The organism is Flexibacter flexilis DSM 6793 (assembly GCF_900112255.1).
Classification (GTDB): domain Bacteria; phylum Bacteroidota; class Bacteroidia; order Cytophagales; family Flexibacteraceae; genus Flexibacter; species Flexibacter flexilis.
This window is the reverse complement of the sequence record NZ_FOLE01000001.1, coordinates 1-461,373: the sequence shown is the minus strand read 5'-3', so window position 1 is coordinate 461,373 and position 461,373 is coordinate 1. Positions and strand designations below refer to the sequence as shown.

The 461,373-nt window shown below is 41.5% G+C and carries 379 protein-coding genes and 2 tRNA genes; 201 read left to right on the top strand and 180 right to left on the bottom strand.

The window, feature by feature from the left end; translation table 11 throughout:
- Positions 1–29: 29 nt before the first annotated feature.
- Both BM090_RS01950 and BM090_RS01945 read right to left on the bottom strand, forming a co-directional pair.
- Positions 30–1,283, bottom strand: a complete 1,254-nt coding sequence (locus tag BM090_RS01950) for an NAD(P)/FAD-dependent oxidoreductase (RefSeq protein WP_091506406.1) — start codon at positions 1,281–1,283, stop codon at positions 30–32.
- A 17-nt stretch (positions 1,284–1,300) separates the two neighbouring features.
- Entirely contained in the window at positions 1,301–2,455 is a 1,155-nt protein-coding gene (locus BM090_RS01945; RefSeq protein WP_091506403.1) for a mechanosensitive ion channel family protein, read from the bottom strand.
- Positions 2,456–2,702: 247 nt separating this feature from the next.
- On the opposite strand from BM090_RS01945, the gene BM090_RS01940 reads away from it, so the two are divergent.
- Complete coding sequence (locus BM090_RS01940) at positions 2,703–4,472, top strand: alpha-amylase family protein (protein WP_091506400.1); 1,770 nt, start codon at positions 2,703–2,705, stop codon at positions 4,470–4,472.
- 93 nt (positions 4,473–4,565) lie between these two features.
- On the opposite strand, the gene BM090_RS01935 is transcribed toward BM090_RS01940, so the two are convergent.
- A complete protein-coding gene (locus BM090_RS01935; RefSeq protein WP_091506398.1) occupies positions 4,566–5,501 on the bottom strand; it encodes a hypothetical protein in 936 nt (311 codons plus the stop codon).
- Positions 5,502–5,519: 18 nt separating this feature from the next.
- Positions 5,520–6,059, bottom strand: a complete 540-nt coding sequence (locus tag BM090_RS01930) for an RNA polymerase sigma factor (protein ID WP_091506395.1) — start codon at positions 6,057–6,059, stop codon at positions 5,520–5,522.
- A 648-nt stretch (positions 6,060–6,707) separates the two neighbouring features.
- On the opposite strand from BM090_RS01930, the gene BM090_RS01920 reads away from it, so the two are divergent.
- Together BM090_RS01920 and ade are read left to right on the top strand one after the other, a co-directional pair.
- Complete coding sequence (locus tag BM090_RS01920; RefSeq protein ID WP_143083837.1) at positions 6,708–7,730, top strand: tetratricopeptide repeat protein; 1,023 nt, start codon at positions 6,708–6,710, stop codon at positions 7,728–7,730.
- Positions 7,731–7,787: 57 nt separating this feature from the next.
- The gene (gene ade, locus BM090_RS01915) at positions 7,788–9,431 is read left to right on the top strand and encodes an adenine deaminase (RefSeq protein WP_091506385.1); all 1,644 of its coding nucleotides are present in this window, start codon (positions 7,788–7,790) and stop codon (positions 9,429–9,431) included.
- Between the two features lie 60 nt (positions 9,432–9,491).
- Here ade and BM090_RS01910 read toward each other — a convergent pair whose 3' ends face one another.
- Positions 9,492–10,859: a methylmalonyl-CoA mutase family protein gene (locus tag BM090_RS01910; protein ID WP_091506382.1), complete on the bottom strand. Its 1,368-nt coding sequence runs from the start codon at positions 10,857–10,859 to the stop codon at positions 9,492–9,494.
- Between the two features lie 186 nt (positions 10,860–11,045).
- Here BM090_RS01910 and BM090_RS01905 point away from each other — a divergent pair, with 186 nt between their 5' ends.
- Positions 11,046–11,948: a 1,4-dihydroxy-2-naphthoate polyprenyltransferase gene (locus tag BM090_RS01905; protein ID WP_091506378.1), complete on the top strand. Its 903-nt coding sequence runs from the start codon at positions 11,046–11,048 to the stop codon at positions 11,946–11,948.
- Positions 11,949–12,338: 390 nt separating this feature from the next.
- Positions 12,339–14,159, top strand: coding sequence for a glycoside hydrolase family 15 protein (locus BM090_RS01900; RefSeq protein WP_091506375.1), 1,821 nt, complete (start codon positions 12,339–12,341; stop codon positions 14,157–14,159).
- Between the two features lie 356 nt (positions 14,160–14,515).
- On the opposite strand, the gene panB is transcribed toward BM090_RS01900, so the two are convergent.
- Positions 14,516–15,334 (bottom strand): 3-methyl-2-oxobutanoate hydroxymethyltransferase, encoded by an 819-nt coding sequence (panB, locus tag BM090_RS01895; protein ID WP_091506372.1) that lies wholly within the window; start codon positions 15,332–15,334, stop codon positions 14,516–14,518.
- A 306-nt stretch (positions 15,335–15,640) separates the two neighbouring features.
- On the opposite strand from panB, the gene BM090_RS01890 reads away from it, so the two are divergent.
- From BM090_RS01890 to BM090_RS01835, 12 genes are all read left to right on the top strand, one after another.
- The gene (locus BM090_RS01890) at positions 15,641–16,624 is read left to right on the top strand and encodes an aldo/keto reductase (RefSeq protein WP_091506368.1); all 984 of its coding nucleotides are present in this window, start codon (positions 15,641–15,643) and stop codon (positions 16,622–16,624) included.
- 150 nt (positions 16,625–16,774) lie between these two features.
- The gene (locus BM090_RS01885) at positions 16,775–18,025 is read left to right on the top strand and encodes a (R)-mandelonitrile lyase (protein WP_221405322.1); all 1,251 of its coding nucleotides are present in this window, start codon (positions 16,775–16,777) and stop codon (positions 18,023–18,025) included.
- A gap of 287 nt (positions 18,026–18,312) precedes the next feature.
- Positions 18,313–19,368: an NAD(P)-dependent alcohol dehydrogenase gene (locus tag BM090_RS01880; protein ID WP_091506364.1), complete on the top strand. Its 1,056-nt coding sequence runs from the start codon at positions 18,313–18,315 to the stop codon at positions 19,366–19,368.
- A 193-nt stretch (positions 19,369–19,561) separates the two neighbouring features.
- A complete protein-coding gene (locus tag BM090_RS01875; RefSeq protein ID WP_143083836.1) occupies positions 19,562–20,257 on the top strand; it encodes an MbnP family protein in 696 nt (231 codons plus the stop codon).
- Entirely contained in the window at positions 20,254–21,270 is a 1,017-nt protein-coding gene (locus tag BM090_RS01870) for a cytochrome-c peroxidase (RefSeq protein ID WP_091506357.1), read from the top strand. The genes BM090_RS01875 and BM090_RS01870 overlap by 4 nt, the downstream gene beginning before the upstream one ends.
- 13 nt (positions 21,271–21,283) lie before the next feature.
- Positions 21,284–22,654, top strand: a complete 1,371-nt coding sequence (locus tag BM090_RS01865) for a T9SS type A sorting domain-containing protein (RefSeq protein ID WP_091507807.1) — start codon at positions 21,284–21,286, stop codon at positions 22,652–22,654.
- A 90-nt stretch (positions 22,655–22,744) separates the two neighbouring features.
- Positions 22,745–23,596 carry a helix-turn-helix domain-containing protein gene (locus BM090_RS01860; protein WP_091506353.1) on the top strand — a complete coding sequence of 284 codons (852 nt, stop codon included), beginning with the start codon at positions 22,745–22,747 and terminating at the stop codon, positions 23,594–23,596.
- 96 nt (positions 23,597–23,692) lie between these two features.
- Positions 23,693–24,289: a short chain dehydrogenase gene (locus BM090_RS01855; RefSeq protein ID WP_091506350.1), complete on the top strand. Its 597-nt coding sequence runs from the start codon at positions 23,693–23,695 to the stop codon at positions 24,287–24,289.
- Positions 24,290–24,338: 49 nt separating this feature from the next.
- A complete protein-coding gene (locus tag BM090_RS01850; RefSeq protein ID WP_221405321.1) occupies positions 24,339–24,578 on the top strand; it encodes a putative antibiotic biosynthesis monooxygenase in 240 nt (79 codons plus the stop codon).
- A 100-nt stretch (positions 24,579–24,678) separates the two neighbouring features.
- Positions 24,679–25,590 (top strand): NAD(P)/FAD-dependent oxidoreductase, encoded by a 912-nt coding sequence (locus tag BM090_RS01845; protein WP_091506346.1) that lies wholly within the window; start codon positions 24,679–24,681, stop codon positions 25,588–25,590.
- 186 nt (positions 25,591–25,776) lie between these two features.
- Entirely contained in the window at positions 25,777–26,583 is an 807-nt protein-coding gene (locus BM090_RS01840; protein WP_091506344.1) for an oxidoreductase, read from the top strand.
- Positions 26,584–26,587: 4 nt separating this feature from the next.
- Positions 26,588–27,160, top strand: coding sequence for a Crp/Fnr family transcriptional regulator (locus BM090_RS01835; RefSeq protein ID WP_091506342.1), 573 nt, complete (start codon positions 26,588–26,590; stop codon positions 27,158–27,160).
- Between the two features lie 141 nt (positions 27,161–27,301).
- Here the strand turns inward: BM090_RS01835 and BM090_RS18660 are convergent, their stop codons facing one another.
- Positions 27,302–27,487, bottom strand: coding sequence for a hypothetical protein (locus BM090_RS18660; RefSeq protein WP_091506340.1), 186 nt, complete (start codon positions 27,485–27,487; stop codon positions 27,302–27,304).
- A gap of 2 nt (positions 27,488–27,489) precedes the next feature.
- Here BM090_RS18660 and BM090_RS01825 point away from each other — a divergent pair, with 2 nt between their 5' ends.
- The 6 genes from BM090_RS01825 to BM090_RS01800 all read left to right on the top strand — a co-directional run bounded on the left by BM090_RS01825 (position 27,490) and on the right by BM090_RS01800 (position 34,303).
- Positions 27,490–28,617 carry an acyloxyacyl hydrolase gene (locus BM090_RS01825; RefSeq protein WP_091506338.1) on the top strand — a complete coding sequence of 376 codons (1,128 nt, stop codon included), beginning with the start codon at positions 27,490–27,492 and terminating at the stop codon, positions 28,615–28,617.
- 160 nt (positions 28,618–28,777) lie between these two features.
- Positions 28,778–29,758: a M23 family metallopeptidase gene (locus tag BM090_RS01820; RefSeq protein ID WP_091506336.1), complete on the top strand. Its 981-nt coding sequence runs from the start codon at positions 28,778–28,780 to the stop codon at positions 29,756–29,758.
- Positions 29,759–29,965: 207 nt separating this feature from the next.
- Positions 29,966–30,736, top strand: a complete 771-nt coding sequence (locus tag BM090_RS01815; protein ID WP_091506334.1) for a peptidase associated/transthyretin-like domain-containing protein — start codon at positions 29,966–29,968, stop codon at positions 30,734–30,736.
- Positions 30,737–30,774: 38 nt separating this feature from the next.
- On the top strand, positions 30,775–31,566 hold the full coding sequence (locus BM090_RS01810; protein WP_245756667.1) for a phosphodiester glycosidase family protein: 792 nt from the start codon (positions 30,775–30,777) through the stop codon (positions 31,564–31,566).
- 10 nt (positions 31,567–31,576) lie between these two features.
- Positions 31,577–33,217 (top strand): hypothetical protein, encoded by a 1,641-nt coding sequence (locus tag BM090_RS01805; RefSeq protein ID WP_091506331.1) that lies wholly within the window; start codon positions 31,577–31,579, stop codon positions 33,215–33,217.
- A gap of 9 nt (positions 33,218–33,226) precedes the next feature.
- Positions 33,227–34,303 (top strand): hypothetical protein, encoded by a 1,077-nt coding sequence (locus BM090_RS01800; protein ID WP_091506327.1) that lies wholly within the window; start codon positions 33,227–33,229, stop codon positions 34,301–34,303.
- A 22-nt stretch (positions 34,304–34,325) separates the two neighbouring features.
- On the opposite strand, the gene BM090_RS01795 is transcribed toward BM090_RS01800, so the two are convergent.
- Entirely contained in the window at positions 34,326–36,734 is a 2,409-nt protein-coding gene (locus BM090_RS01795; protein WP_091506324.1) for a glycoside hydrolase family 31 protein, read from the bottom strand.
- 241 nt (positions 36,735–36,975) lie between these two features.
- Here BM090_RS01795 and BM090_RS01790 point away from each other — a divergent pair, with 241 nt between their 5' ends.
- From BM090_RS01790 to BM090_RS01775, 4 genes are all read left to right on the top strand, one after another.
- Positions 36,976–38,550 (top strand): type I restriction-modification system subunit M, encoded by a 1,575-nt coding sequence (locus tag BM090_RS01790; RefSeq protein ID WP_091506321.1) that lies wholly within the window; start codon positions 36,976–36,978, stop codon positions 38,548–38,550.
- Positions 38,543–39,766: a restriction endonuclease subunit S gene (locus BM090_RS01785; RefSeq protein ID WP_091506317.1), complete on the top strand. Its 1,224-nt coding sequence runs from the start codon at positions 38,543–38,545 to the stop codon at positions 39,764–39,766. Before BM090_RS01790 ends, BM090_RS01785 begins: the two co-directional genes overlap by 8 nt.
- Positions 39,767–39,947: 181 nt before the next feature.
- Entirely contained in the window at positions 39,948–40,532 is a 585-nt protein-coding gene (locus tag BM090_RS01780; RefSeq protein WP_091507797.1) for a transposase, read from the top strand.
- Positions 40,529–43,744: a type I restriction endonuclease subunit R gene (locus tag BM090_RS01775; protein ID WP_091506314.1), complete on the top strand. Its 3,216-nt coding sequence runs from the start codon at positions 40,529–40,531 to the stop codon at positions 43,742–43,744. The genes BM090_RS01780 and BM090_RS01775 overlap by 4 nt, the downstream gene beginning before the upstream one ends.
- Positions 43,745–43,954: 210 nt before the next feature.
- Here BM090_RS01775 and BM090_RS18255 read toward each other — a convergent pair whose 3' ends face one another.
- The 6 genes from BM090_RS18255 to BM090_RS01750 all read right to left on the bottom strand — a co-directional run bounded on the left by BM090_RS18255 (position 43,955) and on the right by BM090_RS01750 (position 47,580).
- Entirely contained in the window at positions 43,955–44,116 is a 162-nt protein-coding gene (locus BM090_RS18255; protein ID WP_177199810.1) for a hypothetical protein, read from the bottom strand.
- Between the two features lie 65 nt (positions 44,117–44,181).
- The gene (locus BM090_RS01770; protein WP_221405320.1) at positions 44,182–44,724 is read right to left on the bottom strand and encodes a DUF6934 family protein; all 543 of its coding nucleotides are present in this window, start codon (positions 44,722–44,724) and stop codon (positions 44,182–44,184) included.
- Between the two features lie 423 nt (positions 44,725–45,147).
- Positions 45,148–45,224: transfer RNA gene (locus BM090_RS01765), tRNA-Pro, on the bottom strand.
- A gap of 45 nt (positions 45,225–45,269) precedes the next feature.
- Complete coding sequence (locus BM090_RS01760) at positions 45,270–45,917, bottom strand: lipoprotein signal peptidase (protein ID WP_091506307.1); 648 nt, start codon at positions 45,915–45,917, stop codon at positions 45,270–45,272.
- A 33-nt stretch (positions 45,918–45,950) separates the two neighbouring features.
- Positions 45,951–46,913: an AAA family ATPase gene (locus tag BM090_RS01755; RefSeq protein WP_091507794.1), complete on the bottom strand. Its 963-nt coding sequence runs from the start codon at positions 46,911–46,913 to the stop codon at positions 45,951–45,953.
- Between the two features lie 118 nt (positions 46,914–47,031).
- The gene (locus BM090_RS01750; protein WP_091506304.1) at positions 47,032–47,580 is read right to left on the bottom strand and encodes a YqgE/AlgH family protein; all 549 of its coding nucleotides are present in this window, start codon (positions 47,578–47,580) and stop codon (positions 47,032–47,034) included.
- Positions 47,581–47,785: 205 nt separating this feature from the next.
- Here BM090_RS01750 and pdxH point away from each other — a divergent pair, with 205 nt between their 5' ends.
- A complete protein-coding gene (gene pdxH / locus BM090_RS01745; protein WP_091507792.1) occupies positions 47,786–48,442 on the top strand; it encodes a pyridoxamine 5'-phosphate oxidase in 657 nt (218 codons plus the stop codon).
- Positions 48,443–48,514: 72 nt separating this feature from the next.
- Here the strand turns inward: pdxH and BM090_RS01740 are convergent, their stop codons facing one another.
- Positions 48,515–48,970, bottom strand: coding sequence for a hypothetical protein (locus tag BM090_RS01740; protein WP_091506301.1), 456 nt, complete (start codon positions 48,968–48,970; stop codon positions 48,515–48,517).
- Between the two features lie 38 nt (positions 48,971–49,008).
- The gene (locus tag BM090_RS01735; RefSeq protein ID WP_091506297.1) at positions 49,009–49,743 is read right to left on the bottom strand and encodes a LytR/AlgR family response regulator transcription factor; all 735 of its coding nucleotides are present in this window, start codon (positions 49,741–49,743) and stop codon (positions 49,009–49,011) included.
- Between the two features lie 310 nt (positions 49,744–50,053).
- Here BM090_RS01735 and BM090_RS01730 point away from each other — a divergent pair, with 310 nt between their 5' ends.
- Together BM090_RS01730 and dnaE are read left to right on the top strand one after the other, a co-directional pair.
- Complete coding sequence (locus BM090_RS01730) at positions 50,054–50,545, top strand: hypothetical protein (protein ID WP_143083835.1); 492 nt, start codon at positions 50,054–50,056, stop codon at positions 50,543–50,545.
- 226 nt (positions 50,546–50,771) lie between these two features.
- Positions 50,772–54,341, top strand: a complete 3,570-nt coding sequence (dnaE, locus tag BM090_RS01725) for a DNA polymerase III subunit alpha (protein ID WP_091506291.1) — start codon at positions 50,772–50,774, stop codon at positions 54,339–54,341.
- A 424-nt stretch (positions 54,342–54,765) separates the two neighbouring features.
- Here the strand turns inward: dnaE and BM090_RS01720 are convergent, their stop codons facing one another.
- On the bottom strand, positions 54,766–55,497 hold the full coding sequence (locus tag BM090_RS01720) for a hypothetical protein (RefSeq protein ID WP_091506287.1): 732 nt from the start codon (positions 55,495–55,497) through the stop codon (positions 54,766–54,768).
- Positions 55,498–55,744: 247 nt separating this feature from the next.
- Here BM090_RS01720 and BM090_RS01715 point away from each other — a divergent pair, with 247 nt between their 5' ends.
- On the top strand, positions 55,745–56,086 hold the full coding sequence (locus tag BM090_RS01715; protein ID WP_177199809.1) for a helix-turn-helix domain-containing protein: 342 nt from the start codon (positions 55,745–55,747) through the stop codon (positions 56,084–56,086).
- Position 56,087: 1 nt separating this feature from the next.
- Here BM090_RS01715 and BM090_RS01710 read toward each other — a convergent pair whose 3' ends face one another.
- Together BM090_RS01710 and BM090_RS01705 are read right to left on the bottom strand one after the other, a co-directional pair.
- Entirely contained in the window at positions 56,088–56,894 is an 807-nt protein-coding gene (locus BM090_RS01710) for a CPBP family intramembrane glutamic endopeptidase (protein WP_091506282.1), read from the bottom strand.
- A 33-nt stretch (positions 56,895–56,927) separates the two neighbouring features.
- Positions 56,928–57,155, bottom strand: coding sequence for a hypothetical protein (locus BM090_RS01705; protein ID WP_091506278.1), 228 nt, complete (start codon positions 57,153–57,155; stop codon positions 56,928–56,930).
- Positions 57,156–57,254: 99 nt separating this feature from the next.
- On the opposite strand from BM090_RS01705, the gene hisC reads away from it, so the two are divergent.
- Positions 57,255–58,316, top strand: coding sequence for a histidinol-phosphate transaminase (hisC, locus tag BM090_RS01700; protein ID WP_091506274.1), 1,062 nt, complete (start codon positions 57,255–57,257; stop codon positions 58,314–58,316).
- Between the two features lie 69 nt (positions 58,317–58,385).
- Entirely contained in the window at positions 58,386–58,745 is a 360-nt protein-coding gene (locus tag BM090_RS01695; RefSeq protein ID WP_091506272.1) for a hypothetical protein, read from the top strand.
- A gap of 105 nt (positions 58,746–58,850) precedes the next feature.
- Here BM090_RS01695 and BM090_RS01690 read toward each other — a convergent pair whose 3' ends face one another.
- The 3 genes from BM090_RS01690 to BM090_RS01680 form a co-directional block, all read right to left on the bottom strand.
- On the bottom strand, positions 58,851–60,926 hold the full coding sequence (locus tag BM090_RS01690) for an alpha-ketoacid dehydrogenase subunit alpha/beta (RefSeq protein WP_245756666.1): 2,076 nt from the start codon (positions 60,924–60,926) through the stop codon (positions 58,851–58,853).
- 220 nt (positions 60,927–61,146) lie between these two features.
- Positions 61,147–61,605: a GNAT family N-acetyltransferase gene (locus BM090_RS01685; protein WP_091506270.1), complete on the bottom strand. Its 459-nt coding sequence runs from the start codon at positions 61,603–61,605 to the stop codon at positions 61,147–61,149.
- A 4-nt stretch (positions 61,606–61,609) separates the two neighbouring features.
- Positions 61,610–62,254, bottom strand: a complete 645-nt coding sequence (locus tag BM090_RS01680; RefSeq protein ID WP_091506267.1) for a M949_RS01915 family surface polysaccharide biosynthesis protein — start codon at positions 62,252–62,254, stop codon at positions 61,610–61,612.
- A 262-nt stretch (positions 62,255–62,516) separates the two neighbouring features.
- Here BM090_RS01680 and BM090_RS01675 point away from each other — a divergent pair, with 262 nt between their 5' ends.
- A complete protein-coding gene (locus tag BM090_RS01675; RefSeq protein WP_091506264.1) occupies positions 62,517–64,370 on the top strand; it encodes a DUF349 domain-containing protein in 1,854 nt (617 codons plus the stop codon).
- 97 nt (positions 64,371–64,467) lie between these two features.
- Here the strand turns inward: BM090_RS01675 and hemG are convergent, their stop codons facing one another.
- Positions 64,468–65,784: a protoporphyrinogen oxidase gene (hemG, locus tag BM090_RS01670; protein WP_091506260.1), complete on the bottom strand. Its 1,317-nt coding sequence runs from the start codon at positions 65,782–65,784 to the stop codon at positions 64,468–64,470.
- Between the two features lie 129 nt (positions 65,785–65,913).
- On the opposite strand from hemG, the gene pyrE reads away from it, so the two are divergent.
- The 4 genes from pyrE to BM090_RS01650 all read left to right on the top strand — a co-directional run bounded on the left by pyrE (position 65,914) and on the right by BM090_RS01650 (position 70,090).
- Positions 65,914–66,549: an orotate phosphoribosyltransferase gene (pyrE, locus tag BM090_RS01665; RefSeq protein WP_091506255.1), complete on the top strand. Its 636-nt coding sequence runs from the start codon at positions 65,914–65,916 to the stop codon at positions 66,547–66,549.
- 26 nt (positions 66,550–66,575) lie between these two features.
- Positions 66,576–67,241: a porin family protein gene (locus tag BM090_RS01660; RefSeq protein ID WP_221405319.1), complete on the top strand. Its 666-nt coding sequence runs from the start codon at positions 66,576–66,578 to the stop codon at positions 67,239–67,241.
- 123 nt (positions 67,242–67,364) lie between these two features.
- On the top strand, positions 67,365–68,075 hold the full coding sequence (gene trxA / locus BM090_RS01655; RefSeq protein ID WP_091506248.1) for a thioredoxin: 711 nt from the start codon (positions 67,365–67,367) through the stop codon (positions 68,073–68,075).
- Positions 68,076–68,515: 440 nt separating this feature from the next.
- Positions 68,516–70,090, top strand: a complete 1,575-nt coding sequence (locus BM090_RS01650) for a hypothetical protein (RefSeq protein WP_091506244.1) — start codon at positions 68,516–68,518, stop codon at positions 70,088–70,090.
- A gap of 74 nt (positions 70,091–70,164) precedes the next feature.
- Here the strand turns inward: BM090_RS01650 and BM090_RS01645 are convergent, their stop codons facing one another.
- The 8 genes from BM090_RS01645 to BM090_RS01610 form a co-directional block, all read right to left on the bottom strand.
- The gene (locus BM090_RS01645; RefSeq protein ID WP_091506238.1) at positions 70,165–70,932 is read right to left on the bottom strand and encodes a LytR/AlgR family response regulator transcription factor; all 768 of its coding nucleotides are present in this window, start codon (positions 70,930–70,932) and stop codon (positions 70,165–70,167) included.
- 63 nt (positions 70,933–70,995) lie between these two features.
- On the bottom strand, positions 70,996–71,772 hold the full coding sequence (locus BM090_RS01640) for an enoyl-CoA hydratase/isomerase family protein (RefSeq protein ID WP_091506236.1): 777 nt from the start codon (positions 71,770–71,772) through the stop codon (positions 70,996–70,998).
- A gap of 111 nt (positions 71,773–71,883) precedes the next feature.
- Positions 71,884–73,161, bottom strand: coding sequence for a histidinol dehydrogenase (gene hisD, locus BM090_RS01635; protein ID WP_091506233.1), 1,278 nt, complete (start codon positions 73,159–73,161; stop codon positions 71,884–71,886).
- Positions 73,162–73,290: 129 nt separating this feature from the next.
- Positions 73,291–73,716, bottom strand: coding sequence for a hypothetical protein (locus BM090_RS01630; protein ID WP_091506231.1), 426 nt, complete (start codon positions 73,714–73,716; stop codon positions 73,291–73,293).
- Positions 73,717–73,766: 50 nt separating this feature from the next.
- The gene (locus BM090_RS01625) at positions 73,767–74,651 is read right to left on the bottom strand and encodes a rhomboid family protein (protein WP_091506228.1); all 885 of its coding nucleotides are present in this window, start codon (positions 74,649–74,651) and stop codon (positions 73,767–73,769) included.
- A 35-nt stretch (positions 74,652–74,686) separates the two neighbouring features.
- The gene (locus BM090_RS01620; RefSeq protein ID WP_245756665.1) at positions 74,687–75,514 is read right to left on the bottom strand and encodes a rhomboid family intramembrane serine protease; all 828 of its coding nucleotides are present in this window, start codon (positions 75,512–75,514) and stop codon (positions 74,687–74,689) included.
- Positions 75,515–75,517: 3 nt separating this feature from the next.
- Positions 75,518–76,324 (bottom strand): SDR family oxidoreductase, encoded by an 807-nt coding sequence (locus BM090_RS01615; RefSeq protein WP_091506224.1) that lies wholly within the window; start codon positions 76,322–76,324, stop codon positions 75,518–75,520.
- A gap of 29 nt (positions 76,325–76,353) precedes the next feature.
- Positions 76,354–76,716, bottom strand: a complete 363-nt coding sequence (locus tag BM090_RS01610) for a DUF4296 domain-containing protein (protein ID WP_091506220.1) — start codon at positions 76,714–76,716, stop codon at positions 76,354–76,356.
- A gap of 664 nt (positions 76,717–77,380) precedes the next feature.
- On the opposite strand from BM090_RS01610, the gene BM090_RS01605 reads away from it, so the two are divergent.
- Entirely contained in the window at positions 77,381–78,709 is a 1,329-nt protein-coding gene (locus tag BM090_RS01605) for a T9SS type A sorting domain-containing protein (RefSeq protein ID WP_177199807.1), read from the top strand.
- 567 nt (positions 78,710–79,276) lie between these two features.
- Positions 79,277–80,596, top strand: coding sequence for a T9SS type A sorting domain-containing protein (locus BM090_RS01600; RefSeq protein WP_091506213.1), 1,320 nt, complete (start codon positions 79,277–79,279; stop codon positions 80,594–80,596).
- Positions 80,597–80,731: 135 nt separating this feature from the next.
- On the opposite strand, the gene BM090_RS01595 is transcribed toward BM090_RS01600, so the two are convergent.
- Together BM090_RS01595 and BM090_RS01590 are read right to left on the bottom strand one after the other, a co-directional pair.
- Entirely contained in the window at positions 80,732–82,009 is a 1,278-nt protein-coding gene (locus BM090_RS01595) for a Glu/Leu/Phe/Val family dehydrogenase (RefSeq protein ID WP_091506209.1), read from the bottom strand.
- Positions 82,010–82,197: 188 nt separating this feature from the next.
- Positions 82,198–82,668, bottom strand: a complete 471-nt coding sequence (locus tag BM090_RS01590) for a GNAT family N-acetyltransferase (protein WP_091506205.1) — start codon at positions 82,666–82,668, stop codon at positions 82,198–82,200.
- A gap of 109 nt (positions 82,669–82,777) precedes the next feature.
- Between BM090_RS01590 and BM090_RS01585 the strand changes: the two genes are divergently transcribed.
- The 3 genes from BM090_RS01585 (at position 82,778) to BM090_RS01575 (ending at position 84,758) form a co-directional block, all read left to right on the top strand.
- Entirely contained in the window at positions 82,778–83,599 is an 822-nt protein-coding gene (locus tag BM090_RS01585; protein ID WP_091506201.1) for a hypothetical protein, read from the top strand.
- Positions 83,600–83,631: 32 nt separating this feature from the next.
- Positions 83,632–84,279, top strand: a complete 648-nt coding sequence (locus BM090_RS01580) for an outer membrane beta-barrel protein (RefSeq protein WP_091506198.1) — start codon at positions 83,632–83,634, stop codon at positions 84,277–84,279.
- A gap of 92 nt (positions 84,280–84,371) precedes the next feature.
- Positions 84,372–84,758 carry a hypothetical protein gene (locus BM090_RS01575; RefSeq protein WP_091506194.1) on the top strand — a complete coding sequence of 129 codons (387 nt, stop codon included), beginning with the start codon at positions 84,372–84,374 and terminating at the stop codon, positions 84,756–84,758.
- Positions 84,759–84,902: 144 nt separating this feature from the next.
- Here BM090_RS01575 and BM090_RS01570 read toward each other — a convergent pair whose 3' ends face one another.
- The 9 genes from BM090_RS01570 to BM090_RS01530 form a co-directional block, all read right to left on the bottom strand.
- A complete protein-coding gene (locus tag BM090_RS01570; protein ID WP_091506190.1) occupies positions 84,903–85,847 on the bottom strand; it encodes an aldo/keto reductase in 945 nt (314 codons plus the stop codon).
- 98 nt (positions 85,848–85,945) lie between these two features.
- Complete coding sequence (locus tag BM090_RS01565; protein ID WP_091506187.1) at positions 85,946–86,206, bottom strand: muconolactone Delta-isomerase family protein; 261 nt, start codon at positions 86,204–86,206, stop codon at positions 85,946–85,948.
- 82 nt (positions 86,207–86,288) lie between these two features.
- A complete protein-coding gene (locus BM090_RS01560; protein ID WP_091506183.1) occupies positions 86,289–86,861 on the bottom strand; it encodes an NAD(P)H-dependent oxidoreductase in 573 nt (190 codons plus the stop codon).
- Between the two features lie 66 nt (positions 86,862–86,927).
- Positions 86,928–87,536: a Crp/Fnr family transcriptional regulator gene (locus BM090_RS01555; protein WP_091506180.1), complete on the bottom strand. Its 609-nt coding sequence runs from the start codon at positions 87,534–87,536 to the stop codon at positions 86,928–86,930.
- Between the two features lie 83 nt (positions 87,537–87,619).
- Positions 87,620–88,018 (bottom strand): tautomerase family protein, encoded by a 399-nt coding sequence (locus BM090_RS01550; RefSeq protein WP_091506178.1) that lies wholly within the window; start codon positions 88,016–88,018, stop codon positions 87,620–87,622.
- Between the two features lie 106 nt (positions 88,019–88,124).
- Complete coding sequence (gene icd / locus BM090_RS01545; RefSeq protein ID WP_262487655.1) at positions 88,125–89,399, bottom strand: NADP-dependent isocitrate dehydrogenase; 1,275 nt, start codon at positions 89,397–89,399, stop codon at positions 88,125–88,127.
- Between the two features lie 68 nt (positions 89,400–89,467).
- Positions 89,468–90,031, bottom strand: a complete 564-nt coding sequence (locus BM090_RS01540; RefSeq protein WP_091506171.1) for a hypothetical protein — start codon at positions 90,029–90,031, stop codon at positions 89,468–89,470.
- A gap of 145 nt (positions 90,032–90,176) precedes the next feature.
- Positions 90,177–90,563 (bottom strand): Co2+/Mg2+ efflux protein ApaG, encoded by a 387-nt coding sequence (gene apaG / locus BM090_RS01535; protein WP_091506168.1) that lies wholly within the window; start codon positions 90,561–90,563, stop codon positions 90,177–90,179.
- A 108-nt stretch (positions 90,564–90,671) separates the two neighbouring features.
- Entirely contained in the window at positions 90,672–91,697 is a 1,026-nt protein-coding gene (locus tag BM090_RS01530; protein ID WP_177199806.1) for a sugar ABC transporter substrate-binding protein, read from the bottom strand.
- Between the two features lie 698 nt (positions 91,698–92,395).
- On the opposite strand from BM090_RS01530, the gene BM090_RS01520 reads away from it, so the two are divergent.
- The 5 genes from BM090_RS01520 (at position 92,396) to BM090_RS01500 (ending at position 99,447) form a co-directional block, all read left to right on the top strand.
- The gene (locus BM090_RS01520; protein WP_091506157.1) at positions 92,396–93,172 is read left to right on the top strand and encodes a GLPGLI family protein; all 777 of its coding nucleotides are present in this window, start codon (positions 92,396–92,398) and stop codon (positions 93,170–93,172) included.
- 3 nt (positions 93,173–93,175) lie between these two features.
- Positions 93,176–95,866, top strand: coding sequence for a carboxypeptidase-like regulatory domain-containing protein (locus BM090_RS01515; RefSeq protein WP_091506155.1), 2,691 nt, complete (start codon positions 93,176–93,178; stop codon positions 95,864–95,866).
- Positions 95,867–96,155: 289 nt separating this feature from the next.
- Positions 96,156–97,640, top strand: coding sequence for a D-alanyl-D-alanine carboxypeptidase/D-alanyl-D-alanine endopeptidase (dacB, locus tag BM090_RS01510; RefSeq protein ID WP_091506152.1), 1,485 nt, complete (start codon positions 96,156–96,158; stop codon positions 97,638–97,640).
- Between the two features lie 390 nt (positions 97,641–98,030).
- Positions 98,031–98,840, top strand: a complete 810-nt coding sequence (locus BM090_RS01505) for a metallophosphoesterase family protein (RefSeq protein ID WP_091506148.1) — start codon at positions 98,031–98,033, stop codon at positions 98,838–98,840.
- Positions 98,824–99,447: a hypothetical protein gene (locus BM090_RS01500; protein WP_091506144.1), complete on the top strand. Its 624-nt coding sequence runs from the start codon at positions 98,824–98,826 to the stop codon at positions 99,445–99,447. The genes BM090_RS01505 and BM090_RS01500 overlap by 17 nt, the downstream gene beginning before the upstream one ends.
- Positions 99,448–99,540: 93 nt before the next feature.
- On the opposite strand, the gene BM090_RS01495 is transcribed toward BM090_RS01500, so the two are convergent.
- Positions 99,541–103,770: a CHAT domain-containing protein gene (locus BM090_RS01495; RefSeq protein ID WP_091506141.1), complete on the bottom strand. Its 4,230-nt coding sequence runs from the start codon at positions 103,768–103,770 to the stop codon at positions 99,541–99,543.
- A gap of 265 nt (positions 103,771–104,035) precedes the next feature.
- Between BM090_RS01495 and BM090_RS01490 the strand changes: the two genes are divergently transcribed.
- Positions 104,036–104,120, top strand: a tRNA-Ser gene (locus tag BM090_RS01490).
- A gap of 122 nt (positions 104,121–104,242) precedes the next feature.
- Here the strand turns inward: BM090_RS01490 and BM090_RS01485 are convergent.
- Positions 104,243–104,599, bottom strand: coding sequence for a carboxymuconolactone decarboxylase family protein (locus BM090_RS01485; protein WP_091506139.1), 357 nt, complete (start codon positions 104,597–104,599; stop codon positions 104,243–104,245).
- Between the two features lie 142 nt (positions 104,600–104,741).
- On the opposite strand from BM090_RS01485, the gene BM090_RS01480 reads away from it, so the two are divergent.
- Positions 104,742–105,506, top strand: coding sequence for an alpha/beta fold hydrolase (locus BM090_RS01480; protein WP_091507780.1), 765 nt, complete (start codon positions 104,742–104,744; stop codon positions 105,504–105,506).
- A gap of 51 nt (positions 105,507–105,557) precedes the next feature.
- Here the strand turns inward: BM090_RS01480 and BM090_RS01475 are convergent, their stop codons facing one another.
- The 5 genes from BM090_RS01475 to BM090_RS01455 all read right to left on the bottom strand — a co-directional run bounded on the left by BM090_RS01475 (position 105,558) and on the right by BM090_RS01455 (position 114,979).
- Positions 105,558–107,597 carry an OmpA family protein gene (locus tag BM090_RS01475; protein WP_091506136.1) on the bottom strand — a complete coding sequence of 680 codons (2,040 nt, stop codon included), beginning with the start codon at positions 107,595–107,597 and terminating at the stop codon, positions 105,558–105,560.
- Between the two features lie 50 nt (positions 107,598–107,647).
- The gene (locus tag BM090_RS01470; RefSeq protein ID WP_091506134.1) at positions 107,648–108,709 is read right to left on the bottom strand and encodes a PorP/SprF family type IX secretion system membrane protein; all 1,062 of its coding nucleotides are present in this window, start codon (positions 108,707–108,709) and stop codon (positions 107,648–107,650) included.
- 78 nt (positions 108,710–108,787) lie between these two features.
- Entirely contained in the window at positions 108,788–112,783 is a 3,996-nt protein-coding gene (locus tag BM090_RS01465) for a PKD domain-containing protein (protein WP_091506131.1), read from the bottom strand.
- Between the two features lie 273 nt (positions 112,784–113,056).
- Positions 113,057–114,055, bottom strand: coding sequence for a PhoH family protein (locus tag BM090_RS01460; RefSeq protein WP_091506129.1), 999 nt, complete (start codon positions 114,053–114,055; stop codon positions 113,057–113,059).
- 219 nt (positions 114,056–114,274) lie between these two features.
- Positions 114,275–114,979, bottom strand: coding sequence for a Crp/Fnr family transcriptional regulator (locus tag BM090_RS01455; protein WP_091506126.1), 705 nt, complete (start codon positions 114,977–114,979; stop codon positions 114,275–114,277).
- A gap of 386 nt (positions 114,980–115,365) precedes the next feature.
- On the opposite strand from BM090_RS01455, the gene BM090_RS01450 reads away from it, so the two are divergent.
- Entirely contained in the window at positions 115,366–116,382 is a 1,017-nt protein-coding gene (locus BM090_RS01450; RefSeq protein WP_177199805.1) for a cation diffusion facilitator family transporter, read from the top strand.
- Entirely contained in the window at positions 116,360–117,367 is a 1,008-nt protein-coding gene (locus BM090_RS01445) for a sensor histidine kinase (RefSeq protein ID WP_091506121.1), read from the top strand. Before BM090_RS01450 ends, BM090_RS01445 begins: the two co-directional genes overlap by 23 nt.
- 54 nt (positions 117,368–117,421) lie before the next feature.
- Here BM090_RS01445 and BM090_RS01440 read toward each other — a convergent pair whose 3' ends face one another.
- The 5 genes from BM090_RS01440 to BM090_RS01420 are packed head-to-tail and all read right to left on the bottom strand — an operon-like array spanning position 117,422 to position 122,218.
- On the bottom strand, positions 117,422–118,687 hold the full coding sequence (locus tag BM090_RS01440) for an ABC transporter ATP-binding protein (RefSeq protein ID WP_091506119.1): 1,266 nt from the start codon (positions 118,685–118,687) through the stop codon (positions 117,422–117,424).
- A 54-nt stretch (positions 118,688–118,741) separates the two neighbouring features.
- Positions 118,742–119,311 carry an acyltransferase gene (locus tag BM090_RS01435; protein ID WP_091506117.1) on the bottom strand — a complete coding sequence of 190 codons (570 nt, stop codon included), beginning with the start codon at positions 119,309–119,311 and terminating at the stop codon, positions 118,742–118,744.
- A 6-nt stretch (positions 119,312–119,317) separates the two neighbouring features.
- Entirely contained in the window at positions 119,318–120,397 is a 1,080-nt protein-coding gene (locus BM090_RS01430; RefSeq protein ID WP_091506113.1) for a DegT/DnrJ/EryC1/StrS family aminotransferase, read from the bottom strand.
- Between the two features lie 33 nt (positions 120,398–120,430).
- Entirely contained in the window at positions 120,431–121,324 is an 894-nt protein-coding gene (locus BM090_RS01425) for a glycosyltransferase (RefSeq protein ID WP_091506111.1), read from the bottom strand.
- A gap of 39 nt (positions 121,325–121,363) precedes the next feature.
- Positions 121,364–122,218: an ABC transporter permease gene (locus BM090_RS01420; protein ID WP_221405317.1), complete on the bottom strand. Its 855-nt coding sequence runs from the start codon at positions 122,216–122,218 to the stop codon at positions 121,364–121,366.
- Positions 122,219–122,493: 275 nt separating this feature from the next.
- Here BM090_RS01420 and hslU point away from each other — a divergent pair, with 275 nt between their 5' ends.
- The 4 genes from hslU (at position 122,494) to BM090_RS01400 (ending at position 126,774) form a co-directional block, all read left to right on the top strand.
- Entirely contained in the window at positions 122,494–123,843 is a 1,350-nt protein-coding gene (gene hslU / locus BM090_RS01415) for an ATP-dependent protease ATPase subunit HslU (protein WP_091506106.1), read from the top strand.
- 325 nt (positions 123,844–124,168) lie between these two features.
- Positions 124,169–125,440: a serine--tRNA ligase gene (serS, locus tag BM090_RS01410; protein ID WP_091506103.1), complete on the top strand. Its 1,272-nt coding sequence runs from the start codon at positions 124,169–124,171 to the stop codon at positions 125,438–125,440.
- A gap of 79 nt (positions 125,441–125,519) precedes the next feature.
- The gene (gene lipB, locus BM090_RS01405; protein ID WP_091506100.1) at positions 125,520–126,203 is read left to right on the top strand and encodes a lipoyl(octanoyl) transferase LipB; all 684 of its coding nucleotides are present in this window, start codon (positions 125,520–125,522) and stop codon (positions 126,201–126,203) included.
- A 172-nt stretch (positions 126,204–126,375) separates the two neighbouring features.
- Positions 126,376–126,774: a hypothetical protein gene (locus BM090_RS01400; RefSeq protein WP_143083833.1), complete on the top strand. Its 399-nt coding sequence runs from the start codon at positions 126,376–126,378 to the stop codon at positions 126,772–126,774.
- Positions 126,775–126,860: 86 nt separating this feature from the next.
- On the opposite strand, the gene BM090_RS01395 is transcribed toward BM090_RS01400, so the two are convergent.
- Together BM090_RS01395 and BM090_RS01390 are read right to left on the bottom strand one after the other, a co-directional pair.
- The gene (locus BM090_RS01395) at positions 126,861–128,186 is read right to left on the bottom strand and encodes a DUF58 domain-containing protein (RefSeq protein ID WP_091506094.1); all 1,326 of its coding nucleotides are present in this window, start codon (positions 128,184–128,186) and stop codon (positions 126,861–126,863) included.
- Positions 128,187–128,206: 20 nt separating this feature from the next.
- Positions 128,207–128,671, bottom strand: coding sequence for a low molecular weight protein-tyrosine-phosphatase (locus BM090_RS01390; RefSeq protein WP_091506091.1), 465 nt, complete (start codon positions 128,669–128,671; stop codon positions 128,207–128,209).
- Between the two features lie 182 nt (positions 128,672–128,853).
- Between BM090_RS01390 and queA the strand changes: the two genes are divergently transcribed.
- Positions 128,854–129,900: a tRNA preQ1(34) S-adenosylmethionine ribosyltransferase-isomerase QueA gene (gene queA / locus BM090_RS01385; RefSeq protein ID WP_091506089.1), complete on the top strand. Its 1,047-nt coding sequence runs from the start codon at positions 128,854–128,856 to the stop codon at positions 129,898–129,900.
- Positions 129,901–129,972: 72 nt separating this feature from the next.
- Here the strand turns inward: queA and BM090_RS01380 are convergent, their stop codons facing one another.
- Positions 129,973–130,773, bottom strand: coding sequence for an AraC family transcriptional regulator (locus tag BM090_RS01380; RefSeq protein WP_091506086.1), 801 nt, complete (start codon positions 130,771–130,773; stop codon positions 129,973–129,975).
- Between the two features lie 91 nt (positions 130,774–130,864).
- Between BM090_RS01380 and BM090_RS01375 the strand changes: the two genes are divergently transcribed.
- The 5 genes from BM090_RS01375 to BM090_RS01355 all read left to right on the top strand — a co-directional run bounded on the left by BM090_RS01375 (position 130,865) and on the right by BM090_RS01355 (position 139,146).
- Positions 130,865–132,259 (top strand): TolC family protein, encoded by a 1,395-nt coding sequence (locus BM090_RS01375; protein WP_091506084.1) that lies wholly within the window; start codon positions 130,865–130,867, stop codon positions 132,257–132,259.
- Between the two features lie 16 nt (positions 132,260–132,275).
- Positions 132,276–133,334: an HlyD family secretion protein gene (locus tag BM090_RS01370; RefSeq protein ID WP_091506082.1), complete on the top strand. Its 1,059-nt coding sequence runs from the start codon at positions 132,276–132,278 to the stop codon at positions 133,332–133,334.
- A gap of 4 nt (positions 133,335–133,338) precedes the next feature.
- A complete protein-coding gene (locus BM090_RS01365; RefSeq protein WP_091506080.1) occupies positions 133,339–134,925 on the top strand; it encodes an MFS transporter in 1,587 nt (528 codons plus the stop codon).
- Positions 134,926–135,042: 117 nt separating this feature from the next.
- Positions 135,043–136,548 carry a succinate CoA transferase gene (locus BM090_RS01360; RefSeq protein WP_091506077.1) on the top strand — a complete coding sequence of 502 codons (1,506 nt, stop codon included), beginning with the start codon at positions 135,043–135,045 and terminating at the stop codon, positions 136,546–136,548.
- A gap of 372 nt (positions 136,549–136,920) precedes the next feature.
- Complete coding sequence (locus BM090_RS01355) at positions 136,921–139,146, top strand: methyltransferase domain-containing protein (protein ID WP_091506075.1); 2,226 nt, start codon at positions 136,921–136,923, stop codon at positions 139,144–139,146.
- 95 nt (positions 139,147–139,241) lie between these two features.
- Here BM090_RS01355 and BM090_RS01350 read toward each other — a convergent pair whose 3' ends face one another.
- A complete protein-coding gene (locus tag BM090_RS01350; protein WP_091506072.1) occupies positions 139,242–140,270 on the bottom strand; it encodes an LLM class flavin-dependent oxidoreductase in 1,029 nt (342 codons plus the stop codon).
- A gap of 309 nt (positions 140,271–140,579) precedes the next feature.
- Here BM090_RS01350 and BM090_RS01345 point away from each other — a divergent pair, with 309 nt between their 5' ends.
- Positions 140,580–141,329, top strand: a complete 750-nt coding sequence (locus BM090_RS01345) for a 4-hydroxy-tetrahydrodipicolinate reductase (protein WP_091506069.1) — start codon at positions 140,580–140,582, stop codon at positions 141,327–141,329.
- A gap of 171 nt (positions 141,330–141,500) precedes the next feature.
- Here the strand turns inward: BM090_RS01345 and BM090_RS01340 are convergent, their stop codons facing one another.
- Both BM090_RS01340 and BM090_RS01335 read right to left on the bottom strand, forming a co-directional pair.
- Positions 141,501–142,688, bottom strand: coding sequence for a S41 family peptidase (locus BM090_RS01340; RefSeq protein ID WP_091506066.1), 1,188 nt, complete (start codon positions 142,686–142,688; stop codon positions 141,501–141,503).
- A 32-nt stretch (positions 142,689–142,720) separates the two neighbouring features.
- Positions 142,721–143,977 carry an aspartyl protease family protein gene (locus tag BM090_RS01335; RefSeq protein WP_091506063.1) on the bottom strand — a complete coding sequence of 419 codons (1,257 nt, stop codon included), beginning with the start codon at positions 143,975–143,977 and terminating at the stop codon, positions 142,721–142,723.
- A gap of 239 nt (positions 143,978–144,216) precedes the next feature.
- Between BM090_RS01335 and BM090_RS01330 the strand changes: the two genes are divergently transcribed.
- Positions 144,217–145,377: a YbfB/YjiJ family MFS transporter gene (locus BM090_RS01330; protein ID WP_091506059.1), complete on the top strand. Its 1,161-nt coding sequence runs from the start codon at positions 144,217–144,219 to the stop codon at positions 145,375–145,377.
- A gap of 125 nt (positions 145,378–145,502) precedes the next feature.
- On the opposite strand, the gene BM090_RS01325 is transcribed toward BM090_RS01330, so the two are convergent.
- Both BM090_RS01325 and BM090_RS01320 read right to left on the bottom strand, forming a co-directional pair.
- Entirely contained in the window at positions 145,503–146,057 is a 555-nt protein-coding gene (locus BM090_RS01325; RefSeq protein ID WP_091506056.1) for an NADAR family protein, read from the bottom strand.
- A gap of 26 nt (positions 146,058–146,083) precedes the next feature.
- The gene (locus tag BM090_RS01320; protein ID WP_091506053.1) at positions 146,084–146,686 is read right to left on the bottom strand and encodes an SMI1/KNR4 family protein; all 603 of its coding nucleotides are present in this window, start codon (positions 146,684–146,686) and stop codon (positions 146,084–146,086) included.
- A gap of 362 nt (positions 146,687–147,048) precedes the next feature.
- Here BM090_RS01320 and BM090_RS01315 point away from each other — a divergent pair, with 362 nt between their 5' ends.
- The 3 genes from BM090_RS01315 (at position 147,049) to purN (ending at position 152,541) form a co-directional block, all read left to right on the top strand.
- On the top strand, positions 147,049–150,042 hold the full coding sequence (locus tag BM090_RS01315) for a leucine-rich repeat domain-containing protein (protein ID WP_091506051.1): 2,994 nt from the start codon (positions 147,049–147,051) through the stop codon (positions 150,040–150,042).
- Positions 150,043–150,113: 71 nt separating this feature from the next.
- Positions 150,114–151,649, top strand: coding sequence for a glutamine-hydrolyzing GMP synthase (guaA, locus tag BM090_RS01310; RefSeq protein ID WP_091506048.1), 1,536 nt, complete (start codon positions 150,114–150,116; stop codon positions 151,647–151,649).
- A 307-nt stretch (positions 151,650–151,956) separates the two neighbouring features.
- Positions 151,957–152,541 carry a phosphoribosylglycinamide formyltransferase gene (gene purN / locus BM090_RS01300; RefSeq protein ID WP_091506043.1) on the top strand — a complete coding sequence of 195 codons (585 nt, stop codon included), beginning with the start codon at positions 151,957–151,959 and terminating at the stop codon, positions 152,539–152,541.
- A 153-nt stretch (positions 152,542–152,694) separates the two neighbouring features.
- Here the strand turns inward: purN and BM090_RS01295 are convergent, their stop codons facing one another.
- The 3 genes from BM090_RS01295 to BM090_RS01285 form a co-directional block, all read right to left on the bottom strand.
- The gene (locus BM090_RS01295) at positions 152,695–153,399 is read right to left on the bottom strand and encodes a transglutaminase-like domain-containing protein (protein WP_245756664.1); all 705 of its coding nucleotides are present in this window, start codon (positions 153,397–153,399) and stop codon (positions 152,695–152,697) included.
- Positions 153,400–153,473: 74 nt separating this feature from the next.
- Positions 153,474–154,211, bottom strand: coding sequence for a helix-turn-helix transcriptional regulator (locus BM090_RS01290; protein WP_091506038.1), 738 nt, complete (start codon positions 154,209–154,211; stop codon positions 153,474–153,476).
- Complete coding sequence (locus BM090_RS01285; protein ID WP_091506035.1) at positions 154,198–155,049, bottom strand: 3-hydroxyacyl-CoA dehydrogenase NAD-binding domain-containing protein; 852 nt, start codon at positions 155,047–155,049, stop codon at positions 154,198–154,200. Before BM090_RS01285 ends, BM090_RS01290 begins: the two co-directional genes overlap by 14 nt.
- 93 nt (positions 155,050–155,142) lie before the next feature.
- Here BM090_RS01285 and BM090_RS01280 point away from each other — a divergent pair, with 93 nt between their 5' ends.
- Positions 155,143–156,261, top strand: coding sequence for an AI-2E family transporter (locus BM090_RS01280; RefSeq protein ID WP_091506033.1), 1,119 nt, complete (start codon positions 155,143–155,145; stop codon positions 156,259–156,261).
- Between the two features lie 70 nt (positions 156,262–156,331).
- Here the strand turns inward: BM090_RS01280 and BM090_RS01275 are convergent, their stop codons facing one another.
- Complete coding sequence (locus tag BM090_RS01275) at positions 156,332–157,987, bottom strand: AMP-binding protein (RefSeq protein ID WP_091506031.1); 1,656 nt, start codon at positions 157,985–157,987, stop codon at positions 156,332–156,334.
- Between the two features lie 236 nt (positions 157,988–158,223).
- Between BM090_RS01275 and BM090_RS01270 the strand changes: the two genes are divergently transcribed.
- The 3 genes from BM090_RS01270 (at position 158,224) to BM090_RS01260 (ending at position 161,321) form a co-directional block, all read left to right on the top strand.
- Positions 158,224–158,943, top strand: coding sequence for a head GIN domain-containing protein (locus tag BM090_RS01270; protein WP_091506028.1), 720 nt, complete (start codon positions 158,224–158,226; stop codon positions 158,941–158,943).
- Positions 158,944–158,981: 38 nt separating this feature from the next.
- Positions 158,982–160,829 (top strand): LTA synthase family protein, encoded by a 1,848-nt coding sequence (locus tag BM090_RS01265; RefSeq protein WP_091506026.1) that lies wholly within the window; start codon positions 158,982–158,984, stop codon positions 160,827–160,829.
- A 66-nt stretch (positions 160,830–160,895) separates the two neighbouring features.
- Positions 160,896–161,321 carry a hypothetical protein gene (locus BM090_RS01260; RefSeq protein WP_091506024.1) on the top strand — a complete coding sequence of 142 codons (426 nt, stop codon included), beginning with the start codon at positions 160,896–160,898 and terminating at the stop codon, positions 161,319–161,321.
- 81 nt (positions 161,322–161,402) lie between these two features.
- Here BM090_RS01260 and BM090_RS01255 read toward each other — a convergent pair whose 3' ends face one another.
- Positions 161,403–162,902 carry a glycine--tRNA ligase gene (locus tag BM090_RS01255; RefSeq protein WP_091506022.1) on the bottom strand — a complete coding sequence of 500 codons (1,500 nt, stop codon included), beginning with the start codon at positions 162,900–162,902 and terminating at the stop codon, positions 161,403–161,405.
- 134 nt (positions 162,903–163,036) lie between these two features.
- Positions 163,037–164,707, bottom strand: a complete 1,671-nt coding sequence (locus BM090_RS01250) for an ATP-dependent nuclease (protein ID WP_091506019.1) — start codon at positions 164,705–164,707, stop codon at positions 163,037–163,039.
- Between the two features lie 432 nt (positions 164,708–165,139).
- Here BM090_RS01250 and BM090_RS01245 point away from each other — a divergent pair, with 432 nt between their 5' ends.
- The 4 genes from BM090_RS01245 (at position 165,140) to BM090_RS01230 (ending at position 169,176) form a co-directional block, all read left to right on the top strand.
- Entirely contained in the window at positions 165,140–165,958 is an 819-nt protein-coding gene (locus BM090_RS01245) for a hypothetical protein (RefSeq protein ID WP_091506017.1), read from the top strand.
- 152 nt (positions 165,959–166,110) lie between these two features.
- Complete coding sequence (locus BM090_RS01240) at positions 166,111–167,283, top strand: esterase (protein ID WP_091506014.1); 1,173 nt, start codon at positions 166,111–166,113, stop codon at positions 167,281–167,283.
- Between the two features lie 159 nt (positions 167,284–167,442).
- Positions 167,443–168,096: an NAD(P)-dependent oxidoreductase gene (locus BM090_RS01235; protein WP_091506011.1), complete on the top strand. Its 654-nt coding sequence runs from the start codon at positions 167,443–167,445 to the stop codon at positions 168,094–168,096.
- 93 nt (positions 168,097–168,189) lie between these two features.
- Entirely contained in the window at positions 168,190–169,176 is a 987-nt protein-coding gene (locus BM090_RS01230; protein WP_091506009.1) for a phosphotransferase, read from the top strand.
- Positions 169,177–169,269: 93 nt separating this feature from the next.
- Here BM090_RS01230 and BM090_RS01225 read toward each other — a convergent pair whose 3' ends face one another.
- The 6 genes from BM090_RS01225 to pyk all read right to left on the bottom strand — a co-directional run bounded on the left by BM090_RS01225 (position 169,270) and on the right by pyk (position 177,457).
- A complete protein-coding gene (locus BM090_RS01225) occupies positions 169,270–170,190 on the bottom strand; it encodes an ABC transporter ATP-binding protein (RefSeq protein WP_091506006.1) in 921 nt (306 codons plus the stop codon).
- Positions 170,191–170,255: 65 nt separating this feature from the next.
- Positions 170,256–171,131, bottom strand: a complete 876-nt coding sequence (gene fabD / locus BM090_RS01220; protein WP_091507776.1) for an ACP S-malonyltransferase — start codon at positions 171,129–171,131, stop codon at positions 170,256–170,258.
- Between the two features lie 257 nt (positions 171,132–171,388).
- On the bottom strand, positions 171,389–171,868 hold the full coding sequence (locus tag BM090_RS01215) for an Mpo1 family 2-hydroxy fatty acid dioxygenase (RefSeq protein WP_091506003.1): 480 nt from the start codon (positions 171,866–171,868) through the stop codon (positions 171,389–171,391).
- A 275-nt stretch (positions 171,869–172,143) separates the two neighbouring features.
- A complete protein-coding gene (locus BM090_RS01210) occupies positions 172,144–173,631 on the bottom strand; it encodes a phytoene desaturase family protein (protein ID WP_177199803.1) in 1,488 nt (495 codons plus the stop codon).
- 138 nt (positions 173,632–173,769) lie between these two features.
- Complete coding sequence (serA, locus tag BM090_RS01205; RefSeq protein ID WP_091506000.1) at positions 173,770–175,662, bottom strand: phosphoglycerate dehydrogenase; 1,893 nt, start codon at positions 175,660–175,662, stop codon at positions 173,770–173,772.
- Between the two features lie 355 nt (positions 175,663–176,017).
- Complete coding sequence (pyk, locus tag BM090_RS01200) at positions 176,018–177,457, bottom strand: pyruvate kinase (protein ID WP_091505998.1); 1,440 nt, start codon at positions 177,455–177,457, stop codon at positions 176,018–176,020.
- A gap of 411 nt (positions 177,458–177,868) precedes the next feature.
- Between pyk and BM090_RS01195 the strand changes: the two genes are divergently transcribed.
- The 3 genes from BM090_RS01195 (at position 177,869) to BM090_RS01185 (ending at position 179,832) form a co-directional block, all read left to right on the top strand.
- Positions 177,869–178,114, top strand: a complete 246-nt coding sequence (locus BM090_RS01195) for a hypothetical protein (RefSeq protein ID WP_143083832.1) — start codon at positions 177,869–177,871, stop codon at positions 178,112–178,114.
- A gap of 218 nt (positions 178,115–178,332) precedes the next feature.
- On the top strand, positions 178,333–178,890 hold the full coding sequence (locus BM090_RS01190; RefSeq protein WP_091505992.1) for an RNA polymerase sigma factor: 558 nt from the start codon (positions 178,333–178,335) through the stop codon (positions 178,888–178,890).
- Positions 178,891–178,896: 6 nt separating this feature from the next.
- Positions 178,897–179,832: a hypothetical protein gene (locus BM090_RS01185; RefSeq protein ID WP_091505990.1), complete on the top strand. Its 936-nt coding sequence runs from the start codon at positions 178,897–178,899 to the stop codon at positions 179,830–179,832.
- Positions 179,833–179,907: 75 nt separating this feature from the next.
- Here BM090_RS01185 and BM090_RS01180 read toward each other — a convergent pair whose 3' ends face one another.
- The 5 genes from BM090_RS01180 to BM090_RS01160 form a co-directional block, all read right to left on the bottom strand.
- Entirely contained in the window at positions 179,908–180,456 is a 549-nt protein-coding gene (locus BM090_RS01180; protein WP_091507769.1) for a DNA-3-methyladenine glycosylase I, read from the bottom strand.
- A gap of 97 nt (positions 180,457–180,553) precedes the next feature.
- Entirely contained in the window at positions 180,554–181,339 is a 786-nt protein-coding gene (locus BM090_RS01175; protein WP_091505987.1) for a haloacid dehalogenase type II, read from the bottom strand.
- Between the two features lie 80 nt (positions 181,340–181,419).
- The gene (locus tag BM090_RS01170) at positions 181,420–182,079 is read right to left on the bottom strand and encodes a hypothetical protein (protein ID WP_091505984.1); all 660 of its coding nucleotides are present in this window, start codon (positions 182,077–182,079) and stop codon (positions 181,420–181,422) included.
- A 4-nt stretch (positions 182,080–182,083) separates the two neighbouring features.
- Complete coding sequence (locus BM090_RS01165) at positions 182,084–182,587, bottom strand: RNA polymerase sigma factor (protein ID WP_091505982.1); 504 nt, start codon at positions 182,585–182,587, stop codon at positions 182,084–182,086.
- Positions 182,588–182,748: 161 nt separating this feature from the next.
- Positions 182,749–183,843: an asparaginase gene (locus BM090_RS01160; protein ID WP_245756663.1), complete on the bottom strand. Its 1,095-nt coding sequence runs from the start codon at positions 183,841–183,843 to the stop codon at positions 182,749–182,751.
- Between the two features lie 235 nt (positions 183,844–184,078).
- Between BM090_RS01160 and BM090_RS01155 the strand changes: the two genes are divergently transcribed.
- The 11 genes from BM090_RS01155 to BM090_RS01105 all read left to right on the top strand — a co-directional run bounded on the left by BM090_RS01155 (position 184,079) and on the right by BM090_RS01105 (position 193,458).
- Positions 184,079–185,326 carry a serine hydrolase gene (locus BM090_RS01155; RefSeq protein ID WP_091505979.1) on the top strand — a complete coding sequence of 416 codons (1,248 nt, stop codon included), beginning with the start codon at positions 184,079–184,081 and terminating at the stop codon, positions 185,324–185,326.
- Positions 185,327–185,479: 153 nt separating this feature from the next.
- On the top strand, positions 185,480–187,714 hold the full coding sequence (locus BM090_RS01150; RefSeq protein WP_091505976.1) for a TonB-dependent receptor plug domain-containing protein: 2,235 nt from the start codon (positions 185,480–185,482) through the stop codon (positions 187,712–187,714).
- Between the two features lie 35 nt (positions 187,715–187,749).
- Positions 187,750–188,277 (top strand): YfiR family protein, encoded by a 528-nt coding sequence (locus tag BM090_RS01145; RefSeq protein ID WP_091505974.1) that lies wholly within the window; start codon positions 187,750–187,752, stop codon positions 188,275–188,277.
- Positions 188,278–188,465: 188 nt separating this feature from the next.
- A complete protein-coding gene (locus BM090_RS01140; protein WP_091505971.1) occupies positions 188,466–189,014 on the top strand; it encodes an RNA polymerase sigma factor in 549 nt (182 codons plus the stop codon).
- Positions 189,015–189,027: 13 nt separating this feature from the next.
- Positions 189,028–189,597: a hypothetical protein gene (locus tag BM090_RS01135; RefSeq protein ID WP_091505968.1), complete on the top strand. Its 570-nt coding sequence runs from the start codon at positions 189,028–189,030 to the stop codon at positions 189,595–189,597.
- A 90-nt stretch (positions 189,598–189,687) separates the two neighbouring features.
- Positions 189,688–190,122, top strand: a complete 435-nt coding sequence (locus tag BM090_RS01130; protein ID WP_143083831.1) for a hypothetical protein — start codon at positions 189,688–189,690, stop codon at positions 190,120–190,122.
- 242 nt (positions 190,123–190,364) lie between these two features.
- Positions 190,365–191,081, top strand: coding sequence for a pirin family protein (locus BM090_RS01125; RefSeq protein WP_091505963.1), 717 nt, complete (start codon positions 190,365–190,367; stop codon positions 191,079–191,081).
- 3 nt (positions 191,082–191,084) lie between these two features.
- The gene (locus BM090_RS01120) at positions 191,085–191,384 is read left to right on the top strand and encodes a hypothetical protein (RefSeq protein WP_091505961.1); all 300 of its coding nucleotides are present in this window, start codon (positions 191,085–191,087) and stop codon (positions 191,382–191,384) included.
- A gap of 36 nt (positions 191,385–191,420) precedes the next feature.
- Positions 191,421–191,945 (top strand): YceI family protein, encoded by a 525-nt coding sequence (locus BM090_RS01115; RefSeq protein ID WP_177199801.1) that lies wholly within the window; start codon positions 191,421–191,423, stop codon positions 191,943–191,945.
- A 146-nt stretch (positions 191,946–192,091) separates the two neighbouring features.
- On the top strand, positions 192,092–192,436 hold the full coding sequence (locus tag BM090_RS01110) for a YciI family protein (RefSeq protein WP_245756662.1): 345 nt from the start codon (positions 192,092–192,094) through the stop codon (positions 192,434–192,436).
- A 92-nt stretch (positions 192,437–192,528) separates the two neighbouring features.
- Positions 192,529–193,458 (top strand): homoserine kinase, encoded by a 930-nt coding sequence (locus BM090_RS01105; protein WP_091505955.1) that lies wholly within the window; start codon positions 192,529–192,531, stop codon positions 193,456–193,458.
- 817 nt (positions 193,459–194,275) lie between these two features.
- Here BM090_RS01105 and BM090_RS01095 read toward each other — a convergent pair.
- Positions 194,276–196,021: a DNA polymerase III subunit gamma/tau gene (locus BM090_RS01095; protein ID WP_091505952.1), complete on the bottom strand. Its 1,746-nt coding sequence runs from the start codon at positions 196,019–196,021 to the stop codon at positions 194,276–194,278.
- A 274-nt stretch (positions 196,022–196,295) separates the two neighbouring features.
- Between BM090_RS01095 and BM090_RS01085 the strand changes: the two genes are divergently transcribed.
- The 3 genes from BM090_RS01085 (at position 196,296) to BM090_RS01075 (ending at position 200,230) form a co-directional block, all read left to right on the top strand.
- The gene (locus BM090_RS01085) at positions 196,296–198,185 is read left to right on the top strand and encodes a DUF4365 domain-containing protein (protein ID WP_091505949.1); all 1,890 of its coding nucleotides are present in this window, start codon (positions 196,296–196,298) and stop codon (positions 198,183–198,185) included.
- A 162-nt stretch (positions 198,186–198,347) separates the two neighbouring features.
- A complete protein-coding gene (locus BM090_RS01080) occupies positions 198,348–199,133 on the top strand; it encodes a Fic family protein (protein ID WP_091505947.1) in 786 nt (261 codons plus the stop codon).
- 215 nt (positions 199,134–199,348) lie between these two features.
- The gene (locus BM090_RS01075; RefSeq protein WP_091505945.1) at positions 199,349–200,230 is read left to right on the top strand and encodes an Rpn family recombination-promoting nuclease/putative transposase; all 882 of its coding nucleotides are present in this window, start codon (positions 199,349–199,351) and stop codon (positions 200,228–200,230) included.
- Positions 200,231–200,339: 109 nt separating this feature from the next.
- Here the strand turns inward: BM090_RS01075 and BM090_RS01070 are convergent, their stop codons facing one another.
- Positions 200,340–201,029, bottom strand: a complete 690-nt coding sequence (locus tag BM090_RS01070; protein WP_245756661.1) for an FKBP-type peptidyl-prolyl cis-trans isomerase — start codon at positions 201,027–201,029, stop codon at positions 200,340–200,342.
- Between the two features lie 464 nt (positions 201,030–201,493).
- Between BM090_RS01070 and BM090_RS01065 the strand changes: the two genes are divergently transcribed.
- From BM090_RS01065 to BM090_RS01040, 6 genes are all read left to right on the top strand, one after another.
- Complete coding sequence (locus BM090_RS01065) at positions 201,494–203,122, top strand: NADP-dependent glyceraldehyde-3-phosphate dehydrogenase (RefSeq protein ID WP_091505941.1); 1,629 nt, start codon at positions 201,494–201,496, stop codon at positions 203,120–203,122.
- A 210-nt stretch (positions 203,123–203,332) separates the two neighbouring features.
- Entirely contained in the window at positions 203,333–203,749 is a 417-nt protein-coding gene (locus tag BM090_RS01060; protein WP_091507760.1) for a DUF1801 domain-containing protein, read from the top strand.
- Between the two features lie 172 nt (positions 203,750–203,921).
- Positions 203,922–204,392, top strand: a complete 471-nt coding sequence (locus BM090_RS01055) for a MarR family winged helix-turn-helix transcriptional regulator (RefSeq protein WP_091505940.1) — start codon at positions 203,922–203,924, stop codon at positions 204,390–204,392.
- A 12-nt stretch (positions 204,393–204,404) separates the two neighbouring features.
- The gene (locus tag BM090_RS01050) at positions 204,405–204,824 is read left to right on the top strand and encodes an organic hydroperoxide resistance protein (RefSeq protein ID WP_091505938.1); all 420 of its coding nucleotides are present in this window, start codon (positions 204,405–204,407) and stop codon (positions 204,822–204,824) included.
- A gap of 173 nt (positions 204,825–204,997) precedes the next feature.
- A complete protein-coding gene (locus tag BM090_RS18115) occupies positions 204,998–205,348 on the top strand; it encodes a hypothetical protein (protein ID WP_143083830.1) in 351 nt (116 codons plus the stop codon).
- A gap of 78 nt (positions 205,349–205,426) precedes the next feature.
- A complete protein-coding gene (locus tag BM090_RS01040; protein ID WP_091507756.1) occupies positions 205,427–206,254 on the top strand; it encodes a class I SAM-dependent methyltransferase in 828 nt (275 codons plus the stop codon).
- A 60-nt stretch (positions 206,255–206,314) separates the two neighbouring features.
- Here the strand turns inward: BM090_RS01040 and BM090_RS01035 are convergent, their stop codons facing one another.
- From BM090_RS01035 to BM090_RS00970, 14 genes are all read right to left on the bottom strand, one after another.
- Complete coding sequence (locus BM090_RS01035; RefSeq protein WP_091505934.1) at positions 206,315–207,697, bottom strand: NADH-quinone oxidoreductase subunit N; 1,383 nt, start codon at positions 207,695–207,697, stop codon at positions 206,315–206,317.
- 54 nt (positions 207,698–207,751) lie between these two features.
- Positions 207,752–209,200 carry a complex I subunit 4 family protein gene (locus BM090_RS01030; protein WP_091505933.1) on the bottom strand — a complete coding sequence of 483 codons (1,449 nt, stop codon included), beginning with the start codon at positions 209,198–209,200 and terminating at the stop codon, positions 207,752–207,754.
- Positions 209,201–209,250: 50 nt separating this feature from the next.
- Positions 209,251–211,176 carry an NADH-quinone oxidoreductase subunit L gene (gene nuoL, locus BM090_RS01025; RefSeq protein WP_091505931.1) on the bottom strand — a complete coding sequence of 642 codons (1,926 nt, stop codon included), beginning with the start codon at positions 211,174–211,176 and terminating at the stop codon, positions 209,251–209,253.
- Between the two features lie 81 nt (positions 211,177–211,257).
- Positions 211,258–211,587: an NADH-quinone oxidoreductase subunit NuoK gene (gene nuoK / locus BM090_RS01020; protein WP_091505930.1), complete on the bottom strand. Its 330-nt coding sequence runs from the start codon at positions 211,585–211,587 to the stop codon at positions 211,258–211,260.
- A gap of 45 nt (positions 211,588–211,632) precedes the next feature.
- Complete coding sequence (locus BM090_RS01015) at positions 211,633–212,148, bottom strand: NADH-quinone oxidoreductase subunit J family protein (RefSeq protein ID WP_091505928.1); 516 nt, start codon at positions 212,146–212,148, stop codon at positions 211,633–211,635.
- 102 nt (positions 212,149–212,250) lie between these two features.
- On the bottom strand, positions 212,251–212,835 hold the full coding sequence (locus BM090_RS01010) for a NuoI/complex I 23 kDa subunit family protein (RefSeq protein ID WP_091505927.1): 585 nt from the start codon (positions 212,833–212,835) through the stop codon (positions 212,251–212,253).
- Positions 212,836–212,882: 47 nt separating this feature from the next.
- Positions 212,883–213,944 carry an NADH-quinone oxidoreductase subunit NuoH gene (nuoH, locus tag BM090_RS01005; RefSeq protein ID WP_091505924.1) on the bottom strand — a complete coding sequence of 354 codons (1,062 nt, stop codon included), beginning with the start codon at positions 213,942–213,944 and terminating at the stop codon, positions 212,883–212,885.
- A gap of 63 nt (positions 213,945–214,007) precedes the next feature.
- A complete protein-coding gene (locus BM090_RS01000) occupies positions 214,008–215,036 on the bottom strand; it encodes an NADH-quinone oxidoreductase subunit G (protein WP_091505921.1) in 1,029 nt (342 codons plus the stop codon).
- Positions 215,037–215,079: 43 nt separating this feature from the next.
- Positions 215,080–216,420, bottom strand: coding sequence for an NADH-quinone oxidoreductase subunit NuoF (gene nuoF, locus BM090_RS00995; RefSeq protein ID WP_091505919.1), 1,341 nt, complete (start codon positions 216,418–216,420; stop codon positions 215,080–215,082).
- 86 nt (positions 216,421–216,506) lie between these two features.
- Positions 216,507–217,031 (bottom strand): NADH-quinone oxidoreductase subunit NuoE family protein, encoded by a 525-nt coding sequence (locus BM090_RS00990; protein WP_091505916.1) that lies wholly within the window; start codon positions 217,029–217,031, stop codon positions 216,507–216,509.
- A 45-nt stretch (positions 217,032–217,076) separates the two neighbouring features.
- The gene (locus BM090_RS00985; protein WP_091505913.1) at positions 217,077–218,300 is read right to left on the bottom strand and encodes an NADH-quinone oxidoreductase subunit D; all 1,224 of its coding nucleotides are present in this window, start codon (positions 218,298–218,300) and stop codon (positions 217,077–217,079) included.
- Between the two features lie 35 nt (positions 218,301–218,335).
- Complete coding sequence (locus tag BM090_RS00980; RefSeq protein WP_091505910.1) at positions 218,336–218,836, bottom strand: NADH-quinone oxidoreductase subunit C; 501 nt, start codon at positions 218,834–218,836, stop codon at positions 218,336–218,338.
- A gap of 78 nt (positions 218,837–218,914) precedes the next feature.
- Positions 218,915–219,451 (bottom strand): NADH-quinone oxidoreductase subunit B, encoded by a 537-nt coding sequence (locus tag BM090_RS00975; RefSeq protein WP_091505907.1) that lies wholly within the window; start codon positions 219,449–219,451, stop codon positions 218,915–218,917.
- A gap of 123 nt (positions 219,452–219,574) precedes the next feature.
- Positions 219,575–219,964: an NADH-quinone oxidoreductase subunit A gene (locus tag BM090_RS00970; RefSeq protein WP_091505905.1), complete on the bottom strand. Its 390-nt coding sequence runs from the start codon at positions 219,962–219,964 to the stop codon at positions 219,575–219,577.
- 546 nt (positions 219,965–220,510) lie between these two features.
- Between BM090_RS00970 and BM090_RS00960 the strand changes: the two genes are divergently transcribed.
- The 17 genes from BM090_RS00960 to BM090_RS00880 all read left to right on the top strand — a co-directional run bounded on the left by BM090_RS00960 (position 220,511) and on the right by BM090_RS00880 (position 242,203).
- Positions 220,511–221,518: a beta-ketoacyl-ACP synthase III gene (locus BM090_RS00960; RefSeq protein WP_091505899.1), complete on the top strand. Its 1,008-nt coding sequence runs from the start codon at positions 220,511–220,513 to the stop codon at positions 221,516–221,518.
- Between the two features lie 207 nt (positions 221,519–221,725).
- Entirely contained in the window at positions 221,726–222,451 is a 726-nt protein-coding gene (locus BM090_RS00955) for an LOG family protein (RefSeq protein ID WP_091505896.1), read from the top strand.
- A 134-nt stretch (positions 222,452–222,585) separates the two neighbouring features.
- On the top strand, positions 222,586–223,893 hold the full coding sequence (locus tag BM090_RS00950; protein ID WP_091505893.1) for a lytic transglycosylase domain-containing protein: 1,308 nt from the start codon (positions 222,586–222,588) through the stop codon (positions 223,891–223,893).
- Positions 223,893–224,240: a tRNA-binding protein gene (locus BM090_RS00945; protein ID WP_091505891.1), complete on the top strand. Its 348-nt coding sequence runs from the start codon at positions 223,893–223,895 to the stop codon at positions 224,238–224,240. The genes BM090_RS00950 and BM090_RS00945 overlap by 1 nt, the downstream gene beginning before the upstream one ends.
- A gap of 272 nt (positions 224,241–224,512) precedes the next feature.
- Positions 224,513–225,088 (top strand): YfiR family protein, encoded by a 576-nt coding sequence (locus tag BM090_RS00940; protein WP_091505888.1) that lies wholly within the window; start codon positions 224,513–224,515, stop codon positions 225,086–225,088.
- A gap of 21 nt (positions 225,089–225,109) precedes the next feature.
- Positions 225,110–227,362 (top strand): ATP-binding protein, encoded by a 2,253-nt coding sequence (locus BM090_RS00935; protein ID WP_091505886.1) that lies wholly within the window; start codon positions 225,110–225,112, stop codon positions 227,360–227,362.
- Positions 227,362–228,237: a response regulator gene (locus BM090_RS00930; RefSeq protein ID WP_091505884.1), complete on the top strand. Its 876-nt coding sequence runs from the start codon at positions 227,362–227,364 to the stop codon at positions 228,235–228,237. The genes BM090_RS00935 and BM090_RS00930 overlap by 1 nt, the downstream gene beginning before the upstream one ends.
- A complete protein-coding gene (locus BM090_RS00925; protein WP_091505882.1) occupies positions 228,206–228,589 on the top strand; it encodes a response regulator in 384 nt (127 codons plus the stop codon). The genes BM090_RS00930 and BM090_RS00925 overlap by 32 nt, the downstream gene beginning before the upstream one ends.
- A gap of 59 nt (positions 228,590–228,648) precedes the next feature.
- Positions 228,649–230,289 (top strand): M28 family peptidase, encoded by a 1,641-nt coding sequence (locus tag BM090_RS00920; protein WP_091505879.1) that lies wholly within the window; start codon positions 228,649–228,651, stop codon positions 230,287–230,289.
- Positions 230,290–230,648: 359 nt separating this feature from the next.
- Positions 230,649–231,536 (top strand): bifunctional 5,10-methylenetetrahydrofolate dehydrogenase/5,10-methenyltetrahydrofolate cyclohydrolase, encoded by an 888-nt coding sequence (locus BM090_RS00915; protein ID WP_091505876.1) that lies wholly within the window; start codon positions 230,649–230,651, stop codon positions 231,534–231,536.
- A gap of 380 nt (positions 231,537–231,916) precedes the next feature.
- Positions 231,917–232,942, top strand: coding sequence for a polysaccharide deacetylase family protein (locus BM090_RS00910; protein ID WP_091505874.1), 1,026 nt, complete (start codon positions 231,917–231,919; stop codon positions 232,940–232,942).
- A 2-nt stretch (positions 232,943–232,944) separates the two neighbouring features.
- A complete protein-coding gene (locus tag BM090_RS00905; RefSeq protein WP_091505871.1) occupies positions 232,945–234,039 on the top strand; it encodes a hypothetical protein in 1,095 nt (364 codons plus the stop codon).
- A 215-nt stretch (positions 234,040–234,254) separates the two neighbouring features.
- Positions 234,255–235,553 carry an MFS transporter gene (locus BM090_RS00900; protein WP_091507753.1) on the top strand — a complete coding sequence of 433 codons (1,299 nt, stop codon included), beginning with the start codon at positions 234,255–234,257 and terminating at the stop codon, positions 235,551–235,553.
- 29 nt (positions 235,554–235,582) lie between these two features.
- Positions 235,583–236,026, top strand: a complete 444-nt coding sequence (locus BM090_RS00895; RefSeq protein ID WP_091505869.1) for a GyrI-like domain-containing protein — start codon at positions 235,583–235,585, stop codon at positions 236,024–236,026.
- Between the two features lie 438 nt (positions 236,027–236,464).
- Positions 236,465–237,595 carry an efflux RND transporter periplasmic adaptor subunit gene (locus BM090_RS00890; protein WP_091507749.1) on the top strand — a complete coding sequence of 377 codons (1,131 nt, stop codon included), beginning with the start codon at positions 236,465–236,467 and terminating at the stop codon, positions 237,593–237,595.
- Positions 237,596–237,622: 27 nt separating this feature from the next.
- On the top strand, positions 237,623–240,775 hold the full coding sequence (locus BM090_RS00885) for an efflux RND transporter permease subunit (protein ID WP_091505867.1): 3,153 nt from the start codon (positions 237,623–237,625) through the stop codon (positions 240,773–240,775).
- A gap of 9 nt (positions 240,776–240,784) precedes the next feature.
- Positions 240,785–242,203, top strand: a complete 1,419-nt coding sequence (locus BM090_RS00880) for an efflux transporter outer membrane subunit (RefSeq protein ID WP_091505864.1) — start codon at positions 240,785–240,787, stop codon at positions 242,201–242,203.
- Between the two features lie 101 nt (positions 242,204–242,304).
- On the opposite strand, the gene BM090_RS00875 is transcribed toward BM090_RS00880, so the two are convergent.
- Complete coding sequence (locus BM090_RS00875) at positions 242,305–242,940, bottom strand: NAD(P)H-dependent oxidoreductase (RefSeq protein WP_091505861.1); 636 nt, start codon at positions 242,938–242,940, stop codon at positions 242,305–242,307.
- Positions 242,941–243,133: 193 nt separating this feature from the next.
- Positions 243,134–243,799: an outer membrane beta-barrel protein gene (locus BM090_RS00870; protein WP_091505857.1), complete on the bottom strand. Its 666-nt coding sequence runs from the start codon at positions 243,797–243,799 to the stop codon at positions 243,134–243,136.
- 260 nt (positions 243,800–244,059) lie between these two features.
- Here BM090_RS00870 and BM090_RS00865 point away from each other — a divergent pair, with 260 nt between their 5' ends.
- The 5 genes from BM090_RS00865 (at position 244,060) to BM090_RS00845 (ending at position 248,299) form a co-directional block, all read left to right on the top strand.
- Positions 244,060–244,641 (top strand): RNA polymerase sigma factor, encoded by a 582-nt coding sequence (locus BM090_RS00865; protein WP_091505854.1) that lies wholly within the window; start codon positions 244,060–244,062, stop codon positions 244,639–244,641.
- 20 nt (positions 244,642–244,661) lie between these two features.
- Positions 244,662–245,420, top strand: a complete 759-nt coding sequence (locus BM090_RS00860; protein WP_091505852.1) for a hypothetical protein — start codon at positions 244,662–244,664, stop codon at positions 245,418–245,420.
- Positions 245,421–245,485: 65 nt separating this feature from the next.
- A complete protein-coding gene (locus tag BM090_RS00855; RefSeq protein ID WP_091505850.1) occupies positions 245,486–246,481 on the top strand; it encodes an outer membrane beta-barrel protein in 996 nt (331 codons plus the stop codon).
- A gap of 133 nt (positions 246,482–246,614) precedes the next feature.
- Positions 246,615–247,610 (top strand): tRNA dihydrouridine synthase DusB, encoded by a 996-nt coding sequence (gene dusB / locus BM090_RS00850; protein ID WP_091505847.1) that lies wholly within the window; start codon positions 246,615–246,617, stop codon positions 247,608–247,610.
- An 89-nt stretch (positions 247,611–247,699) separates the two neighbouring features.
- Complete coding sequence (locus BM090_RS00845) at positions 247,700–248,299, top strand: hypothetical protein (protein ID WP_143083829.1); 600 nt, start codon at positions 247,700–247,702, stop codon at positions 248,297–248,299.
- Positions 248,300–248,315: 16 nt separating this feature from the next.
- Here BM090_RS00845 and BM090_RS00840 read toward each other — a convergent pair whose 3' ends face one another.
- Positions 248,316–250,559, bottom strand: coding sequence for a patatin-like phospholipase family protein (locus BM090_RS00840; protein ID WP_177199799.1), 2,244 nt, complete (start codon positions 250,557–250,559; stop codon positions 248,316–248,318).
- Between the two features lie 156 nt (positions 250,560–250,715).
- Here BM090_RS00840 and BM090_RS00835 point away from each other — a divergent pair, with 156 nt between their 5' ends.
- The 8 genes from BM090_RS00835 (at position 250,716) to BM090_RS00800 (ending at position 257,186) form a co-directional block, all read left to right on the top strand.
- Positions 250,716–251,408 (top strand): response regulator transcription factor, encoded by a 693-nt coding sequence (locus BM090_RS00835; RefSeq protein ID WP_091505841.1) that lies wholly within the window; start codon positions 250,716–250,718, stop codon positions 251,406–251,408.
- On the top strand, positions 251,392–252,678 hold the full coding sequence (locus BM090_RS00830; protein ID WP_091505838.1) for a sensor histidine kinase: 1,287 nt from the start codon (positions 251,392–251,394) through the stop codon (positions 252,676–252,678). Before BM090_RS00835 ends, BM090_RS00830 begins: the two co-directional genes overlap by 17 nt.
- Positions 252,679–252,764: 86 nt before the next feature.
- On the top strand, positions 252,765–253,535 hold the full coding sequence (locus BM090_RS00825) for an HAEPLYID family protein (RefSeq protein ID WP_143083828.1): 771 nt from the start codon (positions 252,765–252,767) through the stop codon (positions 253,533–253,535).
- A 72-nt stretch (positions 253,536–253,607) separates the two neighbouring features.
- A complete protein-coding gene (locus BM090_RS00820; protein ID WP_091505832.1) occupies positions 253,608–254,057 on the top strand; it encodes a PepSY-like domain-containing protein in 450 nt (149 codons plus the stop codon).
- Positions 254,058–254,360: 303 nt separating this feature from the next.
- Entirely contained in the window at positions 254,361–254,873 is a 513-nt protein-coding gene (locus BM090_RS00815) for an HNH endonuclease (RefSeq protein WP_091505830.1), read from the top strand.
- A gap of 239 nt (positions 254,874–255,112) precedes the next feature.
- Complete coding sequence (locus BM090_RS00810; protein WP_091505827.1) at positions 255,113–256,084, top strand: ribonucleoside-diphosphate reductase small subunit; 972 nt, start codon at positions 255,113–255,115, stop codon at positions 256,082–256,084.
- 105 nt (positions 256,085–256,189) lie between these two features.
- The gene (locus BM090_RS00805; protein ID WP_091505825.1) at positions 256,190–256,609 is read left to right on the top strand and encodes a thiol-disulfide oxidoreductase DCC family protein; all 420 of its coding nucleotides are present in this window, start codon (positions 256,190–256,192) and stop codon (positions 256,607–256,609) included.
- Between the two features lie 28 nt (positions 256,610–256,637).
- Positions 256,638–257,186 (top strand): cob(I)yrinic acid a,c-diamide adenosyltransferase, encoded by a 549-nt coding sequence (locus BM090_RS00800; protein WP_091505823.1) that lies wholly within the window; start codon positions 256,638–256,640, stop codon positions 257,184–257,186.
- 94 nt (positions 257,187–257,280) lie between these two features.
- Here BM090_RS00800 and BM090_RS00795 read toward each other — a convergent pair whose 3' ends face one another.
- From BM090_RS00795 to BM090_RS00775, 5 genes are all read right to left on the bottom strand, one after another.
- Positions 257,281–259,170 carry a 7TM diverse intracellular signaling domain-containing protein gene (locus BM090_RS00795; protein ID WP_091505820.1) on the bottom strand — a complete coding sequence of 630 codons (1,890 nt, stop codon included), beginning with the start codon at positions 259,168–259,170 and terminating at the stop codon, positions 257,281–257,283.
- A 141-nt stretch (positions 259,171–259,311) separates the two neighbouring features.
- Positions 259,312–260,025 carry a hypothetical protein gene (locus tag BM090_RS00790; protein WP_091505818.1) on the bottom strand — a complete coding sequence of 238 codons (714 nt, stop codon included), beginning with the start codon at positions 260,023–260,025 and terminating at the stop codon, positions 259,312–259,314.
- Positions 260,026–260,031: 6 nt separating this feature from the next.
- A complete protein-coding gene (locus BM090_RS00785; RefSeq protein WP_091505815.1) occupies positions 260,032–261,675 on the bottom strand; it encodes a S8 family serine peptidase in 1,644 nt (547 codons plus the stop codon).
- On the bottom strand, positions 261,662–262,357 hold the full coding sequence (locus tag BM090_RS00780; RefSeq protein WP_091505813.1) for a hypothetical protein: 696 nt from the start codon (positions 262,355–262,357) through the stop codon (positions 261,662–261,664). The genes BM090_RS00785 and BM090_RS00780 overlap by 14 nt, the downstream gene beginning before the upstream one ends.
- A 151-nt stretch (positions 262,358–262,508) precedes the next feature.
- Entirely contained in the window at positions 262,509–263,747 is a 1,239-nt protein-coding gene (locus BM090_RS00775) for an ABC transporter permease (protein WP_091505810.1), read from the bottom strand.
- Between the two features lie 294 nt (positions 263,748–264,041).
- Here BM090_RS00775 and BM090_RS00770 point away from each other — a divergent pair, with 294 nt between their 5' ends.
- Both BM090_RS00770 and BM090_RS00765 read left to right on the top strand, forming a co-directional pair.
- A complete protein-coding gene (locus BM090_RS00770; RefSeq protein WP_091505807.1) occupies positions 264,042–264,986 on the top strand; it encodes a DUF3137 domain-containing protein in 945 nt (314 codons plus the stop codon).
- 122 nt (positions 264,987–265,108) lie between these two features.
- On the top strand, positions 265,109–265,771 hold the full coding sequence (locus BM090_RS00765) for a uracil-DNA glycosylase (protein WP_091505805.1): 663 nt from the start codon (positions 265,109–265,111) through the stop codon (positions 265,769–265,771).
- Here BM090_RS00765 and BM090_RS00760 read toward each other — a convergent pair.
- The 6 genes from BM090_RS00760 to BM090_RS00735 form a co-directional block, all read right to left on the bottom strand.
- Positions 265,761–266,561, bottom strand: coding sequence for a hypothetical protein (locus BM090_RS00760; RefSeq protein WP_091505803.1), 801 nt, complete (start codon positions 266,559–266,561; stop codon positions 265,761–265,763). The two genes, BM090_RS00765 and BM090_RS00760, sit on opposite strands and share 11 nt — an antisense overlap.
- 28 nt (positions 266,562–266,589) lie before the next feature.
- The gene (locus BM090_RS00755; RefSeq protein ID WP_091505800.1) at positions 266,590–267,282 is read right to left on the bottom strand and encodes a hypothetical protein; all 693 of its coding nucleotides are present in this window, start codon (positions 267,280–267,282) and stop codon (positions 266,590–266,592) included.
- 191 nt (positions 267,283–267,473) lie between these two features.
- The gene (locus tag BM090_RS00750; RefSeq protein WP_091505797.1) at positions 267,474–268,805 is read right to left on the bottom strand and encodes a hypothetical protein; all 1,332 of its coding nucleotides are present in this window, start codon (positions 268,803–268,805) and stop codon (positions 267,474–267,476) included.
- Between the two features lie 283 nt (positions 268,806–269,088).
- Positions 269,089–269,877: an undecaprenyl-diphosphate phosphatase gene (locus tag BM090_RS00745; RefSeq protein WP_091505795.1), complete on the bottom strand. Its 789-nt coding sequence runs from the start codon at positions 269,875–269,877 to the stop codon at positions 269,089–269,091.
- Positions 269,878–269,974: 97 nt separating this feature from the next.
- Entirely contained in the window at positions 269,975–270,202 is a 228-nt protein-coding gene (locus tag BM090_RS00740) for a DUF3098 domain-containing protein (protein WP_091505792.1), read from the bottom strand.
- Between the two features lie 39 nt (positions 270,203–270,241).
- Complete coding sequence (locus BM090_RS00735; RefSeq protein ID WP_091505790.1) at positions 270,242–271,135, bottom strand: cell division protein FtsX; 894 nt, start codon at positions 271,133–271,135, stop codon at positions 270,242–270,244.
- Between the two features lie 343 nt (positions 271,136–271,478).
- On the opposite strand from BM090_RS00735, the gene BM090_RS00730 reads away from it, so the two are divergent.
- From BM090_RS00730 to BM090_RS00675, 12 genes are all read left to right on the top strand, one after another.
- A complete protein-coding gene (locus BM090_RS00730) occupies positions 271,479–274,709 on the top strand; it encodes a TonB-dependent receptor (RefSeq protein WP_091505787.1) in 3,231 nt (1,076 codons plus the stop codon).
- Positions 274,710–274,796: 87 nt separating this feature from the next.
- The gene (locus BM090_RS00725) at positions 274,797–275,513 is read left to right on the top strand and encodes a DUF4397 domain-containing protein (RefSeq protein WP_177199798.1); all 717 of its coding nucleotides are present in this window, start codon (positions 274,797–274,799) and stop codon (positions 275,511–275,513) included.
- 194 nt (positions 275,514–275,707) lie between these two features.
- A complete protein-coding gene (locus tag BM090_RS00720) occupies positions 275,708–276,472 on the top strand; it encodes a patatin-like phospholipase family protein (RefSeq protein WP_091505781.1) in 765 nt (254 codons plus the stop codon).
- 270 nt (positions 276,473–276,742) lie between these two features.
- Complete coding sequence (locus BM090_RS00715; protein ID WP_091505779.1) at positions 276,743–278,095, top strand: FAD-dependent oxidoreductase; 1,353 nt, start codon at positions 276,743–276,745, stop codon at positions 278,093–278,095.
- A 219-nt stretch (positions 278,096–278,314) separates the two neighbouring features.
- Positions 278,315–280,624: a T9SS type A sorting domain-containing protein gene (locus BM090_RS00710; protein ID WP_091505776.1), complete on the top strand. Its 2,310-nt coding sequence runs from the start codon at positions 278,315–278,317 to the stop codon at positions 280,622–280,624.
- A gap of 143 nt (positions 280,625–280,767) precedes the next feature.
- Complete coding sequence (gene uvrA, locus BM090_RS00705; RefSeq protein WP_091505773.1) at positions 280,768–283,593, top strand: excinuclease ABC subunit UvrA; 2,826 nt, start codon at positions 280,768–280,770, stop codon at positions 283,591–283,593.
- 115 nt (positions 283,594–283,708) lie between these two features.
- Positions 283,709–284,131 carry a DUF1987 domain-containing protein gene (locus BM090_RS00700; protein ID WP_091505770.1) on the top strand — a complete coding sequence of 141 codons (423 nt, stop codon included), beginning with the start codon at positions 283,709–283,711 and terminating at the stop codon, positions 284,129–284,131.
- A gap of 165 nt (positions 284,132–284,296) precedes the next feature.
- Positions 284,297–284,779, top strand: a complete 483-nt coding sequence (locus BM090_RS00695; protein WP_143083827.1) for a DUF4293 domain-containing protein — start codon at positions 284,297–284,299, stop codon at positions 284,777–284,779.
- 621 nt (positions 284,780–285,400) lie between these two features.
- Positions 285,401–286,120, top strand: coding sequence for a bacillithiol biosynthesis deacetylase BshB1 (gene bshB1, locus BM090_RS00690; RefSeq protein WP_091505765.1), 720 nt, complete (start codon positions 285,401–285,403; stop codon positions 286,118–286,120).
- 191 nt (positions 286,121–286,311) lie between these two features.
- Positions 286,312–287,253, top strand: coding sequence for a thioredoxin-disulfide reductase (gene trxB / locus BM090_RS00685; protein WP_091505763.1), 942 nt, complete (start codon positions 286,312–286,314; stop codon positions 287,251–287,253).
- A 144-nt stretch (positions 287,254–287,397) separates the two neighbouring features.
- Positions 287,398–288,519 (top strand): peptidoglycan DD-metalloendopeptidase family protein, encoded by a 1,122-nt coding sequence (locus BM090_RS00680; RefSeq protein WP_245756660.1) that lies wholly within the window; start codon positions 287,398–287,400, stop codon positions 288,517–288,519.
- A 145-nt stretch (positions 288,520–288,664) separates the two neighbouring features.
- Entirely contained in the window at positions 288,665–289,969 is a 1,305-nt protein-coding gene (locus BM090_RS00675) for a GAF domain-containing protein (RefSeq protein WP_091505759.1), read from the top strand.
- An 85-nt stretch (positions 289,970–290,054) separates the two neighbouring features.
- On the opposite strand, the gene BM090_RS00670 is transcribed toward BM090_RS00675, so the two are convergent.
- Positions 290,055–291,605, bottom strand: coding sequence for a peptide MFS transporter (locus BM090_RS00670; RefSeq protein WP_091505757.1), 1,551 nt, complete (start codon positions 291,603–291,605; stop codon positions 290,055–290,057).
- Positions 291,606–291,849: 244 nt separating this feature from the next.
- Between BM090_RS00670 and BM090_RS00665 the strand changes: the two genes are divergently transcribed.
- On the top strand, positions 291,850–292,290 hold the full coding sequence (locus BM090_RS00665; protein ID WP_143083826.1) for a hypothetical protein: 441 nt from the start codon (positions 291,850–291,852) through the stop codon (positions 292,288–292,290).
- 274 nt (positions 292,291–292,564) lie between these two features.
- Positions 292,565–294,487: an LTA synthase family protein gene (locus tag BM090_RS00660; protein ID WP_091505752.1), complete on the top strand. Its 1,923-nt coding sequence runs from the start codon at positions 292,565–292,567 to the stop codon at positions 294,485–294,487.
- Between the two features lie 53 nt (positions 294,488–294,540).
- On the opposite strand, the gene BM090_RS00655 is transcribed toward BM090_RS00660, so the two are convergent.
- Positions 294,541–296,202, bottom strand: coding sequence for a patatin-like phospholipase family protein (locus BM090_RS00655; RefSeq protein WP_091505750.1), 1,662 nt, complete (start codon positions 296,200–296,202; stop codon positions 294,541–294,543).
- A gap of 101 nt (positions 296,203–296,303) precedes the next feature.
- Positions 296,304–297,005: an SDR family NAD(P)-dependent oxidoreductase gene (locus BM090_RS00650; RefSeq protein ID WP_091505747.1), complete on the bottom strand. Its 702-nt coding sequence runs from the start codon at positions 297,003–297,005 to the stop codon at positions 296,304–296,306.
- A 175-nt stretch (positions 297,006–297,180) separates the two neighbouring features.
- On the opposite strand from BM090_RS00650, the gene BM090_RS00645 reads away from it, so the two are divergent.
- The 4 genes from BM090_RS00645 to BM090_RS00630 all read left to right on the top strand — a co-directional run bounded on the left by BM090_RS00645 (position 297,181) and on the right by BM090_RS00630 (position 304,228).
- Positions 297,181–300,009: an alpha-amylase domain-containing protein gene (locus BM090_RS00645; protein ID WP_091505744.1), complete on the top strand. Its 2,829-nt coding sequence runs from the start codon at positions 297,181–297,183 to the stop codon at positions 300,007–300,009.
- Positions 300,010–300,719: 710 nt separating this feature from the next.
- Complete coding sequence (gene attM / locus BM090_RS00640) at positions 300,720–301,514, top strand: AttM family quorum-quenching N-acyl homoserine lactonase (RefSeq protein ID WP_221405315.1); 795 nt, start codon at positions 300,720–300,722, stop codon at positions 301,512–301,514.
- Positions 301,515–301,614: 100 nt separating this feature from the next.
- Positions 301,615–302,742, top strand: a complete 1,128-nt coding sequence (locus tag BM090_RS00635; RefSeq protein ID WP_091505741.1) for a zinc-dependent alcohol dehydrogenase family protein — start codon at positions 301,615–301,617, stop codon at positions 302,740–302,742.
- Positions 302,743–302,785: 43 nt separating this feature from the next.
- The gene (locus tag BM090_RS00630; protein ID WP_091505739.1) at positions 302,786–304,228 is read left to right on the top strand and encodes an NAD-dependent succinate-semialdehyde dehydrogenase; all 1,443 of its coding nucleotides are present in this window, start codon (positions 302,786–302,788) and stop codon (positions 304,226–304,228) included.
- 137 nt (positions 304,229–304,365) lie between these two features.
- Here BM090_RS00630 and lysS read toward each other — a convergent pair whose 3' ends face one another.
- The 28 genes from lysS to BM090_RS00490 form a co-directional block, all read right to left on the bottom strand.
- A complete protein-coding gene (gene lysS, locus BM090_RS00625) occupies positions 304,366–306,081 on the bottom strand; it encodes a lysine--tRNA ligase (protein WP_091507739.1) in 1,716 nt (571 codons plus the stop codon).
- A 272-nt stretch (positions 306,082–306,353) separates the two neighbouring features.
- Positions 306,354–306,869, bottom strand: a complete 516-nt coding sequence (locus tag BM090_RS00620) for a hypothetical protein (RefSeq protein ID WP_091505736.1) — start codon at positions 306,867–306,869, stop codon at positions 306,354–306,356.
- Between the two features lie 113 nt (positions 306,870–306,982).
- On the bottom strand, positions 306,983–307,633 hold the full coding sequence (locus BM090_RS00615) for an RloB family protein (RefSeq protein ID WP_091505734.1): 651 nt from the start codon (positions 307,631–307,633) through the stop codon (positions 306,983–306,985).
- Positions 307,617–308,969: an AAA family ATPase gene (locus tag BM090_RS00610; protein WP_091505732.1), complete on the bottom strand. Its 1,353-nt coding sequence runs from the start codon at positions 308,967–308,969 to the stop codon at positions 307,617–307,619. The genes BM090_RS00615 and BM090_RS00610 overlap by 17 nt, the downstream gene beginning before the upstream one ends.
- A gap of 707 nt (positions 308,970–309,676) precedes the next feature.
- A complete protein-coding gene (locus BM090_RS00600; protein WP_091505729.1) occupies positions 309,677–310,930 on the bottom strand; it encodes a DUF3859 domain-containing protein in 1,254 nt (417 codons plus the stop codon).
- Complete coding sequence (locus tag BM090_RS00595) at positions 310,923–311,345, bottom strand: hypothetical protein (protein WP_091505727.1); 423 nt, start codon at positions 311,343–311,345, stop codon at positions 310,923–310,925. Before BM090_RS00595 ends, BM090_RS00600 begins: the two co-directional genes overlap by 8 nt.
- Before the next feature lie 116 nt (positions 311,346–311,461).
- Positions 311,462–312,226, bottom strand: coding sequence for a hypothetical protein (locus BM090_RS00590; RefSeq protein ID WP_143083825.1), 765 nt, complete (start codon positions 312,224–312,226; stop codon positions 311,462–311,464).
- A gap of 108 nt (positions 312,227–312,334) precedes the next feature.
- Positions 312,335–313,642, bottom strand: a complete 1,308-nt coding sequence (locus tag BM090_RS00585) for an Imm5 family immunity protein (protein ID WP_091505721.1) — start codon at positions 313,640–313,642, stop codon at positions 312,335–312,337.
- Between the two features lie 104 nt (positions 313,643–313,746).
- The gene (locus tag BM090_RS00580) at positions 313,747–315,003 is read right to left on the bottom strand and encodes a leucine-rich repeat domain-containing protein (RefSeq protein ID WP_091505718.1); all 1,257 of its coding nucleotides are present in this window, start codon (positions 315,001–315,003) and stop codon (positions 313,747–313,749) included.
- Positions 315,004–315,017: 14 nt separating this feature from the next.
- A complete protein-coding gene (locus BM090_RS00575; RefSeq protein ID WP_091505716.1) occupies positions 315,018–316,301 on the bottom strand; it encodes a WGR domain-containing protein in 1,284 nt (427 codons plus the stop codon).
- Positions 316,302–316,313: 12 nt separating this feature from the next.
- Complete coding sequence (locus BM090_RS00570; protein WP_091505714.1) at positions 316,314–316,886, bottom strand: HEAT repeat domain-containing protein; 573 nt, start codon at positions 316,884–316,886, stop codon at positions 316,314–316,316.
- 199 nt (positions 316,887–317,085) lie between these two features.
- Positions 317,086–318,099, bottom strand: coding sequence for a hypothetical protein (locus tag BM090_RS00565; RefSeq protein WP_091505711.1), 1,014 nt, complete (start codon positions 318,097–318,099; stop codon positions 317,086–317,088).
- A 7-nt stretch (positions 318,100–318,106) separates the two neighbouring features.
- Complete coding sequence (locus tag BM090_RS00560) at positions 318,107–318,574, bottom strand: SMI1/KNR4 family protein (protein ID WP_177199797.1); 468 nt, start codon at positions 318,572–318,574, stop codon at positions 318,107–318,109.
- On the bottom strand, positions 318,564–319,070 hold the full coding sequence (locus tag BM090_RS00555) for a hypothetical protein (protein WP_143083824.1): 507 nt from the start codon (positions 319,068–319,070) through the stop codon (positions 318,564–318,566). Before BM090_RS00555 ends, BM090_RS00560 begins: the two co-directional genes overlap by 11 nt.
- 180 nt (positions 319,071–319,250) lie before the next feature.
- Positions 319,251–320,210: an ankyrin repeat domain-containing protein gene (locus BM090_RS00550; RefSeq protein ID WP_091505704.1), complete on the bottom strand. Its 960-nt coding sequence runs from the start codon at positions 320,208–320,210 to the stop codon at positions 319,251–319,253.
- A gap of 21 nt (positions 320,211–320,231) precedes the next feature.
- Positions 320,232–321,245 (bottom strand): leucine-rich repeat domain-containing protein, encoded by a 1,014-nt coding sequence (locus tag BM090_RS00545; protein ID WP_091505702.1) that lies wholly within the window; start codon positions 321,243–321,245, stop codon positions 320,232–320,234.
- A 51-nt stretch (positions 321,246–321,296) separates the two neighbouring features.
- On the bottom strand, positions 321,297–322,721 hold the full coding sequence (locus BM090_RS00540) for a hypothetical protein (protein WP_091505700.1): 1,425 nt from the start codon (positions 322,719–322,721) through the stop codon (positions 321,297–321,299).
- Between the two features lie 18 nt (positions 322,722–322,739).
- Positions 322,740–323,504, bottom strand: a complete 765-nt coding sequence (locus BM090_RS00535; RefSeq protein WP_091505697.1) for a hypothetical protein — start codon at positions 323,502–323,504, stop codon at positions 322,740–322,742.
- Between the two features lie 5 nt (positions 323,505–323,509).
- Positions 323,510–323,905 carry a hypothetical protein gene (locus BM090_RS00530; RefSeq protein ID WP_091505694.1) on the bottom strand — a complete coding sequence of 132 codons (396 nt, stop codon included), beginning with the start codon at positions 323,903–323,905 and terminating at the stop codon, positions 323,510–323,512.
- 19 nt (positions 323,906–323,924) lie between these two features.
- Positions 323,925–324,467 (bottom strand): hypothetical protein, encoded by a 543-nt coding sequence (locus BM090_RS00525; protein WP_091505691.1) that lies wholly within the window; start codon positions 324,465–324,467, stop codon positions 323,925–323,927.
- A gap of 11 nt (positions 324,468–324,478) precedes the next feature.
- Entirely contained in the window at positions 324,479–325,123 is a 645-nt protein-coding gene (locus tag BM090_RS00520; protein ID WP_091505688.1) for an Imm26 family immunity protein, read from the bottom strand.
- A gap of 87 nt (positions 325,124–325,210) precedes the next feature.
- Positions 325,211–325,801: a hypothetical protein gene (locus tag BM090_RS00515; protein ID WP_091505686.1), complete on the bottom strand. Its 591-nt coding sequence runs from the start codon at positions 325,799–325,801 to the stop codon at positions 325,211–325,213.
- A 9-nt stretch (positions 325,802–325,810) separates the two neighbouring features.
- Positions 325,811–326,251 carry a hypothetical protein gene (locus BM090_RS00510; protein WP_091505683.1) on the bottom strand — a complete coding sequence of 147 codons (441 nt, stop codon included), beginning with the start codon at positions 326,249–326,251 and terminating at the stop codon, positions 325,811–325,813.
- On the bottom strand, positions 326,248–327,030 hold the full coding sequence (locus BM090_RS00505) for a hypothetical protein (protein WP_091505680.1): 783 nt from the start codon (positions 327,028–327,030) through the stop codon (positions 326,248–326,250). The genes BM090_RS00510 and BM090_RS00505 overlap by 4 nt, the downstream gene beginning before the upstream one ends.
- Before the next feature lie 35 nt (positions 327,031–327,065).
- Complete coding sequence (locus BM090_RS00500; protein WP_091505678.1) at positions 327,066–327,623, bottom strand: hypothetical protein; 558 nt, start codon at positions 327,621–327,623, stop codon at positions 327,066–327,068.
- A 4-nt stretch (positions 327,624–327,627) separates the two neighbouring features.
- Positions 327,628–328,089 (bottom strand): hypothetical protein, encoded by a 462-nt coding sequence (locus BM090_RS00495; protein ID WP_091505676.1) that lies wholly within the window; start codon positions 328,087–328,089, stop codon positions 327,628–327,630.
- Positions 328,090–328,112: 23 nt separating this feature from the next.
- Positions 328,113–328,235, bottom strand: coding sequence for a hypothetical protein (locus BM090_RS18820; RefSeq protein WP_262487651.1), 123 nt, complete (start codon positions 328,233–328,235; stop codon positions 328,113–328,115).
- Between the two features lie 4 nt (positions 328,236–328,239).
- Positions 328,240–328,665 carry a DUF6892 domain-containing protein gene (locus BM090_RS00490; protein ID WP_143083823.1) on the bottom strand — a complete coding sequence of 142 codons (426 nt, stop codon included), beginning with the start codon at positions 328,663–328,665 and terminating at the stop codon, positions 328,240–328,242.
- A gap of 496 nt (positions 328,666–329,161) precedes the next feature.
- Between BM090_RS00490 and BM090_RS00480 the strand changes: the two genes are divergently transcribed.
- The 8 genes from BM090_RS00480 (at position 329,162) to BM090_RS00445 (ending at position 338,288) form a co-directional block, all read left to right on the top strand.
- Positions 329,162–330,184: an AI-2E family transporter gene (locus tag BM090_RS00480; protein WP_091505668.1), complete on the top strand. Its 1,023-nt coding sequence runs from the start codon at positions 329,162–329,164 to the stop codon at positions 330,182–330,184.
- Between the two features lie 187 nt (positions 330,185–330,371).
- The gene (locus BM090_RS00475; protein WP_091505665.1) at positions 330,372–331,895 is read left to right on the top strand and encodes an aldehyde dehydrogenase family protein; all 1,524 of its coding nucleotides are present in this window, start codon (positions 330,372–330,374) and stop codon (positions 331,893–331,895) included.
- Positions 331,896–332,712: 817 nt separating this feature from the next.
- Positions 332,713–333,096 carry a DUF779 domain-containing protein gene (locus tag BM090_RS00470; protein ID WP_091505663.1) on the top strand — a complete coding sequence of 128 codons (384 nt, stop codon included), beginning with the start codon at positions 332,713–332,715 and terminating at the stop codon, positions 333,094–333,096.
- 275 nt (positions 333,097–333,371) lie between these two features.
- Positions 333,372–333,881, top strand: a complete 510-nt coding sequence (locus tag BM090_RS00465; RefSeq protein WP_143083822.1) for a YfiR family protein — start codon at positions 333,372–333,374, stop codon at positions 333,879–333,881.
- Between the two features lie 83 nt (positions 333,882–333,964).
- Positions 333,965–334,423, top strand: coding sequence for a ribonuclease P protein component (locus BM090_RS00460; protein ID WP_245756658.1), 459 nt, complete (start codon positions 333,965–333,967; stop codon positions 334,421–334,423).
- Positions 334,424–334,495: 72 nt separating this feature from the next.
- A complete protein-coding gene (locus tag BM090_RS00455) occupies positions 334,496–336,157 on the top strand; it encodes a S41 family peptidase (protein WP_091505658.1) in 1,662 nt (553 codons plus the stop codon).
- A gap of 95 nt (positions 336,158–336,252) precedes the next feature.
- Complete coding sequence (locus tag BM090_RS00450) at positions 336,253–337,497, top strand: MFS transporter (protein WP_091505657.1); 1,245 nt, start codon at positions 336,253–336,255, stop codon at positions 337,495–337,497.
- Positions 337,498–337,559: 62 nt separating this feature from the next.
- Complete coding sequence (locus BM090_RS00445) at positions 337,560–338,288, top strand: pirin family protein (protein WP_091505655.1); 729 nt, start codon at positions 337,560–337,562, stop codon at positions 338,286–338,288.
- A 250-nt stretch (positions 338,289–338,538) separates the two neighbouring features.
- Here the strand turns inward: BM090_RS00445 and BM090_RS00440 are convergent, their stop codons facing one another.
- A complete protein-coding gene (locus BM090_RS00440; protein WP_091505653.1) occupies positions 338,539–339,228 on the bottom strand; it encodes an XRE family transcriptional regulator in 690 nt (229 codons plus the stop codon).
- Positions 339,229–339,624: 396 nt separating this feature from the next.
- On the opposite strand from BM090_RS00440, the gene BM090_RS00435 reads away from it, so the two are divergent.
- The 5 genes from BM090_RS00435 (at position 339,625) to BM090_RS00415 (ending at position 347,282) form a co-directional block, all read left to right on the top strand.
- On the top strand, positions 339,625–341,847 hold the full coding sequence (locus BM090_RS00435; protein WP_177199796.1) for a PAS domain-containing protein: 2,223 nt from the start codon (positions 339,625–339,627) through the stop codon (positions 341,845–341,847).
- Between the two features lie 105 nt (positions 341,848–341,952).
- A complete protein-coding gene (locus BM090_RS00430; RefSeq protein ID WP_177199795.1) occupies positions 341,953–342,729 on the top strand; it encodes a GNAT family N-acetyltransferase in 777 nt (258 codons plus the stop codon).
- Between the two features lie 66 nt (positions 342,730–342,795).
- Positions 342,796–344,745 (top strand): ATP-binding protein, encoded by a 1,950-nt coding sequence (locus tag BM090_RS00425; protein ID WP_091505647.1) that lies wholly within the window; start codon positions 342,796–342,798, stop codon positions 344,743–344,745.
- Positions 344,746–344,783: 38 nt separating this feature from the next.
- Positions 344,784–346,337: a sensor histidine kinase gene (locus BM090_RS00420; RefSeq protein ID WP_091505645.1), complete on the top strand. Its 1,554-nt coding sequence runs from the start codon at positions 344,784–344,786 to the stop codon at positions 346,335–346,337.
- 27 nt (positions 346,338–346,364) lie between these two features.
- Positions 346,365–347,282, top strand: coding sequence for a metal ABC transporter solute-binding protein, Zn/Mn family (locus BM090_RS00415; RefSeq protein ID WP_091505643.1), 918 nt, complete (start codon positions 346,365–346,367; stop codon positions 347,280–347,282).
- A gap of 4 nt (positions 347,283–347,286) precedes the next feature.
- Here BM090_RS00415 and BM090_RS00410 read toward each other — a convergent pair whose 3' ends face one another.
- Entirely contained in the window at positions 347,287–347,817 is a 531-nt protein-coding gene (locus tag BM090_RS00410) for a hypothetical protein (RefSeq protein WP_091505640.1), read from the bottom strand.
- Between the two features lie 129 nt (positions 347,818–347,946).
- Here BM090_RS00410 and ahcY point away from each other — a divergent pair, with 129 nt between their 5' ends.
- Both ahcY and BM090_RS00400 read left to right on the top strand, forming a co-directional pair.
- Entirely contained in the window at positions 347,947–349,254 is a 1,308-nt protein-coding gene (gene ahcY / locus BM090_RS00405; protein ID WP_091505638.1) for an adenosylhomocysteinase, read from the top strand.
- Between the two features lie 146 nt (positions 349,255–349,400).
- Positions 349,401–350,024 (top strand): T9SS type A sorting domain-containing protein, encoded by a 624-nt coding sequence (locus BM090_RS00400; RefSeq protein ID WP_091505635.1) that lies wholly within the window; start codon positions 349,401–349,403, stop codon positions 350,022–350,024.
- Between the two features lie 131 nt (positions 350,025–350,155).
- Here BM090_RS00400 and recR read toward each other — a convergent pair whose 3' ends face one another.
- The 13 genes from recR to BM090_RS00330 all read right to left on the bottom strand — a co-directional run bounded on the left by recR (position 350,156) and on the right by BM090_RS00330 (position 372,775).
- Positions 350,156–350,761 (bottom strand): recombination mediator RecR, encoded by a 606-nt coding sequence (gene recR / locus BM090_RS00395; protein WP_091505632.1) that lies wholly within the window; start codon positions 350,759–350,761, stop codon positions 350,156–350,158.
- 30 nt (positions 350,762–350,791) lie between these two features.
- Complete coding sequence (locus BM090_RS00390) at positions 350,792–351,376, bottom strand: acyltransferase (protein WP_091505630.1); 585 nt, start codon at positions 351,374–351,376, stop codon at positions 350,792–350,794.
- A 735-nt stretch (positions 351,377–352,111) separates the two neighbouring features.
- On the bottom strand, positions 352,112–354,091 hold the full coding sequence (locus BM090_RS00380) for an alpha-ketoacid dehydrogenase subunit alpha/beta (protein WP_091507735.1): 1,980 nt from the start codon (positions 354,089–354,091) through the stop codon (positions 352,112–352,114).
- Positions 354,092–354,289: 198 nt separating this feature from the next.
- Positions 354,290–357,709, bottom strand: coding sequence for a PAS domain S-box protein (locus BM090_RS00375; protein ID WP_091505626.1), 3,420 nt, complete (start codon positions 357,707–357,709; stop codon positions 354,290–354,292).
- Between the two features lie 7 nt (positions 357,710–357,716).
- Positions 357,717–358,103, bottom strand: coding sequence for a response regulator (locus BM090_RS00370; protein WP_091505623.1), 387 nt, complete (start codon positions 358,101–358,103; stop codon positions 357,717–357,719).
- A gap of 29 nt (positions 358,104–358,132) precedes the next feature.
- Complete coding sequence (lnt, locus tag BM090_RS00365; RefSeq protein ID WP_245756657.1) at positions 358,133–359,731, bottom strand: apolipoprotein N-acyltransferase; 1,599 nt, start codon at positions 359,729–359,731, stop codon at positions 358,133–358,135.
- A gap of 326 nt (positions 359,732–360,057) precedes the next feature.
- Positions 360,058–360,384: a DUF6787 family protein gene (locus tag BM090_RS18865; RefSeq protein ID WP_091505620.1), complete on the bottom strand. Its 327-nt coding sequence runs from the start codon at positions 360,382–360,384 to the stop codon at positions 360,058–360,060.
- A 288-nt stretch (positions 360,385–360,672) separates the two neighbouring features.
- Positions 360,673–364,860, bottom strand: coding sequence for a PAS domain S-box protein (locus BM090_RS00355; RefSeq protein WP_177199794.1), 4,188 nt, complete (start codon positions 364,858–364,860; stop codon positions 360,673–360,675).
- 338 nt (positions 364,861–365,198) lie between these two features.
- On the bottom strand, positions 365,199–366,293 hold the full coding sequence (gene lgt, locus BM090_RS00350) for a prolipoprotein diacylglyceryl transferase (RefSeq protein ID WP_091505615.1): 1,095 nt from the start codon (positions 366,291–366,293) through the stop codon (positions 365,199–365,201).
- A 43-nt stretch (positions 366,294–366,336) separates the two neighbouring features.
- Positions 366,337–366,885: a tetratricopeptide repeat protein gene (locus BM090_RS00345; RefSeq protein WP_091505613.1), complete on the bottom strand. Its 549-nt coding sequence runs from the start codon at positions 366,883–366,885 to the stop codon at positions 366,337–366,339.
- A gap of 443 nt (positions 366,886–367,328) precedes the next feature.
- Positions 367,329–368,681, bottom strand: coding sequence for a cell envelope integrity protein CreD (gene creD, locus BM090_RS00340; RefSeq protein ID WP_091507728.1), 1,353 nt, complete (start codon positions 368,679–368,681; stop codon positions 367,329–367,331).
- Positions 368,682–369,496: 815 nt separating this feature from the next.
- Entirely contained in the window at positions 369,497–371,623 is a 2,127-nt protein-coding gene (locus BM090_RS00335; RefSeq protein WP_091505610.1) for a hypothetical protein, read from the bottom strand.
- Positions 371,624–371,719: 96 nt separating this feature from the next.
- Positions 371,720–372,775, bottom strand: a complete 1,056-nt coding sequence (locus BM090_RS00330; RefSeq protein WP_177199793.1) for an NAD(P)/FAD-dependent oxidoreductase — start codon at positions 372,773–372,775, stop codon at positions 371,720–371,722.
- Positions 372,776–373,218: 443 nt separating this feature from the next.
- On the opposite strand from BM090_RS00330, the gene BM090_RS00325 reads away from it, so the two are divergent.
- The 4 genes from BM090_RS00325 (at position 373,219) to BM090_RS00310 (ending at position 378,187) form a co-directional block, all read left to right on the top strand.
- Positions 373,219–374,193, top strand: a complete 975-nt coding sequence (locus tag BM090_RS00325) for a HamA C-terminal domain-containing protein (protein ID WP_221405313.1) — start codon at positions 373,219–373,221, stop codon at positions 374,191–374,193.
- A 1-nt stretch (position 374,194) separates the two neighbouring features.
- Positions 374,195–376,300 (top strand): DEAD/DEAH box helicase, encoded by a 2,106-nt coding sequence (locus BM090_RS00320; protein WP_091505605.1) that lies wholly within the window; start codon positions 374,195–374,197, stop codon positions 376,298–376,300.
- A gap of 328 nt (positions 376,301–376,628) precedes the next feature.
- A complete protein-coding gene (locus BM090_RS00315) occupies positions 376,629–377,435 on the top strand; it encodes a PD-(D/E)XK nuclease family transposase (protein ID WP_091505602.1) in 807 nt (268 codons plus the stop codon).
- Positions 377,436–377,590: 155 nt separating this feature from the next.
- Positions 377,591–378,187 (top strand): DUF3885 domain-containing protein, encoded by a 597-nt coding sequence (locus tag BM090_RS00310; protein ID WP_091505599.1) that lies wholly within the window; start codon positions 377,591–377,593, stop codon positions 378,185–378,187.
- A 159-nt stretch (positions 378,188–378,346) separates the two neighbouring features.
- On the opposite strand, the gene BM090_RS00305 is transcribed toward BM090_RS00310, so the two are convergent.
- From BM090_RS00305 to BM090_RS00285, 5 genes are all read right to left on the bottom strand, one after another.
- Positions 378,347–379,288 (bottom strand): DUF2279 domain-containing protein, encoded by a 942-nt coding sequence (locus tag BM090_RS00305; RefSeq protein ID WP_091505597.1) that lies wholly within the window; start codon positions 379,286–379,288, stop codon positions 378,347–378,349.
- Positions 379,289–379,336: 48 nt separating this feature from the next.
- Positions 379,337–379,915, bottom strand: coding sequence for a sugar transferase (locus BM090_RS00300; protein ID WP_091505594.1), 579 nt, complete (start codon positions 379,913–379,915; stop codon positions 379,337–379,339).
- A gap of 17 nt (positions 379,916–379,932) precedes the next feature.
- Entirely contained in the window at positions 379,933–380,253 is a 321-nt protein-coding gene (locus BM090_RS00295; protein ID WP_091505591.1) for a DUF2834 domain-containing protein, read from the bottom strand.
- A 10-nt stretch (positions 380,254–380,263) separates the two neighbouring features.
- Entirely contained in the window at positions 380,264–381,115 is an 852-nt protein-coding gene (locus BM090_RS00290; RefSeq protein WP_091505588.1) for a DUF5694 domain-containing protein, read from the bottom strand.
- Between the two features lie 170 nt (positions 381,116–381,285).
- Positions 381,286–381,474 carry a DUF6132 family protein gene (locus BM090_RS00285; protein WP_177199792.1) on the bottom strand — a complete coding sequence of 63 codons (189 nt, stop codon included), beginning with the start codon at positions 381,472–381,474 and terminating at the stop codon, positions 381,286–381,288.
- Positions 381,475–381,977: 503 nt separating this feature from the next.
- On the opposite strand from BM090_RS00285, the gene BM090_RS00280 reads away from it, so the two are divergent.
- A complete protein-coding gene (locus BM090_RS00280; RefSeq protein WP_091505582.1) occupies positions 381,978–382,475 on the top strand; it encodes a GNAT family N-acetyltransferase in 498 nt (165 codons plus the stop codon).
- 365 nt (positions 382,476–382,840) lie between these two features.
- Here BM090_RS00280 and BM090_RS00275 read toward each other — a convergent pair whose 3' ends face one another.
- Entirely contained in the window at positions 382,841–384,427 is a 1,587-nt protein-coding gene (locus tag BM090_RS00275) for an NAD(P)/FAD-dependent oxidoreductase (RefSeq protein WP_091505580.1), read from the bottom strand.
- 388 nt (positions 384,428–384,815) lie between these two features.
- Here BM090_RS00275 and BM090_RS00270 point away from each other — a divergent pair, with 388 nt between their 5' ends.
- The 4 genes from BM090_RS00270 to BM090_RS00255 are packed head-to-tail and all read left to right on the top strand — an operon-like array spanning position 384,816 to position 388,707.
- Positions 384,816–386,036 carry an MBOAT family O-acyltransferase gene (locus BM090_RS00270; RefSeq protein WP_317040719.1) on the top strand — a complete coding sequence of 407 codons (1,221 nt, stop codon included), beginning with the start codon at positions 384,816–384,818 and terminating at the stop codon, positions 386,034–386,036.
- Positions 386,037–386,039: 3 nt separating this feature from the next.
- Positions 386,040–386,978: a hypothetical protein gene (locus tag BM090_RS00265; protein ID WP_091505575.1), complete on the top strand. Its 939-nt coding sequence runs from the start codon at positions 386,040–386,042 to the stop codon at positions 386,976–386,978.
- 22 nt (positions 386,979–387,000) lie between these two features.
- Positions 387,001–388,056: a tetraacyldisaccharide 4'-kinase gene (lpxK, locus tag BM090_RS00260; protein ID WP_091505572.1), complete on the top strand. Its 1,056-nt coding sequence runs from the start codon at positions 387,001–387,003 to the stop codon at positions 388,054–388,056.
- A 27-nt stretch (positions 388,057–388,083) separates the two neighbouring features.
- The gene (locus tag BM090_RS00255) at positions 388,084–388,707 is read left to right on the top strand and encodes an IMPACT family protein (RefSeq protein WP_091505569.1); all 624 of its coding nucleotides are present in this window, start codon (positions 388,084–388,086) and stop codon (positions 388,705–388,707) included.
- Between the two features lies 1 nt (position 388,708).
- On the opposite strand, the gene BM090_RS00250 is transcribed toward BM090_RS00255, so the two are convergent.
- From BM090_RS00250 to BM090_RS00230, 5 genes are read right to left on the bottom strand one after another with little or no spacing between them, the layout of a single operon-like run.
- The gene (locus tag BM090_RS00250; protein ID WP_091505566.1) at positions 388,709–389,359 is read right to left on the bottom strand and encodes a 4'-phosphopantetheinyl transferase family protein; all 651 of its coding nucleotides are present in this window, start codon (positions 389,357–389,359) and stop codon (positions 388,709–388,711) included.
- 6 nt (positions 389,360–389,365) lie between these two features.
- The gene (locus tag BM090_RS00245) at positions 389,366–390,010 is read right to left on the bottom strand and encodes a LysE family translocator (protein ID WP_091505563.1); all 645 of its coding nucleotides are present in this window, start codon (positions 390,008–390,010) and stop codon (positions 389,366–389,368) included.
- A 21-nt stretch (positions 390,011–390,031) separates the two neighbouring features.
- Positions 390,032–390,445 carry a methylmalonyl-CoA epimerase gene (mce, locus tag BM090_RS00240; protein ID WP_091505560.1) on the bottom strand — a complete coding sequence of 138 codons (414 nt, stop codon included), beginning with the start codon at positions 390,443–390,445 and terminating at the stop codon, positions 390,032–390,034.
- A gap of 46 nt (positions 390,446–390,491) precedes the next feature.
- Positions 390,492–395,489, bottom strand: coding sequence for a putative type IX secretion system sortase PorU2 (porU2, locus tag BM090_RS00235; protein WP_177199791.1), 4,998 nt, complete (start codon positions 395,487–395,489; stop codon positions 390,492–390,494).
- Positions 395,490–395,523: 34 nt separating this feature from the next.
- Positions 395,524–396,708, bottom strand: a complete 1,185-nt coding sequence (locus tag BM090_RS00230) for a sulfite exporter TauE/SafE family protein (RefSeq protein WP_221405312.1) — start codon at positions 396,706–396,708, stop codon at positions 395,524–395,526.
- Positions 396,709–396,717: 9 nt separating this feature from the next.
- On the opposite strand from BM090_RS00230, the gene BM090_RS00225 reads away from it, so the two are divergent.
- Positions 396,718–398,004 carry an MATE family efflux transporter gene (locus BM090_RS00225; protein WP_143083820.1) on the top strand — a complete coding sequence of 429 codons (1,287 nt, stop codon included), beginning with the start codon at positions 396,718–396,720 and terminating at the stop codon, positions 398,002–398,004.
- 310 nt (positions 398,005–398,314) lie between these two features.
- Positions 398,315–399,529 carry a TPM domain-containing protein gene (locus tag BM090_RS00220; protein WP_091505551.1) on the top strand — a complete coding sequence of 405 codons (1,215 nt, stop codon included), beginning with the start codon at positions 398,315–398,317 and terminating at the stop codon, positions 399,527–399,529.
- A gap of 266 nt (positions 399,530–399,795) precedes the next feature.
- Here the strand turns inward: BM090_RS00220 and secA are convergent, their stop codons facing one another.
- Positions 399,796–403,176 carry a preprotein translocase subunit SecA gene (gene secA, locus BM090_RS00215; RefSeq protein WP_091505549.1) on the bottom strand — a complete coding sequence of 1,127 codons (3,381 nt, stop codon included), beginning with the start codon at positions 403,174–403,176 and terminating at the stop codon, positions 399,796–399,798.
- A 444-nt stretch (positions 403,177–403,620) separates the two neighbouring features.
- Here secA and BM090_RS00210 point away from each other — a divergent pair, with 444 nt between their 5' ends.
- From BM090_RS00210 to BM090_RS00125, 16 genes are all read left to right on the top strand, one after another.
- Positions 403,621–408,321: a fibronectin type III domain-containing protein gene (locus tag BM090_RS00210; RefSeq protein ID WP_091505546.1), complete on the top strand. Its 4,701-nt coding sequence runs from the start codon at positions 403,621–403,623 to the stop codon at positions 408,319–408,321.
- 388 nt (positions 408,322–408,709) lie between these two features.
- Positions 408,710–413,092 (top strand): T9SS type A sorting domain-containing protein, encoded by a 4,383-nt coding sequence (locus BM090_RS00200; RefSeq protein WP_177199790.1) that lies wholly within the window; start codon positions 408,710–408,712, stop codon positions 413,090–413,092.
- Between the two features lie 334 nt (positions 413,093–413,426).
- Positions 413,427–415,703: a TonB-dependent receptor gene (locus BM090_RS00195; protein ID WP_091505540.1), complete on the top strand. Its 2,277-nt coding sequence runs from the start codon at positions 413,427–413,429 to the stop codon at positions 415,701–415,703.
- A gap of 42 nt (positions 415,704–415,745) precedes the next feature.
- Positions 415,746–417,125, top strand: a complete 1,380-nt coding sequence (locus BM090_RS00190) for an HmuY family protein (RefSeq protein WP_091505537.1) — start codon at positions 415,746–415,748, stop codon at positions 417,123–417,125.
- Positions 417,126–417,238: 113 nt separating this feature from the next.
- Positions 417,239–417,805 carry an aminoacyl-tRNA hydrolase gene (gene pth, locus BM090_RS00185; RefSeq protein ID WP_091505534.1) on the top strand — a complete coding sequence of 189 codons (567 nt, stop codon included), beginning with the start codon at positions 417,239–417,241 and terminating at the stop codon, positions 417,803–417,805.
- 166 nt (positions 417,806–417,971) lie between these two features.
- The gene (locus tag BM090_RS00180; protein ID WP_091505532.1) at positions 417,972–418,295 is read left to right on the top strand and encodes a hypothetical protein; all 324 of its coding nucleotides are present in this window, start codon (positions 417,972–417,974) and stop codon (positions 418,293–418,295) included.
- Positions 418,267–420,147 (top strand): peptidase domain-containing ABC transporter, encoded by a 1,881-nt coding sequence (locus BM090_RS00175; RefSeq protein WP_143083819.1) that lies wholly within the window; start codon positions 418,267–418,269, stop codon positions 420,145–420,147. Before BM090_RS00180 ends, BM090_RS00175 begins: the two co-directional genes overlap by 29 nt.
- 137 nt (positions 420,148–420,284) lie before the next feature.
- On the top strand, positions 420,285–420,539 hold the full coding sequence (gene rpsT, locus BM090_RS00170) for a 30S ribosomal protein S20 (protein WP_091505526.1): 255 nt from the start codon (positions 420,285–420,287) through the stop codon (positions 420,537–420,539).
- A 314-nt stretch (positions 420,540–420,853) separates the two neighbouring features.
- The gene (locus BM090_RS00160) at positions 420,854–422,002 is read left to right on the top strand and encodes a glycosyltransferase (RefSeq protein WP_091505523.1); all 1,149 of its coding nucleotides are present in this window, start codon (positions 420,854–420,856) and stop codon (positions 422,000–422,002) included.
- 71 nt (positions 422,003–422,073) lie between these two features.
- On the top strand, positions 422,074–423,150 hold the full coding sequence (locus BM090_RS00155; RefSeq protein ID WP_091505522.1) for a glycosyltransferase family 4 protein: 1,077 nt from the start codon (positions 422,074–422,076) through the stop codon (positions 423,148–423,150).
- A 65-nt stretch (positions 423,151–423,215) separates the two neighbouring features.
- Positions 423,216–424,274 (top strand): aminotransferase class V-fold PLP-dependent enzyme, encoded by a 1,059-nt coding sequence (locus tag BM090_RS00150; protein WP_091505521.1) that lies wholly within the window; start codon positions 423,216–423,218, stop codon positions 424,272–424,274.
- Between the two features lie 159 nt (positions 424,275–424,433).
- Entirely contained in the window at positions 424,434–424,910 is a 477-nt protein-coding gene (locus tag BM090_RS00145) for a Fur family transcriptional regulator (RefSeq protein ID WP_091505520.1), read from the top strand.
- On the top strand, positions 424,879–425,889 hold the full coding sequence (locus BM090_RS00140) for a DNA/RNA non-specific endonuclease (protein WP_091505519.1): 1,011 nt from the start codon (positions 424,879–424,881) through the stop codon (positions 425,887–425,889). The genes BM090_RS00145 and BM090_RS00140 overlap by 32 nt, the downstream gene beginning before the upstream one ends.
- A 117-nt stretch (positions 425,890–426,006) precedes the next feature.
- On the top strand, positions 426,007–426,777 hold the full coding sequence (locus BM090_RS00135) for an MbnP family protein (protein ID WP_091505518.1): 771 nt from the start codon (positions 426,007–426,009) through the stop codon (positions 426,775–426,777).
- Positions 426,778–426,789: 12 nt separating this feature from the next.
- Entirely contained in the window at positions 426,790–427,851 is a 1,062-nt protein-coding gene (locus tag BM090_RS00130) for a cytochrome-c peroxidase (protein ID WP_091505517.1), read from the top strand.
- 6 nt (positions 427,852–427,857) lie between these two features.
- Complete coding sequence (locus BM090_RS00125; protein ID WP_091505515.1) at positions 427,858–428,514, top strand: murein L,D-transpeptidase catalytic domain family protein; 657 nt, start codon at positions 427,858–427,860, stop codon at positions 428,512–428,514.
- An 86-nt stretch (positions 428,515–428,600) separates the two neighbouring features.
- Here the strand turns inward: BM090_RS00125 and BM090_RS00120 are convergent, their stop codons facing one another.
- Complete coding sequence (locus BM090_RS00120; protein ID WP_091505514.1) at positions 428,601–430,787, bottom strand: OmpA family protein; 2,187 nt, start codon at positions 430,785–430,787, stop codon at positions 428,601–428,603.
- Positions 430,788–431,106: 319 nt separating this feature from the next.
- Here BM090_RS00120 and BM090_RS00115 point away from each other — a divergent pair, with 319 nt between their 5' ends.
- A complete protein-coding gene (locus BM090_RS00115) occupies positions 431,107–431,718 on the top strand; it encodes a methyltransferase domain-containing protein (RefSeq protein WP_091505511.1) in 612 nt (203 codons plus the stop codon).
- 37 nt (positions 431,719–431,755) lie between these two features.
- Here BM090_RS00115 and bla read toward each other — a convergent pair whose 3' ends face one another.
- The 3 genes from bla to BM090_RS00100 all read right to left on the bottom strand — a co-directional run bounded on the left by bla (position 431,756) and on the right by BM090_RS00100 (position 435,852).
- Entirely contained in the window at positions 431,756–432,490 is a 735-nt protein-coding gene (gene bla, locus BM090_RS00110) for a BlaB/IND/MUS family subclass B1 metallo-beta-lactamase (protein ID WP_091505508.1), read from the bottom strand.
- Between the two features lie 64 nt (positions 432,491–432,554).
- Positions 432,555–434,672, bottom strand: a complete 2,118-nt coding sequence (locus tag BM090_RS00105; RefSeq protein WP_091505505.1) for a DUF7619 domain-containing protein — start codon at positions 434,670–434,672, stop codon at positions 432,555–432,557.
- 118 nt (positions 434,673–434,790) lie between these two features.
- On the bottom strand, positions 434,791–435,852 hold the full coding sequence (locus BM090_RS00100; RefSeq protein WP_091505503.1) for an efflux RND transporter periplasmic adaptor subunit: 1,062 nt from the start codon (positions 435,850–435,852) through the stop codon (positions 434,791–434,793).
- 408 nt (positions 435,853–436,260) lie between these two features.
- Between BM090_RS00100 and BM090_RS00095 the strand changes: the two genes are divergently transcribed.
- From BM090_RS00095 to BM090_RS00075, 5 genes are all read left to right on the top strand, one after another.
- Positions 436,261–436,770: a YfiR family protein gene (locus BM090_RS00095; protein WP_091505501.1), complete on the top strand. Its 510-nt coding sequence runs from the start codon at positions 436,261–436,263 to the stop codon at positions 436,768–436,770.
- A gap of 75 nt (positions 436,771–436,845) precedes the next feature.
- Positions 436,846–438,864: a TonB-dependent receptor plug domain-containing protein gene (locus tag BM090_RS00090; protein ID WP_091505499.1), complete on the top strand. Its 2,019-nt coding sequence runs from the start codon at positions 436,846–436,848 to the stop codon at positions 438,862–438,864.
- A 34-nt stretch (positions 438,865–438,898) separates the two neighbouring features.
- On the top strand, positions 438,899–440,974 hold the full coding sequence (locus BM090_RS00085) for a TonB-dependent receptor plug domain-containing protein (RefSeq protein WP_091505496.1): 2,076 nt from the start codon (positions 438,899–438,901) through the stop codon (positions 440,972–440,974).
- Positions 440,975–441,746: 772 nt separating this feature from the next.
- Positions 441,747–444,203: a TonB-dependent receptor gene (locus BM090_RS00080; RefSeq protein WP_091505494.1), complete on the top strand. Its 2,457-nt coding sequence runs from the start codon at positions 441,747–441,749 to the stop codon at positions 444,201–444,203.
- A gap of 98 nt (positions 444,204–444,301) precedes the next feature.
- Positions 444,302–444,811: a YfiR family protein gene (locus tag BM090_RS00075; RefSeq protein WP_091505491.1), complete on the top strand. Its 510-nt coding sequence runs from the start codon at positions 444,302–444,304 to the stop codon at positions 444,809–444,811.
- Between the two features lie 70 nt (positions 444,812–444,881).
- On the opposite strand, the gene BM090_RS00070 is transcribed toward BM090_RS00075, so the two are convergent.
- The 5 genes from BM090_RS00070 to dapB all read right to left on the bottom strand — a co-directional run bounded on the left by BM090_RS00070 (position 444,882) and on the right by dapB (position 451,885).
- Positions 444,882–445,646: a LytR/AlgR family response regulator transcription factor gene (locus tag BM090_RS00070; RefSeq protein ID WP_091505488.1), complete on the bottom strand. Its 765-nt coding sequence runs from the start codon at positions 445,644–445,646 to the stop codon at positions 444,882–444,884.
- Between the two features lie 10 nt (positions 445,647–445,656).
- Entirely contained in the window at positions 445,657–448,572 is a 2,916-nt protein-coding gene (locus tag BM090_RS00065) for a sensor histidine kinase (RefSeq protein ID WP_091505485.1), read from the bottom strand.
- Between the two features lie 91 nt (positions 448,573–448,663).
- Complete coding sequence (locus BM090_RS00060) at positions 448,664–449,578, bottom strand: hypothetical protein (RefSeq protein WP_143083817.1); 915 nt, start codon at positions 449,576–449,578, stop codon at positions 448,664–448,666.
- 104 nt (positions 449,579–449,682) lie between these two features.
- On the bottom strand, positions 449,683–451,164 hold the full coding sequence (locus tag BM090_RS00055; protein ID WP_091505480.1) for a hypothetical protein: 1,482 nt from the start codon (positions 451,162–451,164) through the stop codon (positions 449,683–449,685).
- Between the two features lie 4 nt (positions 451,165–451,168).
- Complete coding sequence (dapB, locus tag BM090_RS00050; RefSeq protein WP_091505477.1) at positions 451,169–451,885, bottom strand: 4-hydroxy-tetrahydrodipicolinate reductase; 717 nt, start codon at positions 451,883–451,885, stop codon at positions 451,169–451,171.
- 15 nt (positions 451,886–451,900) lie between these two features.
- Between dapB and BM090_RS00045 the strand changes: the two genes are divergently transcribed.
- Together BM090_RS00045 and BM090_RS00040 are read left to right on the top strand one after the other, a co-directional pair.
- A complete protein-coding gene (locus BM090_RS00045; RefSeq protein ID WP_091505474.1) occupies positions 451,901–454,348 on the top strand; it encodes a patatin-like phospholipase family protein in 2,448 nt (815 codons plus the stop codon).
- A 70-nt stretch (positions 454,349–454,418) separates the two neighbouring features.
- Complete coding sequence (locus tag BM090_RS00040; RefSeq protein ID WP_091505471.1) at positions 454,419–455,261, top strand: restriction endonuclease; 843 nt, start codon at positions 454,419–454,421, stop codon at positions 455,259–455,261.
- Between the two features lie 150 nt (positions 455,262–455,411).
- Here BM090_RS00040 and sdaAA read toward each other — a convergent pair whose 3' ends face one another.
- Entirely contained in the window at positions 455,412–456,332 is a 921-nt protein-coding gene (gene sdaAA / locus BM090_RS00035; RefSeq protein WP_091507717.1) for an L-serine ammonia-lyase, iron-sulfur-dependent, subunit alpha, read from the bottom strand.
- Positions 456,333–456,504: 172 nt separating this feature from the next.
- Between sdaAA and BM090_RS00030 the strand changes: the two genes are divergently transcribed.
- The 3 genes from BM090_RS00030 (at position 456,505) to BM090_RS00020 (ending at position 458,438) form a co-directional block, all read left to right on the top strand.
- Complete coding sequence (locus tag BM090_RS00030; protein WP_091505469.1) at positions 456,505–457,200, top strand: hypothetical protein; 696 nt, start codon at positions 456,505–456,507, stop codon at positions 457,198–457,200.
- Entirely contained in the window at positions 457,160–457,591 is a 432-nt protein-coding gene (gene yidD, locus BM090_RS18655) for a membrane protein insertion efficiency factor YidD (RefSeq protein WP_221405311.1), read from the top strand. Before BM090_RS00030 ends, yidD begins: the two co-directional genes overlap by 41 nt.
- Before the next feature lie 112 nt (positions 457,592–457,703).
- Positions 457,704–458,438, top strand: coding sequence for a DUF4412 domain-containing protein (locus BM090_RS00020; RefSeq protein ID WP_177199789.1), 735 nt, complete (start codon positions 457,704–457,706; stop codon positions 458,436–458,438).
- Between the two features lie 154 nt (positions 458,439–458,592).
- On the opposite strand, the gene BM090_RS00015 is transcribed toward BM090_RS00020, so the two are convergent.
- The 3 genes from BM090_RS00015 to BM090_RS00005 all read right to left on the bottom strand — a co-directional run bounded on the left by BM090_RS00015 (position 458,593) and on the right by BM090_RS00005 (position 461,153).
- Positions 458,593–458,970 (bottom strand): VOC family protein, encoded by a 378-nt coding sequence (locus BM090_RS00015; protein WP_091505464.1) that lies wholly within the window; start codon positions 458,968–458,970, stop codon positions 458,593–458,595.
- Positions 458,971–459,118: 148 nt separating this feature from the next.
- On the bottom strand, positions 459,119–460,141 hold the full coding sequence (locus tag BM090_RS00010) for an aldo/keto reductase (RefSeq protein WP_091505462.1): 1,023 nt from the start codon (positions 460,139–460,141) through the stop codon (positions 459,119–459,121).
- Between the two features lie 118 nt (positions 460,142–460,259).
- Positions 460,260–461,153, bottom strand: coding sequence for a helix-turn-helix domain-containing protein (locus BM090_RS00005; protein ID WP_091505459.1), 894 nt, complete (start codon positions 461,151–461,153; stop codon positions 460,260–460,262).
- Positions 461,154–461,373: the final 220 nt, after the last annotated feature.

The window sequence follows — 461,373 nt, the reverse complement described above, 5'->3', positions numbered from 1 at the left end:
AATACTGGAAATGAATGTATTAATATTTTTTATTGATTCAAAAATCGAAGTTTAATTTCTTGTTCAAAGGCTGTGTTATGCCATTGGTGCATAGATTTTTTCATCCAACGGTTTGGTATATTTAACGCAAAAAGCGTGTTCAGCGTCGGGAAATACCAGCGTTTATGGTCGAAGCGTAAAGCCATGTTATAGGCTTTTACTTCGTCTTGGAGGCGCAAGCTCATGTCTTGTTCGTAGCCCGCAAGCGTTTGAGCCGTAAAATTGTTGCGTTGTATGGCTTTTTGGGCATAGTGCGCCGCGATGTAGCCCGACAACATCGCCGTTCCGATGCCTTCGCCGTTCAGGGGATTGACCAACGAAGCCGCATCGCCCAACAACATATAATTGTCTCCGACACAATTGCGGCGGCGCGAAGCCAACGGAATACCCCAGCCTTTCACGGGTTCGAGGGCTTGCGCTTGCTCAAAACGTGGGCTAATGTCAGGCGTATGATACAGCAATTTATCCAACACCGCCCGAAGATTTACATCACGCTCGGCGGCAATGCGGCTCTGAATGCCCAGCCCCACATTAGCGCAGCCATTGGGCAACGGGAAAATCCAGAAATAACCCATTGGCAATTCTTTCCGAAAATGAAATTCGATGAGATTTTGCGGATGCAGGCCAGCCACATTTTTGTAATAAACACGCACCGACGAGGCATAATGTACGCGGTCTATCTTGCGTTGTTGTAAGTGCCTGAGTATGGTGGAATGGTCGCCATCGGCTGCCATAAGCAACTGGCAAGCAACAGTTTGCAACTGATTTTGATACAAAATATCCGCTTCCCAGCCCTGCGGCGTGCGGCGTAATGCTTCCAATGATGCGTCCGTGCGCAAGTCGGCATACGGCGAGGCAATTTTATTCACCAAAAAATTATCAAAATCCTGCCGCTTGGCTGTTACGAATGGCGGATAAGCTTTAGTGTCGGCGGGAGGTGTGTAAATATTGTCGGTGGCGCGGCCATTGGGCGCAACCATTCGCACACCCCACGCAGGCAAAAAAATATCGGGCGTATTGAGCAGTTCTTCTGTCCATTCGGGGCGGTTCAGGTGCTTAAAAATACGCGGAATTTTGAGGTCGAGACCATCACCGCAGATTTTGTCTCGTGGGAACGTTGCTTTGTCAATAATCAAATGCTCCATGCCCAAATGCGACAAAGTAAGCGAAGCCGTTGCGCCAGCAGGCCCAGCCCCCACAATCAAAATCGGCGTAAATGACGGTAACGTATTTTTTTGGCTCATACCCAAAACTAAATATTTTAATGCAAATTCATCGGATTATCTTCGTGCGAGTTGTTTTGCGGATCTTCTTCGGGCTGTTCGTCCGCCGTTTTTACTTGTTGCACAAAAGATTCTACACGGCGGCGCGGCAAGGCATTCGGGTAATTTTCGCGAATATAAGTAATGAGTTTTTCGCGAATAAACGTGCGCAATTCAAACAAATAATCGGCATTAGACGAACTCATCAAGGCACGAATTTGGATGGTTTCAGAAGTGGCATCAGTAACCACCAACGTCCCGACGCGACCGTCCCAAAGCGAACTTTCGCGCAAAAATCGCGTAAATGCCTCGCGTAAGTCGCTGATAGGAATGGTATAATCGGCATAAATCATTACCGTTCCCATGATGTTGGTAGAAGAACGCGTCCAGTTTTGGAACGGTTTTTCGATAAAATAATTGATAGGCACAATCAGACGGCGTTCGTCCCAAAGACGTATGGACACGTAAGTTAGCGTAATTTCTTCCACATTCCCCCATTCGCCTTCTACCACGACTACATCTTCTATACGAATCGGTTGGGCAATAGCGATTTGGATACCAGCAAACATCATTCCGATACTGCGCTGCGCGGCCAAACCCATAATCACACCTATCACACCCGCCGAAGCCAATAAACTCACGCCAACTTGTCGTATTTTCTCGAAGGTCATTAGCCCAACGCCAACCGCCAAAATAATAATGGCAATAATCAAAATGCGTTCGATAATTCGGAATTGCGTATAAACCTTGCGGGCTTTGAGATTGTCTGTCAGGTCGTTGTCGTAGCGCATGAGCATCACAAACTTAGTGCCCGTGATAAGGCGAATGAGCCAATGCGCTATCACCGTAATCAAAATCAGTTCTATGCCATGATTGATTATTTTTTCAAAGCGTGGCGGCAACTCCAGCAAAGGCAAGGCCGTCATGATGCCAATAACCACCGCCACCGAACGGCTCGGACGATACGCGTATTTGATAAGTAAAGGATACAAGGCTTTATTTTCGCGCAAAATCCATGCACGCAACAGCCTGAACAGCATATAAAAGAACACATAAACCAGTACGACACTGGCCGCCACAATAGCCGTACTTCCCCAAATTCCCCATTGGCTGCGCAGTTGTCGGAACGCGTCTAAAAGTTCTGTATTTTCCATTTTTGAGCAGATTTAGTTTGTACAAATTGAAAGATTAAACCTTGCAAAGGTATCAAAACTTCGGAAAATGAGGCAGATTTGTGCCATATCCGCCACCAGAAACACAAGCAAGGTTTCTTTTTTTTGAAAAAATAACAATAATCTGTTAGCGATTCGTTTGGATAGAAAAGTCATTGTTTTTGTATTTTTTGAAACAAAATAGTACATTTACTTTTCTCTACAACAATTCATCTATTCTACTAAAACTATGCCATTTTCCCAACTCATAGAACACATTTCAGACAACAAACTTGTTGTATATCAACTACTTGTTAGACTTTTTGGTAACGCTAACACCCGCAATCAGTGGTACGGCAGCATAGCAGAAAATGGTTGTGGCAAGTTTGCAGACATCACGGAAACGGCTTTGCAATACCTTAAAGAAATGAACGTCTCGCACGTGTGGTACACGGGCGTAATCGAACACGCAACCCTTACGGATTATTCGGCTCATGGCATTGCCAAAAATAGTCCGCAAATCGTGAAAGGTCGTGCGGGTTCGCCTTATGCCATCATCGATTATTATGATGTTGCGCCAGATTTGGCCGTATCCGTCCCTGACCGAATGCAGGAGTTCGAGCAGTTGGTGGCACGCACACACGCGGCAGACCTGAAAGTGATTATTGATTTTGTACCTAACCACGTAGCCCGCCAATACTATTCGGACAGCAAGCCCGAAGGCATACAAGATTTGGGACAAAATGATGACAAAAACCTCAATTTTTCAGCCCGAAACAATTTTTATTATTTAGGAAAAAGTGAATTTTTAGTTCCTAAAGGCCAGTATTTACCACCCGATTTGCAGGTCAAAAAACCGTACAAAGAGCAGCCAGCACGCGCCACAGGTAACGATTGTTTTTCGCCTACTCCGAGCATAGAAGACTGGTATGAAACCATAAAACTTAACTACGGTGTTGATTATCAAAACGATAAAGAACAACACTTTGAGCCCATGCCTGATACTTGGCTGAAAATGCGCGACATCGTGCTATTTTGGTGCGGAAAGGGTGTGGACGGTTTTCGGTGCGATATGGCCGAAATGGTGCCCGTTGCTTTTTGGCAATGGCTTATCAGCGAAATTAAAGCACCGTATCCGAACACTATTTTTATTGCAGAAGTATATAACCCCTCGTTGTATTACGACTATGTGCAGCACGGCGGCTTTGATTATTTGTACGATAAAGTGGGGCTTTACGACATGGTGCGCGTGCTTACTTGCGGCTATGGCAATGCCAACGACCTGACGGAATGCTGGGCAAAATTTAAAGACTACAACAACAAACTATTGCGGTTCATGGAAAACCACGATGAACACCGCATCGCTTCGCAGCAGTTTGCCGCCGACCCTTTCCGCGCACAAGCAGGCATGGTACTGACCGCCACCCTCAGTACAAGCCCCGTAATGATTTACAATGGCCAAGAAGTGGGCGAACCCGCGCAAGGCGACAGCGGCTTTAGTGGCGACGATGGCCGCACTACAATTTTCGATTATTTCTCCATGCCCGAATGGACAAAGCTACTCAACAACGGGCTTTTTGATGGCGCAGACTTGAGCATCCGACAAAAACAATTACATACTTTTTATCAAAAACTTTTGGGTGTAACGGCTCACAGTCCCGCTATTCGAAGTGGCGCAACTATCTCGCTACAAGAGTTTAACAAAGGTGTAAGTTTTGACTACAACGACACGCGACTGTATAGTTACATTCGCTATACGCAAACCGAACGCCTGCTTATTTTGGCAAACTTTGAACAAAAACTATTAATGAAACCAGTGGTCAAAGTACCGATAGAGATTTGGCAACAAATGGGTATTAGTGCCAGTTCGCGCGTGCGGCTAACGGCTCTGCTCGACAATCACCCCGAAGTGGAAGTAAAAATTTGGCATACCATAGACCCCAGCGAAAAAACGGCAGGGATTCCGTTGGTAGCCGAGCCTTACACGGGCTATATTTTCAGAATCGAAGTATTAGGCTAATGTTTTGATTTCACCCAAAAAGTAAAACGGGCTTGCTTCCTTTATGTTTGGAGAGCAAACCCGTTTTTATTTATAGAAAATGCTAATCAATTATTATTCAGCACGTTTTTTCCGCAAAACATTCAGATTATTAATTAAATCTGCGTCTTTCACTGCGTGCAGTGGCGTAGTGTTTTGGCTTTCTTCTAACGCGTAGAAGCTATTTCCGAAGTAAATATACATTTTACGGCCACTAGGAGAATTAAGCTCCAAAAGTTCATAAGGTGTACTGTTAAAATCGCCGTACAAATAAAGCTTATTATTAAAGTATTGATAGCTCAAATCTTTAGACTTTTCTACAATCACTTCTGGGCGAGGCGAAGCCTTCACGCTTTCATTGGCAATATTTCCAGTTGGCGTATTTGCTCCGTTATCTGTTTTCTCAAAGCCATTGTCTGAGTCGTTGCCGTCTATGACAGGTGCAGCAACTTGCCCAGCTTTCGCGCTCAAACTTGTTGTCGTTTTAGCTTTATCAGCATTTTTTGAAGGGATTGCTTGTTTGTTTACACTCTGAGCAACAGGTGTTTGTGGATTGCTGTGCTGTACTTGGTCGGCATCTGTTACGGCTGTTTCTTGCGAAATAACAGGCGCAACGGCTGCCGTAGGTTTTTCTACAACAATGGTAGTGGCTGGTTGTTGGTTAGCCACGCCCGAAGTTTCAGGCTCGTTGTTAGACCAATAGTAAGCAGCAAAAATCGCACCGCCCAAAAGAGCAGCACCGCCCAGCCATTTAGCCCAATACGCAAGCGCACCAGTAGCGGCAATGTCGGCGGCTTCCAATGGCGGAAGTTCCACATTGCTCAGGCGAGCTTTGAGCATGGCGCGGCGTTCGCGTTTTAGTCCCTCAATAATGTCTTGTTGCAACGACACTTCCTCGCGCAAAGACGAGTCGGTAGTCATGTTTTGTTCAAAAGCCTTTCGTTCGGTCGTAGAGAGCGCGTCGTTTAGGTAGGCTTCTATTTTCTCATTTAGCATTTCGGAATTTTGCATAATATCCGTTTAAGTTTTTTAGTCTAAGAAATCGCTGGCTTTATAAAGCGATTTGATTTTCTTGTCGAGTTCTTGCTTGCACTTATACTTTTTGGTTTTGGCCGTATCGGCATTGGCAAAGCCCATTTTTTCGGCAATATCGCTCATAGACAACTTGTCGAAATAGTAATGTGTCAGCAATCGCTTGCAGGTATCGCCCAGCATTGCAATACATTGATTTACAATAGCTATTCGTTCTTGCAGGTCAGGGTCTGTGTCATCTATATTGTCGGTCTGTTCGGCCGACAACTTAGACTTTCTATCTAATTCTTTTCGCCACAAATTTTGGCAGATGCTGTACAGAAACGTGCTTATTTTTGAGGTAAGCACCAGCTTATCCGAAATTACTTTTTCCCAAAACACAATTAAGGCATCTTGAAAAATGTCTTTCGCTTCATCTTCTGTCCCAGAATTGCGAAGAATCATTTTAGCCATCATCTTGTAATGTTTCCGATACAAGTAGTCTAAAGCTGACTCATCTCCGCGTTTTATTCGTTGCAGTATTTCCCCGTCTTCCATTTATTTCTGAGGGGTTTACCCTCCTTTATACAACAAATTTTAAGAATGTAACCACTTTTTTATACAATCATTTACTTTTTTCTATGGAGAAACTTACATTACCCCTCAAAGTGCTGACTGTAAGCATTTTTAACAAAATTACAATTTTCGCCCCAAACACAATGGCTATTTGCATTTTTTATTTTTCTATTCAATTAAAAAGGCAATTGACTATTTATAAATATTTGACTTTCTACATGAACCGTGGCATTAGAATTATTCAATAATATATCACAACCACCAAGCCTTATAAGTATGTACCTTTCAGGCATCTATACGCCTGATTACAAGCCATCTATATTTATTTTTTGCCTACCAATCTCCAAATAAAGCATAATTTTTGATAATTTGCTTGCGAGGTTGTGTAATATTTTAATAAGAAATCAACCAGTAGTACGAAAGGGCGTTTGCCATAATATCATTTTGCGAATGTTAAAATAGCTTTGTAAACAATTTAGCCAAAAACTTGCGCAAAGACTCCAAATCTCAACAGAAAAAAATAGACTCGGTAGTTACTAAAAATATTTTCTATAATTGCCTGTATAGAATTACCTTTGTTTTCTTTTAAACAATAAGTAAAAGGATTTTATTGTAGTAAATTCGTATCAAATGTTATTGTATTTATATTCTATCATATTCATGTCGTGGTTTGGTGGTGGCGGTATTTCGCACATCGCGCAGGCCAACGAACTTATCAAAAAAGCGGAATACTCTTATAAACATGGCGATTTTGCGGCAGCAACCAAGCATTATAGCATTTTGGTGGACACGCTTCATAGCGGCGGCGAACGCGCCGTACTCAATTTGGCTCATTGTTACTATCAGTCTTCCGACACGGCGCACGCCTCAGACTATTATCATCACTTGTTAGGTGCGTCTGATTTGGCCATTCGCTCGGTAGCCAATCAACAATTAGGCCTCATGGCTGCCCAACGGCAAGACATCGAAACGGCAGCAACTTATCTCAAAGCCGCACTCAAAGCCGACCCGACTAATAACTTTGCAAGGCATAACTACATCAAAATCAAGAAATTGCAAAATCAAAACGCACAGCAGCAGCCACAAAATAAAGATAAAGACCAAAAACAAGAAGACAAGCAGAAAGACAATAAAGGTAAAGGCCAAAACCAACAAGACAACGGCCAGAACCAGCAGCAAAACCAACAAGATAATAAAGCCCAACAAGGAAAAGAGAAGTCGCAAGGCCAGCAGCAAGACGGAAAAGGTCAGAATCAGCAGCAGCAAACAGACAAACAAAACGGCAAAAATCAGCCACAAGACCAAGCCCAAAATAAAGACGGCAAGGGCGGCAAAGACAAACAAGGCCAAAATAAAACCGATAAGGCCGATGCCAAAGGTGCGACAGGCAGCCCGAAAGATGGCAAGGCCAGCAAAGATGCTACTGCACAGCCCAAAGCCAATGCCCAAAAGTTAGCAGACGGCAATCCGCAAAATGGCGACGGCAACGATGTGGCCGCCGACCCCGAACAACTCAAAAAAATGAAAATTTCGGCAGAAAAAGCCAACATGATTTTGGAAAGTATGCGCAGTAGTGAAGTGCAGTATCTGCAACAACGCAAGCATAAAACAGAATCGAGCAACCGCCGTAACAAAGACAAACCTGACTGGTAAGCCGTTGGGTTTTGCACACAGTAATTTTCCAAAATTTCACTTTTTCAAACAAAAATAATGGCATCTTTCTTCGTTGAGGGCAACCTCATAGACCTACATACACAAAGCATCTATCCTGCCCGCGTGAGCGTTACGGACGGACGTATTTCTAAGATAGAAAAAACTGATAATCAATACAATAATTATATTTGTTGTGGCTTCGTGGACTCGCACGTACACATCGAAAGTTCGATGCTTACGCCTGCCAACTTCGCGCAATTGGCGGTTTTGCATGGCTCTGTTGCCACCGTTTCCGACCCGCACGAAATTGCCAACGTGTTGGGGCTGAAAGGCGTTGAGTTTATGATAGAAAACGGCAAAACGGTGCCGTTTAAGTTTTGTTTTGGTGCGCCTTCTTGCGTTCCTGCCACTTCCTTCGAGACGGCTGGCGCAACACTTACCGCCGCAGACATTGAAATTTTATTCCAACAAAAAAGCGTGTATTACTTGGCCGAAATGATGAATTTCCCTGGGGTTTTGTATGGCGATGCCATCGTACACGAGAAAATCGAGTTGGCCAAACGCTACGGCTACCCCATCGACGGACACGCACCTGGGTTGCGCGGCGAGCAGGCACGCCAATACATTGCGGCGGGCATTAGCACCGACCACGAGTGTTTTACTTACGACGAAGCCGCCGAAAAGTTGAGCTACGGCATGAAAATTTTGATTCGGGAAGGAAGTGCCGCCAAAAATTTTGAGGCACTCGCGCCGCTGCTACACGAGCACAGCGAAAATATGATGTTTTGTTCTGATGACAAACACCCCGACAACCTCATCGAAGGGCATATTAACCAATTGGTTGTAAGGGCTTTGAATAAAAAAGTAGAACTTTTTAAAGTCTTGCGTGCGGCCTGCCTGAATCCTGTTGAGCATTATAATTTGCCTGTCGGGTTGCTGCGCGAAGGCGATGCTGCCGACTTTATCGTGGTGGATTCGCTGGAAACTTTTGGGGTGTTGGCCACTTACATTGATGGCCAAAAAGTAGCCGAAAATGGCCAGTCGTTTATTGCCAGCAGCCGCGCCGAACACCTTAATCATTTCAACACGTCCCCGAAACAGTCTTCGGAGTTTGCAATCAAAGCTGCTGCGGAAACCGTGAAAGTGAATGTAATACAAGTGCTTGATGGGCAATTGATTACAAATCATTTGGAACGAGAAATGCAAAGCCAAAACGGTTTTTTGCAGGCTGACACTACGCGCGACATACTCAAAGTGGCGGTTGTCAATCGCTATAACAATGCGCCTATTGCCGTTGGGTTTATTCATGGTTTTGGGATAAAAGAAGGTGCGATTGCCTCGTCGGTGGCGCACGACTCGCACAATATTATTGTGGTAGGAACTTCAGACGAATATTTGAGCCGAGCCACCAACCTACTCATTGAGGCCAAAGGCGGCATTTCGGCGGTGAGTGCTTCGGAAGAAAATGTGTTGCCGTTGCCGATTGCGGGCATCATGACCGACACAGACGGCACGACCGTAGGCCACCAATACGCCGCACTCGACGCGCAAGCCAAACGCATGGGCAGCCCTTTGCACGCGCCTTACATGAGCCTTTCGTTTATGGCATTGCTCGTAATTCCAGCCCTCAAAATGAGCGATTTAGGTCTTTTCGATGGCCAAAAATTTGCGTTTAAACCATTGCAAGAAGTTTATAAGTAAGATCGGGGGCGTTTGGCTTTAGCCAAACGCCCCCGATCTTACTTATTTTTTCAGTATTTTTTAGCTTTGAGCCGCTTCGTACAAAGGCACTGGCGTAAGCAAACGCACGCCTGAAGCAGTAGTTTGGGCGGCTGCTTCGTGGGCTTCTGGTGCGGCCTCTTTCGGGTTCAAATATTTATTAACCCCAACTAAAACCCATTTTTTCTCTTTCCAAAGAGCCACGTGTTTGGCGTGATTTTCAGCTACGGATTCTTGCACAAAACCCGTTTCAAAAGCTGCCAACAAACCGCCTTTGGCTTCAATGGCTTGGAAAAATTCCCAACCTGCTTTGGCTACTTCGTCCGTGAGATTTTCGATGTAATAGCTACCTGATGAGGCATCTGTTACACGGTCCAAGTAGCTTTCTTCGCGCAAAAGTGTAGAAATATTGCGTGCGATGCGGCTCGTAAACGGCGAATAGTCGCTGGTGTGCGGCGCAATGCTCAGGCTATCAGCTCCGCCAATCGTAGCCGACATGGCTTCGGTGGTGTGGCGCAACATATTCGTGTCGGGGTCGGTAGTGGCAAGCGTGTAGCTGGCCGTGGTGGCGTGAATGGCCGATGGCGCGGCGGCTTCGTTACCGAAAGCGGCATTTACTTTGCTCAAAAGCAACCGCAAAGCACGTAACTTGGCAATTTCCATGAAATAATGCGTTCCTACGCCTACTTCCAATTCCGTTTTGGCCGACAAAGTTTTGATGTCCAAGCCTTTATCCGAAAGTTTATTCCAATACTCTACTACTGCGGCCAACGTCAGGCCAACTTGCTGAGGCACAGACGCGCCCGCAGCCTGAAAATAACTGCTGCTTACTTGCAAACCCGACCAATGTGCCGAATCTTTCATCAGCGTGAAAGCGGCGGCCAGTTGCTCGAAGCAAGCGGCAAGCGGCGTGCCTTTGGTCAAATATTCTTTGATGGGGTCGAAAGCAAAACCACCTTTCAGGGGTGTAAGCGTAGCATTATTTTTTTCTAAGAAAGATAACAATGCGCCAAAATCTTCCGACAAAGCCACCGTTACGGGCGTTTCTTTTAGATTAATTTTCTTAAAAAGTGTCTGATAATCTGCATTTTTGCCCGACAAAACAAACGTAATTTCTTGTGCTCCTTTTTCGATGGCGGCCAATGCTTCCGTGTTGGCTTGCGCCTGATTGTCGGCCAAAATACATTCGCGGAACTGCCAGCCTTTCGAGGATTTGGGAACGAAAACGCCACCTTGCGGACGGTCTTCGGGCGTAGCGAACGAAGGCACGACCAAGCCGTCGGGGCTGTTCCAAACCAAACCTTGTACGGCTTCTGGATTTTTGAGGTCTTTGGCTACTTGCGCTTCCCATTGCGCTTTACTTTGGGCGGAAAATTCCGAAAAAAGGGATGTGGGTGTTGAGGTTGTCATAAATTTCAGGTGTAAGGGGTGTTGAATTGAATTGTTCAGGGCGAAGGTAACACACAAGCCCCCAAAACGAAAACGTTTTCAGGGAAATAAATATATTTTTTGTATTGAATCTGTACCAAAAATATGATTTTCGCATTTGAACGAAATATTTAGCACCTTTGCCTCAAAAACAAATTCAGCTTTTTTATGAGTACACCCGCTTCGGCATGGATTTCGGCGGCTCGTCCGCGTACCTTACCTTTGGCTTTGGCCAGTATCCTGATGGGGAGTTTTTTGGCTGCGCGTGAGCAGCTTTTCAATGGTTGGGTGTTGGCGTTGGCCTGCCTGACTACCATTTTTTTGCAAATCCTTTCCAATTTGGCCAACGACTACGGCGACTCGGTGCACGGTGCGGACAGCATCGAGCGCGAAGGGCCTAAACGTGCCGTGCAAGCTGGCTCGATTACGCCGCAAGCCATGAAACGCGCGATTTATGTGTTTTCGGGACTTTCGGTAGTGTCTGGTGTGGCTTTGTTATGGGTGAGTTTGGGAGCTTCTTGGCAAATATTCTTGACGTTTTTCGGGCTTGGCATCGTATGTATTATTGCGGCCATCACTTACACGAACGGCAGCCGTCCGTATGGTTACGCGGGCTTGGGCGATATTTCCGTGATGCTATTTTTTGGGCTAACGGGCGTGTTGGGAACATATTATTTGCACACGCACACACTCGAACCGCCTGTGTTTTTGCCTGCGGCGGCTTGTGGCTTCTTTGCGACGGCAGTGCTGAATGTCAATAATATCCGCGACATGAAATCTGACGTACAGGCTGGCAAAATGTCGATTCCGGTGCGCTTGGGCGCGGCCAAAGCCCGCGTTTATCACTGGTTTTTGTTGGTGGCTGGCTTGGCTTGCGCGGTGGCTTATGTGTTGTTGCGCCCTGCGTCGGTGTATCAATGGCTTTTCTTGTTGGCAGTGCCTTTGGTGCTTGTGAATGGCCTGAATGTACAACGCAAAACCCAACCAGCAGAGCTTGACCCGTATCTTAAACAAATGGCTTTGACGACATTGTTATTTGTTATTACGTTTGGAATTGGCCAACTGCTTTAATCGAAATCCAGAAATTATTTCTTAATAAAAAAGCCTGTTTGCAATGTGTGCAGACAGGCTTTTTACTGAAAACGTAAAGCTAACCAATGTAATAATTTACTTAATCATTCTAACTACTGTATATCGTAAGAGTGGTAATATTTTGTAAAACAATTAAGATATTTTTAAATAATTTCAATTTATACACCAATAAGCCATTTCACCTCACGAAAGACGCTTTTCAGTTTACAAAATGTAGTTTTGGATTTATAAAATCTTGCTGTATCAACTAAACTCCATTATCCATTTACAATGCTTTCGTAGATCTTAAATAAAAATAGAGCAGAAGTATTGGCCGCACGGCGAAATCTGTATTTTTGGGCTCATTTAACCAAAAAATGATAAGTTACTATGAAGAAAACTATTTTACTACTGGCTGCCGCTTGGTTGGTGGCACTTCCTGCCTCTGCGGGCAAATGGAAAGGCTTTTCGGTGCTGGGCAATGGCACGCTTAATTTTGCGTATTCCGATGATGCCCGCATCGTGAAGCAAACCAACCAAATGGGGATTCAACATCTTTATTTCGAGGATTATACCACCGATTATTTGCGTTCTACGCAGTTGCTTACGCGCACGGCAGCAGGGCAATGGCAACCCATCACCGAACTGAAAGAAACGACACTTTCCGCACCTTATGTTATTCATTCTCAGACAGATAAAGAATCTATTTCGCTGACAAGTCACCCCAAAAATGCCATTATTGTGGAAACGCAAGCGGCACAATCCGTAGGGTATTTGGTGGGTTTGCGCAAATACATTTCCACCAACCGCATCACGGAACTTACCGAATTGAAAGCCAACAAAAATTGGGCGTATGGCCGTTGGAGCAATGGCGTGTATGTGGGTTTTGTTATTCTTTCAGGCAAAGCAACCGACCAAATCAGCGTAGCCGATTCGAGCATTTCTTTTAAAGGAACAAAAAAATTAACCATTGCCATTACGGCGGCGCATTCGCTCAAAGCCTTAGAGCAAAACATTGCGGTATTGAAAGCCGACAAAACGCCGATGGCTACGGCGGCGGCTTATTGGGACAAATGGTTGGCCTCTGGCAAGCAGCCCGACAAAACCCAACAAGAATTGCGCACCTATTTCCAGCGCAATCTTATCGCGGCGCGTTCGGCCAACTTAGGCGGTCAAATCCCTGCCGACATTACGGGCCAGTTCCGCACGCAAGGAATGCCCCAACTCTACCCGCGCGATGCCATGAAAACCGCCCGCGTGATGTTGCTCACAGGCCACCGCGAAGAAGCCAAACAAGTAATTGAATATTGGCAAAAAACTTTTGTAGATAAAAAATCGGTTGGCGAATGGTATGCCCGTTACAACGCTTTCGGCAAAGGCGTAAATGCAGGCGACGGCGCACGCTACGACGAACCCGAATGGGACGCAAACGGCTATTTCATTTGGCTAATCAACGAATACCACGAGCAAACAGGCCAGTGGCTTACCACACCCGAATTTTTCTATCAAACGGCTGATTTTCTGGTAAATAAATTAGATAAAAACGGCTTGTTGTACGAAGGTGGCATCGTGGAATGGACAGGTTATTTGCCTTCTACCAACCTAACTTGCGCAGCGGCATTGCGCACGGCTTCGCACATTGCCCGCAAATGGAACAATACCGAAAAAGCCAACAGCTACGAAAAAGCTGCCGACCTGATGGCGGCCAACATCAATCGCATGATTGACCCCAAAACAGGTACTTACATGGATTTGCGCACGATAGACCGCAAGGCCGACGACGGTACATCTATCGAAGGCAACACGCCAACGTATTTGTACGATACTTCATCGCTTTTCGGGATTTTGTGGGGCTACCCCGACAACGAAACCATGCAAAAAACAGCCGAATGGTACAAAACTAACGCTATGATTTTGGGTGGAGGTTTGCAGTATTTCGACACGCCCGAACATGGCTTAGCCACTTACGGACACGCGGCATTTTTCTTTACGTCGGCGGCACTGGTGCAATACCGCGTACTGCACCAAGAATGGGCAGATGCCAAACAGCTTTTGGGTTGGATGATAGACAATAGCAATGTGTACGGCCTCATGCCCGAACGTATTTATCCTGATGGCTCGGATTGTAGCCCAGCTTCGCCGCTGAGTTGGTGCAGTGCCGAAACAGCCTTAGCCATTTGGCAAGTGAGCAAAGCTCCCAAAACGAAATAAGCAATAGATTTATAAAAGCTAAAGGCTTAGTAATGAGTAAGTTTATTCATTACTAAGCCTTTTTATTGGCTTTCAAGAAAAAATTGAAACAAAAAAATTAGTCGCTAGAACGGTCATTCTTTTTTTGTTTTTTCGCGTCGCGCTTTTCTTTTAGAGACTTTGTTGGCTCTTTTTTCTTTTCTTTGCGCATATCTGTGCTTTTGGCCATCGTCGTAAGGATTTGTTTTTAAGTGAGTAAATAAAAAAACAGGCTCAAATCTGTACAAAATTTGCAGAAGTTTGGCCTACGCAAGATAAGGTAAAAATTCTTTGAAGCTAAATTTTCTACTTCAAAAACAGATTTTTACGCTCAATAATTAATAACATTCTTTTTCGTTCGGGAATGTATTTTCTTTCACGTCCGTTATATAATTGGCTACAGCTTCGATCATAATACTGTGTAAGTCAGCATATTTACGCAAGAAACGCGGCTTAAATTCGTTGGTAATACCCAGCAAATCATGCGAAACAAGCACTTGACCATCCACGTGCGGCCCTGCACCAATTCCAATGACAGGAATATTAATTTCTTCGGCTACGCGTTTGGCCAACTTAGAAGGGATTTTTTCTAAAACCAACGCAAAACAGCCACATTCTTCGAGCATTTTGGCATCTTCTATCAACTTTTGGGCTTCGGCTTCTTCTTTGGCGCGTACCGTATAAGTTCCGAATTTGTAGATAGACTGCGGCGTAAGTCCCAAATGTCCCATCACAGGCACACCAGCACTCAACACACGCAACACCGATTCTTTTATTTCACTGCCGCCTTCTACTTTAATAGCATGGCCGCCAGATTCTTTCATGATGCGGATAGCCGAACGCAGAGCCTCCGAAGAGTTGCCCTGATACGAACCAAACGGTAAGTCCACCACCACCAAGCAACGCTTTACAGCCCTGACCACCGAGGAGGCATGATAAATCATTTGGTCGAGTGTAATGGGCAAAGTAGTTTCGTGGCCAGCCATTACGTTAGAAGCCGAGTCGCCGACGAGCAACACGTCTATTCCTGCACTGTCAAAAATTCGAGCCATCGAATAATCGTAGGCTGTGAGCATACTTATTTTTTCGCCCTTTTGCTTCATCTCCAAAAGTGTATGCGTGGTGATGCGCTTGGGTTCTGAACGGTGAACAGACATTGGATATAATTTTTAAGGTTATTATCGCTTTGTTTATGCAATAATACAACAAAACCGTATAAATGCTAATGTACAAACTTTTTTTACAGAAAGCTCCATTTATTATTTCCGACAACAGCATTTCAATCACTCCATTCTCACTTCAAAAACACCTTATTGCTCGCGTATAGGCTACCATCCACAAGCCCTTGCTTTTGGAGCGAATCCGTAATAATGGTAAATAAAGCAGTAATCTGTATAAGGCTTTTTTGCGCCAGACTGAAGACTTTTGTGAAGTCAAAAGTTCTAACAAAATCATCAAAGAAAATGAAAACAAGATTTTTAGGAAAAAGTGGTTTGGAAGTATCCGAATTGGGCTTGGGTTGCATGGGCTTGAGTTTCGGGTACGGCCCTGCCACCAACGAAGCCGACGCAATAGCACTTATCCGCAAAGCATACGAGTTGGGTATTACGTTTTTCGACACTGCCGAAGCCTACAGTTTGGGAGCCAATGAAGTGCTTTTGGGAAAAGCCGTGCAGCCATTCCGCGACAAAGTGGTGATTGCTACAAAGTTTGGGTTCAAAGATGGCAATGCTATGAATGGTGTGGACAGCCGCCCTGAACGGATAAAAGCTGTTGCGGAAGCCTCTTTGCGCAACCTGAATACTGATGCCATTGATTTGTTTTATCAGCATCGCGTGGACACGGCTGTACCAATGGAAGACGTGGCTGGCACTGTGCAACAACTCATCAAAGAAGGCAAAGTAAAACATTTCGGCATGAGCGAAGCAGGCGTACAAAGCATTCGCAAGGCACACGCTGTTCAGCCTGTGGCCGCCCTGCAAAGCGAATATTCGTTGTGGTGGCGCGAACCCGAAAAAGAAATTTTACCAACCCTAGAAGAATTAGGAATTGGTTTTGTGCCTTTTAGTCCGCTGGGCAAAGGCTATCTGACAGGAGCCATCAACGAACAAACGCAATTTGATAGCACAGATTTCCGCAACGTAGTGCCGCGCTTTTCGGAGGAAAATCGCAAAGCCAATCAAGGAATTGTGGATTTGGTAAAAAATATTGCTGCCGCCAAAAACGCAACACCCGCACAAGTGGCTTTGGCGTGGTTGTTGGCGCAAAAACCTTGGATTGTACCCATTCCGGGCACGACCAAAATACACCGTTTGGAAGAAAATGTGGGAGCTGCCTCCGTGCAACTTTCCGCAGAAGATTTAGAAAATATTCAGAACGCCGCCGCTCAAATTCAGGTGTTTGGGGAAAGATACCCACAACATTTGCAAGCAAGGGTAGGCAAATAAGCCAAAGTTTACATGACAAAAGTGCTCATTATCGGGGCAAGTGGAAGTATTGCTGCTTTCGTGGCCACTATCGTGCAGAATCCAGCTTTGCATCTTAATCAAAATCTGGGCATTAGTAAGCCTTGATTTTCTGTTAGTTAAATAAACACGATGAAACAAATAGTAGCATTTTGGGGATTGGTAACAATGCTGTACGGTGGTGTTGCTTTTGCCCAGACCAAACAAATAAACAAAAAAAATCAAATGGCATCTTTTATCAACAAAGGAAATGCCGCCCCGAAAGAATGGTTTACGGGTACGGTGTGGGTAAACATGAACGTAACGCCCGACGAAGGTTATAATGCCAACATCGCAACGGTAACCTTCGAGCGGCAAGCCCGCACCAATTGGCATAGTCATCGAAGCGGCCAGCTTCTTTTTGTGATTGAAGGAATCGGGTACTATCAGGAAAAAGGCCAGCCTATGCGCGTAATTCGGGAAGGCGATGTGGTGAAAATCCCTAAAAATGTAGTGCATTGGCACGGAGCTTCTCACCAAAACAGTATGCGACATATTGCCATGATTACGGACGTGGACAAAGACAAAACCGAATGGTTCGAACCCGTAAGCGACACAGACTACAATCAGGCGCAAAGCAATAACGGCACGCAACCGAACGCAAAGGCTTTGGCTAATCATCGCCAATTGTGGCCAGATTATATTTCAAAAGTACAACAAACAGACCCCGATTTGGTGGCGGTGTTCGACAATTTTGCATTTGATGAAGTAATCAGCCACGATACAACGGACGTGAAGCGTCGTACTTTGCTGATTATGGCTTCTACGATTGGCAGTCAGGCTCTTACAGAATATAGAATGTTTGTGAACGCTGCGCTGAATGTAGGTGTTCGACCAACGGAAATTAAAGAAGTGGTGTATCAGGCCGTGCCTTATGTGGGCGTTGCGAAAGTGATAGATTTTATCGCCGCCACCAACGACATTTTCAAAGAAAGAAATATTGCCTTACCGCTGGAAAGCCATGCTACCACTACGCCCGAAAACCGACAGGAAAAAGGGTTGGCTTTGCAAAAACAAATCTTTGGTAGTCGCATAGACGATATGTATAAAAATTCGCCTAAAGATTTGCTACATATTCAGCAGTATTTGTCGGCTAACTGTTTCGGCGACTATGTTACGCGCAGCGGCTTGGATATTCCAACGCGCGAACTGGTAACACTTGCCTTTTTAGTGGCGTTGGGCGGTGCAGAAGGCCAAATCAAAGGACACATTCAGGGCAATGCGAATGTGGGTAACGACCGACAAACGATTATTAATCTGCTCACGCAACTGTTGCCGTATGTGGGTTATCCGCGTACGCTCAACGCCATCAATTGCCTGAACGAAGTTTTGCCCGCCAAATAATTTTTATTACTCAACCTAACTTTTTAAGCCATTTAGCATGAGCTGAAAAAGAAGATTTCACACCTACGGTGCTTGCGTAATTCATCAATTAGGCGATTACTACCAAGATACCAAGCCTAAAGGCTTTTGGGATTATAGTCTTTAATCCGTCAGGTTTGAATGCTTTGCCGCACAAAATTGTTCGCTGAAATGCCAACGCCATAGGCGCGAAATTTCGAATATTTTAAGGTGATAAAATGCTAAGTGATAGTTATTAACTATTTAACTAATAGATTTTTATAGAAAAAATGGAAACACAACAAGTAAAAGCGTATGGCACTACGGCCACCACAGAGCCGTTGCACGAAATTATGATTAGTCGCCGCGCGGTGCAGGCGCACGATGTAGAATTTGAGGTTTTGTATTGTGGCATTTGTCACTCTGATTTGCACCAAGTGAAAGGCGATTTTGGCGGATTTTTCGCGCCAATCGTTCCCGGCCACGAGATTGTAGGTCGTGTAACGGCTGTCGGCAACCACGTGAAAAATTTCAAAGTAGGCGATTTGGCTGCGGTCGGTTGTATCGTGGACAGTTGCGACCATTGCGACCACTGTCACGACGGCCTTGAGCAGTTTTGCGACGAAGGTGTAACGTATTCTTTCAATAGCCCCGACAAAATTTCGGGCGGTCATACGTTTGGCGGTTTTTCCAAAAAATATGTGTGTAATGAAAGATATGTGCTCAAAATGCCACCGTTTAAAGATTTGGCAGCGGCAGCACCGTTGCTTTGTGCGGGTATTACGGTGTATTCGCCACTGAAACACTGGGGCGCAAGCGCAGGCAAAAAAGTAGGTGTGTTGGGCATCGGTGGTTTGGGACACGTGGCCATCAAAATCGCGAAAGCGATGGGCGCGGAAGTGGTGGTTTTCACGACTTCGCCCGCCAAAGTGGAAGATGCCAAACGTTTGGGTGCTGATGAGGCGGTGTTGTCGTCGGATGCGGAGGCAATGGCCAAATACAACCGCAAATTACATTTCATCATAGACACGGTATCCGCCAAACACGACGTGAATACTTATTTGAATCTGTTGCGCCACGACGGAACCGTAGTGTTGGTGGGTTTGCCGCCTGAGCCGCTCGAAATTCATGCGTTTAATGTGGTGATGGGCAGAAGAAGTTTTGCAGGTTCGAACATTGGCGGCATTGCCGAAACGCAAGAAATGTTGGATTTCTGCTATAAACACAACATTGTGGCGGAGAGCGAAATTATTAATATTCAGGATGTAAACACAGCTTTTGAGCGTTTGGAAAAAGGCGATGTGAAATATCGCTTCGTGATAGACATGGATTCGCTGAAGGCTTAAAATTAGTGATAGATTATAAAAAACGGGACGCGCTAAATATTACTTAGCGTGTCCCGTTTTGGTTTATAGCAAGAGATATTCTTGTGTTTTATTTGAAAATAGTTGTAAGACTCTGTTCTGTTGCTTATTTTGTGAGGATAATGTCTTAAGCGGTAGGAACAAAGGCAATCAAATTTGTTTATCACCATAAAAATTGCTACAAAATACCATCAAAATGAGGTTTTTCTTTTCGTCTTTAGGTTTGTTAATTGTCTTTTTGGCTAATGCTCAAGACGTTACGAAATTGAAAATAATCCCCAAATTTAAAACAGATAAATTAGTTCTTCATAAAACGTATTGCATTGGAAAAGACTCTTTAACGATTACAAATTTAAAGTTTTATATCACTGATTTGCAGTATTTTAAAAATGATTCTTTGGTCGGTAGCTCAAGCAAAAAAGCCTATTTGATTGATGCGTTCGAAACCATTTCTCAAGAAATTATTGAAAGTAAATTATTTGATTTTAATAAAATAAAATTTAAGTTGGGCATTGACAGTCTCACGAATGTAGCGGGCGTTTTGGATGGAAATTTAGACCCAATTCATGGAATGTATTGGACTTGGCAAAGTGGCTATATCAATTTTAAATTAGAAGGAATTGCCGATAATTGCCCTGCCAGAAATCATAAATTTTATTGGCATATTGGCGGATATTTAGAGCCTTTTTATGCGATGCGCGAAATAGAATTAAACTGCAATGCACGTAATTCGGCAGAAATTTTCATACAAATAGATCAATTATTTACGTTAATTGATGTTTCTAAAATTTATCAAGTGATGTCGCCGAGCGAAAAATCCGTCCAAATTGCCAATCAATTCCCCGAAATTTTTAAAATGACCCAAGAATGAATAAAACAATAATTTGCGTTTTGGCGATTGGCTTGATTTTAATGTCTTTTGTTTTGTTGCCCCAACATCATTGGTTCGGACAACCTGCCTATTTTCCAAAACCAGTTTACAATTTCTCCCAAAATCCTTTGGATAGCAATAAAATTGAATTGGGTAGAATTTTGTTTTATGACCCCATTCTTTCAAAAAACAATGCTGTTTCTTGTGCTTCTTGTCATTCCCCTTACAACGCTTTTGCGCACACCGACCACGATTTGAGTCACGGAATATTCGATTCAGTTGGCAACAGAAATGCGCCAGCTTTGTTTAATTTGGCTTGGCAAAGTTCTTTCATGTGGGACGGGGCAATCAATCATTTGGACGTGCAGGCTTTAGCTCCCATTTCGCACCCCAAAGAAATGGGAAGTGATATTGTGGAAGTTATCAAAAAATTGTCTGCGTCTGCTGATTATAAAAAATTGTTTTTCAGGGCATACCAAGATTCTTTGATAACAAGCAGTAAAATTTTAAAATCAATCGCGCAATTTCAATTAACGCTTGTGTCTGCCAATTCAAAATATGATAAAGTTAAATTAGGGAAAGATATTTTTTCGGAACAAGAAAAAAAAGGTTATTATTTATTTCAAAAAAATTGCGCAAATTGTCATGCAGAACCGTTATTTTCTACCTATCATTTTGAAAATAATGGCTTGCCTCTGGATACTATTCTCAAAGATTTTGGTAGATTTGTAATTACGCAAAAGCCAAAGGATAAAAGGAAATTTAAAGTACCAAGCCTTCGTAATTTGTCTTACACGTATCCTTATATGCACGATGGCCGATTTAGTACATTGAAAGAAGTTATTAACCATTACGCATCGGGAATAGAAACGTCTGCAACACTTTCACCGCAATTAACAAAATCCATTACACTCACGTCAAACGAAAAAGTTGATTTAATCGCTTTTTTATTAACGCTCAACGACAAAGAATTTGTTTTTGCGCCCAAACATCAATTTAAAAACAACAAATAAACAAATATTAATTATGCGTAAATCTTCTTTACTACTAATGCTGATGTTGGCTGGTTTTTCGGAGCTAATCGCCCAAACCAATCCTGCTATTACAGAATGGCTACAAAATACCACTACAACGGGTTATTATTATATGTCAGGCAATTCTACGCCAATCTCACACGGAATATTGGTGAATTGTCAGAAAGTAGAATACTCCGCAAACAGTGTATATGTTCGGACTACGGGTATGCCTGCTTATAACGTCGGGCCTTATCTTGACGGAAACCCGAATCAAGCGGGAAATCAAAATGTCATTTACGCATTTCCCCTCAATCCAGTGCAGAATACAGGCACGCCTACTGCCACCGCTGGCGGAACGATTGGCGTGTTTGTGAATGGCGTTTCGATGTTTGATTTTAGAGATGGAGTAGCGTGGAACACTACGGCCAATGCGTATTGTGGAGGGCCGGGCAATCCGCCTTGTGCGGGTGGGCCGAATGTTACGCAACCTTGGATGCGCGATGCCGTATTGTTTGAAAAACCTGGTTTTGACTGTTCTAAAGGTCATCCTGCGGGCACAAACTATCATCATCATCAAAGTCCCAGTGCCTTTAATATGGATTTAAACGTTATCTCTACTATCTGTAATTTGTATGACGGCGATGGGTTATATACGATTTCGGCTTCTGAGCACTCGCCTCTCATCGGGTTTGCGTTTGATGGCTTCCCCGTATATGGTGCATTTGGCTATAAAAATAGCAATGGTACAGGCGGAATCACAAGAATTAAATCGGGTTATCAGTTAAGAAATATCACGACACGCACGCATTGGGCGGATGGCACTGACGTTGCCGATGGCCCAGCCGTGAGCACCACATATCCGCTTGGAACTTTCAGAGAAGATTACGAATGGGCAGCCCATACGGGAGACGAAAGTTATTTGGACGCGCACAACGGTAGGTTTTGTATTACACCCGAATACCCGAACGGAACGTATGCGTATTTTGCAACGGTAGATACGAATTACAACTCGGTTTATCCGTATCTCGTCGGGCCGACATACTATGGCGTGAAATCTGGTTCAAAGGTTACGTCCATTACTGAAACAACCACCGTTTACAACAGTACAGTGTCTGTTAGTGCGCCAAGCACCGACAACGAAATACAAATTTTCCCCAATCCTGCCTCTGACCTAATCGTGGTGCAAATCGGCGGCCTCAACAAACAAGATTTAGCAATCAAATTGTATGACCTGCAAGGAAAATTAATACAAGAATCGAAACTGAACAAAGGCCAAACGCTTGGTTATTTTGATATTCAAACCTTGTATTCGGGTACATATTTGGTGGTGATGTCTTCAGGCAATAGTAGCATCACCAAGAAGGTTTTTGTACAAAAATAGAAGTTACCTGACCATGGCCTGTGAAGACATAGGCCACCTTCTAACCCATCTCATTAGTATGACCATTCCCGTAACAAAAAAGAAAAGCAGATGGAAAAAATTCCCGTAAGACAAATGGCAGAACCTGATTTTTCGGATAGTTTTACTATTCGGGATATGGATTCGCTGCTTTCGGGGAAGGATTTGGTGCAGGAACTTCACCGACACGACTTCTTTTTGATTTTGGCATTGGAAAAGGGCGAGGGCGAACATATCATTGATTTTATACCCTACGCCATCAATAATTACACAGTTTTTTTTATTCGTCCCGGCCAAGTGCATCAACTAACATTAAAAAACGCTAGCAAGGGTTATTTGATGCAGTTTAAGACTGATTTTTATGCGCCTCGCGAAAAAACAGCCCACCAGATTTTTCTTAAAGTGAGTAATAAGAATTATTGCCCACTTAATGCTGAGAAGTTTAGAAAGATTTTTTCTTTTTTGACTTGTATTTTTCGGGAATATACCCACAAGCAAGAAAGGTATCAGGATGCAATCAAAGCGAATTTGGAGCTTCTTTTTATTGAACTGGTAAGGCAGAGCCAAGAACCAAACCGCATTCACACGCAAAGTCATCCATATGCCCAAGAGCGATTAGAAGCGTTGTTACAATTGTTGCAGCAGCATATTACGACCACAAAGAAAGTGACGCAATATGCTGATATGTTGCATCTTACGGCCTACCAACTCAATTCGATTACCAAAGAAACGCTGAATAAAACCTGTTCGGACCTCATTAATGAACATATTATTCTGGAAGCCAAAAGGCATCTGCTCGCCACCTCAAATCAAGTAAACCAGATTGCCTATGAGTTAGGTTACGAAGACGTATCTTACTTCATTCGTTTTTTTAAAAAGCATACGGGCTATTCCCCCGAAACCTTTAGGCAGAACTTTAAATAAGTCCTATCCAACTTCATTTTTGTCTTACAAGCAAGCCGCCTTGCCCCGATACTTTTGCATATCTTCTAATTTATCAAAAAATAAAAGTTAAGCAAAATGAAAATCATTATTGTAGGTGCGTCGGGCACTATGGGAACTTACTTAGTAAACGCTTGGGAGCAAGAACACGAAATCATTAAAGCAAGTGCGCATTCGGGTGATATTCAGGTAGATATTACCGACCCAGAGTCTATCGAAAACCTGTTTCAACAAGTGGGGGCGTTTGATGCGCTGATTTGTACTGCTGGCCCAACGTATGTGGGGGCATGGAAAAGTTTGTCGAGCGAAACATTCCGCAAAGGCCTTGAAGGCAAGTTGATGGGACAAATTAATTTGGTGCTTATCGGGCAGCATTATATCAAACCCAAAGGCTCTTTTACCTTGATTACGGGGGCTTTAACGCACGAACCGCAACGCAATTTTGCCAACGCATCCGCCGCCAACGGAGCAGTAGAAGCATTTGTAAGAGCCGCCGCCATTGAGTTAGAAAATGGAGTTCGCATTAATGCTGTAAGTCCGACGGTTATCGAAAATTCTCCACAATATTTTCCGTATTTCCCTGGCGAAATGCCCACGACGATGAAACAACTTGAGTATGGCTTTCGCAAAAGTGTATTTGGTGCCAACACGGGGCAAATTATAACACTTCATTAATTTAAGTTTTAAACTCCACAAAAACATGATGAAGCTAAAAGCAAGAGTAATGGCATCGCTAAAAATATGGGTAGTTATTTATCCGTCTATTACCTTATTTCACTATTTGTTTGGAGAAATGTTATCTGCGTTTCCGCTGTATGTCAGAACCTTGATACTCACCTTGGTACTGGTGCCTTGGACGGTATTGGTTGGCGTTCCGTTGGTGGACTGGGTGATGGGGCAATTGGGACTCTCAACTTCACCAACACAAAATACAAGTGATGATGGGACACGAACAGAAAAATAGCAGATCGTTATCAAGATGAATATTTATAAAGCAAAGCGGAATTGCCATTGCATTTTTTGCTTTGCCTTTCAAATCAATTCAGCACTCAAAAAATAACTTTATGAACGGCAATAAACATTTTGATACAATCATTGTTGGGGGGAGTTATTCGGGACTGGCTGCCGCAATGGCATTGGGTAGAGCGTTAAAAACGGTGCTCATTATTGACAGCGGCCAGCCTTGCAACCGACAAACGCCACATTCGCATAATTTCTTGACCCAAGACGGGCAAACACCCAAACAGATAGCAAATATTGTAAGACAACAAGTAGCCGCCTACAACACCATTGCTTTTTGGGACGGATTGGCTACTGCTGGCCGTAAAACTAACAAGGGTTTTGAAATACAAATTTCATCGGGCGAAGTGTTTTCGGCTACAAAATTGATTTTCGCCACTGGCATCCGAGATATGATGCCCAATATCAAAGGCTTGGCAGAATGTTGGGGAATTTCGGTGTTACATTGTCCGTATTGCCATGGATATGAAGTACGAAACGCTGTCACTGGAATTTTGGGCAATGGCGAATCTGGCTTTGAATTTTCCAAACTCATTGCTAATTGGACTAATGATTTGACATTGTTCACCAACGGAAAATCAACGCTAAGCACCCAGCAAGCCGCACAACTGGCCAGCCATCGCATCCGAGTTGTGGAAACGGAAATTGTAGCATTAGCGCACACCAATGGGCAACTGCAAGCAATTGTATTTAAGGACGGTGCAGAACAAAAAATAAATGCACTTTATACGCGACTTCCTTTTGAGCAACATTGCCCAATTCCTATGCAGTTGGGCTGTGAACTGACCGAAGATGGTTATCTCAAAGTTGATGCTTTTCAGAAAACAAGTATAAAAAGTGTGTTTGCCTGTGGCGACAATACTACTCGTATGCGGACAGTTGCCAATGCCGTAGCGACGGGTACCGCAACAGGTATGGCTGTCAATAAAGAACTGACGGAAGAGCGTTTTTCTTGAAAAAAATGAACAGGGACAGCTATTATTTTATGAATATCTGTTCCTGTTTTTGATGGAAAATAGTACGCTGTATTCAGTATGTAATTGATTGTACGTGCTTTGCGCCACTTTTTGCCAAATGGCAAAAGATTATAGTTTTTGTTGCGTCACCTTTGTCTTATTATTTCACTTCTAAATTATAAAAAAATGAAAAAGACAGCGTTAGTAACAGGAGCTTCGGCAGGCATAGGAAAGGCTACGGCAATCTATTTGGCGCAAAATGGCTACTATGTTTATGGAGCAGCACGCAGATTAGAAAAAATGCAAGATTTGATACCTTATGGTATTAAACCGATGAGTTTAGATGTTACCAATGAGGAAAGTCTGAAGGCTTGCGTCAGCCAAATCATCAGCGAGGTGGGTTGTATTGATATTTTGGTCAACAGTGCAGGTTTAGGTTCTTATGGTGCTTTGGAAGATGTGCCAATGCAGGAGGCTAGAAACCTGATAGATATTAATTTGTTTGGTACGGCTCGTCTTATTCAATTAGTACTGCCCCAAATGCGTGAAAATAAATTTGGGAAAATAGTAAATCTATCCTCTGTTGGTGGTAAAGTATATTTTCCAATGGGAAGTTGGTATCATGCAAGTAAACATGCTATTGAAGGCCTGAGCGACTGCCTTCGTGTAGAAGTAAAACAATTTGGTATTGATGTAATCGTAATTGAACCTGGTGCCACAAAATCAGAAATGATTGAAATAGGAGCTGCTGATTTAATGCGTGTTTCTGGAAATACGCCCTACCAAAACTTAGCAAAAAGCATAGCCAAAACATATTCGTCCATGAACGCCGTCGAACCAATTGTAATTGCAAAACTTATCAAAAAAGGCATTGAGGCGAAGCAACCTAAAGCAAGATATGTTGGCGGTGATATGGTCAGACCAATATTGTTTATGAGAAGAATTTTATCAGATAAAATGTTTGATAAAATGATATTAAGTCAAATGAAGTAAAAATATGGAAGCACTCATCAATTATTTGTTACAATTTAGCAACTTGAATCATCAGCAAATTGACTTAATCAAAGCCAAAGCGATATACAAGGAAACGAAGAAAGACGACTATGTTCTTGAAGCAGGAAAAATCCCACGTGAAATCATTTTTCTGACAGACGGAATTATGAGAATTTGTTATTTTAACAACAAAGGCGATGAAGTAACCAAATATTTTTTTGATGAAAATAACTTTATTGCCGATATCAATAACTATAACCAAAATACGCCTGCTACCGAATATATTCAAGCGATTATAGACTGTAAATATATCTCATTTTCAAAAGACGCCATGACCGAACTGTCAATGACTATTATTGAATGGGATAATATTATTGCGAAAATTACAGCGAAAGCGTTGGCCGAAAAAGTGAATAAAATAAGTCCGATGATGGTGGAAGATGCGAAAGAACGTTATCTTTCGTTTTTCGAGAAGTTTCCTAAGCTTGCGAATCGTATTCCTCTTTCATATTTGGCCTCATATTTGGGTATTACGCAGTCGTCGTTAAGCAGAATTAGAAAAAATATTCGGCTATAAAACCAAATTCTTGCGAATATCTTTTCCGTAGTTTGTGCCTTCACCATAGCACTTCCTTTTGATTCAAAGAATCGCTGATTTATGTCATTTCTTTAGCGGCAAGGCTACAATAGCTTTGCCGCTATGTTTTTACGCACAATCTTAAACTAACTCGTCATGTCCATAGAAGTAATTATTTTCTGTATCGTCATGCTCCATTTGTTGTTGGGCATGGGCTGGGTTTTCTACAAAATATTTGCTCAGAAAAACGACAAACAATAAGATTTCTTTTTGCTTATCTGCCGTATATTTGCGCGTTTTGTTTTGATTACTAAACTCATTGCGCATTGATGAAACATTTATCTTTTGTACGTTTTTGTCTGCTTATCAGTTTTTTATGTCTTGGCTTTGTATCTCATATACAGGCGCAAGGCGTAGCTTCGTCGTGGCGTGTATATGGCCATTATGGCATGATTTTCGCCCAAAATCCGCCCGTAAAACATTTGTCTGTGAGTCATCCGTTTGCTATTCAGGCCGATTATATGCTGCCGCTTTCGGGCAAAAAATCTTGGCACAAAATATACCGTTTTCCTGATGTAGGTTTTACGGCACTATACGTGGACATGCGCCAACCCAAAGTGTTGGGGCGTGCCTATTCGGTGCTTACTTTTATAGATAGGCATCTAGACAAAAAACGCCATTTCACCTACCGACTTGCCATTGGGACGGGATTCCATTCTACGCATTTTAACAAAGAAACCAATCACACCAACCAAGCGATTGGCTCTTTTCATACGGCAGCCGTGCAACTGGGCATCATGTATAAGCATCGCCTTGCGGCAGACTGGTTTTTGCAATATGGTTTTATGTTTACGCACTATTCCAACGGTTCAAGCAAAATGCCAAACAGCGGCGTTAATATTCCGACGCTCAGTGTCGGGCTGCGCAAAGGCGAAAGAGCCAAACCAACGCATTTTTTGCCGCCAGACTCTCTGACCCTGATGCCTGTGCATTATGGTTGGGAAGGGCAGTTGTCCACTCATTTTGGCCGCAAAGAAACCTATCCCGTGACGGGCAAAAAATTCTTTTTCTATACGCTCGAAGCCTACGCCTCGTATCGGCACAGCAGGCGTTCGGCTTGGCAAGTGGGCGCAGACGTTATTTATAACAAAACCCTTGAAGAAGAAAAACGCTTGCTTTACGATTCCACGTACAAAAACGTGGACATTACGCGCGTGAGCCTGTTGGCTGGGCACGAACTGTATTTTGGCCGTGTTTCGCTCATGACCCAATTCTGTGTGTATGTCTATAAAAAATTGCCTTTGAATCCGTTTGCCTATCAGCGTCTGGGCCTGAAGTATTACGCTACGCCCAACTTTTATTTGAGTTGCAACTTGCGCACGCACTTTGCCAAAGCAGATGGTGCAGAATTTGGCTTGGGTGTTGCGCTGTTTAATAAGAAAAGAGTATTAGAATAAAAAACGCCACAAAAACACGAAAAAGTTACAATTTGTTGGCAGGCTTAGATTATTTCTTTAAATTGCAGGCTCATTTTTGAAGCTCATTATCAATGAGTTATCCATGAAAGCACACTCTTAGAAACCTATATCTTTTTGTAATATTATTTCTAATAGACAAATGGCCAAAATTAAATACTATTATAATACACATACCTGTACTTACGAAAAAGTTCGCACGAGCGCGTGGGATATATTGTTCAATATCAGTGCTTTTATCATCTTGGCGGCATTGGCGGGAGCTGGCGCGTACTGGTTTGGTAGTCGTTTTTTTGAATCGGGTAGGGAAGCTGCTTTGCGCAAAGAAAACGAAGAACTCAAATTTTATTATGAGTTGCTGGGCAAAGAATTGAATAAGTCGCAGGAAGTGTTGGCATCGCTCCAAACCCGCGACGACAATATTTATAGAGTCATTTTTGAAGCAGACCCAATTCCTGCCGCCGTGCGCGGTGCGGGCATTGGGGGAGCGAATCACTACAAAGACCTTTTGGATAAAGGTTTGGAACAACAAGAGTTGATTATCAATACGTTTGCGCGTGCCGATAAACTCAAAAAACAGCTTTATGTACAAGCCAAATCCTATGACGAAATCACGGGTTTGGTCAAAAACAAACAAAAAATGTTGGCTTGTTTGCCTGCCATTCAGCCCGTGCGCAATAGCGATATTAATATGTTGGCGGGTTTTGGTGGCCGCATCGACCCCGTTTACAAAACCCCCAAATTCCATTCGGGCATGGACTTTGGCGCAAAAACAGGTTCTAAAATTTATGCCACAGGCAAAGGCGTAGTTTCGGTGGCGGGCTATGGCAAGCATTTGGCGGGCTACGGGCAATGTGTGGTGATTAATCACGGCTACGGTTATCAAACGCTTTACGGCCACATGAGCAAAGTAAAAGTGCGTGTAGGCCAGCGAATTAATCGCGGCGACGTGATTGGTTTGGTGGGCAGTACGGGCAAGTCCACAGGGCCGCACTTGCACTATGAAGTGATTAAAGGCGGGCAAAAAATTAATCCCGTAAACTTTTACTACAACGATATTTCGCCGAAAGAATACCAAAATATGTTGGATGTTTCTTCGCGCCAAAGCCAAACCTATGATTAAGAAGGCTTTGCGTAGGGCACGCGAGCGGCAACATACTTTCGTGGTGTGTTGCCGTTTCTTTTTTGCCCTAAATTGTTAATCTTTGTTAAAAGTGATTTTGTAAAATACTGATTACTTGTGGCTTGTATTTTGGCTTTTCTTTTGAATAAAAATTTTAACCATATTCAAGCGTTAGAAGAACCAAACACACCCGAAATTATTTGGTAAATGAATCGTAAAAATTACCTGTTTTGTTTTGTAGTCGTTGGGCTGTTGGCGGGCTTGGCCTCGTCGGCTATGGCGCAAGTGTTCAAAACGCCTCCCAATCATGAATTTTATGTGCGTATCGCGGGCAAAATCTTAGATGCAACCAGCGGCAAACCTATTGCCTATGCGTACCTGACCAACTCGCGCACCAAAAAAGTAATAGCCTCAGATACAGCAGGTTATTACACTACTGTAATTAGTGCCAAAGATACGTTGCGCATTACGGCCATCGGTTACGTGGATTTTCTTTACCAAAAAGACCCCGAAAAACATGGCAATTATTATATAGATTTGCGCCTCACACCCAAAAGCTATGAACTTGCGCCTGTTACGGTTTCCGCACCCAAATTGCGCAAGCGATACAGGCCACTGACCGTGCGCCCCGAATATGCCGCCGAGCAAGATTGGCGAAGGGAAATGATTGAGCGCGGTGATGTGCGCATTGCGCCGACTATTTCCAGCCCATTGTCTTTTTTGTACGAGCAGTTTGGCAGCCGCCCGCGCCAACAACGCAAACTCAAAGATTTGGTGGCACGCCGAGCGATAGAACGCTATATTACAGCGCGTTACAACCGCGAGGTAGTGGCCGAACAAACGGGACTTTCGGGCGACGACCTCACGGAATTTATGCGCTATTGTCCTGTTTCTGATGAGTTTATCTTGGAAGCGTCCGACTACGAACTGGCCGCCCGCATCAACCGTTGCCTTAGTGCCATGAGTAAGGGTGAATAGTGTTATTGGGGCTTTCTGAATTAAAACTATTGAAACGAATGAAAAAACTCCAAAAAATAACGGCAATTGTTTTGCTTTTGAGCTTGCCTATCACGGTGGCTTTTTGTGTAATGGGGCAAAGTGCCAAAACGCAAAAAACAAAGACAGCCGTTGCTAACAAAAAAGCGAATCACGTTTCATTTAACCAACATACTTTTGATACTTATACGGTAGATTTTTCCAAACAAACGATAAAAATGTATTGGAAAAATGCGCAAGGCGAGAAGCTAAAAAACATCGAAACGCTGAAAAAATATGTGGAAGTGAAGGGCAAAAAATTAGTGTTTTCCACCAATGCGGGAATGTATATGCCCGACAATTCGCCGCAAGGTTTGTACATCGAAAACAAAAAAGAATTAGTGCCCATCGACCTTGCCGCAAAAGGCTACGGAAATTTTTATATGCAGCCCAATGGCGTTTTTCTAATCACCAAAAAGCAGGCAAAAGTTGTGCCTTCTACCGAATTTGAAAAACATAAAAAAGGCGTGCTATATGCCACACAATCGGGGCCAATGTTGGTAACAAATGGTCAAATAAACTCCCATTTTACCAAAAGCTCAACCAATGTTTTTGTGCGCAGTGGCGTGGGAATCAATAAAAATGGCGAAGTTGTTTTTGCGATTTCTAATGAGGTGGTAAATTTCTATGATTTTGCCAGTTTGTTTAAAGAAATATTGAAATGTGATAACGCACTTTATCTGGACGGTGCCATTTCTGAAATGTATTTATTGGATTTGAAAAGACCACAAACTGTACAAGATTTTGGGGCAATGATTGCCATAACTGAATAATAGATTGCGTATGAAAAAACTGCTACTTTTTTTGTTTATTTTCCTTGATTTTAGTGTTTTTGGCTTTGATATGCAGGCTTATGTGAGCCAGCACCGAGACCAAAATCTACAAGTTTTTTTAGCCAATTTTCCGTATAATCAATATTTAGAAACGGTTGCTTTTACGGATTTTCCTCGCATACAAGAAGATAGGTATATTGTTTGGAAATCGCTAAGAGATGCCAACGGCAAACAAGACGGTGATATATTTTTGTATCATTTGGCCGACGAATTTCTGAAACAATATCCCGTAACGCTCGCGCAACTCGACAAAAAAATTTCGATAGGAGAAGCGTATTTAAGCACGTCTAAAAAACTAAGCAATCCGAGCCAGCCAAGTTTGGATAATAACTACTATTTCAAATTAAATACTAATGAGGCTTATCAAATAGTTGGTTATTATATTTTGAGTAAAGTAGCCGAAGTAATAGAACAAAATCACCGAAAAAGTAAATTTAACCCCACAGATTCTATTAACGTAACGTATTTAAAGCGACTCAAAAAGAATAAAGTTTTAGTTTCGTTTGAAGAAAGCAGCAGTAAAAAAATAATTGCCAATATTAAGCAAGGAAAATTTAATTATGTGATAGACCGTTTCCAACAAAGTATCAAATCTTTTGTTTGTGGCTTGGGCATATTTGTTTGGGGAATTGTAGCCGTATTGCTGGGAATTATTTTTGTTAATATCCCTACTTTTTTTAAAAAAATAAGCGTATTAGCGGCTATTATTTTAGTTATTTTAAAATTTACGACAGACTGTAATCCAAGCCCTGTTTCGTCGGAGGCGCGGCCTAATTTCAAACAAATTTGGTCGAAAAGTTTTTACCCAACAGGCTATAAATCAGAGCATTTGGTCGAGATTTTTAACCTGAAAGATAAGTCTTCCAACCATTCCATTGGCCATTCTATTTGGATGCGTGCGCCCCGAATCAAAGTACAATATTTTGCGTCATCTGCTGTAAATCAGTTCCGTAGCTTCAAAAATCAACACCGCGTAGTGTTGGCCACTACGGGCGGTTATACCACCAATTTTGGCGGCAGCAAAAAGCCCGACGGTTTTACGCTCGAAAATGGCAAATTAATTAATGCTGTATTGCTGCACGATAGGCACGGGTTGGCCGTTTTTTCGGGAAATAGCGTGCAGGCCATTAACCTGAAAGCCAATAAAATAAAATTGCCAAACGGCGATATTTTGGATACTCCTTTCGAGAGTTTGGCGGCTTATTCGCAGCTACTGAAATGGTGCAAAGACCATAACGCAACCGTGTTCCAAACGCATTTGTTGGCCAGTAATGATTCCATTCTGATTAATCCGTCCAAATCCTCGAATGCGCAGCGTGAAAGACGTTTGTTGGCGTTGTTTGAAGACAAAAAAGGCAATAAAGTACACGCCATTTTTAATATTACGGCCTCTTACGATTTGGCCTCTATTACGCAAGAAATTTTTAATATTATTGCCAAACGTGAGTTTAAAGTATTGGGAATTATGAACCTTGATACAGGGTCTTATGACATTCTGAATGTGTTTAACGAACGCGGTAATTTGTGGCCTGCTGTACGTGGCCCAGTGGATATTTCGGCGGCTACCAATTTGATAGTTTATTACAAATAAAAACTAAAAATGGCCAAAAATAAAAAACAATATATCGTTATTTTGTTGGGGGCTTGCTTGCTCTTTTCGGTTGGAATTATTATTTATCAAAATCAATCGAATATAAAAAAAGAAATAAGCAATACACCTGCGCCAATGCCGCATACATTGGGCAAAATATCAGGTAATTTTGCGGAAAATCTGAATGCCTTTTTGCAGGATTTGAATAGTAGCGAAAACGTATATCAATCTCAAATCCATTTTTTTGAATTTGTAAAAGCACAAAATCCTAATTCTTTACCCACCAAAGAACAATATTTGCACTTAATTAATGGCCAAACTATTCCCGAAGATTACCAATATTTTCTAAAAGAATGTTTGCCAAATTATTTGGAAAATTTGCCTTATCGTACTGCCGTATTTAAAGATAAAAATATTATTTTTTCGACCAAATCGGATACCATTAGCAATGCAGAATTGCTTTTTAATCAAGAAAAAGAATCTTCTAAAACTTTGCTGGAAACGCTGCCGCCAGCCAGCAAACGCATTGTAATTTCGGGTACTTATACTTCGCCTTACGATTTGCCTGCGGGCTTGGCAGTGGACAAAGGCGATATTGTAAATCCGTGTATTCAGAAATGGGATGGGCTTTTGCTCATAGACAAAGAAAATAGGCTTCATATTTTCAATATCAGAGACCTAAATTATGGTTTTAATACGCTAAATATCAAAGATAATATTTCGGATTATCTGAAATTTGTGGAACTGCTCAAACACGAAAATGCTTCGGCGGTTCAGTCGCATTTGATTTTGTACAACGACAGTATTTGTGTAGAAAAACAAGCGCAACAAACGCAAACGCGCCGCAGGGTTATTTTTCAGACCAAAGACGGAAATACGCATATTTTTGACTCGTTTGAAATGCAACTTTCGTTGTATGAGTTGGCCGAATATCTCCAAAAAAATTATAAAGCCAGTCGCGCCATTAATGTAGATATGGGCGATTATAATTATTGCAAAATCTTTGAAAACGGACAGGAAACGCAGGATTACAGCATTTTGCGAAACGGCGTAGTGCTATCAAATTTTATTGTGATAGACTATTAACTGTTTCGGCTTGTATACAATGTTACCACTCCAGCGTTATCATTTCCGCAGTGTTGGCGATGGTGGCCGTGTGGCAAATACTGGTTTCGGCGGCTGGTGGCGCACCTACGAAGGGGTCAAAGTTGGGCAAAGTGTCCATCCATCCGAAATGCTCGCGGTGCGTAGGCGTTTGGCCTGTGGTGTGGCGCACGCCATCCACTTTCCCGAAATCGTGCAGATGTATTTTAATTTCCTGATAATCAGAAATATAATTCCCTTCTACGGCCTCGATTTTTAGTTTTCTTTCGGTTGGGGAAAAGCGAATAACACGCTTGTAAAAATCGCCGTTGGCGTAGCCGTAACTTGTGCCGTCGTCCTCGTACCAAACCAACTCTTGCGTGGCCGCACCTCTGTACAAATGCAAATGCAAAACGGGCTGGGGCTTTTGTTTGGTGTGTTGTGTTGCGTTTTGGGCAAGCAACATACCGCCCGCTTTCACAAAAACGGGTAGCCGCTCTACTGGACATTCTATGATAATTTCTTGTTCGGCTGCCCAATGTTTGCCGTTATAAAAGTCGTACCAACCGCCTGCATTGGCGGGCAAATACACTTTACAAAACCGCTGGTAACTTTCCGTTGGACAAATCAAAAGGCTTTCGCCGCACATGAATTGGTTCTGATAATCAAATAGATATATTTTTTCGTCGTGGCTGTGCTCAATGGCCAAACTCCGCACCACAGGCAAACCCGTTTGGCTATTTTCCCAAAACATCGCGTACAGATACGGCAACAATTTATAGCGAAGGTTAATGTAGTTGCGGGCAATGGCTTCGGTGCGTTCCCCGAAAGACCACGCATCGGTTTGGCGGTTGTCTATCATGGTATGGATGCGGAAATAAGCCGTAAAAGCTGCCACCGAAATCCACCGCGCAAACAAATTTTTGGAAGCCTCGCCCACAAAACCGCCGATGTCCGTCCCCGTGAACGACACGCCCGCAAGTCCCATGCTCATCAGCAGGCGCACGCCAACCAACAAATGTTCGTCGGAAGCAATGTTATCGCCTGTCCAAACAGCTGCGTAGCGTTGCACGCCCGCATAACCTGCCCGCGTGAGTACAAAAGGGCGTTTTTCAGGCAAATGTTGGCGTGCGCCTTCGTAAGTGGCGCGTGTCATTTGTAGGCCGTAGGCGTTGTGGCCTTGTTTGTGGCTGGTGCGCTGGCCTTCGTAGTCAAACTCCACCAAATCGGGCGTAGCTTGTCCCCAAGAGGCTGGCTCGTTCATGTCCGTCCAGAATCCCGTAACGCCTTGTTCTGTAAGTGTTTGCATAGAATTTGCCCACCACGCACGCGCCGCAGGATTCGTGAAATCAGGAAAATGACACCAACCTGGCCATACGCAAGCCGCGTAGTTTTCGCCGTCGGGGTATTGTAAGAAAAGCCCTTGCGCTTTGCCTTCTTCGTACGGCGTGTAGCCGTCTTCTATCTTGATGCCTGGGTCAGTAATCACGACCACTTCAAAGCCTTGTTCTGCTAAATGTTGCGTGAGTTTTTGGGGAGAAGAAAAACGCTCGCCGTGCCACGTAAACACCTTATAATCTTGCATATAGTGAATGTCCAAGTACAGGGCATCGGCTGGAATTTGCTTTTGTCGGAACGTGTCGGCGATGCGCTGTACCTCCACGTCGGGATAATAGCTGTATCGGCATTGTTGCAGCCCCAAACTCCAGCGCGGCGGCAATTCGGCGCGGCCTGTCAGTTGCGTATAAGCCGCAATAATTCCTTTAATCGTCGTGTCGTGGATGAAATAATAATTCATGCGACCCGCTTGCGCGGCAAACGAAGCAAAACGATTATTAGAAGCCCCGAAATTGTACCAAGAACGATAAGTGCTATCCATAAAAATCCCGTAGGACAAGCCACTGTGCACGCCAATATAAAACGGCAACGTTTGGTAAAGTGGGTCGCTTTCTGCGCCGTAGGCGAAACTATCGGTGTTCCAGTTGGTGTACGCGCGTCCGCGTTTGTCTTGGTTGCCTGTTTTTTCTCCCAAACCCAAAAAACGCTCATAAGGCTGCAATTTTTTGTAAGTAACCACTTCTTCGCCGAGCCAACCCGTCCCGAAAGCGGCATCATCTTCGTTGAGCAACGCATTATTTTTATCAAAAAAACGAAAACGCACAGGCGATTTGCCCACTTCCAAACGCAGTTTGGCGGTACTAATTTGCCAATGGTTTTCTTGTTCAATTATTTCAAAATCAGGATTTTGTGGCGGAATAATGACGGAATATGAAAAGTCCGTTTCGGTGTTTTGCTCGATGCAAACACGGATAATTTCGGGCGTGTAAACGCTAATGTTTACGGTGGCTTCTGCCGTGTGGAGTTGCAGGCCGTGCGCGGTGCATTGCGCTTGCGTGCTTGCGCTAAGGCTGCGGAAAAGTGCTGAATTTGCCATAGGGTCGGGGAGTGTGTTAATGGCACAATTTAACAGAAAAAAGCTATAAGTTTTTAAAATACAGTTATGGGGTAAGATTGAGTAAATCGGATCAATTTATATTAAATCGTATCATATCGTATCAGAAAGTATCATAGCCTGCGAGAACACAGACTATTTTTTCGCCGTGCCCAATACCGATAATTGGCATTAAAAACATACATTAGCGGGCTAAAAACAATTAAATTTTTAAGAAAACAGCATGGCAAAACAAAAAGCGACAACCGAAGAACCGCTCGAAAAACAACTTTGGAAAACAGCGGACAAACTCCGCAAAAACATAGATGCTGCCGAATACAAGCACATTGTGTTGGGGTTGATTTTCCTCAAATACATTTCTGATGCTTTCGAAGAGTTGCATGCACGGCTCAAAGCGGAGGAAGCAAACGGCGCAGACCCCGAAGACAAAGACGAATACAAAGCCGAAAATGTATTTTTTGTGCCGCAGGATGCCCGCTGGAACTACTTGCAGGCCAACGCCAAACAACCCGAAATCGGGAAATTGGTGGACGATGCCATGGACGCCATCGAAAAAGAAAATGCTTCGCTGAAAGGCGTTTTGCCGAAAGTGTTTGCACGCCAAAACCTCGACCCCACCAGCTTGGGCGAACTCATCGACCTTGTCGGGACGATTGCGTTGGGAGATGCCAAAGCCAGAAGTGCCGATGTGCTCGGACACGTATTTGAGTATTTTTTGGGCGAGTTTGCCTTGGCCGAAGGCAAAAAAGGCGGACAGTTTTACACGCCAAGAAGCGTAGTAGAATTGTTGGTGGAAATGTTAGAGCCTTACAAAGGACGCGTATTTGACCCGTGCTGCGGCTCTGGGGGGATGTTTGTACAATCCGAAAAATTCGTGGCCGACCACCAAGGACAACTAAACGACATTTCCATTTACGGGCAAGAAAGCAACCAAACCACGTGGCGATTGGCCAAAATGAACTTGGCCATTCGGGGCATCGACAGCTCGCAGGTGAAATGGAACAACGAAGGTTCTTTTTTGAACGACGCACACAAAGACCTGAAAGCCGATTATATCATTGCCAATCCGCCGTTTAACGTCAGCGATTGGGGCGGCGAGCTGATGCGAACCGACGGACGCTGGCAATACGGCACACCGCCCACAGGCAACGCCAATTTTGCATGGCTTCAGCATTTCATTTATCACCTATCACCCAACGGGCGAGCGGGGGTTGTGTTGGCGAAAGGGGCTTTGACCTCCAAAACCTCTGGCGAAGGCGACATCCGAAAAGCATTGGTCGAAAATGGCCTGATTGATTGCATCGTGAACCTGCCCGCCAAACTGTTTCTGAACACGCAAATCCCTGCGGCTCTGTGGTTTATGAGCCGCACCCGCACGAAAAAAATCCCTTCTAACGGAGAGGTGCCCAAAGAGCGGGGTGGTGATAGAGACCGCAGCAAAGAGATTTTGTTTATTGATGCCCGCAACTTGGGGCACTTAATCAACCGCCGCACCCGCGAACTTTCCAAAGAAGACATTGATAAAATCGCGGGGACTTACCACGCGTGGCGAAACCCAGACGCTGACTACCAAGATATTGCAGGTTTTTGTGCGGCGGCGCCCTTGGCCAAAGTAGCCGAATTGGACTTTGTACTGACCCCAGGCCGATATGTGGGGCTGCCCGACGAAGAGGACGATTTTAATTTTGCGGAACGTTTCGCGGAGCTAAAAACAACACTTGAAGCACAACTCAAAGAGGAAGCCCAACTCAACGAAATTATTGCTGCCAACCTTTTAAAAATTAAAATCAATGAGTGAGATTATAGAAAAACCACTCAATGAGATTGGTTGTAGTTTTTTATCTGGTTTTGCATTTAAAAGCTCAGATTATTCAAATAAAGGTATCCCTTTAATTAAAATAGGTAACATACAAAATCGTGTTGTCACAGTTGACTCAAATGGAGACCGTATATCCGAAGAATTGATTAACGATAGAACAAAAAGGTTTCTACTGAGTAATAATGATGTCCTTATTGCAATGACTGGTCAGGGTAGTGTAGGAAGAGTAGGAAAATTAAAATTAAGAAACGGAGACAAAGCCTTTCTTAATCAACGAGTTGGGAAGTTTTTATGTGATGAAGTTAACGTAAATAAGGATTATCTTTATTACATATTAACAACAAATAAATATCAAGACTATCTTTTTAATACAGGGGCTGGAAGTGGGCAACCCAATCTAAGCCCTGAATTAATTTTAAAAACAGAAATTCCTTGGGTTGAATACCCAGAACAAACGGCCATTGCCTCGGTGCTTAGCAGTTTGGACGACAAAATAGACCTGCTGCACCGCCAAAACGCCACCTTAGAACAAATGGCCGAAACGCTTTTTAGGCAGTGGTTTGTGGAGGAAGCAAAGGAGGAGTGGGAGGAAACCACATTAGAAAATCATACTGAAGTTTTTCGCGGCTTGAGTTATAAAGGAAGTGGTCTTTCTGAAATTGGTGTTGGATTGCCAATGCATAATTTAAATTCTGTTTACGAGGGGGGTGGATACAAATATGAAGGAATTAAATTTTATAAAGGTGAGTACAAGGAAAGACATTTGGTAAATACAGGTGACATAATTGTAACAAATACAGAGCAAGGGCATGAATTTAGATTAATTGGTTTCCCTGCAATTGTTCCTGATTACTATGGATTAAAAGGACTCTTCAGCCAGCACATATATAAGCTTATTCCTATAGAAGATTCTTATCTATCAAATGAATTTCTTTACTATTTATTGATGACATCATCTGTTCGGGAACAAATAATAGCTGCGACAAATGGTTCTACTGTTAATATGCTTGCGATTGATGGCTTACAAAGACCTGAATTTAAATTGCCGCCAAAAGACCTTGTTGAAATTTTTACAACCATAGTTTATAGTTATTGGAAAAAGAAATATGCGAATCAAACCCAAATCCGCACGCTTACGTCCTTACGGGATACGTTGTTGCCGAAGTTGATGAGTGGGGAGGTTCGGGTCGTGTAGGGGCAGGGGATGTGTGTCGGGCGTTTTTATACGTTGTGGTCGTTGTGGTGTGGGGATGTTCGCAACGCGGGTGGCCATCCCAACGACGGTTTGGATGGCCGTAGAGACGCAAAATTTTGCGTCTCTACCACATTACCACATTTACCCGTCCACAAACAATATTTACAACCACCAATTACAAATGGATAAATTCAACAACAAATATCGTATTGCTTCCGCCCGTGCCTATTTTTGGGATTATGGTTGGAACGCCGCCTATTTTGTTACCATTTGCACCCAAGACCGAATCAACTGGTTTGGCAAGGTGTTGGACGGGAAAATGGTGTTATCGGACATTGGCGAAATTGCGCATAAATGTTGGGCGGAAATCCCCCAACATTTTCCGTTTGTAAAATTGGGGGCGTTTGTTGTCATGCCCAATCATGTGCACGGGATTGTTATTATTGATAAAACGGAAACCGATTTGAATGTAGAGGCGCAAAATATTGCGGTGGTTCGGGAACAGACGCAAAAATTTGCACCACCATCACCCACCGAAACCCAAACCCAAAACAAATTTGGGCCACAATCCCAAAATTTGGCCTCCATTATTCGTGGATTTAAAATTGGGGTAACCAAAAATGCGCGCCTTTTGCATGCCAATTTTGCATGGCAACCACGTTACCACGACCACATCATACGCGACGAACGAGCCTATCACAACATTTCGGAATACATCATTCAGAATCCCGTGAAATGGTCGGAAGATAAATTTTATATGTCATGACACGAATCACCGAAAATCTTATTGAAACCTTCGCCATTGAATTACTCGAAAAACTCGGCTATACTTATCTGTACGGCTCCGACATTGCGCCCTTTGCCGCCAACGCAGAAAGTACAGAAAGAGAAAGTTTTGAACAAGTGCTGTTGTTGGGCAGGCTGCAAAACGCCATAAAAAGGCTCAATCCCAGCATTCCAGCCGACGCACAGGCGGAGGCCGTCAAAACGATTCAGCGCATCGCTTCGCCCGAACTGCTGACCAACAACGAAACATTTCATCGGCTGCTCACCGAAGGCGTTCCCGTTTCCAAACGCATAGACGGCGACGACAGAGGCGACAGCGTTTGGCTCATCGATTTTAAAAATCCGCACAACAACGAATTTGTGGTAGTCAATCAGTTTACGATTATAGAAAACGGCCACAACAAACGGCCTGATGTGATGCTGTTTGTCAATGGTATTCCGTTGGTGGTGATGGAGTTGAAAAACGCCGCCGACGAAAACACCACCATTCATTCGGCTTTCAAGCAAGTAGAAACCTACAAAGCCATTATCCCAAGTCTTTTTACTTACAATGCTTTTGTGATTATTTCCGACGGCTTGGAAGCGAAAGTAGGTTCTATTTCGGCGGGTTTAAGTCGTTTTATGGCTTGGAAATCGGCAGACGGAAAAGCCGAAGCCTCGCATTTGGTGAGCCAGTTAGAAACACTGATTCAAGGAATGCTCAATAAAAAAACCTTGATAGATTTAATCAGGCATTTTATTGTTTTTGAGAAATCGAAAAAACAAGATGCCGCCACAGGCATTACCACCATTTCGACGGTAAAGAAATTAGCCAATTATCATCAATACTATGCCGTAAACAAAGCCGTAGAATCAACGTTGCGGGCGTCGGGGTTTGATACCTCTTTGCATACGGAATTTGCAGGAAACGACCGAGTGCCCAGCGTACAGAATCAACCCATCGGCGATAGAAAAGGCGGCGTGATTTGGCACACACAAGGCAGCGGAAAATCGTTGTCAATGGTTTTTTATACGGGGAAAATCGTCCTGACGCTGGAAAACCCAACTATTTTGGTCATTACAGACCGCAACGATTTGGACGACCAACTTTTTGATACTTTCGCCGCCTCCAAACAATTGTTGAGACAAGAACCCGTTCAGGCAGAAAATAGAAATCATCTAAAGGAATTATTAAAGGTCTCGTCGGGTGGTGTGGTGTTTGCCACCGTGCAAAAGTTTCAACCAGAAGAAGGCAATGTGTACGAACAACTTTCTGACCGAAAAAACATTGTTGTTGTCGCCGACGAAGCACACCGAACGCAATATGGTTTTAGAGCAAAAACCATTGATGAAAAAGACGAAAAGGGCAATGTAATTGGCAAGAAAATCGTCTATGGTTTTGCAAAATATATGCGAGATGCGCTGCCGAATGCGACTTATGTCGGCTTTACGGGAACGCCCATCGAAAGCTCAGACGTAAACACCCCAGCGGTTTTTGGCAACTACGTGGACATTTACGATATAGCCCAAGCCGTTGAAGATGGCGCAACGGTTCGTATTTTTTACGAAAGTCGCTTGGCAAAAGTGAATCTGAGCGAAGAAGGCAAACGATTAGCTGAGGAGTTGGACGAGGAACTGGCACAAGAAGATTTGACCGATACCCAAAAAGCCAAAGCCAAATGGACGCAGTTAGAAGCCTTGGTGGGTAGTGAAAATCGCGTGGCGGCTATTGCCAAAGATATAGTAACACACTTCGGCCAACGTCAGGAAGTGTTTGAAGGCAAAGGCATGATTGTGAGCATGAGCCGCCGAATCGCGGCAGATTTGTATCAGGCAATTATCAACCTGAAACCCGAATGGCATTCGGAAGATTTGACGAAAGGCGTGATAAAAGTAGTAATGACTTCGGTTTCTTCGGATGGCCCGACCATTTCCAAACATCATACCACCAAAGAACAACGGAGAATATTGGCCGAACGAATGAAAAATCCTGACGACGAGTTACAGTTGGTCATCGTGCGGGATATGTGGCTTACGGGTTTTGACGCGCCAAGTATGCACACACTTTACATTGACAAACCCATGAAAGGGCATAATTTGATGCAGGCCATCGCAAGGGTAAACCGCGTGTACAAAGACAAACCAGGTGGTTTGGTGGTAGATTATTTGGGCATTGCGGCAGACCTGAAAAAAGCATTGGCATTTTATTCGGATGCAGGCGGCAAAGGCGACCCCACCAATTTGCAAGAGCAAGCCGTAGGGTTGATGTTGGAGAAATTAGAAGTTGTTTCTCAGATGTATCATGGTTTCCCTTACGAAACTTTTTTTGAGGCCGACACTTCCCAAAAATTGTCGTTGATACTTGCCGCCGAAGAACACATTTTAGGTTTGGACGATGGAAAGAAACGTTACATCAACGAAGTAACCGCCTTGTCAAAAGCCTTTGCCATTGCCACGCCGCATGAGCAAGCCATGGACGTAAAAGACGAAGTTTCTTTTTTTCAGGCAGTAAAAGCAAGGTTAGCAAAGTTTGACGTAACTGGCACTGGCAGAACAGACGAAGAAATCGAAACGACAATCCGCCAAGTAATCGACAGGGCATTGGTTTCTGAAAAAGTAATAGATGTTTTTGATGCGGCAGGCATTAAGAAGCCCGATATTTCCATTTTATCCGAAGAGTTTTTGAAAGAACTAAAAGGAATGGAGCATAAAAATGTAGCTTTAGAAGTGTTGAAAAAACTTTTGAATGATGAAATAAAATCCAGAGCCAAACAGAACTTAGTGAAAAGCAGGTCGTTTTTAGAAATGCTTGAAAATTCTATTAGGAAATACCATAACAAAATTCTGACGGCAGCCGAAGTAATGGACGAACTCATCAAGCTGAGTAAGGAAATTGTGGAAACGGACAATGAAGCTAAGCACATGGGCTTGACCGACTTTGAATATGCTTTTTATACGGCAGTAGCCAACAACGACAGCGCAAAAGAACTCATGCAACAGGACAGACTAAAAGAACTTGCCGTCGTGCTGACCGAAACCATCAGGCAAAACGCCTCTATCGACTGGACCATCAAGGAGAGCGTAAAAGCCAAATTGAAAGTAGCGGTGAAAAGAATATTGAGAAAATACGGCTATCCGCCAGATATGCAACTGTTAGCAACCGAGACGGTTTTGAAACAAGCCGAAATGATAGCAAACGAAATAACGAGCTAAAAATATCTTTTAAACAAAGGCCTGTGAAGACACAGGCCTTTGTAATGCTATGCAAAATGATTGTGCAAATCAGTTCGTTTGGGTGGTGTGTGGGGAGGGGAATATGGAGGAACCCGCTTTTGCAAAACGGCTGTTGTAGGGGTTTGTATTATAAATTAAAAAATCTGGATTTTTTAATCCAGATTCTATTCTATAATGTTTGACGTTTTTTTAAATAGGCAAAGTTTTAAAGCCTTCCAATGATTTTTTAGCTGCTTCAATTTTGGTTTGAAACAACTTTTTATCCTTGATATTCGCTGCTACAGAACTAAATTTAACTTTAGCGTCTTTAGGAATATCAATTATTCTTTTTGTTTCTACTATTTTTTTCATAACTCCTAACTTTATAAGTAAGCTTGCTCAAATCTATAAATTAATATTCATTCGAGAGCGGAAAATTAATTATTTTTTTTATATACCAAAATATCATGATATTCATGGCCTGGTACATATTGGACAAAAGTGTTATTTGCTGTTCGATTTTTCCCGAAAAAAATATAATTGTTACTTAGGTTTTCAAAATTTTTATCTACAAAATATCTGTATGTTTTAATTCGTTGATTTTCTTTTTTGCAAAACTCATTACATTTCTTTTCACAAAATGGTAAACAGCTCTCCTTAAAATTTTCAGTTGAATCACTACCGCATACATATAATACACAATCTGGTTTTGATTCAAAAAATAATGGAACTGTATGCAAAACTGTATTAAACACAGTGTACATATCTCCATTATTACTGTTTATGTTGTCTATTATTGTTTTACTTTCTTCATCATAATCCCCAAAACCTAAATTATATACAACCCTATTGCCCAAAAGTGTTATTGGACTGTATTCAATAGCTTTAATTATAGTAGAGTTACCAATACTTGCAAAAAGATATTGTAATCTTTCTTCATTTAAAGTTACTTCTATGTCGTAATGGTTATTATTTTGCAATTTTATAACGGTGTTAAACATTAGAAAGTTGCAAAAATAATGATTTATATCTAATATTTAAAATCTGTATGTTTGAATTGAATTTACTACAACGGAAAAAAATTGCGAAAGGCGGGATTAAATAGTACTTCTCTTATTATATGCACAATGTTTGTGGAAAGTGCAAAAGCCTAAATTACATACCTTAGCGTCCGCTTTTTCGCAAACATAATGTTGCAGGCAGGTATTTTTATCCAACCTTGTTTGTAATTTCCCCGTTATTAAATTCAACGATAGTAAAATGCACATTTCGTTGTTCGTCTAAATACTTTATTTTCAATAAGTCGCGAGACATTTACAAGTGTTTTGGTATTTTTATAAGACCTAATTTGCCTGAAACACAAAAAAAGCCAGTAGCACCATAAAGTACCACTGGCTTTTTGTTGGTCGGGGTGGCGGGATTTGAACCCACGACCTCTTGCACCCCATGCAAGCGCGCTACCGAGCTGCGCTACACCCCGTTTTTTTTGAGGCTGCAAAACTAATTTTTTTTATTTATAAGTCAATTACTCCGTTTCTTTTTTTTCGGCTGGCGCGTTGCTTTCAGCGTCTTTGGGTTGCGGGAAAAACGTATTCTGGAAAATCAGAATCGCAACTACGCCCACAAAAATCGCGGAATCGGCGATGTTGAAAATCGGCCAAAACGAGAAAAACTCCCCGCCCCAAATCGGCACCCAGTCGGGCAAAATGCCTTGCCACAAATCCACGTACAGCATATCCACCACTTGCCCATGAAACCAAGGCGTGCTGGCATTAGGCGCAGGAATATCCAGCCAAACGCCATAAAAAATACTGTCCACCAAATTGCCGACTGCACCGCCCAGAATCAAAGCCAAGCAATACAAAAAGCCTTTGTGCGTGTGGCGAATCGCCAAATAGCGCAAATAATAGGCAATGGCAAACATGGCAAAAAGCCTAAAAACACTCAGCATCAGTTTGCCGTATTGGTGGCCAAGTTCCATGCCGAAGGCCATGCCAGGATTGCGGATGTAATAGAGTTTGAACCAGTCGCCAAAAATTTTGATTTCGCCCGCTGCGCCGTATTCCATATTGAAATGAACGCCCAGTTTTACGGCTTGGTCTATGCCAATGACCAACAAACTAACTAAATAATATTTGTAAAAGTCTTGGGACTTTTGCTGTGAATCTTGCATTGTAGTGCAGGTATCTGCTTGATTTTGTATTGGTTATAAAAGTTTTTTGATAATCTCGTCCACGCTTACTTCTTCGGCTTCGGCCTTGAAGTTGCGCACGATGCGGTGACGCAAAATCGGCGTGGCTACGGCTTGCACGTCTTCGATGTCGGGCGAATATTTTCCCGCAAGCAAAGCGTTACATTTTGCCCCCAACACCAAATATTGCGAAGCGCGAGGCCCTGCGCCCCATTCCAAATACTGGTTGGTGTCAGCTACGGCACCACTTGTACGCGGACGGGTTTTGTGTACCAAACGCACGGCGTATTCTATCACGTTGTCGGGCACGGGCACTTTGCGCACCAAATCCTGAAACGCTTTTATTTCTTCTGCCGAAATAATTTTGTTGGCCGTTGGGCGCGAGTGCGTGGTGGTCGCTTTCACGATTTGCACTTCGGCTTCGTAGCTCGGATAATCCAACAAAATATTGAACATGAAGCGGTCAAGTTGTGCTTCTGGCAACGGATACGTTCCTTCCTGCTCAATGGGATTTTGGGTGGCCAATACAAAAAACGGACGTTCGAGGGCGTAGCGTTGGCCAGCAATCGTAACGGAATATTCTTGCATAGACTCCAACAACGCGGCTTGCGTCTTGGGTGGCGTACGGTTTATCTCGTCGGCCAAAATGATATTGGAGAAAATCGGCCCTTTTACGAATTTGAAATTGCGGTTTGTGTCCAATGTTTCCGAACCCAAAATGTCTGAAGGCATAAGGTCGGGCGTAAATTGTATCCTGTTAAAATTCAAATCCAATGCGGAGGAAATGGTTTGGATAAGTAATGTTTTGGCCAATCCTGGCACGCCTACGAGTAGGCAGTGACCTTGACAGAAAATGGCCGTCAGTACTTGTTTTACTACTTCGTCTTGCCCGACGATTACTTTACCGATTTCGGCTTGTAAGGCTTTGAAAGAAGCCTTCATGGCGTTAGCGGCTTCTACTTCATTGGAGAATGTCATTCGTTTGCGGTTTATGATTGAAACATTCGGACGGCGGCGCGTCATCTTGCGGCGGCCTTAGCCCACAAATGTAAGTAAAAATTAACGGTATTTTGGTGAAAAAAGTCTGCGACAGCCGCTAATTCAGGCGCGGGTCTATGGGATAATTGGCCATTGCGCGGTATTCGCCGCCCATACGTTTGAGTATTTCGCGCCAAAGGTGTTCGGGAGGTGTCGTAAAAATAAGGTCGTGGCCTACGTTGCTCGTAATCCAAACTTTGTCTTTGATTTCGGCCTCCAACTGTCCTTCGCCCCAACCCGAATAGCCCAAAAAGAAGCGTATTTGTTCGGCATTTATCTGAAAACTATTGATAAGCTCTTTTACTTGTTCGTAATGGCCGCCCCACTGCACGCCGTCGGCTACATTGATGCTTTCTTCGATTAGATGCGGTACGTTGTGTATGTAGTGTAACGTGTTTTGTTCCACAGGGCCTCCCACAAACAAGGGCATATCGTTTTGTATGACTTCTTCCGACACTTCCTGCAACATGAAATTGGTAGGCTTGTTCAACACAAAACCAAACGAACCCGTTTCGCTATGTTCGCATAGCAGAATTACGGTGCGTATAAAGTTTGCATCTTGCAAAAATGGTTCGGAAATAAGTATCGTTCCTTTTGTTATGAGCATTGATTCCTGATTTTATTCTTTGCAATGATTAGAAAAGATTGAAATATACACAACCTTTTTTCAAAATTCCTTCTGTTTTTTGCTAAAAAAAGGCGCATGTGTACCTTTTTAGCCTAACAAATACTTCTTTGGAGTGGTTGCAGGCGCAAAAAGTTTTATGTTTGCGGCCATAATTATTGCTTGTTTTTGGACAAACCTTACTGCCATGACAACACATCACTATAAAGAAATTGCGGCTATCCGCAAAGATTATAGTTTGCGCTCGTTGGACATTAACGACGTAAACCCTAATCCTATTTTACAGTTCCAACATTGGTTGGACGAAGCCATCAAATCCGAAGTACACGAACCAACGGCCATGAACTTGGCAACGGTTTCGGTGGAAGGTCGCCCATCAGGGCGTATTTTGTTGCTCAAAGGCGTGGACAGAGGCTTTGTGTTTTTTACGAATTACAACAGCCGCAAAGGACACGATTTGAACCAAAACGCCGCCGCCGCCATGACGTTTTTTTGGCCAGAACTCGAACGGCAGGTGAGGGTAGAGGGTTTTATGGAACGTGTGTCGGCGCAGGAGTCGGACGAATATTTTCATAGCCGCCCGCGCATGAGCCGTTTGGGGGCTTGGGCTTCCTCGCAGAGCCAACCCATCGAAGACCGTTCGGTCATCGAACGCCGCATTAGCGAACTGCTTGCCCAATATGGCGAAGAAGAGCCATTGCCGCGCCCAGAAGGGTGGGGCGGGTATCGCCTGATGGCCGACCGCTTGGAGTTTTGGCAAGGCCGCCCCAGCCGCCTACACGACCGCATCGCCTACACGTTGCAGCCCGCCGAAAACTGGAAAATAGAACGCCTTTCGCCCTGATTTTTCATTGATACCAAAATAAAAAAGCCCTCTGAGAAAGAGGGCCTTTTTATTTATAAGGGTAATTTTTGATTAGCGCATATATTTGGCCAATTCGGCTTGCGGACGGATAATGAGTTTTTCTTTTAGTACAAATTCTGTGAGCTTGCTCACAAAGAAGTAAGGGAAAACCTCTGTCGTGAGGATATACAAATCATCTTTGAGCTGAATGTTGCCCGAATCGTCGAAGGTAAATTCTACATTTTCTAAAGCTAATGCACTGTTTTGTTCGGTCATCATGTAGGTTTTGATAACCCCTGTTGCATTTTCAATTTTTGTCGAAATCACTTCGATTTGTACCAAAAAATTAAGGTCAAAATATCTGAAATACAGAAACTGGTAATCAGAATCAATCAACTCAATGAGTTGAGGATTTTCGTTGATAAGCTCTTTTAGTTCTGTAATCATTAAGATACCTGCTTGTTTTACGTTTTCGAAACGATTAACCAAGCCTCTAATATCCTCTAAACTGTATCGAATTTTATTCATAGACCTTTGTTTTAGTGTGTAATATAAATGGCAGTACCTTAAAGCGTATTGAGGTGGTTGTAAAATTCTGTCTGATAAGATTTACTTATCGGAATGAGTTTGTTTTCAATGAGTACAGAATTGTCTTCTACGGCTCTTATTTTCTTTAGATTAACGATATAGGAGCGATGAATTCGCATAAAAGAACTGCTGGGTAGGCGATCGCTTACGGCTTTGAGCGTAGAATATACCACGTGTTTGGCATTTTCTGTAGCAATAAGCACGTAATCGGACAATGCCTCCACGTAAAGTACCGTCTCCAAATCAATTTTAATCATCTTGTTACTCACCTTCACGAAAATATCTTTGCTATTCTCTTCGTTATTGGTAGGATTTTGCGCTGCATTTTTTTGGGCATTGTAGGCGAGTTTGTCCAATATTTTCTCGACTGCTTTACAAAAACGGGCATATTCTGGTGGTTTTACCAAATAGTCTGTTACGTTGAGGGCATAAGCGTCTATGGCAAAATCCGTTTGAGAGGTAATCAGAATGGTTTCAGGCATTTTGGGTAACACTTTCAACAATTCTATCCCAGTCATTTGCGGCATCTGAATATCTAAAAATAATATGTCAGTATCTTGATGTTCAAGAAGATAACGAAGCCCCTCTGCACCATCGCCCAAAGAGGCACGAAGGTCTAACTGTGGATTGAGCTTAATGTAGTGTTCTAAGATAAGTCTCGAACCTGCATCGTCATCAATTAGTACACAAGAATATGTTTTGTTTGTTTTCAAGTTTACAACAGTTTAGGGACAAAATGATTCGTCGGACTAATAGCTAATTTCATCGTGAAATAACAAGTTTTTATCTAAAAAAGCAAAAGACCTATGATTATTCATATTATTTTTGTTTCGATCAGTTCCAAATAAAACACACAAAAACCTTAACACAGTAAAATTATATATATTATTTTAGTTGATAACCAAAATTACCTTTGCTCTTATGCTTTTTCGTGAAATTTTATCGCTGCCTACTTTACATAATATCTCAAGGGGGCAAACTGCAATTACGAACAAAAAGTATGAAGCACAACCAACGCCAACCTTGTCTGAATTAGCTGCGATATTAGCAACGCCGAACACGGCTATCAAAGTACGTGAAAGTGTAAGATTTAAAGGTTTGATTTTGGGTGCTTCGGTTCATGATGTAATCGAGACGTTGGGTGTGCCCGAACATATCACGCACCAACGCGAAGGACGTACCATTTACGAAATTTTTTGGTACACCGAACACTTCGCTGGCCAATCTGTTACGATGCAAGTACATATCATAGACGATTTGTTTGTCGCTGGTACTTATTTTCTGGCAGAAACACAGAGCCATTTGCTCGACAGCCTTGTTCCGAACCAAGAATTTGATGCCGCTAAAGTAATTTCGGACGTGTACAACAACATGATTTATGTACGTTCTAAGGCTGAATGCATTGCTGTTTGGTTTGTAACGGGTGATGTACGTTTGCGCCGCCGTGCCGAAGTGCCTACTTCGCCGCTCTCGTTTCGGGAGGTAGTCGGGACGCTTTCGTCTTTTCTATTGTAGTGATGATTTAAGTGAATGATATTGATTTTTAGTTTCCTCTTTTAATTTTTTTATTGTTTACAAAATATCCTCTAAGCACGTTACTTAGAGGTGTTTTTGTATATGAACAAAAATAATTTAACCATTGTCCGACACGTTTTGTCGTGGGCAATGGTTATTTTTGTTTCAGATTAAAGGGAATTTCCTGCACTGCTTTTTGTTAATTGAAATAAAACATTCTGAATATATGCCCACTTTCAGCCATTTGCACTGTCATACGCAATTTTCGTTGCTCGACGGGGCGGCCTCCATCAAAAACATGATCAAAAAAGCCCATGCCGACAACATGCCCGCCGTCGCCATTACCGACCACGGCAATATGTTTGGGGTGTTTGAGTTTGTGGCCGAAGCCGCCAAACAAGGCATTAAGCCCATTGTGGGTTGTGAGTTTTATTTGGTAAAAGACCGCCACAAACGCCAGTTTACCAAAGAAGAAAGAGACCGCCGTTACCACCAGCTTTTTTTGGCCAAAAATGCCGAAGGTTACCGCAACTTAGTCAAACTCTGCTCGTTGGGCTACATCGAAGGGTTGTACGGCAAATATCCGCGCATCGACAAAGAGTTGATTCTTAAATACCACAAAGGCCTGATTGCGACCACTTGTTGCATTGGGGCTGAAGTGCCGCAGGCGATTTTGTCGCAGGGCGAAGCCGAAGCCGAAAAACTCTTTAAATGGTGGCTTGATATTTTTGGAGAAGATTACTACGTGGAATTGCAGCGGCACGGTATGGGCGAACAAGAGAAAGTAAACGAAGTGCTTTTGCGTTTTGCTAAAAAATATAATGTGAAAATTATCGCCACCAACGACTCACATTACATTAACCAACAGGACTTTAACGCCCACGATATTTTGCTTTGTGTGAACACAGGCGAGTTGCAAAAAACACCCGTTTGGAAAGGCGACGAAGACGAGAAAAAGCCCAAAGGCCACCGTTTCGGGTTTTTCAACGACCAATTTTATTTTAAAAATACCAACGAAATGTCCACGTTGTTTGCTGATGTGCCGCAAGCCATCGACAACACCAACGAAATCGCGGACAAAGTAGAAACGCTCAAGCTCAAACAAGATATTTTGTTGCCCAACTACCAAATCCCTGAAGGCTTCGCCACGCAGGACGATTATTTGGAGCACATGACTTTTGAGGGTGCACGCGAGCGTTACAAAGAAATTACGCCAGAGGTCGAAGACCGTCTCAAATTCGAGTTGTTTACGATTCGAACAATGGGTTTTGCGGGTTACTTCCTTATCGTGGCCGACTTCATCAAAGCGGGGCGCGATTTGGGTGTTTTCGTGGGGCCGGGGCGCGGCTCGGCGGCAGGTTCGGCGGTAGCCTACTGCGTCGGGATTACCAACATTGACCCCATCAAATACAATTTGCTGTTCGAACGTTTCTTGAACCCCGACCGTAAGTCGATGCCCGATATTGATACGGACTTCGACGACGAAGGCCGCCAAAGGGTAATTGACTATGTAGTACAAAAATATGGCCGCAACCAAGTAGCCCAAATCGCCACTTACGGCACGATGGCCGCCAAAATGAGTATCAAAGACGTGGCGCGTGTGCTGGATTTGCCTTTGGCTGAAGCCAACGCATTGGCCAAACTCGTCCCCGACAAACCTGGTATTAAGTTGGGTAGGGTAATGCAAGCACCACTTACGCAAACCGACGACAGCCTCGAACAAAAAGAAAAACTCAATCCTGATGATATAGAAAATTGCCGCAAACTTCGCGAAATCGCGCAAGGCACGGACACCGCCGCCCAAGTAATCAAAGAAGCCTTGGTGTTGGAAGGTTCGGTGCGCGGCACGGGCATACACGCGGCGGGCATCATTATTGCCCCCAAAGACCTCACCGAAATTATTCCAGTGGCTACGGCCAAAGATTCGGACTTGCTCGTTACGCAATACGAAGGAAAGGTAATCGAAGATGCGGGCGTAATCAAAATGGACTTTTTGGGGCTAAAAACCTTGTCTATTATTCGCGACGCGCTCAATTTGATTAAACAAAACTATGATGTTGAGATAGATATAGACGGGATTCCGCTCGACGATGCCAAAACCTATTTGCTTTACCAACGCGGCGAAACCAACGCAACGTTCCAGTTTGAAAGTGCGGGGATGCAAAAATACCTGAAAGACCTCAAGCCCGATAAGTTTGATGACCTTATCGCCATGAACGCCTTGTATCGGCCAGGTCCTTTGGAATATATCCCCAACTTTATCGCGCGTAAGCATGGCCGCGAGGCGATTGCCTACGATTTGGCCGACATGGAGGAATACCTGAAAGAAACCTACGGAATTACGGTTTATCAGGAACAAGTAATGCTTTTGTCGCAGAAGTTGGCGGGCTTTACCAAAGGCGATGCCGATGTGTTGCGTAAGGCGATGGGTAAAAAAGACCGCAAAACACTCGACAAACTAAAGCCGCAGTTCATCGACAACGCCACCACCAAAGGCCACGACCCGAAGGTTTTGGAGAAAATCTGGACGGACTGGGAGGCCTTCGCTTCGTATGCCTTCAACAAATCGCACTCCACGTGTTATGCGTTTGTGGCGTTCCAAACGGCTTACCTCAAAGCCCATTACCCCGAAGAATACATGGCCGCCGTGCTTACCAACTCGCTGGGCAATATCGAGAAAATTACGTTTTTCTTGGAAGAATGTAGGCGCATGAACTTGCTGGTGTTGGGGCCAGACATCAACGAGAGTTTGACTACTTTCGGGGTGAACAAGCAACGCCAAATTCGTTTTGGTTTGGGGGCAATCAAAGGCACGGGCGAAGCCGCCGTAGAAAGCATCATCGAGGAGCGCAACGCCAACGGCGCGTACAAGGATATTTTTGATTTTGCCACGCGCGTAAACTTGCGTACCGTAAACAAAAAGACGTTTGAAAGTTTGGCGTATGCGGGAGCTTTCGACTGTTTCGGTTTGCATCGTGCGCAGTATTTTGCCACAGCGCAAGGCGATACGGTTACTTTTATCGAAAAAATAATTCGGTATGCCAACCAAGCCGCCGCCGAAAAAGCCGCCGCGCAAGTGTCGTTGTTTGGCGGTGGAGCAGGCAGCAGTAACACGGGTTTTGCGCCGCCCAATCCGCCCGATTGCGAAGTTTGGGGCGATTTGGAAAAACTCAAAAACGAAAAAGAAGTAGTCGGTTTTTATATTTCTGGCCACCCGTTAGACCAATTTTTGCCCGACATTCAGGCGTTTTGTACTTGCGGCCTTGATGAAGTGGACAAGTTCAAGGATGTGAAAGAATTGCGCGTGGGCGGCATTGTTACCAAAAAAGTCATTAAGCAAACCAAGACAGGCAATCCGTTTGTACTGTTTTCGATAGAAGACCACAACGCTACGCTGGAGTTGGCTTTGTTCGGGCAAGACTACGTGAAATTTGGAAATTACATTGAGCTAAATCGTTTTGTGAGTATTCGGGGCAAAATGCAGCCGCGTTATGGCTCTACCGACCAACACGAACTAAAAGTAATGGAAATGGAATTGCTCAATGAGTTGCGCGGAAAATATTGTAAAGCCCTGAATATCAAAATGAATTTGGATACGCTTTCCTTGTTGCACATCGACACGCTGGAGCAGTTGGCCAAGTCGCATCAGGGAACAGTACAACTCAACACGGAACTGGTTTCTGAAGATGGTTCTTTGCGTATCTCGATGTTTTCCAAAGCCTACAAAGTAAACCCCAGTAACGAATTATTGTATCAGTTGCGAGGTTTGGAAGGCGTAGAATATCGGTTGGGATAGATATAAAAAAAGACCAAGTAAAAGTACAATTACTTGGTCTTTTTGGTTATTTATGTGTTACTTTTCTTTTTATGAAAAGATATATTTGTTGGTATGCAAGTATTGTCATTGCAATTAGAATAATAAATAACAACGATGAAATTATTGGATAATATTTATTTAACTTTAATATACTATGTGTAGGTAAGGCAATAGTAAGAAATACAAGTAAGGCATTAATTATATTTTTACTACTTTCTCTGCATACATTATATACTAATATAGTACTTGAGATAAAACAGAGAATACCTATACTTGAAATAATAAGCGAGGATAACTCCTGTGTATGAGCAATACAACTATACTCCCAGCAAAATATACTAACAATATTTAAACCGATAGATATTAAAATTTTAGATGTAGCATTCATGTTTTGTAGTATGTTTTAGCTTGTAAATCCTATTGATGACCAAAAACTTTGTAATGCACAAACCATTACGAATGTAGGTTTGCATAGTATATTAAAAGTACAATAAACATCACATACTGCTATTTCGGCACATTCATCAACCTGTTGTTTATAGCATTTGTTAAAACCTGTTGGACGAAATGTTGTACCATCTTCATTATAGTAAACAATAGTGCTATCTGTTTCGTAATATATGGTACTGTCTTTACCTAAAGTTTCACCTCCACCTATAATTTTAGAATCGTATGTATACAGAAATCTTTGCATATGGGATGGCAGGCCATCTTTCATTTCCAATATGTTAGATTGTTCTATTAGAGTTATCACCTTATCTGTATATAATGTATCCATCAAAATAACCAAGTTTGTAGCTGTTAGTGACTCCAAATTTTCGCCCGACACTTTACTTGTATTTGTATTATTTTTTAATGGAATATTTAATATGAATCCTTCCTTTCCATTAATATTTTGATTTACAACAAACATCTGGTCTAAGTTAAAAGAACCAAACCGTTTAGTATCAATATGTGATTGTATACTATTGTTGAAAATTTTAAAATAAATACTATTACTATTTACTTTGAAATTTTTACTCTCAATTGTTTTTTGGGGAATAGCTTGTTTAGGTTCAATATTTTCTTGACTACAAGATACTACAATCACAGTCCCTACAAGTAGGCTTAGTGCTGCTAACAATAATTTTTTCATAATAAAAAAAAGTTTTAAGATTGCTTACTCTTAAGGCTTTTCAGCGTGCGCCACCTGTTGTTTAGGCTAAGGATTTTGGTTTTATTCCTTTGGTTTTCACAAAGGTCTGTATAAAAGTAATACGAGCTTATTTGAAAATCTTATAATTTATCAGTGTTACAAATAATGTAGAAAAAATTTGTGCAATTGGTCGTTGTGTGTTATGTTTGTGATAGTCATTTTAAACAAATCTAATCTCCAAACTCCCATGCAATTAGGCCGTAAACTCCGCGCCTTGAGAGCCTCCCGAAACTTTACCCAAGAATACGTGGCCAGTCAAATTGGCATTTCGCAGGCGGCCTATTCTGCCCTCGAAAATGACAGAACCGTATTGTCTGTGAAGCAATTGGTACAAATAACACAAGTACTGAATGTTTCTTTAGCAGAGATATTACCACCGTCGTTATTGCCGCATTCGGATACTGAATCTTTAGAAAAAAATATGGAGGAATTAAAAAGTAATTACGAGAAAATGCTCGCTGATAGAGAAGCGGAAATAGCACATTTGTCCGAGCTTTTGTCGCGATTCTCGAATAGAGATACGGATTAGATTATTCCCATTTCCAGTCTTGTTTTTGCAGAATTGGTGTAGCAATTATCATAGATAAAGGAATTAAAATAATGAAATTTGCCAAAGAAATAACTAAAAATGTAATCAATGCTTCTTTGTATCCGTATTGACTTACATCTGTTGTTATTTGTAACATTTTGCTATTGTAGCCTCCCAAATAATCAACTAATCCGTGTATCAATGCCACGAATGCTATATTTTTGGTTCTGAGCAATATTGCTTGGAATAAAATCCCGATTCCAATTGCAGATATAACCTGATTGCATACAGATAAGACAACGGGTACGGATTCAAAACCGATATTTATAAGATGTACTAATCCAAATAAAAGGCTGCTCCATAAAGTTGCTTTTGCAATGGGTTTTTGCAATAATTTATGGGAATATTCTGGATTGTTGTCTTGTTTTCTTAAAATAATAGTGAACACCAAAACCCTAAAAAACAATTCTTCAAAAATGCCAACATTCATTTGTCTGACAAAAAAGAAAACATGCGCTGGTATGCTTATAATAGCGTGTTTTTCTGTGATGGCCTCATTTACCCAGTCAATGCTATAATAAATAAATACAGCGGAAATAATAGTCACAAGTATTTTATTTTCAAATAGATTTTTGAGGTTTATTTTGAAATAATTGATTAGATAAATAGTATAAAAAATAAAACAGATTCTTACTAAAAAGAAAAAATAAGGCACCCAAATTTCTATACTCGGAATATAGATAATTAGTATTCTTGTTAGAATACTAATACTGAAAAAAACGCCTATGGTTTTGTATATATTTTTCATGGGAATAGTAGGGAAGGTTTAAATAAAAAGAAGCTATTTCTTTGCCTCGTATTTGTCCAAAAGTTGCTGATGCGTTTGCTGCAAAGAGTCTAACTGTTCGTGGAGTTGATTTACTTCTGCCCGCAGTTCCATTTTTTCGGCGTCGTAGCGGTTTTTGCCGATGTAATAGCCCGTCCAATAGGCCGTGCACAACACAAAGAATGAAATCAGAAAGATGCGCCTCCAACTGTTCCAGTTGGTTGTTTGGGTAGGTGTTTGCATGATGTGCGGTGTTTTATTTTCAAAATCCGAAATAGATATTTAGGTTTGGGGTGAGCCTCTGGCAAAAATATATTTTTTAGGAAATAAAAACATGAAAAAGTGAAACCTTTTACGGAATTATTACAGCCTCATATTTTGGCCTTAGCCCCGTATTCGTCGGCACGCGATGAGTACACGGGTTCGGAGGGCGTTTTTTTGGATGCCAACGAAAACCCATTGGGTTCGGTGGGTAGTTCGCAAAATTATAATCGCTACCCTGACCCATACCAGCACGCCATCAAAACCGAATTGGCTCGGATTAAGGGCGTAAATCCCAACCAAATTTTCTTGGGCAATGGCAGCGATGAGGCCATCGACTTGCTCATTCGGGCGTTTTGCAAGCCCTCGCACGACCAAATCCTGATCATGCCGCCCACTTACGGCATGTACGAAGTAAGTGCCAATATCAATAATGTTGGTATTGTGCGCGTGCCACTTACTGCTGATTATCAGATAGATGTGGCGGCTGTGCAAGCTGCCATTACACCCCAAACCAAAATATTGTTTATCTGTTCGCCCAACAACCCGACAGGCAATGCTCTGAACCCGCAACATATCCAGACGCTACTGGACACGTTCGAGGGCATCGTGATACTCGATGAGGCGTACATAGATTTTTGTCCCGAAACTTCGTGGCTCAGTAAGCTGGACAGCTACCCCAATTTGGTGATTATCCAGACCTTTTCTAAGGCATGGGGATTGGCGGGGTTGCGCGTGGGGATGGCTTTTGCCCAAGCGGGCCCTATTGCCGTTCTGAACAAAATCAAACCACCATACAATATTAGTTTGGTTACGCAGCAAATCGTATTGGAGTCTCTTCTGCACGAATCAGAAAAAGACGCAATGGTAGCCGAGATTTTGCATCAGCGTGTAAGTTTGGCCGCAGCTTTAGAAACTTTTTCCTTTGTACAGAAAATCCACGTTTCGGATGCGAATTTCTTATTAGTGCAGATGCTTAATGCCAAACAGATATTTGATTATTTGATTGATAATCAGGTAATAGTAAGAAATAGAGCTAATGTTATATTATGTTCTGATTGTTTGAGAATTTCGGTAGGAACGCAGGCAGAAAATGAAGTTTTATTGCAAAAATTAGCTATGTGGGAGAAAAAAAGTATGTAATTTTTTTTGAACTAAATAAATATTCATTGTAAATTCGCACTAAAATTCCACTCTAAGAATATTTGATTCATGCAAAAATTTACTTTTTTACTATCTCTTTCGGCTATTTCGATCTATTTCTTGCTGCTCGCAGCAGGGCAAGACGCAGCCGCCCAACTGATTCGAGTACAGCGTATTGGCAAGTTAGAAAGCGATGCCATAAGCTTACAGGTGCTGGATTTGGCCTTGCTCGTAATAATTGCCGCTTTGTTTGCATTCTGTGTTTGGCTTATTTTTAAGATTTTATTGAAAAGAATGGGCTTTGATGCGCTGACGACGAAACTGATGATTCGTGTCGCGATTTTAGGATTGCTAGTCGGTGCTGGCACGGTTTGGCCAGTAAGCAATATCCTCAAATACAAAAATGCAATTGCTTTGTTAGAAAAATAAACAACTGATTATCAGTAAAATAAAAAAACACTTTCGTTAATCCTTACAACTGGAACGAAAGTGTTTTTTGCTTTTATACAAATTCAATCACAAACTAAATATTTACTAATACGCTAAAAGCTCCTGCAATTGAGCTGTTACTTTTTCGACATTGGGCAATATGGCTTTCTCTAAAGTCGAATTGAGCGGAATGGCTGGTACGTTTTCGGCACCAAGCGTAAAAACTGGTGCGTCCAAACGCTCAAAACAATGCTTTGCAATGCGTCCCGCCAACGATTCGGCAAAAGAATTTTCTAAAGGTTCTTCTGTCAGAATCAGTACTTTGCCATGTGTCCGAACCGTTTTTTCTACACTTTCCCAGTCGAGGGGGTGCAGTGTCCGCAAATCCAAAATTTCAATTTGTCCCGCAAAGTTTTTGGCGGCAGCTTTTGCCCAATAAACCCCCATTCCGTAGGTAATCACGGCAGCGGTTTGGCCTTTGGCTAAAGCCTCCGCACTGGCCGACAGCACGCAATTGGCAAGGCCAAGCGGCACAATATAGTTTTCGTCAGGCTCAAAGGTTTTGGCTTCTTCCGTGTCTTGTACTTTCGACCAATACAAACCCTTATGCTCAAGCATAATCACGGGATTGGGGTCTAAAAAGGCGGCTTTCATGAGTCCTTTCATGTCGGCGGCGTTGGACGGATACACTACTTTTATTCCCTTGATAGTGAGCAAAGTAGATTCCACACTGCCCGAATGATAAGGGCCGCCGCTACCATATGCTCCAATCGGTACACGGATAAGTGTTTGTACAGGGAATTTTCCTTCCGATAAATAACAAGACTTGGAAACCTCTTCTACCAACTGGTTCAGACTCGGCCAAATGTAGTCGGCAAACTGAATTTCTACGATGGGTTTGGCACCCGCCGCCGACATCCCGACGGTCGAACCCACGATGTAGGCTTCTTGAATTGGGGTATTAAAAACGCGGTGGTCGCCGTATTTTTTGGCCAATAAAGCCGCCTCCCGAAACACTCCGCCGAGCTGTCCACCTACGTCTTGTCCATAAAAAATAGCCTCTGGATATTGTGCCAAAATGTCGTCTATGGCGTGCAAAGCCGCGTCCACCATCAATACTTTTTCGGCATTGGGCGGCAAGCGTTCGCCTGTTTCGACTTGGATGGGAGTTGGGGCAAAAATATGATTGGTGGCTGTACTTGGGTCAGGGTTTGGGGCTTGTAATGCAATGCTGTATTCTTGTTCCACGTAAAGGGCCGCTTGTTGCGCTATTTCCTCCAACTCGTGGGAGCTAATCCCGTCGGAAAGTAGCTGTTCGTGCAGTACAATAATCGGGTCGTTGATGGCATGATGTGCGAGGTTTTCGGGACTTCTGTACCATTCGCGGCGCACGCCCGACGTATGATGGCCTAGTAGTGGCACTTTAGCGCAAACCAGCATCGGGCTTCGCGTATGTCGCACATATTCAATAGCATCGGTCATAATGGCGTAGGCTTCCGAAAAATCGCTGCCGTTGATACGCTTGCGTTTAAGTCCTTTGAAACCTTGCGCGTAGTCGTAAGCGTCCATGCGGCGAGTTTCTTTGCCAGTGGCCGAAATCGCCCAGTCGTTGTCTTGTACCAAATACAAAATAGGCAACTGTTTTAGGCAAGCCATTTGCAGGGCTTCGGCTACTTCGCCTTCGGTCATGGCACCATCGCCAATGGAGCAAACTACAATACTTTGGTCTTTGGCAGGTCTGAGTCTTTGTTGTTGTAAATAATTGATAGCCTGTGCGATGCCTGTGGCAGGAATGGTTTGCATACCCGTCGCGGAGCTTTGGTGCGTAATGGTGGGCATTCCGTCGCGGCGCAAAGACGGGTGGCAGTAATAGGTACGTCCGCCCGAAAAAGGGTCGCTGCCTTTGGCCATGAGTTGCATCATCATTTCGGAGGGTCGCAGGCCAATGCCCAACAACATGGAGTCGTCGCGGTAATAGGGCGCAAGGTAATCGGAGGGCTTCAGTTGCAAGGCCGTTGCCAATTGTATGGCTTCGTGGCCTCGCGAGGTGCTATGCACGTATTTCCCACAAATGGCACGCTCTCGGTCGTAGAGTTCGGCCATACATTTGGCCGTGTGCATGAGTCGGAAGGCACGAAGCATCACCTCAACAGATGTTCGGTTGATTACTTGTGTAGGCACGATAAGATAATTTTTTTGGTGTATATTGGTGTATAAAAGCTGCTGCCTTGCGGCCTCAACTCTTACAAATGTAGCAGAATTCTTGACAGATGCGAAGGGCGATGTAGGAAATTATGAACCTTGACAATGAAATCAAGTGATTGGTTGGGGGAAAGGTAAAAGCAACAAAAAAGCCTCCTTTTGGGGGAGGCCAAAGTATTATAAAAAGCAGTGGCCTGACTTACAATTCCTTGCGCATACAAACGCTATTGTCCATGCCGATATATTGCCCGTAGTTGGGAATGAATGCGTAGCCTTCGCGTTCGTAGAGGCGAATGGCTTCGGGTTGTTTTTTGCCTGTTTCTAACACACAAGCCTTATAGCCCAACTCTTTCGCCCACTTTTCCAGACAATTTAAAATATGTGCCGCGACTTTTTGTCCTCGATGTTCGGGAAGCACATACATACGCTTAATCTCGACGGTGTCGCCGTTTTCGCCAAAGGGTTTGAATGCCCCGCAACCGATGTGTTGGCCATTTTCGTAAGCAATGATTACGTGTTGAATATCTGTTGTTTTGTTGAATTGGGCGTAATAGTCGTGTTCTGCGCCGTCGCGGATGGCCAAATCTTTGTCCAAGAGTTTCACTAACTCCTGAAAAGATGGTTTAGTGGAATTGGTGCGAATAAGTTCGATCAGCATTTTGTTAGTTTTTTATTTTGATTGCCTTTTTGCTCATGGATTCTTGCCAATTGCTCGGGAAAATAGTTAGGTCTTGCTTTCCGGCTTGCACCATCACGTATTGCACACCTTTCTGTACGCTGGTGGGTAGTTTGTAAAATGTATTGTCGATTTGGGTGTTTCGCTCAAAGTCCAACACGCCGTTTTGATGACGAATCGCCGATTTTGCACCCTTATAATATACAATGACTTTTAGGCGGCCATCGTCTGTGCCATTTGGCCCCGTAGTGGCATATACCAAAATAGGTTCTGCCAGTCCGTCTTTGTCCAAATCTTGCACACGCACTAGCCCATTTCTATAAAAAATAGATTCTTCTTCGCCCATGAGCAAATCGTTTGCTTCCCATTCTTTCACCCATTTTCCCGCCTTGTTTTGCAGGCAAAGGGCTTTTAGATTGCTGTGCGCTGTATCGGCTTTGGGTTGGGCAGTGAGTACGAGCAAATGTGCGCCTGCGCGGTCGGTGTATTCGTGTGTATATTGTACGGGATAGCTGATTCCCAATTGTTTTTTATGCTCGTCGGTCAGTTGATTTTGAGCAAAAGCCGATAGGGGAGCGGCCAACGACAAAATAAAAAATAAGAATTTTTGTTGAATTTTTTGTTTGAACATAATGCTGCGTGCAAATAAAAGTTGAGTTTTAAGACAATGTTTCGGCTTCCAAGCTAATTTGTTGTTTCGGTTGAGCCTATTGGCAAAGATATAAAAACCTGTACACGCCTAATACTTTTTGTTTTACTAAAACTTTCTTTTGATATTTCCGTTATTTTTAACATAAATTTGCTTCTGCGAAGCACCGTATGCAGAGGGTTAAAATCTGTGTGCCGTCTTGTAAATGTTCAATGTATTGACTTATCTTATTTGTTTTTAAATTATGGAAACGCAACACGACGAATTGGGTTCTGAAAACCAAAAAACTGAGCAAATCGCCAGTGAACTTACAGAAAATCAGGTTAGTAGCAGCAGCCCAGAAGTAATGGACGAGCTACACGAAGACGAGCATCACGAAGATGCCGAGGTAGATTATAGTAGCTACGACAAAACGCAATTGGTGGAACTTGCCGAAAAACTCAGCCACGACACCGATGCGCAACGCGCTGACGCTGTTTTGCGTAAAATTAAACCCCTTTTCGACGACAAGCGAGAAGCCGAACGCAACGAAGCACTAAGCAAATTCATTGCCGATGGTGGTGAAGAAGGCGATTTTCGTTTCAAAGGCGACAACTTAGCTTCGCGTTTTGATGCCGCATTCCGTAGTGTACGCGAGAAAAGAAAAAAACAAATCGAAGATTCGGAAAAAACTAAACTTCAGCACCTTACAGCCAAAAAAGAATTGTTGGAGCGTTTGCGTGGCATCGTTGAAAACGAAAACAACGAAAGCATGGCGCAAGTGAAAAAGGTACAAGAAGAATGGAAAAGCATTGGGGCTGTGCCTGCTGCCGAAGCGGCCAACTTGTCGGCTACGTATGGCGTTTTGCTTGATAAGTTTTACAGCAACATGAGCATTTATCGCGAGCTCAAAGAGTTAGACCGCAAGAAAAACTTTGAGGCTAAATTAGAGATTTGCGAGCGTGCCGAAAAGCTACTAAATGAGCCTTCTCTTAACAAAGCGGTAAAAGAACTCAACGATTTGCACGAAGAGTTTAAAAATATTGGCCCTGTGCCGAAAGCAGAACAAGAAACGCTTTGGAATCGCTTCAAAGAGGTTTCGGACAAAATTTATACAAGCCGCCGCGAGTACGTGGAGACTATCCGCAAAGAACAAGACAGCAATTTGCAAGCAAAAACAATCTTGTGCGAACGCTCAGAGGCTTTGGCTACTTTCAATTCCGACCGCATAGACGACTGGAACGCCAAAACGGAAGAGTTGATGACTTTGCAAAAAGAATGGAACGAAGTGGGCGGTTTGCCTCGCAACAAAGGCGCGGAAATCGTGAAGAAATTCTGGGGCAACTTCAAAATTTTCTTTGCCAATAAGAGCCAGTTCTTCAAGAAATTAGAAGAAACCAAACAAAATAACTTGGCGCGTAAAAACGCACTTTGCGAGCAAGCCGAAGCCTTGAGCCTAAGCGAAGAATGGGATACGGCTGCCGACCAGCTCAAAGAATTACAAAACCAATGGAAACTTATCGGTGCTGTGCCAAATAAATTCCGCAACAGTTCGTATGAGCGTTTCAAAAAGGCAATTGATACATTCTTTGACCGCAAACGTGCTTTCTTGAATGAGCAAGATGCTGAATATATCAAGAATTTGGCTGTGAAAGTGGCTGCTTGCGAAAAAATGGAAGCTGCCGCCGCCGCCAAAACAGGTACTTGGGAAGAGTTGCAAGCCCTTCAAAAAGAATTTGAAACGGCTGGTTTTGTGCCTCGTAAAGAAAAAGACAAAATCCAACAACGTTACCTAAAAGCTACCGACAACTATATTTTGCAATCGGAGCAAATTGATGAGGCTGACAGAGCGAAATTGCGCCTAACCGCGCAAGTACGCAAAGGCGGTCGCAACCAAGAAGTTATCCAAAATGTGAAAGGCCAAGAACAAAACATTCGCCGCCGTATGACACAACTGGAAAATGATATTCACTTGTGGCGCAATAATTTAGGTTTCTTTGCATCGTCTCGTAACATTGACGCGCTTCGTAGCGAAGTAGAACGCAAAGTGGCTGCCGCGCAACGCGAAATCGACTCTTTGAAAGATCAATTGCGCATTATTGCTGAAATCAATAACTAATCGTTGAAATAACCTTTTTTCGATAAAACAAAAAACTCCGCAACTTTCTGATGAAGTGTTGCGGAGTTTTTTTTGCTGGAGTTAAAACCTATAAGGTTTAGAAACTCGCGGCCAACTCGCGGCCTTTTCGGATACAATCGGCCAGCGCAACGCCTTTGTACCAGTTGGCGGCCAAATACAAATGATTTTTTTCGGCTTCGGTCGCGTATTCGTACACCGCATTCAGATTTTTGTCGTATTGCGGAATGGCTTTTTGCCAACGCGTAATGCGCTGATAAGCTGGTTTTTGTGCACTAATTCTGTACAGCTTGCGCAGCTCGGCATCTACTTTTTCCAAAATCTCTTTGTCCGACAAAAAAGTTTGTTCTCTGGCCAACACGCCGCCTACAAACGAGGTAAACAAAACTTTGTCGGCGGGGCTGCGGCCTTCAAACACCGAACTTGTCCAGATGCTGCCCGCCGTAAACAAACCTTCTTTGGGCGGATGCAAACCTCCAAAACCATTGAGCGAAAAGCCTACTGCATCTTTGGGGTAAGCCGTATGAATCATGGCCATTGGCGGGTAATCGATGGCCAAAAGTGCTTGCGCCAATTGTGGAAATGCATTAGCCAAAAGCGTTGCAGCTACGGGTGCGGGTGTCGTGATAACGAGATTGTCGGTGTATTCTTGGCGCGTGCTTCCGTCTGGTGTACTGATACTTATGTGCCAACGCCCGTCTTTGAGATGCTCAATAGATTGCACGCTGTGTTCCAAATGCACATAATCGAGTTGGGCAAAAAGCGCGTCGGTAAGTGTTTGCATTCCGTTGCGGAAGTTCATGGATTTGCGGCGGCCTGCGCCTGCATTTTTCGCAAAACCTTTGAGCACAGAGCCGTATTTTTCTTCATATTCCAACAAAATGGGAAATGTTTTGTCTGTGAGCAGTTGGCGGCAATCGCCAGCGTACACGCCATTGACAAAAGGTTGTAAGGCATAATCTACGGCCTCGTCTCCGAAGCGACGCGCCACAAATTCGGCCAAAGTTTCGTTGGGGGCGGCTTTGGTTTTGTTGCCGAACTCGCCTAATATTTTGAATTTTGTTTTCCAACTAAAAAAAGAACTGGTAAGCAATGTTTTTGGTGAAGATGGCAACGCTCTATAATCGCCATTTTTGAAAATAAAACGGTCTTTGCTTACGTCGTTGGCTTCAATAGCCTGATTTTCAATATCTAAATCCTTGAATAATTGTTCGGTGGCCGCATCGCACAAAATGGAATTGGGGCCTGTATCCAGCAAAAAACCTTCTTCTCTTACGCTTTTGATATAGCCGCCTGCGCGGTTGGCGGCCTCAAACAACAAATAGGGTTTGCCTGCTTTTTGCAAGTAATAGGCTAGCGAAAGCCCCGAAATACCTGCACCAATAATGATTGTCATATTCAAAAAAGTTTGGGATACGGGGCAAATATAGGCCAAGTTTTTGGGTTTAAGATTGGATAAAAGTCATGTTTTGGAGCGATTTGTTTTATCTTCGCAGCATAATTTAACTCTTAATCACATTTCACCATGAAATCAGTAGCCGAAGAAATTGCCTCCGAGCTTTTGCGCGTGCAAGCCGTCAAACTTAGTCCTTCTCAACCTTTCCGATGGAGTTCGGGCTGGCTTTCACCGATTTATTGCGACAATCGTCTTACGCTTTCGTTTCCTGCATTGCGTAGCCAAATTTGTGATGCGCTGGTAGATGTCGTATGCAAGCAGTTCCCAGATGTGGAAGTAATCGCGGGCGTAGCAACGGCAGGTATCCCGCAGGGCGCACTCATTGCCGACCGTTTGGGTTTGCCGTTTGTGTATGTGCGCAGTTCGGCCAAAGAACATGGCATGAAAAATATGATTGAAGGCAAAGTAGAAGCAGGGCAAAAAGTTGTCGTGATTGAAGATTTGGTTTCGACGGGTGGCAGCTCACTGAAGGCCGCGCAGGCCTTACAAGCCGAAGCGGGTGCGCAAGTGTTGGGCATGGTGGCCGTATTCACGTATCAGTTGCAGGCGGCCAAAGACAATTTTGCAGCAGCTAAATTGCCGTTGTATTGCTTGTCGGATTATGAGGCTTTGATAAAAGTAGCCTCCGATGAAGCCTATATCGCGCCTGATTCGTTGCAAACGCTCAAGGCGTGGCGCGAAAACCCAGCGGAATGGGGCAAGTAGTTTTACAGAAAAATACACGTATCTTCATGATAAATAGTTACTTATATAAAATTAGTCGTGTACTTGTTTTGGCTGCTGCCAGTTTGCTAATGGCTGTGGTAGCTGCGCAAGCACAACATTTTGAAGGAAAAGTAATTGTGGGGCTCAACGCCTCGCAGATAGACGGCGACGGTTTGAGCGGATTTAATAAACCTGGTGCGCAATTGGGGGTGGCGGCGGCTTTTCCGTTCAACGACAAGTTTTCCGTAGAACCACAATTACTTTTTTCGCAAAAAGGTAGCAAATCCTCTAATGATGAGTTGGATAAAGGTTATCCATATATCATATTCAGAACCAGTTATTTAGAACTGCCTGTATTGGTTAATTACCAGATTTCGGATGCCCCCGAATTGCATTTGCAAGGCGGCCTTTCGTTTAACTACTTGCTTTCGGCCAGCGTGGACAACGGCACGAATTTAGGGTTTGTGGATGTGCAAGACAGTTTCCATAAATTGGATTTGTGTGGGCAGTTGGGTTTGGAATACCGCATCGCGAGCCGCTGGGGGTTGCATATTCGCCACAGTTATTCCCTCAAAAACATGAATAAAAATTGGTTGTACATTTTTCCTAGCAATCCAAACGCCAATATTCGTTCTAATGCTTTCAATAATACGCTCTCATTTTCAGTGCGTTATTTGCTAAATCCAAATTAATTGCAAAAAAACATTGCCTTAGATAGTATTTTTGCAACATATTTTATTTTGAATGTGTTAGGATAGCGTGGAGGCAAATGCTATCCTAATTTTTTGTATTAACTAAAACTAAAAACTAATTGTATGAAATTAAAGTATTTGTTGTTGATGTTGGGTTTTATGTGGGCGTGTCAAAGTGCCAGCAATGGGCAAGCGGTTTCGGCAGACGATTTTGACAAAAAAATAAAAGCAGCAGGCAAAGCACAAGTGCTTGACGTTCGTTCTACGGAAGAGTTTACGGGCGGGCATTTGGCCAATGCCACGAATATAGATTGGAACGGCGATGATTTTGAAAAGCAAGTAAAAGCGCAGGTAAAAACCAATGAACCCGTATTTGTATATTGCTTGTCTGGTGGACGCAGTGCACGCGCAGCCAGCAAGTTACGCGAGATGGGCTACAAAGAAGTATATGACATGCAGGGCGGTATGATGGCGTGGCGTGCTGCTAACAAAAACGTAGTATCGGGCAAAGCTGCCGCACCGTCGGGGATTACGTTGGAGCAATTCAATCACAAAATCAAAAACTCGTCTAAAATGGTGTTAGTGGATTTCAATGCTGTATGGTGTGGTCCGTGCAAAAAAATGGCTCCATTCTTAGAAGAAATCAGCAAAGAAAAAGCTGATAAGGTAGAACTTTGGAAAATAGATGCCGACCAAAACGCCGATTTGGCCAAAAGTTTGGGTATTGAGGCGTTGCCGACGCTATTACTTTACCAAAACAATTCCATAATCTGGAAAAATATCGGATTTGTGGAAAAAGCTACCATCGAGAAAGCGATAGCCAGCGGCAAATAAGTTTTTTTTGATGCTGAAAAAATTGGCATTTTGTTACACGTAGTTTCTTCTGAGTAAAGATTTGCGCATAACAATAATAAAATATAGTGAATTTTAGAATAAAAGGGTTGTTATTGTGATAACAATCCTTTTGTCTTTTAAAAAGAGTTGTACATTTGCGCCCCGTTGCAATACCGTGTTACATCTGCCCCTACAAATGACAGTTATAACACCGAACACTTTTAGATAAATATTGAGTTTTACTCATTTCCTTTCCCCTCAGGCCAACCCGCCAAGGGGCTGTTATCTTGCTGTTATTCCTCAAAATGTCAATGTCCCCATTTTCTTAGCAAGGTTTTTGCAACTTAACTACTATCGATGTTTCAAATATATCGTCATATCAAACATTCAAACACAAATATACTATCATGAGAACTCTAATAATCACTCTCCTTTTTTGTTTGCAAATATCTTTTGTTGGTTTGTCGCAAACACGCCCCAATGCTACTGTAAGTTATGGTGTTTCTGGCGTGCCTACTTGTGTGGGTTGCAGCATGGTTACTCCGAATTATGCTTGGGACAGCAAAGCAATAAATGTCTGTACTTTTAATGTAAGTCCTTCTTATATAGGTGGCTACGGCGAAGCGGTTTATTCTTTTGCCAAAGATGTTCCTTTCGGAAATGAAATAACCTTAATCCTTAGCTTTGAGAATAGCAAATTCCTTACCGACCAAATCGAAGAGGATATATTTAAATATTTGATGGTGGAATTACAAGATGCCACAGGCAAAGTAATAAAGACCTACGACCGTAACAGTACGATTGCCGCCGAGCTACTCAATGAAGGAGAAAGCAAATTTGCGTTGCACTTGATGAACTCGTACAGCAATGTGCGCCGCATCAAAGTAAGAGGAGGTTCGTTATACGCATATTTGGGACAAGATATTCGCCTTTACGATATTAGTCATGCTGCCACTTACCGTAATTATACAACCAGTGTTGTAACCGACCGTGTAGGCATAGGTGGGCAGGCTCCTTGCGTAGAATGTGCGGTTCAAAATCCAGAAGCTATTTTGTTAGGATCAGACCCCAATACATCCTTTGCTAAGTTCCGCTTGGCGGCAGACTCATTGGCTACGGGTACTTTTGCTTATGCGGCTTATGACTGGCAAGCCACTTACGACGGAATGGGTTACGACTTATATTTTGAACTAAAAGAAAATAATACTATCCAAGCCAATACAAAAAATATAGTAGAAAATCAGCTACAAATAGTGCTTACTTATACAGATACCAGTTCGGAAGTTGTATATATTGGGCATGGAAGTATGAGTGTCGAACCGCTATATAATGGCTCCGAACGTATGTTGGTGCGTGTAAATGCGGCTGATGATAAAATGATAGATAAAGTAGAAATACAAGTATTGCCTTCGGTTACCGAAGAAACAGAATTGTTATTATTCAATATTTATGCAGGAAGTTCGGTTACTACATTGCCCGTTACGCTTGCTCACTTTGAAGCGGCAAGGGTTGATGCGCAAGCCATTGATTTGGATTGGATTACCCAAACAGAGCTTAATAGCAAGGGTTTTGAATTGCAAAAAAGCACAGACGGTCAGCAGTTCAGAACCATAGCTAACATATCGGGCAAAGGCACGGCCAGTACAGGCGCAGAATACAGCTACACCGACCACAACGCAGGTCATACGCATTTGTATTATCGACTCAAACAAGTAGATGACAATGGAGAATTTACTTACTCGCCTGTTAAGTTTGTGGCGGCAGCCTCCAACGACATCAATGTTAGTAATGTAATTTTTGAAACAGATTTGTTTGTAACTATAGACCACGACACCGAAGCAGACGGAATGATTTTGCTCCTAGACGCACAAAGCCACCCTATTTATCAACAATCTATTCTGGCTCACGAACATAGAGCAAGAGTAGTGCCTCCAAGCGGCTTACCCACAGGTAATTACATTTTAGAAATTGTATTGCCCGACGAAATGGTAAGCAGACGAGTAGTAAAGCAGTAAAATTTTATGTTAATAGCTCTCAGATTAGTATAACAAAAGCCGCAGTTTCTTTTGGACTGCGGCCTTTGTCATGCTTATTGGTCTAACCAATTTTTGAAAATGGTGGCGCGTTCGCGGCTCACTACTACTTCTTTGTCGGGTGGCGTAGGCGGCTGCAAAATCAGCTTCAATTTGCCATTGAAATAATTGTGAATGCTCTGAATGGCAGATATTTGTCCCAAAAACTGCCTATTTATTCTAAAAAAACGCGCGGGGTCGAGCATGTCTTCCAACTCATCCAACGAAAAATCTATCGGATATTTTTTGTTGTCGGTCGTGATGGCCATCACCAACTTTTCGTCCGTCGTGAAATAGGCGATTTGTTCGGTAACCAACGACACATATTTTTCGCCCAAGCGCACCAAAAAACGTGATTTGTAGGTTTTGTTTTGGGGTTTCATCGCCTCCACAATCGCCTGAATGTCAGGTGTTATGGCTAAATTACTTTGATGCAAACCTTCCCATTTGTGCAAGGCGCGTTGCAGGTCTTCGGGGCGAATGGGTTTGAGCAAATAATCTATGCTATTGACGGCAAAGGCACGTAGCGCGAAAGCGTCGTAAGCGGTCGTAAACACCACAGGTACAGATACTTGTGTTTGGTTGAAAATCTCAAAACTTTGCCCATCAGCCAACTCAATGTCCATAAACGCCAAATCGACTTGCGTATTACTACGAAACAGTTCGATCGCCGTTTCTATGCTATCGGCCACGCCAATTATTTGGCAGTCGGGTTTTATTTCCAACAACATTTTCTGTAAACGTCTTTGGGCTGGTGCTTCGTCTTCGATGATAAATACACGCATTTTTCTTTTTTTAGAATAAAAATAGGAGAGAATACAAAGCTATTGTTTTTGGGCAAAATCAGACTACCAAACCAAATTTTCTTTGTTCAAAAATGCCGAAATGCCGCGCTGACAATCTGCCGAGCCGCGAGCGTGTGCATTTTGGGTAGCCGCAAAATCAAGGCCTTTTTCCAAAGAATCCAAATTCTGAACGGCAGCTATCATTTGTTTAGTATGCGCCATGGCTTGCGCCGAGTTGCCTACACAAAGTTTTTGGACGTAGTTTTCTACGGCTTCGTTTAGCTCATTTTCGTTTACTACAAAATTGATAAGTCCATAATTATAAGCCTGTTGTGCGTTGAGTAGTTCGCCCGAAAGCAACATTTCTTTGGCGCGACCTTCCCCGATTTTGCGCAACAAAAATACCATTACGATGGCGGGAATAAACCCGATTTTAACTTCCGTGTAGCCCATTTTTACGCCTTCCGCCGCAAAAACAATATCGCAGACCGTCGCCAAGCCACAACCTCCCGCCAACGCATGGCCATTGAGGGCGGCCACCACGACTTTAGGACAGGCATAAATTTGCTCAAAAAGCGATTTGAGATGCTGCGAATCTGCTATATTTTCCTCGAAAGTATTGCACTGAAGTTGTTGCAACGATTCCAAATCTGCCCCCGCACAAAATATTTTGCCTTCCCCCCGCAACACAATTACTTTGGCTTGCTCGTCGGTTTGGGCTTGCGCAAAGGCGTTTTTGAGTGCCGTAACCATCTGTCCATTAAGTGCATTTCGTTTTTCGGGGCGGTTGAGCGTGATGTAAGCCACGCGTTTTTTTACTTCGTATCGTACTAATTCCATTATTTTTGGTTTGTGTTTGGTGAATAGAAAATTACGCAAAGGAAATAGGTTTTGCCTAAAACAAAAAAGCCCGTGTTACCACGAGCTTTATAACAAATATTTCTTTTTTGTTTATTCTTCCAAACGGACATATACGGCAGCGGCATGTGCCCGTAATTGCTCGGCTTCGGCCATAGTACTAATGGTTAATCCTATGTTTTTGAGCCCTTGTTTGCTGATATGTTGGAATGTTATTTTTCTGACAAAACTGTCCAACGATACGCCGCTGTACGCTTTGGCATAGCCGTTGGTTGGGAGGGTGTGATTCGTGCCAGAGGCATAGTCACCCGCTGATTCGGGTGTGTAATGCCCTAAAAATACTGATCCCGCATTAATTACTTTTTCGCCTAACGCGTCAGGATCTTCTACCGCCAAAATCAAATGCTCTGGTGCATAAACATTGCTCATGGCCATTGCGGTTTCCGTGTCGGGTAGCACTATAATTTTGCTGTTTTCTAATGCTTTCTCTGCAATGCTTTTGCGCGGTAAAGTCTCCAATTGGCGTGCTATTTCGGCGTTTACGGCATTGGCCAAAGGTGCGTGTGTGGTTAGTAAAATTACTTGGCTATCAGTGCCGTGTTCGGCCTGAGAGAGCAAATCGGCGGCAACAAATTTGGCGTTGGCCGTGTGGTCGGCAATAATCAACACTTCTGAAGGGCCGGCAGGCATGTCGATGGCTGTGCCCGTTTGCGAAACTAGTTGTTTGGCGGCTGTTACGTATTGGTTGCCTGGGCCAAAAATTTTATGAACTTTTGGAATTGTAGCTGTGCCATAGGCCATTGCAGCAATGGCTTGTGCTCCTCCGATTTTGTATATTTTCTGAATACCGACCAGATGCGCCGTGAATAAAATGGCTGGATTTACTTTGCCGTATTGGTCGGCGGGTGTGCAGAGTATTATTTCTTGGCAGCCTGCAATTTGTGCGGGCACACCCAACATGAGCACCGTGGAAAAGAGGGGAGCAGTACCGCCTGGAATGTATAATCCCACTTTTTCTATGCCTACGGATTTGCGCCAGCAAATCACATCGGGCATGGTTTCGATTTGTTTTTCTGCGTCGTATTGAGCTGTATGAAAAAGCTCAATGTTACGTTTGGCTTGAGCAATGGCTTGCTGAAGTGTTTCGGGTACAAGTCTTTGAGCCTCGGCCATTTCTTCTTCGCTTACCTGAAAAGCGTTGAGAGTTACTTTGTCGAAAAGTTGAGTGTAATGCCTGATGGCCTCGTCGCCACGCTTGGCGACTTCTTGCAAAATGGGCATGACGCGTTGCTGAATCTCGGCATTATCAAAAATGGGTCGTTTCAGCAGGGTAGGCCACTGCAAGGGTTGTGGGTTGGTAATAAGTTCCATTATGAAGTTTACTAAAAATATTTTCTTGCGCCCAAACCACAAACATATCAAGCCAATATGTTTGGTGGTAGGGAAAGAAAATGGGGTGATGTAATCTGTGTCCAAAAGTACGACAAAAAGCTCGTATTTTTAGGGATTATTGTCAATATAAAGTGTACCATTGACCAAAGCCGTAGCGTATTGGCGCGGCACGCCGCGAGCTGGACCACCCAAATAGTAGCCGTTCCAATCGAATTGGGATTTGCAGCAAGTATCAATCATAAATACTTTGGAATCGTCGGCGCGGAGCAGTTCGCACGTTGCGGTGGGGTTGTTGGGGCAGGCACGGTCGAAAGCCTTGTAAGTGGAGGCGTTTTCTCTATAAATCATCAGGCCGCGCACACCACCCGAAAGATAAATAACACCGCCATCAAAACGCAACGGTAATGCTTCTTGATTGGCCAGAATTACTGTTTCTCGCACATAAACATCTGGAATATTGGAACTTGTCAAGTCTGACGAGCAACCAACCGCCACTAGTAGCAGCCACCACAGCCCCGAAATAGATTTTTTCATTATACAATAGTTTATTGAGTAATTAGCTCCATAACGTGCGAAAAGGTGGGCTATTTTTGACTGGCACTGAAAAGTTTTTGCTTTTCTTCTTTGCTCAAACTCTCGTATCCCGAACGATTTATTTTATCCAAAATATCGTCAATTTCTTCTTGCGTTACGTGTGAGCCGCCTCCGCCAACGCCGTTTCTTTTGATAGAATGCGTAACCTTGAGTTTTGATTTTGGGCGAGAAAGTTTTTCAAATTTTTCTAAAACAAAACTTACAGGCTTGCCCAAATCGTTGCCTCTTTGAAGTTGACGAATAAAAATAAAACCCAATATTGCACCGCCCAAGTGTGCCAAATTGCCGCCTGCATTGCCGCCCGTAATATTGACTACCGAAATAAACAAATACACCGCTACAATATAAACAATGCGTACAGGCCCAATCAGAATTACATGAAATTGGTAGTTGGGTAAAAGCGTAGCCGCAGCCACGGCCACGGCATAAATAGCACCCGACGCGCCCAAAAGCTCCGTTCGAGCCGACAAAACCTTGAACTGAGGAATAAGATTGTAGGCTAAAATATAGGCGATTCCACCCAAAATTCCGCCCAGTACATAAATACTAATCAGACGGCGCGAACCCAAATATTCTTCCACCAAAGCCCCAAACCAATAGAAAAACAACAAATTGAAGATGATATGGAAAAAGCCTTCATGAAAAAACATATTCGTGAGCAAACTCCAAGGGCGGAAAATTAGCTGCGAAATATCAGCAGGTAAACACATTTGCGAAGCCACTATCGCATACCATTCGGGATGCTTTATCAGCCAAAAAACTACATATAAAATCTTAAAAACCACAAAAACAATGATGTTGATGAGGATGAGTTTCATCAGACCATTGTCGCGGCGGCTGAAAGCATTTTTTATATCTTCAAAAATAGTAGTCATATGAAAATTATTCTAAACAAAAGAAAATCAGCTTTTTACCAGAATTTAGTGCGCTGTTTGTTCCAAAAACTAATAATAATCCAAGCAAATAACATTCCGCCTAAGTGCGCAAAGTGCGCTACATTGTCCGAGCTGTCGCGGCGCATAATCATAAATACAGCAAAAGCCGCCGAAAGTAAAACGAAGTATTTGGCTTTGATGGGAATAGGTAAAAACAAAAGCATGAGTTCGGTGTTTGGGAAAAGAAGCCCCAGTGCCGTCATGAGCCCAAAGATAGCACCCGAAGCCCCAACACTCACACGATTGGCAATCATATTATCAAATTTTCGCACAAAATTGGTGGTTTCGCGGATATATGTCTGATTGTGTGGGTCTTTCTCGAAGCTGGCAATGAATTGTTCTTGATTAAAAATGCCGTCAGGATAATGTTTGCCCAAAAATTGTACATAATTGTCGGGCGTAGGGTCTTGCAAAAAAATACGTCCGTCGGCAAGCACCGCACTCAGTTCGTAACTATTGGCGGCGGCATCTACCAACCCCGCACCAATTCCCGTAAAAATGAAGAAGAACAAAAAACGTTGTTGCCCCCACACTGTCTCCAGCAATGGCCCCAAGAAAATCAAGCCCATCATATTAAAAATCAGGTGTTGCCAGCCCCCGTGCATAAACATATAAGTAAATATCTGGTACGGGCTGAAAAACGGCGAAATAAACGCACGCAAACCAAACCATTCCGAAAACAATTCAACACGGTTCAGTAATGCGGCTGCCAGAAAAACAGCCACGTTCATAATTAGCAAATTGCGCACAATAGGCGTAATGTTAAGGCCTCCCACAGCGATTTTTATTTTTAGATGAGACAAATATTATTTGATTGGTGAGTCTTTTTCTTTGGCAAAATGATTGAAAACCAATTTGTCCATCAAAGACGGCAACCATTTGTTCAAGAAAACCGTGAGTTTGCCCTGACGCGTCAGGACAAGGTCGCGTTTGCGCCCCATCACAGCATTATAAATATGGAATGCCACTTCTTCGGCACTCATGATATTGCCTTCGTCTAGCGGCGACTCGCCTTGCGTGCTGCCGTCTTTGGTCAAAGCCACATTACGAATATTAGAAGCCGTAAAGCCTGGGCAAGCCACTAGCACATGAACGTCTTTTTTGAGTAATTCGGTTCGCAACGACTCCAAAAATGCTTGCATAGCGGCTTTGGAAGCTGAGTAGCCCGTGCGCGCTGGCAAGCCTCTGTAGCCTGCAATCGAAGAAATTCCGACAATCGAACCTTTGTTGGCGATGATGTACGGCAAACAGGTTTTTGTAGCATAAACCGTCCCAAAAAAGTTGATTTGCATTACTTTTTCGATAACGCTTACATCTAAATCCGAAAACAGCGCACGCATCGAAATGCCCGCGTTATTGATGAGTACATCGATGCGCCCAAAAGCGGCAAGCGTTTCGGCAGCTACTTTGGCATTGTCGGCGTGTACACTTACATCCGCGACTACGCCTTTCACGGTGATGCCTTTACTTTTTAGTTCTGTTACGGCTTCATTCAGCGCATCGGCACGGCGGCCTGTAATGACCACTTTGGCACCAGCTTTCCCAAACACAAGGGCGCAGGCCTTGCCGATACCCGACGAACCTCCCGTAATGATGACTACTTTATCTTTCATTGAAAAACTAATAATATCGTATAAAATGCTTATTCCCAGCGGTTTGTACTTTCGCGAAGACCCAAACTGTCGATTACCTGCGCATAAATTTTGTCAAATTCGGCGGGGTGCTGGCTATAAAATCGAAAGCTACGCTTATAAGTGGCTGTATCTATTTGTTGTTGGGCTAGTACTTCTTTTTGATAATGCAAATAAAGCGCGTCGGCGGTATCTGCCCCGATACGCGATTGCATTGCTTTGGCTTCGGCCAAATGCAAACGGATCTGCACACTCACCATTTTGGCAGGCGGAAGCACGTCGGCAGGCACATCAAGTACATTCGTTTTTTTCTGGCACGCACTTAGATAGGTTAAAGCGTATAGGCTTATAATAATGTGGATTGTTTTTTTCATACAAACGATAGTGTCGTTTAGCGCGTAAGCAGCCTCTTATTTTAAAGGCGCAAAATTAACCAAAATTTTGAAAAGTAGTGGTACTTCCTGCAAATGTACAAATAGCGGTCATGTTCTGTGTAATATAGATAAAGTACAAAATTAGGTTGTTTATTTAGAGAGAATGTTTATCTGTTTTTATTTTAAATAAATATATCCAAAGACATAAATAAGTTGTCAATAAATCAAATATTTCATGAATGTTATATTTTGTTTGTTTTATATAAAACAATGCGCATTTGTGCTATTGTATTTTATTGTACATATATTGAATAAAATTATAATTTTGTCTCGTAATATTTGATTAACAGGCAATTAACAACATATCAACATCGTTTTTAATGGTGTATAATGTGTTAAAATATTACATGCGTAACATTAAAAAAAACGCTCATATAAATCATTGAAAACTGTTTTTATTCGTAAAATTTTAAGTTGTTTTTAAGCGTATTTCGGCCAATTGTATAAAATACACGACAGTTAAAATATACATATTTATTGAAAGATTGATTTTCTTACAATCTTGTTTTTATACAGATTTCGGGGGTAAAATAATACTGCATACTTTTACACCATGTTTAACTCACCAGTTCCACGTTTCACCCCAATTCACCCAATTGCTGCTATGAAAAAATTACTACTACTTTTATTTGTATTTGTTTCTTCATTTATTTCTACTTACGCACAAGACTATAATTCAAAGGCTGATGGCAATTGGAGTAGTACTGCAACTTGGAATCGGGTTTCTGGTTGGGGAGCCGCAGTTCCTGCATCTGGGCATGGCTCGGGAACCATTAATGTGAATCACAACATTACTTATACAGGTAATTATGAAGAGGGTGCTACTTTAAATGTTGCTGCAGGAAAAACACTGACTATCAATGGAAATTTAACTTCGTCTGGTGGTGCAAAAATATATGTGTATGGCAATCTGGTGGTTACTGGCGATTTGACATTATCCGCAGATTTGTATGTGATGCCAGGCGGCAGTGTTACTGTTAACGGAAATGCAACAGTTAATAATGCCAACAACCTTATTGTAGGGACTAACGCTACACCGCCTCCTTATGCTGATTTTGTGTTGAAAGGAAATCTATACTTAAATAATAGTGGTGATGTTCAGTTTAAACAAAATGCGCGTGCAGGAATATTTGGAAATGTAATTTCACCTGCTTCTAGTGGCGGTACTATTTTTAAGGTAGATGATGGTGCACAAGTTTATGTGCATAAGGATATGACCTTTGCAGGAGGTGGCAGTCAAATTACGAATAGTAATAATACAAATCCTTTCGGCTTATATGTAAATGGTACAATAAATAATATTGGTGGTGGAGCTTCTACGACGGCTAATGTAGCCGACAAGGATTACATGGATACTCATAATTCTACATTTGCTAATTGGCTCAACTCTATTCCTAACTCGCCTTTGCCTGTTACTTTAGCTAGCTTTACGGCTAAAAATTCAGAACGCAATACGGTAGTTGTTTCTTGGAAAACGCTTTCTGAAGTCAATAATAAATCGTTTGTATTGTATCGTAGCGAAGATGCGAAAACATGGACTGTTGTTACAGAAATAGCAGGCGCGGGCAATTCTAAAAAAGCGGTAAATTATAGCTATACAGACGCGCAAGCGCAAGTGGTAAACTACTACAAATTAGCACAAATCGACTTTGATGGCACGCTGACCTATTCTCCAGTAATCGTGGCGAATGCTGCACGTCCAAGTGTTTCGGTTTTCCCAAGCATGGCAACGACAGAACTGACTATCCAGACTTCAGAGGCAGCGATCCAATCAGTAATGATATACGACCTGAACGGCAAGCTTGTGTACGAGCAAGCCAATACAGAAGCGTCCAGCCAAGTACGTGTAGGAGTTCAAAATCTGCCTAAAGGCATATATATAATACAATTCCCTGCAACGGAAATAGCGGCACAACGCTTTATCAAACAATAAGTACTAGATTTTTCTAATTTGATGTTTTTCTTTTATTTATAGAAAGGAAAAAGAAAAAACAATACAAAAACAACCAATAATTTGATATATTTATTTGTCAAATTATTGGTTGTTTTTTTTCGGCTAAACTATCTAAATGTAGTTTATTTATGTTGATATTTTTTTAATATTATAATTGCGTTTGTTTTCGATTGGTTGCATTTTTAATGCAGATATTTTGTTTTATATTTTCTGTATTATATATATAGTTAACTGATTATCAATAGTTTGTTTTGTAGATGCATAAAGAAGGGGATCTGTTGTATTTAAGCTAAACTTACACCAGTAATTTAAATTTATCTACTATTTAATGGGTCTTAATTATAAACTTTTGTTTATAAAAATACTGCTTTTTTGGAGTATTTTGCGAATAAGCAAAATGATTATTGTTCGATTATTTGTAATAAATAAATTATTCTTTTTTTTCTTACAACATTCTTTTTAAGTAAATTTCTTTTTAGGAATATTCTTAGGTATATTTGGCAAAAGTTAAAACATAAATTTAAAACATTATAAACTTTTGCAGCTATGAAAAAAGTCCTACAACTCTTACTCGCAGTGATATTTGCCACTATGTCTGTTGCACAAGCGCAGAGTTATTCGTCGGTGGCTGATGGCAACTGGGCAACTACGGCTACATGGGGTACAACAGCTCCTGCCAGTGGTCATAATTATGGGGCAATTAACATTAATAACAACATCACGTACACAGGAAACTATACGGAGCAAGGTTCTGGTAGTCTTAATGTGAATGCAGGAAAAGTACTTACCATCAACGGAAGCTTTTCTGTAACGCAAGGAGCCACAGTGTATGTGTATGGCAACTTGGTGGTGAATGGAGATGTTACCCTCTCGTCTAATCTAGTAATTATGCCAGGGGGAAGCCTAACCGTAAATGGCAATATTACGGTCAATAACTCAAACAACTTGGTCGTGGGAACGAATACAGCTGCACCGCCTTATGCAGACCTTATCGTAAACGGTAATATGACTTTGGCTGGTAGTGGAGATGTTTCTTTCAATCAAAATGCACGTGCTGCTATTTTTGGTAGTGTTAATTCTCCGTCTTCGAGTGGTGGTACTATTTTTAATGTGAATAATGGAGCTCAAGTGTATGTACATAGTAATATTAATTTTGCTGGTGGTGGTTCATCTATCCAAAATAATAATACAACAAGTCCGTACGGTTTGTATGTAAACGGAACGGTAACTAATTCAGGTGGTGGTGCTGGCACAACTACCAATCTTGAGGACAAAGATTATATGCAAACTCACAATCCTACATTTTCGGATTGGTTGAGCAATATTGCAAACTCGCCTTTGCCTGTTACTTTAGCTAGCTTTACGGCTAAAACTTCAGAACGCAATACGGTAGTTGTTTCTTGGAAAACGCTTTCTGAAATCAATAATCATTCATTCCAGCTTTTCCGTAGCGAAGATGCGAAAACATGGACTGTTGTTACAGAAATAGCAGGCGCGGGCAATTCTAAAAAAGCGGTAAATTATAGCTATACAGACGCGCAAGCGCAAGCGGTAAACTACTACAAATTAGCACAAATCGACTTTGATGGCACGCGGACCTATTCACCAGTAATCGTGGCGAATGCTGCACGTCCAAGCGTTTCGGTTTTCCCAAGTACGGCACTAAACGAACTTAATATTCAAACATCTGAGGCCGCTATTCAATCGGTAATGATCTATGACCTTAGCGGCAAACTAATGTTCGAACAAACAAATGCAGAAGCTACAAGCCAAGTACGTGTAGGAGTTCAAAATCTGCCTAAAGGCATATATGTAATACAATTCCCTGCAACGGAAATAGCGGCACAACGCTTTATCAAACAATAAGTAGTTTAATCAATAAATATTCTTTTAAATAAATGGCTTTGTTCTTCGGAATAAAGCCATTTATGCTGTTGCAGGCACAAAAAAACTCCGCAACGCTTTTGGTGTTACGGAGTTTTTTTTGATAAAAAACAAATCTTAGAAGCGTCCGCGCAATTGGTATGTTTGCGCTACTTTATCGATAGATACGATATACGCACCGATACGCATAGATTGATTATGTTTTTCGGCGGTAGTATAAACTTTTTCGAAAGCATCTTTCATGATACGGTCGCAACGGCGGTTTACGCGGTCAAGCCCCCATTTGTAGCCCAAACGGTTTTGTACCCATTCAAAATACGATACCGTTACACCGCCAGCGTTCGCCAAAATATCAGGCACAGCCATGATACCTTTGTCGCGCAAGATGGCATCGGCTTTCGCTGAAGTTGGGCCGTTTGCACCTTCTACGATAAGTTTGGCGCGAATACGTGGCGCATTTTCCACTGTAATTACGTCTTCTTTCGCTGCTGGTACCAACACATCAACTTCAAGTGTAAGCAAATCTTCGTTAGAGATTTTCTCTGCATCTTTGAAGCCTTCCAACGTGCCTTTGTTAAGGTCGCGGTAAGCCAAAGCCGCCGTGATGTCAATACCGTTTTCGTTGTAGTAAGCTCCCGAAATATCGCTGATAGCCACTACTTTTACGCCTCTTTCGTGTAATAATTTCGCCGAAATAGAACCAACGTTACCAAAGCCTTGTACGGCGCAAGTAGCTCCGTAAGGATTGATTTTCATTTTTTCCATTGCCGCAAAAGCCGAAACCATTACGCCGCGTCCTGTGGCTTCCACACGACCCAAAGAGCCACCCAAAACCAACGGTTTACCTGTTACTACCGCATTGATGGTCGTGCCGTGCGCTTTCGAGAACTCATCCATCAACCACGCCATTTCGCGAGGACCTGTACCCATATCTGGGGCAGGAATATCTTTATCTGGGCCAAAAATATCAAGCATGGCCGTTGTGTAAGCACGCATCAAACGCTCGATTTCGCCAGCGGACATAGCACGTGGGTTGCAAGTTACGCCACCTTTAGCACCACCGTAAGGAATATCTACTACGGCACACTTCCAAGTCATCCAAGCGGCAAGGGCTTTTACTTCGTTGATGTTTACGTCCATGTCGAAGCGGATACCGCCTTTGGCTGGGCCTAAAATGTTGGAGTGAATTACGCGATAGCCTTCAAATACTTTTACCGCTCCGTCGTCCATAGTGATTGGCAACGAAACGATTACTTGTTTCATTGGGGTTTTTAGTACGTTATAAGTCGCATCGTCTAAGCCTAAGATTTGGGCAGCCAAATCGAAGCGGGACATCATAGACTCAAACGGATTTTCCTTGTCCTTTATCGGAGCAGGTTCTATATAACTAGCCATATTAAAAATTGTTAATGTTTATTTTTGGTAAAAAATTATGGTGTACTACGTTGCTTAATTTGGCGCAAAAATAGCAATATTTCTTAATCTCAAAGTTTTTAGTCAGAATTAAAATCGCAAACCTTTGCGTAAGAAATTTAGCAATATTCAAACACCTGAAAATCAATATTTATTTCAATAAAATATTTTTATAATTCTTTTTCAGATACCAAATCGTCTATTCTTTTCCCAAAGCAAACAGCATTGTTATTGCCGACATATTGTCCATAATTTTCAATTACTGCGTAATTATTTCTTTCATAAAAACGGCACGCTTGGGTGTTTATTTTGCGGGTTTCCAACCAAATTTGGGTGTAGCCAAGTGCCTGAGCTTTTGCTTCCAAATAACGGAGTATGGCCTCGCCAATCCCTTTCCTGCTATGTTTGGCATACATTCGTTTTAGCTCCGCCACTTGCGACATAATAGGCCGAATCGCACCGCAACCTACGGCTTCATTTTCATTAAACAATACAACAAATACATGGCTGGGGTCGCTCTCCTGCCAATCGCGAAAAGAGGCTTGGCCACTGCTCCCTACTTTTGTATATAAAATTTGAGAAAGTGCCTCTAATAATGGAGCTGCTTGCGCGTCTGTTGGGCTTGTTTCTATGATTTGCATCCTTTTTTATAGCCTGTTTCTTAAAACTAATTATTTGCTTATGAAACAATATAATTATAGTTTCGTGGCCTATTTTTTTTAAAATATTTAAACAAATTCTTTTAAAACAATGAAAAAACACGCGTTAGCACTCGGTGTGCTACTCTCTGCCAGCGGCTTGGTTTCTGCCCAAACCGAAAAAGGTACTAAAATGCTGGGCGTAGGCATCTCCTACGATAGTAAAAACAATAATTCATCACGAATATACGATGGGGTATATACCACATATCCTATTCTATCATTAGATACAGTCACTACCACGAAAAACCACAATGAGCAGAAGGTTAGAAATCAAGAGATTAACCTTAATCTTTCAGCAGGCTATTTTATTGCCAAAAACCTGCTTGTTGGTGGGCAAGTTGGTCTTGGGTATGCGCACAGTGCAGATAAACGAAATTATTCGGTAGATTATTTAAAATACAATACAACAGGATATTCAAATACTACCGTCAAAAACACTATAACAACCTCATCAGTAGGTCTTTTTGGGCGTTACTATTTCCCTATCAAAGAAGGTAAATGGTATGCTTTCGGGCAACTAAGTGGCCTTTATTCATTCAATAAAGTAAAATATACAAGTGATCACACTGTACACAACAGCCTATTCTGGACTTCAGATACCAGTAATGTTAGCTTCTTCAGCCATGAAGGCGGCTATACCCAAAAATATAAAAGCACAAATCTTGTTGTACAAGCAGATGCAGGCATTGCCTACTTTATTTCTCCGAACTTTAGTGTAGAAACCTCTGTGCTCAATGTCAGATATACCAAACAAAAACCACACGACTTTGAAGGTTATGATTATGATTCAGGAAAACCATCGCAGCTTGAGTTTTGGGAATATGGTGCATTTCTGAACCTGAATCTGGCTGTTAAATATTTCTTCAAATAAAATTTGGTGCTTTCTAACATAAAATTTCAACAATGAAAAAAAATATATCTTTAATCGTCGTATTGTTTTTAACTATTTTTAGTGCAGCCAATGCCCAAATAGCCGCAGGCACAAAAGCAGTAAGCGCAGGTTTCGGTTTGTGGGGACAAAGGTATCAGCACTCGGAAACCAAATACAGAAATACAGAACTGAATGGCTCAATATCTGGCAGTTATTTCATCTTAGAGAATTTGTCAGTAGGTTTAGGATTCGATATTGGCCGTACCAGAAATTATCAAAAATCAGCAAGCGTTTTTTTAGGTGAAAGCGAATACGAAACAATCCAAAGTAACTATACGGTAAATATATTTTCGCGATATTATCATCCTATTTGGGATAATAAATTATTCGTTTTGGGGCAAGCAAACGCGGGGATGGGTCGTTTAAAATCGGATAATTCTTATAGCAATAGTGGGATAACAGATACAAATAAAGGCAACTTAGATACTTATTCGGCTGGCGTAAATTTGGGGTTAGCCTATTTTATAACACCAAAATTTAGCATTGAAACCTCCGTATTGCATTTCAAATACACGAATTATAAATACCAAGACAGACCAGATTTGGGCAATTATACATCACGTGATTACGATTATGGCCTCATCGGCAACCTGAACCTATCGGCGCAGTTTTATTTTTAGTCGAGCATAAGGCTGCCCAAAAGTCGTGGCATGGGGTTTGTTTTATCAGGATTTCGTGTATGTTTGCACCGAACCAAATGTTATAAAACCTTATGAAAAATCTATTTTTAGTGGTGCTGTTGCTGGCAAGCCTGAGCCTTACGGCGGGGCGTTGTGGCGGTGGCGGAAAAGACCAGCAAAATATGCAATATTTATTCACGACTTGGAAACATTCTTATGAAGAAGACAAAGACGGCCTGACGGTTTTCAGAGATGAAACTTTTTCGTTTCCGCCTTCGCGTGGTCGTCGTGGATTTACGATTTCGTCCGATGGTACGTTTATAGACCGTCCCATTGCAGCCGCAGACGGCAACGAAGCCCGCAAAGGACGTTGGCGTTACAAAGATGGCGAATTGGAAATGCTTTTAGACGATGGCCAAAGCTACAAAGTAGAGGTCGTGGAAATGGAAAAAGGCTTGCTCAAAATCAAGAAAAAATAGTTTTAATAAATAAAAAAAACCGATAAGACTTGGCAGTTTTATCGGTTTTTTTGTTGGCAACACGGGTCACCTATGCTGTATGACGTTTTGGGAAAATACCTAAATACTCAATTCTCTGGTTTGTATATCCCTTATCACATGCAACTAACTCATTAATTTTTCCCAAGAGGCTTTGGTATCCACGTTAGCTTGCGCAGCCAAAATTTCAATTCGTTCCATTTCTTCCTGAGACAATAGAATAGTGGTTGCTTTAACCGCGTCCTCTACTTGTTTGATTTTAGTAACGCCGATAATTGGTAAGGTATTTTTGGCAATAGCCCAAGCCATCACAATTTGCGCAACCGATGCGTTTTTACTATCACCAATTTCGCGTATGGCATTCATTAATTCTTCTAACTGTGGAAGAATTTTATTATAGATTTTACCTCTATCACTGTTTTCAGGTAATGGATTTTGGGTGTTGTAATTTCCTGACAATGCCCCTTGTTCCAATACCATATAAGAGAAAAATATTATACCATTTTCGTTACAATAATCTAAAATACCAGTATCTTCAGAAAAACGATATAATAAACTATAATGGTTTTGGACGGCAGAAATTTTAAAACCTTCTGTTGCTAAAATGTCATTCGCTTCTTTAATCTGCGCCAGATTATGATTAGAAACACCTATTTGTTTTATTTTTCCGCTTTTCAATAAAGGTATCATCCCCGCAACCCAGTTAGGAGCTCCTACGGGATTATGAATCCAATAGAAATCGACAAAATCAGTACCGAGATTATCCAGACTACTATTAAGCATTTCTTCAATTGGATTTTCTACTTCTTTTGCCAACTGAGGCGTGAATTTGGTGGATAAAATCAATTCTTCACGAGGGTATTGTTTCACAAATTCGCCCAATGCTTTTTCAGAAGAACCCATTCCGTACACTAAGGCGGTGTCCCAAAGATTTAATCCTGATTCGATGGCGGTCTTGAATACTGGCTGTAATTCTTCAACACTTAAATTATTTCCAAAAACTTGGTCACTTCCTGCAAATCCTGCACCCCAAGACCACGTTCCTAATGCTATTTTAGGTATTTTTGTCATTGTATATTTAATTTAATTACACTTTAAATGCAAAAAACTTACGCAGATTATTGTTTTATGCCATTATCTGCGTAAGCCGTCTTTTTTGCGTTTAGGTATTAATAATATTTCTCTACTGTGATATATTGAGTATCAAAATATTTAAAGAGAGGAAATGTAGCGGCGATTTCTTTTGCTTTCGCTTCATCTACATCTTTGAAAACAAGCACAGCACCCATTCTTCCTTCTGTTACAAACAGATGCTCCATTATTCCTTCTTGCTTCAACTCTTCACCTCTTGCAAATTCTTGTGGAAGTAACACGTCAATGTTCGGAACTTTATCAAGTTCGCAACGAATGTTTAAAATAATTCTTTTCATTTTTTTGAAGATTTTTGATTGATATAAATTGTTTTTTTTAATACCACAAAGGTAAAGTATGCGAGAATGCCCTACCCTTAATCTATCTTAAGGAATAGATTTTGTGCACAAGAGTTGCTAATTTCTCTGCATGGGATTTGGATTTTGCTTTAAGCGTTTCCAATGCTTCAATGGGATAAACATTAGGAATATATTGCATTCCCATCGAGTAAATGGGTTCTTGCATTTCCATCTGACAAAGCTTGGCAACCTGAATAAGAGAAGGTAAAAAATCATCAATTGGGTAATTCATGGCCTTCCCATAATCATACAACTCTTCTGGTGCTCCTGTCGTAAATGATAGGATTAGCGTTTTGCCTTTCAATTTGTCGCCACCAACGCCGTGAGCAAATCCGAAAACATAAACATCATCCAAATATTTTTTCATTAGCGCAGGTAAGGCATACCAATAGAAAGGAAATTGCCAAATGACAATATCCGCATTGATGAGCTTTTCTTGTTCTGCTTTTACATCAATTTTAAAATCGGAATAAAGCAAATCCAATCGGCTAACTTCTGCATCAGGAATTAGCTGTAAGGTTTGTTCTAAAACGGTTTTGTTGGCGTGCGAATTTTCTAAATTCGGGTGTCCTGAGACGATTAATACTTTTTGCATGTCCTTTTACTTTAAATCGACCATGCAAAGGTAGAGCCCTCAAAAATGACTCACCCTTAATCTATCTTAAGAAGTAAATTTTTTGGATTTTGCGATATCGTTTCGGATTTTGCTTAAATGTTCGGGGGTTATACCCAAATAAGCGGCAATTTGCGTTTGGGGGAGTCTATTTGAAAATTGAGAATAGGTTTTCAAAAAAGACAAGTAACGTTCCTCGCCCGATGAACTCATGTATTGTAACAATCTCTTTTGAAGAGCTACCACATGACGTTCCAAAAGTTCCCGAATAATACAGTTAAATTTAGGAGCTTTATGGTACAGCAATTTGAGGTTTTCGGGTGTGATGTAGAGCAATTCCGTTTTTTCAAGCGTATCAATATAGAGCCTTGATGCGTTTTTTTCACGAAAACTCAGCGCATCTACCATTATCCAATTTTCGGCAGCAAATTGTAAAATATGCATATTGGCTTTATCATCCACCAAATACATACGCATACAACCTCTGATAATAAAATTAAATTGACGGCATATTTCGCCCTCTTTCAATAAGAATTCTTTACGGTTATAGCTATTATAAACAAATAACTCACGAACCAATTGTTCTTCATTTTCATCTAAAGTCGTGATTTGTTTGAAATAGTCGATAAGTGCTTTATAGTGGTCTTGATTTTCCATTTTTTTAACTAAATTTTTCAGATGAAGAAAAAGGTCTGTGTGTCTTCACAAACCTTTTTAATTTTGATATTTTTGAGAATAAACTAAAATTTAGCCTTCACATAACGATACTCTTGCGTGAGGCCGCCGAAGCCATACGAATCGGCTTTTACTTCTTCCACATACACATAACTTTCGGAATGCAACGCGCCCAAACGTTGTTGCATACGTTCAAAAACGGCGGCGATGTATTGCTCTTTTTCGTCTTTGAGGTTCGTGGATTCGGTTACTTTTATATCCAAATAAAAACTTTTTAGTCCCAGTGTCGCGAGCGTTTGGCGGTTTACAAACCATTGATTTTCTGGTACAAAAGCCACTGTAATCGCTGTTACTTCGGGTTTCTTTTTCAAAAACTCAGCCGTAAGGTCTGTCAGGTCGTTGGCCAGTGTTTGGGCGAGTGCGTCGGAGGCCTCGCCGCTTACTTTCAAATTAAGAATTGGCATAAGAATAGGATTTTTATTGAGCCATAAATATAAAAAAACAGCCTTCACTTTTTAAGGGCGAAGGCTGTTTTTTTATAAAGATAAAACCCGAAAGGTTGTTTATCAATTACATATTTTTGATGATTTCCGAACCGAACTCAGAACATTTGAGTAGCGTTGCGCCAGACATTAGGCGTTCGAAATCATAAGTTACACGCTTAGAGGCGATAGAGGCTTCCAAACCTTTGTAGATAAGGTCGGCAGCTTCTTGCCAGCCCATGTATTCGAACATCATCGCGCCCGACAAAATCACAGAACCTGGATTTACTTTATCCAAACCTGCGTATTTTGGAGCTGTTCCGTGTGTTGCTTCAAAAATAGCGTGACCCGAAACGTAGTTGATGTTTGCACCTGGAGCGATACCGATACCGCCAACGATAGCCGCCAACGCATCAGAAATATAGTCGCCGTTTAGGTTAAGCGTTGCGATTACCGAATATTCGGCTGGACGCAACAAGATTTGTTGCAAGAAAGCATCTGCAATCGAATCTTTCACGATAAGTTTACCTTCTTTCGTTGCATCGGCCAACGCTTTGTCGGCTGCTGCTTTGTCAGTTTTGGCCAATTGGTCGTACTGATTCCAAGTGTAAACTTTGTCGCCAAATTCTCTTTCAGCCAACTCGTAACCCCAAGTTTTGAAAGCACCTTCCGTAAACTTCATGATGTTACCTTTGTGCACGATAGTAACCGAAGGTTTTTTGTGCGTAAGTGCGTATTCGATAGCCGAACGAACCAAACGCTCTGTACCTTCTTTAGACACTGGCTTAATGCCAAGTGAAGAAGATTCAGGGAAACGGATTTTGTTTACTTTAAATTCGTTTTGCAAGAAAGCCAACAACTTAGCTACTTCAGGCGTTCCCGCCATATATTCGATACCTGCGTAAATATCTTCTGTGTTTTCGCGGAAGATTACCATATCACAAAGATTTGGCTCTTTCACTGGCGAAGGCACGCCTTCAAACCAACGCACAGGACGCAAGCAAGCGTAAAGGTCTAATTCTTGGCGCAATGCCACGTTCAGGGAACGGATACCACCACCCACAGGCGTAGTAAGAGGGCCTTTGATACCTACCAAATACTCACGGAAAGCATCAAGGGTTTCTGTTGGAAGCCAGTTGCCAGTTTGGTTGAACGATTTTTCACCAGCCAACACTTCTTTCCATTGTATTTTCTTTTTGCCGTTATATGCTTTTTCTACTGCTGCGTCGAACACACGCACAGAAGCAGCCCAAATATCTGCGCCCGTACCGTCGCCTTCGATGAAAGGAATCACTGGAGTATTTGGAACTTGTAACACTCCGTTTTGTATCGTGATTTTGTTTTCGCTCATGATTAAATTAATTTTTTGGGTTAATGAATTGCCGCAAATGTATAAAAAATAAAATGTAGTATCATTTTGTACAATGATTTTTACGGTTTTTTTCCAACCAAAACTGCCTGAACCTTATAACGCATCGTGTCTTTGAGCAAAACTTTCTGAAAACCGCTCATGCCGTAGGCACGCAAAATGGTTTGAGTTTGGGTCGTGTCAAAATACAAGTGCATTTCTCTACCAGACGTGTAGAGCATATTATCTTCGGCTATTTGCGCCCAAACGTGCGCGGGCAAATGCTTACTGCTATACGTTACGCACAGTTTTTTGACATTAATATTTTGGTTTTCAGCAAAATAACACACCTGATTCGGCGTAGATTCTACCCGAAAGCCGCCTTGCCAAGAAGGTTTGTTCAGGTCTATTTCCTTGAACAAATCAAATTCTTTAGACCAATCCGCAGGCAGTGTTTGTGTGTCGGTGTGGCCGTCTAAAGTGCTATTTTTTTGGATAGAATAACCTTGTAATTGTTGCTCTTGGCTTTTGAGCAAACCGTTCATGTCAAAATATTGATGGGAAAAAGAAGAGGCAGTGTCGGGTCGGCAAGCTTGCAACAACACAGCAGCCACCAGCCCACAATACACCGAAAAACGTTTTATCATTGCTCAGATATGAAAAATAGTAAGGCTATAAACCCCAAAGCTACAAATTAGTTCCCCCAGACGATATGGTCAGATCGTTTATTTAATACAAAAGAGGCTTATCCAAATAGAATAAGCCTCTTTTGGGTAGTATATGGATTGCAAATTAGTTCAGACGATAAGGTACTATCATCGTAAATTCGGGGATAGAGACATCAAAAGTTTGGCCGTCCACGATGCGCTCCATCTGAAACGTACCAACCATTTTGCCAATACCCGAACGCAAGTTACAGCCCGAAACATACTGATACGATTCGTTGGGCTCTAATACAGGTTGCTGACCAACCACACCTTCGCCTTCTACCTCGCGCACTACGCCATTAGCATCAAAAATACGCCAATGCCTACGTTTGAGCTGGATCGTATGTTCACCACAATTCTGAATCAGAATTTTGTAGGTAAAGACATAGTGTTGCTGATTAGGCGTTGAATATTCGGGTTGATATTCGGTGGCAACACTCACTCGAACACCTTTTGTGGTTAGAGTTACCATATTCATAACGTAAAGAAGTTTGCACAATATTTCCTGTATAACGCCAAAATATGTACAAAGTTTCACTAAAGCAAATTATTTGTAAGTATTTAAGCCATAATTAAATACCTATTCTCTTTTGCGTGGCCTACCAGTTTCGCCATAAACGGCCTGTTTGGTCAGGAAATCATCGGCAATGACCGTTTGGATAAGATTATGCTCGTCCACGCGCACAGGCGAGAGTAGCACAGATGGTACTTCTTTTTTACCATTATTTTGTTTGGCATTCAGATTCGGAACGTCTTTGTCTTCGGCCAACATCACAGCCGCCACAGCCGCCGAATAAGCCAAATCTTTCACGGGTTTATAAACCGTCATGGCTTGTGTGCCTTCGGCAATTCTTCTACAAGCTTCAGCATCAGCATCTTGCCCTGCAATGGCCACAGGATAGCTCACGCCTTTTTCTGTTAAAGCCTTCACCGCACCAGTAGCCAAGCGATCGTTTGAAGCGATGATCGCATCTATTTGTTTGCCTTCATTGAGCAACTGTAAGGTTTGTTCGTAAGCAAATTGAGGACTCCAATTGTCGGCCCAACCGTTACCGATTACCTGTACTTTCGCATCAGCCACCGCCGTTTTCAACCCTTGTATCTGCCCTTCTCTGAACAACTTAGCATTGTTATCTGTTGGAGAACCACCCAAAAGTAAGTAGTTGCCCGTAGGAACTTTAGAAAGCAAGTATTCGGATTGCATACGCCCTACTTGCACATTATCAAAACTCACATAGGCATCAAGGTCTGCGTTGTTGATTAGACGGTCATAAGCGATTACTTTTACGCCGTCTTTTTTGGCCAAAGCAACTAAATCTACGGCTTTTGCACTGTTTGTTGGGACAATAAGAAGCACATCAATACCTTCTTGTTCAATGAGTTGTCGTACTTGCAAGGCCTGTTGTGCGGCATCGTTGTTGGCAACTGTAAAAATGGCCTCTCCACCCATTTCGGCTACTTTTTCGCGGATAAATTCGCGGTCTTTTGCCCAACGGCCATCGAGGATATCCATAGCTACACCTACTTTTACTTTGTCGGAATTACAAGATGTACAGAACCACAAGCCCATACACAGTACAGCTCCGCTAATTATTGATTGTTTCATAGTGGATAATAATTTTGGTGTATAAACATACACACAGTTATTCATTTGGTAGCCCAAAAGTAATAGTATAGGTCTTAATTATCAAATAGTTAAGGTGAAATATATAACTTACCAAATAGACTGATTTTTGTATTTTTTCTTTTAAAAAGGAACAATAAATGAAGTTATATTTAAAAATAAAGCTGTTATTTTTTGTTTTATCAATTTCATTATATGGCCTAATAACAAAATGCAGATAGAATAAAAAACTTTGTACCTGCATGGCTATTTATTTTTATCTAAAAATTTCTAATCTAATATTAACTAAAAACAAATCAAGAAAAAATCATACAATAATAGTCTGGTTTTTGTAGTTTTGTTATTCAAATACTATGTTGCAGAAAAAACAGCAAAATCTAATTATTTATATCAACAATGAAATATTAACAATAAATTTATGACTAAAAGTAAGGCGATTACTGTACTTATACTTTCATTTATAATGACAGTAGTACAAAGAAAATTCATGTTTGAAGAACCTCTTTCAACCAATTTACTAAAAAGTGCTATTTTCTCTTGTGGATTAGTAATAATCTTTATTGTATTCGTAAAATCTCGGGGCAAGTATAAACATTAGAAAAAAAACTGCTGCAACAAGAGATTACACAAACAACATTCAATTTAAATCTAACCTCCGAAATGAACAAAACACCCTACTCGTGGCAGCATTTTGTCTATTTCATTTGCTGTCTTTTGCCCAAACCAATAGCGGCGTGGCTACTTATCAGTATGTCGATGCCTTTGGCCAACCCACCGTATTTAAACTTTATTTTAATCAAGAAAAATCTATATACATAGCCAATCGCGGGAAAAAAAACACCCTCAACAAAGTAGGCGAAGTTGTACTTACCCAAAGTAATTTTAGTGAAGTTACATCTGTCAATAAAACAATTTTTGATTACTTTATTGATGAAGAAGGAGACGTAATTGTCCAAGACAGAAAAAACAATAAGCTGACAATCAGAGAAGTACAATCGCATTATCCGCTTATCGTGCGCGAACCAACGCTCCCCAAAATCAACTGGCAACTCACTGAGCAGCATAAAAAAATTGGGAAATTTAATTGCCAAAAAGCAACCGCCACTTTCAGAGGCCGCAACTACGAGGCTTGGTTTACGCCCGAAATCCCGATTCCTGCAGACCCTTGGAAACTGCACGGCCTGCCAGGGCTGATATTGGAGGCGCAAGACACAGAGAAAAAATATACCTACACTTTCGTAGATATTACGATGCCGCTGGCGCAAAATGCCGCAGACGAACTAAATTATACGCCCAAAACTGGGGACGAAATAAAGCTGACGGACTACAACAAAGAAGTGAATAATCGAATTAAAGAACACTGGCGAGCATTGATTTCAAAACCAGCGGCAAGAGGCTCTAACCTTACGTTTACGCCCTCTGATATTGATCCACAAGAACTCAACTTTGAGCAATAGACCATGCGAAAAACACTCACCTGTTTGTTCTGGTTGGGGTTGTTGCTACAAAATTCGGGGTATAGTCAAAGCAAAATATCGGTGAAAGGATTGGTAAAAGACAGGGCGGGAAACCTTGTACCGTTTGCCACGCTTTACACCAAACTCACGGATTCTTCGTCCATTACCGCCTTTGGAAGTAGCAACGACCAAGGTTATTTTGCTTTTGAAGCACCCGACCAACCCAATTTTCTCGTTTTTGCCTCCGCCATCGGCTACGAAATCCAAAAGATAAATGTCCGCAACAATTCTCAAAAAACGTTAGAAATCAACTTTACGCTTGCACCCAAAGATTTCATTCTCAATGAAGTAGTGGTGCGCGGCAGCAACAAAGTCATTCAAACAAAAGATACCGTTTCGTTTAAAGCCGACCAATATCGCGACAGTACCGAACGAAATTTGGAAGAACTTTTGGCCAAAATACCAGGGCTGGACGTAGATAAAAATACGGGGGCAATTTCGGTGCAAGGCCAACCAATTAAGAAAATATTGGTTGATGGCGACGATTTGACGGGGCGCAATTACCAACTTCTTTCCAAAAATATGGGCGCAGACGTGGTGGATAAAATCCAAGTGATAGACCGATTTACGGAAAATAAATTGCTCAAAGGCCTCAAGCGCACCGACGACAAAGTCTTGAACATTACGCTCAAAGAAAACCGCAAAAAGCTGCTGTTTGGCAATGTTTCGGGCGGCTTTGGCAACGACAAACGTACCAACAATTCCCTTAATCTGTTCGGATTTTATAAAAAACTTAAAACAATTACCTTCGGAAATTACAATAACACTGGCCATGCTTCAACGGCAGGCCGAATGTCTGGTATTGATTTTAAGGAAGATACCGAATCGGACAACCTGCGCAGCCTTCTGAAAAGCACGAACGCCAACCTCATCGACATTGGCCGAATGCCGTCTGTGGCGTTAAGTTCGCAAACCAGTCGCTTTAACAATGCGTCTTTGGGTTCTACGCATTTCGTTATCCGACCCAAAGAGACCGTTTATGTAAAAGGTGCGCTCACGTTTAGCCACGACAACGCAAAATCTTTTGTCGATAATAATTTTGTCTATTTGCTTAAAGATTCGGTGTTTACGCTTTCCGAACAAAACACCATTACCCAAAAACCAACCATCTTGGAAGGGCATTTGGAAGCGCAATTTGATTTGAGCGAAAAATCACTTTTGCGCTATAAAAGCGATTTCCGAAAATCAATGTTTAGTAACCATTCGGCCACCATTGCCAACCAAAATTTTATCAATAACACACAGAAAAGCAATGTACTGGCCTTTGCGAATACGCTTGATTTTACGCGTCGCATCAGCGACTATCACGCCCTCACTTTTAACCTGACGACCATTCAAGACCGCAACCGCCAATCCCTGCAACTGACGCAAAGTCTGGTTCGTTCTGCGTCTTTTTTGCCCGAACCATTCGATGCACTTTACCAAAACATTGCGAAACCGATGCAATATTATGCGGCAGCGGCGCAATGGCTTTTGGCCAAAAACACCTTGAAGTTGTCCAGTTATGTGGGCGTAGTGGCCAAAAATGAATCGTTGGGCAGCGACCTGCACAGCGCATTTCAAAACAATAGTTACGCCTCGTCGGATAGTTTGCAAAACGATTTGGATTTGCAGCAAAAGAACTACTACACAGGCCTGAATCTGAAAGAAGAATGGTTTGGTTTTGAGGTTTTCGCGGACATATCGGGCGGTTTTTATCACACGGCTATTTCGGGCAGAGCCAATGAATCGTCGTTGTATGCGCTGCCTGTGGTGGGTTTGAAACGCAGCCTCAAAGAAAAACATCATTTTTTTAGCACTTACGCCTATAATTTTGCGCTGCCGCAGTCAGTGGACTTGTCGGAGGGCTTCGTGCTGACCGATTACCGAAGCATTAGCCGCGGCAGTGCCTTGTATATTCAGCAGTACAGCCATACGGCTATTTTCAATTACAAATTTGGGAATTTTGCGGACGAATTTCTTTGGCATCTGAACATTGTACACACGACCAACAGCAAAGGCTATCGCAGTAATTTTCTGATTAATTCGGATTTTAATATTTCGGAAAAAGTAGAAAACAACCTGAGCAATAAAAATACGATTGTGTCGGGCAGCATCGAAAAATATATGCCCAGCTTGCACATGAGGCTAAAATTACGCCCGTCGGTGGGACTGGGCAGCTACCCGAACACACTCAACGGCTCGGACATCCGACAAACCAATTCCCTGAACCCAAAATTAGATATTTCGTTGCGTTCGGCGTATTTGAAATGGTTTAACTTTCATCTGGGTTCTACACTCAGCCAGTCGCGCATCAGCACCCAATCCAAAGACCTGAAAACCAACGTCAAAAACCAATCGGTGGGGGCTTTTGCAGATTTTTATATGAAATTTCGGGGGAAAATCAGCGCACGCATCAGCAACGAAGTTTTTTATTTCAAACCCCAAAACGCCAAGGCGCAAAAGTATTATTTCGTGAATGCGACGGTGAGTTCCGAAATCATCGAAACGAAGCTCTCGGCAACGCTTTCCGTTCAAAATATCCTCAACACCAAGCAGTTTATTACGCCTTATATCACCGATTTTTCTACACAAACGAATAGCACCAAACTTTTGCCCAGATACGTGCTATTAGAGTTAAATTATCGGTTTTAGTGTTTTCGTTTAAGCGGCGACTTGTACTATTGTTTTGTTATTTTATTGAGGAGTTTTTTTATTTTTGTTCCGAACAATTCGTTTGTAAGAAAGGTGAATTGGCAGGCTTTAGGAAGCTCCAATTTTTACCTTTCTTATTATTTTTGGAAGAGATATATCAATATTCTGTTTATTGTCTGCTCGACAAGATCCTACTTTGGTAAGTGGTCAGGGTATATTGAACAGGTTTGGTTTTAATGCGAAAAGGCATTAGCTCTTCATTATTCATTATCTTAATTTTCTAAAAAATATGCGTTTTTCTTCCAAAATAGCCTTGTTGGTGTTGTGGTCATCGGTTGGAGCAATGGCGCAACCCAAAGTTGCTTTAGACAATCTTAAATCCGCACTCAAAGACCTGAACGCCAGCCCATCCATGCAGCACGCAGGTTGGGGATTTGTGTTAAAATCCTTGAAAAACGGTAAAACATTGGCTTCGTATCACCCGCAACGCACACTTATTCCTGCTTCTACCATGAAAACCGTTACAACGGCGGCAGGGTTGGGCGTTTTGGGAGAAAATTATACGTTCCAAACCACGTTGGAGTATTCGGGTACGCTTGCCCCCGACGGCACACTGAACGGCAATTTGTACATTCGCGGCGGAGCAGACCCTTCGTTGGGAACAGACCACATCGCACAATACGACGATTATAATACCGTAATGGCGCAATGGGCTAATAAAATCGCGGAGGCTGGCATTACGCGTATCACCGGGAGTGTGGTGGGCAATGCAGATTTTTTGCCCGAAAATGCCGTGCCTGACGGCTGGCAATGGGGCGATTTGGGCAACTATTACGGCGCACCTGTTACGGGCTTGAATATCAACGAGAATTATTACAAACTCATTTTTAAATCGGGAGCGAAAGAAGGCGATGCCACGAGCATTTTGCGTACCGAACCCAATATCGAAGGCCTGCAATTTGATAATTTGGTGGTAGCCAATAAACCGACGGGCAAAGACAACGCGTATATTTATGGTGCGCCGTATAGCTTTTTGCGCTATGTAACGGGTTCTATTCCTGCGGCCAAAAAAGAATTTGTGGTAAAAGGCGCAATGCCTGACCCTGCGCTTCTTTGTGCTCAATTGCTACATAAACGATTGACCGCCAAAGGAATTAATGTAGAAAAAGATCCGACCACTACACGCATTTTGCGTCGCAATGGCACACGCGCCGACTCGTTGCCGCGCAAGGCGATTTATGTACATCGTTCGCCAGCCCTCAAAAACTTGGTAGCCAAAACCAATGTTTTTAGTTTGAATTTGTATGCGGAGGCGATTCTGTGCGCCGTTGGTCATCAGGCTCTTTCGGAGGCAACCATTGAGGCAGGCACGAAAGCCATACAAACTTTTTGGCAAATGCGCGGTTTGGATACAGACGGTTTTTATATGTACGACGGTAGCGGCCTTTCGCCGACCAATGGCATTACACCCACGCAATTAGCCCAAATGTTTTATCTGAACAGCCGCGAACCATATTTCAATAGTTTTTATGAATCTTTACCTGTCGCGGGACTTTCGGGAACGCTGAGTGATATGTGTTTAGGCACGGCGGCGGCGGGCAAAATACACGCCAAGAGCGGCACGATGACGCGTGTAATGTGTTATGTGGGTTATGTGGAGGGAAAATCTGGCCAAAAGTATTGTTTTAGTTTTATGGTGAATAAATATAGTGGCGACTACTACGCCATGCGTGCACGCGTGGAAAAACTCATGGTGCTGATGGCCAATTTGTAAGCATCTGATTTAGCGGGATTCAACCTTTATAGATTTTCAAAACCTATAAGGGTTGAATCAATAGACTACACTTTTTTCTCCTCAAAGATGTCAATCCTTATCGCTTTATTTTGCCTCATGACAAAGCGATAAGGATTGTTGTTTTATTGATATATAACTGTATTTTTTGTTTTATTATTTAGACTGAACAAAAAATACAGCAACCATTTGATGGGCGGATAAGTACACTTCAAAGGTTTTTTTGAGCACTTGGGCTTGGTTAATAGGGCATGGGTAAGCCAATAGGGTTAGTATTGCAGCGATGCACCGCATTGTTTTGGCGCATCTTACACACTTATCTTTTCTTTCAGCAGTTAAAAATCCTATAAAACAACATGATTGTATATTTTTATGAAAATACTTTATTATGTCAAAAGCCTATTGTTAGTGTGCCTTTTGGCGGCTTGCAATCGCTTTGAATATGACCCCAACCAGTCGGTAAGTAGAGATAGTTACCGCGAACTCAATTACAAAAATATTGGTAAACTTTCGGTCAAAGCCGCCGAAGATTCTGTTATCAAAATCGCATTTATCAGCGACACACACATCAATTATAATAACTTTGATGATGCCGTAGGGCGCATCAATCAGCGTGATGATATTGATATGGTGATTCACGGTGGCGATTTGACCAACTACGGTATTTTGCAGCAATTCAACTGGACCGCCGATCAACTGGCCAAACTCAATAAACCGTATGTGGCGGTGATTGGAAACCACGACATCGTAGGCAACGGAGAAGCTACCTACAAGTATATGTTTGGACACCTGAATTTTAGTTTTATTTATGGCCGCGTCAAGTTTATTTTTTTTAATAGCAATAGCCGCGAATACAACAACGATGGCAATGTGCCAGACCTTCATTGGGTGCAAAAAGAAATAGAAACAGGCTCTAATTTTGATCGTGTGGTATTGGTAAGCCATGTCCCTTATTTTGATGAGGATTTTGATTTTTCCAAACGCTTGGAATATTTGGAAATGCTTACCAAAGATTATGGAAATAAAAAAATACTGATTTCGCTTGGTGGCCATCAGCACAACGGCTATGATACAACTCCAGCAGGGACAGGAATTCCGCATTTTGCGCAAGGTAGCATAGACAAAGGTTTTGCAGTAATCACCATTTCAGGAAAAAATATTAGCTATGAAAAAAACTTTTAAATTCCTGATTTTGTGTATTTTGCTATTGCCAAATGCACTTTGGGCTACAATATTGCCCAGCGACTCAGTTCAGATAAAAGGCAATACTGAGTTGCCACACAAACACGTGTTGCTGACGGGGCAGTTTGCGGGAAGTATCGGCTTTTGGAGCTTAGGAACAGGCATCACCAACAGAGCGCACACGATACACCACGAGTTGTTGTACGGGGCTTTGCCTGAGGCCTACGGCGGCCCGATGAGCAAGCTCACCTACAAGGCTACTTATTTGCCTTTTCGGGTAAAATTAAATAATCGGGTTACGTGGCGGCCTTTGAATGTAACGGGCTTTGCGGCTTATCACATTGGAAAAAAATTTACGCTGCTACACTCGTTCAAAAAATACGAAAAAGGTTACTATCCTTGGTCGCCTGCCTTACGGTTTCATGTCGGTTTTAGTACGGCTTTTGATGTGAAACAACGCAGTGGCCGCGACCTTACTTTTTACCTCGAAACCAATACCAATGATTTGTATGTCTCAACCCTTTTCGATAACGTGGGTTATATGTCGTTTACGGATATTTGGTTTTTGGGCGTGGGCGTAAAAATGCAACTGTTGCATATTCGCTAATTTTCTTTTCTATAAAAAAAGCCAAAAACTCCGATGTTGAAAGCGTTGGAGTTTTTGGCTTTCATAGTCTTTATTTTAACTATAAAGTGATTGTTATTGTCCCATCATCACGAACGAACCCCAGTAGATTGGTTGCGGATATTCTTTCTTGAGTTGCTTTTTGGCTTCGATAAAGGCCGAACGTTTATCGCCTGTTTTTATCCATTTTTCATAAAATAAACTCATGAGTTTTTGGGTGGTTTCGTCAGGAACTCGGAACAAACTCATCACCACGTTGTGCGCACCTGCCACCAAAAAGGCGCGTTGCAAACCATATACGCCTTCTCCGATTTTGACAGTTCCAAGCCCTGTTTCGCAGGCACTCAGCACGACAAGTTCCGTGTTGTCAAGCTCTAAGTTCATGGCTTCGTAGGCGGTCAGGATTCCGTTGCGCAAATTGTAGTTGGACATATTGCCGCCTCTCAAAATTTCGCCAGCGTCTTTGAACAACAAACCCGAACGCAACAGCGGATTGGCCGACAACTGGTTTTCATTCAGAAAGTTACTACCCGAATTTTGGCCCGCCACATTCACATCTTCCAAGAAAAATCCGTGCGTAGCTACGTGGAAAACGCGAGGGCTTTTAATGGCTTTTACGGCATCTTCAGTGGCTTGCGTCTCCGTAAACGAACGTGCTATCCAGCGATTTGTACGCAAAAGTTTGTCGATTTGCTGGATTTCGGTTTCCGTGCCAGGTAGTGGTGTAATCGCGTTTTTGGACGGCGGTTCAACGGCCTTGCCAGTGCTATCAGTGGACGCATAAAACACAGGATTTCCGAACAAATAGGCGTTAGAAACGGGATTCGTGTTTTGTTTGACGGCTGTGAGTAAATCTTTGGTATTACTGAGCAAAACAAAGGTATTGCGGTCGATGGCAAAGCCACCGTCGTTTGGCAACGGAATCGTTTCCAAATTGATTTGGTTGTAAACCCCTTCGGTGGAAAGGTAAACCGTCGTGTTGTCGTCTATGTTTTCTTTGATAGGCTGCCAAAATGCTTGGTAAGAATTATCGTCTTCCACGCCGTATTTCATACAATTACGGTAGTATTTTAGCCCCTGATTTTCCATACGATTTCCGTTCGGCAACAATACCATTTTAGGGCTTTTGCGCGTGTCGTGCGAGATTATTAAAGCCATATAGATCACAGAATCAGTGAATTGTGTGTCGAAATAACGATAACGAATCAACTCAACAGCGTATTCTTTGGCTTTGAGTTTGGATTTAATATCTTTCCAAGTATAGTTTGCGCTTTCTTTGGCTTGTGCGAAAAGCTCAGAACCTTCACTGAGACTTTTTTCCAAGTTCTCAATGTCTTGTTCTATTTTTTTCAGGTCAATGCCTGCGCTGGCAAGCTCTTCCGTGCTCTTAGACATCAGATTGGCCAAGCGTTCTTTTTTGCCCAACCAGTCATGATATTTGTCTATCATTTTCGTGTCTTTGCTCTTCAAAATCCTGTCTTTTATTTTGATAGAAGAGTTGAGTAACAGGGCTTTAGTTGCTAGGTTGTAATTATAGACATTGGCCAAAAGTTCGGGCTTTTTGTCTGCCAAAAGCACAGCCAAAGAGCTGTAAAGTTCAAAGTCTGGCTTCATCAGATTCCAGAATTTAGTTTTTTCGCGGTCGCTCAACGAAGGGAAATACTTGCTTATATATTCCAAATAAATCTTGGTGGTTTCGCCCAACATTTTGGTTGTTTTGGAATAATTCTTTTCGATATAGGCCATTTGCGCCAAGCGGCTCAGCACCTGCACGTATTGTGGGTGTCGGTTGCCAAACAAGCGTTCGTACATTTCTTTGGAACGGCCATACATTTTGTTGGCGGTTTTGTGGTCGGCATTGGCCTTGCTCAAATCGCCTTTGAGCATATACACTTCGGCTGTGTAAGCGTTGTTTTTACCTAATTTGTTTCGCCAAATTTCGTTGGCAATGGTCAGAAGCGAATCGGCTTCAGCATAGCGTTTTTGGTCGATGTAAAAGAAAGCCAAATTTTTAAGTCCGTCTGCATATTGTGGGTGAAAATCGCCCAAAATGGATTCGGTTACGGCGATAGACTCTTTCAAAAGTTTTTCGGTTTCTTTGGGTTTTCCTTTGTTTTGGAATTTGGCTAAAGCCAAATCTTTGGTAGCGCGAGCCACTTCGATATGTAATTTGCCGAGTTGTTTTTTGTCACGTTCCAGCACTTTTTGGGCAAGTTCTTCGGAGCGGTCATAGTCGCCGATGGCTGCGTGTATTTTTTGCATCAGGGCAATGCTTTGCGTGTAGCGACTGGACGTATCGCCAAAAATTTCGCTACTAATATTGGCGGAACGTTGCGCCATTTTTTCGGCATTGCTGTAGTCGCCACGCGCTAAATACGTGCTACCCAATATGTTAAGTGGCTCGATTAAATATTGATTTACTTTTCCGTTTTGTTCTTCATATACATCGATAAGCTCCGTTAGGATTTCGTCACATTCGGCATACAGTCCTTTTTCGTACAAAAGCGTAGCCAATTCGGTCATGTTTTCGCTACCCAATGCAGGGGATTCGGTGGCTGTTTTTTGGAGTTTGAACGAACGAGTAAGTAGTTTGTCAGCCTCATCGTACCAACCAATCACGATGTAGAGGCGTGCCATCGTGCGCAACACGCTGATATAGTCACGGCTGTATTTTCCACGTGCATTTTCCACGATATTAATGGCTTCCATCAATTGTTCTTCGGCCTTTTTGTATTGGCCTACGCGAATGTTAATGCTGGCTATTTTTTCGAGTTGATGGCCGTACTCAAGGTCGCCCTCGCCGTATTTTTCTACAATCAAATTTTTGGCCTCATCATAAGCCTGCGTAGCCAATGCGTATTGATCGGTTAGCTCATAATATTTGGCGTGCATATTCAAAAAGCGCGGATAATCTTTGTGCTTGCGGCTCAGTTGTGGCTTTACCTGCTTGAGCCAACTATCTTCAAATAAGTTTTTAGCATCTTTGATTTTGTTTTCGTAAAGCAAAGCGTAAAAGCCTTTTTCTATTCTACTTTCTTGATATTGAGGCGATTGCGTGCCATACATTTTTTTCTTTAGCACCAAAATATTATTCAAAGCTTCTTTCGCTAACGGCAAAGTATCCATATATATCCCAATTTGGTAAATGAGCGTCAGGATTTTGAGCCGTTCGGAGGGAGCCATTACGTTGGTTACGGTATCTTCGCTTACATTAATGAGGTTAAGGAATTGTCCGTCGTTAAATTCTTCCTGACTTACAGCAATATAGCCCCCAATTCGTGCCAATTTCGCTTGATAGCCGTTGTCTTCAGGGTGTTGTTTGTGTACCAATTTGACATAAGACTCATACATACCGTTGGCCTTTTTGTCTTTGGCTGCATTAAGCGTTGAGCGAATCATATCTTCGTGCATCGCAAAATAATCTTTGTGCGAAGCCAAAATATTTCTTTTGCTATTGGCCGCACCAATGGCTTTTTTGTAAAACTTGATGGCTTGGTCATAATAGCCATATTCTTCTTCATTTTTGGCCTGCGCGACCAAGCAACGCACATATGCTTCCGACGAAGTCCCTATATTTTTTTTGATCCACTGTTGGGCGGCAGTCAGTAGGGTAGTGGCTTGGTCTTTTTCGCCTTTGTAAATCGGGACGTATGCTTGCAAAAGTAGCAAGCGAGCATATACTTGTTTTTGTTGTTCAATTTCTTTCTTAACCTCTTTTTTGCTTTTCTCTCCACTGGCTACGGCTTCGCGTTCGGCCAAAGTTTTATAATAGGCCAAAAGAGGTAACAATGCTTTGTCTGCTTGATTCAGGTAACCCTGATTGATGGCTACTAGTAACTCCTGCTCGCGTATGGCATAACTCAGAGCCGAATCTTTTTGCGGAAATTTTGGCATAAGAGAACGCGCCTGCTCCAAATCTTCGGAAGCGTGTAGATAATTTCCATAATCTATGTTCAGTTTGGCAGACTCTAACAACCCATAACAATATTCTGCGCTTTCTAGTCCTTTGCTGCTGCGCAACTGTTGTAAACCGTCGTGTAGGCTGATGGCCATGTCGTCGTAGGCACACAATCCACTGGCTACCTGTGCTTTGTATATCAACAAAAGCCCCCTTTCGTAGCGGGCATCTTTGCCTTCTAATTTGTCAAATAATTTGGTGATACGCTCAGAGGCTTTTAAGTAATTTCCTTGTCTGATGTATTCTTGTATTTCTTCGAGGCGTGCGCTGTGCTCACTTGCCATCGTCGTCAGAGCGTGTAATACACTCAGACAAATAATGAAAAGTAGTCGTAGTGTTTTGTTCATAAAAATAGATTCGATATTAGATGCTCAATTTTACTTAAATAAATACACGATTCCAAGCAAATATAATACGATGACTTTACATAATAAATGGCTGCGTACTTATTACAATTATATTGAGATATTTTTTTTATCTTAAAAATCTACTGATTAACAGTGTTTTGTGTTATTGTTAGGAAAAAAATCAAAAAAACTTTTGGGCAGGATTTGGATATTAAAAAAGAAACCTACACCTTTGCACCGCGTTAGAGAAAAAGACGACGCACTTAGAGAGTTGGCAGAGTGGTCGAATGCGGCGGTCTTGAAAACCGTTGACTGTAACAGGTCCGGGGGTTCGAATCCCTCACTCTCTGCAAAAGCAGAAGCCCTTCAGCAATGAAGGGCTTTTTTGTTGTTTATATTCATCAATGCAATAAAAAAAGTCTTACAGATTTTTAGGAAACCTATAAGACTTGGTGTGCAAAATAAGGCGTAGTTATTCGGCTGCTGGGCTGTATTGTTGCAAATCTTCCCAATAAGCCACAGCCCTTCGCAAGTGCGGAATGACAATCGTGCCGCCAATGATGTTGGCAATCGCAAAAACTTCAAAAACTTGTTCCGTACTCATGCCTAACTCGTGGCATTTGCCCAAGTGATATTTTACGCAATCGTCGCAACGCAACACCATGGAGCAGGCCAAACCAATCATTTCTTTGGTTTTTACATCCACGCTGCCTTCCGTATAGGTGTTGGTATCCAGATTAAAAAGCCTTTTGATTACTTTGTTGTCGGCTGCCATAATCTTTTCGTTCATGGCCGAGCGAAATTCGTTGAAAGAATCTACACTGTTCATTTTCAGGTATTTGTTTGTTTGAGAAAGAAAATAAAATTACGTTATGGTGCTTAACAATCTTGCTGCCCATTTGGTTGCCAGATTATGCATAGGCCTCAATATTAACAGCAAAATTATATCTTTCGGCTCTAAATTTTGGGGTATGAATCAAATAACAGAAATAAATGGCGTTGGGCTTTTCGTACAGCACGAAGCCAAACCTGATACGCGTTATACGTTGGTCTTTTTGCACGACTCGCTCGGTTGCGCGGTTTTGTGGCGCGATTTTCCGCAGCAATTAGCACAAAAAACGGATTGTGCGTATCTGGTGTACGACCGACAAGGCTACGGACAATCCGCACCGTTTGGAGCGCAGCCACGCCAGCAAGATTATATGGAAAAAGAAGCCGACGTATTGGCTGCGCTGTTGGAGCAACTTGGCATTGGCAATGCAGTGCTTTTTGGCCACAGCGACGGCGGTACGATTGCGTTGCTGGCGGCAGCCAAATATCCTGAAATAGTAGTAGGTGTGGTTACTGAAGGCGCACACGTTTTTGTAGAAGAAATTACGCTCAAGGGCATACGCGAAGCCGTAGAAAGCTATCAAACTACCAATTTGCCCGAAAAATTAGCCAAGTATCATGGCTCAAAAACTGATGGCGTGTTTTGGGCGTGGGCGGCTACGTGGCTCAGCGAAATGTACAGAGATTGGAATATCGAACATTTTTTGCCCAAAATCCAATGCCCAGTATTGGTCATACAAGGTGAAAACGACGAGTTCGGGACACTGGCGCAAGTAGAAGCGATTGTTAGTCAGGTAAGCGGCCAAGCCGAGCAACTTATTTTGCCTGCTGTTGGTCATAATCCGCACAAAGAAGCGCAAGCAGAAACGATTGAGGTGGTGGCGGCTTTTCTGCAAACTTTTTAGACCAATAAAAAACGGCTACTCATCATCATTGAATAGCCGTTTTTATTTAATTTATTTTCGTTTTTTCTTTTTCGCGCTTTTTAAAACCTTTTTAGTATAAACAAACTCAGTGCGGCGGTTATGACGACGGCCTTTTACTGTTTTGTTGGTAGCTATTGGTTTTAATTCGCCTTTACCTTCTGTGGTGATTAATTCACGATTTACACCATGCGCAACAAGGTATTCGGCCATACGCTTGGCACGTTTTTCAGAAAGCATCTGGTTGTATTCCAAAGAGCCTGTCGCATCGGCATGGCCTGTGATTTTGACTGCAACCGAATCTTTTGCCAAATCGTTAGCAATCGAATCTAACTTCGGATAATATTCCAAATAGGCTGTGTCTTGGTCGCTGGCAAATTCCACGATAACTCTTGTACGCACAGAAGCATATACAGGTTTTGATTCTTCTTGTGGTTGCTCAGTTGCTTTAGGTTGTGTGGTTTTTGCTTTTGGTTTAGCCGTAGGCGTAGTTTTTTTCTTTGCCTTAGGCTTTTTCGTTGGTTTCGCTTCTGCTACCAATTCTTCTTTTACCGTAACGGTTTCTTTCTTAGGAGTTGGTGTAGGTTCCGCTAATTTGGTAGGCTCTGTTAGTTTCGCCACCACGGGTAGAGCTGTATCCGCTTGAGCAACAGCTGCGGTATCTTTTTTGGCTACAATTGGTGCTGGGTGTTTATTTCCAAACTCAATTGGTTTTTCCAAATCAAAAGCATAGATGTCGTCGCAGCACGTAGTATTTGGCAAAATTCCTTGGCTGCCTTTGCGGTTAGAAACAAAGTAACCTGCTTTTTCGCTGGCCGCCAATGTGTAATACACATCATCGTAGGAAGTGTTCAGCGGCGTGCCCAAATTTTCGGGAGCGGAGAAAGTCCGCAAACTGCCTTTCGATTTGAATACGTCAAAACCACCAATTCCAGGGTGCGAATTAGAGCTAAAATACAGTGTATTTTCTTTTACACTATAAAACGGCGTAACCTCATCGCGAACCGAGTTTACTTCTGGGCCGCAATTTATAGGGCGGTTGTATAAGCCTATTTTTTCGTTGAAAAGCGCGTACCAAATATCCAAACCGCCACGTCCGCCTTTACGATTAGAGGCAAAATACAAAATCTTTTGCTTTTGCTTGCCGTTGAGGGTCGTAACTACATACGGTTGCGTTTGGGTGCTACGGCTGGAGTTAATGTTTTTGCCTAAGGGAATAGGAGTTGAGAACTTGCCATCTTTGATTTTACACATATAAATATCGCAAGTTTGTTGGCCTTGTTTGCCCGTGCGACAGCGTGTAAAATAAAATTCATCGCCTTCGGGCGTGAAAACTCCGTTGGCCGTACTTTCTAAATGGCGGCTCAAATGTTTCATTTCTTCAGGCTCGCCCCATTCGTTAGTTTCCTTGTTGAAAGCTGAAGAATAGAGTTTTACACGGTTAAAGTTTGGTTCTAAGTATTCCGAAGTCATGATCGTATCCGACAAATAGCTGGAGTAAACCAACGTGCTATCATCGCGTAGGCGTGGCGCAAAGTCGCTGTATCCGTGGTTGATGTTATCGCCCGCAAAAGCCACGTAAGCCTTTTGATTTTTCGCTTTAATTTGGTTGGCTTTTTGGCAAGATACAATCGCGCTCTTCGCGGCAAGGTGGAACATTTCGCCTTTGCGGTCGCGGTATTTCCCGTTGTCGAAGGCTGTAAATTGTGCGACAGCTTCGGTATATTTGCCATTGTAGCGCAAACTTTCACCCAACATAAAAGCAAATAAATCGTCATTATGACCAAATAGTTTTTGCGCTTTGGTAAGCCAAATTTCGGCGTTTTCGTAGTCGCGTGCAAAGAAATAGGCTTCGCCCAAACGTGATGCGTAAATAGGTTGGTTTGGATTGCGCGTAACTAAATCGGTGAGCGGCTCGATGGCATTATAAAAACTCCCCAAATTCAACATCATTTCTGCTGTTTGGAGTTTTTTAGGGTCGCTTAGTTTGTTAATGTCTCTTTCTTGGGCAAAACTTGGCAATTGTGTAGCCAAAGCCGAAAAGAGAAAGCTGTATATAATTTTTTTCAACATCGTAGAAAATGGTAAATCGCTGATAAGTTTTTTTGACCAAAAAGAACAGACTAGAAGAAGCGGCTCGGTACTGTTAAGCGGCTCGGTAAAGCTCTGTTCAGGAAGCCCGCATAGATGAGCGAAAACTCATACGCACCAACGGTTTTGTTTTGGATGGTTGGGGCTTTGTTGATGTCTTTGAACCCTGAGGTAGTAGCATCGTAACTAAACATGGCTTGAAATCCTTTGAAGCGGAAACCAACCTTGCCAATAGCCGCATCGTTGAGGCGATAGAAACCACCCACTAAGAGGGCTGCACGGTTGCGATGTTCCACGCCGCCAAGATGAAACGCGATATTTGTTCCCAAATTAAAATCTGAAGCCTTCGCTTGACGAGCATACAAAATGGCAGGCAACAAACTCACGTATTTAGATACTTGGTAAGTCGCGCCAGCCGTCAGGATAGTGCGTACCGATTGGCGGTTTTTCACAGATTCACCGATGCCGTCCAGATAAGAATCTTTGGCAAAAAGCAAATTATGGAAACCAGCCCCCGCCGTTACGGTCAGTTTTTCGGTAAAGAAATATTCCCACGCCAAACCAGCGTTTACGTTTACATACGTGTTGCGTCCATTGCTCAAATTTTCGGCTGAGCCTAGCACTGGGCGGTATTGGTTGTTGAATTGGTCTTCAAAAAGCAAACCGTCTTTGTTGAGATTTTGCATCATTACGCCAGCTTGCAAGCCCCCCGACACAAAATGACGACGGCTATAACCCAAATATTTTTGAGCAGCTCCCGAAACCAAAATGTATTGATTTTTGAAAATGCCATCGCCCAACTCGTCGTTGGTGAAGTTGAGGCCAGCACTGACCATGTCCACTGCTTTTTTGTTGAGCTTAAAGTTCATATCGCCCCAAAACGACATGGTTTTGTAAGGGCTATTCACCGACTGCCATTGGCTGCGATAAATGGCACCTACGCGAAAATCCTCGCGCATCATACCCGTAAGAGCAGGGTTGAGCGTTTGGGGAGAATTATAAAATTGCGAGTAGTGTAAATCTTGTGCTTGAATAGCCGAAAATCCCAACAGGCTCAAACTTACACCCAATAATTTTTTATATGTCTGTTTCATTTTGTCAAAATTTTTAGGGGAAGACCACTGTCTAAATTGTGGGCAGTGGTTTTCCCTGCGTTAGGAGTTAAGTTGTTTTTAACGGAGCAATGTTAAGTTACCTTTCAGTACAATTTCGTCTCCGTATTCGGTGGTAATGGCTGCATAAACCACATAAACGCCTGTTGGTTGCTGAACGCCATTGAATTTGCCGTCCCAGCCGTCCAGTCCTTTTTGGCGGTCGCCAGAGGCATCAAACACCAACTGTCCCCAACGATTATAAATTTTGAACTCACGCACATCTTTGATGCCTTTGCCTCTTACACGGAACTTGTCGTTCAGGCCGTCGCCATTCGGAGAATAAGCGGTGGGCAGTGCGAAGTAAGCATTTAGGTCTATGGTCTGGGACGTAGTGTCTTTGCAACCATCTATACTTTCGGTTACCAACGTAACTACATGGAGATTACCTGCTTCTGTAGCTGCTTTTGGGTAAGTATGCGTAGCATCTGCCGAATCTGGGTTTTGGGTAATAAAACTGCTGCCATTAGCATCAAACGTCCAAATCCATTTTACCGCAAAAGAAGAGTTATCGTTGAAAACCACTGGGCGATTAGCTACCAAATCAGCACTTCCTACGCCAAAATTCGATACGGGGTTGCGCTTTACTACGACAGATTGTGTAGTTGTATCGCGGCAGCCGCTGGCACTTGTTACGATTAGTTTTGCATCAAAAATGCCTGCATTGGCATACAAGTGCGTTGGGTTTTGAACGTTTGAGGTATCACCGTCTCCAAACAACCAGAAGTAAGTAGCCGTAGTATCACGCACAAGCAAAGAGCCTTGGAATGAAGTGGCGATGTTGTTACAAACAGTGTCTGAGGCAATCACAGGCGTAGGGGCATCAAGAATATGAAGGGCAGTTACTGATGAATCGGCACAACCGTCTTGCGAGTAAGCCACCAATATTACGTTGTAAGTGCCTGTGCTACTGTAAGTATGATATACATCTCCTGAGCTTGAAGGGAGTTGGTTTCCATCGCCAAAAATGTATTTATAAGTAGCAATGTTTTCAAAAGTATCTACTGCATTTTTGATAGTAAAGTGAATAGCTTTACCTACGCAAAAACCTTCATTATCAAAACTTGGTTTGGCTACATCATTCATATTGAACACAGATTCTGTTTGCGCACGGCAACCCTTTTTGTCGATGGCACGTAATTTAGCCGTAACAATACCTTTCCGATGAAATGTAAAGACAGGATTTTGTTGGGTAGAAGTGGCTATCATTGTGGCTGGCGTTGCGGCATCTGGTGTAAACCAAAATTCCCAATTCCAGTTATTTACGGCATAATCTCCAGTTGTTTTTGCTCCTGTAAATTGTGTTGGGCTATTGGCGCAAGTGCCCGCTTTATCGATGCTGATTGCAAACGGATTACGAACGCATATTTTTTTAGTAGGGTATGTTTTCTGGCAAGCACTAGTTCCATTGTCATTATAAGTCAAACGTAACTTCACATTAAAGCAGCCTGCTTGGTTAAAAGCATACTTGCCATTGCTTTGAGCCGCATTTGTTACAGTGATAGAATCAGTATCTGTAAATTTCCATGTCCAACTATTGACGTACTGACCTTGTGGCCCCACATAACTAATAGAGTCCCCAAAGCAAATGGTATCAGGACTTGTAATCGCATAATTGGTGGTCGGTAAAGCGATAATTACCTGATGTTGCATCGAATCTAAACAGTTGGTAGAGTCTGTAACAAATAATTTTACTGTGTAGGAAGTGCCGCCACCAAGAGGAGGGGTTGGATAATTATGGGTTGGATTTGGTAGGGTAGATGTATTCCCATCTCCAAATTGCCATAGATATGATTTTATACCCCAAGTGCTTTCTGTTATATTGGAGAACAGAATAGATTGACCCGCCTCGCAGTAGTTAGATCTAAAAAAATCTGCTGTAAGTGGCTTATTTACAGTAATATTGTCTGTGCACGTGCAGCCCAAAATATCCGTAACAGTAGCAGTATAGAATCCTGTTTGTGAGAGTGTTACAGAATCTTTGACTACTCCGAATGTGTCTGCTATTTGCTGGCCAGTGCTCCATTGTATTCTATACTTTTTGTTGGCTGGTCGGGTATAAGCCTGCAAATGAACCACAGAATCTGGCTGGTTACACTTGAAATAATACGAGGTATCCACAATATTAACAAAAGGGCGTGGGTTGATATAAATCGCTTTGGTAATGCTACTGCTACAACCGTTGGCATTAAATACAGTAAGCGTTACATTCACCGTGCCCGAATCTATATAATTTAAAATGAAAGCTCCCGTCGCATTGGTAAGTGAATTGCTTTTATCATCCGTGAGTTTCCATGTAGTGATAGGACATGCTGTTGGATCTGCCTCCTGTATGCCCATAATGGATAACGGTTTATTTTGGCAAGAGTCCAAGTATTTAAAATTTGCAGTAGGAATTTTACAAACTTTAACTTGCTTGATAATAGTATCGGCGCAAGCAGTTGCATCTTTGACTATGAGGCGAACGCTGTAGGTGCCAGGGTTGGCATAAGCATGTGTAGGATTTTTGATAGTAGAAGTGGCTCCGTCGCCAAAACGCCAAGCCCAGTTGGTAATGCTGGCTACCGAACTACTAGATAAATCCGTGAATTTAACAGCTACACCCACACAAGCCGAATCTCCATTTGATTTAAAATTAGGAATAATTCCTTTTTTGATAATAATGTTATCCGCAGCAGTACAGCCATTCGAGTCTGTTACCAAAACCGTATAAGAGCCTACACTTTTTTGTACCGTAGGGGTTGTTTCGCCGCCAGGTGACCACATATAAGTAAACGGAGCCGTGCCACTGGTGATGATTGGGGTTAGTGTTAGCGTTGTATTACAACCAATGGTTGTGTCGTTGCCTAATTTAACGCTAGGTGTAGGCGTTACCTTAATGCTAAACGTATGGCTTTGTGTACCTTGTACGGGGCAAGCATTGTCTTTGGCTGTTACAGTAAATGTGTGTACTCCAATATTAGCGGATGTAGGAGTCCAACTGAATATTCCATTATTGCCTGAAGAAGAAAAGCTAGCACCTGTAATACCATTGTTCCAAGAAAGCTCAACGACTTGATTGGCATCTACGTCAGAACCCGCAATACTAAAGTTAACGGCAGTGCCTGCGCAAACAGACATCAAAAAGTTATTTTGCCCATTTATTCCCGTGAGAGATGGTAGTGTATTGTCGCAGGTTCTTGTGGCTATCTGAAAGTCGCGGACGATACTGCCAATAAGTTGCCCGTTGAAATACTCTTCTACTTTGAGTGCCGTACAGCTTACTTCGTTGTTTGCAGATGGGTTTAGACTGATGTCGCCTGTCGTGGCATTTACCGAAATGGCTGTGCTGGAAGTTAAAAATGCGGCGGCAGAGTAACCCGTTTTGTAAGATAACGTAGTGGTAGAACCAGTACGAGGTGTTACCAAAGCATAATGAAGCACATGGCCAGTGTCGGGCTGTGTTGCCCCCAAATTGAAGGACATCGCATTGTTTACGCAAACTAAGGCTTGCGGCTCACTGCTAAATGTGGGGGAGTTGTTAGTTGCTACGACAAAATTGTTGAGCATTGATTCTACATACAACATTTGGGTTGGGTTGTTGATGGTAGTCAACGAGGCTGAACGGTTACCCAAGCCCCAACTAAATGTCCAACGCGACTTATAAGGAAGCGTAACAGTTCCTTTATAAATGTAACGTTTGTAACCAGGTAAAGAGCCTCCTGAGCAAACAGAGGCTTGACCAGGACAAAACGAACTGGCTTCTTCCTTGTTTACTAAATTTACGGCCAAACTACCTGTGAATGGCGGAGTCGCTACACTCGTGTAATTAATAAAATATTGGTTATCTAAATCGCGCGTACTGGCGCAATCACGGTAGGCGTTGAGCGCAATCTCATAATCATTGCCGCCCAATGATTTGTAGGTGATTTCTGCCCCAATAATACGGCCATTTACCGATTGTGCATTTGTTGGTAAACAAAATACACTAAACATCAGTAAGAAAAGCCATGTAGTTAGGTAAAACTGTTTCATCATAAGAGAAGTGTTTGAATTTTACGTTTTGTTGACTTTATATTTTAAAATGTAGTTTATGTTAAAAAATAATCGGTGTAATAAAATTGCGATGAATACTGCAACTTACAAACTTACTAAGCAAACATTTGTTATTTATCATGTATATCTAAATATTTTATTAAATTTTGCTTAAAGTTTTAAGTATATAATTACTTTTTTAATAATAGATATTATTAAAACAAAAAAAAGAGACACAAGTATTTGTGTCTCTTTTACTTAGTCTGATAGACTGTGTTACTCTTTAGTGGTGGGAGGATTGCCTTTCTCGCTTTTATATTCTTTGGCTGCCAAATACTCTTCGTGCTTCTCGTAAGCGTTAATAATTTGCTTTACTAATTTATGACGCACAACATCCGCAGAATCCAATGTAACAAATCCGATTCCTTTGATATTTTTAAGTATGTGTGATGCTTCTATCAAGCCAGACTTCTGTTTATGAGGCAAATCTATCTGCGAAACATCCCCCGTTACGATTACTTTGGAGTTTGGCCCCATACGCGTCAAAAACATTTTGATTTGCATCGGAGTTGTGTTTTGGGCTTCGTCCAACAAGATAAAAGCATTGTGAAGCGTACGCCCACGCATATAAGCCAACGGCGCGATCTCAATGATACGGTTTTCCTGATAAAATTTCAACTTTTCGGCTGGAATCATATCGTCCAAGGCATCATAAATCGGGCGCAAATATGGATCTATTTTCTCTTTCAAATCACCAGGCAAAAAGCCTAAATTTTCGCCCGCTTCTACGGCTGGCCGCGTGATAATGATTTTCTTTACCTCTTTGTTTTTTAGGGCTCGCACGGCCAACGCTACGGCAATGTAGGTTTTGCCTGTACCCGCAGGCCCGAGTGCAAATACCAAATCGTTGGCGCGTGCCGTGTCCACCAATTTTTGTTGGTTGGCCGTTTTGGGCTTGATAGCAAAGCCTTTTGTGCCATAAATGATGGTATCTTCTTTGGCTTCGTTCTCGATGCGTTCTTCGTCCTGCTTGATATAGCTGCGGATATTTTCTTCCGTAATAGCTCCGAATTGGTTGTAATGGTCTATCAGGGCATTGATAATGTCATTGATTTTCTGGATTTCGACGGGCGTGCCTTTGATGCGTATTTCGTTACCGCGTGAAATGATTTTGCTTTGGGGAAAAGCGGCCGCGATAGCGTTGATATTTTTGTTTTCTGCTCCAAAGAAATCAAGCAGCGAAACATTTTCTAAGGTGATTACTTTTTCTAGCAAATTTGTTCGAGGTTTTAGAATCTTGATAAAATAAAATAGCCTAACAAGAGGGCTTACTATTCCCAAAACAGCCAAAAAACTGTTTGAGTTCGTAGCACAATGATACTACTTATTTTGTCAATAAAAAACGCAAGACGGGTTCTGTAATTTCCTGCGAACAAATAGAAGTGCCAGCCCCGAAACTACCCAAGAATTATGTTTTGGGGCTGAAGCCAATGTTTAATCAAAAATATTGGCGGCCTTTTCTATTTTTTTGAGGTCTTTGATGATAATTTTCTTGTCTTTCAGGTCAATGAGGCCTTCGGACTTAAATTCTGAAAGCATACGAATCAGCGATTCGGTTGCCGTGCCGACCATCGAGGCCAAATCTTCTCTGGACATTGCCACCGACAAAGAACCATCTGCATTTACGCCATAGTAGTTGTGGATAATCACTAAGGCTTCGGCGGTACGTTCGCGCACGGTTTTGGTTGCCATCGCTGCGATTTGACTTTCGGCCACTTTCAGGTCTTCGGCCAATACTTTAATGATGCGGGCAAACAGCCTGTCGCTGGTCTGCAATAAAGTATCGAAGGTAGATTTTGGGATAAAACAAATGCGACAATCTTCGAGTGCTTCGGCAGAGGCCATGTAGTGTTCTCCTGAAATTAAAGCTCTGTATCCAAGTGCATCACCTGCTTTAGTCAGGCGCAAGATTTGGTCTTTGCCGCGCTCATTGGTTTTGTAAACTTTTACTTTACCGCTATAAATAGCATATAGTCCTTGCGGACGGTTACCTTCTCTAAATATTACGTCTCCTTTTCGATAAATGTCGCAGTGCTTAGCTGTCCCGATTTGCTCCAAAAGCCCTTCTTCGAGGTCTTTCATGATGCTGCGATGCCGCACAGGACATTCGCGACAATCTGGAATTTTTGCATTACTCATAGGTGTTAGGGGTGCAAATTTTAAATATTTGGTGCGTTGTTGCACTACAAATATAACACACGCAATTCAAAAACAAATCACACTTACAAACTAATATCGTTTTTTTTCTTGACAAATATCAGCATGTAAAAGAACGCCTTCTTTATTCAATTAAATATCAGTATTTACACATCTTATTTATATTTATTTCAAATAATAAAATAAACGTTAAAACCCTTTTAATGGCTATTGTTGGAGTTTATATACTTTTGGTCGTGCAAATAGGCGGCTTTGGATAGCTTTTTGACAAATTAGGTACAATGTCTCTGTATTTGCGTGGCAAATCTGTATTTTTGCGCTATCAATTCTTTTGTTTATTTTCAAGGTTTGCAAGGCCCCCAGACACTATGATTTCATTCTTGTCCCAAAGCAAATTACGCTTAATGGGTTTTGTCCTGACGTTTAGTTTTCTGCTCATGAGCCTCAAGTTTGGAGCTTATTGGCTTACGCACTCGCAGGCGATTCTGACCGATGCACTCGAATCCATTATCAATGTGGTGGCGGGTGCGTTTGCATTCGTGAGTTTGTACTACGCAGATCGCCCTCGCGACCTTAAGCATCCTTACGGGCATGGCAAACTAGAATATGTTTCGGCAGGTGTGGAAGGTGCATTGATTTCGGTAGCAGGTGTGTTTATTGTTTGGGAAGCCGTTTCGGGGATTATTCATCCCCAAGTTGTGCAGGAGTTGGGTTGGGGTATGGGCTTGACGGTTTTATCAGGTGTACTTAATGGCTTAATTGGTTGGTGGCTCATCAGAGAAGGCAAAAAAAACAGCTCGGCGGTGATGGAAGCTGACGGCAAACATTTGATTACCGATACGGTTTCAAGCGTGGGTTTGTTGGTAGGACTTGCGGCTATTTATTTTACGAATTTGCTTTGGCTAGATGGGGCAGTTGCCTTAGTGTTAGGAGGATATATTGTTGTTACAGGTTTTTCTATGCTCAAATCCTCGGTGGGCGTACTGATAGACGAAGCAGATTACCAGACGCTTGACCAAGTGGCTGACGTACTCAAACGCAATCGTGCGCCGCGCTGGATAGACATACACAATTTGCGCGTGCAGAAATTTGGCCAAAATTTACACATAGATTGCCACCTGACGTTGCCTTGGTATTCCACGCTGGAGCAGTCGCATACGCAAGCCTCTAATCTGGAAAAAATGCTTAAAGCGGAGCTAGGCGATCAAACCGAATTGTTTGTACACACAGACCCTTGCGTTCCGTTCAAATCATGCTCGATTTGCCCTATTGCGGAATGTTCTGTGCGTCAAAGTCCACGTTTAGAAGATTTGAATTGGAGTTTGGAAAATCTTTTGCCCAACGAAAAACACCAGTCCCAGCATGAAGAATTTGCTAAAGCATGAATACTTTAAACATGTATTGCCTATTATTATAGTGGGCTGTTGTATTCCGTTGGTGGTGAACATAGACAAAGGCCGCACGTTGGGCGTGTATATGGTGGTGTCCGTTTTTTGTACGGCAACCTATTGGTTAGGTACGGTTGGGATCATGAACATGGCACGCAACATTTATCCGCGCCACGACCAAACTTTCAAACGTATTAGCTATCAACTAGCTTGGGGATTGCTCTATATTTTTGCGGCTTTTTGGGTGAATCAGTGGGGAATATACATGGCATTTCATGTGTGGTGTGCCGACTATTGGGATGACTTTAAAGTCCCATTGTTCATTTCTATTTTTATCGGTACGATTTACGAGTGTATGTATTTGTTGGAGCATCTTACCAATTCGATAGCCGAGACCGAGCGGCTCAAACGCGAAAACATACAGTCCGAGTTAGATTCTTTAAAAAATCAGGTAAACCCGCATTTTCTATTCAATAGCCTCAATACCTTGGCTTCGCTTATTGAAGAAGAACCCAAAACGGCGGTGGCTTATGTGCAAGAGCTTTCGCAGGTTTACCGCTATATTTTGCAAAGCAAAGACCAAGAACTGACCACTTTGCGCGAAGAAATCAAGTTTATCAAAGCGTATTTATTTTTGGTAAAAATGCGATTTGGGGAGAATATTAAAACGCAAATCCATATTTCTGATGATTTTCTGGAAAAACAAATTCCGCCGCTGACGCTTCAGATCTTGGTCGAAAACGCCATCAAACACAATGTTATTTCGGCGGCTAAACCACTGGACATTGATATTTTTATTGAAGGCGGCCAGTTGGTTGTTCGCAACAAATTTCAAAAGAAAACCACGATGGTGGATTCTAATAAAGTGGGGTTGCGCAACATCGCCAACCGTTACAAACTCATTGCTTCCGAAAATATAGAAGTGCTACAAAATGCGCTATATTTTACGGTGATGCTGCCGCTGTTGGGCGGGGAAGAGTAGCACCCAAAACGGGGCAAGTAAAATACTCACCCCGTTTTGGGTTATTTTCAGCAATTACATATTTGGAATTTCGTTTTGCTCAATGCTAAATAGCGGAAATGTCAGGCCTTGTATTTGATAAGAATCACGATAGCCGTAAGGGTTTCCTTCATAAATTTCTATTTGCAAAATCTCTTGTAACCAATCCTGAATTACATCTCTACTTCGTAAAAATAATGTTACGAGATAAATGCCTGGTTTGAGGTTATTGGCTATTTCAAAAGAATAAATCTGATTATCAGATGAATGGTCAAAGTTTTTGTTAATAAAACGATTGCTACAATGAATAATATTAGCGTAGTTTTTATCTTTGATATTGATGCCAAAATCGAGATCGACAGCATAGTCTTTATCAAAAGTATCTAGTTGGATATTAAATTTGATTGGTTCTCCAAACTCAAACCCATTGGAAGGGAACGAAATTTTGCGGAAACGTAAATGCCCTGCATAGCCTTTGCGTGGAATGCCAGTCAAATCAATTTCGGCAGATGCCGCTTGCAAGCTACCATTGGTATTGGTATAAAGGTCTATGATAGCTCCGATATTATCATCAGCGAGTAATTTTCCGCCAGCCAAGAAAATACCACGTGTACAGAGATTTTGCACACTGACCATGTTATGGCTCACAAAAAGAATCGTACGCCCTGAGTTACAAACATCGGTCATTTTGTCGATACATTTTTGTTGAAAAACAGAATCTCCAACGGCCAAAACTTCGTCGATAATCAAGATTTCGGGTTCTAAATGTGCCGCAACAGCAAAGGCCAAACGCACATACATACCACTACTATAACGCTTTACGGGAGTATCGATGTATTTTTCTACACCTGAAAAGGCCACAATCTCATCAAACTTACTGCGAATTTCGTGTTTGGTCATGCCCAAAATCGCGCCGTTCAAGAAGATATTTTCACGTCCTGTAAGGTCTGGGTGAAAACCTGTGCCTACTTCCAAGAGAGAAGCAATACGCCCTTTTACTTTTATTTGGCCAGAAGTAGGAGCAGTAACACGCGATAAAATTTTGAGCAAGGTAGATTTGCCCGCACCATTACGCCCGACTACACCAACGGCCTCGCCCTGTTTTATTTCAAAATTAATGTCTTGCAAAGCCCACACTAATTCCCCCTCTCTGCTATCAGCAGCCGTTAGTGCATCATGGGTATTATTTCCTCTGAGTTTGTCCCACCAGCGTTTGAAATCTTCCTGAAGCGTACCGCTTCCAACCTCACCCAAACGATACTGTTTGGCCACTTGCTCGACTCTAATAACTGTATTGCTCATCTCTTCTAATGAATAGACTTTAAAAATAGATACTTAAATGTAGAAAATAGTAGGCTACAAATTATACTTTTCAGCTAGTTTTTGCTCCAAGTCTAATAGTTGCACACTTCTTTCCTTTACTTTTCGGGCGGGAATGCCGCCGTAAATCGAAAAGGCGTCGCAATTTTTAACCACCAACGCAAACGCCCCGATAGCCACGCCTTCTTCGGCTGTTACGCCAGGCAAAATGACCGCAGACGCACCCACTATCACATGTTTTTTTAGTACAACAGGTTTGTGAATAACATTCGAAAATTCGCTGGGTACTGTAGGGTTGGTTAGGTAATTGCCCGAATAGTCGTCGCTACTCGAATAAATGGATACTTTGGAGGAAAGTCCCGAAAAATCGTGCATCTCAATTCGTGCTTTGCCTATCAGCGAGCTATAACAAGCAATGTGCACGTAACGCCCAATACTGATGCCGTCTGCACCTGCCGAAATTACACAAAAATCATCTATGCGAGAATTATCCCCAATCGAAATATTCGCAGCATTATAAATAGATGCTTTATCCGAAATGAGTACGTTTTTTCCTAAATGCCTGAAATTAAGTGCTTCTAGTTGTATTTGAGAAAGGAAACCCATAAGCTACTAATAATTTTGACTACGTAACAATACTCTTGCAATCATATCTATTTCCTCAAACGTAAGCTCGTGGAAAAGAGGCAAACACAATACTCTACGACAAATATCGTCAGTAATAGGCATAGGTGTTTGTTCTACATAATTCAGCGTAGCTAACGACGGATAGAAATAACGACGCGGATAAATCCATTGAAGATTTAAGGCTTCTACGGCTTTGAGTAGTGCCGTTTCGCTTTCTAACACAATCGCATAATAACTGTAATTGAACTCCGCTTTGGCCTGAATGCTGGGTTTGGTATGGCGCAGCAACTGTAATTTAGTATCGTAATAGTCCGAAAGCTCTTTGCGGCGACGGCGGATTTGGTCGATGTATTTGAGGTTACACAAACCCATCGCCGCATGAAACTCAGAATTTTTGCCATTGACACCAATGCCGTGAAATGATTCTGGTGTGGCATGACCAAAATTGCGCAAATAGGCTATTTTCTTGGCCACTTCTGCATTCGGCGTAACGGCTGCGCCGCCTTCTGTGGTATGAAATAATTTGGTGGCATGGAAACTCAAAGTCGTGATGTCGCCATAATTCAAAACCGATTCGCCCGCGTATTTGGTGGCGAAGGCGTGCGCTCCGTCATAAATTACTTTGAGTTTGTATTTGTCGGCAATGGCCTGTATTTTTTCTACATCGCAGGGGTTGCCGTACACGTGCGTTGCCATAATGCCCGATGTGTTTTCGGTGATGGCTGCCTCAATCAAATCGGCATTGATATTAAATGTTTTGGGGTCAATATCCACAAAAACAGGCTTGCAGTTTTCCCACGCAATGCTGGAGGTAGTGGCCACATACGAAAATGGCGTAGTGATAATCTCCCCTTTAAGATCTAAAGCCTTGATCGCAATTTGTAAAGCGATAGTCCCATTCCCCAAAAAAAACAAATGGGGAACGTCTAAATATTCTTTTAGTTTAAGTTCTAATTCATTGACCAATGGCCCGTTATTGGTTAGCCACGTACGTTCCCAAATCCCCTGAACATATTTTTGATATTCTTCAATAGGAGGCAAAAAGGGCTTAGTAACATTTATCATAGAAGTAACTGCTAATGTTTTTTGAACAAAGATTTAACCAGTTTTACGGTTACTTTTGCTACCAGTAGCCCGTGTGGCATTGTCTATTTTCCCGAAGGACTGAAGACAGTTTGTTATGTCTGTTATGATTTCTTTTGTCGGAATGGCGATGTCGGAGTGATTGAGTATATTATTCCAAAGTTTAATTTTTTCGACAGAAATAACACGATCATACTTAGATGCCAGATAATGGCTGATATGATTGTAGAATTTCACTTTCACTAATTCCTGTTTGAGGGCAGAGGCACGAGCATTAGACCAATTGCCGCCCGCATGGATTCGGTACACGCCCAAATGTTCTGGCAGGTAGCCAACTTTTCCTTTGTTGGCATTGATAATGTGCAGTGTCCAGTCTCCAAAAGGTAATTCTACAAACCAATTTGGTAAAGAAAATGGCTTTTGGAATCGGAACATGACCGATGCTGTCCCGATAAAATTACTTTTGATAAGGTCTTCTATCGAAAATGTATTTTTGGGTAAAAAGGCTGGCGTTTGTATTTCTCCGTTTACCATCAATTGCAAGGAATGAAAATTGACGGTATAATCAGGGTTTTTGTTGAAAAAATCTACTTGCTTTTGTAGCTTGTGCACATCCGTCCAATAGTCGTCTCCTTCGCACATCGCCACAAATTCTCCTTCACATTTATCCAATACAGATAAGAAGTTGGGGAGCATTCCTACGTTGGGATTATGTAGTACAAGTTTAATTTTGTCAGGGTATTTTTGTTGATAGTCCACGCATATACTGCGTGTTCCGTCTTTGGAGCAATCTTCGCCAATAATTAACTCATAATCAAAGTCTGTTTGTTGTCCAATGATGCTCTCTATCGCTTGGGCAATGTACTGTTCGTGATTATAAGTAATCATGCAAACGCTAACCTTCATCATAGATGCTTTGGTTTTGGTATTTCTGTGATTAGGTGATATTTAGACCGTATCCATAAATGTTTTTTCTACCTTGTTAAAGAGTACGATGCCAACGGACAGCGTAACAAGGGAAAAAACACTGGTATAGGCCAAACCACTCCAGTCAAAATAGCCTGTTCCGAAATAAGCACTACGAAAACCGTCAATGATGGGAGCGATGGGGTTAAACTGTATAATCCAGCGATATTTTTCAGAAACAAAAGAGGAAGGATAAACTACTGGCGTAGCAAACATCAAAAGCTGCACCCCGAAAGCTAAAAAATAAGATAAATCGCGGTATTTGGTGGTGAGTGCGGAAATGATAATCCCTAAACCCAAACTCAAAATGGCCAACAATAAAATCAGAATAGGGAGCAATAGAATGTAGCCTGTGATGTGAATCGTGCTGCCTGTAAATGCAAAATAAACTGAAAGGACAACAAATAGTCCAAATTGTATGCCCATACTGACCAAATTGCTAATCATGACAGAGACAGGCACTGTCAGTCGAGGAAAGTAAACTTTGCCAAACATCCCCGCATTGGCGACAAACGTGTTAGCGGTTTTGGTAAGGCAGGTGGCAAAATAATTCCAAAGAATAACGCCCGACAAGAAAAACATCATAGGCGGCTCTACACCATCTGTCGGGATATTAGCCACTCGGCCAAACACCAGCGTGTAAATCAGGGTCATCATCAGGGGTTGGATAACAAACCAAAGTGGCCCCAAGATTGTTTGCTTATAAGTGGCTATAATGTCGCGACGAACAAAAAGCATAATCAAGTCTTTATAACGCCATAAATCTGCCAAATGCAAGTCGAACAAACTGTACTTAGGCTTTACAACTAAGTCCCAGTGCTCTTCGTTTTCTTTCATTATTTTATTCATTTGCTCAATACTATCGAAGTTCAAAGGTATGCAATACTTTACTTATTTTCTAAATTTATACGGACAAAATCACAAACTTTGTCGTTATTTAGGCGATTATATGGTAAAATTTTAGTCATTTTTTAAATTAAAAATTTAATACTATTTAATATTTTTATTTGTTTTAAGTTATTTATTTTCAAATATTTATCTGAAAAATAATGCTATAAACTTATTTCTTTAACTTTGTTTTGATACAAACAACTAAAACCCACCTATCGCAGATGATAGACAATACATCTTATCTGACTCCGAGACAAATCGTAGAGGAACTCGACAAATATATCATTGGCCAACACGAAGCCAAACGAAATGTGGCCATCGCTTTGCGTAATCGCTGGCGACGCATGAATGCCGCCCCTGAAATGCAGCGCGAAATCGTTCCGAATAATATCCTGATGATTGGAGCTACGGGTGTGGGCAAAACCGAAATCGCTCGCCGTCTTGCCAAAATTGCAGATGCGCCATTTATCAAGGTAGAAGCCTCCAAATTTACGGAAGTAGGATATGTGGGGCGTGATGTGGAAAGTATGGTGCGTGATTTGGTAGAGTCGGCGGTGAATATGGTCAAGACCCAAAAGAAAGAAACCGTAAAGCAAAAAGCCGCTGCCGCCGTGGAAGACATTATTCTCGATGCGCTGATTCCGCCAGTTAAAAATACGAATGAAGACCACGCGCTAAACGAACAAACACGGGAGCGTTTTCGTGAGAAAATCCGTAATGGAGAGCTGGAAGAACGCAAAATAGAAATTAATGTATCTCAAAATAGCGGCACAGGCGTAGGTATGATTGGCCCTATTGGTATGGACGATAGCTCCATGATGAATATTCAAGAAATGATGAATAGCATCATGCCCAACCGCACGCGCAAACGCAAAGTAAGCATTGCCGAAGCACGTCGTTTGCTGCTGGAAGAAGAAGCCGCCAAGCTCATCGACATGGACGAGGTGAAAGATGAGGCCATTCGCAAAGCCGAAAACACAGGCATTATTTTTATTGATGAAATAGATAAAATCGCTAACAGTGGCCGTAGTGGCGGTGGCGCAGATGTGAGCCGCGAAGGTGTGCAACGCGATTTGTTGCCGATAGTAGAAGGCAGTGCCGTTAATACCAAACATGGCATTATTAACACAGATCATATTTTGTTTATTGCGGCGGGGGCGTTTCATGTGTCCAAGCCTTCGGATTTGATTCCCGAATTGCAAGGCCGTTTCCCGATTCGCGTGGAGCTAAATAGCCTCACCAAAGAAGATTTTTATCAAATTCTCAAAACGCCCAAAAATGCCCTCACCAAGCAATATGAAGCCTTGCTTGCTGCCGAAGATGTAACGCTTTCTTTTGAAGATGAAGCACTTATGAAAATTGCCGAAATTGCCTATCAGCTCAACAGCGATGTAGAAAATATTGGCGCAAGGCGTTTGCATACGGTAATGAGCCATTTGCTCAACGAATTTATGTTTGATATTCCTGATGTAATTGGGGCAAACGTGCACCTGACCGTTACGCCAAAAATCGTGGAAGAACGCTTGTCGGGGCTTGCCAAAAACCGTGATTTAAGCCAATATATTTTGTAAAATTAGCGTTTGAAACAAATAGAGTTTTAGTTTTATATTAGGATAAAAGGCTGCTGCTGGGCAGCCTTTTTCTGATTGAATTTGCGTGCTTATAGTTGCTTAATTTCTTGAAAATAAAAGGCTTATTTTTTTATTTCGGGCTTATCAAAATCTAAATTATCATGATAGAAATCGTCTTGCAGGCTTTTGTATGACAAAGATTCCATTCTTTCATAATTAAAATGCTAACTTCGCGCCGCAAAATGTAACACAGAGCAATAACAAAGCACTATTTTGCAGCAAAACTCCGATACATATTTAATTCAATCTATACTGACCAAGAACGATGCTTCAAGTTCAATTTTTGAAAGAAAACAAAGAACTGGCCATCAAAGGCTTAGAAAAAAAGCGCATTAAAGATGCTGCCAATATTGTAGAACTTGTTTTGGCACTGGACACCAGCCGCCGCGAAACACAATTTGAGGCCGACAACGTGCTGGCCGAGTCCAACAACAAAGCCAAATCCATCGGCGCACTCATGAAAGCAGGCAACGCCGCCGAAGCCGAAACCCTTAAAGCCGAAACCGCCGCCCTCAAAGCACGTAGCAAAGACTTGGCCGAAAAGCTCGAAAGTTTGGAAACCGAACTGTACGAAGTGTTGGTAACATTGCCGAATTTGCCGCACGAAAGCGTTCCGCAAGGCGTTTCTGCCGACGACAACCAAGTGGCTTTCTCGTGGGGAACTGTGCCGCAATTGTCTGCCGACGCACTACCGCATTGGGAACTTATCAAAAAATATGATATTATAGATTTTGATTTGGGTAATAAAATTACGGGAGCGGGTTTCCCTGTCTATAAAAACAAAGGCGCAAGATTGCAACGCGCCCTTATCAACTTTTTCTTAGACGAGGCCGCCAAAGCGGGTTATATCGAAATTCAGCCGCCAATTCTTATCAATCGCGATTCGGGTTTCGGTACGGGACAGTTGCCAGACAAAGACGGCCAAATGTACCACGCCCAAACCGATGACCTTTTCCTTATCCCGACCGCCGAAGTGCCGATTACGAACATTTACCGCGACGTGATTCTGAAAGAAAGCGATTTGCCCGTGAAAAACGTAGGTTATACGCCTTGTTTCCGTCGTGAGGCGGGTTCGTGGGGTGCGCACGTGCGCGGCCTGAACCGTTTGCACCAGTTCGACAAAGTGGAAATTGTGCAAATCACCAAGCCCGAAAACTCTTACGAGGCATTGGAGCAAATGAGCCAACACGTACAAGGTTTGTTGCAAAAATTGGAGTTGCCGTATCGCGTGTTGCGCCTTTGCGGTGGCGACATGAGCTTTACTTCGGCTCTTACTTTCGACATGGAGGTATTCTCGGCAGCCCAACAACGTTGGTTGGAAGTAAGCTCGGTGAGTAACTTCGAGACGTTCCAAGCCAACCGTCTGAAATTGCGTTGCAAGTCTGGCGACCAAAAGCCGTATTTGTTGCACACGCTCAACGGCAGTGCCTTGGCTTTGCCGCGCATCGTGGCCGCTATTTTGGAAAACAACCAACGCGAAGACGGTATTTATTTGCCAAAAGTGCTACACGAATACACAGGTTTCGAGAAAATTTAATCGAACAAAACAATCACCGAACGCTGCAAATAACTCACAGATTTGCAGCGTTTTGTATTTGATATAAACTATTTTTCAGATGCAAAACAAGAACATTATTTTTCAGGATTTGGGAGAAATCGCCTACGGTGATGCGTGGGCGTATCAGGACAAACTTTTTAATCAAATCATCGAAAAAAAGATAGCCAATCGCACCGCCGAGCAGCCAGTATCCACCGAAAATTATTTGCTTTTTTGCCAACACCCACACGTTTATACGTTGGGCAAAAGTGGCGATGCCGAGCATTTGCTCATTGGGCAAGAGCGTTTGGAACAAATCGGGGCTACTTATTTCAAAATCAATAGGGGAGGAGATATAACCTATCACGGGCCAGGGCAGCTTGTCGGCTATCCGATTATTGATTTGGATAATTTCTTTACCGACATCCACAAATATTTGCGCTTCATTGAGGAGGCAATTATCCTGACGCTCAACGACTACGGCCTGAAAGCTGGCCGCATCGAAGGCCTGACGGGTGTTTGGATAGAAAACCGCAAGATTTGCGCGATTGGCGTGCGCAGTAGCCGTTGGGTAACGATGCACGGTTTTGCGCTGAATGTGAACACGAACTTGGATTATTTCGGGTACATTGTCCCGTGCGGGATTCAGGATAAGGCCGTTACGTCTTTGGTCAAAGAATTGGGTCGCGCCGTGTCAATGGAAGAAGTAGCTGAAAAAATTAGAAAGCACTTTGCTACACTTTTTGAGGCAAGCATTGTCTAAAGAGTACGTTTTGTGGATTAATGCAAAAAAATACACGAAAAGTTGTGTTAAATTTTTGTTACGAAAGAACATTCTTTTTAAAAAACTTTTATATTTGCCTCTGAACCTATAACCAATTTTTAGCAAGAAGAGGTCGGATATTCTTTAAAAAATTAAAAAGAAAGGATTTTCTATGTATAAACCTATATTAGTTTTATTTTGTCTTGTTTTCGTCGCTGGATTGACTGCTTTTGACATTAGCCAAAGTTATTTCTCGGCGAGCTATCAGGGGGCAGATGTGAAATTGGATTGGCAGATTGCTGACGAAGGTGGTGTAAGCAGCTACGAGGTATATCGCAAGAAAGCCAGTGAAACGGCTTATCAGAAACTTACGACAGTGTCCATCAATGGTTCAGGAAACTATACGTTTTTGGACGACAATCTTTACAAAACAGACGACCAAGCGCAAACTATTTCGTATAAGTTAGTAATTCATACCAATTCGAGTGCTTATAATTTGTTTGCCAACATTCAGCATAGCCCAACGGCGGTGCAACGTTCGTGGGGCAGTATCAAATCCATGTTCAAATAAGATTTTATTCGTTTCTTTGACGATAACAATAAAAAAAACCTTATGGCTTTGAAGGCTATAAGGTTTTTTTATTGTGCGCTTCTGGGCTAAATCAAGCCTCTGGCTTTCAACTCCAAATATTGATTGATGGTGTTGATAGTCAGTTTGTCGGGGCTGGTCAGGACGGCATAAATACCGTGTCGGCGCAACTCCGCCACGATTTGGTGTTTCTCCAAACTGAATTTTTCGGCAGTGGCTTTCAAATAAATTTCTTCGGGGCTGTTGGCGGGTGCGTGCGTGAGTTGGTTTAGCTCCGTATTCTCAAAGAAAATAACGACCAAAACGTGCTGAATAGCCAATTTGCGCAAATACGGTAATTGGCGTTGCATACCCGAAAATGATTCAAAATTGGTATATAGCAGCAGCAAACTACGTTGCGTAACGTGTTTGCGCACCTGAAAATACAAGGCTTCGTAGTCGGTTTCTTTGTAGCTGGTTTTTTGGTTGTACAGCGTCTCGACAATCGTTTGCATTTGCCCGCCTGTTTTGGCCGCTTTCAGCACCGTCCCGACGCGATGATTAAACGTAATAAGTCCCGCTTTGTCGTCTTTGCGAATGGCCACATTAGAAATCACCAGCGCGGCATTAATGGCATAATCCATCAGGCTCATACCCTCGAAAGGCATCCGCATGACGCGGCCTTTGTCGATGAGGCTATACACTTGCTGCGATTTTTCGTCTTGGTAATGATTTACCATCAGCACGTTGCGGCGTGCGGTAGCTTTCCAGTTGATAGTGCGCACATCGTCGCCTGCCACATATTCTTTTACTTGCTCAAATTCTTGGTTGTTGCCGATGCGTCGTATTTTCTTGATACCCAAGTTTTTGAGATGTTGGTTAATGGCACTCAATTCGTATTTGCGCAACTGAATGTACGAAGGATAAACAGGCAACATTTGATTGGCTGAAAACACAAACCGTCGTGCAACCAGCCCCAAACCCGACGAAAGCAGTACATTGATGCCGCCAAAACGATATTCGCCACGCTTCACAGGCCGCAATTTGTAGGCAATACTGATTGGTTGTTGGGCGGGAATTTGGGCATCAAAACGCACGTCGCGGCGTTGGAACTGAAACGGCAATTCGTCAATCACACGCACGGACACGGCAAACGGATAATAGTTTTCCAAACGTACAAAAAGTTCGTTGTCGTCGCCATTGGAAAGGCGAGAAGGGGCATCGCGCCGACCGTCCAAGCCGTTTTTTGTACGATACAACAAAAAAATGTCCCATGCCACCAGCAGCCCAAACAAGAGCGTTGCCATTTTGGTAAAAATAAGCAGCGTAGGCAGCAAAAAGCTGAGTACAAAAGCCAGTACCAGCCCTATGCAAACCAAAAAGAAGCGATTGTTTAGGAAAAGAGTTCGTAACATGGTCGGGGCAATTCTTTATTTTAAGAAATAATTGAAGCCAATAAAGCGGCTGTGCTGCGGTGCAAAATTTGATAAACTTCTTCAAAATCTTTTTCAGTACCGTAATAAGGATCTGGTACTTCGAGGCTGTCGGCTTGCGGGTCGTATTCGCGCATGAGTTTGGCTTTGGTTAGCAGCTCAGGATTGGGGCACAAACGCTTGATATTTTCCAAATTATTTTCATCCATTGCCAAAATAAGGTCAAATTCTTGCCAGTCTTGCGCCTTGAAGGTACGTGCACGATGTGTAAGACCTAAGCCATGCGACGCGGCATTGGCACGCGTGCGTTGATCGGCCAACTCACCCATATGGTAGGAGTTAGTACCTGCCGAATCTATCTCAAATTGGTCGGTGAGTTCTTGTAGCTGAACATGCTGAGTAAAAAGACCTTCGGCTAATGGTGAGCGGCATATATTCCCCAAACAAACAAATAACACTTTCTTCATAATACTGGTCAATAGCGTAAATAAAAGCTAAAATTACAAATTTTGACCAAATACCAGTACCTTTTTGTCTTAAATTTCGCAAGGTATATAAAAAACTTCTTTACAAAAGCAATGAAATTTGCTATATTTGCGGTTCTTTTTTGAAAAGGCGATTAGCTACATAGAAATATCAAAAAATACATATGAAACTTTCCGAATTTAAGTTTAATCTCCCTTCGGATCTGATAGCCCTCTATCCGAACGAGAACCGCGATGAAGCCCGTATGTTGGTGTTGCACCGCCAAACAGGAAAAATTGAGCATAAAGTTTTTAAAGACATTATTGAATATTTTAATGAAGGCGATGTAATGGTACTTAACGATACCAAAGTTTTCCCAGCTCGTCTTTACGGAAATAAAGAAAAAACAGGCGCAAAGATCGAAGTATCTTTGTTGCGCGAACTAAACAAAGAATATCATCTTTGGGACGTAATTGTGGATCCTGCACGTAAAATCCGTGTGGGTAACAAGTTATATTTCGGTGATAGTGATTTGGTGGCTGAAGTAATTGACAACACTACTTCACGTGGCCGCACTATTCGCTTTTTGTACGATGGCTCGGACGACGAATTTTATAAAACCCTTGACGCTTTGGGCGAAACGCCACTTCCGCCGCAAATTCGTCGCAAGGTAGAGGCCGCCGACCGCGACCGTTACCAAACGATTTATGCGCAACATACGGGTGCGGTGGCTGCGCCATCGGCGGGTATGCACTTCACGCGCCAAGTAATGAAACGCTTGGAATTGAAAGGGGTGGACATTACGCCAATTACTTTGCACGTGGGCTTGGGTACGTTCAAAAAAGTAGAAGTGGAGGATTTGACCAAACACAAACCCGAATCGGAAAACTTTAAAGTGCCTGAAGTAACCGCCGATAAAGTAAACGCTTCGCTTGATGTCAAAAAACGCGTTTGTGCGGTGGGTACCACTACTTTGCGTGCGTTGGAGTCGTCGGTGTCGGCTAATGCTCGCCTCAAACCGAACGAAGGCTGGACAGACCGTTTTATTTTCCCTCCGTATGATTTTAAAATTGCTAACGCCTTGATTACCAATTTTCACATGCCAGAATCTACACTTTTGATGATGGCTTGTGCTTTTGGTGGTTATGACAAAGTAATGAATGCGTATCAAGAAGCTATCAAAGAAAAATATCGTTTCTTTAGCTACGGCGATGCGATGCTGATTATCTAATTTTGTTAGATGAAAAATCTTTAAAAAGAAAACCCCATGTCATGCTTATTGCTTGGCATGGGGTTTTTATTTTTAGTCTTGCACGCCCCGCAGTTTGATGTATTCGGAAGGGCGCAGGCCGATTACTTTCTGAAATGTGTTGCTAAACGTCGGAACACTATTATAGCCGACCAAAAAAGCCACTTCATTGACATTTTTCTTCTCTTCCAACAAATACTCAAGGGCTTTGAGCATTCGTTGCAGCGTGAAAAACTGCACAAACGACATATCTACGTCTTTATGGAAAAGTCGCGCCAAAGACCTTTCACTAAAGCCAAATTGCTTAGCCAAATGCGAAAACGTTACTTGCTCATGTAAATTTTTGCTCATGTAATCCACGATATTTTCCAGCCGTGCGTCGGTGGGGTAGGGCAGCGAAAGCGGTAAACTATAACTGCTCATTTCGGGCAAAATGGCTTTGATGGCAGTGGTAAAAGCGTAGCCCGCCGCATTGTTTTGGGGCGAAATGTCGCCTGTCCAGCGGTGCGTATAAAGTAGCATTTCGAACAACAAATCATTGACGGGATAAATACCCGTGTGCCTGAAAAAGTCGCTGTCCGTGTCCTGCACCTCAAAATAGAGGTTGCGCATGGTGGCTTCTACGGATGTGGTGCGAATCGTGTGCATTGTGTTTGGCGGAATCCAGATATAATGGCGTGCAGGCAAAAAATATGTTTTTTCGTCCGTCTTGATATGCACGATGCCGCCTTCTGTATATAAAAATTGCCCTTTGGCGTGCTGGTGCGCTTTCAGTACGCGTTCGCCCATCAAATCGTGGCGACAATATACGGTGTGCGGTTCTTTATCCACTTCCGTAAGATAATATTTTGACATTGGCAGGAATGAATAAATCTTTGGCTTTAGGCAATATTTAACACAGGCGTAAAGTACGGAACTTTGCAAAACAAAACAAAGAAACGTACACATGACAAGTCGCAGTAGGCGGCCACAATACTGGCAAGTTGCTGGTTTTGTGGCGGTTATTATGATTAACTCGGCCTTTTATCAATCGAAAGCCATTGCAAACACTACTAACAATTTAAAAAACATTCGGAAAATCAGCTTAGCCGAAGCCCTCCAATTGGCAAGCCAACAGAACCTAAACGTTCGGACGGCTGTGTTGGAAAAAGAAATTAGCGAGGAAATCGTAGCGGAAAAGAAAGACGACAAGTTGCCCAACGTGGATTTGCACGGCTCTTATGCCCTGATGAGCAACATGATGGAATATCCAAACGGCCTGAACAGCGAAGGGACATTTATCCATACTATTCGAGAAATATACGACCTAACGGCCAACGCCAAAGTACCGATTTATTTGGGTGGCCAAATCAAAAACACTATTCACAAAGCAGAACAACAAGCCGAATTGGCAGAAATAAAGGCCAAAAAAACGGAAAAAGATGTGCATAATGAAGTGATTAACAATTATTTGCATATCTGTAAGCTCTTGCAAATGCAAACGCTTTTGACCGAAAATATCAAAGAAGAACAAGACCGTTTGCACGAAATTCAATCGTTGCGCAAAAACAGTGTTGTAACTTCCGACCAACTTATCCGCGCCCAGTTCCAACTCTCACAAATGCAACTTTTGCAGGTCAATAACCGCAGGGGCGTAGCCATGGCAACACATCGTTTGCACACGCTTTTGCAGTTGCCTGAAGAAGATACGCTTGTGATAGACACGGCGCAGGTAATGAATAGCCCTTTGCAAGTGGCTGACTACCAAACGTATTTGATGGCGGCCATGACCAAAGAAGAAGTACAGATGGCACAAAAAGAGGAACATATCAGCGAAATAGACCTCAAAAATGTGCGTGCTGGTTATATGCCCCAAATCAACGGCTTTGGGACGTTTGGGTACAATTATCCCAACTATATGCTGTTTTTGTTTCCGCCGCACCCTTACTTGTACAGCTTGGGACGGGCAGGCATAGACCTTTCGTGGAGTGTGTCCAATCTGTACAAAAACCGCAAACGCGTACACACGGCACATCAACAAGTAAACCTCAAAAAACTCAAAACCAATACTTTGAAGGAGCAAACGCGCGATTTGATTTTTGATAAATACACGCAGCTCCAAGAGATGAACGACCGTATTCCTATCACGCAGACGGCCATCGCGCAGGCACAAGAAAATTACCGAATCGTTAAGAAAAAATATCTTAATGGCTTGGCTATCAGTACCGAAATGATAGATGCCGACAATGCGCTTCTACAAGCCAAATACGATTATGTGGCTGCTCGCATCGAAGCCATTAACCAATATTATCAGCTTTTACACGCCGCAGGTTTGGCCGTGCAGGATTCTTCTTCTCGCTAAAAAATTACGCAATACAATGAAAACGACAGCCGCAAGGACACACACCCTTAATAAGATATTTTTGACCGTTATCAACGTAATAGCGGGGCTCATTTTGTTGGGCGCATTATCGTGGGCCGTTTGGTTTTTTGTTTTTTTCCAAAATCACGAAGAAACCAACGACGCGCAAGTAGAACAATACGTTACGCCTATCATTAGCCGCGTAACAGGTTATATCGAAAAAATTAATTTCCAAGAAAACCAATTCGTACACAAAGGCGACACGCTTTTGGTCATCGACAACCGCGAGTACAAAGCCAAACTCGACATGGCGCAAGCTGACTACGACAATGCCATTAGTACACTCGATGTGCTTAAAAAAGGCGTGGCCACCACCAAAGCCGACGTAGCCGTACACAAAGCAAAGTTGGAAGCTGCCAATATTGCCGTTTGGGAAACGCAATTGGAATTTCAGCGTTACGAGAATTTATTTAAAGACGATGCCACTTCGGGGCAAGAATTAGAACATAAAAAAGCCGCTTACCAGTCGGCCAAAGCACATCAGGCCGAAATAGAACGCAACATCGTGGAGGCGCAACTCAACACGGCGCAAGCCGCTTCCAAAGTGCCTGCCGAAAATGCACTGATTGAACTAAAACACGCCGCCTTGACTAATGCCGCGCTGTATTATTCTTACACGTTCATCACTGCGCCTTACGATGGTTGGGTGGGCAGAAGAACGCTTCAGGAAGGACAACTCATCAAAGAAGGTCAAAATATGCTTTCGATTGTGAGCAAAGAAAAATGGATTACGGCCAATTTTAAAGAAACGCAATTAGACGCTGTAGCCGTAGGCCAAAAGGTTACTTTTAGGGCTGATGCTACTGGTAATCAGGAATATAATGGTGTGGTAGAATCTATTTCGCCAGCCAGCGGCGCACGGTTTTCGTTGCTGCCGCCCGACAATGCTACGGGCAATTTCGTGAAAATAGAACAACGTATTCCCGTGCGTATCAAACTCGCCGACGAAGAGAAAACAACCGCCGCGTTGCGTGCGGGTATGAACGTGGTAGTAGTGGCAGGCAAAAAAGACTAAGGCAATGGCAAACAATCAAGTTTTTAGGGATTGGATACCGCGCTGGTTCGTGAATGCCGCCCTGATATTCTGTATGTTACATTCCATGATTTTGCTGAGTTTGTACTCAGCGAATGTAACGTATTCGTCCAGCTACTTCGACGTAGAGCCAGAAGATATGCAATTTGCTTTGAGCGTTACTTACGGAACGTTTTTGGCTACGATTCTTATCGAAAGCCGCTTTTTCAAATATTTCCCGACGCGTTGGTATTTGATGGGCATTTATTTGATGGCCGCCATTACGATTTTCTTGTCTGCTTTTACCCAAAACTATTACCAATTTATAGTTTTTAGGGTAATCGGTGGCGTACTGATGGCTTTGCCTTGGATTCCGTTGCGGCTGCTGTTACTGTCTAATCTCAAAAGTCGTAACGCCGTAATTGTTGCTTTTTCCTGTGCTTATGGCGTTTTGTTAATCTCTGCGCCTGTGGTCATGAACTTGGCCGTTTGGTTGCTCGACTGGTTCGAATGGAAATACATGGCTTACGCTTCGGCGGCCTTTCAGTTGGTGTGTATGGGGCTTATTTTCTTGATTTTCAACGAAAAACGCTTTTATGAAAAATTCCCGATTAATACACTCGACTGGGCAAGTTATGTGATACTGGTGCTTGGCATTTTGTCGGGGGCGTTTGTACTGGTGTACGGCGAAAAAAAGTATTGGTTTGAGTCGCAGCAAATCGTTTACGCGTCGGTTACGAGTCTGGTTTGTGCGTCGGTGTTTATCCTCCGCCAACTGGCCGAACGCCACCCGACTTTCGACTTTAAAGTGTTTCAGTTCAGGAATTTACGAGTAGGTTTTTTGCTTTTTGTGCTGTATTATATTTCGCGTGCTACGCTTAATATTACCAATAGCACGATGGCTACGGTTTGGAATTGGGAGCCGCTCAGAGTGGCTCAAATTCAATGGCTTAATGTTTTTGGGGTAATCGTAGGGGTTACGTTTTCGGCTTACGCCTTAGCCAAACACACGCATATCCGACATTTGTTTGTGTTGGGCTTTGGGTTGCTAGCTGCTGAACACTTGTGGTTTACCTTCCTTTTTGTGCCCGATGTCTCTTTGCAGCAAATAGCGATTCCGTACATTTTACAGGGGGTTTCTGTAGGAATCATATTTGTTCCATTGGTGATGTATGTGGTGTCGGCTGTGCCTGCCTATCTGTCTTCTTATGCGGGCACGATAGGCGTTACAGGCCGATTCTGGGGCGCAACCTTAGGGTTTAGCATTATGCAAAATGTCCAAGTGTATTTGCAACGCGAGCATTACAGCAAGCTCCAACAATACGTCAATCCTGCCATTGCCGAAACCCAAACGCGTATTGCAAACGCGGTTGCCGCTTTTGTGCAAAAAGGTTTTACGCCCGACGAAGCGCAAGTCTTGGCCATTAAGCAAATCAATAAAGACGTACTCAAACAAAGCATTTTGCTAACCGACATGGAAATATTCACGGTCGTGGGCGTGGGTTTGGTGATGCTGACATTTTATATACTCGTCAATACGCACATACACAGGTCTTTCACCATGTTCCGTAATATTATGCGGGGTGGCTTTTAACCCAAACCGTATAGGTTGCAATAGAGATTAAATTAGTTTTTATAAACGGTTAATATACATACAAATATTACTTTTTCTTAACTATTTTTTTACTACTTAATTAAATATCAAATAACCATGTATCAGGAACGAATTCGCAGACCCGAACTTTTGAGTAGGGTGATGAGCGCCGACGAAGCCGCCGCACTTATCAAAAACAAAATGGTAGTTGGCTCAAGCGGTTTTACTAAAGCGGGCGACAGCAAAGCCGTTTTGCAGGCTTTGGGCCAACGTGCCAAAACCCAAGAATTACAGATTTCATTAATTACGGGAGCTTCTTTAGGCCACAATACCGACGGCAATTTGGCCAATGCGCATTTGCTTTCGCGTCGTATGCCTTTCCAAGCCGACCCGATTTTGCGCGATAGCATCAATAAAGGTGAAGTCTTGTTCATTGACCAACATTTGGGCGAAACCGCCGAACTGCTTAACAACAAACATTTGCCTGAAGTAGATATTGCCGTATTGGAAGCGACGCTTATAAACGAAGACGGAAGTTTAGTCCTCACCACATCGGTCGGCAACTCTGCTGTCTTTGCGGCTTTGGCCAAACAAATTATTGTCGAAATCAACACGATTATTCCCGTAGAGTTGGCAGGCATACACGATATTTTTTATGCAGGAAACTACCCGCATCGTCAAATATTGCCTGTGCTTGAGCCACATACCCGCATTGGGACGACGGCTTTGCCCCTAGACCCCGACAAGATTGTTGCCATCGTCATCACACACGAACGCGATAGTCCCGCCCAAATCGTAGCACCAGACGAAAAAACTTCGGCCATCGCAGGGCATTTGTTGGAGTTTTTCAATTATGAAGTAAAAAAAGGTCGTCTTACTACTTCCTTGTTGCCTTTGCAAGCGGGCATCGGCAAAGTGGCCAATGCCGTGCTGAATGGCTTTACAAACGGTGATTTTCATGACCTTACCATGTATTCAGAAGTGTTGCAAGACAGTACTTTCGATTTGATGGATGCAGGCAAAATGACTTTTGCATCGGCTTCTTCCATAACTATTTCTTCAGAATGTTATGACCGTGTCGTAAATAATATTGGTCAATACAAAGATCGTTTGGTTTTGCGTCCACAGAACATCAGCAACGCCGCTGAGATTATCCGTCGTTTGGGCATTATTGCCATCAACACGGCCATTGAGTTTGATATTTACGGCAATGTCAATTCTACGCACATCAACGGTACGAACATGATGAACGGAATTGGCGGTTCGGGCGACTTTGCGCGTAACGCTTACTTGAGCATTTTCGTGTGTCAGTCGGCATCTAAAGGCAATAGTATTTCGCACGTGTTGCCGATGGTTTCGCATACCGACCACACCGAACACGACGTAGATATTTTGGTAACAGACAATGGCTTGGCCGATTTGCGTGGACTTGCGCCGCGCGAACGTGCCAAAGTGATTATAGACAATTGCGCACACCCTGAATACCGCGATGAGTTTAGGTCGTATTTTAAGGCTGCCTGTGCGCGTGGAGGGCATACGCCTCATATTTTGGAGGAAGCCTTTACGTGGCATAACCGCTTCAGACAGCATAAAGACATGAGAATCAAACAAGAAGCGATCTAAACTTATTGCCAATAAGTAGTTATATTAAGAGATGTGTGTGTGTGTAAGGCTTGGGGCGGTGTGTCATCGTTGCCGCCGCCTCCTTGCCACTTTCTTTGAATTTAAGTAGGTTTTAGCAGAATCTATTTGAATATATGAATAAAGATTGATAGAAGATTGAATGAAAAGGCAAGTCTCTTTGAGGTTTGCCTTTTTTGTTGGTTATAATTCCTATCGTACATACGGCACGAGATTGTTTTTTGTTCATCTCACATAGAGACGCATTTCAATGCGTCTTTCTTTTGTAATGTTAAGCTTCTTCAAAATAATTTGTACTATCACAATGCTACCCTTACTTTTGATGTTTGAATATCACCTAACAAAAACAATTAAATGGCAAAAAATTACGCATCTTTCGTTTCTCTTTTCACTTTCTGGTCTATCTTTTTTTTGCTTGGCTGCGGTACAGTCAAAACAAAAGACATAAAATATCAGTACGAAAATGATAATCCTAATGCCATTATTAGTACAAATCCGAGCAGACCTTTCAAATACGGCTTTGCTTATTCGAGAGAAGAATGTGAAAAATATAGAAAAAATTTGACGCTTTATGGTATTAAAAAAGGAGATGTAGTGGCAGAAGTGGGAGCGGCAAGTGGCTGGATGGAAGGTATTTATTCTGTTATGACGGATAGCGTAACCTATTATGTCCAAGACATTGATACAATATTGCTTAATCCTGACCAATTTAATAAAATGGTCAAATACTATTCGTCTGTGCGTGCCACGCCACAAACTAATACTTTCAAGATGGCAATTGGTACTAAAACAGCGTCCAATTTACCTAATGGCACTTTTGATAAAATAATTATTAATAATGCTTTTCATGAATTTACAGACCCCGCACTTATCGCTAAGGATTTAGTTTCAAAATTAAAACCAAACGGTGTTATTATTATTTCTGATAAATTCTCAAATGAATTTCAAACACTAATACATGATGGATGTATGGTAAGAGGGCAAAAAGCTGTTACTGTTATAGATTATTTTACAGATGCAGGTCTTTATTTGACAGGTATGACAGCTCCCATTAATTCATTACAAAATGATTTATTCTTTGAACGTAATAAACAAAAAGGTGATGACTTTAAATTGAAAATGGATAGTGTACAAACGTACATTAAGATGTTAGATCAATTTAATTTGAAAAAAGTAAATAAGGATCTTAAATTATCTAAAAAAATTGCTTTGAATATTAAACCTTATATCAATTCTATTCTGCGTGTATATCCTTATACAGAAGAATATTTAACTTCAATCAGTTTTTTAATAATAGAGAAATTACGAATTAATGCAAGCTTAAATATAGTAAAAGCAAATGATATTTTATTCCCAGAAGCATTGAAAAATAATAAACTTTTAATTATATTGTATATCTTTAAAAAAGATTACATTAATGCTAAAAAACACTGCCAAAAAGTTCTTCAAATAGAACCAAATCAAAAATCTAATATAATATTAGCAAAAAATATTGACAAGCTTGTGTCTAAGCAGCAAAGTAAAGACACAAATAATATTTCGATGGATATTATAAATATATTTTCAGATAATTTTACTAGTTATAAATCTGAATATAATCATAATAATTACAACTATTTTAAGAGATTGTATGATATTCATAAAATAAATAATAATGATATTGTAGCTGATATTAGTACTGATTATAATTTATTAGAAAGCTTTTATTTTCGTGTAAAAGATAGTACTACATTTTATATTCAAAAAGAAGATAGTCTTTTGTCAAATGAAGAACAGTTAAATACGGAAGTAAAATACAATCTATCTCAAAAACAATACTTTAGTACAGTAATGGGAGATGAAAATAATACAGGTTTGCCTAACAATTTTTTTGATAAAATAATTGTTAATAAGGCTTTTATATACTTCTTGGATACAAAAATGGTTTTAGAGCATCTTAAAACTAAATTAAAACCCAATGGTACCATTATTATTACCAATGAATTTTCTAACTCGTATCGATATACCCAAAATAAAAATACTCCCGATTATACCAATGGTAAAACTAATTATGTAATTGAAAATTTTACTTCTTTAGGTTTTTATCTTACAGGCATGACTGCTCCCGAAAATTCATTTGAAAATGATTTGTGTTTTGGGTTTAACAAACAAGAGAGCATTAATTTTCAACTTAAAAGAGATAGCGTAGCAAAATACATCAAAATATTAGATCAGTTTAATTTGAGTGGTATTAACAGAGATGCTGATGCTTGCGCTTTTATTGCTGCCAAACTAAAACCACACATTAAAGAGATTCTAAAAGTATATCCATCTACGGAAACATACTTAAACGAATTGGCATATAGAATACTCAATGTAGATAAAAGGACGAAGGCTGCCATTAATATATTTAAGGCAAATGCTACGCTTTTTCCTGATTCTTGGAATGTTTATGACAGTCTTGGGGAAGCCTATTTAAAGGCTAAAAGATATGATTTGGCACTTGAGAATTACCAAAAAGCTTTGTATACTAATCCTCAAAATAAGCTTGCTCTAAGCCAACAAAATACCATCAAAAAGATAAAGGAAAAATTAAAATAAATATAAGCAATCCAATGCTTCTTTAATTAAATAACCCTAATCTTATATGTTTTCAAAAATCTATGAGGTTAGGGTTATTTAATGCGCCATTCTTTTTACACAACTGCCTTGCTTTTCTCTGCATTCAATGCCGCAACGGCTTCATAAGCTAATTGAGTGCTGTGCAATCGCTTTTCAAAATCGTAAATATGCGAAGTAATCATTAGCTCATCAATCCCCGAAGTTTCTACAAAATCGGCCAATTGGTTTTGAAGTGTTTCTTTATTTCCCACAAACGTACAGCCTAACATCTGATTTATTTGTGCTTTTTCCATGTCGTTCATACTCTCCAAAATTGCCTTCGAGGGTGCTTTCATAGGCTGCCTTGTGTTGCGAATGATATTCAAGAAATTAGCATAAAGCGTACAAGACAATAACTCCGCTTCTTCGTTGCTGTCAGCTCCGATTACGTTTACGCAAGCCATCGTGTAGGGTCTTGGATTAGTATCATTAGGTCTATAATTTTGTTTATAAATCTGGAATGCCTCCAGCATCAGGCGCGGCGCAAAATGTCCTGCAAAGGCATACGGCAAACCCAACGAAGCCGCCAAATACGCACTGTCCGTACTTGACCCCAAAATCCATAACGGAACATTTGTACCTTCACCGGGGAAGGCGCGAACGTTACTATACTGATTGTCATCGGACAAATACTTTTGCAACTGCACGATATTTTCGGGGAAACGTTTGGTTTGTGCAAAAAAATCGCTGCGAATGGCAATAGAAGTATGAGAATCCGAACCGGGGGCGCGACCCAATCCCAAATCTATTCTATTAGGGAAAAGACTTTCCAACGTTCCGAACTGCTCGGCAATAATTAGCGGCGAATGGTTCGGCAACATTACGCCGCCCGAACCTACCCGAATCTTTTCGGTATGAGATGCGATGTAAGTCAATAACACGGAAGTAGCAGAACTGGCCACATTGACCATATTATGATGTTCGGCCATCCAAAAGCGTTCGTAACCTAATTTTTCGCACCATTGCGCAAGCATTTTGCTATTGTTCAATGTGGCACTAATGGACGTGTTGTCGGCTACGATGGCCAAATCCAACTGCGATATTTTAATATTTTTCGATTGCATTGTTTGTTAAATAAATCGTGGATACTATAATTTATTTAAGAAGTGAAAGGTGTGCTATCCAAACCGTGCGCATCTCAAAAAGGTTCTTTTGGAATGAGCATACCATTTTCCCTTAGAGCTATAACATTTTTATTTTGAGCCATTTATTTATGTGATAGTCATTATTTTCGAAACAAAAAAAGGTACATACTTTAAAATACTTTAGAAATAAATGAAATCTTTGTGGAATAAAAGCATACCATCTTGTTAGATTAGAAAGATGTTTTGGTACGCATAAACAAGAGTATAACCATAAAAATTTTGACTGCAATGAGAATTGGACTAATCGGATTTGGGAAAACAGGAAAGGCTGTTGCATCAGTAATACTTCAGAACCAAGAGTATTCTTTAGAATGGGTATTAAGACAAAGTGCTTTATTAGAGCATAGAAGTGTTTCAGAATTTTTAGGTATTGCTTCAGACGAACCAGGGCTAATATATTCTTCTGCGAATATTTCCATAGAAGAGTTGTTAGACAAACATCCTGTTGATGCTATTATTGATTTTTCTTCTAAAACAGGCATTTATTTATACGGAAAAGCCGCCAGCGAAAGAGGCGTTCGGATTATTTCGGCTATTTCGCATTATGAGGAAGAAGAAAAAGCATTGTTAAAAGAATTGTCGGAAAAAACCGTTGTATTTTGGAGTCCAAACATCACACTGGGAGTCAATTATTTATTATTTGCCGCCAAGTTCTTAAAGAAAATTGCGCCTTGGGTCGATATTGAAATAATCGAAGAACACTTCAAGGGGAAAGATGGCGTTTCGGGTACGGCTATGAAGTTAGCGCAGGCATTAGAAGTAGGGGAGTCGGAGATAAATTCTATTCGGGTTGGCGGAATCGTCGGAAAACATGAAGTAGTGTTTGGTTTTCCGTATCAAACAGTACGTTTAGTGCACGAATCTATTTCAAGAGAGGCGTTTGGTAGTGGGGTCTTGTTTGTGGCCGATAATTTGAGAAATCAACCAAAAGGTTTGTACAAATTTGAAGATATTCTGATGCAACATTTTCAGAATTAAATAAAAAGGGCAAGTAATCTTGCCCTTTTTATTTATGCCAAATCTCTGTTGATCAATGAGTTCATTTCCTAAAAGACTCTTTTGTAACTGTTGGACAGAGATGTTTTTAACCTAGTAAGCAAATATAAATTTACATTGTTCAGCATTAATGTTAGTCGCATTTGGGGCTAATTAACGTATCAGTTCATTTACTTTTTCCCAAGTTTGCTTCAGATTTTGGGTGCGAATAGGTGGTACAAAATCTTCGCGCGGCGTACCGTTGAGGTGGTAGAGTCTTTCGGTCGGGAACTGATAGCCAATGCGCGTTTGGCTTGCCTGAAAGCCGCTAATAGCACCTAGCAATTTGGCCATTGGTGTCCCGACAATCGTGGCGCGTTGGAGTGCATCAAATCCAATGGTCATGCCCTCGCCCATGCTGCCCGTCCAGTGTCCAACCATTACAATGAGTTTTCCTTTGTAGGGGCGGGCGCGCGGCAACACATATTCTACCCAATAGCGGCGCGTTCCAAATTCTTTTTCGTCAAATTCGTGTTGCTGATACGCTGCTTTTTGGGTAATAAAACGTCCCAAAATGGCACGCGCTACCGTAGAATTTCCGCCGCTGGGTGTTTCGGTCAGGTCTAACACTAAGGTTTGGGTGTCCAGTAGGCTGTCCAGTGCCGCATCAAACGCTGCAATAAGGTTATTAAGAAACAATGAATTGTTTATCTTTATATAACCTGTTTGAGGGTTTAACTTTTTGCTTATCAGCAGAAAAGGGCTTTGGGTTATTTTGTTTTCATCAAGATAAAAGGCTTTTTCTTTCCCTTTTTCCAAGACTGTAATTTTGCGTGGGTTGTCGTGCGTACCAGCCAAAAGCATAGCCAACGCGTATTCGTACATGGCCGCGCTGTGTTGGTTGGTATAGGTCGGCAAAAAAGCCTTGAGTTGTGGCAGAATCGGCGCGTCGTTAAACTTCACTATTTCCATGCCCACCCGCAGGCCACAGGCCTCTGCTTCGTATCCTTTGCGCAAATCGCTGACAAAGAAATGATTGCCTTTTTTTTCGGCGAACAAATCCGCCCCCGAAGGAACAAGTTTATTAGAACTATTCAGATTCGTATTCAGAGAAATATGGCCGTTGTATAGTTCATTGATTACTTTCTCCAAATTCTTGATAAAATCACTGTCGTTCTGGACATTGGCAAAGATGGGGCGGTATATTTCGCGTACTTTCGGCCAATCAATCTGCTGTTTGTCCAAGTAGGCGTGCGAGGTGTTTACATCATTCCAAAATTCCTCAAAATCTTGTTGGTATTTGTTTTGGCTGAATGCCACCAGTCCGCAGAGTAGCCATGCAAGCGTCAAAAGTTTTTTCATGTAGCTTTTTCTTTGATGATTAAAATCCAAATCTACTCTAATTTCAAGTAACTATGCTCAAAACTAATGGTTACTTTGGGGTATTGTCGGATAAAATCTTGCCCAATGTTGCCCAGTAAGGCTTTGCCGCTCACGTGGTAGTTTTCGGTATCCACCACCACTTTTTGTAACGTAACATTTTGTTTCCCAATCCCCAGCACTAATTGCGGTATGATTACCGCCTGAAATTTTTGTTCTCCTCCCGCGCTGGCCGATGCTTTGGTTTCCAGAGGCAAATCTTTGAGCAAAGCATCTTGTCGGAATGTTTCGTAAAACATTCGACTCAAACTCGTTTTGTCGCCGCCCGTATCAAAATTAAAAGGTTCGTCTTTGCCATTTACGCGCAGCATTAGCACGGGGTTGAGCAGATCCATAAACAAATTTTGAGGTTCGGTTGCCTGCGTATGCGCCACCGTGAGCGAGTCTTTGCTGATAGTAATCGTACCCAAATCTTTGGCTATCGGGAAACCTACAATCCCGTGTATTTTGTACGCGCCGCCCGCGAAAGAAAGAGCCTCGTCCTTAAATACCAAAAACAAAGGATTTTGAATGCTAATGTTCCCGATTTTAAGTACATCGATGGTCGCTAAATATGCTTTGTTTTGTACTCCCGTAAAGCCTTGTATGCGAATGTCTCCGCTACCATAGATCTTGAATCCCAGACGTTTGGCTTCGGATTCGGTAATGGTGGAGATGCCCGCACCCGTATCAAATACAAAATCTGCATCGGCTCTGGCCGTACTCACTTTCACGTTGAGCAAACCCGCCAAATCGCGCTTAGTGCTTACGCTGCACTGCCCCGTATAGCGGACTTTTTGTGTAGGAATGGGACGTGCTTCTTCCCAAATTTTTTCCGTGTGCAAATTGTCTTTTAGTTCTTGGGCGGTATAGTGCTGCTTAAATTTTTGGGTAAGAATTTGGCTGGTTTCGTAGGCTTTGGCGTAGTTGGCCAGTTTCACATAATTGTCGTTGCGAAGCGTCCAGTACCTAAACTTATATTTTTCGGGAAGATTGGCTAATACCACCGAATCCAAATAAACATTGGCTTGCTGCGGCCAGTTGCACAAGTTGGCGTACACGGCTTTGTACAGATAATAACTGGCCTGCTGGCGGTTGGTATTGGCTTTTTGCAACAAACCAAATTGCTTGGCCTCATAAAGACTGTCCAAAAGGGCGTTGGTAGTGTTTTGGGCGTGGCTTTGCCATGCAAGCAAGCCGACGGCGGCAACAAGGAGTACATTTTTTTTCATGAAAGTAAAAAGTTGGGTTAATATTTTGGACTGAAAATTAAAGGGAAGTTTAATGCTCAGCTACTTTTCTGTGTTCAAGCCGACACTTTAGCGGATATGCGATATTTAATAAGGATTATTGGTAAAAATCTAAAAATCCGTTTGGTGGCCTGCGAATAGTTTAATTTTACTTGAATTGTTGAATATTATTGTGTAATTAGCTTTATCTTTCGTTACACCAAATTATTTTACTTTTTGCTATGGACAGAATTAAAGTCATTCTGTCGGGTATCTGCTCGCTTATCCTGACGGTGGGCATTGCCCGATTTGCTTATACGCCGCTGTTGCCTATCATGCGCGAACAGGCGCACCTGACCGAAGTAACAGGCGGTTGGCTCGCTGCCTTCAACTATGCGGGTTATATTTCGGGTATTTTGCTTTCGGCAGCTATGAGCCAAGCGCACCACAAATACATTTTCTTTCGCATTACGCTGGTGTTGGCCATTTTTACCACACTGGGCATGGGCTTTACTACTAACCCAATCGTTTGGGGCGCGTTGCGCTATGTGTCGGGTGTGTGTAGTGTTGCGGGACTAATTCAGGCTTCGGGCATGGTGCTGGGCTGGCTTACGGCCAACGGCTACCAAAAGGAATTGGGTTTGCATTTTTCGGGTATGGGCTTAGGGATTTTGTTGTCGGGGATTGTGTGCATTGCCCTCGAACAAACGGTTCGTTGGGACGGCCTTTGGGTAATATTCGGACTGCTGAGTTTGGTCTTTTTTGTGCCTGCATGGTTTTGGATGCCCCGACCTGCAAACCCCGTGACCAATGCCACGCAAGTCGCTGCCGCTGCGCCAGTGTCTAACAAATGGTTCGGGATTATGGTGGCTGCGTATTTTTGTGCGGGCGTTGGCTATGTGATTAGTGCAACTTTCATCGTGGACATACTCAAACGCCTTGCCACCTTTGCCAATCAGGGCGCGTTGGTCTGGATTGTGGTGGGTTTGGCGGCTGCGCCCTCCAGTTTTTTGTGGGATAGGGTTTCGCGGCAATTAGGCCAAATCCCGACCCTGATGATTGCGTATTTATTGCAGGTTTTTGCCGTTCTGATTCCTGCTTTTAGCGAAAGCAGTTTGCCCAATTTGGTGGGTGCGGCCATTTTCGGGAGTACGTTTATAGGCATTGTGAGCCTTACACTCAACCTGATAGGCAACAAATATCCTCAAAACCCCGCCAAGGCGATGGCGCGACTCACACTTTCGTATGGCGCGGCACAAATACTTGCCCCGATTATGTCGGGCTATATTGTTACACTTTCGGGAAGTTATACTTGGGTGCTGTATATCACGGCGGCCATGATGACGCTCGGCACGCTGCTACTCGTGTGGCTGCACCAACACAATAGCACAGTCAAAATATAGAAACTTTCCTTTATGGTTTATGAAGACATAAACCATAAAGGACGACAAATGTAGGTTGGCTATGGTGAACACAGACTGCGGGAGATGTCGCCATATTTCCAAACAGATATTGTTGGCCGTTTTTTCTATTTCTGATTTTTGATAATATCACGAACTTCCATCAGCGCAAAACCAAGTAAATTTAATCCATTCCAATGTTTGGGGTTTTCTGCTTTGTCGCTATCTGCGGCCAATCCAATACCCCAAATTCTATCTACTGGACTTGCTTCTACCAAAACCCTTTCTTTTGTGCTGAGTAAAAATTCTTTCAAGTCATTATCTTGTGTGAATTTTTCTAAACTTCCTCTAACCACTATTTCAAACCGTTTGTTATTCCAAGTCTTATCATCAAAATTTCGTACTTGCCGACCTAAAGCTTTTGCTTCTGCTGGTGATTTCGCGATAATTATTTTATCATAAATTTCTTTATCGTCAAACAAAAGTGCTTTTTGTGCCATCATCCAATGTTCTGCAGTATTAAATTGCACATTGTCAACAATAAAAGGAGAAGTCCACCACTGACTAAAACACGAAGATGTTAATTCACCACTTTTACTTTTTTGATGTCCCCAAAAAAATAAATATTTAGCTCGGATTCCTTTTTCAAAATTGCCTATTAGCCACTCTAAATTGTATGTCATTTTATGTTTTTTGTTAAAATTTTAATTTATTCCACTGTTTCCTCATTGATAAAATCATATTCATTACCAATTAGTTTTTGTAGATAATTTTCAAAACTGTCAGCAATAACCCTAAATTCGTCAGGGTCGTGCAAAAATCTTACTATTTGACCTTTTGTCCCTTTTTCGGAAGGACTAAAATCAATAAATAATTGCGAAGTCCCACCATTATTCGTACAATCAGAAAAATGAAGCCAATTTAATGATGTTGGTTGGTTTGTAATTCTGTCGTCTATCTCAACTCCTTCATACTTCCTTTCAATATAGTCTGAATAGTATTCTATTGATAAATTCTGATTTTTTACGATTTCTTTTGATGATAAAAGATAATATGGATATCCTTCAACATCAGAACCAAGGAAATATAAAGAAATTTCTTCTCCTTGATATTCTCGCCAATATGTGCCATCTACTAATTCCAGCAGACTTATCAATGAATTTGGAACTTCTGGATATAAAGATTTGATTTTTTCAATATCTTCATTTGTAGCACCGTGTTTTATTTTGCTAAAATGTTCCCAAGTTTCCTTAGCACCATTATCAAAATATGCTTTTTCAAGCCCTGCTATATATTGTTTTGCTATTTCCATTATTGTTTGTATTAAATTATCTATTGGCGTCTGAATTCATATTTGGTCGGATATGCTTGGCACTAACACCCGCATAAACAAGCCTTATTGCATTTATCAATGCAAAATTCTTGTGCAAATTTCTAAATCTACGTGGCTTTTACAAGTGTTATCTTGTTATATAAAGCTGGGTTTGTACTCCTCCATGGTTTGTGTCTTCACAAACCATAAAAGGCGGTAAACGTAGGTGGTCTGTGAGGACACAGGCTACGTTTTTTTTTACTTGAAAAGTACAGAATTTATGAGCAATACCCTTGTACGACAAACGCAAAAATAGCTATCTTAACACCCTCAAACCGCCATAACTTTTACTACTTACGCGAATGAATATAAAATTGAAAAGAAGAATAGAGGAAAATATCCGCACTAAAAATCCAAAGTTGGATTTAAGCTACTTAAAATTGACAGGAAAAGAGACAGAATTAGCGTTACTAAAAAAATGTACACATTTGAATGAGCTTGATTTAAGTAGTAATCAACTAACCGATATATCAGCCTTGTCAGGTTTAGGTAATTTGAATGAGCTTGATTTAAGTAGTAATCAACTAACCGATATATCAGCCTTGTCAGGTTTAGGTAATTTGAAATTTCTTTATTTATCTCATAATCAACTAACCGATATATCAGCCTTGTCAGGTTTAGGTAATTTGAAATTTCTTTATTTATCTCATAATAAACTAACCGATATATCAGCCTTGTCAGGTTTAGTTAATTTGAAGTTTCTTTATTTATCTCATAATCAACTAACCGATATATCAGCCTTGTCAGGTTTAGTTAATTTGAAGTTTCTTTATTTATCTCATAATCAACTAACCGATATATCAGCCTTGTCAGGTTTAGTTAATTTGAAGTTTCTTTATTTATCTCATAATCAACTAACCGATATATCAGCCTTGTCAGGTTTAGTTAATTTAACTTCGCTTTATTTGTCTCATAATCAACTAACTGATATATCAACCTTGTCTGATTTGGTTAATTTAATTTTTCTCGGTTTAGCTAATAATAAATTAACAGATATAGCCAATTTATCAGGTTTAATAAACCTAAACTCTCTTAATTTAAGTAGTAATAAATTATCTAACATACCAGATACATTTTTTAATAACTTACCTCAATTAAAATTACTAATATTATACAAAAATCTCATCAAAAATATCCCTCAAGAAATATTTAATAAATACGAAAATGTATTAGATGATACCCGTAATTACTTACAAGATATACAAAAAGGAAATGCTGCGAACAGAGAAGTAAAAATTATCTTTATAGGCAATGGAAGTGTAGGTAAAACGCAAGTAGCCAAATGCTTATGCGAACAAGAAAATTTTAGGTTCGATACCGAACATCAATCTACGCACGCCATTGCACTATTGCGTAGAAAATTAGGTGGTTTTCAGTTGAATTGCTGGGATTTTGCTGGCCAAGATTTATACTATGCTACCCACCGTTTATTTATGCAAACACGTGCTTTGTTTGTCTTGGTCTGGGATTTTGAAAATGAAGTAAAAGAGAGTCACAGATGGAACGGCAAAGAGTATCCGAACGAAAATCTACGCTATTGGCTCGAATATGCCAAATGTTTTGCCCCCGAAAGCCCTATCTTGGTCGTACAAAATAAAATAGACAAGCCCAATCAAAAAGATTTATATTTTGAACGCCGAACTGAGTTTCAAAAAGAATACCCAATTCTTGATTTTTTGCAAGTAAGTGCTAAAAATGAGAAAGGGTTTAAAGTTTTTCAAAATAGGTTACAAAAATACTTAGAAGTAAATAAGACTTTTAAAACACCTTATTTGCCTACAAATTGGGTCAATGTCCGTGATGCAATCCGTAGTTTACAAAGCAATGTTGAGCATAAAACTTTATCAGTCAGTGAATTTGAAGAAATTTGCAATGAAAAAGATTGTTTGCCGTCTGCCTCTACTATATTAGGCTATCTACACGAGACAGGCGTATTGTATTACCGTAAAGGTTATTTTAGTAACCAAATTATTGTAAATCAAGGCTGGGCAATAGAAGCTATTTATAAAGTATTAGATAGAGAAAGTGAATATTTTGAATTGTTGCAAGATGAAAAAGGCCAATTAAATTACGAGCTGATTACTAAAATATGGCCAAATAATACAAAACAAGAAAGAGTATTATTTATTGATTTTATGCTGAGTGCGGAACTGGCGTTCGAAATCTTTGAAGATGAAGATACAAGTAGCGTTGTTGTTCCGCAACTGTTACCCGACAACCAATCACATCAGGTAGCAGAATGGAGAAAACGCAATATTGAAAAATTCGAGCAAAAAATAATTACTTATCGTTTTCTTCCTAAGGTATTTATCCAACTTTTTATAGTCAAAGCACATCGTTTTTCGAATATAAATTTAATTTGGGATAGCGGTATTATTTTAGAAACGAATAAAGGGAGTGCTTTAATCGAGGCGTTTTATGAAAAAGGAAAAGAACGAATTGAAATTTGGTATGAGAATATTGTTGTATTAAATACAATACAACAAAAGTTGGATTATATATCTGCCGAAGGATACGTAAAAGCCAAGCAAGGCAAACCAGAAACAAATGAAGAAATATTTGCTGGTTTTGAAGCCTTAGAACCTGTTCAAAATAAAGAAATGAATAACAATAACAACCCAATGGAAAACATACAAAAACCTAAAATTTATATTTCGTATTCTTGGAAAACAGAGAGCGATAATATAGCCAATCAGTTACAATCACAATTACAACAATGTGGTATTGAACTTATACGCGACAAAGTAAATGGCGTAGGTTATATGCAGTCTATTTCGGATTTTATGCAAGAGATTGGGCGCGGAAAATACATACTGGTTGTCATCGGCAATGACTATTTAAACTCACCGAATTGTATGTACGAGCTGGCTAAAATTGCCGAACATAATAATTTTGATTTTGAGAAAATAAAATCACAGGTGCATATTGTTACTTTAGATGGTGTTTGTATTTATGATGACATAGATAGGAGCAAATTAATTACATATTGGGAGAAAAAGATGAAAAAATTAAATAAATCGCTTTCAAAAGGAGGGAGCTTACTTAAGAGGAAAGCAGAAATTAAAAAATTAGAAGAATATGAGTTAATTTTAAATCTTTTTGATTATAAAGGAATAAGTGTCATAAAACAAATAGCTGACCTTAATACACTTTCAACGCAAATACATCAAAAAGAAGGGTTTAAAACGCTTATTACAAGGCTTAATGAAAAGCTTAAAGCTGATGGTTATGATGGGGTAGATGTCTCGCAAGTAACATTTGAGAGTTTACTACCCCCCGACGCTCCAACTTTATAACTTTAAGCCCTTCCCAAAATTTAATCTTTCCGAAAACTTGCACGTTGTACCATAGGCTACTACTTTTGCACATGGTACAACAAGCTCAAATTCTCATTCTTGATTTTGGCTCTCAGTACACCCAACTGATAGCCCGTAGGGTTCGCGAACTGCAAGTGTATTGCGAAATCCATCCTTACAACAAAGTCCCCACCAATCTCCAGAACGTGCAGGGACTCATTCTTTCGGGAAGCCCCCATTCGGTGCGCGAACCTGAAGCCCCCCAAGTAGATTTAAGTGCGTTTAGAGGCCGAATCCCTGTGCTGGGCGTGTGTTATGGGGCGCAACTTTTGGCGCAAACCAACGGCGGACAGGTGCTGCCTTCTACCATCAGAGAGTATGGCCGTGCGTTGCTCTCCGAAATTGACCAACAAAATCCCCTGACCCAAGGCCTTTCGCCTAACTCCCAAGTCTGGATGTCGCACGGTGATACCATCGTACAACTACCCGAAAACGCTCAACTCATTGCCCAAACGCCTTCCGTGCGCGTGGCTGCCTACCAACTGGCGGGCGAGCAAACCTTCGGAATCCAATTCCACCCAGAAGTAACGCATTCTACCGAAGGCAAAACATTAATCCAAAATTTCGTGTACGACATTTGCGGTTGCTCGCCCAACTGGACTCCAGCTTCTTTTGTGGAAAGCACGGTGGCCGAATTGCGCGAAAAACTCGGTACAGACAAAGTGATTTTGGGACTTTCGGGCGGCGTGGACTCGTCGGTGGCGGCGGTGCTTTTGCACAAAGCCATTGGCCAGAACCTGCATTGTATTTTCGTGGACAACGGCCTTTTGCGCAAAGATGAATTTGAGCAAGTGCTTCATTCTTACAAAGATATGGGGCTAAACGTGAAGGGCGTAGATGCCAAACAGCGTTTTTATGATGCCCTCGCTGGCCTTACCGACCCCGAAGCCAAACGCAAAGCCATTGGCCGCGTGTTTGTGGAGGTGTTCGATGACGAGTCGCACCAAGTAACCGATGCGCGTTGGCTCGGGCAAGGCACGATTTACCCCGACGTAATCGAGTCGGTTTCCGTAAAAGGCCCTTCGGCTACCATCAAAAGCCATCACAACGTAGGCGGTTTGCCCGACTACATGAAACTCAAGGTGGTAGAGCCGCTCAACACGCTGTTCAAAGATGAGGTGCGTTTGGTAGGCAAATCCTTGGGCATTGACCCGAATATCCTGAACCGTCACCCGTTCCCAGGGCCGGGGCTTGCCATTCGTATTTTGGGCGATATTACCCCCGAAAAAGTGGCTATTTTGCAGGAAGCCGATGCCATTTTTATTGGTTTGCTCAAAGAAAAAGGCCTTTACGACAAAGTATGGCAAGCGGGTGCCATCTTGTTGCCAGTGCAAAGCGTGGGCGTAATGGGCGACGAGCGTACTTATGAACGCGTGGTGGCCTTGCGTGCCGTAACCAGTGTGGACGGCATGACTGCCGACTGGTCGCATTTGCCGTATGAGTTTTTGGCGTTGGTTTCTAACGAAATCATCAATAAAGTAAAAGGCATTAACCGCGTCGTTTACGATATTAGCTCTAAGCCGCCCGCTACGATTGAGTGGGAATAACATTGTCTAAAGTCCAACACCTTTCGCATTTTGGTGGAAGGTGTTGGATTTGGTGTTGTTACGGAAAGATGCCACACCTACGGTGTTTTTGTTTTATCGAATAGCTTTTAGCTACCAATATTTCAATCCTAACGGATTTATTTATTTGGGTAATAACAAAGCCTTTAGGCTTGGCATCTTTGTAGCAAATTGGAATTTAGGAAGTAGAAAAACGCCGTAGGTGTGGCATCTTAAACAACTATTGCTTGACGGTGCGCAATAATTTCTTTTTTATAATCCTGATTATCAAATTTTTATTTTTGGAAAAATGAACCAATCCAACCCCAAGCGTATCGCTATTTTTTGTTCGGGTTCGGGCAGCAATGCCCAAAAAATAATGGAGCATTTCCAAGAAAATGATTTTGGAAAAGTAGTGTTATTGTTGGCCAACACGCCCAAAGCCTACGCGCTGGAACGCGCCAAAGCCCTAAACGTAGAAACTTTTGTGTTTTCGCGCACGGATTTTTACCAAACAGATGCGGTGCTGGAGCAGTTGCGACGCGTGGAAGCGGATGTGTTGGTGTTGGCTGGTTTTTTGTGGCTTGTACCCAGCAATTTGATAGCGGCTTTCCCGCAACGAATTATTAATATTCACCCTGCTTTGTTGCCCAAATTTGGCGGAAAAGGAATGTATGGCCATCACGTACACGAGGCTGTAAAAGCCGCTGCCGAAACAGAATCTGGCATGACGATTCATCTCATAGACCAAGAATACGACAAAGGTCAAGTGTTGTTTCAGGCCAAATGTAGCATTGCGGCCACCGACACGCCCGAAGACATTGGCGCGAAAGTGTTGCGCCTCGAACACGCACATTTTGCCCCGACCATCGAGGCGTATTTGAAACAAATGTAGCGACAAGATATTTACCGTCTTGACTTGTATTGGGATGCTTCTAGCTGGCGAGTTATTACTTATTTTCATAAACTACCATGTGAGCGATAATACCCAAAGTAACCATTTGCTTTGAGTTTACTTAGCAGAAATAAGTGCAAAAGTTATATTAAATTATTTCCTAATACTGCGCACATTGGCATTAATCAAGTGTCGGGCTACTCGCTCAAAAACCAAGCGTTTGAACCAATTTAGTTTTTGTTGGTGAAGAGCATAAAATTGGTCGGGTGAGTCAAAAACGCCAAAATCTTGGTTAATGCCTTTGTCCTGAATATAGGTATTATTCAAATTCCAGTCGATGGGGGGCTGCTGCAAATCGTCGGTGTACGCCCCAAAGCCACAGAATGTTTGGCAATCAGGATTACGTTTTTGCAGGGCTGCCAAATATTTTTTGTCCAAAATCACACCTTCCAGAAAATACCAAGTATCATTTACCCAAACTTCTACCCAACTGTGCAGAATGTTTTGGGGAGAAAGTGCGTACCAAATGCCCGAAATCGCGCCTTTTTGTAGGGCTTTGTCTATCGTAAATCCATGAATCCGACACGGTATATCCGCAGCGCGCAGCAATGCCATGAGCAAAGTGGCTTTCGTGTTGCATTGCCCATAGCCGTCGGCCAACACTTGCGAGGCTTTGAGCTGGTCGGAAGCATTGTACCCAAACAAAATTTGGTCGCGCACAAACGTATAAATGGCTTTTACGCGTTCCACTGGCGGCATTGTGCGCCACATTTGGTCTTTTACGAGTTGGGCAATGGCTGGATTTTGATAATCCAAAATGGGCGTTTGCGCTAAATAACGAGCTGAATTTTCCATCATAAATCTTTTTAAGTTTGATTGTTTTGATAGGACAAAATTCGGCATTGCTCGCCGCCCAAAATTGTATAAACTGGCTATATTTTGGCTAAGAATTTGGGGCTAAAACCAAAGTTTTCTTTGAAGATTTTGCAGTAATGCGCACTATCCGTAAAACCAAATTCATGCGCCGTTTGGGTAATGGATTGAGTCGTAAGCACACGCACGGATGCGGCCATTTTATTCCAAAGCTGAAAACGCCTATAACTAATGCCCGTCTGTGCCCTGAACAAATGCAAAAAACGGCTTTCGGACAAATGGCAATAGTCGGCAATCTCGGAAAGCGAAACCACGCGGTTGAAGTTTTGTTCCAAAAAAAGAATGGCTTTCGTGATGCGGTCTTCGTTCCAATGGTCGTTGGTTTGGCACTGGCAGCGCAACCCCTCAAGCCATTGATTTACTTGCTCCACCAACTGCCCAAAGTCTATTTTTTTATTTACAAGAGCGTTTAATATTTCTTGTAAAAATTGCGCGTGTGTTGCGGGCATTGCCGCCACATTGCTGCTGGTCAGACTATTAAGAAAATGCCCTACCGACGAAGTAGGGCTAATGAGTAAAAGTAAATGTAGATCTGGACACTGGAACTGATGCAACACATTGCCTTTGATAAGGCAAGCCTCAAAAGTTTGGGTTTGCATTTCCGACACAATACCAATTGCTGCGCCACTGCTCACGCTGATTTGGGTGGCGTAATGCCGATGCGGCAAATTCTCCTCGAATGTGCCCACAAACAAACCCCAGTAGCCACCGAAATACAATTGTTTATTCATAGTCATAAAAACCTTTGCCCGTTTTACGGCCTAAATGTCCCGCATCTACTTTTTGTTGTTGTAGGCGGTTGGGTCTGAAGCGCGGCTCTTGGTGAAAACCTGCGTACAGCGAACTGGTAACGGCAAAATTTACGTCCATGCCAATCATGTCCATGAGTTTGAACGCGCCCATCCGAAAACCCGCCGACTCCAACAGTCGGTCAATGTCGGCGATGTCGGCCACCTTTTCTTCCGCCAGTTTCAGCGATTCGGTATAAAATGGCCGCGCCACCCGATTCACAATAAAGCCTGGCGCATCTTTGGCCATGACAGGCGTTTTGCCCATGCGCTGCGCCAGTTCGTACACTTGCTGGGCATAGTACGGAGCAGTGGCCGCGCCGCTAATCACTTCCACGAGTTTCATCAGGTGCGCAGGATTGAAAAAGTGCATTCCTACGACTCTTTCGGGGTGCTGCAAACCTTGCGCAATTTGCGTTACGGAAATAGAGGAGGTATTGGAAGCCAAAATCGTTTGGGCGGAGTTTTGGGCTTCGAGCTGCGCAAAAAGTGTTTTCTTGATGTCGAGCCGCTCCACGATGGCTTCTATAATGCAATCGGCTTTCACTTGCGCCAACTCTTCTACTACCCGAATGCGAGAAAATGTTTCGGCTTGTTGCTGGGCAGTTATTTTCTGCAAACTCACGGCTTTGGCCAAATGGCTTTCGATGGTGGCAAGGGCTTTTTGTGCCATAGAAGCCTGTGCATCAAAGAGCAATGTTTCAAAGCCTGCGGCAGCGGCCACTTGGGCAATCCCTTGTCCCATTGTGCCTGCGCCAATAACTGCAATCGTTTTTACGTTTGTCATTTGATTTGGAAAATGTTGGTGTTTTTCAAAAGTAAATATCCGTTTTGAAAAAGCGAAAGAATCCGCTAAAATCGCTGTATATTTAAGTCGTCTATGTTTCTACTCAATAAATTTACACTCAAAATTGCGGTGCTGGTGGCCTTGTTGTTGCTGGTCGGCTGGGTTTTCTCCAACATTGTTTTGTATATCGTCGTGTCCGTGATTTTGGCCACGATACTCAAACCAATGGTAAGCGGCATTACGCATTTCAAGTTTTTGGGAGTGGTCGGGTTGCCGCGCGTGGTCGCGATTCTGATTGCGTATGCGGTGCTGTTGGGTGTCGTAACGCTTTTGGTGGTCATGTTTATTCCGCTTGTTTCCAATCAGTTAGAAATGATTGAGCAAATCAAAATGGATAAAATGCTCGCTTCCATTGAAGAGCCAATCAATGTATTAGAAAAGTTTCTTATCAAAAAACAACTCGTACACGACAAGCAAGAAGGTTTTATGGTCGATGCGCTCGAAGACCATTTTTTGTCGGACATTACAGCCTTAGATGCCAGCAAAGTAATTAACCATTTCATTAATTTTACGAGTCAGTTTTTCATTGGGCTGTTGGCTGTTACGTTTATTACTTTCTTTTTGCTTTACGAAAAAGGAATTTTGAAACGGTTGTTTCTGTCCATCGTCCCCAATGCCTATTTTGAAATGACGATTGCCGCGCTTTACAAAATCGAAAAACTTCTCACTAACTATCTGCTGGGCTTGCTGTTACAGACTTTTGCCATTTTTACATTGACTTCTACGGGGCTGACCATCATCGGGATAGAATACGCCTTTACGGTAGCTGTTTTCGCCGCTTTTATCAACGTAATTCCGTACATCGGGCCGTTTGTGGGCGGACTGGTGGCTGTGATTGTGGGACTTACCACCGCGCCTCTGACTTGGACGGGCGAACAATACGGCGTTCTGATTCTGCAAATTATTGGGGTGGCAACTATTGTACACCTCATCGACAATATTTTGTTACAGCCTATCATTTTTTCTAAAACCGTCAAAGCGCATCCGTTGGAAATATTTGTAGCCATTTTTGCGGGAGCGTCGCTTGCTGGCGTGATTGGCATGGTGTCGGCGATTCCTGTTTATACGGTGTTGCGCGTGTCTTTTACGGAGCTGGCCAACGGTTACAAACGCTATCAGGTGTTTAGCCGATACCAAAAACCATTACTATAAACAAAAAATCCTACTTCATTGAGTACGAAGTAGGATTTTTTGTTTATATATGAAATTGATTTGCAAGAAATTATGACGTTTTGATTTTGGCGACGTGCTCCAAACCCAGTTCGGCGATAGACTCTTCGCGCATGGCGATTTTACGTACTTTGCCCGAAACCGTCATCGGGAAGCCGTCCACGAATTTCCAATATTTCGGGATTTTGTAACGTGCGATGTGCGCTTTGCAATAGACCTGCAAATCTTCTGCCGTCAGATTATAACCTTCTTTGAGTTTGACCCAAGCCATTACTTCTTCACCATATTTTTCGCTTGGCACACCGATTACTTGCACGTCGGCAACGGCTTCGTGTTTGTGCAAAAACTCTTCCACTTCGCGCGGATAAATATTCTCGCCGCCACGTAGTATCAAATCTTTGATGCGGCCAACGATATTGATATAACCTTCCTCGTCCATCGTAGCCAAATCACCAGTGTGCATCCAGCGGCCTGCGTCTATGGCCTCGCGCGTAGCTTCTGGATTATTCCAATAACCCAACATTACTGAATAGCCACGTGTACAAAGCTCACCAGCCACGCCGCGCGGCATGGTTTGGCCTGTGCTTGGGTCAATGATTTTTATTTCTAAATGGTCGTGAATCGTACCAACGGTACTTACTTGTTTTTCCAGTGGCGTGCCGATTTTGGTTTGGGTAGAAACGGGTGAAGTTTCCGTCATGCCATAGCAAATACCAACCTCGCGCATATACATCCGAGACTGCACTTGCTTCATTACTTCCACAGGGCAAGGCGAACCCGCCATCACGCCAGTGCGCAAAGAAGTAAGGTTATATTTCTCAAAATCAGGATGTTGTAGCTCAGCAATGAACATTGTAGGCACGCCATAAAGCGACGTACATTTTTCTTTTTCTACGGCATACAGCGTTTTGGCGGCCTCAAAACTATCCGACGGAACCACCATACAAGCCCCATGCGATGTGCAACACAAATTACCGATTACCATGCCAAAACAATGATAAAACGGCACAGGAATACACACGCGGTCAAGCTCCGTATAGTTGAGGCGTTGGCCAATAAAATAACCGTTGTTCAGAATGTTATGGTGCGTAAGCGTCGCGCCTTTCGGGAAGCCCGTCGTGCCTGACGTGTATTGAATGTTTATGGGTTCATCGAATTGCAAAGTAGCTTCTACGGCTTCCAAATCGTGCGTAGAAACGTGGCTTGTGCCTTGCAAAAACTCGTCCCAATTTTCATCAAAAAAGATGGTTTTGCGCAGCTCTGGACAAACCTCTTCGGCTTCTTGCACCATTTGTTTGTAGTTGCTGTCTTTGAAAGCTACGGCAGAAACCAATACCGAAATCCCCGACTGCGTGAGTGCATACGAAAGTTCGGCAGCTCTGTAAGCGGGGTTTATATTCACCAAAATAGCTCCGATGCGTGCGGTGGCGTATTGCACCAGTACCCATTCGTATCGGTTGGGCGACCAAATCCCGACGCGGTCGCCTTTGCGCACGTGCAAAGCCAAAAACGCTTTGGCCACTTGCTCCACTTGCTCCCAAAATTCGGCGTAAGTGGCTCTATATTGTTGTTCTACGCATATAAGCGCATCGCGTTGCGGAAATTTGGCAACGGTTTCGCGCAAGTTTTCGCCAATCGTTTGGCCGAGTAAGGGAACATTGCTTGCCCCGCTTACATACGAGCGTTGTGCGGTTTTTGCTGTTTTCATTGTATTTATTTCTAACAAAAAATTAAGAAAAGGGCTTATCTATTTAAAAAAATATAATTGCTTCTAAATGTAGGAGGCTGCTTTTGAAAAATCAATGAAAAACGACCGAAATCCTCGCTTTTTTTGCTAAAAATTTGATTAACAGTTCGTTAATATTCCGTAAGAAGTTTGTTTTTTATCCGCCCAACAATCCATAATTTTGCCAACGCTTTTACTAAGTTTTTAAATCAAAGAAAATGAAAAAATGGTTTTGGTTGGCGGCTTTTGCCCTTGCCACGTGTAGCAACCCCGACGCGCCCGACTGCCTGAAAAGTACAGGACATACCAAACAAATCAGCCGTGAAGTAGCAGATTTTCAGCGTATTGTGATAGACGACAATATAGACCTGTACGTTACCGCCGACACCGCCGTTAGTTTGCGCCTCGAAGGTGGCGAAAACTTGCTTCCGTCCATCAAAACCGACGTAAACAATGGCACGCTGTACATCGCCAACCACAACAAATGCAATTGGGTTCGCACTTATAAGCGTAAACTCAAGGTGTTTTTGCACGTAAAAAATTTATACGAAATCACGCAAAAGGGTTTTGGTAATATCATGTTTACCAATCAATTAAAGACCGATAATTTTACGTTGAATATTTATGGCGTGTCGGAAGTGGATGCCAATATTAATGCCCAGAATTTTTATACGGACATCAATAGTTTGGGCACATTGCGTCTGAGCGGGCAAAGCAATTACGCCAAATTTAGTTTGGATAAGACCCCCAAACTGCACACCGAAAATTTTGTAGTGAAAAGCGCGTATGTCCATCAAGGTGCCGAAACTAATATTACGATAAACTGTTCGGACAAACTGGAAGGGCAAATCCTGAGCACAGGTAATATTTTCTACAAACACAATCCTGTACTTGCTATCGTGCGCAAAGGCGAAGGCCAAGCCATTAAAATCGACTAATTTTTTTTGTAAAAACCTTATAATCATTAAATTAAATCATGCGCAAAATTCTATTTTTGTTGCAATACTACGCCTTTACCATTCTGTTTTTTGTGGTAGCCAAAGCGATTTTCTTGCTGTATTTGCACGCGCAGGCCGATGCTTTGGACGTGCGCACCATCGGCCAACTTTTCTGGTATGGCTTGCGCCTTGATGCGTCGTTTGCGGCGTATTGGTGTATGTTGCCGTTTTTGCTTATTGCCGTAACCGATTATACGGGACAGTTTTATCCCAAATTCCTGAAAATTTACACGGGTATTATTTTGTTTCTGATGACGCTGATTGTGGTGGCAGACTTGGAGATTTACAGAGAATGGGGCAGCCATCTCAATGCCACACCGCTGCTGTATTTGGCTTCGCCACGTGAGGCTTTGGCCGCTTCGGGCAATGCACCTATGTTGTTGTTAGTGAGTATTTTCGTAGTATTTTTTGGCGTGTTTTATTGGTTGTTTAGTCGTTGGTTGGTGTGGTCTTGGGACAAAATAAAGCCAAGTTCTTGGAAATTCGCGCCTGTATTTTTGTTACTAACGGCTATGCTTATTATTCCGATGCGTGGCGGGCTACAACTCATTCCCATCAATCAAAGTGCCTCGTATTTTTCGGCTAATCGCTTTGCCAATCAGGCCGCCGTAAATGCGGCTTGGAACTTGATGCACGCCCTTACGCACCGTGCCAGCAAACAAAATCCTTATACTTTTTTTTCGGATAATGTAGCGGCGCAAAGAGTTAAGAATTTGTATCAAAATAAGTCAAAAAACACTAACAATCAGTGGATTAAAGTAAAGAATCCTAACGTCCTGCTCATCGTTTGGGAAAGTGCCACGGCCAAAGTTTTTGGGAGTTTGGGAGGCGAAAAAGGCATTACGCCACAGTTTGACAGTCTCGCCAAGCAAGGCATTTTGTTTAGTAATTGTTACGCTTCAGGCGACCGCAGCGACAAAGGTTTGGTGAGTATTTTGAGCGGATTTCCAGCCCAGCCAACTACGAGTATTATTTCTTATCCCGATAAAACCCGCCATTTGCCGCACTTGTGCGCCGACTTGCGCAAAGAAGGCTATCAAACAGCGTTTTATTATGGCGGTGAACCAGAATTTGCTAATATGCGTTCTTATTTTTTTAATGGTGGATTTGAAAAAATAATCGGTAAAAATGATTTTTCGGCCAAAGATTGCAACTCCAAATGGGGCGCACACGACCACATTGTACTAAATAAAATGCTGGCCGACCTCAACCAACGACCAAACGCAGACAAGCCATTTTTCTACACACTTTTTACGCTCAGCAGCCACGAACCGTTTGAAGTGCCCGACGAAAAACCATTGACTAACGCCAGCGAAGAGCAACTTTTTTTGAATGCGCATCGCTACACCGACCGCAGTATCGGGGCGTTTGTGGCGCAAGCCCAAAAACAGGATTGGTGGAAAAATACGGTAGTGGTGATTATTGCCGACCATGGCCATAGGCTGCCGCACGAGTCGCCGAATCATGCCCCCGAAAAATTCACGATTCCGATGCTTTGGCTTGGTGGCGCGTTGGCCGTGCAAGATACTGTCATTCAGACGGTTTGTAACCAAACTGATTTGGCCGCAACGCTTTTGCAACAGCTTCACGTTCAGCCACAAAAACCGTATGCGTGGAGCCAGAACATCGCGACACTTGCCCCCGAAAATGCTTTTGCGTTTTATGCGTTTAATGATGGCGCGGGCTGGATTCGCCCCGACAGCCGCAGGGCTTGGGACAATGTGGGCAAAAGTCTGATTTTTGAAATGGGCACACCTGATACGGCGGCTACCGCCAACCTGAAAGCCTACGAACAGCGTGTTTTTCAGGAGTTTTTGGATAAATAACCCGAATAGCGTATTGGCAATTTTGTTTTTTAGGCCTATCATTGACAAACTAAAACAAACTTGCTTATGCTATCACGTACATCCATTTTGCTTATTCCGTTTTCGTTTATGCTGCTGGGCATTGTGTTGCTGGCCGACAAAATGTTGGGGCTGGCCACCGCCGAGCCTACGCAAGTGCGTTCAATCCACAAATACCGACAAAACAGCCTTTACTACAAAGATATTTCGTTGGAAAATGGCGAGTTATATAAGATTCAATCGCATGTTTTTGACAAAGAAATTGGCGATAAGGTTTATACCTACAAAACAATGGATTTGGCCTCGTTGGCGTTTTTTATTTTGCCTTCCTCGCAAGAACACCCGTTTATTGTAAAAAATATGTGGTACGGTTTTCACAGCGGCGTATTTTTTTCGTTGGCCTATAATTTTATGTGCCTGATTCCGCTGTTTATCCTGATTTGGATAAAGGTCAAATTCCGCGCAAAAAAATAAAGCAAAACATCTTCATAACAACAAAAACGGGCAACTTTACTCAAAAGTTGCCCGTTTGCTTTTTGCCCCGAAAGGCCAATATTATAATTTCTCAAACACGCGTTTGAATGAAGTTTCGTAAGCCAATTTTTCGCGCAAAGCCGAGATAGGCAAACGCTCTTGCTCGGTGGTGTCGCGGTAACGAATGGTTACGGTATCGTCTTCAAGTGTTTGATAGTCAATGGCTACACAGAACGGCGTACCGATAAGGTCTTGGCGTGTATAGCGTTTGCCAATCGAATCTTTTTCTTCGTAAATGATATTGAAATCCAAACGCAAATCATCAAAAATCGCTAAGGCTTTTTCTGGCAAACCGTCTTTTTTGGTAATCGGCAAAATCGCTGCTTTTACAGGCGCGATTGCTGGGTGGAATTTCAAGAAAGTACGTGTTTTTTGTTCTGCGCCTTCGCCTGTCGTCTCGTTTGTGTAGGCGTTGCAAAGCGTAGCCAAGAACAAACGGTCTGCACCCACCGACGTTTCTACTACATACGGAATATAGTTGCCGTAAGGTTTGCCGTTTTCGTCAAGGTCGTTGTCGAAATACTGCATTTTCTTTTTAGAAAGCTCCTGATGGTTGCGCAAATCGAAATCCGTGCGCGAGTGAATGCCTTCTATTTCTTTAAAACCAAACGGAAATTGGAACTCAATATCTACGGCAGCGTCGGCATAGTGTGCCAATTTTTCGTGAATATGGAATTTTAGTTTGCTCGCAGGAACGCCCAAGGCCTCGTGCCAAGTGCGACGCGTTTCGCGCCAGTGCTCGTACCATTGCATTTGTGTACCAGGGCGAACGAAAAATTGCATTTCCATTTGTTCAAATTCACGCATACGGAAAATGAACTGACGCGCCACGATTTCGTTGCGGAAAGCCTTACCGATTTGGGCAATACCAAACGGAATTTTCATGCGGCCTGTTTTCTGTACGTTCAAAAAGTTTACGAAAATACCTTGAGCCGTTTCGGGGCGCAAATAAATGGTGTTGGCATCTTCGGCCACCGAACCCACTTGCGTAGAGAACATCAAATTGAACTGACGCACGTCTGTCCAGTTGGCTGTACCCGAAATCTGACAAACAATTCCTTCGCTGATAATGAGTTGCTTTACAGCTTCCAAATCTTCCGCGCCCAAGAGTCTGCCCATTTCGGCCAACAATGCTTGCGCTTTTTCGGGTTGGCCTGCGGCTTCGTATTGTTCGGCTTTGGCTTCCAAGAGTTGGTCGGCGCGGTAGCGTTTTTGGCTGTCTTTGTTGTCAATCATCGGGTCGCTGAAACCGTCCACGTGGCCAGAGGCTTTCCAAGTGAGTGGGTGCATGAAAATAGCCGCATCAATGCCCACGATGTTACCGTGTAGCTGCGTCATGGATTTCCACCACAAGTTTTTGAGGTTATTTTTAAGCTCTACGCCATACTGACCGTAGTCGTACACGGCGGCCAAGCCATCGTAAATTTCACTGGAAGGAAACACAAAGCCATATTCTTTGGCGTGCGAGATAATATCTTTGAGTTGATTGTTATCGGTGGCAGTAGTTTCTGCTTGTGCCATAAATCTGAATTTCTATTAAACTTAAATACTTGGATTATCGTGGCGGCAAAAGTACGGATATATTGTCCATTTTCAATAATAAATTACAAGGAAGTAGAAAGGGGGGCGGGGGCTGATTGGGCGATGCAATATAATTATTGATTCCACTTGAGTATTGTATTATACAATATTTCTATTTCATCTATTAATGAATGTTTGAAGTTTTTAAGAGATATTGTCTCGTTCCAACTATTAGTTACAAATTGTGCATATATTTTTTTTGTTAAACCACTTTTGTTTTGTGATTTAAATTGTCTGATGCTATGCTCGTCTATATAATCTTCAAGGGTTCTAATCTCTACATTGTTTTTTTTATACCAAAGACCTAATGAGTAATTTAAGTTTGAAAGTTTCTGAAACTCACTAAGAATAAAATCTTTTGCCTCTTTAAATTTTGATTGGTCAAAAATAACCCCATTATCTTTCTTAACAGCATCGCTATCCGTAATTACAAATGCGTTACGACTAAAACTAAACATACTTACTAATTTCTTTAATTCACTTTCTTCTGAATTTCCCGTATTCATTAGGCAAATGCTATCAAGTAATGCACCGCCATACATTTGAAATTCGTAGTTAACGCCTTGCTTTAATTTTGGAAGTTTTTTTTCAGTAGCAAACATTTCTAACCACTTACGAATATATATGATATCACTTGGCCCTTCAACCCAAATAATTCCATTAGCTTGAAGTATATCAGAACCTTGTGCTCCTAAATTATCTAAAATAGAATGTGGATACGCTCCTATTTGCCTTATAGAACTAATAACCGATTGTTGTATTACCTCTCTTGAATGTTTTACAAAATCAGCAACATAACTAGTATCCTGAAGAGAGCGATTAAACTCGTAGATTTTACATAATTCAGGATATTTTATAAATTCATTAATTAAAGTAGATGAGTGTGAGCTTATAAAAAGCTGCCTTCTACTTAAAAAATTCAAGCTCTCGTGTGTTTTTAACTCAACGGACTCTTGCCATGTGCTATTATTAAACCATTCAATCCATTGATTTTCTATCAATTCACAAGCCTCAAGCAATTCTTTATCTTGGGGTGTGCGTTCTTTCATTAAAAGCCAAATAATAATGTCAAAAACTCGACGCAAAACTCTAGGCTCAAGATGTATCTCTGGTTCATCTATACAAATAATTCTTTTATCTGCATATAATAACTGGAGAAATAGATTGGATACAGAGAAAAAACCAGAAGACCAATTTTCATATTTAAAAACACGTTTTCCAACAGTTCCTTTACTGTTGCCATCTCTTATTGTAAAATATTCTGATATTTCCCCTCCGCTAAAAGAAAAATCTATTTGATATATATAAGTTAATACAAAACTTAAAAGAGGAATGTGGGCATTATGATTTTCTGTTATTCTATGTAGTTTTTCTTTAAAATCGTGTATTGAATATTCTTGTGAAATATACGAACCTGAGTACCCTTTAAAATCACCTCTTATATGAATCCAGTTTTTAAATTCAATAACTTCATTATCAAATTGCAGTAATATAGCTGGATCTAACTTTCGATGGTGTGGAATGTGCCAATTATTTACACTATTATCTAGATAGAAAGAATACATTCCTACATCCTCATTGTAGGTTAGAATTACGTCTAAATTACAAATAGCCCTCATCACATTACTTTTGCCGCTTCCATTTTTTCCGATGAATAAATTTAACCGACTAAAGTTTGATAATTCAGGAGTTCCTGATTCATCAAAACTATAAATACTCCTTAGGTTTATATTTTTAAGCCACATAAGTTTATTAAAATTATTGCTAACAATTTATGAAATACTTTGAATAAATATTCAGAACAAGAAAGCCTTATTTTTTGCCCTACCAAGATTTCACGCCTACGGCGTTCGGTGCGTAGTCTCCCCAATTTCTTGCTATCAAGATTTCAATCCTAACGGATTGGGTTGGTGAAGGTAAAATCAAAAAGCCTTTGGGCTTGGCATCTTTGTAGTGAAATGTGATGTAATGTAATAAAAAACTAACGCCTTTGGGCGTGACATCTTAGTCCAGAAATTATATTCCTTTCTATCCTCAAACACAAAAATACTTGCAAAAATCTTTCTGGTTTCGGACTTTGCGAGAAAGTCGAGCCTTTGCACTTGATTTCGGAGTGATATAAGACAATACCAGCCCGAAGGCAAAACCCAAAAAATGACAATACAATAAATTAAAATATGAAAATTAATAAAGAAAATTTCTTGCCAAATCTATTTTTAGGAGAAAATATTGGGCAACCTTTCTGGGAATGGGAAAATTTGAAATTTGATGATGGAGTGGGCAGGCAATGTTTTGTGGGTGAACTTCCTACGAAATCAGCCGATTTTGTATCTTACCATTGCGGCCAAGATTTAGAAACCCAACAATATGGAATAATTAACAGTAATTATCAAATAATATTACCGTTTGAATATACACTAATAAAACCTAAAAATCCATATTTCAATCAAAGTTATATAAAAAAAGATACATACTATTTTTATATTTGGAAAGGAAATAATATCGGACTATTGATCATTGAAGGCAATATTATAAGAGAATTAATTCCGCCTATTTATACCAAAATTGAACAGACAGAACATATCAATTATTATGAATGCAGAACCCAAAAACATAGCAATTTATACAACTTATTAGAAGAAAAATTTTTATTTGGTGATAAGGAATATAATAAGATTACCGACACGCCATTTTCATTAAGCATGTTTAATCTATACATTGATTCAAAATGTATTTTATATGACTACAAAAAGCAAGAAATAGTAATAAATGATTTGCAAGACATCTATTTTATTAATTCTTTAGGGGATTCATTGCAACACAAATTATATAGTTTGAATGAGACACAATTAAGGCAATATAACTTAGAGACTTATCAGGAAGAAGCACTCGAAATTGCCCAAGGATATTCCATAAAATCTAAAATTGGGGGGATAAATGCCTGTCCAATTCCTCAAAAATATAAAAAAATAATTATTGAAAATTATTTAAAATAAAACGATCCACAAGGTCGGTAGTGATGGTAAAACTATCGATCTTTAACTTATCCTTGCGCAGGTCATTTTATTTTTTCTTTGTTGATTCAGAAAATCAATGTAATATTGCTTTGTTTCTTATTAAAGCAATAGATAATTAATACTTTATTACTATGAAAATATTAAAAACTATTACAGCGGCATTTCTCCTAAGTTTTACGGTTGCGAATGCACAAGAAAGTCTAGATTTTTCTGGCAAAAAAGAACTTGTTTCACCAGAAGTAAATGGCAGTAATGTTACTTTTCGGTTAAAAGCTCCAGACGCTAAATCTGTGAAATTAGTAGCTAATTGGTTGCCTCAAAAGGGCTGGGAACCAGGCACTGTCGATTTGCAGAAAAACGAAAACGGCGTTTGGGAAATTAGCCAAACGAATTTGCCGCCAGATTTATATACCTATTCATTTTTGGTAGATGGTGTAAAAGTGGACGACCCTAACAATGTTTACTTGGTGAGAGATATTGCCAATGTGATGAATTTGGTTTACATCGATGGCGCAAAATCTGGAAACTATAAAGTTCAAAATGTACCTCACGGGACGGTTGCCAAACGATGGTATCCTTCTAAAGGAATGAAAACAGATAGGAGAATTACGGTCTATACGCCAGCGGGTTATGAGAAATCGAAAGAAAAATTACCCGTTTTGTATCTTTTGCACGGTGTGGGCGGCGATGAAGAAGCTTGGATGACGCTTGGCAGAGCTTCCCAAATTTTGGATAATCTTATTGCGCAAGGGAAAGCCAAACCCATGATTGTGGTAATGACCAATGGACACATGAGCAATGCGGCGGCACCGGGGGAAAGCGCAAAAGGATTTTATAAACCTGTAATGATGACTCCCGATGTGTTTAATGCGGACATGGAGACGTACTTTAAAGAAATTATAGATTTCACCGAGAGCAATTACCGCGTTAGAAAAGAGGTAAATAGTAGAGCGATTGCAGGTTTGTCTATGGGTGGATTTCATTCGCTTTATATTTCAGCCAATTATCCCAATACATTTGGTTACGTAGGATTGTTTTCGCCTGCTGTGATGCCTCCTCAAAATGCACAATCAGATATATATAAAAATTTAGATCAAAAATTAAAAAACCAACTCAATAATCATTATAAACTTTATTGGATTGGGATTGGTAAAGATGATTTTTTGTATAAAAATGTAGCAGATTTTAAACAAAAATTAGACGGAATGAATTTTAAATACCAATATGTAGAATCAGCAGGAGGACATACTTGGAGCAATTGGAGAGTGTATCTCAATGACTTTTTGCCATTATTATTCAAATAAATTTAAATAATTTTTGCTTTTTATTAGAAAGATTTCATTCGTGAAATCTTTCTTTTTTTTGAGTATTACTTCCATCAAAATAAAACAAATTTAATCAAACGTGATGAACTTTATTTTTCAAGGACTTGTTCATTTTTTTATAACTAAAATTTTAAAATTATGAAAAAAATAGCAGTAATTGGTGCTACGGGCTTTGTAGGTTCAAAAGTAGTAAACGAACTAGCAAATAGAGGTTATGCAGTAGAAGCCATTGCAAGAGATACCACTAAAATTGTAGAATCGGATGTGGTAAAAGCCAAAAAATTAGATGTCTATAATGTAGATGAATTGGCTGAAGGTTTGAAGGGAGTAGATGCTGTAATTAGCACATTTAATCCTGGCTGGACGAATCCAAATATTTTTGAAGATTTCTTAAAAGGAGCTGCCAGCATAGAAAAAGCGGTAGAAAAAGCAGGCGTAAAAAGATATATCATCGTAGGCGGTGCAGGTAGTTTGTATATTGCAGAGGGGCTTCAACTAATTGATACGCCACAATTTCCTGCGGAGATAAAGCCAGGTGCAGATGCGGCCAGAAAATATTTAGATATTCTTAAGAAAAATGAAGTGTTAGACTGGACTTTCTTTTCGCCTGCCATAGAAATGCACCCAGGGACTTCTGGTGTTAGAAAAGGAACTTATAGAACTGCCTTAGAAAATCCTGTTTTTGATGAAAACAATAGAAGTGTACTTTCTGCGGAAGATGTGGCGGTAGCTTTAGTGGACGAATTAGAAAATAATAAATTTGTAAAGCAAAGATTTACAGCTGCTTATTAGAATTTATATAAAATAAAAAAGGCTGCCTCAATACATCGAGACAGCCTTTTTTATTTGAAAAATTTCTCCTTTGTTAACTTTTACTTAAACAAAATGAAAACTTTCCCTGTAATTGCTTCTACATTATCAGAAAAATATTTAGGTGATTTTATAATAGAAAAATACAATCTAAATAATAATTTTAAATGTAAATTATTCAGAACTGGCGTAAATCACACGTATTTTATTTCAGATTCCAATACAAAATATGTCGTTAGGGTGTACTGCCATAACTGGAGAAGTAAAAATGAAATAAAAGAAGAATTAGCACTTCTGCAATTACTCAAAAAAAATAATCTTTCTATTTCTTTTCCAATTTCGGACAAAGAAGACGCTTTAATTCAGGAAATTAATGCTCCAGAAGGGATTCGTTATATTGTGCTTTTTTCCTTTGCAAGTGGCGAAAAAAAGCGATTTATGACAAATGAAAACTGCTTTACGGTGGGTTCTCTTATGGCTAAAATTCATAATATAACGGCAAACAAAAAAATAGATAGAGTGAATTATGACGCTGAAATACTTTTAAAAAAATCATACAATCACTTAAATCTATTTTTTAAAGAAGATTTGAGTGAAATGAAATTATTAAAAGAAATTGGCGAAAAAATATCAGAAACATTTCAGGAGAGTAATTTAGAAAATAATCAAAAAGGAGTTGTTCATCTTGATATTTGGTATGATAACTTTAGTGTAAATGCAGAAGACGAAATAACTGTATTCGATTTTGATAATTGCGGAAATGGATTACTTGTTTTAGATATTGGATATTTCTGCAAACAATTGTTTTTTATAGAACAAGATAAAAATCAATACGAATTAAAAGTTAAAAATTTTCTTGACGGTTACAGGAAATTCAGAGAATTGTCAGAGACCGAAATTAATTTAATTCCAGAAGCAGGAGCATCAGTTTTTATTTTTTATCTTGGAGTGCAAGCACAAAGATTTGATTGGTCTAATATATTTCTAACCGAAAACTATCTTAAAATGTTTGTTGGCAGAATAAAAGATTGGATTGATTATTATAACGTCTCAAAAAAATAAATTGAGCAAGTGCATTTATAATAAAAAAGAGATTATAGCTCCCCCATGGCCTGTGTCCTCACAAAACCATTTTTTTTGCCGTAAGCAACGGTTTTATATTTTTTCTGCTTCCTTCACTTTACTCACGAAAATTTGGCCAATAGTCGGGATTTGTTCGGCAAAATACAACACTTCGCCTTTTTCTAAAATACTGAATAACAGTTGATTGGCGGGCATCGCTGGCGGCAATTGTACTTCCATGCGCCAAACGTCGGCTTCGGGTTGCTCGCACGAAATCACTTGTACGGCACTGTCCAAAATGGGCGGTTGTGCTGCTTTTAGTTCCAACGCAAATACATTATTTTTGTATTCGTGGCGGATTTGGCGCGTAGCTCCGTCCAATATTTTTTGGGATTTGTTGATAAGAATAATGTGGTCGCAAAGCTCCTCGACAGACTCCATGCGGTGCGTCGAAAAAATCACGGTCGTACCTTCGGCTTTCAAGCGCAAAATTTCATCTTTTACGGCGTTGGCATTGATGGGGTCAAAACCCGTGAACGGTTCGTCCAGAATCAGCAATTTGGGTTGGTGCAAAACCGTCGCCACAAATTGTACTTTTTGCTGCATTCCCTTCGACAAATCCTCTACGTTTTTGTTCCACCATTCTTTCATCTCAAAGCGCGTGAGCCAGTCGCGCAGTTTGTCGATGGCTTCGGCTTTGCTCATGCCCCTGATTTGCGCCAAATACAAAAGCTGTTCGCCCACTTTCATTTTTTTGTAAAGGCCGCGTTCTTCGGGCAAATAGCCGATTTGGGTGGTGTGTGCGGGCGCAAGCGGTTGGCCATCAAACCAAATTTGGCCGCTATCGGCTGCCGTGATTTGCGTAATAATTCGAATCAAAGACGTTTTGCCCGCGCCATTTGGCCCCAACAAACCGCAAATTTGCCCTTCGGGAATCGTAAAACTCACGTCGTTGAGGGCGCAATGACTCGCATAATTTTTTACGATATGCTCGGCAACCAACAAATTTTTCATGCAATAGTCTGGTTATCAAACCTATAAGATTTTGAGGCCTTATAGGTTTGTTTGAATCAAAAAAATTATACGCTCGCTACTTGTACTTCTTTCGCGATTTTTTGTACCAAGCCTTGCAACACTTTGCCCGGCCCGCATTCTACAAATTCCGTTGCGCCATCGGCTACCATGTTTTGTACTGATTGCGTCCAGCGAACTGGGGCAGTAAGTTGCGCTACCAAATTAGCTTTGATAGTGGCCACGTCCGTAGAAGGTTGCGCGTTTACGTTTTGATAAATCGGGCAAACTGGCGCACTAAAGTTGGTTGCCTCGATAGCTGCCGCCAATTTCACGCGAGCAGGCTCCATCAATGGCGAGTGGAACGCACCGCCCACAGGCAACGGCAATGCACGTTTCGCACCTGCTTCTTTCATTTTCACGCAAGCCAAATCAATGCCTACTTTGCTACCCGAAATCACCAATTGGCCTGGGCAGTTGTAGTTGGCAGGCACTACGATTTCTTCCGTAATCGCAGCACAAACTTCTTCCACTTTCTCGTCGGCCAAACCCAACACGGCAGCCATCGTAGAAGGTACAGCTTCGCAAGCCTCTTGCATGGCCATTGCGCGTTGGTACACCAAACGCAAACCATCTGCAAACGACAGCGCACCAGCCGCCACCAACGCCGAAAACTCGCCCAGTGAGTGGCCAGCCACCATTTGCCCATCAAAAGAAGGCATGGTAAGTGCCTTTACGACAGAGTGTAAGAAAATAGCAGGCTGCGTAACTTTGGTTTGTTTGAGTTCTTCGTCCGTACCAGTAAACATAATATCAGTGATACGAAAACCTAAAATTTCGTTAGCTTGTTCAAAAAGGTCTTTGGCTTGTGCCGAACTTTCGTAAAGGTCTTTGCCCATTCCCGAAAACTGCGAGCCTTGCCCAGGAAAAACGTATGCTTTCATGTTCGTTATATTTGAATATTTTTTGGTGTGAATGTGGCCAAACGTCCACAATAACAAGGCTTTACCGACCAAAGGCAAAACCAAATGAGCCACAATGTTAAGATTTGTTTGGGAAGGATTCAAACGATTGGGCAATTATCTATCCGAAAAAAGGAGTTAAAGTGTAGATTTTCAGAAGATTAAAGAATAAAAAATCGGTTGCCAAGCAAGCACCCCCGTACTCACTCGGCAACCGATACAGATATAATCAGAGAGATTTAGTATTTCAAGCCTACTTTTTTGTACACAAAACCCAACAACCACGCTGGGCCAATCATCAAAAATTGCAAATCCTTAAAGAATGACGGCTTTTTGCCTTCGACCTTGTGGCCGATAAACTGACCAATCCAAGCCACCACAAACACGGTGAGGCAAATTTGCCAAAGTGGCGTACTAAAATGCGTATTGATATACGCCACGCCCCACAGCGAAGCCACACTCACGGCAGCCATTCCCACAAACATCGCAGGAGAAACGCGCAGGTAAAACACTAAACCCGCTATCACGACCACTGTACCCAAATGCGCATACGCGGCCAAAGCCTCAGGAAAAACACTCGACAAGCTCACAGGAATACTGGCAAATAAGCCAATCACACAGAAAAAAATGGAAGGCACACAAATCGTATGAACGATTTTATTAAAAATGTTTTGGTGGCTCTCGGCGTATTCGTCGAACCAATTTTGCATACTTCTCATAAAACAGGTTATTAATTTGGTAGTATTTGTTAAAAAGTGCGCGACATGCTGCCGCTTTCCCAAATCTACAAAATATTATTTGAATTAATCAAGGCTTTTGGCAAAAATATTTTTGGTAGTTGTTTTGCAATATTCACATTTCAATAAAAATATTTTTCAATACAAAATACTATCTACCAAATATTTGAATCATTTACTTATAAAATAACATTGCATAAAACCGTTGATTTTAATTTTTATAACGTAATTCAATAAATATAAATTTTTTTATAAAATTACTTTAACCAATCGGTTTTTAATTTTTCGTAGGCAATCAGGCCGCTAAGCACCACACCAGGCACGCCTTGCCCAGGGTAGGCCGTATCGCCGCACAAATACGCGCCGTGTCCGTCCAGACGCGCATCGAGCATTTGCCAAGGCCGCACGGTTGCCAATTGCGGATAACCTCCCACAAAACCAAAGGCGCGAACCGTCCATTTTTCCCACGATTTGGCCGACGACGAATGCGTATAAAGCACGTCTTCGCGCCGCAAAAAGCCGCGTTTTTCCAGCAAAGCAAGTATTTGATTTTCCGTCTCGGTTTTATCGAAAGCCGCTTGCGCCGCAGGATTGGGGATATGCGTACTCACCGAGGCAATCACCACATCGGGCACATCGCTGCGCGTGAGGTCGGCGGGGTGGCTTAGGCTTACAAAAATGCTTTTGGAATCCAAATGCGGCAGTTGCTCAGGCAAATGTATTTGATGATGAATCGCCTCAAAATGGTGTTTTCTGCGAAAAGCAATGCCCATTTGAAAAGCAGAATTAAGTTTTTCGGACGGAAACAAGGCCTTGCGTAGCGCGTTTTGGCGCGGATTATTTGGGTAAATATCTGCAATGTTATTGGCAGGAATCCCTGACACCACAAAACGCGCTTGATAGGTATTTTTATTTGTAAAAATCTGATAACCAGTATTTTGCTTTTCTATATTCAATACCTTTTCGCGCACCTGCACTTGGCCGCCGCGCTGCTCAATGTAGCGCACCAAAGGCATTACCAAATTGATAAGGCCGCCGCGCACATAGTAGTTCGTGTAATTGGTGTAACAAAGTGCCGTTGCGCCAAACAATACATTGACTTCTGCGGCGTGGTTTTGTGCCGTGATAAGTAATTGCTCGTTGATGTAACGCACAAAACGCGAACTTTTATCCAAGCCGTAACGCTTTAAAAGCCAGTCTGTTGTACGAAACGAATACGCCCCATAACGCAGTTGTTCCCAACGAATATTGGACAACATCGGCCAAAGGTCGCGCAGGCTTGAAGGCGGAAAATGCCGTTGTGCCGTAGATGTTTGCCACACAAACTCACTGATTTTATAGCAAAATTCCCAAAATTGCGCTTGTGCTGTGGGCGAAGTTTCGGGAAAGGCACGTTGCGCTTCGGTTATCCAATGTTGAAGATTTTGGTATTTGTTAATAAGCTGTCCGTCAGGCAAATGTACTAGCATCGGCAAATCAAGCGGCACAAGGTCGGGCAACGAAATTCCTGTTTTTTGAAGCAAAAAACGTAGCGGCATGGCCTCATCCAAACCCACGACCGTCGTTGCGCCAGCCTCAAACACAAAACCTTTGCGCCAATACGAACTGGTACAGCCACCTACCAAATAATTTTGCTCCAGCACCTTTACTTTTAGCCCTTCGGCGGCCAGCAAACACGCGGCAGTAAGCGAACCCAAGCCGCTACCCACCAGCAATACATCTATGTCGTTTGGTTGTTGTTGCATAGCGTAAAAACTGAATCGGTGGCGTTTTGTTTGTAAAACAATGTTAGCAAAAACAGCTTTTACCTAAAGTTAAAATAAAAATCTCCTGCACATGTGCGCAGGAGATTTTCTCTCATCATTCCAAAAATATCAATTCTACTAATATAAAACCCTGAATTTAATTGTATTGGGTATCTCTTTAAGTGCCTTGATTACGTCTTTGTTGTATTGTTTGTCAATATCCGTAATCACGTAGCCGATAGTCTCATTTGTTTTGAGGTATTGACCAACAATGTTGATGTTGTGAGCCGCCAACACACTGTTAATCTTTGCCAAGATACCCGGAACGTTTTCGTGCGCGTGAATTAGCCTATGTGATGCACTAAATTCGGGTAGTTGTAAGTTCGGATAGTTTACACTACTGAATGTATTTCCTGTGTTAATGTACTCTATTATTTTTTCGGGAACAAATGTACCGATGTTTAATTGCGCTTCTTCTGTGCTTCCGCCGATATGTGGCGTTAGTATCACGTTTGGCAAGCCGCGCAAAGGCGTTTGAAATTCTTCTTGGTTGGTTTTTGGTTCGTAGGGGAACACGTCCACGCCTGCACCCAACACTTTTTTGCTTTTGATGGCTTCGACTAATGCCTCAATGTCCACCACATGACCTCTTGCAAGGTTCATAAATACGACACCGTCTTTCATGGCTTCAAATTCGGCTTTGCCAATCAAATTTGTATTTTCCTTGCGTCCGTCCACATGCAAAGAAACTACGTCGGCGAGGTTCAAAAGTTCGTGCAAGGAATGACATTTGCGGGCATTACCCAACGCGAGTTTGTCCACTGCATCATAATAATAGACTTGCATTCCCAAAGATTCGGCTAATACAGAAAATTGTGTGCCAATGTTGCCGTAGCCCACCAAACCTAACTTTTTACCACGAATCTCGAAACTATTGCCAGCCGATTTGTTCCAAATACCGTTGTGCGCTTGGTTGCTTTTGTCTGTTATGTTGCGAATGAGCATAATCATTTCGCCAATGGCCAATTCTACTACGCTGCGGGTGTTGCTGTATGGCGCATTGAAGGCCGCTACACCACGACGCAAACAAGCCTTTAAGTCAATTTGATTTGTTCCGATACAAAAAGCCCCCACCGCAATGAGTTTGTTGGCGTGTTCGAGAACTTTGGCCGTAACTTGGGTTTTGGAGCGTATGCCCAAAATAGAAACGTCTTTAATCTTTTCGCAAAGTTCGTCTTCGTCCAGACCGCCAGCCACTACTTCCACGTTGTAACCTTCCGTGCGGAACAGCTCGACCGCGTGCGGGTGGATATTTTCTAAAAGTAAAACGTTAATCCTGTTTTTGGGATAAGAAATTGCCATAGGGAGTTTATTGTCATATAAAAATTCATCCAACGTAGCGGCCACGTGGTCGGCAGCTTGTACCACTTTGTCGCGCTGTACGTTTTCTGTAAAAGCATAGAATTTGTTTGCAAGACCCGCTTCACGGATTTCGTAGTCCGTGTAGCCGTCGCCGATGACATAGACATCGCCTTGCAAGTTCATTTGTTTGAGCAAAATCACCTTTCCTCCATCTTTGCTTAGTGGGTTTTCGGTATCGAAGCCCGTAATGCGACCTTGCTCGTCGTAGGTGAATGTATTGGCGTAAACGTTTTGTGGCAAAATGCCGTATTCGGTTACGATAGGTACAATAAATTCTTTGAAACCACTGGAAACAATGTAGATACGGTCGGAAAGTTTTTCCAAAAACTCGCGATTGCGAATGAAAGAACCCGAAACTTTTGTCTTGAGTACGTCCACGAGTTGCGGAAGATGATGTTTGGAGGCTTCGAGCAAGTCCACACGGCGTTTGAGGGCTTCGGCAAAGGATAGTTGTCCGCTCATGGCCAAATCTGTGATGTCTTTTATTTCCGCTTGCTTGCTTGCGGCTTGCGGATTACCAGCAAGAGAGATAAGACTTAGCTCATCCATTGCTTCGACGCGCGTAAAAGTGCTATCAAAATCAATTACGATATAGATGTTTTTAGTCATGGCAGTTTTTTGGGCAAAATAAAGCCATAAACTTAACAAAAAGTAAAAACTATTGCGTTTTTTTTAATGCCAAAGAAGAATTTTTCAGAATATTCTATTCTAACTTATTTTGTTCAATAAGAAGAAAATCATTCGAAAAAAACAACAAATATGAAATAACAATGAGTTGAAAAAGTAAATATTAGGGAGAAAACGAATAGATGTGCCTTGTTTTTTTAAGGCAGCAGATGTGGTATCAAAAAAGGAGAATCGCAGTATTAAGACGTATCAAATTACTGTGATTCTCCTTTTTGATATAAAAATTAAGTATAATTTATTTTGTAAATAACAAATAATAAATAAGATTATTTGCGGTCTAAACCATGCTCACTTTAATCATATTTACGCGTTGGTTATTGCCCGATGTAACAGGAATAGTGGCCAAGTTAATAAACACATCTCCTTTTTTGAGGTGGTCAAGTTCTACTAACAAGGCTTTTACCTCTTCGATGGTTTCATCGGTAGGTTTTGTTCGCGCAAATTGTACCGTACGCACGCCCCACAAAAGACTTAGGCGCGTCATGAGGTGCGGGTGGCGCGTGAAAATAAAAATATTGGCTTTGGGGCGGTGCTGCGAAAGGCGATGCGCCGAATATCCCGAACTAGTAAGCGAGCAAATTGCTTTGGCTTTGGTGTCGTGTGCCAAACTGCAAGCCTGCGCAATGAGGCTATCGGCCAAGAAATATTCGGAAGTCGTATCTATCGCAAATTTTTTGTCATAAATAGAATCTAGATTTTCTTCAATTTCCTTGATGATTCTGACCATACTTTGCACAGACTGCAACGGATATTTTCCTGAGGCACTTTCGGCACTAAGCATCACGGCATCTGCTCCGTCCATCACGGCATTGGCTACGTCACTGGCTTCGGCACGTGTCGGGCGCGGATTGGTAATCATGCTTTCGAGCATTTGTGTTGCCACGATTACGGGTTTGCCCGCGTCGTTACATTTCTTTACCAACGTCTTTTGGATAACAGGCACTACTTCCATCGGAAGTTCAACCCCCAAATCGCCACGGGCGACCATAATGCCATCCGAAACAGCCAAGATTTCATCTATATTTTCTACGGCTTGCGGCGTTTCGATTTTGGCGATGAGTTTGGTATGTTTTCCCTGTTGTTTGATAATCTCCTGAACAGCCAATACGTCTGCGGCAGTGCGCACAAACGAAAGAGCAACCCAGTCAATATTATTCTCAAGACCAAACATTAGGTCTTTGTAATCTTTTTCGGGTAGTGAAGAGGCCGAAACTTGGCTGTCTGGCAGGTTAATTCCTTTACGAGACTTCATGATGCCGCCATAAATCACCATACAAACTACTTCGCGAGCAGTTTTGGAGATCACGCGCAACTCCAAGTTGCCATCATCAATTAATACGCGGTGCCCCACTTCTACGTCTTGTGGCAAAGCCTGATAGCTAGTGCTTACGCGTTCGCTAGTACCTTCTGCAATGTGGTCAATGGTAATGGTTAGGTGTTTGCCTTCTTCGAGCAGCACGCCATTATTGGCCACCGTTTCCACACGAATTTTAGGCCCTTGAAGGTCTTGCAATAGGGCTACGCAAGTTCCAAGTTCTTGGTTGAGTTCGCGTACGAACTGGATTTTTTGCGAATGTTCTTCAGGGCTTTTGCTGTGCGAAAAATTAAGTCTGAACACATCTACACCCGCTTCTATGAGTTCCTGAATTTTTGGGCGTGTATCAGAGGCAGGGCCTAAGGTTGCAACAATTTTTGTTTTGTTAAAGAGAATTTCCATTGTTATTTGTGGGTTTATTGTGTTGAATTATTTTTTTGGAAATAGTTTGGCGTAGAATCTTTTTGGTTACGATGCTGCAATATAAATAGATTCCTACAAAAAAAATGTATAATCAGTTTTTAGATTTTGGAAAGATTTAGTTTGTCGTAGCCTTCGGCAACGTTTGCCCAGAGTACAGAAAGAAAAGCAAACGTTTTAAATAGTGAAATTTTTTTTCAAAAAAAGGCACTGAAAATCAGTTGATTAAAAAATATTTTATTTTTTTTTGAAAAGCGTGTCACCCTTTTTGCCTTCGAGAAACGTCTTGTATAAAATTTAGTTCATTATTCACCTTATAAATCTATTAGACAAATGGAGTACAATGCTTATGAAATTACGTTTCTGTATGACAGGGTATATCATGATTCTGTCATGAAATTAGTACAGTCAGTAAACGAAGAGGGTTTTAGCTGTGGTGTATTTGTCTCAGAGGGCACTTATGTTACTTATGATCCTGTACAAAGAAGACTGTTGCAACACTTGTTTGAATTTGTCAAATTTTGGCCTCCATCAAAACCAATGGATCCGCCTCCGCCATCTTTGTTTGACAGGCTGGCTGATGCCACAAAAGGTACAGGTATGGGCTGGACTACAGAGCTTTCTATTGTGCGCCGATAAGCTTTAGGGGTTACTCTTAAAGTTTTATAAATAAAACTGTGTAATACAATAAGTTTTAGACACTCTATATTTCTTTTAAAAAAAACCACTCTATTTTATATATTGCACTGTAAAGTTTGGATACTTTATATTTGAAAAATGTCATTTAGCCGCTATATTGCCGTTTGTAAATACAGAACCTTTCTCAAAACAACGCCATCTTTAAAGCTAAGTGCATTATGAAAATGAGTAATTCTCAATCCGAAACAGAGCTATTTGAAGCATATTGCCAAGGGCAGCAGGAAGCGTTAGGGGTACTGTACTTGCGCTTAGAAAAGGTACTATTATTGCATAGCTATCGTATCTGTGAAGATAGGGAGATGGCGCATGATTGTGTTGCAGAACTTTTCGAGTATTTGCTTCAGCAATCATCACAAGAGCGAAATAAATTTATTGCTTCCAATTCGTTGGTTAATGTGCAGGGCTGGTTTTACACGCTTATTAAAAACAGAACTCTTGATGCTATGCGCCACAAGGCCATGCGCAAACGTTCTTATTTTGAGTTTGGGCGGTGGCTTTTGGGCGGGAATGGCCACAACGAAATATCAACAGGGGACTATGATAAAGAAAAGTTGTTGGCTTTGCTCTCTGCGCGAGAGAAAGAAGCATTTGAGTTATATGCAGATGGACATCAGTATCAGCAAATTGCCGACCGTTTGGATATTTCATCTGACACCGTAAAAACACTGATTAGACGGGGCAAAGAGAAATTACGCAGATTAAAAAATTTAATTTAATTGGACATGAAAAATATCACATCGGCTGCGACGAACCACTCCAGCGCAAGCGAACACTTATCTTTCGAAACACTGAAGAGCTATGCTAAAGGCTCTTTGGACATATCAGAAAAACAGCACATTGACGATCACTTGAGGGAGTGTAATCATTGCAGTCTTATTCTGAGTGATATTACATTTTTTTTAGAAAAAAATCAAAAATCTACTGAAGAGCTGGATGATTTCCTGCAAAAAAATACCAGAAGAAATTTTAATAAAATCTTGGCTAACCATAAAAAACGTAGCAAGTTTTATGTCCGCCCTTTACAAGCTGTGGCTGTTGTGGCAGTGCTTGCGCCATTGGTTTGGCTTTGGTACCAGTACAACAATCTCTCTCAAGCATTGAATCAGCAAAGCCCTTTGGCTATCAATATTGATACTGTCGGAAGGGAGGCTGCGCGTTATAAACCCTCTGATTTTAGTATGAGACCCACTACACTACCTGAGGCACAAGGTACAGTAGCACAAAATAATTTAAATACCCCCTCTAGTAAGGCTATAGCGTCACACAAAAAAGATATAGAAAAAAGTGTAACACAACCATCTGAAAATCAGTGGATAGCTGCTAATTTCGCAGAAAATGCTTCTTGGGATAATATGATGAATTTGAATGTAAGAAGTAACAACAATGAAAAAATTGTAGTAGAGCCAATTGAATACGCAGAAATTACCGATAACTTCCACATAAAATGGGTGGATGGCTTTGACCCTGAAAGTGAAAAATTAACCATTGTGATTTATAACAATAAAGCTAAAAAGGTTTTTAGCTTTGAAACATCTGAAACAGAATCGGTTAATCTGAAAAAACAAAATTTACCAGATGGACTTTATTACTGGGTTTTGGAAAATGAAAATGCCAGTATTTTGCAGCACGGCAAATTCTTTTTGGGGCACAAACTATAACAAGCAACCACACGTATATAAATCAAACGGGGTATAGGCTTTTTACAGTCTATTCCCCGTTTTTCTTGTTACAAATTATTGTACCCACTTGGGTTTTTGCTCTAAAATTTGGGAATGAATCGGGCAGTTTTCGGCGTGTGCGCCGTGCAAATACCCGATACTCATCAGAAATTCGTTCACAATCTCGCCGCCTGTAAACCGAAATGTTTTCTTAAAGAGTTTTACCCATTCGTCTTTGCTGAGCGGATGGTGTAGCTCTAGCCATTGGTCAAACGAACCGTGTTGCGCCTGAAGTTGCTGTATGGCTTTGGCATTCTCTATGGCCGCATTGATTTTCAGTTTGTTGCGGATGATTCCTTGATCTTGAAGCAAACGTTCGCGGTCTTGGTCGGTGTAAGCGGCCACCCGTGCAATCTCAAAATTATCGTAAGCTACCCGAAAGGAGGCTTCTTTTTTTAGAATCGTTTCCCAGCTCAAACCTGCTTGATTGATTTCCAATATTAAGCGGCCAAACAGTTCGTTATCGTCAGAAATTGGAAACCCATATAGTTTGTCATGGTAGTTTTGATGCAAAGTTTTGCGCTCCGATGGCGGCAAATTGGCAATGAAGTTACAGTAAGACATTTGGTTTGTTATTGTATAAAAGTTATGTCTGACATTCGAAATGAGTCTATTTTGTTGATTGTCAGTATGATATAATGCTTGTATGGTTTTGGTCATATTACAACGCAACTATTTCTTTGGCTACTTTGAGCAAATCCTTTTGGTTGATTTGTGGGGTAGGAGCCAACGGGAACAATTGTTGTCCTGCTCGTGCAATAAAAGCACCTTGCCAGCCTGCCCAAAGAGCACCTGCAATGTCCCAGCCGTGCGCGGCCACGAGCATACAATCACTATTTTGGACTTGCATTTTGCGTGCTGCCCAATGATATACTTCCGTGTCGGGTTTGTATTTCCCATAATCTTCTACACTAATGCTACCGTCGAAAAGTTGTATGATGCCTGCATTTTTCAACTGCTGCGCAACGGCCTTATTGGAAGAATTGGTAAAGGAAATGAGGGTGTATTTATGTTGTTTTAATAGTTCCAAAGCCTCTTTTACTTCGACGTGTGGTTGTAGCGATAGGATAGGTTTTACGGCATTTTTTGCGTCTTCTTCCGTAAGCACGATACCATTGTTTTGGGCTACCATTATTAGGGTAGCAGCTCCTATTTTCCCAAAATCAAAATACTGACCAGCTACCGTTGCCACCAACGAATATTTGAGCATGGTGGTAAACCACAGACTTCCAAGTTCTTTTTGGCCGCCGAGCGTTTTTACGACTGAGCGTTTGAGTGGTTCTAAATCCAATAGTGTTTCATTGACATCAAAGAAAATAACTTTGGGTTTGGATAGAGTATTGGCTGTTGCCGTAACTGTCTCATTTTCTGCTGTTGCCGCAATGGGAACAAAAGGTAATAACCCTAATGGAATTGATTTTTTAAGGAAAGTTCGTCTGTTATTCATCTCTCATTTATGTTTGATTGCTCCCAATAAAACGAATATTTTGGAACGAATGGTATAAATCAATAGGAGGAGATTGGATTTTATTCTTCCCGAAATGCGTCCAATTCTTTATAAAAATTGAGGGCTTTGGCAATGGCAGCTGCTCCCGAACCAGAAATCATGATTCTGAACCATTTTTTGTTCAAATTTTCGGGTTTGTGCTGGTTGTATAGCCAATACGAAAAATAAATAAGTCCGCCTGTCATGCAGCACTGAAAAATCAGATATACGGTATCTACTTGTGCAGGAAACCAACGATTACTCAAATAAAAAGTAGAGTAAAAAGGAAATTGTAAACACATAAATTTGGCGTGATTGATAATAGACAACTGAATATCTAAAAGTTGTTGTTGTATCAATACAACATTATTATCATAATTTATTTTATTGACTAAATAAATATGGCGGATATAATCCGAAAAACCTTTGAGGTTAATCACAAAAATAGCCCCAACAGACGCTATAAAATAATTCCAGCCAGATGAATAATAAGTAATTGCATAATATAGCCCATAACCAAGTAAAAGTAAGTACAATACGAAGCCAATAATTCCTTGTACTTTAAATCTAATGAGGCTATTTAACGATGATTTAGCTTTCTGATTTATCAGCTCAATCAACATTAAGTCATTCATTTTTAGGGCTTTTTCGAGTTTTGCGTCTTGGCTTTTCCAAAGTGCAATCAAATCGTTGTATTCCATTGTATTAAGTGTTTTGAAGGTGAGTAATTTTTTGTTTTAATAATTGTTTTATTCTGCTGATTTTGGTGGAAATATTAGTTTCTGAAATGCCGAGTATTTCCGAAATTTCTTTGTAGCTTTTTTCTTCTAAATAAAGCAATATCAAGGCTTTGTCTAATTCTTTTAGTTGAAAAATCGCTACTTGTAAAATCGTTAAATTACTTTCTGGCTGCTCCGAAATATCTTGTTCAGATAGCTCAAAAAAGTTATCATTTATTGTATTATTTATTTTTTTTCGACTTACTTCTTTTCTCAAAAAAGAAATAGAAACATTGAGCGCGATGCGGTATATCCATGTAGAATATTTGAAAGTTGTATCGTATTTTTCAAACGATTTCCAGAGCTGAATAATAATTTCTTGCGCCAAATCTTTGCGGTCTTCGGCATCGGCACAATACGAATTAACTATTTTGTAAATAATACCTTTATGCTGCCGCACTACCGAAAGAAATTCACCTGATTTGTTCATCTAAACAATATTTATTTGTATCAATGATTTTCGTTTTTGTACAATTATTCGCAAGGCAATGCTAAATGTCACAGTTTCATTTCTTTTTTTACAAAAAAAATCCCTGCCAAAACAAAAGCGTCTTGGCAGGGACATGAAATATTTAAACGATAGAGAGAAAATTAAACAGTCATTTCTCCTCTAATAGCTCTTGTTAAGTTGCGTTTTACGTCACCGTAGCTGTCATCGTTGCCCAGTAAGAACATGAGTTTGGTTACGGCGGCTTCTGTGGTGATGTCGCCACCGCTCAACACGCCAATTTGCATGAGTGATTTGCTGGTTTCGTAGCGGCCTTGCATGACCGTTCCGCCATTGCATTGCGACACGTTATAGACAATAATGCCTTTGTTAATGGCTTTTTTGAGGCTTTCGATAAACCACGACTCCGTTGGCGCATTACCCGAACCATACGTTTCGATTACCACGCCTTTCAGATTGGGCAAGTTGATAATGCTTTCTACAATTTCGGGGCCTACACCAGGGAAGAGTTTGAGAATAGCCACACGCGTATCCATTTTCTTGTACACCTTAAGCGTACTAAATGGCTGGTAAGGCTTGATTACCAGACTATTATAATCTATACGGATACCGCATTCGGCCAGTGCTGGATAGTTGGCCGACTCAAATGCTCCGAATTGCGCACTTTCTACTTTTTTGGCACGATTGCCGCGCAGCAGTTTGTTATTGAAATAAATACAAACTTCCGTTACCAGCGGCCTGCCGTCTTTGCGAGCAGCAGCGATTTCGAGTGCCGTAATGAGGTTTTCGCGTGCATCGGTACGCACGGCACCAATTGGCAATTGCGCCCCCGTCAAAATTACGGGTTTGTTAAGATTTTCGAGCAAAAAGCTCAAAGCAGAAGCACTATACGCCATGGTATCCGTGCCGTGAATAATCACGAAACCATTGTATTTGGCATAATTTTCTTCAATAAGTGTAGCCAAGGCAATCCAGTGCGCAGGGCTTACATTCGCCGAGTCGATGAGCTGATTGAATGAAATAACCGTGAGGCTAAATCCAAAACGACTCAATTCGGGAATTTTATCAAGAATTTGCTCAAAATCAAAAGGCACTAAGTGCTTGCCTACTTCATCGAACACCATGCCCAATGTGCCACCCGTGTAAATCACCAAAATAGAGGCTTCCGCAGGTTTGGGCGCGGAAGTATTGATGTTTACGGTTTTGTAGTGAATTTTCTTGTAAAACAGTCGTTTCATTTGCGGTCAGATTACAGCCATTGTCAGCCGCAAGTTATCCAAGAATTACGCGACTTTAAAAGAAATAACATGAATTTATTTGAACAATCGTTGGCAAGGTTACCAAATATTATTTTTAGTCAAATTCTCTGGCGAAAGTACAATGTTTTTTTAGCCTGATTTTGTTCGGTACATCCTAAAGCACCTAATTTTGCGCAGGTGTTTTTGTTTATTTTCCTCAAACACCCAATTTTCTATGAAACACCTTAAATATTTTTGCTTAGTGGCCTGTATGTTGTGTTTTCGAACTGCCGTAGCCCAACCAGACAGCAGTCAAGCGCACTACACAGGTTTAGTGGATAGCCTTTTGCGTAGCAACGCGCCACTTTTCGGTAAAGTGCTGAACAATTTGCCCCATTACGACGTGCAAATTATTTACACGCGCATTTTTAGGGACAAAGACAATAAACCGCGTTTTGAGCATCACACATTCCAACTCGACACGACGCAATATTTCAATCCTGCTAGTACCGTAAAGCTGCCGAGCATCGCCCTGACACTGGAGAAACTAAATCATTTGCAGAGGAAAGGCGTTAAAATCTCTAAAAATGATATAATTGGGTGGGGTGCAACGCCTTGCCAACGTGCGCAAAAAGCATTTCCCGCGCGTCATACGTTGGCCGAATACATGAAACGAATGTTGTTGGTAAGTGATAACAATGGTTACAATCGTCTGTATGATTTTCTGGGGCAAGCTTACGTAAACGATCGTTTGGAGCAGTTGGGTTATAAAAATGCGCGTATCATTCAGAAATTCATGCCGTGTACGCCCGCAGGCAACTGCCAAACGCCTGTTTTTAGTTTTTATTCACCCAAAAAGAAATTGCTGTATAAGCAAGCTGCCGCTCACAACAGCCGCGAGTTATATGTGCCGTTGGCCAATACGCTGAAAGGAAAAGGTTATTACAGCGGTGGCCGATATGTGGCAGAACCATATCCGTTTACTTATTCCAATTTCTTGTCTTTGAAGAATTTGCATGACATCCTGACGGCCTTAATATTTCCGTATTCCGTGCCCAAAAGTCGTCGTTTTGACCTGACAACAGAAGATTATCAGTTTATCCGCAAATACATGAGTCGTTACCCGCGCGAGTCGGAATTTGCCGAATACAAACGCCGCCCTTACAACGACAGTTACAAAAAATACCTGTTGTATGGGCAACGCATGGACACGATTACGGACAATTTGCGGATTTTCAATATCGTGGGGCTATCGTATGGCTATCAGATTGACTGTGCTTATATAGCTGATTTTGAGAATAATACCGAATTTATGATTTCGGCTATTATTAATGTAAACGAAAACTGCGTTTACAACGACGGGGTTTATGCTTATGGCTTGGGTTTTAATTTCCTGAAAAATTTGGGGCAAGTAATTCGCCAGTACGAAAAGGCAACGCCCAAACCGAATCAACCAAATTTACGGATGTTTCAACAACTCTAATATCCGTTTGGAACAGAAATCTCAGTGATTTTATTACATACCCTGTTATTTGCAACAATAAAAAAGGGGCTTTGGTGTTAATATAGCCAAACGAACATGACTATTCTTCTTTATCTCAACAATTGTAAGTTAGACTACTAATCTTTACAAAAAATGAAACACAATAAATCTTTTTTAATATGTTTGGCAGCTCTCGTAAGTTGCTGGTTGTCTGGACAAAAGGCCTTAGCTCAAACAGCGCCAACTGCCCAAACGGATACACTTTCTAAGTATTACGACATGTCTATTGCGGACTTGGAAAAGCTCCGTGCTTCGGGTGTTTCCTCGGAGCTAGAAAAGCTCATCAACTCCATTGTGGGTGTGGCTTCCAAAAAATCGCTGTCGGCGCGTGAGTCGCCAAGCATCGTGAGTATGATTACGGCAGAGGAAATCCAGAAGTCAGGCGCACGTGATTTGATGGACGTTTTGCGTCAAGTGCCAGGTTTTGATTTTGGTTTGCAAGGCAACGGCATCGTGGGGCTGGGTGTTCGTGGCAACTGGGCGCACGAAGGCAAAGTGCTTTTGATGATAGATGGCCAAGAAATGAACGAAATTTTTAGCGCGTCTTTGACTTTTGGCAATCATTATCCTATCGAAAATATTCAGCGCATTGAGATTATTCGTGGGCCGGGTTCTGCTGTTTATGGCGGCTTTGCGGAGTTTGCGGTTATCAATATTATCACCAAAAAAGCGGAGCTGAATGGTATTTCGGCGGCTGTTACGGGTGGGCAAATGCAAGAGACATTAGGCCGTGCCAATGTACAAGTTTCGGCAGGCAAGAAAATTAAAAACTGGGAACTTGATGCTTCTGGATTTGTGGGAACAGCTAATCGCAGCGATAACAATGACTTTTTCTCTTTTTTTCCGAAGGGTATTTCTGGAAGAGGCGGCGATATTGACTCTTTGGGCAAATTCGTAACACTCAAAGACAAATCCAATATTCGGGATATGAATTTGAATGTTGGGGCAAAATACAAAGGCCTGAGTTTTAGGACGATTTTGGATAAATATACATTAGAAAATCCTGCGTACATTAATAAAAAAGGACAAGGTATTCTTGACCAGTCGCTTAACTCTATTTATTCGGAGCTAAAATATGAAGCGAAGATTAGTAATAAATTGACACTTACACCGCGCGTGAACATTATTCTGCAAAACCCAGATGTAAGCATTAAAAACATACCAGACAGTGCAATGAGAGATTTGCCTAATTCACAATACGCAATGCGTTTGAAAAGTAATTTAACGGGTTCTTATGATTTTAATAGAAAGTTAAATGTCATTTTTGGTGGCGAATATTTTGAAGACCAAGCCTACGAAGAAGATAAAAGCACTAATGATTTGATAGATTCTACCAAAGTAGAATACAAAAATTTAGCATTTTTTGCACAAGGCACATACAAAACACGTTTGGCCAATATTATTGTAGGGGCACGCTATGATAAAAATACGCGCTATGGCGAAGCGTTTGTGCCTCGTTTAGGGATTACCAAGAAAATCAAACGATTCAATTTCAAGGCTTTGTATAGTCAGGCATTCCGTGCGCCAAGTATCCAAAACGTAAAATTGGCTTATGATGGACAATATACATTAGGGACACGACCTGACGGTTCGGTTGATTCTACAGCCGTAATTGGTGAGCAAGTGACCTTGAAGCCCGAAAAAACTTCTGTATTTGAAATTGAGGTAGGTTATCAGCTCACGCGCGATATGTTCCTGACGGCTAATTTCTATGAAATTACTACCCGAAATGCAATTGTGTATTATAGCACTGAAACTACGCACCAAAGCGTGTATAGCAACTTCAAAAAAACAGGTAGCCGAGGTGTCGAATTGGAATACAAAATCAGACAAAAGTGGGGCTATTTGAGTGCGAATTATGCCTTTTATTCTACAGGCGGCAAAGACTTGATAGGTGTGTATTCTGCACGCGAAGCAATTCAGAATAATGGTGCCATTAGTTTTGGCAATACTGTTACAAAAAATCTGTCATTAGGTTTCCCTGCGCATAAAGTTAATTTAAATGTTTCGTATAATATTACTAAAAAGCTGACAGTCAATCCATCAGCTTCATTTTATAGCAAACGTTATGGTTATGATATTGGCATAAAAAGCGATGGTAGCCCATATCCAAGACTTAGAACTTTTGACCCCGTTTTGTTGGCGAATGTGTTTGTACGCTACGAAAATATTGCCAACACTGGTCTTACGGCTGGCGTAGGCGTGTACGACTTATTTAATCAGCAATTTAAATATGTACAGCCTTATTATGGCCTGAGCACCCCGATGGCTGGTAGTTCGCGAGAATTTGTAGTAAAGCTTAATTACACACTACAAAGCAAAAAGTAGCAATCCATTTCTCCAACTAAACATCTTTTCTGAGCATGAAAAATCTTCTTATCAAAATATCTTTTGTACTGCTATTAGGCTTTGTGTCGATGGCTGCGCAAGCCCAAGAGATGAATTATAAAGCGCAATCGTTATTCTTATACAATTTCGTGAAGTATAGCAAATGGCCTTCCCCGCCCCTCAACAACGAGTTTGTGATTACGGTGGTAGGGGAGACTCCCCTCGTTGCGGAGCTACAAGCAATGGCCAAAATAAAAAAAACACCAGAAGGCTATAATATTGTGATTCGTAAGGCTAATACTGCCAACGATATTGGCACAACGCAGTTGGTGTATTTGGCCGACAACAAAAGCAAAGAACTAAAGCCGCTTTTGGAAAAAACCAAAGGCCAGCCTGTTTTGATTGTGGCCGAACGTGAGGGACTTACCAAAAAAGGCGCAGCTATTAATTTTGTAACGTTGGATAATGATATTTTAAAATTTGAACTAAGTCGGAAAATGCTCGAATCGCACAAACTCCGCATGGCGGGCGAATTGGTGCAACTAGCTTTGCTGGTGGACTAAAAATATTATTACTACCTAACTCAATCTCTCAGCCCCGCAGCGCAAGTTGTTGGGGCTGTTTGTTTTATGAATAAGATAGATTGTGAACCAAAACGCAAAACACAAGCGCATTGCAAGATTTTTGAAAGTATATTTAAACCTTTTTGTAAATTTTTGTTCCAACCTACACAAAACAACGACGAAGAAATTTGTTAGACGACGCAATCATTTTGGAGCAATTTGCTCAGCCCGACACGCGGCAGCAAGCCTTTAATGTCCTGATACAAAAATATCAGCGGCGCGTCTATTGGCACATTCGCAAAATGGTGATTGACCACGACGATGCCGACGACCTCACGCAAGAAACTTTTATTAAAGTGTGGCGTTATCTGCCCGATTTTAAGGAACAATCCAAGTTGTTTACGTGGATTTACAGAATCGCAACCAACGAATGTCTTACTTTTTTGAAGAAAAAACGCCAGCGTTTCTTTTTGCCCATCGTGGACGTGGAAGGAGAGCTGACGGCCAAACTCACGGACGGCGGCGCACAATTGAGCGGCGATGCCATTGAGCTAAAACTTCAGAAAGCAATACTTCGGCTACCCGAAAAACAGCGGTTAGTTTTTAACATGAAATACTACGACGAGTTGAAATATGAAGAAATCTCGGAAATCGTAGGCACGTCCGTAGGGGCATTAAAAGCTTCTTATCACTTGGCCGTCAAGAAGATAGAAGAATACATGAGCAAAACAGATTGATTTAGGTTAAAGTATGGAAAATATAAATAAAGGTTTTCGGTTGCCAGACAGGCCGCGCCAAACAGAGCCATTCGCTACGCCAGAAGGTTATTTTGAGCGGCTCGAAAAGCGTGTGGAAAATCGTATCGCAGGCGAAGAAGATTTGTTGTTTTTGCCAGCCAAACGCAATATTTTTACTACGCCAGCGCAATATTTTGAGTGGTTGCCTGCGCGTATTCAGGCGCGTATCGCCAACGCCAAAACGACGGCCAGCCGTTGGGATTGGTCGGTGCTGTGGAGTCCTGCGTATGGCGTGGCGGTGGCTTGCCTTGCACTGATGTTGGTGGCCTTATTTTGGACAAAACAAAACACGCTAAATAATGATGCTGCTATCGAAAAATCGTTGGCGGCCATTAGCACCGACGACGTGCAACAATATTTGCAGGACGAAGCCGAAACAGAATCTGCCGACATCATGGAATTTTATGCACAATCTGGCAAACCCATTGAAACAGAAATGATTGTGTTGCCTGAAGTAAGCCAAGATTCGCTGATAGAACAAATAGAACTGGAAGGTTTGCGCGACGAAGATTTGATAGATTAAGGATTACCAAGCACACATACATTAGCAATTCCCTTCATTTTCTCTTTTCTGATAAAGTAAAAATGATAACTCAACACGACAACAACGTACATGAAAAAGTATCTTATTTTGTTGGTAATGCTGTTTTGCGTAGGTCTGAAGGCGCAGGCGCAAAGTGAACGCCGCCAGCAGCGTATCGAAACCGCTAAAATTGCCATTATTACCAATCGGCTCAATCTTAATTCCGAACAAGCCAAAACGTTTTGGCCTGTTTACAATGAATACGTGTCCAAGCGCAAAGAAATTCGCAAATCCATGAAGCAATTGCGCGTAGAAAATGCCAATCTTGACGCGCCCGACGAAGAGTTGGTGGCCGATATGCGCAAGATGTTGGCGTTTCGGCGTTCGGAAGCGGATTTGGATAAAGAATATTTTGAAAAATTGCTCAAAGTGATTTCTCCGCGCCAGTTGGCTACGCTTTACAAAACCGAAAAAGAGTTTACCAAAATGCTCTTGAAACGGCTCAGAGGCGACAATGACGAATAAAAAAATATATTTAACTAATTGAAATACAATAATTTGATACTCGGTTGCGCTCATGTGTCTGGTACGCATAAGCGCAACCGAGTAGTGTTTTTGGGCTGGCCGCCAACGGACTTAATCTACCTTAATTTTTTTTCTTAATTTAGCTTATTGGCCAGCCATGCGGGAGGCTATACCTTTGCATTATCAAAATCAAACAGTCAGCAACACCAACAAACTAAAATTGACTGTCGGAGGATAATACAATGAAAAAGACCGTGTTACATAAAGCCAACACTCGTGGTATCGCCAATTTGGGTTGGTTAAAAAGTTTTCACTCCTTTAGTTTTTCTCATTATTACGAACCAACAAGAATGGGTTTCGGGGCATTGAGAGTGCTAAACGATGATGCAGTAGCGGCAGGTATGGGGTTTGGTAAACACCCACACGACAACATGGAAATTATTAGTATTCCGTTGGCTGGTGACCTTGAGCACCGCGACAGTATGGGAAATGTAGCCGTGATTCAGAACGGAGACATTCAGGTAATGAGCGCAGGAACAGGCATTTATCACAGCGAATACAACAAGAACAAAGACAGCGAAGTGAAGTTTTTGCAAATCTGGGTTTATCCAGACAAAAAGAATGTTACGCCACGTTATGACCAAATAACGCTCAGCGTTGCAGACCGCGAAAACAAATTTGAGCAAATCTTATCGCCCAATCCCGACGACGCAGGCGTTTGGATTCATCAACAAGCGTGGTTTCACTTAGCCAAGTTTGAGGCTGGCACAAAACAGACGTACAATTTCAAAAAGAACGGTAACGGCCTGTATGTGTTTGTGTTGAGTGGTAGCGTTTTGGCCGACGACCAAGCCCTTGACACGCGCGACGGCTTCGGTGTTTGGGACACAGATTCTGTAACTTTTACGGCTACTTCCGACGCAGAATTTTTGTTAATGGAAGTACCAATGTACGAATAAACAATGGAAGACAATACGAATATACTGGTCTTTGGTGCGAACGCGGATATTTTGGAAGTGCTGCACAGGGTGATTAACAACCAAACCCAATGGAAAGCACAAACCATACAGCCTGACGTTGATGCTTGGCCAGTAGGATTACCCAACCTAAAGTTAGTGCTGCTCAGTAGCGGCCTGACCGAAGCGCAGGAACAGCACATACGCCAAACCGTACAAACGCAATGGCCTGCTGTGCCCGTCGTGCAACATTATGGGGGAGGGAGTGGTCTTCTTTTTGGTGAATTAAAACAATATTTATCTTAATAAAAACATTTATAACATTTTAAAATTTCAAATATTATGGCAACTTCAAAATGGTCTATCGACCCATTCCACAGTGAAATCCAATTCAAAGTAAAACACTTGATGATTACCAACGTAACTGGTAGCTTCTCGAAATATGCGGCAAGCATCACGGCTGACGACGAGAAACTTACTAACGCGAAAGTTACTTTTACGGCAGAAGTTGATTCTATCAGCACTGGCAACGACCAACGCGACGGCCACTTGAAATCAGATGATTTCTTCTCGGCTGCTAAATTCCCTCAAGTACGTTTCACTTCTACAAGTGCCTCTGTAGTAGGTGGTAAAGTAGAAGGTTTGCTTACAATCCGCGACGTAACGCGCCCTGTAACGCTTGACGTTGATTTCGGTGGTATCGTAGTGGACGGTTACGGCCAAACTAAAGCTGGCTTCTCAATAAGCGGCAAAATCAATCGTAAAGATTTTGATTTGCAATGGAGCGCAGTAACTGAAGCGGGTGGCGTAGTAGTAAGTGACGAAGTACGCATCGTGGCTGAAGTTCAATTCGTGAAAGAAGCCTAAGGCTTCGCACATTCGATAAAGCATAATTTTTCAGATACTTATATACGAATGCAAAAGCCCCGCGACATGTTAGTTGCGGGGCTTTTCTTTTGTTTTTCAAAAAATATAATAAAAAGATTGTTTTCTGATAAAAAGTTGATAGTATTGTGATTCGAGCCGCTAACGGTGATTTTCTATTGTTTTTTCAAATAATTTCGGAACAGATGTTTTTGATTTCGCTTACATACAAAAAGGATTTACAAGAGCTTGATGCGCATTTGCCAGCACATTCGGCATTCTTGGACAAATACTATCAGGCGGGCAAACTCATTGTTTCAGGTAGAAAAGTACCTCGCACAGGCGGCATTATCTTGGCGCATCAACTCACGCGTACAGAATTGGAGCAAATTCTGACGGAAGACCCATTCTATACGAATGGCTTGGCCGACTACGAAATAACGGAATTCACGCCCACCAAACACGCGCCAGAGTTTAAGGTTTTTACGGATTGATGTACAAACGCATTGTTTTTGTATTGTATTTCATAAAAATGCCTCTGGGAAATCAGGGGCATTTGTTTTTATAAATTATTCACTAAAAAAATATGTATTGGATTAAAGTATTTGCGCCTGCAACCATCGGTAACATTGGGCCGGGTTTTGATGTTTTGGGAATGGCTGTTCGCGGTTGGGGCGACACACTTTATGCGCGTGCGACCACGCAAGCAGGTGTTTTTTTGAGCATGGGCGACAACAATTATTCGTTGCCTACTGAGCCTTTGAAAAATACGGCAGGCATTGCCGCCGCCGCCGTGTTGGAGATGCTTGGCGAGCGTGGAGGCGTGGAACTTCGCTTGCAAAAAGGCATTCCAGCGGGGTCGGGCTTGGGTTCGAGTGCGGCTTCGGCTTGTGCGGCGGCTTTTGCTACCAATTATTTGTACGGAAGCAAACTTTCCAAAGATGATTTGATTTTGGCGGCCACCAAAGCCGAAGAAGTGGTTTCGGGTAGCTTTTTTGCGGATAACACTTCGCCTTGCTTGTTGGGAGGGGCTACGCTTACGCGTTCGTGCGTGCCGCTGGACGTTACGGCCATCGGGCACATCGACAATTTGTACGTGGTGTTGGTAAAGCCAGAACTTACCGTCCTGACCAAAGACGCCCGCGACGTATTGCCCAAAATGATTCCAATGGCTGATTTTGTAGCCAATATGGCCAATACCGCTTTGATTACGGTGGCTTTCGCGCGCAACGATTATTCGCTGTTTGCGCGTAGCCTCAACGATGTGGTAGTAGAGCCTGTTCGCGCCAAACTTATCAAAGGTTTTGACGCTGCCAAAAAAGCTGCTTTGGAGGCTGGCGCAGACGGCATGACTATTTCGGGTTCGGGGCCTGCCGTGTTCGCGATTACCGAATCATTGGAGAAGGCCGAGCAGATTCAAAAAGCCATTGTGGGAGCGTTTGAGTCCGCAGGCGTAGCGGCCAATGCCATCGTAACCACCGTGGACAAAGACGGAACAAGATTATTGGCAGAATAAAAGTAATTCGCCGAGTAAAACCGTGGTTTTACCGAGCCTTTGTAGATTTTGGTATAAAAGAATGTTCTCCTAATGAGTAGCATATTACCTTTACTTCAGTTCTGGACGGGGTTTGCCGTAAAGAAGAGTTTTAGAGAGTAGAGCGATGTGTTTTTCGCTAAAGGTTTAGGTTTAAAATGAAAAATGAATGACGTACAATTGGCTACCAACTGGTAGCCAATTGTATTTTTGGTTGGAAAGGTCAATGAAATTCGGGTTTTATATTGTTTTGACTTACCATTCATCAACTGAAATATACCATTCATCAATTAAAAGTTATGTTTTGTAAAAAAAAGGCAATTGTTAACTAGAAATTATACATCTTTGCATTAGTTCTGGACGGAATATTACCGTAAAGAAGAGTTTTAGAGAGTAGAGCGATATGTTTTTTCGCTAAAGGTTTAGGTTTAAATAAAAATGAATGACGCAAAAAAGGCTACCGTTTGGCAGCCTTTTTTGTTTGTATAAACTCAAAAAAAGGCGATAGGGTAGTGGATTTACTCGAACTATCTATTGTGTTTGTCGAAAAAATAAATCCATTCATCGAGGAAAATGAATCATTCGTCGAGGAAAATTAGCTTTTCGCATAAAAAAAGATGCGGAGTTGAAGTCTGTTCTTATCTTTGCATTAGTTCTGGACGGAATATTGCCGTAAAGAAGAGTTTTAGAGAGTAGAGCGATATGTTTTTTCGCTAAAGGTTTAGGTTTAAATAAAAATGAATGACGCAAAAAAGGCTACCGTTTGGCAGCCTTTTTTGTTTGTGTTCGGTCAAGTTTTTTATTGAATATCCAAATTCAAACGGTCGCGCAGTTCTTGTACCAACGGATATTTTTCTAACAATCGCGCAAACTTGTCTTGCGGCGAATGTGCCACCAACTGCTCCTGCGAAGGTGGTTTGATTTCCGTCAGGACATCAATCAAATTATTGTGCAATTGCTCGCGCAAAAAGCCCAATAGCTGTGGCTTGAGGTCTGCAAATTGCTTTTGCTCATAAGGGTTAAATACTTGTAAAACAATTTGTTGTCCTTGTAATTTGTATTCTTTGTTGCTGACTGTGGCCAAATTGGCGTAGTCTTGCTTGTTGCGCAATATTTCCGCGAAAGCCTGCCACGCGGTTTGTAATTGCTCAAAACTAAAATCGTTGTTGGTGATGATAGCCGCCGCAACCACTGGCGTTGTGGCGGGTTGCGGCGTAGCCGTAGGTTGTGTTACGGCTGTTGGCATTGCGGCAGCGGGTTGCGTTTGGGCTGCTTTGGTGGCCAGCTCGGCTGCCGTCGGGATACGCGTTGCGGTTTTGAGGTGTGCAGGTGGTGGAGCTATGTTGGGAGTCGTGGGCACAGCTCCGCCACTTACGACGGGTTGGGGATTAGGCTTTTTTTTTTCTTCGGAAGAAACCGTTTCCGTTGGAGCTTGTGCAAGGTCTATGGCTCGTTGCAAATAGCAAATTTTCATGAGTGCCAACTCCACCAAAAGCCGTTGGTTTTTGCTGTTTTTGTATTGCATATCGCAGCCCGAAACCACATTTAAGGCCGTCAGCAAAAACGACACCGACGCATTTTGGGCTTGTTGCAAATAGCGTTGTTGCACGTCTTCGGACACTTCCAGCAGTCGGACGGTGGCCGCATCTTTACAAACCATCAGGTTGCGCAAATGCTCGGAAAGTCCCACGATAAAGTTATGACCGTCAAAGCCTTTCCGTAAAATTTCATCAAAAATCAAAAGACTTTGCGGGAGATTTTCTTGCAAAAAACTATCCGTAATTTTGAAATAATAGTCGTAGTCGAGAATGTGCAAATTCTCAATCGTTTGGGCGTAAGTAATGCCACGTCCTGCGGCAAACGTGCTTATCAGGTCGAACAGCGACAAGGCATCGCGCAAACCGCCGTCGGCTTTCTGGGCAATCAGGCGCAAGGCCTCAGGCTCTGCGATGATGTGTTCTTTTTGGGCAATGCCTGCCAAATGTCCCGCAATGTCGTTGAGATGAATGCGGTTAAAGTCAAAAATCTGGCAACGCGACAAAATCGTCGGGATGATTTTATGTTTTTCGGTGGTTGCCAAAATGAAAATGGCGTAGCTGGGCGGCTCTTCTAAGGTTTTGAGAAAAGCGTTAAAAGCCGCGTTGGAAAGCATGTGCACTTCGTCGATGATATAGACTTTGTAACGCCCCGATTGTGGCGCGTAGCGCACTTGTTCCACCAAATTTCGGATGTCGTCCACGGAGTTGTTGGAGGCGGCATCTAACTCGTGCGTATTGAAAGATGCATTGTTATTGAAACTAACACAGGATTCACACTCGTTGCAGGCTTCGTGTTCGGGTGTCAGGTTGGTGCAATTGATGGTTTTGGCCAAAATACGCGCACAGGTGGTTTTGCCGACACCACGAGGCCCACAGAACAAAAATGCTTGTGCCAAATGGTTGTTGGCGATGGCGTTTTTGAGGGTGGTGGTGATGTGCGATTGCCCGACCACCGAATCGAATTGGGCGGGGCGGTACTTACGAGCCGATACTATAAATTTTTCCATTGCCCCAAAATTACACAACCTTCCGCAATTCGGAAAGGCGCAAGGCAAAAAGCCTTTTGAAAAGCCATGCTTTTTTTGCTGGCGGTGTCCGCCTTTTTTTCTTACTGTTAATAAATAAAATATAAAAATATTTGTAAATATTGTATTTGTTTAGGATTTTGCGGAGGAATGGCACGGGGTTCGTTTGTACGGATGTTGGTGGCATTTTAAGAAATAATACAATAACAATGAAGAACTTTCAGGAACAGATAAAACAATTCTTTGCAAAGACATAATGAAACGACCTCAACAACATATAATTGAAACGAAGTCAAAGAAGCAATTTGAATCACTTATCCCTGATACTTGGGTAGCGAGGGAATTAGGTGCAGATTATGGACTGGACTATTTAGTCGAGATTTTTAAAAGCAATAATTCTACTGGACAATTGTTCTTTGTTCAGCTTAAAGGCACTGATAGCGAAATTATCAACGACACAATTTCATACCAACTTTCACTGGATAATATTGAGTATTGGAATACAATTACACTTCCTGTTCTTCTAATCTTTTTCAGTTCCCAATCAAAGAAATTTTGGGGCGTGTGGACTAATGAAATAAAAGAGAATATCGTTTTGAAAAAAGAGAAACAAAAAAAATATACAATCTCTCTAACTTCTAAAAATCTTATTTCTGCAAACTTCTTTGTTGAGTTGGAAAGCGCTTTTACCAATGACTTGCCTTCAAAAATCAACATTGCTTATCAAAGCTGCAATCCCAAAACCAAATTACTTCATAAATGCCTTGTGAAATACTTGAAGTATTTTTTCAATGACGTGGTTCAATTTGAGAATCATCTCTTACCAAATACTTGCTTGTTAGAATATAAAACTACGCGAGCAGAAATAGTTGAAATCACAATTACAGCTAAAGGCAAAACACATCAACTTCAACCAGTGAAGCTTTTAGGGAATGAAAACTTTCTTTTCCTTCCTAACCTTGACTCCTACAATATTCCTAAGGCATTATCGGAATGCTTGCTGCTTTTTTCTCTTCTCAATTGTGATAAGAATATCAAATCAGCTATAAAGATTATTCAACACACTATTAAAGATTACACGGGCAACTATTTGCCAATGGAATCTTTAATAGTTCTCACTCAAACTGCAATTCGCAACGACAAAATATTGGAAGTAAATGAACTTGCAAAAACATTTATTTTAACTAACAGGATAAATGAATTTCAATTCTTAAACAGTTCAATACTTATTTTAAATAGGGATAAATCCCTAAATAAACTTTATCAAGACAATTTAATTTTTGCCATTGAGAAGATTACTGATTTGTACATGAAAGGTATGCTATCTTATAACTTGGCAAACTCATTTCGTTCATCAAGTAATTATTATTTGTCCAGTTTAAACTACCAAAATGCAAGAAAATTTGAACCCAAGTATAAAAACCGACACTATTGGTGGTTTGAATATGCAGGTATTTTTTTCTTGACTGGACATTACAAAATTGCTGAAGCATTTTATCAAAAAAGCCATGCACTAAAAGCTGACCAGAACATACCTTTAGTTTTTGGATTGATAGGAGATTGTAAATTCTTTCAAGGAAAGTTTTCGGATTCAATGGTGTATTTTGATAAATTAATTAGTCAACAAACCAAACCGAATCCCTTTGCTTATGAGTTTATCTTGAAATCCATGATTGCAAAAACTTTAACAGACGAAAAACTTGACAATCTTAACATTGACCAAATTTTATCTGAAAAACTTGCAAGCGAAGGAATAGACAAAAACAACGAACAACTTTTTTACGAGGCAATTAAAGTAAATCCACTGAATGGAATGGCATGGTTTAATTATGGTGTTTCATTAAGCTTAAAAGGAGAGTTGGAATCTGCATTGACTGCATTTTTAATGACTGCATGTGTTCAATCATGGGATTCAGACGCATGGAGCAATTCTTTAAGTTTGGCATTAACAACAAATAAGCTTGACTTGTTTTCAATTATTTATGGGGCAGCTTACAAAAGCGTTGGTAGTGAATTTGTAAATCATTTTGCCCAATCAATATTAGACCAACCAAACTTACCAATAGAGATTAAACAAGAGCTAATTAGGATATTAGCCGATATGGCTAACCTTTACGATGAAGATGATGATAGCGTTGAACAGTAGCCCAGCCGCCAACAAAATGTTTTCGCAATAGGGGCTAATGTCCAATTTTGAAAGACTTATGCTTGACAGACAGAAACCCGCCACTTTTGCAACCTAATCCCGTTACGCCCAATACTTGGACGCGGCTAAAGTAATATTTTTAGTATATTTGCAGAAAAAACAATGTGGGATAAACTTCGCATATTACGAGAACAGTATATAAATCAGCGAATAATGGATTCGATTGATTATGAGAAATTTTGTATGATTTCTATTGTCTATAACTCATCCAAAATTGAAGGCTGTTCGCTTACAGAAACAGACACCAAAGTTCTATTAGAAAACAATATTACAGCTCAAGGCAAACCATTGACAGACCATTTAATGGTTAAAGACCATTTTAATGCGTTTGTCAAGATTAAACAGGATGCAATAAATAAGCGAAAATTGTCAATTGAATTTATTCAAGAGATAAATGCTTTGGTTATGAAATCAACTGGCGCAATGACCAGCACAATTTCTGGTGATTTTGATACATCAAAAGGGGATTTAAGATTAGCCCAAGTTTATGTTGATAAAAAGTATTTTCCTGATTTTAAAAAGATACCAAATCTCTTAGGCGATTTGGTGAAAAATATAAATGACAGGATTGATAAAGTAAAAGGTGATGATATTATTAAATTGTCGGCGGATATTCACTATAACTTTGTAAATATTCATCCTTTCGGTGATGTAAATGGTAGAACTACTCGTTTATTAATGAACTATATTCAGTTATACCATCATGAGCCATTGATTAAAATATTTACAGAGGATAGAGCTGAATATATTGATTCGTTAAATGAAACAGAAGAAAAGGAAGATTTGAATATTTTTAGAGATTTTATTTGTCGTCAGCAAATAAAATTTTACGAATCGGAGTTGGATAAATTCCAAAAAAGTAAATCTGGTTTTTCTTTATTGTTTTAAAATATTGAGATTTATAAAAATAAGTACTGGGCGCAACAAGGGTATAAATCATGCGGGTTTCAGAACAATTTGCAAGTTCGGAACTCGTTGGCAGGGGCAGTAACGGCTGAATAGGAAAGTAGCGCCTTCGCCAATACTTGACCGTTAGCGACTACCGCAGAAAGTGCCTATTAATATCTATTGGTAAATGCCTTGATTTTGAGTAACTTTGTTTCATGGAGGCACTGTACACAGACGACCAAATATTTATTCCGATAATCTCGGACTATGGGTTCAAGGCTACTTTTGGCAATGAAGCCAATACGCTTTTCTTGCGTAGAGCTTTGCAAGCATTTATCAAGTCTGATGTCCCCATAAAAGAGGTTAAATTTGACAAAAACACTTTTGAAGGTATCACACAAGATGGCAGAAGCGGTATTTTTGACTTGGCTTGTACCGATGAAAATGACAATCATTTTATCGTAGAAATGCAGTATGGCGATGCCCCATATTTTGTACAACGTATGAAGTTTTACGCGTTGCATAAGTTTAACGCAATGGTAAAACGAGGAAAGTTTGACTATGGCACGCTGACAAAAATCTATTGTGTGGCTATTTTGGCAAACAATATTCTACCTTACGACGACTTTCACACTTTGGCAAACCTACGAAATGAAAAAGCCGAACTTTTTGACGACCAAATGACGTTTGTTACAGTGGAGTTAGATAAATTTACGTTGCAAGATGTTGATTGTCAGACGGACTTACAAAAACTGATTTATACGATGAAAACGATACATACAGTTACTCAACCGACACAATTTCCCAAATTTTGGGACGAAGAATGGCTCAAAGTTGCCATTGATGAGTTGGACAGTCGAAAGATGACACCCGACGAAAAAGCGTCTTTGGAAATTTTAATTGCTCGTAATGCTGAATCGGTAAAAGCGGAGAGTAGGAAAATAAAAGAAGCAAGAGAAGCTGAAAACTTGGCAGTAAAAACGGAAACGGTAAAAAATGCCTTATTTATGGGCTTGACAGTGGAACAATGTGCAACGCTTGCAGGCGTTTCAGTGGACTTTGTCAAATCAGTTCAGCAACAGTTTACTGGCAAATAGTCAGCTTTTAACGAATATTTGTAATAACACAAATAAAATTCCATCTTTCTTAATCCTTCAAAAAAGCAAACGCCTCTTAATTTATTCAAGAGGCGTTTGCTTTTGTAATTTATTGCTCAGCTTTGATAATTTCTATCTCGAAATAAAGCGTAGAGTTTGGCGGAATACTGCCCATGTCGCGGCTGCCGTAACCCAATTCGGGCGGAATGCGCAACATCAGGCGCGTACCTTCTTCAAACATCGGAATACCTTCGTCCCAACCTTTAATCAGGCGGCCAACGCCAATAGGGAAGGTGGCAGGTTCGCCGCGGTCGAAGGAGCTATCAAATACTTTGCCGTCTTCCAATGAGCCTCTGTAATGCACGGTTACGTTTTTTCCCGCGATGGGTTTGGGGCCAGTGCCTTTGGTCAAAACTTTGTATTCGAGGCCTGAAGGTAGTTTTGTATAACCAATTTTATTTTTTTCTACCGCCCATTTTTTGAAGGCTTCGCCCAAAAACAAAACGTCGGCTACTTTCAATTTTTTATTGGCATTGCTTAAAGCTAACAATGCTTTCGCGTCGCTGCTGGCAGGAATCGTAATGGTTACGGGTTTGCCTTTTGCTTTGTTGGAATAATACACTTGGTCGGATTTCGCGCCAAATTGTGCGCATTGTTCAGGCCAGTCGGCAGACGTGAAACAATAGTCTGGCGTTGGTTCTAACGTCGGGCATTTGTCGCATTGCGCGAAGCTCGGACGCGATACGGCCAACAACGCGGCGGCAGCCAATACCGCATAAGAAGTTTTTTTTGACATCATTTTTGTAGCAACAGATTAAAATTTTGCATCAAATTTGGTTAATTCTCCCCAATCTATCAACGTGCCACACCTAAAATATGTGTTTTTGGGTTGGTTCTTCTGCCAATTTTTTCAATAAAAGAGAAAGGCATATAGCTGATCACTTTATGTATAAATAGTTTTGTACATCAAAAGTAAAATTATATTGCCCTATTAGCGGACAGTGCGCTTTGCTTTTAAATAGTCTGATAATCAATCTTAGTGAGTGAAAGGTAGGGTAGGGTTGAGCACTATTTGCATTTGATCTGTTAATTATAGTGCAGGAAAATGGCATTTATTTCCAAAAAATATTGTTCATAAAATATTAAACGTAAAAGTGCCGTATCCAATTTATTTTGATTGAAATAAAATGGCTTCGGGTAAGCAGAAAAAGCAATATTAAACTTATTCTTTTTTTTATTGAATATCCACTAAAACACAATGAAATGACAAACGCAAATTCAAATCCAACATTTAGCGTTTTTAAAAGCGAAAACGAAATTCCCGAAAACTTCCGCGTTCCTGTCATTGAGCAGCGCGAATATTTGCTCAATGGCCAACTCGTCACATGGAGCGGCGAGGTAACCGACATTTACTCTTCCGTGCATGTGTTAGAAAATGGGCAAACGGTTCGTAAAAGACTCGGCAGCATACCCAATATTACGTCCAAAGAAGCCTTTGAGGCATTGGATGCCGCCGAAAAAGCCTACAACAACGGGTTGGGCGAATGGCCGCAAATGTCCGTAGAAGGCCGCATCAAGTGTATGCAAAAATTCGTGTTCCTGATGCTGGAGCAGCGCGATTTGGTGATTCGTTTGCTCATGTGGGAAATTGGCAAGACGCTGGCCGATGCCACCAAAGAATTTGACCGAACCGTCGATTACATCAACGATACGATAGACGCGCTCAAAGATTTGGACAGAGAATCCTCACGTTTCCAACAAGCCGAAGGCACTATTGCGCAAGTGCGTAGAGTTCCGCTCGGTGTGGTGCTAAGTATGGGGCCTTTCAATTATCCACTCAACGAGATTTTTACTACACTTATTCCTGCGTTACTGATGGGCAACACGATTTTGTTCAAAATGCCAAAGCATGGTGTTTTGCTGCATTATCCTTTGCTCAAAGCGTTCCAAGAGGCTTTTCCTGCGGGTGCGGTAAACACGCTGTACGGAAAAGGCGCAGAAATTATTGCGCCACTCATGGAAAGTGGAAGAATTAATGTACTGGCGTTTATTGGGTCGAGCAAAGTGGCGAATGGCCTCAAAAAATTGCACCCAAATATCAACCGACTACGTGCGATTTTGAGTTTAGATGCCAAAAATGCTGCCATCGTTACCAACAACGCCAATTTAGATGTGGCCGTAAGTGAATGTTTGGCGGGTTCGCTCTCGTTCAATGGCCAGCGATGCACGGCACTCAAATTGATTTTTGTACAAAAAGAAATAGCTCCTGCGTTTGTAGAGAAATTTAGTGCGGCAGTGAGCAACCTCAAAGCGGGTTTGCCTTGGGAAAAAGATGTAAAAATCACGCCATTGCCTGAACCAAACAAACCAGCGTATTTGCAAGGTTGCCTGCAAGACGCGCAGGCCAAAGGCGCAAACGTCATTAACCCAAACGGTGGATATACAAACGAATCGTTGGTGATTCCTGCGGTCGTGTATCCTGTCAAGGAATCCATGCGTTTGTATCATGAAGAGCAATTTGGGCCATTAGTTCCTATTGTGCCTTTCGATTCGCTCGAAGAGCCGCTTAAATATCAGATTGAGGCCTCGCACGGTATGCAAGTGAGTATTTTTAGCGAAAATGCCGAAGAAGTGGCTAGCCTTATCGACCCATTTGTCAATTTGGTAAGCCGCGTAAATATCAACTGCCAAGCGCAACGCGGGCCAGACGTGTTCCCCTTCACAGGCCGCAAAGACAGTGCAGAAGGAACGCTTTCGGTATTTGATGCGTTGCGTTCGTTCTCAATTCGTGCGTTGGTAGCCACCAAAGTAACCGAATCGAACAAACAGTTACTCAATGGTATCGTGAAAGACCACAAATCCAACTTTTTGAGTACGGATTATATTTTCTAAGATGTGGTTTAATGAAAACGTAGATTTGATTTGTCATTAACGGTTATTGGTCAAATCTACAAACAATGTTGTTTTATAACCCTTATAGTTTTAGCCGCTATAAGGGTTTTTTGCAAAAAATAGACATTTAGTATGCTAAAATTTAGCAATACCTCTATTCCTTTTTGCTTAACTTTGACTTATTCAATATGTAATTCAGAAACAAAAAATATGGCTAAGCAAAATAAAACTGTTTCCTCCGAAATAAGTGTTATAGATTTTCTGAACAGCAGCACAGACAGCGAAGAAAAAAGAAACGATAGTTTTCGTCTCGTGGAACTTATGCGCGAATGGTCGGGCTGTGAAGCCAAAATGTGGGGCGGCTCTATTGTCGGATTCGGAAGTTATCATTACAAATATGCCAGCGGACACGAAGGCGATGCGCCGCTGATTGGTTTTTCGCCCCGCAAAGCCGAATTTTCGCTGTATGTTTATACGCCAGACCAAAACCAAACGAATTTGTTGGCCGAGTTGGGCAAATACAAAATGGGCAAAGCCTGTATCTATATCAAAAAATTAGCGGACATCGATACGGCCAAGCTCGAACAAATTTGCAAAGCTACCATCGCACATTTACAAACGCAATAAGCTTAAGTTCTTTCAATAAATCCCCGAAGTCCCTCTACTTTTGGGGTTTATTTTTATTCTTTTCATTAATTATGAAAATTCAATTTGTTTATTATCAGTCGTTTATGTTTTTATTTAAAATATTTTTCAAAATTATATTGTATGCAATATAATTGTACACTATATTTGTAGCATGAACAACGAAGCAGCACAAAACAGCAGCCAAGACGGGCTAAAATTAAATGAGCAAATTTGCTTTCCGCTGTACGCGCTTTCGCGGAGTATTACGCAACTATACCAACCGCATCTCAAAGAGCTTGACCTTACTTATCCGCAATATTTGATTATGTTATTTTTGTGGGAACAACCGCAAGCCAGCGTATCAGAACTTTGTAAGGCTTTGTTATTGGATACGGGAACACTTACGCCATTGCTCAAGCGAATGGAACAAAAAGGGTTGCTCACACGCCAACGAGACACGGCAGACGAACGCAAAGTTTGGATTCGGCTCACGGATGAAGGCACACAATTACGCGAAAAAGCCAAAGCCATTCCGCCACAAATGTTTTGTGAATTTGGTATGGATATTACTGAATTTCTGCAACTTAGAGAACAACTTTACAAATTATTAAATAAAATAAATCCTCAATCCAACAACAGTTAAGTTTACCTCATCATGGAAATCCTTTATACAGCCCAAGCTTCTGCCCAAGGTGGTAGAAACGGCCACGTTCGTTCATCGGACGACGTTTTGAATTTGGAAGTGCGTATGCCAAAATCGTTGGGCGGCACAGGTGGCGCGTACACCAACCCCGAACAACTTTTTGCGGCGGGTTATGCTGCTTGTTTTGATAGTGCCCTGAATTTGGTGGCGCGTATGCAAAAAGTAGCTGTGCAAGATACCGTCGTAACGGCAAACGTAAGCATCGGCAAAACAGAAGCGGGCGGGTTCGGATTGGCCGTAGCCTTAGAAGTGAAAATCCCGAATGTGGAACGTAGCGTAGCCGAAGGCCTTTTGCAAGCTGCACACGCGGTTTGTCCGTACTCAAACGCCACACGCGGCAACATTGAGGTTAGCCTCAAATTGGTTGATTAGTAATAAATTGGAAACTAAAAATCTCAAAAATCCCTTGTATGCTGCCCGAACGCACACAAGGGATTTTTTTGATATGTTAGTATTTAATCTTAGTGTATATTGCCTACGTTTATAGCAGCACTTCCTATATTTTAAGCCAATATTCTATTTAGTTAGATTACTCGGAACGAACCATGAAAAACCTTCCTCAAAACCGATGTAAATGCTTTGTGCCGCCACCGCATTATACAGATTATCAATCTCACTTTATTGGCACGGACGACACCAATGGCCGATTTGCGGAAGTAACCCACGAAACTTGTATTCATTGCGGAACGATATGGCTTAACTATTTTGTTGAATTTGAGTCATTTAGGAAGTCAGGCCGTTATTATAGAGGCATTATTAGCGCAGGTGAGCTACAAACCATTACGCCAAGCAATGCCGTTCAATATCTGGAAAGCTTGGATTGGTTCTTATATGGTGGCTCTTATTTTGATTCTTGGGGCACGTATGGCAGCGGAAAACTTCAGGTGGACAGATAAAAACCAGTTTGGCACATTGCTTTCTTCTATAAAGAATAAAGGTTTTATGTATCTTTGATTAAAAAAATTGCAAAAACTATGGCAGAAAATCAGGACTTTTTGGGAGAAGTAGCCGCCAATTATTTGCACGTAAACCGCCAGTCGTGGAACGGACGTGTAGAAGCGCATTTACAATCCGAATTTTATGATGTAGCGGGCTTTTTGGCGCACAAAAACTCACTCAAAAGCATTGAGCAAGATTTATTGGGCGAGGTGAAAGGCAAAGAAATTTTGCATTTGCAATGTCATTTCGGGCAAGATACGCTTTCGTTGGCACATTTGGGTGCAGTGGTTACGGGCGTGGACTTGTCGGACAAAGCCATCACGGCAGCCCAAGAATTAGCCCACCAAACGCAGCTACAAGCAGAGTTTATCTGTGCTGACATTTACGAGCTGCCGCAGCATCTGCACCAAAAATTCGATGTGGTTTTTACCAGTTATGGCACTATCGGCTGGCTGCCCGACTTGGACAAATGGGCCAAAGTGATTGCGCATTTTCTCAAACCCAATGGCCGTTTGGTTTTTGTGGAATTTCACGCCGTCGTGTGGATGTTTGACGATTCGTTCCAAAAAGTAGCCTACAATTATTTCAACGATGGAGCGATCGTAGAAACCGAAAGCGGCACGTATGCCGACCGCAACGCCACCATTACGCAAAAATATGTGATGTGGAATCACCCCGTTTCGGACGTACTCAATAGCCTGATTCGTAATGGTCTGGATATAAATTCTTTTGATGAATATGATTATTCGCCTTACGATTGCTTCCGCGAAACCGAAGAATTTGAAACAGGGAAATTCAGAATCAAGCATTTGGGGAATAAAATCCCGATGGTGTACGCCATCGCCGCCACCCGAAAGGCATAAACAAAAAACAGGCAAGCGAAACATATCACTTGCCTGTTTTTTTTATCTAAATCAATATTTTTAGAACATTTCGCTTACTAAGCCTGGGAGCAAACCCAAAATCAATGTAAGCATAGTCGTAATAGCCAAAACGGTTTTGTAGTTGCTGTGAACAGCTACTTTTGGTTCGTTTGAAGACTTCATGTACATGGCAATTACCACACGGAAATAGTAGTAGATGCTCACCGCCGAAGCCAACACGGCAATCACCAACAACCAAGTAAGACCGCGTTCTACGGCACTTACGAAGATGAAGAATTTACCAAAGAAACCAGCCGTAAGCGGAATACCAGCCAACGAACACATGGCCACCGTCATTACGAAAGCCAAAAACGGATTGCTTTTACCCAAACCATTGAAACTGTCGTAGTTTTCGTTGCCACGCTCAGAAGCTACGGCCATCATTACGCCGAAAGCACTCACCGTTGCTATTGTATAAGCCAACGAATAAAACAAGATGGCTTGTAGCGATTTGTCGTTGAGAGCTACCACCGCAATAAGCAAATAACCCGCGTGCGACACACTCGAATACGCCATCATGCGTTTGAAACTTTGCTGATAAACAGCTGTAAGGTTGGCAATAATCAAAGTCAGAACGGTCATCGTCGCGATGCTCACCCACCAGAAATCATAGATTTGGCCGAAAGACACCGAAAGCAATTTGTACAATGCTGCAAAACCTGCGGTTTTTACGACAGTGGACATGAACGTAGTGAACAACGATGGCGCACCTTCGTACACGTCTGGTGTCCAGAAATGGAACGGCGCAGCCGACACTTTAAACAAAATACCAATCAACATGAACGTAAGACCCATGTAAAGCATTGGGGCATTGTCGCCTGACAAGTTGGTAATGCGTGCCGCAATTTCGTGTAAGCTGAACGACATGGTAGCACCGTACACCAAAGCCACGCCAAAAAGTAAAATACCTGTGGCAAACGAACCCATCAAGAAATATTTGAGGGCGGCTTCATTGGAACGAAGATTGCGTTTTTCGCTACCCGTCAGCACGTACATGGCAATAGAAAGAATTTCAATTCCCACAAACAACATAATGATATTCTCAAAAGAAATCATCATGATAGCACCTACCACCGAAAACAACAGAATAGAGTAATATTCGGCTGGTTGGGCGTGTGGGTCGGACAAATAGCGCGTAGAAAGCGGCAGAATCAAGAGAGCCGCCAGTATCACAATACCCGAAAAGGCAACGGACACGTTATCTACGGTCATCATTTCCGCAAAATACGCTTCTGTTGGCGCATTGTTCCAGTAATAAGCATTTGCACCAAACACTACCAACAAAAACAGCACGGCTGCGGGTAGTAACATATTGCGCGTTTTCTGAAATCCGAGAAAAAGATTAGCGATTCCGAAAACCGATAATAGAATAATTGGTATCATCGTGTAGTATCTTTTTTTGAAAAATCAATTCAAAAATAGCTGTAAAACAGCATTTTATCGGGCTATAACTTGTAATAAATGTTCTACGGCTGGCGCAGTCATGTTCAAGAACGGTGCAGGATATAAGCCAATCCAAAACACCATCAGAGCCAACGGGAACAACGTCGCTTTTTCTACAAAGCTAATATCGCCGAAGTTGGTAGTAAGTGAACTTTGTTCGCCAAACATCACGCCTTGGAACATACGCAGCATATAAACCGCTCCCAAGATAATCGTAACGCCCGCAATCGCTCCAAACCAAACATTATACTGGAACACACCAGACAAAAGTAAAAATTCACCCACAAAGCCGTTGGTTAGCGGCAAAGCCACACTACCAAGCATCAAAATCATAAAGAAAATGGTAAGGGCTGGCGTGTTGCGCGTAATACCGCCCATTCGCTCAATTTCGTGCGTTTGGATACGGCTATAAATTATTTCCACGATAAAAAACAAACCTACTACGTTGATACCGTGCGAAAGCATCTGTACCATAGCACCTTGCAAACCGTTTTGCGTAAGCGAGAAAACACCTGCCGCCATTAGGCCAACGTGTGCAAACGACGAATAAGCAATCAAACGTTTTACGTTTTGTTGTTTGATGGCGATAATAGAGCCGTAAATAATGCCAATTACCGACAAAACAATGGCCAACGTACCCCAATGCGCTGCGGCTTGCGGCACAACAGGCAAAAGCCAACGAATCACGCCATAAATACCCATTTTAAGCATAATACCCGACAAAAGCATTGTCGCTGGTGTAGGTGCTTCGGTGTAAGTATCTGGTTGCCAAGTATGGAACGGGAATACTGGCATTTTGATACCAAAAGCCAAGAACAAAGCCCAGAATACATAACATTGTGCAGACTCATCAAGTTTTAGCGCATAAAACGCTTCAAGGCTTGAAGAGTGATTGCCTGGCGTTTGGAAATACAGGTAAGCCAAAGCCACCAACATAAACAAACTACCGAAAATCGTGTAAATAAAGAATTTGAAAGTTACAGCCACGCGACGTTCGCCACCCCAAATGCCTGCCAAGAAATACACAGGAATCAAGGCCGCTTCCCAGAAAAGGTAGAATAACACTGCATCTTGTGCCGTGAAAACACCAATCAAGGCCGCCTGCATGAACAGTATAAGCGCGTAGAAAGCCGAAGGATTTTTATAATGATGCTTGAAAGTAGAAAGCACTATCCAAGGCATCAGGAATGTAGTAAGAATTACAAGTAAAAGGCTTATGCCGTCCATTCCCAAACTAAAGTTAATTCCAGCCGAAGCAACCCACGGGAAATTAACAGCAAATTGTACGGAAGCATCAGCAGTAAATTGCGCCACAGCCGCCAAAGCCAAACCCAACTCAATGAGCGTAGCGATGAAAGCTATCTTTTTTGTGCTTTCGCCTTGCATGAACAGCAGTAATACAGCCGAAACAAGCGGTAAGGCAATCAGTCCAAGTGTTATCATATCGTTCTATCTATGAGAATAAATATTCTAAAATATTAGGTTACAGCTTTTTACAGAATAAAGAAATTCAACACTAATATCAACGTGATGCTTGCCACCATCACAAAGATATAGAAGCCTGTAACACCCGTTTGGATTTGTCGGAACAAACTGCTCAAACCTTTTACCAATTGTCCTACGGCGTTCACGGCCAAATCAATTACCAAAAATTCGATTACGGCATAGAAAAACGTAGAAAGCGCAAACAATGGTTTTACAAATACGGTGTCATAAATTTCGTCCACATAATATTTGTTGTACACCACTTTTTGCAAAGCTGGAATAGGTTGGCCGTCGGCCACTGGCACCGATTTTTTGCTCACATACACCACATACGCAGCAATAGCCGAAACCACCGCAGCCGCCACCGAAACGCCCATCAACATAAACTCAGTCGAGTGGTCGAGGTGATGACCTGCAAACGCCTCTGGGTTCGCTGCTTTTGCTTGTGCAAACAACGGACTCATAAAATTAGCTAACCAATGTTTGCCTTCTGCAAATACTTCTGGCACACCAAGCAAACCGCCTGCCGCCGACAATACCGCCAACACCATCAGCGGGAAAGTCATCGAAAATGGCGACTCGTGCAAATGTGATTTTTGGTGTTCGCTACCTCTGAACTCGCCAAAGAAAGTCAAGAACAACAAACGGAACATATAGAACGATGTCATAATCGAACCCAACACACCAAACGCCCACATTACTTTGTTGTGTTCGTACACATGCGCCAAAATTTCGTCTTTGGAGAAAAAGCCAGCAAACGGCGGAATACCAGAAATAGCGATGGTACCAATCAGAAACGTAAGGAATGTAATTGGCAATGCTTTACGCAAACCGCCCATTTTACGAATGTCTTGTTCGTCGCTCATGGCGTGGATTACGCTACCCGCACCCAAGAAAAGTAAGGCTTTGAAGAAAGCGTGTGTCAGGACGTGGAACATAGACGACGAGTAAGCCATCACGCCCAAGCCTAAAAACATATAACCCAACTGACTCACCGTAGAGTAAGCCAATACTTTTTTGATGTCGTTTTGGAAAATACCGATTGTAGCGGCAAAAAGAGAAGTTGCAAGGCCGATAATGGCTACAAACTCAAGCGTTGTAGGCGCAAGCGAATACAACACATTCGAGCGAATAATCATGTAGATACCAGCTGTAACCATCGTAGCGGCGTGGATAAGTGCCGAAACTGGAGTTGGACCTGCCATCGCGTCGGGCAACCAAGTGTAAAGCGGCAATTGCGCACTTTTACCCATTGCACCCACAAAAAGCAATAGCGTGATAGCCGTAGCCGCTGCGCTATTGATAGCCAATTTTGTACCTGCTTGCGCAAACACGTCGGCATATTCAACGCTGCCGAAATTGGCAATAATCATAAAAATACCCAACAAAAAGCCCAAATCGCCGATGCGGTTCATAATGAAGGCTTTTTTCGCAGCATTGTTATAATTGGTGTTTCTGTTCCAGAAGCCGATAAGCAAGTAAGAACAAAGCCCTACGCCTTCCCAGCCAACAAACATTACCACGTAATTAGAACCCATTACCAGCAATAACATCGAGAACACGAACAAGTTAAGGAAAGCGAAAAACTTACCGAAACCTTCGTCGTGGTGCATATAGCCAATGGAGTAAATATGAATAAGCGAACCTACGCCCGTCACCAACAACAACATTATAAGAGAAAGCTGGTCGATGAGGAAAGAGAAAGAAATATGTAGGTCTGCTACGGTAATCCAATCGAAAAGTAGTACGCGCTGCGGAGTGCTGCCACCAGCCAAAAACTGGCTGAATACCAACAAAGAAAGAACAAACGAGCCTATCACCGCCGCCGAGCCTATAAGCCCTACCGCACTCTTTGGTACTTTACGAAATCCTAAGCCATTGATAGTGAAGCCAATCAATGGTAGCAAAGGAATCAAAATACAGAGCAATTGCATACAGTTTAATTTATTATAATGAGTAAATAACTTTTCCTATGGGAATGGAGTTTTTCTTTAGTATAAAAATGAACCAATCGGTTACCACTTGAGTTTGGACATCAACTCTACGTCTATGGAGCGTACATTTCTGTAAATCATGACGATAATGGCAAGCCCAACGGCTACTTCGGCGGCAGCTACCGCCATAATGAAAAACACAAACACTTGACCGTTCGGGTCGGAGCGATAAGCCGAAAAGGCCGTTAGCAACAAATTCACGGAGTTGAGCATAAGCTCTACGGACATGAAAATAATCAGAGCGTTGCGGCGCGTGAGTACACCTACTATGCCTATCACAAACAGAGCGGAAGCAAAAAACACATAGTAGTTTAGCGGAATGGTCTTAATGACCTCAGGTATTTCGTGCATTGGTATCGTATTTATTGTACAATAAACTTAAGTATCTGTAATTGATTAGAATGTGTTACGTTCTCCCGCTTCGCGTTTGCCGAGCATTACAGCACCAGCCATCGCAACCAACAACAGAATCGAAGCCAATTCGAAAGGAACTAAGAAACGTGTGAAAAGGGCTTTACCTAAACTTTTGACCAAACCTACTTGCGAGTCGAAAGTGGTTTCATCTACGCTGTGCAAGTTGGCATCTTTCAGAACGGCCACAATCACGACCAACAGCATACCGCCCGCAATGGACGCAGCCACTTTGAACAAATTACTTTTGTGGACTTCATGCTCACTTTTCATGTTCAGGAACATAATCACGAACAAGAAAAGTACCATGATAGCACCTGCGTACACAATAATGTTCACGGCAGCAATAAACTGGGCGTTGAGCAAAACGTAGTGGCCAGAAAGGGAGAAAAACGTAAGTATCAGGTACAAAACGCTATGCACTGGGTTGCGCGAAAACACCACCATCAGCGCACTGAGTAAGGCCAAGAATGTAAGAAAATAAAAGAGTTTATCTGCCATAAAAGATGAGCGATAAAAAGCTGTAAATTTATTAGTAAAGTGAAAATTTTAAAGTTTTTTCACAAAGTTTTTTACAATTTTTAAGAAAAGAGCAACCGATGCTTAGCGTTTTTTGGGAACACGAACCAAATCATTGTTCACATAACGGTCAGAATCAGTAAGTCCTGATTTCACGGACTTAGGCGCACGCTTGCGGTCAAGCGACTCAACCAAGCGGTCTTTGCCGAAAATCACATCTTCGCGCTCAAAGAATGCAGGAGCAAGTTTGTCGCTTTGCAAGAAAATAGCTGCTTTCGGGCAAGCCTCTTCGCACAAACCGCAGAAAATACAACGCAACATATTGATTTCGTAAACCGCTGCGTATTTTTCTTCACGATACAAATTCTCCTCTCCTTTTTTGCGTTCTGCCGACACCATCGAGATGGCCTCCGCAGGACAAGAAAGCGCACACAAACCACAAGCCGTACATCTTTCGCGGCCTTGTTCGTCGCGTTTGAGCACGTGCAAACCTCTGTACACCGAACTCATCGGGCGTTGCTGCTCAGGATATTGTATGGTTGGTTTCTTTCTGAAAAAGTGCTTAATGGTAATGCCCAAGCCTTGCGCAATAGCAGGCAAATACATACGCTCAGAAAGCGTCAGGGGCTTTTGTTCTATCTTTTTAGCTCTATTGGATAGTTTTTGCATGGCACATACTTTTTTAAGTTATCAAATAACTGATAATCAAATACTTTTTAGTTATTGAAAAAGTATTGCTTAATCATAATCGCCGCACCTGTCAGGATAATATTAAGAATTGACAAAGGAATAAGCGATTTCCAGCCCAAATTCATGAGTTGGTCGTAACGGAAGCGTGGAAGCGTCCAACGAACCCACATAAAGAAGAAGATGAAAGCTACTATTTTACCGAAAAACACGAGTGTTCCGACGATAGTCAAAACGTTGTGAGGCAAACCTAATTTGTCGATGAATGGGAAATGGTAGCCACCAAAATACATCGCAGACATTACGGCAGAAGCCACAAAAATGTTGATGTATTCGGCAAACAAATAAAAGCCCAATTTCATACTGCTATATTCGGTGTGATAACCGCCAATCAACTCGGCTTCGCACTCTGGCAAATCGAAAGGCGTGCGGTTGGTCTCAGCAAAAGCACAAATCAAGAAAATGATAAAGCCCAAAGGTTGGTAAAAAATATTCCAAGAGAAACCAGAAATACCCAAAAGCGGCTCACCTTGTTGTTTTACGATGTCGAACAAGTTAAGCGAACCCGAACTCATCAGGATTGCCACGATAGACATACCCATTGCTAATTCGTAGCTAATGTTTTGAGATGCAGCACGAATCGCACCCAACAACGAGAATTTGTTGTTAGAAGCCCAGCCACCAATCATTACACCATAAACGCCCAACGAAACCACACCAAAAATATACAAGATACCGATGTTTGCTTCTACACCTTGCACTCTAATCTCCTGACCTTCAACTTCTAACGTGTTGCCGAACGGAATAACCGCACTCGACATCAAAGCCGTCGTGATGGCCAAGCAAGGCCCTGCAATAAACAGCCATTTGTTAGAACGAGCAGGAATAAATTCTTCTTTGAAGAACATTTTTACCGCATCGGCCAACGGTTGAAACAAACCAAATGGCCCCGCACGGTTTGGCCCCAAGCGGTCTTGCAAAAAACCTGCGATTTTACGTTCCGCATAGGTAGAATATGTAGCTATCAATAAGGTAATTCCAAAAATCAGGAGTATGATAATGGCTTTAACCAACAGTACAGTATTTTCCATTGATACTTTCTTTTAAATTTTATATGCTTTACAAAATAAAGAATAAAGACTTTATGCAAGCCTTTACTCTTTGTTTACTTTATATTCTACCAATTTAGGATGCGTATCGTCAATTGCCTTGTAATCTCTTTCCGCTACTTTGAGTTGGAAATCAGGCTTTTGCAAATTGCCTAAGTAGTGATTTTGAGAAATAACCGACGTTCTGGAAATAGCGCGAGGTTGCTCAATTACCCAATCGCTGGTATTTTTCTTCTCAAAACGGCAAGTGTTACAGATGAAAGATTCGCGTTCTACTTCGTTGTAAGCATTACGGCGAGCCGTTACGCGCAACACCTCATCGCCTCTGTACCAAAGTACCACTTTACCACTGCATTTGTCGCAGTCGCGGTGTGCGTCCACTGGTTTAGTGAACCAAACACGGTTTTTGAAACGGAAAGTTTTGTCGGTAAGCGCACCCACTGGGCATACGTCAATGATGTTGCCGTAGTATTCGCCTTCAACAGATTTGCTAATATAAGTGCTGATTTCGGCAGCATCACCGCGTTTCATTACGCCGTGAACGCGTTTTGAAGTAAGTTGGTCGGCTGTAAATACGCAGCGGTAACACAAAATACAACGCGTCATGTGCAACTGCACGTAAGGGCCAATATCTATTTTATCGAAAGTGCGGCGTTCTTCCTGATAACGCGTCGCAGAAGCACCATGTTCGAAAGCAAAATTTTGTAAATCGCATTCGCCTGCTTGGTCGCAAACTGGGCAGTCGAGCGGGTGATTCAACAACAAAAATTCTACTACCGCTTTGCGCGTGTCCAAAACGTCCTGACTAAGTGTGTTTTCTACCACCATGCCATCTTGCACGCCCGTAATACACGAAGCCACTAATTTTGGCATCGGACGCGGGTCTTTGGCCGAACCTTGCGTAACTTTCACCAAACAAGCACGGCATTTGCCACCGCTACCTTTGAGCGATGAATAATAGCACATCGCAGGCGGCACTACGTCGCCACCGATTTTGCGTGCTGCCTGAAGTATGGTAGTACCTGGTTCTACTTCTACTTCTATTCCATCAAAAGTAATTTTTATTAACTCCATAGTATCAAAACCAAGGTTGGAAGTTCTTTTTATTGACTGATAATTAGGCGGTTACCGCTTCACGGCGATAAATAGGGCCTGAAATGTGTGCTTGCGAAGGATTTTTCACGTGCCACTCAAACTCGTCGCGGAAATGGCGAATAGCCGCAGCCACTGGCCACGCTGCCGCATCTCCAAGCGGACAAATCGTATTACCTTCTATCTTTTTGGCTACGCTCACCAGCAAATCAATATCCGCCGATGTGCCGTGTCCGTATTCGATGCGGTGCAACACTTTTTCCATCCAACCCGTACCCTCGCGGCATGGGCTACATTGTCCGCAAGATTCGTGATGATAGAAACGCGCAAAATTCCAAGTGTTACGCACGATGCAAGTGTCTTCGTCCATGACGATAAAACCACCCGAACCAAGCATTGTACCTGTCGCAAAACCACCATCCGAAAGGGATTCGTAGGTCATCAAGCGATTTTCGCCATTGACAGTTTTAAGAATAAGTTCTGTTGGCAAAATCGGTACTGACGAACCGCCAGCTACAACCGCTTTCATTTTTTTGCCTTTCCAGATGCCGCCGCAATATTCGTCAGAGTAAATAAATTCCTCGACTGGTACGCCCAATTCGATTTCATAAACACCTGGTTTGTTGATGTGGCCAGAGGCCGAAATCAATTTTGTACCTGTACTGCGACCAATACCAATTTTTGCGTATTCCTCGCCTCCGTTGTTCACAATCCACGAAACAGCCGCGATAGATTCTACGTTGTTTACTACGGTCGGGCAACCATAAAGACCTGCAATCGCTGGGAAAGGCGGTTTGTTGCGTGGGTTGCCGCGTTTGCCTTCGAGCGATTCGAGCAAAGCCGTTTCCTCGCCGCAAATGTAAGCACCACCACCCGACTGAACATAAATGTCTAAGTCGTAGCCACTTCCCAAAATATTTTTACCCAAAAAGCCTTTGGCGTAAGCCTCTGCAATGGCTTTTTCGAGAATCGTTACTACATACAGCATTTCGCCGCGCAAATAAATGTACGAAGTGTTTGTACCCAACGCATAGCTGGACACAATCATGCCTTCTACCAATGTATGCGGGCTGTGCGACATCAAGTAGCGGTCTTTGAAAGTACCTGGCTCACTTTCGTCGCCGTTGCAAACCAAATAGCGAGGTTTGCCCGATTTTTTATCAATAAAACTCCACTTCATGCCCGTCGGGAAACCTGCTCCCCCACGACCACGCAAGCCCGATTTTTTTACTTCCTCCACCACATCGTCTGGCGACATAGTTTTAAGGGCTTTTTCCACGGCACGGTAGCCACCTTTTTGGCGATACACCTCGAAAGTTTCGATACCTTGCGTGTTAATATGTTCGGTTAATATCTTTAATCCCATGATGTTACGAGTATTTTTGCTTCAACAATGAGTTTATCTTTTATAAAACTACGAATGAATTTTGAGCGTTAGGAATAGCGAGGCAATTACACCCACTCTTTTTCGATAAGCTCATCAACCTTTTGCGGGTTGAGGTCTTCGTAATATTTATAATCACCGTTGAAGGTTTTGAGTTTTACTTGCAAGCAAGGCGCGCCACCACAAGCGGCCAAACATTCTACGGTTTTGATGGTAAAGCGTTTGTCTGCTGTTGTTTCGCCTACTTTCACGCCCAATTTATTTTCCAAATGTTCTACCAACTCATCCGCGCCACGCAAAGCGCAAGGGCCTGTGCGACAAACTTCTAACACATATTTTCCGACTGGCTCTAAGTGAAACATCGTGTAGAAAGAGGCAACCTCATATACTTCTACAGGCTCAATGCTCAACAAAGAAGCCACATAATCCATTACGGGAACGCTACACCAGCCCCATTCAGTTTGTGCCAAGTGCAATACGGGCAAAAGGGCAGATTTTTGCTTTCCTTCTGGGTAATGACTAATAATCTCTTGCACCCTTTTGAGGGCTTCGGCAGGAAACTGCACGTTTTCGTTATGCGTTGTTTCAACCATTTTCTTTTCGTGTTTACTTCTTATAAAAATTTGAAACCCAGAGAATTAGGCATCTAACTCTCCCGCTATCACGTTTAAGCTACTGAGGATAAGGATAGCGTCCGAAAGCATCGTGTCTTTAATCATTTCAGGGTAAGCCTGATAGTATATAAAGCACGGACGACGGAAATGTAAACGGTATGGCGTGCGGCCACCGTCGCTGATAAGATAGAAACCTAACTCACCGTTGCCACCTTCTACGGAGTGGTAAACCTCTCCTACTGGTGCATCTATTTCGCCCATTACTATCTTGAAGTGATAGATAAGAGCTTCCATGTTGCGATAAACTTCTTCTTTGGGCGGCAAATAATAGTGCGAAGCGTTGGCGTGATAGTCGCCTGCTGGCAAGTTGTTAAGGGCTTGCTCAATGATGCGTACACTTTGCCAAATTTCTTCGTTACGAACCAAATAGCGGTCGTAAGTATCGCCTTTTGTACCGACAGGAATATCAAATTCAAAATCTTGGTACGAAGAATAAGGATTCATGACGCGCACGTCGTAGTCCACGCCAGCGGCACGCAAGTTTGGCCCCGTAAAGCCATATTGCAAGGCACGTTCTGGCGAAATACCGCCTACGTCTTTGATGCGGTCCACGAAAATGCGGTTACGATTCATCAACGATTCAAACTCCTGCATTACAGGCTTAAATCCTTTGATAAAATCCTTAATTTTTTGAATGGCTACTGGAGAAAGGTCGCGTTCCATGCCGCCGATGCGTCCCATATTGGTCGTAAGACGTGCACCGCAAACCTCCTCATAAATATCATAGATTTTTTCTCTTTCTTGGAAAACGTACAAGAAGCCCGTAAACGCACCAGAGTCCACACCCAAGATACTGTTACAAATCAGGTGGTCGGCGATACGCGCCAACTCCATCATGATTACGCGGATATATTGCGCACGCTTAGGCACGTCCACACCCAACAGCTTTTCTACGGTCATGTGCCAGCCTAAGTTGTTGATAGGCGACGAACAGTAGTTCATGCGGTCGGTTAGGGTCGTGATTTGGTAGAGGTTACGACGTTCTGCCAATTTTTCGAACGCACGGTGAATGTAACCGATAGTCGGCACAGCCGAAACGATTTTTTCGCCGTCCATTTGCAAGATATTCTGGAAAATACCGTGCGTAGCGGGGTGCGTTGGCCCTAAGTTTAGGGTTGTAAGTTCGTTTATATAAGAGACAACCTCAGCTTCATTGGCAGGGTTGTTATTCAATTTGATTTCAGACATAACTTTCTGTTTTGAGTTTGATAAATCGGCCTCAATTATCGTCCAAACATTGCGTCTTCTTTGTCGCGGCGCATTGGGTCTTCTACGGGATACTCCTTACGAAGTGGGAAATAATCCATATCTTCCATGTTGAGCACACGGATAAGATTAGGGTGTCCCGAAAATACAATTCCGAAGAAGTCGTATGCTTCGCGTTCCATCCAGTTGGCCGCAGGCCATAGACCTGTAATAGTTGGCACAACGGCATCTTCGATAGGGAAGAATATTTTGATACGCAAGCGGTGATTATGCACAAGGCTGTGCAATTGATACACGACACTCAACTCCTCACCTTTGCGGTCGGGGAAATGCACGCCGCACATGGTGGTCAGAAATATATACTGGAATTCTTGGTGGTCGCGCAGATATTCCAACAAAGCCACGATGTTTTCACGCGTGGTAGTGAAAGTCAGTAGCTCATAGGGTTCGTGCACATCGGCAATAGCATCGCCGAACTTTTGCTTAATATCTTCGATTACAGCTTGATTGGTAAGCATTTGCGCTATATTGATTTCAGATGTTGATATAAAAAAGCAAGAGACAAGCCATTGCTGGTTTGCCTTCTTTTTTACTTATTATTTAATATTGTAAGAAGCCAACAACTGTTGGTATTCGGGAGCGTTACGACGACGAACCGACTCGGTAGCAGCCAACTCCTGTATTTTGAGTAGCCCTTCGATGATTTGTTCGGGACGAGGCGGACAACCTGGCACATATACGTCCACAGGCACTACGCGGTCAATACCTTGCAACACGCTGTAAGTATCAAAAATACCACCGCTTGAAGCGCAAGCACCTACGGCAATCACCCAACGAGGTTCGGCCATTTGTTCGTACACTTGACGCACAACTGGTGCCATTTTCTTGGCGATTGTGCCCATTACCATCAACAAATCGGCTTGGCGAGGCGAGAAACTTGGTCTTTCCGAACCAAAACGCGCAATGTCGTAAGTGGCAGCCATCGTGGCCATAAACTCAATACCACAACAAGAAGTAGCAAAAGGTAATGGCCATAGTGAATTTTTACGCGCCATACCTACCACTTGGTCTAAAGATGTAGCAAAGAACCCAGCTCCTTCTACACCCTGAGGGGCATCTTCCATTTTTACCATAATCTTATATGTTTGAGTCGGGAAGCGACTTCGATTTTTGTGTATTTACTACGACTTTTTCTGGTGAATCTTGAGTAAAAGTCAAAACTCGTGTATTTATTATTTAGAAGGAATATAAATTACCTATTCCCACTTCAATACGCCTTTTTTGATAATGTAATAAAAGCCTGCTAAAAGCGTACCCATGAACAGGAGCATTTCTCCGAAAATAGCAAAACCGCCTTGGCTTTCTTTTACAAACTCTTTGAAATTGACTGCCCAAGGATACATGAAGATAATCTCCACGTCAAAAAGTACAAAAAGAATAGCTATCAAAAAGTACTTAATAGAGATAGGTGTACGCGCATCACCATGTGCTTCAATACCGCATTCCCAAGATTCGTCTTTTACTTGGCTGTTACGCTTAGGGCCGAGCAAGTGCGTAGCAATAATGGAAGTAACCACAAAGCCTAAAGCTGCCACAAACTGAACAATAATAGGCAGATAGTCAGAAGGTAAATAAGATTCTTTCATATTAACAGAATTTGAGGACAAAATTCAGAAGATTTGAAGCCGCAATTATAACGGTATTTTGTGATATATAAACAGTTGTAGTGATATTTTGTTTGAAAGTTTCGCAATAAACATTGCAAACTCTTTACGCAAACGTATGCAAAAAATCATGGTTTTGAACAAAACAAAATACACCCCAAACAGGCCTTATCAGCGCAATTCAAAAAAAATAATGGAGTGTTTCTTAATTTTTATAAAGTCTATTTTAAAAGTCTTGATTCTATGAAAAACCATAAACAATAATGTTACAGGTAATGCTATTGCGCTTATCTATCAAAAATGTTCAATTTTTTTTCAAAACATCTTTGCTTCGATTTCGTACAATACAGCGGCGGTCTGAACATTTTTTTATTTTTTTTATAAGTTTGTTCGAAAATTTGCACTTTGTCGTGTTGGGTTGCCACACAAAGCATAACAATTGTCATTGTAAGTTTTATGGGCAAACACCACCAAAAAACTACAAAAGCAACAAAAAGCAACACCAAACAATCCAATTATCATTAAAGAATGAAAAAAAGTAAAATTGTAGGGATTGGTCATTACGTCCCCGAGAATGTTATTACTAATGAATATCTTTCCACGAAGATGGCTACGTCCGATGAGTGGATTACCGAGCGAACGGGAATTAAAGAACGCCGTTTCTTCACTTTGGGAGAAGATACGGTAGCCAACATGGGCACACGTGCCACCAAATTAGCCCTCGAAAGAGCGGGCCTCCAAGCCAAAGACATTGATTTTATTGTATTTGCTACCATTACCCCCGATTATTATTTCCCTGGCTCTGGCGTTTTGCTTGGCCGCGAGCTGGAACTGGAAGGCATACCCGCGTTAGATATTCGCAACCAATGTTCGGGGTTTGTGTATGCCCTCTCAATTGCCGACCAATTTATTCGTACAGGAATGTACAAAACCATTTTGGTAGTTGGCTCAGAAATCCAGTCATCTATTCTCAATATCAGCGATGAGGGCAGAGGGATGGCCGTTATTTTTGGCGATGGGGCAGGAGCTGTTATTCTGCAAGCTACTGAGGAGGAAGGCAAAGGCATTTTGTCCACGCATCTACACGCCGATGGGCGTTTTGCCGAAGAGCTTATCGTAAAAGCACCGAGCAGCAGCATGCCAAACCGCCGTTATCCTGACGTACAGCAACTCACCGATTTGTCGGAAGCAGAGCCTTATATGAATGGAAATGCCGTGTTCAAACATGCGGTTACGCGTCTGAACGAAGCCGTACAGGAAGCTCTCAGCACCAACAATTACACCGCAGACGACATTGATTTGCTTGTGCCACACCAAGCTAACGCACGCATTACCAATTATTTACGCGATACGCTCAAACTCCCCGAAAACAAAGTAGTGAGCAATATTCACAAATACGGCAACACGACCGCCGCTTCTATCCCAATTGCCATGAGCGAGGCTTGGGCGGAAGGGCGCATCAAAGAAAACGACCTGATTTGTTTGGCGGCTTTCGGTAGCGGCTTTACGTGGGCATCAGCTCTTATCCGCTGGTAAAAAATTGATTTTCAAAATCATTGCCGACCTCTTACACTACACATGTGTAAGAGGTTTTTTATTTTTAATTCGCTGAATCACGTTTACATATTTGCTTTTTTGAGAATAAAAAACGAATATTGCGGGCTTTTGCCTAAAAAAATCAATTGATTGAAGGCCGTGAAAAGCATCAATAATCCAGTTTTTTTCAGTAAATAAAAAACACCAATGACAGAAATCAATTTGAACGAAGACGAACAAAAAATACGCAAAGCGTTTCAAACACGCGATTGGAACGAGATAAAAACAAACGACTCTTGGACGATTTTTAAGGTAATGTCTGAGTTTGTGAGTGCATTTGAAAAATTAGCAGAAATAGGCCCTTGCGTGTCGATATTTGGCTCTGCTCGCACCAAAGCCGACAACCCATATTATAAAATGGCTGAAGAAATTGCAGCCAAACTCGTAAGACATGGTTACGGCGTAATTACTGGCGGTGGCCCAGGTATCATGGAAGCAGGTAATAAAGGTGCATACCAACAAGGCGGCAAGTCCGTAGGTCTGAATATTGTGCTTCCTTTCGAACAATTTAATAATCAATACATTGACCGCGACAAAATGCTCAATTTTGATTATTTCTTCGTAAGAAAAGTAATGTTTATGAAATACGCGCAAGGCTTTATCGTCATGCCAGGCGGTATGGGTACACTCGACGAATTGTTTGAGGCGATTACGCTTATTCAAACGAAAAAAATCGCACGTTTCCCGATTGTATTAGTAGGTCGTAGCTACTGGGAAGGTCTTTTCAAGTGGATTGAAGACGTAATGCTCAACCAAGAACATAACATCAATGCAGAAGATTTGAACCTGATTAATATCGTGGATACCCCGACGGAAGCCGTAAAGGTGATCGACGATTTTTATTCAAAATATATGCTCAAACCAAACTTTTAAGACTTTTTTGTTCGAGAAGTCCTCTAGAGCAGCTATATTTGCAAACCAATAACTTATTGTGTTTTTATTGGCTCTGCCCCTTTAGGGCGAGCCATTTTATTTATTAGGTCTCTCAATCTGAGCTATTTTTGCTTATGGCATCATTATTCGATACAGATTCTTTTTCAGAAAAAAACAAACGATTTTGGAGCAATATTGGCCTTTGGCTGCAACGCTATCAAACGTATTTTTTTTTAAGTCTCATCGCCTTACTGATTGGCTATCACTTATATAGCCGCTTGCCCAATACGCCGCAATTCAGTCCGTTACAAAGTTCTCGCTATCAAGTTTATTCTTTAGAAATTCCCGAAGATTTGAATTTTGCAGGCGAATCTGTTCCGCTCCGCGACATAGATATTTATGAGCGATTCGACAAAGAATTTCACATGAATGCCTACTGGCAATCCAACACGATTTTGCTTATCAAACGTGCGAACCGTTGGTTTCCGCAAGTAGAACCGATCTTGCAGCAATACGAAGTTCCCGAAGATTTTAAATACGTGATGGCTGTTGAGAGTATGTTCGAAAACGTCAGCTCTCCGCGCGGGGCGGCTGGTTTCTGGCAGCTCATGCCCGCTTCGGCTCGCGAATTTGGGTTGGAAGTAAACGAAGAAGTCGATGAACGCTACCACCCGATTAAGGCCACGCACGCGGCTTGCCAATATTTCAAACGCGCCAAACGTTCGCTTACCAACTGGACAAGTACTTTGGCTTCCTACAACGTAGGCATGGGCGGCCTGTCGCGGGTGATGCGCGAACAAAAAATGAAGTCGTATTATAGCGTACTCATCAATCAGGAAACGGCACGTTATGTATTTCGGGTATTAGCACTAAAAATCGTGATGGAAGACCCCGAAAAATACGGCTTTATCATCAACCCGCGCCACCTCTACAAAATAGAACCAACGCGCGAAGTACGTGTAAACAAAACGATTCCAAGTCTTACGGATTTTGCTATTGCTCAAGGAATTAGCTATAAAATTTTGAAGCAATATAACCCTTGGTTGCGCAAAAATAGATTGACGGTAAAAGACGGCAAAAGCTATGTTATTTTGATTCCGACCAATCCCGCATTGAACGAAACATTAGAGACGAACATTGTTTTTCCTGATAGTTTGATGGGCGATACGGCCATGATGGAAAGCCCCGCGGATTCAATGGCTTTAGATGAAAATGGTTTTGCCGTGCCCGCAAACGACCAAAAAGAAAGTAGCCCTGCCACCGAGCCACAAGAAAACAGCAGCGATCCAAAAGAAGTGCTGCATACGGTTCGTAATGGTGAAAGTCTTTCGGAAATAGCCGCCAAATACAACGTAAAGGCCGCCAGCATTATGAAAGCAAACAATATTTCAAAAGAAAACCATATTCGTAAAGGGCAGGTTTTGAAAATTGTGATGGAATAATGGCGAACGAAAATACACTAACATGGGCAGATTTTGAGAAAGTAGAAATGCGCGTAGGCACTATCCTGAAGGCAGAAGTTTTTGAGAAAGCCAAACGTCCCGCCTACAAACTCGAAATTGACTTTGGGCAAGACATTGGCATACGCAAATCTTCAGCTCAAATTACGCAACGTTACACACCCGAAGATCTAATAGGTAAGCAAATTGTGGCCGTTATTAACTTCCCGACCAAGCAAATTGCTAATTTTTGGAGTGAATGTCTGGTGTTAGCAGCCGTAGGAGATAACGATGGAACGACCTTGCTCACGCCCGACAAATTTGTGGTAAATGGCTTAAAAATAAGTTAGTTATATAAAAGGACAGCCTTCGTTATAGAATGCTGTCCTTTCTTTTTTAGAATATTCAACAATAAAATAAGATATAATTAACAAAACATTGTTTTTGAATAGAAAATATTACAATGAAAAAATGTATTTTTGTATAAAAAAATAAAATACAAAAAATAATTTTATAAAGATTTGTTTAATTTTATTTAGTTATAGTGTATTATAATTGTATTTATAAAACAAGAACAGTTTTAAATAATGCGTAGAATATTTTAAAACAAAAATACCCTTCTTTGGCAATTTCAAAAAATGATAGAATATTAGGCTATACAATCACTTCTAATTTTATGCTCAAAACTATCTATAAATTGTATATTGGGGGGATTATTACCCTGTTATTGACAACCGCCATGCAAACCCCAAAAACGGAGTATGCGGTAAAGGGAGCGATTTTATGCAAAATATGCAGTTATGCCAAATGGCCTGCTCTGAATAATGACATATTTGTTATTGGTATTGTGGGGCGTTTACCTGAAGGTGCACAAATTAGCATTCCGACAAATTATCAAATAGCTGGCAAAAATGTAGAATTGCGTAAAATAGATAATCAATCTCAGGTGTTGCAATGCAATGCCATCTTTGTTTGTGAGCAAACGACAAGCTCTGTACAGAATATTATTGAATTAGCTCATAAAAACGAGATTCTTACTTTTTGCGATAAAGAAAGTGTGTTTCAGCAAGGCTCTATGTTTTATTTGGTCATGGTTGGCTCTAAGGTCAAGTTTGAAATTAATCGAAAATCTATTCGAGAATCTAACGTAAGTTTGAGTGCTCCTATTTATGAAGTCGCTCTCCGAATCATTGAGTAAACAACTAATAAACTTTCGTCTATGTCAAAATTTTCGCTAAAGGGATTTATTCAGAATTTATCTATCAGAAACAAAATTATTGGTTCTACACAGCTTATATTTCTGATAGTCATTATTTTAAGTTTTGCAATAGTTGTTCCTCGTGAAATACATTTGATGCGCGAAAACCTCATCAAACGTAATGAAGTTGCCATAGACATTGTGAGTAAAAACATTGCCGCTGCTCTCGAATTTGAGGATACTGATATGGCATATGGCTATTTGCACAGCTTTGATTCTTTTGAAGAATTAAAGGATGCAGTAGTGCTTGATGCCAGCGGCAATTTATTTGCTGAATATCATAAAGATTCTACCAGTATTCCGCCAGTTGCGGAGCTAAAGCGAAAAGCTGGCACTTTTTACGATGGCCAATACCTAATTATTACCAAGCCGATCTACAAAACCAAAATAGACCAGCCGCAAGGCTCTATCGTGGTGCGTTGTACGACCATAGAACTCACGCAACAAATTGAATATCTGTTTATTCTGATGGGGATACTCATTTTGTCGATGTTTGTATTGGTTGGAATTTTTTCATTCTTTTTGCAAGGCCTCATTTCCAAACCCATCGTGGATTTGGCTGATGTTGCCGACCGTATTTCCAAAGAAAGGGATTATTCTATTCGTGTGAGGAAGTTAGGCGACGACGAAACAGGCCGCCTCTACGACCGATTTAATGGAATGTTGGAGCAAATCGGCGCACGCGATCACGCTATTCGCGCGCTCAATGATGAGCTTACACACGCCAGCAAAGAAGCGATTCAGGCACAAGACGAGGCCATCAAAGCCAAAGAAGAAGCCATCAAGGCCAAAGAAATGGCCGAAAATGCCAACCGTATCAAATCACAGTTTTTGGCCAACATGAGCCACGAACTACGCACGCCACTCAATGGCGTATTGGGTTATGCACAACTGTTGGCAGAGCAGCAAGATATTCCCGAAAAACATCGTGAAAAAATTAGCATTATCAATCGAAGCGGAATGCACTTGCTCACGCTTATCAACGATATTTTGGATATTACCAAAATTGAGGTGGGTAAAATGGAATTGCACCCCGAAGAATTTGAAATCAACCATTTCTTGGAAGGTATTTATAATTTATTCAGCCTAAAATGCGAGAAAAAACGACTTACTTTAGAGGTAAATGTAGATGCAAATGTTCCTCAATATTTGCGTGCTGATGCGGGCAAGCTGCGTCAGTGTATCATAAACCTGATGGGCAACGCCGTAAAATTCACGCAAACTGGCAAAGTCAGCCTACGTGTTAGCCTTGATCCCAGCGGACAAGTTCGCTTCTCGGTACAAGATACAGGGCGCGGCATTCCTTCGGATAAAATTGAGGAAATTGTCCAGCCATTTAAGCAACATTATGACCAACTCAACACGGAAGGCGGCACAGGTTTGGGACTTGCCATTACCAAAAACTATGTAGAAATGATGGGCGGTTTCTTAAAAATAGAAAGCGAGTTGAATAGAGGCAGCATTTTTACTTTTGCCATAGATGTAGAAGTCATTGAAAAGGCGGAAAGAGCAAACTCGTCTGCTAACAAGAAAATTGTGGGTTATAACCGTCCGCAGCCAGTCAAAGTATTGGTAGTGGACGGCAATCCTGTTAATTTGGACATAGCCGAAAAGCTCCTGACACTCTATCATTTTCAAATAGAAACGGCCACTAACGGACTTATCGCCATCGAAAAAGCAGAACAATTTATGCCTGATGTTATTTTGATGGATATAAAAATGGACGTAATGGGTGGAGAGCAATCTACGCAAATTATCAAGGCAAAAGAATGGGGTAAACGCATGAAAATCATTGCATTAACTGCTAGTGTTTTTAATAATCGTCGCCAAGAATTTTTTGATATAGGCTTTGATGAGTTTATGTCCAAGCCGTACAAAGCCGAAACTTTGGTCGAAACTATTGCCCATCAAATAGGATTAGAATTACAATATTCAGATATTAGCGAACCAGAACATTCTAAACGCGATTATTTTGCTTTTGATACAGAGCAAATCGAACAATTGCATACACTCCTAAACAAAAATACTATTGAGAAATTAACGGAACTGGTGGAAGATGGAGACTATCAAAAATTAGAAAAACTAATTGATACTTTACCCTTCGCTGACAATGAAATTGTAAGTAAATTTAAGGCTTATGTTAGCAGAGAAGCCAAAGAATTTAATTTTGATAAAATTGATGATATTATTGGGCGATTAGCCACTTTGGGATAATGACAACAACAAACGAACAAGACGAACCTATCAATATACTAATTGTAGAAGATAACTCCCTGAATTTGCAGGTATTAACCGATTTTTTGGGAGGAAACAACTACAATTTCTTGATTGCCCAAGAAGGTAATCGAGCCATCAGTATTGCGCGTAGGCGTAAGCCAGACCTCATTTTGCTCGACATCAATTTGCCAGGAATGAATGGTTTTGAGATTTGTAAGATCCTGAAAGCTGACCCCGAAACACAAGATATTCCCATTATCTTTATTTCCGCCCTGAACCAAATTGAAAATAAAGTCAATGGCTTTAAAGTGGGTGGCACGGATTATATCGTGAAGCCATTTCAAAAAGAAGAAGTTATTGTCCGTGTAGATTCTCAAATTAAGTTATATCAACTCAACAAACAACTCCGTCGCAATTACGAAGATTTGGCCGTTTCCAATGAAGAATTGAGTGTAAAAAGTAATGAATTACACCATCTTAACACCAATTTGGAGGCTCTTGTAGAAGAACGAACAGAAGAGTTGAGCGGTGCTTTACGCAGTTTGCAGGCTTCGCAGTCGCTTATCGAACATAAAAACAAAGAGTTACAACAAACTATTGATCAATTGTTGCGCACACGAGCTGGTAAAAGGGCTACTACGATCGTTTTGGTCGTGTCTTTCTCTATCTTTTTGGTAGAGGAAATCTTGGAAAATATTTTCCAGAATTTTGCTCAGTCCAATTTTTACTTGTTGCTTTCTTTTAAATTTTTATTGTTATTGCTTCTCAAACCCATTGAGCTTATTTTGGAATCTACCATGATCAAACGCTCACACAACAACATTACAAGCAAAATCGCTTATGAAGGAGGAAGTGAACATACTGATAGTTGAGGATAACACAACCAATATGCGTGTGTTGATGGACTTCCTTGGGGATAAAGGATATAATTTTCTGATGGCGCAAGATGGCGCAAAGGGCGTAAAAGTGGCGCTGAGGCGTAAGCCAGACCTCATTTTATTGGACATTAATTTGCCTGAAATCAGTGGCTATGATGTTTGCAAAACCCTACGCCAACACGAAGAAATTAAAGATACGCCAATCGTATTTATGTCTGCGCTAAGCCGTAATGAAGCGCAGCATCTCACAGCCGAAGCGGGTGGCGATGATTATTTGCCTAAGCCATTTCAGAAAAGCGAAGTATTAGAAATTGTAGAAACGCATCTGAATCGTTCCAAATCTTAGTTTTTTAGCGTATCTTTTGTTCAAATTCTCGTAACTTTGGCTAAAGTAGTTTCAAGAATATGAATAAAAAATATATCAACCTTTGCGCCTTTGCCTTGGCTTCTGTTGGTTGGACAAATGTTTTTGCGCAACAAACACCTGATGCAGTTGCCACCAAATACGCCAATACGATTACGGTTGCTGATTTGACCAAGCACCTGACAATCATTGCTTCTGATAGCCTCGAAGGGCGCGAAACTGGCGAAAAAGGCCAAAAGTTAGCCGCCGATTATATTTCCAAACAATTCGCAGCCATGGGGCTTGCAGCTCCCGTAAATACTCCCAACGGCAAGAGTTTTTACCAAAAATTTAACCTCGAACGCCGCAGTTGGGGCGATTGTGCCATTTGGATAAAAGGCAAGAAAAAGGAAATGTTGCAGGATTTTTTCCCGATGGGCAATTTCAATATTCCTGACACCAAAACCGAAGAAGTCATGTTTGTGGGCTATGGCATTGACTCGGAAAACTACTCGGATTATCTGGCCATTTCGCCCACCAACCACGCTGTTGTGATTTGGGGAGGCGAACCCGCCGCCGCCGACGGCACATCTTCGGTAACGGGCAAGCGCGAGCCCTCCGAATGGGCAAATAATTGGCGCAAAAAAGTAGCAGCTGCCCGCGAACGCGGCGCACGTACTTGTTTTATCGTTCCCAAACACACCAACGAGGAGTTTTTGAAAATGATGATTCAGTACAAGCATTCTATCGAAACGCCAACATTATCGCTACAAGGCAAACCGCTCGAAGAGGAAGGTGTTTTCTTTATTTCGCCTGCAATGGCCGCCGAAATGCTTGGCACGACAGAGGCCAAACTTTCCAAAATTTCGGAAACTGTGAGCCTTGATCCCGTGAAGCGCGGACGCAAAAAAATAGAAGGTATCGCGGTGGCTATCAACGAAGTATCCTTTAAAGCACAACGCATTATTGAGCCTGTCGGGACGGAAAATGTGTTGGGTTATCTGGAAGGAACGGACAAAAAAGATGAACTTCTGGTAGTAACTGCCCACTACGACCACATTGGCAAGGAAGGTAATAAAGTGTTTAATGGAGCAGATGACGACGGCTCTGGCACGGTGGCCGTAATGGAAATCGCAGAAGCCTTTGTCAAAGCCAAAAAAGAGGGTAAAAGCCCGCGCCGCAGCATTTTGTTTATGACCGTAACAGGCGAAGAAAAAGGCTTGCTTGGCTCAGATTATTATACCCAAAATCCTGTGTTTCCGCTCAAAAATACAGTGGCAAACCTCAACATTGACATGATTGGCCGACTTGATGACGCACACAAAACCAACGAAAATTATATTTATTTGATTGGCTCAGACAAATTGTCTAAAGAGTTGCATCAATTAAGCGAAAACGCCAATAAAACTTATACAAATTTAACGCTGGATTATACTTACAACGACGAAAAAGACCCGAATCGTTATTATTACCGTTCGGATCATTATAATTTTGCGAAAAATAATGTGCCTGTGATATTTTATTTCAATGGTGTACATGAAGATTATCACAAAGAAACCGATGAAATCAGCAAGATTTTATTCGGGAAAATGGAAAAAATTTCACGCTTGGTTTTTTATACAGCTTGGCAAATTGCCAACCAACCTAACCGTATTTCATTGGATGTAAAACCCGTAAAAGAAGAAGACAGCGGTAAGTTTTAACGTTTATTTTTCCTATAAAGAGGGATTGATTGATCACAAAATCAGTCTCTTTTTTATTGTCATATTTCAAAAATGCGGGTATATCAGGGCTTTTTTGATGCCATCAGTTGCAGAAGTAATGAAGATTTTCTAGAAAGTTGCATATTCTAATGTTGTTTTAAGGCAAATTACTAACCCTCTCCTCTGCACTGTAAAGCACTTGGATAGGTAAAGAAATAAGATGGCAAGCGTATTTTTGTTGAGTAATGGGGGTAAAACTAAGTTCGGATATATTTTTCTGGCGCAGAGCCGTGTAAGTGCAGCGGATTTTGATAATTTCGCGGCCAAGAAATTTATACTTGTACACATTCTTCTGTTTTATGACACTGTTAGACGGTAAAATTACCTCCAAGGCGATTCTCGACAACATCGCCGCCGAAGTAGCCCAACGCAAAGCACAAGGCCACAAAGTTCCACACTTGGCCGCTATATTGGTAGGAACAGACGGCGCAAGCGAAACCTACGTTGCCAGCAAAGTGAAACACTGCCAGCAAATCGGGTTTGGTTCTTCGCTGATTCGCTTCGATGCTGAGGTATCAGAAGCCGAGCTTTTAGCCAAAATAGAAGAAATAAATCAAGATGCCGACATCGACGGGCTAATCGTGCAAATGCCACTACCTAAGCATATTTCGGTAGATAAGGTAACCGAGACGATTTCGCCAGCCAAAGACGTGGACGGTTTTCATCCCATCAACGTAGGGCGCATGAACAAGAATCTTCCTGCGTACATTTCCGCGACACCTTTGGGCATTCTGTTGATGTTGGAACACTACGGCATTGCCACAGAGGGCAAACATTGCGTTGTGTTGGGGCGTAGTGCGATTGTAGGCTCGCCGATGAGTATTCTGATGGCACGCAACGCCAAAGTAGGCAACTGCACTGTTACACTTTGCCACAGCAAAACCCAAAACTTAGCCGAACACACGCGCCGCGCCGACATTCTTATCGCTGCACTGGGGATTCCTGAGTTTGTGAAAGAAGATATGGTCAAAGAAGGGGCTATCGTCATTGATGTAGGTATTACGCGCGTGGCTGATGCTTCCAAAAAGTCGGGCTTTGCCATCAAAGGCGATGTAGCTTTCGGAGAGGTCGCGCCTAAAACAAGTTTTATTACGCCCGTACCTGGTGGCGTGGGACTTATGACCATCGCAGGCCTGCTTTACAATACCTTGCAAGCCGCTAAAGGAGCTTATTTCCCTAAAAAGTAATACAATTTTATTCGAATAGTAAAGCCGATGAAGTTTGTTGTGAACTTCATCGGCTTTTTAGTTTACACATATTTTAAAGAAAAAATAAATGCGGGAAGGTAAAAGGTGCATTGTTGGACAAAGTTGTTTTTGAGGATGATATTAAATGTATAAAATACTGGAAATCTGATAGATAATACGAAAATAAAAATTAGTATTGCTTGAAGAAATGCACGTAGTAATTTCCTATAAGTTGTGAGACAATAAAATTAAAATATCGCTACTGTTTCACTTGACTATCCATAATTATTAAGCAGATTATATGTGTAAACATAATAGAAACGCTTAAAAATTCTTTCTAAAATAGTACCAATACATTTATTTTTTAGTACTTTGCCTACATGAAATCTACAATCTACAAGATCTCTTTTATCGCTACAGCAATACCGATTCGTTTATTAGCAAGCGTAACTGGCCAAAAAGCAATATTCCCTTTTTATCATTTAATCTCCGATGATAATGTTGCTCATATTAAACATTTATATCCTGTTAGGAGTACAAAAGCATTTGAAAAAGATTTAGATTTTTTTCTCAAAAATTATAATCCTGTTGAATTGGATGTTTTTTTTAAGCTTGCTAAAAGTGGTAAATTTCCTAAGAAAAATATTTTTTTATTAACATTTGACGACGGTTTAAGTCAGTTTTATGATGTTATAGCTCCAATTCTTCAGAGAAAAGGAGTTCCTGCAATATGTTTTTTAAATTCTGCATTTATAGATAATAAAGACTTATTTTTTAGGTACAAAGCAAGTTTATTAATAGATAAAATCATCAATAAACCATTAAGTCTTACTCAAGAAAAAGAAATTAGAAAAATATTTGTCGATAATTCTATTTTAATTAGAGATAACACGCAAGCAATTCTATCCATAGATTATGCAAAACGTTCGTTATTGGATGATTGTGCCAATATCTTAGCACTTGATTTTAGCGACTATTTGAACACTCAAAAACCTTATTTGTCGAGTAATCAAATTCAAGAGTTAAGAAATAAAGGATTTGAATTTGGTGCACATAGTATCGACCATCCTTTATATTCTCAATTAGATCAAGCAGAACAAATCAGGCAAACAAAAATAAGTGTAAATGATATATCTGAGTCATTTAATATTCAGCAGAGATTATTTTCATTTCCATTTTCTGATGTAGGCGTAAAAAAGGATTTTTTTGATACTATATTTGACACTTCACACTCAATAGCAGATATTACATTTGGTTGCTCAGGCTTAAAAAAAGACATTTGTAATTTGAATATTCAAAGAATCCCCATAGAAATAGAACAATTTTCTGCAAAGCAAATTGTTTATGGAGAATATTGGTATTATATTTTAAAAATGTTGGTCAATAAGAATGTTTTAAAAAGATAATTATGGAAGTAAAATCATATAATAAGAAAGCCCTTTTTGAATTTATTAATTCAGAAATATTTCTAAATCTATCCAATCTTCCGATAAGTAGGCATAGAGCTATATCTCAAATCAATAATCCCAGAGCATCTGACGATGATATACTTCTTATTGTTCAGTTTGATGGCAATAAAGTAGTTGGTTATATGGGGATGCTACCTGATTATGTTCATGTTCAAGGAAAACAAGAAAAGATATATTGGTTTTCTTGCTTCTGGGTTGATGATGAATATAAATCTAAAAATGTGGCAGCTAATTTGTTTCTAAGGTCAATAAGAGCCTGCAAAATGAATGTTTTTATTACCAATATTGTACCCTGGTTGGAGCCTGTTTATCAAAAAACTAAAATATTTAAACCCACCATTTATAAAAATGGATATAGAGGATATTTGCGATTTAATTTAACAGAAATACTACCACCAAAGAGTGATTATTTTAAAAAAGCAACCATTTTATTAAAAGCTATTGACGGAACACTCAATTTTTTTAACGGCATAAGATTGTTGTTTTTTGTAAAATACAAATTAGATAATATTAGGTATGAGTATTTGCATGAAATTGATAGTAGTTCCTCTAATTTTATTGATTCATATAAAATTAAACATTGGACACAAAGAGGCGTTGAAGATATTAATTGGATTATAAAAAATCCATGGATTATTGAAGGAGCAAATACAGACTTTAATAGCTCTCGTTATTATTTTTCTTCCCTTGATACTTGTTTTTTTTATCAAATAATAAAGTTTTATGATTCTAAAAATAATATGATAGGAATTATGATGACTTGCGTTAGAGGAAATAACTTAACGGTTCCTTACGCTTTTTTTGAAGAAAATTACAACGAAATAGCATGCAAATTTTTGATTAATAAAATGATAGATTTAAAATTAAATATGATAACTATTTTTAATAAAGAATTAGTTTCCGTATTTAATCAAATGAAGACACCATTTTTATTTCATAAAGAAATAAAAAAACCGTATCTTATTTCTAAAAACTTCGACTCTATTAATGATTTATCTTTTCAAGATGGGGATGGAGATTGTGCTTTTTACTAAAATGATTGACAAAAATTAAAGTAAAATATTTTCACACTATTACAATTAAGATAAACCTTATTACCAAGATTATTTGTTTTTTCTTTGCCTGTTTAATCTTTAACAGATAATTTTTTATAATAGATTTGTATTTTAATTTATGTTTGGCCACCCAAAAGCAAAAACTTTTAAAATTTAATCATACTATTGATTCGAAAATATCTATTAAACCATTTATGCAAAAAAATAACCCAACCATTACGAATGCGTGGTGTATGTACGACTGGGCTAACTCGGTGTACTCGCTGGTGATTACTTCTACGATTTTTCCCGTGTATTATGGGGCTGTAACGACGCAGGCCGACGGCTCCAACAACGTGAATTTCTGGGGCTTGGAAGTGAATGCCAGTGCCTTGTTTTCGTTTGCGATTTCGGCTTCGTTTTTGTTGGCTGCGTTGGCCAGTCCGTTCCTGACGGCGATTGCCGATTATAGCGGACGCAAAAAAGCCTTTATGCAATTCTTCTGTTATTTGGGTTCGGTCTCTTGCGCGTTGCTGTATTTTTTCACGGCAGACACGCTCAACTGGTCGGTGTTGGCTTTTGTGTTGGCGACGGTCGGATATAGCGGCAGTATCGTTTTTTATAATTCGTACTTGCCCGACATCGCCACGGAAGACCGCTACGACGCATTGAGTGCGCGGGGGTTTTCGTTGGGCTATATCGGAAGTGTTATTTTGTTAGTGCTCAATATTTTGCCGATTCTGAAACCCGAATGGTTTGGCAACATTTCGAGTGGCATGGCTTCGCGCATTTCGTTTTTGTGTACGGGTGTGTGGTGGTTTGTGTTTGCACAATACACGTTTTATCACTTGCCGCACAAGAGCCGTGAGGCGCGTAGCGGGGACAAAAGTTGGCTACTCAATGGGTTTCGGGAACTAAAGAAAGTGTGGGGCGAAGTAAGCGGCTTGCCGTTGCTCAAACGTTTTTTGTTGGCGTTTTTCTTCTACAATATGGGTGTTCAAACGGTGATGTACGTGGCTACGATTTTCGGGGACAAGGAACTGAAATTGCCTGCTGGTTCGCTGATAGGTACAATTTTGATATTACAATTAGTGGCCATTGCGGGGGCTTCTGGGTTTTCGTGGCTGTCGGGTCGGTATGGGAACGCGCGTGCGCTGATTGTGGGCGTGGTCATTTGGATAGGGATTTGTATAGGGGCGTACTTCGTACATACTGAAAATGAATTTTATCTGTTGGCGGCGTTGGTTGGTTTGGTAATGGGCGGGATTCAAGCACTGTCGCGCTCGACGTACTCGAAACTTTTGCCCGCCGACACGCACGACACAGCCTCTTATTTTAGTTTTTATGATATCGTAGAAAAAGGCTCAATCGTGTTGGGAACGCTGTCGTATGGCCTTATCGCACAAGTAACTGGCAGTATGCGCAATAGCATCATTGCTCTGACGGTGTTTTTTGTGTTGGGTTTGATATTCTTGTTGAAAATCCCAAAACGCTTTAGGGCTGCGCAAAGCTGATTTGATTATCAATTAACCAAAAATATATAATGAACGGATTTAATGTAATAGGGATTGCGGTGCGCACAACCAACGCCAACCAACAAGCGGCGCAGGATTTGGGCAAACTTTGGGAAACATTTTTTAGCCAAAATATCATGGCGCAAATCCCTAACAAGGTTTCAGACGAAATTTTGTCTATTTATACGGACTATGAAAGCGATTATAGGGGAGCATATACGACCGTTTTGGGCATGAAGGTTTCGAGCCTTGACCATGTGCCAGAAGGGTTGGTTGGTCGTCATTTTCCAGCGGAAAAATTTCAAGTGTTTGTGGCTAAAGGTGCAATGCCGCAAGCTGTCGTTAATACTTGGATTGAGATTTGGGGAAAAGACAGTGTTTTAGGACGAAAATATACTTATGATTTTGAAGTATACGGGGCTAAATCCCAAAATGGAGAAAACTCGGAAGTGGAAATTTTTATAGCTGTTTAAATAAAAAGCTAATTGGGGTATTTGCTCCCTTGAACTTAATACGGGCAAATACCCCCTAGTCAATCAGTCTCTTTTCAGCGTCTTTATAACATATATAAATCAAATATTAGCGAAGCTTTTTTAACGTATTGTTTTAAAGTAAATCAATAAAATTACTGATGCTTTCTTTAATATAATGCCTTCTTTATTAAAGAATTATAAATTACTTTTAAAAATAGTTAGCTTATTTTTAATGCGTATAGAAACTTTTTAACGTCGAAAAAAGTTGGAATTGCATCGGAATAACACTACTACCATACACTTACTTTTTGGATATATTATTGAATACGTTTTGCTGACAAACGTGTGAATGATATATTATAAGTTGCTGTTTTTATATCTTAATTTGAGTTAAAAACAGCTTTTTTGCTTTTATACTAAATGATTTTTCTAAAAAAAATGACAAATTTTAACTTGCAAACGAAAACCCTATTAAATGGATTCGTGTTTTTGGCTGTGTCCGCTATGTTAGGTGCGTGTGGATCTGCTCCGCAGCAAATGCCTCCTGCTCAAGCAGTTAATGCCGATTTCCTTGAAGTTGTTCCGACTACTTCTGTTATTCAGAAAAAATACCCAGGCCAAATAGAAGGCAGCGTAAATGTGGCCATCAAAGCGCAGGTAACGGGATATTTAGACCAGATTTATGTAAAAGAAGGTGATTTTGTGCAAAAAGGCGCATCGTTGTTCCGTATTAAAAGCGATGTATATGATGCACAAGTCTCTAACAGTCAGGCTTCTTTGAAAGCTGCTTTGGCCGCGCAAGAATCGGCGCAAATCGAGCTTGAAAAAATCAAACCATTGGTAGAAGGCAAAGTCGTTTCGGAAGTGCAACTCAAAACCGCACAAGCCAACTACGAAGCAGCTACCGCGCAAGTGGCACAAGCCAAAGCGGGACTTAACTCCTCGCGCATCAATGCGGGTTTTGCGCTAATCAAAGCACCAGTAAGCGGCTATATTGGCCGAATCCCGAACCGTATCGGCAATTTGGTTACGCCCGCGGATATGACACCGCTAACAACACTTTCCGACATTAGCAATGTTTTCGTGTATTTCTCCATGAGCGAAGCTGACTATATTTCTTTTATGAAAGAGAAAAAAGCTGGTAATGTGCAACTTGTACTGGCCGACGGAAGCCAATACAAACACGATGGCCAGTTAGAGACGGCCAGCGGTAACATTGACCGCCAAACGGGTAGCATTGCCTTCAAAGCTGTGTTCCCGAATCCTGATAAATTGTTGCGTTCGGGAGGTTCGGCGCGTGTGGTTTTGAGCAAGAGCTTGGACAATTCGCTTGCTGTGCCGATGGCCAGTGTCAAAGACATTCAGGACAGACATTTTGTGTTTGTACTCGGCGACAGCAACAAGGTTTCGATGCGTCCGCTTGAAATTAGCGGCTCGGCAGCCAATGATTATGTGGTAAGTGGCGGCCTGAAAGCAGGCGAAAAAATCGCCCTTAATAGTATAGATGCCCTCAACGAAGGCATGAAGGTTGTGCCAAAAATTACGCGTCAAAAACCTGTAAATCAATAAAATAAATCATCAAAAGAATTTTTCGGTATGTTAAAAGGTATTATAGACAGACCCGTAATGGCCACTGTGATTTCTATCGTGTTGGTCATTCTGGGCGTCATCGGATTGTTGCGTTTGCCCGTCACTCGCTTTCCTGATATTTCGCCGCCGACCGTCATGGTTGCGGGCAGCTACCCAGGTGGCAACAGTGAGGCCGTTATTCGTTCGGTAGTAACGCCACTCGAAGAGCAAATCAATGGGGTAGAGGATATGCAATATATCAAATCTACAGCCAGCAACGACGGTAGTTTTTCGATTTCGGTTATTTTCAAACAAGGGGTAAACCCAGACCAAGCCGCCGTAAACGTTCAGAACCGCGTGCAACAAGCTACCAGTATTTTGCCGCAAGAGGTAATCAGTATGGGGCTTACCACGTCCAAACAACAAAATAGTATGATTGTGGTGTTTGATGTGTACGCAGAAGACAACAACAAATACGATGAGCTTTTCTTACAAAATTATGTAAACATCAACCTGATTCCGCAAATCAAACGCGTGCAAGGCGTAGGCCAAGCCCTTGTGTTTGGTTCAAAGGATTATTCGATGCGTGTTTGGCTTAACCCTGAGAAAATGGCCAGTTATTCGCTTGTCCCTCAAGACGTAATGCAAGCTATTTCAGACCAAAGCCTTGAAGCCGCACCGGGTAAGTTGGGGCAAGAATCGCACGCGGCACTCGAATACGTGATTCGTTACAAAGGCAAGAAAAATAAGCCTGAGCAATACGAAAATATCGTGGTGAAAGCCGACGGCGCAAACCTGATTCGCCTCAAAGACGTAGCACGTATTGAATTTGGTTCTATCAATTATAGCGGTAACACGACGGCCAACGGCCACAACGCTGTTACGGTAGCCATTTTCCAAACCACAGGTTCTAACGCCAACGATATTGAAATCGGGGTAAACGAACAATTGTTGCGTGCGGCGAAGTCGTTCCCTCCGGGTATTAAATACGAAAACTTGGTGAGTACCAAAGAACGTTTGGACGAGGCCATCGGCCAAGTAAAATCTACGTTGGTGGAGGCTTTCTTGTTGGTGTTTATCGTGGTGTTCTTGTTTTTGCAAGATTTTCGCTCAACGATTATTCCCGCCGTTGCCGTTCCTGTGGCCATTATTGGCACGTTCTTTTTCTTGTTGGTTTTCGGCTTTACGATTAACATCCTGACGCTGTTTGCGTTGGTGTTGGCTATCGGGATTGTGGTGGATGATGCCATTGTGGTGGTGGAAGCTGTGCACAGTAAAATGGAAGGTTCGGATATGTCGGGCCGCGAAGCTACGCACAGTGCCATGAGCGAAATTACGGGAGCTGTTATTTCCATTACGTTGGTGATGTCGGCGGTATTTATCCCAATTGGTTTTATGACGGGTTCTTCGGGCTTGTTCTACAAACAATTTGCTTACACGCTGGCCATTGCCATCATTATTTCGGCCTTGAATGCCCTTACGCTTACGCCTGCTTTGTGTGCTTTGTTATTGAAAAATAACCACGCAGGCCACGACGCGCACGACAAACCGCATAACGTGGGTTTCAAAAAACGCTTTTTTATGGCTTTCAATACAGGTTTTAATAGCCTGACGGACAAGTACATCAATGGCGTTCGCTTTTTGGCTAACAAAAAATGGTTGGGCTTTGCGTTGGTGGTGGCCATTATGGGCGTTGCGGGTTGGTTGATGATGCGCACGCCAAAAAGTTTTGTGCCAATGGAAGACGACAACTTGATTGTATATAGTTTGAGTATGCCTCCAGGTACAGCTTTGGATAGAACTAACGCGGTTGCAAGAAAAATAGATACTTTGCTTAAAGACGTGGAAGCAATCCAGACTTGCGCCAACATCACAGGTTTTAACATCTTGACCAATAGCGCAAGCCCTGCGTATGGTGTGGGTTTTATCAAACTAAAAAGCCCTAAAGAACGCGGCGCAGTCAAAGACATCGACCAGATTTTGGGGATTATTTCGGGTAAATTAGCCACCATCAAAGAAGGTTCGATTATGGCTTTGCGTATGCCGCCAGTGGAAGGTTATAGCATTTCGGGTGGCGCGGAAATCGTGTTGCAAGACAAAAGCGGTAAAACGCCCGCCGAACTCAAGCAAATGGCCGACCGTGTGATGGGGCAAATTATGCAACAACCGGGTGTTATGTATGCCTACACGATGTTTAGAGCCGACTATCCGCAATTTGAGTTGGAAGTGGACGAGGACAAAGCCAAACAAATGGGCGTGAGTGTAAGCGCGATGTTGCGTGCGGTACAAACGTATTTTGCAGGAGACCAGACACTTAACTTTACGCGATTTGGTAAATTCTACCGTGTGGCCGTGAAAGCCGACGGCGTTTTCCGTACCGACGAAGAGGCCTTCAACGAAATATTTGTGCGCAATGACCAAAACATGATGGTTCCTGTCAAATCAATGGTTTCGTTGCATAGAGTGTATGGCCCCGAATCGGTTACGCGTTACAACTTGTTCAATGCCGTGAATATTAGCGTCGTGGCTTTGCCAGGGTTCAGTAGCGGCGCGATTATGGACAATTTGGAGAAAAACGTCCTCAATAATCTGCCTTCCGACTACGGTTACGAATGGACGGGGCTTAGTTTGGAAGAAAAATCCGCAGGCAACCAAACCACTGTTATTTTGGCTTTGTGTATGTTGTTCGTGTACTTCTTGCTGGCCGCCCAATACGAAAGTTATTTGTTGCCTTTGGCCGTATTGCTTTCTATCCCGACGGGTTTTGTGGGAGCATTTTGGGGCATTCAGTCGGCGGGTTTGGACAACAACATTTACGTACAAGTCGGCTTGATTATGTTGGTGGGTTTGTTGGCCAAAAACGCGATTTTGATTGTGGAATTTGCCGTACAACGCCGCAAAGCGGGGCTTTCTATCAAAGAAGCAGCCTTAGACGGCGCAAAAGCGCGTTTGCGTCCTATCGTCATGACATCGTTGGCCTTTATCGTGGGCATGATTCCGCTCATGATGGCCACGGGCGGCTCGGCGGTCGGCAACAAATCCATTAGTATTGGTGCGGCTTTCGGCATGCTTTCGGGGGTAGTGCTCGGTATTTTTGTGATTCCGTTGCTCTATATGCTGTTCCAGTTTTTGCAAGAAAAAGTTTCGGGCGAACCACAAACGCCCCCAACGCTTAACTAAATCAACAGAATGAAATTTTCTAAAAATAATATTTTTCTTTTCGCAGGAATGGGGCTTTTGTCTTTTGCTTGTTCGGTGGGGCCAAAATACAGCCGCCCGAACACGGAAACGCCCCAGCAGTTCCGCAATGCGGCAGGGCAACTGGCATCGGATACGGTGCTTTTGCCTTGGCGAACTTTCTACAAAGACCCACAACTGGTGAGTCTTATCGAAAAGGCATTGGCCAAAAACTCAGAAGTGAGCGTGGCTTTGCTCAACATGCAGCAATTAGAACTTTCCTACAAACAAGCCAAATTAGGTTTGTTGCCTACGCTGGATTTGTCGGTGGGTGCAACGCGGACATATTTCTCCGAAAACTCCCTGAACGGTTCGTTGAGTAAACAATTTGCTGGTTCGGACTATCTCGACGATTATAGCGCAACGCTGCGCCTTTCGTGGGAAGCTGATATTTGGGGCAAAGTCAAAAAGCAAAAAGCCGTAGCACAAGCCAGTTATTTTGCACAAAAAGAAAATCTTTCGGTGCTCAAAACGCGTATTGTGGTGCAAGTGGCGCAAGCCTATTATGGCCTGATGGCCTTGGACGAACAACTCAAAGTAGCCAAACAAAACATTGAGTTGAGCAATAAAACGCTGGAAATGGTGCGTTTGCAATTTGCCGCTTCGCAAGTTACGTCTTTGGCCGTGCAGCAAGCCGAAGCCCAAAAGAAAACCGCCGAATTGTTAGTGCCGTTGGCTTTGCAAAATATTGCGATTCAGGAAAATGCACTTAGTATTTTGTGCGGGGGCTACCCCGACAGCATTACACGCGCGGGCAGTTTGTCCGACGCGGCCACCCAAACGCCTGCTTTGGCTTCGGGTGTTCCTGCAACGCTGTTGAGCCGCCGCCCCGACGTGAAAGCCGCCGAATTGGCGGTGATGATTGCCAACACGCGCACGGGTTTGGCCAAAGCCGCCATGTACCCGACGCTTAGCCTTACGCCTTCCATTGGTCTGAACTCTTACAAGCTCAATACTTGGTTTGATATTCCTGGGTCAATTATTAAAACGGTTGGCGCAAATCTTACCAAGCCTTTGTTTCAACATCGTAACCTCAAAACTTCGTATGAAGTGGCGAAACTTGAGCAAGAAAAATCTGCCGTACAATTCAAACAAACCATGATGACGGCAGTAGGAGAGGTGTCTAACGCACTCGCGCAAGTCAAATATTCCGACGAACGCTTGGCTTTAGTGGCGCAAAAAAGCCAAAGCCTCGACAAGGCCGCAACCGATGCGCTGTTGCTTTATAAAGGTGGCATGGCTACTTATTTGGAAGTAATTGTAGCGCAAAACAATGCTCTTCAAAATGAATTGGAAGCCGTGAACATCAAACGCGACAAACTCATTGCCATTACGGAACTGTACCGTGCTTTGGGCGGAGGCGTAGAATAATGCGTTATTAGTACCAAAATAAGTTAAAACAAAAAGTCCTCAACTATCTTCATTGAAAGTTGAGGACTTTTTGTTTTTTCTCCCAAAATTAGCGAGGCAGATTAGCGATATTCAATCACAAAATCGTTGGTAGAAACACGTACTTTTTTCAAGTTTACGAGCCAGTCGTTAGCCGCATCGCGGTAACCAAGTGGCAACATCGTTACACTTTTCAAGCCTTTCGCTTCCAAGCCCAAAAGCGCGTCAAGGTCTGTAGAAGTAAATCCTTCCATTGGCGTTGCATCTACTTTTAACTCAGCCGCTTGTGCGATAGACAAGCCAAAACCGATATACGCCTGACGAGCCGTATGTACGAAGTTTTCTTCTGCGCTTTGGTTCAAGTAAATAGATTTCAAACGCTCCACGTAAGCAGCTACTTGCTCATACGGAATTTGGCGTTCGGCTACTGTGGCATTAAACACGTCGTCGATGCGTTCGGCGGTGTATTTGTCCCATGCTGCGAATACCAACAAGTGCGAGCAGTCGGCTACGATTTGTTGTCCCCAAGCGATAGGAACGATTTTTTCTTTTAATTCTTGGTTTGTAACAACAATTACGCGGAACTGTTGCAAGCCCGACGAAGTAGGCGCGAGGCGTGCCGCTTCTACGATTTTATTTACATCGTCTTCCGATACTTTTTTAGTAGCATCAAATTTTTTGGTGGCATAACGCCATTTCAAATTTTCTAATAATGACATACGTCTGTTGAGGTTATTGTTATAATCGTTTGATTTCCCTAACAAAGTCGCATCTGCGAAGGTTCTTTATTATTCTCTTCTCAAAAGAATTTTTGATTTAAAATGCTTACAATCAATTGCTATACTTTTGTATAGTAGCCTAAAAAGGCTGATAGATTCCTTGTCGTCTATCAGCCTTTTTGGAAAAAATATCTTACTTAAAGTAGTATTTGAGCGTTAAGTTCAGCCCCGAAACCAAGCCTAAACCCAAAGTACTGGTAGTAGTATTTTCGGGCGTGGGAGTATTGGTATTGGTGGTTTTATCATTGCTATGTGAGTATTCTAATTTCAGCAAAGAACTTTCTATTCCGAATTTAGGAGAGATGAAATAGGCTATGCCCGAATATGCACCCACCGAATACTGATTTATTTTTACATCGGTTTCGTATGAGCCAAAATATGAGTCATTGTATTGGGTATTCTTTTTGGTGTACCCATAATTCAAACCAGCATCCACAAAGACAAATAATTTTTTGTCTATAACAGGAATATATTTTCGGACATAAGCCCCAGCAGATAAATTATTCGATTTGTTTTTGGTGGAATATGCCGAATAAGACATGTATTCGTTCGTGTATTTGCTATACCCAACGCCTAATTGTGCTTTAATGGATAAATTATTGGCTATAAAATATTCGGCAGTAGGTAAAATAGACAAGTCAAAGCCTTTTGATTTTCTGTTGGAGTTGTTATTGTCTTTAAAATTATTCGTAGAAATATTGAAACCGCCGCCGATGGCTTTTGTTCCTTTTTCGGTTTGGGCAGTAGCTAAGCAAGAGCTTGCCAATAGCAGCCCCAGCGCACATAATGTTTTTTTCATGGAAAGATTGTTTTTAAATGAAAATGTAAAGACAAAGCCTCCGCAAAAAACACGCCATACTCAAGTGCTATGATTTGAAAGCCAATGAAATTTATTTTTTTAAATATTTCGCAAAAATAAAACACTGTAAATCAATTAGTTGGTTTTGTTTTCAAAAAAATCTTAATTTTTTTTAGTAGCCCATGCAACCTTGCCCCCCGCTTTTGGCATCTTACAGACAGAAACGCAAAACAAAGCAATTATAGAAACACCCTTTACACATGAAACTATCCTTTAGCATATCACGCAAACCCAAAGAATGGACCGACGAAGACTTGGTGCTGGGTTGCCAAAAAGCCGACCGCGTGGCGCAAAGGATTGTGTATGAGCGATATTCGCGCCGAATGTATGCCGTTTGCTTGCGCTACGTCAATACTAATTTTGAAGCCGAAGATTTGCTGATGACAGGTTTTATGAGAGTGTTTGAGCATATCAGCCGCTACGAATCGAAAGGCAGTTTTGAAGGTTGGATTCGGCGCATCATGGTAAACGAAGCCTTAGGTTATTTGCGGAAACATAAAAATATGCAACTGCAAACGGGTGAGTTAGAGGCCGAAACGCTCACCGAACACGCCACACCAAACGAGGCTTTTCAGGCCGAAGAGTTGCTGGCACTCGTACAAGATTTGCCTACGGGGTTTCGAACGGTTTTTAACCTTTATGCGGTGGAAGGCTACAGCCACAAAGAAATTGCCGAAATGCTCGGCATTACGGAGAGTACCTCCAAATCGCAATTGAGTCGCGCAAGAGTTTTGTTACAACAAAAATTAACAATGCTCGAACAAAATTACAAAACACGATAAAAACCAATAATCTTTTGATTATGAAAGAGATAGATAAAATTTTCAAAGACAAACTCCAATCGCATGAGGCCGTGCCGCCTTCCGCACTCTGGGACAGGCTCGAAGATCATTTGGCCGAAAATGACAAGCGTAAAGCTGCGATTTGGTGGCGCACTGCTTCTTCTGCCGCCGCCGTCGGGACGTTAGCCATCGGGATTTGGTGGTTTGCTTCCCAACAAAATGAGGTAGGTAATGCCAACATGGCCGCGCTTTCGTCGATAGCAAAAGATACGGTGGTCGTGAATTTGCCTGAAAATCAAGGAAATGCGATTGAATCGGTGAAAGAAAACGAAACTACACCAACGCCACGCAAGCCAGCCAAAGTACAGCCGATGCGCCTGAAACAGCAATTAGTTCCGCAAGTGCCAGAGCATTTGGCCGAAAGAAAAAATACAAAAAACAGCCCTCCGCAGCCAATTCAAAACCCAACTGAAAAAATGTTGGCGGTGGCCTCACCTGATACAGCCAACAACTGGGATTCGGTAGCAACAAATTCAAAAACAGAGAATTTGGTAGCTGAATTAAAAACGCCTCAAGTAGCACCACTACCCACAGACGGGGAGATTGTGGTAGAGCTTCGGCCAGAAAAAGTACAAATTGCTTCTGCCGAAAAACCTCAAACACGTTTGGGACGCTTGTGGCAAAAAGTACGAGGTATCAAATTAGGGGAGGAGCAAGAGGCTTTAGGCGAAAAAATAGACGAACAACGCCAACGTTTGGTAGCTCTTATCCAGAAATAATTATAAAAAATATTGGCCGACAGGCTTTTGTATAAAATCTCAAAAAAATTAAAACATCAATCAAAATGAAAAATCTATTTGCTTCCGCCCTTTTATCTGTATTGAGCCTTTCGGCTGCTGTGGCTTCTAATGCCCGACCTACTGGCGATACGATCGTCGTGAAAGTGAACGACAAAGACAAAATGTTGTTGGTAACTGACAAGTCTGGCAATATCTCCAGCCTGACCAAATACGACCTTAACGCGTTGGTTCGTCGTGTAGATTCTACCCTGAATCAAAACCAAAATCTTTATGAGCAAAAAACAGACGGCTCTAAAGCCTTGAAAGACACAAGCTTTACGATTATGCTTGGACAAGAAAAGGTGTCCCGCATTCACATTAAATCCTATAACGGTAATATATCTGTGAACGTAAGAGATGTAAATAAGGATACAACTATTCATGTGAAATCGCATAGAAGTCGCACGCGCAGTACGTTTGATATTGACTTAGGTTTTAATACTTTTAGCCAAAAAACCAGCGACAAACGTTATGATCTTAATCCGTTAGGTTCGCGCTATATCTCATTGCGTTGGGGTTATCGTACGCGTATTGGCGGAAAAGAAAGCCCACTTCGTTTGAATTATGGAATGGAAGTTGCTTGGAATAATTATATGTTTCAAGATGATTATGTGATCAAAAAAGGAAGCGGCAGTGTGGATTTTGTCCAAAAATTAGATGCCGATAACAATCCAATTAATTTCAAGAAAAGTAAACTAACTACTTGCTTCCTGAATGTTCCTGTAACTTTCGAGATTAAGAAAAAGAATTTCAGAGTTGGGGCAGGTGGTTTTGTGGGCTATCGCTTGGACAGCTACAGCAAAATTAAATATTCCTTTGAAGGTGACACAAAACGTGACCGCGACCACAGCAACTTTTATTTGAACAACTGGCAATACGGTTTGCGTGCTACGGTGGGCATTAAAGAAGTGGACTTTTTCGTAAACTACCACCTCAACAATTTGTTTGAAAGCGGCAAAGCCGACAAGCTGAACCCTATTAGTTTCGGAATTACTTTCTAATTCACTGCATATACACTTTAGTTAAATTCTGCAAAGCCGCACCATTTTGGGAGCGGCTTTGTTGTTGATGGCGAAATACTGACATAGAAAACGCGGATTTTGTGTAATTTTGCGCAAATCTGCAATGAAGAACATGGTAAAAATTGGCAATATAGAATTAGGGGAGTTCCCGTTGTTGCTCGCCCCGATGGAAGATGTAAGCGATCCGCCGTTTCGTGCGGTGTGCAAAGACAATGGCGCAGACTTGATGTACACGGAGTTTATTTCTGCCGAAGGGCTTATCCGCGATGCGGCTAAAAGTCTCCAGAAACTCGATATTTTTCCGTACGAACGCCCCATCGGGATTCAGATTTTTGGGGATAAAGTGGATGTAATGCGCGAGGCGGCTCGCATCGCCGACGAGGCAGGCCCCGAATTGGTGGACATCAATTACGGTTGTCCCGTGAAAAATGTGGCTTGCAAAGGCGCAGGCGCGGGCTTGCTCAAAGACTTGGAGAAAATGCAGAAAATCACGGAAGAAATCGTGAAGATTTGCAAAAAACCCGTAACCGTCAAAACGCGTTTGGGTTGGGACGATAGCACTATTAATATTATGGAAGCAGCACAACGTTTGCAAGATGTTGGTGTGCAGGCTCTTACGATTCATGGGCGCACGCGCGCCCAAATGTACAAGGGTTCGGCTAACTGGGAATTGATTGCTAAAGTAAAAGAAATGCCTTCGATCAATATGCCGATTTTTGGGAATGGTGACATAGATTCTCCTGAAAAGGCGTTGGAATATCGCAACCGCTACGGCGTGGACGGCATCATGATTGGCCGCGCGGCGATTGGCTATCCTTGGATTTTTAACGAAATCAAACATTTTTTTGCAACAGGGGAGCATTTGCCCGCGCCAGATATGGCCGCTCGTGTGGCCGTGTGCCGCAAACATCTGACGCGTTCGGTGGAATGGAAAGGCGATGTGTTGGGCATTTTGGAAATGCGCCGTCATTACAGCAATTATTTTAAAAATGTACCTGATTTTAAGCCGTATCGCACGCGCCTTGTGCAGTCCGAAAATGCCGCCGAAATCTTGGCGACACTCGACGAAATCGCCGATACTTTTGCGGATGTACAATGGCCTGCCTAATCATTTTTAAAAAATAAATTATTGATAAAAATGCACCTGCGCATCAATTTTGTGTAGGTGCATTTGTTTTAATGCTTTTTTGTATGAAAATGTCTGAAGAATTACAAAAATATTTGCCTTTTGGTTATTTGTATTTGGTCGTAATGGGGCTTTTTAAAGAAAGCATATTTTTTTATCAATTAGGCATTAATATTTTAAAATATTCGTCCGTGATGGACATACTCATCAGCCCTGTTGCGGATTTGGCATCACATCCAATTGTTTTTGTAGGATTATTAATCGTTATTTTAATTATTTATTTGATAATCAATAAAGTAACAAAACGACATGATAAAGTTTGGGTAAGAAAATTGATAGGAATTGCGGAAAATAACACGATTACAGCCGAAGAAATAAACAGTAAAATAGCCAATACTTTATTAAAATACATTGCCATTGTTATTTTTGCTTTTTTTATGGGAATTGGTATTGGTGGAGGAAATAAAATTGCCAATAAAATTAAAGATAATACACTAACTTTTGATTATAAAATCACATTTAACTCTGGAGAAAGTGAAAATATTTCGATGATTTCCAGTAATAGTTTGTATTATTTTTATCTAACTCAAGGCCAAAAATCTATTAAAATTTCGCCTATTGCTTCCGTAAAATATTTGGAGCTGAGCAATAATAAAAAGCTGGATAAATGATAATTAACGGCGACTTTTATTTTGAAAAATTAAAAGAATAACCCACATTAAAAGAGGCGATTATCCTGTCGTTGATGGAGTTGTAGATGAAACTCGTTTCGATAGGCCCAATCACCGACCGAAATCCCACCGTGAGGTCTAAGCCGATGGCTGTTCCATTTTTTTGGCTGGGAATGTCGAGGTTATTATTTACAAAATCGTGCCAAAGCCAACTTGCTCCCGCTGATACAAACCAACTCGGCGCGATTTTGTATTTATAGCCCATTTGTGCTGCTACCACACTCGCACTCGACAAGGAATTGAGGCGAAAACCTGAAAAAATAACCTGATTTCGTGCCACAAAATTATTGCCGCCCACCGCAAAGTAATTAAGCATCGGCAATTTATTCCCCAAATGAATCCCCGAATTGACTTTTAGGAAAATCGTGTGGCTGTACACGGGCACATAATGCGCCGAATAGTATCGAAACGTAACATAAGGCTTGGTACTAAATGCAGGCGATTTTTCGGTTAGAATCGTGTTGCCGTCGTTGTACCGAAACTGTGGGTTTTGATTGAAATTTACACCAGCTTCCGCCTGCACGATGCTTCCTGCATTCGGGTTGTAGGCTGCATCAAGCGTGTTGTATTTGAGTTCAGCGTAGGAATTAACAAAATTAATTTTGCCTTCTGCCTCTTGTGGTGTTTGGATTATAGGAATATATTTGAGGTATTCGTAACGCGTCCCAATTCCCACTAACAAATTACTGCTGAGAATTTTATATAAATTAACTTCAGCTTTTAGGTGCTTTTGATTGTACAAACCTGTTTTCGACAAATTATTGTTATAGACAGACATTTCGGTTCGTTCGCCCGTAATGGACGACTCCACGTACAAGCGGCGGTCGCGGTCGAAAAAATAAACATTTCGCAAAGCCATTTGAGGGTTTTCGCCCAACGAAATGCCCGCAAACGAAGCAGAAAAAGGCCCTAACAATCCGTAACGCATGAGTCCCACTTTTAGCGCAATGCCTGTTTCTGTGTTATAATTCAATCCTGTTTTGATAATGGTTGGCGGCTCGCGCTCAAAATCCAAACAAACGTTCGTACTGCCGTCGGGGTTATTGCTTAGTTCATAATTTATTTTCCGAAAAATCCCCGTCGAAAATACGGTTCTGATATGCTCAGACAGTGATTCGGGCGTGTATTCTTGGTTTTCCTGAAAATTAAGACGTTTCATAAAATACGCCGCTTCTACGGGGTCGAGTCCTTCGGATGTAAAGCTGGAAACCAATATTTTATCTTGTTTTCTTGCGCAAATTTTTACGGTATCGTCTGCGCCGTAACTGCGGTCGAGGGAATCTTTTAGGCGTTTGAAAACAGGATACATTTCTTCGCCGCGCCGAATGCCCATGCGGATAATTTCGTCCGAAGACCCAAAACTTGCAGCCGAATAATGTCCAATCGGGTAATCTACAAAAATATCAGAGGCACGAACTTGTATTTCGTAGTCGCGCTTGTCGCCATAAAATGCAATTTGGGAAATCATCTGAAACGGATTGTCGATGGCATCGCTGGCCAGCTGCGGACTGGTTACGGAGCTGCCAATCACGATATTAGCTCCCATTTCGCGCACTTCGGACACGGGGAAATTGCGAGAAAGGCCGCCATCTATTAGCGTATGTTCCCCGATTTTGACAGGCGTAAAAACCGAGGGAATAGCCATACTCGCCCGAATGGCTTTTACCAAACTGCCATTTTTGAGCACAACAGCACTGCCATTGTCCAGATTGGTGGCCACACATCGAAATTTGCGAGGCAACGAATCAAAATCGCTGAGCGTGAGGTAAGGAAAAAAATAATGGCTGAGCGTAAGCCAAAGCTCATTGGATTCTAACATTCCTTTCCCGAAATATAATTTTCCTTTCACCAGCGGAATGTCCAGAAACTTGTCATTTTCTTGTTTTTGGGGCAAAATCAGTTGCCTAAATTCGGGTTTGTTGGTCAAAATTCTGTTCCAATTCACTTGCCGAACGTATTTTTCAATTTCGGCACCGCTATAACCTGCCGCATACATTCCGCCCACAATCGCGCCCATACTCGTTCCCGCCACATAATCCACCCGAATACCTGCCGAGTCGATGGCTTTGAGCAGGCCAATATGTGCCAATCCTTTCGCCCCGCCGCCACTTAGTGCAATCCCGATTTTAGGACGTTTTTGCGCCAGTATTGGCAAAGCCAAAAAGATAAGAATAGCGGAAATCAAGTATTTGGTTTTCATTTGTTTATCAATGTTTTGAGTAGCTAAATGTATGGTTGCAATTTTAAACCAAATACCCAAAAAATACAAATGAGCGATAAAGTGTAAGGGCGAGATAATCAGCATAAAAACACCATTCCCAAATCTTTCCCAAATTCGATGATTATCTTTACGCCTATGAAAATTCTGATAGTGGAGGACGAACAAAAGTTACTGGAAACGCTGGCCGATTCGCTCAGCAAAGAGCATTTTGTTATCGAAACGGCCAGTAATTGTCTGATAGCCAGCGAAAAAATAGCCGTTTACGATTATGATTGTATTTTGTTGGACATCATGTTGCCCGACGGCAACGGCCTTACGCTGCTCCAGCAACTCAAAGACCTGGGAAAATCCGACAATGTGATTATCATTTCGGCCAAAGATTCGCTCGACGACAAGCTCAAAGGCCTCGAATTGGGCGCGGATGACTACCTGACCAAGCCGTTTCATATCGCCGAACTAAACGCAAGGGTGAAGGCCGTTTTGCGCCGCAAGACGCTGCAAGGCCGCCATACCGTTGAGTTGGCTAATGTGGTACTTGATTTGAAAGAACGCCTTTTTTGGGTCAATAACGAAAGTGTAGCCCTCAACCGAAAGGAATTTGATATGCTCAATTATTTTTTGCTTAATAAAAACAGGTTGGTAACCAAAACAGCCTTAGCCGAACACGTTTGGGGCGATAATATAGACCAAGCAGACAATTTTGATTTTATTTATTATCAAATCAAAAATATCCGAAAAAAATTGCAATTATCTGGCGCAAATATCGAAATAGAAGCGGTTTATGGAATCGGTTATAAGCTCATAGAAAAAGATGAAACTGCTCAATAAATCAATTGTTTTTTTGTCGGCTGCATTACTCATTATTATTAGTTTATGGGCTGTTATTTTTTATTTCAATATGCTTAGTGAAATAAAAGAAAGCGTGGACGAAGGTCTCGAAAATTATAAAAGACAAATTATTTATAAAGCGCAAACAGATACTACGATTCTATCCAAAAATAATTTTGATGAAAGTTTTTTTTCTGTGCGTGGTATTGCTCCCACTTTGGCTGTTCGGGCTACTGACCGATATGCAGATACGCTAATATACATGCAAGATGCTGATGATGAGGTGTTGGAATTAGAACCAATTCGGATGCTGACTACCGTATTTATGCGCGGCGATAAATACTACGAATTAAGAATTATTAATTCGATGGTAGAAGAAGACGATTTAATTAAAGAGCTATTTAAAGAAACGATTTGGTTGTATTTAATTTTGATAACCAGTATCATTATTATTAATAATTTTTTGTTGAAAAATATATGGAAACCGTTCTATTCTTTACTTAATCAATTAAAAAATTATAGATTAGGAAAAAGCCAATATTTACCAACTATTCAGACCAATACCAAGGAATTTTTGGATTTGGAAAATGCCGTAAATACTTTGCTTAAACACAGCATAGAAACATATCAACAACAAAAAGAATTTATTGGGAATGCTTCGCATGAATTGCAAACACCTTTGGCCATTGCTACCAACAAACTGGAGCTATTCATCGAAAAAGGTAATTTGGAAAATTCACAGGCCGAAAGTATAGCAGAAGTAATGAATATTATTCAAAGACTTGTGCGCCTTAATAAATCGTTATTGCTCTTAACAAAAATAGAAAATAAACAATTTTTTGACAATGAAAAGATTGATATTGCTGAAATAGTTTGGCAAAATAAATCTGATTTGGAAGAAATTTCAGAATTTAAAAATGTAACGATTAGTGTACAAGAAAATTCCAAATTTCAGGTAAATATGGATGTTTCTTTGGCCAATATTATTGTTGCTAATCTGCTCCGAAATGCGATTTTTCATAATATCCAACACGGAACAGTTCGGGTACAAATTTTCGATAACACATTGTGTATTAGCAATTCAGGTCTTGGGCATTCGCTTGACCCGACGCGATTGTTTACCCGATTCTACAAAACCGAAAACGAAGCCGCAGGTACAGGACTCGGCTTGGCCATTGTGAAAGCTATTTGCGATTTGTATGGTTTTGAAATTAGTTATAGTTTTGATAATCAATTACACCGTTTCAAAATTTCATTTGCAAGTCATTAAGTTTTTATTTTTTGGTATTCCCAAAAATTTCCCATATCGTGTGGTTGGTTTGTGGTATGAACACGATAAAAACAAATATTCTGGCAATGGGATTGCTGTTGTTGGCGGCCAATGCTGTGGCGCAAACCAGTAGCAAATCCGAAAAAGTTTCGCATGCCGAACCATTATATTTCGATTTGGTTCGCGACCTCGGCGCAAGAAAAGGTGAAAAAGAATTTAATCTTGCCGCCGACTTTAGTAATAATCAAAATTATAGCCAACATATTTTGCTGGCAGAATATGAATTTGCGCCTATCAATCGTTTAGGTTTGGAAATAGAAACTGATTTTTCTTTTTTTAGACGTACGGCAGGTAACGAAAATATTCCAGATAATAAATTAGATGGAATCCGCCTTTCAGCACAATATTCTTTTTGGGTTTCGCCAAAATATCGCACTACTTTAGCCGTCGGTTATACGCAAGTATTAGAAACAACAGCTTTCAAAAATTATGGAAAAAATAATTTTGTAACTGCGCTTTCGTATAATCCTTTTTTCGTGGCAGCCAAACGATGGGGAAATAATTTTCATACTATTTTTTATGGATACCCGACCATCAACCACGAATTAGACGCGAATCATAATACAATTTATTGGCAAATAAATACTTCATTTATTTACACCATTCCCAAGACCAAACATTTTATTGGCATGGAAATAAATAAGGAAATACGCGAGCAAAAAATGTATTTAACACTTCGGCCACAAGTAAAAATAAAGATTAATAATAATTTGGCAATTGGTTTGGTTACTGGGCTTCCTATTGCTCATCATGAAGAAGGATTTAGTTCATTTTTTAGAATTATTTATGAATTATAATCTCACAATTCCCAAATCTTTCCCAGATTGAATCTTTATTTTGCTTCATCATTATTTAAAATCAATATTTATATGAAAAATAAATTAAAAATAAGTGTTTTGCTGTTAGGATTAGCCGCAAATGCTGCTTGGGCAAAAGATATTCCCCAAAGCAAAGTTCCTTCTGTAATTGTCAATAATTTTCAGCAGAATTTCCCGAAGGCTTCAGGTATAGAATGGGAGCAAGACGGGCAGTTGTTCAAAGTAGAATTTGAAATAGGAATGTTTGGCACTGACCATGATGCTTGGTACGACCAAACCGGTAAATTAGTGAAGCATAAAGAGGAAATTAATAAAACTGATTTACCTGCTAAAGTACAGGCTTCATTGAGTAAAAATTTTGCAAATTTTAAGACAGAGGAAGCCCAAAAAATGACTGAAAATGAAAAGGTTACTTATGTGGTTGAGGTAGAAAAAAAGTCGGAAGAATGGAAAGTTTCGTTTGATGCAGACGGAAATATAATAGCTAAAATAGCGGATTAGTTCGTTGTTTTTAAAAAATAAAAAGCCTGACGATTATATTTGATTGTCAGGCTTTTACGTTTCTACCATTTCTTGAAAAATAAAAAATACAAAAGTACAGCTTCTGTCAAAAAGAGGCTGTACTTTTTGTTTTGGGGCGGGTCTAACCAATAAATAATCAGTGTTTTAGAACTTGTAATAGTCCGAAACCGTTGTATATTTGTGAAGGGCGGTTTTGCCGCCCCAACCGCTGGCCTCTGGCAAAGGCAAGCCTTTCAATACAAGAAACAACGATTTTCATACATATACCCCCGTAGTGCAGCGATGAACAGGAAAGTGTTGGTATTGAATCAGGATTTTAGTGCTTTGAGCGTGTGTAGCGTCCCCAAAGCCTTTTTGCTCGTGTATCTGAACAAAGCCGAAATGATAACCGAAGTAAATGCGGAGGCGATTCGTACCGTTTCCCGCAACTATCAGATGCCCTCTATTATTCGCCTATTTCATTATGTACAAATGCCTTACAGAGGCGGCGTAACACTTACCCGACAGAATATTTTTAGGCGAGACGGGTTGCAGTGCCAGTATTGCGGTTCGGGAAAAGATTTGACCATCGACCATGTTTTGCCACGCTCTCGCGGCGGAAAATCCACTTGGGACAATCTCATAACTGCTTGCAAATCTTGCAATTCGCGCAAAGGCGACCTCACCCCCGACGAAGCCAGAATGCCACTGCGACAAGAACCATTCAAGCCTTCGTTTATTATGTTCCTGCGTGATTTTTCGGGCAAAATCAGCGACGATTGGCAGTTGTATTTGGGCAAAAAAGCAAGGCGATAATTTTTGGAGAGCTATTGGTTTGCCTGTCAGTGATTAAGGTTGTTAGTTGGTGTTTTTTGAAAAAATAATCAAACTTATTTGTACCCTGTGGCATTTGACTATTGAATTTTTAGGCCTAATTTAGCCTTCTCAAATCAGCAATCAACCGACACATCATGCACCTTTATGTATTCAAAAGGCCTCATTAGAAGTCTTTTGTAGATAATATTTTCCATTCACAAATAAAAACATTTGCAGCAATGCTACCCGAACCATTATTAGAAGAAAATAAAAGCCGTTTTGTATTATTTCCAATCAAATACAACGATATTTGGGAAATGTACAAGAAAGCGGAAGCCAGTTTTTGGACGGCAGAAGAAATTGATTTGGCGCAAGACCTCATACATTGGGAGAATTTGAACCCAGGCGAAAAACATTTCGTTTCGCACGTATTGGCCTTTTTCGCCGCTAGCGATGGCATCGTAAACGAGAATTTGGCAGTGAACTTTACCAACGAAGTGCAAGTGCCTGAGGCGCGTTGTTTTTATGGTTTCCAGATTATGATGGAAAATATCCATTCGGAAACGTACTCGTTGCTTATCGACACGTACATTAAAGACCAACGCGAAAAAGACCATTTGTTCAACGCCATCGAAACCGTGCCATGCGTGGGCAAAAAAGCGCAATGGGCGTTGCGTTGGATAGAAAGTGAGAGTTTCGCGGAACGTTTGGTGGCTTTCGCGGCAGTGGAAGGGATTTTCTTTTCGGGAAGTTTCTGTTCTATTTTCTGGCTCAAAAAACGCGGTTTGATGCCGGGTTTGAGTTTCTCGAACGAGCTTATTTCGCGCGACGAAGGTTTGCATTGCGATTTTGCTTGTTTGCTTTATGCCAAATACCTGAACAACAAGCTGTCTGAACAGCGTGTGAAAGAAATTATCATGGACGCGGTGGCCATCGAACAGGAATTTATTACGGATGCGTTGCCTGTGGCTTTGATTGGTATGAACGCCAAACTCATGTCGCAGTACATTGAGTTTGTGGCAGACCGTTTACTCATGTCCTTGGGCTACGACAAAGTTTACAACGCAACTAATCCGTTTGATTTTATGGAAATGATTTCGCTACAAGGCAAAACCAATTTCTTTGAAAAACGCGTGTCGGATTACCAAAAAGCAGGCGTAACAGCAGAGAACCGCGATGCGCAGAAATTCTCTTTAGACGAGGATTTTTAATATTTTTACTTTAAAATAAAAAGAAAATTAAACCTTAGTAAAACTTTTTTGCTAAGGTTTTTTGTTATACTTATACAATATATTTTGCAATCAAAAACATAGACGATGAAAACGGCCTCTATTCCTGAAGGTAAAAGTGTGGTGTTGTTCGATGGGGTTTGTAATTTTTGTAATAGTTCGGTCAATTTTATCATCGACCACGACCCCGCGCAACACTTTGTTTTTACGGCTTTGCAAGAGCCTGTTGGCCAGCAGATTTTACAAGATTTTGGCCTTCGCACCGAAGATTTTGACAGTATCGTTTTGGTTAAAAACGGTAAAATTTATCAAAAGTCGTCGGCGGCTTTGCAAATCGCACGCGGCTTGAGTGGGCTTTGGCCATTGTTTTTTGGATTTTGGATAATACCTTCGTTTGTTCGGGACGTTTTTTACGATATACTGGCGCGTAACAGATACCGTTGGTTTGGTCGTCAGGAAAGTTGCCGTATGCCAACCCCCGAACTGCGGGCAAGGTTTTTGAAATAAAGAAATCTATTTACCAACTATCTTTTTTATGAAAATATACACAAAAACAGGCGACGCGGGCAAAACTTCCTTGATAGGGGGGACGCGTGTGCCCAAATCCGACAGCCGCATTAATGCTTACGGCACGGTGGACGAGCTTAACGCCTACATTGGCTTGTTGCGCGACCAACCCGTAAATGTGCAGCGCAAGGATTTACTCAAAGAAATTCAGGACAGATTGTTTACGATTGGCTCATCGCTGGCCGCCGACCCCAACAAATCCAACCTAAAAGTACCAGATTTGTTGGCTTCGGACGTAGAGCTTTTGGAAAAAGAAATTGATGCCATGAACGAAACGCTTGAGCCACTAAGGGCTTTTGTGTTGCCAGGTGGTCATCAATCCGTTTCGTTTGCGCACATTGCGCGTACGGTTTGCCGCCGTGCCGAACGCCTCATCGTAGAGCTTTCCACACACGATTTTGTAGCCGAATTGGTGGCTATTTACCTGAATCGTTTGTCAGATTATTTGTTTGTGCTTTCGCGTGCCATGGCGCATGAGCTTGGCGCAGAAGAAGTTACTTGGAAACCAAGAATGTAATTAAAATTTGGCATCATAAACGGGAGGCGCAGAAACATTGTTTCTGCGCCTCCCGTTTGTTTATGGTGAAAAACGATGCTTTGAATTATAGTTTTTACTCAAAAATCAGCGATACCCAACCTTCGTCGTTGTGGCGTTTTTTGCCCGATTCCTGCATTATTTTCTTGATACGCGAGCTATACGACCAACACGTACTTTGGCGTATGCCAATCAGCTCCGAGAGCTTGTGCGATGAAATTTGGCCTTTTGTCGAGTACACCAAAAACGTAATGTAAAAGGCTTTGTTTAGCGGAATACGGGCGTTTTGGAAAATGGTACTAATGGTTACGGACTCTTCGTAATCGCATTTGGCGCAACGCCTGCTGTGCGGCGCGTGCCCTTGAAAATGATGTCCATGTCCGCATTTTAGACAGCGATAACCGTTTTTCCATTTGAGCTGTTCCAAAAACTGAAAACAAGTTTCGTTGTCGGGGTAAATACGGCTAAATTCCTCGAAATCAGGAATTTTTGAAAGTACACGTGCTTGCTTTTCGTTTTGTACGTCCGAAAGCAAGGCTTTGTTGTCTTGCTGGAGTAGCTCGTTAATGCGTGCGATTTCTTCGGCTTGCTCTTGCAGTTGCTTGTTGGCATCCAGAAGCGCAAGATTTTGATTTTCAATGATTTCTGTTTTTTCCCAAAGCTCTTTGGTTCGTGCTTTTACTTGTTGCTCCAGTTCGTTGTTGAGTTGGTCTTTGAGTTTTTCGTTGATGGTCAGTTGCTTAATGATCCGCTGTTGGGCTTTTTCTTTTTTGCGTTTGAGAATGCTCACCTTGTCGCCGATGGCAAATGAAAGCAGCACCATTTCGGCCACAAAACAAAAACTTAGGCTGTAATGCGTGACCGCACCAAATGGCAATCTGTCAGGATAAATCGCGATTAAAAGTTTGATAATGAAGCCGAAAAGCAAAAATGAATAGCCGCCTACGAAAAAAGTAGCAGGCGAATAACCTTGCCAAAGCAAATACAAACCCGTCCCGAAGCTGGCCAATAGCGGAATAAATTCAATGAATTTGAATCCAAACCAAAGCGGATTGAACAAGCACAACACAAAAAAAACGGTTCTCAGCGCGATAATTCCCCAAATAAAAAGGTAAATATTCTTGGATTTGGCGCGTACGTGCAGCAGTTCCAGTGTGAACAGTAGCGCGAAAATACTCACGCCGTAGAGCGGAATACCGTAAGCGTATTGATTCCAGTTCATGGCATTAGGCCAAAGAAATTGGTAGGCAATGCCGTCGGTGCACATTTGATACAATCCAACACTCAAAATATACAAAACATAGTACAGGTATTGGCGTTGGCGCATTACCATAAACATAATGAAATTGTAGAGGCTGAACACGGAAATCATGCCATAGAAAATGCCGAAAACGAAATATTCGTCTAAGGCATAATTGACAAACCAACTAAAGGAGCGTAGCGCAATAATTACATCGGCCACCTGATGCGATTTGATGCGAAAATAATAAATCTGGTCGCCGCGCAACTGGTCAGAAAGACGTATTTCAAAGTTTTTGTGTTGGTAAAGTCTTTGGCTAAAAGGCTGGTTATCACCCATTACTATATGGTTGTAATTGCCGTTTACCAGTGGTACGTAGGCTTCGATGTGGTCAATGGTTTGGTCGAAAAACTCCAGTAGCCACGTTTCGGAAAGCATATGCGCGGGATGGTGAATCTTGATTTTGTACCAATAATAGACATTAGGATTAATGCTTTTGGGGCTTTGCGTATCAGTGGGGCGGAACTGTGCGGAAAGTTGTTGCACTTGCGCCAATGTTAGTTTTTCTCCCTGTGAGCTATCCTCCAAAACCTCTATTTCTTTGTGTGTGAAATAATGTTGTTTTTCGTTAGTAAGTGGCAGATTTACTGCATTTTGTGCAAAAGTTCTGTCAGGCAGAAAAAGGATACTTAAAAAGTAAAAACAGTAACAGATATAAGATTTCATTGTTGTTTCGGTGTGGTAATTGGTGCAAACGCCCCATGCTTGCACGCGTTGGGCGGGCGGCAAGGTTGGAATGTTATAGGTTGTGCTATATGTCGCGCGAATAGGCGAAAGTTTTAGGTTAAAACTTTTTTGATAACTGAATTAGTGGCTGGAAAAAGGCAAAAATATTTGCCAAGTAAAAAATGCAATATTGTCTTTTTGGCTCGATTTACTCAGCTTGGAAATGTTGTCTATATAATCCGTGCTGGGATTGCGCCACCCCGTTTTTATGCCCAAACCAAGGCCATTTTCAAAAAAATAAGTTATGCCCATACTAGTCGGTAGGGCAGTGGTTGAGCTGCCATAAGTTTCGTCTTTGGCGCGTGTACTTTTTTGGTCGGCCAGTGCCTTGTCTTGGTTGTCTCGCGGTGTAAAACGCATAAATTCAAAGCCTTGTGCCACATACCAACAAAATCTGCGGTGCTTGATAAGGTTGTATTGCAATTGGTAGCCCAGTGCAAAAAACGAAGTTTTAAAATAGTTATTAGGGGTACTCGTGGGATTTTGGCTATCGGAGTAGGTATAGCCCAATTGCTGCCCTTGCACCGACCCGACGGACAGTTGAAAACTCCCGTTTAGCCTTTTGGCGCGATTGAGTTGGAGAGCCGCCGTAAAGGCAGGTGTCCAAGCCGCATAACGGTTGGAGAGGTCTCCACGATAAGCATTGGCACTTAGTCCCGCACAAAACCAACGCTTCGGCATGGCTTTCGGCAAAGGTATTTGTGTTTGTACGGTGTCTTGTGCGGAGGCCGTGCTGGCGAGCAAAATGCCTATTGCCAAGAATATTTTTTTGATTATCAATATCTTAATACTCATAGCAGTTTATTGTTTGAGTAATCGGAATACCTGAACCGTCGAACCCATTTCTACCCGAACCATAAAAATACCTTTGCTCAAATTTTGTGTTTTGAGGGCTAATGTGTTTTTGAAATCGGCGGCAGCAATGTGCATTTTGTCAATAATTTTGCCTGTATCTTCCAACAGCGTAATGTTTGCTTCGCTGCCCAAATGCTTTGTACCAACGTATAGCATAAGCGGCTGGTTGCCCACGAGGGTAGGAGCTATCACAAGGCTATTTTGGTTGTCGAGCTTGGGAGGCGTATTGCTCAAAAGCTGGTGAGCACGCACAAAACTCGGAATCCCGTAACCTATTTGGTTGTTGGGTGTTAGGTGATTTGTTCCCGAATTGCGCAATGCCTCAATTACTTGGTAGTTGTTAAGCGTTGGGTTTGCTTGCCAAAAAGAAGTGGCCAAACCAGCCATCAGCGGCGAAGAAAAAGAAGTGCCGCTGGAAGTGGTGTATTGGTTGGTGGTGCCTGCTGCGACCAATGCCACCGCCGAACCTTGTGCCACTACGTCGGGTTTAATACGACCGTCTGCCGTTGGGCCTCTGGAGCTAAACGAAACATAATTTCCTGCACTATTTACTGCCCCAACTGTCAGGATAGAATCGCCGTCGGCGGGAACAGACAAAAAGCCGCCCCAAGCCGTGTTGTTGCCTTCGTTGCCTGCGCTGCTCACCACCAGCATACCAGTAGCTGCGGCGTAGTCTGCTGCCCGTGTGATAATGGTTTTGTTTCCGTCCAAGTCGTTGTAAGTCAAGTTCATACTGGCATCGTCAAAGCTGGTGTAACCCAACGAACTATTGATAACATCTACGCCCAAACTGTCGGCTTTTTCGGCGGCAATCGCCCAGTTAGCGCACTCAATTTCGTATTCAGTGGCGGCATTTTCGGTGCGAAACAAATAATATTTTGCTTTAAAGGCCGTGCCAATTACTTTGCTGGGCGCATACGAGGCCATACACGACAGCACACCCGCGCCGTGCCAATGGTCTTCGTAAACGGACGAGTCGCGAGCCACAAAATCGTAAGTCCCCAAAATTTGCTGATTCGTAAACAAATGTGTGAAGGATTCGTGTTGATTTATACCCAAAAAGCCTGCGTCCAAAATAGCCACTTGCATTCCTTCCCCGCGATAACCCAGCGCGTGCATTGTGTCTGCACCAAGCATCTGGATTTGGTTTTGTGATAGGCCATAATTTTCAGTTTTGATGGCCGTAAGGTTTCTTTCAGGAAAAAGATTTTTACCCGAATGACGCAGCGTAAGCCGCTCAGATTTAGCTACAAATGGTAATTGTAAAATGGTATTCAATACGCTGCTGTCCGTTTCGACAATGGCCGCATTGAACCACCGAGACGTATAAAGCACGGTTGCGCCAGTGGCTTGCACTTGACTTACATAGCTGCTGTTTACGGGCAAATCGCGGGTTGTAATGGCAATGTTTTGGTTGGTGCGTCGTGCGATGGCTCTCTCTGACAAAAAGTTTTGAGGCTGCAAAATGCTGTAAGGCGAATTGTTTTTATCGGTAAAATAAACAAAAAATTTGCGCGGCGCGGCCAGCGTAGCAGCTACATTGGCCATAAGTGCAAGGAATAGTAGTGTTATTTTTTTATTCTTTTCCATATTCAATAGCGGTTTGCGTATAAATACCTCCGATTTTTACAGAATCTCCGTAAAGACTTTGGTCTAAATATTCGATTTGGGTAACAGCTTTACTCACTAAGCCGATGTTTTGGGCGTAGTATTCTACCTCAACATTTTTACCCAAAAAATTAGTTTCGTTGGCCTGTGTTACTTTCAGGCATTTTTCAAAACTAAGCCCTTTTAATTGCTTGCTGATGCCTACACTGTCGAGGCGATAGTAAGGAGCATTCGGATTTTGGTAAACGTTTAGTTGGTTGCCGTTCCAAGTATTGCCGACTTGTAGCGGGAAGATGAGCCTTACAAAAGGAATATTGTTTTCGTTGCGAATGGCTTGGCGGCTGGTGCGTGTGGCCGTCCAGACCGAATCGAAAGCCCACGTTTGCGCCGTATTGTAACGTTTGTAGCGCATGATTTTGAAGGCTGTATTGCCTGTAAGGTCTGGAAATGAGTCGCCTACCAATTCTTTTATTTGGTAATGAACACTGTATTTCTGTGCAGTAATTGTCCAAGTGGTTGAATCCACGTCATAAACAATGTAGTTGCCTTTTTGGAGTGGAAAATAATCAAACCCTGCATACGTGGCCAATGGCTCGACTTCGCGCGTACTACAAGCGGCCAATCCTATAAGTACCAAACCAAGAATATATTTGTAGAAAGACATTGTCAAAATCAGATTTTGCCAAATATACTTTTTCCGTCTCAAAACGCCAAAGCCTTGTAAGCAATGCTGCTTTTTTGTGTATAAAAGAAAATGAGCAATACCAATGCTTCAGGCCTGATATTGCTCATTTTGTACTATAAAAAGTGTTTGTTTATTCAAATCGCAAAGACTCAATCGGATCCATTTTGGAGGCTTTGTAGGCAGGATAATAACCCGACAAAATGCCAACGGCTACGCAAACCACCAGCCCGACCATAATCCAGAGCCAAGGCACAATAAAGCCCGAAGCTCCCGTAAGCGAAGAAACCGCATTGCCTATCAAAATGCCCAGTACGATGCCGCCCAAGCCGCCCAACAAGCAAATTACGACGGCTTCCACCAAAAACTGTTGGCGAATGCGGGCAGGCGTTGCGCCCAAGGCTTTACGAACGCCAATTTCTTTGGTGCGTTCTGTTACGGACACCAACATAATATTCATTAGGCCGATAGCCGCGCCCAATAACGTAATGAATCCGATGCCGAAGCCCGCACCGCGTAGGCTTCCCGTGATGCTGTCCATGGCTGAGGCCAGCGACTCGCTTTTGGAGATTTCAAAAGAGTTGGGTTGGCCTGTTTTGTCGTGGCGCACCAAACGCATTACGCCAGTGGCTTCGCCCATTACGTTGTCTATGTCGCCGCCTTTGGAGATGGTCGTGATGTTGTAGGTAAGTGTCTGGCCTGCTCCGAGTTGGTTGGCGTTTTCCAGCGGAATAAGTACACTTCTGTTTGAGCCATTGCCGCCCAATCCGCCGCCACTGGATTCGATGATGCCCACCACCATGTAGCGCGCGCCAAGCACCTGCACAAAATTATTGATAGGTGATATTTTCGGAAAAAGTTTGTCGCCTAGCTCTTGGCCAATAATGGCCACAGGTACGCCGTATTTGAGTTCGGTAGTCGAAAATCCGCGTCCTTTGGAAAGGTTAAAACCTTTGCTTTGCAAATAATTTTCGTCAATGCCTGTTACTTGAGAGTTGGGATTAGTGGAAATAGATCCGTGTTTTACTTCGGCATTGAAGGAAACGTCCGTCGAAACGCTAATTTGTGAAGCTTTCTGAAATAAATCTTTGTAAGCAAGAGCTTCTTTGTAAGTAATTTCGGGATAAACTTTTTCTGCTTTGCCGCCTTGTCTGCGTCTGCCGCCGCCTTGCCCTTTTTTATTGATTTCAAAAGAATTTGCCCCCAAATCGGCCAAATTACTATCTACGGAGGCTTGTATGCCGTCGATAGCCGTCAGGATGCCGACCAATGCCGTAATGCCAATGGCAATGATTAGAGCCGTCAGGATAGTGCGTAGGGTGTTGGAACGTATGGCTCGGAGGCCTTCTTTGATATTTTCTGTAATATTCATTGCTTAATTTTTTACAGATTATAATAAAATAATGCTTAAATATGAATTGCTATTTTGTTAAAATAAAAGCTTGTTATACATTCTATTTACGCAAACTTGGATACTTTTTTATAAAATACATCAGACAAATTACACGAACGGCCAAAAACCCTTGATAAAGGCCGTAGAATGTTACAATAAATTGGATATAAGATAGAAGAAAGATTTGGAATTGTTGTTAAGATTTCTAAATTTGTATGAAACAATACAGTAAAATAATAAAAATTTATTTTCCACTTATATAATTTTATCTATATGAACAAGCTGCATAATCTCAAAAGTTTCTATGATAAGGAACTGGTTCCCGAATTGCATAATATAGAAAAGAGCCGCAAATCCATTTTGGTAAAAATGGGCTTGTTGGTCGCGGCTTTGGGTGTATTTTTTCCATCGGCAGCGTATTTTATCGTAACGCACGCCGAGCCGATTTATATTCTATATTTTATCCCAGTGTTTGCATTGGCCGCTGTCGGATTTTATATGATGTTTGAGTCGCTTATCAAAAATACGAGTTATTATGAAGAGTTTAAGTTGCACGTAATCAACAAACTAATTCACTTCATCAACCCGACGTTACACTACGACAAAAAGCATTTTATCTCCCAGCGAGAATATTTTAATAGTGGCTTTTTCCAAAAAACACCGATTTTCATGGACGGCGACGACCATGTTTCGGGAACGGTGGACAATGTAAAAATTGAGTTTTCGGAGCTGAAAGCCAAATTTAAGAGCAAAGATGATCGAGCGAAATTCGGAGCAAAATACCAGTTTAGAGGTATCTTTTTTGTTGCCGAGTCACCCAAGCCGTTTCCTGCTGACGTGGTAATAGAGCCGAATAAAGCCAAAGGCGATGTCGTTGGACAGGTGCTAAAGTTGAACAACGAACAATTTAACTCGTATTTTCAGGTACGTGTTTTGTCCGACAAACAATTGGTAGAGGCGCAACAAATGTTTAATGAAGAGTTTGTGAGCAAAATAGTAGCTTTCAAAAATCAGCTTCACAACGACGTATATATTTCGTTTGTTTACAACAAAATGTATGTGGCCATCGCCCACGACAAAGATTTGTTTGAACCAAACGTAATGACTACCAGCTTGAACTTTGACTCCATTCGGGTGCATTTCAACGATTTATATTTCCCGATTAGCGTTATCGAACATTTCGCTGCGCACAAAGAATTTGAAGTCATTAATCAGTAAAGTATCTGTAACATAAAGTTTTATAAAAGGCCATTGCGTTTGCAATGGCCTTTTTGTTTGGATAATCCAGCCAAATCGCAGACCTTGCAGCCCAATTTTAGATACCAAAACATTGCCGCGCCATGAATGTTCAAATTGCTGAATCTTGGAAAAACGTATTACAACCCGAATTTGAAAAGCCGTATTTTGAGCAACTCGCCTCTTTCGTGAAAGAAGAATATCGTACCCAAACGGTTTACCCTGCGGGCAAACTTATTTTTAATGCTTTTGACAAATGCAGTTTTGAAAATGCGAAAGTGGTGATTTTGGGGCAAGACCCGTATCATGGTGAAGGTCAGGCCAACGGCTTGAGTTTTTCGGTGAATGATGGTGTGCGCAAACCACCGTCTTTGGTCAATATTTTTAAAGAAATTAATAACGATTTGGGGCAGGCTGCACCCGCCTCAGGCAACTTGGAACGTTGGGCAGAGCAAGGCGTTTTGTTGCTCAACTCGGTGCTGACGGTACGCGCCAACACGGCGGGTTCGCATCAGAACAAAGGTTGGGAGAAATTTACGGATGCTGTGATTTATGCTTTGTCGGAGCAGCGCGAAAACCTTGTGTTTATTTTGTGGGGTTCGCCTGCGCAAAAAAAAGGTGGAGTCATAGACCCCACCAAGCATTTAATTTTGAAATCAGTACACCCTTCGCCGCTCTCGGCGGAACGTGGTTTTTATGGTAATCATCATTTTTCGCGCACCAATGAGTATTTGCAGGCACACGGCAAAACGCCGATTAGATGGTAGGTTTACGAGGTCTGCCGCTTGTCTGGAAGCCTAATCGTAATCCTAATAAAGCATACGCGCCAGAATAGTTTGGTGAACGGTAAGCATCAGAGCGCGAAACCATAGGCACAGACGACAAATATACGGCTTGTTTGCCGCCCAGACCGCCATAAAAATCAAAAATGAAATGTTTGGCAGCACGTATTTGCATACCTGCCATCGCGAAGAAATTGTATTGTACCACAGACTGTTTGGAAATGGTATCGTCTAGATTATACACAAAATCGGGAGAGCTATAATCTACCATGTGTTGCATGGTGCTGCGGTTGAATCCTGCGCCATAAGCCACATAAAATTTAGTGTCTTGGATATCACCCATCATTTTTTCACCCAAATAAAGTTTGTGATAAACGTCTGCGCCGATAGCTCTTACTTTGGCATAGTCGTCGTGTGGCCCCCACACGCCCCAACGCTCTGTACTTGTAAATCGTGGTGCGATGGTAAGCGATTGCTCCGAAATAAAGGCATTAGGTCTTTCACGGCGGCTAAATAGCTCTATGTCAATGCGTGCTTGTCTGTAAAATACGTGCTGAGGGTTGAGCATTACTGATATTTTGCGCGGATATTTTGCGGCAGGTACATCTTGTTGTATTACAGGTGTCGTGTTTGCCACAACCGCAGGAGCTGGCGTTGGTGTATTTTTAGGCGTTGTGGAGGTGCGGAAATAGCGCGTCGAATCCGTTTGTCCCAATGCACTAAACGTACTGCCCAAGCCCCAAAGGATGGCCAATGTAATGGTATTAAATTTCATGGAAGTAAAAGATTTAAGTGTTTAGTGATTAGCGTTTGTTTTCGCTGAAAAGTAGAACGCCTATTTTGAAGCCCATCACGGGATAAAGACCTGTATAGGCAGGTCTTAAAATATTTTCATCAAGTGGTCTTTGGCCTTGAATATTGTTGAGGCGATGTGTGTATTTGTAGCCAAAGCCTATGTAACTGTCTATTACAAAATGTTTTACGCTGACATTCATGCCCATTGTGGCAAAGGAATTGTAGCGCAAATATTTTTGATTGATATGAACGCCTTCAGCAAATATGTCAGTCGTCGTAAAATCGCCTTCTGTGTGCAAATAGTTTAGCCCTGCCCCGTAGCCAAAGTAAAATTGCGTTAAGTTGTCCTGTAACTCATTGTTGTCGTTGCCCAAATACAATTTGTGTTGTAGTTCTACGCCTAATCCGAAAGTAGATTTGTTATGAACACCGCCTGTTTCCCAATAGATATTATGGTAATATCGCGGAGCAACGATCAAAGATTGCGTTGAAAATAAGGCATTTGGCCGATATTTTTTGCTGAAAATCTCAACGTCTAAGCGCAGTTGCTCGGCTAAAAGATGCGGAAGATTGACCATTACGCCATATTTACGCGGCACAACTTGCACCGAATCGGTTTTATGGTTGTTGCCAGCCCAAACTGAAATACTGTTGAAAACTATGGCTGTTAGCAGAACAATAAATGTTTTGTTTAATTTCATAAAAGTAAATTTTAGGTGTTAATAGATTTACTAAAAATGGATGCAAATATATTCTTTTGCCAGCATAAAATTATATAAAAAAAGCTACTTCCCGAAAATAGAAGTAGCAATGAAAATAGAAATATTTATTTTTTTGAAAAAGAGTTACAAACTGCAAGGATTAAATTTAATTTCGAACCTTAACGCAAGTTTTATTGTCCAAATTGTACGCCAGCTTTCAGACCCAATACAGGATAGAAGCCATTGTAAACAGGGTTCGTGAAATTCTCATAAGTAAGTTCTGTGTTATTTGACTGGCTGATTTGGTGAGTGCCTTTGTAGCCTACACCTACATACGAATCTAACACCACGTTACGACCCAAAGCAAGTTGCACGCCAGCCGTTGTATAGCCCTGATAACGAATTAATTGCTTGTGGATATTTTCATCTGCTCCCCAAAACTCAGTGAGTTTACCTTCCAAATTCAGGTAATTAGCACCTACGCCATAGCCAACATATAGTTGAGAATTAGGATTTTCTTTATTTCTAAAATATAATTTGTGGGCAAGGTCAAGGCCGTATCCGTAAGTCTTGTTATTATCAATAGTTCCAATAAACCACTGATAATCATTGTAATAACGAGGAGAAATACAGAACGATTGTCTAGCGAAAGTAGCTTCAGGGCGAATTTTTTTGCTAAAAATTTCTATATCCGCACGCAACTGACTTGTAAGCAAATGCGGTAAACTCACCATTACGGCTACTTTGCGGTGTTTTGTTTTTTGGGTTGTCTCGTCTTCTTGGTCAAAAGCAAAATCGCTTTTCGGACGAGCTCTTTCTCCAATCATATAACCTAATTTAAAGTTAACGGTCGGTACGATGCCTTTGTAACCAACATCTTGAGGGCGGCCATTGATGCGTTCACTTTTGGCCACGTTGTTCAGGTAAGCAACATTCTGATAAGCCCAACCAAAATAAGTATCCAGCATAAAACCATTACGGAAAACCAACTCTGTTCCGATATGTCCAAATACTTGTTGGCGCAACATTTCTTGGTTTACCTGATAATACACTGTTTCAGTGCGATGATTAAATCCCGAATAGATAATTATTTCTTTTTCGCGCGAGCCGTTTAGTTTGGTATAGTCTAAGCCTAAGCCATAAGCCAAATATGGACGGAAAACGCGAGAAGGGGAGGCATTCACGAAGTGTTTGCGAGCGATGTTTACGCCATAAGCGGCAGCTGCTTTTTTATTTTGCATCAAATCGTCTAATGTTTGTCCGCGTCGGTATATAACTGACAATACGGTGGCTTTTTCCGTAAACAAAGCATTTTTTTGATAGTTTTTACCGAATAGCTCTACCGAGGCTATACCAAAGATGCTTTTATTGATATTGTTCCAAAATGGTGTAGCCGTGATAGCAACGCGGCGCGGTGCGGAAGGTGTAGCCGAAGAGTCAGCACCGCTATTGTTTGCCCAAAGGGAGCTACTTGCCAAAAGTAAGGTAGAAAGCAGAATTGCGGGTTTTTTGTTTGATTTCATAAAAAAGGAATGTTTAAGTGTTAATACAAAGTTGTGTAAATATTTGAATTTTATTGAGCAAATACTGTGCCAATTATTCCTTTTAGGCTTATTATCAAGGATTTTATTTTTTGTAATTTGTATAATTTTGATGTATTATCTGTTGGTTTACAGAAGTATATACTTTGTTTTGTGCAAATGAGTTCGGAGATGAAAGGCGTATGTTTTACGGCTGAAATGAAATAAAAATAGCGTAGCCATCACAGCCACGCTATTTTTATTTGATAAAGAAATTTTTGGGGATTTAGTCGGCGATGCGCAAATCGTAACCCAAAGCCATGAGTATCAGAATGGCCAAACCCAACGCGATGCGGTAATAACCAAAGGCTTTGAAGCCGTATTTGGTCAGTACGCCAATAAAAAATTTGATGGCAATCATGGCCACCACAAAAGCCACTACGTTGCCGATAGCCAACAGCGACAAATCGGCTTGCATCAGCATTTCGCGTTCGTCGTACATACTTTTGACGGTTGCTCCGAACATGGTCGGCACGGCCAAGAAAAACGAAAATTCGGCTGCCGTTTTGCGGTCGAGCTTCTGCGTCAGGCCGCCTATGATACTCACCGCCGAGCGCGACATCCCTGGAATCATGGAAATGGCCTGAAACGTCCCGATAATTGCGGCTTTTTTGTAAGTCATTTCGTTTTCGGGCATTTCTTCATTTTTGGCAAACCATTTATCTATAAAAAGTAAAATAACGCCACCGACCAACAGCGTTACGGCCACCACCGTTACGTTTTCCAGTAGCGCATCAATTTGTTTTTTGAGTAAAAGCCCCAAAATTGCTGTTGGAATAAATGCCGCTAACAGCTTGAAATAGAAATCGAAATTTTTGAAAAAACGTTTGAAATACATCACCACTACCGACATGATCGCTCCAAGCTGAATGCAAACCATAAACACTTTGGTGTACGCGTCTGCTCCGATGCCCATCGCCGAAGCGGCAATAACCATGTGACCCGTTGATGAAATCGGCAAAAATTCTGTAATACCTTCGATAATCGCTAAAATGATAGCCTCTAAAATTGACATAAACTAAAAAATAGTATAATTTAAGGTTGAAGACTTAAGTGTGTAAAAACAAAAATGCCCACAAGAAATGGATTCTTGCGGACATCGTGTAAAAGAATTATGCTTGTTCTTGCTCTTTTTCTTTGTAGAAAATCGCGAAAATTTCGAGAATGAAACCAATCATTACCACCAAAGGACCAAGCGTAATGCCCATGAAACCAAAGCCGTATTCAGTTTTGTCTAACGTCATAATCAGGAAGCCAACCAAAATAATGGCGATGCCTACGATCATAAACAAATAGTTTTTACGACCAAAAATTAAATTGTTATTTTTTGATAAATTCATCGTTTTTTATATTGAGGAAAGTTTTAAAACAAGTAAAATTTAATACAATTCGTCCAGCGAAAGACTCACAAAACGGCGCACAGAAGCCAGCGTACTCAAAGCCCCAATCACACAGCCCACCACCAACAACGAAATAAATAAGCCTGTTATTTCTGTGGAGTTTTGTAATTGTTTGAGTTCGGGAATGAGATTGTTGGCGTATTGCAGCAGCGAAGAAAGCAGCAAGGCTGCCAAAACACCGCTAATTAAACCCTGAAAAGCGGCTCGAAATACAAAAGGACGTTGAATGAACCAAGACGTAGCCCCCACCAATTGCATACTGCGAATAAGAAAACGTTGGGAGAAGACGGCCAGTTTGATGGTGTTGTTAATCAGCAAGATAACTGTCAGGATAAGCACAAAAGAAAGCGTCAGTAACACCAAGCCGATTTTGGCGATATTGTTATTGACAGAATTGACAAGGCTTTCGACATATTCTACTTCAAACACGCCGTTCATTTTTTCGATTTCGCGTTTGATTTGTTTCATTTTTTCCGTGTCGGAATAGTCGGCACGGATACGCAACACGAAGGCATCGCGCAGGGGATTTTCACCCAAAAGTTTAATGAAATTCTCGCCCGTTTCGGCAATGAAATTCTCGGCGGCTTTTTCTTTGGAAATGAATTTGATTTGGGATTTGCCGCTTTCAGTGTCCACGTAAGGGGTGGCCGCTAAGGCGTTTTGCAATGCAAGTCGTTCTGTATCAGCAATATTTCGTTGCAAATAAACGCGTACCTCAATGTTTTCGCGGATAAGCTCGGATAGGCGATTGGCGTGCAGCAGCACCAGCCCAAACAATCCGATTACGAACAGAGCCGTAACAATACTCAACACTACGGTAAAATACGGGTAGCTACCCAATGTCTTCTTTTTGTAGGAACGATTATTAGCCACGCAGCAATATTTATTTAATTGAAACTAAAAACAATCTAATTCAGAGGGCAAATATAGGGTAAAAATAAAAGTTTGTAAGAACTGGCTTTATTTTTTTCTTTCAGATATAAAATACTGCATGAGACTGGAATTATAAATGGTATGGGGTGTAATGCTCCCGCAAAGGCAAATTGAATTATAGTGTTTTGGGATAGGAATTGAACTTTGTTTTGTGTTTGATAATCAGTTATATAAAAGTATTAAGATTCTTAACAATTCCTTTACATAGGATTAGCAAGTCATTCACGAAGCCGCTATAACTTGCAGCAGTTTAATTATTTCACAAACCTTTAATTTTCATTTTATGAAATTAAAATTTTTACCTCAAATCTTTTTTAGTTTCTTGACCTGCTCATTGTTGGCGGTTAGCGTTGCTTTTGGGCAAGGTGTAACGTCGGCTGCAATCAATGGTTTAGTAACAGGCATGTCGAGCGAACCACTAATTGGTGCGACGGTAGTGGCTGTGCATACACCAACAGGTACAAAGTACATGACAGCAACACGTGTTGACGGTCATTTTAATATTCCTAACGTGCGCGTAGGTGGTCCTTATCTCATTACGGCTACTTATATTGGTTATGAAGAGCAAAAAGAAGAGAATGTTTTTTTGAAATTGGGAGAAACATTTGACGCGGTATTTATTTTGCCAGAAGCAACCAAAACTTTGGGCGAAGTAGTAATTAGAGGTACCTCCGATGAAATTATTAACGGAAATCGTACGGGTACGGCCACGAACGTAAGTAAAGAACAAATCGCGGCTTTGCCAACGCTTTCGCGTAGCTTCCAAGATTTTGTGCGTCTTACGCCACAGGCCGCGACCAACAGCCAAACAGGTTCTACTTTCTTGGCAGGTCGTAACAGCCGTTTCAACAACATCCAGATAGACGGTGCTTCAAACAACGACTTGTTTGGTTTGGGTAGCACTGGTGCGCCAGGTGGTCAGGCAGGAACTACGCCTATCAGCTTGGACGCTATCGAAGAGTTTCAAGTAGTGATTTCTCCTTACGACGTGCGTCAAGGCCGTTTCAGTGGTGGTGGTATCAATGCCGTTACACGTAGCGGTACAAACCAGTTGAGCGGTTCGGCGTTTTTCTTTGGTCGTAACCAAAATACAGCAGGCCTTAGCCCTGAGCCAAACAGCAAAGGCGAACGTACTAAGTTGGATAAATTCTCTGATTATCAGGCTGGTTTCCGTGTAGGCGGTGCGATTATCCCGAATAAATTATTCTATTTTGCAAACGCTGAAATGACTCGCCGTAGCGAACCGCTTCTTTTCAAAGTGGGTGCTGCTGGAGAAACTGGTTCTGACCTTGTAAACTTCGTGAACCAAGACCAATTAGCTTCTATCTATGATATTTTGAAAACAAAATACGGTTATGATGCGGGTTCGTATGGCGATGTGAGCAAGAAAACAGAAAGCAATAAATTCTTTGTTCGTTTTGACTATAACTTAAACGACAAACACCAACTTACTTTGCGCCTCAACATGGTGGACGCATTGCAAGACGAAATGACGCGTAGCCAAACAGAGTTCCGTTTCTCTAATAATGGCTACCAATTCACGAGCAAAAACACCAGCTTAGTATTTGAAGTAAAAAGCCGTTTCAGCAACCAAGTTTCTAATAACTTGATTATCGGTGCTTCGGCCATCCGCGACAAGCGCAATACATTGGGCGGTTTGTTCCCATCGGTAACTATCAATATGGGTAGCGGTAACGTGATTGCGGGTTCGCAACGCAGCTCGGTGTACAACTCACTTGATCAAAACGTATTGGAAATCACCGACAACGTAAACTATTACGCAGGCAAACACTCGTTTACATTTGGTACAAACAACGAATTTTTCTCGTTTGATAACCTCTTCGTAAATGATGGTTATGGTCGTTATGATTTTGGTAGCTACGCGGATTTTGTAGCGGGTAGCAGCTCAGCCACTACGTTCCGTTACCGTCAAAACTACGCATTGGCCAACGGCAAATCTTCTGCGAAATTTGGTGCGGCGCAATTGGGCGTGTATGCACAAGACGAATATAGTGTGTTGAATAACTTGAAAGTAACAGCAGGTATTCGTTTTGACTTGCCTTTGTTCTTCGACAAACCTTCTTACAACAAGAAAGTGGATTCGACTTTCGCAGCTAATTATGATGGTATTAGCACCGATAAATTGCCTAAAACGCGCGTGTTGTTCTCTCCACGTGTAGGCTTTAACTGGGACGTGAAAGGTGATAAAATGACGCAAGTACGCGGCGGTGCTGGTGTTTTCTCTGGTCGCGTGCCTTATGTTTGGATTTCTAACCAATATGGTGGTACTGGTGTAGATTTTGGTAGCGTAGATTTGCGTGGCACGGCTGCTCCTGCTCTTGGTGCAGTTGTTCCAGATTCTATTAAAGCTAAATATCAAAGTGGTGCAGCTTCTAAAGGTAGCATCGCGGTTACGAGCCGTAATTTCAAAATGCCGCAATTGTTGCGTTTCAACTTGGCGGTGGACAGAGCGTTGCCTTGGGGCTTAGTAGCAACAGTGGAAGCGATGTTTACCAAAACACTTAACGACGTATTGCCAAAAGATATTAACTTGAAATCATTTGAGCAGTCGAAAAAAGGCGGAGACTCGTTGCTTGTAGGTGATGGCCGTCCTGTATATCCTTCTCAACGTTTTATCAATAGTACCAACTTCAACAGCGTAATTTTGTTGGATAACACAAGCAAAGGTTACCAATACAGCCTTACTGCGCAATTGCAAAAGAAATTCGAACATGGTTTCTTCGCTACGGCAGCTTATACGTATGGCCAATCTCGCGATGTATATTCGGGTGGTAGCTCTACGGCAGCTTCTGTTTGGGAATTTAACCAACAAGTAGCAGGCCCGAACACATTGCCATTGGCTTACTCGCAGTTTGATATTCGTCATCGTTTGATGGGTGCTTTCTCGTACCGCAAAGAATATGCGAAACATTTTGCAACAACTGTTTCTTTGTTCTATAACGGCCAATCGGGTCAGCCATTCTCGTATGTTTATACCAACGACCTTAACGGTGACGGTGCTACAGCCAACGACTTGATTTATGTGCCTGCCTCTCGCGATGAAATTTTGCTTGTGCCTGCTAGTGCTTCAGATAAACGCTCTTTAGACCAACAATGGGCTGAATTGAATGCTTTTATTGATGGTGATGATTATTTGAAAGACCGCAAAGGTAACTACGCAGAACGCAATGCTGCTCGTACGCCTTGGACACATCGTTTCGACCTTCGTGTAATGCAAGAATTCTTTATCAATACTGCTAAAAACAAACATACGCTTCAACTTTCTTTGGACGTAATCAATGCAGGCAATATGTTGAATAAAGATTGGGGTAGAGACTATACCGTAACTAACCAAAGCTATGAACTTTTGAACTACAAAGGTTTGGATGCAGCTACTGGCCGCCCACAATTTAGCTTCGGTAGCGGTACGGCTTCTTCACCTACTCGCGCATGGCAAGTGAGCCAACTTAACTCACGTTGGCAAGCACAAGTGGGCGTGCGTTATATCTTCTAAGATTAAAATTAGTTGATTATCAAATATTAAACTCATAGAGTGCTGCGCCTAATGCAGCACTCCTTTTCACAAAAGATTTTAATGAAAATGAAAATAACTAACAAAATTTTGATAGCTGCTTTGGCTGCTTTTTCATTTGCTTGCGAAGACCCAGAGTATCCTACGCCAGTTCCTTCTACAGCTACGGCAACTACCAACGTGGCTGGTTTTAACTTTTGGGCAAATAACCAAAGCCTTGATTTCTTGTACGATAATGCCGCTGTTGGCCAAACAAATTTAGCTTTAGGGGCAAATTCGGGTTCTACGGCACTTTATTCTTCTGTAAAAACAGGTTTGCATACCATCGGCTTTGATTCTACGGGAAAACGTACAGCAACTACTACGCAAGCAACATTTTTGAAGGGTAAATACTATTCAGTATTTGCCACTGATGTAAGTGCTCCTCTTATTGTTACAGAATCTTTTCCTGCGGCAGTAGATGGCAAAGCGCAAGTTCGTTTCTTGCAACTTTCGGCTTCTGCCGACACCGCCGAAGTGGTGGATACGGCTACAGTTGCTAGCGTTATTTTTAGCTCTCGTGCTTTCCGTGCAGCTACTACTACGATCACGGCATTCAAAGCGATAGACGCTGGCCAAGTAAATTGGCGTATTAGACAAAATACAAAGAAAACAACAACCAAATACAGCCCCATTGACGTAGTAGAAACGTTTAGTGCAGGCAAAAACTATACGGTTGTTTTGCGTGGTAGCGTAACAGGTTCAGGCAGTTTAGGTTTGGGCTACACGGTTATCCAACACAACTAATATTGCTTGATAATTTATAATTAAGAAAAGCCTCCGAGCCGCTATGCTTGGGGGCTTTTTGTTTTGGATAAATGTTTCTATAATTTTGCATTCTGTTAGGTGTTATCTTGAATAAATTAAAATAAAAATATTGTAAGTGTTTTTTTTATAGGTTTTTGTTTGATAGCGGTATTCTAAAATTTAAATAAAAATTTATGAACAGAATAGGATTAGCTCTTTCTGGTGGCGGCATTCGGGGCATTGCGCACTTAGGTGTGTTGGAGTATTTGGAGGAAATCGGAATAAAGCCATCGCTTATTTCGGGGACAAGTGCAGGATCTTTGGTGGCGGCTTTTTATGCGGCAGGTTATAGCCCCAAAGAAATTCATGCCATTACCAAAGCCGAGAATTTTTTCAATTTCACGAATTTATCTATTATCAATGGAGGTATTTTCAAATCCAATGTGTTTGAGCGAATCGTGAAAAGTTATATTCCACACGATACGATTGGCAAACTCAAAATTCCTGTAGCCATTACGGTGACGGATTTGACCAATGCTCGAACGCGTGTTTTTGATACGGGCAAACTTTCTTTGGCCGTGCGTGCTTCGTGTTGCGTGCCGTTGGTGTTTCAGCCTGTGCGCTACGAGGATAGTTATTTGTCGGATGGCGGTATTTTGGATAATTTCCCTGTTGCGCCTTTGCGCGACCGCTGCGACAAAATTATCGGTGTAAATGTAAGTGCCGTAAGCCGAATTGATGGCCAATTGAGTTATAAACAGCTTATTCAACGCACCTTAGAACTCTCCCTCAACAATACCATAGACCACAAAATGGATTGGTGCGATGTGTATATCGAGCCACCCAATATCAGCAATTACGGTATTTTTGATTTTGATAAAATGGACGAAATATTTGAATTGGGCTACGTGCAGGCACAGAAATTTGAAGCTGAATTTTTGAAAATGCGAACCAATTAAACGTCAACCAACGAAGCGATAAGGGCATACTTTATCGCTTTTATTTTTGATAAAAAAGTAACTGTTGGCTTGCGAGATAGGTGTTTTTTTCAAAAAAAACACACAGTTTTTGTGCGGAAAGTTTGCTCAATTCAAAATACTGTTACATTTGCTCATTGCATCTGCTTGTTGGATGTAATGGATTTTTTGTTTGTTTAAACACGTAGATTGGTTATGAGTTTTTTATGTAAAAATCTCATACACAAGCTCTTATAGCCCAATCGAATATCTATGAAATTTACAAATTCTTCTCATGTTATTATTTTTGGCGGTGGGCTGGTAGGCACACTGTTGGGGCTTTATTTGGCTCGTAAAGGCTGTAAAGTAGATATTTACGAACGCCGAGCGGATATGCGTAAAGTGCAACGTTTTGATGGCCGTTCTATCAATTTGGCGTTGAGCGATAGGGGGTGGCGGGCTTTGCAGTCCATTGGCATTGGCGACGAGATAAAAGAAATTAGTATCCCGATGTATGGCCGCAGTATTCATAATGTAGATGGCACGGTTTCGTTTTTGCCGTATAGCAAAGATGGGCTTTGTATCTATTCAGTTTCGCGCGGGACGCTGAATGCCAAACTACTGGAGTTGCTTGAAAATGAACCAAATGTAGCGTTTCACTTCGAGCAAAAATGCGTAAAAGTTGATTTTGCGACTACGACAGCCACTATCCAGCACATGCCCACTGGCGAGCAATTTGCGGTAAAAGCCGATGCCATTTTTGGGGCAGACGGGGCATTTTCGGCGGTGCGTGCTTCCATGCAAAAAACGGATAGATTTGAATATCAGCAACATTACATTGACCATGCCTACAAGGAATTGAATATTGAGGCCTTGCCTGATGGAGGTTTTGCGTTGGATAAAAATGCGTTACATATTTGGCCACGCGGTCATTATATGATGATTGCTTTGCCAAATATTGATAGTACGTTTACTTGTACGCTGTTTTTTCCGTATGAGGGAGACCCGTCGTTTGCCACGCTTACGACACCAGAGAAAGTGGACGATTTTTTTTCTAAAACATTCCCTGATGCGCGGCCATTAATGCACCATTTAGAGGAAGATTTCTTTGCTAACCCGACTGCTTCGCTGCCTACGATTAAATGCTATCCTTGGACGCGCAACGCTACTTCTTTGATAGGAGATGCGGCGCACGGCATCACACCATTTTTTGGTCAGGGAATGAATGCTGGCTTTGAGGATTGTACGGTATTGAGTGAAGCCATCGATAATAGCGAAAGTTGGCAAGAGGCTTTGGAAGTGTATCAGCGTAGCCGTAAGCCAAATACTGATGCGATAGCAGAATTAGCCTTGCAAAATTTTATTGAAATGCGCGACTTGGTGTCTTCGCCTGCTTTTATTTTGCGCAAAAAAATAGAAATGCGTTTGCAAACATTGTTTCCAGAGAAATGGATTCCGTTATATTCGCAAGTTACCTTTAGCAAAGAGCCGTATAGCAAGGCTTTGGCTTCGGGGCAGGAGCAGGACAGAATTATGCAAATAGTGATGGCTGAAGAAGATATTGAAAACCAGTGGCAAAATGATGAATATTTGATAAAAATTGCTCAAAAAGTGGGCATTATTTAAAAATTATTCATTTTTTCTAAACTTTTTCTGTATTTACATTGTCTTAACATTGCAAACAATAACACAATAAAACAGCTTACGGAAGAATAAGGGAAATAAGATACTTTATTGTTAAAATGCCAAAATATGTGTTATAATGTTTGGATTTTAGGTGTTAATTCAATACATTTGTAATTGCTAACCAAAATTTAATAATTTCTTAACTAATTCTAAAGTGCTATGAGAAAATTCTTATCTCTTTCTGTGGCTAGTATGGCCATAGCATTTTCGTCTTACGGTCAGCTTTCTGGCGTAAAGACCATTAATCCTGCTGGAACAGGCGCGGATAACTATACTTCATTTACTTCGGCAGTAGCGGCGTTGAAAGTTGCTGGCGTAGGTCCTGGTGGAGTAACTTTTAATGTAACGCCAGGTGTTTACCCAGAGCGTTTTACGATTGACTCCCTTGCTACAGTGGGTGCAAGTGCTTCAAGCCAAGTTATTTTCCAAAAAGATCCTGCTGCCGCAGCTGAGGCAGGTGTATTTGTTCGTCCTGCTACTGCTGGTGCTACGGTAATTAACGTGTACATGGCATCTTGGGTTACACTTGATGGTCTTAATCTCGAAGATGGTGATGGTGGCAATGCGGCTAATCGTACCAATCGTGGTATGCAGTTGAGTGGTGCAGAACACTGTACTTTCAAAAACTTTACTATCCGTATGAACTCGCGCGGTCAGCTTTTGAATACAGCGTCTCGCGGTATCGCTTCTGCTACAAGTTTTGGCGCAGCTACTCGTCCATTACGATATAATACATTCGATAATCTTCGCATTGTAAGCGTTGGTAACCGTGCATTTTCATTATTTAGTGATTATCCTGGCTCTGCTACGGATGCCAATTTGCATGATAGAGGCAACATTGTAGTCAATTGTAAAATAGACTCAGCTGGTGGTGGTAATACAGGAGGAACAACTAATATCGCTTTCTTCCTTGAACAAGACAGTTTACATTTTGTTAATAACCAAATTACGAATGTGATTCACCAGCCTTCTACGGCTTCTGATATGACTATTTTGCAAGTTGGTTCTAATAGAGATAATGTTCCTACAAGGGGAATGATTATTGAGAATAATATCATAGATGCAGGGGTTGAAAACTATGTTGCTGGTGCATCCGAAATGGTTCGTAGTCAGATAACAAGTGGTACTATATTCAGAAATAACACTATCACTAATTTCGTTACTGATGATGCCGTAGGCTTTGTCAATTCTACTTGTACTGATTGTGAAGTGTATAATAATACATTCTCTAATGTAGAAGCTGGTGGCGGCGATTGTATTGGTATCCAGCCTATTAAAGACATGGGTGCTTCTAAACTTTATGGCAATACAATTACGAACTTGACCACAACTTTTGAAGACGGTACTGCACTTGGTATTGATGCTCAATTGCCTTTTACTCTTGATGTCTATGGCAATAAAATATCAAATATTTTTGTGTCCGATGGCGTAGTAGCTAATGCGATAGGTATTCGTTCATCTTCTGTTATAATAGCAGATACCGCATCAAATACAGGGGGGGTTGTTAATATTTACAATAACTTTATTAGTGGTGTTTATCTTTATAGTGCAGACATGACTGATGGTGGATTACCGTTGGCTTTTGGTATTCGCTCTATGGGCTGGACGTCGTCTGGTGTTTTGGTGAGTGGTGGAACTCAAAATATTAATCACAATACAATTGTGATGAATAGACCTACTGATTTAGTTGGTGATATTGCTCACAAATTTGCAGGAGTATATCTGTATGGTTCAGAGGACGACGAAGCTGATGTTGTATCTTTAAGAAATAACATCGTGGTAAACCGCAATACTTATGCAGAAGGTGATACTTCATTGTCTTACCTTGTTCGTTATGCTGGCGATGCAACTATTGCTAATGTAGAGTCTAACAATTATTTTGGCTTTGATACTACAAATGTTGCGTTAGGTGTTTATTATGACGCAGTGGCTGATGAGCATACTATTTATCCAACATTAGCTGCTTGGAAAGCTGCTGGCCTTGATGGTGCTGGTTACTCTGACTCAACTGAAGTGTCTTTTGTTGATGAAGCTGCTGGAGACCTACACGTTTCTACTGCTGATTACACAAATCCTGCTCTAAGAGCTCCACGCTTGTCTTTGGTTTCAACAGATGTTGATGGAACTGCACGTGCTAGTGCTGATACTCAAAAAGGTGCTGATTCACAAGATGGTGAGCAAAACTTGAACCCTTGGTCTGTGAAAGGAAATGCTGCTAAAGCGAAGTCTTTGACTGTATTCCCTAACCCTGCTACTGAGGTTGCTCGTTTCCAAATGACAGTAGAAAAAGAAACTGCTGCTCAAATCGTAGTACGCAACCTAATGGGTCAAGTTGTTGCAACTAAAAACGTAACACTTTACGCTGGTTCTAACACTACAGGTATCAATGTATCAGGCTTGGCTTCAGGTATGTATGTTTACAACGTAAACGTAAACGGCCAATCTTACGCTGGTAAATTCGTAAAATAATTTGAGTATAGCTTTTCGCTAAACTTATACGAAAAACCTCCGACAAACGTCGGGGGTTTTTCTTTTTAAGGGCTTTTGCAACAAAACTTGCCTGTTCGGTGTTTTAACAATATTTTTACCTCTCAATTCAAATCTTTTGTTCGATGACAACTGCTTCCCAAAATGCTGCTTTGCTGGATACATTAAGCCCCAAAGATTTTATCATAATCAAAGGAGCAAAGGTTAATAATCTTAAAAATTTGAGCGTAGCAATTCCGCGTTATAAATTGGTGGTGGTTACGGGGCTTTCGGGCTCGGGTAAATCCTCGCTGGCTTTTGATACACTTTTTGCCGAAGGCCAACGTATGTACGTGGAAAGTCTTAGTTCATACGCTCGCCAGTTTTTGGGCAGAATGGAAAAGCCTGAAGTAGAATACATCAAAGGCGTTTCGCCAGCCATTGCCATTGAACAAAAAGTAAATACCCGCAATCCGCGCTCTACGGTGGGAACTACTACCGAAATTTACGATTATTTTAAGCTGCTTTTTGCACGAATTGGCAAAACCTATTCGCCCGTGAGTGGGCAAATCGTGCGCCGTGATTCGGTGGGTGATGTGGTGAATTTTATTCAAAATTTAACCGAAAATACACGCTTGCTTATTCTCGCCCCGCTGGTGATACACGAAGGCCGCAGCATGGCCGACGAGCTGAAAATTTTGCTGCAAAAAGGTTTTACGCGTATTGTCGTGAAGGGCGAAACACTTTTTATCGAAGAGCTTACACCCGAAACTTTGCCAAGCGATTCGGAGAAAGTATATATTCTTATTGACAGAACTGCCGTCAAACACAACGACGATGACAATATTTTCCGACTTTCCGACTCGGTACAAACCGCTTTTTACGAAGGTTCGGGCTCGTGTGTGGTGGACGTAGTTGGCGATAAAGCCTATACATTTTCCGATAAATTTGAGTTGGACGGCATCGCTTTCGAAGAGCCGAGTGTTAATCTTTTTAGCTTTAACAATCCGTTCGGGGCTTGCAAAACGTGCGAAGGCTTCGGCAGGGTATTGGGTTTAGACCCCGATTTGATTATTCCAGACAAAACATTGTCGGTTTTTGATGGCGCAATTGCACCTTGGCGTGGCGAAGGAATGCGCGAAGAGTGGCTTAAGCCACTTTTGCGCAACGGAATCCGCTTTGATTTCCCGATTCATAGGGCTTACGAAGACCTCACGGAGGCCGAAAAAGAAGTGTTATGGACAGGAAATAAATATTTTGGCGGTTTGAATAGCTTTTTTGAGCACTTGGAGTCGCAGACTATCAAAATTCAGTATCGTGTGATGCTTTCGCGTTATAAAGGCAAAACAAGTTGTCCTGACTGCAAAGGCTCACGCTTGCGTAAAGATGCGGCTTATGTTAAAATTGGCGGCAAATCCATTACGGATTTGGTGTTGTTGCCTATCAAAGAAACACGTACGTTTTTCGAAACGCTCGAACTCTCGGATTATGAGGCGCAAGTAGCTCGCCAAATTTTGGCCGAAATCCGTAGCCGATTACGTTACATGGAAGAGGTTGGCTTAGGTTATTTGACCCTAAATCGACTTACTAATACGCTTTCAGGCGGTGAATTTCAGCGTATTAAGTTAGCAACCTCGTTGGGCAGTGCGTTGGTGGGTTCGATGTATATTCTCGATGAGCCAAGCATCGGTTTGCATCCACGCGACACGCAACGACTCATTGGCGTGCTTAAATCTTTGCGCGATTTGGGCAATACCGTCATTGTGGTGGAGCATGAGGAAGAGGTAATGCAGGCCGCCGACCAAATCATTGACATCGGGCCAGAGGCGGGTAGCGGTGGCGGAACGTTGGTTTTTCAGGGAGATTTTAGGGAATTAAATACTGATACCGCGACACAATCTTATACTTATAAATACCTGAATGGCATAGAGCAAATTCCTGTGCCGACCCAAAGAAGGCGTTGGTTTGATAACATCGAAATCATTGGAGCAAGGGAAAATAACTTGAAAAATATTTCGGTTAAAATTCCGCTTAGAGTGTTTAGTGTTATTACGGGTGTGAGTGGCTCGGGCAAATCAACACTTATCAAAAAAATCTTATACCCAGCTTTGGCCAAAATGCACGGAAATGCAGCCGACGAAACGGGGGCTTTTGACCGCTTGGCGGGAAATCTGGACATGATTACGCAAGTAGAATTTATTGACCAAAATCCAATAGGCAAATCTTCTCGCTCAAATCCAGTAACTTACATCAAGGCTTATGACGCGATTCGTAGCCTTTTTGCAGAGCAAGCATTGTCCGTAACGCGTGGTTATAAACCTGCTCATTTTTCGTTTAACGTGGACGGTGGCCGTTGCGAAGTGTGCCAAGGCGAAGGGGAAACGGTTGTAGAAATGCAATTTATGGCAGACATCAAACTCAAATGTGAGAGCTGTCATGGGAAGCGATTCAAGCAAGAAATTTTAGATGTGAAATACAAGGACAAGGACATTTCAGACGTTCTTGAAATGACGATAGAAGACAGTTTGGCATTTTTTGCGGACAAACCTCGGCTTACAGAAAAGCTAAAACCTTTGCAAGAAGTGGGCTTGGGTTATGTGCGTTTGGGGCAATCGTCCAGTACGCTAAGTGGGGGAGAAGCGCAACGCGTGAAATTGGCTTCGTTTTTGGGCAAAAATGCCGAACATAACAACGGTATTTTGTTTATTTTTGACGAACCGACTACGGGTTTACATTTCCACGATATTAGTAAATTGCTCAAAGCCATGAATGCGTTGGTAGAAAACGGCAATTCGGTGTTGGTAATCGAGCATAACACGGAAGTAATTAAGTGTGCGGACTGGATTATTGATTTGGGGCCAGATGGTGGCGACAAAGGCGGCCAACTTTGCTTTGAGGGAACGCCCGAACAAATGGCTGCGGTGGCTGATACCAACATTACAGCTCAATTCCTAAAAGAAAAGTTGATATAAAAATGACTTATTGCGTTGTTGTTTGTTTTTTTGGTGTGTAATCTATTTAATTTGGCCTAAAATTTGATTTTTAAGGTATAAATCCCTACGTTTCGGTTATAAAGTTTTTTAAATTATGGAATTGCTACAAATAGAACCTACGTATTGTACACCACACGTTAATTTTGGCGAGGAGGCAGGTATGCTTAGTATTTCGGGCTGCTCGTATAGCGAAGATGCCGTGGCTTTTTATCGTCCGCTTTTTGCTTGGATAGACCAGTACAAAGCAAATCCACAGGTGCAAACCGAGATAAAAATTTATTTTAAATATTTTAATACGGCTTCTGCTAAGTGTGTGTACGAGATAATGGCTAAGTTGTCAGCAGTTTGTTCCGAAACGAATAAATTAAAAATTATTTGGTGCTATGCCGCTGATGATGAAGATATTAAACAGGCTGGTATAGATTTTAGCGAAATTTTACAACTGCCCTTTGAATTTATTTCCATCGACGATACTAATGACGATGAGCAACAAAATCTTATCAATGGAAGTGTTTAAAATATCTATGTCAATTAATAACAAAAAGCCCTGAGCCTTAAATCTTGGGGCTTTTTGTTTTGGGGGAAAATAATCTTGCCGCGTTAATTTGCACTTTTTGTTTTAGCTCTTACGGGCAATTCACTACTTTTGCGCCGCAATAATTATTTTCTTTATACCAAAACAATGATTCAAAGAATACAATCTCTGTTGCTTTTGGGCGTGGCTCTTTGTATGGGTGCGGCTGTGGGCTTTGATGTCTGGACGAAAGGCAGCACTACACAAGAAGCGACGGTTTCGGCTTTTGTGCTTCGCCATCAGACGGTAGTGGCGTCGGGCAACCCTCAAATTTTATTAGAAAAAAACGTGTGGTACATTGCCGCACTCTATCTCGTGTCGGCACTTTTGGCCATCGCTACTATCTTTTTGTACAAGAATCGCAAACAACAAATGATGGTTTGTGCGGTTAATTCCTTGCTCATGACGGCGGCTTTGGCTGCGGCTTTGTTCACGACCAAAGAAGCCGAATTGCTTTTCGAACCGCAACGTTTGGGAAGCTACGGCATGGCGGTTTACATTCCGTTGGTGGCCATGTTGCTCAACTTGGTGGCACGTCGTTTCATTCGTCGCGATGACGAATTGGTGCGTTCGGCAGACCGTTTGCGCTAATCGTTTTTTACTAAAAATGTGTACGGAAAAGTTGGTGTGAGCCGCAAGGTTTACGCCAACTTTTATTTTATAGGCTTTCGGTAATGTGGCATTGACACGCATTGGTGTGTCTTTTATCGCTTGTACTAGTAAATACGCACGGTAGTGAATATCATTTACTATTCGTCTCGAACAATCAGCCACTTGCAACGAACAATCTATCATTTGTCTCGAACAATCAACCACTTGCAACGAAAAATCTGTTATTTGTCTCGAACAATCAACCACTTGCAACGAACAATCTGTTATTTGTCTCGAACAATCAACCACTTGCAACGAACAATCTGTTATTTGTCTCGAACAATCAGCCACTTGCAACGAACAATCTATCATTTGTCTCGAACAATCAGCCACTTGCAACGAACAATCTATCATTTGTCTCGAACAATCAGCCACTTGCAACGAACAATCTATCATTTGTCTCGAACAATCAACCACTTGCAACGAAAAATCTGTTATTTGCTCTATATGTTTGCGGATTTGTGCATGCATTGCGGCCTTTGCAACTAAATTGGCAACTACTTCGTTAGTAAAAAATATATCTGTTAAGTATTTCTTTATAATAATAATTTAGTAACAATGATGAAATTAGATATTTTGGTATTCGCGGCGCACCCCGACGATGCCGAATTGGGCTGCGGTGGCACAATAGCCAGCCACATTGCCAAAGGTAAAAAAGTTGGCATCGTGGACTTTACCAGAGGCGAGATGGGAACGCGTGGCACGCCGCACAAGCGCGATTTGGAAGCGGCAGAAGCCTCCAAAGTATTAGGGCTTACCGTGCGCGAAAACCTGAAATTTAGAGATGTTTTCTTTGAAAATAACATAGAACATCAGTTGCAAGTGGTGCAGATGATACGCCGCTACCAACCCGAAATTGTGATATGCAACGCCCCAGACGACCGACACCCCGACCACGGAAAAGCCTCTGCACTTACTTCGCAAGCGTGTTTTTTGTCGGGCTTGAGCAAAGTGCAAACCGTTGATACAGAAGAGCAATTGCAAACGGCATGGCGACCAAAAGCCGTGTATCATTATATCCAAGACCGCTACCTCAAACCTGATTTTGTAGTGGACATCACCGACTTTTGGGACACCAAAATCAATTCGATTCGCGCCTACAAAACGCAGTTTTTTGACCCCAATAGTGCCGAACCTCAGACCTATATTTCTCGCCCCGACTTCCTGAATTTTGTGGAAGCACGTAGCCGCGAAATGGGGCACCCCGTAGGCTTTACGTTTGCCGAAGGTTTCATCAAAGAAAGACATATTGGCGTGCGCGATTTGTTTGATTTGGCCTAAAAATTGGCTTTTATCCCTAAAAACAGAAACTTTAATAATATACAGAATGTTCTATTGATAGAATGTCTTTTTGTGAGGTTAATTGATTGTTTATCAATTTTTTATCTATCCAAAAAGAAAATTAAACAAACGCTTTCTTGGCATTCAACATATTATTTTGTTTTTTTGAATTCTTAAAATATTAGTAGAAAATGACAACAGAGAAAACACACTGTCTCATTATCGGTTCAGGTCCTGCGGGCTACACGGCGGCTATTTATGCTTCGCGTGCTGGCCTCAAACCTGTACTTTATCAGGGCGGGCAGCCTGGTGGCCAATTGACTATCACCAACGACGTGGAAAATTTTCCAGGTTATCCTGATGGCATACAAGGCCCTGAAATGATGATGGATTTCCAACGCCAAGCAGAGCGTTTTGGTGCAGATATTCGCATCGGTTTGGCCACGTCGGTGGACTTTTCGGGCTATCCGCACAAAGTAGTGATTGACGAAACGCACGAAATTACGGCGGATGCGGTCATTATCGCTACGGGTGCTTCGGCCAAATGGTTGGGTTTGGAATCAGAATCGCGTTTGAACGGTTCGGGCGTTTCGGCTTGCGCTGTGTGCGACGGATTTTTCTTTAGAGGTCAGGAAGTGGCCATCGTTGGGGCAGGCGATACTGCTTGCGAAGAGGCAACTTATTTGTCTAAACTTTGCAAAAAAGTCTATATGCTTGTGCGCCGCGACGAAATGCGTGCTTCTACCATCATGCAGAATCGCGTAAAAAATACGCCAAACATTGAGGTTTTGTATAATACCCAAACGTTGGAAGTATTGGGCGAACACGCCGTAGAAGGCATTCGCGTAGAAAACATAGCGACCAAAGAACAAAAAGAAATTGCGGTAACTGGCTTTTTTGTGGCAATTGGCCATGAGCCGAACACGGGCATTTTCAAAGGGCAATTGACAATGGACGAAAACGGCTATATCATTACCGAAAAAGGTAGTGCGCGTACCAACGTCGAAGGCGTGTTTGCTTGCGGCGATGCGCAAGACCACGTGTACCGCCAAGCCATTACGGCAGCGGGTACGGGCTGTATGGCGGCACTGGATGCCGAACGTTTTTTGGCTGCGAAAGAAATAATTGCTTAATGTAACTCGTTCATAAACAAAATACTTGTTTGTGTTATATGCGTTTAGCCTTATCAGACTTTCGGGACTGGTAAGGCTAAATAGTTGTTTTGGGTAACCATTGTTCCCAGTATTGTATTGAGTAGAATTTTTATTTTTGATTGAATGTTAAAGAAAGTTGGATTCGTGATTTTGGCTTGTTTGCTCATTATCGCAACGCTTTTTGCCGATGTATATGGCAAGCAAAAAGGCAAACACAGAAAGAAACGTAAAAAGCCTATCAAGAAAGATTTGATGCGCGTAAAAGCTCCGAAGATTAGTTCTAAGAAAAATGTAAAATACGGCGCAGCGAAGAAAAGTAGTAATAAACGAAGAAAAACCAATGGCGTAAAGAAAACAATTACACCGCAAGTAACAGACCTTACGCCAGCACCAAAGAAACATTTTGTAGAAGATTCTACGATTAATATTCCTGTAAAACCACTGCCAATCATGGCCGAAGATACCAGCACCATTGGCGATGGCGAATTGAGCATCGTGGAGGAGGAAGAAGAAGTAAACGTAGATTCTACTTGGGTAAAAGCTACCGAATATTATGCCATTTGGGATTCTAAACGCGTGAATCCGTACCGCATAGACGGCACGCAATTTGCAGATACAATCAATATTTTACTGTACGATACGGCTAAAAACCTGAACTGGGCTATGCCGCTGAAGGACACCTACATTACGTCGCGTTTTGGGCGTAGAGGCTACCGTTTCCACTATGGCACAGACTTAGAACTGGATACTGGCGACAGCGTTTTTGCGGCGTTTGATGGCATCGTGCGGGTGCGACACTACGACCGCAGAGGCTATGGCAATCACTTGGTTGTGCGCCATTACAACGGCTTGGAGACGCTTTACGGGCATTTGAGCCGTGCGGAAGCCGAACCGGGACAATTGGTGAAAGCGGGGGATTTCTTAGGATTTGGGGGAAGTACAGGCCGCTCATCGGGGCCGCACTTGCACTTTGAAGTTCGCTATCAGGGCAACCCGATTAACCCTGAAGATATGTACGATTTTAGGCACAAAAAATTATATTCAGACGAATTTGTACTTACGCCTGGTACGTTTAACTATATCACCAAATCGGCGCGAAAATTATCTTACCATCGCATCCGTTCTGGCGATACGTTGGGCGGCATAGCACGCAAATACGGCACTACGGTTCGGTATTTGTGTCGTGTGAATGGTATTTCGCCGCGCTCTGTGTTACGGGCAGGCCGACGATTAAGAATTAGATAAATTCAGAATGGGTATTCGTAATCAACGGATACCCATTTTTTTTGTAAAAAAAATAGGTTTTTTGAGCTTGATTTTTGAATAAAGTATAAAAATTGATGAGTGTTTTTTTAACTTTGTGTATAACCAATCAAAAACTCTGTTTTATATGTTCAAAAAACTCTTCTATGCAGGCACACAGCCGCATTACTCTGAAAGCCTAAACGAAAAAATTGTCCTAACCAACCAAGTAGCCATTGCGCTTTGCGTGATTCCGCCTGTTTTCTTGGCAGTTGCGTGGATATATATGCCTGTGTTGTCTTTTTTGCCTATTGCCTCCCTTATTATCCTGACGGGGTCTGTTGCACTCAATCATTTTGGCTTTCATACTTTGCCGCGCATTTTGGTTTCGATTATGCCGACTGTGTGCGCGGGGACGTTTTATGTGGCCGCTTCTCAAAACGAAAACGAAGTATTTCTGGGTTTTTACCTTATGATTTACAGCTTTTTTACGCTCCCCTTCTTGTTTTTTGAACTCGAAGATACTTGGGAACTGGTGTTTACGATTGGCGTTTGTGCGGTGTTCAATATCGGGCTTCCGTATTGGAATGAGCTAATTACGTTTGATGTGGACAGTAGCATTTTGAGTAGTAGCGTCATCAATACGATTTCGGTGGTACTGGCTGTTGGTGTTGTTTCGCTTTCGATGGTTATTTTTAAATTGATTGAAGGAAAAAATAATAACAAAGTTCAGAAGCTCTTGGATGAAAGCGAGCTCAAAAATAAAGGGATTGAGAAAACGAATCAGGAAATGAACGCACTACTCAAAGAAATGGAGTTGGCGCGTAAGGATGCCGAAATGCGTAACAAAATCGCAACCACTACCAGTGATTTTAATGCGCTTATTCGTCAAAACCAAGGCAGAGAAGAAGCTTTTGATTGGATGATTAGCTTTTTGGTGAAAAGCGTAAACGCTTCACAAGGAGGGATTTATCTTTTTAATAAAAAAACAGAATCACTTTCTCTGAAAGCCTGCTATGCTTATAACCGCAAGAAGCACGTAGAAAAAACAATTCGTTCTGGAGAAGGCTTGTTGGGAGCTTGTTTTTTGGAAAAAGATATTATTTACCTGAAAGAAATCCCGAAAGAATACCTCAATATCACGTCAGGTTTGGGCGAAGCACCGCCGCGTAACCTTATCATTGTCCCGATGATTTATAACGAAAATTGCGAAGGTGTCATCGAAATAGCTTCCTTTTATTTGTTCTCGGATTATGATAAAGATTTGTTGCTCAAATGTGGCGAGATTTTGGCCGCCAACGTGTTCAGCGACAATATTAACCGAGAAACCAGAATGCTGCTCGAACAGTCCCAAAAACAAGCCGAAGACCTCCGCGCCAGAGAAGAGGAATTGCGGCAGGCGATGGAAGAAATGGAGGCGAGTCGCGAAAATTATGAACGATTAAGTAACTAATTCGATACAAATAAAAAAGTCCCTGCAAACGAACGAATGCAGGGACTTTTTTTATGTGAATGTATTTTCTTGTCAGGCAAAATTATTAACCTCTGCCGTGCATCATTTTCTTCATGCGGAAAGAAAGTAGGAACAAGCACAATGAAGCCACGCCAGCAAATACCACGAATACCATAAAAAATTCGTATAGATTGGTGATTTGGAAACCAAATATAGATGGGATTTTGCCTGCTGCAATAAGTTTTTCGTCTGGGTACAAAGCACCTAAAGTTCCAGACAATTTGTTAGCTGCGGCAGTCGACAAAAACCAAACACCCATTAGTAAGGCTGCAAAACGAGGAGGTGCAAGTTTGTTTACCATCGAAAGGCTGATAGGAGACAAACATAACTCGCCGATAGTGTGCAAGAAATACAAGGATGTTAGCCACATGATGCTTACTTTTACATTAGGGTTTAAATCTTTTACGCCAAAAGCAATTACAAGATAACCAATAGATAAAAATAGAAGACCAAAGGCTTGCTTGGCTGGAGAAGCAGGCTCTAAACCTTTCTTGGCCAATTGCACCCAAATAATAGAGATAATTGGTGCAAGTAACACAATAAATATAGCATTGATACTATTGAACGCACTCGCTGGAATTTCTTTCCCAAATACGACGCGGTCGGTTTGTTCGTCGGCAAAGAAGGTGAGTGATGTGCCAGCTTGTTCAAAAGCCGCCCAGAAGGCAATCACGAAAAAGGCTGCAATATAAATTACGCTAATACGCTCTTTCTCTTCTCTGTTCAGGCTTTTGTCCAAAATAATGTACAGAGGAGCAATAATAGAAAGAGAGAAAATAAATGAACCAATAAGGTCTATGTTAGCACCATAGAAGAATGCCACAGCTAAAACTAATGCACCGATTGCCCAACCTATATTTTCAGAAATACTTCTCTTAGGGGTGTTGTCTTCTATTTGGGCTACTTTTTCAGGGGTGCCACCAATAGCACCACCTTCAGGTGTTATTAAATATTTATTTTTGAGCAATTCAAAAGTAATAATGCTGACAACCATGCCAGCGCATGCAGCCAAAAAGCCCCAACGGAAGTCAGCAGGGTTACCAGTATCGCCCAAGAAACCGCAGATAATAGGAGAGAAGAACGCCCCCAAGTTGATACCCATATAGAAAATAGTATAGGCACTGTCGCGTCGGCTGTCGCCTTCTGGGTACAACTGGCCTACCATCGTAGAAATATTAGGTTTGAAAAAACCATTACCAACAATTAAAGCGAGTAGCCCAAGGAGCATAACATTATGAGAGACACTGAAATTTTGGTAAAAACTGGCACTTATAAACATTAATAATTGTCCTAAAGCCATGATTAAACCACCTACCAAAATAGAACGGCGGTTGCCCCAATATCTATCCGATACGTAGCCGCCAATCAGTGGCGTAAGATATACCAAACCTGTATAGCTGCCATAATAGTCGTCTGTGGCTACATTTTTATCTAAAAGTAAGGCCTGCGTTAGGTATAAAACAAAAATGGCGCGCATACCGTAGTAGCTGAAACGTTCCCACATTTCGGTTGCGAAAAGGAGGTATAACCCAGGCGGATGCCCTTGTTTGGTTGTAGTTGTCGTCGTTGTACTCATCGAAAATGAAGGAGTTAAAATTTTGAACGATTAGTTGGAACTGAAATGATATTTTTTATTAAATTTATGAGTTGGATTACTCAAAATTGGGTAAACATACAAATACAACGCATACATTCCAAATGTTGTTTTTCTATATAAGCGTTTGGCCAAATAAAAAAGGGAACCCAATGGCGGGGATAGTATGCTTTTCTTTTTACCAAAAAATCTCTATTTTTAGAAATCAATTTTGACAATACATACTATGCTACAACTCACCCGAACAACTAATAATGCAATCTTAAAAAGCCATTTTTTATGCCTTTTTGAATTGGCCATGATTGATGATGATTTGGCGCAAGCCGAACGCCAATATTTGTACGATATTGGCGAACGCCACGATATTTCCAGAGAGCAAATGCACCAAATTCTGTTTCACGAACCGCATACGCCTTTCGTAATGCCCGAAAGCAAAGAAGAACGCATCGGGCAAGTGTTCGATTTGGTGTGCATGATGTTGGCCGACAATAAACTCGACGAAAGGGAAGTGGAACTTTGTATTAAATTGGCGCGAAAGCTGGGTTTTGCCGAAAATATTTTGAGTGGCTTGGTCAAAGCTCTGATCACCGCCGCCGACGATGATGCCGACCATGAAGCCGTTCGCGCCGAACTCGAAATTTATATTCACTATTCCGAAAATATTTAACCTATAAACGTATTTCTTTCTTTATTTTTTTAAAGCAAAAGGTCTGATACATTCAGGCCTTTTTTGTTTGTAATAATTATAAATTAACGAAAGTTACATGTTTTAATAAACTAATAACCTGTATATTATGCTTGTGTTAGCTTAAAAACAAGTTAAAGTTAATTTCTTGGTTTGGATACAAAATGTATTCCAAAGTATATTTGAAGCCTATCGTTGTGATAACAAAGCAACGGTGGAAGAAGAAACCCATAACAATCTAAACATATTTCATCAAATGAAACGTCTTTTTGGCCACCGCCTCGGCGGCCTGCTTCTCCTTTATTGCCTTTTGGTAAGTATTGCCTTTTTTTCTCGCTTGGTTTTGTTGGTGTATTCGTTTAGCGAGATTTCCACTTCGCTGGGCGAGTTGCTCAAAACGTTTGGAACAGCTTTGTTTTTCGATACGGTTACGTTTTCGTATTTCATGCTTCCGTTTTGGCTGTTCGAAGTGCTCATGCCCCTAAAAGTTGTTCAGACTAAAACCTACAAAGTGCTGACCTATGTTTTTTATACGTTGGTGGTGGCTTTGCTCGTGTACGTGTCGTTTGCGGAGTTTTTGTTTTGGGAAGAATTTGGCGTGCGCTTCAACTTTATTGCGGTGGACTACCTGATTTATACCAACGAAGTGGTCGGCAATATCATGGAATCTTACCCGATGCCTTTGCTCGTTACGGCGATTGTGCTCATTACGTCGGGCATTTTGTGGACTTTGCGCAAAACGCAGATTTTGGATGATATTTTAGCCGCTCAAACGCCTTTCGGCAAACGCTTGGTGGCGGGTGGCGCGTTGCTGCTACTGACGGCGTTTTCGTGGTTTTTCGTGGACTTCGATTGGACAGAAATTTCTACCAACAAATACAACAAAGAACTTTCCAAAAATGCGATTTATTCGTTTTTTGAGGCCATTCGCAACAACAAAATTGATTATGCAGAATTTTACCAAACCGTAGATAACAAACAGGCTTTTACGGAATTGCGTAACATTTTACAAACCCCTGAAAGCCAGTACATCGACGCACAAAACGTCTTAAATCCTGTGCGCCACACGACGGCACAAGGCGCGGAACGTCGTTACAACGTCGTGCTCATTACGGTAGAAAGTTTGAGCGGTGAATATATGTCGTACATTGGCAATGACCGCGACATCAAAACGCCGTTTTTGGATTCGTTGGCCGAAAAATCCATGTTTTTTTCTAATCTCTACGCCAATGGCACGCGTACGGTACGCGGCTTGGAAGCCATCAATTTGAGCATTCCGCCCACACCGGGCACGAGCATTGTGCGCCGCCCCAACAACGAAAATTTGTATTCGTTGGGCACGATTTTTAAGCAAAAAGGCTACACCAACAAGTTTATTTATGGTGGCTACGGCTATTTCGACAACATGAGTTATTTCTTTTCTAACAATGGTTTCGAGATAGTGGACAGAGATGTTATTTCTGAAAAAGAAATCACTTTTGCCAACGTTTGGGGCGTGTGCGATGGCGATATGTACAAACGCACCGTCAGGGAAGCGGACGCGGCGCACGCAGCCAAAGAGCCGTTTTTTATGTACGTGATGACTACGTCTAACCACCGACCTTATACGTTCCCAAATGTGGTGGGCAAAGAATTTTCTAAAGACCGTCGCGGTGGCGTGGCCTACACGGATTACGCTTTGCGCGAGTTTTTCCAATCCGTCCAAAATAAACCTTGGGCAGACAGCACGATTTTTGTGGTGGTGGCCGACCATTGCGGCGGCAGCGCAGGCCGTGCCGAATTGCCAGTGTTGGAATACCAAATTCCGATGATGATTTATAGCCCAAAATTGATTGGTGCACAGAATATCAAGAAGTTGTGTAGCCAAATAGACCTTGCCCCAACGCTTTTGGCATTGATGAATTGGAATTATAACAGCACGTTTTATGGTAAAAATGTCTTGACCATGAAACCCGAAGAAGAACGCGCTTTCATTGGCAACTACCAAAAATTAGGCTATATCCAACACGATACTTTGCTGATTTTGGGAACGCAAAAATCTGTTACGCAATATAAATTCAATCCGAAAACAGGCGAGGAAAAACCCATTCCCGTTTCTGATTATTTGAAAAGTAAAACAATTTGCCAATACCAAACCGCCGAATATATGTTCCTGAACGGTTTGAATAAAGTGAAGTAAAAAACGAGAAAGAGCCTATCACCAATGAAAATGTTATAGGCTCTTTTGTTTTATTATCGGATAAGTTCGTGTTCTTTCAGGTACTCGTTGAGTTGGGTAAGACTTTTTTCGGCCAAATAAGCATTGAAACCCAGTTTGCCCATAGTCCAAGCTCCGACTTGGAGCGGCGCATTAGGTAGTACATTGAAAATCGTAAGCCCGATTCGCTCTTTTAGCTGTTTTTTGTAACGGTCAAAATGCACGGGCGAAACCGTAGGCCATTGCGCTCCGTTGCTGAACACGGGCATATAGCCTTCGGATTGTTCGGGAGTAAAAAGCGGAATAATCGGTAAACGTTTTTTACCTTCATCTTCAGTAATAAACATTGTTTTGTCGGTTACGTGTTTGTAGCCTTCCGTAAAAATGCGGTTGGTGGTGTCGGCGGGAACAGTGAAATAATCGCGCAAGAATTTTTCGCAATTGGCCCTGCCCATAAAATAGTCGTGTATCCGAAATTCTTTGTGCAAAAAACCACTAAATCCGCTTACCGCGCCGCAAGCCAAAGCCTTGCCGCCTTCTACTTTTGTTTCAATATTTTTTTTCTTCTCGTAGCGTACTGGCGAAATCATAAACGGGTCAAGGGTATTCTTTTGCCCTTGTTGTTGGCTAAGTTGCGCCAGTGTTTGCGGCTGAATCCCGCTTTGCGTAACGAGTACATTTAGCAAAGATAAGACATTGGGAATAAGACTGTTTTCTTGCATTTTCTCGGGTTTGCCCACGCTCGGAAACGGGTCAATCATCAAAACCGTTTTGTCGAAAGTTTCGGTGTTTTTGTCTTTTTCGTCCATACCCAATATTTCCTCCATCAACTGAAAAGGTTCGTTGTCCAGTATGCCGCCGTCGATGTTGAGGGTTTCGTGATACAATTTGTCATCTAAGTCTATAGATTCTTTGTAATTGACGCGAGAAAGTTGTAAATCTTTTAAATATTTTACCTCTCGGCGCAACGTTCGGGCTTGTAGTCCCACAGGAAATGCACCTGTTGCCATAGCGGCTTGTTCGGCAACTACGGTATTGAGTTTTTTTTGAAAATTCAGCGGCATCCAACCATCTTTTTTATAGTCGCTTTCGGAGTCGGCGAGCATAAAACACGCGTAATCGTTGTGATATTTCACGATATAGTCGTTTGCGCCTCCTCCCATAAATGGCACTTTAAAACTGCGGCCTTGTAGGTTGGTCAGCGATACAAAAACTTTAAGATTGGGGTTGAAATAGGGGCGTTTGGGTGGCGTGTCGGTGCTGACGGTAGTTATTTTTTTAGCAATGCCGTCAATAAAACTCGAATTGAGCAAGGAGGGAAGTTTGCCGCCTTTGAGGTCTTGCGCGTCGAGCATTACGCTGAGCATATCGTTACTGCTCAAATCCACCCAAGCGTTATAAAGTTTGTGTTGTGGTTGCTGTTTGTTTAGGTCGCCACCGAGGCCGCGAATCGGTTCGAAATGTTCTTGTATGGCTGCCGCCGTAATGATGCCCGTCATGCCACCCGCCGAACCGCCACCAATCACCGTAATTTCCACCTCGTGCATGGGCGTATTGGGCGTATTATTGTCTTTTCGTTTTTGCCAAGCCTCTAACGCTTCCAGCAAATAATCCATTACGCCAGCCGTGTAAGCTCCCGCCGAAACGGCACCCGCCAAGCAAAGTCCGATTTGAAGTTTTGTGTTATTGTTGCTCATCTTTTGTAGAGAATAGATTGTTACTTTTCTCTAAGACGTTTGCCGAGCACAAAAAGGGTTACAGGCCTGCCAATTATTTTTTTGTAAGGAATGTTATTTAATCAAATCCTTAAACTCGAAATGCCGCCGTCGATGGCCACGATTTGCCCCGTAATCCAGCCCGATTGCTCAGAAAGTAGAAATTCGGCGGCGTTGGCAAGGTCGGCAGCCGAACCAATTTTTTTGAGTGGGTGGCGTTGGGCGTTGGCTTCTTTCTTTTCGGGTGTATTGAGCAGATTTTGGGCTAATGGCGTGTCCGTGATGGAAGGGGCAAGCGCATTTACCCGAATTTTTGGGGCAAGTTCGGCAGCCAAAGCGCGTGTAATTCCTTCTATGGCACCTTTGGAGGCGGCTACCAGCGCATGAAAACTAAACCCCGTCTGTACGGCCACCGTCGAAAATAAAACAATCGAGGCATTGGGTGCGGCTTTCAGGCGTGGCAATACGGCCTGAATGGTTTTGACTGCTCCCAAGACTTGCGCCTGATAGTCTGCGATATACTCGGCTTGCGAAATGCGCGAAAAAGGTTTGAGCGAAATTTTACCCACACAAAAAGCCAATCCGTCTAAAGTATCAGGCAAAAAATCAAAATTAAGGTTGTCGTCCAGCACGTTGAGGTAATGATACGAAAGGTTAGGAGCGGAGCTAACGGTTTCGTGTTGGTAATAAGTGCCCCAAACGCGGTTTTGTGTGTGTGCGGCCAGCTGCTGGCATAGTTGCGCCCCAATCCCCGACGACGCGCCTACAATCAAATAGTTTTTCATAAGGTCATTTGCATTTTTTGTGTCCTATTCCCTCAAAACGGATTGTGCCGCGAATTGTTTGTAGAAAGATTCCGCTTCTTTTTTATAGAATACCTTTTGGGAATGATATGGATTTTACCATGAAAACAATATTTTTGCAATCCGAATAAATCACTGTTAAATTTTTTTGAACCAAATGAAAAACTACACCAGACGTATTTCACAACTTTTTATTTTTTCCTTAGCCCTATGGCTGGCCGCAACAGGCAGCGCATTTGCTCAAAATCGCCAACGCGTTATTTTGCAGGGCTTTTGGTGGAATTTTAAAAACAATAATTACCCGCAAGGTTGGGCCAATTATTTGTCCGAGCTTGCGCCACGCCTACGCGCAATGGGAATTAATGCCGTATGGGTGCCCGTAAATGTAAAAAATGCCAATCCGCAAAGCGTGGGTTATGTGCCATTCGACCACTACGACTTGGGCGATAAATACCAAAAAAGCAACCTCAAAACGCCGTTTGGAGACAAAGATGAGTTTTTGCGTATGGTGGCGATTTTGCATGCCAACGGCATAGAAGTAATTCAGGACGTGGTACTTAACCACATGAACGATGCTGGCAGCGCATCGGGTGCTGGCGGACAAGACCCCGCCGCCGTTACGTTTTATAACCAAGTCGGCAATTTGCCCACAGACCCGACCAGCGGCTACAAAAATTATCGTTATGCCTGTTACGAAACCCCAGCCACCGACGAGACGGCAGCCAATTATTTGGCAAGAAAAGGCCGTTGGCCGAAAAACTGGCAAAACTTTTATCCAACGCCTACCGATGCGCGTTTCACGGGCGACGACTTGAGCGGTGTGAGCTTCGGGACGGATATTGCCTACCGCGATGATGCTATCGGTTTGAGTTCTATTTCTACTTATAATCCTGCTCAAAGTAGTGCCTATATGCGCAACGGTGCGCGTGAGTGGCTTACTTGGATGAAAAAACAAACGGGTATAGATGGCTATCGCCTTGATGCGGTGAAACATTTCCCGTCGGCAGTATCCGAAGATATGATGTGGAACATGCGTTATAACGCAGGCTTTGCCAGTGGCGCAGATTCGATGTTTGCCGTAGGCGAATGGGTAGGCGGCAAAAGCGAGCTGGATGCGTGGGCAGATGCCGTACAAAATCGTGCAGGAACTTTTGATTTTGCTTACAGAGGTTTTGGCAGTTCGGGACTTTCGGCTTTGGTGTACGGAATGGGCAACTATGATTTGAGTAATTTGCCTGCCGAACAACAAAATAACCGTAGCCGTACCGCGCCGTTTATCAACAACCACGATACATTCCGTCCGCCGTTGCAAACCAACGGCAATTATCCCGTAGATGGTAGCGGCAACGCCGCAAGCTGGACAAGCGGTGACGAGTTGGCGCGTAACATCGACCCACGCGAACCGCGTTTTGCGGCAGCTTACGCCGCCATGATGGCCATAGACGGAACACCTGTTGTTTTCTTTGAAGATTTGTTTGATGTGGGCACGACAGGCAAGCGTTACTCACACTTACCGACCAGCACTACCGATTTGCCTGTGCGTTCGGACATAGCCAATATTATTCGTTGTCATCAGAAATTAGGTTTTAAGAAAGCGTCGTATTTGGTGCGTATGCAAACGCCTGACCACCTGATTATTGAGCGTAGCGGCAAAGCCGTAATTGGTATCAATGATAGTTGGTCAAGTGCCCAAACGCATTGGATTGACACGCAATTTGCACCAGGTACGCAACTAAAAGACTACGCGGGCAGCAGCACCGAAATTAGAGTAGTGCAAAATGACAAACGTGTAAACATTACTACGCCGCCTTGCGATGGCACTGCTTTGCGTAGAGGTTATTCGATTTGGGCACCTGTGGGCATTGATATAGATTCGGATTTTGCGCCCGAAGCCCTGAACACGACGCAAGAATGGGAAATGGCCAACGATTTGGGCGACAAACACGCACGTTCTTTGCAACAAAGCGGCGCGTTGCCTGCGGGTTCGCTTGCACCGCGTACGGCAGGCAAAATTTTTGTGGAAATGAATAAGCCCGTTACTTACAATTTGTATCCTTCGCAAACCAATACACCTATTACGGCACTGATTACTGACCAATGCGGCAACGCCATCGACAGCGTAACGGGTACAGGTAATTTGACTAAAACATACTTACCAATGGAATCGGGTTGGTTGATGTTTAGGGTGCGTAATGCGTCGGCGGCTAATCCTTCCCAAAAAGTTTGGTTAAAAGCCTCATACACTGCGCCGCGTGTCGTAAATACGGCGGCTGCGCCTTCGTTTACGCCTGCGGCCATCGACTTGGGTGCGGACAGAGCCATTTGCAGCAACAGCAATATTATTAATGCACTTTCGGGGACAAATTATACTTATCAATGGTTCGATTTGTCGGGTAATGTGCTGTCCAGCAGCAATATTATTCAGATAACTGCGGCAGGCACGTACATTGCCACCAAAGTAAATACGATTACGGGCTGTTCGGCGCGAGACACTATCGTAATTACGGAATACGTGCAAGCTCCAACGCCAACCATTACGCAAAGCCATGATACGTTGTTTGCGCCTGCGTACCCGAATGCTACTTACCAATGGTTGCGCAACAATGGCACGATTAGCGGCGCAATGTCTGCGTATTATGTGCCAACGCAAAGCGGTTCGTATGCGGTGCGTGTAACCAACTCGGCGGGTTGTTTGGGGCAATCGCCTGCGTTGGCGGTTACGTCGGTGCGCAATTCGGTAGCACTTGCGGCGGCCATTGATGTTTTCCCGAATCCTGCCAAAGGCATTGTTTCGGTGAAAGCGGAAGGTTACGAAATAGCCCAAATTACGGTACTAAACGTGCAAGGCCAACAACTCGAAACGTTCAGTGTAACAGCCGCACAAGCTACGCTTAATTTGCAACATTTACCTGCGGGTGTGTATTGCTTGCAAATGGTGATGCGCGATGGCCAAACAGCAGCTAAGAGCCTGATTGTAAAGCCTTAATTTGACATAAAAGTCTTTAACAAAAGCAGCTCATAGGATTTCGGTCTTATGGGCTGCTTTATTTTTGATAAGATAGTTTTATTTTTTGCTTTTATTTGAAGCAATAAGTCTTATATTTACTTCGTTGTACATCAACATCCCGCATCGCATGTGGCGGCTTCATTCCCAAACCCAATTTGGTTTAGGATTTAAAAATGCTTTTGTGTGAAATCATAATTTATTTTGTCATTTACACAACAAACGTAAGTTTATTTTTAGAACATTACATACATTGTCTTTGTTATCAAAGAAAACAATAATTAGCTGTTTGGTTTTTTTGCGTATTGATTTTTGGGAAAACGGGTGCTCATTTTACGATTATCTCTGCGTCTGCCGCCAATTTTTTTGAACAAAAAAGTTTTAATTATGCCTTTAATTTTAATAACATTGACTTTTTAAAATCATAATTATAGTTGAATTATTTTAGTCTTAGGCTTTTTGTAGGAGAAATTATTAAGGTTAAATATTGCTCATTTGCGCATAGGTTAGTATTTTAGTAGGGGAGTCCTGTATTTTGTTAAGTCCTCAATAAGAAATATTTAACAATGCTTGATAATGCCTTTAATGTAATTTTAATCAATATTTTTTAGTAATGTTTTGTATTTTAAAATAATTTGTACAACTTTATTGCACAGTATTTTTAATTAAACTACCAATAAATCCAACCAATTATGTCAGAACAACCAATTAGACTTTATATGTTCCAAACGGGCGTATTGAAGTGCAAGGAAAACAACATCAAAATGAATGCTTCTTTGGAGCCGTACGAAATTCCAGTACCTTGGTATCTCATCACGCACCCGAAAGGCAACGTAATTATAGATGGCGGCAATGCCGTAGAATGTGCCACGGACCCAGTAGGTCACTGGGGCGGCATCACGCAAATCTATTGGCCAGAGATGACCGAAGCCGAAGGTTGCGAAAATGCACTTGCTTCGCTTGGAATCAGTAAAGAAAGTATCCGATACGTGTTGCAAAGCCACTTACACCTCGACCATACAGGCGCGATTGGTCGTTTCCCGAACGCTACACATATCGTACAACGTGCAGAATATGACTACGCTTATACAGCAGATTGGTTTGCGGCGGGCGGTTATATCAAAAAAGATTTTGACAAGCCAGGGCTAAAATGGCACTTCTTGAATGGCGAAGTAAACGATGAGTTTGACCTTTATGGCGACGGCGTTATCAAAATGATATTCACACCAGGCCACTCACCAGGCCACACAAGTTTCCTTATTACATTGCCAGAAACAGGCTCTTTGGTATTGGCGGTTGATGCGTCTTATACATTAGACCACTGGAACGATAAGGCCTTGCCAGGTTTCTTGGCTTCGGCGATAGACTCGGTACGTTCGGTAGCCAAGTTGCGCTACATTGCCGAAAGATACGACGCTTTGGTGGTAACAGGACACGACCCAGACGCGTGGCCATCGTTCAAAAAAGCACCAGAGTTTTACTCTTAAACATTAATACAATTTTATTAATGAAGGCGGTGGCTGAATGGAACACCATTCTTAGCCGCTGCCTTTATATTTTTTTAACCATTTCAAAAATAAAACATATATGAAAACAAGAGCTGCGGTATTACACGAAATGCACTTGCAAAGACCTTATACGCAATCACTTCCGTTGAAAATTGAAGAAGTAGAACTCGACCCTCCAGGCTCAAGAGAAGTACTCATCAAGGTAAAGGCGGCGGGTTTGTGCCACTCTGACCTTTCGGTGATTGATGGCAATCGCCCAAGACCATTGCCAATGGTACTTGGCCACGAAGCGGCAGGCGTGATAGAACAAGTAGGCGAAGGCGTTACGCAATACGCCGTAGGTGACCACGTGGTTTTCTCGTTCTTGCCTTCTTGCGGTCATTGTGTGAACTGCCAAAGTGGTCGTCCTGCGCTTTGTGCCAATGGCGCGAAAGCCAACGGCGAAGGCGTTTTGTTGGGCGGACACCGACGCATCAAAAAAGACGGCAAATATTATTTCCATCACCTTGGCGTGTCTGGTTTTGCTGATTATACGGTTGCTTCTGTTGATTCTTTGGTGAAAATAGACAAAACTATTCCGTTTGAAATTGCTGCTTTGTTTGGCTGTGCCGTAATGACGGGCATGGGCGCAGTCGTGAACACTTCCAAAGTGAAAGCAGGCGACAGCGTTTTGGTAGTCGGACTCGGTGGCGTAGGCCTTTCGGCAATTCTTGGGGCTAATGCTGCGGGCGCGTCCAAAGTGATTGCGGCTGACATTAGCGAATACAAAAGAAATTCAGCTTTAGAATTTGGTGCGCACGAAGTGGTTAATTCTGCCGACGCAGACGCTTTGAAGAACTTGAAAGCCAACAACGATGGCGGCGTAGATATTTCCGTAGAATTTGCGGGCGTAGTTCCTGCCTTAGAATTTGCCTACAATGCTACCAAGCGTGGCGGTACGACGGTTACGGGAGCATTGCCGCACCCAGACGCACGTTTGAGCCTTTCGCCGTTGGCATTGGTAGCCGACGAAAAGAGCCTAAAAGGTTGTTATTTGGGTAGTTGCGTGCCGATTAGAGATATTCCTGCGTACCTGAAACTTTACCAAACTGGCCGTTTGCCTGTGGAAAAACTCATTACGCACCGCCTGAAATTGGAAGACATCAACGAAGGTTTTGAGCGATTGGCGGCTGGCGAGGCCATCAGACAAGTAATCATTTTTGATTAGTCTTTCTTCTTAAATATTTTGTTGAATAGAAAAAGAAATTATCATGTCTGAATACCAAAGTTTAATTTTCGATAAATCTTATATCAATGGCGAATGGGTAGCCGAATACGCTCAAACGTTTGATGTAACGAATCCTGCCGATGGCTCAAAAATCGGTAGCATATACAATAGCGGAACGCAATTGCTCCAAAAAGCGGTTGATGCCGCGCACGCTGCCTTTCCTGCATGGAAAAGCAAAACGGGCAAAGAAAGACAGGCTATTTTGGATAAATGGTTTGAATTGATTGTGGCTAACAAAAAAGCCATTGCCACGATTATGACTTTAGAGTCTGGCAAGCCATTGACCGAAAGTTTGGGCGAAGTGGATTACGGTGCTTCGTTTATTCAATGGTTCGGCGAAGAGGCCAAACGCGTGTATGGCGACACGATTCCGGGTTACACGCCAGACAGAAGAATTGTAGTGATTCGTCAGCCTGTCGGGGTGGTTGGTGCGCTTACGCCTTGGAATTTCCCTTTGGCCATGATTACGCGCAAAGTTGCTCCCGCTTTGGCGGTGGGCTGTACGGTGGTGATTCGTCCCAGCGAACTGACACCTTTCACGGCTTTGGCTTTGGCCAAACTTGCCGACGAAGCAGGTTTTCCGAAAGGTGTGTTTAATATGTTCGTGAACGACAATGCGCCCGATTCGGGCAAGTTGCTTTGCGAAAGCGAAAAAGTGAGCAAAATTTCGTTCACGGGTTCTACGCGAGTGGGGCAATTGTTGGTAAATCAAAGTGCGGGCACGCTCAAAAAATTGAGTCTTGAGTTGGGCGGCAACGCGCCTTTTATTGTGTTTGAAGATGCCGACATTGACCTTGCCGTAAAAGGTGCGGTGGCTGCCAAGTTCCGCAATGCTGGCCAAACCTGCGTATGTGTGAACCGTTTCTTGGTACACGACAGCGTTTATGACGAGTTTGCCGAAAAGTTCACCAAAGCCGTACAAAACCTAAAAATCGGTAACGGTTTGGGAGAAGGCGTAAACATCGGGCCACTTATTCACGCAAGAGCCATTGCTTCTTGTAAAGATTTTGTAGCCGACGCGCAGGCCAAAGGCGGCAAAGTATTGGCAGGCGGCAAAGCCTTGAACGATTATTTCTTTGAGCCGACGGTTATCGCCGACGCTACGCCAGAGATGAAATTTGCGCAAAACGAAATCTTTGGACCAATCGCGCCGTTGTTCCGTTTCAAAACAGACGAAGAAGCGATTGCGATGGCCAACGATACGATTTTTGGTTTGGCTTCGTACTTATACACCAACAACGTAAAGCGAAGCTGGCGCGTAAGCGAGGCTTTAGAATACGGCATGGTAGGCATCAACGAAGGTCTTATTTCTACGGAAGTTGCGCCATTTGGTGGCATTAAATATTCTGGACAAGGAAGAGAAGGTTCTAAATACGGAATCGAGGACTACACCGAAATCAAGTATATGTGTATCGGTAACGTATAACGGTTCTTTTTTTAGGTAATAACAAACAATAAGGCTTCAAGATACCCAAGAATTTCTTGTGTGTATTTTGAAGCCTTATTAGCTTTTATAAAAAATAACCCTTATAAGTTTTTAAGCCCATAAGGGTTGTGTATCAATTAATTACCTTGCCATGCTTTGATTTCGTCAATCGTAGCGGCTTTAATGTCCAATTTCATTTTTTTGCGCAAACCGCCCAAATCGTTGAGCAATTTGTTGGCGTTGGCCGCCTTGAACTCGTCCACCGACGGGAAATTCAAACGAACCAATACTTCCGCCCATTCCGCAGGCACACCCAATGCCACGAAGTCGGCGGCTACTGGCAACACGGCGCGTTTTTCGGGCTTCATTTGCGGGAAGAACAACACATCTTGGATAGAATGTTGGTTGGTCATCATCATCGTGAGGCGGTCGATACCGATGCCGATACCTGCCGTTGGTGGCATACCGTATTCCAAGGCACGCAAAAAGTCTTCGTCCATGGCCATGGCCTCTTCGTCGCCGCGCTCGGCCAAATGCAATTGGTCTTCAAAGCGTTCGCGTTGGTCGATAGGGTCGTTAAGTTCCGAATAAGCGTTGGCAACTTCTTTTCCGTTCAAGAAAAGTTCGAAACGCTCTACCAAACCTGCTTTGCTGCGGTGTTTTTTGGTAAGCGGCGACATTTCTACGGGGTAATCCGTGATAAATGTCGGCTGAATGAGTTCGCCTTCTACTTTTTCCCCGAAAATCTCATCTATCAATTTGCCTACGCCCATGGTTTCATCTACTTCGATGCCCCATTGGCGGCAATATTGGCGAAGTGTAACTTCGTCCATACCTTCCACGTTTACGCCTGTGTATTTTTCGATGGCTTGCGCGATGCTCAGACGCGGGTACGGCCCTGCAAAATCTATTACGTTGCTGCCTACGGTTACTTTTGTGTCGCCGTGAAGGGCGTTGGCTACTTTCTCAAAAATTTCTTCGGTGATGTCCATCATCCAATTGTAATCTTTGTAAGCCACATAAAATTCCAACGAGGTAAACTCTGGGTTGTGGGTTCTGTCCATGCCTTCGTTGCGGAACATTTTCCCGAACTCATACACGCCCTCAAAACCGCCTACGATTAAGCGTTTGAGATACAATTCGTTAGCGATACGCATATACAATGGCATATCCAACGTGTTGTGGTGCGTTTTGAACGGACGTGCCGACGCGCCGCCGTGAATCGGTTGCAAAATCGGGGTTTCTACTTCCAACCAACCCCTGTCGTCGAACATACGGCGCATCGTGCTAACTATTTTGGCGCGTTGTACGAACACGTGTTTTACGTGCGGATTCACAATCAAATCCATGTAACGCTGACGGTAACGAAGCTCGGGGTCAGTAACGGCATCGTGTACCACGCCGTCGGCTTCTTTCACGATAGGCAAAGGCTTCAGGGATTTGCTCAATAAGGTAAATTCGGTTACGTGTACCGAGATTTCGCCTGTTTGGGTCGTGAACACAAAACCTTTTATGCCAATAATATCGCCGATGTCCAGCAATTTCTTGAAAACAGTATTGTATAAAGTTTTGTCTTCGGTAGGGCAGAGGTCGTCGCGACGGAAATACAACTGTACGCGGCCTGTGCTGTCCTGCAATTCGGCAAACGAGGCACTTCCCATGATACGGAAGCTCATCAAGCGACCCGCTAACGATATATTCTTATAATCAAGCTTATTTCTTTCGTAGTTTTGGTGAATGTCGGCGGCTGTGGCATTTACTTCGTAAAGCGCAGCAGGATATGGGTCGATGCCCATACGCATCAGTTCCTCGCGTTTCTGACGGCGTTGTAATTCTTGTTCGCTAAGATGCATATTGTTTTTATTGAATAAAATAATGGGTGCTATAACGCATTGGCCTTGATTTTCAGGCCTTTTCAGTTGTCTGAAAATGAGGCGCAAAACTAACTAAAAAGCCTTATGCCACCAAATACAAATAAGATTTTAGCTAAAACAGCCCGTGTGTGGTGGGCAAAATAAAAATGGCCTATGCGAAACACAGGCCGTGGTGAATATTAGAATCATGTTCTACTTTTTGATTGGGGCAGGGAGCCGTGTGCAACAATTACTCTTGTTGTAGGAAGTTTTTATTCAAGTAAATTTGATAAATCTACTCCAAATATAGAGTTCATATTGTTTTTTATACTCTTTTGCGCATCCTCGCTAAATTGACTCATTCCAGCCTTTATAATGTGATTTCCCAATTCTTTATGGATTTTATAAATCCACTCAACAAATTCGTCTGATTGGTCTACTGCTAATAATTTATGATTGTAAATTTCTTTTTGAAAATGATATGTTCCATTTCTAAAAAGTTTCAGCTTGCCAATATTTTCGGCATCAAGTAACTCGTCTATTTCAGGAATTGATAACTTCAAATCTTGATAACCTTCGATTACTGTATATAATGAACTATACCAAAAACTTTTAAAAATACCAAATTCACCTAATAACATTAAATGTGTTTTGACAAATGCTTCTATTTCGTTATGAGACTCTTTTTGTATTTCTTCTGCATTTTCTTTTACAGCATTTCTAAAAAGTAATCTCATTTTGTCAGCATATATCCAATACTTATGTAGTGATATGATTTTTTCCGTCATTCTGTTTTATTTTTAAATTGTTACTAACATCCGTATAAACAAACCGTTATCTTGCTTGGCATTCCTTTGCAAAATCCTAAATAAGTATGGCTTTTGCAAACGTTTTTGTGTTTTTATAATTTATTTTTGGCTGCTCTTATTTTGTTTTTAATTACAGCGAATATACTCTTTGCTAATAAATAAACTTCGGACGAACCTTTTAATGGCCTGTTATTTTCATTCGTTCGGTAATTCCTTTCAGCATTGCGAATGGCCTCTTCTATAAAAATAGGATGTTTTCTCGAATCAAATCCGCCTTGCTCACCTACTTTTTGTTTCCAACCTTTACAAAAATCATCAGCGTCAAACGCTTCAAATTTTTCATTTTGATGGAAGAATAACCAAACTTCAAAGCAAGGATTGCTTTCTACAACAAACCAATTGCCTTTTGATTGACAATCTTCTTTCACTTGTTTTATTTGTTCTGCTCGGCTATTGGCCTTGTCTGGATCAGTATCTAAAACAATCCATATTTCGTCATTTTCTTGGATTGTAAATTTTGGTTTTTCTCCAATAAATGAGTTTTCGGCTAATTCGTAAAGACCTTTCGGCGAATTGTTTTCATCTGATTTTAATTTATTTACCTCAACTTTAATACGAGAATCAATTTCTCTAAAATAGTTGAAATATTGATATTCTCTTCTGGCTCCTTCGCAGAAAATATATACACTTTTCGCTTCTCTGCTTGGAGCTTGTCTTTCAAAAAGCCTATTGCTTAAAATCATAATTGTGCCATTTTAAGTCTTCTAAATTTCCCAAGAATGGAACTGAACCATATCTACCATTAAGATAGCCTTTTCTAATATCAATTGTTTTGTGTTCCTTAAAATCGCTCAACGAGTACAAATCCGTAGAGCCATTCAAATCTTTTTCTGCAAACCAAATTTCATCTTGCCTAAAGATTTCTTGGTCTAATAAGTTAGATTCGTGTGTTGTGAATAGCAATTGCCCTTTAGTTTGGTTGTCTAACGAGAATTTTTTAACAAGCTCTTTTATTAAAAGTGGATGTATGCTTCTTTCTATTTCGTCAACAACATATACTTTTTCTGACGAAATTACATTTTTGAAAGCTGGTACAAAATCTAATAGTCTTACGGTTCCGTCAGACTCTTCATCCAAATCAAAAAAAGCAGAATTGTTATTTGAAGAATGTTCAACTTTTAAAGTTTTAACCCAAATCGTATCATGCTCCTTCACTAAGACTAATTCATCTCCACGTCTGCTTCGTAGTCCCAGCATTTTTTTAGGCGAATCTTCCACTTCTTTTATCAGCTTGTCAAGCTCATTCTCATTATCTTCTCCGAAAAATTCTCGAATATTCTTTTTTTCGGTTCCTAAAGATTTAATCCCAATATTAAAAGAGCGCATTAAATCTTCTGCATATTTTTTAAAATCAATATCAGTATCAATTTTATGGGCTAATGCTCTTGGTTTTGAATCTGGTGTTATGATTTGCAGCGTTTCAGAAAACCATCCATACGCTTTCTTCACATCTTTTAAAAATTTATTATCTCTATTCGATAATAATTTTAATACTGGCTCATTGGGTTTTACAAACTCTTCTAATAAAACATCCTTGAGAACCAGACTTTTTTCGTCATTTTCAAATTCATCAAGAAATTTAATTGTAGTTTTTTCATCAATGGTTTTTCTTTCATAAATTAATTTATCTTCTTTTTTGCCCAGTCCAGAGATATACAATTCTTCTGCTAGTATTTTATCTTCGGAAAATACGATTCCATAGTATAGAGGCGTATTCTCTTGAATAAATTCAACTGCTAAAACTTGTTCCTTTTGACGACCAAATTTGTACTGAGTGTCTTTTAATTTGAAGGGGATTTCTTCTCTCGTAATCAGTTTTTGAAGCTGAAAAAGAGATTTAATTAAGTTTGATTTTCCCGCGCCATTTGCCCCGTAAATGGATGAAAGTTTGAGTATTTCAAATCCACTTACATTATACTTATGATCCTGTAATGTTTTTAGTCTCGTATTGGGTATTGTAGTAAACTCTTTTCTTTCGCCAAAAGAGAACATGTTTTCTAATACAAATCTTATTAACATAGCCTTGTGTGATTATTTCACGCAAATATACTTAATCTGTTTGTGTTTTAAAAAATAAAAAATATTATTTCTTGTTTTGTGTGAAATTTTCACGTTTATGAGTGCGTGCCCTGTCAAAGTTTTATATACCTCTTTGCAAAATCTTAAATCTGTGCGCCTTTCCAAGCGTTTTTGTGTTTTTATTGTGCTTGGTTGGTCTGTGCAGCGTATGTCGCCCTCTACTGCCAAGTGAATACAACTTATTTGTGCTTCGCACGCATCGCCTAATCAAAAACAAAACCCATGAATAGCATTTATACTTCCTCCCAAGACCGCAAGCAAGTACATTAAAGGCCATGAGCAGTGATGCCATTGAACAAAAAATAGACGTAGCAATTGACCGAGCTACTATTTACAGAGTGCTAAACCGTTTTTGTGAAGATGGATTAGTACATAAAATCATAGAGAGGACGGAAAGCAGTATTTTGCGGTATGTGTGAAATGTGACGAAAAAGTTTTCACTAACAATCATTTTCATTTTCGCTGTACTCAATGCCAGACCATAGAATGTTTGCCCGAAGCGGTTCGTTTTGCTGTTCCGAGTGGTTATCACGTCGAAAATGTTAATTGTGTGCTGACAGGAATTTGTAAGGATTGTTCTTTGTAGGTTCAGCGTTCGCACTATAGCCGCCTGACTATGGTGCAAACGCTGAACATCATGAGTTGCCTTAAACAGGTTTTTTACATATTTCCATAAATTCTTCAATCGAATAAGACTCGCCCGAATTGAATTCATTGACCGTATCTGCTGTGAGTATATTTCCATCAAAATATATTTCTTCTTGGCTTGAGGCAATATCGCCTGTTAGTGCCCCTAATTTGGATTCCCAATCGCCCCAAAAAACTGTTTCTGTACTTTCATCAAAAGCAACATAATCAAAGAGAAAATCAACAAGACTTGATTTGTCGATTGGTTTCCCGTCAATATCCAGTATTACAGGTTTGTTGTCCTCCGAAAAAGAAGCGGATAATTTGTTAGGTATATTTACCTTCAAAAACTGGTGAGCATCAATGGAATTTGTACGCACTCCATCTATGTACTTGTGAATCAATATTGTCTGTCCGTATGAGAGTAAAGCATAAAAACCCATAGCCGTTTTTATTCTGCTTGTTATCATGTTTTTTATGTTTTCGGCAGAGCCTGAAACCATTTCAAATACTTCACTCATTCCGCCTGGTTCGGCAATCATTTCTAAGTAGTAAAAACTTTTTCTCTGATGAGGTTCTTGCTTTGGCAAGTCAGTTTTTGCTTCAATTTTTTTGCTCAAAATATTTTTCTTTACGTCAAATATTTTCGAAAGTCTCATGCCATTAGGAGCCGTGTACGAAAATTCCCAAGCACCTTCCACCATTTCCCATTCGTCGAGGAAATAGTAATAATGGCCTTTTTCGGTTGCGCCAGGATCAAATTTGATTTTTTCTGACGAACCCGTATTGGTTTTTCCAGTATCGGGGTTGGTCATGGGCGGATATTCCAAACGGTATTCGATGGTGATCGGTTGTTTAGTAAGATTGGTAACGACGAAGGCAACACCAAAATACACCTCTACATCAGCTTCCACCTTGCCGCTTGGGTCGATAATGTGCATATCGTCGGGCATCAGGTTATCGACATCAGGTTTTTGGAAGGTGCCTGCTTTTCGAATATCCACCGTAAGAAGTACTTCGTTCAAAGGCAACGTTATACTTTCGAGTCGCATATTGAAAACTAAAAAGTAAATTTTACCGTATTCAGCTTTTAGTTGATCTGAAATAAAATTAGCCACTTTTGCTGGTGTGAGACTTGGCTCTATTTCAACTAATTGGTCGTAATAGTTGTTGAAAATGGCTTTTTTTTCTTTAAAATCTAAATTCAATTTTTTAGCATTTTCTGCTTCCAAATACGAATTAATTAATTCGTTTTCTATAGTTTGTTTATCCATTTTTATTTAGCTTTAATATTTTAAGCTCATCATTTTCGTAAATGAATGTTTTATCTGGGAAATTTAAAATAACTTCCCGAATAAAATCCATATAATTTGTACAAGAAAGAGCATTCTGAAACTTTGTCAATATTTCATACAGTTTCTCAAAACAGCCATCAACGGATACAACAAAATTTAGATATCCAAATTTGTCAGAGATAGTGATATCAACCTTTGCCTTTGATGAAGAAAACATAAAAACGAGATTTGATTCTCTATTGTGATAATCAAATACAGCTTCGTGCGGAAAATAAAATTCTTTATTGAAAAACAAATCGTTAGATATTCTTCCATTCCAACCTGCTTTTTTCATCAGAGAATAAATCATTTCGATTTGAGAAATTTGCGCTGTACTTAATTCACTTTTTTTCATAATGTTTTTTCACTAATCTTACTACTCGCTGCCAAACGTGCGCGCCCAGGTAACATCGCCTATCGCCTGCTCGTAGGGCAATACTTGTTTGTGCCAATTCATGTTACTTCTTCAGTTTAAAGGGTTCTACGAGATAAGGGATGTTTATTCACTTCAAATGATACAGCCCCAACATCATTCAGTTCGATATGCGTAAATACTTGTGCAGAACGCAGATGTTCCATGGACTGCTGCCAAACAGGAATTATGTCCTCTGGCGTAGCCTGCCATGGATTTGGAACGAGATCAATACAAATCCCGCCCCACGATAATTCTTTTATATGTGCTGGGGTGGAGAGAAGTAGCTCACGCCCAAAAATTTCAACATAGCGTGGCCCGATAAAGGTTCTTAGTCCAAGCCCACCTGGACCGTACCGATCATATCGGGGAGCAATGCCACTCATGCCAATATCAATTCGATATATATTTCTGGCCAACTCATCTTCAAAAGGTGGTTGATTACCAGAAAATAGATGCATCCAGCCAAAATCGGGACGATATGTTTCTGCTAAACGATTGGCAAACGCAAAAGAATACGCCAAATCTTTCGAGGCAATATTCTGACCGAAATCTATATTTATTCCAGGTCTGTCATCAAGTTTTATTATTGAGTTGTATTTGATACGTTTTTTACGCCGAATCTGCAAGTCAAACGGTAATACATCGCCAGTCGCAAATGAAATAATATCATCGTGATTATAGTCGTAATACATACGATCATCAGAGGAATAATATTCTGGTTTTAATAGATTATCTTGTTCAAAAATATTAATAACCGAAGCTAAAACCTCTAAGTCATAAAAACGATGATTTCCCACAAGAGCCATGATTACTTTTTTCATATGATGCATATAAATTAAATATAACTTCTAGTAAAAATACAACTAATTTTGACTTTGATTCAATCCTGTATTTCTGTTAGTTATTTTTCCTTTATTATCTCGTTTGGCTTAACGATATGCTTGCGGTATTGCCTCAAAAAGCCACCATCGCCAAAATGTTAGATACTTCTGCGAATCGCCAATTTCGAAGCCATCTTTTTTATACGGAAGCCCATTTGCATAAGCACAAGCTGCATAAAAATGAATATCTTCTATGTAAAAATCTGTTTCAGAATCTATTTCCCAATTTGACGCTGAATCAACCTCATTTTTTGAATTATTGCGTATATTATGAATTGATAAAACCATAGCGAGTCCAACAAATGAAGCGGCGAATTTATGGCGTTTGTGATTGGTATCTGTTAAATATGTTTCTTCTACCCATTGTTGCATATATTTCCATTCTTTTTCAAAAGAAAATACGATTTTACTGGATTGAATTTTAGAAGATTTTAATTGATAAAAAACTTGCTGTAATCGTTTGAATGTCTCATTATTTGGCCAAATATCACTCCAAATTTTTCCAGTATATTGAATACAATGCATTTCTAAACGTTGAATAATCGAAAAGTCAGACGTTTTGTAATGCTGTGTAAATATTTTATGCGATTTTATTTGAGAAATTACGGTATTTCTGATTCCTTTTTCTAAATGATGTAGAGGATTATTTTTTATATTTTCTAATGCAGTTTCTAAAATTAGCCTTAATTCCTGCATTCCATTATTGGTAAACCATTCAAGAACATCGTATTCCGAATATCTTAATAATTCTTGTCCATTCCAACCGTATTTGTAGGGATATAATAATAATTCTGGGTCTTTTACTGTAATTTCACAAATGCTCAACTGCCTTTGTTCATCCAATAATTTAGCTGCAAATTGACGATAGAAATGCGTTAAATTTTGGACCTTAAAATCCACTGATCTCTTTGTAATAGTAATACTTGAATAATCGGGTGAGCCTCTAAATTCTAGAACTCCAATAGGTTCGCGAGTATTTTCGATAAGCATGTAAGTATAAAAATCGCCACCATCTGAACTGCCGACCAAATTATTATCTAAACTATTTATTGTGTTTATAATATACCCATCTGTTAAGTACCATAAACGTGCTAATAACCAAGAGGAAACCTTATTCCCTTGCACAAATTTTGCTATCTCCAGTATAATATCATTGCCATCAAACTGAACCAATTCTTCTTCCGAAATATCAGTTTTAGGATTAAGGTGCATTCCTTTTTCTGCATTCCAATTCCATATTTCTTCAGGATAATATAAATTATGAATCAAATCTTCATAATCTGATTCTTGATGACCTTTAATTATTCGGCAATAAAATTCATCTCCAATATGAAATAAAGTTGATTTATTCTCCATTCTGTTTTATATTTATTTCAAACTTACGCTTAACTATAACAACAGTTTTAGAAAAATATTTATTCGCTTTTGATGCAAGATAAATCCATGAAAATTTCAATCATCTATACATGAAACCCTTTATCTGAAAGATAAGTCCATTTGTTTTTATCACCTTCAAAAAGATGCATATAATATGCCAGAGTGCCAAAGCGTTTATCATAATTACGCATAAATTCGGCATACTCTCTGTTTTTATAACAGAAATGAATATTTCGTTCACGAGCCTTTGTTATAGCACTATTCGGCTCTATGTTTTTTATCGCGTCATTTCCTTCAACATTGATAATTTTGAGCTTTGGAGCATCCAATATCTTAATGAGTGTATCCTCAGGTATTGAAATTTTATGCAAATCAAGAATTTCTAAATTAGGCATTTTACCTAAAATAGAAAAATCCGAAATATCATTACAAGATTCAAGAGATAATTGTTTTATTGAGGAGAAGTTTTCAAGCTCATTAAGGCTATTTAAAGGAGTATTAAACAGGCTAAGATATTCAAGATTTGGCATTGATTCAGCATCAAATTTCTTCAGAAGTGTGCTGTTTAATTCAAGCCGTATAATATCTTTTAGATGAACACCTTTAAGGGTTTTAATATTAGTTTCTCCACCAGAAATGTATTTTAAATTTAGTCCTGAAACTGGCGATAAATCTTTAACATCAGTTCTGTAAAAAGCAAAAACATCAAGATTATTCATTTCTTGAATACCTTCGATGCTTTTAAGTTTTCTATTAGCAGGAATCCACAAAGAGCGTAGATTTTTTAATACTTTCAGATTGTCTAATTTGGTCAAGCTTCTTGAAAGAATATAAAGGTATTCTATTTGCTTTATTGCCGAGAAATCTGTTGAATCATTGATATTGGTATAAATGACACTATTGCCCAAAGATACATGTTTGAGGTTGGGCATATTGCGCAAATAACTAACTTTATCCAAAGTCGTGCTTGCAATTTCTAATTTCTCGATGTTTAGCTTTAAACCATCCAGCAATGGAAATATTTTTTGAAGTTCTAACTCCTTTAGTTTCGGAAATTTTTCAAGTGCAGTAAGCGAATTGATTGTTAAATTACCTTCAAGTACAATTTTCCGTAATTTATTTAACTCCACAATGCTATCAAATTCAGGGATTTTTGCATCTGTGCGAATCCGAATATATTCAATATTGGGTGCTACCAATAAAGGTGCAAATGTTTTTGCGCCTTTAAATGTATGAAATAATTCAATACCTTTGGTTTCATTCGTCAGCGTTTTGCCCATAAACCCTCCCAAAGAAGCATTTATTATTTCTTCTGACTTTAAATAATCTTTGTCTTTCATGGTATTTTCGATTTCTATTCCTCGTATTCTTTTACGATTTTTGCATATTTAGAAATGTACTTCTCATACGCCTTATCATTAATTTTTTTTGCAATTCCTTTTAAAGCTTTGAAGGCATTGAAATGAAATTCTTCATTTTCACCTGTACTAAAATACATCGCATTTTCGAATGCAGAAATGGCTTCATTGTATAATTCAGCCTTTTTTAATCGTTTACCTAATTCAAAAAATTCATCACTAAAAATAATGTTGTTATCTGATTTACTGACTATAATTTCCAGCAATGGTTTATAGGGAGAATCTTTACTGATATATGAATTACAACTGTTTGCACAGTTTATTATTAGGTTTATAATTTCGGAGCTATTGCCAAAATCGTGATTCAGCCTTCTTTTGAACACCTCTAATGCAATCTCTTGCTTTACAACAGTATTGGGTTTAAAAAGAGCAAAAATAGCGGCGTTAAACGTTTTATTTTCAATGAAAAATTGAGACAATTCAACTTCGGAACTATTTTGTTCTAACGCAATGTATTTAGAAATAACAGATCCTTTTTCAGCTATTTTGAGATATTCTTTATAATTCCATTGATCTTTTGATTTTGTTTCAATAGTTTTAAAAAGATTTGGAAGAATATACAAAAAGTTTTCATTGTCGAAATCCTTGCAAATTGCAGTGATATTTTCCCTAAATTCTAAGATATTATTCAAATCTTTGATGGTAAATTCAGCACTATCCAGATAGCCATTCTTTTCGCAATGCCAATAATATTCCATTAAATTGTTTACCCTATAAATTAAATAAGAAGGAAACCACGTTTCGATCGTAGCTGCAATCACTTTTGACGTGCCTTCCTCTTCGCTATATATAGCAATAGGATAATGCTGAGGATCGACTTCAGGTAAAATACATTTAACCAAATGGTTGTGCCCCGTACTGCCAATTGAATAAATACTTTCAACGCAAAAGTTTGGAAAAATATTTATATCACAGTCGTCAAGACTATGATCCCAATTCAGATCAAGCCCATAAATATCGTTCAAATACGGGGATAAATTTTTAGAATTTTTTTTAGTAATAAACGTATTATTGCCATTTTCTGTATAACCTTTTTTCATTTTTTCGGCAATTAGTTTATTCGCTTCTTTTAACGCAATTTCGTTGTTGGCAAATGCCTTTTCTTGCGTTTTTCTATCAGAATTGATTTTGCCGTATCGCACAAAAAAAATGTTATCAATTACTTCTATTTCCCAGAATTTGCTGGAATTTTCGTCGTTGTATTCAAGCCATTTTTTCATATTTTCAAATGCTTACTTATTGGCTTTTTCAAGTGCGTTAAGCAATGCTTTCGCAGTTTTTTGCACCCCAGTATCCTCATCTTGTAGAGCTTGCTCAACTAACGGTTTAAATTCAGCCCAATGCGGCCACGCCATACCCCAAAGTGATGCAATACGAACGCCTGGAATACTGTCTTGCAGGCCTGCCGCAAAAACTGCCAAGATTGATGGCGTAAACGCCTCAAGAGTTAGAATAATGCCAAGCTGATAAATTGCACTTCCACGCTTTAAACTATCGGTTTCTTGATTGAAATTTTTTACCAGATCTTCTTGAGACAAAATGGTTGCCGCATCTCGTAATTGCAGGATGGTGTTATCAATATCAGTACCTTTTACATAAAAATACCTTGATGAAAATACATCTTTCTGTTCTTCTCTGTAATAGATGCTCGTATTGGTTTGCTTGTCAAGATACCATCGAGTGTAAGGACTGGATTCTTGCTCATCTACTTCATCCATCCAATCCCACTTATAAAAATAAAATTTATTAGCGATATCGGCAAGGCTAGTTTCTTCAGAAATCACCAAATATTGTTGCTTTTCCATCTGCGTTTATTTTAAAAGATTTATTATTTATGACTGTTAATTTTAGAGATAATACCCAAATTATCTTCGCTTATTTTTAATAATACAATTACTTTATGAATTTATATATTTTAAGTGGTTTATGTGTAGCTATTGTATAGTTTGTGTGGCTTGTTTTAAGTGTAATACCTAGATTTTTGGGTTATTTTCGAGCTATATTTTATATGGCGCAAAGATAATTATTTTTGGTAAAACTTTCCATTATTTTTAGTTCAATTATTTTTTTTACATGATAAGTCCTATCAGATGACGCTACTTTACGGGCAAGTTTTAGTATATTGATTTCGGTATTATTATGTAAAAAAAGTTGGGTGTAAATGTCTAAAAAAGATTCACTTAGCTCGTCTGTATAATCATCCGCTTTACATTCAATAAACGAAAGAATTAGGTTTACGCCATAAGAGAGTTGTTCGATATCTTCAAATGTCGTTATTATTCTAAATAATTCTAATATGCTTATTTTTAAATTTAATAATCCTTTGTAGGCAAATTTTGTATTCCCTGTACCAGTGGAATACATTTCCCAATGCTTGTCGAACAATAACGATAAAAAGTATTTTTTGCCTTCGTCTCCACATAATGAAAATCCTAATACAATACCTGCATTACAATCGGTTGAAGCATATTTACAGCCTGTTTCATACAATCGTTCTAAAACTGGTTTCTTATCCCGTAATTTGCATACAAGTGTCGGGACAAATTCTGAAAATATATTTTTATCATAGCATGCTTCAATTTTTTCTTTGATAATATCATGATAATCTGTACAATCGAAGTATAATAAGCCTTGTATGGCACTTAAACTCAAATAGTGATCGGTTTCAATATCAATATTCAATGCGTACTTAATCAACAAATTTTTGGTAGGTTCGAATTGAAATCTTCCGAAAAGTTCAAGAATTTCGCAAGGCATATTTTCTTGCAGAATGCCATCTTTGACACTTATTGAATAGATTTCTTCAGCATATTTTTTATCTCCAAATTTGAAAAATAAATCAAAAAAAACTGAATAACTATATTCGGTTGGATCTGATAAAAATATTTTCAATAAAGCATCCGAATCCGATTTGTTACCGCTTAATAATGCCACATTGATATAAAACTGAATAACTGAAATATCCTTTTTATCAGAAATTTTGAGGTATTTAATTAGTTTTTGAGTGCTTAAAAGCATAACAATACTAAGATAAAGAGTTTATAAAAGCAGTAAAAGAATCCGACAATAAATAAATATTATCGTAACATGGTTGTTCTTCATCAGGATTTTCTTCATCACTATCCCAAAAGTAAAGCTTTCCAATATTTTCACCATCTGTGCAAATACAAATTTGACAACCTCCAACACTTGCTATTGGCAAAAATTCAGTAGGCATTCGCATTGCGTACTCATTGTATATCCCAATCAAATTATAAGAGTATTTTAAAAATAAACCATAAAAAAGGCTTACACTATCTATTGCGGTATCATGCATTGGGCGTACAAAATTGCATGGTTCAGGGTGTCCACCATTGAATTGAAGTAAAAATGCTTTGTATTCGTCAGGTATTTGCCGTCCTAATTGTTCCTCTGCTTTTTCTATGTCGTTTACGCTTAATGGATCTCCTTGCAAACTCATTTCTATATTAAATTTGGGTATTTTATTTCTCATAATCTTCATTCATGATAAAAACACCCAAGGTTATTTTTGTTTTTGGGTTATATTTTACAACGATGTATGTGCCGTCAAAATTAAAATGGACAGCACCTTTTTCTTCTCTCCTAGATTTGCCAAAAACTTTTCTGAAAGATTGAACATTATTGCCAATATGCGTACCTAAAAAATCAACTGTCTTGTCTTTTGTCAAAATTTTATAAACAGCTCCTCTGTCTAACCAAACTCTTATTTTATTTTTACGATAATCGAAAAATTCATCATATTTATCATATCCTTTTACCGACTCTTCACCTAAAATACTATCAACCTGTATATCATATTTAAATAAAAGACTTATATATAAATCAAAGCGATTGTCAAGAGAGGAGGAATCAGGATAATTTTGATAAGATAATATCAAATTTTTATTACTAGAAAAGGCTTCAATATTATTTGCTTGAAGGTTGTGAAAAAACACAAAAGACAGCACTAAAAATGTCAAAATTTTCATCTTTTTTGAATTTATTTTTTGTGAAATTTTATTGTAAATAGGGGTGATGTTAAAAAAAATATTTCTTACTAATAGTGGCAAAATCTGCATAAATTATGCATATTCATACACAAAATAGTTCGATTTTTCATCATCACCCTTAAGATTTAATGCTTAAAACTTAATACTGATTACCGTCAATTATTTCAAAAGATTAATCATCTCCTGATTACCAATTTTTTCGGCTACATTCAAAGGAATATCACCTGCGGCCACTTTTCCGTAAGATATTTTCGCAGGAATGTCTTTTTTTGCTCCATTGGTTAAAAGAATTTTTGCAATGGCCACGTTAGAAGACATACAAGCACCTAAAAGCGGTGTAAAACCATCGTTATCAATTACATTGACATTAGCACCGCATTTTATCAAGGCTTCCACCACCAACAAATTGCCTTTTTCGCAGGCGGCATGCATTGGCGCAAAACCTTTGGAATTCTGAAAATTGGCATCCGCTTTTTTCTCAACCAACAACGGAATAAACTGATAAGCATCAGTATCGGCAGCAAGCGTAAGGGCTGTAAAACCATAATTGGTTACAAGATTTACGTCTGCTCCATTCTTAAGCAAGGTTAAAAATATTTCGGTATGTTGTTTAAATCGTTGATTTTCAATCTTTTTTGTAACGCCATTGATTGTCTCGGAAACCATCCCACTTCCCCACGAAACCGCAAAACGACATAAGTAATGTAAAGGCGTTTGACCGTCGTTATCAGTTGCATTTACGTTAGCCCCAGCCTTGATTAATAACTGAAGAATATCGTTGTGGGCAGAAATGCAAGCATGCAACAAGGCGGTTCCATTGCGTGTATCAACAGATTCGACATTCGCACCAGCCTCTATCAAAAACGTAATAGCTTCCAATTTACCTTCTCGGGCAGCCTCAATAATTGGCGTGTAACCCAAATCTCCGCTATTGGATTTGTTAATGTCAGCTCCAAGTTCAATCAGGCACTTCATTACATCCGTATAACCGCAGGCTGCGGCTAAGGAAAGCGCAGTACGTTCTCCATTTTCATCGTTAGCAGTAGCTTGGCCTGACTTCACGAGGTTTGCAATGCCTTCTAAGTCTTTACTGAAAATTAAATCTTGTAATTTACTCATAACACAATATATAAAGATTAACTAGTTGTTGTCAATTTTTACTTTTTCGCCCAATAATTGTTTTAACTTCGCCAACTCATCATCACTGATTTTACTAACTGTAACCAGTTCTAATTTGGGTAATGATGCCAGAGGTGAATAATCATTAATCGGATTGTTCCTCAAAAAGATATTTTTTAGCTGATGTAGCTTTTTAATGGGCGAAATATCGGAAATTTTATTGTTGCATAAATCCAAAATTTGAAGATTTTCGCAGGTTTCGAGAGCCAAAATATCAATAACATTATTTTCCTTGATGGAAAAATACTTTAATCGTATTTTGTTTGCAACTGCCGAAATATCCGTAATCTGATTATAATTCAATGACAATTCTTCCAAATTTTTTAGCGCATCAAGCTTAGAAATATCTGAAATATTGTTGTTGGAAAGACTTAGAATTTTCAAATCCGTATAAACATCCAACCCTTTAAGCGATTCAATCTCACAATCTTCAGCCTTAATTCTTTCAACAGGATTTCCATAAGTATCGCAAATCCAGCGGTAAAGGCCAATTTCCTCCACTTCATCCTCGTCCACTTCTTCTTTTACAAGCGCGTTTGCCTGTTCGCGCGTGTATAGGCATGAAAGCAAATCGCTTAGTTTGCCCTGTGGCTCTAGCTCTTCAGACTCATAATCATCATGATCAAGGAAATAATAGTCTGGATCGTCAGGGTTTGGATCGTCTGCCCTGAGCATGTAGTACGAATAATGGCTGTCCCAAAACATTGATACAAATGGTTGACCGCTAATTGCTTGATTTTCTCGATCAACTTCATCTGGATATATTATTTCGATAGGGTTCGTGGGAATACCTTCTTCATATTTATCGAAAAACAGCTTTTTCTTGAATTTATTCCAACTATTCAGAAAGCAACTCATTGGCTCTGGCACAACAAATGCTGTTTCGTCGGTACTAATTTTCACAAGCTGTGTGTCCTTGTCAATTTCAATGCCTAATCTGCTTAATTGCTGGGTTATACTTGTAGATAATTCCATGATTGTTGGTTAGTGAAATATTATAAAATCAGTTTGATTTATATTGTATTATTAATGTTCAGATGTTATGTCATTCCATTGGCCATCATCACCAATTTTAATGCTGGCTGAGCGTTGGAAACTTAATACCGATTTAGGAAAATAAGGCTTAACATCACCCCAAATAGTATCAGGAATATTGGGCAGAATCCAGAACATACAGCCCAAATTTGGACAGGTTGATTGAAAAATATCAATAAGTAGGCTAGATTCTGGTTTATTTTCTAAAAAAAACATAAATTCATTCATTACCAATGATTTGTTCGCACTAGAAAAGTCTGTATGGTCAAATAATAATTTCTCAACATACATATCAAACAATTTCTTATTAATTTTTCCAAACCAACCGCCATTATAGAATTCTATTTCATTTTTAATCCATTTATCCAAAATATCCGAATATTTTTTATGAATTTCTCTTACACGATCATCGTCATCTTCTACCAATATTTTCATCTCAGCTATCAAATCTTCTGAATGAAAAGCATTGCGTACCATAGCACCAAGATAATCGACAATAAAGCAGGTTTGTGAATCGTCTAAATAGCTAAGCGATATAAAGTTTTTATCAATATCTTTACCCATCATCAGAGAAACATCTAATTGCGTTATTACTTTTATATCAGCTAATTGTTCTAAACCAGCTTCCGGATTTTTTAATCTAGTTTTTATAAAATTCAAATACCTTGCTTCAGCTCTCGCATACCACTCAGGCTTGGTTTTTAAAACTTCTATGGCTTTTGCTATCTTATGTTCGTTCAACGATTCTAAAAATGAAAATACTTCATCTTTATTATTTTCATCAAGTTCCATGTTAATCGTTTCATTCAAATCTAAAAAATTGTATTCAGGAAAAGCTGGCTTACTAAATATTGACAAACAATCGTTTTCAAATACAAAATGAAATTTGTCGATTTTACCGTCTAAGGAATAATAAAGTAGTTCTAAATTGTCATCATAAATTTTATCAGAATTAACAGTTGTTAAATCTGAATTAGTTTTGATTATATTTCCAGATAATTTCAAATTTTTATCTTGTATAATATATTGAAATTCGGCTTCAACTCTAACAAAACCTTTATAAGAATACCCATTTTTTAAATCATTGATAAAATCGTCAATTATCATTTGAGTAGAATAAACCTCAGCTTTTATTGGCTGCCCTTTCTGAAAAATATATTTTATCCTTCTATTTACAGGCAATAACTTAGTTAATGCATACATAGACACATATTCGTCTTCAATTTCAATTTGAAAATCGTCTAATTTTTTCTCTACTTCCTTCCCTAAATTATAATTCTTAACACCATCTACGATACAATAAACCATACCGCCCAAAATACCACGTTCTTGATTAATGGGAGTTGAATAATAGATCAATCCGTCTTCTAAAACAGAATCTATGTAGGCATATAAACTTTCAAAAAATTTATTCATATTCATAACAAATTTTTATTACAAAGCACCAATGTAGAATTTTTCATATTTTTCTTCAACAAAATCTGTTTTTTTGTCAAAATGATAAGAGGCAATTGCTAATGCTGCGTTGTAATCGGGTTCAAAACAAGGATATTGTTCTGGAGAATATATTGGCGTTTCGTTTACTTCACAATTATTCCAGAAATATTCAGCAAAGTTGATTAAAACAGCCTTTGTATTTTTTATATCATTATTTTTTAATGAATTGTAAAATTGTAACCAAAGAGCATTGTCGAAATATAATTTATCCGAATCGATTGATAATGAATTTCCTGTCATCAACGCATATAACACACGTACTTCTGTCGCTCTTGTTTCGGGATAAAGAGGCCAATTCTTAAACTGTTCAATATCAAATTCACCAGATAATGCGTTGAACACAAGCATATCTTTTAAATTATGTATATGCTCATTATTGTTTTTTTGAAATGATGATAATTTGGCAATAATCGAATACCATTGTTTGCAATATCCTTTTTCAGCACCTGCCGCACATGCCAATGTTGCCAACAAAATGGACGGATTTATGAATTTATCAAGAGCTAAAAAGAATTGATAATCTTTGATAATAAAACTATAATTGAGATTTACAAATTGCTTGACCTTAGGCCAATATATAGGAAAAAGCCGCTGAAAATCAGCATAAGCTCCATGTAATTTTTCACAACCAAAACTAATAGGAAAGCCTTCAATTTCATTAATTTGATTACATACTGAGTCAAAAAGTTGTTCGCGTTTCATTTGTCCTATTTACTAGTTTTTGTTTCTTTAAGCATTTTTTTAATGTACTTATTCATCTGCGAAATCCATTTTTTCAGATCTGATTTTCTATTTTGATTCACCCAACCTGCAAAATACTCCTCTGGAATTTCATTATGAATTGAAGCCTGAAAAATTGCTGCAATTCCCGAACGATTTACAACAGGAACGTCGAATGGCATTAATCTAAACATCGAATTATGAGTTAATTCCGATGAAAAACCGTGTGAAAAAACTCTGTAACCTGCGTAATATTTATCAATTTCTACATGACCTAAGCGCAAAGTAGAACCGTTATCTACAATACCTTCAATTTCGAGCAACGTAAAATATTGATGTGCTAATATAAGTGCGTTCAAACTACCTTCTTCTGTAAAATTCATAATTTACTAAATATCAAAGTTAAAGCACTTCTTCTAACAAAACATCTCTAAATTGTAAATTTTCAATCAACATTAATGTTTGCGAGATTGTCAGTCCATCAAGATGCAAATATCGCTTTGGAAATCTGTTGGTTTCGGTTGCGATTCCTGATATATATTCGTGCCCTGTCAGGCGGCAACGAAAGGGGAAACTTTCCGTTTCAGGTTCTTTTTCAAAATAACCCGAAACATAAACACCGTTGCTTTTGCCGCAGGTTTTATAATGAACATTGAAAATATTGCCATCACTGTTTTTTAGCTTAATTTTACTATCTCCTGTTACACGTCTATAAACCTTTAATACATTACTTATCCATTTATTTGCGGAAGAAATTTCCATTCTATAAATAGGTTTAGATGATGTATTAATTCGTGGGATACACACGTACACAGGAATCCATTGCTGGTCTATTTCCAGTTCGTATTCTCCATCTTTTACAATACCTTGTATTTCAATATCATCAAGACGAATAATGGTCTCAATTCGTAGAATGTACAGATATGGAATTGTTTGCTCAGTCATTATTGAAAGATTTAGAAGAATCTACCAATGTCGTATCCATTTCTTTTTGAAAAAGAGTCATAAGATTCGTCAGGATTTAAGCCTAAAGTTTCATAAACTAGATTTTTTTCAGGATGATACCTGAGATCCATTTTTTCCAACGAATCCTTTGTTTCTTGTAAATTCAAGTATTTTAAAATAAACCGAGTAATATCGGTGTGCATAATCATCTTGCACGATATTCCATGCCATTGATTATAACCTTTTTCGCCTGGTAAACTCAAGCATACTTCACCCCGAACATAGAACCATGAACCAACCCCAGGAGGAATACTTATAACGTACTGAGGGAATTCAACGTCTTGTGGGTTAACAGGAACATTGCTAATAATTTCCCAAGTACCGTCAGAAAGCAATGCGGTAGAAATAAAAATGCCACGAAACAATGGTTCAGAAATCAATAAATCGGGTTTTTGTTTCAAGTCTTTATAAATATCAACATACACCCCGCCACCGATTGTCATCATCCATGTGCCCTGATTAGTCTTGCTATCTTCGTTATTTAATGGAAGTTGTTTTTTTGTATAGAACATTATCCGTCCTGTAACGCAACTTCCATCAGGTAAATTAATGGCGAATATATCACCTATTTTTAGTCGCCTTTTGATTTTGCCCATACTTACGATTTTCTCATACAGTTATTATTCCATTAAATTACAGAGTCCATTTGAGCTATTGCCTTATCAAAATGGTTTTCTTTTATTTTATATCTTGCTCCAAATATTACGTTCTAATATATCAATCAATTCTTTAAATGAATTTCCTTTAAACGACGACTCTTTAGCTTCATCCTCCAATAATGGTTTAAATTCTATCCAGCCAAGATAACTAATTCCCATTCTTGTAGTTTCCCAAACAGGTTCGCGCTTATCTCTTATAAACTGTGAATAGCATAATAACAAACCTTTATCGAATCCATTCATCCCAAGCACAAAAAAACGAGCAACAATGGATGCCAATTTTGATTCGTCAGCGCAAGACTGATATTCTTCCCAAAGCTCTTCAACAGTATAAACTTTGATACTTTCGCATAATTCCTTACCTGCTTCAATAACAGATTCTTCATTTAATCCTCTAATGCAAAAATATTCTACACCTAATAAATGGTCGTTAAAATAAATAAATACCTGTTTGTCGCCATTCTCGTATCTTGAATAGATATGTTGAAGTGGCATTTTATCATTAGCTGGTAATTCTTTTACAAAACAAAATGACAGCTTGGAAACAATGTTACTCACATCAATTAATTGCAATGACGCATGGATTGGAAAGTTTTTTTCAAAAAAAATACTCATTGTTCTTAATTATTTAGTATAAAAAATAGCTGAAATATATTGAGGATTAATTGGTTCCATTCGCCACATATCCTCGTCGTTGCGAAGTATTTCCATAAATTCACTTTCAGTATTGGCTTGCGAAATTACAATCCAAGGGTTTCCGTATTTTGTTTCGGCATACCAAAAATTTATGGGATTTCCATTACAATTTTCAGCATACAAATCGTCTCCCTCAGGCGAAATTTCGGTGCAACCAATTAACAGATATGTTGAACATTCCGTCTGCATAAGTATCTGCTCAAGCAATACATCACGCGAAAGCTCCATTTGCTTGTCTGCCCAATCTTCTTCTGCCTGATTTGCCCGTGATGCAAATGATTTGGCGCACCGCAAAAGTACGTTCAACGGTTTTTGTTTATTTTCACCAAAAAACTGATAGTAGAAAAATATGTTTATTTTACCGTTCATCGCTGCTGATTTGAAATTTTATTTAGAATTTCATTCGCTTGTTTATACTCAAAATTAGGATAATTTCTATCGAAAAAATACGCTGGATTAAGTATTTCTGCAATGGATTTTTCATGCATTAATCGTGTGCTATAATCCGTTTGTAAAATATTTTCATTCAAAGTAATCATTGCTTGATGGTGTTTTATTTGTGAAACGGTAACCATCTCATTTTTATCTAATTTGTCCACATTTGTTTCTGATACCAATGCATTACCTAAAATGGTTGTCCAATAAATTCCTGAATTGTATTTAAGAAACTCCAAAGCCGAAACTCCCACAGCACCAATTATTTGTTTTCCGCCGCCAAGTTCTGTAATTACTTTATGTTTCAAATTGTATTCTTTGAAACTACATCCATAACCAAAAAAAATGGGGAAATGCTCACAAAATTTTTTAATCCATTCAAACCAGCAATTCATATTTTTGGGATCTGCCAATTTTTCGTTAAAATAGAAAGTAGAAACGGTGATTGAAGGATTGCTAAATGTGTGTATAGAAAGACAAAAACCTAATTTTGAACCTTTTACAAATAGCATCTCTTTGCCGAGGTATTCGTTATAGGCCTGTTCTACGGAATCTTGTGTAAATTCCTTTTTTGCACGTTCTACGGTATCAAAACGTGTTGGATTTACAAGTTTGGTATCTAACAAATTCCATAATTTCTTCAAATTCTGTTTATCCCTAAAATAATTTTGATGGTAAAACGAGAATGATATTTTGTTGTCGTCTTTATTCATCTTCATTTCAATTTAAAATACTATTTTAAGGCAAATTATACCAGATATTTTCCTTCTTTTTCAATACGATACAAAGCGTCAATAATCTCTTTTTCAGTAATTCTCAACTCTTCCAAAATACAATCTACTGGATATTTTTTTCGTTGGGCTGGGCTTTTCAGCATGAGCGTTTCTGTTGGTTTTTCGTCTTCTTTGTAAATTTTCATGTACTCTCCATCCATCACCTGCCTAATCTCAAAACCCTTTTCGGTGAGTTTGGTATTTTCCTCAAAACCATCCATATCGCAATACAGATGCGAATAAATACAAAGCTCAGATTGATGCTGCAATAATTCATCTTTGATGAGGAATAGTAGATTTTCCTGCTGGAATAGTTCGCATTGCAGCCCAAAGCATTTCGCACGGCTTGAATATCCGTTCACAAAATGAAAAATCGCTGAAACTTCAGGGCTAATTACTGTGTGTACAAAATGCTGTTTTGCAACAGAATCTGTAAATTGCAAATTATTAGGAAGATGTTTAAAATAATTGAATAACGCATCCTCGTTTATTTCGTTTTTCTTGTAAAGAATTGCTGTGATAAATGTACTCATAAGATTATGCTTTCAATAAATCAAATTTATAAATAACTACTTCTGGATAATCATTTTTTTCGACATACAAATCAATATTGTACAAACCAGGACAAATATTTAGGTCTGCAAAAATTAAGTTTTTATCATCTAATCCATGTTCGGTAGATGCTAAAATACGGTAGTTACAGCTGGTTAATAAAATCTGTAAACTACACTCTTTTCGCATTTTTGTTAAATGTTCAGGTTTGAAGCTTATCGGGTTAATAAAATCATTCTGGATATTTAGAATAAAATACAAGTTGCCAGAGTCTTCGCAAATCCAAAAATTGTCACTTTCCCAAGCGGTATAATAACTGGGATCTACAACTATTACTTCAAAATCCCGAAGATGGATTTTGAAAGGAGATTTGCATTCTTTCAAAATTTTGCCAATAACAAAACCCCAATCGGTTTTTGGGTTTCCGAAATCATTGTCCTCGTACATACTATATGGCTGATGATTAATCTCTAAATCAGGATATTTTTGTTGTTATCAGGCAAATAAAATCCATTCCAATTCCTTAAATCTGATTTTTGAATCAAGATAAACGGAACGCCTTCAATGTTTCCTTCAATTTTGCGATATTTCATTGAATTATAGCCATTTAGCATCAATTCCTTGTTTTCTAAATGCATCCAAAATTGAATCATCGTTATCATAAAAAACAACAGCGTTTTTCATGTTTGGAAAATATTTAGCGTCTTCTGCCGACTTGATATTAAATTCATCATCTTCGCCGTCCCAATACGGTATAATATTCATATAGACATCATCTCCACCATTCTGATATATTTTGGTAATATTCTTAGCCAATTCTTCTGTAATTTCTATATTTAAATAATATTCAAGTACTTCAGGTATGATTTCGTAACCCTCTTGGTTAATGTCTATTTTTCTATCAAAAAAATTGTTGGCCGATTCCCATATATCAAATTCAGGAGAGAGCAGTTTCTTGTTGTACATTAACTCTTGAATAACTGCAAGCTTAAAATTGCGATCTTTAAATTGTATTATACTCATAATTATTGTTATTTTATTATGTATTATTTGTAAATGAGTTTTAATGATTTCACTCCAATCCTCATAATTTGTACAAGGATAAAACTTTCTGAAACATGGCCAGTTGGGCAATTTACTTCGTATTTAATTTACTTATTTGTATAAAAATATGTTTTTATTGTATTTTTAGTCTTTTCGATTTTTGCTTTTACTTATTGTATTAAAGTTTTGTATATTCTTGTGCAAAACTCGAAATATTCGGTGCTTTCGCAAGTGTTTTTGTCTTTTTATTGTAATTTTTTGGTCTGCGGATTCGCTGGTTGCTTGCCTTTAGTGTTTTTGTGCATGCAAGCCGCCTTCCGTCTAGGTACTTTCTTTGGGAAAAATTTAATAGAGTTATGATTTGATAACATTGTAAAATCCCGTAAATCGTCCGCGCCTCCATTGTACTGCCGCTTTGTGGATACAACTATTATATTTGTACCCCAAACCAGCCAATCAATCAAAAACAAAAAACATGAACAGTATTTATACCTCTTCCCAACGCCGCAATATCTTGGTTATTCTGGTTGTGCTTTTGGGCTTATTTATTGTATTGAATATGCGTACTTACATTAGTTACTTGGTAGCAAGTACGGTGTTATACGTGATTTTTCGCAAACCATATAACAAACTGTTACGCAGAGGTTGGCACAAACAATTGGTAGTATTTAGTATTATTATTTTGTCTTTTTTGATAATAGTTTTGCCTTTTTTGTTGCTAAGTATCATGCTAACTGATAAAATAATTTACTATACATCACACATACAAGATATTTTGCTTTTTGTTGAAAAAATTGAGGCCATGTCGGGTATTAAGCTCCGCGATAAGGCCATGATGAACAATGTTGCCGAGAACGTCGGCAAGTGGGCGGGAGGCTTGTTTCCGTCGTTTTTGGCGGAAGCTACGGATATGCTGGTGGGCTTGGGACTCATGTATTTTGTGCTGTACTATATGTTTGTGGAACAAGAAAGATTCCGCAAAGGCTTGTACGTTTACTTGCCTTTTGAGCCTGACACGCTCGAACAATTGGGTTTAGATTTAGAAAATAACATTCATTCCAACATCATTGGGCAAGGGCTTATTTCGTTGATTCAGGCCACGATGCTTGCATTAGGTTTTTGGGTTTTTGGGTTTTCCGACGCATTGTTTTGGGGAATGGTGGGCTTTTTTATGTCTTTTATTCCTGTCTTGGGCACGCCGCTTATTTGGGTGCCTGCTGGCCTGATTGCCTTGGCGCAAGGCGACAACTTTGGCGGCATCGGGATATTACTTTACGGGGCTATCGTGGTGCTGAACATTGATAATGTACTACGAATGTTCATTGCCAGCAAGATGGGTGATATTCATCCGCTCATTACGTTGGTGGGCGTTATTTTGGGCGTGCCAATTCTGGGTATTATGGGTTTGGTGATGGGGCCTTTGCTGATTTCCTACTTTATTATCTTTGTGCGAGTGTACCGAAAAAAGTATGTAATAAATCCAGAAAGCCAAACATAATATAAAACACCCTGTGCAGTAACATTATAAAATTTTGCATTTGATAGAATAAAGAATACAGTTGATAGAATTGTGATTGTTGAAACGTGATACAGAATACTACCTTTGCAAAGGTTTGAACGACAACTGAGGTTCTTCCTTCTTAAGTCTAAAACTATTCACTTAATCAAAAAAATTTCATACAATCATGGCTACATTAACAGCACCAAGTCCAGCAGTGGCACGCCCTGCATTTAAAGACAAGTACGATAACTTTATCGGTGGCAAATGGGTTGCTCCAGCAAACGGCAACTATTTCGACAACGTATCTCCATTGGACGGCAAAGTTTTCACGAAAGCTGCTCGTTCTACTAAAGAAGATATTGAATTAGCTCTTGACGCGGCACACGCTGCTTTTGATTCTTTCGCTAAATCGTCTGTAACTTTCCGTAGCAACATGCTATTGAAAATTGCTGATCGTATTGAAGCAAATCTTGATTATTTGGCTGCTGTTGAAACAGTAGATAACGGTAAGCCTTTGCGTGAAACTACTTACGCTGACTTGCCATTGGTAGTAGATCATTTCCGTTATTTCGCTGGTGTTATCCGTGCGGAAGAAGGTACTGCTACTGAATTAGACGAATTTACAGTGTCTATCAATGTGCATGAGCCTTTGGGTGTTATCGCTCAAATCATTCCTTGGAACTTCCCATTGTTGATGGCTGCTTGGAAATTGGCTCCTGCTTTGGCTGCTGGTTGTTGTATCGTGTTGAAACCAGCTGAACAAACTCCAACTGGTATCATGGTATTGATGGAACTAATCGGCGACCTTATCCCTGCTGGCGTTCTTAACGTAGTAAACGGTTTCGGTTTGGAAGCTGGTAAGCCTTTGGCTACTTCTACGCGTATCGCTAAAGTTGGTTTCACTGGCGAAACAACTACTGGCCGTCTTATCATGCAATACGCTTCAGAAAATATCATTCCTGTAACAATGGAATTGGGTGGCAAATCACCAAACATTTTCTTCCCAAGCGTAATGGACGCAGACGACGAGTTCTTCGATAAAGCATTGGAAGGTGCAACTTTGTTCGCTTTGAACCAAGGTGAAGTTTGTACTTGTCCTTCACGTATCTTGGTACATGAGTCTATCGCCGACAAATTCTTGGAAAGAATGGTGGCTCGCGTACAAGCGATCAAAATGGGCAACCCATTGTCTATGGACACCATGATGGGCGCACAAGCATCTAAAGACCAATACGAAAAAATCTTGTCTTATATCGAAATCGGTAAGTCTGAAGGTGCAGTAGTTCTTACAGGCGGTGCTGCTTTCCACCAAAACAGCGGTTTGGAAAACGGTTACTACATCCAACCAACTATTTTGAAAGGCCACAACAAAATGCGTGTGTTCCAAGAAGAAATCTTCGGACCAGTAGTTTGTGTTACAACTTTCAAAACAACTGAAGAAGCTATCGAAATCGCAAACGATACCTCTTACGGCTTAGGTGCTGGTGTTTGGACTCGCGATGCGCACGAATTATACCAAGTGCCACGCGCTATCCAAGCAGGTAGAGTTTGGGTGAACTGCTACCACGCATACCCTGCTCACGCGCCATTCGGTGGTTACAAGAAGTCTGGCTTCGGTCGCGAAACACATAAAATGATGTTGAGCCACTTCCGCCAAAACAAAAACATGCTTATCTCTTACAACAAAAACAAACTTGGTTTCTTTTAATAGATACCAACGGTAGTAGTTGTTAGAATTATTCTGCAATTCATTGTTAATTAAATAGTTTATTTTTTGGGGTTGAAACAGGTGTTGGCATTTGTTTAATGCCTGTTTCAAATTCCATTTCGACATCGTTGTTCGAGCGACCAACATTTTTTGGATTATGAAGATTTATTTTGAATAAAAACAAGTCAGTTTTATATCCGAATAAGCATTAAACTTAACCTAAAAGTAGGGAACTGATTGGGTTGTTAATACTGAAGAAAAATCCTTTTTAAAAATGCTTCTATGGTATGCAAGTAGCCTTGTGTGCAACTGTATCTCCGATTGGACTGCATAAGTGATTGCGTTGCGCTCTAAATGGAGGCGATACTTTAGTACCCAGATGTTTGCCTTTGGTTAATATCAGCTAATATGTAGGTTATTTTTGGGCAAATGATGTAGAATAAACAATGTCGTATATTTTGGTACGATAAGATATTAAAAAGCCTCTGTTTACGCTACTACAAATCATGGTTTGGAATACGAAATAGAAGGCTTTTTTTTGATAGAAAAAGTTTTTTATGACTAATTCTATTATTGAAGTATATATTAAGTTTTGATACTTTTTGCGTGATTTTTTCTCTGCCGAGAGTCTCAAAAGTGTTGCGAGTTACTCGATAAAAGTAGCTTGTAATCCTGTTTTTAAGAATATTATTTATGTGTGTTTGTTTGTTGTTCTATAGCCCAAGCGTTTTACGTTTGGGCTATTGTGTAAACTAAAAATCAAGCAAATAGGTTAAATAATTGATTTAAAAATTTATAACTCAAACTCCAAAACCAAATGACACCAGTAGCACGAATTTTGGCCACGCCAGCGGCTTGCGCCCTCATGGATAAGTTACGCACTGAGCATGGCTGCAACATTATTTTTCATCAGAGCGGCGGCTGCTGCGATGGTTCTGCCCCGATGTGTTTCGAGGAAGGCGAATTTCGCTTGGGCGAAAGCGACGTTTGTTTGGGCGAAGTACATGGCGCAAAATTTTATATGAGCGGCTTTCAGTTCGAGTATTGGAAGCATACGCAACTCACCTTGGACGTAGTGGAGGGTAGGGGCGCGAGTTTTTCTATCGAAATCCCGCACGGCGTTCGTTTCCTGATTCGCTCAAGAATTTTTACGGAAGACGAGCTAGACAATCTTGTACCTGTAACCAGTGCAGTTTCTTAAAATAAATTAACTAATAAGACCCAATCTTACAAGGTTGGGTTTTTTATATTCAGGTTGTTTTTAGATAACAATTAGAAAATATTAACAAAAATATAATTTTATTTATTTTTTGCTTAAATACGTTTATTTTTATTTTAATTAGCTGGTTTGTTCTTATTATTATTTTTGATTTGATTATTTTTAAATGTATATATTTTAGTAATCAAAATATTATTTTGTCGTAACATATTCATGGTATAAAGCGCATTATTTTTGTATTGCAAAATATTGTGTTTATGAAAAAAATAATACTTTCAATTCTGATACTATTTCACGGGGTTGTGTCTATTTCGTATGCCCAAGATGATTATAAATTTCATAGTATGTTTGTGATGAATTTTCTCAAATACATACAGTGGCCAGAGAGCAGTGCACAACCAGAATTTGTAATAGGTGTATTGGGTAATGAAACAGTGATGCCTGATTTGGAGCGTATCGCCTCTACTCGTTACGTAAACGGCAAAAAAATAATCGTTAAACGTTTTTCTGATGTAAGTAAAGTATCTGATTGTCAGTTGCTTTATATCCCGACACCCAAAAGTAATGAGCTGGCAGAGGCGATTAAACAAGTTGGCGCAGGAACGCTTATTGTTACGGCTAAAGATGGGCTTGCACAAAAAGGAAGTTGTATTAACTTTGTGGTACGAGACGGCAAATGGCGTTTTGAAATCAATGAACATGCCACAGGTAAGGCCAAACTAAAGGTTTCGGGCGAGTTGAGTCGCTTGGCCATTATGGTTGGTTAAAATATTTAGTATCAATTTGCTCAATGTGTTAGCTTAGAATCGGAATTTGAAACAATGCCCCGACTGCGCAAAAGTCGGGGCATTTGTGTATAATTGCCCTTTCGTTTTTGGTGATTATGGATAAAAATAAGGCTTCTTTGTCGTTTGGATTTGGTAAAAATGAGCGTTTGTGTAGTCGCAAAAGTATAGACGAACTTTTCAGGCAACACGATGCCTCGGCTTCGGCGTATCCGCTGCGCATCTTGGCCAAGTATCAACCCCAAGGCGAAGCAAAAGGTGATGATTTACAAATACTTATCAGTGTGCCACGCCGTAATTTCAAGCGTGCCGTCGTGCGTAACTTGCTCAAACGCCGCATCCGTGAGGCTTATCGCCTGCAAAAACATTTGGTGAATTGGCCGCCCATTTATCCCGAAAAACAACTGCATATTGCTTTTATTTATACCGCTAAAGAAATATTGCCTTTTCAAATTATCGAAAAAAAACTAATTTGGGCAGTAGAGAAATTAAAAACGGCTTTGGCACAAACGCCAAACACCTAATTTTTTGGGGTTGGTTAAAATATTAGGCCAACAAATTTGTTTTATTTACAAACCCTTTCAAAGTAAAATACCATGAATACAAGACTTAAAAAATGGCTCATTCCCAGTACAATTATTGGCGCGGCTGCGCTGACTATTGCTGCTGGCAATCCCACCGAAAAATACTTTGAGATAGCCAAAAACATGGACATTTTCGCCACACTTTTTAAGGAAGTCAATACTTATTATGTGGACGAAGTGAGCCCTAACAAATTGATGAAAACGGGAATTGATGCCATGCTCAATTCACTTGACCCATACACCAATTACATTCCCGAAGACGAAATCGAGGACTACCGCACCATGACCACTGGTCAGTATGGCGGCATCGGCGCAATCATTGGCAAACGCAATAATAAAACGTTGGTGCTCATGCCTTACGAAAATTTCCCAGCGCAAAAGGCAGGCCTTAGAATCGGCGACGAAATCTTGGAAATAGATGGCGTGGACGCGGCCAAGAAAAATTCTAACGATGTGAGCAAGTTGCTCAAAGGCCAAGCGGGAACAGCCGTGAAGCTGAAAGTAAAGCGTTTTGGGCAAAAAGAGACGATGAACATCGAAATTACGCGCCAACGCATCAAGATCGACAACGTGCCGTATTATGGTATGGTAAACGATGAGGTCGGCTATTTGCATCTGACGGATTTTACGTCCGACGCTTCCAAAGAAGTGCGCAAAGCCGTAACGGAACTCAAGGAAAAAGGCGCGAAAAAAATCGTGTTTGATTTGCGCGATAATCCAGGCGGTTTGCTCAACGAGGCCGTAAACATTGCTAACCTTTTTGTGCCAAAAGATAAGTTAGTGGTAAGTACCAAAGGCAAAATGACGGACTGGAACAAAAACTATACAGCCCTGAACCCACCTTTGGACGTAGATATTCCTGTGGCGATTCTGACCAGTGGCCGCAGTGCGTCGGCTTCCGAAATCGTGGCGGGCGTAATGCAAGACTACGATAGAGGTGTTTTGGTTGGCCAACGTACTTTTGGTAAAGGGTTGGTGCAGGCTACGCGCCCACTTTCATATAACTCGCAACTCAAAATCACGACGGCGAAGTATTATATTCCGAGTGGTCGTTGCATTCAGGCCATTGATTATTCGCATAAAAATGAAGATGGCGCGGCAAGCCGCATTGCGGATTCTTTGCGCGTGGCATTCAAAACAAGCAATGGCCGCGTGGTGTATGATGGCGGTGGCGTAACACCAGACGTTGATGTAGAGCGTCCTAACACTGCTCCAATTACGATAAGTTTGCTTAATAAAGGCTTGTTGTTTGACTATGCCACCGAATATGCAGCAGCGCATCAGAGTATTGTTTCGGCTAAGAAATTTAAAGTCTCTGACGCTGAATACGAGCATTTTATGAAATGGCTCAGCGGTAAGGAATACGACTACATCACGAAAGTAGAAACAGACCTCAACGACTTGACGGCCAACGCCAAAAAGGAAAAATATTACGACGATATCAAAGAGCAAATAGACCAACTCAAAAAACGTGTTTCTCATAACAAAGAACTTGATTTGGTAAAAAACAAAGAGGAAATTAAAGAATACCTCGAACAAGAAATCGTTTCGCGTTATTATTATGAGAAAGGTGTAAAAGAAGCCTCTTTTGATAATGACGTAGATTTGCAAGCAGCTCTAAAGGTTTTACAAAGCCCAACGGAATATCAAAACATTTTGAAGGGTAAAAAATAAAACGCTTGTAACGTAGGATATTTTATATTTTGGGTGTTGGTTTGTACAGACAAACCAACACCTTTTTTATTTTTAACATTGTACACTGTATTAACATGAAATCTATATATACGCTCTACAAAAATGCTTTTAGTGGTTTGCCGCGCAACATTTGGCTGCTGGCTTTTATTATGCTCATCAACCGAAGTGGAACGATGGTATTGCCGTTCATGAGTGTGTACCTGACTCACCATTTGCATTTTTCGGTAGTGCAATCAGGTATTATTTTGAGTTTGTTTGGCGCGGGTTCGGTGGTGGGCGCACTCATTGGCGGCAAACTTTCCGACTCGTGGGGTTGTAAGCAAGTGCAATTGGGTAGTTTGGTTTTGGGTGGCATGTTATTTCTGGTGCTAGTGTTAGCCAAAACCTTTGAAGCCGTTGCCGTGATGGTGGTCATTACTGCGATTGCTTCTGAGGCTTTGCGCCCTGCTAATGCAGCCTCTGTTGCTAATTTTTGTACGCCCGAAACGCGTACAAGAGCCTATTCGCTGAGTAGATTGTCCAATAATTTGGGGTTTGCTCTAGGGCCTACGTTGGGCGGCATTATGGCACATTATAGTTACGAATGGCTTTTTGTGGCCGATGGACTTACTTGCATTTCGGCAGGTATTCTGTTGCAAATATTTTTACCAAAAGTGCCTCCTACGCATGCGCATGATACATTGCATGTAGCTGATCAAAAGGAGTTTAAGCGCAAAAATTCTCCGTATAGAGACACGTTTTTTGTGGTTTTTGTGGTGCTGGTGAGTTTGTATGCGACGGGCTTTTTTCAGTTTTTTTCTACGCTGCCGCTTCATTACAAACTCAATTGTGGCTTAGACGAATTTTCGATCGGCTTGCTCATGTCCCTGAACGGTGTGGTAATTGTGTTGGTGGAGATGGTGGTGGTTTACAAACTTCAACATAAATCAGAGCCTACGCGCATCATCATGGTAGGAGTGGGGCTAATGTTGTTGTCGTACCTGATTTTGGCGGTGGAAGCGCAGGCCTTGTGGGCGATTGTGGCGTATGTATTGATCATTTCATTTTCCGAAATACTCGCCATGCCATTTATGAGCTCTTTTGTGGTAGAGCGGTCGCGTCCTAGTACACGCGGCCAGTATATGGCACTTTATACGGTAGCGTATTCGGTGGCACATATTATTTCCCCGATTTTGGGTACACAGTTGGTGGAGTGGGTGGGCTTCGCGATGCTCTGGAATGTGCTGATAGTCTTTAGCCTCGTAACATTGATGGGCTTTGTGATGCTCAATGCTTTTCAACGCAAACACCAAATAGTCGGAAATGAAGCGAGCGTTTGAAAACTTTTTTATTACAAAAAGTGTCTATACAATAAATGTATTAACAACAAAATTCAATCGTTATGAATATAAAAATATTTAAGGCCTCTGCGCGTGGACACGCGGATTATGGCTGGCTCAAAGCTAATTATTCTTTCAGTTTTTCTTCTTATTATAATCCTGAATCTATTCATTTTGGGGCTTTGCGGGTATTGAATGACGATATTATTGCGGGTGGTCAGGGCTTCGGAGCACACGGCCACGACAACATGGAGATTATCACGATTCCGATTGCTGGGGGCTTGGCGCACCGCGACAGCATGGGCAACGAGGAGGCCGTAATGGCTGGCGAGGTGCAAGTAATGTCGGCGGGAACTGGCGTGCACCATTCTGAATTTAATGCTTCTAAAACGACCATTGCCAACACTTTACAGATTTGGTTGTTTCCTAAAAAGCTGAATATTAAGCCACGCTACGAGCAAAAAAGTTTTGTGGAGCAAATTAAACCTGACACGATAACCACCGTTGTTTCGGCAGATATAGAAAAAGATAAAGACGCTCTTTGGATAAATCAAGATGCCTATTTTTCGATTGCCAAGATTTCGGCAGGAAAAACCATTGACTGTGCTGTGCGCGACCGTTCACATGGAATTTACGCTTTCGTGATGGCTGGTAAAGTAACGATAGCTGATAACGTGTTGGCCAATCGTGATGCCGCAGGCCTTACGCAGTTGCCAGCACAGGTAAGTATAGAGGCGCAAGAAGACAGCCAAGTGCTTTTGATGGAGCTACCAATGCAAGGTAATTGGTAATAACAAAATATTGTGCTGGAGAAAGATTACCTCTTGTATCGTATTCGTTTTTTGTATGATTTATTAGAAAAATCATACGTTTGTATTACTTTGTTGGAATAGGGCAGAATGCAATATAAGGTTGGTTATATAACATTGTTTTGTTGTATTTATCATTTTTTTTGTATTGTAAAAAGAGTAAATATAGGAGTTTGCCATACATCCAAAACGCGTCAAAGAAACATTCTTTGACGCGTTTTGGATGTTATGCTTACATGGAGTGTCTTTTAAACCAAGCCTTAATATGAAATAAGTGTATAATTTTATCGCGCTCAAGCTCGAAGGGTTCATACGATTCTCGGTTTTCCGCTTCTAGTATTACATAACTTTTATCAGTGTGTTTTCGGATATATTTGATAAATCGGTAGTCTTGGGTGATAATTACATAGATATCGCCATAATTAATAATGGATTTGTCTTGTATTTCTCGAAATACAATGATGTCTCCAGGATAAATGAGCTTCGTCATGGATTCTCCCCAAGCGGGCAACGATTTACACCCTCTATAACCAGGCATAGACCAATAAAAATCAGGGATGATATTATTGGGTTCAAGCTCATCTACCGATACCTCCAGCGCATCAATGTTATAGAAAGGAATGAGATGTTCGGAGTGATTAGTACCGATCAACTGTTCTATTTGCTGGGGCGCGTCAATTCTGCTTATCGTGTTGTTAGTTAAATGAACGTTTACGGGACGTTGTTGCTGGCCTGTGATAAGATATTCAAATGTTGTGTTAAATATTTTAACAATCTCTGTTAGAAATTCTAAATTTGGATTAGTTTTGTCCGTTTCAATTTGAGCAACGAGACTGCGCGATGTACCTGTTTTTTGTGCTAGTTCTTGTTGCGATAAGCCTATAATTTTACGCTGCTCTTGTATGCGTTTTCCGATGGTCATAAATCAAAGGGTACTGAATTAAAAAAAATGATTCCGCTTGTTATTTTAATTGACATTTTGTTAAATTTTTATTTTAATCTATCAAATATTATTTCTTGAAATATGCAATCTGATTATAACAATACTACTATGATAGTAGATGTACTAAAAATTGAAAATACGATGTCTAATAAATCGTGGTTTAATTTTTTTAATGTACGTTCTTCAATAGGTAGATTTAATTTACTAGCGTTTGCTTTTATTTTTATTTGGCTTGTATTACTTACGTTCTTTTACATAAGAAATACAGATTTATTACAACAAGAATTAGGCCTTTCGGAAACGGCAAAAAGTAATATCGAATATACTAACAATTATTTGATTATACTAACAATTATTGTCATCCCATCTCTTCTTTTGTTACTAATTTGGAGCAGCCGTCAGTATTGGCAACCAATACAGCGTATCAGCAATAATCTTAATACACTTGCACAAGGAACGGTTACCCAACCCTTGCCATTACAGCAAGATGAGTTTGTAGAAATTGTCGCTGCTTCTAACCAATTAGGCCAAAATATTGCCAATGCAAGCCATTTTGCTACGGCTATTGGACAAGGACAACTACAAACACAATACCAACCTAGTAGCCAAGCCGATACACTTGGAAACGCACTTTTGCTTATGCGCGAAAGACTGATGCTAGTGGCCGAAGAAGATCGCAAAAGAAACTGGACGACAGAGGGTTTGGCCAAATTTGCAGATATTTTGCGTGCTCATTATACAGACTTTGCCGCTTTCAATGACGCAATTATCCAGAATTTGGTGCGATATGTAAAAGCCAATCAAGGAGCTTTATTTATATTAAACGATGATAACATTTCACAAAAATATTTAGAGTTAACGGCTTGCTACGCTTATGAACGAAAAAAGTACATTAGCAAGCAAATTGGAATTGGTGAAGGCTTGGTAGGGCAATGTTTTTTGGAACAAGACACCATCTTGATGACAGATATTCCCACGGATTATGTTCGCATTACGTCAGGTTTGGGGCAGGCTACGCCTACTTGTTTGATATTGGTGCCACTCAAAATGGACAAAAATGTAATTGGCATTTTGGAGTTAGCGGCATTTCAAAAATTTGAGTCATATCAGATTGCTTTTATTGAAAAAGTAGCTGAAAATATAGCTTCTTCGATTGCTTCTACAAAAATAGCAGTACAAACGCAAAAATTACTAAAAACTTCTCAACAACAGTCCGAAGAAATGAAAGCGCAAGAGGAAGAATTGCGCCAAAATATGGAAGAATTGCAGGCTACACAAGACGAAATGTTCCGACAAAGCCGTTATATGGAAGACCTTATTAATGCCATAGACGAAGTGCTTTTTACGGTAAATACTGATCTTAAAATTGATATATTTAACCAATATACAAAGCATTTCTTTCAAAATTTGGGTGTAAATATTGAAAAAGGATCTGATGTAATTGATTGCTTTCCTGCCGAAAATAAAAACGAATATAGACAATATTATACGCGTTGTTTTTTGGGGGAAAAATATGAAATGGCTCAGTCTATTTTTGGTAATAATTATCAGGTGCAATACAACCCGATTCTGAATAAAAATGGACAAGTTATTTCTGCGGTGGTTTTGGCCAAAAATGTAACAGAAATTGTAAAAGCCAAGGCCAATGCAGAGAAACTTTATGTAGAATCGCAAGAGCAAAACGCCATGATGAAAGCCCAAGAAGAAGCTATGCTCGACACGTTCAATGACTTGCAAAAAGCGCAAGACGAAGCTACTGAACAAGCGAAATATTTGAATAGTGTACTTAATGCGCTCAACGATGGCATCTTTGTGATTGACCCTAATTTGCAGTTAAAACGCTTTAATCAATTGGCTTCTGACTTTTTTATGGGTTTGGGACTTACGCTCACCAATGGTATGAGTATTTTTGATTGTTTTCCGCCCGAAGTGCACGACAGTTATCGTCAGTTGTACGTGCGTGCTTTTGAAGGCGAGGCGTTTCAGCAAAAAGAAGAAGGGTTTGATAGCACATTTTTGGTGCAATACAATCCGATTTTTGGTAGAAACAAAAAAGTGGAATATGTCGTGATTATGACTAAAGATATTACGCAAATGGCTGCGTTGGAACGTCAAACGCAGGAGTTACTTCAAGATGTGCAGCAAAAAAATGAAGAAATGCTCGCACAAGAGGAAGAGTTGCGCCAGAATATGGAAGAGTTGCACGCCACACAAGAAGAAATGCATCGTCAAGTACATTATACAAATAGCATTGTAAATGTGATTGACGAGGTGATTTATGCCATTGACAAAGATTTTAAAGTGCAGGTTTATAACCAATACACTGAAATCTTTTTGGCGCAACGTCGCAAATCTATTGAAAAAGGAATGAATATTTTATCGGTGTTTTCGTCAGATGTTGTAGAAGAACAAAAACGCTATTATGAAAGGTGTTTTGCTGGCGAAAAATTCCAGGTAGAAAAACAAGCATTTGGACTTTCTTATCTGACTCAGTACAATCCTGTATTTGATGAGCAAGACAATGTAGTGTCTGTAGTTGTGCTGGCTAAAGTAAATTCTCACGTAGAATTAGAAAACACGGCACAGAAGTTAGCTTAATTATTTTGTTATTAAAAAAGCAGTCATAAATTTTTGTGACTGCTTTTTCTGTTGTATCTTCAGTCCCCATAAAAGTGTATGTTACTACCTACCTCTCCGTTACTCATGAATTCTGAAACTAGGTTAATGGAAGCTAATATGTGGGCTTACATGGCCTGTATTCCCTCTCAAATAGAAACAGTACAATTGCTTCAGAACCAAGAATTTTGGTTGATGAATGCCCGTGTTGCCGACGCTGCCTATAACTTCGTTACGCATACGCGCAATATTACTCCTCCAAGCATCGAAAAAGCTCTTGCTGTTTTTTCCGAAAATCAATGGCCTTTTGGTTGGTGGATAAGCCCTTCTGATACGCCCGCACATTTGCCCCAACAACTAACCCATTATGGGTTACGCTGCACAGACATTACTTTAGGCATGAGTATTTCTTTAGAAAATCTTTCGCTTTGGCATGAAAATGCGCCGACTTTGCAAATTCAGCGCGTAAGTAATGCACTACAATTGACAGATTTTATAACGGTCGTGAGTGCCTTTCATCAGCCCCAAGCGACCCAAATATATTACCAAAATGCGGCACAAGTTATTTTGCACCCCAACCAAACGGAGATAAATTTGATGGTGGGGTATCAAGACGAAAAGCCCGTATCGGCTTTGTATTTGTATCTGGACAAATACAGCCAAACAGCGGGAATTTACTCTGTTTCCACGTTGCCTGCGTTCCGAAATAAGGGTTTTGCTACTCTGCTTACTTGCCATGCCTTGCATTATGCAAAGGGATTAGGCTATAAAATAGGCGTTTTGCAAGCCACTGATGCTGCTCTTTCGATGTACCAACGTTTGGGTTTCAAAATCTGTTGCGAAGTAATTGCTTTTGGGGTGTAGGGTTTAGTGTGTTTTTTGCGTAATTTGCGCGAATGACTACTAACTTACATAACAAACAATAACACAATGATTTTAGGTACCAGACAAAGTTTGTCTATCCGATTCTATTTTTTAATTATTTTCTGTGTAATACAGCCATCTGCATGGGGGCAAGACCTAGCCCAATGGCAAGCCCAACTCCGCCAACCCAACATCCCTGATTCTGTAAAAGCCCAAACGTTGAGAAGTATTGCTATTTCGTTTATGGGCAATAATTATGATAGTGCAGGAGTGTATGCCGAACGATTGGCGCGATTGGCGCAGCAAAAAAACAAACCGCAGTGGCAAGGAAACGCCCTGAATATAAAAGCCTTAATTGCTTCTAATACAGGAAATTATCCGAAAGCCATGCACACGTTTCAGTTAGCCAGCAAAGCTTTTGAAAAGGCTGCCGACGAGCGCGGACAAGGCGTAGTACTAAGCAATGTAGCCAACATTTACTATATTCAACAAAATTACGACAAGGCCAGAAATTATTATGAATTGGCTTTGGAGCATTATAAAAAAATACCCCACAGTAGTAGTAACATAGCCCGAACACTGAACGGTTTGGCCAATGTGTGGCACGGGCTAAAGCAGTACGATAATGCGCTAAAAGTGCAGCAAGATGCCATTGTTTTATTTATAGACTCAACACAAGACCATGGCGGGTTGGCCTATGGCTATAACAATGTAGCTGAAATTTATTTGACCCAACATCATTTAGAGAAGGCATTTGCTAGTTTTCAAAGTGCTGAAAAAGAGGCAACTATCGTAGATGATAAACGTGCTATTTCATTCGCTTGGCAGGGGATGGCCAAAGTGAAGTTGGCACAAAAACAATATGTGCAGGCGGCAAGTTACGGCCAAAAAGCATGGGAGTTGGTCAAAGAAATAAATGCTACTAGTGAAATGAATATGGCGGCACATACCTTGCAATTGATTTATGAGGCAATGAAAGACTATAAGCGTGCTTATTATTTTTCGGTGTTGCACAAGCAATTTTCTGATTCGCTGCTCAACGAGCAAATTCACAAACAAAGTCTATTTATTGATGCTGATTTTCAGTATCGTCTCAAAGAAAAGAAGTTGGTACAGGAGCATGCGACCCAAAATCAGGCCATTCAACACCAACTAAATAAACGAGAATTGATATTGTGGTTGACGATTCCTTCCCTGATTTTGGTGTCGGGTTTGTTGTATTGGTTGTATCGATCGAGCCGAAAATACAATTTGTTGCACAAAACACTTTCGTTGCAAAATGAGCAAATGATTCAGCAGAAAGAACTGTTAGCCCAAAAAACCAAAGAATTAACCCAGACGAATAATATAAAAGACAGACTTTTCTATCTGATTGCCCATGATTTGAATACGCCCGTTCAGACCATGATAAAAATACTTGATTCCTGCAAAAGTAACATGACGGATGAGGAGCGTGGCGAACTGATAGGACGAATGTATTTGCACGTCAATCACACGGCTTATTCCATCAAAAATATGTTGGCGTGGGCAAAAGGCCAGCAACAGGCAGAATATAAAATGTATATACGATTGGAAATCAATAAGTTGATTGCTGATGCTGTTGCCAACGTAGAGCCGCAGGCTGCTAAGAAAAATGTTGAAATTTTGTACAGTAATTTGTCGCCTACTACCGTTGTTGCCAACGAAGAACTGACAGTATTACTTTTGCAAAATTTGATTTATAATGCGCTCAAGCATACGCCAGCGGGGCAGCGTGTGAAAATTAGGCACGAGAAACAAGGTAATTTCTGTCAGGTGTTGATACAAGATTCGGGTGAAGGATTGCTTGAAAATCAGATAGATAAACTTTTTGATAAAGAATATTACGCACAGCAAACCAGATTAGGGCAAAAAACAGTTTCAGGTTTGGGGTTGATTTTGTGCAAAGATTTTGCCCAGACAAATGGTGGCACAATTTCTGCACAAAATGCCCCCGATGGCGGCTTTGTTATTGCCTTCACCTTACCACTTGCCTAAGTGCAATTTGGGTAGAATATGTTCGTTACTTATTGACTATGAAAAACAATCTCAAATATATTGTTGTACTGATGAGCTTGGCCACACTGGGCTTGCTGATTTTTCAGGTACTTTGGGTAAAAGATGCCCTCAGCCTGAACCAACAGCAATTTGAGCGCGAAGCCCTGACGGCCATACATAAAGTTTCGCAGAAACTCGAACAAGACGAGATGAAGAAACTGGCTGCACAAGAAATTGATTTTCAGGAAAATAATATGTTATTTATGCCGCCGCCGATGCCGCCAGACTCCATGTTTTTTCAGCCATTTTTTGAAGGTGAAAAACCGCGCATGGGTGGCCGTAAAAAATTTCCGTTCAAAGGCCGCCGCAGACACAAGCACCACCGACAAGTATTACAACTCAATATTCACGACAAGGATACGCAGTTGGTGTATAAGGATACGGTTTTTCCTGACAAATGCGTGGATGACCAAAAAGTAATTCGTCGCACAGAAGTGGTTACGAATCTGTTGCGCAAAATGGTGTTTTCTTCCCCCGAAATTTCGCAACGCATACACCCGCAAGCATTGGATTCGCTTTTGCATATCGAAATGCGTAAAGCGGGCATAGACCAACCTTTTGAATTTGCCATTACAGACCCTTCGTCGGGTGGTTTGCTCGTAACGCAGCCGCATTATGACGAACAAGCTTTGCGTCAAACCAAATTGCGTGCGGCACTGTTCCCCAATGATTTGACAGGAACGTTACATTTTTTGTTGGTTTATTTTCCCGAACAAAACACGATTATTTGGAAAAAGACGGCTTATGTTTTTTGGTCGTCGTTGGTGTTGGTGGGCGTAGTGATTGCGGGTTTTGGTGTGTCGGTTCATACGATTCTTAAGCAGAAAAAACTCTCGGAGATGAAAGACGATTTCATCAATAACATGACGCACGAGTTTAAAACGCCTGTTGCTACTATTTCGTTGGCTTGCGAGGCACTGCAAGACCCCGACATGGTTGCCAATTTGCAGATTCGCCAACGCTATTTACACATTATCAGCGATGAGAACAAGCGTATGAGTCAGCAAATAGAAAAAGTGTTGCAAGCGGCTCGTCTCGACCGCGACCAATGGCCTGTTAGTTCCGAACTCATAGACGCACACGAACTTTTGCGCGAAGTGATTCAGAACATGAACGTGCAAGTACAGGCCGCCGATGGACAAATAGAAAGCGATTTGCAAGCCACTGATTATTTGATAAATGTAGATAAAATGCACTTTGTCAGTGTGTTGCAAAATCTTTTGGATAATGCCAACAAATATTCGCCGAGCAATCCGCACATTGTCGTGCGTACTTACAATGAGCAAGGAACGTGGGTTTTGCAGGTTTCCGATAATGGAATTGGCATGAGTACTGAGGCGCAAAAGCGGATTTTTGATAAATTCTATCGCGTGCCAACAGGCAATTTGCACAACGTCAAAGGCTTTGGTTTGGGGCTTAGCTATGTACGAACTATCGCGCAGGCATACGGCGCAATTATCGGCGTACAAAGCCGCTTAGAAAAAGGCAGTACTTTTACGATTGCTTGGCCGCTGGGAAGCAGCAAGGTTTAAATATTGGTAGGAAGATTGAATATAAAAATGCGGAAATCAAATATACTTTGGGTTGTATTATTGTCCATGCTGGCGGCTTGCCATGTGTCTGGCCACAAATCCCACGACGGAAAACTACGCGTTTTGGCCACTACGGGCATGATTGCCGATGCGGCCAAAAACATCGTGCGCGACAGTGCCGAAGTAGCGGCCTTGATGGGCGCAGGCGTTGATCCGCATTTGTACAAGGCCACGCAAAGCGATTTGCTCAAACTCACCCGCGCCGATGTGGTACTTTACAACGGGTTGCATTTGGAAGGAAAAATGGCCGAAGTGTTGGAAAAATTAGCCCGACAAAAAACGGTGGTAGCGGTTTCCGACGGCATTCCGCGTCCAATGCTCAACTATTCGGAGGCTTTCGGCGACCACCCCGACCCGCATATTTGGTTTGACGTGCAACTTTGGCGCATGACCGTGCAGGAAATGAGCCGCAAACTGCAAAGCACCGACACCGTGCACGCCGCTTTTTATGCTGCCAATGCTGCTCAATATCTCGCCCAACTCGACAGCCTCGACACTTGGGTAAAACAAGAAATGAACAGGATTCCGCCGCAGGCGCGTGTTTTGATTACGGCGCACGATGCTTTCGGTTATTTTGGTCGCGCCTATCGCGTGGAAGTGAAAGGCTTGCAAGGCATTTCGACGGTTTCGGAATTTGGCTTGCGTGATGTGGCCGATTTAGTGAATTTTATTTGTGAAAGAAAAATAAAAGCCGTTTTCGTGGAGTCGTCCGTGCCACCACGCGCCATTGAGGCCGTGATAGAAGGTTGCCGCGACAAAGGCCATGAAGTAAGGGTAGGAGGTACATTGTTTTCGGACGCGATGGGCGCAGCAGGCACGCCCGAAGGCACGTATATTGGCATGGTGCAAGCCAATGTGCGGACTATCGTGCAGGCTTTACGCTAATTTTTTAGTTAAAAATTTGCTTGAGCTGTTCCCAAAATTGCCGACGAATTTCTACGGTATTGCCCGACCATTCCGAAGGCATCGCCGCCCGAATGTAGCTTACTTCTTTTTGCTTAAAATGCTGATAAACTGTATGTTGGGTTGTTGCTGAAAACTCGGCGGCTTCTTGTCCCATCACCAACACGTATTGCGGCGCAAGTTCGTTTTGGACATCTGCCCAACTAAAATCTGGGTTTTGGGACAAGTTGAGCAAAGCCATTTCCGCCAAACTTACTGCGGGTGTAAGTGCCGAAAACATTTTGGTCAGGACGGCTAAATCCGCTTCGGGCAACGAAGGTGTTGCCGATTGAAATAGTACCAAAATTTTTCTACCAAAATTTCCTTCCAATACTAAACTTTTGGGTTGTACTTCGGGTTGTGTGGGTGCAGCCTCTGGCAGCGGCGCAGGTTCTTGCGCTAATGGCGGATGAAAGTGTACATTTTCATCTATCAGATATACCCCGTTGGGGAACAATTCTTTAAAAACAATATTCATTCTCAAAAACTTAAGAAATTTCTATCAAAACTTACGCTTAGCACTCAAAACTACGTGTTTTAGTTTTTAGATACGATATTTTATTTAATTTTGCAAAATTAAACACTTATCATATTTATTCTAAGGATTATGGTTCAGACCTATCAAAAGTACAAAGTAAAAGATATTTCGTTGGCCGAGTGGGGTCGTAAAGAAATCCGTTTGGCGGAAGCAGAAATGCCAGGTTTGATGGCTTTGCGTACAGAGTATGGCCCATCGAAACCTTTGAAAGGTGCACGTATTGCGGGTTGTTTGCACATGACTATCCAGACGGCGGTACTTATCGAAACCCTTATCGAATTGGGTGCGGAAGTAACTTGGTCGTCTTGTAATATATTCTCGACTCAAGACCATGCCGCTGCTGCTATCGCTGCTGCTGGTATTTCGGTTTATGCTTGGAAAGGCATGAACGCAGAAGAGTTTGACTGGTGCATTGAGCAAACATTGTTCTTCGGTGAAGACCGCAAGCCACTTAACATGATTCTCGATGACGGCGGAGACCTTACAAACATGGTTTTCGACAAATACAAAGAGCTTATCCCTGCTATCAAAGGTTTATCGGAAGAAACTACAACAGGCGTACATCGTTTGTATGAGCGTATGAAAAAAGGTACGCTTTATTTGCCAGCAATCAACGTAAATGACTCAGTTACAAAGTCTAAGTTCGATAACTTGTACGGCTGTAAAGAGTCTTGTGTGGACGCGATTCGTCGTGCTACAGACGTAATGATGGCGGGTAAAGTGGCTGTTGTGGCTGGCTTCGGCGACGTGGGCAAAGGTTCTGCAAAATCGTTGAGAGGCGCAGGCGCACGCGTAATTGTAACAGAAATCGATCCAATTTGCGCACTTCAAGCAGCAATGGAAGGTTATCAAGTAATGAAAATGGACAAAGCGGCTGAGCTTGGCGATATTTTCGTAACAGCGACTGGCAACATGAACATTATTACAGAGCGTCATTTCCGCAAAATGCGTGACAAAGCGATTGTTTGTAATATCGGCCACTTCGATACAGAAATTGATATGGCTTGGTTGAACAACAACTACGGTAGCACGAAAGTGGAAGTAAAACCACAAGTTGATATCTACAACGTTGATGGCAAAGAAGTAATCGTATTGGCTGAAGGCCGTTTGGTAAACTTGGGCTGCGCAACTGGCCACCCTTCGTTTGTAATGTCTAACTCGTTCTGTAACCAAACGTTGGCGCAATTAGAACTTTGGACAAATACTGACAAGTACGAAAACCAAGTTTATACATTGCCTAAGCACCTTGATGAGAAAGTAGCTCGTTTGCACTTGGGCAAAATCGGTGTAGAATTGGACGAACTTTCTACGGAACAAGCCGAATACATTGGCGTAGCCGTACAAGGCCCATTCAAAGCAGAAATGTACCGTTACTAAGTCGCCGTTTTAGCATTATAAATACAATCCTTTCTGGGTGTTTTGGCACTCGGAAAGGATTTTTTATTAAAATATTTTTTGTAAAAATTGTATTTTAATTTTTATGCTTTTATATTCGCTTGATATTCAATTAAAAACATTGTTTTATGAAGCGACTACAACTACTTATTATCTTTTTTTGCTTGGGCATTTCGGGATTGATTGCCCAAACAACTGTTACAGTTTCGACAAGCGGGTTTACTTTTTCGCCTGCTACTGCTACCATTAATGTTGGTGACACTATTAAATTTGTGGTAGGAGGTAATCACACTGCTTCTCAAGTGAGTGAAGCTACTTGGAATGCTAATGGGAGTACTGTTTTGCAAGGTGGTTTTGATTTTTCGGCAGGTACGAACAAAGTGAAATTTACGGAAGCAGGCACTTTTTATTATGTATGTAAGCCACATGCGGGTATGGCTATGAAAGGCAAAGTTGTTGTAAATGCCACGACTGGCGTTTCGGAAAAAATGGCTTCTTTGGCTAATTTTTCGGTTTATCCAAGCCCTGTTACAACTGCGGGTACAGTAGAATTTGCGCTGTCACAATCTTCGGATGTGCAATTGAAAATATATAACTTGTTGGGTGGTGTGGTTCGTCACGAAAGCCCAGTTCGTTTTGGTGCGGGTAGTCATCGCCTTGATTTCTCGGTAGAAAACTTACAACACGGCATTTATTTGCTCGAATTGATGGCGGGTTCGCAGCGAGTTGTAAAGAAAATTGCTGTTAAGTAAAAAAAACTTTGTTAATTCTTAGGAATTGTAACAATAACCTTTTTACTTGCACAAAAAAACAACTTATTTCTATCACGCTCCACTTATAATCTAAAGCGATACCTAACCAAGTATCGCTTTTATTTTTGTCTTTACTCGGCACTGATGCGCCCTTGTATGCTACGCCCCAACGTGATTTCGTCGGCGTATTCCAGCTCGCCGCCTACGGGGATGCCGCGTGCAATCACACTAATTTTTACATTCAAAGGCTTTAGTTTTTTCTGAATATAAAAACTCGTGGTGTCGGCTTCCATCGTGGAGCTAAGTGCCAGAATCACTTCTTTAATTTCATTGTGCTGCACGCGCTCAATGAGCGAGTCAATATGCAAGTCGGAAGGCGAAATGCCCGCCATTGGCGAAATAATGCCGCCTAACACATGGTATTGCCCGAAATATTGCCCTGTATTCTCAATGGCCATTACGTCGGGGATATTTTCTACCACACACAAAAGCGTGCGGTCGCGGCGTGCACTTTGGCAAATGCCGCATATTTCTTCGTCCGAAATGTTGTGGCATTGCTTGCAATAGCGCGTTTGGGTGCGCAAATCGGTCAGGGCATTGGTAAGCGAAAACGTATTTTCTTCTTTGCTTTTGAGCAAATGCAAGGCCAAACGTAAGGCCGTTTTGCGGCCAATGCCGGGCAGTTTGGCAATTTCGTTTACGGCGTTTTCGATGAGCTTGGAAGGATAACTATTCACAGTGTTTTGTTCGTTTTGGGAAAAATAAAGTTAGGCAATGCGGCGCACGGCTCCGTCTTGCAGGCGGTATTGTTGGGCTGTTTCGGGGCAAATGGCTGCGCCGTCGGTGTCGAAATGCAGACGATGTCCGTACTCACTTACCCAGCCGATTTGGCGGGCAGGATTGCCGACCAACAGCGCGTAGGCTGGTACATCGTGCGTAACGACAGCACCCGCGCCAATCATGGCATACGCGCCGATTTCGTGGCCGCAAACAATGGTGGCATTCGCGCCGATGCTTGCGCCTTGCCGTACCCACGTGGGGCGATATTCGTTTTTGCGAACTACGGCACTGCGTGGGTTAATGACGTTGGTAAAAACCATCGAAGGGCCAAGAAAAACATCGTCTTCGCAGATGACACCCGTATAAATGGATACATTGTTTTGGACTTTTACGTTTTTGCCCAATGTTACTTGTGGCGAAATCACTACGTTTTGACCCAAATTACAGTTTTCGCCAATCTGGCAGTGTGGCATAATGTGTGCAAAATGCCAAATTTTGGTACCTGCGCCAATGCTGCAACCCTCGTCGATAATGGCGGTTGGGTGCGCAAAATAGCTATTCGCTTCGTTCATTTTTTCTTGTGTTACTGGAATACAAATATCATGAAATCAAACGAAAATACCCAAAAAGGGTTTGAGGGGTGGGATTTTGTGTTTTTGCTTTTTTGTGAGTAATATAATATATTTCATGTCAAAACTTTAATTTAATATAAAAAATGTTTAGACAGATTTTAAGGTTATTTTTAAAAATGTTTATTCTTGCCACAACTATTTGTTTTGTTTTTATTGCAATATTAATTGTAATTATTTCGTGTAAATCAAATAACGATAACCAAGATGAATATAGAGCACTGGCAATAACTCTTTTTATACTCTTTGCACTATTGTATAATCTTCAAATTTTAACTATTTTTTTTAATTGTTTTAAGTTTGTCCGAGATCGTAAATTTCTTAGATTTTTGTCATTTTATGGCCTACCTATATGTACTTATCTGTGGGAAAGCTTAATACGTTTGTCTGGATATGGAAGATTTGAAATATCAGAAATGGTTGTTATGAATATCTTACATATTCCTGTTTTGGTGGCAATTACAATAGGATATAAGAATTTTGAGAAAATAAATAAGGTAGGAGAGTGAGCTTAATTATAATTAAAAAATATATTCAAATAATATTTGTTGTTAGAGCCCAACTCTGAAAATAATATATGTAAAGTGCTATTTGTAATAGTTGTATGCTAAAAAGCCAAACCCCCAGCCTGCAAGAAAACTTGACAGACTGGGGGTTTGGTTTTGCTTTAACCTTTTATTAGTAGGCTAAAAGCTGTTCTATTTTTTCGCGAATGCGTTGTTTTGGCAAGAATACTGCTTCCAATGGCGGCGCAAATGGCACGGCTGTATCCAAACCGCCTTCGCGCAAGACTGGCGCATCAAGCATCTGGAAACAGTTTTCGGCAATCCATGCGGCGATTTCGCCACCGATGCCGCCCGTAAGCGTGTCTTCGTGTGCTACCAATACGCGGCCTGTTTTGCGAACTGTTGCCGCTACGGCTTCTTTGTCCCAAGGCAAAAGGCTGCGCAAATCCAAAATATCGGCACTTACGTCAGGCATTTGACTCATGATTTCTTTTGCCCAATGCACGCCCATTCCGTAGGTAATAATCGAAATGTCCGAGCCTTCCGACACCAAAGCTGCCTTGCCGATTGGCAACGTGTAATAGTCGGCTGGGATTTGGTCGGCAATGGAACGGTACAGTAATTTATGCTCAAAATACATGACTGGGTTCGGGTCTTCGATGGCCGCACAAAGTAAGCCTTTCGCGTCGTAGGGGTTGGACGGATACACAATCTTGAGGCCTGGCGTATGGAAAAACCATGCTTCGTTGGATTGTGAGTGAAACGGCCCTGCGGCTGTGCCCGCACCCGTAGGCATACGAACCACCACGTCAGCATTTTGTCCCCAACGGTAATGTGTTTTGGCTAAGTTGTTGACTATCTGATTAAATCCGCACGTAACGAAATCTGCAAACTGCATTTCTACCACCGATTTATAACCTTTGATAGAAAGACCCAAGCCTGCACCCACGATGGCCGACTCGCAAAGTGGCGTGTTGCGTACACGCGCTTTTCCGAACTGGCTCACAAAACCTTCTGTGATTTTGAAAACGCCGCCGTATTCGGCCACGTCTTGCCCCATAATCACCATTTCTGGGTAACGTTCCATGCTTTGGCGTAGGCCGTCGGAAATGGCATCAATGAAACGGCGTTCGCTTTTAGCTTCCGATTTGGGTGCGACGATTTCGGGCGTAAAAGGGCGGTACATGTCCGTTAGTTCGGTGTCGGCACTGGCCGTCGGCATAGATTCGGCGGCAGCCGTTTCCAAACCAGCTTCAATGGCGTGTTTGATTTCGGCGCGGAAGGCTTCGATTTTGGCCGCATCCAACACTTTTTCTTGCAAAAGATATTGTTCGTAGTTGTTTACGGGGTCTTTTTTCTCCCAAATCTCAAACAATTCTTTCGGAACGTATTTAGTACCAGAGGCTTCTTCGTGGCCGCGCATACGGAATGTCATGGCTTCGAGCAGAATCGGACGCGGATTTTCGCGCATACTTTCGGCCAGTTTGGAAATAGTGTCGTAAACTTCCAAAATGTTGTTGCCGTCCACTTGCACGGCTTCAATGCCGTAGCCGATGCCTTTATCAATGAATTGTTTGCAACGGAATTGCTCGCTGCTTGGCGTAGAAAGTCCGTAACCATTGTTTTCTACCAAAAAGATAACAGGCAAATCCCAAACCGCCGCCACGTTGATGGCCTCGTGAAATTCGCCTTCGCTGCTGCCGCCGTCGCCACTGAAAACGGCCGTTACTTTAGGTTCTTTGCGCAACACGTTGGCTAAAGCGATGCCATCAGCTACCGACATTTGCGGGCCTAAGTGCGAAATCATGCCTACGATATGAAATTCGTTTGCCCCAAAGTGAAAAGAACGGTCGCGGCCTTTGGTGAATCCCGAAAGTTTGCCTTGCCATTGCGTAAACAAACGCGCCAAAGGCATTTGGCGAGCTGTAAACACGCCCAAATTGCGGTGCAATGGCAAAATATATTCGTCTGAATGCAAAGCGCAGGTAAGGCCTACGGCGATGGCTTCTTGCCCGATGCCCGAAAACCATTTGCTTACTTTGCCTTGACGCAGCAAAATGAGCATTTTTTCTTCTATCATGCGCGGCAACAACAACTCTTTGTACAAGTGCAAGAGCGTTTCGTCGCTATAATTTTTTCTATCAAAAGCCATGGCTGGCGTTACGGCTACTGTTTCCATATAGCAATTAAAGTCTTAATAATGAGATGTTTTTGAAAATGTGGTGTATAAATTGGGCGGCAATTTAGCGGTTTTTCCGAATTATGTGGAGTAGAAAGAACTGCCGCACGGATTATTTACAAAATAAAAAAACGCCTGTGAATTTTCACAAGCGTTGGTTAAGGCAATTTTTTATAAACTTTCTTTCAGTTCTTGTACTACTTTTTGGCAAAGCGTGCAGAGTTCTTTGTGTTTCTGCTCTACCAATTCTGAATCTGGGTTTTGTTCGATGGCATTGGCTAAGGCTTCTTCCAACTCTTCAAAGCCTTCTATCTGAAGCATTTTGACCGAAGGTTTTATTTTGTGTGCCATAAATCGAATTTGTTTGGCATCTTTTTCGGCCACAACGGCGGAAAGTTTTTGTTCAAATTCGGAGAAAGTATCAAAATATAATTTCTGCAACTGCTTCACAAACTGCGGATTTCCGACCGAAAATTCGGTGAGGCGTTCGGTATTTATTACGTTTTTGGTCATGGCTATTTGGGCGTAGAGGGTTATTTTGCTACGCAAATCCTTAGGGTTGAAAGGCTTACTGATATAATCGTTCATGGCCGAAGATTGTACTTGTTCGGCTATCTCGTCAATGGATGCAGCAGACAGCGCAATAATGGGCGTTTGTTGATTGGGGCAATTAGCGTCTTGCCGAATGTGTTGTGTGGCTTCGATTCCGTCCATTTCGGGCATTTGCAAATCCATCAGAATAATGTCGTATTTCTTTTGTTGGGCTTTTTCTACGCCAATCATGCCATTTTCGGCGGAGTCGGTTTGTACGCCCCAGCGCGAGAGAAACTTAATGGCAATCATACGGTTTACTTCGTTGTCTTCTACCAACAAAATTTGTAATCCCTCCAACGGAATTTCTATTTCTGTATTTGGGGTGTTGGCTTCGTTTTCTTTTTGATGATGCACGCTAAATGTTAGTTTGAATGAAAAAACAGAACCAGCACCTAATTCACTGGTTACCAGAATATCGCTGTGTTGAAGTTGTAAAAGGCGGCGCGTAATGGCCAAGCCCAAACCCGTACCGCCAAATTTACGGGTTGTGTCCGAACTGGCCTGTGTAAAGCTATCAAAAATATGGTCGAGTTGGTCTGCGGCAATGCCAATACCTGTATCGCTTATCGCAAATTCAATGTTAATTGTATCGTCTGTTTTGTTTTGGCAGGTAAGCAACATGTTTACAGCTCCTTCTTGCGTAAACTTAATGGCGTTACCTACTAAATTGGTAATCACTTGTCCCAGCCGAACGGAGTCGCCCAATAGCATTGGCGGAATCATTGGGTCAATCAAATAATTAAGCTCAATTCCTTTGGCGTTGGCCTGATAATCAAATGATTTTTTAATTCCCAAAATAAGTTCGTGAATATTGAATGGCGAAGAATCAAAGGTGATTTTGCCTGCCTCAATTTTACTAAAATCCAAAATATCGTTGATGATAACCAGCAGATTTTCAGCCGCAAAACGTAATGTTTTGAGATTTTCAATCTGGTTGGGTTGCGGGTTTTCTTGTTGGAGCAAATGCGTAATCCCAATGACGGCGTTCATCGGCGTTCGCATCTCGTGGCTCATGGTCGAGAGGAACATTTGTTTGGCTTTGGCTAGTTGCAAAGCTTCTTCTTTGGCCTTAATGAGTGCTTCTTCTGTGCGTTTTACTTCCGTAATATCTGTGTTAGCACCGATGGCGCGAATCGTGCGGCCACTCTCGTCGCGGATAGCAATGGCACGCGCCAAAATATGCAGCACAGAGCCGTCTTTGTGTCTGAATCGTGTAATAATTTTAAAGTCGGGGCTATTGCCTTTCAAAAAGTCGGTGAGTGTTTGTATTGCAAATTCAGCATCTTCGGGCAAAAGCGCAGCAAAACAAGCCTCATAAGTATTCGGAAATTCGGATTCTGTGTAGCCCAACATTTCTTTCCAACGCGGAGAAAAATATAACTCTCTGGTTTTGAGGTTATAATCCCAAATGCCATCATTTGCCGCAGACAGAGCCAAACGATATTGTTGTTCGCGCTCGGCGAGGCGTTCGGCGGCCCATTGCATTTCGCTGATGTCTTGGGCAATGCAAATAATTTGGGTTACGTTGCCGTTGACATCTTTAGAAAACACCGCGCTGCGCAAATGCAACCAAATTACATCGCCTTTTTTATGGACAGCTCGCACATTAAAGCCTCTGGTATTGATATGCCTGTTTTTTCCCAAAAGTCTGTAATGCTTGAGCATCAGGTACAAGTCCTGCGAATAGATAATGGTTTCGGTCATGGCAGAACCCATTTCCAAAATATCCTTCGGCTCATAGCCCAAAATATTTTTTACTTCTTGGTTAATGTAAATGGCTGATTTCGTTTGAATGTCAAATACATACAAAATGTCGGGCATTGTTTCGGTAATGGCCGAAATAAGTTTTTGTTGTGCTTCTAAAGCAATATTGGTTTTGTGGTCGTCGGTGATGTCCGAGCCACTCCACAAAAATCCCGTCAGTCTGCCTTGGGCGTTATAAATACAGGTAATATTAGCCCTCACCAAAACGTTGCGTCCTCCTTTGGCTTTGTATGTCCATGTACGGCTTTCGGGTACGCCTTGTTTGGCTTTAAAAGTAAGTGTATCTAGGGCTGTTAGGGTTTTGTCAAATTCAGTTTCCAGTTCACGCCGATAAATGGCAACTTCTTTGGTGTCATGGAAAAAAAGAGGCGTTTGTTTCCGTATAATTTCCTCTGCCTCATAGCCCAATATTTTTTCAGCCCCTTTATTAAAAAAAATAATTTCCCCACGCAAATTAGTGCTGATAATCAGCGTTTCGGTAGCCGAATCCAACACGGCCTGAAGTTGTAAAAGTGTATTTTCGATATACACTTCCATTTCTTTTTGGGCGTTGGTCATTTCCTCCAACTCCGTATTGATGCTGTTGAGTTTGTGGTTGGATAAGATTATTTCTCTCCAATATATATCTAATTTTTTGGTTAATGGATAAAAAACATAGCCCACCTCAAAGGCAATAGTAACCAATGTAATGACCAATAACAGTAATTCGATACGTTCGAGCTTTTCTAACTTTATTTTGTTGTCCCGCTCGAATTGGTTCGTAATCAAGTCCATTGTTCGCAAAAAAGGTTTTTCGGCTTGCGATATTTTTTGTAAAACCTGTCCTGCCTGCTTGGGATTTTGTATTGATTGCTCGGCACATTTACTAATGACCTGATAATTTGACTCAAGTTGCCTGAATAAATCACGGATTTCTGCAGAGGAATGAGGCATATCTTGAGTTAATAATTGATGTGCTTTCCTAAACTGCTTTGTGTTTGTTGCTAGTTCGTTGGTTATGAGGAAATTATTTTCTGCATTTTGGCTTAATAAAACAATATTTTTAGTAATGCTTTGGCTTAACATTCGTTGCCGCCCCGCAATATTGATAACAGTGCTATCGTGTGCCGTATTGCTCAACAAATACTCCACCAACCACCAACCACATAGCGCAAAGAAAGCGATCAACAGAAAGCTCAAAATATACGCTCTGGTTATGCGGCTCGACGGTGAATATTGTTGTTCTTCGATCATTGGTTAGTTAATTGTGTGTATTGTAAAAACAGAGTTGTTGCAAAATCTCATCTAACGTATCAAACATTGTTTCATCTTTGGCAATGTAGTGCCGAAGTCCTTCACGGATAAACTGAAACGTCAGCCTCACATCGTCTTGGCCACTAAGCAGTACCATGGTTGCCGTCGGGACGATATGTTGTATTTCTTTGCAAAGCTCCCAGCCATTTTCTTCCCCTAGCAGATAATCAATAATACATAATTGGGGTTGCTCTTGCACTAAAGAAAGAAGGCTATCTTGCTTATTTGTAAACGATTTGATATTCGTGAAGCCTTTTTTGTGTAAATAACGCGTAATCGCTGTAAGTATGATCCTGTCATCGTCGGCTACAAAAATCAAAGTATCTTTTTTCATTGTAAGGAGAGAAGGTTTAGTTGGGTTGGTTAGTGTTTGGTTTTGACCAAAGAAAATAAAAATAATCCGAATGTAGCCACTGCCGCCAGAATACCAATGTAGTCTCCAAAACGCGTGTACAATGTTTTATCGTTGTTTAATTTTATTTGCTTAGAAAGTACGGCTTGCGTCCAGTAGGCTGTTGCTTGTTGGCGGTCGCCTCTGCCCGTTACAAACCCCGAAATACCAGTATTGGCACAACGCGCAATATCGCGGCGGTTTTCGATGGCTCGCAGCGAAGCATAAGCCCAATGCTGGCGATGGCCTGGTGAGTTTTTCCACCAACCATCATTGGTAATAATGCCAATAAAATTAGCCCCATCACGCATAAAACCCGTCGTAAAATCGCCGTAAATGGATTCATAACAAATCACAGGCGCGACCACAGAAGCGGGCGTAGCAAAGGCCGTGCGTGTACTTTGGCTGCCCATGCCGCCCGACGTGCCACCCAAATCTATTACAAAACTCATCAGAAACTTAAAAACCGCAGGATATGGCATTTGTTCCACCCCAGGCACGAGTTTGGATTTATGGTAAATCTGTGTCGGTTTGCCGTATTGCAAATGCAGTGCCGTATTGAATACGTCATAGTGGCCGATACCAGCTTTATAACGCGCTGTGGGTGAGGTCGATGCATCTTCATACAACTTGTAACTGGTGATGCCCGTAAGTAAATGTACGTGTGGGTAACGCTTTAAAAATTGTTCCTGTATTTGCTGAATAATCGCCTCATTTTCAATATTTTCTTCTCCCACCAATGCATCTACTGCCGTTTCGGGCCAAAGTACCCATTGCGTTTGGAGCGTTATTTTTTCTTCTGAAAGCTGAATAAAACGCGCGATTTGTTCTTCCAACGGAATGAAATTAGGGCTGTCTGCAAACTTTTCGGTGTATGGGTCAATGTTTGGTTGAATTACCACTACTTCGGCTTGCTGTTCAGGAGTTTTGTAAGAATAATACAAAAACGCAGAAAATAGTACAGGCACGATTAATACTGCCGTCGTCGTCAGCCAATGGCTTGTTTTGGGTTTTTCTTTAGCAAAAAATATTTTGAAAATCAGGATATTAAGGCTCAAAATCCATAACGAACCGCCCAATGCTCCCGTATATTCGTACCATTGTGCCAACACTGGCCAATAGGCCAAACCGTTGCCGAGCGTAAGCCACGACCACGACAAATCCCAATTCAAGTGCAAATATTCAAAGGCAATCCAGTAGGCTGGCAGCAACCAAATCGCCCAATCAGGATTGCCCAAACGGTTCTTGCTCCAACGCGCCGCCGCCACGGGAATACTTTGCAAAGCGGCATTCGCTAAAATCGCAAACACGCCGCCAGCCTCCGAAGCGTGCCAAATCCACCACGTAGTAAGGGCGTTCCAGACCAACAAAAACAAATAAGTAATGCGCCAAAATCGCCAACCTTTGCGGCCTTGATAGTCGTTTTCGGCTATGCGCTGTTCGGCCATGAGTAATGGAATCCAGCCTACGGCCAAAAAAATAGGCAAAGGCGACATAGGCCAACCAGCCCACAATAACACTGCTCCCAGCACTGCCAAGAGCCACAACGGGATTTTATTTAAAACTTGCACTGTAAATTTATTATTAGTATTGATTTTGTTAAAAAATAGCTTGAAGCAGCCCACTAAACTACAATTTATAATGTTTGTTTGGTGCGGTCTTGTAATGAAATTTGTTTTTTGACGAAAATATTACTTTAGTTTGAAAATTTAAACAAAATAAAGATTCTTCCTAATGTTGTGATATCGTTGGGTAGGGGAGAGCCTCAAAAAAATATTTTTGGGATATGCCGAATGCGGTATAGCCACATAGAAAACTAATACAAAAGTGTTATTTCTAGGTGAATTGTATTGGTGAAATATGCCGTAAGTTGCTGAAATAAAAGAAGTTGTTTGGGTTATTTTTTTATGCCAAACCATGAGGCAATACGCCGCACCATTCGCTTTTCAAAATTCCAAAAAAATTGAAATTGCCCAAATAATGTGCCATAGGCTAACAAAATAATTTGGTAGGCCATTAGCACTGCGAAAAAGGCTATCACGCGCCAAAGCCAAAAGGTATTCTCATTAAATGCCAACTGAGCAAAAGCCCATCGTTTCAAATACATTACCGAAAAGCCTGTACACGCAAACACTAGCAAAATGACAAGCACTTGCCCGACAGAAGATACGCCCCAACGTTGACGCAAGGTCTGTAAGATTGAAAATGTAGGTTTTTGAGCCATCAGACCATCAAAAAATAACCAGAATGCCGCGAAAGGTAGGGATTGTTAATTGAATTGCCAAGCCTATTATATTCTTTACTGGTAGCAAGGCATTTGGGGAGCTATACAAAAAAACAATCCACCTTCATGGAAGATGGATTGTTATTCGTTAAACAATTAACTACTAATACTTAAAACAACTAAACAAACACTAATGCTACAAAAGTAATGAGCAATCTCATAAAATTCAAGAAAAATTTTATTTTTTTAAGTATGCTCTTGGCAAGAAAATACTAAAACGGTGCGTCATTACTCGCGTAAATCTTTGATAAATGATGTAAATATAGACTCATTATCAGATATTTTAGCTTCACTCAATGTAAGTAAAATTGGAACGCTGCTACCATCTTTGCGCAAAGCATCTACCTTGCGACCTTTGCCGATTACTTTGGCTTGACCTGTGCGGTGGTAGTTTTGCAAATAGCTATCGTGCTTGATAGAATGTTCTGTTCCCATCAGCATACGCACGTTTTGTCCTATCACCTCTTGTCTTTGGTAGCCCCACAGACTTTCGGCGGAGGCGTTGAAGAACAATATAGTGCCGATTTGGTCTATCATTACCACTGCATCGGCACAACCCTCCAAAATCTGTTCGTACTTGCGTGCAATGCTTTCAACTTCACGTTGCTTTTCCAACACTGATTCCTGAATCGCCTCCAATTCTTCGAGATTTTGGCGCAATTCTTCTTCTTGGGCTTGTAGCTCCTCAAATTGCTGTTGGGCTTGTATTTCTAATTGCTTAGAAGCAGTGATATCTTGTGCATATTTTACCACTTTGTAGGGGTGTCCCTTTAAATCCAGAATCGGGTTATAGGTGGCTTTGAGCCAAACTACTTCTCCCGCTTTTTTGATTCGCTTAAATTCTCCTTCTATAAATTCTCCACGTTTGCCCAAACGCTCCCAAAACGCACGATATTCTTCTGAGTTACGTTCTGCTTCGCTGATAAACATACGGTGGTGGCGACCTTGAATTTCCACAGGGCTATATTCCATTACCTCCAAGAAGTTTTCGTTGGCTTTCAGGATGTTACCATCCGTATCAAATTCGATAATGGCATAGGCGCGGTCTATGGCCGAGAGTTGGCAACTTACATCAAGGGCTTCTTTTTTCTTGTCTGTGATATTTTGAGCAAATTTAATAACCTTTAATGTCTGGCCTTCGTCATTGGTTACGGGCGTATAAGAAGCACTGAGCCAAACTTCCGCACCACTTTTTGTGATGCGTCGCATTTCCCCAATTTGAGCTTTTCCTAATCCCAAATCATCCCAAAATTTAGCATATTCGCCACTACGCGCATAATCTCCATCTACAAAAAGTTTATGTGGCTTGCCTTGTATCTCTTCGAGGCGATAGCCCATGAGTTGTAGAAAGTTTTCGTTGGCTGTCAGTACTTTTCCTTCTGGCGTAAATTCTATCGTAGCTACGGTTGTATTCAGTGCTTGAGATAAGGCACGTAGCTCTAGGGTTTGACGTTCTACGTCTTCGTTGATGGCCTGCAACTCTTCCATGTTCTGGCGCAACTCTTCTTCTTGAGCCCGAATCTCTTCTACCTGCTGATGATTGGCAAACTCCAGTAGCTTGGCGGCGGTGATGTCTTGCGCATATTTTACGACCTTATAAGGCTTTTTGTCAAGGTCAAGAATGGGGCTGTAAGTAGCTTTGAGCCAAACGTGTTCGCCGCTTTTGGTTACACGCTGAAACTCTCCTATTACAAACTGTCCTTTTTCTCCTAATCTTTCCCAAAAAGATAAATAACGGTCATCGTTACGCTCGTTTTCGGTGAGGAACATACTATGATGTCTGCCTTGAATCTCGTGTAACATGTACCCCATCGCATTCAGGAAATTCTCATTAGCTGTCAGGACATTCCCTTTTGTGTCAAATTCAATAACACAATACGCACGTTGTACGGCATCCAGTTTGCAGGAGGTATCCAAATCCATGCGCTTGCGTTGCGTGATGTCTTGCGCAAACTTAACGATTTTGACTACGCGGCCATTGTCGTCCAGAATGGCATTGTAAGAAGCACTCACCCAAATTTCAGAGCCATCACGCGCCATGCGTTTCATTTCGCCAACGCGTGCTTGTCCGCGTGCCAAATCTGCCCAAAACTGAATGTATTCTTCGCTTTTGGCATAATCAGGAAACACAATAGTGCGGTGGTGCTTGCCTTTAAGTTCCTCCAAAGAATAGCCAAATAGCATTAGGAAATTAGGGTTGGCATTAATGATCATACCATTAGAGTCCAGTTCAATAATGCACAAGTTTTTGTTAAGCGCGTTATTGATACCACGAAGCTCCGTACTTTGGCGTTTCACCTCATCATTAATGGCTTTTACTTCTTCCATATTCTGGAGAAGTTCTTCTTCTTGCGCCTTCATTTGCTCGTTTTGGAGCTGAATATCAATGGCTAATTTCTTAGCTTCCGTAATATCTTGCACATAATTAACAATTTTGGCAGGCTTGCCGTCTAAGCCCAATATGGCACTATAAGTGGCCTTAAACCAAACTTCTTCACCATTTTTGGTAAGGCGGCAATATTCCCCCGATATATATTCGCCCCGATTGCCTAATGCGTCCCAAAAGATTTTATAGGCTTCCGAACGGGCTTCTTTTTCTTTGACAAGCATACGGTGGTGTCGGCCTTTCAGGTCAACAATGTCGTAGCCCAGCAACTGCAAAACCAATTCGTTTGCATCCAGAATATAGCCTTCTGGGTCAAATTCCATTACGCCATAAGCACGGTCTATGGCCTGTAATTTTCCGCGATAATCTAAGGCTTGTTGTTTGGTTTTGTTGATATTGGTCTGTACCGCTACAAAATTAACGAGCTTGTCTTCTTCATCAAAAATAGGGTTTACCGAAAGTGAAATCCAGTACGTTTGACCGTTTTTATCGTAGTTTAATATTTCTTCATAAAAAGACTCACGTGCTGTAATTTTCTGACGAATACGCGCCACTGTACTCTTGTCCGTGAGTTCGCCTTGCAAAAAAGCACCAGGTTTTTTACCAATCACGTCGGCCAATTTATAGCCCGTCATTTTCTCAAAACCCGAATTAACATATTCAATACGGCCATCGGCATCGCTAATGACAACAGAGTTGTCCGTGTTATTGGCCACCAGCGAAAGACGTTTGCTTTCGATTTCGGCCAGTTTACGTTCTGTAATGTCTTGTGCGAGTTTAATTACCTTATAATAGTGCCCATTTGTATCTGGAACGGGCGTATAAGAAGCTTTTAGCCAACGAGTTTCCCCGTATTTGCTTACCCTTACAAAGTCGCCATGTTGTTGGTGGCCTGCGGCTAATTCTTTCCAGAAATGCGCATAATCTGCGGAAGCCGCCTCGCTTTTAGATAAGAAGATTCGATGATGTTTGCCTTTTATTTCTTCCAAAGAATAATCCAGCAAATCCATAAAAGCCCGATTACTCTCCAGCACATAGCCTTGCATATTAAATTCTGCGGTGCAGAGTGTAGAATTTACGGCTGATAACATGCCCGCCAATTCCATTTCTTTGCGGCGCATATCTTCTTGAGTGGTAGTTAGTTCCTCCATGTTTTGGCGCATTTCCTCTTCGGAAGCACGCATATCTGCGGCCTGCTTCTGCGATATATGCAGCAATTGGCGTGTGCGTTCGTTGGTCTGCGCATTAGAAATCGTAGAGGCGATACTTTCGCCCAATTTTTCTACAAACTCTCGTTTGAATTTTGGTAATATCTCGAAACTGGCCAGTTCCAGTACCCCAAAGATTTTTTCGTTGAGCTTGAGCGGCACAATTAACACGCAACGCGGTGTAGCCTCGCCCAAACCAGAGGTAATATTCACGTAGCTTGGCGGCACGTCGGTCAAGAAAATGGCATCTTTTTCCAAATAACATTGACCAGCCAATCCCTCGCCTATATCAAAACGTTTGTGTAAAAACTTCTTTTTGCTGTAGGCATAGCACGCCACCAACTCCAAATAAATATCGTCTTCGATTTCGGTTAGTTCCTCGTCTGAGTCAGCCGCCTCGTTTTTTCTTTCGGCAGTTTTTGCTCTTTTGGATTCGTGCAATGCCAAAAACAAGGCACCTTGATTTGCCCCAATATAATTGACAAGGCTATCCAAGATATTGTCGTAGAGCATTTCGATATTCTCGTTGTTGGAGCGCAGAATATCCACGAACTTAGCCAGACCCTCCGTAGCCCAGTTACGTTCTTTTTCTGATTGCGCAATATCGCGCATCTGCTCTTGCATGCTGATGAGCGCAGCAGCCAAGCCACTATCTAGCTGCTGGTCTTCTATGTCAAAAGACCCATCTAATTTTCCTTGCTTGATGTTTTGTATAAACTCAGAGGCCTTTTCCGTTTCAGCTTGTAAACGGTCGCGCTCTTGTAGGATTTCTTGAAATGCAACTAATTGCTTACGTGTAATGAAGGTAACAGGTAATTTCATAGTAGATGGAGGTGTGTTTGGTTTTACTTGATTTGTGTTCTTTGGTAGAAATAGTTTTGAGGCAAGGGGCATCTATCACTCAAAAAAATACTGAATGATATTGTCATATGACTAACTATGTGCAAGATATAAGTTTATAGTACAAATAAAATATTTTTTTTATATAAAAAAGTTACACTTGTTTGCAGTGGATACAATAATTGTATTGTTATTATTCTTCAATAAAGACCCACAAACTTTTTCTGCCATAAAACACAAAACCCCCGACAATGTTTTTCTATTATATTCAAAAAAATAGAAACATTATCGGGGGAATTAAATATAGATTGTTCAGAATGTTATTGGACTTTTACCTTTGTTTTGCCCGTATAAGCCATGTACAATACGATCAGACCAATGGCCACCATTGGAATACTTAAAATTTGTCCCATATTTAATGGCATCTTATCTTCAAATGCGACTTGATTTTCTTTATAAAATTCATAAATAAAGCGTAATGAGAAGAGAATTACGACAAACAATCCAAAAATACTACCTTCTGGCGTATTGCCTTTTTTCTTGTTCCACATCAAATACAGAAACGCAAACAACAAAAATGTAGAAATCGCCTCAAACAACTGCGAAGGCAAACGAGGCACGCCGTAGGCTTCTACGTTGGCAATCGTGGCCGTACCTGCCTGCGTAAACTGAACTTTTGGGGAGCTTTCTACTTCTATATCTTCGCGCGAAGCCTCATAAGCCGCTAACACCTGCGGTATCTGACTCACCACTTCTTGCGCTTGGGCTTGCGACACACCCTCTTTAAACTGTACACTCAAGGTCAAGGGTTTTAGCTCAATGCCTTGCGCGTTGGCGTGCGCCTGCGAAATGCCGCTTTTTTGGATAGAAACCTTCTCTACTACTTGCCCAAAATGTTGTTCTAGCACATCTTTTCCGCCATAACCGAATACAAACGCCACTGGCGAGTTGCTGGGACGGCCTACAATTTCAGAGTTCATCAGGTTGCCCATACGAATCAATGCGCCACCCAAAGCCACCACAATCACGATCCGATCAAGAATCCACAAAAAACTCTGTCCCTTGCGATTACGCGAATAAAAATACAAGGCCGTAATAATACCAACCGTCGCGCCATGACTGGCCAAACCGCCATTCCATACTTTGAAAATCTCGATGGGGTGCGCCAAAAAATAATCTGGTTCGTAAAAAAAGCAATGTCCCAAACGTGCGCCCAATACTGTGGCAATCACCATGTACATTGTTACGGCGTTAATGTCTTCTTCAGGCTTGCCTTCTTTGGCAAAAATATGCGCCAAAATGTACTGACCAATCAGAAAACCAGAGGCAAATAACAGCCCGTACCAGCGAACTGTAATAGCTCCAAGCGAAAACATTTCGGGCGATGGAGTCCAGAGAATAAAGTCCAAATTCATTTTTTAATTGATTGATTTATAGTAGAATAGTTGCAGGTCAAACTTATTTCGTTGCTTTCTTAGGCTCTTCGGACATGATGTCTTTTAGCACAGGATTGGGGTGTCTGATCAGCGTTATAAGCCCTTGCGCATCGTCTGCAAACGCATGCTTCGGATACATTTTTATAAATCGCTCATAATTTTTGATCGCATTGGTTGTATCGCCTAATGTTTGCATTGCATTGGCCTTATGAAACAACGCCATCGGGCGAATCGAGCTTTTGGGGTATTGTGCAAATACCTGCTGATACCACGTCATCGCTTTGGGGACATCGTGCAAAGCACCTTCGTAGATTTGTGCCCCTTTGAACAAAAAAATAGGCGCAAGCGTGTCTTGCGTATAAGTTTCGGCATAGACCTGATACGCGTCTATCATGTACATGGCCAATGTAACATCGGTTTCGGTGGGTTTGGCCTGAATGGCTTTTTTTATCTGATTTTCAAGACTGTCAATGCGTTGCAAGGCTTTTTGGCGTGGGTCTGCTGGTTGCTTTTCCGTCAGGGTACAAGCCGCCAAAAACACCAAGACAGAAGCTACAAATATTTTTCTCATATTGGGTATAAAATACTGATTGATAAGGTTTAATTTATTTTAATAAAAAAATAATTTCCGCTACTTCCCATTGTGTTGGGTATCGCGAAACTTGCCAAATTTGACATACAAAGGAACGCAAAATTTTGAACCGTCGTACTTTTGGGGCGATATTCTCTCCGAAAAGTAAATTTATCTGAAATGCAAAAATACTGATTATCAGCATGATAAAATCAATTTTGGTGCGCTGATTTATTTTACTAAAGAAGTCTGCAAAACTTTAAAATTTGCTCATCTTGATTTATCAAGAAATGAATAAAACTATATCATCAACTAATACTAAAAAGACATCCTCCTACGAAGTTATGTAGCCAAACGCGCCATTTTTCAGTTCAAATTCTGAAAAATGGCGCGTTTTTGAATTAATTATCTACTTGCAAAACTCAAGGTTTATTTCAATTAAATTATGCTTCAGTTTCGGGATTTGCTGTCGTTTGGTTCAACTTTATTTTGTTGGAAACAAACATAATTACTCCCAAAATGACAAATAAGAAAATACTTCCGAATAATAAAGCAAAATCTTCTAATTGTAAAATGATGTATAGGAATGAATACAACAAAATCATGGTGCCTGCCAGAATTAAAGTCGCTACTTTTTGATGTATTAAAGAATATAAATACACCGTAATAAGCGAAATAGTAGCCGCACTTGCTACCAAATATGCCCAACTAAATCCGACTTGTTCGGAAAAAGAAAGCAACAAACTATAAAACAGCACCAAAGCAATTCCGACCAACACATATTGGAAAAAATGAATTGGTTTGGAGGTAAAAAGTTCTACAAAAAAGAAAACAATAAATGTAAGAATGATAAACATGAGCGAATATTTGGCCGAACGCATATTTTGCTGATAATGGTTCACAGTTTCGATGAGATTCACTCCGAAAGAGGTATTTCTCAGAGAAGGCGTATCGTCTGACCAAGTATTCGGAATGTCACGATTGAAACTTAATATATTCCAAGTGGCTTTAAAATGCCCGTTTTCAATCGTGGATTCAGGCGAAAAACTACCAATAAATGAAGGTGATTGCCATTGCCCATCAATTACTACGCTCGTTTGTTGGCCAATGGGAATAAAATTGAGCGAGCTACTGCCGTTCAGCTTCATATTATAATCGAAATTAAATGAAGGGGCGAGGCTATCGGCTAACAACGCATTTTTTAACTCCACAATCAATGTTTTGGTTGGTGTTAATCGTTCATCTTTCCCTTCCACCGAAAATAACGAACCTTTCCCGACGGTGGTTTCCAGTGTTTTGTTGCCTACGGTAAAGCTTGGGTTTTGGGTTACGCCTCTCAAATCCGTCAGGCCAACGGCTATGTATGCCTTATCAAAATGCAACTGACTTTTTTCTATTTTGAGTTTATCTAAATCCCCAAAATTGCCCGAAAAATGAAGGTTGCTTTTATATAAAATGGCTTTGAAAATGCCATAATGACGTTCTTCGGGGGTTAAAGCCGCCGTGATTTTCAGATTTTTGGGTGTAACATAAAGAACGTGCTCTTCTTTATAAGGATTATTTTTTGTGTCCAGTTGAGTGGTGGTGTATGGCACAATCAGCAGCGGTGCGCATAGCGTTTGGGACTGGCTCCACTTGTCGCTAATTTTTTCAATGGTTTCGTGGCTACGCTGCTGGCGTTCCTCTATTAAATTCTGAATCATGGTGCTTGGGACAAGCAAACAGAGTGTTAACAAAACAATCGTAACACCTTTAAAACTAAGGGATTGTTGAAATTTTCCTTTGATGGGTTCCATTGTGAAGTGATTTAATAAATAAGGTTTTTTGAGGAATTGAAGAATGACATAAAGCGCAGTGATTACCGTAAAAATAGTCAAAAACGCACTACCTAAAACGAACATTTTGTTGTTATTTTAATGTTTAAAAATCATAAAATAAGAGCCATTTTTTAGGCAATACGCAGCGTGCACCGCTTTTATTTTCTGTTAATTTTTTAGGGATTAACAAGATAAAAGCCGTCAATAATTACGTTAAATGGACTAAATTGTTTTTCTTTTTGAACAGTAAAGCCATAGCCAATCACGCGATATTTTCCCAATCTTTTTTGGTTTAATACGCTGTAATGCAATGCTTACTCGATAAGGGTGGGGGAATGTTTGTTTGCTTTTGTTATGTTTTATTTTGGTGTGCTACACCGAAATAAAATAAAAGATAAGTAGCTGACATTGATGCAGTTGTTGTGGATATAAGTAAGAATATTGTATGCCAAATTTTGGCATCTGAGGATAGAATATTTATAAAGGTTTAAGTGTTGTATTGAATGCAGTTGCTAGCGTTTGCGCCCAATCCGATTAAACAACGCAGGCATAAATATTATTAGTATATATGCCTACGCTTTTTTATTTCTTGCTCCTAAAAAAGTATTCTTTTGGGGTTTATTTTAATAAATTTGAAAATAGTAAAAACCACAATCCTTTTCAAATTCAGCACTATTTGCCTGCATTACGGCGATGAAATTTTAGCCCACTCAATTAAATTTTATAAAAATAAACGCGCCATTTCACAATTTTTCAGGTTGTGAAATGGCGCGTTTTTGTATTGATAGCAAATACTAAAATGAAATCTGGATACCAGGTCCGACCACCGTAAACCAACGTTCGGCATTGAGCAAATACCCAAAACCTGCGTATAGCGGAAAGGAAAATTTAGAACCCGTGCGTGTGGGGAACACCGACCCGAGCACCACCAATCCTACATCGCGTTTGATAGAGGCATTGTCGTTGAAGTTAAAAGCGTTGATGGCCAACGCACCCGCCCCAATCTTGAAGGGCTTAGGTTTCTGAATTTTGTCGGGTTTGAAAAAGCTAAATTGCGCCAAAATCGCGGTACTAATGCCACTCAAACCGCCTACGCCGCCCTCGTCAAACCGCTTCACCAGCAAGCCCGCAGGAAACGAAACTTCCACATCAAAAGTATAATGCTTTTGTAGAATCAAGCTAATGTTTTGGTTATAACCTTCTTGTCCGTACTTGCCCGTATTGTGTTTTACGATTACTTCTACCGTACTCCAGTCGGGCAAATCGTAGGTTTTGTGTGCCAAATAATTATTCAGGTTGAGGGGTTCTTTACGGCAGTCTTTTGTGTCGTAAAAGGCAAAACGCGGCGAGGTTTCGTCGGGGCAAACTACCACATTATCAATGCGTTTTGTTTCTATCAAATCTTTTTTGACGTTGTAAATATTCACCTCCAGCGTAACATATTGTTTGCCGTAAATCTTGCCGTCGTCGTCGAGCTTTTCGGGGCTAAACGAAAAAATCATGTCGCGCAAAGTTTTGTCGTGCATAATGGGTTTGTCCAATGTATTGATAGCCACAGGCTGTTGCCCTCCATAGTTTAATTTAATAAAACTCAAAGGGTGAGGACGCTGAAATTCACGCACTTGCAACTCAAAACCTGTCGGTTTTTTGTTGAGTAAAATCGGGATACGGCGTTGCAGCAACCCCAACGGAATTTTGAGGCGATACACCTGCATATTATCAGCCACAAACGAAGAATTTTGCTTGGCTTCCAATTCCCCAAACTGAAAATACGCCGCCGTCATGCCTTTGCCTTCCAGTCTCACGTCAATGGTTTCAGTGGGATTTACGTTTAGGTTTTCCGTCCAGTCGCCCCCTTCGTGCAACACACTTATTTTCGAGATTTGGGTTTTGTCCCGAATGTTGAGGTTGGTAATAAATTTGGGGTCGTCGCCGTCTTTGATGTACAAATAACCGTCCGAAAATCGGTGCAGCGCGTAAGGCCGAATCCAGCACAAAACACGGTCGTTGCTCAGCACGCTACGCGTGTACAACTCGCCTACAAACGAACCGCCGCTTTCTTGTTGGTCTTCGATGCGGTAGGTTTTGCGAATCTGCAAATTTCGGTTATTATCCAACTGTATTTCAATGCCTTTACCTAACGGATTTTCCATGCTCACTTCCTTGCGGTCGGCGTTTAGGTACGTGAGTCGGCCAGTTTTGATGGTAAAACGTTTGTCCAAGCTCGGCAAATCGTAAGAAACCTTGCCGCCACGCGTTACATAGGGGCGTTGCGTGTGCACTTTTATTTTAAATGGCTTATAACCAGCCTCTTTTGGCACAAGATGCAAGTAAATGTTATTGTTGCTTTCGCGCAATTTGTAATCAAAATATTCTGTACTTGCCCAAACGTTATCGGCGCGGACATTGTAGGCATGGTTGCAGGCCAACTCAAATATTTTTTCTTCCCCTACATACAAATCCTCGTCGCGGGGCTGAAAAACTAAAAACGTTGGGCAATAGGGCAACAATTTCGTTTCTTCCAGATTTTCGTTTTCGTTGCTATGCAACTTGTACGCCCAATTGAGTGCCGTTGTGTTCGCGCGAGCCAAATCCACGAATCGGATACGGGCTTTGTAGCCGTCTGGCCAATGGCGCAGCGAGTCAATTACCTGAAAATCAGCCGAAGGCAACAGCTTTACATACGCAATACTTTCATTGTTGAACGGAATAAGCCGCACGGTTACGGTTTGGTCGCGGTCGGTGTAGGCAAAAGCCAAATAGTTTTCGTCTTGCCACTCGATGCTATTGCGGCTTTTGGTGAAGGTGTTAGTGTCGGACTCCAACACGATTTCTTTAAAAATACCAGAAACTTGTGCTTGTACTTGCAACTGACTTATTATCAATACAATAACAAGCCACAGACATTTTACTTTTTTCATTACTTAATTCAAATATTCCATCAAACATTTAACTGTGAAGCAGATATTAAAATAGGTTAATTGTATATGAAAATTGTATTGAGTGCTACCCGACCTTTAGAAACGCTGTACGTTTACTTCGGGGTGTAGCGGTGTGTTTTCGGATAAATATTGACAAAAATGTTTGCCCCAATAAGGCGCATGCGAAATGCCTTTTGTGCCTAACGCATTAAAAATAAGTACATTGGATTGCTCGCGGTGGCAGCCCATCACGGGGCGGCGGCCTTTGATAGCTGGCCGAATACCTGCCTTATGCGCCACCACTTTATAAGGTACTTTCAGCAAATTATTCAAGCCTGTTTCCAACTTTTCGCGGGCGGCGGCTGTGGGTTGTGTGTGCGGAAAATTCCATTCGTAAGTAGCTCCTACCCGAAAAGTTCCGTTGCTTAGTGGCGCAATGAACACTTCGCCGTTGTTCCAAATGATATTTTGGGGCAAATCCGCTTCGATGTACAACAGCTCGCCTTTCACGGGCAAAAAGGGCAAATCCTTAAAAAATGGGTTGTTCTGTTGGGTGTGGTAGCCTTCGCAAAAAATAATTTTCTCCGCTCGCCAATCTTTGTATTGAACTTGGTTGTCAGTGAGTTCTAATTTTTCAAAATCAAAAAATTCTTGCTGAAAACATTGTTTTTGCTCAAAATAACGTCTGCTTTCCAGTATCAGCGTAGCCATGTCCACGTAGCCGCAATGTTTGGTAACAAAGCCGCCCCATTCGTTGCTAATCCATTGGCCAAAATGCGCGTGGTCAGGTTCGGGGGCAATGTATTGAGCGATGTCGGCGGGTTGCAGACGTGTGTAAGCCAATTGGCTGGCCGCCTCGCTCAAAAACGGCCTATAAATGGGCAACTGATGCAGTAATTTGGCCTGAAGTTTTTGCTCCAAATCCTGATAAAATGGCTCAATGAGCGGAAACATCTCATCGGCAAACCACGTTTTGGTAATGCGTTGGCCAGTCAGCGGATTGTATAGGCCGCCCGCCACCAACGACGAGGACTGTTCGGGCGCATCATCCAACACCAGTATTTTTTTGCCTTCGTCCAGCAACAAATGCGCAAGTGTCGTCCCTGCAAGTCCTTGCCCTACAATGATATAATCAAAAAAAGTATTACTCATTTTATCAAAATTCCAAACCCTTTGGCGGGTGTTCTTATTAGAAGGCGGCAAGTTAAATACATTTACCACACCCTCTGCCACACTTTGCATCTAAATATCACATACTGCAAATTTTAGCGGTACGTCATCAAGACTGCACAAAAGTACAAAAAAGAAAAATTCCGTTGATAGGAAAACAACCTTGCTTGGCAAGTCTGAATAGCATGTCGTTCTGTGGAAAACTTTTGTTGGGAGGCTTGTCACCCTTTTTGGCTTCGAGAAACGTCTTGTGTTTGTACTGATTTGTTTAAACCGAAAATAGCCCACCAAGGCCGAAAATTTTGGGTAAGGGTGATTTTGCATTTTTGCATTACATCTTGAAAATAAAATATAAAAACATTTGCAAATATTCGCAGTGTTTAGGATTTTGCGGGAGAAATGTATAAACGCAATGAGGTTCGTTTATGCAGATGTTAGCGGCAACTGTAAGCAAACACCCCGAAATAACAAGCAAACAAATGACATTTGAAATTTTAGTTAAAGACATATTTGATAACGCAAAATTAGACAATACCCTAACACCAACGGACAATAAATTTGTTCTTGGGTTATTGAACGACTTTGAAAATGGCAGTTGGAGGTTTGACAAATTTCAAAACTACATTTGGGATAACATAAAAGAAACAGCTTTAAGTCATAGTGAAAGAAAAGCTCTAATTGACAAAGGAGAAGGTTCTGTTTTAACCCAAGCAGCTAAAAAATTAAGATTGGTTGAAGGCGAAAAAGCTTTCGGACGTGGTAGTGAAATAGCCGAAATTGTTCTTTATGGAATAATGAAAGATTATTATTCAGCCTTGCCTATTGTCCCTAAGATTTTTTACAAGCAAAACGTAAAAGACGAAGCAAAAGGTTCAGACAGCGTTCATATAGTTGTTGAGTCTGATGACAAATTTTCATTGTGGTTTGGCGAATCAAAATTTTACAGCAGTATCGAGGATGCACGACTTGATAAAATTGTAGAATCAGTTAATGACTCTATTAGTTTAGACAAAATAAAAAAGGAAAACAGCATTATCACTAATCTTAGCGACATCAATGACTTTGACAAGGTTTCACCTGAATTAAGAGCAAAAATTAAGGTAAGTTTATCCCAAGAGGAGAGTATTGATAATCTAAAACCAATTTTAAATATCCCAATTTTACTTTTATACGAATGTAAACAAACCAAAAGCCAAACAACATTAACAGATGAATACAAAAATGATATAATCAACACATACAAAGACAGAGCAACTGCATATTTTAAAAAGCAAATTGAAAAATGTAAAGGCATTCATCTATATGAGAAAATAAACTTTCATATCATTTTATTTCCCGTTGCTGACAAAAAGAAAATTGTAGATACTTTTATTTTAAAAGCTAAAGCCCACCGTGAATAATATGGAAAATACAGTATTTGAACATTGTCAAACCATAAACGGCTTGTTGATTGCGAATAAAGAAAACGATGCAAGGCAAGAGCTTATAAAATTACTTGACTTCCACGAGGAGCATAAAATTGAATACACACCACTTGTAAATCACTTAATCCGTGAAACAGGTCTTTTCCCATACCTTGAACCCGAAACTTCTAATTGGGAAGAAAGATTTATTTATGAAGCATTTAAGGTTGATGTAGGAGAAGAAATTCCTCTAACTCTTCATCGTGAACAATCCTTTCTACTCAAACGTCTTTTAGAGGGAAACAACATAGCGGTAAGTGCACCAACAAGTTTTGGAAAAAGTTTTGTAATTGATGCTTTCATCAAAATCAAAAAGCCTAAAAATGTTTTGATTATCGTTCCAACTATTGCATTGACTGACGAAACAAGAAGAAGATTGTATAAAAAATTTGCTTCTGAATACAAGATTATAACAACAACAGAAGTAGAACCTGCCGAAAAAAACATTTTTATATTTCCACAAGAAAGAGCCATCAATTATGTAGATAAAATAAAAGAACTTGACATTTTAATCATTGATGAATTTTACAAAGCAAGTTCAAAATTTGATTCAGACCGTTCACCTACTTTAATAAAAGCTATTCTTAAACTTGGGAAAGTCGCAAAGCAAAGATATTTTTTAGCACCGAACATTAGCAATCTAGGACAGAATCCATTTACAGAAGGGATGGAGTTTTTTCCACTAGACTTCAATACAGTGTATCTTGAGAAATTTGAGTATTTCAATCAAATAAACAATGATGATAGTATTAAAAGTAAATTCCTTTTAGAAATTCTTGAAAGCAAACAAACGAAAACGCTTGTTTATGCAGGAACGTACACAAATATTGAAAGCGTTTCTACATTGCTTCTTTCAAGTATTCAAGAAAAAGATAGAAAATTATTAAATGATTTTTCAGGTTGGCTAAGTGAAAATTATGATTTCAATTGGTCTTTAACAAAACTAGTTAAAAGAGGTGCAGGAATACACAACGGAAGACTACATCGTTCATTGAGTCAAATACAAGTAAAATTATTTGAGGAAAAACAAGGGCTTGACACAATAGTTTCGACTTCTTCAATTATTGAAGGAGTTAACACATCTGCCGAAAATGTAATTATTTGGGCTAATAGAAGTGGAAAAGGTCGAGCAAGACTTAATGATTTTACTTACAGAAATATTATGGGGCGTGGGGGTAGAATGTTTCGTCATTTCATTGGCAAAATTTACATTCTTGACAAACCACCAACAGAAGAAAAAACACAACTTGACATTCCTTTTCCAGAACAAATTTTAGGAGACCTAGATGAAAAGACATTTGTGAACGATTTAACTAAAGAACAAGTAGCTAAAATTATTTTATACAAAGAAGAAATGGCAGAAATTGTCGGACAAGGAACACTTGAAAGACTACAAGCCGAAAATATTTTCCAATCTAGCGATGCAGAACTTATAAAAAAGATAGCTTATGATATGAAATTCAATCCCAATGAATGGAATGGTTTAGGTTATTTAAACTCTATGTACCCATCAAATTGGGATAGAATGTTGTATAAAATAATAAAACTACAACCAAGTGGTTGGGAATCGGAGTATAAGCCTTTTGTTGAATTTGTAAAAATATTGCGAAACAATTGGTTTAAATCTATACCTCAAATGCTAAAAGAACTAGAACAATATGAAATTGGTGTAGATGATTTTTTCAAACTTGAAAGGAAAGTAACATTTAAACTTGCATCACTTTTAAGTGATGTAAATATTCTTCAAAAAGAGTTATTAAAAGACAAAAACTATGATATTTCAAGTTTTGTATCATTAGCATCACATGCATTTTTACCTTCTGTTGTTTATCAACTTGAAGAATTTGGAATGCCAAGAATGATTTCAAAAAAAATGCATGAATATAAACTAATCAACTTCTATGACAAAGAGTTGGACATCCACGGTGCATTAAATTTATTTAATGAAATAGGAATAAATTTAGTATTTGATAAAGTTCCTCTTACAGACTTTGATAAGTACATCTTAGAATATTTTTATGACGGAATTAAAACAAACGAATAACAATAACAGCAGCCGCTAACATCGTATTGGCAATATGGCGGCTGAAGTGCTTCTATGAAACATTTGTGCAAGGTTCAACTTTGGTTCTTCGATTGAACTTTTGTACTCCGAAACCCCGCCCTGCACAAATGCTTTTCCGTTAGGCACAAAAGTAAAAATAAACAGGCTCAAAATGTATTTTTAACAAATGGTATGCCTAAGACAGCGTAAAATCTGAGGCAATAGCAAAGATACCATAAAAATCAGATTGAAGTTGTACAACAAAATGCAATCAAAGGACTTTTGGACTAATTTTGTATCTTTAGAGAGAACTTTAATCCAATGAAATATGCTTGGCAACTTAGACAACGAAGTAATTTTCAAAAAAGCCTTTACGGATAAAACCGTATTTAAGGCTTTTGTCCGCGATATTTTAGGCATTGAAGTAGAAGTGGAAAAAATAGAAACCGAAAAGAAGTTTGAGCCTAAAATTGGTTATGTTGATTTTGAATTAGACATTTTCGCCGAAAGCATAGACAAACGAATATGTATTGAAATTCAGCGAATAGAATATGACCACCATTTTGACAGATTTCTACACTATTTTTTGATGCTCATTGCCGAACAGCAAAGAAATAGCAAAGAGTATAACATTGAAAGAACCGTTTATGTGATTGTGGTTTTGACTGCACCTTACAAGATTAGCGAGAAAAATGGCAAACCCATTCTTGATGAGGTTTTGTTGCTTAACCTCAATCCGCAAACCCTACAAGGCGAAATCAGGGATTTGTATGGACATCAATTTGTTTGCTTAAATCCAAATCACCCAAACAATGAAACACCACAGCAGATTAGAGATTGGTTAGACTTAATTTATCAGTCTATTCACAGTCCTGAAAGGCCTGTTTTGAATACAAAAAACGAAGGCATTAGAAAGGCAGTTGAATTGATAAGTTTTGATAATTTGACCCCAGAAGAACGGGCAAAGGCTAAAGACAAAGAGGCTGCAAAAGTTGTTTTGGCTAAAACAGAACAACACACAAAACTTGAAATTGCGAAAAATGGCATTTCAAAAGGCTACAGCAATGAAATCATTGCAGATTTGACAGGCTTAACAGTGGAACAGATAGAGGCATTGCGTAACAAAAAAGACTAAAAGCTGTGCCTAACATTGCATTGGTGGCAAGGCGGGCGGACGTGTAAACTTGGAGCTTTGTATTTTTATTGAACTTTAGTAATAAATTAAAGCTTTGTGCTCCGAAACCCACCCGAACGCAAAGCCCTATCCGTTAGCTGTAATTGTAACACGAAATGATGACAAAAGAAGATTTTCAAAACTTATGGAATTTGAATTACCCGAATACAGTGCCGATTTCGCATCTATTTAAACACGACTATTCTGACAGGTGGTTTAGAATTCATAGTTTGCCAGCATCAAAACGTTATGCAGAGAATGAAAACGAATGGGAAATTCTTCTTTCAAGACAAAACGAAATAATTACTGACTTGTTGGGACTTGAAACACCAATTGTAACTGTGACAGGTGAATATAATTGGGGTGACAACCGACAAATTCACGTAACAGACGAAGAAGAAATATTCAAGTCTTTTTCATTTGTACGGCTCGACAAAATTCAACTGAATAAAATTGACGCTGAACAATATGATGAGCCCAACATTTATAGCCCAGCATTTGCACAGACTATTTGGAAACCAAACTATCACGACAAGCTTTTAAGAGAAATTGCAAATGACAATACAAGAGCATTTTTCGTTTCATTTGACAAGAACATAATTGTTGCTCCTTATGACGGAGGCGTGGACTTTATATTGAAAGACAATCAAACGAGAGATAACTATAAGGAGAAATATAAACAATGGCTTTCAGAACGAGAAGACGGATTATGACTAACTAAAGAAGAACAACTACTGCTAACACGGGTTTTATTTCAGGCGGGCAGAAGTGCTAATTTGATTTTTTGTACTTATAGAAAGTTTAGTACGACTAAATCCCACCCTACTAATACCCGTTTCGTAACCATTGGTACAATCTTCTAACGCTCATTGTTAGAAATAAAGCCAATGCCCTCGCAGGCCTTGCGGCTTGCTAAAAGAGAGCGCAGGCGCAGGCACATGAAAATGCCCTAAGCTGTACAGCAGCGTGCGCACCCATGCTTTTCGCGTACGGATTTTAGTAAAATCCACGTCCAACGAAAGGTAATATTGTCGGTAGCGGCGCACGTGGTCATAATTGAACGTTTGGTTTTGCGCGTCTGTCCAGTGGTTATCGTGGCCTCCTAACATTCCATTTCCACCGTATCCCGCCGCCAAGCACAACCATTTTGGCCACCATTGCGCCTGCGGCACAAAACTACGCACATTCACCGAAAGCCAATAAGTTTGACCGTTATAATCTTTCAATGCGCGTTCTACTCCATTGCTACCCAATACATTAGGCCTGTATTTTGCCCAACCCGTCGGCGTGTATGACCAGCGCGGTTGTATGCGCAACTCGCCCCAAAGCAGCGTTTGGGAAAGCAGCAGAGCCGCCCCCGACGCATTGGCCAACTCATCGGAAAGCGACGCGCCATAAGCCGACGAAAATCCGTCCAAAATCTCAATGGGTGTCATCAGTACCAAGCCCGTAACACCACCCACCCACAAGGCGCGACGGCGCGGCATATTGGTTTGGAGCAATAGCCCTGTGGCTGCGCGGCTAATCTGGTAGCTCGTATAAAAATGTCCTGCTTTGTCGATTTGTAGCCATTCGCCGCTGTCGTCGAAAAAATGAAAATTGCTACGAGGCTCTTTCGCGTACCAAAGTCTGTCCAGCCCCACCATGCCCAAGGTATAAGCCGCGCCGCCGCCGTACAGTAGCTTTTTGTGCGAAAATTGCGCATTTGGCAAAGGCATTAGTAGCGTGTCGGCGGGAAGGGTTTGGGCTTTACTCTGAAAAAAAACAGTGCTCAAAATCAGGGCATTAAGCCACCATAAAAAAAGTTTTTTCATTGGGTCGTCGGGGTACTTGGCTGGTGCGCAAAGGTAGCAAAACAAGTGTTATGGCTGCGGATTTTGTGCATCAAATCGCGAAAGGTCGCTATGATTTAAGCGTTTTTTAAAGAAAACCGCCCACGCCGTAAGCACCAAAATCCGCAAATCCAGCAAAAATGTTTGGGTGTTGGCATACTGCGCGTCGTATTCGAGTTTTTGCGCCCACGTGAGCGGCTGCGTGTAGCCTTTGAGTTGAGCAAGTCCCGTAAGTCCCTGCGCCACGCGAAGGCGTTGGGCTTGCTTGGGCGTGTAGTGTGCCGTGTATTCGGGCAGCAACGGACGCGGCCCGACCAAACTAATATCGCCTTTCAGGACGTTGAGCAATTGCGGCAGCTCGTCTAAATTGGTGCGGCGCAAAAAGTGGCCTAATGCCGTAATGCTTTGCCCGTCGGGCAGCATGGTTCGGAATTTATACAATACAAAAATACGTCCGTGTTGGGCGGTGCGTTTTTGTAAGAAAAAAACAGGTTTACCCATTCTAAGCCAAACAATTACGGCCACTATCACCAGCAACCAACCCAGCAATAACAGCCCCAACAAGGTCGCTATTTTATCAAGCAACGGTTTGAAAAAATGTACATACATACACAAAGGCTTATCAATTAATTGGCTCGCTTTTCGAGACTTTTTTCTCGCAGAAATAAAAATAACGGCAGCCCACAAGACACGCCCGCCAAAAACAAGCCAACATAACAAATCCAAGTATTTTTAATGCCGATTCTTTTGGTTTCAACGACAATTAAAGACACAGTAACCGCCGCCGAAACCAATACGTCCATTGCGAAAAAAGAGGATATTTTATTGGCAAATAATTGTTCAAAAAACAGCGGAATATCTAAACCATTTACAGCCAAAAATTGATAAAATTGAGAGAGAGGCAATAGCGTCCCGATGGCGGCCAGCAGCAAATAAATATTTTTCATTTTTATCTGTTTATTTCGCTAAAATGTCTTTGAGTTCGACTACTTTATAATTTTCATCCAAATCAATAAATTGTTTGAATAAAGCAATATGACTTGCGCCCAACAGCACTACAATTTTATCATCTTTTTGTTCGGTGATTTTCTGTACAAAGGAATACATGAGTAGATTGCGTCTGTACCAACTGGCCACCAAATCCGCGCCCGTCAAATCCGTAAATTTCCCCGCAGGATTGAATAGTGTAATATAAGAGCCAAGGTCAAAATTTCGGTTGCTCTGCTTATTACTTTCCAAAATAAGTTGCGTGAGCGTGTATTTTTTGCGGTTCGTATTGTCGCGCTGCTCAAACTCTTTTATGCGTTCAAATATTTTGTCTTTGAGTGTCGTTTGTTGTGCTTTTTCGAGGGCAACTAATAGACTATCAAAGGCAAAATCCGTTTTGATGTCAATGCCGTACACTTTCGGAAGTTGGCGCGATTTGGCGATTCGGAAAGCCAATTGAAATATTTCATTTTCCTTAAAAAACGCGTTTTTAGGATATTTCTTGGCCACATAATCGAAGTATTGATTTGCCATGTACAACGCATATAAACTATCCAATTCGGCAGCTTCGTTATAATCCCATTCTACAAAAACTTTGTCTGGCGCAAAGGCTTTTATTTTGGAAGTAATGGCCTCCAATTCCTTTTGCGACTTTTCGGACATTACGTCAAATTTGTCGGTTTTGGCCAAATCTGCCCCAGGATTATTAAAATGAAATGTGCCAATAAGCAGCACTTCTTTTGGTTTTTTGGCCTGTTGTGCGTGCGTATTTTCTGATAGAAAAGATAAAAGAAAAGCAAAAGATAAAATATAGATTTTCATTGTTTCTGATTAATATATGTTACATTATTTATTTATAATTATTTGTTTTTTAGTACTGAGTTCAAACATAATTATAAATTTACTGGTTTGCAATGTGTGAATTACAATAAAAAACACCCAAAATATGGTTTTGTGCCATTTTTGGGGTGCATAAATGAAGTCAGTTAGACTTATTTTTGTTTGAAACTCACAAAGGCGTTTACGAACAAATAACCGAGCAAACCGCCGTACAACGTGCTGTTCAGGGGTTTGGAAGTAATAGGGCAAGTGCCTGATGCACAGCCTACAAAATTCCAATACGCATAGCCGCCGAGCAGTCCCAACCCAACGCCAAGCCCAATGATGAAGTATTTATTCATGGCTGTTTTTATTTAGATAGAAAATTTTATATCTATTGTACTACAAAAGTCTGGGAGGTTTGGTTCGGGACAAAAACAAAAAAGCGACTTTGGTTGTCCAAAATCGCTTTGTATATATTAAATTGTGGTTTCTTTAAAAAGAAAAAAGGCAAACCTGTATCGCACCGCTACAACCGCACATCCTTGCTGTCTTCCGACCCTGGGGCATTCAACAGGAGCTGGTCGTACCGATTTGCCGTCACAAAAGTGAGGATTTGGATTTTAAATTCCAAATGAAAAGTAACTTTTTTCTAAATAAAATTTGCTTTTTACTCAAAATCAATTACTTAAATTTTGTTTTAACCAGAAAATAAACTTAGTAAGCAGTGTTTTGGTAATATGTTGCGACCCACTAAACGCAAAAAATGTTTGCAACTTGCCGGTGCTTTTGGGAATTTGCAGCAGAATGGCGGGCAAACTGCTGGCCGAACAATGGCGGATTATTTGGATAAAAGACTACGACAATGCAAGAACAAGACGAATTTCAGGAAACCAAAGACATACAAATTGTAGCGTATGAGGCCAAGTATCAATCGGCCTTCAAATCGCTGAATGTGGAATGGATTTCGCAATATTTTGAGATGGAAGAAGCCGATTACAAAGCCTTAGACAACACCGAAGAACATATTCTCAACAAAGGCGGAAAAGTTTTTGTGGCACTCTACGAAGGCGAACCCGTTGGCGTTTGTGCGCTTATCAAAATGAACGATTCTGTGTATGATTTTGAATTGGCGAAAATGGCTGTTTCGCCCAAAGCGCAAGGCAAAAAAATAGGTTGGTTGTTGGGGCAGCAAGCCGTCAGGACGGCCAAAGAACTGGGTGCTTCGTGGCTTTATTTGGAAGGAAATACGCTGCTGAAGGCCTCCATTAATTTGTATTATAAACTCGGATTTCGGGAGATAAAAGAACGTTCGTCGCCTTACAAACGGGTCAATATTCAGATGGAATTGGCTTTGAAATAGACTTTGTTGTTATTTTTTTTGTTTGATAATCAGTGTGTTATTAGATTTATAAAACTTTTTTTGGAAAGCATGTCACCCTTTTTTGCGCCGAGAATGGTGCAAATGCTTTGGGGCGAATCTTAAATAAAAAAGAAATATTAGAACTTGGACGCCATAACATAGCATCTTTTGACGGACAATTTGAAACAGGTTTGTATTTAAATATGTTATCTTTTTTCCCCTGCGCATCTAAAAGTAATACTAAGGTTGGACAATATGTCGAAAGTGTAGAATATGAACCAAAAGTTAAGTAAAATAGGTTTTATAAGCCCAAAAAAAGCGAAGCTATTATGTTTAGCTTCGCTTTTTTTTTCTAAACCAAAGACTTACGCATTGCTTCCGCCATAACGCAAGGCCAATTGTTCGGCGCATCTTTCGCCGTCCATGGCCGCCGACATAATGCCGCCCGCGTAGCCTGCGCCTTCGCCGCAAGGGTAGAGGCGTTTGGTTTCGGGGTGTTCGAGGCTGTCGCGGTCGCGCGGAATCCTGACAGGGGAGGAGGTACGACTTTCCACGCCCACAATTTGCGCGTTATTGGTCAGGTAGCCGCGCATTTTTTCCCCAAAAGCCTTAAAGCCGTGTTGCAAACGGTAGCCGATGGGTTCGGTAAGCACCTCGCGCATATCCACCGATACCAACCCCGGTTGATAGGACGTTTCCAAGAGGCTTTTAGAAACCTTTCCGCTCACAAAATCCTGCATGAGTTGGGCGGGAGCTTGTTGCGTGTTGCCCGCGATGCGGCAGGCGCGTTGTTCCATTTCTTTTTGTAGTTCCAAACCCGCTAATGCTCCCAAATCCAGATACTTAGCCCAGTCTTTTTCGTCCACAGACACCACAATTCCTGAGTTGGCGTACTTAGAATCGCGGCGCGATGGCGACATTCCGTTCACGACTACTTCGCCTTGTGCCGTGGCCGCAGGCACGATAAACCCCCCAGGGCACATACAAAACGAGAAAACTCCTTTATCTTCACCTTTGTACTTTACCTGTGTTACGAGGCTGTACGAGGCCGCAGGCAGGTATTTGCCGCGCTCTGGCCTATGGTATTGCAGCGTGTCGATAAGCGATTGTTGGTGCTCAATGCGCACGCCCATCGCGTAGGGTTTGGCCTCTATTAGAATAGACTTTTGGTCTAATAATTCAAAAATATCACGCGCCGAATGGCCTGTGGCCAAGATGACCCCGATGCCCTCAAAACGCTTTCCGTCGGCAGTGGCCACGCCGCGCAATTGGTTGTTATCTACCTCAAAATCAGTAACTTTTGTATCAAAATGCACTTCGCCGCCTGCCTTAATAATGCTCTCGCGCAAGGCCGCCACGATGTTAGGCAGCTTGTTTGTACCGATGTGCGGGTGTGCTTCTATCAAAATGTTTTCGCTCGCGCCGTGCGCCACAAAAATTTCCAGCACGCGCCGAATATCACCGCGTTTCTTGGAACGAGTGTACAATTTTCCGTCCGAGTACGTGCCTGCGCCGCCCTCACCAAAGCAATAATTGGACTCAGGATTCACGATTTGCGCCTGATTGATGGCCGCCAAATCGCGCCGACGGCTGCGCACGTCCTTGCCGCGCTCCAACACGATGGGTTTGATGCCCAGTTCCACCAGCCGCAACGCCGCAAAAAGTCCCGCAGGGCCAGCCCCGACCACAATGGCTTGCGGACGATTGCCCACAAACGGCAAATCTTCGAGGCGGTAACTGATGCGTGGCGTAACTTTCTCGTTTACAAATACTTCTGCCGAAATATTTACTTTGAGTTGTCGGCTACGGGCATCAATGGAGCGTTTGGTTACGCGCACAACGGCACTGGGTTCGGTGGCCGAAATACCCAATTTGCGGAAAATGTATTGCTCCAGCGCATCGTTTTCTAAGGCGATTTCGGGCGGCAATACTAAATCTATGGTCTGGTACATGAGCAATGTCAAAAATTAGGGCTGCAAAGATAAAAAATATTAGCCGTGTCTTTTACAAATTGTGGCAGAATACGCGAGTATGCGGCTTTTTCTCTATCTTCGCCCCGAGGAACGCTCCCCCCCAAAATATTTTTATTATTCAAAAATGTTATTTAATTCTCTTTCTTTCGCAATATTTTTGCCAATTGTTTTTTTGCTGTATTGGTTTGTAACGAATAAGCACTTGAAATGGCAAAATATTTTGCTTATGGCCGCAAGTTATTATTTTTATGCTTGCTGGGATTTTCGTTTTTTATTTCTATTAATATTTTCAACACTTTTAGACTATTATACGGGCATAAAAGTAACAGAATCCACCACAAAAGCACAGAAAAATTTTTGGTTTTGGTTGAGCGTCTCCGTTAATTTAGGCTTTTTAGGTGTTTTTAAATATTATAATTTTTTTGCAAATTCTTTCGCGGAATTATTATCTAATTTTGGTGTAAATGGACACCTCACTACGCTGCAAATTATATTGCCTGTCGGGATTTCTTTTTATACGTTTCATGGGCTTTCGTATGTAATTGATATTTACAAAGACCGCATCAAACCCGAACGTAATTTTGTAAATTATTCACTATTTGTGAGCTATTTTCCGTTGCTGGTGGCAGGGCCAATAGAACGGGCTACACACCTTTTGCCACAACTTCAAAAGCCGCGTATTTTTAATTATCAAAAATCCGTAGATGGCTTGCGCCAAATGCTTTGGGGTTTTTTCAAAAAAGTAGTTATTGCGGATAATTGCGCCGAATACGCCAACCAAATTTTTAATCATTCTGATCAGCACAACGGCTGGACTTTATTTTTGGGTGCATTGCTATTTACTATCCAAATTTACGGCGATTTTTCGGGCTATTCAGATATTGCGTTGGGCTGTTCGCGCTTGTTCGGAATAGAGCTATTACGCAATTTTGCTTACCCATATTTTTCCAGAGATATAGCCGAATTTTGGCGACGTTGGCATATTTCTTTGTCTTCGTGGTTTAAAGATTATTTGTATATTCCGTTGGGCGGAAGTAAGGGCGGATTATTAATGAAAATTCGCAATACATTTATTATATTTTTGGTCAGTGGTTTTTGGCATGGTGCCAACTGGACTTTCATTGCTTGGGGTGCGATAAATGCGTTTTATTTCTTGCCTTCATTGCTTTTTAATACCAACCGAAATAATATTGAAATTGTGGCGAAAGGCCGATTATTTCCGACGCTGAGCGAGTTATTTAATATGAGTGTTACGTTTATTTTGGCCGTTCTTGCTTGGATATTTTTCAGGGCCAATGACCTGCACCACGCCATTCAGTATTTGGACGCTATGTTTACTAATATTCTGAATGTTAATTCATTAGTAGAGGCTGCTACTTTCGTAACTAAAACGATTGGCTTTGCGCTACCTTTATTTACGGTATTGTTTTTTGTGGTGGAATGGATAGGCCGAGAACAAAATCATCCGTTGGCCAAATTTGCAATTTCGTGGCCAAAACCGCTTCGTTTATTCTTGTATTATTGTATCGTCATGGTTATTTTTCTTTTTACAGGAAAAGAACAAAAATTTATTTATTTTCAGTTCTAAAAAATGAAAAAATTATTGCTTTTTAGTGGTGTATTTGCGCTATTAATTATTATATCTCTGTACGTCATTAGCTTGCAAGCCAATGGCTTTACAGACCCATTTTATTTGCGATTTACGACACCTTCCCAAACGTCTTTAATTATCGGCACGTCACGGGCAGCACAAGGATTACAGCCAGCCGAATTTAATAAAATATTAGGCCGAGAAGATATGTTTAATTATGCTTTTACTTTAGGTCAAAGTCCATTTGGACAAACCTATTATGAAAGCATTAAACGGAAGTTAAAATCAGATACAAAAGACGGAATTTTTATTGTTTGCATCGATCCTTGGAGTATTTCTAGCGACTTGAAAAATCCAAATGATTCGGCGAATTTTCAGGAAATAAATTTAGCTTTAGCATGTAAATTTGTAAACTTAAATCCTAATATTTTTTATTTATTACAATATTATAATAGGCCTTTAGTTGATTTATTTTATCAAGAACCTACCAATATGTTATTGCATCAAGATGGTTGGTTGGAAGTAAATGTAGCAATGGGCAAGGGGTCTCAAAAAAATAGATTAGACTCTAAAATTGAAGAATATGAAACGCAAAACCTACCAAAATTCAAATACTCAGAAGTTCGGTATAGGTATTTAGCGCGTATAATTTCGTACTTAAGTAAGCACGGACACGTATATTTGGTGCGGCTGCCTGTGCATGAAAAAATGCTGGAAATTGATAATAAATTAATGCCTGATTTTAATAAAAAAATCAATACACTTTGCCAAAAATATAGAGTAAATTACTTGAGTTTTGAGCTAAATAGTAATGATTGCATTTATACAGATGGTAATCATTTATGGAAAAATTCGGGTAGAATGGTTTCTCAAAAAGTGGCAGAATGGGTGCTTCAGCAAGAAAAATTATATCAAAAAAATCAGCCAAATCGCCCATAAAATTAGCTTTATTTTGAAGAATATGTCTGTATTTCAATACTTACTTTTTCCGTTTGCTGTGCTTTACGATGCCGTTACGCGTTTTCGAAATCATTTGTTTGATATTGGGACAAAAAAATCTGTAACATTCGACTTGCCCGTTATCAATGTCGGAAATTTGGCGGTGGGCGGCACGGGCAAAACGCCGCACGCTGCGTATTTGGCGCAATGGCTTTTGTCCAAAAACTGCCAACCTGCGTTGCTGAGTCGGGGTTATGGCCGCAAAACCAAAGGCTACCGACTGGCCACTTCCGCCGACACCGCCGAGACGCTGGGCGACGAACCGATGCAATTTTATAGGGCGTTTGGGGCGCAAATGCCTGTGGCTGTCGGCGAAGATAGGGTGTTGGCTATTCCTTCCATTCTTTTAGAAAATCCTGAAGTTCAGGCGATTGTACTGGACGATGCTTTCCAGCACCGTTACGTTAGTCCGTCTGTAAATTTGTTGCTGACCGATTTTGCAAGGCCATTTTACGACGATTTTTTGTTGCCGATGGGCCGCCTTCGCGAAGCACGCAAAGGCGCACGCCGCGCACATGCCGTCATTGTTACCAAATGTCCGCCCTCGCTTTCGGTGGCTGCTCAGCAGCAAATCGCGGCGCGGGTGCGTGCTTATACGGCCAGCCCCGACACGCCCGTTTTTTTCAGTTACATTACTTACGCTGCGCCTACGCCCGTTTTTGATGTGTTGTTTCCTGCTGATTTTCAGAAAGTTGTGTTGTTTTCGGGGCTTGCCAATGCTGCCCCTTTGGCCAAAGCCGTAAGCGAAAAATACGAGCTTTTACATCATTTTGACTTTGCCGACCATCACCGTTATAGCCCCGCGGATTTGCAAAATATTTTGGAAAAATACAGGCAAGTGGCCGACGCGCAAACCGTCATTCTTTGTACGGAAAAGGACATGGTAAAATTGCTTTCGGCAGAAACGCAGCAACTTTTTGCGGGTGTGCCGTTGGCGTATTGGCCTATTCGGACGGCTTTTTTTGACAAAGAAGGTTTTGAACTTTTTTTAGAAAAAAGCATTTTTAACAAAAACTAAACGACGGCTTTTGAAGAAAGCAAATTCATGTCAGAAGATACTTATTTGAGCATAGAAGCCCCAGCAGAAGGCATTTACAAAGAAAAAGGCAGCAAATTTCTGGCCTTTGCTTATCCTGTGCGCACGGAAGAGGATGTAAAACAACGTTTGGCGGAATTGCATAAAACTTATTTTGATGCCCGACATCACTGTTACGCGTATCGGTTGGGGGCAAAGGGCGAACGCTTTCGCGCCAACGACGACGGAGAACCCAATCATTCGGCGGGTGACCCGATTTTGGGGCAAATCAAATCCCGAAATTTGTCGGATACGTTGGTGGTGGTGGTGCGTTATTTTGGCGGGACAAAATTGGGTGTTAGTGGCCTGATTCATGCCTACAAAGTGGCGACTGCCGAAGCCTTAGACGTGGCGCAAGTGATTGAAAAAATCGTAACACAGCATTTGCAAGTGCATTTTGATTATGGGCAAATGAACGAGGTAATGCGCATTATCAAAGAATTAGATTTGCAGATTTTGGGGCAAACATTTGATAATCAATGCGAAATATTGCTCGAAATTCGGCAAAAACAATACGAAACGGCGCAAACGCGCTTTGAAAAAATAGACGGCGTGCAGTTGGTGCAGCCTGCCGCCGAAGAGGACGGCGAATAAATCAGATTGGCCAAGCCAAGGCCACTACGTGATTATCCCAAATTTGAAATTGAAGTTGGGCTTTGCCCTCAAAATCAGGTGTTTGGAGGCGGCCTATAGTGAAATTTGGAGCGTCTGTATTGCCGACTAACTCAAAATTTTCTACCCAAAAATGGTCGCGTAGTGAACTGGCCGTCTGGTTGAACAGCTTGTACATGGCTTCTTTGGCACACCAATATACAGTGGCGTGCGTGGCTGAAGTCAAGGCGTAAGGCAATTCTTTTTCGGACAAAAAACGCGGCGCAAGATGCAGAATTTTGGGTGTAATTGGTTCTAAATCAATGCCAATTGCATCTTGTGAAAGCACTGCGGCGGCATATTGGGCACTGTGCGAAAGCGAAAATTTGCATTGACAATCAGGAAAATAAGGTTTGCCGTTTTGGTCTTTGGCAATGCTGCACAGGTCAACGCCTTGCTCTACCAAAAGTTGGCGGAGCAAGGCACGACTGGCCAAATATTCGCGACGTTTGAGCGGGTGCGTAATGTGGGCTAACTTGTCGGTTACGTCGCAATGACTGGTAAACTCCTGACAAAGTGTCTGTTCGGACTCTGTTATTTCCCACAAAGCCCACTGTATTTGCTCGCCGATAGATTTTTTTAGAACAATAGCCATAGAAATTTATTGTTGCCACTCGGTAAAAGCAAAGTATAAAAGCCTGATTCCAAAGCCTATCAGTACGACTCCTGACACACGATTGAACCAAAGCAACACCGTGTCCGACAAAAAGCGGTTGAGGCGTTGGGCTAAATAAACTTTGAGCAAATCGGTGCTGAGCACAGTGGCGATGATACTTGCAAAAAACATCACGTCGCGCGAGAAACCTTCTTGCGCACGCACGGCAGCGGACACAGGTGCAATCCAGAAAATAAACACAAACGGGTTGATGGTGTTGAGCAAAAAGCCGCGCAAAAAGTACCTGAAAATTTCTTTTTTGGAAATGCTTTGGTCGGCATCGGCGGCAGCGCGTGAGGCTTTTTTGAGCAAACTCCCAATCCCAAAAATGAGCATGAGTGCACCGCCCAACACGCCCAGCGCAATGTTAAATCCGCGCGTATCATTGCCTACATTATTACTTAAATACTTGATTAGGTTGTAGTTCATGGCGATATACATCGTATCGCTGCACGCCACGCCCAAAGCAACAAAAGAGGCAGCACGCACCCCTTTTTGGATACTCGTTTCGAGCATCATAAAAAAAACGGGGCCAATCATGAGGGCTAAACCCAGTCCCAGAATGACCCCTTTGATAATCGCTTCAATCATTCGTTTTTGTCTTCGGGCAAATTATTGGTTGTCGGCGGGTGCTTCTTGACAAAGTTCTACGAGCACGCCGTTAGTAGATTTTGGGTGAAGAAAACAAACGATTTTATTGTCTGCGCCACGCTTTGGGGTTTCATTGAGGAGTACGAAGCCTTCGGCTTGTAGGCGTTTCATTTCGGCCAAAATATCTGTTACCGCAAAAGCAATGTGATGTATTCCTTCTCCTTTTTTCTCAATGAATTTGGCGATAGGGCTGTCGGGGTTGGTGGCTTCCAACAGCTCAATTTTACTTTCTCCGATTTGGAAAAAAGAGGTTGTAACACCTTCAGAGGCAACGGATTCGGCTTTGTACGGTGCCACGCCCAAAAGGCTGGCAAAAATCGGATTGGAAACTTCCAAGCTCTTTACGGCAATGCCGAGATGTTCAATTTTTTGCATAAATATTGTCTTGAATTAAATAGTTTAATGGCTGAATAATAAGGTTTTAGCGCATGATGTACATTTTGCCAAAACCGTGTTTGAAATTGTTGTCGGCGGCAGTCTGGCGGTGGTCAAGTGCTTGGCCGTTGTGCTGCATTTGCACGCGATACAGATACACGCCGTTGGCGAGTTTGTCGCCGTACTCGTCGGTGCCGTCCCATGCAAAATTAGTAATGTTATTGCCAATTCGGATATTTCCTAACTCTTGTCTGGTGATTTCGCGCACCACTTTTCCCGAAACGGTCATAATCTGAATTTTGATGTCTTCAGGGATTTCGCTGCCCGTCAGCGTAAACACAAAGCGCGTCGAGGTCGAAAACGGGTTAGGGTAGGGGTAAAAATGCGTAACAGACGAGGCCGAAATTACTTCAAAGTTGAGTTTGTACGGCACGCCTACGCCATTTTCCGAAATATCACGCGCCCGAACCGTCAGGGTATAGCAGCCGTCGGTCAAAGCCGTAGCAGGTTGGTATTCCAAACGGTATTGGTTGTTGTTGGAAGCGGTGGCAGGATATACGCGTACGTCGGCTTGTGCCGAGCTAATTGTTTTGACCGCTGTGCCATCGCATTTGGACAACGTAACAGACATGGAAGCGGTATCGTTGAGCAATAAATATTGGTTTTCGTCGCGTAAGTTGATGGAAATTAGCGGCGTAGGAGAGACAATGTCGCCGTTCATGATGCGCACACCGTCAAAAGCCACGTCCAATAATGGGTTTGTTTGGTCGGCCACTACCTCGTAAGTAACCGACAGAAAATTGTTGGCATACGACTCTTCGGGCAAAAGTCTCGGATTGACAAAAATCTGCAAGTTATTAGTACCCACGTGGCCAAGTGTCGGGATATTTTTTAGGGTGAAACGTACCGTATCATTGGCTACCAATGGCTTGATATTAAATGATTTAACCACAGGATTACTGCCCGACAAAAGCGTATATTCTACCTTGAGCGAGTCTGTGAAATCGCGGTTGGAGATATTCTCAAACATAAACGGCAAGTTGAATGTTGCGCCTTCTTGCTGCGTCGGGATACTATATTTTTGTACGCCAATGTAATCAGTGTTAATAGTTCCTTCTGGTACGCCATTGTAAATCACTTGCCATTTTTTGAGGGTTGGCGGCGTGAAATTTACGGTGTCTCGCATGATAGCACGCAATTTGAGGTACGGGTAAATGCTGGCATTGATGGCAGAAAGGTCATAGTCTGAATGAGGTACATTGCTGATGAGTACAGTATCCGCGCCGCTGGTGGTTACGCCAATTACTTGAATAATACTTTTGTCAAATCCTTGATTATCAACTTTGTAATACATTTTTCCCCACGAAGTAGCAGGTCCGATACTGCTGGAAGTAATAGTTCCGAAGGCGGGTTGTGCATTCAAAATAGTATCTATACTTGAGTATTGTGTGTCTGGAGGGTTCGGGCTTGTGTGGTCGTAAGTAACAATACGAGCCGAATTGGGAGCAGCTCCACGCCGTGTAATCAGGATAATTGGTGCGCCGTTTGGAATACTCGAAAACTGAGCTCTGTTCAGGCCGTAGCTTGCTTCTAAAGTATCAAGTAATTGATCTGGCCAAATGTTATGGTTGATTTTGCCTGCTTTCATCAGGATAGTATAATATCCTTTTCTTTGCGGCGCAGTCATAAAGTCTTTATAATAAGAAACTAAAGGTGACAGATAGTTTGCATCTTGCCCATAAAAGAAATTAAGTACGGAGGGCTGACGGCCACAAGAATATTCCCAATAGTTGGGTGTATTGGCATAGTTATATAATTCTGTAGAAAAGTCGTTGCCGTTGAGTGTGAGACCTACCCAACGAGCGTCCGTAATAGAACAAAGGCGATTGGGTTCGGCACTATGGAACAAATCAAGTCCATCAAATTTAAAAACATAATTAGGATTGTTGATGGCAATACCCGCCGAAGTGATTTGTAATCGCTTGCTAATCACAGGCATTGTCCAGTAGCGATATGGGTAGGTGATTTTTTCTACGCCAATATCTTGGCTCTCAGTGAATTGGTAGAAATGACTTTGCGACCAGCCCGACATACTTCCCGAAATGTAGATAAACGAACTGTTTTGCCATACCGTATCATTTTGGAATTTTACACGCCAATAGTAAACAGTGCTGTCCGAAAAAGGAAAGTTATTGACCTGCCAACGGGCAATATTGCCTGCCGCAATGGGCTGGATTCGGTGCAACGAACTGGTAAATTGAGCCGAAGTATCTATTTCAAAAATATAATTATTGTTGGCTGAAAGCAAGTTAGTGGACTGCGCGATTAGCTCTACGGGGGCATGATTTACAATTGAATATCGTTTTGGAAAAATTGCTGCAAGCCCCGTTTCTGGTACAAAATATTTAACTATTCCAATATTGTTGTTTTCGTTTAGTTCACTGATAGAGTCATTTACATCTACTCTTATTTCAAACGTATTCAGGCCGCTAAGGTTCGGGCGATAATCCTCAATCTTAAGCGTTAAGGTATCTTTGCTTAATACAGGATTAAATGTTTGGGGAGCAAAATTTAATACGCTGCCGTTGCCTGTAGTACGGCGTACGCCAATTTGCATGTTTTTTTTGCTTATTTTACCAAAATTGCTGACAATTACTTGTAGCTCAATGACATTGGTAGCTGCCGAAATGTTGTTGGTGAGTAGCGAAACTTCAGCGTCGGAGGTTTTGTAGTCGGGTTTGGTTGCCCCAAAAACCACAATAGCGGGGTCGCCGTGCAGCAGTGTTTGGGTGGCCGAAATGGTATCCAAAATGCTAAAAGAACCTGTTATTGCATTTTTGGTGGTGATTTTTTGTATTTTTCCTAAAGAAGAACCAAAAAGCGTGTTGTCTGCAAACATATTGGTGTATAGGCCTTTGGCGAATTTATCCAAAACGCTGATAATGCCTTCGTCGGTGTTGGCCATAAAAGCTACTGCACCTTTTTCTTTGGCGAGTACCCAATCTTCGTTGAGGGACATACGCTCTGTAAATATATTTCCTGCAAAACAACCATTGATAAGCACGAAAGGATATTTGTCTTTGTTGTTGTAGCCTTCTTGCGCATTAGAAACGCGTCCCATATCCATATCGGGGCCATCTACGGAGGCATGGCCAAATACATTAATCATGGAAAGTCCTTTGTTGGCTTCTTCGGCTATATTGATAGTTTGTACGATGGCACTAGTGCTTTTGCTAATCAATGTTACGTTGCCGCCAAAATAGTCACCTTCCGCAATGGTTTTGTGTTGGTCGATGAGGCTATGCAAAAGATTGATTTCACCAGTAGAAATACCGCCGCTAATGTGTATCATGTTTTTGCGCCAAAAGTCAGTATAGCCAAGTTGCGCTTGGGATTTTACTTTGTCCAAATAATCCAAAACCATCTGCGGTGTAGTGGCTGCGATGCGTCCAACGGGAATGGCCACGCTGGTTAGATTGTTGTCTAAACCAAATGTAAAAAGGGCATCGCTGGCAGGCAATCCAAATGGAGGAATTAGGTTGTTGGGGGCGTAGGTACTCGAAAAGCGGGTTGTAATTTCCTGCCCTTTGCCGATAAGTAACAGATAATCAGGTTTACGTGTACCCGAAAGCATATAGCTGGCGAATTTGCGAATAGCCCAAGGCGTAGGCTCGCCGTATCCAAATTGGTTAAATATTTGGGATACATCTACTATTAGCGTATCAAAACTACCACCTGCCGCCGAAGCCCGATAGCTGGCATATTCTTTTACCGCATTGGTAGTAGCTCCTGCAGGTTTCATTAGTTTTGGGTGGCTAACGATAATATAATTATGGGCTGATGGATTGATATTGCGGAACGTAATGGGCTGAATTTGAGTGGCTGTAATATTGGAAGTGCTTGTTGTAACCCACAGACGGCGTGTGCTTTGCAGCGAGTCCAAGCCCGTGCGACTCAGTGCGTCGGGTAGGAGTCGGCGTGTATATCCCTCGGTTGTTACGTCCCAAAATGTTGTTCCCGTCGGAATATTTTGCCATGCCAACAGCGCATTGCCTGTATTGGTCGGTTCTATAATCATGGCTTGGGACTGTAGGCCATTGAGGTTGTAGTTCTGGGCATACGTGAATTGAATGGCAGACACAGACGCTGCGTCGGTTGCTCCAGTGCCATAACCTAGTACCGTAATACGTACTTGTAACGTGTTGCCTGTCATTAGGTCATTGGGAACAGTAACCGAACTAGTCGCCCAGTAATATTGTGCAAAACTAACCGTATCTAAGGGTGTAAAACTTATCCCATTGTTGGCGGAGACCGAGATTTGTACGCGGTGTGTCAGGCCATTTTGTCCTGCCAAAAATACGTTGAGTATGGGTTTGGTAGTGGCTGTAAATACTACATTTTTGAGTGGTAGGGTATAGGTTACAGCTTGATTATTTTCTAATAAAGCACCTGTCCAACCTTCGCCATTTCCGTTCCAAGAGGTGTGTACTTTGCCATAATTATCTAAATGTCCTTGACCCAAACTGTACTGATTTTGGAATACTTGCATCGATTCAGTGAGCTGATACGACAGCGGTGTGAGGTTGGTGGGAATAGTTCCGTAATAGCTGATACGCTTGCCCATTTGGCTAAACGTCCAAGTCAGGAAATAGGCCGCCGTGTCCGAATAAATATTTTTGAAGGATTGGGGAGGATGCGCGGGCTTGTAAAGCGGCAAATCTGATTTTCCGTCATTACCTTTGGCATAAAACAAAATATAGTCTCCGTCATTGAAAATGCCGTCTGTTTCGCCTTCTACCGTAATGGCTTGCTCCACGCCTCTGTGCCAAAGTTGCAAGTTGCGCGGCGAAAAGCTGCCGACAGGTACACCTGCTTGTTGGAGCGTGGCGCGGTCTATTCTGTAAATACCTTCGGTTGTAATCGGAATTTTGTAATACGATTGTGCATAATTAATCCACTCATTCCCATAGCTTTGGGCGTGGGCTGTGGTACAAAACAGAATGGTTGCCAATATGAAAATTGCAGTAAGGCTACGGAGTTTCATAAAACAGAAGTTAAGGATTTTGTAGTGAACTATCTTAGTTTTCATCAAATTCAAACTTGGTCAGTGTGTTATTTTTGTAGCAATAAAACTCATAACCTCGCGAATAATTCAGGATAAAAACTTGTTCGAGGGCAATCTTGTCGTATTGCGTTAGTAGTTTTTTATATTTTTCTTGTAAGTGATTGGGCAATTGTTGTTGCGTAATGTCTTTTTCGATTTCGAGCCCTTCGTTCCAATCGTATTCGACAATTACGTTTTTGTCGCGCCAATTCATCATAATTTCTGATTCATTGCCTTTACTTTCCACCAAGATATTATCCTGAACAATAATATTTTGTGAGGTTTTGAGCAATAAAAAAACGCCCGAAGCCGACATAGCCGCATAGCCAATCACCCTGAAAGTACGTTCGCTTATCACAGGCAACAAATATTTAAGCACCCACGAAGACAGAACAGAAGCCAAGGCAATGCCTACACCCAAATAAAACGAGTCGGTCGTATAAGCCCCGACGTACAGATAAGAAGCTATTTTAACGAAATGCAATAACACTTCATTGGCGGCACGTGTGGCGATAATTTCTTCTTTTTTGAGGCCATAATTCAAATAAAACCGATTGAACAGCAGCCCCGCCGCACCCGTAATCCCCGAAACCAAGCCCGTCAGTATGCCAATCAATACCACAGATATTGGGCTTTGCTTTTTGTTATTGCTTGATAATGAATTGGTTGCTATTTTTTTGGGTTTGAAAAATTCATAAAGGTTGGATAGCAGAAACAAGGCAATCGCCAATTGCAAATACAGTGGGTTAATAAACCGAATCAGCCAAACGCCAGCCATCACCGCAGGAATGGAGGCGGGCACAAAAAGCCAAAAAAGTCGCCAGTTGATATTTTTACGAAAAATAACAATGCGCGAAACCGAACTACTAAACGTGCCCAGCGTAAGCGTAAACGGAATGGCTGCCACAGGCAACAAAAGGCCAATCATGGGAATAAGAATAAGGCTCGCACCGCCGCCGCAAATGGCACTTAAACCAAAAGCAAATACTGCGATTACAAAAATGAATAGGATTTTACTAAGCATAATTACACTGTTTTTGAGCAAAAGATATTCCCTTACCAAAGGTAAGATAGATTTGGTTTTTATCCAATATGCTAACGCCGCCGCCGAGCGGTTCGTGTGCGTGCTATGTCGCTGATATTTGGCTTTTTTGAGCATCTTTGCCGCATGAATTTTCTTAAATCTTCTATGATAACCATGCTTTCGGTGGTGGCGCGTGCGTTGGCCGCTTTGAGCATCAACAAACTTTTTGCGTTATACTTTGGAGCAACTGGCGTAGCTTTGCTTTCTCATTTCCAGAATCTTACGGGAATTTTGATAGCCTTACCCAACGATGGCATCAATCGCGGCATGATAAAATACGCTTCTTCGCCCAAGGCTTCCGTGCGGCGCAGGGCATGGCTGGCGGGTTTGGGTTGGCAAGCGTTGGTGATGATTGTTATTACGCTGCTGCTGTGGTTTTTTGGCGATTATTTTTTAGCAGAATTTGAATATAGTAATACGTCGGCGTGGCTGATTGTCTTTTTCGGAGGGCTTTGGCTTTACGCCTTACATTTTTTCTTTTTGGGCGTGCTGCTTTCTGAGCAAAAACTTTTGCCTTACACGTTCATCAATATTGGCGGCAGCGTGGCCGTAGTGCTGATTTGTGGCGTTTTGGTGTGGCAATGGCATACTTCGTTGGGTTGGGCTTTGATTTATTTCTGGATAGGAACAACCTTGGTGGGCTTGTTTTCGTGGGTGTACGTGTGGCGCACGGTGCGTTTTTCGTTGCCTATTCGCTGGCTTTTTTCTACTAAATTTTATCAATTTTTTTGGCGCAATTCTCCTTTTCGGGCGATTGGGGGCTACGTACTGACGGCTTTGGCGGTGGTTACGTTTGGGCGCATGGTGGATTTCCATGTGCGAGAGTACGTGATACATCGGTTTGGCATGGAACAAACGGGTTGGTGGCAAGCGGTGGTCAGGCTCGGCGACTTGTATATTTTGCCCACGACGGCCATTATTAACAGCATTTTTTATCCCAAAATAACCAATAGTTTACCTGATAAAGCCTTGGTACGCAGCTATGTGCGCGAGGTGATGCGCTGGGTTGTGCCTGCGGCGGCTTTGGGTTTTGGGGCAATGTTTTTGGTGAAAGAATACGCGTTGGTGTGGGTCAATGCGGCGGGTTTTGAGCAAGCCGCCTTCCTGATGAAATACCAAATGGCAGGCGATTTTATGAAAGTCATCAGTTATTTTTTTGCCAGTATCGTGGTGGCGCAGGCGCGTGTGCGCTTGATGTTGGTCATGGAATTGTTGTCGGTCAGCGTGTATTTATCTTGTATTTTTACGCTTGCACCTTCGTGGGGTATCGAAGGAATTGCGCTTTCGCATTTGATACGTTATTGCTTCTATACCAGTACGTTATATGCGTTGTATCGTTATCATTTCAGAAATAATGGAGAGCTAATGTAGTGGGGTTTATCAAAGAATAAATATGTTTTTGTGCTTTGTTTTTCGGGTATATAAATTACAAATACTTGCGCTAAAAACAATTTTGCCCAATGCACTTTTGGAGTATGCTAGATCTTGAATAAGTATTATTTTTGTTTGCCGCCAGACAATGTATTTTGTACGATGTGCGACGAATTATGCTTATTTTTTTGATAAAATAACAAGGTTAATCCCCTTTTAATGTTAGATTTGATTTTATGCACTAATATTGACCAGATTGTTAATTGATACATGATATTTATTCAACAACTATTCTTACCGTAAAAGTATTATGAAAATAATTCTAAAATACATTATTGCGCTACTGCTGCTCTGTCATTCAAGTCTTTGGGCGCGGGATTGGCGCGTGAATACGTTGCCCAAGCCGCCAGATGGGAATTTGTGGGCAGTGTCTAACCCCGACAGTCTTTTGTCAGCGGAGGAAGTAGCCAAACTCAACACACTTCTATCTGATATTGAACAAAATACATCGTCTAAAATTACGGTGGCAGTGGTGATGTCCATTAACGACGAAGTGCCCAAAGTTTTTGCCAACCAATTGTTTGATTATTGGGGAATGGGGCGCGAGGATAATACCATGCTTATTCTGTTTGTGCGCGATTTGCAACGCATGGAATTTGAAGTAGGGGCGCGGCTACGCTATGTATTGCCCGAAGACCTTTGCGTGCAGATTCAGCAGGAAAAAATGATGCCTGCTATTCGCAAAAAAGAGTACGGACAAGGGCTTATCAAAGGCGTAGAAAAAATGTCGGATATTGTAAACGAAAATAAAGATTTGCTCTTGGATACCGACCAAGAGTTGAGTTTTGCGTATGTGAAACGACACGGCTTTATACGATTGCGCAGTAAGGCTTTAGAGATTTATATTGGCCTGACCGTCTTGACGTTGCTTGCTTATATTGTCGTGTTGTTTAGGGCTATGATTACGCATGATTTTTATAAAAAATACCAAACCCTCAAGTTCTTTTCCATGTACGTTTGGTGGGTGCTGTTCCCAGTGCCATTTGTGGGGCTGTTTTTCTTTACCAAATACCTGATGAAAAAATGGCGCGATGCTCCGCGCAACAGCCCAACCACAGGCAAGCCAATGCACAAACTCACGGAAGAGGAAGAAGATGTGTATTTGCAAGCGGGTCAAATAGCCGAAGAAAGCGTGAAAGCCGTTGATTATGACGTATGGGTTTCGGGTGAGCCAAACGATATAATGATTCTCTCGTACAAAACGCGTTTTTCGAGATATACAAAATGTCCGAATTGCGGATTCCGCACGTATTACGAAGTTTATGACAATGTCGTAGAGTCGGCCACGTATGCGGGAACAGGCAAGGCCGAACGCAAACAAGTGTGTATGCAATGCAAATACGAACACGTGGTTACTTACACGATTCCGAGCAAAGCACGACACGGCGGCCAAAAAACAACTATCAAAAAGGCCATCAAACGCAGTATGCGCCCAGATTCTGAATCTAACAATCAGCCTTCATAATTTTAGATAATTGAAAAAGTGCCCAAAACGGCCAAGAATGATTCGTGCATTACGATAGTTCTTGGCCGTTTTGGGTTTGTTGGGGTGTATTGTGCTAATATTTTCTACCAAGATACCAAGCCTAAAGGCTTTTGACTGTTTCTTACAAATCCGTTAGGATTGAAATCTTTGTAGCAATTAATCAAATAAATATTAACCGCTAACCAATAAAAAAGGCTTCCGTGCATGATGCGCAGAAGCCTTTTTTATTGATGAAATATAAACTATTAAGCCAAGTTAATGACTACACAACGGTTGTTGAGAATGTCATCTTCTACGGTTTTGTACTTTACGTCTCTGCGAATTTCGCCGTTGGCGTAGCGCACGGTTACGCGTTCGTTGCGGTCAGTTTTGTCCGAGCGAACAGGGGCTTGCTTCGGAGCTGGTGCCTCTGGTTCGTCTTCCAATGCCACGCGTGTGCGTACAAGACTGTCAGCCTCTTCTTTTTGCAATTGGAGGCGTTGCGGTGGCTCTTGGCGCACTGGTACAGGCTCTTGAATGATTTGTTGCACTGGTGCAGATTCTTCTTGCGGAATGCCCGATTTGAACAAGAACCCGATTATCTCTTCGTTTACGTGGTTGATAAAGGCTTTGAATAAGTTGAAAGACTCAAATTTATAGACTAACAATGGGTCTTTTTGTTCAAATACTGCGTTTTGTACCGATTGTTTCAAATCGTCCATTTCGCGCAAATGCTCTTTCCAAGCGTTGTCGATGAAGCCCAACGAAACATATTTTTCCAATGCTTTATTCACTTCCATACCGCTATTTTCGATAGCTTTTTTCAATGGAACATAAATTTGCATGTGGAATTTGCCATCCGTGAACGGAACTACAATGTTTTCGATTAGTTCGCCGCGCTCTTGGTGCAACTGCTGGAACACAGGCAAAGTCATTTCCGCGATTTGGCGGCAACGTTCGTTGTAATAGCTCTGAACCTCTTTGTAGAGTTTTTGTAGCAATTCAGGTTGTTTCAAACGGCCAAATTCATCTTTGCTAATGGCTGGATTGAAGCCGTACAGGTGCATACACTGCAACTTGAAGTTGTCGTAGTCGCCGCTTGGCTTGTTGTTTTCCAAAATATTATCACAAGACGAATAAATAATGCTCATTACATCAAGTTGCAAACGCTCTCCGAACAAGGCATTACGACGACGTTTGTAAATTACTTCGCGTTGCGAGTTCATCACGTCATCATATTCCAACAAACGCTTACGAATGCCGAAGTTATTTTCTTCTACTTTCTTCTGAGCGCGTTCGATAGAGCTGGTAATCATCGAATGTTGAATTACTTCGCCTTCTTCCAAGCCCATTTTGTCCATCCAATTCGCGATTCTTTCCGAACCGAACAAACGCATCAAGTTATCTTCCAAACTCACGAAGAATTGCGAAGAACCTGGGTCACCCTGACGGCCAGAACGTCCGCGTAACTGTCTGTCCACACGGCGCGACTCGTGGCGTTCCGTACCGATAATGGCCAAACCGCCTGCCGCTTTAGATTCTGGTGTTAGTTTAATATCCGTACCACGACCCGCCATGTTGGTAGCAATGGTTACGGTACTTGATTTACCTGCTTCCGCAACGATTTCGGCTTCTTTTTGGTGGTATTTTGCGTTCAAAACTTGGTGCTGAATGCCACGCATTTTGAGCAAACGACTCAAAATCTCCGAAATTTCGACCGAAGTAGTACCCACCAACACTGGGCGGCCTTGCTTGGTCAAAGTTACGATTTCTTCTACTACCGCATTGAATTTCTCACGCATGGTTTTGTACACCTTGTCTTGTTCGTCTTTGCGGGAAATTTGCTTGTTGGTCGGGATTACAACCACATCCAACTTGTAGATTTGGTAAAATTCGCCTGCTTCCGTTTCGGCAGTACCCGTCATACCAGCAAGTTTGTGGTACATACGGAAATAATTTTGAAGCGTAACCGTTGCGTAAGTTTGCGTTGCGTCTTCGATTTTAACGTTTTCTTTCGCTTCGAGTGCTTGGTGCAAACCATCCGAATAACGGCGGCCTTCCATGATACGACCTGTTTGCTCATCTACGATTTTGATTTTACCGTCCATGATCACATATTCGGTATCTTTTTCAAAAAGCGTGTAAGCTTTGAGCAACTGTTGGATGGTATGGATACGCTGTGTTTTCTCTGAATATTCGTTGATTACTCTGTCTTTCAGTGCCAAACGGTCTTCTTCAGGCAATCCTTTGTCTTTTTCGATAGCCCCCAATTCTACCCCCAAATCCGGTAGGATAAAGAAATGTGGGTCTTCGCCGCCTGCCGTAATAAAGTCAATGCCTTTTTCGGTCAGGTCAATGCTGTTGTGCTTTTCGTCAATCACAAAATACAATGGACGGTCAGCCTCAGGCATCATTTTAGAGTTATCTTGTAGGTAAAACGATTCTGTTTTGTTCAAAATCGCTTTGTTACCAGTTTCACTCAAATATTTAATCAAAGGTTTGTTTTTAGGTAAACCTCTGTACGCTCTGAACAATGCGATGCCGCCTTCTTTCTCGTCGCCAGCCGCTATTTTCTTTTTGGCATCAATCAAATATTGATTTACCAATTGTTTTTGCGCTTCTACGAGGCGTGCTACGCGTGGTTTGAGGGCATCAAATTCGTGTTGGTCGCCGCGTGCCATTGGGCCAGAAATAATCAAAGGCGTACGAGCATCGTCAATCAACACGGAATCCACTTCGTCCACCATTGCGTAATGCAATTTGCGTTGAACGAGTTCTTCGGGGCTGTTGGCCATGTTATCGCGCAGATAATCAAAGCCAAATTCGTTGTTGGTACCGTAAGTAATATCTGCGGCGTAAGCCTTGCGACGGGCAGGGGAGTTTGGTTCGTGTTTGTCGATGCAATCCACGCGCAAGCCATGAAACTCAAACAATGGAGCCATCCATTCCGAGTCACGTTTGGCGAGGTAGTCGTTCACGGTTACGATGTGTACACCGCGTTTTGCTAATGCGTTAAGGAAGGCTGGGAGGGTAGCAACGAGTGTTTTACCTTCACCTGTGGCCATTTCCGAGATTTTGCCCTGATGCAATACGATACCACCAATAATTTGTACGTCGTAGTGCTGCATTTCCCATGTCATTTCGGCACCTGCCGCATACCATGTTTTGTGCCAAACGGCGGAGTCGCCTTCAATCACAACATTGGATTTGAGGCCAGCGATTTCGCGGTCGAAGTCGGTGGCTGTTACGCGCAAACTACCATTTTCTTTGTAGCGGCGTGCTGTATCTTTTACGATAGCAAAAGCCACAGGTAGTACTTCCATGAGCACTACTTCCAATTGCTTGTTGCGTTCGAGTTCAAGTTTATCTATTTGTTTGAAAATACCGTCTTTGCTGCGAATATCCAATTGCGGATTTTCGGCGATTTGGGTGTGTAGCGCAGCGATTTGGCTGTCAATATCGGCCAAAAAAGTATCAATGGTGTTTCTTACTTCTTGCGTTTTGGCGCGTAATTGGTCGTCAGTCAGGTTTTTGAGCAGAAGCCATTGACTGTTCACCTCGTGCACATACGGGAGCAATTTTTTGATGTCTTGCTCTGATTTTGTGCCAAACAGCTTGGTAATTCCTTTTGTAATGAGATTTAACATAATGACAAGTATTGTTGAGAAGGTATGCGTGCCGCGCAATAGGGCGTTTGCGGCGGTGCAAATGTATAACTTTTTTTTCTATAAGCTCAAAATGCACTACAAAAGCCTTTCCGTAAATACAAAAGCTGTCATATTGTCCTGATAAAAATGTTTTTTGCGAAATAATGGCAGTGTGCCGGGCTTTTCGGCTGCCGAGATAGTAGTTTTTCTGGCTTAAAGGAGCTTGTGTAAGGTCTGTGTTATACTACTCTTTTATTCAAGAAACATTGGTGCTTCTGTTGCGTATAATACATTTTTAACGAATTGGTAAATTGTATTATTTGTAGTGATTGTGTATCATTGTATGATCATTTAGACTTCATAATATACTCTAATTTTATTTTTGAATAATATTTTAAAAAAATGTAATTTATTTTAGCTAATTTACTTCAATTACCTACACTTATGGAAAAATTTGACAACTGCTATTCATGGAAGTGGCATTTATTTTTTTGTGCTTTACTGTTTTTCCCTACTTGGAGTTGGGCTCAAGGAACAACTTGTGGGGGAGCAAATAATCTGGTGGTAAATGGGCCTGGCATAACAGCCACGATAAATGACGCAACAAGTAGTGGGACGGCAGCAGTTTGCGGAACTAACGTACGTCGTGAAGGTTGGTATGTGTTTACGACGACGGATGTGGCCGATGTAACTATTACGCTTACGGGCAATTACAATCCCGCCATTCAGCTGCTTAGTGGAGCCTGTAATGGAACGCAGGTTGCTTGCCAAAATGCGAATGGAAGTGCTGGGGCTGGAGGCTCAAGTACCGAAACCCTGACGCGCACTTCATTGGCGGCAGGAACGTATCTGGTTCGTGTCGTGAACCTTACAACCAACAATATGTCTGTAACGGAGTTGTCTGTAGATGCTGCTTATCCTTGCGTTGCGCCAACCGCTCAACCAACCGCACTTTCGCTTACGCCTGCTTCAGCTTCGGCCATTAATGGCTCGTTTACGGCTGCTACTGGTTCGCCTTCGGGTTATTTGGTGGTGCGTAGTACAAGTAGTACGCTTTCTGTATCACCGACTGACGGCACTACTTATACAGTAGGTGGTACGCTTGGCGGTGGAACTGTGGTAGCTGTTACGTCAGGAACTACTTTTAGCACTACAGGGCTTGTGGCCAATACAAGGTATTATTTTTTTGTATTCGCTTACAATAACACATCGTGTATCAATGGCCCAAAATATCGCACAGCTTCTCCCTTGTCTGATGATGCCATTACTTGCCTGTCGGCTCCTACAGCCCTGACGAGCAGTAGTATTACGTACAACTCTGCGACTGTGGGCTGGGGAACTGTTGCGGGAGCAGCTTCTTATACGTTGGAATGGAAACTATCTTCTTCGGCTACTTATACAGCCGTAACAGGCATTACTGCAACAACTTACAGCCTGACAGGTTTGGATTATGCGGTATCGTATGATTTTAGGGTAACTGCATTGGGAACTTCTTGTAATAGTGCAGTTTCGTCTGTGGCATCTTTCACGACAAGTTGTCCTGCGTCGAACTCTGTAAACGTTGTAGATGGTTTTGAAACGGCTTGTTCTTTCTGGACTTTAGTGAATGGCTCGCAAACCAATAAGTGGTATATTGGTACAGCTACTAAACGAGCGGGCACTAAATCGATCTATATTTCTAGTAATGGAGGTACAAATAATGACTATACTAATAATTCTTCTGTAACACACTTTTACAGAGACATTGTTTTCCCTGCCAACAAGTGCTATACCTTAAAGTTTTATTATAAAAGCAACGGAGAGGCCAATGATTACTTGCGCGTATTTTTAGTGCCCACCTCTACTACTGTTACGGCAGGCACGCAGCTTACCGCTGGCCAGATTGGTAATACTTATTCTGGGCAAAATGCTTATACACAAGCATCTATTAAGTTGAATAGTGCTACGATTGCAGGTACGACACAACGTTTGGTTTTTAGTTGGAGAAATAATAATAACAATAGAAACCAGCCGCCGGCTTCCATTGATGACATCGAAGTTGTGGTAGAAGATCCTACTGTTCCTTCGGGGGCGGCTTCGCTTGTCTCGCCCACCAGTGGTGTGATGAACTTGTGTAGTGCTCCAACGCTTTCGTGGCTTGCACCAACCAATACAGATTGTAATGCGGCCACTGGATATGATGTTTATGTGCAAACCAATAACACAACTTTTACTACTCCAGTAGCTACCAATATTACGACCACTACTTATACGCCTTCTGGCCTGTCTATGGGGACATATTATTGGAAAATAGTGCCTCGCAATATTTCGGGAGCATATCCCGTAGCCTCTTGTCCTGTGTGGTCGTTTAACATAGGGGCTGGTGTCGCCGCAAATGAAATGGCTTGTACGGCTTATAATCTGCCTTTGGGCGTAAATTTGGGGGGAGATAATAAGTGCGCAACGGGCACGGGTGAGCCTGCCGCTCCTACAGGCTGGACTACAGGAACGCTCAATACCGTTTGGTATAAAGTAACAGCTCCAGCTTCTGGGCGATTGAAAATACGCACTACATTAGGAACACTCACAGATACTCAAATACAATTGCTTTCGGCAACGAGCTGTAGCGGAACGTTCATGTCTATTGCAGTAAATGATGATGCGCCATCGTGTGGTTTGTCGTCGTACAAAAACTCTCAATTGTCGGTTACAGGCCTGACGGCGGGAGCTACCTACTATATTCGTGTAGATGGCGGTGATGATTTGGTAGGTACCTTTAATATTATGGCCGTTGACGGCAATGGCAATTTCCCTACTTCAGCAGGGCAAGCTTGTTCGGCTACAGTGCCTGTATGTAATGCGACTATGAATGTTGGTAATCCTGGTTATCAAGGGATTGGCTTTGAATGTGATTTCTCTGTTGCTGGTTGTTTGGGAGCAGGTGAACGTGGAGTTGTTTGGTATAAAATCCCTGTAAATGCGTCTGGTCAATTGATATTTAATATTATTCCAAACGATTATAATGGAGTTGTTGATGATGAAACAGATTATGACTTTGCTGTATGGAAAGTAACTAGCTCGCTATTGACCCCAAATAATAATGGGGCAGCGATAGCTTGTAGTGCTATTAGTACAGGTGGGGAAGCTCCAACTCCGTTACGTTGTAATTATAGTGCTTTAGGGGTTACGGGTTTGGCTCCGTCTGGGGCTTCACCTGTAGAATACCCTAATTATGACGATGCTTATGAAGATCCGATCAATGTGCTAGCTGGCGAGGAGTATGTATTGGTTATTAGTAATTATGCGAATAGTACATCTGGCTTTACGATTACTTTTGATGACGATAGTCCTGTGGCATATCCTACCTCCGCCTCTGTGTCGTCGGTTACATGGACGGGAGCTATTGATACCGATTGGTTTAAGGCTGAAAACTGGGGTGGATGTACAATTCCTGACCAAAATATTGACGCTCAAATCTCGCCTGCGGCAGCCAATCAACCGATTCTGACGGGTAATGCTTCTTGCAAAAACCTTATTATTAACCTAGATGCGAAGCTGACCATTAGTTTGGGTGGCCGAATTGATATTTATGGGGATTATAATAATGCGGGAGCGTTGTCAGCACTATCTTCCTCAACAATGCGTTTTTTGGGAGTAGCTACGCAAAATCTGATAGGCAATTTGGTGAATGAGAGTGCATTGCCGAATGTAACAGTGAACAAAACGTTGGGAAGTGTTGTGCAGCAGCAAGATATGCAACTCACTGGTACGTTTACGACCAATGCAACGGGTGTTTATAATGCCAGTGGCAAGCGTTTAACGTTGGCAGGTGATTTTGTTAATAATGGTACGTTTACTGCAGGAAGCGGAGGTGTGTTAGTATTTGATGGTATTACAGACCAAAATTATACTAACGCAGGAGAAGTGGAAAGCGTTGTCGTTAATAATGGTGGAGGTGCAAGTGTGTATGTGAACCTGAATAGTAATATGGTACTTTCGAGTACGGGTACACTGACGTTTACTTTAGGTAACATCAAGACAACACCTAGTTATGAAGTGAGAGTTAAAAATCGTAGTGTCAGTGCCATTAGTGCCGCCGCCAGTAGCTATGTGTGGGGTTATTTGCGCCGTTATGTGAATAGCACAGGTAGTTATACTTTCCCGCTGGGTATTGCGCAAGCCAACCCTGCTACTGTCAATTTTACGTCGGCTACTACCATAGATAACTTGCGCGGCAGATTTGGCATCACGCCAAGCTATACTGTGCCTTTTGCGGCGGTGATTGCTGAAGCTAGTACGGTAGCAGGTTGTAACCAACCTACTTATAACCAAGACGGCGGACGTGTCAATACAGGAAGTTGGGAAATAAGTGCCTTTAATTCTGCATTGAACCAAATCACAGGAGATGGTGTATATACGGTTAGCCTTTCGGCGAATGGTTTTACCAATGGAGGGAAATATGCCACTATTGCGAAAAATGGAGCCTTGTCTGGTACTCGTGTAGGCTGTTCAGATCCAAGTTCGGGTACTGTTACGGTGTCTCGTGCTGGCCTGACGGGCTTTTCAGAATTTGATGTGGTGCAAGCTGCCGAAGGTAGTTTGCCAATTACATTGGTTTCGTTGCGTGCTGTTGCTCAGAAAAATAACATTGGTGTATATTGGAGCACTGCACAAGAGCACAACAACGCGTATTTTGAGGTGTTGCGTAGCTCGGATAAGATGCACGAACCTAAAGTTATTGGCATTGTCAATAGTTGGGGTGATAGCAAAGTGCTTCATCAGTATTACTATGAAGACAGAGACGTAGAATCTGGGGTAGTTTACTATTATTCGTTACGTCAGGTGGATAGAGATGGGGGCTTTAGTTTCACACATAAGGTGTATGCTTCGTTGGGCTCACTAGTCTCCACTAGTGTGCGATTGTATCCTAATCCTGTTTCAAAACACCAAAACAGCACGGTAGAATTTTTAGCCCCAATATCAGGGAATGTGGACGTACAAATACTCGATATTTTGGGTAGAGTCTTGTGGCATAAAAACAGTTACTTAGATGCTGGCTATCATTTGGTGGAGTTGCCAACCAGCACGCTTCTGAGTGGGACTTACCATATCAATATCGCAGGAGATAATTTGTCTGAAAATGTCAAACTTATAGTCGTGCAATAGCTAAATTATTATTACATACTACCATTACAAAAAAAGCAACTATAATTTATAGTTGCTTTTTTTGTATATAAATAATTCTGGTAAAGTGGATGCCAATATTTTTTATTAAAAAAAATAGAAATATTATTTTGTTTATATTGGTATATACAACAGGTGTTTGCTATTTAATTTTGATTTTTGCTTTATTTTTAAAATTATATTTTGTTTTTGTTTTTATTTCAGCTTATTTGATTTGCTTTTTTTGTTTTTGTATAAAATATAATTTAGATTTGCTTTGTTTGGTAGATTTGAAAAAAGTCTAAAAAAAGGCCATGATTAGTGTGTTTTGCTTAAATTTTAAGTCGAATTGTTATTAAAATAAAATTACTATTACTTAATCAAGATGCTTATGAGAAACGCTTACAAGAACAAAAATTATTGGTTATTAATACTTCTTCTGCTGGCTCCACTAGTGAGTTTTGGGCAAGGAACTACTTGCGGAGGATCCACGTCTCTGACGGTAAATGGAGCTGGTGTAACGGCCACGATAAATGACGCAACAATTAATGGAACTGCAACAGTGTGTGGAAGAACCGTAACGAGGGAAGGCTGGTATTCTTTTACCCTTGCCTCGTTTTCTGACGTAACTATAACATTAGCTGCCAATCGTAATCCAGCCATTCAGTTGCTGAGTGGTACTTGTGCTAGCCTTACAGAAGTGTCTTGCGCTAACAATGGAGGGTCTGGTGTAACAGAAACGCTTACGCTATCATTAGCAGCAGGAACTTATCATGTGCGGGTTGTTAATGTGGGCAAAGATAATAATATGAGTGTAAGTTCTTTGACGGTTGTGGCATCGGCTTGTACAGCTCCGACTGCATCGGCATCTGCTCCGTCGCCAGCATCAGGCTCTACCCTGACGGGATGTGCTGCACCAACACTTTCTTGGACGGCTCCAGCACTTACAGGATGTAAGGCTGCTACGGGTTATGATGTGTACTTTGGTACGGCAGCTACGCCCACTACATTAGTTTCTTCTAATCAAGGTCTAACGAGTTATTCACCTTCTGGCTTGAGCTCCAGCACTACTTATTATTGGCAAATAGTGCCTCGTAACTCTTATGGTGCGTATGCCAAAGCCTCTTGCCCCGTATGGAGTTTTACGACAAGTGCTACAGTAGTATCGAATACTCCTAATATTACAGAAAATTTTGAAAGCACTTGCTTTCCTTGGACGATTGTAAACGGCTCGCAGACTAATAAATGGGTGGTGGGTACGGCCACAAAAAATGCAGGAGCAAAATCTATTTATATTTCTAATGACGGAAGTTCTAATGCTTATGATGTAAATGCAACTTCAGTAGTACATTTTTATAGAGATATAACTTTTCCTGTTAATCAATGTTATAATTTGAGCTTTTATTACAAAGGGCAGGGTGAAGGTTCTTATGACTATTTAAGAGTTTATTTAGTGCCTGTAACGACTACTATTACGGCGGGAACGCAATTGGCTTCGGGTCAAATTGGTACAACCTATAATGTGCAAGATGCTTATTCTCAAGTGTCTTTGAATTTGGATAATGCGGCTATAGCTGGAACTACCCAACGATTGGTATTTAGTTGGAGGAATGATGCATCATTAGGAACGCAGCCCCCTATTTCGATAGACGACATTGCTATTACGGCATCTTTGCCGTCTGTACCAGTGGCGGCGGCGACTATTTCTTCCCCTGCCAATGGTGCGGCCAATCTTTGTAGTGTGCCAACGCTTGCTTGGACGGCTCCGTCTAACACGGGTTGTAATGCAACTACTGGCTATGATGTTTATTTGCAAACGAACAGCACTACATTTACGACACCTGTATCAACGAATCAAACTGCCACTAATTATATTTCAGCTTCAGCATTACCGATAGGCACTTATTACTGGAAAATAGTACCACGCAACAGCGCAGGAGCGTATCCCATTGCTTCTTGCCCTGTTTGGTCGTTTAGTGTAGGCGCGGGTACTGCTGATAATGATGTGGCTTGTACGGCTATTAATCTGCCATTGGGTGTGAATTTGGGAGGCGATAATAGTTGCGCCAATGGCACTGGTGAGCCTGCTGCTCCAGGTGCTTGGACGGCAGGCAATTTGAATACGGTATGGTACAAGGTTACAGCCCCAGCCTCAGGCCGTTTGAAAATTCGTACAACATTAGGTACATTGGCTAATACACAAATTCAATTGTTTTCTGCTACAAGTTGTAGTGGGACGTTTACTTCTATTGCGGCTAATGATGATGCGCCAACGTGTGGTTCTTCTTCTTATACCAATTCTGAAATCACAGCTACAGGCCTTACCGCTGGCGCGACGTATTATATCCGTGTGGACGGTTATAGCAATCAGGTTGGTACGTTTAATATAATGGCCGTGGATGGTAGCGGCAGCTTTCCTACTTCAGCGGGGCAGGCTTGTTCGGCCAGTGTGCCTGTTTGTAACTCCAGTATGACGATTGGCAATCCTGGTTATCAGGGGATTGGTTACGAATGTGATTTTGCTTCGGCTGGCTGTTTGTCTTCTGGCGAACGTGGTTCTGTTTGGTACAAAATCCCTGTGAATGCAGCAGGTCAATTGATATTTAGCATCATTCCGAATGATTATGATGGGGTGGTAGGAGATGAAACGGATTATGACTTTGCCATATGGAAAGTGAAAAGTTCGGTGCTTAGTCCGCTGAATAATGATACAGCTGTGGCGTGTTCGTCTATTTCTGATCCCTTAGATCCTCCAACACCCTTGCGTTGTAATTATAGTTATTTGGGTGTAACAGGGGTTGATGTGTCGGGTAATGCACCAAGTGCATATCCAGGCTATGACGCTGCTTATGAGCTGCCGATTAATGTAGTGTCAGGAGAAGAGTACTTGTTGGTTATCAGTAATTATACGAACAGTACCTCTGGTTTTACGATTACGTTTGACGATGTATCTCCAGTTGCCTATCCAACGGCAGCGTCCGTGTCGTCTGTTACTTGGACTGGTTCTATTGATACAGATTGGTTTAAGAAGGAGAACTGGGGTGGTTGCGAAATACCAAACGCGAATATAGATGCACAGATTTCGCCCTCCGCCGCCAATCAGCCCATTATAACGGGTAATGCTACGTGTAAAAGTTTGATAATCAATCTAGACGCTAAAGTAACAATAGGCTTAGGTGGACGTGTAGATATTTATGGTGATTATAATAATGCAGGTATTCTGACGGCATTGCCTACGACTACAATGCGATTTTTGGGTACTGCCGCTCAAACTTTGATAGGTAATCTAATCAATGAAAGTGCCTTGCCAAATGTAACCATCAATAAAACAGCAGGTAGCGTAACGCAACAACAAGATATGGAGTTGAATAGTACTTTTACTATTGCCAATGGTGTTTATAATGCTAATAGTAAACGTTTGACCGTCGGGGGTAACTTTACTAATAATGCTACATTTAGCCCTGGCACTGGAGGTATATTAGAGTTTGATGGTACTGCTGATCAGACTTATACGAATGCTGGAATAATCGATTTGGAGAATGTAGTTATCAATAATGGCGGCGGCGTAGGGGTTTATGTGAATCTTGGAAGTAATATGATACTTTCTAACACAGCAACACTTATGTTTACATTGGGCAGTATTAAGACGACCACTAGTTATGAGGTGCGCGTGAAAAATAGAGCAGTAGGTGCAGTAAGTAGTGCTGCAGGTAGTTATGTGTGGGGCTATTTGCGCCGTTTTGTGAATAGTACAGGAAGTTATACGTTTCCGTTGGGTGTAGCGCAAGCAAACCCTGTAACAGTAAATTTCACAGGATCGACAACGATCGATAATTTGCGTGGTCGTTTTGGTATAACACCAAGCTATACCGTTCCATTTGCAGCAGTAATTGCGGAAGCAAGTACCGTTGCGGGTTGTAATCAGCCAACTTATAACCAAGATGGCGGTCGCATCAATACGGGCACATGGGAGGTAAGTGCTTTCAACTCGGCATTGACCCAAATTACTGGCGACGGTACTTATACGATTAGTATTACTGCCAATGGGTTTACAAATGGCGGCAAATATGCGACGATAGCCAAGAATGGAGCCTTGTCTGGTACTCGCGTAGGCTGTTCAGATCCAAGTTCGGGTAGTGTAACGGTGTCTCGCAGTGGCTTGAGTGGTTTCTCTGAATTTGATATAGTGCAAGCAGCGGATGGAACCTTGCCTGTAACCTTGTTGTCTTTGCGAGCATCGAGCAAAGGGCATAGCATCGGCGTTTATTGGGCAACAGCGCAAGAACAAAACAATGCATACTTTGAGGTATTGCGTAGCACAAGCAACTCAGGAGAGACTGTTGTAATAAGCAAAGTGTCGAGCTTTGGAGATAGTCGCGAAGTTCACAACTATTATTATGAAGACAAGAACGTAGAATCTGGGGTTGTTTATTACTACTCGTTGCGTCAGGTGGACAGAGACGGCGGTTTTAGTCTAAGTCATAAAGTTCATGCGTCGTTGGGTATGTTGGAAGAAGGAGGATTGACATTGTATCCGAATCCAATGTCTTCTGCTCAAAACTGTAAGTTAGAGTTGTTATTGCCACAATCTGATAAAGTAGAAGTAACTGTTACGGATGTTTTGGGTCGCCCAATTTATCGCCATGGATATGAGTTGGCGGGAGGTTTCCATATCTTAGAATTGCCAACAAAACACTTGAAAACGGGCACATATCACGTAACACTGTTGGGCGATAACATATACGAGACTACTAAATTGATAATCGTTAAATAATAAAATAAACTTAGCCAGATACGGCTAGATGCAGAAAAAAGCTGCTGTAAGAGTTTATTTATATTGAAAAAGTGGGTAGTGTTATTTTCTAAAAAGAATAATACTACCCACTTTTTTGTGCCAGAGTCAATAGATTTCTTCCCCAAGAAATAACCAACATTATTATTGATGGGCGGCTAATTTCCAACAAGAACCATTCTGTTATATCTTATTTTTCAGTTACTTATGAATATAGTAATTTTGTTATTTAGAAAAATTCTAAATAATTTCTTGCAAGTTAAAATCTATAAACCTACTTTTGTCTTATTATTTAGAATAAATCTAATTAAAAATAATGAAGACAAAATCTATCTGTTTCTTTTTGGGATTGTTTGCTTGGCTCAATGCAGTGGCGCAAAACGCCCAACAAGTAAGCATTCGGGGAAAGGTACAAAACCATAAGGGTGAAATCGTGCTTGCTTCCGTGTGGGTCAAAAATCTGCGCATCGGGCAAAGCACAGAGCCAGACGGTACATTTTTGCTTCAATTGCCTGCGGGGAAACATACGATTACGGTTCAATGCGTTGGTTATGAGGTTTTTGAAAAAGAAATAGAAGCCGCCGCAGCGCAAGATTTGGGCGCGGTAATTTTGTCCGAAAAGCAAAGTTTACTCAATGATGTAGTCGTAACGGGGCAGTTTACGCCGCAGTCGGTCAAAAATTCGGTCTATAAAGTTCGTACTATTTCCCAAGAACAAATAAAAAGACGTGCGGCCACATCGGTAACGGCGGTGTTGAGTACGGAACTTGGAATGCGTTTTTCCAATGACCTCACGCTGGGCACAACCGACGTGCAACTCATGGGAATGTCGGGGCAAAACGTAAAAGTGCTTTTGGACGGCGTGCCACTCGTGGACAGAGGTACAACCCGCGAGAGTTTGGGACAAATTGATATTAACACCATCGAAAGAATTGAAATCGTAGAAGGCCCCATGTCGGTGAGCTACGGAACAGACGCGCTGGCAGGAGTAATCAATATTATTACCAAGAAAAAAAATACACCTTCGGCTTGGACGGTTTCCGCCCGCCTACAAGAAGAAACTGCCAGCAAAGAATATGAACCTCTTGATGGTGAAGGTGCTCATAACCAAATGATTGGATTGGGTTGGCAACACAAAGGCTTGCAGGTTTCGGGCAATTTGACGCGCAATACTTTTGGCGGTTGGCAAGGCTCTTATACGGGCAGAGCCAAAGAATGGATGCCCAAAGAACAGTATTTGACTACGGCCATGTTGGGCTATGGCAAAAGCCGCTGGAACGTGTGGTACAGGCTGAATCAAACCAACGAAACCCTGAAAAGTTTGGGAAATACTTATATCAATACGGCCACCAAACATTTGGCCGCCACAGACAAGCACTATGTAACAAATCGTTGGTTTCATCAGGCACAAGGCGATTATACTTGGAACGAAAAACACAGCCTTACGGCGGCTTTGGCTTACACGGATTATTCGCGCGAAACGCAGACTACCGACATAGATTTACAAACCAACAAACGCACGCTTTCTTTGGAGCAAGGCGCACAAGACAAAGCCACTTTTCAGACGGTGTTTGGGCGCGTAACGGCGCAACATGCTTGTTCTGAGTTGTTTTCGGTGCAGCATGGCTTGGAACTTAACCACAACGCAGCCACAGGCCAACGCATCGCAGGAACGCCCAAAATTACGGATTTGGCTTATTTCATTTCGGCAGAGCTAAAACCAACGGATTGGATGAATTTGCGACCAGGTTTGCGTTTTGTTAAAAACTCGGTGTACGATGCGCCGCCTGCTATTCCGTCGCTAAACACCAAGTTCAAACTTTGGCCAACGCTGGATTTGCGCATGGCGTATGCACGTGGTTTTCGTTCACCTTCGCTGAGCGAACTTTACTTTACTTTTTTTGATAGCAACCATTCCATCAAAGGCAACACGAATCTGAAGGCCGAATATTCCAATAGCTTCAATACGTACTTTGCTTGGCAGGCGGTTTCTAAATCGCGTTTGAGCCTGAACGTGTCGGTAGGAGGGTTTTACAATACTTTCAAAAACTTGATTTCGATTGGCTCAGACCCCACCAACGCACAGATTTACACGTACTTAAATGTTGATAAAAACAAAACGTTGGGTTTGGTGTGGAACAATACGCTTCAGTGGCAAAACCTTCAGGCCGAAGTGGGCTACTCGCGTATCGGTCGGTACAATCAGCTGGCCAGTAGCGAAGATTTGCCCGAATTTGTGTGGGCAGATGAGCTAAACGCAACGCTTCATTACAACTTCCCCAAAGCCAATGCCAGCATTAGTTTTTATTACAAATATACGGGGCAATTGCCGCGCTATCAGTTGGGTACGGACAGCAACGGCGGCGAGGCGGTACATCTTACCAAAACGCTGGATTTTCATACCGCAGACCTGACTGTCAATAAGTTATTTTATAAATATTATACGCTTACGGCTGGGGTAAAAAACATCTTTGATGTAACGAGCATCAATAACACGACCACCGACACGGGGGCGGCGCATAGCTCGGCCGGGGCTGTACCTGTGGCTTATGGCAGGTCGTACACACTGGGCATTTTGTTCCAGATTCATTAGAAAAATCAATTCTACTTATTCTAAATTAATATTAAAAATCTCATGAAAAAATTCTTTAACCGACTGTTTATTGTATGTGCTTTGGCCGTTTCGGTGGCTGCTTGTAAAGATGATGATACTGAATTGCCAGACAATTTGGCCAGTTTTACCACCACCACACAAGGCATTGAGAGTAATGAAGCGACCGTTCAACTCACTTTGTCGCGTGCCGCAGACGCAGCCACTACGCTAAACATCGAACTTAACTCAAATGTACTTACTTACGGAAACGAATACACCACCGATCCCGCCGCTGCAAATGGCGTTTTGGCGGTAAGTGTGGCCGCTGGACAAAGTACGGCTTCGTTCAAAGTAAAGAAAAAAGATGGCTTGTTTTTGAATGGCGACGAGTATGTTACTTTCAAAATTAAGTCGGCTACTTCGCCTGTGTTGGTGGGAACTGACAATCAATTAAAATTGAGCTTTGCCGCGATTACTTCGACAGGCAGCACCCAAACGTTGCAAGGCAAAACGGCAGAGTCGAACTATACCAACGGCGTGTACGTGGATTTGAGTGCGAATCAATCCACAGCCGTAGCGCGTAAGTCATGGAACTTAGGTTTTTACAACGGCGGCCAGTATCGCGTAATTTTGAACCCAGCTTACCAATCTACAGCGGCGGCTACTAGCAAAACCGACATTTCGGCGGTTACGTTGGCTGACACAAGTGCTGTTGCTAATCTTAATTTCTCACCAGGTGCAGAAGGTTCATTGGCTTTGGTGGATTATTGGGATGGCGATTTGACCAAAACTGCTTTCGCGGAAGTTTCGGCTAACGATGCAGAAAACAAAGTATATTTGGTTGCTTTTGAAGGTAGCAAAAACAAAGATCAATGGTTTAAAGTAAAAGTTTCGCGCAGTGGTGCAGGCTACAAAGTGCAATTTGCGCGTATTGGCTCGACTACTATCCAAACGTTAGAGATTCCAAGCCAATCAGACTATAACTTCACGTTTGCATCGTTGGAAACGGCGGCGGTAGTGAGTGCCGAGCCACGCAAAGCGAGTTGGGATATTCAGTGGTCGTATAGCACTTCTAACGCAGGTACTACGCCGCCAACGCCTTACTGGTTCCAAGATTTTATTTTGTTGAATTATGCGGCAGGCGCACAAGCAGCCGAAGTGTTAGAAAGCACCGTAACGTATGCGAATTACACAGAATCTAACATTGCTACTACTACTTTCTCTGGTGCAAGAGATGCTATCGGTAGCAAATGGCGTGCGACAAGCGGCGCAACGACAGGTATTAAACACGACCGTTTTTATGTGGTAAAAGACCCTGCGGGCAATGTTTATAAACTAAAATTTGTAAGCATGGGCTTGGCCAGCGATGGCGGCGAACGTGGCAAACCTGTAATCGAATACACTTTGGTAAAGAAAAATTAATTATTTTTTGAATGTTCATGCACAAGACCTACGAGGATTTCAAATGCCTTGTAGGTCTTGTTGTTTGTTTTTTGTTTTTTTGCGGAATAATTTTTTATTAATCCAAAAATACCGTGAAATATTTGATTGTGGGGCTTGGCAACATTGGGCCTCAATACGAACTCACACGCCATAACATTGGCTTTTTGGTGCTTGACCGTTTGGCCGAGTTGCACAAAGCACCCGCATTTAGCTCCGACCGTTTGGCCTTTACGACCGAATTTCGCTATAAAAATGCTGTTTTGCATTTGATAAAACCCACTACGTTTATGAACCTGAGCGGTAAGGCGGTAAGTCATTGGCTCAACACGCTGAAAATTCCGAAAGAAAACATGATGGTCATTACCGACGATTTGGCCTTGCCTTACGGCAAATTGCGCATCAAATCCAAAGGCTCGAATGGCGGCCACAACGGACTGGGCAACATACAAGAAGTGCTTGGTTCGCAAGATTATCCGCGTTTGCGCTTTGGCGTGGGCAGCAATTTTTCCAAAGGAAAACAAGTGGATTATGTGCTCAGTAACTTTGACCAAAACGAAATGGCTGAGCTTCCGATACATCTCGACCGCTGCTCCGAAGCGATTGTTTCGTTTTGCATGGCAGGCATCGAAAGAACCATGAATCAGTTTAATACCAAATAATTAAAGAGCGTGTTAGGGGAGAAAGCTAACACGCTTTTTTTGTGAAAATGGTGCCTTGCGTAAGGTTTTTTATAGCAAAAAACGAAACAGAAACGGATTTTTTGCGTTATTCGTAAAAGGATTTTAATTCCAGCTATATACAAACTTACTTTCATACCTACAATTTATGACTTATCAATTAGTCGAAAACGCCCTGACGCAGATAGCCAAAGCCAGCTACCCGATTCAGGCCGAGAAGATTCAGACCTATTTTACGATTCCGCCCGCCAACTTGAGTTTTCTCGATTTCGTGGACACATTCATTGAGCAAAGTCATCACAACAAAATGGTGCTTATTTCTAACGCCATCGACAAGGAAACGTTTCAGGATATGCTCAAAAAATTGGAGTATCCGCTCATGATATTTGAGTATCATTCCGAATATGAGTATTATCCGCTTCTGATTCAGCCATTTGGCGAACGTGGTTTTGAGGCCTATACGCATCACTGATAAAGGATTGGTGCACGCGGCTTGGTCGGCCAACAATTTTGATAATATTTATTCGCATCACGATTCGCCCGACCCCAAAAAGCGCGACAAAATGCTCGTGATGACGGCTTTTCCGTCTGAGTCGCTGTTTAGCACCTTGGGGCGTGCCGACGGCAAGGCGGAAACGCTTTCGCCTATGCAGCGGCTTTTTAGGTTGTTGAGAAACGAAAAACAGGACATTGGCTATATCTATGTGTATGCCATTATTATTGGCCTGATTAACTTGTCTTTGCCCTTGGGTATTCAGGCGATTATTAGCCGTATTTCGGGCGGCCTGATGTTCAATGCCGTAATTTTGTTGATTTGTATGGTGGTGCTGGGGATTCTTATTAGCGGTGCGCTGCAAATCATGCAAATTACGTTGGTGGAAGTGCTGCAACAGCGCGTGTTTGCCAAAGCCGCGTTTGAATTTGCCTACAGGATTCCGCGACTCAAGTCGGAGGTTATCTCCAAATATTATCCGCCAGAGCTTATCAATCGCTTTTTTGATATTCTGACCGTACAAAAAGGTTTGCCCAAAATGCTCATAGACATGACGGCGGCAGCTCTGCAAATCATTTTTGGTATTTTGCTATTGTCGTTTTATCACCCGTTTTTCGTGTTTTTTGGCATTACGTTGCTGTTTCTGATGTATTTTATGTTTCGTTTCACAAGCTCTAAAGGCTTGGAAACAAGTTTGTTAGAATCCAAATACAAATACAAAACGGTGCATTGGTTGGAGGAAATGGCGCGTACTATTTCGTCGTTCAAAATGGCAGGACATACCAATATGCCCATGCAGCGCACGGACGAATACGTGAGCAATTATTTGTATTATCGCAAAAGCCACTTTAATGTGTTGGCCTCGCAGTTTGGTTATATCATTGGTTTTAAGACGATTATAACTGGCGGCTTGTTGGTGATGGGCGCGTTGTTAGTGATTGACCGCCAAATTACGTTGGGTCAGTTCGTGGCTTCCGAAATCGTGATTATTACCATTGTCAATGCCGTAGAAAAAATCATTGCCAGTATGGAAACGGTGTACGATGTGCTGACGGCAGTGGAGAAAATTGGACAGGTAACGGATTTGCCGTTGGAGCGCGAAAACGGTCTTAAATTCATGAAAGTAAGCCCGAAAGGTGCAAGCGTGGAAGTAAAAACCATGAGTTACAAATATCCTGATGCCAAAAAATACGCCCTGCATGATATTAATTTGAAAGTAGAGGCGGGCCAAACGGTGTGTTTGGTTGGCGAAAACGGTTCGGGCAAAAACTCCATGTTGCAGGTACTTTCGGGTACGTTGAGCGATTTTGAAGGGGTTGTAACGGTCAATGGCCTTTCGGTTCGGGATATTAAATTGCCGTCGTTGCGCCATTATGTAGCCAAACACGTGTCCAGAGATGAGATTTTTGACGGAACTATTTTGGATAATATTACGATGGGGCGTTTGGATATTTCTTTGCCCGACGTAATGGAAACCATTGAAATGGTTGGCCTTTCTGATACGATAAATAATTTGCCCGACGGCCTAAACACACAACTCATGGCCGAAGGTCGTCGCATTTCGGGTAGTGTTTTGCACAAAATCTTGTTAGCACGTTGTATTGCCTCTAAACCTCAGTTGCTTCTAATGGAAGATTTTGTACATTTGATAGCCAAAGAAGAGCGCATTCGTATTCTGTCGCGCCTGCAAGAGCCGTATAATGGCTGGACGCTTATCGTCGTAACGGACAATCCGCTTTGGTTGGCTTCGGCAGATAAAGTAGTCTTTTTTAAGAATGGAACTATCACAGCACAAGGGAGTTACGAAGAAATAAAGCACTTGTTAGATTAAAATAATTAACCCAACGAAACGAACTTTAAACACATTTATAAGTTTTATTTAAAAAAAATACTTGTGTTTTAGTTTTGCTTTTCCTACCTTTGCAGTCCTTTGAATGAAACTAAAATTATTTCTGATTTAATACTAAGATGGCAAATCACAAATCCGCATTAAAAAGAATCCGTGCGAACAACGCCAAACGTTTGCGCAACAAATACCAAGCAAAAACAGCTCGTACATTCGAGAAAAGAGTTCGTACAGCCGAATCTAAAGCTGAGGCTCAAGAATTATTGAAAAAAGTTTCTTCTATGCTAGATCGTTTGGCTAAGAAGAATGTAATTCATAAAAACAAAGCCGCTAACCACAAATCGAAGTTGGCTAAATACGTGGCTAAATTAGCTTAATTTAGTTGTTGATTGTGGGCTTTGGCCTGAAATTCTCTGTTGAACCTGTTTCTTTTCACAAGGAAGCAGGTTTTTTTGTTTGGAATAAAGCGAATGCTGGCGCGTTGGCTGACTTGATATTCTATTTCCACAATAAATTACTACAAAAATTTCGAGCCGCAAGGCTTTTGAATCAGACTTTTAAATCCGTTAGGATTGATATTTTTGTAGAAAGCGATTTGATAGATTTCTAACGCCGTTAGGTGTGAAATCTTGATTGAAACACCAAACAACTTCAGCATTCAATAATTTAAAACGCTCATTAGGCAACTTTTATGGCGGCAAAGAAAATAGTTTTTATTGGCAACGAGGCCAAACGCACAGGTGCGCCGATTCTGATGCTTCATTTTTTGCGATGGATAAAGCAGCACACCGACACCGACGGACTGATTATTTTGCGGAGAGGCGGTGTGTTAGAACCCGAATTTGAGGTCATTTATCCGACGTATGTTTGGAAACGAGCTTTCGACCAAATGCCCAAATCGCCGCTCAAGTTGGCGCAATTGGCGTGGTTTCAGGTGCGTAATTTCTGGATGCAACAATCGTTGCGCCGCAAGAGTCGCCGCGCCGATGCCATTTATGCCAACACGATTGCTTCCGCCGATATTGTGGCCGCTTTGTCGCCAACAAGCCCTGTGCTTTTGCACATACACGAACTTGCGGGCGTGCTCGAAACTTTTCTGCAAAAGAAAGATTATCAAGGCTTTAAGCAATATGTAAGCCATTACGTTTGTGTGTCGGAGGCCACCCAAGAATTTCTGCAAAAACGCTTGGATTTGTCGGCATCGCAAATGACGCTACGTTATGGATTTATTCCTCAACCTATTGTTAATCAGCAAGAAAAAGAAAAAATAAGACAACGTTTGGGTTTGCCGCAAGGTGCGTTTGTGGTGGGTGCTTCTGGGGCAATTGGTTGGCGTAAAGGCTCAGATTTGTTTGTGCAAATGGCCGCGCAACTCTTAGCCCAACATCCCGAAATGTATTTTGTGTGGGTCGGTGGCGGTTCGGCTGCAGAGTTGGCCGAAGTGCAGCAGCTTTGCCAAGAAAAAGGCATTGCGCAACGCGTTTTTTGGACAGGCAATCAGCCAAACCCAGCGGACTATTACGCCTTGTTTGATGTGTTTCTGTTGTCGTCGCGCGAAGATCCGTTTCCGTTGGTTTGTTTGGAAAATGCAGCGTTGGGCAAACCGATTATTTGCTTTGAAAAGGCGGGAGGAATGCCCGAACTGGTGAGCCGCGATTGTGGCGTAGTAGTGCCGTATCTGGACGTTGCGGCGATGGCTGAAGCAGTAGAAAAATTATCAAAAGACAAAGTTGAGTTACAGCGATTGGGCGAAAATGCACGCAAAATCATAGCCGAAGAGTTTTTGGTAGAGAAAGCGGCGGCTTCCTTGTGGGAAACGCTACAAAAAACTATCAACTAATCCGAAAAAGGTGTATTATTGTGGTTTAATCTTACCCAAAATTGTTTGTTTGCTTTTTCAAATATTAGATAATGAAGAAACCTAAAATGCTGTATTTTTGCGTAAATCAGGCCTCATTTGTGAAAAAAGATGTGGCTATTTTTGCACAAAAGTACGATGTAAAAGTTTGCGACTTTTATCATACAAATAAAAAATACACGCCGATTCTTTTCTTAAAGCAATTCTGGTTTTTGCTGGTCAATATTTGGGGAACAAAAATTGTTGTTTGTCAATTTGCTGGTTATCATTCGTTTATGCCTACGCTGGTAGCCCGACTTTTTAATATTCCGTCTTTGATTGTGGCGGGTGGCATGGATTGTGTTTCGTTTCCGTCCTTGCGTTACGGCAATTTTCACAAACAACTGTTGGGTGCATTTACCCGAATGTCTTTTTATTTGTGTACGCACATTTCGCCCGTACACGAGAGCTTGCTCAAGCGCAACGACACGTATTACGGCGACGACAATTTTAAACAAGGCATCTTGCATTATTGCCCCAATATTCGCGCCCAAATCAAGACTATTTACAACGGTTACGACGCTGCCGCATGGCCAAAACCGCACCAAAATCGTAAGCCTAACAGCTTTATTACGGTGGCCGCCACGCTGGACAATCCCGTGCGCATGATACTCAAAGGCGCGGATATGGTGTTTGATGTGGCCAGATTGTTGCCCGACTATTCTTTTACGGTGATTGGGTTTATGGGAAATCGCAAACCCGACTGGCCTGCCAATGTTACGGTATTGCCATTTACGCCCGCCGACGAGTTGGCGCGGTTGTTTGGCGAACACGAATTTTACTTGCAACTCTCTATTTCTGAGGGTTTTCCCAATGCACTCAGTGAGGCGATGTTGTGTGGTTGTATCCCGATTGTGTCGGAAGTGGCTTCTATGTCGTTCATTGTGGGCGATGCGGGCTTTGTGCTTACGCAACGCAATGTGAGTATGCTCAAAGTGTTGTTGGAAGATGCTGTGCGCCAAGACAAAGTGTTTTTGAGTAAGGCCGTACGCAATCGTATTGAGCAAAATTTCCCGATTAGCAAACGTGTCAAAGGCTTGCTGGATTTGACGGAAGAAATGTTGCACCCAAACAAAGAAAAAACCGCATAAACACACGCAAATTTGTATGTTTGCCGCGTTATTCTTTTTGAATTAAAAAATAGAAAATCAAAGCCATGATAACCTTTTTTCCCGGCCCTTCGCGGGTGTATCCGCAAGTGGCTACTTTTATGCAAGAAGCCTTTGAACAAGGCCTTTTGAGCATTAGTCACCGCAGCGAAACGTTTAACCAAATGTCGGAAAAGACGATTGGTTTGGTAAAATCCAAACTCAATGTACCCGCCGACTACACGGTATTTTATACGTCTTCGGCTACGGAAAACTGGGAAATCATCGCCCAATCGCTTACTACACAGCAAAGTACGCATTTTTATTCGGGGGCTTTTGGGGAAAAATGGCACGAGTACGCCCGCAAAATTCATTCACAGGCCGAAGGTTTCCGTTTTGATACCAACGATCATGCGGATGTGGCCTCTTGGCAAGTCGCGCCCGAATCGGAGGTGATTTGTATTACCCAAAACGAAACCTCCAACGGTACGCAAATCCCAGCCGCAAGCATCGAAAAGCTACGCGAATTGCACCCCGAAAAACTCATTGCCGTAGATGTAACTTCTTCGCTGGCAGGAATTGCCTTGCCTTTTGCGGCGGCAGATATTTGGTACGGCTCCGTGCAAAAATGCTTCGGTTTGCCTGCGGGTTTGGGCTTGCTTATTTGCTCGCCTCGCGCCATCGAACGCGCCCAAAGCATCGGCGAACGTGGTCATTACAATAGCTTTTTGGTAATGCTGGACAATATCAAAAAATGGCAAACCTCTTGTACGCCAAACGTGTTGGGGATTTATTTGCTCATGCGCGTGCTGGAAACCATGCCGCATATTTCGGAAATTGATGCCCAAACCAAAGCGCGTGCGTGTGCTTATTATGAGGCCGTACAAGCTGCCCAAAATCTTAGTTTATTGGTTGAAAATGAGGCGGTTCGCTCGGATACTGTCGTGGCCGTAAAAGGCACAAAAGAGCAGGTAGCCGCATGGAAAACGCAAGCCAAACAAGCGGGGATTTTGTTGGGCGCGGGCTATGGTTCTTGGAAAGAAACGTCGTTCCGTATTGCCAATTTTCCAGCTTTGCAACCTGCGGAAGTGGCCGCGTTATTGGATTTGTTGCCCAAACTTTCATAAAATAATCGTTCCCTGCGCTGCAAAGTCGTGGCGCGGGGAACGTTCTCGAAGTTTAAAAAGTTATAAAGTCGATAGCTAAGTTAAAAAATTAGCTATATTTGTTTAGGTGTTATTATGAAGCCTTGTAGAAGGCTTTTTGTATTTTTATAAGAATTTTCTATGGCATTAAATCCAAATATATTTGAAGAAGTAAAGAAAATTTTTACTGCTTATTTAGAAAATAAAGCTTTACGCAAAACGCCAGAACGCTTTGCTATCTTGGAAGAAATTTATACGCGTGAAGGCCACTTTGATGTAGAATCGCTGTATATCAGCATGAAAAACAAAAACTATCGTGTCAGCCGCGCCACGGTTTACAACACGTTGGATATTTTGGTAGAATGCGATTTGGTGAGCAAACACCAGTTTGGGCAAAATTTGGCGCAATATGAAAAATCGTATGGCTATCGCCAACACGACCACCTGATTTGTACGGAATGCCACAAAGTGATTGAGTTTTGCGATCCGCGCATTCATAACATTCAGAAGACGGTAGGGGAATTATTACAATTCCAAGTATTGCATCATTCGCTTATTTTGTACGGACAGTGCCAAAAACAAAATTGTGAAAATCGTCCAGCTCATCATACTAACTAAAAATCAGGATTTTATGGCCAAACAAACAGGTTCTTCGACTTCTTACGTAAAGCTCATCGCGACGATTGTGGCGGTAGTGGCTGGTATGTGGTTTTATAACAAAAGCGATAAAACCTCTTCTTCCAAAAAAGACGATAAGCCGCGCAAACCCAAGCAAGAAGTAGCGGAAACGCGCGAGAACAACAGCACGCCTGTCAAGCCCAAAAGCAACACGAATACCAGCACGCCGCGCAACTCCAGCAACGCTGATTTGCCAAACTATGCAGAAGACGAGGCTTTCCCGTATCCGAAGCCATACCCGAACGCGACGAAAGGCCGCCAAATTATTCATCACACTGCCTACACGTTGAGTTATTATGAAAAGCATGAGCAAGCCGAATGGGTTGCTTATACGCTGTCAGCCAAAGATTTACGCGGAAAAGCAGAACGCGAAAAAGAATCTTTTAAGGCAGACGACCAAGTAGAAGGCGGTTCGGCTACGCCCCAAGATTATTTGGGAACGGGCTACGACAGAGGCCACCTTGCCCCAGCCGCCGACATGAAGCGCAGCGAAACGGCCATGGAAGAATCCTTTTTTATGAGCAATATGAGTCCTCAAAAGCCGCAATGCAACAGAGGAATTTGGCGCATACTCGAAGAGCAAGTACGCGATTGGGCTAAAGACGAACAATTTTTGTTTATCACCACAGGCCCAGTGTTGCGCGATGGCCTGAAAACCATTGGCCGCAGTACCAAAATCAGCGTACCAGAATATTACTATAAAGTGATTCTCAAATTGGGCGACGAACCAAAAGCCATTGCTTTTTTGATGAAAAATGCGGGTTCTGATGAAAATTTGCAAACTTTTGCCGTAAGTATAGACGAGGTGGAAGAAAAAACTGGACTGGATTTTTACCCACTTTTGCCCGACGACGTAGAGAAAAAATTAGAGTCAAAATTTGATGTAAATGCTTGGCAATGGTCTGAGCCGCGCCGTTAAAATATTGACATCGAGCAGTTGAATAATAAAAAGGAGATAGAAATTATGCGATTCTGTCTCCTTTTTCGTTATAATACAAATCCTTGATTTCTTACCTAACTTATGTGATAATTGAACATGAAAAAAAACTTTCTTTCTGTAGCTATTTTGTTGCTAATGAGCACTTTTATTGCTTCCTGCAACGACTCTTCTTGCGACGATTGCAACGAGGCGACAACCGTAAAAGCAAAAATTGTTTTTAGTAATACGGTTGGCACGCAAGCTCTTACGCTCAAAACTGCCAATTATAACGATACATTGGGCGAAACTTTTTCGGTGAGCACGCTCAAATATTATGTGGGCGAGGCTCAATTTACACGCACCGACGGCACGGTTTGGAAACAAGCTGCTGGAAGTTATGCGCTGATAGATGCTTCGGAACAAACGTCCCTGACTTGGCCAGTGCAAGGGCTGCCCGACGGAACGTATAAGAATTTAAGTTTTTTGGTGGGCGTGGACAGTGTTTATAATGTTTCGGGTGCGCAATTAGGTGCATTAGACCCCCTGAACGAAATGTTTTGGGATTGGAATACGGGTTATGTGTTCTTCAAATTGGAAGGAAATACACCCGATACAACGGCCAGATACACGCTACACGTAGGCGGTTTTAGAGGTCAATACAACACGATTCGCCGCGTAAATCTTGACCTTTCGGCGCAGCCGCTCACCATCAAAAATGGTGCAGTGTCCGAAATTGATATTCGTACGAATGTGCAAAAAGTGCTCAACGGCGGTCCGCATCAAATTTCTATTTGGGCAAACCCTGGCATGATGCCTGGTGCGGTGGCCATGAAATGCGCAGACAATTACGCCACGATGTTTAGCCTCATAACAGTCAAAAACCCATAATTTTTTTGGAGAATGAAAAAAAGGAATTGGTCTCAAATTTTGTTGTTTTGTAGTGCGGTGGCGTTGGTTATTTCGGCTTGTAATCCAGACGATAACTCAAATTCAACGGATGTAGTAGTTCCTGATACACTGCCGTTTGCAGTGCCGTCTAACTTTCCAGAACCCGTTTATCGCTTTACGAATAATCGGTATTCGGAAGAAGGTTTTCAGTTGGGGCGAATGCTTTTTTACGAACCGATACTTTCCCGTGATAGTACCATTTCATGCGCCACATGTCATAAGTCTTATGCGGCATTTACTGACCCTACGCACCCTGTGGCGCACGGCATAGACCATTTGTCGGGCACACGTAATGCCCCGCCTATTTTTAATGCGATTTGGCAAAAAACATTGTTTTGGGATGGTGGCGTAGCTCATTTGGAAACCTTGCCCGTTGCGCCGCTGACCAATCCCGTAGAAATGGATATTCAGTTGGCTGAAGTGGTGCGCCGTTTGAACCAAAGTAGTTTTTATAAACCAAAATTTCAGGCTGTTTTCAAAAAAGACACGGTGGACAGCCAGCAGATTTTGTACGCTTTCGCGCAATTTATGGGAGCGATCGTGTCGGGCAATTCGCGCTACGACAAATATGTACGCAAAGAAGGTGAGCAACTTACCGATACAGAATTGGCGGGTTTAACTTTGGTAAAAAACAAATGTGGCGGCTGCCATAACACAGAACTTTTTACCGATCAAAGCTATCGTAACAATGGATTAGATGCCACTTTCACGGATGTTGGCCGCCAACGTATTTCGTTGGATAACAATGATTTGGGTAAATTCAGAGTGCCGTCCTTGCGCAATTTGAGTTATACTAAGCCGTATATGCACGACGGGCGTTTTAATAAAATTTCGGAAGTGCTTGATCATTACGCCGCTGGTGTGCTGGCATCCGCTACTTTAGACCCGCTTTTGCAACAAAAAGGCGTGCTGGGCATACCGCTCACCGACGACGAAAAAACGAAGATTACGGCATTTCTTAAAACCCTTGACGATTCGGATTTGGTGAAAAACAAACGTTATACGCAACCCTAATTTATCATGAATCGTATGGGGAAAATGGCGGGTGCTTTAGCCCTGATGATATTTTGGTGTATAATGGCGCAGGCGCAGGAGGCCGACGCGCTTTATCTGGCACTCAAACAAAAGCACGAAATGCCACGTTATCAGGTTTTTGAGTTGGCTTTTAAGGGGTATAAAAAATTGAAAGCGACAGGGAAAATTAAAAATCAGGTGCTTTCTATTGCAGATTTTACGCTTTCGGCCAATAGCAAACGGCTTTGGGTGATTGACATGGCTCAGCAAAAGGTATTGTTTCATTCGTTGGTAGCACATGGACGCGGTTCGGGGCAGGAGTTTGCTACTCATTTTTCCAATGAAAATAAATCGCACCAAAGTAGCTTGGGTTTTTACATTACAGGCGGTTTGTATGAAGGCGTGCATGGCTTGTCGTTGTACCTGTATGGTTTGCAAAAAGGCTTGAACGACAATGCGCTGTCACGGGCTATCGTGATGCACGGCGCGGATTATGTGTCGGAGGATTTTATACAAAAATATGGTCGGTTGGGTCGGAGTTATGGTTGCCCAGCCATTCCGCAAGAATTAGTAAAACCGATGCTTGACCAACTCAAAAATAAATCTTGTTTGCTGCTGTATAATTCTTCGCAAGAAGCTGATATTGAGCAGTTTATTGAATGAAAGATAAAGTAATTTAACAACCAAAAACGCCCGACTAAATAACTTTTAGTCGGGCGTTTTTGGTTGTATAAGAAAAACCGTTTTGCTTATCGTGTACGGTTTACTTTTTTACTGATAATGATAAATTCTGTACGGCGGTTGAGTTCGCGGCCTTCGGCTTCGTCGTCATTGCTAGCCAATGGGCGACGCTCTCCGTAACCTTTCGGACGCAAACGGCTTGGGTCTATGCCTTGTTTACGCAAATAACCCACGATACTTTCGGCACGGCGTTGTGAAAGAATCAAATTATAGTCGGCTTTACCTTTACTATCGGTGTGACCCGCAATTTCCAAAATAACCGAAGGGTTATCTTTCATGAAATTTACCAATAAGCCCAATTCGCGTTCAGATTTTTTGACGTTCAATTGGTTTTTGGCAAAATCAAAATACACGTTACGCAAACGAACGGCTACGTTCACGGCGGCTGGTGTAAGCTCAATTTCTTTGGTAAAGGTTAGTTTTTTACCGCTTACAAATTCAGGTAATTCTACGTCTATATCTTCAAAATTAAAATCAGGTTTTTGGATTGTAATTTTGAAATGGCGGCCTTCTTCTTCGGTTACATCACGGGCATATTTGCCTTTGGCTGTGCGTTTTGTTTCGCCCCCTTCGGCGTTAGCACCTTCCGTAATGGCCACTTCTGCATCCATTAGTTCGCCTGTATTTTTATTTCGGACGATCACATTAAGTGTAATAACAGGACTTTCTCCATTTTTAGGCACCGAATCCGTAGGTTCTTCGGTGGTTTTGCGCTTAGTGGCTTTGGTAGGATCTGGGTCGTTGGCTGCCATCGCAGTATCTTCGGCGATGGTTTGAATTGGGGTAGGCTCTACAGCTTTAGCTGTTTCGGGTACTATCTCCGTTTTTTTCGCCAAAAGCGTATCTTCTACGGCTGGTGCAATCACAAAAATATCCAAATCACCTTGCCCGCCACGCTCACGAACTGACGCATAATAAGCACGAACCGAATCGCTACTTTGGATATAATAACCGTCGTCGTCGGCTGTGTTAATCGGATAACCTAAGTTGGTAGGGTTAATCCACTCAGCTTTTTCTGGGTCAAAATCAGCTTTATAAATATCGCTACCACCCATACCATGATGCCCGCGAGAACTGAAATACAAGTGTTTACTGTCAAAACTAACTACAGGTGACTCTTCATCGAATGGCGAGTTAATGATGTTGCCTAAGTTTTGAGGCGAACCCCATTTGCCATTGGAAAGTGCACGTGATACATAAATGTCGCTGCCTCCAAAGCCGCCTTCGCGGTTACTGACAAAGTACAAAAACTTACCATCAGGCGAAATAGAAGCAGAACTTTCTTTGTAGTCGGAAGTATTGATGTTTTCGCTAATAGATTGAGGGCGCGACCATGAGCCATCATTTTGGCGTTTGGTAATAAAAATATCGCCGTTGTTGTCGTCTTTGTAAAGGAACATGGTTTTGCCGTCTGGCGAAAGACCCACATTTGACTCATTGAAAACCGTGTTAATGCCTGGAATAAGCTCGGGAGTGCCCCACACGCCGTCTTTTTTGTACGAAACATAAATATCTTCGTAGAAATACAAGTCATTGTCCACCAAGGGGCTCATACCGAATTGGCGTTTTGAGGTGAAAACCATCATGTCTTCTGCCGCGTTGATGGTAGGAGAATAGTCAGGAAACTCACTATTTAGTTCGGCAATGCTCGTAATGCTCACGTTGGCTACGTGTTTGATCATTTCTTTGCCGACTTTACACTCTTCTATTTTGCGTTCGATGCTGCGCATGGCTTCTTTTTTCTCTGCACGCGCTACGGCACTGATCTGGTTGGTTTCGAGATTTTGTCTAAAAAGCTCATAATATTCGATGGCTTTATCGAAATTTTCGCCGTAGTGGTAGGCTCTGGCAATCAAAAAAATCTGGTCAGGATATAGTTCACTACCCAAACTTAATTCGCTAACGTATTTTGGATTGAGCTCATAGGCTTTCAGCAAATAGGTTAGTGCTAAGTTTTTGTTGAGGGTTTGTAGATAACAAATCCCTGTCATATAGTTGGCTTTCAGACTGTTGGGGTTTAAAGTGGCCGCGGACTTATACATATCTAAGGCCTGACGTTTCGCACCGAATTTGAAAATTTCTTCCCCATCAAGGATTAGATCTTCCGCTTCTTTGATTTTGTCATTTTGGGCATACACTGCTCCGAAAAGACTTAGACTAAGAAAAAAAGTTAGAAACAGATATTTTTTACTCATAACGCCTATTTTCTGTTGTTTTTTGTCTGACAGTAAATGTATTATATTGAAACCAATCTATTTAATTATATTTCAAACACTAAAAGTTGTGCCACAAACGCACATTATTAGCCGAACCAATGCAGATAGTTTTTTTGTTATGATGCCGAATACTATATGTTTTAAACGATTGACTTTTAGTAAATTGACTTTTCCCTCGCTTGCTAAAAGTATTTTTAACACCATATAATCTTCTGCATTTTGCCGTAAATTAAGATTAAATTCCTACATTCTAAAAAAAATTTACACAAAAATAACATTTCACTTTTTACTGTACACCATGGATACTATTGCTCAGTTACTTGAAAATCCCCGCCAATATTGGCAACAACGCTACCAATGTGCCCAAACAGGCTGGGATATGGGCGAGGTTTCGCCACCACTCAAGGCTTATTTTGACTCAATTACGCAAAAAGATATTCGGATTTTGATACCAGGTTGCGGCAACGGCTATGAGGCAGATTATTTGCTTTCGCAAGGGTTTACTAATGTTACGATGCTAGATATTGCGCCCGAACCCATCGCCCGACTTACCCAAACGCTCGCGCCGTATGTGGGAAAAGAATTACAACTCATCGAAGGCGATTTTTTTGAACTGAACCAGACTTTTGATTTAATCGTAGAACAGACGTTTTTTTGTGCGCTGCCGCCCGTTTTGCGCGAAAAATACGCCCAAAAAATGCCGCAATTGTTGGCCAATGAGGATTCTCGCTTGGTGGGTGTGATGTTTAATGATAGCCTAAACACTACAGAACCACCGTTTGGTGGCTTTGCTGATGAGTATCGATCTCTTTTGGGGGAATATATGAATATTTATAAAATGGAACTTTGTGCCAACAGCCATACAGCCCGACAAGGCCGCGAATTATTTGTGGAAATAGGCAAAAAATAAACGTCTTCATTAACAAAAAAGCAAAAGCCATGCGCGGCTATTGATGCGCATGGCTTTTGCTTTTTTGTTCGAGTAGTCGGCGCGTATGCTCCAACGATTTGGTGCTGCGCCAATCCTGATGCCCCGTAACAATGTATTTTGGTTTGCGATAACGCTTTTGTAAGTTGCTGATAGTCTGTGGCCAAGCCTTTACGTTCGCATCTGCCAAATTGCCTAAATTGGTGGCTTCTGTGCTTTTGATGAGGCAGCCGCCATACAAGATTTTTTCTTTCCCAAACCAAACCACGATGTTGTCGGAAGTGTGCCCTTCGCCTGCAAAATACGTTTCAAAAACATGATTGCCAACCCGAAAGCTCGTATCTTGGCTAAATACAAATTCTGCTCGTTTTTCATGTCGTGCGCGGCTGAGCGAATCGGTGCGGCAACTGGTAAAGGTTTTCGCGCCTTGTGCTTTCAGAAATTCAAGGCCTGCGCTGCGGTCTTCGTGTGAATGCGTGGCGATGGCCAACACTACTTTTTGGTGATGACGCGCCGCAATGCTGTCGAGTAGCGGTTGAAATTGCGTAGTGTCCCAAGGAGCATCGATCATTATTACGCCCTCATTGCTCACTACATACATGCCATTGGACGGGAACAATGTTTGCCCGAATCGTTGGTAAGTCGTGAAAATATAAAAGTCTTTGGTGAGGGGTTTAATCTCCAATTTGGCATTTTGGGCGTATCCGCAGGCCGCCAAAGTCGTCCAGAAGAAAAAAAGAAGTTTTGTTTTCATAAAGCCAAAAGTAAACAAAACGGCCTATTTATCGCAGTATTTTAGTGATAAATAGGCCGTGTAATTATTGTACGACGAGTTTGGTGCGCATTACTTGCCCCGCATTGCTGCTTTCTATGAGGTATAAACCTTTTGGCAAATTATTGATTAGTAGTTTATTATCATTGATTTTTCCTGTTTGAATCACGCGACCTTCCATTGACAGAATACGCACATCTGTATTTTGTGGCGCAGTAATGTGCAATGTTTCATTGCCCTTGGCGGGGTTGGGATAAACCGTCCAATTGGCCTTTGGGCTTGTGGCAATACTTGTTGGGCTTGTAATGATTGTCTGCGTTTGGTTGGTGAGCAACATGGTGTCATAATCCAAATAAATAAACGCTTTATTGCGGATAGTATCGCCACTGCTAAGTGTTGGGTTGGCTTTTATTTTGAACGAAACAAGTCCTTGACTTTGCAATTGATTGGTCAAATAGCTGGGGAACGAATGATTTAATAACTCAAAGTACAGAATGTTATCGCGTACAGTTACAGTCATATTTCCTGAAGAGCCTGTTACAACCAGCGTATTGGCCAACAATCGAGTGTCCAGCGTATCTGCAATGACTACGGAAGAAACAGTCTCTGCGCTAATATTCTGAAAATGAACAGAATAATCAATGTATTCATTGGCTAAATTACTGTTTGCAATGGTTTTGGTGGCAGCGTTATAGTTGTATAGAAGCGTATCCGAAATCGCTAAAATAAGTTGCTGGTAGTTGTCGGTGGGTGTATTTTCTTCCAAATCATTGGCATATACGTTTGCGGAAGATACTAAGAGTTCTGCTGTGGAGGCTGTCGCGGAAATCGTTCCGTATAGTGTGATGGTTTTTGTATCAAAAATATTGAGTGTTCCCAAATCCCAGCGGATAGTATCGGCATCAATTACATAACCAGCCACTGACGCGGAATCTACGTTAAATAATGGCGATTTCGTGAATTGTAGATGGGTTATTTTGCTTTTTGTGCCTGCATTGGCCACTTTAATTTGGAAGGCCATTGCTTGACCAATTTGTGCATTTGTAATATTATTCAAACTGACATTAAGGTCGCTAATATTTTGATTGATAGGAGTTAGTGGAAAATCTTTGGTAACGACATCGCTATATTTTGCAAATGTACTGGCATAGCTAGGTTGCGCACAAGTATAGTAAGCGGGAACGTCTAAGTACAAAGTACTGCTTCCAATCGAATCGCCATAAATTTGATAAAATCCATTTTCATCCGTAAAACTAATATTGTTGCCCAATGTAAGTTTGGCGAGAGAAACAACACGCTCGGTTTCGTCTTTTTGTCCGTTATTGTTCTCATCTACAAATACTTGTCCTTTAAATGACGGAAACGCATAACAATAACTTCCATTCTCTACTGTTACATTGCAAAGCGGAAGCTCTGAATATACACCAGGTGGTCTATTGGGCAGACATTTTATAGTCCCAAGGTCATCTATAATAAATAAATACAAAGATTCTGGCAAATGCGGCAAACATGTAATCGCTGTTTCTGGAATATCTAACCATTCTATGTTCGGGGGAAGTTCTGGTAATGCGGTAAGAGCACTGCAAAACTCACAGCTAAGGCTAGTTAAAGACGATGGCAAGGCAGGGAATGCACTAATTGGGTTATTGCTAAGGTCAAGTAGTGTTAGCGATGGCGGAAGTGGCGGCAAACTTTGTAAGTTACAGGTGGACATATCCAATACTTGAAGTGTACTTGGTAGCGGAGGGAGCGTGCTTAAATTTAGATTGTCTGGCCCATAAAGCAATTCTAAATTTGGAGGGAATGAATGAATAGAAGTAATATCATTAGAAAGAATATCTAAACTCGTTAGAGAATCTGGCAATTGCGGCAATGAAATTAGGCCAATATGTTCACAATTCAAGGATTTAAGCCGTTTGAAATAACGGATGCCTTCTATGCTGCTCATGGTATCGGTAGGGGTTTGCATTATTAACCCTTCTAGCGGGGCGGCGGCGGCGCATAACGTGTCTAATTGATTTGCACTATTAAAGCAGCTTGGATATTGCTGTTTTAGAAAATTCCTAAACGAGGCGTTAGGAATGGTGATGTATTGAGCTTTAGCACTTTGGATGGCTAACGCTGAAACGAAAAGCAATAGAAAAAAGGGGAGATGTTTTTTCATATAAAGTTGTTAGTTTTAGGGTGCAAATAAATAAAAAAAATACTATAACATAAAAAACGCGACACCTCTTATGTAGGGCATCGCGTTTTTTTATAAGAAGAATATTGAAAAAGTAGTTTTATTGGACTTTGTTGAATTTCAGTTGCATATCAGGCTTAATGAACATAATCCCCGTTGTGGCGACCGTATCCCCAGCAGCGATACCTTCCACAATCTCAACCATTTGTGGTTGGCGCACGCCTGTTTTTACCACGCGCATTTCAGCTTTGCCATTTTTTACCACTACTATTTTTTTGTCTCTTGCCTGCGGAATAATGGCTTGTGTCGGCACTACTAATGCATTGTTATTGGCATCAACGGTCAGGCCTATTTCCACGAAAGTACCCGAAACGAGACGTTTGTCGTTTTCTTGCACTACGGCACGAAGTTTCAGGTTGCGTGTGTCGGCGTTGATATTATCTTCGCTGGCCAACACTTTCGCCGAGAAAGTATCGGCGATGGCGGCTACTTTAAAATTCAGTTTTTGGCCAGTTTTGAGCAAATGACTATATTTTTCGGGAACGCTAAAATCCAGTTTTAGTGGCGAGGTTTGGCGAATAGTCGCAACCGCCGTGGCAGGCGTAAGGTACGCGCCATCGCTGATGTTGCGCAAGCCAATTACGCCCGTAAATGGTGCACGCATTTCTGTTTTAGAAACTTGTACACGAATCAATTCCATGTCGGCCTTGATGTTGTTTACTTGCAACTCGGCTGTGTCAAAATCCTGTTGACTTACGCCATTGATAGCCAAAAGTTCTTGTTGGCGTTTGAGCGTGTTTTCGGCGATTTTGAGTTGGGTTTGGAGCTTGTGCAATTGCGCCACCAAATCGCCATCAAATATTTTTACAAGCAATGTTCCTTTCTTAACTGTTTGTCCTTCAGGCAAATGAAGTTTTACGACTCTGCCCGAAACTTCCGAGAAAAGTGTTGTTTCTTCGGCGGGAATAAGCGTGCCAGAGACCGTGATTTTTTCGCTAATGGCCATCGGTTTTACGATGTAGCCTTGCAAATTGGCCTGCACGTTTGGCATTGCACCAGCCGCAGGTGCGCCCGCTTTCGTGTCCGAATGGCAAGCCCACAATCCCCCTGACAAAATCACTGTGCCTAAGGCTGTTAGCGGCTGAAGTATTGTTTTTTTCATAGCTGAATTGTTCGATAGATAGATACAATCTCCTACAACAAAATCTTATTATAATAGTTCGCTTTCCGTACAATTATGTAGTATTTCCGAAAAGCTATGTTGCGAAAGGAGTTGTTTGTGTTATTTGGCCGAGTTATTGGGGAGTTTGGCCGAGTTTTAAAAAAAAATAGCGAAAGAAATATGTTACTTTGTATAGAAACTCAACAAAGCACTATCGACGATTTGTTGCTAAAAATTACGTCTTGTGGTTGATATTTTGGGATTGTGTATAATACAAAAATCAAAATGAGACAACTGTTTTATTTTGATGTAGCTATACTTTTCTATGATTTTTATCATAAATCTTAATAAATAATATTTAAATACATTAAATTTGTGCTTACTAATACATATTTTGATTTCAATTCTATGAAAAAGTTACGTTTGATTTTTGTACTTTCTCTTTTTACGTCGTTTTCGACTTTTGCGCAAACGACTGATTATAAATTTCAATCTTTATTTGTCTATAATATTGCTAAATTAGCAAAATGGACACCTGATCATGAGGCAGGCGATTTTAAAATTGCCATTTTGGGCAATAAGCAAGTGGCCGAAACAATGTCGCAAGCATTGACCAACAAAAAAGTTGGCGCACAAAATATTAAAGTAGAAGTGTTTAACGATATAAATGATGTTTCGTCTTGTCATATTTTGTTTGTGCCTGCCACAACCAAAGTGCCGATTGAGAAACTGACCAAAGTCGTAGAAAAAAATAATATTATGCTGGTAACCGAGCGCGACGGCTGGGGCAGAAAAGGCAGTGCCATTAATTTTATTATGGTGGACGGTAAAATGAAATTTGAAGTAAACCAAGAAGCTGCCCAAAAAGCCAACGTAAAGCTATCCAATAGCCTTACGGCAATGGGCATTGTTTTATAATCGGTTGTTTTATTCTTCTAACCAAACAAATTAGGCCATTGAAATTTCAATAGCTCTTTTCTCTATTTATTTTATATGAAAAAAAAATACTTTTTATTGGTAGCATACGCCACATTTTTAGGACAAATGACGGCGTATGCTCAGACAGACACGACCCAAGCAGATTTGCAAAAACTACTAAATATTGATTTTGAGGACACGCAAGTCCGTAAAAGTTTGGACGCTACCAAAGTAGAGTCAGCCTCCAAGAGCAAAGAAAATCTGGCCGATGCGGCGGGTTTGCTCACCGTGATAGACCGTCAAGAAATGGCGGCGTTTGGCGGCAACGACCTGAGCGACGTACTTAACCGCGTGGTGGGAATGTACATGGCGGGTTCGTATTATTTCCCCAATAACATGGCCACGATTCGCGGCGATTTGCAAACGCATACGGCAAGCCACGTACTTATTTTGATAGATGGCCGCCCTTGCAGAGAAAGTTTTTATGGTGGCGTGGACTTGGCCATTTTCAATACGTTTCCGCTGGAGGCCTTGGAACGCATCGAAATTATACGCGGGCCGGGCAGTGTGCTATATGGTACGAATGCTTTTACGGGCGTTATTAATTTGATAATGAAGCAAGAGCACAAAAACGTAACGAAAGTTAGCACGCAAGTGGGTTCGTTCGGGACGGTCGGCGCGTCGCTTTTGCAAAGCCAACAGAAAGAAGATTTTAAACTTACGTCTGCGGTGCGTTATTTCAACCAACAGGGTTGGGATTTGACGGCCACCGACGCGAAAGGCGTAACCAAAACCGTTAATTACGGCCAACAAAACCTTTCGGTCAGTATGTTAGGTAGTTACAAAAAAATCTCATTCAGAGGGTTTTATGGAAATTCGTTGCGCGACGTGATAGGCGAAAAACCCGAATGGCCAAGTGATGGAACGACTAACAAACTCAATACTTACAGGGCTTTTGCTGATATTGGGTACAGACATGATTTTTCGTCGAAATGGTATGCTACACATAATTTTACGCTTAATGGCTTTTCGCAACGTTCTGTGCGTTCTGACCGTCCCGTACATTTTTTCTCAAATGATGGGCTGTTGGAGGTAACGCATTTTATTCGCCCCACCGAAAAAGTAAATATTGTGGCGGGGCTGCTGGCCACGCGCCTGACGGGTAGGGGAGATGCCGTAGATAAAAATACGAATCAACCCACCGAATTTGTAAAAGCTTATGACGAATGGCGCGGCGCGGCGTACGTGCAAGCCGACTATCGCCCAAGTGCACATTTGAAACTGATTGCGGGAGCGCAGGCCAACAAAGTTCCGAGTTTTCAGGCGGATTTTGCGCCACGCTGGGGGCTAATCGCCAACCTCAATGAAGCCACAGGTATAAAAGTGCTGTACGGAAATGCTTTTAAATCTGCTTCACAATCAGAACGTTACTCCAATATTTCGTCTAATGTCGGCAATCCGAATCTTGTCCCCGAAACGGTCGGAACGTTTGATGCACAATGGTTTTATCAGGATTTGAATTATCAATTGGCCGTAGGATATTTTAACAGCCATCAAAAAAATACGCTTGTTCGTAAGACAATTAATGGCATTGCCTATTATTTTAATGAAGGTACGCTCAACTCGCAAGGCGTAGAAGTGGAGGCCAAAATAATGCCAACGCAGCAACTAACCCTTACGCTTTCTTCGTCCTACCAAGAAAATAAAAACGACAAAGGTTGGTACAACATGAACACGACACCGAACGCAACCGTAAAAGGTGGGGTTTCGTATCGTACCACTAACGGACTGGCAGTGAGTGTATTTGATTCGTGGTTTTCAAAGCCCGCCACGTTGCGCAACGCCGATACAGGCGCGGACGTTACTACGCCTAATCCTACTGCCCAAGCGTTTCATTTGCTTTCGGCTAACGTTTCGGTAGATTTTCAACAACTTTTTGATACCAAGAAAATCCCTGCGCTTAATTTGGCCTGTTATGCCGACAATTTGTTGAACGAAAAAATCTATACGCCTGAGTTTTCGCGCCGCAATATCAATTCGTTGCCGTTGCGTGGTGGTAGGGCTTTTTACTTTACTTTTGCCGTGAAATTTTAGATGAAATATTAACTTTATAATCATATTTTTTTAGATGAAAAAAATACTACTCGTCTCTTTGTTGTGGCTTACTAGCTTGCCAGTTTGGGCGCAAACAGACTCTTCAGAAACAGACTTGCAGAACCTAATGGACATGAAGTTTAACGAAGACCAAGTGCGTGCTTACGTGAAACAAGAAAACCTGACGGTGGCTTCTACCAGCAGCCAAGCAGAAGAAGAAATCCCGTCGATTGTGTCGGTGATTACGCGCAAAGATATTTTGCTGTATGGCTACCGCGACTTGTCCGAAATCTTGCGATTTGTACCAGGTTTTGAGTATGGCATAGATGGCATCGCTTCGGCGGGGCAAGGCTTTCGGGGCGTATGGATGTACGAGGGCAAAGGTACGATTTTGCTTAACGGCTTGCCTGTCAATGACTATTTTTACGGTAATACCAATATTATCAATCAGTTTCCTGCCTCAATGATTGAGCGCGTAGAGATCATCCGTGGGCCGGGCAGTGTGTTGTATGGGGGCTTTTCGTTGGTTACGGTGGTCAATGTGATTACACGTTCGAACACTACGCCAGAAGGTTTGCGCCTGACTACCAACGGCCTCACGCTCGACGGCAAAGCCTTTGGCACAACTAATAATTTGTCTTTCAACACCAAAGTAGGGGAGTTGCAAATCAATGGTTCGGCGGGTTATAGTCTTCACCCAACTTCTACACGCAAATACACCGATTTTTGGGGCAATGAAGTGCAGTTCGGCAACGCCAACACGCCGCGCCAAAGCTATTACCAAACCTTGCAATTGGAATACAAAGGCCTTCAGATAAAATATCATCATTTCAAATTTGCGTTTACGGGTCAAGATGGTTTTGATACGGTGGTGGCGCGTAACAGCTATGGCAAAAACACTGAATATTTCGAGAATTATTCGGACGCTGTGCGCATCAAATACGAAAGTGATTTTAGTAAAAAAATAAAGATAGAGCCACAAGCAGAGTATTCGCGCGGCAACCCGATGTTTGGCGCGACAAATTCTTTTTCGCAACTCAACGGCAATTTGTTGGGGCCAGCGGCCATTAACCACCATTTTAGAGGTCAGGTAATTGGTACGTTCAAGCTCGCGCATCACAGCGAACTAATTGCGGGTGGTGGCTATACACACGATATTGCCCAAAACAGAACCGCATCGGGTGCTCCTGCCATGTACGGTTCGGGAGGCATTACGGACACCAGCGAATATTCTCGTTTCACGCGTTCGGTTTTTGGCTTTGCTCAATATAAATATCAATTTAATACCAATTGGCAAGTCTTTGTCGCCGACCGCTTCGAGCATAATACTTTTGGCGATGCCACTGCTCCGCGTGTGGGTTTGATTTTCTTTCAAGAGCCTTTTAATGTAAAAGTGTTGTATAGTCATGCGTATCGTATCCCGACACCTGGGCAAGCTTATAATAGTTGGATTGCCTATAATGACCAATTAAAGCCAGAAGAATCAGATAATTATGAAATAGAAATGGGCTACCGTTTTACGGATAATATTAACCTGAAAACCAATCTTTACTACATAGACATTAAGCATTCTATATTGTGGAATGGTGGTGAAAAGTCGTATGTGAATGCTGGCGAAGTAAAATCTATGGGCGTAGAAGGCACGCTTAATGTAGCATATACCAAATGGGGTGGTTTTATGAATTTCTCGTACAACAGACCCGCCAAAGGCAGTACAGACGAATATTTGACCGCAGATAAAGAATATACCTTGGGTTTGCCGCCGCTCAAAGTGAATGTTGGGGCGCATTATCGCGTTGGTAAAGTAACTTTTGGTCTTACGGGAACGTATTTTAGCAAACGTTATGGCCCTTCGGCGGAGTTTGCAAGAGAGGCATTAGCTACACACCATTATCATAATCATCAATCTACGAGCTATCCGCAGTTGTTTATGGCTAATTTGAGTGTGGGCGTAAAGGAGATTGCCAAAAACCTAAATATGCGCCTGACTGGAAGTAACTTGTTTAATGCCAAATACATACTGATTCAGCCGTATTATGCAGGCCATGCGCCAAGCCCAGCCAACGACCGCCAAATTACGCTGCAATTCACCTATGAGTTTATAAAATAGCATAATTGGTACTACCTAAAAGCAAGCATCTTACATTATGAGGTGCTTGCTTTTTTATTGTCCACGGTTATTGTAAAAGTTATAACAATGCGCCTGTAATAAGTGTTTTTTGTTAGAAAAGTTCTAAATAATTGAAATAAAAAAAATGTTTTGGACGTACAAAAAGCCAAATAAATTATTTTAATTATTGTAGTTTTTAGATTTTAAAATACTGAAAAATGTTATTTTTTTTACTGTATTGTATGTCTTTTTTAAGAAAAAAATATGCGGTATTTGCCCGATGTAATTATTCTTTTTTTGCCTTAAAAAGCGAAATATTGTTTTTGTGAATATTGTATGAAAATAATACACTGTCTGTATATGTAGCTTTCTGAATGTCATATAATTAGAAAATCGAATGTTTTCATTATTTATTATTGATTATGAGATGTTTATGAGATTTTATATTTCTTGTTTTATGCTCTGTTTTTAAATATTCTGCTTTGTTATTATTTAATTTTAATGTATTGCAAGAAAATGCATCAGTGTTATTACATGGTATATGGTATAATTTTTGGAATTATTTTTTGAAAATAGTATTAAAGTTTACCTTTGTCTCATTGATTTTGTGTTATTTATTATTCAAAATCATCACCAATTTACCTAGTCAGAATATGTCTAAATAATGGTGTTATTATTTAATCATATTCCTACGTTATTAGATTTCTCTACATATAATTCAACAAGGATATTTCCTGCTGAATAATTTTGTTTTATTTTAATTTATCTACCTATGACAAGAAATTACCATACAGTGGTAAAGCCCCAAAATTTCTATAAAATGGCGGCTTTTGTGTTACTTTTTTCTCAAAGCGTTTTTGCACAAAACGAATCTGAGGCACCCAAAAAAGAGAAAGATTTGATGGAAATGAGCTTGGAAGAACTTCTGGAAGTGGAAGTACCAATTGGCTCTTTAGTGAATTTGAAGCAGTACTCAAAACCTGTGGCTATTACTGTGATTACCAAAGATGACATTCGTGTGAGTGCAAGCCGTAATATGCTTGATTTGCTGGAAACGTATGTCCCTGGTTTTTTCTGGCTTGATCACCAATCGGAAGGAATGGCTGCGGCTATGAGGGGTATTTCCTCTAACCGAAATCTGAAATTTCTGTTGCTTGTTAACGGTGTAGTAGTAAATAACAGAGCGCACAAGGGGATGGTATCCGAGATTTCTAATTGGGATTTGGATGATATTGAAAAAATAGAAGTAGTACGCGGTCCTGGGTCGGTAACGTATGGACCAGGGGCAATTGCTGGCGTTATTAGCATTACGACCAAGAGGGCAATGGAGGAAAGTGTTGTTGGGGCTTCGGTGAATTATAAGTCTGAATATCAGTCGCGCGGCTTGAATTTGTATGCAGGAGGCAAATCGACATCTGGAGTGAAAAGTTTGTTTTATGGCAGTATTCAATCTACTGACGGAATTAATCACCCTGAAGTATTTACTGCTAAGTCATTTACTGATTACGGTTTGCCAGATCAAATGAAAACACCTGTTCCTATTAATCCATACATGAGAGATGCTTTAAACATTCCTCAGTTGAAATTAATGGCAGATTTTGATTTTGGAAAAGGCTATAAATTTTTTACGCGCTATAACCAAGCAGGGGCTTTTGGTAATCCATTTGAAAGATACAGACCATTGTCTTCTTTTAATGTTACAAGCAATAAGCCTGTTTACAAAGGGGATGCGATTCCTAGTATGTACAGCAGAAATCAGCAATTTTTGGCGATAGCAGAAAAGAAATTTACGTTGAATGATCGACTTGAGTTGAGTACTAATATTGTATATGATAATGAAAATAATTATAGTATTCGTTATCAAACCTTATCAACGCTTACTAATACGAATCTGGACAGCCTCAAACTTCGTGAGCTGACTAGCATTATGAATTTGTCGAGCTTACGACACGCCATTTATCAGTATTCGGAAAGACAAATAACAGGCAAAGCCGTTCTTACTTACAAAAGTGCTAATAATAAATTTCAAGGAGCTTTTGGTACGGAATTGACGAATAATCATTGGGCTGCACCTTGGTTTAAATCGGCTTCGGCCATTCGTTTGGGTGACCAACGCGAAATTGTAAGCGATTCAACGGTATTAGCTGTATCAAATACAGGGGTGGGAGCTAGTGCGAACCAAATTACTGCGAACCAAGGCGTATATGTAGGCAATGGTTGGCAAACGAATACCATTTCTTTTTATGGTGAAGGAAGCTATGTACTGACTGATAAAATTAGTTTGTTGGCATCGGCCAGAACAGATAAAGATACTTATTCAAAGTGGTTATTTTCACCTCGCTTGGCGGTATTATTTGATTTTTATAAACATACGTTCCGTGTGGTTGGGCTACAATCTACTCGTATGAATACGGCCTCTCAGATGTTAGTTGAACATCGTGCGGGGCGTGTTTCGCCTACCGAAAAATTGCGAGCATTGGAAGTGTTGTACACCTACGTGCATAGCCCAAAACTGATTACAGAAGCAAATGTGTATTACAATTCAACCGAAATTTTGGATTGGTCAACTAGCACTTTGGGCGTAGTAGCATTAGGAAAGTCTCAAACCGCTGGCGCAGAAATAGCTGTTACTTATAAAGCGAATAACCTTTCGGTGGGATTTAACCATGCCATTGTAGGGCTTGTGGACTGGAAATTAAATGCAGACCAAGTGGGTAGTGGTATTAGTTATTCGGATTATAATCAGCCGATTGCATTTACCAATAATGGTGTGAGAGATACCGTATATATCAAAGGTACAGGCAAAAAGTTGAGTAATTATGCCCAAAATATCACGAAATTATTTGCAACCTATACGTTGTTAGACCAGAAATTGACTTTGCATCTAGATACACGTATTCTGTGGAATTTTGCAGGTTCTGATGATGGTTTGTCTGCTTATCAAAACGCTGTGAGCGATGTTCCTAGTGGTTTTGGGCAGCAAGTGAGGGATTTTGTAAGTAGCACTCGAGCCAATAATATCTATAAAACAGATTTGCGTTGCAATGCTTCGGTGGCATATAAAATATATAACAACCTCCAAATCAGTGCCTATTGCAATAATTTGTTTTATACCAATAAAGCGCGTAGATATTTCTACGATTCTGGTTTTAATGCAAGCAATCCGAGCAAGTTGCGATACACGCAAGAACCTCGTTTTGTGGGGCTAAAATTAGCATATGAATTATAATCTTAATCCATCGTATTCTTTTATTAATTACCATGAAAATAAGTGTTTGCTCGCTTAAATTCATGATTTTATAATCTTATCAAACAAGCTGTAACATTATGAAAAAAACGTTAGTACTCTGTATTTTGTATTTTTGGTCGGTGTTTGTAACATTTGGACAGGCGGCTGATTATAAATTCCAATCATTGTTTTTATATAATATTGGAAAGTTATCAAAGTGGACACCCGAACGAGAAGTAGGTGATTTTAAAGTAGGGGTGTGGGGCGACAAGCAAATTGCCGAAACAATGTCTAGAGCATTGTTAGATAAAAAAATCGGCAATCAGGATATAAAGGTATCTTTGTTTGAAGACGCTTCCGACATTGCAGGTTGCCATATTCTTTTTGTGCCTGCGATGGCGAGAGTTTCGATTGAAAAATTAGCACCAATCATCGAAAAAAACAATATAATGTTGATTACAGAACACGAAGGTTGGGGGAAAAAAGGCAGCATCATTAATTTTGTGATTGTGAATGGGAAAATGAAATTTGAAGTAAATCCCATAGCGGCCCAAAAAGCCAATGTAAAGTTGTCGAATAGTTTGATGGCTATGGGTATTTTGATATAGTCATTATTTGGTAGTTAATAATAAAAAAACGCACTTCAAGACTTATTTGAAGTGCGTTTTTTTATGGTAGTTATAAGCTATTTTGCTGCAGAAGATTCAACAATTGTGGCAGTTTGTCGGGCGAAACGGGAACTTCTGTTCCGTGTTTGAGATAGACTACGCCTCCGTCGCTTTTTTTGTATTCTGTAATGTGTTCTACATTGATAATGAAAGACTTATGTACTCTCAGGAATGTTTGTACATTCTGGAGTGTATCTTCAAAATAGCCTAAATTCTTACTGACCAATACCTTTTCCCCGTCGGCTAATAGCACTTCTGTATAAGCTCCTGAGCCTTTGAATAACAAGATGTCGCTGTGGTCTATATAGCGTACTGATTGGCCGATTGGTAAGCCTAATTTAACGGCTGGGCGTTGGCCAAAATGGGTTTGTAGTGCCTGTACTTGCGTTTTTGAAAAGCGGTTACGTTGTATTTGAAAACGATTTACCGCCGCTTGCAACAAGTTTGGAGCGATGGGTTTGAGCAAATAATCAATGGCCATGAGCTTGAAGGCATCAATGGCATGATTGTTATAGGCTGTCGTGAAAATAATACCAAATTCGACGGATTCTACATCAAAAAATTGCCCCAAATCCAAACCGCTATAACCTGGCATTTCAATATCTAAGAAAATAAGGTCTGGTTTATATTTGTTGATGGCCTTAATGCCTGATACCAATTCGGGCGCGTCTGCCACTACGGTTATTTCAGGACAATAGTCCTCAAGCATAGCGCGTAACAATAGCCTTGCTTTGGGCTCATCGTCTATGATAATGGCGTTTAGGTTGTTACTCATTCTGTATTTTTTATAGTTGAATAATTGGAATAATAATAGTTACGCGTGTTCCTGTTGCTTGTTGTTGTGTGTCATACAAATCTTCAATTTCTACTCCGACGTTGTCTGTCCCTTGGCTGTTCAAGATTTGTAAACGCCGTTGGTTGGCCTCGCTCGAAAATGACTGATGAGTATTGGCGCGGTGTTTACGCAACTCCGCTGCTTTTTGTCGGCCTATGCCATTGTCCTCTACAACCACTTGCAGTCTAATATCGGAAAGTAATTCCATTTTAATGGATAATTTTTTAACTCCCTGCCTATGCAAAAGCCCATGTCGAATGGCATTTTCTACGTATGGCTGGATCAGCATGGTTGGTAGGCACGTGGAATTTAGATTTATTTTTTCTGGTGCGATGATTTCATATTCAAAATCTGTTTCAAAACGAGCCGATTCTAATTCTAAATATAAATTAAGTGCCGTAATCTCTTCCTGCAAGCTAATATTTTCTTTGTTGGACATATCCAAAATCATGCGTGTAAGCTGCGCAAACCGATTCAGATATTCCGATGCATTTCGGCGGTCGTTCAGGTAAATGTACGACTGAATTGTATTGAGTGCATTAAATAAAAAATGAGGATTCATTTGCGATTTAATGGACGAAAGCATCGACTTTTGTAAATCTAATTCTAATTGTAAATTGTCTTCAATTATTTTGTTTTTCTCTTGTATTTCTTTTAGTCTTTGCTGATAAATGAGTATGGTAACGCCAATCAACCCAAGAATCGAAATCAATACAAACCACCATGTTTGCCAAAATGGAGGATTGATACGAAAACGATAAAAAACCGAGTTTCCTTCTACTCCGTCTTCGTTGCGTGCTTTGAGTTCTATTTGGTATCTATTGGGAGCTAATGATAGCAAACTTAATACGTTTAAGTTTTTTTCTAATGTCAACCATTCTCCATTGTTGATTTTATACAGAACAGTAGAGGAATTGTAACCTCTATAATTGATTAAAGAGAAGTTTATTTTGATATTTTTGGTGTAATAAGGTAAATCTATTTCAGTGTTTGGTTCTATATTTTTTAGACTGTCTGCTTCTATTTTTTCTACAATAAGAGATGGTTTTTGATTATTATGAGAAACTAAATTTACGGGGAATTTAATAAGTTTATTAGATGCTAAATAAACGGTATCATTATATACGGCAATGTCTCGTATTTCTTCGCTATTAATACCGTCATTTATATTATAAGTTTCAATTTTATCGCTAACCAAATTAAACTTTTGAATTACATTATCGAACAGTATCCATAGGTGATTTTTATAGTAAATAGATTTACGTGTTTCGTTAGAGTAAAGACCATCTTTTGTCGTAATATTTTTAAATATTTTTTTCTCTTTGGCTATGAATAATCCTTTCATAGTTGAAGAAATTATCAATAAATTTCTAGGTGTTATACAAATGTGGCTGGCAATGACATCTTGTCCCTTATATTTAAGATATTGTTTTTCTTTAGGAGTTATATACATGATACCCAGTGAATTAGCAAAATAAAGGCTAGTGTCAGCGGGGCTATAGGCAACCGAATACACGCGCTTTGCCATAAAATCAATATCCTTAAAATTTTTCATTAAGTTCATATTCGCCTGAATATCGTGCATATATTTTTTGAATAAATACGACTCTTTGGGATTGTATCCGCCATGAAAATATACTTTTTCGTTGCCTGTAGAGGCTACTGCGTACATATTTTTTTCTATATAGACTACGTCTTTAAGAGCAATATCAAATGCAGCCTTTATGTTGTATATTCGCATAACATCGGAAGCTACCAAAAAAGAATTTTTTTCGTTATAAACAGGATATATTTTGCGAATATTATGTCTTTTATTGTATTGAATTAGCTTCTTAAATCGACCATTTTTGTAGGTAGTAATACTATTGTCAGACGTTCCCATATATAACGTATTGTCAATATGAGACAACGAAATAATATTATCTTCAATGGGTGCTTCTATTACATTAAGATTTTTAACTAATAAAATGCCATTTTCTTTAGTAGCAATCCAATAATTATTTTCATTGTCTTGCATGACAGAGCAGATGCTATATTCTTGAAAATAGAGTTTTACAGTCTTGGGATTGAGCGTTTTATCAAAAATATAAGCCCCTTTGTTGGTACAAACCCAAACCGATGAATCAGGCAAAGTTTTTACCGTATGAAAAATTAAATTATCATTAAACTGATAAATAATTTCTGTTTTATCTTTTGTTAATTTGGATAAATAAAGTGGAGGAACACTTTTGCCAATCCCTAATATTTTATCAAAATAATTATATATATAAAATACTAAGTATCCGTCTTTGTAATTTGTTTTTTGCTTTTTACTTAAGTTTTGCATGTTGCCTGCAGTGCTCCACATTAAGTATTCATTATTGCGGAAAAGTGCCCAAGAATATAGCTCAGAATCTTTTTGATACGAATGTATTTTGTTACCACTTTTGAGGTCAAAACACATCAAATTTTCGTTGTTCTGGCACCATAATTTTGTCCCTGTATTATCAAAGCTATAAAAATAAAATTCACTCGCCTGATATGGTTCGAATAGTTGCAAGGAATCTTGGTCTGCATAAAATAGCTGCCCGTTAAAAGCCTGATACCAAATACGGTCATAGCCATCCATGGCCAATTGACTACCTGCTTTACTTTTCTGCTGGGTGGTCTGATAGCTTTTAAATGTTTTCCCATCATACCTAAAAAGCCCTTTTTCAGTTGCCAGCCAAATGAAGCCTTTTTTGTCTTGCAAAATGTCATAGACGGTGTTCGTTGGCAATCCTTCTTTTATTCCAAATATCTCAATAGCAGGGTTTTGCGCGTGAGTCTGCCTCGCCTGAATCGTCAGACTAAAGAGCAAAATCAGAAAGTAAAACCAATACTTCATTTGTATTACTTGAGAGATAAAACGATCACTTACTATTTCATGTTAAAGGTGATTGCAGCCAAAAGGAGAGGGGGGCTCGATTGTAATTATTCTAAGATTTTCGTATTTCCGAACGCTTAAGCTCGTAAATGGCGTTGGCTTGTTTCAATAAACGTTGCAAATGCTCATCTATATTGTTGGGCTGAATGCCACCATAAACATAACGGTCTATGGCTTGTAGCGTCTCTTTTAGTTTTGTATCGGGCAAATGCTGGTTTATTTCGCGGGTGGTATAAGTGCTATACGGAATGTTATCTACTTTTTCTATGTATTTTTTCCAAATAGTTTGGGCTTTTTCCAAACCAAGTGCCGACGGGTTTTTCAAAATTTGATTCGTTAGCTTATCAAATGAACCATGAAACGCTTTATGCCTTTGATACATAATCAATAATTTGAATGCCCTGTTCAATGGTTTACCCAAAAAACTGTTGGCCAGTAGGAGCAAAATAAGTAAAAAAGTAGCACCAATCCCCCAGTAAATATAATTAAATTCTGTTTTTATCTGCCAGAAAATCGTGTCAGCAATAAGGTTCTCTTGTATTTTAACACTGTTACGAATAATAAGTGTGTCCTCATCTGTCCACTCCGCTAACGAATCGCCAGACGGCAACAGCACGTATATCGGCAAACTCAAATTCTGTAAACTATCTAATTCAAAAGTTGTAACAGTATAAACTGCACTGTCCATACTTTGCAAACTATCTGAGCGAGTAGTAAAAAATGCTTTGCGCACAAATTCAAAAGGCGCGAAATCGTGCGAAGAATCAGGAAAAACAACTTGTATATTTTTGTCGTGCTTAAAACTCAAGGAATATTGCACGGGTTGCCCCACTTGTGCCGTGTCTTTCAGAAAGCGACCATGTGGTAAATTACTTTGTGGTGTTAGATTTTGCCCAAGTACGTCCGTTGTAGCCGCCCACAAGGTTACGATACTTAGCCAACAACAAAATACTAATCTCAATTGCATTATTATATTTTTGTGGTTTGGATGCCCAAAACTCAAATAACGCGAAAAAAAAACGCTATTGCCAATAAAACACACAAAAAACGCTCGTAACATTATTTTTCAGTTCATATTTTTTTCTTTTTCCATAGTTGCACCTGAAAAGGCTTGCTGCAAATACTGTCGCGCAAGTGCAATGTTTGTTGAAAATTTAAGCCCGAAAACTCGCAATGTTCCAGCCACAAAATAGCAGAGCCTAAACTGGGTTCTGGCCATTGCCCCAAAAGTGTGTATTGTTTTGTATTAAAACGTTGTGCCGTCGGGATATTGGCTAAAAAACGATAATCGTCCAGTAGCAGATATTCGTAATGTTGTGCCGCCGAATCCTCGAACGCAAAATGAATGTTGGCTTCGGGTAAATATTGAAACGCATTAATTCCAACCGTACTAACTAATTCATTTTTAGTGTTTTTTGGTAAAATGTCGGCTGCTTTGGCGTAATTGCTATGCGTGTAAGGGCGAATGTTTTGCCACGTAGCCACTGCCGACCAACTCACGCACAAAAGCCCAGTTGCATATTTTAAAACGAGTTTCTTAGAAAATAAATTTTGTATTTTGGAAAGACCAAATCCCACCGACAAGGTGCACAGTGGCAAGAGAATGCGGGGAGCTTTGGGCAAAAGACAAATCTCTGTAAAATACAAAACAATGATTAGTAGTACAATGCTTTCAACATCAGCGTTACGGAGTTTTGCCCAGCGGTTTTTGTGAAAGAAAAAGGTAAAGATTCCCGCCAAAATAAAAAGCAATGTTATGAGGTTGTCGAACTGCCAAAAGTATTTGAAATAGAAAATCCAGTCGTGCCCCAAGGCCAGCGAAACGCCCGCCGCATTGGCTTCGGGACGCAAAAGTACGTGGTACAGCACGGCAGGATACAACCAAAATTTTAGCCCCACAGCGTAGCCCAAACACATCGCGGCCAAAATCGGAAAACTTGCTGCAATCAGAATGCTAAGTATTTGTTTTACAGTAATTTGTTTTTCTTTTTGAATAAAAAAAATAAAAAGAAAAATACCCCAAACAAGCAGGAGTTTGTAGTTAATTGTCAGCCCGACACTTGCCCAAAATGCAGCTTTCCAGTAGCCCGATGCTTGGCGAATACTTACTAAAAAATAATGCAAAACTACCGCCACACACACCAAACTAAGTGCTTCGATGGAAAAACCACGCGCATTATGTACCAGTACAGGACTTAAGCCCACCGCGCCCACAAAAGCCCCTATTTGCCACGCCTGCCACTTGCTCCAATGCGTCCAAAATATTGCCCACGCCACGACGGCAGCGACCATAATGCCAGCGTTGAAGGCTTGTAAAAATACAAATTTTGGCCACAGCCAATAAAGCGGCGCAAACAGCACAAAAAAAGTAGGGGAGGCATGATTGTAAAGGTTTGCCCAATTGCCATCGGTTATTTGCTTGATAATGTGTGCGTTGTAAGTAGCATCGAACGTCGGCAAACCCAAGTCGGGGAGCGGCTGCACATAAATAAGCCACAAACCAAAACCCATGAGTATCAGGTTTAGTTTGTGGCTTATGTGGTTGATTTTCATTGGATTAGAACCCTAACATTTCCGCCATTCCGAACACGCCTTCACGCCCTTTGAGCCATTCGGCAGCCAATACCGCACCCGTCGCGAAACCCTCGCGGCTGTGTGCCGTGTGTGTCAGTGTGATGGTGTCGATGGCCGACTCGTAACTAACCGTGTGCGTACCTGGTACGTGAGGTTCGCGCAATGCTTTGATAATGAGGTCTGTATCTTGTGCACCTTCGTTCAAAGTCCATTGGTTTTTGCGTGAAAAATTTTGCAAAATCCCTTCCGCTAAGGTAATGGCTGTGCCGCTTGGCGCGTCTTTTTTCTCGGTGTGATGGATTTCTTCCATGCGCACATCGTACACGGGATATTTTTCAAAAACCTGTGCCGCCAATTTGTTCAGGTGAAAAAATAAATTGACTCCGATACTAAAATTTGACGCATGAAAAAACGCGCCATTGTGTTGATTTACAATTGCTTCTGCTTCTGGACGACGCGCGTACCAACCCGTAGTACCACAGACAACCGCAATGTTATTTTTGGCGCAATAGCTCACGTGCTCAAAAGCGGCTTCGGGCTGCGTAAACTCAATGGCCACATCGGTATTTTGGCCGTTGAACTGATTGAGTTTGTCGGGGCTGCTGCTGCTGATACGGCCTACAATTTCGTGGCCGCGTTGCAAGGCTATTTGCTCAATGAATTTGCCCATTTTGCCGTAGCCTATTAGTAAAATCTTCATGGGTTGTATTTTGTTATGAAAAGTTCTTCTGTTGCTTGGGTCGGCAAAATTAACGAAAAAAAGCAGTTGAACGCCCGAAATTTTGGCGAATTGCTGCCCCAAACGATTGTTTTTGATTGGGCAAATATGGATATTGTCCCAAAAGATTTACACCAAATGTTACGAACAATCTACCAAACTATACGATATTCTTTTCCCCTCCAACTGCTGTTGCATCAGCTGCGACAGAATCAGTTTTTTTTGCTTATGTGGCTGATAATGTTTGGGTTTGTGTCCGAACAAGTAGGCCGAACGGTAGGCGCGTCGTATTTGATGCTCGACCCCGAATATTGCAATCACATTTCTTACAGTAGTTTGTTTGTGATGGGTTTGTCGGTGGCGATGTTTACGATGGCGTTCCATATTTCGGGCTATATTTTGCACGGCCAAAACTTCATTTTTTTGGCCTCGGTGCGGCGGCCATTGGTCAAATATTACCTGAACAATAGCCTAATTCCCTTTGGATTTTTGTTTTATTATCTCTATAGATTCATTGATTTTCAGATAAATAACGGTTTGCAGCCTTCCGCCCAAATATTCAAGGAAGTGGGCGGTTTTCTGCTCGGTTATGGCTTGGTGCATTTGGTTACGCTGCTTTATTTTTCGTTTACCTATACCGATATTTTTCAGTTTGTGGCGCAGCGCGTGGACAAGCAATTGCGCAAAAACAAAATTTACAGAGTGAATGTGATTAAGCGTTTGGAAAATGCGCAGCCTTCGGATTATCGCGTGGATTGGTATTTTGAAACGCCTTTTAGCATTGTTGCCCCGCAAGATATTAGCCATCACGAACGCCTATTGATTGGGAAAGTTTTTAGCCAAAACCACCTGAAAGCCTTTATTTTGGAGCTAATAGCGATTTCGTTGCTGCTGGCGTTGGGAGCTTTACGCGACAATACGCTGGTGCAAATTCCTGCGGCGGCCAGTACGTTTTTGTTGCTTTCGCTGATGATGATGTTTGCGGGTGCGTTGGCTTATTGGTTGCGACAATGGGCGGCAACGGCTTTTCTGGTGCTCATTGTTTTGCTTAATTTGTTGGTTAGTAATGGTTTGTTAAGCCCTGATTATAAAGCTTTTGGGTTGGATTATAGCACCCAAACCGAATACAGCTTGGCACGCATTCGCGAGCTTGCAACGGATAGTTTGTATCGCGCGGATTTGGATTCTACGCAAATGATTATGAACCGTTGGCGCACCAAATTTGATACGAGTAGCCGCCCCAAAATGGTGTTTATCTGTACCAGTGGCGGCGGGCAAAGGGCGGCAGCTTGGACGGTGCGCGTGTTGCAATGCGCCGACAGCGTTACCAATGGCCAAGTGTTCAAAAATGCCATGCTGATTACGGGCGCGTCGGGCGGCATGATTGGGGCGGCGTATATGCGCGAACTTTTCCAGAGAAGCCAAACCGATACGAGCATTAACCTACAAAATCCTGCTTATTTTCAGAATATTACGAAGGATATGCTCAATCCCGTGATTTTTAGTTTGGTGGTGAACGATATGTTTTTGCGGTTGCAACGCTTCCGCGATGGCAGGTATTTTTATGAAAAAGACAGAGGTTATGCCTTTGAACAACAATTTCACCGCAATACGGATTATGTGCTAAACAAACGCCTTCGGGACTATATCGAGCCAGAACGCACGGCCAAAATTCCGATGATAGTGCTTTCGCCGACCATCATCAACGACGGACGCAAACTCTATATCTCGGCGCAATACGTGTCGTATTTGAGCAAAATCCGCATGCACTATTCCAACGAACTGGTAACACAGCGACAAAAAGGCGTAGATTTTCGCAGACTTTTCGCACAACAAAATGCCGATAACTTACAGTTTGTGAGTGCGTTGCGCATGAGTGCCACGTTCCCGTACATTACACCCAATATCACGATGCCATCGCGGCCAGCCATCGAAATCATGGACGCGGGACTCACCGACAACTACGGCGTAAGCGATGCGTTGCGGTTTATTTATACGTTTCGGGGTTGGATAAAAAAACACACGGGCGGCGTGGTGCTGCTTATTATTCGCGATTCGGGCAAGGAAGTGGAAATGGATATGAGTGCGAAACGGTCGGGTTTTGATAGGCTTTTCAACCCAATTGGGACTGTGTATAGCAATTGGGCGACGCTGCAAGACAATAACAATGATGTACAAATTGAGTTTGTGCAAGGGCTTTTCCCGCAAAAAATGCAGGTGCTCAATTTTCAGTATGTGCCGCGCAATTACAGCGATTCTTCGGCTACGGCACAAGCTAAAGCCGATACGTCGGGACATCGGCATTTGCAGGAAGAACGCGCTTCGTTGAGTTGGCACTTGACGGCCTTAGAGAAAAAAAGTTTGTATAATACGATTCAGCAGCCCGTCAATCAGGAAAGTTTGAAACGTTTGGAACAGCTTTTTGCTACGCCTGCGGCTAAGTAAAATACAAAACAGTTGCAAATTTTGGCAAATAAAAATTACTTGATTATATTTTGTTGATACAAAAAGGAATATGAATTGGCAAGAATACGAAAAACAAGTCTTTGAACACTTGTCTGTAATTTATCCAGACGCAAAGTTAGAGTTTAATAGTAAATTATTTGGAAAATATTCTAATGGTCTAAGACAATGTGATGTTGTAATAAGACAAATAATTGGTGACATTGAATATGTAACTTTAGTTGATGCAAAGTATTATTCAGATAAAATAGATGTCAAAGATGTAGAGACATTTATTTCTATGGCAAATGATATTAATGCTAATTATGGAATTCTTGTTTCACCCAAAGGATATTCAGAGTTAGCTTATAATAGAGCCGAAAATGACCCTTTACCCGTATTATTGGATATATTAACTTTAGAAGATTTAAAACAATTTCAATGCTATTGTGCAATTCCATACGCTGGAGAAAATGGATTACTTCTATTTCCTGCATTTGGATGGATTATTGACATAACACAAAGATTTGAAATGATAGCTTCAAGTTATAGAAAAGGATTTGGTTTTGAAGAAGCATTTAAAGAAAGAGAGTTTATTTATTTTCAAATTTGGGATACAAAAAAAGACCCCATTTTACCAGAGAACCTGTTACTTAATCAAGAATATCAGATACGAGAAAGGTTAAAAATCAAGGAATCTGAAATTAAAAAAATTGAATATGGTAATAAGAGTTTAATGCTAAGAAAGACAATCTCTGAAAACTATTTAGCCGTAGAATATGCTTGCGCAATTGAATATGATGGATTTATATTTTTTGGTGTTCTTATTTCTCCTGTAAATAGAGAGACTGTAAATAAGAATAAATTAGTGCAAATGGTTGCTAAAGCAGTGCCAATTAAGGTAATACAAAAATAAACAAAATTTGTAATGCCTAACTGTTGTTGATTTATTGCTGTGTTTTAATTATAGTTGTTGTATTCAAGCATAACAAAACAATATTCTTCACACCTTTAAATTTTAACGTATAGATACGCACTGTTTGGCACGTATCTATACGTTGAAATTTTATACATTTCCGCCGTCTTCGGGGGCTTGTTGGTCGAGCATTTCTATATCCTGAATCAATACTTTTTTGGCAATGGCCTTGCCCGTAAGGGTGGCCGCCAACCCGCCCAACGCAGTTTCTTTGTAGCGCGTTTCCATGCTTTGCCCGATTTCGCCCATCGCCGCAACGCATTCGTCCACAGGAATAACACCGCTCACACCCGCCAACGCAATTTGTGCCGACGAATAGGCAATGGCTGCCGCACTGGCGTTGCGCACCACACACGGCACTTCCACGAGTCCTGCTACGGGGTCGCATACCAGCCCCAACATACATTGTATCGTGATGCCCACGGCATTGAGTACCATTTCCACGCTGCCGCCCAAGCAATAGACCATCGCACCAGCGGCCATGGCTGCCGCGCTGCCTGTTTCGGCTTGGCAACCGCCCACCGCACCCGCAAGCGAGGCGTTTTGTTCGATAATCAGGGCAATGCCTGCGGCCACGAGCAAGCCTTCTAATATTTTGCGTTCGGGCAAGCCGTGCAACTGCTCCAGCGTAACCAAAGTACTGGGCAAAATGCCCGACGCACCAGCCGTCGGGGCGGCCACGATGCGTCCCATGCAGGAGTTTACCTCTTTGGCGGCCAAAGCTCTTGCTATGAGCATTTTAAATTCGGGTGAAAGTACGGTGATGGGCGAGTTGAGAACACGTTTAGCACCGTTATTTATCATGCCCGAACGAGAAGTCATGTCGTCGGTGAGGCCCGTCTGGACGGCTTCGCGCATGACCGTGTAGGCGCGTGTCATTCCGTCCCAAATCTCGGATTCGGCGCGGCCTTTTTGCTGCATTTCGTATTCGAGCACGGGCACGTATAAGGCTTTGTTTTCGGCCAAACAGTGCGCAGACCATTGTTGAAAATTATCAAATAATAAGGACATTTTTTTATTGGATATTTGGTGAAAGGGAATATGCTTTACTTTTGTTCTGAAAACCGATACAACTTTAAAACGGTTGTAGATTTGCAAAAATAGCCCGCAAAGCAACAAAAACTTTTTTAGAATTGTAAAATCGTTTGTGGGATTGACCAGCTAAAAGCTAAGTTACGAAATTATGAGCAAAATATTTTATGGTTGGCTTGTGCTGTTGGTTTGTGGGCTTGGATGCGTTTCGGGGCAGGCGCAAGCCTATCGTTTGGCGGCAGATTTTTCTATCAAAGAAAAACAACCCGACGGCCAGAACGTCCTGATTCTGGGGCGGGTGTATTATGATAAAAGGTATCTGAAAGTGGTGTACGACATTTCGTTTCCGCAACCCGAAATTTGGGTAACTTACGACACGCTACTGTACAAATTCGACAAGCAAGGCCAACTCAAATCGCGTTACCCGATTCCGCCGCTTTCGCGGTTTTCGGTGTTTCATTTGGCTCTTACGGGGCAGTTGCCGAACTACGGCCTCGACGGGACGGTGTACGCCATCGAAAAAACAGAACTCAGCGCACAAGGCATGGCCGTTACCACGTGGCAGCCCAGAACTTCGTTGCGGGACAAGTTGGGCAAAATCCTGACGCGCCAACAAAACAAAAGGCTTACGGGTGTGGTCATGTTCGATACGAAAGGGCAAGTGCTTCAGAAACAGCAGTTTGAGCAATACGGTAACACGCCGAACACTTCATTTTTCCCGTGCTACATCAGGCAAGTAACGATTGACGGCAAAGGGCAGGAATTTTATAAGATTAGTACTTTCAAGCATCTGGTAATCAATGAAAATGCGCATCAGGATTTGTATAATTTTAGGCTTGTTCGTTAGCTTGTGCGGCTACGGCCAAACGACCACACACACGCCGCCGCCTACGGAATGGCAGCAGTTGCGCAAGGCCATGCCGCCAGTGCCCAAGCCGCATGCGCATCATGCGGCAGTGCTTCGGCAAACCAAAGGCATCAAGAAAATGGCGGCGTATTTGTTCGTTTTTTACAAATATTATATCTCGTCGCAGGACGGCAACTCTTGTAGTTTTAAGCCCACTTGCTCGGAATTTGCCATGCAGGCCGTACGCGCCTACGGCTCAAAAGGTTTGTTGATGGCCTCCGATAGGCTGATGCGCTGCAATGGTTTGTCTTCGGACTTGTACGCGCGCGATAGCCTTTCGGGGCGGTTGTTAGACCCCGTACCGCCGAAGAAAGATGAGGTTTTGCCGTAACTTGTATTAAAGGCGCGTCTTTTTTTAAGAAAATGAGCATCTTGTTTTAGCGTTTAGTACACTTTTTTGTATGTTTGTTACATTAATAAGCTATTCATTCAAAGAAATTACTATGAAGAAAAATCATTTTGTTTTGGCTGCGTTGTTGGTGGTTGCGTCGGTGATGTCGGCGGCTGCCCAAAAATTTGAAGGGACGATTCGTTGGAAATTAAATTACGATATGGCCACGTTCCTCAAATCCGAAGCCATGAAAGAGTCCATGCAACAAGCCTCGCAGATGTTTGGCGGTGCGGATATGAACAATCCGCAAATGGTGCAAATGATTCAGGGCATGTTGCCGCAGGGTTTTGACATGAAAATCAAGGAAGGCAATACGCTGCTGAAAGTAAAAGGCGGAATGCAGGCCATGATGGGCGGCGGTGATGTGCTGTACCGCAAAGACAAAAAACAGTCGTATGTGGTGGATTACGCCCAAAAAATGTACAAAGAAATTAAAGACGAGGACGATGCGGCAGGCGCGAAAGCCAAAGTATCCAAAACCTCCGAAACCGCCACGATTGCAGGCCACAAATGCACGAAATACGTGGTAGAAACCAGCGTGGAAGGTACGAAATTCGCCCAACACATCTGGACAACAACCGACATTAAGGACATTGACAAAGACATTATCAAACAAATGAATGCAGGCCAAGAAAAAGCCTCTATTTTCTTTGAAGGGATGAAAGGTGTACCCCTGAAAGTAGCTATCCCAGAACTGGGCGTAGGCATGGAAGTAACCGAGCTGGTACGCGAAAAACTCAATAGTGCCGATTTCGTGATTCCTTCGGATTTTCGCAAAAGAGATTAATTTGTTTTTCTTATTAATCAATTCAACATCAACGAAGAAGCCACATTGTGTTATAACAGTGTGGCTTCTTCGTTGATGTTGAGTGATCAATTAACTTCTGTGTATTTTCGTTTGTGGCAAAACGATGTTTATTGATATGATAGACCTCTCTTGTTTAATCTATTGGTTGCCAAAGTTGTATTTTATTGCCCTCTGCGTCAAGTATATGCACAAATTTTCCGTATTCATATACTTCAATTTTATCTAAAATTGTAACGCCTTCTTTGGTCAATTCCTCGACCAATGCTTCCAAATTTTCGACTCTATAGTTAATCATAAAATCTTTGGTGGACGGCTCAAAATATTTGGTATCGTCAGCGAATGGCGACCATTGTGTTTGCGCTTTTTTGGTGCTGTCGGCACTCTCAAACCATTCAAAAGTAGCTCCGTATGGATTCGTGTCTAATCCTAAATGTTTTTGATACCATTCTGTTACTTTTTGCGGGTCTTTACATTTAAAGAAAATGCCGCCGATACCAGTTACTTTTTTCATGTGATAAGTTGTATTGTTTTGATATTGAAATGGTTGTGTTTATAAGCCTTGCTAAATGTAGCGATAAGTACAATAGATTGCAAAATCAATGAAATATAAAAAGCCCATACTTTTTACTGTACGGGCTTTTTCTTGTTTTAACAAAAGATTATTTTCTGGCTTCGCTTTGGCGGGCTACCATCCAACCAGGGTATTGCAATGGCAACGGACTGATTTCGTCTATTTTTTTCAAATCCTCTGCCGAAAGTTGCACGTTTACCGACGCAATGTTGTCGTTTAGTTGCGCGACAGTTTTTGCGCCAATAATGGTACTGGTTACGGCTGGCTGTTGGCGCACCCACGCCAAGGCCACTTGCGCCACGGTGGCGTTGTGTTGCGCGGCAATTTCTTGCATCACGTCCACCAAATCGTAGGCTTTTTCTTTGTTAATGGGCGGAAAATCAAAGGTTTCGCGTCTTGAACCGCTTGCGGCTGCTTGTTGGCGTGTAAATTTTCCACTCAAAAAACCACCCGACAACGGACTCCAAGGGAAAATCGCCAAACGGTGGTCTTGTGCCATCGGTACTACTTCGTGTTCGATGTCGCGACTTACTGCCGAATAATAGTATTGCAGCCCGATAAATTGCTGTAAACCATTGTATTTGGCGAATGCTTGCGCCTTGGCTACCAACCACGCAGGCCAGTTGCAAATGGCAATGTAACGCACTTTACCCGACAGCACGATGTCGTTTAGACTCTGTACGATTTGCTCAACGGAAGTTTTTGGGTCTGTGCCATGCACGTACAAAATGTCGAGGTAGTCGAGTTTCAAACGCTTGAGGCTGGCTTCTACGGAGTTGAAAATATGATAACGCGAAAGTCCCGCACTGTTGGGTTTGTCGTTCATTTTGCCCAAAACTTTGGAGGCGATTACGACCTCATCTCTGGCAATTTGTAGATCTTTGAGCGACTGCCCCAAAAGCGTTTCAGATTGTCCGAAAGAATAAACATTGGCTGTGTCTATGAAATTGATACCCGCTTGCCATGCCGCCCCAACCAAATTGTTTACTTCCTTTTGTTGCAAATTGCCGATACTGCTCCACATTCCCGCATCTTGGCCGCCAAAAGTCATTGTGCCTAAGCATAATTCCGAAACCATCAGGCCAGTTTCGCCCACATAGTTGTATTTCATTTTCTTTGATTTTTTAGTGATACAACAAATTGATATTGACACTGCAAAGATGCACGATTCCGAAGGCTGGCGGGTAGCTTGCGGCAAACAGAAAATAGCAAAAATCAAACAATTGTGTTTAATGGCGATATACTTTGGGCGTTACGTCCATGCTGCGTTTGAAAAAGGCGATAAAATGCGAAGGTTCTTCAAAACCCAAACAGTAGCCAATTTCCGAAATATTCCAGTCCGTATGTCGCAGCAGCGAACAGGCTTCCTGCAAAATCCGTTCGGCAATGAGCATAGACGTAGTCTTGCCTGTTACCGTTTTTAGGGCGCGGTTCAGGTGGTTGATGTGTACGGACAGGTGTGCCGCAAAATCCGCAGGAATCCGCAAGCGCATACGTTGTTGGGCGTATTCTATCGGAAATTGCCTTTCGAGTAGCTCGGCAAACAACGAAGTAATACGCTGATTAGCCGAATGGTTGGCCTGCGGTAAAGCGTTATTGGGGTTGAGCATCATGGTTTTGTGAATCATTTGCAAAACCAACGTGCGAAGCAAGTCATATTTGTAGGCGTATTCCGACCCGATTTGTAGCGTCATTTGCTCAAAAATAGCTTTAAAATCAGCTACTTGCGTTTCGGTCAGTTCATAAATCGGGAACGCTCCCAACTTGAACACTGGATATTCCTTGATATTGGGAATCTGGCTCATAAACGCTTCCGTAAACACGCAAAAATAACCCGCATGATGTTGCCCGATACGTTCAATTTTATACGGAATCATGGGATTGGCAAACACGATGCCCGCGTTCTTAATCTCAATGCTTTTGTCGGCGTAATGATATTGGCAATTGCCCAAATTCAGAGATATTTTGTAGTAATCTTTGCGGCGGTACGGAATGGGTTTGCTCGGATTTTGTATAAAATCTTCTATGTTAAAAACATTGAAATGCCCGATGTTTTTGCGCACATTATCAGGCACATAATCGAGTTTGTTTTTATAAAATTCTGCTAAAGAATAAATATTCATTATGTTTTCGTTGTTTTGTGGTGGTATCGTAAAGTGTTGATTTTCATAACTATAAAAAGTTTTTGCTTTTTATATATTATCATGTTTTGACACTATTTTGATACACCATGTAGCAAATGGTGTATCAAAAATAGCATGATTTTCTTAGGTCAAAACAATATTTTCCCCTAAAAGTGTGTATTGCACCTTATTACAAAGCGTTTCAATAGAGATGCTTTAA

What these genes read in the sequence shown, in the direction of transcription:
- BM090_RS01260 (WP_091506024.1), top strand. Translation starts at nt 160,896, where the DNA reads ATGCTATCACGTACATCCATTTTGCTTATTCCGTTTTCGTTTATGCTG.
- BM090_RS01550 (WP_091506178.1), bottom strand. Translation starts at nt 88,018, where the DNA reads ATGCCAATTCTTAATTTGAAAGTAAGCGGCGAGGCCTCCGACGCACTC.
- trxA (WP_091506248.1), top strand. Translation starts at nt 67,365, where the DNA reads ATGAAATTAAAGTATTTGTTGTTGATGTTGGGTTTTATGTGGGCGTGT.
- BM090_RS00830 (WP_091505838.1), top strand. Translation starts at nt 251,392, where the DNA reads ATGAAACTGCTCAATAAATCAATTGTTTTTTTGTCGGCTGCATTACTC.
- BM090_RS01280 (WP_091506033.1), top strand. Translation starts at nt 155,143, where the DNA reads ATGTTTCTACTCAATAAATTTACACTCAAAATTGCGGTGCTGGTGGCC.
- BM090_RS01095 (WP_091505952.1), bottom strand. Translation starts at nt 196,021, where the DNA reads ATGGAAAAATTTATAGTATCGGCTCGTAAGTACCGCCCCGCCCAATTC.
- BM090_RS00455 (WP_091505658.1), top strand. Translation starts at nt 334,496, where the DNA reads ATGAATACAAGACTTAAAAAATGGCTCATTCCCAGTACAATTATTGGC.
- BM090_RS01080 (WP_091505947.1), top strand. Translation starts at nt 198,348, where the DNA reads ATGTGGGATAAACTTCGCATATTACGAGAACAGTATATAAATCAGCGA.
- BM090_RS00160 (WP_091505523.1), top strand. Translation starts at nt 420,854, where the DNA reads ATGGCGGCAAAGAAAATAGTTTTTATTGGCAACGAGGCCAAACGCACA.
- BM090_RS00820 (WP_091505832.1), top strand. Translation starts at nt 253,608, where the DNA reads ATGAAAAATAAATTAAAAATAAGTGTTTTGCTGTTAGGATTAGCCGCA.
- BM090_RS00190 (WP_091505537.1), top strand. Translation starts at nt 415,746, where the DNA reads ATGAAAAAATTCTTTAACCGACTGTTTATTGTATGTGCTTTGGCCGTT.
- BM090_RS00865 (WP_091505854.1), top strand. Translation starts at nt 244,060, where the DNA reads ATGAAACTATCCTTTAGCATATCACGCAAACCCAAAGAATGGACCGAC.
- BM090_RS00845 (WP_143083829.1), top strand. Translation starts at nt 247,700, where the DNA reads ATGTCTGAAGAATTACAAAAATATTTGCCTTTTGGTTATTTGTATTTG.
- BM090_RS01870 (WP_091506357.1), top strand. Translation starts at nt 20,254, where the DNA reads ATGAATAAAACAATAATTTGCGTTTTGGCGATTGGCTTGATTTTAATG.
- pyrE (WP_091506255.1), top strand. Translation starts at nt 65,914, where the DNA reads ATGAAATCAGTAGCCGAAGAAATTGCCTCCGAGCTTTTGCGCGTGCAA.
- BM090_RS00090 (WP_091505499.1), top strand. Translation starts at nt 436,846, where the DNA reads ATGAAAAAAAAATACTTTTTATTGGTAGCATACGCCACATTTTTAGGA.
- BM090_RS01710 (WP_091506282.1), bottom strand. Translation starts at nt 56,894, where the DNA reads ATGAAAAATATATACAAAACCATAGGCGTTTTTTTCAGTATTAGTATT.
- BM090_RS00510 (WP_091505683.1), bottom strand. Translation starts at nt 326,251, where the DNA reads ATGAACGGTAAAATAAACATATTTTTCTACTATCAGTTTTTTGGTGAA.
- BM090_RS01585 (WP_091506201.1), top strand. Translation starts at nt 82,778, where the DNA reads ATGAAAAAACACGCGTTAGCACTCGGTGTGCTACTCTCTGCCAGCGGC.
- BM090_RS01940 (WP_091506400.1), top strand. Translation starts at nt 2,703, where the DNA reads ATGCCATTTTCCCAACTCATAGAACACATTTCAGACAACAAACTTGTT.
- BM090_RS00880 (WP_091505864.1), top strand. Translation starts at nt 240,785, where the DNA reads ATGAAATTTTCTAAAAATAATATTTTTCTTTTCGCAGGAATGGGGCTT.
- BM090_RS00005 (WP_091505459.1), bottom strand. Translation starts at nt 461,153, where the DNA reads ATGAATATTTATTCTTTAGCAGAATTTTATAAAAACAAACTCGATTAT.
- BM090_RS01625 (WP_091506228.1), bottom strand. Translation starts at nt 74,651, where the DNA reads ATGACTACTATTTTTGAAGATATAAAAAATGCTTTCAGCCGCCGCGAC.
- BM090_RS00675 (WP_091505759.1), top strand. Translation starts at nt 288,665, where the DNA reads ATGTTCAAAAAACTCTTCTATGCAGGCACACAGCCGCATTACTCTGAA.
- BM090_RS01910 (WP_091506382.1), bottom strand. Translation starts at nt 10,859, where the DNA reads ATGACAACCTCAACACCCACATCCCTTTTTTCGGAATTTTCCGCCCAA.
- BM090_RS00665 (WP_143083826.1), top strand. Translation starts at nt 291,850, where the DNA reads ATGCTACAACTCACCCGAACAACTAATAATGCAATCTTAAAAAGCCAT.
- BM090_RS00505 (WP_091505680.1), bottom strand. Translation starts at nt 327,030, where the DNA reads ATGAATAAAGACGACAACAAAATATCATTCTCGTTTTACCATCAAAAT.
- BM090_RS00875 (WP_091505861.1), bottom strand. Translation starts at nt 242,940, where the DNA reads ATGTCATTATTAGAAAATTTGAAATGGCGTTATGCCACCAAAAAATTT.
- ahcY (WP_091505638.1), top strand. Translation starts at nt 347,947, where the DNA reads ATGGTTCAGACCTATCAAAAGTACAAAGTAAAAGATATTTCGTTGGCC.
- BM090_RS01540 (WP_091506171.1), bottom strand. Translation starts at nt 90,031, where the DNA reads ATGATAAAACGTTTTTCGGTGTATTGTGGGCTGGTGGCTGCTGTGTTG.
- BM090_RS00860 (WP_091505852.1), top strand. Translation starts at nt 244,662, where the DNA reads ATGAAAGAGATAGATAAAATTTTCAAAGACAAACTCCAATCGCATGAG.
- lpxK (WP_091505572.1), top strand. Translation starts at nt 387,001, where the DNA reads ATGTCTGTATTTCAATACTTACTTTTTCCGTTTGCTGTGCTTTACGAT.
- BM090_RS01115 (WP_177199801.1), top strand. Translation starts at nt 191,421, where the DNA reads ATGGCAACTTCAAAATGGTCTATCGACCCATTCCACAGTGAAATCCAA.
- dapB (WP_091505477.1), bottom strand. Translation starts at nt 451,885, where the DNA reads ATGAAGATTTTACTAATAGGCTACGGCAAAATGGGCAAATTCATTGAG.
- BM090_RS01715 (WP_177199809.1), top strand. Translation starts at nt 55,745, where the DNA reads ATGCAATTAGGCCGTAAACTCCGCGCCTTGAGAGCCTCCCGAAACTTT.
- BM090_RS01815 (WP_091506334.1), top strand. Translation starts at nt 29,966, where the DNA reads ATGAATCGTAAAAATTACCTGTTTTGTTTTGTAGTCGTTGGGCTGTTG.
- BM090_RS00645 (WP_091505744.1), top strand. Translation starts at nt 297,181, where the DNA reads ATGAAAAACTACACCAGACGTATTTCACAACTTTTTATTTTTTCCTTA.
- BM090_RS00535 (WP_091505697.1), bottom strand. Translation starts at nt 323,504, where the DNA reads ATGAAACGCGAACAACTTTTTGACTCAGTATGTAATCAAATTAATGAA.
- BM090_RS00720 (WP_091505781.1), top strand. Translation starts at nt 275,708, where the DNA reads ATGAACAGAATAGGATTAGCTCTTTCTGGTGGCGGCATTCGGGGCATT.
- BM090_RS00530 (WP_091505694.1), bottom strand. Translation starts at nt 323,905, where the DNA reads ATGAATTTTACAGAAGAAGGTAGTTTGAACGCACTTATATTAGCACAT.
- BM090_RS00985 (WP_091505913.1), bottom strand. Translation starts at nt 218,300, where the DNA reads ATGTCTGAAATCAAATTGAATAACAACCCTGCCAATGAAGCTGAGGTT.
- BM090_RS00480 (WP_091505668.1), top strand. Translation starts at nt 329,162, where the DNA reads ATGAACAGTATTTATACCTCTTCCCAACGCCGCAATATCTTGGTTATT.
- BM090_RS01105 (WP_091505955.1), top strand. Translation starts at nt 192,529, where the DNA reads ATGTATTGGATTAAAGTATTTGCGCCTGCAACCATCGGTAACATTGGG.
- BM090_RS01365 (WP_091506080.1), top strand. Translation starts at nt 133,339, where the DNA reads ATGGCAAACAATCAAGTTTTTAGGGATTGGATACCGCGCTGGTTCGTG.
- BM090_RS00560 (WP_177199797.1), bottom strand. Translation starts at nt 318,574, where the DNA reads ATGAGAAATAAAATACCCAAATTTAATATAGAAATGAGTTTGCAAGGA.
- BM090_RS00500 (WP_091505678.1), bottom strand. Translation starts at nt 327,623, where the DNA reads ATGAGTACATTTATCACAGCAATTCTTTACAAGAAAAACGAAATAAAC.
- BM090_RS01180 (WP_091507769.1), bottom strand. Translation starts at nt 180,456, where the DNA reads ATGTCTTACTGTAACTTCATTGCCAATTTGCCGCCATCGGAGCGCAAA.
- BM090_RS00045 (WP_091505474.1), top strand. Translation starts at nt 451,901, where the DNA reads ATGAAAAGTTCTTCTGTTGCTTGGGTCGGCAAAATTAACGAAAAAAAG.
- BM090_RS00815 (WP_091505830.1), top strand. Translation starts at nt 254,361, where the DNA reads ATGAACAGGAAAGTGTTGGTATTGAATCAGGATTTTAGTGCTTTGAGC.
- BM090_RS00495 (WP_091505676.1), bottom strand. Translation starts at nt 328,089, where the DNA reads ATGTACGAGGACAATGATTTCGGAAACCCAAAAACCGATTGGGGTTTT.
- BM090_RS01245 (WP_091506017.1), top strand. Translation starts at nt 165,140, where the DNA reads ATGAAAATTAATAAAGAAAATTTCTTGCCAAATCTATTTTTAGGAGAA.
- dacB (WP_091506152.1), top strand. Translation starts at nt 96,156, where the DNA reads ATGCGTTTTTCTTCCAAAATAGCCTTGTTGGTGTTGTGGTCATCGGTT.
- pdxH (WP_091507792.1), top strand. Translation starts at nt 47,786, where the DNA reads ATGACAACACATCACTATAAAGAAATTGCGGCTATCCGCAAAGATTAT.
- BM090_RS00805 (WP_091505825.1), top strand. Translation starts at nt 256,190, where the DNA reads ATGAAAACGGCCTCTATTCCTGAAGGTAAAAGTGTGGTGTTGTTCGAT.
- BM090_RS01865 (WP_091507807.1), top strand. Translation starts at nt 21,284, where the DNA reads ATGCGTAAATCTTCTTTACTACTAATGCTGATGTTGGCTGGTTTTTCG.
- BM090_RS00555 (WP_143083824.1), bottom strand. Translation starts at nt 319,070, where the DNA reads ATGAAAATTTTGACATTTTTAGTGCTGTCTTTTGTGTTTTTTCACAAC.
- BM090_RS00295 (WP_091505591.1), bottom strand. Translation starts at nt 380,253, where the DNA reads ATGAAAAATATTTATTTGCTGCTGGCCGCCATCGGGACGCTATTGCCT.
- BM090_RS00125 (WP_091505515.1), top strand. Translation starts at nt 427,858, where the DNA reads ATGAATCGTATGGGGAAAATGGCGGGTGCTTTAGCCCTGATGATATTT.
- BM090_RS00550 (WP_091505704.1), bottom strand. Translation starts at nt 320,210, where the DNA reads ATGAGTAAATTACAAGATTTAATTTTCAGTAAAGACTTAGAAGGCATT.
- BM090_RS01950 (WP_091506406.1), bottom strand. Translation starts at nt 1,283, where the DNA reads ATGAGCCAAAAAAATACGTTACCGTCATTTACGCCGATTTTGATTGTG.
- BM090_RS01920 (WP_143083837.1), top strand. Translation starts at nt 6,708, where the DNA reads ATGTTATTGTATTTATATTCTATCATATTCATGTCGTGGTTTGGTGGT.
- BM090_RS01900 (WP_091506375.1), top strand. Translation starts at nt 12,339, where the DNA reads ATGAAGAAAACTATTTTACTACTGGCTGCCGCTTGGTTGGTGGCACTT.
- BM090_RS01170 (WP_091505984.1), bottom strand. Translation starts at nt 182,079, where the DNA reads ATGGAATACAACGATTTGATTGCACTTTGGAAAAGCCAAGACGCAAAA.
- BM090_RS00765 (WP_091505805.1), top strand. Translation starts at nt 265,109, where the DNA reads ATGAATGTTCAAATTGCTGAATCTTGGAAAAACGTATTACAACCCGAA.
- BM090_RS00230 (WP_221405312.1), bottom strand. Translation starts at nt 396,708, where the DNA reads ATGCTCAAAAAAGCCAAATATCAGCGACATAGCACGCACACGAACCGC.
- BM090_RS00410 (WP_091505640.1), bottom strand. Translation starts at nt 347,817, where the DNA reads ATGAATATTGTTTTTAAAGAATTGTTCCCCAACGGGGTATATCTGATA.
- creD (WP_091507728.1), bottom strand. Translation starts at nt 368,681, where the DNA reads ATGGAACCCATCAAAGGAAAATTTCAACAATCCCTTAGTTTTAAAGGT.
- BM090_RS01450 (WP_177199805.1), top strand. Translation starts at nt 115,366, where the DNA reads ATGATTTCATTCTTGTCCCAAAGCAAATTACGCTTAATGGGTTTTGTC.
- BM090_RS00595 (WP_091505727.1), bottom strand. Translation starts at nt 311,345, where the DNA reads ATGAAAAAAAGTGAATTAAGTACAGCGCAAATTTCTCAAATCGAAATG.
- BM090_RS01610 (WP_091506220.1), bottom strand. Translation starts at nt 76,716, where the DNA reads ATGAAAAAAACAATCCACATTATTATAAGCCTATACGCTTTAACCTAT.
- BM090_RS01135 (WP_091505968.1), top strand. Translation starts at nt 189,028, where the DNA reads ATGGAAAATATAAATAAAGGTTTTCGGTTGCCAGACAGGCCGCGCCAA.
- nuoH (WP_091505924.1), bottom strand. Translation starts at nt 213,944, where the DNA reads ATGGAAAATACTGTACTGTTGGTTAAAGCCATTATCATACTCCTGATT.
- BM090_RS01825 (WP_091506338.1), top strand. Translation starts at nt 27,490, where the DNA reads ATGAAACATTTATCTTTTGTACGTTTTTGTCTGCTTATCAGTTTTTTA.
- BM090_RS01480 (WP_091507780.1), top strand. Translation starts at nt 104,742, where the DNA reads ATGAATCAAATAACAGAAATAAATGGCGTTGGGCTTTTCGTACAGCAC.
- BM090_RS01060 (WP_091507760.1), top strand. Translation starts at nt 203,333, where the DNA reads ATGGCTAAGCAAAATAAAACTGTTTCCTCCGAAATAAGTGTTATAGAT.
- BM090_RS01785 (WP_091506317.1), top strand. Translation starts at nt 38,543, where the DNA reads ATGAGTGAGATTATAGAAAAACCACTCAATGAGATTGGTTGTAGTTTT.
- BM090_RS00370 (WP_091505623.1), bottom strand. Translation starts at nt 358,103, where the DNA reads ATGAAAAAAGATACTTTGATTTTTGTAGCCGACGATGACAGGATCATA.
- BM090_RS00565 (WP_091505711.1), bottom strand. Translation starts at nt 318,099, where the DNA reads ATGCTTTTAAGCACTCAAAAACTAATTAAATACCTCAAAATTTCTGAT.
- fabD (WP_091507776.1), bottom strand. Translation starts at nt 171,131, where the DNA reads ATGAAAGCATACGTTTTTCCTGGGCAAGGCTCGCAGTTTTCGGGAATG.
- BM090_RS01125 (WP_091505963.1), top strand. Translation starts at nt 190,365, where the DNA reads ATGAAAAAGACCGTGTTACATAAAGCCAACACTCGTGGTATCGCCAAT.
- BM090_RS01720 (WP_091506287.1), bottom strand. Translation starts at nt 55,497, where the DNA reads ATGAAAAAATTATTGTTAGCAGCACTAAGCCTACTTGTAGGGACTGTG.
- BM090_RS00600 (WP_091505729.1), bottom strand. Translation starts at nt 310,930, where the DNA reads ATGGATAAACAAACTATAGAAAACGAATTAATTAATTCGTATTTGGAA.
- BM090_RS01425 (WP_091506111.1), bottom strand. Translation starts at nt 121,324, where the DNA reads ATGATGAAGGTTAGCGTTTGCATGATTACTTATAATCACGAACAGTAC.
- BM090_RS01805 (WP_091506331.1), top strand. Translation starts at nt 31,577, where the DNA reads ATGAAAAAACTGCTACTTTTTTTGTTTATTTTCCTTGATTTTAGTGTT.
- BM090_RS18820 (WP_262487651.1), bottom strand. Translation starts at nt 328,235, where the DNA reads ATGAAATATCGCAAAATTGAAGGAAACATTGAAGGCGTTCCGTTTATC.
- BM090_RS00255 (WP_091505569.1), top strand. Translation starts at nt 388,084, where the DNA reads ATGTCAGAAGATACTTATTTGAGCATAGAAGCCCCAGCAGAAGGCATT.
- BM090_RS00285 (WP_177199792.1), bottom strand. Translation starts at nt 381,474, where the DNA reads ATGAATAAATACTTCATCATTGGGCTTGGCGTTGGGTTGGGACTGCTC.
- BM090_RS01775 (WP_091506314.1), top strand. Translation starts at nt 40,529, where the DNA reads ATGACACGAATCACCGAAAATCTTATTGAAACCTTCGCCATTGAATTA.
- BM090_RS01455 (WP_091506126.1), bottom strand. Translation starts at nt 114,979, where the DNA reads ATGAGTAATGCAAAAATTCCAGATTGTCGCGAATGTCCTGTGCGGCAT.
- BM090_RS00920 (WP_091505879.1), top strand. Translation starts at nt 228,649, where the DNA reads ATGAATAAAAAATATATCAACCTTTGCGCCTTTGCCTTGGCTTCTGTT.
- BM090_RS01800 (WP_091506327.1), top strand. Translation starts at nt 33,227, where the DNA reads ATGGCCAAAAATAAAAAACAATATATCGTTATTTTGTTGGGGGCTTGC.
- BM090_RS00730 (WP_091505787.1), top strand. Translation starts at nt 271,479, where the DNA reads ATGAAATTAAAATTTTTACCTCAAATCTTTTTTAGTTTCTTGACCTGC.
- BM090_RS00580 (WP_091505718.1), bottom strand. Translation starts at nt 315,003, where the DNA reads ATGAAAGACAAAGATTATTTAAAGTCAGAAGAAATAATAAATGCTTCT.
- BM090_RS00305 (WP_091505597.1), bottom strand. Translation starts at nt 379,288, where the DNA reads ATGAAAAAACTTTTTTTATGGTGGCTTAATGCCCTGATTTTGAGCACT.
- BM090_RS00960 (WP_091505899.1), top strand. Translation starts at nt 220,511, where the DNA reads ATGAAAAAAAGTAAAATTGTAGGGATTGGTCATTACGTCCCCGAGAAT.
- BM090_RS00030 (WP_091505469.1), top strand. Translation starts at nt 456,505, where the DNA reads ATGAGCAAAATATTTTATGGTTGGCTTGTGCTGTTGGTTTGTGGGCTT.
- BM090_RS01335 (WP_091506063.1), bottom strand. Translation starts at nt 143,977, where the DNA reads ATGAAAAAAAATGTACTCCTTGTTGCCGCCGTCGGCTTGCTTGCATGG.
- BM090_RS00150 (WP_091505521.1), top strand. Translation starts at nt 423,216, where the DNA reads ATGATAACCTTTTTTCCCGGCCCTTCGCGGGTGTATCCGCAAGTGGCT.
- BM090_RS01195 (WP_143083832.1), top strand. Translation starts at nt 177,869, where the DNA reads ATGAAATTAGTACAGTCAGTAAACGAAGAGGGTTTTAGCTGTGGTGTA.
- BM090_RS00950 (WP_091505893.1), top strand. Translation starts at nt 222,586, where the DNA reads ATGGCATCATTATTCGATACAGATTCTTTTTCAGAAAAAAACAAACGA.
- BM090_RS00810 (WP_091505827.1), top strand. Translation starts at nt 255,113, where the DNA reads ATGCTACCCGAACCATTATTAGAAGAAAATAAAAGCCGTTTTGTATTA.
- hemG (WP_091506260.1), bottom strand. Translation starts at nt 65,784, where the DNA reads ATGACAATCATTATTGGTGCAGGTATTTCGGGGCTTTCGCTAGCCTAT.
- rpsT (WP_091505526.1), top strand. Translation starts at nt 420,285, where the DNA reads ATGGCAAATCACAAATCCGCATTAAAAAGAATCCGTGCGAACAACGCC.
- BM090_RS01250 (WP_091506019.1), bottom strand. Translation starts at nt 164,707, where the DNA reads ATGTGGCTTAAAAATATAAACCTAAGGAGTATTTATAGTTTTGATGAA.
- BM090_RS01420 (WP_221405317.1), bottom strand. Translation starts at nt 122,218, where the DNA reads ATGAAAGAAAACGAAGAGCACTGGGACTTAGTTGTAAAGCCTAAGTAC.
- BM090_RS01395 (WP_091506094.1), bottom strand. Translation starts at nt 128,186, where the DNA reads ATGTTACGAACTCTTTTCCTAAACAATCGCTTCTTTTTGGTTTGCATA.
- BM090_RS01390 (WP_091506091.1), bottom strand. Translation starts at nt 128,671, where the DNA reads ATGAAGAAAGTGTTATTTGTTTGTTTGGGGAATATATGCCGCTCACCA.
- BM090_RS00345 (WP_091505613.1), bottom strand. Translation starts at nt 366,885, where the DNA reads ATGAGAAAAATATTTGTAGCTTCTGTCTTGGTGTTTTTGGCGGCTTGT.
- BM090_RS00585 (WP_091505721.1), bottom strand. Translation starts at nt 313,642, where the DNA reads ATGGAGAATAAATCAACTTTATTTCATATTGGAGATGAATTTTATTGC.
- BM090_RS01360 (WP_091506077.1), top strand. Translation starts at nt 135,043, where the DNA reads ATGTATCAGGAACGAATTCGCAGACCCGAACTTTTGAGTAGGGTGATG.
- BM090_RS01270 (WP_091506028.1), top strand. Translation starts at nt 158,224, where the DNA reads ATGAAAAAATGGTTTTGGTTGGCGGCTTTTGCCCTTGCCACGTGTAGC.
- BM090_RS00755 (WP_091505800.1), bottom strand. Translation starts at nt 267,282, where the DNA reads ATGAAATTAAACAAAACATTTATTGTTCTGCTAACAGCCATAGTTTTC.
- BM090_RS01750 (WP_091506304.1), bottom strand. Translation starts at nt 47,580, where the DNA reads ATGCTCATAACAAAAGGAACGATACTTATTTCCGAACCATTTTTGCAA.
- BM090_RS00265 (WP_091505575.1), top strand. Translation starts at nt 386,040, where the DNA reads ATGAAAAAATTATTGCTTTTTAGTGGTGTATTTGCGCTATTAATTATT.
- BM090_RS00525 (WP_091505691.1), bottom strand. Translation starts at nt 324,467, where the DNA reads ATGACTGAGCAAACAATTCCATATCTGTACATTCTACGAATTGAGACC.
- BM090_RS01085 (WP_091505949.1), top strand. Translation starts at nt 196,296, where the DNA reads ATGAAACGACCTCAACAACATATAATTGAAACGAAGTCAAAGAAGCAA.
- BM090_RS00840 (WP_177199799.1), bottom strand. Translation starts at nt 250,559, where the DNA reads ATGAAAACCAAATACTTGATTTCCGCTATTCTTATCTTTTTGGCTTTG.
- BM090_RS00800 (WP_091505823.1), top strand. Translation starts at nt 256,638, where the DNA reads ATGAAAATATACACAAAAACAGGCGACGCGGGCAAAACTTCCTTGATA.
- BM090_RS00065 (WP_091505485.1), bottom strand. Translation starts at nt 448,572, where the DNA reads ATGAAGTATTGGTTTTACTTTCTGATTTTGCTCTTTAGTCTGACGATT.
- BM090_RS00280 (WP_091505582.1), top strand. Translation starts at nt 381,978, where the DNA reads ATGCAAGAACAAGACGAATTTCAGGAAACCAAAGACATACAAATTGTA.
- BM090_RS00775 (WP_091505810.1), bottom strand. Translation starts at nt 263,747, where the DNA reads ATGAATATTACAGAAAATATCAAAGAAGGCCTCCGAGCCATACGTTCC.
- BM090_RS01325 (WP_091506056.1), bottom strand. Translation starts at nt 146,057, where the DNA reads ATGACATACAATTTAGAGTGGCTAATAGGCAATTTTGAAAAAGGAATC.
- BM090_RS01885 (WP_221405322.1), top strand. Translation starts at nt 16,775, where the DNA reads ATGAAACAAATAGTAGCATTTTGGGGATTGGTAACAATGCTGTACGGT.
- BM090_RS00390 (WP_091505630.1), bottom strand. Translation starts at nt 351,376, where the DNA reads ATGAACGAAGCGAATAGCTATTTTGCGCACCCAACCGCCATTATCGAC.
- BM090_RS01150 (WP_091505976.1), top strand. Translation starts at nt 185,480, where the DNA reads ATGAAACACAATAAATCTTTTTTAATATGTTTGGCAGCTCTCGTAAGT.
- BM090_RS00630 (WP_091505739.1), top strand. Translation starts at nt 302,786, where the DNA reads ATGTCTGAATACCAAAGTTTAATTTTCGATAAATCTTATATCAATGGC.
- lysS (WP_091507739.1), bottom strand. Translation starts at nt 306,081, where the DNA reads ATGCATCTTAGCGAACAAGAATTACAACGCCGTCAGAAACGCGAGGAA.
- BM090_RS00325 (WP_221405313.1), top strand. Translation starts at nt 373,219, where the DNA reads ATGCAGATGTTAGCGGCAACTGTAAGCAAACACCCCGAAATAACAAGC.
- BM090_RS00835 (WP_091505841.1), top strand. Translation starts at nt 250,716, where the DNA reads ATGAAAATTCTGATAGTGGAGGACGAACAAAAGTTACTGGAAACGCTG.
- BM090_RS01495 (WP_091506141.1), bottom strand. Translation starts at nt 103,770, where the DNA reads ATGAACAAAACACTACGACTACTTTTCATTATTTGTCTGAGTGTATTA.
- BM090_RS18660 (WP_091506340.1), bottom strand. Translation starts at nt 27,487, where the DNA reads ATGCGCAATGAGTTTAGTAATCAAAACAAAACGCGCAAATATACGGCA.
- attM (WP_221405315.1), top strand. Translation starts at nt 300,720, where the DNA reads ATGTCAGAACAACCAATTAGACTTTATATGTTCCAAACGGGCGTATTG.
- BM090_RS01600 (WP_091506213.1), top strand. Translation starts at nt 79,277, where the DNA reads ATGAAAAAAGTCCTACAACTCTTACTCGCAGTGATATTTGCCACTATG.
- BM090_RS00465 (WP_143083822.1), top strand. Translation starts at nt 333,372, where the DNA reads ATGAAAAAAATAATACTTTCAATTCTGATACTATTTCACGGGGTTGTG.
- BM090_RS01275 (WP_091506031.1), bottom strand. Translation starts at nt 157,987, where the DNA reads ATGAAAACAGCAAAAACCGCACAACGCTCGTATGTAAGCGGGGCAAGC.
- BM090_RS00695 (WP_143083827.1), top strand. Translation starts at nt 284,297, where the DNA reads ATGATTCAAAGAATACAATCTCTGTTGCTTTTGGGCGTGGCTCTTTGT.
- BM090_RS00945 (WP_091505891.1), top strand. Translation starts at nt 223,893, where the DNA reads ATGGCGAACGAAAATACACTAACATGGGCAGATTTTGAGAAAGTAGAA.
- BM090_RS00380 (WP_091507735.1), bottom strand. Translation starts at nt 354,091, where the DNA reads ATGGCTTTTGATAGAAAAAATTATAGCGACGAAACGCTCTTGCACTTG.
- BM090_RS00095 (WP_091505501.1), top strand. Translation starts at nt 436,261, where the DNA reads ATGAAAAAGTTACGTTTGATTTTTGTACTTTCTCTTTTTACGTCGTTT.
- BM090_RS01810 (WP_245756667.1), top strand. Translation starts at nt 30,775, where the DNA reads ATGAAAAAACTCCAAAAAATAACGGCAATTGTTTTGCTTTTGAGCTTG.
- BM090_RS00885 (WP_091505867.1), top strand. Translation starts at nt 237,623, where the DNA reads ATGTTAAAAGGTATTATAGACAGACCCGTAATGGCCACTGTGATTTCT.
- BM090_RS00310 (WP_091505599.1), top strand. Translation starts at nt 377,591, where the DNA reads ATGATGACAAAAGAAGATTTTCAAAACTTATGGAATTTGAATTACCCG.
- yidD (WP_221405311.1), top strand. Translation starts at nt 457,160, where the DNA reads ATGCGCATCAGGATTTGTATAATTTTAGGCTTGTTCGTTAGCTTGTGC.
- BM090_RS01340 (WP_091506066.1), bottom strand. Translation starts at nt 142,688, where the DNA reads ATGAAAAAACTTTTGACGCTTGCATGGCTACTCTGCGGACTGGTGGCA.
- BM090_RS00745 (WP_091505795.1), bottom strand. Translation starts at nt 269,877, where the DNA reads ATGTCAATTTTAGAGGCTATCATTTTAGCGATTATCGAAGGTATTACA.
- BM090_RS01055 (WP_091505940.1), top strand. Translation starts at nt 203,922, where the DNA reads ATGAACAACGAAGCAGCACAAAACAGCAGCCAAGACGGGCTAAAATTA.
- BM090_RS00490 (WP_143083823.1), bottom strand. Translation starts at nt 328,665, where the DNA reads ATGAGTATAATACAATTTAAAGATCGCAATTTTAAGCTTGCAGTTATT.
- BM090_RS00970 (WP_091505905.1), bottom strand. Translation starts at nt 219,964, where the DNA reads ATGAAAGAATCTTATTTACCTTCTGACTATCTGCCTATTATTGTTCAG.
- BM090_RS01640 (WP_091506236.1), bottom strand. Translation starts at nt 71,772, where the DNA reads ATGGAATTAGTACGATACGAAGTAAAAAAACGCGTGGCTTACATCACG.
- BM090_RS00990 (WP_091505916.1), bottom strand. Translation starts at nt 217,031, where the DNA reads ATGGTTGAAACAACGCATAACGAAAACGTGCAGTTTCCTGCCGAAGCC.
- BM090_RS01850 (WP_221405321.1), top strand. Translation starts at nt 24,339, where the DNA reads ATGGCATCGCTAAAAATATGGGTAGTTATTTATCCGTCTATTACCTTA.
- BM090_RS01845 (WP_091506346.1), top strand. Translation starts at nt 24,679, where the DNA reads ATGAACGGCAATAAACATTTTGATACAATCATTGTTGGGGGGAGTTAT.
- BM090_RS00785 (WP_091505815.1), bottom strand. Translation starts at nt 261,675, where the DNA reads ATGGAAAAGAATAAAAAAATAACACTACTATTCCTTGCACTTATGGCC.
- serA (WP_091506000.1), bottom strand. Translation starts at nt 175,662, where the DNA reads ATGACTAAAAACATCTATATCGTAATTGATTTTGATAGCACTTTTACG.
- BM090_RS01630 (WP_091506231.1), bottom strand. Translation starts at nt 73,716, where the DNA reads ATGAAAAAATCTATTTCGGGGCTGTGGTGGCTGCTACTAGTGGCGGTT.
- BM090_RS00200 (WP_177199790.1), top strand. Translation starts at nt 408,710, where the DNA reads ATGAGAAACGCTTACAAGAACAAAAATTATTGGTTATTAATACTTCTT.
- BM090_RS01075 (WP_091505945.1), top strand. Translation starts at nt 199,349, where the DNA reads ATGGAGGCACTGTACACAGACGACCAAATATTTATTCCGATAATCTCG.
- BM090_RS01035 (WP_091505934.1), bottom strand. Translation starts at nt 207,697, where the DNA reads ATGATACCAATTATTCTATTATCGGTTTTCGGAATCGCTAATCTTTTT.
- BM090_RS01675 (WP_091506264.1), top strand. Translation starts at nt 62,517, where the DNA reads ATGGAAACGCAACACGACGAATTGGGTTCTGAAAACCAAAAAACTGAG.
- BM090_RS00375 (WP_091505626.1), bottom strand. Translation starts at nt 357,709, where the DNA reads ATGATCGAAGAACAACAATATTCACCGTCGAGCCGCATAACCAGAGCG.
- BM090_RS01155 (WP_091505979.1), top strand. Translation starts at nt 184,079, where the DNA reads ATGAAACACCTTAAATATTTTTGCTTAGTGGCCTGTATGTTGTGTTTT.
- hslU (WP_091506106.1), top strand. Translation starts at nt 122,494, where the DNA reads ATGATAGACAATACATCTTATCTGACTCCGAGACAAATCGTAGAGGAA.
- BM090_RS01230 (WP_091506009.1), top strand. Translation starts at nt 168,190, where the DNA reads ATGAAAACTTTCCCTGTAATTGCTTCTACATTATCAGAAAAATATTTA.
- BM090_RS01860 (WP_091506353.1), top strand. Translation starts at nt 22,745, where the DNA reads ATGGAAAAAATTCCCGTAAGACAAATGGCAGAACCTGATTTTTCGGAT.
- BM090_RS00330 (WP_177199793.1), bottom strand. Translation starts at nt 372,775, where the DNA reads ATGAGTAATACTTTTTTTGATTATATCATTGTAGGGCAAGGACTTGCA.
- BM090_RS00100 (WP_091505503.1), bottom strand. Translation starts at nt 435,852, where the DNA reads ATGAAAAAAACAATACTTCAGCCGCTAACAGCCTTAGGCACAGTGATT.
- BM090_RS01835 (WP_091506342.1), top strand. Translation starts at nt 26,588, where the DNA reads ATGGAAGCACTCATCAATTATTTGTTACAATTTAGCAACTTGAATCAT.
- lgt (WP_091505615.1), bottom strand. Translation starts at nt 366,293, where the DNA reads ATGAATTTGGACTTTATTCTCTGGACTCCATCGCCCGAAATGTTTTCG.
- BM090_RS00610 (WP_091505732.1), bottom strand. Translation starts at nt 308,969, where the DNA reads ATGTTAATAAGATTTGTATTAGAAAACATGTTCTCTTTTGGCGAAAGA.
- BM090_RS00615 (WP_091505734.1), bottom strand. Translation starts at nt 307,633, where the DNA reads ATGATTTTAAGCAATAGGCTTTTTGAAAGACAAGCTCCAAGCAGAGAA.
- BM090_RS01705 (WP_091506278.1), bottom strand. Translation starts at nt 57,155, where the DNA reads ATGCAAACACCTACCCAAACAACCAACTGGAACAGTTGGAGGCGCATC.
- BM090_RS00790 (WP_091505818.1), bottom strand. Translation starts at nt 260,025, where the DNA reads ATGAGTATTAAGATATTGATAATCAAAAAAATATTCTTGGCAATAGGC.
- lipB (WP_091506100.1), top strand. Translation starts at nt 125,520, where the DNA reads ATGCAAAACAAGAACATTATTTTTCAGGATTTGGGAGAAATCGCCTAC.
- BM090_RS00475 (WP_091505665.1), top strand. Translation starts at nt 330,372, where the DNA reads ATGGCTACATTAACAGCACCAAGTCCAGCAGTGGCACGCCCTGCATTT.
- panB (WP_091506372.1), bottom strand. Translation starts at nt 15,334, where the DNA reads ATGTCTGTTCACCGTTCAGAACCCAAGCGCATCACCACGCATACACTT.
- BM090_RS01595 (WP_091506209.1), bottom strand. Translation starts at nt 82,009, where the DNA reads ATGGCTAGTTATATAGAACCTGCTCCGATAAAGGACAAGGAAAATCCG.
- BM090_RS00750 (WP_091505797.1), bottom strand. Translation starts at nt 268,805, where the DNA reads ATGAAATCAAACAAAAAACCCGCAATTCTGCTTTCTACCTTACTTTTG.
- BM090_RS01070 (WP_245756661.1), bottom strand. Translation starts at nt 201,029, where the DNA reads ATGATGTCAAAAAAAACTTCTTATGCGGTATTGGCTGCCGCCGCGTTG.
- BM090_RS01760 (WP_091506307.1), bottom strand. Translation starts at nt 45,917, where the DNA reads ATGCAAGATTCACAGCAAAAGTCCCAAGACTTTTACAAATATTATTTA.
- BM090_RS01225 (WP_091506006.1), bottom strand. Translation starts at nt 170,190, where the DNA reads ATGAAAAATTTGTTGGTTGCCGAGCATATCGTAAAAAATTATGCGAGT.
- BM090_RS00930 (WP_091505884.1), top strand. Translation starts at nt 227,362, where the DNA reads ATGACAACAACAAACGAACAAGACGAACCTATCAATATACTAATTGTA.
- BM090_RS00520 (WP_091505688.1), bottom strand. Translation starts at nt 325,123, where the DNA reads ATGGGCAAAATCAAAAGGCGACTAAAAATAGGTGATATATTCGCCATT.
- BM090_RS01880 (WP_091506364.1), top strand. Translation starts at nt 18,313, where the DNA reads ATGGAAACACAACAAGTAAAAGCGTATGGCACTACGGCCACCACAGAG.
- BM090_RS01890 (WP_091506368.1), top strand. Translation starts at nt 15,641, where the DNA reads ATGAAAACAAGATTTTTAGGAAAAAGTGGTTTGGAAGTATCCGAATTG.
- BM090_RS00425 (WP_091505647.1), top strand. Translation starts at nt 342,796, where the DNA reads ATGATTTTAGGTACCAGACAAAGTTTGTCTATCCGATTCTATTTTTTA.
- BM090_RS01780 (WP_091507797.1), top strand. Translation starts at nt 39,948, where the DNA reads ATGGATAAATTCAACAACAAATATCGTATTGCTTCCGCCCGTGCCTAT.
- nuoF (WP_091505919.1), bottom strand. Translation starts at nt 216,420, where the DNA reads ATGGGATTAAAGATATTAACCGAACATATTAACACGCAAGGTATCGAA.
- BM090_RS01560 (WP_091506183.1), bottom strand. Translation starts at nt 86,861, where the DNA reads ATGCAAAAAGTATTAATCGTCTCAGGACACCCGAATTTAGAAAATTCG.
- BM090_RS00320 (WP_091505605.1), top strand. Translation starts at nt 374,195, where the DNA reads ATGGAAAATACAGTATTTGAACATTGTCAAACCATAAACGGCTTGTTG.
- BM090_RS00245 (WP_091505563.1), bottom strand. Translation starts at nt 390,010, where the DNA reads ATGATTGAAGCGATTATCAAAGGGGTCATTCTGGGACTGGGTTTAGCC.
- BM090_RS00145 (WP_091505520.1), top strand. Translation starts at nt 424,434, where the DNA reads ATGGCATTAAATCCAAATATATTTGAAGAAGTAAAGAAAATTTTTACT.
- BM090_RS01575 (WP_091506194.1), top strand. Translation starts at nt 84,372, where the DNA reads ATGAAAAATCTATTTTTAGTGGTGCTGTTGCTGGCAAGCCTGAGCCTT.
- BM090_RS00590 (WP_143083825.1), bottom strand. Translation starts at nt 312,226, where the DNA reads ATGAAAAAAGTAATCATGGCTCTTGTGGGAAATCATCGTTTTTATGAC.
- BM090_RS01555 (WP_091506180.1), bottom strand. Translation starts at nt 87,536, where the DNA reads ATGGAAAATCAAGACCACTATAAAGCACTTATCGACTATTTCAAACAA.
- BM090_RS00575 (WP_091505716.1), bottom strand. Translation starts at nt 316,301, where the DNA reads ATGAAAAAATGGCTTGAATACAACGACGAAAATTCCAGCAAATTCTGG.
- BM090_RS00975 (WP_091505907.1), bottom strand. Translation starts at nt 219,451, where the DNA reads ATGGTAAAAATGGAAGATGCCCCTCAGGGTGTAGAAGGAGCTGGGTTC.
- BM090_RS00905 (WP_091505871.1), top strand. Translation starts at nt 232,945, where the DNA reads ATGGAAGTAAAATCATATAATAAGAAAGCCCTTTTTGAATTTATTAAT.
- BM090_RS00430 (WP_177199795.1), top strand. Translation starts at nt 341,953, where the DNA reads ATGAATTCTGAAACTAGGTTAATGGAAGCTAATATGTGGGCTTACATG.
- BM090_RS00760 (WP_091505803.1), bottom strand. Translation starts at nt 266,561, where the DNA reads ATGAAATTTAATACCATTACATTGGCCATCCTTTGGGGCTTGGGCAGT.
- BM090_RS00980 (WP_091505910.1), bottom strand. Translation starts at nt 218,836, where the DNA reads ATGCTTACCAATCAAGCTGTAATCGAAGATATTAAGCAAAAGTTCGGC.
- BM090_RS01485 (WP_091506139.1), bottom strand. Translation starts at nt 104,599, where the DNA reads ATGAACAGTGTAGATTCTTTCAACGAATTTCGCTCGGCCATGAACGAA.
- BM090_RS00955 (WP_091505896.1), top strand. Translation starts at nt 221,726, where the DNA reads ATGACAGAAATCAATTTGAACGAAGACGAACAAAAAATACGCAAAGCG.
- BM090_RS01680 (WP_091506267.1), bottom strand. Translation starts at nt 62,254, where the DNA reads ATGTTCAAACAAAAAATTCAACAAAAATTCTTATTTTTTATTTTGTCG.
- BM090_RS00135 (WP_091505518.1), top strand. Translation starts at nt 426,007, where the DNA reads ATGAAAAAAAACTTTCTTTCTGTAGCTATTTTGTTGCTAATGAGCACT.
- BM090_RS01795 (WP_091506324.1), bottom strand. Translation starts at nt 36,734, where the DNA reads ATGGCAAATTCAGCACTTTTCCGCAGCCTTAGCGCAAGCACGCAAGCG.
- BM090_RS00710 (WP_091505776.1), top strand. Translation starts at nt 278,315, where the DNA reads ATGAGAAAATTCTTATCTCTTTCTGTGGCTAGTATGGCCATAGCATTT.
- BM090_RS00925 (WP_091505882.1), top strand. Translation starts at nt 228,206, where the DNA reads ATGAAGGAGGAAGTGAACATACTGATAGTTGAGGATAACACAACCAAT.
- BM090_RS00870 (WP_091505857.1), bottom strand. Translation starts at nt 243,799, where the DNA reads ATGAAAAAAACATTATGTGCGCTGGGGCTGCTATTGGCAAGCTCTTGC.
- BM090_RS01290 (WP_091506038.1), bottom strand. Translation starts at nt 154,211, where the DNA reads ATGACTATGAATAAACAATTGTATTTCGGTGGCTACTGGGGTTTGTTT.
- BM090_RS01120 (WP_091505961.1), top strand. Translation starts at nt 191,085, where the DNA reads ATGGAAGACAATACGAATATACTGGTCTTTGGTGCGAACGCGGATATT.
- apaG (WP_091506168.1), bottom strand. Translation starts at nt 90,563, where the DNA reads ATGGTAACTCTAACCACAAAAGGTGTTCGAGTGAGTGTTGCCACCGAA.
- BM090_RS01755 (WP_091507794.1), bottom strand. Translation starts at nt 46,913, where the DNA reads ATGACATTCTCCAATGAAGTAGAAGCCGCTAACGCCATGAAGGCTTCT.
- BM090_RS00060 (WP_143083817.1), bottom strand. Translation starts at nt 449,578, where the DNA reads ATGCAATTGAGATTAGTATTTTGTTGTTGGCTAAGTATCGTAACCTTG.
- BM090_RS01515 (WP_091506155.1), top strand. Translation starts at nt 93,176, where the DNA reads ATGCGAAAAACACTCACCTGTTTGTTCTGGTTGGGGTTGTTGCTACAA.
- BM090_RS00180 (WP_091505532.1), top strand. Translation starts at nt 417,972, where the DNA reads ATGACTTATCAATTAGTCGAAAACGCCCTGACGCAGATAGCCAAAGCC.
- BM090_RS01740 (WP_091506301.1), bottom strand. Translation starts at nt 48,970, where the DNA reads ATGAATAAAATTCGATACAGTTTAGAGGATATTAGAGGCTTGGTTAAT.
- BM090_RS00195 (WP_091505540.1), top strand. Translation starts at nt 413,427, where the DNA reads ATGAAGACAAAATCTATCTGTTTCTTTTTGGGATTGTTTGCTTGGCTC.
- BM090_RS00115 (WP_091505511.1), top strand. Translation starts at nt 431,107, where the DNA reads ATGGATACTATTGCTCAGTTACTTGAAAATCCCCGCCAATATTGGCAA.
- BM090_RS01475 (WP_091506136.1), bottom strand. Translation starts at nt 107,597, where the DNA reads ATGTTGAAAAAAATTATATACAGCTTTCTCTTTTCGGCTTTGGCTACA.
- BM090_RS01040 (WP_091507756.1), top strand. Translation starts at nt 205,427, where the DNA reads ATGGCAGAAAATCAGGACTTTTTGGGAGAAGTAGCCGCCAATTATTTG.
- BM090_RS00825 (WP_143083828.1), top strand. Translation starts at nt 252,765, where the DNA reads ATGGGATTGCTGTTGTTGGCGGCCAATGCTGTGGCGCAAACCAGTAGC.
- BM090_RS01370 (WP_091506082.1), top strand. Translation starts at nt 132,276, where the DNA reads ATGAAAACGACAGCCGCAAGGACACACACCCTTAATAAGATATTTTTG.
- BM090_RS00935 (WP_091505886.1), top strand. Translation starts at nt 225,110, where the DNA reads ATGTCAAAATTTTCGCTAAAGGGATTTATTCAGAATTTATCTATCAGA.
- uvrA (WP_091505773.1), top strand. Translation starts at nt 280,768, where the DNA reads ATGACAACTGCTTCCCAAAATGCTGCTTTGCTGGATACATTAAGCCCC.
- BM090_RS01295 (WP_245756664.1), bottom strand. Translation starts at nt 153,399, where the DNA reads ATGATGGAAAATTCAGCTCGTTATTTAGCGCAAACGCCCATTTTGGAT.
- BM090_RS01000 (WP_091505921.1), bottom strand. Translation starts at nt 215,036, where the DNA reads ATGGAGTTAATAAAAATTACTTTTGATGGAATAGAAGTAGAAGTAGAA.
- BM090_RS00570 (WP_091505714.1), bottom strand. Translation starts at nt 316,886, where the DNA reads ATGGAAAAGCAACAATATTTGGTGATTTCTGAAGAAACTAGCCTTGCC.
- BM090_RS00890 (WP_091507749.1), top strand. Translation starts at nt 236,465, where the DNA reads ATGACAAATTTTAACTTGCAAACGAAAACCCTATTAAATGGATTCGTG.
- BM090_RS01175 (WP_091505987.1), bottom strand. Translation starts at nt 181,339, where the DNA reads ATGAATAACAGACGAACTTTCCTTAAAAAATCAATTCCATTAGGGTTA.
- ade (WP_091506385.1), top strand. Translation starts at nt 7,788, where the DNA reads ATGGCATCTTTCTTCGTTGAGGGCAACCTCATAGACCTACATACACAA.
- BM090_RS00670 (WP_091505757.1), bottom strand. Translation starts at nt 291,605, where the DNA reads ATGAGTACAACGACGACAACTACAACCAAACAAGGGCATCCGCCTGGG.
- nuoK (WP_091505930.1), bottom strand. Translation starts at nt 211,587, where the DNA reads ATGCACGAAATACCTGAGGTCATTAAGACCATTCCGCTAAACTACTAT.
- BM090_RS00220 (WP_091505551.1), top strand. Translation starts at nt 398,315, where the DNA reads ATGAAAATAATTCTAAAATACATTATTGCGCTACTGCTGCTCTGTCAT.
- BM090_RS01570 (WP_091506190.1), bottom strand. Translation starts at nt 85,847, where the DNA reads ATGACAAAAATACCTAAAATAGCATTAGGAACGTGGTCTTGGGGTGCA.
- BM090_RS01790 (WP_091506321.1), top strand. Translation starts at nt 36,976, where the DNA reads ATGGCAAAACAAAAAGCGACAACCGAAGAACCGCTCGAAAAACAACTT.
- BM090_RS01660 (WP_221405319.1), top strand. Translation starts at nt 66,576, where the DNA reads ATGATAAATAGTTACTTATATAAAATTAGTCGTGTACTTGTTTTGGCT.
- BM090_RS01855 (WP_091506350.1), top strand. Translation starts at nt 23,693, where the DNA reads ATGAAAATCATTATTGTAGGTGCGTCGGGCACTATGGGAACTTACTTA.
- BM090_RS01320 (WP_091506053.1), bottom strand. Translation starts at nt 146,686, where the DNA reads ATGGAAATAGCAAAACAATATATAGCAGGGCTTGAAAAAGCATATTTT.
- BM090_RS00540 (WP_091505700.1), bottom strand. Translation starts at nt 322,721, where the DNA reads ATGAATAAATTTTTTGAAAGTTTATATGCCTACATAGATTCTGTTTTA.
- BM090_RS00250 (WP_091505566.1), bottom strand. Translation starts at nt 389,359, where the DNA reads ATGGCTATTGTTCTAAAAAAATCTATCGGCGAGCAAATACAGTGGGCT.
- BM090_RS01435 (WP_091506117.1), bottom strand. Translation starts at nt 119,311, where the DNA reads ATGGGTTTCCTTTCTCAAATACAACTAGAAGCACTTAATTTCAGGCAT.
- BM090_RS00315 (WP_091505602.1), top strand. Translation starts at nt 376,629, where the DNA reads ATGCTTGGCAACTTAGACAACGAAGTAATTTTCAAAAAAGCCTTTACG.
- BM090_RS01145 (WP_091505974.1), top strand. Translation starts at nt 187,750, where the DNA reads ATGAAAAATCTTCTTATCAAAATATCTTTTGTACTGCTATTAGGCTTT.
- sdaAA (WP_091507717.1), bottom strand. Translation starts at nt 456,332, where the DNA reads ATGTCCTTATTATTTGATAATTTTCAACAATGGTCTGCGCACTGTTTG.
- BM090_RS01165 (WP_091505982.1), bottom strand. Translation starts at nt 182,587, where the DNA reads ATGAACAAATCAGGTGAATTTCTTTCGGTAGTGCGGCAGCATAAAGGT.
- BM090_RS01590 (WP_091506205.1), bottom strand. Translation starts at nt 82,668, where the DNA reads ATGCAAATCATAGAAACAAGCCCAACAGACGCGCAAGCAGCTCCATTA.
- BM090_RS01030 (WP_091505933.1), bottom strand. Translation starts at nt 209,200, where the DNA reads ATGATAACACTTGGACTGATTGCCTTACCGCTTGTTTCGGCTGTATTA.
- BM090_RS00355 (WP_177199794.1), bottom strand. Translation starts at nt 364,860, where the DNA reads ATGAAATTACCTGTTACCTTCATTACACGTAAGCAATTAGTTGCATTT.
- BM090_RS18255 (WP_177199810.1), bottom strand. Translation starts at nt 44,116, where the DNA reads ATGAAAAAAATAGTAGAAACAAAAAGAATAATTGATATTCCTAAAGAC.
- BM090_RS00635 (WP_091505741.1), top strand. Translation starts at nt 301,615, where the DNA reads ATGAAAACAAGAGCTGCGGTATTACACGAAATGCACTTGCAAAGACCT.
- BM090_RS01265 (WP_091506026.1), top strand. Translation starts at nt 158,982, where the DNA reads ATGCGCAAAATTCTATTTTTGTTGCAATACTACGCCTTTACCATTCTG.
- BM090_RS01190 (WP_091505992.1), top strand. Translation starts at nt 178,333, where the DNA reads ATGAAAATGAGTAATTCTCAATCCGAAACAGAGCTATTTGAAGCATAT.
- BM090_RS01500 (WP_091506144.1), top strand. Translation starts at nt 98,824, where the DNA reads ATGAAAAAAACTTTTAAATTCCTGATTTTGTGTATTTTGCTATTGCCA.
- BM090_RS00445 (WP_091505655.1), top strand. Translation starts at nt 337,560, where the DNA reads ATGAATATAAAAATATTTAAGGCCTCTGCGCGTGGACACGCGGATTAT.
- BM090_RS00770 (WP_091505807.1), top strand. Translation starts at nt 264,042, where the DNA reads ATGAACAAGCTGCATAATCTCAAAAGTTTCTATGATAAGGAACTGGTT.
- BM090_RS00660 (WP_091505752.1), top strand. Translation starts at nt 292,565, where the DNA reads ATGAAACGTCTTTTTGGCCACCGCCTCGGCGGCCTGCTTCTCCTTTAT.
- BM090_RS00275 (WP_091505580.1), bottom strand. Translation starts at nt 384,427, where the DNA reads ATGTACCAGACCATAGATTTAGTATTGCCGCCCGAAATCGCCTTAGAA.
- BM090_RS00620 (WP_091505736.1), bottom strand. Translation starts at nt 306,869, where the DNA reads ATGACGGAAAAAATCATATCACTACATAAGTATTGGATATATGCTGAC.
- BM090_RS00075 (WP_091505491.1), top strand. Translation starts at nt 444,302, where the DNA reads ATGAAAAAAACGTTAGTACTCTGTATTTTGTATTTTTGGTCGGTGTTT.
- BM090_RS00010 (WP_091505462.1), bottom strand. Translation starts at nt 460,141, where the DNA reads ATGAAATACAACTATGTGGGCGAAACTGGCCTGATGGTTTCGGAATTA.
- BM090_RS01400 (WP_143083833.1), top strand. Translation starts at nt 126,376, where the DNA reads ATGTATAAACCTATATTAGTTTTATTTTGTCTTGTTTTCGTCGCTGGA.
- BM090_RS00055 (WP_091505480.1), bottom strand. Translation starts at nt 451,164, where the DNA reads ATGAAAATCAACCACATAAGCCACAAACTAAACCTGATACTCATGGGT.
- BM090_RS01315 (WP_091506051.1), top strand. Translation starts at nt 147,049, where the DNA reads ATGAATATAAAATTGAAAAGAAGAATAGAGGAAAATATCCGCACTAAA.
- bla (WP_091505508.1), bottom strand. Translation starts at nt 432,490, where the DNA reads ATGAAAACAAAACTTCTTTTTTTCTTCTGGACGACTTTGGCGGCCTGC.
- BM090_RS01580 (WP_091506198.1), top strand. Translation starts at nt 83,632, where the DNA reads ATGAAAAAAAATATATCTTTAATCGTCGTATTGTTTTTAACTATTTTT.
- secA (WP_091505549.1), bottom strand. Translation starts at nt 403,176, where the DNA reads ATGTTAAATCTCATTACAAAAGGAATTACCAAGCTGTTTGGCACAAAA.
- BM090_RS00415 (WP_091505643.1), top strand. Translation starts at nt 346,365, where the DNA reads ATGCGGAAATCAAATATACTTTGGGTTGTATTATTGTCCATGCTGGCG.
- BM090_RS01615 (WP_091506224.1), bottom strand. Translation starts at nt 76,324, where the DNA reads ATGAAAGATAAAGTAGTCATCATTACGGGAGGTTCGTCGGGTATCGGC.
- BM090_RS01350 (WP_091506072.1), bottom strand. Translation starts at nt 140,270, where the DNA reads ATGCAATCGAAAAATATTAAAATATCGCAGTTGGATTTGGCCATCGTA.
- BM090_RS00895 (WP_091505869.1), top strand. Translation starts at nt 235,583, where the DNA reads ATGAACGGATTTAATGTAATAGGGATTGCGGTGCGCACAACCAACGCC.
- BM090_RS01695 (WP_091506272.1), top strand. Translation starts at nt 58,386, where the DNA reads ATGCAAAAATTTACTTTTTTACTATCTCTTTCGGCTATTTCGATCTAT.
- BM090_RS01440 (WP_091506119.1), bottom strand. Translation starts at nt 118,687, where the DNA reads ATGAGCAATACAGTTATTAGAGTCGAGCAAGTGGCCAAACAGTATCGT.
- BM090_RS01065 (WP_091505941.1), top strand. Translation starts at nt 201,494, where the DNA reads ATGACAAACGCAAATTCAAATCCAACATTTAGCGTTTTTAAAAGCGAA.
- BM090_RS01235 (WP_091506011.1), top strand. Translation starts at nt 167,443, where the DNA reads ATGAAAAAAATAGCAGTAATTGGTGCTACGGGCTTTGTAGGTTCAAAA.
- BM090_RS01565 (WP_091506187.1), bottom strand. Translation starts at nt 86,206, where the DNA reads ATGAAAAGAATTATTTTAAACATTCGTTGCGAACTTGATAAAGTTCCG.
- hisD (WP_091506233.1), bottom strand. Translation starts at nt 73,161, where the DNA reads ATGGAACTTATTACCAACCCACAACCCTTGCAGTGGCCTACCCTGCTG.
- dnaE (WP_091506291.1), top strand. Translation starts at nt 50,772, where the DNA reads ATGCCCACTTTCAGCCATTTGCACTGTCATACGCAATTTTCGTTGCTC.
- BM090_RS00740 (WP_091505792.1), bottom strand. Translation starts at nt 270,202, where the DNA reads ATGAATTTATCAAAAAATAACAATTTAATTTTTGGTCGTAAAAACTAT.
- BM090_RS01445 (WP_091506121.1), top strand. Translation starts at nt 116,360, where the DNA reads ATGAAGAATTTGCTAAAGCATGAATACTTTAAACATGTATTGCCTATT.
- porU2 (WP_177199791.1), bottom strand. Translation starts at nt 395,489, where the DNA reads ATGAAACTCCGTAGCCTTACTGCAATTTTCATATTGGCAACCATTCTG.
- BM090_RS00910 (WP_091505874.1), top strand. Translation starts at nt 231,917, where the DNA reads ATGAAATCTACAATCTACAAGATCTCTTTTATCGCTACAGCAATACCG.
- BM090_RS00440 (WP_091505653.1), bottom strand. Translation starts at nt 339,228, where the DNA reads ATGACCATCGGAAAACGCATACAAGAGCAGCGTAAAATTATAGGCTTA.
- BM090_RS00130 (WP_091505517.1), top strand. Translation starts at nt 426,790, where the DNA reads ATGAAAAAAAGGAATTGGTCTCAAATTTTGTTGTTTTGTAGTGCGGTG.
- BM090_RS00040 (WP_091505471.1), top strand. Translation starts at nt 454,419, where the DNA reads ATGAATTGGCAAGAATACGAAAAACAAGTCTTTGAACACTTGTCTGTA.
- BM090_RS00450 (WP_091505657.1), top strand. Translation starts at nt 336,253, where the DNA reads ATGAAATCTATATATACGCTCTACAAAAATGCTTTTAGTGGTTTGCCG.
- BM090_RS00470 (WP_091505663.1), top strand. Translation starts at nt 332,713, where the DNA reads ATGACACCAGTAGCACGAATTTTGGCCACGCCAGCGGCTTGCGCCCTC.
- BM090_RS01130 (WP_143083831.1), top strand. Translation starts at nt 189,688, where the DNA reads ATGAAAAAGTATCTTATTTTGTTGGTAATGCTGTTTTGCGTAGGTCTG.
- BM090_RS01375 (WP_091506084.1), top strand. Translation starts at nt 130,865, where the DNA reads ATGACAAGTCGCAGTAGGCGGCCACAATACTGGCAAGTTGCTGGTTTT.
- pyk (WP_091505998.1), bottom strand. Translation starts at nt 177,457, where the DNA reads ATGGAAATTCTCTTTAACAAAACAAAAATTGTTGCAACCTTAGGCCCT.
- guaA (WP_091506048.1), top strand. Translation starts at nt 150,114, where the DNA reads ATGGTACAACAAGCTCAAATTCTCATTCTTGATTTTGGCTCTCAGTAC.
- BM090_RS01645 (WP_091506238.1), bottom strand. Translation starts at nt 70,932, where the DNA reads ATGCGTGTATTTATCATCGAAGACGAAGCACCAGCCCAAAGACGTTTA.
- BM090_RS00420 (WP_091505645.1), top strand. Translation starts at nt 344,784, where the DNA reads ATGAAAAACAATCTCAAATATATTGTTGTACTGATGAGCTTGGCCACA.
- BM090_RS00655 (WP_091505750.1), bottom strand. Translation starts at nt 296,202, where the DNA reads ATGAGCAACAATAACACAAAACTTCAAATCGGACTTTGCTTGGCGGGT.
- BM090_RS01185 (WP_091505990.1), top strand. Translation starts at nt 178,897, where the DNA reads ATGAAAAATATCACATCGGCTGCGACGAACCACTCCAGCGCAAGCGAA.
- BM090_RS01820 (WP_091506336.1), top strand. Translation starts at nt 28,778, where the DNA reads ATGGCCAAAATTAAATACTATTATAATACACATACCTGTACTTACGAA.
- BM090_RS01285 (WP_091506035.1), bottom strand. Translation starts at nt 155,049, where the DNA reads ATGACAAACGTAAAAACGATTGCAGTTATTGGCGCAGGCACAATGGGA.
- BM090_RS01945 (WP_091506403.1), bottom strand. Translation starts at nt 2,455, where the DNA reads ATGGAAAATACAGAACTTTTAGACGCGTTCCGACAACTGCGCAGCCAA.
- BM090_RS01470 (WP_091506134.1), bottom strand. Translation starts at nt 108,709, where the DNA reads ATGAAACAGACATATAAAAAATTATTGGGTGTAAGTTTGAGCCTGTTG.
- bshB1 (WP_091505765.1), top strand. Translation starts at nt 285,401, where the DNA reads ATGAAATTAGATATTTTGGTATTCGCGGCGCACCCCGACGATGCCGAA.
- BM090_RS00015 (WP_091505464.1), bottom strand. Translation starts at nt 458,970, where the DNA reads ATGAAAAAAGTAACTGGTATCGGCGGCATTTTCTTTAAATGTAAAGAC.
- BM090_RS00780 (WP_091505813.1), bottom strand. Translation starts at nt 262,357, where the DNA reads ATGTCTTTCTACAAATATATTCTTGGTTTGGTACTTATAGGATTGGCC.
- BM090_RS00300 (WP_091505594.1), bottom strand. Translation starts at nt 379,915, where the DNA reads ATGTATGTACATTTTTTCAAACCGTTGCTTGATAAAATAGCGACCTTG.
- nuoL (WP_091505931.1), bottom strand. Translation starts at nt 211,176, where the DNA reads ATGCAATTGCTCTGTATTTTGATTCCTTTGCTACCATTGATTGGCTTC.
- BM090_RS01605 (WP_177199807.1), top strand. Translation starts at nt 77,381, where the DNA reads ATGAAAAAATTACTACTACTTTTATTTGTATTTGTTTCTTCATTTATT.
- BM090_RS01345 (WP_091506069.1), top strand. Translation starts at nt 140,580, where the DNA reads ATGAGAATTGGACTAATCGGATTTGGGAAAACAGGAAAGGCTGTTGCA.
- BM090_RS01505 (WP_091506148.1), top strand. Translation starts at nt 98,031, where the DNA reads ATGAAAATACTTTATTATGTCAAAAGCCTATTGTTAGTGTGCCTTTTG.
- BM090_RS00290 (WP_091505588.1), bottom strand. Translation starts at nt 381,115, where the DNA reads ATGAAAATCTATATTTTATCTTTTGCTTTTCTTTTATCTTTTCTATCA.
- queA (WP_091506089.1), top strand. Translation starts at nt 128,854, where the DNA reads ATGAAACTTTCCGAATTTAAGTTTAATCTCCCTTCGGATCTGATAGCC.
- BM090_RS00335 (WP_091505610.1), bottom strand. Translation starts at nt 371,623, where the DNA reads ATGAAAAAAGTAAAATGTCTGTGGCTTGTTATTGTATTGATAATAAGT.
- BM090_RS01255 (WP_091506022.1), bottom strand. Translation starts at nt 162,902, where the DNA reads ATGGCACAAGCAGAAACTACTGCCACCGATAACAATCAACTCAAAGAT.
- BM090_RS00085 (WP_091505496.1), top strand. Translation starts at nt 438,899, where the DNA reads ATGAAAAAAATACTACTCGTCTCTTTGTTGTGGCTTACTAGCTTGCCA.
- BM090_RS01465 (WP_091506131.1), bottom strand. Translation starts at nt 112,783, where the DNA reads ATGATGAAACAGTTTTACCTAACTACATGGCTTTTCTTACTGATGTTT.
- dusB (WP_091505847.1), top strand. Translation starts at nt 246,615, where the DNA reads ATGGTAAAAATTGGCAATATAGAATTAGGGGAGTTCCCGTTGTTGCTC.
- BM090_RS00545 (WP_091505702.1), bottom strand. Translation starts at nt 321,245, where the DNA reads ATGGAATTATCTACAAGTATAACCCAGCAATTAAGCAGATTAGGCATT.
- BM090_RS01380 (WP_091506086.1), bottom strand. Translation starts at nt 130,773, where the DNA reads ATGTCAAAATATTATCTTACGGAAGTGGATAAAGAACCGCACACCGTA.
- purN (WP_091506043.1), top strand. Translation starts at nt 151,957, where the DNA reads ATGAACCAATCCAACCCCAAGCGTATCGCTATTTTTTGTTCGGGTTCG.
- BM090_RS01015 (WP_091505928.1), bottom strand. Translation starts at nt 212,148, where the DNA reads ATGGCAGATAAACTCTTTTATTTTCTTACATTCTTGGCCTTACTCAGT.
- BM090_RS01905 (WP_091506378.1), top strand. Translation starts at nt 11,046, where the DNA reads ATGAGTACACCCGCTTCGGCATGGATTTCGGCGGCTCGTCCGCGTACC.
- BM090_RS01240 (WP_091506014.1), top strand. Translation starts at nt 166,111, where the DNA reads ATGAAAATATTAAAAACTATTACAGCGGCATTTCTCCTAAGTTTTACG.
- BM090_RS01930 (WP_091506395.1), bottom strand. Translation starts at nt 6,059, where the DNA reads ATGGAAGACGGGGAAATACTGCAACGAATAAAACGCGGAGATGAGTCA.
- BM090_RS00715 (WP_091505779.1), top strand. Translation starts at nt 276,743, where the DNA reads ATGAAATTTACAAATTCTTCTCATGTTATTATTTTTGGCGGTGGGCTG.
- BM090_RS18865 (WP_091505620.1), bottom strand. Translation starts at nt 360,384, where the DNA reads ATGGCTCAAAAACCTACATTTTCAATCTTACAGACCTTGCGTCAACGT.
- BM090_RS01215 (WP_091506003.1), bottom strand. Translation starts at nt 171,868, where the DNA reads ATGAGAAGTATGCAAAATTGGTTCGACGAATACGCCGAGAGCCACCAA.
- BM090_RS01530 (WP_177199806.1), bottom strand. Translation starts at nt 91,697, where the DNA reads ATGAAACAATCAATAATTAGCGGAGCTGTACTGTGTATGGGCTTGTGG.
- serS (WP_091506103.1), top strand. Translation starts at nt 124,169, where the DNA reads ATGCTTCAAGTTCAATTTTTGAAAGAAAACAAAGAACTGGCCATCAAA.
- BM090_RS00080 (WP_091505494.1), top strand. Translation starts at nt 441,747, where the DNA reads ATGACAAGAAATTACCATACAGTGGTAAAGCCCCAAAATTTCTATAAA.
- BM090_RS00400 (WP_091505635.1), top strand. Translation starts at nt 349,401, where the DNA reads ATGAAGCGACTACAACTACTTATTATCTTTTTTTGCTTGGGCATTTCG.
- BM090_RS00680 (WP_245756660.1), top strand. Translation starts at nt 287,398, where the DNA reads ATGTTAAAGAAAGTTGGATTCGTGATTTTGGCTTGTTTGCTCATTATC.
- BM090_RS01010 (WP_091505927.1), bottom strand. Translation starts at nt 212,835, where the DNA reads ATGCAAAAACTATCCAATAGAGCTAAAAAGATAGAACAAAAGCCCCTG.
- BM090_RS00155 (WP_091505522.1), top strand. Translation starts at nt 422,074, where the DNA reads ATGAAGAAACCTAAAATGCTGTATTTTTGCGTAAATCAGGCCTCATTT.
- BM090_RS01210 (WP_177199803.1), bottom strand. Translation starts at nt 173,631, where the DNA reads ATGCAACAACAACCAAACGACATAGATGTATTGCTGGTGGGTAGCGGC.
- BM090_RS00105 (WP_091505505.1), bottom strand. Translation starts at nt 434,672, where the DNA reads ATGAAAAAACATCTCCCCTTTTTTCTATTGCTTTTCGTTTCAGCGTTA.
- BM090_RS01050 (WP_091505938.1), top strand. Translation starts at nt 204,405, where the DNA reads ATGGAAATCCTTTATACAGCCCAAGCTTCTGCCCAAGGTGGTAGAAAC.
- BM090_RS00225 (WP_143083820.1), top strand. Translation starts at nt 396,718, where the DNA reads ATGAATTTTCTTAAATCTTCTATGATAACCATGCTTTCGGTGGTGGCG.
- BM090_RS00515 (WP_091505686.1), bottom strand. Translation starts at nt 325,801, where the DNA reads ATGAGTATTTTTTTTGAAAAAAACTTTCCAATCCATGCGTCATTGCAA.
- BM090_RS01840 (WP_091506344.1), top strand. Translation starts at nt 25,777, where the DNA reads ATGAAAAAGACAGCGTTAGTAACAGGAGCTTCGGCAGGCATAGGAAAG.
- BM090_RS00120 (WP_091505514.1), bottom strand. Translation starts at nt 430,787, where the DNA reads ATGAGTAAAAAATATCTGTTTCTAACTTTTTTTCTTAGTCTAAGTCTT.
- BM090_RS00855 (WP_091505850.1), top strand. Translation starts at nt 245,486, where the DNA reads ATGAAAAATCTATTTGCTTCCGCCCTTTTATCTGTATTGAGCCTTTCG.
- BM090_RS01355 (WP_091506075.1), top strand. Translation starts at nt 136,921, where the DNA reads ATGGCAAAAAATTACGCATCTTTCGTTTCTCTTTTCACTTTCTGGTCT.
- BM090_RS01160 (WP_245756663.1), bottom strand. Translation starts at nt 183,843, where the DNA reads ATGAAACGACTGTTTTACAAGAAAATTCACTACAAAACCGTAAACATC.
- trxB (WP_091505763.1), top strand. Translation starts at nt 286,312, where the DNA reads ATGACAACAGAGAAAACACACTGTCTCATTATCGGTTCAGGTCCTGCG.
- BM090_RS01685 (WP_091506270.1), bottom strand. Translation starts at nt 61,605, where the DNA reads ATGCTGATCGAACTTATTCGCACCAATTCCACTAAACCATCTTTTCAG.
- BM090_RS00650 (WP_091505747.1), bottom strand. Translation starts at nt 297,005, where the DNA reads ATGAAAAACTATTTGATTGTAGGCGCGTCGTCGGGGATTGGGGCGCAA.
- BM090_RS00700 (WP_091505770.1), top strand. Translation starts at nt 283,709, where the DNA reads ATGGAATTGCTACAAATAGAACCTACGTATTGTACACCACACGTTAAT.
- BM090_RS01935 (WP_091506398.1), bottom strand. Translation starts at nt 5,501, where the DNA reads ATGCAAAATTCCGAAATGCTAAATGAGAAAATAGAAGCCTACCTAAAC.
- BM090_RS00020 (WP_177199789.1), top strand. Translation starts at nt 457,704, where the DNA reads ATGAAGAAAAATCATTTTGTTTTGGCTGCGTTGTTGGTGGTTGCGTCG.
- BM090_RS00210 (WP_091505546.1), top strand. Translation starts at nt 403,621, where the DNA reads ATGGAAAAATTTGACAACTGCTATTCATGGAAGTGGCATTTATTTTTT.
- BM090_RS00725 (WP_177199798.1), top strand. Translation starts at nt 274,797, where the DNA reads ATGAAAATAACTAACAAAATTTTGATAGCTGCTTTGGCTGCTTTTTCA.
- BM090_RS01330 (WP_091506059.1), top strand. Translation starts at nt 144,217, where the DNA reads ATGGACAGAATTAAAGTCATTCTGTCGGGTATCTGCTCGCTTATCCTG.
- BM090_RS18115 (WP_143083830.1), top strand. Translation starts at nt 204,998, where the DNA reads ATGAAAAACCTTCCTCAAAACCGATGTAAATGCTTTGTGCCGCCACCG.
- BM090_RS00915 (WP_091505876.1), top strand. Translation starts at nt 230,649, where the DNA reads ATGACACTGTTAGACGGTAAAATTACCTCCAAGGCGATTCTCGACAAC.
- BM090_RS00795 (WP_091505820.1), bottom strand. Translation starts at nt 259,170, where the DNA reads ATGAAATCTTATATCTGTTACTGTTTTTACTTTTTAAGTATCCTTTTT.
- BM090_RS00900 (WP_091507753.1), top strand. Translation starts at nt 234,255, where the DNA reads ATGCAAAAAAATAACCCAACCATTACGAATGCGTGGTGTATGTACGAC.
- BM090_RS01430 (WP_091506113.1), bottom strand. Translation starts at nt 120,397, where the DNA reads ATGATAAATGTTACTAAGCCCTTTTTGCCTCCTATTGAAGAATATCAA.
- BM090_RS00070 (WP_091505488.1), bottom strand. Translation starts at nt 445,646, where the DNA reads ATGAGTAACAACCTAAACGCCATTATCATAGACGATGAGCCCAAAGCA.
- mce (WP_091505560.1), bottom strand. Translation starts at nt 390,445, where the DNA reads ATGCAAAAAATTGAACATCTCGGCATTGCCGTAAAGAGCTTGGAAGTT.